Annotated in this window: 471 protein-coding genes, 1 tRNA gene, 7 pseudogenes, 4 riboswitches and 2 other annotated features (2 of these 485 running past the window's edge); of the genes and pseudogenes, 72 read left to right on the forward strand and 407 right to left on the reverse strand. The window is 35.6% G+C overall.

The features are described from left to right. The 125 genes and pseudogenes from miaB to C1724_RS11815 all read right to left on the reverse strand — a co-directional run. A protein-coding gene (miaB, locus tag C1724_RS11195; protein WP_102346865.1) for a tRNA (N6-isopentenyl adenosine(37)-C2)-methylthiotransferase MiaB crosses the window boundary here: on the reverse strand, positions 1 to 1,148 show its 5' portion. Its footprint begins 400 nt before the window's first position; 1,148 of the gene's 1,548 nt are visible here — the first part of the coding sequence; its start codon is at positions 1,146 to 1,148; its stop codon lies beyond the left edge, outside the window. A gap of 388 nt (positions 1,149 to 1,536) precedes the next feature. Continuing rightward, entirely contained in the window at positions 1,537 to 2,403 is an 867-nt protein-coding gene (locus C1724_RS11200; RefSeq protein WP_102346866.1) for a 2-oxoacid:ferredoxin oxidoreductase subunit beta, read from the reverse strand. A gap of 2 nt (positions 2,404 to 2,405) precedes the next feature. Next, the gene (locus C1724_RS11205; protein WP_102346867.1) at positions 2,406 to 4,145 is read right to left on the reverse strand and encodes a 2-oxoacid:acceptor oxidoreductase subunit alpha; all 1,740 of its coding nucleotides are present in this window, start codon (positions 4,143 to 4,145) and stop codon (positions 2,406 to 2,408) included. 226 nt (positions 4,146 to 4,371) lie between these two features. Further along, a complete protein-coding gene (locus C1724_RS11210) occupies positions 4,372 to 5,301 on the reverse strand; it encodes a dipeptidase (RefSeq protein ID WP_102346868.1) in 930 nt (309 codons plus the stop codon). A 142-nt stretch (positions 5,302 to 5,443) separates the two neighbouring features. Then, positions 5,444 to 5,704, reverse strand: a complete 261-nt coding sequence (spoVS, locus tag C1724_RS11215; protein ID WP_003211281.1) for a stage V sporulation protein SpoVS — start codon at positions 5,702 to 5,704, stop codon at positions 5,444 to 5,446. A 109-nt stretch (positions 5,705 to 5,813) separates the two neighbouring features. Then, on the reverse strand, positions 5,814 to 6,608 hold the full coding sequence (locus tag C1724_RS11220) for a TIGR00282 family metallophosphoesterase (RefSeq protein ID WP_102346869.1): 795 nt from the start codon (positions 6,606 to 6,608) through the stop codon (positions 5,814 to 5,816). Between the two features lie 168 nt (positions 6,609 to 6,776). Then, positions 6,777 to 8,336, reverse strand: a complete 1,560-nt coding sequence (gene rny / locus C1724_RS11225; protein ID WP_102346870.1) for a ribonuclease Y — start codon at positions 8,334 to 8,336, stop codon at positions 6,777 to 6,779. 541 nt (positions 8,337 to 8,877) lie between these two features. Then, positions 8,878 to 9,306, reverse strand: a pseudogene (locus tag C1724_RS11230) (recombinase RecA); the annotation flags it as partial. 157 nt (positions 9,307 to 9,463) lie between these two features. Then, complete coding sequence (gene ltrA, locus C1724_RS11235; protein WP_258000377.1) at positions 9,464 to 11,386, reverse strand: group II intron reverse transcriptase/maturase; 1,923 nt, start codon at positions 11,384 to 11,386, stop codon at positions 9,464 to 9,466. A 743-nt stretch (positions 11,387 to 12,129) separates the two neighbouring features. Further along, positions 12,130 to 12,516, reverse strand: a pseudogene (locus C1724_RS11240) (recombinase RecA); the annotation flags it as partial. A 66-nt stretch (positions 12,517 to 12,582) separates the two neighbouring features. Then, a complete protein-coding gene (gene ltrA / locus C1724_RS11245; protein WP_258000378.1) occupies positions 12,583 to 14,460 on the reverse strand; it encodes a group II intron reverse transcriptase/maturase in 1,878 nt (625 codons plus the stop codon). An 837-nt stretch (positions 14,461 to 15,297) separates the two neighbouring features. Further along, a pseudogene (locus C1724_RS11250) lies at positions 15,298 to 15,588 on the reverse strand (recombinase RecA); the annotation flags it as partial. A 203-nt stretch (positions 15,589 to 15,791) separates the two neighbouring features. Continuing rightward, on the reverse strand, positions 15,792 to 17,027 hold the full coding sequence (locus tag C1724_RS11255; RefSeq protein WP_102346872.1) for a competence/damage-inducible protein A: 1,236 nt from the start codon (positions 17,025 to 17,027) through the stop codon (positions 15,792 to 15,794). A gap of 89 nt (positions 17,028 to 17,116) precedes the next feature. Continuing rightward, positions 17,117 to 17,695: a CDP-diacylglycerol--glycerol-3-phosphate 3-phosphatidyltransferase gene (gene pgsA / locus C1724_RS11260; protein WP_102346873.1), complete on the reverse strand. Its 579-nt coding sequence runs from the start codon at positions 17,693 to 17,695 to the stop codon at positions 17,117 to 17,119. A gap of 61 nt (positions 17,696 to 17,756) precedes the next feature. Next, positions 17,757 to 18,686: a helix-turn-helix domain-containing protein gene (locus tag C1724_RS11265; RefSeq protein WP_258000428.1), complete on the reverse strand. Its 930-nt coding sequence runs from the start codon at positions 18,684 to 18,686 to the stop codon at positions 17,757 to 17,759. 211 nt (positions 18,687 to 18,897) lie between these two features. Beyond that, complete coding sequence (locus C1724_RS11270) at positions 18,898 to 19,692, reverse strand: DUF3388 domain-containing protein (protein ID WP_102346875.1); 795 nt, start codon at positions 19,690 to 19,692, stop codon at positions 18,898 to 18,900. 202 nt (positions 19,693 to 19,894) lie between these two features. Next, positions 19,895 to 20,143 carry a DUF3243 domain-containing protein gene (locus C1724_RS11275; protein WP_102346876.1) on the reverse strand — a complete coding sequence of 83 codons (249 nt, stop codon included), beginning with the start codon at positions 20,141 to 20,143 and terminating at the stop codon, positions 19,895 to 19,897. Positions 20,144 to 20,202: 59 nt separating this feature from the next. Then, positions 20,203 to 20,919: an elongation factor P 5-aminopentanone reductase gene (gene ymfI / locus C1724_RS11280; protein ID WP_102346877.1), complete on the reverse strand. Its 717-nt coding sequence runs from the start codon at positions 20,917 to 20,919 to the stop codon at positions 20,203 to 20,205. A gap of 1,127 nt (positions 20,920 to 22,046) precedes the next feature. Beyond that, entirely contained in the window at positions 22,047 to 23,330 is a 1,284-nt protein-coding gene (yfmH, locus tag C1724_RS11285; protein ID WP_102346878.1) for an EF-P 5-aminopentanol modification-associated protein YfmH, read from the reverse strand. A 1-nt stretch (position 23,331) separates the two neighbouring features. Beyond that, positions 23,332 to 24,615 carry an EF-P 5-aminopentanol modification-associated protein YfmF gene (gene yfmF / locus C1724_RS11290; RefSeq protein ID WP_102346879.1) on the reverse strand — a complete coding sequence of 428 codons (1,284 nt, stop codon included), beginning with the start codon at positions 24,613 to 24,615 and terminating at the stop codon, positions 23,332 to 23,334. Positions 24,616 to 24,842: 227 nt separating this feature from the next. Then, positions 24,843 to 25,808 carry an ABC transporter permease gene (locus C1724_RS11295; protein WP_102346880.1) on the reverse strand — a complete coding sequence of 322 codons (966 nt, stop codon included), beginning with the start codon at positions 25,806 to 25,808 and terminating at the stop codon, positions 24,843 to 24,845. Position 25,809: 1 nt separating this feature from the next. After that, a complete protein-coding gene (locus tag C1724_RS11300) occupies positions 25,810 to 26,856 on the reverse strand; it encodes an ABC transporter permease (protein WP_102346881.1) in 1,047 nt (348 codons plus the stop codon). Then, entirely contained in the window at positions 26,853 to 28,385 is a 1,533-nt protein-coding gene (locus C1724_RS11305) for an ABC transporter ATP-binding protein (RefSeq protein ID WP_102346882.1), read from the reverse strand. The genes C1724_RS11300 and C1724_RS11305 overlap by 4 nt, the downstream gene beginning before the upstream one ends. Before the next feature lie 223 nt (positions 28,386 to 28,608). Then, positions 28,609 to 29,709 carry a BMP family lipoprotein gene (locus C1724_RS11310; RefSeq protein WP_102346883.1) on the reverse strand — a complete coding sequence of 367 codons (1,101 nt, stop codon included), beginning with the start codon at positions 29,707 to 29,709 and terminating at the stop codon, positions 28,609 to 28,611. A gap of 81 nt (positions 29,710 to 29,790) precedes the next feature. Beyond that, positions 29,791 to 30,516 (reverse strand): GntR family transcriptional regulator, encoded by a 726-nt coding sequence (locus tag C1724_RS11315; RefSeq protein ID WP_102346884.1) that lies wholly within the window; start codon positions 30,514 to 30,516, stop codon positions 29,791 to 29,793. 136 nt (positions 30,517 to 30,652) lie between these two features. Continuing rightward, positions 30,653 to 33,010: a DNA translocase FtsK gene (locus C1724_RS11320; protein ID WP_102346885.1), complete on the reverse strand. Its 2,358-nt coding sequence runs from the start codon at positions 33,008 to 33,010 to the stop codon at positions 30,653 to 30,655. A 99-nt stretch (positions 33,011 to 33,109) separates the two neighbouring features. Then, positions 33,110 to 33,331 (reverse strand): YlzJ-like family protein, encoded by a 222-nt coding sequence (locus C1724_RS11325; RefSeq protein WP_102346886.1) that lies wholly within the window; start codon positions 33,329 to 33,331, stop codon positions 33,110 to 33,112. Beyond that, positions 33,328 to 34,098, reverse strand: coding sequence for a ClpP family protease (locus C1724_RS11330; protein ID WP_102346887.1), 771 nt, complete (start codon positions 34,096 to 34,098; stop codon positions 33,328 to 33,330). Before C1724_RS11330 ends, C1724_RS11325 begins: the two co-directional genes overlap by 4 nt. Positions 34,099 to 34,298: 200 nt before the next feature. Next, positions 34,299 to 35,966: a ribonuclease J gene (locus tag C1724_RS11335; protein WP_102346888.1), complete on the reverse strand. Its 1,668-nt coding sequence runs from the start codon at positions 35,964 to 35,966 to the stop codon at positions 34,299 to 34,301. Between the two features lie 239 nt (positions 35,967 to 36,205). Beyond that, entirely contained in the window at positions 36,206 to 37,078 is an 873-nt protein-coding gene (gene dapA, locus C1724_RS11340; RefSeq protein ID WP_102346889.1) for a 4-hydroxy-tetrahydrodipicolinate synthase, read from the reverse strand. A gap of 44 nt (positions 37,079 to 37,122) precedes the next feature. Further along, on the reverse strand, positions 37,123 to 38,334 hold the full coding sequence (gene dapG / locus C1724_RS11345) for an aspartate kinase (RefSeq protein WP_102346890.1): 1,212 nt from the start codon (positions 38,332 to 38,334) through the stop codon (positions 37,123 to 37,125). Positions 38,335 to 38,409: 75 nt separating this feature from the next. Next, entirely contained in the window at positions 38,410 to 39,459 is a 1,050-nt protein-coding gene (locus C1724_RS11350; RefSeq protein ID WP_102346891.1) for an aspartate-semialdehyde dehydrogenase, read from the reverse strand. A gap of 181 nt (positions 39,460 to 39,640) precedes the next feature. After that, positions 39,641 to 40,240: a dipicolinate synthase subunit B gene (gene dpaB, locus C1724_RS11355; protein ID WP_102346892.1), complete on the reverse strand. Its 600-nt coding sequence runs from the start codon at positions 40,238 to 40,240 to the stop codon at positions 39,641 to 39,643. After that, a complete protein-coding gene (gene dpaA / locus C1724_RS11360; RefSeq protein ID WP_102346893.1) occupies positions 40,237 to 41,139 on the reverse strand; it encodes a dipicolinic acid synthetase subunit A in 903 nt (300 codons plus the stop codon). Before dpaA ends, dpaB begins: the two co-directional genes overlap by 4 nt. Positions 41,140 to 41,310: 171 nt before the next feature. Next, positions 41,311 to 41,550, reverse strand: coding sequence for a YlmC/YmxH family sporulation protein (locus tag C1724_RS11365; protein WP_102346894.1), 240 nt, complete (start codon positions 41,548 to 41,550; stop codon positions 41,311 to 41,313). A 112-nt stretch (positions 41,551 to 41,662) separates the two neighbouring features. Next, positions 41,663 to 42,895 (reverse strand): M16 family metallopeptidase, encoded by a 1,233-nt coding sequence (locus C1724_RS11370; RefSeq protein ID WP_102346895.1) that lies wholly within the window; start codon positions 42,893 to 42,895, stop codon positions 41,663 to 41,665. An 80-nt stretch (positions 42,896 to 42,975) separates the two neighbouring features. Beyond that, positions 42,976 to 43,947, reverse strand: a complete 972-nt coding sequence (locus C1724_RS11375) for a polysaccharide deacetylase family protein (protein WP_102346896.1) — start codon at positions 43,945 to 43,947, stop codon at positions 42,976 to 42,978. A gap of 161 nt (positions 43,948 to 44,108) precedes the next feature. After that, positions 44,109 to 46,226: a polyribonucleotide nucleotidyltransferase gene (pnp, locus tag C1724_RS11380; RefSeq protein ID WP_102346897.1), complete on the reverse strand. Its 2,118-nt coding sequence runs from the start codon at positions 46,224 to 46,226 to the stop codon at positions 44,109 to 44,111. A 244-nt stretch (positions 46,227 to 46,470) separates the two neighbouring features. Then, positions 46,471 to 46,740: a 30S ribosomal protein S15 gene (rpsO, locus tag C1724_RS11385; RefSeq protein WP_102346898.1), complete on the reverse strand. Its 270-nt coding sequence runs from the start codon at positions 46,738 to 46,740 to the stop codon at positions 46,471 to 46,473. Between the two features lie 108 nt (positions 46,741 to 46,848). After that, positions 46,849 to 47,817, reverse strand: a complete 969-nt coding sequence (gene ribF / locus C1724_RS11390; RefSeq protein WP_102346899.1) for a bifunctional riboflavin kinase/FAD synthetase — start codon at positions 47,815 to 47,817, stop codon at positions 46,849 to 46,851. A 33-nt stretch (positions 47,818 to 47,850) separates the two neighbouring features. Beyond that, entirely contained in the window at positions 47,851 to 48,756 is a 906-nt protein-coding gene (gene truB, locus C1724_RS11395; RefSeq protein WP_102346900.1) for a tRNA pseudouridine(55) synthase TruB, read from the reverse strand. A gap of 650 nt (positions 48,757 to 49,406) precedes the next feature. Then, positions 49,407 to 49,760 carry a 30S ribosome-binding factor RbfA gene (gene rbfA / locus C1724_RS11400; RefSeq protein ID WP_102346901.1) on the reverse strand — a complete coding sequence of 118 codons (354 nt, stop codon included), beginning with the start codon at positions 49,758 to 49,760 and terminating at the stop codon, positions 49,407 to 49,409. A 16-nt stretch (positions 49,761 to 49,776) separates the two neighbouring features. Further along, positions 49,777 to 50,055, reverse strand: a complete 279-nt coding sequence (locus tag C1724_RS11405) for a DUF503 domain-containing protein (protein ID WP_102346902.1) — start codon at positions 50,053 to 50,055, stop codon at positions 49,777 to 49,779. Next, positions 50,052 to 52,202: a translation initiation factor IF-2 gene (gene infB / locus C1724_RS11410; RefSeq protein ID WP_102346903.1), complete on the reverse strand. Its 2,151-nt coding sequence runs from the start codon at positions 52,200 to 52,202 to the stop codon at positions 50,052 to 50,054. Before infB ends, C1724_RS11405 begins: the two co-directional genes overlap by 4 nt. A gap of 19 nt (positions 52,203 to 52,221) precedes the next feature. Beyond that, positions 52,222 to 52,524, reverse strand: a complete 303-nt coding sequence (locus C1724_RS11415) for a YlxQ family RNA-binding protein (protein ID WP_102346904.1) — start codon at positions 52,522 to 52,524, stop codon at positions 52,222 to 52,224. Beyond that, positions 52,525 to 52,797, reverse strand: coding sequence for an RNase P modulator RnpM (gene rnpM / locus C1724_RS11420; RefSeq protein ID WP_102346905.1), 273 nt, complete (start codon positions 52,795 to 52,797; stop codon positions 52,525 to 52,527). Between the two features lie 12 nt (positions 52,798 to 52,809). Then, positions 52,810 to 53,970, reverse strand: a complete 1,161-nt coding sequence (gene nusA, locus C1724_RS11425) for a transcription termination factor NusA (protein ID WP_102346906.1) — start codon at positions 53,968 to 53,970, stop codon at positions 52,810 to 52,812. A 29-nt stretch (positions 53,971 to 53,999) separates the two neighbouring features. Beyond that, entirely contained in the window at positions 54,000 to 54,473 is a 474-nt protein-coding gene (gene rimP, locus C1724_RS11430) for a ribosome maturation factor RimP (RefSeq protein WP_102346907.1), read from the reverse strand. 294 nt (positions 54,474 to 54,767) lie between these two features. Beyond that, a complete protein-coding gene (locus C1724_RS11435) occupies positions 54,768 to 59,066 on the reverse strand; it encodes a PolC-type DNA polymerase III (protein WP_102346908.1) in 4,299 nt (1,432 codons plus the stop codon). Positions 59,067 to 59,238: 172 nt separating this feature from the next. After that, the gene (locus C1724_RS11440) at positions 59,239 to 60,948 is read right to left on the reverse strand and encodes a proline--tRNA ligase (protein ID WP_102346909.1); all 1,710 of its coding nucleotides are present in this window, start codon (positions 60,946 to 60,948) and stop codon (positions 59,239 to 59,241) included. 176 nt (positions 60,949 to 61,124) lie between these two features. Next, entirely contained in the window at positions 61,125 to 62,375 is a 1,251-nt protein-coding gene (gene rseP / locus C1724_RS11445) for an RIP metalloprotease RseP (RefSeq protein ID WP_102346910.1), read from the reverse strand. A gap of 65 nt (positions 62,376 to 62,440) precedes the next feature. Continuing rightward, entirely contained in the window at positions 62,441 to 63,589 is a 1,149-nt protein-coding gene (gene dxr / locus C1724_RS11450; RefSeq protein ID WP_102346911.1) for a 1-deoxy-D-xylulose-5-phosphate reductoisomerase, read from the reverse strand. Between the two features lie 9 nt (positions 63,590 to 63,598). After that, a complete protein-coding gene (locus C1724_RS11455; RefSeq protein WP_102346912.1) occupies positions 63,599 to 64,387 on the reverse strand; it encodes a phosphatidate cytidylyltransferase in 789 nt (262 codons plus the stop codon). A 20-nt stretch (positions 64,388 to 64,407) separates the two neighbouring features. Further along, positions 64,408 to 65,187 carry an isoprenyl transferase gene (locus C1724_RS11460; RefSeq protein ID WP_102346913.1) on the reverse strand — a complete coding sequence of 260 codons (780 nt, stop codon included), beginning with the start codon at positions 65,185 to 65,187 and terminating at the stop codon, positions 64,408 to 64,410. Positions 65,188 to 65,310: 123 nt separating this feature from the next. Continuing rightward, a complete protein-coding gene (gene frr, locus C1724_RS11465) occupies positions 65,311 to 65,868 on the reverse strand; it encodes a ribosome recycling factor (protein WP_102346914.1) in 558 nt (185 codons plus the stop codon). A 2-nt stretch (positions 65,869 to 65,870) separates the two neighbouring features. Continuing rightward, positions 65,871 to 66,593, reverse strand: a complete 723-nt coding sequence (gene pyrH, locus C1724_RS11470) for a UMP kinase (protein WP_102346915.1) — start codon at positions 66,591 to 66,593, stop codon at positions 65,871 to 65,873. Positions 66,594 to 66,808: 215 nt separating this feature from the next. After that, complete coding sequence (gene tsf / locus C1724_RS11475) at positions 66,809 to 67,684, reverse strand: translation elongation factor Ts (protein ID WP_102346916.1); 876 nt, start codon at positions 67,682 to 67,684, stop codon at positions 66,809 to 66,811. A 114-nt stretch (positions 67,685 to 67,798) separates the two neighbouring features. After that, the gene (rpsB, locus tag C1724_RS11480) at positions 67,799 to 68,500 is read right to left on the reverse strand and encodes a 30S ribosomal protein S2 (RefSeq protein WP_102346917.1); all 702 of its coding nucleotides are present in this window, start codon (positions 68,498 to 68,500) and stop codon (positions 67,799 to 67,801) included. 138 nt (positions 68,501 to 68,638) lie between these two features. Further along, complete coding sequence (locus C1724_RS11485) at positions 68,639 to 69,211, reverse strand: coupling factor for flagellin transcription and translation (protein ID WP_102346918.1); 573 nt, start codon at positions 69,209 to 69,211, stop codon at positions 68,639 to 68,641. A gap of 1 nt (position 69,212) precedes the next feature. Beyond that, positions 69,213 to 69,575 (reverse strand): hypothetical protein, encoded by a 363-nt coding sequence (locus C1724_RS11490; protein ID WP_102346919.1) that lies wholly within the window; start codon positions 69,573 to 69,575, stop codon positions 69,213 to 69,215. A 2-nt stretch (positions 69,576 to 69,577) separates the two neighbouring features. Next, entirely contained in the window at positions 69,578 to 70,348 is a 771-nt protein-coding gene (locus C1724_RS11495) for a FliA/WhiG family RNA polymerase sigma factor (protein ID WP_102346920.1), read from the reverse strand. A gap of 94 nt (positions 70,349 to 70,442) precedes the next feature. After that, the gene (locus C1724_RS11500) at positions 70,443 to 70,796 is read right to left on the reverse strand and encodes a hypothetical protein (protein WP_102346921.1); all 354 of its coding nucleotides are present in this window, start codon (positions 70,794 to 70,796) and stop codon (positions 70,443 to 70,445) included. Continuing rightward, on the reverse strand, positions 70,793 to 71,290 hold the full coding sequence (locus C1724_RS11505; protein WP_102346922.1) for a chemotaxis protein CheD: 498 nt from the start codon (positions 71,288 to 71,290) through the stop codon (positions 70,793 to 70,795). The genes C1724_RS11500 and C1724_RS11505 overlap by 4 nt, the downstream gene beginning before the upstream one ends. Then, positions 71,283 to 71,921 carry a chemotaxis protein CheC gene (locus C1724_RS11510; RefSeq protein ID WP_102346923.1) on the reverse strand — a complete coding sequence of 213 codons (639 nt, stop codon included), beginning with the start codon at positions 71,919 to 71,921 and terminating at the stop codon, positions 71,283 to 71,285. The genes C1724_RS11505 and C1724_RS11510 overlap by 8 nt, the downstream gene beginning before the upstream one ends. Positions 71,922 to 71,925: 4 nt before the next feature. Further along, a complete protein-coding gene (locus C1724_RS11515) occupies positions 71,926 to 72,396 on the reverse strand; it encodes a chemotaxis protein CheW (RefSeq protein ID WP_102346924.1) in 471 nt (156 codons plus the stop codon). A gap of 39 nt (positions 72,397 to 72,435) precedes the next feature. Continuing rightward, on the reverse strand, positions 72,436 to 74,499 hold the full coding sequence (locus tag C1724_RS11520; protein ID WP_102346925.1) for a chemotaxis protein CheA: 2,064 nt from the start codon (positions 74,497 to 74,499) through the stop codon (positions 72,436 to 72,438). Between the two features lie 15 nt (positions 74,500 to 74,514). Next, complete coding sequence (locus C1724_RS11525) at positions 74,515 to 75,615, reverse strand: protein-glutamate methylesterase/protein-glutamine glutaminase (protein WP_102346926.1); 1,101 nt, start codon at positions 75,613 to 75,615, stop codon at positions 74,515 to 74,517. Between the two features lie 11 nt (positions 75,616 to 75,626). After that, positions 75,627 to 76,496, reverse strand: coding sequence for a MinD/ParA family protein (locus C1724_RS11530; protein ID WP_102346927.1), 870 nt, complete (start codon positions 76,494 to 76,496; stop codon positions 75,627 to 75,629). Then, entirely contained in the window at positions 76,480 to 77,637 is a 1,158-nt protein-coding gene (flhF, locus tag C1724_RS11535; RefSeq protein ID WP_102346928.1) for a flagellar biosynthesis protein FlhF, read from the reverse strand. Before flhF ends, C1724_RS11530 begins: the two co-directional genes overlap by 17 nt. Next, positions 77,634 to 79,676 carry a flagellar biosynthesis protein FlhA gene (flhA, locus tag C1724_RS11540; protein WP_102346929.1) on the reverse strand — a complete coding sequence of 681 codons (2,043 nt, stop codon included), beginning with the start codon at positions 79,674 to 79,676 and terminating at the stop codon, positions 77,634 to 77,636. Before flhA ends, flhF begins: the two co-directional genes overlap by 4 nt. An 85-nt stretch (positions 79,677 to 79,761) precedes the next feature. Then, entirely contained in the window at positions 79,762 to 80,847 is a 1,086-nt protein-coding gene (gene flhB / locus C1724_RS11545; protein ID WP_102346930.1) for a flagellar biosynthesis protein FlhB, read from the reverse strand. A 3-nt stretch (positions 80,848 to 80,850) separates the two neighbouring features. After that, on the reverse strand, positions 80,851 to 81,627 hold the full coding sequence (gene fliR, locus C1724_RS11550) for a flagellar biosynthetic protein FliR (RefSeq protein ID WP_102346931.1): 777 nt from the start codon (positions 81,625 to 81,627) through the stop codon (positions 80,851 to 80,853). Between the two features lie 6 nt (positions 81,628 to 81,633). Beyond that, the gene (gene fliQ, locus C1724_RS11555) at positions 81,634 to 81,903 is read right to left on the reverse strand and encodes a flagellar biosynthesis protein FliQ (RefSeq protein ID WP_102346932.1); all 270 of its coding nucleotides are present in this window, start codon (positions 81,901 to 81,903) and stop codon (positions 81,634 to 81,636) included. Between the two features lie 10 nt (positions 81,904 to 81,913). Continuing rightward, positions 81,914 to 82,594 carry a flagellar type III secretion system pore protein FliP gene (fliP, locus tag C1724_RS11560; protein ID WP_102346933.1) on the reverse strand — a complete coding sequence of 227 codons (681 nt, stop codon included), beginning with the start codon at positions 82,592 to 82,594 and terminating at the stop codon, positions 81,914 to 81,916. Further along, positions 82,591 to 83,283 carry a flagellar biosynthetic protein FliO gene (gene fliO, locus C1724_RS11565; RefSeq protein WP_102346934.1) on the reverse strand — a complete coding sequence of 231 codons (693 nt, stop codon included), beginning with the start codon at positions 83,281 to 83,283 and terminating at the stop codon, positions 82,591 to 82,593. The genes fliP and fliO overlap by 4 nt, the downstream gene beginning before the upstream one ends. A 21-nt stretch (positions 83,284 to 83,304) precedes the next feature. Further along, a complete protein-coding gene (locus tag C1724_RS11570) occupies positions 83,305 to 83,667 on the reverse strand; it encodes a response regulator (RefSeq protein WP_102346935.1) in 363 nt (120 codons plus the stop codon). 18 nt (positions 83,668 to 83,685) lie between these two features. Beyond that, positions 83,686 to 84,951, reverse strand: coding sequence for a flagellar motor switch phosphatase FliY (gene fliY / locus C1724_RS11575; RefSeq protein ID WP_102346936.1), 1,266 nt, complete (start codon positions 84,949 to 84,951; stop codon positions 83,686 to 83,688). After that, the gene (gene fliM, locus C1724_RS11580; protein WP_102346937.1) at positions 84,941 to 85,939 is read right to left on the reverse strand and encodes a flagellar motor switch protein FliM; all 999 of its coding nucleotides are present in this window, start codon (positions 85,937 to 85,939) and stop codon (positions 84,941 to 84,943) included. Before fliM ends, fliY begins: the two co-directional genes overlap by 11 nt. Before the next feature lie 43 nt (positions 85,940 to 85,982). Continuing rightward, positions 85,983 to 86,414, reverse strand: coding sequence for a flagellar basal body-associated protein FliL (fliL, locus tag C1724_RS11585; RefSeq protein WP_102346938.1), 432 nt, complete (start codon positions 86,412 to 86,414; stop codon positions 85,983 to 85,985). Then, positions 86,415 to 86,633, reverse strand: coding sequence for a flagellar FlbD family protein (locus C1724_RS11590; protein ID WP_102346939.1), 219 nt, complete (start codon positions 86,631 to 86,633; stop codon positions 86,415 to 86,417). 46 nt (positions 86,634 to 86,679) lie between these two features. Then, positions 86,680 to 87,633 (reverse strand): flagellar basal body rod protein FlgG, encoded by a 954-nt coding sequence (gene flgG, locus C1724_RS11595; protein WP_102346940.1) that lies wholly within the window; start codon positions 87,631 to 87,633, stop codon positions 86,680 to 86,682. Positions 87,634 to 87,720: 87 nt separating this feature from the next. After that, complete coding sequence (locus C1724_RS11600) at positions 87,721 to 88,098, reverse strand: TIGR02530 family flagellar biosynthesis protein (protein ID WP_102346941.1); 378 nt, start codon at positions 88,096 to 88,098, stop codon at positions 87,721 to 87,723. A 38-nt stretch (positions 88,099 to 88,136) separates the two neighbouring features. Further along, positions 88,137 to 88,796 carry a flagellar hook assembly protein FlgD gene (flgD, locus tag C1724_RS11605; RefSeq protein WP_102346942.1) on the reverse strand — a complete coding sequence of 220 codons (660 nt, stop codon included), beginning with the start codon at positions 88,794 to 88,796 and terminating at the stop codon, positions 88,137 to 88,139. 18 nt (positions 88,797 to 88,814) lie between these two features. After that, positions 88,815 to 90,185, reverse strand: a complete 1,371-nt coding sequence (locus C1724_RS11610) for a flagellar hook-length control protein FliK (RefSeq protein ID WP_102346943.1) — start codon at positions 90,183 to 90,185, stop codon at positions 88,815 to 88,817. Positions 90,186 to 90,217: 32 nt separating this feature from the next. Next, positions 90,218 to 90,901, reverse strand: a complete 684-nt coding sequence (locus C1724_RS11615; protein WP_102346944.1) for a MotE family protein — start codon at positions 90,899 to 90,901, stop codon at positions 90,218 to 90,220. Then, entirely contained in the window at positions 90,898 to 91,353 is a 456-nt protein-coding gene (fliJ, locus tag C1724_RS11620; RefSeq protein WP_102346945.1) for a flagellar export protein FliJ, read from the reverse strand. Before fliJ ends, C1724_RS11615 begins: the two co-directional genes overlap by 4 nt. A gap of 2 nt (positions 91,354 to 91,355) precedes the next feature. Continuing rightward, the gene (gene fliI / locus C1724_RS11625; protein WP_102347900.1) at positions 91,356 to 92,672 is read right to left on the reverse strand and encodes a flagellar protein export ATPase FliI; all 1,317 of its coding nucleotides are present in this window, start codon (positions 92,670 to 92,672) and stop codon (positions 91,356 to 91,358) included. Continuing rightward, positions 92,659 to 93,480, reverse strand: coding sequence for a flagellar assembly protein FliH (fliH, locus tag C1724_RS11630; RefSeq protein ID WP_102346946.1), 822 nt, complete (start codon positions 93,478 to 93,480; stop codon positions 92,659 to 92,661). Before fliH ends, fliI begins: the two co-directional genes overlap by 14 nt. Beyond that, a complete protein-coding gene (gene fliG / locus C1724_RS11635; RefSeq protein WP_102346947.1) occupies positions 93,473 to 94,486 on the reverse strand; it encodes a flagellar motor switch protein FliG in 1,014 nt (337 codons plus the stop codon). Before fliG ends, fliH begins: the two co-directional genes overlap by 8 nt. A 13-nt stretch (positions 94,487 to 94,499) precedes the next feature. Further along, complete coding sequence (gene fliF, locus C1724_RS11640; protein WP_102346948.1) at positions 94,500 to 96,083, reverse strand: flagellar basal-body MS-ring/collar protein FliF; 1,584 nt, start codon at positions 96,081 to 96,083, stop codon at positions 94,500 to 94,502. Positions 96,084 to 96,307: 224 nt separating this feature from the next. Further along, positions 96,308 to 96,616, reverse strand: coding sequence for a flagellar hook-basal body complex protein FliE (gene fliE, locus C1724_RS11645; protein WP_102346949.1), 309 nt, complete (start codon positions 96,614 to 96,616; stop codon positions 96,308 to 96,310). A gap of 14 nt (positions 96,617 to 96,630) precedes the next feature. Continuing rightward, on the reverse strand, positions 96,631 to 97,080 hold the full coding sequence (gene flgC, locus C1724_RS11650) for a flagellar basal body rod protein FlgC (protein ID WP_102346950.1): 450 nt from the start codon (positions 97,078 to 97,080) through the stop codon (positions 96,631 to 96,633). Further along, a complete protein-coding gene (gene flgB / locus C1724_RS11655; protein ID WP_102346951.1) occupies positions 97,080 to 97,466 on the reverse strand; it encodes a flagellar basal body rod protein FlgB in 387 nt (128 codons plus the stop codon). Before flgB ends, flgC begins: the two co-directional genes overlap by 1 nt. A 270-nt stretch (positions 97,467 to 97,736) precedes the next feature. Then, positions 97,737 to 98,516, reverse strand: coding sequence for a GTP-sensing pleiotropic transcriptional regulator CodY (gene codY, locus C1724_RS11660; protein ID WP_102346952.1), 780 nt, complete (start codon positions 98,514 to 98,516; stop codon positions 97,737 to 97,739). Between the two features lie 227 nt (positions 98,517 to 98,743). Continuing rightward, entirely contained in the window at positions 98,744 to 100,138 is a 1,395-nt protein-coding gene (hslU, locus tag C1724_RS11665) for an HslU--HslV peptidase ATPase subunit (protein ID WP_102346953.1), read from the reverse strand. Positions 100,139 to 100,150: 12 nt separating this feature from the next. Further along, positions 100,151 to 100,690, reverse strand: a complete 540-nt coding sequence (gene hslV / locus C1724_RS11670; protein ID WP_102347901.1) for an ATP-dependent protease subunit HslV — start codon at positions 100,688 to 100,690, stop codon at positions 100,151 to 100,153. Positions 100,691 to 101,024: 334 nt separating this feature from the next. Beyond that, the gene (trmFO, locus tag C1724_RS11675) at positions 101,025 to 102,332 is read right to left on the reverse strand and encodes an FADH(2)-oxidizing methylenetetrahydrofolate--tRNA-(uracil(54)-C(5))-methyltransferase TrmFO (protein ID WP_102346954.1); all 1,308 of its coding nucleotides are present in this window, start codon (positions 102,330 to 102,332) and stop codon (positions 101,025 to 101,027) included. 62 nt (positions 102,333 to 102,394) lie between these two features. After that, positions 102,395 to 104,473, reverse strand: a complete 2,079-nt coding sequence (topA, locus tag C1724_RS11680; protein WP_102346955.1) for a type I DNA topoisomerase — start codon at positions 104,471 to 104,473, stop codon at positions 102,395 to 102,397. Positions 104,474 to 104,827: 354 nt separating this feature from the next. Continuing rightward, positions 104,828 to 105,694: a DNA-processing protein DprA gene (dprA, locus tag C1724_RS11685; RefSeq protein WP_102346956.1), complete on the reverse strand. Its 867-nt coding sequence runs from the start codon at positions 105,692 to 105,694 to the stop codon at positions 104,828 to 104,830. A 79-nt stretch (positions 105,695 to 105,773) separates the two neighbouring features. Next, complete coding sequence (gene sucD / locus C1724_RS11690) at positions 105,774 to 106,676, reverse strand: succinate--CoA ligase subunit alpha (protein WP_102346957.1); 903 nt, start codon at positions 106,674 to 106,676, stop codon at positions 105,774 to 105,776. An 18-nt stretch (positions 106,677 to 106,694) separates the two neighbouring features. Then, the gene (gene sucC / locus C1724_RS11695; protein ID WP_102346958.1) at positions 106,695 to 107,855 is read right to left on the reverse strand and encodes an ADP-forming succinate--CoA ligase subunit beta; all 1,161 of its coding nucleotides are present in this window, start codon (positions 107,853 to 107,855) and stop codon (positions 106,695 to 106,697) included. 231 nt (positions 107,856 to 108,086) lie between these two features. Next, positions 108,087 to 108,383, reverse strand: a complete 297-nt coding sequence (locus tag C1724_RS11700; RefSeq protein WP_180994246.1) for a FlhB-like flagellar biosynthesis protein — start codon at positions 108,381 to 108,383, stop codon at positions 108,087 to 108,089. After that, positions 108,380 to 109,708, reverse strand: coding sequence for a hypothetical protein (locus tag C1724_RS11705; protein ID WP_102346959.1), 1,329 nt, complete (start codon positions 109,706 to 109,708; stop codon positions 108,380 to 108,382). Before C1724_RS11705 ends, C1724_RS11700 begins: the two co-directional genes overlap by 4 nt. 47 nt (positions 109,709 to 109,755) lie before the next feature. Further along, positions 109,756 to 110,529, reverse strand: a complete 774-nt coding sequence (locus C1724_RS11710; RefSeq protein ID WP_102346960.1) for a ribonuclease HII — start codon at positions 110,527 to 110,529, stop codon at positions 109,756 to 109,758. Positions 110,530 to 112,515: 1,986 nt separating this feature from the next. Then, entirely contained in the window at positions 112,516 to 113,385 is an 870-nt protein-coding gene (ylqF, locus tag C1724_RS11715) for a ribosome biogenesis GTPase YlqF (RefSeq protein WP_102346961.1), read from the reverse strand. A gap of 40 nt (positions 113,386 to 113,425) precedes the next feature. Further along, positions 113,426 to 113,974 (reverse strand): signal peptidase I, encoded by a 549-nt coding sequence (gene lepB / locus C1724_RS11720; RefSeq protein WP_102346962.1) that lies wholly within the window; start codon positions 113,972 to 113,974, stop codon positions 113,426 to 113,428. A 120-nt stretch (positions 113,975 to 114,094) separates the two neighbouring features. Further along, a complete protein-coding gene (gene rplS, locus C1724_RS11725) occupies positions 114,095 to 114,439 on the reverse strand; it encodes a 50S ribosomal protein L19 (RefSeq protein ID WP_102346963.1) in 345 nt (114 codons plus the stop codon). Between the two features lie 132 nt (positions 114,440 to 114,571). Beyond that, positions 114,572 to 115,306 (reverse strand): tRNA (guanosine(37)-N1)-methyltransferase TrmD, encoded by a 735-nt coding sequence (trmD, locus tag C1724_RS11730; protein ID WP_102346964.1) that lies wholly within the window; start codon positions 115,304 to 115,306, stop codon positions 114,572 to 114,574. Beyond that, positions 115,303 to 115,818 carry a ribosome maturation factor RimM gene (gene rimM, locus C1724_RS11735; RefSeq protein WP_102346965.1) on the reverse strand — a complete coding sequence of 172 codons (516 nt, stop codon included), beginning with the start codon at positions 115,816 to 115,818 and terminating at the stop codon, positions 115,303 to 115,305. Before rimM ends, trmD begins: the two co-directional genes overlap by 4 nt. A gap of 15 nt (positions 115,819 to 115,833) precedes the next feature. Then, the gene (locus C1724_RS11740; RefSeq protein WP_102346966.1) at positions 115,834 to 116,223 is read right to left on the reverse strand and encodes a YlqD family protein; all 390 of its coding nucleotides are present in this window, start codon (positions 116,221 to 116,223) and stop codon (positions 115,834 to 115,836) included. Between the two features lie 216 nt (positions 116,224 to 116,439). Continuing rightward, positions 116,440 to 116,667, reverse strand: coding sequence for a KH domain-containing protein (locus C1724_RS11745; RefSeq protein WP_102346967.1), 228 nt, complete (start codon positions 116,665 to 116,667; stop codon positions 116,440 to 116,442). A 13-nt stretch (positions 116,668 to 116,680) separates the two neighbouring features. Next, the gene (rpsP, locus tag C1724_RS11750; RefSeq protein ID WP_102346968.1) at positions 116,681 to 116,953 is read right to left on the reverse strand and encodes a 30S ribosomal protein S16; all 273 of its coding nucleotides are present in this window, start codon (positions 116,951 to 116,953) and stop codon (positions 116,681 to 116,683) included. A 126-nt stretch (positions 116,954 to 117,079) separates the two neighbouring features. Then, complete coding sequence (gene ffh, locus C1724_RS11755) at positions 117,080 to 118,423, reverse strand: signal recognition particle protein (RefSeq protein WP_102346969.1); 1,344 nt, start codon at positions 118,421 to 118,423, stop codon at positions 117,080 to 117,082. Between the two features lie 12 nt (positions 118,424 to 118,435). Next, complete coding sequence (locus C1724_RS11760; RefSeq protein WP_102346970.1) at positions 118,436 to 118,768, reverse strand: putative DNA-binding protein; 333 nt, start codon at positions 118,766 to 118,768, stop codon at positions 118,436 to 118,438. 89 nt (positions 118,769 to 118,857) lie between these two features. Continuing rightward, positions 118,858 to 119,856: a signal recognition particle-docking protein FtsY gene (gene ftsY / locus C1724_RS11765; RefSeq protein ID WP_102346971.1), complete on the reverse strand. Its 999-nt coding sequence runs from the start codon at positions 119,854 to 119,856 to the stop codon at positions 118,858 to 118,860. A gap of 27 nt (positions 119,857 to 119,883) precedes the next feature. After that, on the reverse strand, positions 119,884 to 123,441 hold the full coding sequence (smc, locus tag C1724_RS11770; RefSeq protein ID WP_102346972.1) for a chromosome segregation protein SMC: 3,558 nt from the start codon (positions 123,439 to 123,441) through the stop codon (positions 119,884 to 119,886). Between the two features lie 460 nt (positions 123,442 to 123,901). Next, positions 123,902 to 124,648, reverse strand: coding sequence for a ribonuclease III (gene rnc, locus C1724_RS11775; RefSeq protein ID WP_102346973.1), 747 nt, complete (start codon positions 124,646 to 124,648; stop codon positions 123,902 to 123,904). Between the two features lie 190 nt (positions 124,649 to 124,838). Beyond that, a complete protein-coding gene (acpP, locus tag C1724_RS11780) occupies positions 124,839 to 125,072 on the reverse strand; it encodes an acyl carrier protein (RefSeq protein WP_102346974.1) in 234 nt (77 codons plus the stop codon). An 86-nt stretch (positions 125,073 to 125,158) separates the two neighbouring features. Beyond that, entirely contained in the window at positions 125,159 to 125,899 is a 741-nt protein-coding gene (gene fabG / locus C1724_RS11785) for a 3-oxoacyl-[acyl-carrier-protein] reductase (RefSeq protein ID WP_102346975.1), read from the reverse strand. Then, positions 125,900 to 126,844 carry an ACP S-malonyltransferase gene (gene fabD / locus C1724_RS11790; protein WP_102346976.1) on the reverse strand — a complete coding sequence of 315 codons (945 nt, stop codon included), beginning with the start codon at positions 126,842 to 126,844 and terminating at the stop codon, positions 125,900 to 125,902. It abuts the gene before it with no gap. 21 nt (positions 126,845 to 126,865) lie between these two features. Next, positions 126,866 to 127,849, reverse strand: coding sequence for a phosphate acyltransferase PlsX (plsX, locus tag C1724_RS11795; protein ID WP_102346977.1), 984 nt, complete (start codon positions 127,847 to 127,849; stop codon positions 126,866 to 126,868). After that, entirely contained in the window at positions 127,846 to 128,439 is a 594-nt protein-coding gene (gene fapR / locus C1724_RS11800) for a transcription factor FapR (protein WP_102346978.1), read from the reverse strand. Before fapR ends, plsX begins: the two co-directional genes overlap by 4 nt. A gap of 86 nt (positions 128,440 to 128,525) precedes the next feature. Continuing rightward, entirely contained in the window at positions 128,526 to 130,571 is a 2,046-nt protein-coding gene (gene recG / locus C1724_RS11805) for an ATP-dependent DNA helicase RecG (RefSeq protein WP_102347903.1), read from the reverse strand. A 180-nt stretch (positions 130,572 to 130,751) separates the two neighbouring features. Next, complete coding sequence (locus C1724_RS11810) at positions 130,752 to 132,425, reverse strand: DAK2 domain-containing protein (protein ID WP_102346979.1); 1,674 nt, start codon at positions 132,423 to 132,425, stop codon at positions 130,752 to 130,754. Between the two features lie 23 nt (positions 132,426 to 132,448). Continuing rightward, complete coding sequence (locus C1724_RS11815) at positions 132,449 to 132,811, reverse strand: Asp23/Gls24 family envelope stress response protein (RefSeq protein WP_102346980.1); 363 nt, start codon at positions 132,809 to 132,811, stop codon at positions 132,449 to 132,451. Positions 132,812 to 133,217: 406 nt separating this feature from the next. Between C1724_RS11815 and rpmB the strand changes: the two genes are divergently transcribed. Next, the gene (gene rpmB, locus C1724_RS11820; RefSeq protein WP_017753686.1) at positions 133,218 to 133,406 is read left to right on the forward strand and encodes a 50S ribosomal protein L28; all 189 of its coding nucleotides are present in this window, start codon (positions 133,218 to 133,220) and stop codon (positions 133,404 to 133,406) included. Positions 133,407 to 133,721: 315 nt separating this feature from the next. Here the strand turns inward: rpmB and spoVM are convergent, their stop codons facing one another. The 15 genes from spoVM to C1724_RS11895 all read right to left on the reverse strand — a co-directional run bounded on the left by spoVM (position 133,722) and on the right by C1724_RS11895 (position 148,073). Beyond that, positions 133,722 to 133,802, reverse strand: coding sequence for a stage V sporulation protein SpoVM (gene spoVM, locus C1724_RS11825; RefSeq protein ID WP_102346981.1), 81 nt, complete (start codon positions 133,800 to 133,802; stop codon positions 133,722 to 133,724). Between the two features lie 292 nt (positions 133,803 to 134,094). Then, positions 134,095 to 134,745, reverse strand: coding sequence for a ribulose-phosphate 3-epimerase (gene rpe / locus C1724_RS11830; RefSeq protein ID WP_102346982.1), 651 nt, complete (start codon positions 134,743 to 134,745; stop codon positions 134,095 to 134,097). 3 nt (positions 134,746 to 134,748) lie between these two features. Next, positions 134,749 to 135,630, reverse strand: coding sequence for a ribosome small subunit-dependent GTPase A (gene rsgA, locus C1724_RS11835; RefSeq protein ID WP_102346983.1), 882 nt, complete (start codon positions 135,628 to 135,630; stop codon positions 134,749 to 134,751). A gap of 43 nt (positions 135,631 to 135,673) precedes the next feature. After that, a complete protein-coding gene (pknB, locus tag C1724_RS11840; RefSeq protein WP_102346984.1) occupies positions 135,674 to 137,611 on the reverse strand; it encodes a Stk1 family PASTA domain-containing Ser/Thr kinase in 1,938 nt (645 codons plus the stop codon). 9 nt (positions 137,612 to 137,620) lie between these two features. Further along, positions 137,621 to 138,379 carry a Stp1/IreP family PP2C-type Ser/Thr phosphatase gene (locus tag C1724_RS11845; protein ID WP_102346985.1) on the reverse strand — a complete coding sequence of 253 codons (759 nt, stop codon included), beginning with the start codon at positions 138,377 to 138,379 and terminating at the stop codon, positions 137,621 to 137,623. A 4-nt stretch (positions 138,380 to 138,383) separates the two neighbouring features. Then, positions 138,384 to 139,472: a 23S rRNA (adenine(2503)-C(2))-methyltransferase RlmN gene (gene rlmN, locus C1724_RS11850; RefSeq protein WP_102346986.1), complete on the reverse strand. Its 1,089-nt coding sequence runs from the start codon at positions 139,470 to 139,472 to the stop codon at positions 138,384 to 138,386. A 6-nt stretch (positions 139,473 to 139,478) separates the two neighbouring features. Continuing rightward, positions 139,479 to 140,822 (reverse strand): 16S rRNA (cytosine(967)-C(5))-methyltransferase RsmB, encoded by a 1,344-nt coding sequence (gene rsmB, locus C1724_RS11855; RefSeq protein ID WP_102346987.1) that lies wholly within the window; start codon positions 140,820 to 140,822, stop codon positions 139,479 to 139,481. Further along, positions 140,812 to 141,768: a methionyl-tRNA formyltransferase gene (gene fmt / locus C1724_RS11860; protein WP_102346988.1), complete on the reverse strand. Its 957-nt coding sequence runs from the start codon at positions 141,766 to 141,768 to the stop codon at positions 140,812 to 140,814. Before fmt ends, rsmB begins: the two co-directional genes overlap by 11 nt. Positions 141,769 to 141,783: 15 nt before the next feature. After that, positions 141,784 to 142,257, reverse strand: coding sequence for a peptide deformylase (gene def / locus C1724_RS11865; protein WP_102346989.1), 474 nt, complete (start codon positions 142,255 to 142,257; stop codon positions 141,784 to 141,786). A 66-nt stretch (positions 142,258 to 142,323) separates the two neighbouring features. Further along, the gene (priA, locus tag C1724_RS11870) at positions 142,324 to 144,738 is read right to left on the reverse strand and encodes a primosomal protein N' (protein WP_102346990.1); all 2,415 of its coding nucleotides are present in this window, start codon (positions 144,736 to 144,738) and stop codon (positions 142,324 to 142,326) included. After that, on the reverse strand, positions 144,735 to 145,946 hold the full coding sequence (gene coaBC, locus C1724_RS11875; protein ID WP_102346991.1) for a bifunctional phosphopantothenoylcysteine decarboxylase/phosphopantothenate--cysteine ligase CoaBC: 1,212 nt from the start codon (positions 145,944 to 145,946) through the stop codon (positions 144,735 to 144,737). The genes priA and coaBC overlap by 4 nt, the downstream gene beginning before the upstream one ends. 62 nt (positions 145,947 to 146,008) lie before the next feature. Next, a complete protein-coding gene (gene rpoZ / locus C1724_RS11880; protein WP_102346992.1) occupies positions 146,009 to 146,221 on the reverse strand; it encodes a DNA-directed RNA polymerase subunit omega in 213 nt (70 codons plus the stop codon). Positions 146,222 to 146,224: 3 nt separating this feature from the next. Beyond that, a complete protein-coding gene (gene gmk / locus C1724_RS11885; protein WP_258000430.1) occupies positions 146,225 to 146,836 on the reverse strand; it encodes a guanylate kinase in 612 nt (203 codons plus the stop codon). Between the two features lie 12 nt (positions 146,837 to 146,848). Next, on the reverse strand, positions 146,849 to 147,112 hold the full coding sequence (gene remA / locus C1724_RS11890) for an extracellular matrix/biofilm regulator RemA (RefSeq protein WP_102346994.1): 264 nt from the start codon (positions 147,110 to 147,112) through the stop codon (positions 146,849 to 146,851). Positions 147,113 to 147,188: 76 nt separating this feature from the next. After that, positions 147,189 to 148,073: a YicC/YloC family endoribonuclease gene (locus C1724_RS11895; RefSeq protein ID WP_102346995.1), complete on the reverse strand. Its 885-nt coding sequence runs from the start codon at positions 148,071 to 148,073 to the stop codon at positions 147,189 to 147,191. A 332-nt stretch (positions 148,074 to 148,405) separates the two neighbouring features. On the opposite strand from C1724_RS11895, the gene C1724_RS11900 reads away from it, so the two are divergent. Continuing rightward, a complete protein-coding gene (locus tag C1724_RS11900) occupies positions 148,406 to 150,118 on the forward strand; it encodes an Rqc2 family fibronectin-binding protein (protein ID WP_102346996.1) in 1,713 nt (570 codons plus the stop codon). Positions 150,119 to 150,333: 215 nt separating this feature from the next. Here C1724_RS11900 and pyrE read toward each other — a convergent pair whose 3' ends face one another. From pyrE to C1724_RS12125, 45 genes and pseudogenes are all read right to left on the reverse strand, one after another. After that, positions 150,334 to 150,978 (reverse strand): orotate phosphoribosyltransferase, encoded by a 645-nt coding sequence (pyrE, locus tag C1724_RS11905; protein ID WP_102346997.1) that lies wholly within the window; start codon positions 150,976 to 150,978, stop codon positions 150,334 to 150,336. Between the two features lie 3 nt (positions 150,979 to 150,981). After that, on the reverse strand, positions 150,982 to 151,689 hold the full coding sequence (gene pyrF / locus C1724_RS11910; RefSeq protein ID WP_102346998.1) for an orotidine-5'-phosphate decarboxylase: 708 nt from the start codon (positions 151,687 to 151,689) through the stop codon (positions 150,982 to 150,984). Beyond that, entirely contained in the window at positions 151,661 to 152,599 is a 939-nt protein-coding gene (locus C1724_RS11915; protein ID WP_102346999.1) for a dihydroorotate dehydrogenase, read from the reverse strand. The genes pyrF and C1724_RS11915 overlap by 29 nt, the downstream gene beginning before the upstream one ends. After that, positions 152,596 to 153,372, reverse strand: coding sequence for a dihydroorotate dehydrogenase electron transfer subunit (locus C1724_RS11920; protein WP_102347000.1), 777 nt, complete (start codon positions 153,370 to 153,372; stop codon positions 152,596 to 152,598). The genes C1724_RS11915 and C1724_RS11920 overlap by 4 nt, the downstream gene beginning before the upstream one ends. Next, on the reverse strand, positions 153,369 to 156,581 hold the full coding sequence (gene carB / locus C1724_RS11925) for a carbamoyl-phosphate synthase large subunit (protein WP_102347001.1): 3,213 nt from the start codon (positions 156,579 to 156,581) through the stop codon (positions 153,369 to 153,371). The genes C1724_RS11920 and carB overlap by 4 nt, the downstream gene beginning before the upstream one ends. Beyond that, a complete protein-coding gene (locus tag C1724_RS11930; protein ID WP_102347904.1) occupies positions 156,566 to 157,666 on the reverse strand; it encodes a carbamoyl phosphate synthase small subunit in 1,101 nt (366 codons plus the stop codon). Before C1724_RS11930 ends, carB begins: the two co-directional genes overlap by 16 nt. After that, positions 157,663 to 158,949 (reverse strand): dihydroorotase, encoded by a 1,287-nt coding sequence (locus C1724_RS11935; RefSeq protein WP_102347002.1) that lies wholly within the window; start codon positions 158,947 to 158,949, stop codon positions 157,663 to 157,665. The genes C1724_RS11930 and C1724_RS11935 overlap by 4 nt, the downstream gene beginning before the upstream one ends. Further along, on the reverse strand, positions 158,915 to 159,841 hold the full coding sequence (locus C1724_RS11940) for an aspartate carbamoyltransferase catalytic subunit (protein ID WP_102347003.1): 927 nt from the start codon (positions 159,839 to 159,841) through the stop codon (positions 158,915 to 158,917). The genes C1724_RS11935 and C1724_RS11940 overlap by 35 nt, the downstream gene beginning before the upstream one ends. Positions 159,842 to 160,105: 264 nt before the next feature. Further along, a complete protein-coding gene (locus C1724_RS11945) occupies positions 160,106 to 161,410 on the reverse strand; it encodes a solute carrier family 23 protein (RefSeq protein WP_102347004.1) in 1,305 nt (434 codons plus the stop codon). 17 nt (positions 161,411 to 161,427) lie between these two features. Continuing rightward, a complete protein-coding gene (pyrR, locus tag C1724_RS11950; protein WP_142386550.1) occupies positions 161,428 to 161,973 on the reverse strand; it encodes a bifunctional pyr operon transcriptional regulator/uracil phosphoribosyltransferase PyrR in 546 nt (181 codons plus the stop codon). A gap of 403 nt (positions 161,974 to 162,376) precedes the next feature. Then, on the reverse strand, positions 162,377 to 163,279 hold the full coding sequence (locus C1724_RS11955) for an RluA family pseudouridine synthase (RefSeq protein WP_102347006.1): 903 nt from the start codon (positions 163,277 to 163,279) through the stop codon (positions 162,377 to 162,379). Next, positions 163,279 to 163,758 (reverse strand): signal peptidase II, encoded by a 480-nt coding sequence (lspA, locus tag C1724_RS11960; RefSeq protein WP_102347007.1) that lies wholly within the window; start codon positions 163,756 to 163,758, stop codon positions 163,279 to 163,281. Before lspA ends, C1724_RS11955 begins: the two co-directional genes overlap by 1 nt. Before the next feature lie 169 nt (positions 163,759 to 163,927). Further along, positions 163,928 to 164,293, reverse strand: a complete 366-nt coding sequence (locus tag C1724_RS11965; protein ID WP_102347008.1) for a molecular chaperone DnaK — start codon at positions 164,291 to 164,293, stop codon at positions 163,928 to 163,930. 111 nt (positions 164,294 to 164,404) lie between these two features. Next, positions 164,405 to 167,170 (reverse strand): isoleucine--tRNA ligase, encoded by a 2,766-nt coding sequence (ileS, locus tag C1724_RS11970; protein WP_102347009.1) that lies wholly within the window; start codon positions 167,168 to 167,170, stop codon positions 164,405 to 164,407. Between the two features lie 155 nt (positions 167,171 to 167,325). Continuing rightward, positions 167,326 to 167,548, reverse strand: a binding site (T-box leader). A gap of 80 nt (positions 167,549 to 167,628) precedes the next feature. Beyond that, a complete protein-coding gene (locus C1724_RS11975; RefSeq protein ID WP_102347010.1) occupies positions 167,629 to 168,126 on the reverse strand; it encodes a DivIVA domain-containing protein in 498 nt (165 codons plus the stop codon). Positions 168,127 to 168,216: 90 nt separating this feature from the next. Continuing rightward, positions 168,217 to 168,993 (reverse strand): YlmH family RNA-binding protein, encoded by a 777-nt coding sequence (locus C1724_RS11980; protein WP_102347011.1) that lies wholly within the window; start codon positions 168,991 to 168,993, stop codon positions 168,217 to 168,219. Positions 168,994 to 169,198: 205 nt separating this feature from the next. Beyond that, positions 169,199 to 169,459 carry a YggT family protein gene (locus C1724_RS11985; RefSeq protein ID WP_102347012.1) on the reverse strand — a complete coding sequence of 87 codons (261 nt, stop codon included), beginning with the start codon at positions 169,457 to 169,459 and terminating at the stop codon, positions 169,199 to 169,201. Positions 169,460 to 169,462: 3 nt separating this feature from the next. Next, entirely contained in the window at positions 169,463 to 169,906 is a 444-nt protein-coding gene (locus tag C1724_RS11990; RefSeq protein ID WP_102347013.1) for a cell division protein SepF, read from the reverse strand. 11 nt (positions 169,907 to 169,917) lie between these two features. Next, on the reverse strand, positions 169,918 to 170,595 hold the full coding sequence (locus C1724_RS11995) for a YggS family pyridoxal phosphate-dependent enzyme (RefSeq protein ID WP_102347014.1): 678 nt from the start codon (positions 170,593 to 170,595) through the stop codon (positions 169,918 to 169,920). 41 nt (positions 170,596 to 170,636) lie between these two features. Continuing rightward, the gene (gene pgeF, locus C1724_RS12000; RefSeq protein WP_102347015.1) at positions 170,637 to 171,461 is read right to left on the reverse strand and encodes a peptidoglycan editing factor PgeF; all 825 of its coding nucleotides are present in this window, start codon (positions 171,459 to 171,461) and stop codon (positions 170,637 to 170,639) included. Positions 171,462 to 171,592: 131 nt separating this feature from the next. After that, on the reverse strand, positions 171,593 to 171,880 hold the full coding sequence (locus tag C1724_RS12005; RefSeq protein WP_102347016.1) for a YlmC/YmxH family sporulation protein: 288 nt from the start codon (positions 171,878 to 171,880) through the stop codon (positions 171,593 to 171,595). 222 nt (positions 171,881 to 172,102) lie between these two features. Beyond that, on the reverse strand, positions 172,103 to 172,879 hold the full coding sequence (gene sigG / locus C1724_RS12010) for an RNA polymerase sporulation sigma factor SigG (RefSeq protein WP_102347017.1): 777 nt from the start codon (positions 172,877 to 172,879) through the stop codon (positions 172,103 to 172,105). A 177-nt stretch (positions 172,880 to 173,056) separates the two neighbouring features. Further along, on the reverse strand, positions 173,057 to 173,776 hold the full coding sequence (gene sigE, locus C1724_RS12015) for an RNA polymerase sporulation sigma factor SigE (protein WP_102347018.1): 720 nt from the start codon (positions 173,774 to 173,776) through the stop codon (positions 173,057 to 173,059). A 24-nt stretch (positions 173,777 to 173,800) separates the two neighbouring features. Then, on the reverse strand, positions 173,801 to 174,715 hold the full coding sequence (gene spoIIGA, locus C1724_RS12020) for a sigma-E processing peptidase SpoIIGA (protein WP_102347019.1): 915 nt from the start codon (positions 174,713 to 174,715) through the stop codon (positions 173,801 to 173,803). A 313-nt stretch (positions 174,716 to 175,028) separates the two neighbouring features. After that, positions 175,029 to 176,177, reverse strand: coding sequence for a cell division protein FtsZ (ftsZ, locus tag C1724_RS12025; RefSeq protein WP_102347020.1), 1,149 nt, complete (start codon positions 176,175 to 176,177; stop codon positions 175,029 to 175,031). Between the two features lie 41 nt (positions 176,178 to 176,218). Then, positions 176,219 to 177,496 carry a cell division protein FtsA gene (gene ftsA / locus C1724_RS12030; RefSeq protein ID WP_102347021.1) on the reverse strand — a complete coding sequence of 426 codons (1,278 nt, stop codon included), beginning with the start codon at positions 177,494 to 177,496 and terminating at the stop codon, positions 176,219 to 176,221. A 133-nt stretch (positions 177,497 to 177,629) separates the two neighbouring features. Beyond that, positions 177,630 to 177,990: pseudogene (locus C1724_RS12035) on the reverse strand (small basic family protein); the annotation flags it as partial. Between the two features lies 1 nt (position 177,991). Next, positions 177,992 to 178,732, reverse strand: coding sequence for a DUF881 domain-containing protein (locus C1724_RS12040; RefSeq protein ID WP_258000379.1), 741 nt, complete (start codon positions 178,730 to 178,732; stop codon positions 177,992 to 177,994). Between the two features lie 17 nt (positions 178,733 to 178,749). Then, on the reverse strand, positions 178,750 to 179,451 hold the full coding sequence (locus C1724_RS12045; RefSeq protein ID WP_102347023.1) for a DUF881 domain-containing protein: 702 nt from the start codon (positions 179,449 to 179,451) through the stop codon (positions 178,750 to 178,752). Further along, positions 179,435 to 180,217: a cell division protein FtsQ/DivIB gene (locus C1724_RS12050; protein ID WP_102347024.1), complete on the reverse strand. Its 783-nt coding sequence runs from the start codon at positions 180,215 to 180,217 to the stop codon at positions 179,435 to 179,437. The genes C1724_RS12045 and C1724_RS12050 overlap by 17 nt, the downstream gene beginning before the upstream one ends. Before the next feature lie 209 nt (positions 180,218 to 180,426). Continuing rightward, entirely contained in the window at positions 180,427 to 181,335 is a 909-nt protein-coding gene (murB, locus tag C1724_RS12055; protein WP_102347025.1) for a UDP-N-acetylmuramate dehydrogenase, read from the reverse strand. A gap of 57 nt (positions 181,336 to 181,392) precedes the next feature. Further along, positions 181,393 to 182,496, reverse strand: coding sequence for an undecaprenyldiphospho-muramoylpentapeptide beta-N-acetylglucosaminyltransferase (murG, locus tag C1724_RS12060; RefSeq protein WP_102347026.1), 1,104 nt, complete (start codon positions 182,494 to 182,496; stop codon positions 181,393 to 181,395). Between the two features lie 156 nt (positions 182,497 to 182,652). Next, positions 182,653 to 183,753 (reverse strand): stage V sporulation protein E, encoded by a 1,101-nt coding sequence (gene spoVE, locus C1724_RS12065; protein ID WP_102347027.1) that lies wholly within the window; start codon positions 183,751 to 183,753, stop codon positions 182,653 to 182,655. 47 nt (positions 183,754 to 183,800) lie between these two features. Continuing rightward, positions 183,801 to 185,159: a UDP-N-acetylmuramoyl-L-alanine--D-glutamate ligase gene (gene murD / locus C1724_RS12070; RefSeq protein ID WP_102347028.1), complete on the reverse strand. Its 1,359-nt coding sequence runs from the start codon at positions 185,157 to 185,159 to the stop codon at positions 183,801 to 183,803. Next, positions 185,160 to 186,134 (reverse strand): phospho-N-acetylmuramoyl-pentapeptide-transferase, encoded by a 975-nt coding sequence (gene mraY / locus C1724_RS12075; protein ID WP_102347029.1) that lies wholly within the window; start codon positions 186,132 to 186,134, stop codon positions 185,160 to 185,162. 60 nt (positions 186,135 to 186,194) lie between these two features. After that, positions 186,195 to 187,556 (reverse strand): UDP-N-acetylmuramoyl-tripeptide--D-alanyl-D-alanine ligase, encoded by a 1,362-nt coding sequence (locus C1724_RS12080; RefSeq protein ID WP_102347030.1) that lies wholly within the window; start codon positions 187,554 to 187,556, stop codon positions 186,195 to 186,197. After that, on the reverse strand, positions 187,553 to 189,031 hold the full coding sequence (locus C1724_RS12085) for a UDP-N-acetylmuramoyl-L-alanyl-D-glutamate--2,6-diaminopimelate ligase (RefSeq protein WP_102347031.1): 1,479 nt from the start codon (positions 189,029 to 189,031) through the stop codon (positions 187,553 to 187,555). Before C1724_RS12085 ends, C1724_RS12080 begins: the two co-directional genes overlap by 4 nt. Before the next feature lie 203 nt (positions 189,032 to 189,234). Next, positions 189,235 to 191,151 carry a stage V sporulation protein D gene (locus C1724_RS12090; protein WP_102347032.1) on the reverse strand — a complete coding sequence of 639 codons (1,917 nt, stop codon included), beginning with the start codon at positions 191,149 to 191,151 and terminating at the stop codon, positions 189,235 to 189,237. Positions 191,152 to 191,257: 106 nt separating this feature from the next. Continuing rightward, on the reverse strand, positions 191,258 to 193,507 hold the full coding sequence (locus C1724_RS12095) for a penicillin-binding protein (RefSeq protein WP_102347033.1): 2,250 nt from the start codon (positions 193,505 to 193,507) through the stop codon (positions 191,258 to 191,260). Between the two features lie 15 nt (positions 193,508 to 193,522). After that, a complete protein-coding gene (gene ftsL, locus C1724_RS12100; protein ID WP_102347034.1) occupies positions 193,523 to 193,885 on the reverse strand; it encodes a cell division protein FtsL in 363 nt (120 codons plus the stop codon). Between the two features lie 21 nt (positions 193,886 to 193,906). Further along, positions 193,907 to 194,839, reverse strand: coding sequence for a 16S rRNA (cytosine(1402)-N(4))-methyltransferase RsmH (gene rsmH / locus C1724_RS12105; protein ID WP_102347035.1), 933 nt, complete (start codon positions 194,837 to 194,839; stop codon positions 193,907 to 193,909). A gap of 41 nt (positions 194,840 to 194,880) precedes the next feature. Next, on the reverse strand, positions 194,881 to 195,312 hold the full coding sequence (gene mraZ / locus C1724_RS12110) for a division/cell wall cluster transcriptional repressor MraZ (protein ID WP_102347036.1): 432 nt from the start codon (positions 195,310 to 195,312) through the stop codon (positions 194,881 to 194,883). 168 nt (positions 195,313 to 195,480) lie between these two features. Further along, positions 195,481 to 197,130 carry a bacillithiol biosynthesis cysteine-adding enzyme BshC gene (gene bshC, locus C1724_RS12115; RefSeq protein WP_258000380.1) on the reverse strand — a complete coding sequence of 550 codons (1,650 nt, stop codon included), beginning with the start codon at positions 197,128 to 197,130 and terminating at the stop codon, positions 195,481 to 195,483. A 58-nt stretch (positions 197,131 to 197,188) separates the two neighbouring features. Next, positions 197,189 to 197,575: a DUF3397 domain-containing protein gene (locus tag C1724_RS12120; RefSeq protein WP_102347038.1), complete on the reverse strand. Its 387-nt coding sequence runs from the start codon at positions 197,573 to 197,575 to the stop codon at positions 197,189 to 197,191. Beyond that, the gene (locus C1724_RS12125; RefSeq protein ID WP_102347039.1) at positions 197,568 to 198,470 is read right to left on the reverse strand and encodes a 2-dehydropantoate 2-reductase; all 903 of its coding nucleotides are present in this window, start codon (positions 198,468 to 198,470) and stop codon (positions 197,568 to 197,570) included. Before C1724_RS12125 ends, C1724_RS12120 begins: the two co-directional genes overlap by 8 nt. 229 nt (positions 198,471 to 198,699) lie before the next feature. On the opposite strand from C1724_RS12125, the gene C1724_RS12130 reads away from it, so the two are divergent. After that, positions 198,700 to 199,173 (forward strand): N-acetyltransferase, encoded by a 474-nt coding sequence (locus C1724_RS12130; RefSeq protein ID WP_102347040.1) that lies wholly within the window; start codon positions 198,700 to 198,702, stop codon positions 199,171 to 199,173. Positions 199,174 to 199,204: 31 nt separating this feature from the next. Here C1724_RS12130 and C1724_RS12135 read toward each other — a convergent pair whose 3' ends face one another. The 4 genes from C1724_RS12135 to C1724_RS12150 all read right to left on the reverse strand — a co-directional run bounded on the left by C1724_RS12135 (position 199,205) and on the right by C1724_RS12150 (position 201,884). Then, entirely contained in the window at positions 199,205 to 199,849 is a 645-nt protein-coding gene (locus tag C1724_RS12135) for an RsfA family transcriptional regulator (RefSeq protein ID WP_102347041.1), read from the reverse strand. Positions 199,850 to 200,049: 200 nt separating this feature from the next. Further along, entirely contained in the window at positions 200,050 to 200,811 is a 762-nt protein-coding gene (locus C1724_RS12140) for an enoyl-CoA hydratase/isomerase family protein (protein WP_102347042.1), read from the reverse strand. A gap of 346 nt (positions 200,812 to 201,157) precedes the next feature. Further along, positions 201,158 to 201,331, reverse strand: coding sequence for a 50S ribosomal protein L32 (gene rpmF, locus C1724_RS12145; protein WP_102347043.1), 174 nt, complete (start codon positions 201,329 to 201,331; stop codon positions 201,158 to 201,160). Positions 201,332 to 201,362: 31 nt separating this feature from the next. Continuing rightward, the gene (locus C1724_RS12150) at positions 201,363 to 201,884 is read right to left on the reverse strand and encodes a YceD family protein (RefSeq protein ID WP_102347044.1); all 522 of its coding nucleotides are present in this window, start codon (positions 201,882 to 201,884) and stop codon (positions 201,363 to 201,365) included. Between the two features lie 192 nt (positions 201,885 to 202,076). On the opposite strand from C1724_RS12150, the gene C1724_RS12155 reads away from it, so the two are divergent. Beyond that, positions 202,077 to 203,312, forward strand: coding sequence for a nucleotidyltransferase (locus tag C1724_RS12155; protein WP_102347045.1), 1,236 nt, complete (start codon positions 202,077 to 202,079; stop codon positions 203,310 to 203,312). A 1,148-nt stretch (positions 203,313 to 204,460) separates the two neighbouring features. On the opposite strand, the gene C1724_RS12160 is transcribed toward C1724_RS12155, so the two are convergent. Both C1724_RS12160 and C1724_RS12165 read right to left on the reverse strand, forming a co-directional pair. Continuing rightward, positions 204,461 to 205,528: a SepM family pheromone-processing serine protease gene (locus C1724_RS12160; protein ID WP_102347046.1), complete on the reverse strand. Its 1,068-nt coding sequence runs from the start codon at positions 205,526 to 205,528 to the stop codon at positions 204,461 to 204,463. Next, positions 205,515 to 206,312, reverse strand: a complete 798-nt coding sequence (locus C1724_RS12165; RefSeq protein ID WP_102347047.1) for a patatin-like phospholipase family protein — start codon at positions 206,310 to 206,312, stop codon at positions 205,515 to 205,517. Before C1724_RS12165 ends, C1724_RS12160 begins: the two co-directional genes overlap by 14 nt. A 158-nt stretch (positions 206,313 to 206,470) precedes the next feature. On the opposite strand from C1724_RS12165, the gene ylbJ reads away from it, so the two are divergent. After that, positions 206,471 to 207,700: a sporulation integral membrane protein YlbJ gene (ylbJ, locus tag C1724_RS12170; RefSeq protein ID WP_180994247.1), complete on the forward strand. Its 1,230-nt coding sequence runs from the start codon at positions 206,471 to 206,473 to the stop codon at positions 207,698 to 207,700. Here ylbJ and coaD read toward each other — a convergent pair. From coaD to C1724_RS12185, 3 genes are all read right to left on the reverse strand, one after another. Then, positions 207,697 to 208,185, reverse strand: a complete 489-nt coding sequence (gene coaD / locus C1724_RS12175) for a pantetheine-phosphate adenylyltransferase (protein ID WP_102347048.1) — start codon at positions 208,183 to 208,185, stop codon at positions 207,697 to 207,699. The two genes, ylbJ and coaD, sit on opposite strands and share 4 nt — an antisense overlap. Then, positions 208,178 to 208,762 (reverse strand): 16S rRNA (guanine(966)-N(2))-methyltransferase RsmD, encoded by a 585-nt coding sequence (gene rsmD / locus C1724_RS12180; protein ID WP_102347049.1) that lies wholly within the window; start codon positions 208,760 to 208,762, stop codon positions 208,178 to 208,180. The genes coaD and rsmD overlap by 8 nt, the downstream gene beginning before the upstream one ends. Before the next feature lie 349 nt (positions 208,763 to 209,111). Further along, positions 209,112 to 210,563, reverse strand: a complete 1,452-nt coding sequence (locus C1724_RS12185; RefSeq protein WP_102347050.1) for a stalk domain-containing protein — start codon at positions 210,561 to 210,563, stop codon at positions 209,112 to 209,114. A gap of 141 nt (positions 210,564 to 210,704) precedes the next feature. On the opposite strand from C1724_RS12185, the gene C1724_RS12190 reads away from it, so the two are divergent. Beyond that, a complete protein-coding gene (locus C1724_RS12190; protein ID WP_102347051.1) occupies positions 210,705 to 211,094 on the forward strand; it encodes a DUF7147 family protein in 390 nt (129 codons plus the stop codon). Between the two features lie 137 nt (positions 211,095 to 211,231). Here C1724_RS12190 and C1724_RS12195 read toward each other — a convergent pair whose 3' ends face one another. From C1724_RS12195 to safA, 9 genes are all read right to left on the reverse strand, one after another. Beyond that, a complete protein-coding gene (locus C1724_RS12195) occupies positions 211,232 to 211,507 on the reverse strand; it encodes a YlbG family protein (protein WP_102347907.1) in 276 nt (91 codons plus the stop codon). A gap of 132 nt (positions 211,508 to 211,639) precedes the next feature. Further along, the gene (locus C1724_RS12200) at positions 211,640 to 212,089 is read right to left on the reverse strand and encodes a YlbF family regulator (RefSeq protein ID WP_102347052.1); all 450 of its coding nucleotides are present in this window, start codon (positions 212,087 to 212,089) and stop codon (positions 211,640 to 211,642) included. A gap of 255 nt (positions 212,090 to 212,344) precedes the next feature. Continuing rightward, complete coding sequence (locus C1724_RS12205) at positions 212,345 to 212,755, reverse strand: hypothetical protein (RefSeq protein WP_102347053.1); 411 nt, start codon at positions 212,753 to 212,755, stop codon at positions 212,345 to 212,347. A gap of 108 nt (positions 212,756 to 212,863) precedes the next feature. Then, positions 212,864 to 213,106: a YlbE-like family protein gene (locus C1724_RS12210; RefSeq protein WP_102347054.1), complete on the reverse strand. Its 243-nt coding sequence runs from the start codon at positions 213,104 to 213,106 to the stop codon at positions 212,864 to 212,866. A 20-nt stretch (positions 213,107 to 213,126) separates the two neighbouring features. Next, the gene (locus tag C1724_RS12215; protein WP_102347055.1) at positions 213,127 to 213,528 is read right to left on the reverse strand and encodes a YlbD family protein; all 402 of its coding nucleotides are present in this window, start codon (positions 213,526 to 213,528) and stop codon (positions 213,127 to 213,129) included. Between the two features lie 125 nt (positions 213,529 to 213,653). Continuing rightward, positions 213,654 to 214,709 (reverse strand): CAP domain-containing protein, encoded by a 1,056-nt coding sequence (locus C1724_RS12220; protein ID WP_102347056.1) that lies wholly within the window; start codon positions 214,707 to 214,709, stop codon positions 213,654 to 213,656. A gap of 239 nt (positions 214,710 to 214,948) precedes the next feature. Continuing rightward, positions 214,949 to 216,295 carry an IS1182 family transposase gene (locus C1724_RS12225; protein ID WP_180994248.1) on the reverse strand — a complete coding sequence of 449 codons (1,347 nt, stop codon included), beginning with the start codon at positions 216,293 to 216,295 and terminating at the stop codon, positions 214,949 to 214,951. A gap of 138 nt (positions 216,296 to 216,433) precedes the next feature. After that, positions 216,434 to 216,862, reverse strand: a complete 429-nt coding sequence (locus C1724_RS12230) for a CBS domain-containing protein (RefSeq protein WP_102347057.1) — start codon at positions 216,860 to 216,862, stop codon at positions 216,434 to 216,436. A 17-nt stretch (positions 216,863 to 216,879) separates the two neighbouring features. Next, complete coding sequence (safA, locus tag C1724_RS12235) at positions 216,880 to 217,500, reverse strand: SafA/ExsA family spore coat assembly protein (protein WP_374703448.1); 621 nt, start codon at positions 217,498 to 217,500, stop codon at positions 216,880 to 216,882. Positions 217,501 to 217,665: 165 nt separating this feature from the next. On the opposite strand from safA, the gene C1724_RS12240 reads away from it, so the two are divergent. Further along, positions 217,666 to 218,031: a YugN family protein gene (locus C1724_RS12240; RefSeq protein ID WP_102347059.1), complete on the forward strand. Its 366-nt coding sequence runs from the start codon at positions 217,666 to 217,668 to the stop codon at positions 218,029 to 218,031. Between the two features lie 48 nt (positions 218,032 to 218,079). Here the strand turns inward: C1724_RS12240 and C1724_RS12245 are convergent, their stop codons facing one another. Next, on the reverse strand, positions 218,080 to 218,436 hold the full coding sequence (locus tag C1724_RS12245) for an Asp23/Gls24 family envelope stress response protein (RefSeq protein ID WP_102347060.1): 357 nt from the start codon (positions 218,434 to 218,436) through the stop codon (positions 218,080 to 218,082). Between the two features lie 116 nt (positions 218,437 to 218,552). Here C1724_RS12245 and ytvI point away from each other — a divergent pair, with 116 nt between their 5' ends. Continuing rightward, a complete protein-coding gene (ytvI, locus tag C1724_RS12250; protein ID WP_102347061.1) occupies positions 218,553 to 219,611 on the forward strand; it encodes a sporulation integral membrane protein YtvI in 1,059 nt (352 codons plus the stop codon). Positions 219,612 to 219,633: 22 nt separating this feature from the next. On the opposite strand, the gene C1724_RS12255 is transcribed toward ytvI, so the two are convergent. The 7 genes from C1724_RS12255 to cyoE all read right to left on the reverse strand — a co-directional run bounded on the left by C1724_RS12255 (position 219,634) and on the right by cyoE (position 226,409). Beyond that, positions 219,634 to 220,158, reverse strand: a complete 525-nt coding sequence (locus C1724_RS12255; RefSeq protein ID WP_180994249.1) for a GNAT family N-acetyltransferase — start codon at positions 220,156 to 220,158, stop codon at positions 219,634 to 219,636. Positions 220,159 to 220,288: 130 nt separating this feature from the next. After that, the gene (gene ctaG, locus C1724_RS12260; protein ID WP_142386564.1) at positions 220,289 to 221,203 is read right to left on the reverse strand and encodes a cytochrome c oxidase assembly factor CtaG; all 915 of its coding nucleotides are present in this window, start codon (positions 221,201 to 221,203) and stop codon (positions 220,289 to 220,291) included. A gap of 116 nt (positions 221,204 to 221,319) precedes the next feature. Next, positions 221,320 to 221,655: a cytochrome c oxidase subunit IVB gene (gene ctaF, locus C1724_RS12265; RefSeq protein WP_102347064.1), complete on the reverse strand. Its 336-nt coding sequence runs from the start codon at positions 221,653 to 221,655 to the stop codon at positions 221,320 to 221,322. A 3-nt stretch (positions 221,656 to 221,658) separates the two neighbouring features. Beyond that, a complete protein-coding gene (locus C1724_RS12270; protein WP_102347065.1) occupies positions 221,659 to 222,279 on the reverse strand; it encodes a cytochrome (ubi)quinol oxidase subunit III in 621 nt (206 codons plus the stop codon). Beyond that, on the reverse strand, positions 222,279 to 224,147 hold the full coding sequence (locus tag C1724_RS12275; RefSeq protein WP_102347066.1) for a cytochrome c oxidase subunit I: 1,869 nt from the start codon (positions 224,145 to 224,147) through the stop codon (positions 222,279 to 222,281). The genes C1724_RS12270 and C1724_RS12275 overlap by 1 nt, the downstream gene beginning before the upstream one ends. A 21-nt stretch (positions 224,148 to 224,168) precedes the next feature. Continuing rightward, a complete protein-coding gene (coxB, locus tag C1724_RS12280) occupies positions 224,169 to 225,212 on the reverse strand; it encodes a cytochrome c oxidase subunit II (RefSeq protein ID WP_102347067.1) in 1,044 nt (347 codons plus the stop codon). Between the two features lie 255 nt (positions 225,213 to 225,467). Further along, positions 225,468 to 226,409: a heme o synthase gene (gene cyoE / locus C1724_RS12285; protein WP_102347068.1), complete on the reverse strand. Its 942-nt coding sequence runs from the start codon at positions 226,407 to 226,409 to the stop codon at positions 225,468 to 225,470. Positions 226,410 to 226,970: 561 nt separating this feature from the next. On the opposite strand from cyoE, the gene C1724_RS12290 reads away from it, so the two are divergent. Beyond that, positions 226,971 to 227,930, forward strand: a complete 960-nt coding sequence (locus C1724_RS12290) for a COX15/CtaA family protein (RefSeq protein ID WP_102347069.1) — start codon at positions 226,971 to 226,973, stop codon at positions 227,928 to 227,930. A gap of 39 nt (positions 227,931 to 227,969) precedes the next feature. Here the strand turns inward: C1724_RS12290 and C1724_RS12295 are convergent, their stop codons facing one another. The 4 genes from C1724_RS12295 to C1724_RS12310 form a co-directional block, all read right to left on the reverse strand. After that, the gene (locus tag C1724_RS12295; RefSeq protein WP_102347070.1) at positions 227,970 to 229,109 is read right to left on the reverse strand and encodes an FtsW/RodA/SpoVE family cell cycle protein; all 1,140 of its coding nucleotides are present in this window, start codon (positions 229,107 to 229,109) and stop codon (positions 227,970 to 227,972) included. A gap of 154 nt (positions 229,110 to 229,263) precedes the next feature. After that, the gene (locus C1724_RS12300; RefSeq protein ID WP_102347071.1) at positions 229,264 to 229,548 is read right to left on the reverse strand and encodes a YlaN family protein; all 285 of its coding nucleotides are present in this window, start codon (positions 229,546 to 229,548) and stop codon (positions 229,264 to 229,266) included. 88 nt (positions 229,549 to 229,636) lie between these two features. Then, positions 229,637 to 230,566, reverse strand: coding sequence for a glutaminase A (gene glsA / locus C1724_RS12305; protein ID WP_374703449.1), 930 nt, complete (start codon positions 230,564 to 230,566; stop codon positions 229,637 to 229,639). Positions 230,567 to 230,804: 238 nt separating this feature from the next. Next, on the reverse strand, positions 230,805 to 232,136 hold the full coding sequence (locus C1724_RS12310) for a PhoH family protein (protein WP_102347910.1): 1,332 nt from the start codon (positions 232,134 to 232,136) through the stop codon (positions 230,805 to 230,807). A gap of 388 nt (positions 232,137 to 232,524) precedes the next feature. Between C1724_RS12310 and C1724_RS12315 the strand changes: the two genes are divergently transcribed. Continuing rightward, positions 232,525 to 233,115, forward strand: a complete 591-nt coding sequence (locus tag C1724_RS12315) for a YhcN/YlaJ family sporulation lipoprotein (protein ID WP_102347072.1) — start codon at positions 232,525 to 232,527, stop codon at positions 233,113 to 233,115. A 168-nt stretch (positions 233,116 to 233,283) separates the two neighbouring features. Here the strand turns inward: C1724_RS12315 and C1724_RS12320 are convergent, their stop codons facing one another. Continuing rightward, complete coding sequence (locus C1724_RS12320) at positions 233,284 to 233,739, reverse strand: pyridoxamine 5'-phosphate oxidase family protein (RefSeq protein WP_102347911.1); 456 nt, start codon at positions 233,737 to 233,739, stop codon at positions 233,284 to 233,286. A gap of 119 nt (positions 233,740 to 233,858) precedes the next feature. On the opposite strand from C1724_RS12320, the gene C1724_RS12325 reads away from it, so the two are divergent. Then, positions 233,859 to 234,059: a YlaI family protein gene (locus C1724_RS12325; protein ID WP_102347073.1), complete on the forward strand. Its 201-nt coding sequence runs from the start codon at positions 233,859 to 233,861 to the stop codon at positions 234,057 to 234,059. Positions 234,060 to 234,247: 188 nt separating this feature from the next. Here C1724_RS12325 and C1724_RS12330 read toward each other — a convergent pair whose 3' ends face one another. From C1724_RS12330 to typA, 3 genes are read right to left on the reverse strand one after another with little or no spacing between them, the layout of a single operon-like run. Further along, on the reverse strand, positions 234,248 to 234,538 hold the full coding sequence (locus C1724_RS12330) for a hypothetical protein (RefSeq protein ID WP_102347074.1): 291 nt from the start codon (positions 234,536 to 234,538) through the stop codon (positions 234,248 to 234,250). A 12-nt stretch (positions 234,539 to 234,550) separates the two neighbouring features. Continuing rightward, entirely contained in the window at positions 234,551 to 234,883 is a 333-nt protein-coding gene (locus tag C1724_RS12335) for a YlaH-like family protein (RefSeq protein ID WP_102347075.1), read from the reverse strand. Between the two features lie 21 nt (positions 234,884 to 234,904). Then, on the reverse strand, positions 234,905 to 236,740 hold the full coding sequence (gene typA / locus C1724_RS12340; RefSeq protein ID WP_102347076.1) for a translational GTPase TypA: 1,836 nt from the start codon (positions 236,738 to 236,740) through the stop codon (positions 234,905 to 234,907). A gap of 157 nt (positions 236,741 to 236,897) precedes the next feature. On the opposite strand from typA, the gene C1724_RS12345 reads away from it, so the two are divergent. Next, complete coding sequence (locus C1724_RS12345; RefSeq protein ID WP_102347077.1) at positions 236,898 to 237,083, forward strand: YlaF family protein; 186 nt, start codon at positions 236,898 to 236,900, stop codon at positions 237,081 to 237,083. Between the two features lie 248 nt (positions 237,084 to 237,331). Here the strand turns inward: C1724_RS12345 and C1724_RS12350 are convergent, their stop codons facing one another. The 5 genes from C1724_RS12350 to C1724_RS12370 all read right to left on the reverse strand — a co-directional run bounded on the left by C1724_RS12350 (position 237,332) and on the right by C1724_RS12370 (position 240,857). Then, positions 237,332 to 238,135 carry an inositol monophosphatase family protein gene (locus C1724_RS12350; RefSeq protein WP_102347078.1) on the reverse strand — a complete coding sequence of 268 codons (804 nt, stop codon included), beginning with the start codon at positions 238,133 to 238,135 and terminating at the stop codon, positions 237,332 to 237,334. 111 nt (positions 238,136 to 238,246) lie between these two features. Beyond that, the gene (locus C1724_RS12355) at positions 238,247 to 238,435 is read right to left on the reverse strand and encodes a hypothetical protein (protein WP_102347079.1); all 189 of its coding nucleotides are present in this window, start codon (positions 238,433 to 238,435) and stop codon (positions 238,247 to 238,249) included. 406 nt (positions 238,436 to 238,841) lie between these two features. Further along, on the reverse strand, positions 238,842 to 239,465 hold the full coding sequence (locus tag C1724_RS12360) for a YktB family protein (protein WP_102347080.1): 624 nt from the start codon (positions 239,463 to 239,465) through the stop codon (positions 238,842 to 238,844). A gap of 140 nt (positions 239,466 to 239,605) precedes the next feature. After that, complete coding sequence (locus C1724_RS12365; protein WP_102347081.1) at positions 239,606 to 239,875, reverse strand: UPF0223 family protein; 270 nt, start codon at positions 239,873 to 239,875, stop codon at positions 239,606 to 239,608. 22 nt (positions 239,876 to 239,897) lie between these two features. Then, a complete protein-coding gene (locus C1724_RS12370) occupies positions 239,898 to 240,857 on the reverse strand; it encodes an NAD(P)H-dependent flavin oxidoreductase (RefSeq protein WP_102347082.1) in 960 nt (319 codons plus the stop codon). Positions 240,858 to 241,200: 343 nt separating this feature from the next. Between C1724_RS12370 and C1724_RS12375 the strand changes: the two genes are divergently transcribed. Then, positions 241,201 to 242,673, forward strand: a complete 1,473-nt coding sequence (locus C1724_RS12375; protein WP_102347083.1) for an aminotransferase class I/II-fold pyridoxal phosphate-dependent enzyme — start codon at positions 241,201 to 241,203, stop codon at positions 242,671 to 242,673. 122 nt (positions 242,674 to 242,795) lie between these two features. Here C1724_RS12375 and C1724_RS12380 read toward each other — a convergent pair whose 3' ends face one another. Beyond that, positions 242,796 to 242,918, reverse strand: a complete 123-nt coding sequence (locus C1724_RS12380; RefSeq protein ID WP_102347084.1) for a GapA-binding peptide SR1P — start codon at positions 242,916 to 242,918, stop codon at positions 242,796 to 242,798. 188 nt (positions 242,919 to 243,106) lie between these two features. Then, positions 243,107 to 243,406 (reverse strand): DUF3055 domain-containing protein, encoded by a 300-nt coding sequence (locus C1724_RS12385; protein WP_102347085.1) that lies wholly within the window; start codon positions 243,404 to 243,406, stop codon positions 243,107 to 243,109. Between the two features lie 234 nt (positions 243,407 to 243,640). Between C1724_RS12385 and C1724_RS12390 the strand changes: the two genes are divergently transcribed. Further along, the gene (locus C1724_RS12390; RefSeq protein ID WP_180994250.1) at positions 243,641 to 244,069 is read left to right on the forward strand and encodes a DUF1885 family protein; all 429 of its coding nucleotides are present in this window, start codon (positions 243,641 to 243,643) and stop codon (positions 244,067 to 244,069) included. Positions 244,070 to 244,196: 127 nt separating this feature from the next. On the opposite strand, the gene C1724_RS12395 is transcribed toward C1724_RS12390, so the two are convergent. Together C1724_RS12395 and C1724_RS12400 are read right to left on the reverse strand one after the other, a co-directional pair. Further along, on the reverse strand, positions 244,197 to 245,288 hold the full coding sequence (locus C1724_RS12395; protein ID WP_102347087.1) for a M23 family metallopeptidase: 1,092 nt from the start codon (positions 245,286 to 245,288) through the stop codon (positions 244,197 to 244,199). Positions 245,289 to 245,488: 200 nt separating this feature from the next. Next, on the reverse strand, positions 245,489 to 246,352 hold the full coding sequence (locus tag C1724_RS12400; RefSeq protein ID WP_102347088.1) for a polysaccharide deacetylase family protein: 864 nt from the start codon (positions 246,350 to 246,352) through the stop codon (positions 245,489 to 245,491). A gap of 128 nt (positions 246,353 to 246,480) precedes the next feature. Here C1724_RS12400 and C1724_RS12405 point away from each other — a divergent pair, with 128 nt between their 5' ends. Together C1724_RS12405 and C1724_RS12410 are read left to right on the forward strand one after the other, a co-directional pair. Further along, positions 246,481 to 247,542, forward strand: a complete 1,062-nt coding sequence (locus C1724_RS12405) for an FUSC family protein (RefSeq protein ID WP_180994251.1) — start codon at positions 246,481 to 246,483, stop codon at positions 247,540 to 247,542. A gap of 165 nt (positions 247,543 to 247,707) precedes the next feature. Next, a complete protein-coding gene (locus C1724_RS12410; RefSeq protein WP_102347090.1) occupies positions 247,708 to 248,097 on the forward strand; it encodes a thioredoxin domain-containing protein in 390 nt (129 codons plus the stop codon). Between the two features lie 162 nt (positions 248,098 to 248,259). Here the strand turns inward: C1724_RS12410 and lpdA are convergent, their stop codons facing one another. The 5 genes from lpdA to C1724_RS12435 all read right to left on the reverse strand — a co-directional run bounded on the left by lpdA (position 248,260) and on the right by C1724_RS12435 (position 254,149). Next, on the reverse strand, positions 248,260 to 249,672 hold the full coding sequence (gene lpdA / locus C1724_RS12415; protein ID WP_102347091.1) for a dihydrolipoyl dehydrogenase: 1,413 nt from the start codon (positions 249,670 to 249,672) through the stop codon (positions 248,260 to 248,262). Positions 249,673 to 249,677: 5 nt separating this feature from the next. Continuing rightward, the gene (locus tag C1724_RS12420) at positions 249,678 to 250,979 is read right to left on the reverse strand and encodes a dihydrolipoamide acetyltransferase family protein (RefSeq protein ID WP_102347092.1); all 1,302 of its coding nucleotides are present in this window, start codon (positions 250,977 to 250,979) and stop codon (positions 249,678 to 249,680) included. Positions 250,980 to 251,010: 31 nt separating this feature from the next. Next, the gene (locus C1724_RS12425; RefSeq protein WP_102347093.1) at positions 251,011 to 251,988 is read right to left on the reverse strand and encodes an alpha-ketoacid dehydrogenase subunit beta; all 978 of its coding nucleotides are present in this window, start codon (positions 251,986 to 251,988) and stop codon (positions 251,011 to 251,013) included. A gap of 3 nt (positions 251,989 to 251,991) precedes the next feature. Continuing rightward, complete coding sequence (gene pdhA, locus C1724_RS12430; RefSeq protein ID WP_102347094.1) at positions 251,992 to 253,080, reverse strand: pyruvate dehydrogenase (acetyl-transferring) E1 component subunit alpha; 1,089 nt, start codon at positions 253,078 to 253,080, stop codon at positions 251,992 to 251,994. A gap of 406 nt (positions 253,081 to 253,486) precedes the next feature. Then, on the reverse strand, positions 253,487 to 254,149 hold the full coding sequence (locus C1724_RS12435) for a YkyA family protein (protein ID WP_258000381.1): 663 nt from the start codon (positions 254,147 to 254,149) through the stop codon (positions 253,487 to 253,489). 190 nt (positions 254,150 to 254,339) lie between these two features. Between C1724_RS12435 and def (C1724_RS12440) the strand changes: the two genes are divergently transcribed. From def (C1724_RS12440) to rnjA, 3 genes are all read left to right on the forward strand, one after another. Continuing rightward, the gene (def, locus tag C1724_RS12440; RefSeq protein WP_102347095.1) at positions 254,340 to 254,894 is read left to right on the forward strand and encodes a peptide deformylase; all 555 of its coding nucleotides are present in this window, start codon (positions 254,340 to 254,342) and stop codon (positions 254,892 to 254,894) included. 406 nt (positions 254,895 to 255,300) lie between these two features. Further along, positions 255,301 to 255,510 (forward strand): DNA-dependent RNA polymerase subunit epsilon, encoded by a 210-nt coding sequence (locus C1724_RS12445; protein ID WP_102347096.1) that lies wholly within the window; start codon positions 255,301 to 255,303, stop codon positions 255,508 to 255,510. Between the two features lie 3 nt (positions 255,511 to 255,513). Next, positions 255,514 to 257,181 (forward strand): ribonuclease J1, encoded by a 1,668-nt coding sequence (rnjA, locus tag C1724_RS12450; protein ID WP_102347097.1) that lies wholly within the window; start codon positions 255,514 to 255,516, stop codon positions 257,179 to 257,181. A 51-nt stretch (positions 257,182 to 257,232) separates the two neighbouring features. Here rnjA and C1724_RS12455 read toward each other — a convergent pair whose 3' ends face one another. From C1724_RS12455 to C1724_RS12495, 9 genes are all read right to left on the reverse strand, one after another. Next, complete coding sequence (locus tag C1724_RS12455) at positions 257,233 to 257,898, reverse strand: potassium channel family protein (RefSeq protein ID WP_102347098.1); 666 nt, start codon at positions 257,896 to 257,898, stop codon at positions 257,233 to 257,235. A 227-nt stretch (positions 257,899 to 258,125) separates the two neighbouring features. Next, positions 258,126 to 258,374 carry a YkuS family protein gene (locus C1724_RS12460; protein ID WP_102347099.1) on the reverse strand — a complete coding sequence of 83 codons (249 nt, stop codon included), beginning with the start codon at positions 258,372 to 258,374 and terminating at the stop codon, positions 258,126 to 258,128. A gap of 290 nt (positions 258,375 to 258,664) precedes the next feature. Next, positions 258,665 to 259,795 (reverse strand): N-acetyldiaminopimelate deacetylase, encoded by a 1,131-nt coding sequence (locus tag C1724_RS12465; RefSeq protein ID WP_102347100.1) that lies wholly within the window; start codon positions 259,793 to 259,795, stop codon positions 258,665 to 258,667. A 25-nt stretch (positions 259,796 to 259,820) separates the two neighbouring features. Next, positions 259,821 to 260,543 (reverse strand): 2,3,4,5-tetrahydropyridine-2,6-dicarboxylate N-acetyltransferase, encoded by a 723-nt coding sequence (gene dapD, locus C1724_RS12470; RefSeq protein WP_102347101.1) that lies wholly within the window; start codon positions 260,541 to 260,543, stop codon positions 259,821 to 259,823. Between the two features lie 94 nt (positions 260,544 to 260,637). After that, a complete protein-coding gene (locus tag C1724_RS12475; protein ID WP_102347102.1) occupies positions 260,638 to 261,504 on the reverse strand; it encodes a LysR family transcriptional regulator in 867 nt (288 codons plus the stop codon). A 213-nt stretch (positions 261,505 to 261,717) separates the two neighbouring features. Beyond that, entirely contained in the window at positions 261,718 to 262,155 is a 438-nt protein-coding gene (gene cbpB / locus C1724_RS12480) for a cyclic-di-AMP-binding protein CbpB (protein WP_102347103.1), read from the reverse strand. 464 nt (positions 262,156 to 262,619) lie between these two features. Continuing rightward, positions 262,620 to 262,814, reverse strand: coding sequence for an antirepressor AbbA (gene abbA, locus C1724_RS12485; protein ID WP_102347104.1), 195 nt, complete (start codon positions 262,812 to 262,814; stop codon positions 262,620 to 262,622). Positions 262,815 to 262,907: 93 nt separating this feature from the next. Then, the gene (locus C1724_RS12490; protein WP_102347105.1) at positions 262,908 to 263,426 is read right to left on the reverse strand and encodes a ribonuclease H-like YkuK family protein; all 519 of its coding nucleotides are present in this window, start codon (positions 263,424 to 263,426) and stop codon (positions 262,908 to 262,910) included. A gap of 177 nt (positions 263,427 to 263,603) precedes the next feature. Then, positions 263,604 to 263,849 (reverse strand): YkuJ family protein, encoded by a 246-nt coding sequence (locus C1724_RS12495; RefSeq protein WP_102347106.1) that lies wholly within the window; start codon positions 263,847 to 263,849, stop codon positions 263,604 to 263,606. Between the two features lie 173 nt (positions 263,850 to 264,022). Between C1724_RS12495 and C1724_RS12500 the strand changes: the two genes are divergently transcribed. Next, entirely contained in the window at positions 264,023 to 264,985 is a 963-nt protein-coding gene (locus tag C1724_RS12500; protein WP_102347107.1) for an MBL fold metallo-hydrolase, read from the forward strand. 72 nt (positions 264,986 to 265,057) lie between these two features. Here the strand turns inward: C1724_RS12500 and C1724_RS12505 are convergent, their stop codons facing one another. The 5 genes from C1724_RS12505 to C1724_RS12520 form a co-directional block, all read right to left on the reverse strand. Further along, the gene (locus C1724_RS12505) at positions 265,058 to 265,576 is read right to left on the reverse strand and encodes a DUF3993 domain-containing protein (RefSeq protein ID WP_258000382.1); all 519 of its coding nucleotides are present in this window, start codon (positions 265,574 to 265,576) and stop codon (positions 265,058 to 265,060) included. 26 nt (positions 265,577 to 265,602) lie between these two features. After that, entirely contained in the window at positions 265,603 to 265,743 is a 141-nt protein-coding gene (locus tag C1724_RS25605) for a hypothetical protein (protein WP_180994252.1), read from the reverse strand. A gap of 403 nt (positions 265,744 to 266,146) precedes the next feature. After that, positions 266,147 to 266,464, reverse strand: a complete 318-nt coding sequence (locus C1724_RS12510) for a hypothetical protein (protein WP_102347108.1) — start codon at positions 266,462 to 266,464, stop codon at positions 266,147 to 266,149. A gap of 141 nt (positions 266,465 to 266,605) precedes the next feature. Beyond that, positions 266,606 to 267,823: an EAL domain-containing protein gene (locus tag C1724_RS12515; protein ID WP_102347109.1), complete on the reverse strand. Its 1,218-nt coding sequence runs from the start codon at positions 267,821 to 267,823 to the stop codon at positions 266,606 to 266,608. A 280-nt stretch (positions 267,824 to 268,103) separates the two neighbouring features. Further along, complete coding sequence (locus C1724_RS12520) at positions 268,104 to 269,285, reverse strand: pyridoxal-phosphate-dependent aminotransferase family protein (protein WP_180994253.1); 1,182 nt, start codon at positions 269,283 to 269,285, stop codon at positions 268,104 to 268,106. Positions 269,286 to 269,467: 182 nt separating this feature from the next. On the opposite strand from C1724_RS12520, the gene C1724_RS12525 reads away from it, so the two are divergent. Further along, on the forward strand, positions 269,468 to 270,346 hold the full coding sequence (locus tag C1724_RS12525) for a metallophosphoesterase (RefSeq protein ID WP_102347110.1): 879 nt from the start codon (positions 269,468 to 269,470) through the stop codon (positions 270,344 to 270,346). 21 nt (positions 270,347 to 270,367) lie between these two features. Here the strand turns inward: C1724_RS12525 and crcB (C1724_RS12530) are convergent, their stop codons facing one another. Beyond that, positions 270,368 to 270,763, reverse strand: coding sequence for a fluoride efflux transporter CrcB (crcB, locus tag C1724_RS12530; protein WP_258000431.1), 396 nt, complete (start codon positions 270,761 to 270,763; stop codon positions 270,368 to 270,370). A 2-nt stretch (positions 270,764 to 270,765) separates the two neighbouring features. Next, positions 270,766 to 271,167 carry a fluoride efflux transporter CrcB gene (gene crcB, locus C1724_RS12535; RefSeq protein ID WP_180994254.1) on the reverse strand — a complete coding sequence of 134 codons (402 nt, stop codon included), beginning with the start codon at positions 271,165 to 271,167 and terminating at the stop codon, positions 270,766 to 270,768. 95 nt (positions 271,168 to 271,262) lie between these two features. Between crcB (C1724_RS12535) and C1724_RS12540 the strand changes: the two genes are divergently transcribed. Further along, positions 271,263 to 271,526 (forward strand): hypothetical protein, encoded by a 264-nt coding sequence (locus C1724_RS12540; protein WP_102347113.1) that lies wholly within the window; start codon positions 271,263 to 271,265, stop codon positions 271,524 to 271,526. Positions 271,527 to 271,634: 108 nt separating this feature from the next. Here the strand turns inward: C1724_RS12540 and C1724_RS12550 are convergent, their stop codons facing one another. Next, complete coding sequence (locus C1724_RS12550) at positions 271,635 to 272,108, reverse strand: PCYCGC motif-containing (lipo)protein (protein WP_374703450.1); 474 nt, start codon at positions 272,106 to 272,108, stop codon at positions 271,635 to 271,637. Between the two features lie 313 nt (positions 272,109 to 272,421). On the opposite strand from C1724_RS12550, the gene C1724_RS12555 reads away from it, so the two are divergent. Further along, on the forward strand, positions 272,422 to 272,868 hold the full coding sequence (locus C1724_RS12555) for a YkyB family protein (protein WP_102347114.1): 447 nt from the start codon (positions 272,422 to 272,424) through the stop codon (positions 272,866 to 272,868). Between the two features lie 75 nt (positions 272,869 to 272,943). Here the strand turns inward: C1724_RS12555 and C1724_RS12560 are convergent, their stop codons facing one another. From C1724_RS12560 to C1724_RS12585, 6 genes are all read right to left on the reverse strand, one after another. After that, on the reverse strand, positions 272,944 to 273,981 hold the full coding sequence (locus tag C1724_RS12560) for an HD-GYP domain-containing protein (RefSeq protein ID WP_102347115.1): 1,038 nt from the start codon (positions 273,979 to 273,981) through the stop codon (positions 272,944 to 272,946). 222 nt (positions 273,982 to 274,203) lie between these two features. Next, entirely contained in the window at positions 274,204 to 274,944 is a 741-nt protein-coding gene (locus C1724_RS12565; RefSeq protein ID WP_102347116.1) for an ABC transporter ATP-binding protein, read from the reverse strand. Positions 274,945 to 274,946: 2 nt separating this feature from the next. Continuing rightward, positions 274,947 to 275,648 (reverse strand): ABC transporter permease, encoded by a 702-nt coding sequence (locus C1724_RS12570; RefSeq protein ID WP_102347117.1) that lies wholly within the window; start codon positions 275,646 to 275,648, stop codon positions 274,947 to 274,949. A 20-nt stretch (positions 275,649 to 275,668) separates the two neighbouring features. Continuing rightward, positions 275,669 to 276,589, reverse strand: a complete 921-nt coding sequence (locus tag C1724_RS12575) for a substrate-binding domain-containing protein (protein WP_102347118.1) — start codon at positions 276,587 to 276,589, stop codon at positions 275,669 to 275,671. Between the two features lies 1 nt (position 276,590). Further along, the gene (locus tag C1724_RS12580; RefSeq protein WP_102347119.1) at positions 276,591 to 277,535 is read right to left on the reverse strand and encodes a helix-turn-helix transcriptional regulator; all 945 of its coding nucleotides are present in this window, start codon (positions 277,533 to 277,535) and stop codon (positions 276,591 to 276,593) included. 178 nt (positions 277,536 to 277,713) lie between these two features. Continuing rightward, entirely contained in the window at positions 277,714 to 278,622 is a 909-nt protein-coding gene (locus tag C1724_RS12585; protein ID WP_102347120.1) for a chemotaxis protein, read from the reverse strand. A gap of 175 nt (positions 278,623 to 278,797) precedes the next feature. On the opposite strand from C1724_RS12585, the gene trpB reads away from it, so the two are divergent. The 3 genes from trpB (at position 278,798) to C1724_RS12600 (ending at position 281,344) form a co-directional block, all read left to right on the forward strand. Next, positions 278,798 to 279,979 (forward strand): tryptophan synthase subunit beta, encoded by a 1,182-nt coding sequence (gene trpB / locus C1724_RS12590; RefSeq protein WP_102347121.1) that lies wholly within the window; start codon positions 278,798 to 278,800, stop codon positions 279,977 to 279,979. Positions 279,980 to 280,114: 135 nt separating this feature from the next. Continuing rightward, positions 280,115 to 280,768, forward strand: a complete 654-nt coding sequence (locus C1724_RS12595; protein WP_102347122.1) for a glycoside hydrolase domain-containing protein — start codon at positions 280,115 to 280,117, stop codon at positions 280,766 to 280,768. Between the two features lie 165 nt (positions 280,769 to 280,933). Beyond that, positions 280,934 to 281,344 (forward strand): hypothetical protein, encoded by a 411-nt coding sequence (locus C1724_RS12600; protein ID WP_102347123.1) that lies wholly within the window; start codon positions 280,934 to 280,936, stop codon positions 281,342 to 281,344. Between the two features lie 34 nt (positions 281,345 to 281,378). Here C1724_RS12600 and C1724_RS12605 read toward each other — a convergent pair whose 3' ends face one another. From C1724_RS12605 to C1724_RS12650, 10 genes are all read right to left on the reverse strand, one after another. Beyond that, positions 281,379 to 282,275: a DUF4349 domain-containing protein gene (locus C1724_RS12605; RefSeq protein ID WP_102347124.1), complete on the reverse strand. Its 897-nt coding sequence runs from the start codon at positions 282,273 to 282,275 to the stop codon at positions 281,379 to 281,381. A 308-nt stretch (positions 282,276 to 282,583) separates the two neighbouring features. Beyond that, a complete protein-coding gene (locus tag C1724_RS12610; RefSeq protein WP_102347125.1) occupies positions 282,584 to 282,958 on the reverse strand; it encodes a PilZ domain-containing protein in 375 nt (124 codons plus the stop codon). A gap of 59 nt (positions 282,959 to 283,017) precedes the next feature. Further along, a complete protein-coding gene (locus C1724_RS12615; protein WP_102347126.1) occupies positions 283,018 to 283,512 on the reverse strand; it encodes an N-acetyltransferase in 495 nt (164 codons plus the stop codon). Positions 283,513 to 283,641: 129 nt separating this feature from the next. Next, positions 283,642 to 284,886 carry a glutamate-5-semialdehyde dehydrogenase gene (locus C1724_RS12620; protein ID WP_102347127.1) on the reverse strand — a complete coding sequence of 415 codons (1,245 nt, stop codon included), beginning with the start codon at positions 284,884 to 284,886 and terminating at the stop codon, positions 283,642 to 283,644. Beyond that, positions 284,883 to 286,007 (reverse strand): glutamate 5-kinase, encoded by a 1,125-nt coding sequence (gene proB, locus C1724_RS12625; protein WP_102347128.1) that lies wholly within the window; start codon positions 286,005 to 286,007, stop codon positions 284,883 to 284,885. Before proB ends, C1724_RS12620 begins: the two co-directional genes overlap by 4 nt. Before the next feature lie 240 nt (positions 286,008 to 286,247). Beyond that, positions 286,248 to 286,524, reverse strand: a binding site (T-box leader). 98 nt (positions 286,525 to 286,622) lie between these two features. Next, complete coding sequence (locus C1724_RS12630; RefSeq protein WP_102347129.1) at positions 286,623 to 286,973, reverse strand: hypothetical protein; 351 nt, start codon at positions 286,971 to 286,973, stop codon at positions 286,623 to 286,625. A 195-nt stretch (positions 286,974 to 287,168) separates the two neighbouring features. Beyond that, positions 287,169 to 287,480 carry a ferredoxin family protein gene (locus tag C1724_RS12635; protein ID WP_180994255.1) on the reverse strand — a complete coding sequence of 104 codons (312 nt, stop codon included), beginning with the start codon at positions 287,478 to 287,480 and terminating at the stop codon, positions 287,169 to 287,171. Then, the gene (locus C1724_RS12640) at positions 287,462 to 288,757 is read right to left on the reverse strand and encodes an FAD-dependent oxidoreductase (RefSeq protein WP_102347130.1); all 1,296 of its coding nucleotides are present in this window, start codon (positions 288,755 to 288,757) and stop codon (positions 287,462 to 287,464) included. Before C1724_RS12640 ends, C1724_RS12635 begins: the two co-directional genes overlap by 19 nt. Further along, entirely contained in the window at positions 288,750 to 289,778 is a 1,029-nt protein-coding gene (locus tag C1724_RS12645; RefSeq protein WP_102347131.1) for an electron transfer flavoprotein subunit alpha/FixB family protein, read from the reverse strand. Before C1724_RS12645 ends, C1724_RS12640 begins: the two co-directional genes overlap by 8 nt. 10 nt (positions 289,779 to 289,788) lie before the next feature. Further along, positions 289,789 to 290,607 carry an electron transfer flavoprotein subunit beta/FixA family protein gene (locus tag C1724_RS12650; protein ID WP_102347132.1) on the reverse strand — a complete coding sequence of 273 codons (819 nt, stop codon included), beginning with the start codon at positions 290,605 to 290,607 and terminating at the stop codon, positions 289,789 to 289,791. Between the two features lie 484 nt (positions 290,608 to 291,091). Between C1724_RS12650 and ric the strand changes: the two genes are divergently transcribed. Further along, positions 291,092 to 291,796, forward strand: a complete 705-nt coding sequence (ric, locus tag C1724_RS12655; protein WP_102347918.1) for an iron-sulfur cluster repair di-iron protein — start codon at positions 291,092 to 291,094, stop codon at positions 291,794 to 291,796. Between the two features lie 55 nt (positions 291,797 to 291,851). On the opposite strand, the gene C1724_RS12660 is transcribed toward ric, so the two are convergent. Together C1724_RS12660 and C1724_RS12665 are read right to left on the reverse strand one after the other, a co-directional pair. Further along, on the reverse strand, positions 291,852 to 292,055 hold the full coding sequence (locus tag C1724_RS12660) for a hypothetical protein (RefSeq protein WP_102347133.1): 204 nt from the start codon (positions 292,053 to 292,055) through the stop codon (positions 291,852 to 291,854). A 581-nt stretch (positions 292,056 to 292,636) separates the two neighbouring features. Next, complete coding sequence (locus C1724_RS12665) at positions 292,637 to 292,825, reverse strand: hypothetical protein (protein WP_102347134.1); 189 nt, start codon at positions 292,823 to 292,825, stop codon at positions 292,637 to 292,639. Between the two features lie 308 nt (positions 292,826 to 293,133). Here C1724_RS12665 and C1724_RS12670 point away from each other — a divergent pair, with 308 nt between their 5' ends. Beyond that, positions 293,134 to 293,286, forward strand: a complete 153-nt coding sequence (locus C1724_RS12670) for an FbpB family small basic protein (protein WP_308410499.1) — start codon at positions 293,134 to 293,136, stop codon at positions 293,284 to 293,286. A gap of 49 nt (positions 293,287 to 293,335) precedes the next feature. Here C1724_RS12670 and C1724_RS12675 read toward each other — a convergent pair whose 3' ends face one another. Next, positions 293,336 to 294,700 carry a TrkH family potassium uptake protein gene (locus tag C1724_RS12675; protein WP_102347135.1) on the reverse strand — a complete coding sequence of 455 codons (1,365 nt, stop codon included), beginning with the start codon at positions 294,698 to 294,700 and terminating at the stop codon, positions 293,336 to 293,338. Between the two features lie 406 nt (positions 294,701 to 295,106). Then, on the reverse strand, positions 295,107 to 295,478 hold the full coding sequence (locus tag C1724_RS12680) for a hypothetical protein (protein ID WP_102347136.1): 372 nt from the start codon (positions 295,476 to 295,478) through the stop codon (positions 295,107 to 295,109). A 169-nt stretch (positions 295,479 to 295,647) separates the two neighbouring features. Between C1724_RS12680 and C1724_RS12685 the strand changes: the two genes are divergently transcribed. Further along, the gene (locus C1724_RS12685; RefSeq protein ID WP_102347137.1) at positions 295,648 to 296,091 is read left to right on the forward strand and encodes a YppG family protein; all 444 of its coding nucleotides are present in this window, start codon (positions 295,648 to 295,650) and stop codon (positions 296,089 to 296,091) included. A 115-nt stretch (positions 296,092 to 296,206) separates the two neighbouring features. On the opposite strand, the gene C1724_RS12690 is transcribed toward C1724_RS12685, so the two are convergent. The 3 genes from C1724_RS12690 to C1724_RS12700 all read right to left on the reverse strand — a co-directional run bounded on the left by C1724_RS12690 (position 296,207) and on the right by C1724_RS12700 (position 298,661). Beyond that, complete coding sequence (locus tag C1724_RS12690; protein ID WP_102347920.1) at positions 296,207 to 297,364, reverse strand: aminotransferase A; 1,158 nt, start codon at positions 297,362 to 297,364, stop codon at positions 296,207 to 296,209. Positions 297,365 to 297,515: 151 nt separating this feature from the next. After that, a complete protein-coding gene (locus C1724_RS12695) occupies positions 297,516 to 297,746 on the reverse strand; it encodes a DUF2535 family protein (RefSeq protein WP_102347138.1) in 231 nt (76 codons plus the stop codon). A gap of 117 nt (positions 297,747 to 297,863) precedes the next feature. Beyond that, positions 297,864 to 298,661: a LysM peptidoglycan-binding domain-containing protein gene (locus tag C1724_RS12700; protein ID WP_102347139.1), complete on the reverse strand. Its 798-nt coding sequence runs from the start codon at positions 298,659 to 298,661 to the stop codon at positions 297,864 to 297,866. A gap of 229 nt (positions 298,662 to 298,890) precedes the next feature. Between C1724_RS12700 and C1724_RS12705 the strand changes: the two genes are divergently transcribed. Continuing rightward, positions 298,891 to 300,069, forward strand: coding sequence for a M20 family metallopeptidase (locus tag C1724_RS12705; RefSeq protein ID WP_102347140.1), 1,179 nt, complete (start codon positions 298,891 to 298,893; stop codon positions 300,067 to 300,069). Positions 300,070 to 300,102: 33 nt separating this feature from the next. On the opposite strand, the gene C1724_RS12710 is transcribed toward C1724_RS12705, so the two are convergent. Continuing rightward, positions 300,103 to 300,513, reverse strand: coding sequence for a hypothetical protein (locus C1724_RS12710; RefSeq protein ID WP_102347141.1), 411 nt, complete (start codon positions 300,511 to 300,513; stop codon positions 300,103 to 300,105). A gap of 119 nt (positions 300,514 to 300,632) precedes the next feature. Further along, positions 300,633 to 301,565: a stalk domain-containing protein gene (locus tag C1724_RS12715; RefSeq protein ID WP_102347142.1), complete on the reverse strand. Its 933-nt coding sequence runs from the start codon at positions 301,563 to 301,565 to the stop codon at positions 300,633 to 300,635. Between the two features lie 144 nt (positions 301,566 to 301,709). Here C1724_RS12715 and C1724_RS12720 point away from each other — a divergent pair, with 144 nt between their 5' ends. Next, positions 301,710 to 301,982 carry an alpha/beta-type small acid-soluble spore protein gene (locus C1724_RS12720; protein WP_102347143.1) on the forward strand — a complete coding sequence of 91 codons (273 nt, stop codon included), beginning with the start codon at positions 301,710 to 301,712 and terminating at the stop codon, positions 301,980 to 301,982. Positions 301,983 to 301,996: 14 nt separating this feature from the next. Here C1724_RS12720 and C1724_RS12725 read toward each other — a convergent pair whose 3' ends face one another. The 3 genes from C1724_RS12725 to C1724_RS12735 are packed head-to-tail and all read right to left on the reverse strand — an operon-like array spanning position 301,997 to position 303,358. Further along, positions 301,997 to 302,500 (reverse strand): hypothetical protein, encoded by a 504-nt coding sequence (locus C1724_RS12725; RefSeq protein ID WP_102347144.1) that lies wholly within the window; start codon positions 302,498 to 302,500, stop codon positions 301,997 to 301,999. Beyond that, positions 302,497 to 302,709 carry a hypothetical protein gene (locus tag C1724_RS12730; RefSeq protein WP_102347145.1) on the reverse strand — a complete coding sequence of 71 codons (213 nt, stop codon included), beginning with the start codon at positions 302,707 to 302,709 and terminating at the stop codon, positions 302,497 to 302,499. Before C1724_RS12730 ends, C1724_RS12725 begins: the two co-directional genes overlap by 4 nt. Before the next feature lies 1 nt (position 302,710). After that, positions 302,711 to 303,358: a phosphatase PAP2 family protein gene (locus C1724_RS12735; RefSeq protein WP_102347146.1), complete on the reverse strand. Its 648-nt coding sequence runs from the start codon at positions 303,356 to 303,358 to the stop codon at positions 302,711 to 302,713. Between the two features lie 137 nt (positions 303,359 to 303,495). Here C1724_RS12735 and C1724_RS12740 point away from each other — a divergent pair, with 137 nt between their 5' ends. From C1724_RS12740 to C1724_RS12750, 3 genes are all read left to right on the forward strand, one after another. Continuing rightward, a complete protein-coding gene (locus C1724_RS12740) occupies positions 303,496 to 304,125 on the forward strand; it encodes an NUDIX hydrolase (RefSeq protein ID WP_102347147.1) in 630 nt (209 codons plus the stop codon). Positions 304,126 to 304,249: 124 nt separating this feature from the next. After that, positions 304,250 to 305,038 (forward strand): HAD family hydrolase, encoded by a 789-nt coding sequence (locus C1724_RS12745; protein WP_102347148.1) that lies wholly within the window; start codon positions 304,250 to 304,252, stop codon positions 305,036 to 305,038. A 305-nt stretch (positions 305,039 to 305,343) separates the two neighbouring features. Then, on the forward strand, positions 305,344 to 307,476 hold the full coding sequence (locus C1724_RS12750; RefSeq protein ID WP_102347149.1) for an ATP-dependent Clp protease ATP-binding subunit: 2,133 nt from the start codon (positions 305,344 to 305,346) through the stop codon (positions 307,474 to 307,476). A gap of 89 nt (positions 307,477 to 307,565) precedes the next feature. Here the strand turns inward: C1724_RS12750 and C1724_RS12755 are convergent, their stop codons facing one another. After that, the gene (locus C1724_RS12755) at positions 307,566 to 307,877 is read right to left on the reverse strand and encodes a DUF5634 family protein (protein ID WP_102347150.1); all 312 of its coding nucleotides are present in this window, start codon (positions 307,875 to 307,877) and stop codon (positions 307,566 to 307,568) included. Positions 307,878 to 307,919: 42 nt separating this feature from the next. After that, positions 307,920 to 309,170, reverse strand: a complete 1,251-nt coding sequence (locus C1724_RS12760) for a DHH family phosphoesterase (protein ID WP_102347151.1) — start codon at positions 309,168 to 309,170, stop codon at positions 307,920 to 307,922. A gap of 247 nt (positions 309,171 to 309,417) precedes the next feature. Between C1724_RS12760 and C1724_RS12765 the strand changes: the two genes are divergently transcribed. Together C1724_RS12765 and C1724_RS12770 are read left to right on the forward strand one after the other, a co-directional pair. Next, the gene (locus C1724_RS12765; protein WP_102347152.1) at positions 309,418 to 309,615 is read left to right on the forward strand and encodes a hypothetical protein; all 198 of its coding nucleotides are present in this window, start codon (positions 309,418 to 309,420) and stop codon (positions 309,613 to 309,615) included. 122 nt (positions 309,616 to 309,737) lie between these two features. Then, positions 309,738 to 309,941, forward strand: coding sequence for a hypothetical protein (locus tag C1724_RS12770; RefSeq protein ID WP_102347153.1), 204 nt, complete (start codon positions 309,738 to 309,740; stop codon positions 309,939 to 309,941). 59 nt (positions 309,942 to 310,000) lie between these two features. Here C1724_RS12770 and C1724_RS12775 read toward each other — a convergent pair whose 3' ends face one another. The 3 genes from C1724_RS12775 to C1724_RS12785 all read right to left on the reverse strand — a co-directional run bounded on the left by C1724_RS12775 (position 310,001) and on the right by C1724_RS12785 (position 311,240). Continuing rightward, positions 310,001 to 310,483: a DUF456 domain-containing protein gene (locus C1724_RS12775; protein WP_102347154.1), complete on the reverse strand. Its 483-nt coding sequence runs from the start codon at positions 310,481 to 310,483 to the stop codon at positions 310,001 to 310,003. A 64-nt stretch (positions 310,484 to 310,547) separates the two neighbouring features. Continuing rightward, positions 310,548 to 310,847 (reverse strand): hypothetical protein, encoded by a 300-nt coding sequence (locus C1724_RS12780; protein ID WP_102347155.1) that lies wholly within the window; start codon positions 310,845 to 310,847, stop codon positions 310,548 to 310,550. Positions 310,848 to 311,051: 204 nt separating this feature from the next. Continuing rightward, complete coding sequence (locus tag C1724_RS12785; RefSeq protein WP_102347156.1) at positions 311,052 to 311,240, reverse strand: hypothetical protein; 189 nt, start codon at positions 311,238 to 311,240, stop codon at positions 311,052 to 311,054. Between the two features lie 173 nt (positions 311,241 to 311,413). Between C1724_RS12785 and C1724_RS12790 the strand changes: the two genes are divergently transcribed. Together C1724_RS12790 and C1724_RS12795 are read left to right on the forward strand one after the other, a co-directional pair. Next, positions 311,414 to 312,526 carry a molybdopterin-dependent oxidoreductase gene (locus C1724_RS12790; RefSeq protein WP_102347157.1) on the forward strand — a complete coding sequence of 371 codons (1,113 nt, stop codon included), beginning with the start codon at positions 311,414 to 311,416 and terminating at the stop codon, positions 312,524 to 312,526. Further along, positions 312,513 to 313,235 carry a hypothetical protein gene (locus tag C1724_RS12795; RefSeq protein WP_102347158.1) on the forward strand — a complete coding sequence of 241 codons (723 nt, stop codon included), beginning with the start codon at positions 312,513 to 312,515 and terminating at the stop codon, positions 313,233 to 313,235. The genes C1724_RS12790 and C1724_RS12795 overlap by 14 nt, the downstream gene beginning before the upstream one ends. Before the next feature lie 31 nt (positions 313,236 to 313,266). Here the strand turns inward: C1724_RS12795 and C1724_RS12800 are convergent, their stop codons facing one another. The 13 genes from C1724_RS12800 to C1724_RS12855 form a co-directional block, all read right to left on the reverse strand. Beyond that, positions 313,267 to 313,947, reverse strand: coding sequence for a serine/threonine protein kinase (locus C1724_RS12800; protein WP_102347159.1), 681 nt, complete (start codon positions 313,945 to 313,947; stop codon positions 313,267 to 313,269). Between the two features lie 207 nt (positions 313,948 to 314,154). Continuing rightward, entirely contained in the window at positions 314,155 to 314,313 is a 159-nt protein-coding gene (locus C1724_RS25610) for a hypothetical protein (protein ID WP_180994256.1), read from the reverse strand. A gap of 11 nt (positions 314,314 to 314,324) precedes the next feature. Next, entirely contained in the window at positions 314,325 to 314,546 is a 222-nt protein-coding gene (locus C1724_RS12805; RefSeq protein WP_102347160.1) for a hypothetical protein, read from the reverse strand. Between the two features lie 218 nt (positions 314,547 to 314,764). Beyond that, a complete protein-coding gene (locus C1724_RS12810) occupies positions 314,765 to 315,775 on the reverse strand; it encodes a homoserine dehydrogenase (protein ID WP_102347161.1) in 1,011 nt (336 codons plus the stop codon). After that, the gene (gene metX / locus C1724_RS12815; protein WP_258000383.1) at positions 315,748 to 316,866 is read right to left on the reverse strand and encodes a homoserine O-acetyltransferase MetX; all 1,119 of its coding nucleotides are present in this window, start codon (positions 316,864 to 316,866) and stop codon (positions 315,748 to 315,750) included. The genes C1724_RS12810 and metX overlap by 28 nt, the downstream gene beginning before the upstream one ends. Beyond that, positions 316,850 to 318,565 carry an acetate--CoA ligase gene (acsA, locus tag C1724_RS12820; protein WP_102347162.1) on the reverse strand — a complete coding sequence of 572 codons (1,716 nt, stop codon included), beginning with the start codon at positions 318,563 to 318,565 and terminating at the stop codon, positions 316,850 to 316,852. The genes metX and acsA overlap by 17 nt, the downstream gene beginning before the upstream one ends. 25 nt (positions 318,566 to 318,590) lie before the next feature. After that, complete coding sequence (locus C1724_RS12825; RefSeq protein WP_102347163.1) at positions 318,591 to 319,316, reverse strand: ABC transporter ATP-binding protein; 726 nt, start codon at positions 319,314 to 319,316, stop codon at positions 318,591 to 318,593. A gap of 14 nt (positions 319,317 to 319,330) precedes the next feature. Next, a complete protein-coding gene (locus tag C1724_RS12830; protein WP_102347164.1) occupies positions 319,331 to 320,167 on the reverse strand; it encodes an ABC transporter permease in 837 nt (278 codons plus the stop codon). A gap of 114 nt (positions 320,168 to 320,281) precedes the next feature. Then, positions 320,282 to 321,286 carry an aliphatic sulfonate ABC transporter substrate-binding protein gene (locus tag C1724_RS12835; protein ID WP_102347165.1) on the reverse strand — a complete coding sequence of 335 codons (1,005 nt, stop codon included), beginning with the start codon at positions 321,284 to 321,286 and terminating at the stop codon, positions 320,282 to 320,284. Between the two features lie 26 nt (positions 321,287 to 321,312). Further along, the gene (locus C1724_RS12840; protein WP_102347166.1) at positions 321,313 to 323,112 is read right to left on the reverse strand and encodes a PLP-dependent aspartate aminotransferase family protein; all 1,800 of its coding nucleotides are present in this window, start codon (positions 323,110 to 323,112) and stop codon (positions 321,313 to 321,315) included. Positions 323,113 to 323,261: 149 nt separating this feature from the next. Further along, a riboswitch (SAM riboswitch) is annotated at positions 323,262 to 323,373 on the reverse strand. 86 nt (positions 323,374 to 323,459) lie between these two features. After that, on the reverse strand, positions 323,460 to 324,116 hold the full coding sequence (locus C1724_RS12845; protein WP_102347922.1) for a carboxymuconolactone decarboxylase family protein: 657 nt from the start codon (positions 324,114 to 324,116) through the stop codon (positions 323,460 to 323,462). A gap of 82 nt (positions 324,117 to 324,198) precedes the next feature. Beyond that, a riboswitch (SAM riboswitch) is annotated at positions 324,199 to 324,306 on the reverse strand. Between the two features lie 63 nt (positions 324,307 to 324,369). Beyond that, positions 324,370 to 325,518 (reverse strand): M20 peptidase aminoacylase family protein, encoded by a 1,149-nt coding sequence (locus C1724_RS12850; RefSeq protein ID WP_102347167.1) that lies wholly within the window; start codon positions 325,516 to 325,518, stop codon positions 324,370 to 324,372. 315 nt (positions 325,519 to 325,833) lie between these two features. Continuing rightward, positions 325,834 to 326,376, reverse strand: a complete 543-nt coding sequence (locus tag C1724_RS12855; protein WP_258000384.1) for a hemerythrin domain-containing protein — start codon at positions 326,374 to 326,376, stop codon at positions 325,834 to 325,836. Positions 326,377 to 326,916: 540 nt separating this feature from the next. Between C1724_RS12855 and C1724_RS12860 the strand changes: the two genes are divergently transcribed. Then, a complete protein-coding gene (locus C1724_RS12860; protein ID WP_102347168.1) occupies positions 326,917 to 327,171 on the forward strand; it encodes a hypothetical protein in 255 nt (84 codons plus the stop codon). 52 nt (positions 327,172 to 327,223) lie between these two features. On the opposite strand, the gene C1724_RS12865 is transcribed toward C1724_RS12860, so the two are convergent. From C1724_RS12865 to C1724_RS12875, 3 genes are read right to left on the reverse strand one after another with little or no spacing between them, the layout of a single operon-like run. Continuing rightward, on the reverse strand, positions 327,224 to 327,943 hold the full coding sequence (locus C1724_RS12865) for a LutC/YkgG family protein (protein ID WP_102347169.1): 720 nt from the start codon (positions 327,941 to 327,943) through the stop codon (positions 327,224 to 327,226). Further along, positions 327,943 to 329,370, reverse strand: coding sequence for a LutB/LldF family L-lactate oxidation iron-sulfur protein (locus C1724_RS12870; protein ID WP_102347170.1), 1,428 nt, complete (start codon positions 329,368 to 329,370; stop codon positions 327,943 to 327,945). Before C1724_RS12870 ends, C1724_RS12865 begins: the two co-directional genes overlap by 1 nt. Before the next feature lie 18 nt (positions 329,371 to 329,388). Beyond that, positions 329,389 to 330,108, reverse strand: coding sequence for a (Fe-S)-binding protein (locus tag C1724_RS12875; RefSeq protein WP_102347171.1), 720 nt, complete (start codon positions 330,106 to 330,108; stop codon positions 329,389 to 329,391). 230 nt (positions 330,109 to 330,338) lie between these two features. Between C1724_RS12875 and C1724_RS12880 the strand changes: the two genes are divergently transcribed. Then, positions 330,339 to 332,096: a B12-binding domain-containing radical SAM protein gene (locus C1724_RS12880; protein ID WP_102347172.1), complete on the forward strand. Its 1,758-nt coding sequence runs from the start codon at positions 330,339 to 330,341 to the stop codon at positions 332,094 to 332,096. Between the two features lie 109 nt (positions 332,097 to 332,205). Here C1724_RS12880 and C1724_RS25615 read toward each other — a convergent pair whose 3' ends face one another. Genes C1724_RS25615 through C1724_RS25625 form a run of 4 tightly spaced genes read right to left on the reverse strand, consistent with a single transcriptional unit; the run spans position 332,206 to position 332,922 of the window. Continuing rightward, positions 332,206 to 332,352 carry a hypothetical protein gene (locus C1724_RS25615; protein ID WP_180994257.1) on the reverse strand — a complete coding sequence of 49 codons (147 nt, stop codon included), beginning with the start codon at positions 332,350 to 332,352 and terminating at the stop codon, positions 332,206 to 332,208. A gap of 12 nt (positions 332,353 to 332,364) precedes the next feature. Beyond that, positions 332,365 to 332,568 (reverse strand): hypothetical protein, encoded by a 204-nt coding sequence (locus C1724_RS12885; RefSeq protein ID WP_102347173.1) that lies wholly within the window; start codon positions 332,566 to 332,568, stop codon positions 332,365 to 332,367. 20 nt (positions 332,569 to 332,588) lie between these two features. Beyond that, entirely contained in the window at positions 332,589 to 332,753 is a 165-nt protein-coding gene (locus C1724_RS25620) for a hypothetical protein (protein WP_180994258.1), read from the reverse strand. Between the two features lie 10 nt (positions 332,754 to 332,763). Beyond that, positions 332,764 to 332,922 (reverse strand): hypothetical protein, encoded by a 159-nt coding sequence (locus tag C1724_RS25625; RefSeq protein ID WP_180994259.1) that lies wholly within the window; start codon positions 332,920 to 332,922, stop codon positions 332,764 to 332,766. Positions 332,923 to 333,505: 583 nt separating this feature from the next. Between C1724_RS25625 and C1724_RS12890 the strand changes: the two genes are divergently transcribed. Next, on the forward strand, positions 333,506 to 333,865 hold the full coding sequence (locus tag C1724_RS12890; RefSeq protein WP_102347174.1) for a DUF3905 domain-containing protein: 360 nt from the start codon (positions 333,506 to 333,508) through the stop codon (positions 333,863 to 333,865). 69 nt (positions 333,866 to 333,934) lie between these two features. Here the strand turns inward: C1724_RS12890 and C1724_RS12895 are convergent, their stop codons facing one another. Further along, positions 333,935 to 335,158 (reverse strand): MFS transporter, encoded by a 1,224-nt coding sequence (locus C1724_RS12895; RefSeq protein WP_102347175.1) that lies wholly within the window; start codon positions 335,156 to 335,158, stop codon positions 333,935 to 333,937. 155 nt (positions 335,159 to 335,313) lie between these two features. Here C1724_RS12895 and C1724_RS12900 point away from each other — a divergent pair, with 155 nt between their 5' ends. Together C1724_RS12900 and C1724_RS12905 are read left to right on the forward strand one after the other, a co-directional pair. Continuing rightward, entirely contained in the window at positions 335,314 to 335,676 is a 363-nt protein-coding gene (locus C1724_RS12900; protein WP_180994260.1) for a DUF2512 family protein, read from the forward strand. Positions 335,677 to 335,876: 200 nt separating this feature from the next. Further along, positions 335,877 to 335,975: a YjcZ family sporulation protein gene (locus C1724_RS12905; RefSeq protein ID WP_102347177.1), complete on the forward strand. Its 99-nt coding sequence runs from the start codon at positions 335,877 to 335,879 to the stop codon at positions 335,973 to 335,975. Between the two features lie 74 nt (positions 335,976 to 336,049). Here C1724_RS12905 and C1724_RS12910 read toward each other — a convergent pair whose 3' ends face one another. From C1724_RS12910 to C1724_RS12920, 3 genes are all read right to left on the reverse strand, one after another. Continuing rightward, positions 336,050 to 336,163, reverse strand: a complete 114-nt coding sequence (locus C1724_RS12910; RefSeq protein ID WP_102347178.1) for a YjcZ family sporulation protein — start codon at positions 336,161 to 336,163, stop codon at positions 336,050 to 336,052. 46 nt (positions 336,164 to 336,209) lie between these two features. Next, on the reverse strand, positions 336,210 to 336,308 hold the full coding sequence (locus C1724_RS12915) for a YjcZ family sporulation protein (protein WP_102347179.1): 99 nt from the start codon (positions 336,306 to 336,308) through the stop codon (positions 336,210 to 336,212). A gap of 142 nt (positions 336,309 to 336,450) precedes the next feature. Beyond that, the gene (locus C1724_RS12920; RefSeq protein ID WP_180994261.1) at positions 336,451 to 337,260 is read right to left on the reverse strand and encodes a manganese catalase family protein; all 810 of its coding nucleotides are present in this window, start codon (positions 337,258 to 337,260) and stop codon (positions 336,451 to 336,453) included. Positions 337,261 to 337,417: 157 nt separating this feature from the next. Between C1724_RS12920 and C1724_RS12925 the strand changes: the two genes are divergently transcribed. After that, positions 337,418 to 337,519 (forward strand): YjcZ family sporulation protein, encoded by a 102-nt coding sequence (locus C1724_RS12925; protein WP_102347181.1) that lies wholly within the window; start codon positions 337,418 to 337,420, stop codon positions 337,517 to 337,519. Between the two features lie 81 nt (positions 337,520 to 337,600). After that, positions 337,601 to 337,729, forward strand: coding sequence for a YjcZ family sporulation protein (locus tag C1724_RS12930; RefSeq protein WP_102347182.1), 129 nt, complete (start codon positions 337,601 to 337,603; stop codon positions 337,727 to 337,729). Between the two features lie 63 nt (positions 337,730 to 337,792). Here the strand turns inward: C1724_RS12930 and C1724_RS12935 are convergent, their stop codons facing one another. The 7 genes from C1724_RS12935 to tenA all read right to left on the reverse strand — a co-directional run bounded on the left by C1724_RS12935 (position 337,793) and on the right by tenA (position 342,962). Further along, positions 337,793 to 338,383, reverse strand: coding sequence for a DUF421 domain-containing protein (locus tag C1724_RS12935; protein ID WP_102347183.1), 591 nt, complete (start codon positions 338,381 to 338,383; stop codon positions 337,793 to 337,795). Positions 338,384 to 338,527: 144 nt separating this feature from the next. Beyond that, positions 338,528 to 339,109: a spore coat protein gene (locus C1724_RS12940; protein WP_102347184.1), complete on the reverse strand. Its 582-nt coding sequence runs from the start codon at positions 339,107 to 339,109 to the stop codon at positions 338,528 to 338,530. Between the two features lie 220 nt (positions 339,110 to 339,329). Next, positions 339,330 to 339,551 (reverse strand): hypothetical protein, encoded by a 222-nt coding sequence (locus tag C1724_RS12945; RefSeq protein WP_102347185.1) that lies wholly within the window; start codon positions 339,549 to 339,551, stop codon positions 339,330 to 339,332. Between the two features lie 201 nt (positions 339,552 to 339,752). After that, on the reverse strand, positions 339,753 to 340,781 hold the full coding sequence (locus C1724_RS12950) for an ABC transporter substrate-binding protein (protein ID WP_308410500.1): 1,029 nt from the start codon (positions 340,779 to 340,781) through the stop codon (positions 339,753 to 339,755). Next, the gene (locus tag C1724_RS12955) at positions 340,778 to 341,521 is read right to left on the reverse strand and encodes an ABC transporter permease (RefSeq protein WP_102347924.1); all 744 of its coding nucleotides are present in this window, start codon (positions 341,519 to 341,521) and stop codon (positions 340,778 to 340,780) included. The genes C1724_RS12950 and C1724_RS12955 overlap by 4 nt, the downstream gene beginning before the upstream one ends. A gap of 9 nt (positions 341,522 to 341,530) precedes the next feature. Then, positions 341,531 to 342,292, reverse strand: a complete 762-nt coding sequence (locus C1724_RS12960) for an ABC transporter ATP-binding protein (RefSeq protein WP_102347187.1) — start codon at positions 342,290 to 342,292, stop codon at positions 341,531 to 341,533. Further along, positions 342,285 to 342,962: a thiaminase II gene (gene tenA / locus C1724_RS12965; RefSeq protein WP_102347188.1), complete on the reverse strand. Its 678-nt coding sequence runs from the start codon at positions 342,960 to 342,962 to the stop codon at positions 342,285 to 342,287. The genes C1724_RS12960 and tenA overlap by 8 nt, the downstream gene beginning before the upstream one ends. A gap of 187 nt (positions 342,963 to 343,149) precedes the next feature. Continuing rightward, positions 343,150 to 343,256: riboswitch (TPP riboswitch) on the reverse strand. A 144-nt stretch (positions 343,257 to 343,400) separates the two neighbouring features. On the opposite strand from tenA, the gene C1724_RS12970 reads away from it, so the two are divergent. After that, positions 343,401 to 343,616: a hypothetical protein gene (locus C1724_RS12970; RefSeq protein ID WP_102347189.1), complete on the forward strand. Its 216-nt coding sequence runs from the start codon at positions 343,401 to 343,403 to the stop codon at positions 343,614 to 343,616. 97 nt (positions 343,617 to 343,713) lie between these two features. Here C1724_RS12970 and C1724_RS12975 read toward each other — a convergent pair whose 3' ends face one another. From C1724_RS12975 to C1724_RS12990, 4 genes are all read right to left on the reverse strand, one after another. After that, a complete protein-coding gene (locus C1724_RS12975) occupies positions 343,714 to 345,273 on the reverse strand; it encodes a transglutaminase domain-containing protein (RefSeq protein WP_102347190.1) in 1,560 nt (519 codons plus the stop codon). A gap of 144 nt (positions 345,274 to 345,417) precedes the next feature. Then, the gene (locus tag C1724_RS12980; RefSeq protein ID WP_102347191.1) at positions 345,418 to 345,705 is read right to left on the reverse strand and encodes a hypothetical protein; all 288 of its coding nucleotides are present in this window, start codon (positions 345,703 to 345,705) and stop codon (positions 345,418 to 345,420) included. A 133-nt stretch (positions 345,706 to 345,838) separates the two neighbouring features. Further along, positions 345,839 to 346,297 carry a hypothetical protein gene (locus C1724_RS12985; RefSeq protein WP_102347192.1) on the reverse strand — a complete coding sequence of 153 codons (459 nt, stop codon included), beginning with the start codon at positions 346,295 to 346,297 and terminating at the stop codon, positions 345,839 to 345,841. A 72-nt stretch (positions 346,298 to 346,369) separates the two neighbouring features. Next, a complete protein-coding gene (locus C1724_RS12990) occupies positions 346,370 to 346,558 on the reverse strand; it encodes a hypothetical protein (protein WP_102347193.1) in 189 nt (62 codons plus the stop codon). Between the two features lie 183 nt (positions 346,559 to 346,741). Between C1724_RS12990 and C1724_RS12995 the strand changes: the two genes are divergently transcribed. Then, on the forward strand, positions 346,742 to 346,939 hold the full coding sequence (locus tag C1724_RS12995) for an alpha/beta-type small acid-soluble spore protein (RefSeq protein WP_102347194.1): 198 nt from the start codon (positions 346,742 to 346,744) through the stop codon (positions 346,937 to 346,939). Positions 346,940 to 346,979: 40 nt separating this feature from the next. Here the strand turns inward: C1724_RS12995 and cydS are convergent, their stop codons facing one another. The 5 genes from cydS to C1724_RS13015 form a co-directional block, all read right to left on the reverse strand. Next, entirely contained in the window at positions 346,980 to 347,087 is a 108-nt protein-coding gene (cydS, locus tag C1724_RS26405) for a cytochrome bd oxidase small subunit CydS (protein WP_374703451.1), read from the reverse strand. An 11-nt stretch (positions 347,088 to 347,098) separates the two neighbouring features. Beyond that, positions 347,099 to 348,112 carry a cytochrome d ubiquinol oxidase subunit II gene (locus C1724_RS13000; RefSeq protein ID WP_102347195.1) on the reverse strand — a complete coding sequence of 338 codons (1,014 nt, stop codon included), beginning with the start codon at positions 348,110 to 348,112 and terminating at the stop codon, positions 347,099 to 347,101. A 13-nt stretch (positions 348,113 to 348,125) separates the two neighbouring features. Beyond that, on the reverse strand, positions 348,126 to 349,454 hold the full coding sequence (locus C1724_RS13005) for a cytochrome ubiquinol oxidase subunit I (RefSeq protein ID WP_102347196.1): 1,329 nt from the start codon (positions 349,452 to 349,454) through the stop codon (positions 348,126 to 348,128). 379 nt (positions 349,455 to 349,833) lie between these two features. Continuing rightward, complete coding sequence (locus tag C1724_RS13010) at positions 349,834 to 350,565, reverse strand: ZIP family metal transporter (protein ID WP_102347197.1); 732 nt, start codon at positions 350,563 to 350,565, stop codon at positions 349,834 to 349,836. A 179-nt stretch (positions 350,566 to 350,744) separates the two neighbouring features. Then, a complete protein-coding gene (locus C1724_RS13015) occupies positions 350,745 to 351,539 on the reverse strand; it encodes a TerC family protein (RefSeq protein ID WP_102347198.1) in 795 nt (264 codons plus the stop codon). A gap of 332 nt (positions 351,540 to 351,871) precedes the next feature. Here C1724_RS13015 and ytaF point away from each other — a divergent pair, with 332 nt between their 5' ends. Then, positions 351,872 to 352,501 carry a sporulation membrane protein YtaF gene (gene ytaF / locus C1724_RS13020; RefSeq protein ID WP_102347199.1) on the forward strand — a complete coding sequence of 210 codons (630 nt, stop codon included), beginning with the start codon at positions 351,872 to 351,874 and terminating at the stop codon, positions 352,499 to 352,501. 86 nt (positions 352,502 to 352,587) lie between these two features. Here the strand turns inward: ytaF and C1724_RS13025 are convergent, their stop codons facing one another. Genes C1724_RS13025 through C1724_RS13035 form a run of 3 tightly spaced genes read right to left on the reverse strand, consistent with a single transcriptional unit; the run spans position 352,588 to position 354,433 of the window. Beyond that, a complete protein-coding gene (locus tag C1724_RS13025) occupies positions 352,588 to 352,959 on the reverse strand; it encodes a YbaN family protein (protein WP_180994262.1) in 372 nt (123 codons plus the stop codon). Between the two features lie 32 nt (positions 352,960 to 352,991). Further along, positions 352,992 to 353,843: a S1C family serine protease gene (locus C1724_RS13030; protein WP_180994263.1), complete on the reverse strand. Its 852-nt coding sequence runs from the start codon at positions 353,841 to 353,843 to the stop codon at positions 352,992 to 352,994. A 26-nt stretch (positions 353,844 to 353,869) separates the two neighbouring features. Beyond that, complete coding sequence (locus C1724_RS13035) at positions 353,870 to 354,433, reverse strand: YqaA family protein (RefSeq protein ID WP_258000385.1); 564 nt, start codon at positions 354,431 to 354,433, stop codon at positions 353,870 to 353,872. Positions 354,434 to 354,943: 510 nt separating this feature from the next. Between C1724_RS13035 and C1724_RS25630 the strand changes: the two genes are divergently transcribed. Next, a complete protein-coding gene (locus C1724_RS25630; RefSeq protein WP_180994264.1) occupies positions 354,944 to 355,087 on the forward strand; it encodes a hypothetical protein in 144 nt (47 codons plus the stop codon). A 54-nt stretch (positions 355,088 to 355,141) separates the two neighbouring features. Beyond that, positions 355,142 to 355,291: a hypothetical protein gene (locus tag C1724_RS25635; RefSeq protein WP_180994265.1), complete on the forward strand. Its 150-nt coding sequence runs from the start codon at positions 355,142 to 355,144 to the stop codon at positions 355,289 to 355,291. A gap of 30 nt (positions 355,292 to 355,321) precedes the next feature. Here C1724_RS25635 and C1724_RS13040 read toward each other — a convergent pair whose 3' ends face one another. The 4 genes from C1724_RS13040 to C1724_RS13055 form a co-directional block, all read right to left on the reverse strand. Further along, positions 355,322 to 356,494: a M24 family metallopeptidase gene (locus tag C1724_RS13040; protein WP_102347202.1), complete on the reverse strand. Its 1,173-nt coding sequence runs from the start codon at positions 356,492 to 356,494 to the stop codon at positions 355,322 to 355,324. A 19-nt stretch (positions 356,495 to 356,513) separates the two neighbouring features. Further along, on the reverse strand, positions 356,514 to 357,950 hold the full coding sequence (locus C1724_RS13045; protein ID WP_258000387.1) for an aldehyde dehydrogenase family protein: 1,437 nt from the start codon (positions 357,948 to 357,950) through the stop codon (positions 356,514 to 356,516). A gap of 87 nt (positions 357,951 to 358,037) precedes the next feature. Beyond that, positions 358,038 to 359,084 carry a homoserine dehydrogenase gene (locus C1724_RS13050; protein WP_102347203.1) on the reverse strand — a complete coding sequence of 349 codons (1,047 nt, stop codon included), beginning with the start codon at positions 359,082 to 359,084 and terminating at the stop codon, positions 358,038 to 358,040. Then, entirely contained in the window at positions 359,074 to 360,270 is a 1,197-nt protein-coding gene (locus tag C1724_RS13055; RefSeq protein ID WP_102347204.1) for a cystathionine gamma-synthase family protein, read from the reverse strand. The genes C1724_RS13050 and C1724_RS13055 overlap by 11 nt, the downstream gene beginning before the upstream one ends. A 185-nt stretch (positions 360,271 to 360,455) precedes the next feature. On the opposite strand from C1724_RS13055, the gene C1724_RS13060 reads away from it, so the two are divergent. Then, on the forward strand, positions 360,456 to 362,144 hold the full coding sequence (locus tag C1724_RS13060; RefSeq protein WP_102347205.1) for a PucR family transcriptional regulator: 1,689 nt from the start codon (positions 360,456 to 360,458) through the stop codon (positions 362,142 to 362,144). Between the two features lie 133 nt (positions 362,145 to 362,277). Here the strand turns inward: C1724_RS13060 and yfkAB are convergent, their stop codons facing one another. From yfkAB to C1724_RS13100, 8 genes are all read right to left on the reverse strand, one after another. Continuing rightward, positions 362,278 to 363,384, reverse strand: a complete 1,107-nt coding sequence (gene yfkAB / locus C1724_RS13065) for a radical SAM/CxCxxxxC motif protein YfkAB (RefSeq protein ID WP_102347206.1) — start codon at positions 363,382 to 363,384, stop codon at positions 362,278 to 362,280. A 156-nt stretch (positions 363,385 to 363,540) separates the two neighbouring features. Continuing rightward, a complete protein-coding gene (locus C1724_RS13070; RefSeq protein ID WP_102347207.1) occupies positions 363,541 to 364,131 on the reverse strand; it encodes a YitT family protein in 591 nt (196 codons plus the stop codon). 2,672 nt (positions 364,132 to 366,803) lie between these two features. Beyond that, complete coding sequence (gene thiE / locus C1724_RS13075) at positions 366,804 to 367,460, reverse strand: thiamine phosphate synthase (protein WP_102347208.1); 657 nt, start codon at positions 367,458 to 367,460, stop codon at positions 366,804 to 366,806. Continuing rightward, on the reverse strand, positions 367,457 to 368,269 hold the full coding sequence (thiD, locus tag C1724_RS13080; RefSeq protein WP_102347209.1) for a bifunctional hydroxymethylpyrimidine kinase/phosphomethylpyrimidine kinase: 813 nt from the start codon (positions 368,267 to 368,269) through the stop codon (positions 367,457 to 367,459). The genes thiE and thiD overlap by 4 nt, the downstream gene beginning before the upstream one ends. Positions 368,270 to 368,315: 46 nt before the next feature. Next, positions 368,316 to 368,519 carry a sulfur carrier protein ThiS gene (gene thiS / locus C1724_RS13085; RefSeq protein ID WP_102347210.1) on the reverse strand — a complete coding sequence of 68 codons (204 nt, stop codon included), beginning with the start codon at positions 368,517 to 368,519 and terminating at the stop codon, positions 368,316 to 368,318. After that, positions 368,504 to 369,133 carry a thiazole tautomerase TenI gene (gene tenI, locus C1724_RS13090; protein ID WP_102347211.1) on the reverse strand — a complete coding sequence of 210 codons (630 nt, stop codon included), beginning with the start codon at positions 369,131 to 369,133 and terminating at the stop codon, positions 368,504 to 368,506. Before tenI ends, thiS begins: the two co-directional genes overlap by 16 nt. 19 nt (positions 369,134 to 369,152) lie before the next feature. Continuing rightward, positions 369,153 to 370,262 carry a 2-iminoacetate synthase ThiH gene (gene thiH, locus C1724_RS13095; protein ID WP_102347212.1) on the reverse strand — a complete coding sequence of 370 codons (1,110 nt, stop codon included), beginning with the start codon at positions 370,260 to 370,262 and terminating at the stop codon, positions 369,153 to 369,155. A 67-nt stretch (positions 370,263 to 370,329) separates the two neighbouring features. Beyond that, on the reverse strand, positions 370,330 to 371,097 hold the full coding sequence (locus tag C1724_RS13100) for a thiazole synthase (RefSeq protein WP_102347213.1): 768 nt from the start codon (positions 371,095 to 371,097) through the stop codon (positions 370,330 to 370,332). A gap of 86 nt (positions 371,098 to 371,183) precedes the next feature. After that, positions 371,184 to 371,281: riboswitch (TPP riboswitch) on the reverse strand. 290 nt (positions 371,282 to 371,571) lie between these two features. Between C1724_RS13100 and menC the strand changes: the two genes are divergently transcribed. Further along, positions 371,572 to 372,684: an o-succinylbenzoate synthase gene (menC, locus tag C1724_RS13105; RefSeq protein WP_102347214.1), complete on the forward strand. Its 1,113-nt coding sequence runs from the start codon at positions 371,572 to 371,574 to the stop codon at positions 372,682 to 372,684. A gap of 507 nt (positions 372,685 to 373,191) precedes the next feature. Here the strand turns inward: menC and C1724_RS26410 are convergent. The 14 genes from C1724_RS26410 to C1724_RS13175 all read right to left on the reverse strand — a co-directional run bounded on the left by C1724_RS26410 (position 373,192) and on the right by C1724_RS13175 (position 386,782). Beyond that, positions 373,192 to 374,208: a peptidylprolyl isomerase gene (locus C1724_RS26410; protein WP_374703452.1), complete on the reverse strand. Its 1,017-nt coding sequence runs from the start codon at positions 374,206 to 374,208 to the stop codon at positions 373,192 to 373,194. Positions 374,209 to 374,450: 242 nt separating this feature from the next. Further along, positions 374,451 to 374,636: a type Z 30S ribosomal protein S14 gene (locus tag C1724_RS13115; RefSeq protein ID WP_102347215.1), complete on the reverse strand. Its 186-nt coding sequence runs from the start codon at positions 374,634 to 374,636 to the stop codon at positions 374,451 to 374,453. Positions 374,637 to 374,774: 138 nt separating this feature from the next. Then, positions 374,775 to 375,128 carry a hypothetical protein gene (locus C1724_RS13120; RefSeq protein ID WP_374703460.1) on the reverse strand — a complete coding sequence of 118 codons (354 nt, stop codon included), beginning with the start codon at positions 375,126 to 375,128 and terminating at the stop codon, positions 374,775 to 374,777. 39 nt (positions 375,129 to 375,167) lie between these two features. Continuing rightward, complete coding sequence (locus tag C1724_RS13125; protein WP_102347217.1) at positions 375,168 to 375,428, reverse strand: DUF1292 domain-containing protein; 261 nt, start codon at positions 375,426 to 375,428, stop codon at positions 375,168 to 375,170. A gap of 152 nt (positions 375,429 to 375,580) precedes the next feature. After that, the gene (locus C1724_RS13130; RefSeq protein ID WP_102347218.1) at positions 375,581 to 376,015 is read right to left on the reverse strand and encodes a helix-turn-helix domain-containing protein; all 435 of its coding nucleotides are present in this window, start codon (positions 376,013 to 376,015) and stop codon (positions 375,581 to 375,583) included. A gap of 167 nt (positions 376,016 to 376,182) precedes the next feature. Then, the gene (locus C1724_RS25645; RefSeq protein ID WP_180994266.1) at positions 376,183 to 376,350 is read right to left on the reverse strand and encodes a hypothetical protein; all 168 of its coding nucleotides are present in this window, start codon (positions 376,348 to 376,350) and stop codon (positions 376,183 to 376,185) included. Positions 376,351 to 376,398: 48 nt separating this feature from the next. After that, positions 376,399 to 376,575, reverse strand: coding sequence for a Fur-regulated basic protein FbpA (locus C1724_RS13135; protein WP_102347219.1), 177 nt, complete (start codon positions 376,573 to 376,575; stop codon positions 376,399 to 376,401). Positions 376,576 to 376,939: 364 nt separating this feature from the next. Next, positions 376,940 to 378,142, reverse strand: a complete 1,203-nt coding sequence (locus C1724_RS13140; protein WP_180994267.1) for a mandelate racemase/muconate lactonizing enzyme family protein — start codon at positions 378,140 to 378,142, stop codon at positions 376,940 to 376,942. 27 nt (positions 378,143 to 378,169) lie between these two features. Then, complete coding sequence (locus C1724_RS13145; protein ID WP_102347221.1) at positions 378,170 to 378,808, reverse strand: GntR family transcriptional regulator; 639 nt, start codon at positions 378,806 to 378,808, stop codon at positions 378,170 to 378,172. Positions 378,809 to 379,039: 231 nt separating this feature from the next. Then, entirely contained in the window at positions 379,040 to 380,464 is a 1,425-nt protein-coding gene (locus C1724_RS13150; protein ID WP_180994268.1) for an aldehyde dehydrogenase family protein, read from the reverse strand. Between the two features lie 198 nt (positions 380,465 to 380,662). Further along, the gene (gene fdhF / locus C1724_RS13155) at positions 380,663 to 382,726 is read right to left on the reverse strand and encodes a formate dehydrogenase subunit alpha (RefSeq protein WP_258000388.1); all 2,064 of its coding nucleotides are present in this window, start codon (positions 382,724 to 382,726) and stop codon (positions 380,663 to 380,665) included. A 207-nt stretch (positions 382,727 to 382,933) separates the two neighbouring features. Further along, entirely contained in the window at positions 382,934 to 383,710 is a 777-nt protein-coding gene (locus tag C1724_RS13165) for an enoyl-CoA hydratase-related protein (RefSeq protein ID WP_102347224.1), read from the reverse strand. A 185-nt stretch (positions 383,711 to 383,895) separates the two neighbouring features. Next, positions 383,896 to 385,140 (reverse strand): benzoate/H(+) symporter BenE family transporter, encoded by a 1,245-nt coding sequence (locus tag C1724_RS13170; protein ID WP_102347225.1) that lies wholly within the window; start codon positions 385,138 to 385,140, stop codon positions 383,896 to 383,898. 82 nt (positions 385,141 to 385,222) lie between these two features. Beyond that, positions 385,223 to 386,782, reverse strand: a complete 1,560-nt coding sequence (locus C1724_RS13175; RefSeq protein WP_102347226.1) for an AMP-binding protein — start codon at positions 386,780 to 386,782, stop codon at positions 385,223 to 385,225. A 499-nt stretch (positions 386,783 to 387,281) separates the two neighbouring features. Between C1724_RS13175 and C1724_RS13180 the strand changes: the two genes are divergently transcribed. Next, a complete protein-coding gene (locus C1724_RS13180) occupies positions 387,282 to 388,172 on the forward strand; it encodes a R2-like ligand-binding oxidase (protein WP_102347227.1) in 891 nt (296 codons plus the stop codon). A gap of 74 nt (positions 388,173 to 388,246) precedes the next feature. Here C1724_RS13180 and C1724_RS13185 read toward each other — a convergent pair whose 3' ends face one another. The 27 genes from C1724_RS13185 to C1724_RS13315 all read right to left on the reverse strand — a co-directional run bounded on the left by C1724_RS13185 (position 388,247) and on the right by C1724_RS13315 (position 420,689). Further along, positions 388,247 to 388,429 carry a 2-hydroxymuconate tautomerase gene (locus C1724_RS13185; protein ID WP_102347228.1) on the reverse strand — a complete coding sequence of 61 codons (183 nt, stop codon included), beginning with the start codon at positions 388,427 to 388,429 and terminating at the stop codon, positions 388,247 to 388,249. 16 nt (positions 388,430 to 388,445) lie between these two features. After that, a complete protein-coding gene (locus C1724_RS13190; protein WP_102347229.1) occupies positions 388,446 to 389,252 on the reverse strand; it encodes a cyclase family protein in 807 nt (268 codons plus the stop codon). Between the two features lie 88 nt (positions 389,253 to 389,340). Beyond that, positions 389,341 to 390,750 (reverse strand): UbiD family decarboxylase, encoded by a 1,410-nt coding sequence (locus C1724_RS13195; protein WP_102347230.1) that lies wholly within the window; start codon positions 390,748 to 390,750, stop codon positions 389,341 to 389,343. Between the two features lie 11 nt (positions 390,751 to 390,761). Continuing rightward, positions 390,762 to 391,910 carry an iron-containing alcohol dehydrogenase family protein gene (locus C1724_RS13200; protein WP_102347231.1) on the reverse strand — a complete coding sequence of 383 codons (1,149 nt, stop codon included), beginning with the start codon at positions 391,908 to 391,910 and terminating at the stop codon, positions 390,762 to 390,764. Positions 391,911 to 391,930: 20 nt separating this feature from the next. Continuing rightward, on the reverse strand, positions 391,931 to 393,388 hold the full coding sequence (locus tag C1724_RS13205; protein ID WP_102347232.1) for an aldehyde dehydrogenase family protein: 1,458 nt from the start codon (positions 393,386 to 393,388) through the stop codon (positions 391,931 to 391,933). A 111-nt stretch (positions 393,389 to 393,499) separates the two neighbouring features. Then, positions 393,500 to 395,254 carry a sigma 54-interacting transcriptional regulator gene (locus C1724_RS13210; RefSeq protein ID WP_102347233.1) on the reverse strand — a complete coding sequence of 585 codons (1,755 nt, stop codon included), beginning with the start codon at positions 395,252 to 395,254 and terminating at the stop codon, positions 393,500 to 393,502. Positions 395,255 to 395,275: 21 nt separating this feature from the next. Continuing rightward, positions 395,276 to 396,559 carry a TRAP transporter large permease gene (locus tag C1724_RS13215; protein ID WP_102347234.1) on the reverse strand — a complete coding sequence of 428 codons (1,284 nt, stop codon included), beginning with the start codon at positions 396,557 to 396,559 and terminating at the stop codon, positions 395,276 to 395,278. After that, complete coding sequence (locus C1724_RS13220; RefSeq protein ID WP_102347235.1) at positions 396,538 to 397,047, reverse strand: TRAP transporter small permease; 510 nt, start codon at positions 397,045 to 397,047, stop codon at positions 396,538 to 396,540. The genes C1724_RS13215 and C1724_RS13220 overlap by 22 nt, the downstream gene beginning before the upstream one ends. 156 nt (positions 397,048 to 397,203) lie before the next feature. After that, entirely contained in the window at positions 397,204 to 398,244 is a 1,041-nt protein-coding gene (locus C1724_RS13225; RefSeq protein ID WP_102347236.1) for a TRAP transporter substrate-binding protein, read from the reverse strand. A 70-nt stretch (positions 398,245 to 398,314) separates the two neighbouring features. Beyond that, entirely contained in the window at positions 398,315 to 398,731 is a 417-nt protein-coding gene (locus tag C1724_RS13230; RefSeq protein WP_374703461.1) for a (2Fe-2S)-binding protein, read from the reverse strand. 68 nt (positions 398,732 to 398,799) lie between these two features. Beyond that, positions 398,800 to 399,669 (reverse strand): FAD binding domain-containing protein, encoded by an 870-nt coding sequence (locus tag C1724_RS13235; RefSeq protein ID WP_102347238.1) that lies wholly within the window; start codon positions 399,667 to 399,669, stop codon positions 398,800 to 398,802. Positions 399,670 to 399,683: 14 nt separating this feature from the next. Further along, positions 399,684 to 402,098, reverse strand: coding sequence for a xanthine dehydrogenase family protein molybdopterin-binding subunit (locus tag C1724_RS13240; protein ID WP_102347239.1), 2,415 nt, complete (start codon positions 402,096 to 402,098; stop codon positions 399,684 to 399,686). A 127-nt stretch (positions 402,099 to 402,225) separates the two neighbouring features. Continuing rightward, positions 402,226 to 403,353, reverse strand: coding sequence for an XdhC family protein (locus C1724_RS13245; RefSeq protein WP_102347240.1), 1,128 nt, complete (start codon positions 403,351 to 403,353; stop codon positions 402,226 to 402,228). A gap of 24 nt (positions 403,354 to 403,377) precedes the next feature. Continuing rightward, positions 403,378 to 404,151 (reverse strand): helix-turn-helix domain-containing protein, encoded by a 774-nt coding sequence (locus tag C1724_RS13250; RefSeq protein WP_102347241.1) that lies wholly within the window; start codon positions 404,149 to 404,151, stop codon positions 403,378 to 403,380. Between the two features lie 351 nt (positions 404,152 to 404,502). Then, positions 404,503 to 406,365 carry a TRAP transporter permease gene (locus C1724_RS13255; protein ID WP_102347242.1) on the reverse strand — a complete coding sequence of 621 codons (1,863 nt, stop codon included), beginning with the start codon at positions 406,363 to 406,365 and terminating at the stop codon, positions 404,503 to 404,505. A gap of 37 nt (positions 406,366 to 406,402) precedes the next feature. Further along, positions 406,403 to 408,058: a thiamine pyrophosphate-dependent enzyme gene (locus tag C1724_RS13260; protein WP_102347929.1), complete on the reverse strand. Its 1,656-nt coding sequence runs from the start codon at positions 408,056 to 408,058 to the stop codon at positions 406,403 to 406,405. 186 nt (positions 408,059 to 408,244) lie between these two features. After that, a complete protein-coding gene (locus tag C1724_RS13265) occupies positions 408,245 to 409,306 on the reverse strand; it encodes a TAXI family TRAP transporter solute-binding subunit (RefSeq protein ID WP_102347243.1) in 1,062 nt (353 codons plus the stop codon). Between the two features lie 240 nt (positions 409,307 to 409,546). Then, positions 409,547 to 410,338: an enoyl-CoA hydratase/isomerase family protein gene (locus tag C1724_RS13270; RefSeq protein ID WP_102347244.1), complete on the reverse strand. Its 792-nt coding sequence runs from the start codon at positions 410,336 to 410,338 to the stop codon at positions 409,547 to 409,549. A gap of 24 nt (positions 410,339 to 410,362) precedes the next feature. Beyond that, positions 410,363 to 411,916 (reverse strand): class I adenylate-forming enzyme family protein, encoded by a 1,554-nt coding sequence (locus tag C1724_RS13275; RefSeq protein ID WP_102347245.1) that lies wholly within the window; start codon positions 411,914 to 411,916, stop codon positions 410,363 to 410,365. Positions 411,917 to 411,993: 77 nt separating this feature from the next. Continuing rightward, complete coding sequence (locus C1724_RS13280) at positions 411,994 to 412,452, reverse strand: SRPBCC family protein (protein ID WP_102347246.1); 459 nt, start codon at positions 412,450 to 412,452, stop codon at positions 411,994 to 411,996. Between the two features lie 240 nt (positions 412,453 to 412,692). After that, entirely contained in the window at positions 412,693 to 413,097 is a 405-nt protein-coding gene (locus C1724_RS13285; protein WP_102347247.1) for a PaaI family thioesterase, read from the reverse strand. A gap of 247 nt (positions 413,098 to 413,344) precedes the next feature. Continuing rightward, a complete protein-coding gene (locus C1724_RS13290; RefSeq protein WP_102347248.1) occupies positions 413,345 to 414,241 on the reverse strand; it encodes a hydroxymethylglutaryl-CoA lyase in 897 nt (298 codons plus the stop codon). 91 nt (positions 414,242 to 414,332) lie between these two features. Beyond that, complete coding sequence (locus C1724_RS13295) at positions 414,333 to 415,526, reverse strand: CaiB/BaiF CoA transferase family protein (protein WP_102347249.1); 1,194 nt, start codon at positions 415,524 to 415,526, stop codon at positions 414,333 to 414,335. Between the two features lie 1,014 nt (positions 415,527 to 416,540). Beyond that, positions 416,541 to 417,296, reverse strand: a complete 756-nt coding sequence (nfsA, locus tag C1724_RS13300) for an oxygen-insensitive NADPH nitroreductase (RefSeq protein WP_102347250.1) — start codon at positions 417,294 to 417,296, stop codon at positions 416,541 to 416,543. A gap of 29 nt (positions 417,297 to 417,325) precedes the next feature. Further along, positions 417,326 to 418,324 (reverse strand): LLM class flavin-dependent oxidoreductase, encoded by a 999-nt coding sequence (locus C1724_RS13305; protein WP_102347251.1) that lies wholly within the window; start codon positions 418,322 to 418,324, stop codon positions 417,326 to 417,328. A 79-nt stretch (positions 418,325 to 418,403) separates the two neighbouring features. Beyond that, positions 418,404 to 419,861 carry a potassium/proton antiporter gene (locus C1724_RS13310; RefSeq protein ID WP_102347252.1) on the reverse strand — a complete coding sequence of 486 codons (1,458 nt, stop codon included), beginning with the start codon at positions 419,859 to 419,861 and terminating at the stop codon, positions 418,404 to 418,406. A 186-nt stretch (positions 419,862 to 420,047) separates the two neighbouring features. Further along, a complete protein-coding gene (locus C1724_RS13315; protein ID WP_102347253.1) occupies positions 420,048 to 420,689 on the reverse strand; it encodes an MOSC domain-containing protein in 642 nt (213 codons plus the stop codon). A gap of 196 nt (positions 420,690 to 420,885) precedes the next feature. On the opposite strand from C1724_RS13315, the gene C1724_RS13320 reads away from it, so the two are divergent. Continuing rightward, positions 420,886 to 421,608, forward strand: coding sequence for a Crp/Fnr family transcriptional regulator (locus tag C1724_RS13320; RefSeq protein WP_102347254.1), 723 nt, complete (start codon positions 420,886 to 420,888; stop codon positions 421,606 to 421,608). 1 nt (position 421,609) lies between these two features. Here the strand turns inward: C1724_RS13320 and C1724_RS13325 are convergent, their stop codons facing one another. Then, positions 421,610 to 421,858, reverse strand: a complete 249-nt coding sequence (locus tag C1724_RS13325; protein ID WP_102347255.1) for an amino acid decarboxylase — start codon at positions 421,856 to 421,858, stop codon at positions 421,610 to 421,612. Continuing rightward, the gene (locus tag C1724_RS13330; RefSeq protein WP_102347256.1) at positions 421,851 to 423,470 is read right to left on the reverse strand and encodes an EAL domain-containing protein; all 1,620 of its coding nucleotides are present in this window, start codon (positions 423,468 to 423,470) and stop codon (positions 421,851 to 421,853) included. The genes C1724_RS13325 and C1724_RS13330 overlap by 8 nt, the downstream gene beginning before the upstream one ends. 131 nt (positions 423,471 to 423,601) lie before the next feature. Here C1724_RS13330 and C1724_RS13335 point away from each other — a divergent pair, with 131 nt between their 5' ends. Then, positions 423,602 to 424,051 carry a V4R domain-containing protein gene (locus C1724_RS13335; RefSeq protein WP_102347257.1) on the forward strand — a complete coding sequence of 150 codons (450 nt, stop codon included), beginning with the start codon at positions 423,602 to 423,604 and terminating at the stop codon, positions 424,049 to 424,051. 176 nt (positions 424,052 to 424,227) lie between these two features. Next, entirely contained in the window at positions 424,228 to 424,569 is a 342-nt protein-coding gene (locus C1724_RS13340) for a cupin domain-containing protein (RefSeq protein ID WP_102347258.1), read from the forward strand. Between the two features lie 71 nt (positions 424,570 to 424,640). Here the strand turns inward: C1724_RS13340 and C1724_RS13345 are convergent, their stop codons facing one another. After that, a complete protein-coding gene (locus tag C1724_RS13345; RefSeq protein WP_102347259.1) occupies positions 424,641 to 425,096 on the reverse strand; it encodes an RrF2 family transcriptional regulator in 456 nt (151 codons plus the stop codon). A 190-nt stretch (positions 425,097 to 425,286) separates the two neighbouring features. On the opposite strand from C1724_RS13345, the gene hmpA reads away from it, so the two are divergent. Next, the gene (hmpA, locus tag C1724_RS13350; protein WP_102347260.1) at positions 425,287 to 426,513 is read left to right on the forward strand and encodes an NO-inducible flavohemoprotein; all 1,227 of its coding nucleotides are present in this window, start codon (positions 425,287 to 425,289) and stop codon (positions 426,511 to 426,513) included. Positions 426,514 to 426,682: 169 nt separating this feature from the next. On the opposite strand, the gene C1724_RS13355 is transcribed toward hmpA, so the two are convergent. The 13 genes from C1724_RS13355 to C1724_RS13415 all read right to left on the reverse strand — a co-directional run bounded on the left by C1724_RS13355 (position 426,683) and on the right by C1724_RS13415 (position 441,031). Next, positions 426,683 to 427,750, reverse strand: coding sequence for a tartrate dehydrogenase (locus C1724_RS13355; protein WP_102347261.1), 1,068 nt, complete (start codon positions 427,748 to 427,750; stop codon positions 426,683 to 426,685). Between the two features lie 272 nt (positions 427,751 to 428,022). Next, a complete protein-coding gene (gene narI, locus C1724_RS13360) occupies positions 428,023 to 428,724 on the reverse strand; it encodes a respiratory nitrate reductase subunit gamma (protein WP_102347262.1) in 702 nt (233 codons plus the stop codon). Positions 428,725 to 428,884: 160 nt separating this feature from the next. Then, on the reverse strand, positions 428,885 to 429,487 hold the full coding sequence (gene narJ, locus C1724_RS13365) for a nitrate reductase molybdenum cofactor assembly chaperone (protein ID WP_102347263.1): 603 nt from the start codon (positions 429,485 to 429,487) through the stop codon (positions 428,885 to 428,887). Beyond that, entirely contained in the window at positions 429,484 to 430,986 is a 1,503-nt protein-coding gene (narH, locus tag C1724_RS13370; protein ID WP_102347264.1) for a nitrate reductase subunit beta, read from the reverse strand. The genes narJ and narH overlap by 4 nt, the downstream gene beginning before the upstream one ends. Further along, positions 430,976 to 434,665, reverse strand: coding sequence for a nitrate reductase subunit alpha (locus tag C1724_RS13375; protein WP_180994270.1), 3,690 nt, complete (start codon positions 434,663 to 434,665; stop codon positions 430,976 to 430,978). The genes narH and C1724_RS13375 overlap by 11 nt, the downstream gene beginning before the upstream one ends. Further along, positions 434,640 to 434,945, reverse strand: a complete 306-nt coding sequence (locus C1724_RS13380) for a hypothetical protein (protein ID WP_258000389.1) — start codon at positions 434,943 to 434,945, stop codon at positions 434,640 to 434,642. The genes C1724_RS13375 and C1724_RS13380 overlap by 26 nt, the downstream gene beginning before the upstream one ends. Positions 434,946 to 434,952: 7 nt before the next feature. Then, positions 434,953 to 435,264, reverse strand: coding sequence for a hypothetical protein (locus C1724_RS13385; protein WP_258000390.1), 312 nt, complete (start codon positions 435,262 to 435,264; stop codon positions 434,953 to 434,955). A 39-nt stretch (positions 435,265 to 435,303) separates the two neighbouring features. After that, positions 435,304 to 435,726, reverse strand: a complete 423-nt coding sequence (locus C1724_RS13390) for a hemerythrin domain-containing protein (protein ID WP_102347267.1) — start codon at positions 435,724 to 435,726, stop codon at positions 435,304 to 435,306. Between the two features lie 298 nt (positions 435,727 to 436,024). After that, complete coding sequence (locus C1724_RS13395) at positions 436,025 to 437,524, reverse strand: nitrate/nitrite transporter (RefSeq protein WP_102347268.1); 1,500 nt, start codon at positions 437,522 to 437,524, stop codon at positions 436,025 to 436,027. Between the two features lie 100 nt (positions 437,525 to 437,624). Continuing rightward, the gene (locus tag C1724_RS13400) at positions 437,625 to 437,840 is read right to left on the reverse strand and encodes a hypothetical protein (RefSeq protein ID WP_102347269.1); all 216 of its coding nucleotides are present in this window, start codon (positions 437,838 to 437,840) and stop codon (positions 437,625 to 437,627) included. A 182-nt stretch (positions 437,841 to 438,022) separates the two neighbouring features. Next, a complete protein-coding gene (locus C1724_RS13405; protein WP_102347270.1) occupies positions 438,023 to 438,469 on the reverse strand; it encodes a cupredoxin domain-containing protein in 447 nt (148 codons plus the stop codon). A 72-nt stretch (positions 438,470 to 438,541) separates the two neighbouring features. Then, positions 438,542 to 439,864 carry a methyl-accepting chemotaxis protein gene (locus C1724_RS13410; protein ID WP_102347271.1) on the reverse strand — a complete coding sequence of 441 codons (1,323 nt, stop codon included), beginning with the start codon at positions 439,862 to 439,864 and terminating at the stop codon, positions 438,542 to 438,544. A gap of 381 nt (positions 439,865 to 440,245) precedes the next feature. Beyond that, positions 440,246 to 441,031, reverse strand: a complete 786-nt coding sequence (locus C1724_RS13415) for an arylamine N-acetyltransferase family protein (RefSeq protein ID WP_102347272.1) — start codon at positions 441,029 to 441,031, stop codon at positions 440,246 to 440,248. 160 nt (positions 441,032 to 441,191) lie between these two features. On the opposite strand from C1724_RS13415, the gene C1724_RS13420 reads away from it, so the two are divergent. Next, positions 441,192 to 441,263 (forward strand) — tRNA-Val (locus C1724_RS13420). Positions 441,264 to 441,435: 172 nt separating this feature from the next. Here C1724_RS13420 and C1724_RS26090 read toward each other — a convergent pair. From C1724_RS26090 to C1724_RS13430, 3 genes and pseudogenes are all read right to left on the reverse strand, one after another. Then, complete coding sequence (locus tag C1724_RS26090) at positions 441,436 to 441,573, reverse strand: hypothetical protein (protein WP_258000391.1); 138 nt, start codon at positions 441,571 to 441,573, stop codon at positions 441,436 to 441,438. Positions 441,574 to 441,590: 17 nt separating this feature from the next. Further along, positions 441,591 to 442,565 (reverse strand): annotated as a pseudogene (locus C1724_RS13425) (site-specific integrase). Further along, on the reverse strand, positions 442,565 to 443,590 hold the full coding sequence (locus C1724_RS13430; protein WP_102347273.1) for a hypothetical protein: 1,026 nt from the start codon (positions 443,588 to 443,590) through the stop codon (positions 442,565 to 442,567). The pseudogene C1724_RS13425 and the gene C1724_RS13430 overlap by 1 nt, the downstream one beginning before the upstream one ends. A gap of 146 nt (positions 443,591 to 443,736) precedes the next feature. On the opposite strand from C1724_RS13430, the gene C1724_RS13435 reads away from it, so the two are divergent. From C1724_RS13435 to C1724_RS13465, 6 genes and pseudogenes are all read left to right on the forward strand, one after another. Next, positions 443,737 to 443,931, forward strand: a complete 195-nt coding sequence (locus tag C1724_RS13435; protein WP_102347274.1) for a hypothetical protein — start codon at positions 443,737 to 443,739, stop codon at positions 443,929 to 443,931. A gap of 269 nt (positions 443,932 to 444,200) precedes the next feature. Beyond that, positions 444,201 to 444,749 (forward strand): annotated as a pseudogene (locus tag C1724_RS13445) (CHC2 zinc finger domain-containing protein); the annotation flags it as partial. Continuing rightward, complete coding sequence (locus C1724_RS13450; RefSeq protein WP_102347276.1) at positions 444,725 to 445,525, forward strand: hypothetical protein; 801 nt, start codon at positions 444,725 to 444,727, stop codon at positions 445,523 to 445,525. The pseudogene C1724_RS13445 and the gene C1724_RS13450, both read left to right, overlap by 25 nt. 12 nt (positions 445,526 to 445,537) lie before the next feature. Next, positions 445,538 to 446,257 (forward strand): annotated as a pseudogene (locus tag C1724_RS13455) (DNA primase family protein); the annotation flags it as partial. 182 nt (positions 446,258 to 446,439) lie between these two features. Next, positions 446,440 to 446,985, forward strand: coding sequence for an ERCC4 domain-containing protein (locus C1724_RS13460; RefSeq protein ID WP_102347278.1), 546 nt, complete (start codon positions 446,440 to 446,442; stop codon positions 446,983 to 446,985). 51 nt (positions 446,986 to 447,036) lie between these two features. Beyond that, entirely contained in the window at positions 447,037 to 447,429 is a 393-nt protein-coding gene (locus C1724_RS13465; RefSeq protein ID WP_102347279.1) for a terminase small subunit, read from the forward strand. Positions 447,430 to 447,877: 448 nt separating this feature from the next. Here the strand turns inward: C1724_RS13465 and C1724_RS13470 are convergent, their stop codons facing one another. Together C1724_RS13470 and C1724_RS13480 are read right to left on the reverse strand one after the other, a co-directional pair. After that, positions 447,878 to 449,101, reverse strand: a complete 1,224-nt coding sequence (locus C1724_RS13470) for an IS110 family transposase (protein WP_102347280.1) — start codon at positions 449,099 to 449,101, stop codon at positions 447,878 to 447,880. A 996-nt stretch (positions 449,102 to 450,097) separates the two neighbouring features. Beyond that, positions 450,098 to 450,562, reverse strand: coding sequence for a hypothetical protein (locus tag C1724_RS13480; protein ID WP_102347282.1), 465 nt, complete (start codon positions 450,560 to 450,562; stop codon positions 450,098 to 450,100). Between the two features lie 226 nt (positions 450,563 to 450,788). On the opposite strand from C1724_RS13480, the gene C1724_RS25650 reads away from it, so the two are divergent. From C1724_RS25650 to C1724_RS13495, 4 genes are all read left to right on the forward strand, one after another. Further along, positions 450,789 to 450,941, forward strand: a complete 153-nt coding sequence (locus tag C1724_RS25650; RefSeq protein WP_180994271.1) for a hypothetical protein — start codon at positions 450,789 to 450,791, stop codon at positions 450,939 to 450,941. A gap of 121 nt (positions 450,942 to 451,062) precedes the next feature. Continuing rightward, positions 451,063 to 451,365: a hypothetical protein gene (locus C1724_RS13485; RefSeq protein ID WP_102347283.1), complete on the forward strand. Its 303-nt coding sequence runs from the start codon at positions 451,063 to 451,065 to the stop codon at positions 451,363 to 451,365. 135 nt (positions 451,366 to 451,500) lie between these two features. Continuing rightward, complete coding sequence (locus tag C1724_RS13490) at positions 451,501 to 451,983, forward strand: hypothetical protein (protein WP_102347284.1); 483 nt, start codon at positions 451,501 to 451,503, stop codon at positions 451,981 to 451,983. A 950-nt stretch (positions 451,984 to 452,933) separates the two neighbouring features. Next, on the forward strand, positions 452,934 to 453,902 hold the full coding sequence (locus tag C1724_RS13495; RefSeq protein ID WP_102347285.1) for an MBL fold metallo-hydrolase: 969 nt from the start codon (positions 452,934 to 452,936) through the stop codon (positions 453,900 to 453,902). A gap of 279 nt (positions 453,903 to 454,181) precedes the next feature. Here C1724_RS13495 and C1724_RS13500 read toward each other — a convergent pair whose 3' ends face one another. Beyond that, a complete protein-coding gene (locus C1724_RS13500) occupies positions 454,182 to 454,976 on the reverse strand; it encodes a fumarylacetoacetate hydrolase family protein (RefSeq protein WP_102347286.1) in 795 nt (264 codons plus the stop codon). A 660-nt stretch (positions 454,977 to 455,636) separates the two neighbouring features. Then, positions 455,637 to 455,870 carry a glutaredoxin family protein gene (locus C1724_RS13505; protein WP_102347287.1) on the reverse strand — a complete coding sequence of 78 codons (234 nt, stop codon included), beginning with the start codon at positions 455,868 to 455,870 and terminating at the stop codon, positions 455,637 to 455,639. A gap of 571 nt (positions 455,871 to 456,441) precedes the next feature. Between C1724_RS13505 and C1724_RS13510 the strand changes: the two genes are divergently transcribed. The 4 genes from C1724_RS13510 to C1724_RS13525 all read left to right on the forward strand — a co-directional run bounded on the left by C1724_RS13510 (position 456,442) and on the right by C1724_RS13525 (position 459,083). Continuing rightward, on the forward strand, positions 456,442 to 457,167 hold the full coding sequence (locus tag C1724_RS13510; protein ID WP_102347288.1) for an alpha/beta hydrolase: 726 nt from the start codon (positions 456,442 to 456,444) through the stop codon (positions 457,165 to 457,167). Positions 457,168 to 457,335: 168 nt separating this feature from the next. Then, on the forward strand, positions 457,336 to 457,854 hold the full coding sequence (locus C1724_RS13515) for a 2'-5' RNA ligase family protein (protein ID WP_102347289.1): 519 nt from the start codon (positions 457,336 to 457,338) through the stop codon (positions 457,852 to 457,854). A 4-nt stretch (positions 457,855 to 457,858) separates the two neighbouring features. Next, positions 457,859 to 458,284, forward strand: coding sequence for a GNAT family N-acetyltransferase (locus C1724_RS13520; RefSeq protein ID WP_102347290.1), 426 nt, complete (start codon positions 457,859 to 457,861; stop codon positions 458,282 to 458,284). 121 nt (positions 458,285 to 458,405) lie between these two features. Further along, positions 458,406 to 459,083, forward strand: a complete 678-nt coding sequence (locus C1724_RS13525) for a DUF421 domain-containing protein (RefSeq protein WP_102347291.1) — start codon at positions 458,406 to 458,408, stop codon at positions 459,081 to 459,083. Positions 459,084 to 459,093: 10 nt separating this feature from the next. Here C1724_RS13525 and csaA read toward each other — a convergent pair whose 3' ends face one another. The 5 genes from csaA to C1724_RS13550 all read right to left on the reverse strand — a co-directional run. Then, the gene (gene csaA, locus C1724_RS13530; RefSeq protein WP_102347292.1) at positions 459,094 to 459,426 is read right to left on the reverse strand and encodes a chaperone CsaA; all 333 of its coding nucleotides are present in this window, start codon (positions 459,424 to 459,426) and stop codon (positions 459,094 to 459,096) included. A gap of 102 nt (positions 459,427 to 459,528) precedes the next feature. Next, a complete protein-coding gene (locus C1724_RS13535; protein WP_102347293.1) occupies positions 459,529 to 459,798 on the reverse strand; it encodes a hypothetical protein in 270 nt (89 codons plus the stop codon). Between the two features lie 116 nt (positions 459,799 to 459,914). Then, positions 459,915 to 460,445, reverse strand: coding sequence for a chromate transporter (locus tag C1724_RS13540; RefSeq protein WP_102347294.1), 531 nt, complete (start codon positions 460,443 to 460,445; stop codon positions 459,915 to 459,917). Next, a complete protein-coding gene (locus C1724_RS13545; RefSeq protein WP_102347295.1) occupies positions 460,442 to 461,011 on the reverse strand; it encodes a chromate transporter in 570 nt (189 codons plus the stop codon). The genes C1724_RS13540 and C1724_RS13545 overlap by 4 nt, the downstream gene beginning before the upstream one ends. Before the next feature lie 166 nt (positions 461,012 to 461,177). Beyond that, positions 461,178 to 461,373 carry the end of a FapA family protein gene (locus C1724_RS13550; RefSeq protein WP_102347296.1) on the reverse strand. The gene runs 1,787 nt beyond the window's last position, so 196 of the gene's 1,983 nt are visible here — the last part of the coding sequence; its start codon lies off the right edge, out of view — the gene reads right to left on this strand; it ends in the stop codon at positions 461,178 to 461,180.

Here is a 461,373-nt window from a genome sequence, read left to right on the forward strand (position 1 = left end):
AATTGTTCATCCGTTTCATTAGGGAAACCAACAATAATGTCAGTTGTTAAGCTAGCATTTGGAATCGCTGCTTTTATTTTCCGGACAAGTTCTAAATATTGTTCACGATTATATTTACGAGTCATTAATTTTAATACTTCAGAGCTACCTGATTGAACAGGCAGATGAATATGATCCATTAAATTTCCACCTTTTGCAAGCACTTCAATTAAATGATCATCAAAATCACGTGGGTGACTTGTTGTGAAACGAATACGTGGAATATCAATTTTTCTAAGCTCGTCCATTAAATCTCCAAGACCATACTTGATATCCTCAAAATCTTTTCCGTAAGCATTAACGTTTTGCCCTAATAATGTAATTTCCTTATATCCTAAACGCGCTAAGTGACGTACCTCTTCTATAATATCTTCAGGACGACGGCTACGTTCTTTTCCTCTTGTATAAGGTACAATACAGTACGTACAGAACTTATCACAGCCGTACATAATGTTTACCCAGCCTTTAATATTTCCTTTACGAACTTTTGGCAGGTTTTCAACAACATCGCCTTCTTTTGACCAAACTTCAACAACCATTTCTTTGCCAAACATTGCTTCTTTTAGCAGGTATGGCAACCGATGAATATTGTGAGTTCCAAAGATCAAGTCGATATGATGATGTTTTTGAAGAATTTTATTTACTACTGATTCTTCTTGTGACATACAGCCGCAAACACCTAAAATCAGATCAGGCTTTTCTCTTTTCAAAGGCTTTAGATGTCCTATTTCGCCAAACACTTTGTTCTCTGCATTTTCACGAATTGCGCAAGTGTTTAATAAGATTATATCTGCATCATTTGTTGAATCAGTACTTTCAAAGCCTAACTGAGTTAATATTCCTGCCATTATTTCAGTATCATGTTCATTCATTTGACAGCCATAAGTTCGAATATAAAATTTCTTGTTTTCTCCGATACCAATCATATCCTCAGGAATGTCAAAATCGCGATGTACTGTTACATCTTCCTTACCACGTTTTTTTGCATCCTTTAATGAAGGTGGTTGGTAAGTAGTTTCAAAGAATTTTGCATAATCCTTGGCGGATTTTTTGTCCGAAGAATTACTTCCATTGATTTGTTGACTTTCTAAACGTTGTTTTTCGTTCATGAAAATCTCCTTCCTGTTTAATTTTTTTGTATAATAAATACACCAATTACATAGTATATATCTTTAAAGTAAAATTAACAATAGCGCTTGTCACATCGCAAAAAAATTCCACATCACTATGTTATTTTAAATTACTTACTCAGTTTAACATGAAACTAATAATGTTGTAACTATTACTCTTCTAAACATCATTGCCATTTTATTATTTCTTAATCAACAACAAATGGTGAGAGGAACAGTCTTTTTCCTTAATGACTTCTGGACAATTCGTTTATTAATTACGACAAATGACGATGTATTTCCTTATATTTTAATACTTTGATTAAGTTAAACTTTCTTAAGGTAAAAAATAAACCGCCTAAGAAGATCTTAGGCGGTTGGACGAATATTACATAAATTCTTTAACTAATTCATTAAATTTAGCTTCGTCAAGAGTTAAATCAGCATGTACAAGTGGTTTTTCACTAAATCCAGGGATTAGCTCTTGATATGACTGTTGATCCTTATTTTGATAGATCAATCCAGTTACTAAACCGCTCTTTTCCATAAGCGTTTGCATTGCTTGCATACGGTTAGCTGGATCATATCCTTCTACATCGCTAAGTTTTGTTAAATTCTCTTTAAACCAGTCATATGTGTTAACTTTGTTATAAGTCACACATGGACTAAATACATTAATTAAAGAGAATCCTTCATGCTTAATACCTTCTTCAATTAATGAAGTTAACTCTTTTAAATCACTAGAGAAACTTTGAGCAACGAAAGTAGCTCCTGCAGTTAATGCCATTTCCATTGGTGATAATGCAGATTCAATAGAGCCTTTTGGAGTACTCTTCGTTTTAAATCCTTTTGCACTACGTGGTGAAGTTTGACCTTTTGTTAATCCGTAAATTTGGTTATCCATTACAATATATGTAACGTTAATATTACGGCGGATTGCATGGATTGTATGTCCCATACCAATCGCAAAGCCATCTCCGTCACCACCGGCAGCAATAACAGTTAAATCCTTGTTTGCCATTTTCACGCCTTGTGCAATTGGAAGAGAGCGACCATGAATACCATGAACACCATATGAATTGATGTATCCAGATATTCTTCCAGAACAACCGATACCAGAAATAACGGCTAAATCTTGAGGTTCTACCCCAACATTTGCAACAGCACGTTGAATCGCAGCTTGAACTGAGAAATCGCCACAACCTGGGCACCAGTTAGGTTTCACATTATTACGAAAATCTTTAAATGTTGCCATTTTTATAACAACTCCTTAATTCTGTTGTAAATTTCACTAGGTAGGAATGGATCGCCATCATATTTAAGGATGCTTGCTACCTTGTCGTGATTTCCTACGTTTAACTTAAGGATTTGTGTTAACTGTGCCGTACCATTGTATTCTACTACTACTACTTTCTTAGCAGAGTCTACTAGTGGCTTGATCTCTTCTGTTGGGAATGGATGTACTAAACGAATATGAGCATGATTTACTTTTAGACCATCATTCTCAAGACGAGTCATCGCTTCTTCAATACCACCACGAGTAGAGTTAAATCCAACTACAAGCACGTCAGCTTCATCGTGCTTAACATTCTTATGAACAGCATCTTTAAACTTAAGGTTGCTTAATTTGCGTAGACGCTTGTCCATTTGTGCTTGACGATTTTGCGAACTTTCAGAAGGTTTACCAGTTTCATTATGTTCAACACCTGTAACATGATGAATACCATTTTTCATACCTGGTACAACACGAGGTGAAATACCATCATCAGTTACTTCATAACGCTTAAAGTATTCTTTATTTTCAATCTCAGGTAATTGAGCATTAAGGTCTAACTTACCACGACGAATTTCAATGTTCTTGTAATCTAAAGGCTCAACTGTTTGTTTACCTAATGAGATTTGCAGGTCTGTTAATAAAATAACAGGACATTGATATTCTTCAGCAATATTTAAAGCTTCAACTGCATAGTAGAATGCTTCTTGAACTGTACTTGGTGCAAGTACAACTTTAGGAACATCACCATGAGTACCATAAATCATTGCCATTAAGTCGGATTGCTCTATTTTAGTTGGTAGACCTGTACTTGGGCCACCACGTTGTGTATCAACAACTACCAGTGGAGTTTCAGTCATTCCTGAAAGACCGATCGCTTCCATCATTAATGAAAGACCTGGTCCTGCTGATGCAGTAATTGCACGAACACCTGCATAGTTTGAACCAATCGCCATTGTACAAGCTGCGATTTCATCTTCTGTTTGAATTACAGTTCCGCCGAAATCAGGCAGCTTTTTAATTAAGTACTCCATAATCTCAGATGCTGGCGTAATTGGATATGCCGGCATAAAACGTACACCACCAGCTAAAAATCCTAATGCAATTGCATCGTTTCCGATCATGAATAGACGTTGTTTTCCGTCTGCTTTTTCTAGCTCCATTGTAGATAAATTAGAACCTGCTTGGTTTTTAATATATTCATAGCCCTGCTTGATGGCTTCCATATTTTTATCAACAACTTGTTGACCTTTACGTCCAAATATTTCTTGAACTACGTCTCTGTACGTTTCAATATCTAAATCAAGAATCGCACTTGATGAACCGATAGCCACCATATTTTTCATTAATGAAGTACCTAACTCTGTAGCGATTTCAGTAAATGGAACCGCATACAACGTTACATTACTATTTTCAGGTATTTTTGGTTCGAACTTCGCATCGGCGATAACTACACCACCATCACGTAATTCATGGAAGTTCACATCAATTGTTTCTTGATCAAATGCAACTAATACATCTAAATCATCAGATATTGAGCGAACTTGGGTTGTACTTACGCGAATTTTATTGTTGGTGTGACCACCTTTGATTCGGGAAGAAAAGTGGCGATAACCGTATAAATAGTATCCTAAACGATTAAGCGCAATCGAGAAAATTTCTCCAGTACTTTCGATACCTTCCCCTTGTTGTCCTCCAACTTTCCATGAAAGTTGATTGATCATTTTTTACACCCCTTTGAAATACATCCTTAGTCATATTGTACGATAACTTATTAGTGTAGTACATTTCCAATAAAATCTAATTTTAAGACTGATAAAATAATATAAATAGAAATATGATTTTTTCCGGAAGGGTACTAAACGACTTTTATTCTAGTCCTATAAAACAAAAAAAGCAACCCCTAAACACTCATTTTTGACAAATTTGTGTATAAAAATTCTGATAGCCTTAATTTGGAAAATGTTCAACAAAATTTTGTAGACATATTCTATAAATCTGCTCATCTTTGAAGTGTTTTTGAAGTTCATTTAGCAAATTCTGATAACATCCATAATGTTCCAATCCTTGAATAGTATCATCAATCCCATCAAAGTCTGATCCTAACCCGAGATTAGTTTCTCCTCCAAGTGCAAAAATGTAATCTATATGTTTTATTATGTCACTTATTGTTGTATGTTCATAATCTTTACTTAAAAAATATGGGACGAACGTAATACCAATCATTCCATCCTTTTTAATCAGTGCTTTAATCTGGTCATCTCTTAAATTTCTTGGATGGTTAAATAAAGAATAGACATTAGAATGAGATGCGATCGGATAGTGGGCGATTTCAATTGTATCCCAAAAAGATCTTTCATTTAAGTGTGATACGTCAGTCCATATTTTCAGTTGATTATTTAATTCTACAATCTTCTTACCAAATAAAGTAAGGCCTGCATTCCTCGTTTCAAGTGCCCCATCTGCCACAGCATTTGCATAATTCCATGTCAAACCGACAGAACGGACTCCTAAGCGATATAAAGTCTTTAGCTTGGTTATATCATGGCCGATTGCATCGCAGCCTTCTAACGTTAAAATAGCCCCAATTTCATTATCTTTAAGGTCACTTATGTCCCTTTTATTTAATATTAATTTTATTTGTTTAAATTTGTTTATTATTTTATCGTAAAAAATATCTACCATCTCGAGGGCTACATTAAATCTTTCACTATGATTAACACTTTCGGGAATATATATTGCAAAGCATTGAACTTTTCCTCCAGCTTGTTTCATGTAATTAAGATTTACGTGTAAAGCATTACTATCTTCAAAAGAAAGATTGGGATTGAGCCACATTTTGTACAGAACATCACAATGTGCATCAAATATTTTTGCCAAAAAACACACCTACCAATCATTAAATATTTGAAATGCAACAACTTTTTTCCAATATGTCCAATATATTTATATACAGTACAAAATAACCTGTTTATTCAAAGGAGAACAAACAGGTTAATTAGTTTTCATATTCGGTTTATTTTTATCGAGGTTCAACAATCAATTTAATAGCTGTACGTTCCTCACCGTCTATTAAAATATCTGTAAAAGCAGGAATACATATTAAATCTACTCCACTTGGTGCGACAAATCCTCTTGCGATCGCTACTGCCTTTACCGCTTGATTAAGTGCACCCGCTCCAATTGCTTGGATCTCAGCAGCTCCACGTTCACGTAAAACTCCTGCAAGTGCTCCAGCTACAGAATTAGGATTAGATTTTGCTGAAACTTTTAATATTTCCATTCCTGGTTCCTCCTTGTATGAATAAATCATTCCTCTCCATACTTATATTCACGAAATTACCAGTTATTCCTGCTAACTTTCAGATTATTTTTCGAAAAACTTTTAAAATTCACTCAAAGAGCGGATGATCTTCATTTATAAGGATTGGTTGTATGCTTTTTGCTTTTCCTGTTTTTGAATCAACATCAATGATAACAGCATTTAATTGTTCTCGCCCGTTTGTGACCTCGAAACGGACCGGTAAATTAGTTAAAAACTTCTTTAGGACAGCGTCTCGTTCAACGCCCAATATGCCATCATAAGGGCCAGTCATACCAACATCGGTTATATAGGCTGTACCATCTGGTAATATCCGATAATCTGCTGTCTGGACATGTGTATGTGTTCCAACAACCGCTGTTACACGTCCATTTAAATACCATCCCATTGCCTGCTTTTCACTTGTCGCCTCAGCATGAAAATCAACAAAAATGATATTTGTTCTCTTTTTAAGTTTCGCTATTAGTTCATCTGCTTTTTTAAATGGACAATCGAGCGGAGGTAAAAAAGTCCGACCTTGTAAATTAATAATTCCAACTTCAATTCCATTAATATTTAAAATTAAATAACCTTGCCCAGGATTACTATCAGGAAAATTCGCTGGTCTAATTAGATATTTTGCACTATCAATGAATTCAAATATTTCACGATTATCCCATGAATGATTTCCTAACGTAATCGCGTTTGCACCTATTTCAAGAAAAGAACGATATATTTTTTCAGTTATTCCTTTTCCTCCAGCTGCGTTCTCTCCATTAATTATTGTAATCGTTGGTTTAAACTTCTTTTGCAGTTTCGGCAAATAGGATTTGACCATATCCCTCCCTGGTGAACCAACTACATCGCCAACAAATAAAATTCTCATGTATTAACTCCTATCTATTGCAAATATATAATACAAGTTTCACATAGTCCAACTAGATTGTCAAAATACGTTGAAACTATGACCATGAATGATTCACATATTACATGTAGTTGTCTTTGTAAAACTAAAAGCCAGTAGGTGTTTAAATAACACCTACTGGCTTTTATATTATTTTGCATATTCAACGGCACGAGTTTCACGAATGACCGTTACTTTTATATGACCGGGATAGTCTAACTCACTTTCAATTCTTTTTCGAATTTCTCTTGCAAGCTTGTGTGCTTGTAAATCATCGACTGAATCCGGTTTTACCATAATCCGAACTTCTCGACCAGCTTGAATTGCAAATGATTTTTCAACGCCATCGTAAGATTCAGAAATTTCTTCTAGTTTTTCAAGTCTTCTAATATAATTTTCTAACGTTTCGCTTCTAGAACCAGGCCTTGCTGCTGATAATGCATCTGCAGCAGCTACCAACACAGCTATAATAGAGGTTGGTTCTGTATCACCATGATGTGAAGCAATACTATTAATAACGACTGGATGTTCTTTATATTTCGTCGCTAGCTCAACACCAATTTCAACATGACTTCCTTCGACCTCATGATCAATAGCTTTACCAATATCATGTAATAAGCCAGCTCTTTTAGCAAGGGTCTCATCCTCACCAAGTTCAGCAGCCATTAAGCCCGATAGAAACGCAACTTCCATTGAATGTTTTAATACATTTTGCCCATAACTTGTCCAATATTTTAATCGGCCTAGAATCTTAATTAGATCAGGATGGAGCCCATGTACACCAACCTCAAATGTAGATTGCTCTCCAACTTCACGTATATATTCATCTACTTCTCTTCTAGATTTCTCTACCATTTCTTCAATTCTTGCAGGATGAATACGTCCGTCTTGGACTAGCTTTTCAAGTGCAATTCTAGCAGTTTCACGACGAATTGGATCAAAACCTGATAAAATTACTGCCTCTGGAGTATCATCAATAATCAAATCAATGCCTGTTAAGGTCTCAATCGTTCTAATATTTCGACCTTCACGTCCAATAATTCGGCCTTTCATTTCATCGTTTGGTAAATTTACAACTGAAACGGTTGTCTCTGCAACATGATCTGCGGCACAGCGCTGAATAGCAAGTGAAAGAATTTCTTTAGCTTTTTTATCGGCCTCTTCTTTCGCCCTACTTTCAGTTTCTTTTATCATGACTGCAGTTTCATGTGAAAGCTCTTTGTCAAGATTATCTAAAATAATTTGTCTTGCTTCTTCACGAGTTAAGCTTGAAATTCGTTCAAGCTCTACTTGCTGTTGACGAACCATTTCTCCCATTTTGCTTTCCAACTCTTCAATATGCTGTTGTCTTAGGGTAAGTGAATCTTCTTTTTTCTCGAGCATTAACTCACGCTTATCTAGCGATTCGCCCTTACGGTCAAGATTCTCTTCCTTTTGCATTAATCGATTTTCTTGTTTCTGTAACTCGCTCCTTCGTTCACGGATATCGCGTTCCGCTTCTGTACGAATTTTATGATTTTCATCCTTTGCTTCTAGCAGGGCCTCTTTCTTAGATGCTTCAGCTTCGCGTTTAGCATCTTCAATTATTTGTTGAGCCGCGTGTTCTGCGCTAGTAATCTTTGCTTCCGCAATGGATTTACGAACAAAATAACCAACAACTGCACCGACAAGTATGGCCAGCAAAACGGAGATGATAGTAATTAGGTCCATCATTACACCTCCTTTTGCTATCGACTTGTACATCTTAAGTTTCTAAATTTCGTCCATTTCGTTACGATGTCGGCATGTATATTGCCACATAGTAGGTTACAACATACAGCACAATAATTCTTTCATAATTTTTAATATCTAAAAATAGTGAAATTATACATTTTAATTGTAAAGGTGGACATTTCCATTGTCAAGTATAGTCGGTTTAGAATTCGGATAGAAATTTGCATAGTTTGATCTATTCAAATCCTAAGCGAAAATCCCATAAAACTTCAATTTGTTTGTTTAATTTGCTGCTTGAATAAAACTTCTAAAAGGCGTAGTTAAACTTACTTATTATTTTACGCTCCAGACTCTGTGCGAACCTTAGGGGGGCCGGAAGATTCCTTGGCTTTCGCCTGCGGGGTCCTACTGGCCTTTTTCTCGCAGCTGTTTCCGCTCCTTTCGTTCCAATCAACATATCGGTAATTCAATAATATGCTTTAACAAGCTTGCTAAAAAAATAGAGACGTTTTGTACGTCTCTATTTTGAACTACTATTCTATTCATCAAATAATTCTTCTTGTCCTGCTGCCAATTCAGATTCTGCTGACACGGGATTATCTAAGCCATAGTGCGCACGAATTTGTTGATGGATTTCACGTTGAACGTCTGGGTTTTCTTTTAAAAATTGTTTTGCATTTTCGCGTCCTTGACCAACACGCTCTTCATTATAGGAGTACCAAGCCCCACTTTTTTGAACAATATCTAAGTCAGAACCGATATCGATAATTTCACCTTGGATTGAAATACCTTCGCCATACATGATATCTACTTCAGCTGATTTAAATGGTGGCGCCACCTTATTCTTTACTACTTTGATTTTCGTTTTATTTCCGACCATATCGTTGCCTTGTTTAATAGTTTCAGCACGGCGTACTTCTAGTCGAATCGACGAATAGAATTTAAGCGCGCGTCCGCCTGGAGTAGTCTATAGTGATAGGTAATAGACATCTTCAGCATTATCTGTTCAGAGCTATTTTCCCCCACTTCGCACCGTGCGTGAGACTTTCGAACTCACACGGCGCTCCATCAATGACTGTAGTCACACCTAACTACTTGAGATGATTATAAATTAGCTTTTCTCCCTAAGAAACTTCATCTTTGGTTACATTCAATTTATTTCTGAATTTGATTATGTTTGCCCAGATTTTCTTTTCTACATTCGAGGTATAATCCTGTCCATCATGTATTTTGATATGGCAATCAGTACAAACCGATGCAAGATATTCTACTTTATTTACCATATCTAAAGGCAATCGTGGACTACAGTGATGAATTTCTGCATTCAGTAACGATAGTTCTGACCTGCATACTCTGCATTTAAATTTATCCCTGTTTATGATATATCCTCTATTCATATAGAATTCGAAATTATATTTAGGTGCTTTCATTCCTCTACTTATTAACTTAGATACTTCTAAACGGAAATAATCATCAGCTCTTGCGAGCGGTCTTTTTCTTTCCATTCTTTTCGTATACAAAGCTCTTCCTGCTTCAGAATATGGTGTTTCATCTTGGTTCTTAGACTTAGGTTCAGTCCATTTACCAAAGCTTAGGTTTGTTAAGCCAATGTATGTTTTATTCCCTACATCGACTGCTGGAATCGTTTGATGGTACTCTGAATGTACCTCTAATAGATTTTTTACATCTGATGTTTTTACCAATTCCGCACCATATCTTTTTAGATGTTGATAACCGTTCATTTGCAGTTTTGAGGAATATTTTTTGGCTTCCTCTCCAAAGGCTGTTGCTACTTTGAAATAGTTAACCAAGCCCCTTATTTTGCTGTTAACTATGTTCAGATGATGGACAGCTTTCTCGAAGTCAGGTATTCTTCTGAATCTCCTTATACTTCGGTTTATCTCCATAACCTTTGCGCGAAATTTATCCCTTTCGGGTCGTGTTTTTGTTATGAGTGTTAGTCGAGTTTTATCTGCTCCACTGTCCTTTTTTCCCTTAGGTTCTCTGAACTGCACTGTTGCTTTCATTTCAAAGCCTACGAATTTTATATTTCGCTTGGTGCAGTCCGTAATCAAGGTTTTCTCATCTGATAGTTTTAACTTTAGGTTCGTATCGAGATATGTCGCAATTCTCTTTTTCCATTTTTCCGCATTCGACTTTGTATCAGTTACTAATACCCAATCATCTGCGTACCTTATGAAAAATGCAGGTTTTAATTTTGTTTTCCTTAAGGCTCGATATTTTCCGCTTTGATTTGCGAAATCAATCTCCGTTTCTTTACTTTCCCATTCTCTTACTATCCATTCATCCAATTTATGTAAATAGATGTTGGCTAGTAATGGAGATATTATACCTCCTTGGGGAGTTCCCAACGGATTTCCCTTCATTTCGTCCATTATTCCTGCTTTGAGCATTGCTTTTATCATCATTAATACTCTTTGGTCTCTGATTCCCATATTCCACATTTTCTTTAACAAAACATTATGATTTACATTGTCGAAGAATTTACTTATATCACCTTCGACTATCCAATGGTGTTTTGTCCTGTGTACCACTGTCGCGACTCTTTTTAGAGCCATATGAGCGTCTCTCATTGGACGGAAACCATATGAGTGTCTGTAAAATTGTGCTTCAAATATGGGGTCTAGGACGATTCTGACGCACTCTTGTATTATCCTATCGACTATCGCAGGTATACCAAGTGGTCTTTCTTCGTTTTTTCCCGGTTTAGGTATCCATACTCGTCTTACTTCAAGCGGTACGTAGTTCCTAAACTTTTCTTTGACCTCATCCAATACTTGATGATAATTCTTTTGCAATATATCGTTCATCGTTTCATCATCAGCTCCAGAGGTATTCGCTCCTCTATTTGCTTTAATGTTATGAATAGCGGTGACGATTGTTGCATCTGAACTCATTATCTCGATTAAACCTTTGAATCTAGGCTTTAATCCTTTATCGAGTTCTTCTTTTGTTACTCGATACAGTTTATCTTGAATGTTCCTTAGACCTTGTTCCGTCTGCGGATAGTCAAATTTTTGAGCCAAAAGCATCCCTCCTTTCGGAGTGAATTTCTTTTGGGTTTAGTCAGGTATGCACAACGGCTTCCTTGACGGGCTAATTTATTTTCTTCTTGTCACTGACTATGCCCCTTCGCTCCACACCTTATTATCAGTGTTTCATAGCTACTACGGGCTGCTGTCACCTAGATTCAACAGTCATTTCCTACTGTTTAGAGACTTCCGTTAATGTCAACTTTATCATTCTCTTCTAGGCTTCCTTTGTTCCCTTTATTCTTAGCTTTTAACATAGTCGCCTTAGCCTTCCCCTATAGCCCGCTGAGAACTTTTTCAACCATTACTGGAGGTCTTAAAGCAAATATCCTTTGTAGGATAAATGTCGTCCTTCACACCCAGAAGTGTCAGACCACTCTCAGACTCATAATGAGCCATCACCTTTCGGTGATGTTTCGGTAACGAGCCGTACATACGGAGATTCCCTTTCGGTAGACATAGCCACTTTATAGCCCCCCGCTTACTTCACCCACCATAGATTCAAAATTTCTTTTGAACCCTTAGGTTGATTTTTCAGCGACTTCAACGAGCTTCATACAGTTTCTCGACATTGATAACTGCATGTCGTAGTCTCAGGGTATCCAATGACCAGTATTTCATTGGGAAGGGAACTTCCCCCTTCAAAATCAGAATAAAGAGTTAGATATTGATTCTTCAATATCCCCTAGCTTTATTTGTGCCTTTCAGCAACATTTTGTCTAGGAACAAAGCGCACCTGGATTCCCAAACATCACGCCTACTTTTTCACGAATCTGATTTATAAAAATAGCAATCGTTTTTGATTTGTTAATTGCACCTGATAATTTACGTAATGCTTGTGACATAAGACGGGCTTGTAAACCGATATGTGAGTCACCCATTTCGCCTTCAATCTCAGCTTTCGGTACTAATGCTGCAACCGAGTCAACTACAATAATATCAACGGCACCGCTTCGTACTAACGCTTCCGCAATTTCCAACGCCTGTTCCCCAGTATCAGGTTGTGATAATAAAAGCTCGTCAATATTAACGCCTAGTTTCTCAGCATAAATCGGATCGAGCGTTAGCGATAGGTAACAGTCATCCTCAACATTACTCGTAGGAGCTGTTTTCCCCCGCTTCACACCGTACGTGCGAGTTTCCCCGCATACGGCGTTCCATCAAGATATTTTTCATTACAGTGATTAACTTTACTCCCTTAATGCCAATTCACGATATTTATGAAGTTTAAGAATTGAATTCTTCTTCAAATGGAATGTTTCCTTGTCGGTTAATTCCTTCGCATGTATTAAAGTATGGCATTTGTTACAGGTCGTGGTAAGATTAGAGACTTTGTTAACTTGGTCGAAAGGTAGTTTATTATCTATATGGTGGGTTTGTGTATCCCCGATCCCTGTTAAGGTTTCTTTGCATATAGAGCATTTTCCTTTGTCCCTGTTAAACGCATAACATCTATTCATAAAATATTCGTAGGTGTAAAGTTTACGCTTATTTCCTGCAAGTATTAGTGCAAGGTGTTCGGAGTTTAGGAGAGCTTCTGTTCTGAGTAAAAGTGGTCTGTTTTTCGACCTTTTGAAATATAGCTCTCTTCCTTCCACTGAGTACGGAGTCTCGTCTTGATTTTTCTTTGGGTATTTTACCCAAGTTGCAAAACTTAGTGAAATAAATCCTATCCTTTGATTCTTGTATTTGACGGCAGGGACTTGTTCAGTCCTGTCGGGGTAGAAGGTTTTAAGGTTTTGACATTGATTTGTAGGAATCCAGTCGCCACCGTATTTCTTTATACTTTTATATGCAGTGTATTTTAGATTTTCTCTAAAATCTCTCATGATTAGGTTGATGCCCGGTGAGGAGTTGTAGTAATTGATGATACCTCTAAACTTACTGTTTATTACATTGATATCATTTATTAACCACTCTTCATCAGAACAGAATTTCAGTTTCTTTAAGTCTTTACTTATTTCCTTGAATTTCTTTTCGAGTTTGTCTTTATCTGGATAGGAATACCCTACATACCCATTGCCTTTTTGCACCATTTTAATTCGGAAACCAAGAAACTTGATAGGTTTCTTTTTCATATTAGTGACAAAGGTTTTCTCGTCAGATATTTCAAGTTTAAGTTTGTCGTTAAGAAATTCTTTAATCCTGTACTTCCATTTTTCTGCATTTTCCTTACTATCCGTAAAGAGAACCCAATCATCTGCATACCGTAGAAAGAATTCAGGTCTTGTTATGGAAGAATAATTCCGTAAGGAGCTAAGTTTTGCTATTCTCGATTTAGTTCCATTTCTTAGCTCTTTTTCTTCCCACTCTCTTGAAACCCATTCATCGAGTTTGTGGAGATAAACATTCGCTAAGAGAGGGGAGATTATTCCTCCTTGTGGAATTCCTAATTCGTTTCTTTTGATTTCGTTCATAATTCCTGCTTTGAGCATTTCTTTGATTATCATAAGAATTCGGCTATCTCTGATCCCCATGTGCCAAAGTTGCTTTATTAGGATATTATGATTAACGTTGTCAAAAAAACCTTTGATGTCTCCTTCGACTACCCAGTTATATTTAATCTTAGTTCCAATGAAAATTGCCCGTTCTACAGCTTGTTTTGCGTCTCTCATAGGTCTAAAACCGTATGAATGTTTGAAGAACTGCGCTTCAAGAATCGGCTCAATCGTTATTCTAATACATTCCTGTATTATCCTATCAATTAAAGCTGGGATTCCTAATGGTCGTTTTTCCCTTTTACCAGGTTTTGGTATATAAACCCTTCTTAATTCTTTCGGTTTATAGTTTTCCATTGTTCTTTGAACTAAGTCTATAACTTCGTCAAATTGTTTAGATAGTATGTCCTGCATTAAGACGTTATCAGTACCAGCCGTTTTACTACCTTTGTTTGCTTTTATTTTATGAATTGCTGATATTATAACTGTTCTACTAATCGCCACTTCCAAGAGTCCTTTAAAACTTGGCAACTCGTCATTCTCAATAGAATTTCGAGTGCTTTGATAGAGTTTATCAAGGGTCATTCTTAGCTCTGCTTCGTCTGTGGGAGCGTTTAGTTTTTGAGACATATTCTTCACCCTATTTTTAAAAAGTTATCTTATTAACATTAAGGGCTATATGTCTTTAGTCAGTTAGGCTCACCAAAGGTTTCATATTCTAAAAACCTTTCTCACGGCTTCCATAAACTCATTAATTTGTAATGAAATAGTTTACATCCGATAAACATATCTTGACTATGCCCCTTCGCTCCACAGGCATTACCCTGTTTCAACACTACTACGGGCAGCAGCCCCCCGTCTTCAACAGTCATTTCCTACTGTTTAGTGACATCAGCTTGCACTCACTTTGGCATTCACTGACGGGGTTCTCTTGTTCCTCATTACCTATCCTTATCATCGTTTCCTTAGACCCCTACTCTGACCCGTCAGCCATTCTTTCGCCAATTGGTTGGTCGGCTAAGAACTCTTATCCTTTACAGGGTAAGTTCAGATAACAGCAAACATGAATACTGTATCCGAGACTGAACCTCACTTGGAGGTGGAAATCTTCTTATTTCGATTTCCCACGCATTACGAGCCGTACTTCCGCAGGTTCATTCCAATGCAAATGCATTCTTTAGTCATAGAAACTTTATGGACTCCCGACTACTTCTCTAACCACTTCACAGGTCTGATTTTCGCCGACCTCTCCGAGCTTCGTACCGTGATATAGTGCTATATCACCGCACGTCGGGGTATTAGAGCAAGAACCCAACCAATGTTCTTGAAACGGAATTTCACCGTTCTATTCAGTAATGAAGTTAGGACATATACCACCGATTTTATGAAGGGGATTGTATCCTTCGTGGTCTCTGTCCCTCTAATCATTCATATAGTATTTCTACTATACCTGGATTAGAAACAAGACACACCATGTTCAGCGTCGATAAACGCTGCTGTACCACCTTGTTGTTGGACTTCCGCTATGGCGTGAAGTGCAACAGTTGTTTTACCTGATGATTCTGGGCCATATACTTCAATGATTCTTCCTCGTGGATAGCCACCAATTCCTAATGCAATATCTAAAGCAAGGGATCCGCTTGATATAGTAGCTAACTTTCTATCAGTTTGCTCACCGAGTTTCATAATTGAACCTTTACCGAATTGTTTCTCTATTTGTCTTAAAGCCTGCTCAAGTGCAGCCTGGCGATCACTCATTATAAAATCCTCCTTCTAATAATCTATTAATTATCATACCTCTTTTTTAGGATTTTGCCAATCATAATCGAACATTCATTCGAATGTTTTTTCGGTAGAAAGAAGTATTGGAAATTCAATTTTTGTTAAGAGAAAATAAAAAATTCAAAGGGGAATCCCCTCTGAATTTTAGATTTCTCGATTTTTTAAATTTTTTTTTCAGATTATGATAATAGTTTTAAAAGGTAGAAATTGGCATACTTTACAGCACGATTTCGAATACCATTCCGACTGCCTGATAGCTTTAATGTATATACTTCCGTTTTACTATTTTTTATTGAAATCCCTATAAAAACTGTGCCAACCGGCTTACCTTCCTGCTCAGCAGGGCCCGCAACACCAGTAAAACTAACACCTATATCACTATTTAAAGTTTGTCTAACTTGTTCTGCCATCTGCTTAGCACATTCAAAACTAACAGCACCGTGTTCCTTTATAACCTGCGGTGATACATTTAACAACTTTTCTTTAACCTCATTTTGATAGCATACTATACTACCTTGATAAACTAGTGATGCTCCGTTAAATGAGGTTAACTCGTTAGCAAAGCTGCCGCCTGTTAAACTTTCAGCACTTGAAATCGTTAATTTTTTTTCCTGTAGTTTCTTAAATAGCTCACTATGCAAACTAGTGGTGCCATAACCGTAAAAAAATGTACCAACTCGCCTTTGAATCTCCTCTTCAACCTTATTCAGCATTTCCGTAACTCTATCAAGAGAATTGTCTTTTGCTGTTAGTCTTAAAGTTACTTCTCCCTCACCCGCGAGCGGTGCTATCGTTGGGTTTTTCTGTGAATCGATTAAGTCTTCAATTTCCGTTTCTAACTGTGATTCACCAATGCCAAAAAACCTTAAAACTCTTGATTCCATAAATTGTTTTGTTTCTAACTGCTCTAATAAAAACGATCTACCATACTTATCAAACATCAGCTTTAATTCAGACGGCGGCCCTGGAAATAATAAATATAAACAATCCTTATTCTTATACGCAATGCCGGGTGCCATTCCGTTATCGTTTGGGAATACGGTAGCCCCCTTTAATACCAACGCTTGTTTTTTATTATTTTCAGTCATATGCCGATTGGTTCTTTGAAAGTACTGTTCAATTTGATTTAAAGCTTTTTGATCATGTTCTAACTCTACCGATAATACAGATGCAACGGTCTCTTTCGTTAAATCATCTTTCGTAGGGCCAAGACCACCTGTAAAGATAATTAAATTTGATCTTTGCTGAGCTCCTTTTATTACATCTTTAAGTCGTGATGAATTATCTCCAACAGCTGTATGGTAAAAAACATTTATTCCTAATTGAGCCAGCTCCGAAGAAAGATATTGAGCATTAGTATTTGCGATTTGACCGAGCAACAATTCCGTTCCCACAGCAATTATTTCAGCATTCACTCTTTATACCTCCGAATTAATCAGCAACTAATTGATTACTAATTTATTATTTACAATGAAAAAATATACCGACTAAAGCGGCTGAATCCTTATTTTGAATTAGCAAAAACACTTTTGTTTTTTGCAAAGTAATCCCAACCTGATACAACAGTAAAGATAACTGCAATCCATAAAGCGATATCACCAAGTGGTATTCCAATTGCAGTAAAAGGAACATTATGTAATAAAAGCGCTGAAATCGCGATTATTTGGGCGACAGTTTTTATTTTCCCCAACTGTCCCGCAGCCATTACTTCTCCTTCTCCAGCTGCAACTAATCTTAACCCCGTGACTGCAAATTCACGGCTAATTATAATGATAACCATCCATGCTGGGGCTAGCTGTAACTCTACCAATGCAATTAATGCAGCTGATACTAATAACTTATCTGCCAAGGGATCTAGAAATTTACCTAGATTAGTGACAAGGTTATGTTTTCGAGCTAAATATCCATCTATCCAGTCAGTTGTCGAAGCGATAATAAAAATAAGTGCACCTATTAAGTGAGCGACTGGCAGTGTATCACTAAAAACAACAATAGAACCAAAATTAAATGGTACTACCATAAATATTAGGAAAATAGGAATCATGAAGATCCTTGAGATTGTAATTTTATTAGGTAAATTCACCTGTCATTCACTCCATTCATTTTGCATGAAAAGAGCCATCAATTGTACTGATGACTCATTTTTATTGTATCTCTTTATTGAATATGAATTTCACTTTTTGATGAACCTTATCAGCTGGCGGAATTGGATATTCAAAAGGTTGACCATTAATTTTAATCTCAACATCTAATGTTCGACCAATGTTTAATTCAATTTCTTGTTCTGATGAGAAGTCATAACTAGCTGTCTCACCGTTTTTCATTTCACCCGCAAAGAAGGACTTTCCAATTCCATTTTTAATGCCCACATAACTCCGTCCCGCTTGAGTGGCTGTTACATCCATTTTAAAGACATCCGTATTCTTTAATTCATATGTAGTATTAGGCGTCGTACCATTTGTTTGTTCTGTTTGAACAAGCTGCTGCACAGGTGGTGGAATCTCTTCGGTTGTTGTTTCAACTTGAGGTTCTGGTTCGCTGTCCTGTTCTTCTTCAGTGGATTCCTTAGGTTCCTCTATTTTCTCCGGTGATGTAACGATGGTTACACTTTCATCCTCTTGACTTTCCACCGCTGCTCCAGGTGAATTATCGTTTGAATTATTCGCAACATCTTGTTTTTGCATGAACACCCAAATAAATATAGCAACACCAATCACTAAACAAAATACTAAAACTTTTGGTAACATTGAAAATACGGCAGAAGAAGTTGAAGATACAGTCGCTTGTTTCGAATGTACCCTAGATAAACCCGACGGTACATCTGAACCGGATTTAGGAATTTCTGATACGAATTCATCAAAAAGCATATCTGGGTCTAGATCAACGGCTTCTGCGTATTGCTTAATAAAAGCCCTTGCATAGAATTTACCTGGGAGAATATCATAATTGCCATCTTCTATAGCTTTTAAATATCTTTTTTGTATTTTTGTAATAGTTTGAAGCTCATCAAGGGTGAGTTTTTTTTGAACCCTTGCTTCTTCTAATCGTTTTCCTAATTCAGTCAATAATAACACCGTCCATTTACAAAGTAGTAAAAGCGCATGCACCTTTTGGTAAACCCTTATAGAAACTTAACCTAAGGGCTAGGCGCTATATCTGGACAATTATTTACAATTACTTTTTTCGATTTTTACTTAATTTGTCCAATATGGAAAATAGCAATTCTAAAGAGGACATAAAATTTTGTTTATGTGTCCTTTACCCTCAAATCATTCGTATAATATATTAAAAATCGAAGGATGAAAAACCAAAGGATGAATCAGATGAAAGAGGTTCTTCAACTAAATCATAAGATATTTCTTCATCATAATCATTTCTAAGTTCTATAATATAATCAAAATCATCCAATGTGTATTCAGTATGCTGAACAAAAATATCCGGATGTTCGATTACCTTGGTAGCAGGTAGCCGCATAATTTCACGAACTAATTGCCAATGACGTTCGGTTGCACGTTTTGTTGATACAATTCCATCAATTATGTATAAATGATCTTCACGATATTCTTCTTCGATTAATTGACTCCGGATTGTTTGTTTAAGCAATGTTGACGATACAAATAGCCATCTTTTATTTGCACAAACACTTGCTGCAACAATAGACTCCGTTTTACCTACCCTAGGCATTCCACGAATTCCTATTAGTTTATGTCCATTCTTTTTAAATAACTCTGCCATGAAATCAACTAGAATCCCGAGCTCGTCACGAACAAATCGAAATGTTTTTTTATCGTCTTTTTCGCGGTGGATATACCTTCCATGCCTTACCGCTAATCTATCTCTGAGTGTTGGTATACGGAGCTTGATTAAACGAATATTATCAAGTGTATTCAAAATCGATTCAAGTCGCTTAATTTGATGATTTTCCTTACATAAAATTAACAATCCTCTTCGACTATCCTCTACACCATTTATTGTAACTATGTTAATGGATAACATACCTAATAATGAAGAAATATCTCCAAGTAATCCAGGACGATTGATGACAATCTCATATTCCAGATACCATTCTTGCCTTTCCATTTAACAGCCCTCCTTTTCGGGGTTTTACCCGTATGGAAAATTGTGATGACCTAATGGCCTTTTTCTTATATATATATTTATTCGATTACTTCTCTATAATAAATGATTTTATAGTAATAGAAAAGAATAATAAACAAATCTCGACAATTTATACCATAAATTAAAAGGAGGCAACAAAAGTGCCTCCTCATTTGGTACTATATTATGAATTTTGTACAAGTTTAACCATCATGTTAGCAATAGCGTGTTGTTCCTCTTCGCTAGCTACTTTCCAAAGCTCGGCTAATAACTTCTCTTCTGGGTTTTTAGGTTCAACTTCTTGTGCAAGGTATTCCCCTACTTCATATGCTAAATTTGAAATTGTTTGTTGATCAATTCCATCACCCTTTGCTTGATTAAGACGGCCTTCTAAAAAGTCTTTCCATTGATCAAAATTATCTAGTACTGACATATTCATTCACTCCTTAAGGATATATTCATTTTTATCATGTCAAATTTGGCAAATATTATTCATGTAAACCATGCTCCATTTATTGACAGAATTTCTCCGTTTATATAGGTTGCTTTTTCAGATATTAGAAAAGAGACCGCATCGGCAATTTCCTCTGGTTTTCCAAGACGACCCATCGGAATTTCATCTCTGATTAGTTGTTTATCATTTTCTGAAAAAACATCTAGCATTGCGGTTTCAACTGAACCTGGTGCAATTCCATTTATATTAATACCCGACGGAGCTAACTCCTTTGCAAGTGCTTTTACAAATGTATTCTGTCCACCTTTAACCATAGAATATAGGACTTCACACGAGGCACCAACTTTCCCCCAAACGGATGTAATCACAACAATTTTCCCACTTTTCTTATTTATCATGGGTGGAATGAGGTATTTTGTTAACATAAACGGACTTGTAACATGAAGTTGAACCATTTGTTGAATTTGTAAATCTGACATATCCGTCATTAAACCATGGTAACCTTGACCCGCATTATGGATGATTACGTCAACATCATGAGTTATTTCTTTTATTAAGGAATAAACACCTTCAGAAGATGAAAGGTCCGCGTTTATTAATTTGTACTCAACTTTAAACTCATCAAACAGCTTAGTTAGTTGTGGCTTATTGGTATTGTAATGGAGATATAGATTATATCCTTCCTGTGCTAATGTTTTAGCTATCGCTTGTCCAATCCCCCCACTTGCACCAGTGATAAGTGCCCATTTACTCATTTTATCCCACCTCTAAAAATCTTGAATGTGTAAGCTAATCAGATTATATACTATAATTTACATTTCTTAAATCCAACAAAAAACGTCCAAAAGATTGTAACGGGTTTACTTGTGAGGTGCAAAACGGTAAATCGCAGACCGAATCAAATAGCAAATCACATAAACTTCACAGTAAAAAGGATTAGAGATGCAATATCTCTAATCCCTTTTTACTTTTCATTTTCCCCCGAAACCATCCGTAAGTTGTCCAATTTCATTAGATGCTAAAGCGAGTTTGATATATAAGCGGAGAAATTTCGCTTAATTAGGAAATGGCACTGAAAATAGCTTAAATAGACGGAAAGATTCCGCCTATTTACTCGAAAAACGTAAAAATGGGTACCTTTGCTTTGCTTAATCGGAAAATCTCCGCTTATATACCCCAAACCAAGCTCTATCCTGCTGTTTAACCGAAAAATCTCCGCTTATTAATAACTCTGGTTACTCAATTATAATCTACATACTAAATCTCAAAATCAAGCACCCTCCAATATTTATTTCATACCCTGTGATTTACTATGTGAATTAGGAGACGATAAGTTATTAAAATTCGCCAAAATGTTTATAAATCAATAAAAAACGCACTGTGAATTATAAAGTGAATTCAAGTGCGCTTTCCTATGTGTTTTACAATGTTTGCACCTCTAAAGTAAACCTGTTAAAAAGATTGGACGTTTTTTATATTTTTCCCTATTTTGGCTGATCGATCGACTTCCGCTTTTCTATTTGGCTAGCTTCAGTCGATAGCCCCTCCGGGTCAAATAACCTTCCTCCTCCGGAAGTCTATCGACTTCTTCGGCGGAAGAACACGACGCACAGGACGTGCTAGTATCGGCGTTGCGACAGGATGTCGCGGTTTTAGCCGATGATTGCCTACCGGGGCTGATCAATCGACTTCCGCTTTTCTATTTGGCCAGCTACAGTCGATAGCCCCTCCGGGTCAAATAACCTTCCTCCTCGGGAAGTCTATCGACTTCTTCGTCGGAAGAACACGACGCACAGGACGTGCTAGTATCGGCGTTGCGACAGGATGTCGCGGTTTTAGCCGATGCTTGCCTACCGGGGCTGTTCGATCGACTTCCGCTTTTCTATTTAGGGACGACTTGAAATACTGTAAAGCAACGTTCATCAAAAAGGTCATTTGCAACCTTTTCCAAGTCACTATATTCAATTTGTTCAAGAGTAGAAACTATATCAAATAAATTCATTTGATTAAACTGATATCTAGTAAATTGATTTGCAATATATTCTGGAGAATTAAGCGCCCTTAAAAAAGAACCAATTTTCTTCTTTTTTATTCTCGATAAGTAGCCTTCCTGCAGTTCATCAGCTTTAAAGTTTAACATGATTTCTTTTAGCCGAACTGCAAGTTCATCTGGTTGACCAGTGTCTCCACCTACCATGGCAAAACCAAAACCTTGCTCTTCGGTATAATCGAATGAGAAAGTATCATCAATTAAACCTTGATTATACAGCCCCTCATAATGTTTCGACCCTTTACCAAACAATATATCTAACAATACATTTACTGTTAACTCTTGTTTTAAAAGTTCTGTACCTTGACGATTGGTATTCTTAGCTTTAACTCCTACTAAACATTTAGAGGTTTGAACAGGCATAGAAATAACGTGTTTTTCTCTAGCTACCTCGATCGGCTCGTCATCAAAGAAACGCTGAATTTCCTTTTGGGGTTCAAATTGTTTTTTTGCTTGGTTTTGGCGAACTTGTTCCATTACTTCTTCATGGTCAATTGGCCCAACAACAAATAACAACATATTACTTGGATGATAAAATGTTTCATAACATGTATATAGCAAATCCTTTGTTATCATAGCAATTGACTCAATTGTACCCGCTATATCAATCTTTACGGGATGGTGATGGTACATATTTTCTATTAAGCCAAAATAAGCTCTCCAATCAGGATTATCATCATACATAGTAATCTCTTGTCCAATGATTCCTTTTTCCTTCTCAACTGTTTGTTCTGTAAAATATGGACTTTGAACAAAATCGATAAGCGTTTCTAAATTCTGGCTTACATTGGAAGTACTTGAAAACAAATAAGCTGTTCTTGTAAACGAAGTAAATGCATTTGCTGAGGCACCTTGTTTACTAAACTGTTGAAAAACATCGCCATCTTCTTTTTCAAATAATTTATGCTCTAAGAAATGGGCAATTCCATCAGGAACATGTAACTCTTCATTATGATTTAAAGGTACAAATCGATTGTCAATGCTACCATACTTTGTTGTAAAAGTAGCATATGTTTTGTTAAAACCATGCTTAGGTAATAAGTATACATCTAAACCGTTTGGCATTTTTTCATGAAACAATTCTTCATTTAACTGGTCAAATTTAATTTTTTCCATGTTAAGCTCCCTCCAGACCTTTCAGGAAGTAAATTGTATCAAGCTCAACCTTTTGTGCTACCGCTTGAATTTCGTCTTTAGTTACATCATCAATACCTTCGAGCCATGTTTCCGGAGCACGTTGGATTCCAGCAACAACATTATGATACAAAACTTCTATTAACCCGTGTGCAGTATCAATCGTTTCTAAGATCTGATTTTTCAACACTGCTTTGGTTTGACTGATTTCATCCTCTGTATAATTTCCTTGTTTCATTTGATTCATCTGCTCTTTGATAATATCAACGCATTTTTGATAGTTGCTAAATTCTATTCCGCTCATTACCATTAACAAGCCTTTATGACTTTCAAATCTTGAGGCGGCATAATAGGCTAAACTTTCTCGTTCACGTACATTTAAAAATAGCTTTGAGTGGGAAAAGCCGCCAAAAATCCCGTTGAAAACTTGTAGAGCAAAATAATCGTCACTTTGATATGTTGTATTAGTACGATATCCGATGTGTAATTTTCCTTGTTTGATATCTTGTTCCTCAAATACCTCATTTACTTCGGTTACTTGTTTTTGTGCAACATTACTTTTAACAAATGTAGTTGAACGTGTTTCTGGGAAATTAAATGTATTTTCTACTATACTTTTAACTTCTTCAATCTGAATATCTCCAACAATATAGATATCAATTTCATCATTTAATAAAGCTTCTTGATAATATTGATATAAAGATTGCGCTGTTATCTTTTCAATATCTTCCTTTGTACCATGAGCATTTAACCTGTATGGCTCTTCCTTACACATTTCTTCAACAAGTCGCATATTTGCATACCGCATTTTATCGTCATATACCGATTGAATTCGTTGAAGTAAAGATCTTTTCTCCTTTTGAACGATTTCTTCTAAAAATATCCCATTTTCCACTGCTGGGGACAATAAAATCTCAGCTAAAAGTTCAATTCCATTTTTTAAAAGTGGAGTGGGGTCTGACAAATATTTTTCATTAGCAATGTCCATTCTTATTGAAATAATATGATACTCGCCCTTCTTGGACACATCTGCATGTAAGGTCGCTCCATAAAGATCATCCAAGCGCGTAGTCAGCTGCAAGGTAGATGGAGACTTTACCGTACCACTTTGTAAAACATATGGGAGTAAGGCTCTTGTTGTTACAGTTTCTGCCTGAAGTGGTGCTTTTAACTTTATGACGATGGAATTGGTTTTATATTTTAATGTTTCGATCCCATGAAGAGTGATTCCGGAAACCTTCACACTCTCTTCCTTCATAAGATTCATACTTATTTCCTCCTCAACAACTAGTAATTTCACTCATATTCATTATGTTTTGTCTAAAGTTACGAATTTAAACTCTAATGTATTCTCAATATAACGCTTTATTACAAAAAAATTCAAGTAAATGGAATTTTATCCAACTTTTTATAAAAAAGCAGTTCATGGTGTACAAAACTGCGTAATAAAAAAAGAAACTCAATTAGAGTTTCTTAATAAATATGAACTATGAATTATCGATTGCCTTTTATATATGGTGTACCTGACGCCTTAGGCGCCTCTGCTCTACCAATAAAACCTGTTAATGCTAATACCGTGAGGACATAGGGGGCGATTAATAGATAAACGGTTGGCAATTCACGAATGCCTGGAATCATTTGACCAGTAAAGCTTAAACTTTGAGCTAGCCCAAAGAATAACGCCGCACCTAATGCACCTATTGGATGCCATTTTCCAAATATCATCGCTGCTAGTGCCATAAAACCTTGTCCACTGATTGTAGCATGACTAAAATCGCGCGAGATAATAATCGCATAAACAGATCCACCAATACCTGCTAATGCCCCACTAATAATAACAGCTATATATCGCATTCTAGATACATTTATTCCCATCGTATCCGCAGCCATAGGATGTTCGCCAACGGATCTTAACTGTAAGCCAAATGGTGTTTTATAAATGATATACCAAGCTACAATAGCGAATAAAATAGCTAAATAGGATGGCACATAGCTATTGCTAAAAAATAAGGGCCCAATAATAGGGATATCACTTAAAATTGGAACATCTATTTTAGGAAAAGTCGCTTCGGATGATATTTGATCTGTTTGTCCTTTGCCATATATTTTTTTCACTAAAAATAACGCTCCACCTAAAGCTAAGAAGTTAATGGCCACACCACTAACAACCTGGTCAGCCCTAAAGGTAATAGATGCTATTGCATGCAGAAAAGAAAAAATGCCTCCAAGCACCATTGCAACAACGATCGCAATCCAAGGTGTTAATGCTCCAAACGTTTCAGAAAAAGTCAAATTAAATACGATCCCTGTAAAAGCACCAACAACCATTAATCCCTCTAAACCAATATTTACAACACCGGAACGTTCACAAAAGACTCCGCCTAATGCTGTAAATATCAATGGAGCTGAAAAAAATAAAGCAGATGGAATAACAATGGATAATATATCTAAAACACCCATGTCAGTTAGCCTCCTTCTTAAAACGAACTAGAAACCAACGTATAATATAGCTAGATGCTACAAAAAAGATAATCAACGCAATGACTATATCAACGAGTTCTGTTGGAACTCCTGCCGCCGATGGCATTTCAAGGGCACCAACCTTTAAGGCCCCAAACAAAATGGCTGCAAATACAACACCAAGAGCTCCATTTCCACCAAGCAACGCAACAGCTATTCCATCAAAACCAATCCCCGTAAATCCTGCTTTAACAGATACATTTTCAAATGTACCAAGCCCTTCCATTGCACCGCCTAAACCTGCGAAAGCACCTGAAATTACCATTGATAAGATGATATTTTTACTTACATTCATACCTGCATATTTTGAAGCATGCTGGTTAAATCCCACTGCTCGTAATTCATAACCCCTGGTAGTTTTTTCTAATATAAACCACATTATGATAGCTCCAATGATAGCTAAAAAAATACCGTAGTGCATGGTTGAATAATCTGTAATGTTTTGAAAAAATGGGGAGCGCAGAGATGCAGTTTCAAAAACTTTTTCTGATTTATAGCCTTGATCTGATAAAATAGAGCGAACTACAGCATTGGCAACATGTAGTGCAATATAGTTCATCATGATCGTAACAATAACTTCATGAACTTGAAAACGCGCCTTTAAGTAACCTGGTATTGCCCCCCAGATTGCTCCAGCTATAGCAGCTGAACCAACAGCTAACGGTAAATGAATAAATTTGGGAGCTTCAAAGGCAACACCCACCCAAACAGCTACTAACCAGCCTATAATCAATTGACCTTCAACGCCAATATTAAAAAGACCTGTCCGGTAAGCAAATGCAACTGCAAGGCCTGAAAAAATATACGGCGTCATTTGCCGGATTGTTTCCCCGATATAATAAGCATCACCGAAAGCACCTGAAAGTAAAGCACTATATCCTACTAGTGGATTATAGCCACTAATAACCATGATGATCGCACCTGCGATGATACCAAGTAATACAGAAAGTAAGGGAACTAATGCATCTGTGATCCGATTGATATTCACGAAGAAACACCTTCTTCCTTTTGCTTACTGCCTGCCATTAATAAACCAAGCTCCTGATCGGTTGTCTCTTTCGGGTTAACAATGGCAACAATTTTCCCTTCATAAATAACTGCGATTCGATCACTAACATTCATAATTTCATCCAGTTCAAAGGAAATTAGCAATACGGCTTTACCATGGTCACGTTGTTCTATTAATCGTTTATGAATAAACTCGATCGCTCCTACATCTAAACCACGTGTTGGCTGAGCAGCAATAAGTAAGTCAGGATCACGATCAACTTCTCGCGCAATAATTGCTTTTTGTTGATTACCACCAGATAAGGCACGAGCCAAAGTATACTCAGTTGGGGTCCTTACATCAAACTCTTCGATCAGTGTCCTAGCTTTTTTGTAAATTTCTTTGAAATTCAAAATTTTGTTCTTAGAAAACGGCATCTTATAATATGTTTGCAACACCATGTTTTCCCCTATAGGAAAATCCAACACAAGTCCATGTTTATGGCGATCCTGTGGAATATGTCCCAAACCAGTTTCCGTTACTTTACGTGGCGTTAAATTCGTTATATCTTTTCCTTTTAAGAAGATCTTCCCTGAGGTTGCTTTCATCAAGCCAGTTATTGTTTCAATTAATTGGGTTTGTCCGTTCCCGTCTACACCTGCTATTCCTAATATTTCTCCAGCATGTAAAGTTAAATCAAGATGATCAACTAAAGTTACATTTCTAGCGTCTTTAACTACTAAATCCTCAATTTTTAATACCTCTTTACCAGGAATTGCAGGGGTTTTTTCTGTCTTAAAATGAACTTCGCGTCCGACCATTAGCGAAGCAAGTTCATCAGGGTTCGTTTGATTTACGTTAAGTGTGTCAATTCCTTTTCCCTTTCGGATAACAGTTACTCGATCACACACTTCCATAATTTCTTTTAACTTATGGGTTATTAAAATGATCGACTTTCCTTCTTTAATTAAATTATTCATAATTTGGATTAGTTCCTTTATTTCTTGAGGTGTAAGAACAGCCGTGGGTTCATCAAAGATAAGAATTTCCGCACCTCGGTAAAGTGTTTTTAGTATTTCAACACGCTGCTGCATCCCAACAGATATATCTGCAATCTTAGCGGTTGGATCAACTGCAAGTCCGTAACGTTCCGATAAGTCTTTAACATCTTGTTGCGCCTTTTTTATATCGATCTTCCCATTACTCGTAGGCTCATTTCCTAAGATAATATTTTCAGTTACAGTGAATGGATCAACTAACATAAAATGTTGATGTACCATTCCAATGCCTAAGCCATTGGCAATATTGGGACTCGTAATATTCACTTTTTTCCCTTTAACCCTTATCTCACCCGCTTCAGGCTGATATAAACCAAATAATACGTTCATTAAAGTTGACTTGCCTGCACCATTTTCTCCGAGTAACGCATGAATCTCCCCTTTTTTTAATTGAAGGGTTATATTATCGTTGGCAACGAAGCCCCCAAATTCCTTACGTATATTGAGCATTTCAATTACATAGTCGCTCATTGTACTCACACCTCACTACTAAGTGATATCATTCAACTATTTAAGCAGAATATGTATTCTAGGCACCGACCTTACAATGTGATAATGTTCAAAAATTTGATGTAAGATAAAATCATCAAATGAAAAAATACAGTAATTTGTACCTTTTCATTTAATGATTTTGTAGAATCTTAAAGGAACAAAAAGGTTAGAAGTCTCTAACCTTTTTGTTTCCCATTTAATTTTAAAGAGTCTTTTCAAATTCACTGTATTCAGTCCGAGAAAGTGGTACGGTTACTTCACCATTAATAATCTTTTGTTTCCACTCTTCTACTTTATTTAGCACATCTTCTGAAAGATTGTCTTGTGTTTCAGCAATACCAACACCGTTAACATCTAACCCATACTCAATTACTTCTCCACCTGGGAAGTCACCTTCTGCTGTTCTCTCAGCAACGTCTTGAACCGCAAGATCTACACGTTTAACCATTGAGGTTAAGGTAACATCAGTTCCATATACTAAAGCTTGGTCCATATCAACCCCGATTACCCAAATTTCACGATTTGGATCTTTTGCTTTTAAATCTTCCGCTTCAGAGAAGATTCCATTACCCGTTTGACCTGAGGCATGATATATAATATCAATACCAGATGCGTATAATCCTGATGCAATCTGTTTCCCTGAATCAGCTTTATCAAATGCCCCAGCATATTGAACATCGACCGTTGCTTCTGGATTAACTGCTTTTACTCCAGCTTTAAAGCCACTTTCAAATTTCTCAATAAGTGGGCTCTCAACTCCACCTACAAACCCAATTTTATTTGTTTTTGTTGTTAAACCTGCAACGACACCAACCAAGAAAGAGCCTTCATGCTCTTTAAATGTAATACTTGCCACATTCGGCTTGTCAACCACGCTGTCGATGATGGCAAATTTAGCATCTTGTTGCTGGTCTGCAATTTCAGTTATTGCATCGGTCATCATAAAACCTACGCCATAAATTAAACCATAATCACTTCTTACAAGTTTGTTTAAATTTGTTGCATAATCGGCGTCACCCTGAGATTGAAGGTATGTATAACCGCCTTCCCCCTCCTGTAATCCATTTTCTTTACCATAATTCTGAATACCTGTCCACGCAGATTGGTTGAATGATTTATCATCAATTCCACCAATATCTGTTACCATTGCAACACTTAAACCACCTTGTGTTTCCTCTGGAGGTGCTGCACCTCCACCTGTATCATTGTTTTCTGCGCCTTCATCTGCTCCACCACAGCCACTTAGCATCATACCGGCAGCAAATAAAATGGACATAAAAAGACCTGCTTTTTTACGAATCATGAGTAGTCCCCCCTTTAAAATTTGATTTTAAAAATCAAGGTTCTATCACATTCATAATTTGCGCAGGTCTGTTGAGTTTTATTACACTCTTTTTCTTAAAACATGAAAACTAAATTTGTCCGATCGAAAGTAGTTGCAGGAATATAAAACAGGTTCATCGTTTTGGTCAAAATGCATCTGTTTCAACACTAATAAGGACGAATCAACTTCGCAATGAAGGACTGGTGAGATCTTTTCTGAAAATCCCAATGGTTCTATATTCGTAACCGCATAGGAAATATAGCGTCCAACTTCTTTCTCAAATAAATCAAATAAGGAGCCGGATTCATGCGAATACGATTTAGGTAATATTGATTTTGGGATTTGGTCAATGCAGTATATAACAGGTTCATCATCCACCGTTCGTACACGTTCTGTGGTGATAATTTCTTCATTTGGACTACATTTAAATTTTTGTAAGTCATCGTCAATCGCAAGTCTAGAATTGGCTGAAATAAAAATTGTCCCCGGTTTCTTTCCAGCACGCCTAATCATTTCAGTTACACTAAATAATTCCTCAATCCCCGGTGAAAACATTGGTTTAGGGTTGATAAAAGTTCCAACACCATGTCTGCGAACTACAATGTTTTCCTCCTCTAATACGCGCAAAGCTTCTCTTAATGTTGCGCGACTTATTCCAAGGTGTTTGGCTAAATCAAATTCCGATGGTAGCTTTTCATTCTCTTTATATATTCCATTATCAATATCTTTTTTTATTTGATCAATAACTTGCAAATAAAGATGTCTTGAATCGGGTTTTATTGTCATTTTTTCCTCCCAATAAATTACAATAGATCAGACCTCCGACTGGTTTGATTGTGATAACTATATCACTTTTCAGCTTAAAATTGAACAAAAACCGAGGTTATCCCACTTAAATTTTTATAATAAACTTATTTTAAATCTATTGATTTGATACTTCGTCGTTTTTTGATTGAGCAATTAACACAGCACGAGGTTTACTTCCTTCATATGGACCGACAATCCCTTTTGCCTCCATTACATCAATTAATCTGGCCGCTCTTGTATAGCCAATACGGAACCGCCTTTGCAACATTGAAACTGAAGCTGTTTGCATTTCAAGAATCAGTTGAACAGCATCATCAAATAACTCATCATCGACAACAACTTCAGTTTCTTTTTCTTCAGTTGGAATCATTTCCTCTTGATATTGTGCTCTTTGTTGTGAAATTACATAATCTACAACACTTTCAACTTCCTCGTCTGATAAAAATGCACCTTGAACTCGAATTGGTTTTGAGGCACCGACTGGCAGAAATAACATATCTCCTCGACCTAATAGCTTTTCGGCCCCTCCCATATCCAAAATCGTTCTAGAATCGGTAGCGGATGACACACTAAAAGCTATTCTCGATGGAATATTCGCTTTAATGACTCCAGTAATTACATCAACTGATGGTCGCTGAGTAGCAATAATTAAATGTATTCCAGCTGCACGAGCCATTTGGGCTAATCTAGTAATAGAATCCTCTACATCACTAGATGCAACCATCATTAAATCAGCAAGCTCATCGACAATTACTACAATAAAAGGTAACTCTGGCTGTTTTTCATTTGTTTCTTCATTATGTCGCTTAATAAAATCATTATAGCCTTCTATATTACGGGTACCCGTGTGAGAGAATAATTCATATCTTCGCTCCATTTCTGATACAACCTTTTTAAGAGCTTGTGACGCTTTTTTCGGGTCCGTTACAACTGGTGCTAGCAAATGCGGAATACCGTTATACATATTTAATTCAACCATTTTGGGATCAATCATCATCAGCTTTACTTCATGAGGTTTAGCACGCATTAGGATACTAATAATAATGCCATTAATACATACACTTTTCCCACTCCCAGTAGCACCTGCTACAAGTAGATGTGGCATTTTATTGAGTTCAGCCAAAATAGCGTCGCCTGAGATATCTCTACCTAAACCTACCATAAGTTTAGCTGTAGTATGATTGTTTTTAGATTCGATAACTTCCCGTAAAGAAACCATTGCAACCTCTTGGTTTGGAACTTCAATACCAACTGCAGATTTACCAGGTATGGGAGCTTCTATGCGGATATCTTTAGCCGCTAAAGCCAATGCCAAATCATCGCTTAAACTTACTATTTTACTTACCTTAACCCCAACATCAGGATGAACTTCATACTTTGTTACAGCTGGACCTAAATGAACCTTTTTTATTTTTGCTTTTACACCAAAACTTTGAAAGGTTTTCTCTAGTTTTTGCGCATTGAGTGTAATTAATTTCTTTTCATGATTTTGAGCATTATGTAAAGGCCTTTTTAATAATTCATAGGAAGGTAATTGGTAATCTTCATTTGCAACTTCAGTAAACGAAATTGAAACAGTTGAATCACTAGTTTCTGGCTCTGCGACATGACTTTTTTGTTCTTTCTCCTTAACATTGTTACGGTGAACAGGTTCTTCTGAAAGAGCATCATTACTAGCAACATCTACAAAGTTTGAAATGACCGGCTCTACATTCTCCTCATAGTTATCGGCAAGATCAACTTCAATTATATTTTCCTCATCACTATCACGAACTTCACTCGTTGACTTTTGTTTTTGTTGTTTCTTCACTCTTTGTTTTTCTTTTCTAGCAGCTGCCCATGTTTTCATATCATTATTAAATCCGATAAACTGACTCTTTGAAAAATGAATAATAGCAGACATAATTTTAGTGAAAATATTTTGGAGTGATAGTTCTGTAAGTAGAACAAACCCCATTAAAATAAGGAATATAAAAATAATTTTCGTACCTATTGAATTAAATAAAAAGTATGATATTGCAAATAGGATTGCCCCAACCATTCCACCACCTAGGTTTTGAGGTTCACCACCTTTAACCTCTCCCCAATATTGACTCCATGTATTTAGGATTACGGAAGGATTGCCCAATGCAGCATGGTTTGCTATGGCCTCAAATAATTCAACATGTGTTATCAATAATAAAGCTGCTGTAATAGTATACACACCCGCAAGCCGTCTAGTTATTACAGGTGGCCAAGCCCTCTTTACGATTAAATAAAGAGCTAGACAAATAAGTCCAACTAATAATAACTTATGCCATTCACCAAAAAAGAATCGTGAGAGTAATATAAAAGCATTTCCAACTGCACCACCGATTTCGGCAATTGCAATGGTTGTAATCGCTAATAGTGCAAGTCCACCTAATTCAAAGGAGAGTACCTTTTTCCAATCCCCAATCTTCTTATCTGACTGTTTTTTCTTCGACTTCGCCATTCTTTCACCTCACTAGACTAACCAACAAAAGCAGCCGAGTAGGCTGCTTTATCATATTCCTATTTATTATATCATAAGGTGAAGTATATAGCCTATTTATTAAAAATATGGCTTAAGTGATAGAATAGCACCTGGTTGATAGCTTGCATTTAAATAATCGTTAGGATTTGTACTTAACAACTGAACAACTCTACATTGTTGACTAGAAATTTGCTCTACTACTAACGATAATCCATTCATTTCAATTGTTGACTGACTCATATTAGTATTGTCTTCCGACTGAAAGATGAGCTCTTGGGGCATTGTCGTATACAATATCATTGAAGCAAGTCTCCTTGATTATTATTACTTTGTTTATTTTGTTCAATTAACTCGTTTAATTTTGCAATTGCCTGACCTACACCACCAACTTCATCAATTAGTCCATATTTCACCGCATCTCTTCCTACAACGTTTGTTCCAATATCACGTGTTAAGTTACCTTTTGATAACATTAATTCCTTAAATCTATCTTCTGTAATATTAGAATGTGCAGTAACAAACTGTACTACACGATCTTGCATTTTATCTAAGTATTCAAATGTTTGAGGAACACCAATAACTAAACCTGTCAAACGAACTGGATGAATTGTCATTGTAGCCGTTTCTGCAATATAACTATAATCAGCGCTGACTGCAATTGGAACACCAATTGAGTGCCCTCCACCTAAGACAATAGATACTGTCGGTTTAGATAAAGATGCAATCATTTCTGAAATAGCTAAACCTGCTTCAACATCGCCACCTACAGTATTCAAAATAATTAATAAACCTTCAATTTTTGGATTTTGTTCGATTGCCACAATTTGTGGTATTAAATGCTCATATTTCGTTGTTTTATTTTGTGGTGGTAATTGCATATGACCTTCAATTTGTCCAACAATCGTTAAACAATGGATATTAGATTCTTGTCCCATTTGGGGTACATTCGTTTGACCTAGCTGCTGAATTTTATCTACTAATGATTCCTTTACATCCTTCTTTTCTTGATCTTGATCTTGGTCTTGTTCAGACTGTGTAAAGAACTGTCTTACATCAAAATTAGACATGTTGGAGCTCCTTTCATTCAAATCTAACATTAGTATGAATCCCAATTGAGTTTTTAATTCTAATAATTGAACAAAACGAAACCGTGATAAGTATTAAGACATCAGTAAATTTATTTTAATTGAAGAAATAATATAAGCACTTCATTTGCCGATATTTCTAAAATATAAAAAGCCAACCCATTATGAGTTGACTTCTATTCTTATATTTCCATTATAATTGGTAAGATCATTGGTCTTCTTTTAGTTTTTTCAAATAAAAAGTGACTAAGCGATTCGCGAATACCTGTTTTTAAAGTTGACCAATCAATGACTTGATCCTTCATATTTTTAAGAATAATTTGCTGTACCATTTCGGTGGACTGTTGAAATAATTCCTCAGATTCACGGACATATACAAATCCTCTAGATAAAATCTCTGGTCCTGAGACAATTAGATTTTTTTCTTTTGATAATGTAACAACAACAATTAGAATACCATCTTGTGATAATAAGCGACGATCTCTCAATACAATGTTACCGATATCACCTATTCCTAATCCGTCTATCAGAACATTTCCAGCCGGAATTTTACCCGCAAGCCTGCCTTGATTATTTTTAAACTCAAGAACATCTCCGTTTTCCATGAGGAAAATTTGATCTGGATCCATTCCAGTTGTTTCAGCTATTTTCGCGTGTGCTTTTTGCATTTTATATTCCCCATGTATTGGCATTAGATATTGGGGGTTCAATATCGTAATCATCATCTTCAATTCTTCTTGACTTCCATGACCTGAAACGTGGATCTTTTTTTGATTGTAGATGACTTTAGCACCAGCACGGAACAAGGCATCAATAGTTTTAGATACGATCTTTTCATTTCCTGGAATCGGGCTAGCTGCAATCATAACTGTATCGCCATTCTTAATCGAAATAGGCTTATTCGATTTTTGAACTAACTTGGATAGTGCTGCTATAGGTTCACCATGTGCTCCAGAAGTCAAAACAGCTATCTGCTGATCCTGCCATTTTTCAATTTCCGAAATAGAAATTAGTACGTTTTCAGGAACATGTAAATAACCGAGTTCCATAGCAATATTGAACACTTTTAACATACTAGAACCTAAAATCGCAACTTTCCTATTCGTTAAAACAGCAGCGTCGATAATTTGTTGGACACGATGAACATTGGTTGCAAACGTCGCTATAATTATTCGCCCATTTGCTGTAGAAAAGGAATCACAAATTTCGTTTCCTACAGCACTTTCTGAGTCCGTTATTCCAGGTACCTCAGCGTTAGTACTATCAGAAAGTAAACAAAGTACTCCCTCTTGGCCTATAGCTGACATTTTATAATAGTCAGGTTTGATTCCGTCTACCGGTGTTGGATCCATTTTAAAATCACCCGTATGGACAACTACCCCTTGTTCTGTATGTATACAAATGCCAACAGAATCAGGTATACTATGGGTTGTTCTAAAGAATGATACTGTTGCGTACTCATATTCTAATGTTGATTCTGAGTCAATCTCACAAAGGTTTTCACTCGAAACACCCGCATCATTAAATCTATCAGAAACTAAACCGAGCGTTAGTTTGGTACCATAGATAGAAATATTACGTAATTTTTGAAGTACATAAGAAAGAGAACCAATATGGTCTTCATGGCCATGAGTTAGAAAAATCCCCACGATCCGATGTCTATTCTCAACTAAATACGAAATATCAGGAATTACAAAATCAATCCCAAGCATTTCATCTTCAGGGAATTTCAATCCAGCATCAATAACATATATTTCAGGACCTACTTCAATTACATACATGTTTTTGCCGATTTCTCCTAGTCCTCCAAGTGCAAAAATTTTAACTGGATTCGTTTCTTTCTTTAACAATGATAAATCCTCCTATATTTAATTATTAGAACCCGCTCATAGTCACTTGAGACTATTATAACTTAACAAATAAATGGAAGACAAGAACAATTACAATGGAATGAAAAAGCGCTCACAAATTCCCAGATATTTATAGGCTCAATTACACACCCCATATTAGAAAAATGTATTCCTTACATAAATAAAAACGAGCTCCAAATTGAACTCGTTTGCGCTAAAATATGAATCTGTTTCAACCATTATTTGATTTGTTTTAATATGTCTTTTAAGATATGTGCCTTTTCTTCCTCAAATGGCACTAATGGTAAGCGAACTGAACCTACATCAATTCCTTTTAACTGTACTGCATATTTAATAGGCACAGGATTAGGTGACATGAAAATTCCTTTCATAAATGGATACAATTGTTGATGTTTCTTAGATGCTGCAATAACATCACCATTTAGGAAAAGATTAATCATTTCCTGCATTTCTTTCCCTATTACATGTGAAGCAACCGAGATTACCCCTTTACCACCTATCGATAATACTGGTAAAGTAACACCATCATCACCGCTATATAAATGAAAATCATCAGCAGTTCGGTTAATAATTTCCGTCATACTTCCTAAATCACCTGTTGCATCTTTTACAGCTATAATATTATCTATCTTTGAAAGCCTTACAACAGTCTCCACAGAAATATTCACTACGGAACGTCCTGGGATATTATAAAGCATGATCGGAAGACTAGTGCTAGCGGCAATAGTTTTAAAATGCTCATACAACCCAGCTTGATCAGGTTTATTATAATAGGGTGCAACCAGCATAACTGCATCACAACCAACAGCTTCCGCTTTTTTTGTTAATTCAACGGATGCAGCTGTATTATTGCTCCCAGTACCCGCTACGACAGGTACGCGACCATTTACGATTTGGACTACGTGTTTAAATAGAGCAACTTTTTCATCGGTTGATAGGGTTGGCGATTCTCCAGTTGTTCCTGCAACAATAAGTGAATCAGTTCCATTATCGATTAAGTAATTGACTAATGCTGATGTTTGCTGAAAATTAATATTCCCACTATCATCAAAAGGAGTCACCATCGCTGTACCTATACGACCAAAATCCATTTTGTTCAACCCCTTATAAAATCTTCATATTCCATATGATTAACTTAATTTATATCTAGTCGAAATTCCTTGTGTAAAGAGTTAACGGCCAAAGCCATATCACTTTCATTAACCAAAACCCATATTGTTGTATGACTATCCGCTGATTGAAGAATTTGTATACCTTCCTGTGAAAGAGCATTTACTATTTTGGCTGTTACACCAGGGACCCCAGTCATTCCAGCGCCAACTGCAGATACTTTAGCGCAATTCCTAATTACGCTAGGATCGTATCCAAGACCTCTCAATACTTCAATTGCACGGTCTGTCTTATTATCCATCACCGTGTATACTATCGATGATGGTGAGATATTAATAAAATCTACACTTATTTTGGCCTGTGCCATCGCTTTAAAAACTTCGGATTGGATATTGTAATAGCCCTTTTTCGTAGTAACAGTAATTTGTGAAATGTTGGGAACATGTGCAATACCGGTTACTACTCTTTCATTAATATCGCTTCCTTTATTTTCTTTAACAACTGACGTTACTAATGTACCTGGAGAGTCTGAATAAGTGGATCTAACACGTAATGGGATTTTGGCTTGCATTGCGATTTCAACCGCTCGAGGATGAATGACTTTTGCTCCTTGGTGGGCTAAGTTACATATTTCATTATATGTGACAACTGATAGTGGGCGTGCGTTTTCAACAATTCGAGGGTCAGCGGTCATTACACCTTCTACATCCGTGAAAATATCAATATATTCTGCGTTTAATGCAACGCCAAGAGCAGATGCTGATGTATCACTGCCACCTCTGCCTAAAGTAGTAATTTCTCCACTTTTTGACATTCCTTGGAAGCCTGCAACTACAACTACATCATGTGTCTCTAATTCTTCTAATAAACGTTCGCATTTCATTTCTATAATTTTGGCATTCGTATGTTCGTCATTTGTACGAAAGCCTGCTTGTGAACCAGTTAACGCCATTGAGCAGAAACCAGAAACATTTATTAAATTAGAAAAAACAATAGCTGATATTGTTTCACCGCAAGATAATAATAAATCTTGCTCTCGATTACTTATTTTCGATAAGTCAACTAGACTGAGTAACGAATCAGTAGCATATGGATCGCCTTTTCTCCCCATTGCTGATACAACAACTACAACCTTGTAACCTTCTTTAACAGCTCTTTGAACATGGGAAAGTGCTCGAAGTCTGCTTTTTTCGTCCTTTACCGAAGTTCCACCAAATTTTTGGACGATGATCTTCATGAAGACACCTCTTCTAATGTTAAATCACATAAACATTCTTCCCCTAATATAGGGGAAGAATGTTTGGATTTACTCTTATTTAAGAATATTTAATGATAATAAGCGTTCTGCAATTTGTACTGAATTCCAAGCAGCTCCCTTTAATAAGTTGTCAGAGACAATCCACATATGGAAACCTTTTTCGTTGTCAAGGTCCTTGCGAATACGACCCACAAATGTATCTAATTTGCCTGCAGCCGTAACCGCCATCGGGTAAATTTGTTCTTCAGGTTGATCTTGTAAAACAATTCCTTCCGATTGAGCAAGAAGATCTTTTAGTTCTTGCACTGTTACACCTTCTTTTTCAACTTCCACATACACAGACTCAGAATGACCAAATTCTACTGGTATTCTTACGCATGTTGCTGCAACGGATAACTCCGGCATATGCATAATTTTCTTAGTTTCATTGATCATTTTCATTTCTTCAAAGGTATAACCGTTTTCTTGAAATTTATCAATTTGTGGAACAGCATTAAATGCAATTTGGTAATGTTTTTTATCTGCACCACATGGTAAAATTTCCGGAGTGAACTCGTCACCGTTTAAAACTGCTTGAGTTTGATCTTTCATTTCTTGAATAGCTTTTGCACCTGCTCCAGATACTGCTTGATACGTTGAAACAATTACTTTCTTTAATCCAAATGCTTTTCTAATCGGTTCAAGTGCAACCACCATTTGAATAGTTGAGCAGTTTGGATTAGCAATTATGCCTTTATGTTGATGAATATCGTTTTCATTTACTTCAGGTACTACTAATGGTACTTCTGGGTCCATACGAAAAGCACTTGTATTATCGATACAAATAGCTCCTCTTTTTGCTGCTTCTGGTGCTAACTGTTTTGATACAGAGCCACCTGCACTGAATAAGGCGATGTCAACACCTTCAAAACTTTCTGGCGTTGCAGCCTGCACAACTACTTCTTCCCCTTTAAACAATAACTTTTTCCCAGCTGATCTTTCAGAGGATAATAAAGTTAATTTAGAAATTGGGAAGTTTCTTTGCTCTAATGTTGCCATCATTTTTTCCCCTACTGCACCTGTTGCTCCTACTACTGCTACATGATATCCTTTTACATTTGTCATTCTTTTTCTCCTTCCCTACGAATACATTTATTAATGGATCTATTGTGCTAATTTTGTAAAAATGAAGTTCTTCTTTCTCCTCATTTATACGTTAGAAATTATTTTAACATATTCTAGTATTAAAAAAAGAGAAGATTTAGAATTTAAATCTTTAATAAGTTTATTTTAACAGAAGTTCAAATTATTCTCCATCACGAAATCTTTCAATTAGGACTGGTTGTAGTTGATAACCTTTTATTGCTGCTTCTACTGTATCTATTAATGAATCCATTCGCGCTACAATAGAATTTGGTTTTACATGGGGATCATCTTGGCCAAACGGGATAAAGTAAATATTTTTAGTTGACATTAACTTCATTAAATTAGCACCATTTAACCCAAGTGCATCATTTGTTGAAATTCCAAGCACAACAGGTTTTAAGTTTCGAAGTGTAGCCTTTGCCGCCATTAAAACAGGGGAATCTGTTAATGCATTCGCAAAGCGGCTCATTGAGTTTCCTGTCATCGGCGCAATTACCATACAATCCAATGGGAATTTTGGACCTAGTGGTTCAGCACCTACAATAGAATCAATAACTTTATTACCAGTTATTTCTTCTATTTTTTTAACCCAGTCTTCCCCATTTCCAAATCTTGTAGTTGTATTTTTTACATTGAAGGTAACTACTGGAACAACTTCAGCTCCGGCGTTTACCAATTTTTCAATTTGCGGTACCGTAGCTTCATACGTGCAATGTGAACCTGTGATCCCAAATCCAATACGTTTGCCTTTTAATGTCATTGTTTTTTCCCCTTCCCTTGTTGTAACTGTTCATTAAGCAATTGAGAAATGACATTGGCCACAATTTGACCTGCCGTTTTAGGAGCTACAATCCCAGGCAATCCTGGAGCAAGTAAAGCCTTTATTCCACGTTTCTCTGCATATCGAAAATCAGTACCACCAGGTTTAGAAGCTAAGTCGATAATGAGTGTGTGTACAGGCATTTTAGAAATGACGCCAGCCGTTAAAATTAAAACAGGTACAGTATTGATTACAATATCTGTATCGCTAACCTCATTTGCTAAGTCTGATAAATAAAATGCTTTTAAACCCATCTCTGTTATTCTTGCAATGTCTTTTGATTTTCTAGCTCCAACCTTAACGTTTGCCCCTAAACAAGAAAATGTTCGGGCAAGTGACATGCCTGTTCTTCCAAGACCTAAAATAACAATATCAGAACCATGAATTGTCACATCCGTATTTTGAATGACCATCATAATCGTACCTTCAACCGTAGGGATTGAATTGAATATTGCCACATCATCTCGTTCAAACAGTTTAATTAACTGTCTATTCGTATTTGAAATAATTGTATCTAAATATTGATTACTAACCCCAGAGAAAACCATACAATGTTCAGGAGTATCTCTAAGCATTTCTTCAGTCAGTACAATTTTTTCATTTGAAAAGATTGTTTCGATCTCTCCGGCTAACCCAGTCCCTGGAATTGGTAATATCACTGCATCACATTCCGAGAAATCTACTTCATCTATTTCTTTTTTTGATGCTCCTGAAAATGTATGATCTAACTGATCAAAACCGACTAAAGATAGCTTTGCATCTAATTCTGTTAATTTGCGTATAACCTCTAATTGACGGGCGTCTCCACCGATTACTGCAATATGCAAACCTGTTAACATGACCATTGATCACCTTCTTATCTAAACTCACCATAAATAGTCTAACTTTTAATCCTTAAACATCATATGAGTAAAACACATAGAGTGTGAATTAGAATTTTGTCATAATAAAAGACATGATGAAATTTCATCATGTCTCTTTATTATCAATATCAGCTAGATTATTTTGTTTTAATTACCTTTGAAATCTATTATAATCATATCCGTACCAATTTTTCTTATATTGTTCCATGGTATACGTGCTTCTGCACCTTGTTTCCTAAATCCGAACCATTTTGTAGTTGGAATAATCAAAGCTTTAATATGACCGGTTTGCTCATCGATTTCTAGATCTGCTTGACCCAATACGCCCATTCGTTCACCTTTTTCTAAATCAATTATTTCCTTCCCATTAATTTCGCTCAGTCTCATTATTAATAAACCTCCTCGAAAGAAGTCACACTCTCTAGACTTTACTTAATGTTTATGCCTGTATAATAAAAAAATACCTACCTCTAATCGAAGTAAGTATTTATAAATCTTGTTAAGATTTAGGCAATTCACCAGCCGGGCTAATTAATGCTACAGAATAATGGTCTGTAAAAATAGCTGTCGATAGATCATTTACTTTTTCCAACGTAACCTTTGATATACTTTCTAAAATTTCATCTAAGGAACGATGTTTCTTTAATAATAATTCATTTTTTCCATTTCGGCTCATTCGACTATTGGTACTTTCTAAACTTAGCATCAAACTACCCTTTAGCTGTTCTTTACTATTAAGTAATTCCTTCTCAGTAATTCCCTCTTTTTTTAAGGTAGCCAATGTTTGTTGAATTGTCTCAAATAACATGTCTAATTGATTACTGCCAGTTCCTCCATAAATCGTTAACAAACCGTTATCTAAGTAAGCAGAATGATAACTGAAGATTGAATATGCTAAACCACGTTGTTCGCGAACATCTTGGAACAAGCGGCTTGACATACTACCACCCAAGACATTATTTAAAACGACTAATGAATAACTATCTTCATGACCAATTTGTAATCCATTAAATCCCATACAAAGATGCGCTTGCTCTGTTTCCTTTTTCCTAGCCAATTTTTGGTCTAGAATAGCCGGAACCTTATATTCCGGACGTGTATAACTTGATTGATAGTTGCCAAAATATTGTTCTACTTTTTTAATAAATGTGTCATCGATATTCCCTGCAATCGAAATTACCACATTATCTGGTGTATAGTATTGATCCATGTATTGTCTTAATGAATCGCCCGTAAACGTTGCTAATGTTTCCTCTGTTCCTAATATTGGATAAGCTAGTGCGTGTTCACCGTATGTTGCCTTACTTAAAATATCATGGACAATATCGTCAGGTGTATCTTCATACATTTTAATTTCTTCATACACAACATTTTTTTCCTTTTTAAGTTCAGTTTCATCAAATGTTGAATTAAAGAACATATCTGCTAAAACCTCAAGGGCATAATCAGAGTGTTCATCTAAGACCTTTGCATAATAACAAGTATACTCTTTTGAAGTAAAGGCATTTACTTGACCACCAATACTGTCAAAGCTTTCAGCAATTTCTTTTGCACTACGTGTTTTTGTACCTTTAAAAAACATATGCTCTAAAAAGTGAGAAATCCCATTATTATTCACATCTTCGTTTCGTGAACCCGCACCTATCCAAACACCAATTGCGACAGATCGAACTGTTGGAATATTTTCTAGGACCACTCTTACACCATTTTGGCACGTATATTTATTTATCAAATTGCATCCTCCTATTGATCGAAAATACTATAACTCATGATACCAATATTAGAAAAAACTGTCACCTTTTTCAAACATCTCTATTTTATTCCTATTTTAACTCTCTCTTCACTTAATAATGTAGACACATTTGTAATTTGGTATTCTTTTTCTTTAATACCTACAATTAAATTTTCCAAGCCCTTTTCAGTAGAAGCGGTTGGATGCATTAATATCATAGATCCTGGTGTCACTTTTCCCAGTACTCTTGCAACCATACTATTCGGTTCAGGATTTTTCCAATCAACTGTATCTACAGTCCACATTACTAATTTCATTTTCTCTTCTTCCGTAATTTTAACTACCTCTTCTTTATAACTACCGCTAGGCGGCCCAAACCACTTTGGAGTTTCACCAATTGTAGCTTTAATAATTTCATTTGTTTTTGTTATCTCTTCACGGATTGAAGCCGGAGATAGGTTCTCCATATTAGGATGACTATAAGCATGATTACCAATCTCATGCCCTGCATCTATAATCATTTTTGCTAAGTCTGGATATTTTTTTACCCATTGTCCCTCCAAAAAGAACGTCGCCTTTACCTTATGTTTTTCCAATGTTTTTAACATACTTGGAATATATTCATTCCCCCATGCTACATTAATTAAAAAACTTACCGCTTGTTTTTCAGGATGTCCCCGATAAATCGGTGCTGGTGGAAGATCCTTTAATGTAACCTTCGGCGGAATCTGCTCAAATACCAATTTGTTTGGATTAAATTCTCCATCATTTTTCATTCTATTATACGATTGTTCAATATTAACTTTTAATCCATTTAATCCCGGCATCGCTTTCCATACCGTATGTATTTGCGCGTCCTTGGGAGCAATCTCAAATTCCTTTGCCTTTGAAACTATTTCCTGAAAAAGAGGATCCTCCTGTTTTGCAACCGTAACGGCTGTTGATTCCCTTAAACTTTTAACGTAATCCGTTGTATACGGATTTTGCATTACACCGAATGTAATAATCAGAATGATTGAAAAACCAATAAGCTGAATAGCGAGTCTATTCATTCCTACCTTCCCCCTTCTTTTAAAAAATTATGAAGACCTAGGACAAGATAGAACAAGATAAAATATGTTTGTCTGAAGGAAGGCTAGGTGATGGACTTGTTTACAGCAATATGAGCCTTTTTCCTGGAATAAAAAAGAAGCTGATTGATTTTAATCAGCTCCTACTTTTGTTCTTGTTTTTCCTTTTGTTCTTTTAGAACTGCTTTTCTGGAGAGATTGACTCTTCCTTGCTTATCTATATCCATAACCTTTACTAGCAATTCATCACCAATAGCAACAACATCTTCTACTTTGCCAACACGTTCTTCTGCCAATTCAGATATATGAACTAAGCCATCTTTACCTTGGAAAATTTCAACAAAGGCACCAAATTTCTCTATTCTTTTTACTTTACCAAGATACATTTGGCCAACTTCTACTTCACGAACGATGTCTTCGATAATCTTCTTTGCCTTTTCATTCATCGCCATGTCAGGAGAAGCAATAAAGATCGTTCCATCCTGTTCAATATCAATCTTAACCCCAGTTTCTTCAATTATTTTATTAATTTGTTTTCCACTTGGGCCAATGACATCACGGATCTTATCTGGCTTAATTGCCATAGTTAAGATTTTAGGAGCATATGTTGACAATTGCTCTCTTGGAGTGGATATTGTTTCTAACATATGTTCTAAAATTTGCATACGACCTTTCTTTGCTTGTTGTAACGCTTCTTCTAGGATTTCGCGAGATAAACCTTCAATTTTAATATCCATTTGTAAAGCTGTTACACCTTTGCTCGTTCCGGCAACCTTAAAGTCCATATCACCCAGATGATCTTCCATACCTTGAATATCAGTTAAAACAGTGTAGTCCTCGCCTGATTTTACAAGTCCCATTGCTATTCCTGCTACTGGTGCTTTAATCGGCACACCTGCATCCATCATAGCCAACGTACTTGCACAAATACTCGCTTGTGAGGTTGAACCATTTGATTCCAATACTTCAGATACTAGACGTACTGTATAAGGGAAATCAGTTTCTGAAGGTATAACAGGTTCTAACGCACGCTCACCTAGTGCACCATGCCCAATTTCACGACGGCCTGGTCCTCTTATAGGGCCTGTTTCACCTACACTGAATTGTGGGAAATTATAATGATGCATAAAACGCTTTGATTCCTCAATTCCTAATCCATCTAAAATTTGAACATCCCCTAATGCTCCGAGTGTACAAATACTTAAAGCTTGAGTTTGTCCACGTGTGAATAAACCAGAACCATGCGTTCTTGGAAGTAATCCAACCTCTGACGATAACGGACGAATTTCGTCAATTTGACGTCCATCTGGACGGATTTTTTCTTTTGTAATTAAACGACGAACCTCTTCTTTTACAAGTTTATTCATTACTTCGCTAACTTGTCCTAAAATTTCTTCTGGAAGATCTTCACGTGTCTCATAGCTTTCTGAAACATGTTTTTTAACTTCATTAATCGCGTCTTCACGAGCGTGTTTTTCAGCAACTTGTACAGCCTTTTTAATAGCATCTTCAGCCATTTGGCGAACTTCAGACTCTAGGTTCGCATCTAATTCATACAACTGAACTTCCATCTTTTCCTTACCGATAGCTTTTGCAATTTCCTCTTGGAAAGCGATTAGCTTTTTAATTTCTTCATGACCAAACATAATTGCTTCAAGCATAGTTTCTTCAGGTACTTCATCAGCTCCAGCTTCAACCATGTTGATCGCGTCTTTGGTACCTGCCACAACTAGGTGAATATCACTTTTTTCTAGTTGTTCAACCGTTGGATTGATAATAAAATTATTATCTACTCGTCCAACTGTAACACCTGCGATAGGTCCTTCAAACGGTATATCAGAAACTGAAAGTGCTAATGATGACCCGAACATAGCTGCCATTTCCGAAGAGCAGTTTTGATCAACACTCATCACAATACTAATTACCTGAACTTCATTTCTAAATCCATCAGCAAATAGTGGACGAATTGGTCTGTCGATTAAGCGGCTTGCAAGTATTGCTTTTTCACTTGGACGCCCTTCCCGTTTAATGAATCCTCCAGGGATTTTTCCGACAGCATATAAACGCTCTTCATAGTTAACTGTCAGCGGAAAGAAACTCAAGTTTTTTGGTTCCTTTGATGCAGTTGCAGTAGATAATACTGCAGTTTCTCCATATCGAATTAAGCATGCGCCGTTGGCTTGTTTCGCAAGCTGGCCAATTTCTACTGTCAGCGTTCGGCCTGCCCAATCCATGGAGAAGGTTTGTTTGTTTTGATCCATGTATCGCAAACTCCTCTCAAATGCAAAAATCACTATTATTATTATAACCTAAATTTTATGTAAATATTTTATCCCATATTAACAGACAGTAATCCCCTACTATAAGTTTTTCAAGGGATTCAGTGAGATTTACTGCCCATAAAATGTCCGAAATGATAATATAACCGTGGAGGAAAAAAATCCCTCAATTGGAATTAACTTAATGCTAACAAAAAAGCGGGAAATATCCCGCTTTTTGTTAATACTATCTACGTAATCCAAGCTTTTGAATTAAATCACGGTAACGTGTAACGTCTTTGTTACGAAGATAGTTAAGTAAATTACGACGCTTACCTACCATCTTTAATAGACCACGACGTGAATGGTGATCCTTCTTATGAACACGTAAATGATCATTAAGATTGTTAATTTCCTCTGTTAGGACAGCAATTTGAACTTCTGGAGATCCAGTATCGCTTTCATGAGTTTTGTACTCACTGATAAGTTCTTGCTTACGCTCTTGTGTGATAGCCATCCTATTCACCTCCTCTTTTCGATATCCCCAATTACTGAGCACGCGTTGGTGAATCGCAACGCCAAGTAACGGTTCATAACTTCATACGTTTATTAGAATACTACTATTTTAATCAATTTGCAAGTTTTTAATCCGACTTTCCTCAAAATAATGTAGCGCTTCTTGCTTATCCCGTTCAATTTGAGCAATCAATTCTTGCACAGATTGAAATTTTTGTTCTGCTCTTAAGCGCAAATGCCATTCCAACACAATATCTTCACCATATATGAATTCATTAAAACTAAAAATATGAATTTCAATTGATGGTTTTTCAGGGGATTTATCATGAAACGTTGGTTTATAGCCAATATTTAATACCCCATTATACCAATTTTTCTTCACTAAAATTTTGACAGCATATACACCAGTAGGTGGCAAAATATAATTCGAGGCAAGTTCTATATTAGCAGTAGGAAAACCTATAGTTCTCCCTCTTTTCTCACCATCAATAACTGTTCCGACCATTTGGTAATATCTGCACAGATAGTATTTTAATCGACTAACTTCGCCGTTTTTGATCAAGTCCCTAATTAAAGTGGAGCTTATTTTTATGTCATTGTCCACTACTTTATCGACTATAGTCTGTGTGAACTGTTTTCTTGAATGAAATGGCAATGTTTCCATTGTACCTTTTCCTAATCTGCCATATGTGTAATCAAACCCAGCCACGACATGTTTTACATTTAGACCAATGATATATTGATCTACAAATTGTTGTGGTAATAACTCTGCAAACGTAGGACTAAATTCAACTATATAAAGTATATCAATACCAAGTTTACTTATTTCTTGTTCCTTATCGTGGATAGAGGTAATACACTCTGCATGTTCGGTGCTTTTCCTTAATATCACTGAAGGATGTGGATAAAAAGTCATTACAGCGCTTTTATAACCGTATTCTTTAGCCTTTTCTATAGCGGTTTTGATTACCTTACGATGTCCAAGATGTACTCCGTCAAAATATCCCAAAGCCACTACAGTGTTAGGAAGTTCCTTTATATTTAGGGAATGAGGGTGTGCCAAATGAACAACTTTCATATTTTTTCACCTACTTTAGTGCGTAGACTTACTTCAATCATTTCTCAAGACCTTTTCAGGTTTCATAAAGCCAATTTTAGTTGGATGCGGTGTATAAATAGCTACACATTCACTTTTTACATTATAAAGCGCAAGTCGATTCATATTCTTAAGTTTTTCGGGAATCGGAAGAACTTGCCCGTTTTTAACCTGCAACTCTAGTTTTTCATTAATTTCAAATTTCGTCAAATCTGAAATACCTCTTTCTAGTGGTAATAGCTGTAAATCTCCACGTTCTATATGCTTTTCAATATCTTCAAAGGTCAAACAATCATCTGTAGAAAAACTACCTGCCGCAACCCTTGTAAGCTGAGACATATGAGCTGGGTAACCCAGCTGTTTTCCAATATCTACTGCCAACGTTCTAACATAAGTCCCTTTGCTGCACTTTACATAAAAACGAAAAGTATTATGGCTCTTATCTAAAACCTCAGGATGATCCAGCAATTTCAATTCATATATATGTACATGTCTTTCGGGTCTATCTATTATTTGCCCTTGGCGAGCGTATTCATAAAGTCGTTTTCCATTAATTTTCACAGCAGAATACATGGGTGGAATTTGCTTAATATCTCCTGTAAACGTTTGGAGAACATTTAGTAATTCATCGATTAATATCACACCATCGATTTCTTTTTCTTCTACTGTTTCACCAGATGCATCCTCAGTGGTTGTACTCACCCCAATCGTAACCTCACCTTGATACGCTTTAGGGGCATCTGTTAAGTATTCAACTACTTTTGTTGCTTTCCCGATACATATCGGCAACACACCATCGACATCTGGATCAAGAGTACCTGTATGTCCTACTTTTTTTGTTTTTAAAAGTTTTCTAATCTTAAAAACGCAGTCATGCGAGGTTAATCCCTTTGGTTTCCATAAAGGAATAATACCATCCATTGCTATCCCTCCTTTCAGAAATGCGTAAGCGCCTTGGTCAGCCCCGACAGGCAAGCACTGGCTAAAACCGCCACATCCTGTGGCAACGCCAGTACTAGCACGTCCTGTGCGTCGTGTTCTTCCGACGAAGAAGTCGTAAGACTTCACGAGGAGGAAGGTTATTTGACCCCGAGGGGCTAGGCGCTGTAGCTGGACAATAGAAATGCGTAAGCGCCTGTATTTTCCCTAAGTGCTGCCTACGTCCTGTGGGCAACGGGAAAATCCTCGCCATCCTGGCTCTCCCCCGACAGGCAAGCACTGGCTAAACCCGCCACATCCTGTGGCAACGCCAGTACTAGCACGTCCTGTGCGTCGTGTTCTTCCGACGAAGAAGTCGTAAGACTTCACGAGGAGGAAGGTTATACCGGCTAAAACCGCCACGTCCTGTGGCAACGCCGGTATTAGCACATCCTGTGCGTCTTTGACCCCGAGGGGCTAGGCGCTGTAGCTGGACAATAGAAATGCGTAAGCGCCTGTATTTTCCCTAAGTGCTGCCCACGTCCTGTGGGCAATGGGAAAATCCTCGCCATCCTGGCTCTCCCCCGACAGGCAAGCACTGGCTAAACCCGCCATATCTTAAAAAAAGGATAGACTGTTGTCTATCCTCAAATTTACTCGTCGTGCTTATTGTGCAGTTGCTCAAGTAAAGTTTCGATTCGATTGCCATACTCAATCGATTCGTCAAATTCAAATGTTATTTCAGGCGTCTTTCTTAAACGGATTCTTTTTCCGATTTCAGATCGAATAAAACCATTGGCTTTCGCAAGAGCTTTCAATGTATTTTGCTTTTGTTCATCATCACCAAGAACCGTTATATATACTTTCGATTGTTGTAAGTCACCTGTTACCTGAACATCAGTTACAGTAACAAAACCGATACGAGGATCTTTAATTTTGCGCCCAATTATATCACTTAATTCCTTCTTCATTAGTTCACCCACTCTAGTTGAGCGAATATTACTCATGTAGATCACCTCGACTTTAATACCAATCTAACGATGTTACTGATCGTTCAATTTCTGGAAAAGAATCAATCATCTTCAAGGCTCGATCTAACTCTCTCTCTGTTGCAACCTTGGATGAAGATACAGCTACAATCGTTATTTCTGTACGCTGCCATAAATCCTGAAAATCTGTTTCAGCAACAGATATATTATATTTTTGCCTCAATCTTGTAATAATACGCTGTAAAACAGCTCTTTTTTCTTTTAGTGACCCACAGTCATAGATTATGCATTCACATTGAGCAAGGCCTATCATTTTTTACGTTCAACTTCTTGCATTACATATGCTTCTATGATGTCTCCTTCTTTAATATCATTAAAGTTTTTAATGGTCATACCACATTCATAGCCTTGCGATACTTCTTTTGCATCATCCTTGAAACGTTTTAATGTATCCACTGCACCTTCAAATATTACAACGCCATCACGGACAAGGCGAATTCCAGCATCACGAGTAATTTTCCCGTCTGTTACATAACAACCAGCAATTGTTCCAACTTTTGATACTTTGAATGTTTCACGTACTTCAACTTGACCGATTACTTTTTCCTCAAATTCAGGATCAAGCATACCTTGCATTGCAGCTTCAATTTCTTCGATTACCTTGTAAATAATACGGTGTAAACGAATATCAACATTTTCTCTCTCAGCTGTATTTTTAGCGTTAACGTCAGGACGAACGTTAAAACCAATAACAATAGCATTAGATGCGGATGCTAAAATAATATCAGATTCTGTGATTGCACCAACACCAGAGTGAATAATCTTAACTTTGACACCCTCAACGTCAATCTTTTGTAATGAACCGGCTAATGCTTCAGCAGAACCATGTACATCAGCTTTAATAATGAGATTAATTTCTTTCATCTCACCTTGTTTAATTTGTTCAAATAAATCTTCAAGACTGACTTTCGTTTTCTCACCGCGTTGTTCTTCAAGCTGCTTTTGTGCACGAGCTTCCCCCACTTGGCGAGCTTTCTTCTCATCCTCAAAAACAACAAAACGATCACCAGCATGTGGAACTTCGTTCAAACCTGTGATTTCCACTGGTGTAGATGGCGGTGCAACTTTAACACGGCGACCTAAGTCGTTAACCATCGCACGAACGCGACCAAATGAATTACCCACTACGATTGGGTCACCTATTTTAAGTGTTCCATTCTGAACAAGCAGCGTTGCAACAGGCCCTCTACCTTTATCTAAATTTGCTTCAATTACAGTTCCAACTGCTAACCGATTTGGATTTGCTTTAAGCTCTTCCACTTCAGTTACAAGAAGGATCATCTCTAAAAGTTCATCAATTCCTTCACCTTTTAATGCAGAAAGCATAACGAAAATAGTGTCTCCGCCCCACGCTTCAGGGATGAGATTATATTCTGTTAATTCTTGCATAACGCGATCAGGATTTGCTCCTTCTTTATCCATTTTATTAACAGCGACAATAATTGGTACTCCTGCAGCTTTTGCATGGTTGATCGCTTCTCTTGTTTGAGGCATTACACCATCATCTGCTGCAACAACTAGAATCGTAATATCAGTTACACTTGCTCCGCGAGCCCGCATTGTTGTAAACGCTTCGTGACCAGGTGTATCAAGGAAAGTAATCTTCTTGCCACCAGCTTCAACTTGATAAGCGCCAATATGTTGTGTAATACCACCAGCTTCACCCGCTGCAACCTTTGCATGACGAATCGAGTCTAATAAGGTTGTTTTACCATGGTCAACGTGGCCCATAATTGTAACTACAGAAGGACGCTCAACAAGATCCTCAGGCTGATCTTCAACAGCATAGTTATCAAAATCGGTCATTTCTAAAACAATTTCTTTTTCAGCAGTAATACCATATTCTGATGCTATTAGTTCAATTGAATCATCATCTAAATCCTGATTAATCGTTGCCATGACACCTAACATCATTAGCTTTTTAATTATTTCTGAAGGTTCTTTTCCTAACTTTTTTGCAAGTTCTCCTACAGTAAGCGAACCCTCATATTTAATAACACTTGGTGATTCTTCTTTTTTATGTGCCTGCTGATTAGGTTGATTGGGTTGATTGAAACTTTTCTTATTATTCTTTGGCTTTTGCTTGATATTAACTTTTTCGCTCACCTTTTCTTTATCCTGTTTAGGTTTTGCTTTTTTAATTACACTTTTTTTCTTATCATCATACTTGTAATCTTCTACAATTACTTCATCTATTTCATCTGGTTCTTGGTCACTTTTTTGAACCGTAGCTTTTGACTGATCATTATTGTATAAGTTATCTAGTATTTTAATTGCTTCTTCATCGATCATTGACATATGATTGGCTACCTCTATGTTGTGGTCTGTTAATTTTGTAATAATTTCTTTACTTGATTTATTATGTTGTTTTGCATATTCATATACACGCATTTTGCTCATACGTTCACCCCCAAGAAAATTAATCGAGCAACTCCACTAATTTCTTCGCGAATCCATTTTCTAAAATTGCAACGACTACCCGTGCTTCTTTACCAATAGCTTGACCAAGGATAAACCTGTCTTTTACTTTTTTTAAAGGAACATTATAGAATAGACATTTGTCTGAAATTTTTTTAGTTGTATTCTTTGATGCATCCGAAGAAAGAATCACTAATTTTGCACGACCACTTCGAATTTCCTTTAAAACTAATTCTTCACCCGAAGTTAGTTGACTTGCTCGATTGCTAAGGCCTAATAATGACATCCATCGTTCCTGATTCAATTATTCCTTCTCCTTTTCGATCAGTTGAAGTATTTCATCATAAATGGATTCATCAACATTAACACCTAAATGATGTTGAAGTATATTCTTCTTCTTTGCTGTGATAATACAATCAGTATCCTTACTTAAATAAGCACCTCTACCTGACTTCTTTCCTGTAAGATCAATAGAGATTTCACCTTCTTTAGAGCGGACAATTCGAATGAGTTCGCGTTTCGGTTTCATTTCTTGACTTGCAATACATTTTCGCAAAGGAACTTTTCGACTCTTCATCCGGTCTCACCTCTACTCTATATTTTCCTCTTCAGTATCACTTGAAATATCGATCTCTTCGTGATCAACATAAGTATCGTAGTCAGCATCAGAGTTTGCTTCTTCTCCATAAGAATCATCTTGAGTTAAAATACCCTGTTCCTCTGCTTCCGATTGACTCTTAATATCAATTTTCCAGCCTGTGAGCTTAGCTGCTAAGCGTGCGTTTTGACCGCGTTTCCCAATCGCCAAAGATAATTGGTAATCTGGTACAACTACTGTCGTAGCCTTTTCATCCTCATCGACCAGAACTTTGACAACTTGAGAAGGACTTAAAGAGTTAGCTACATATTCGACTGGGTCTTTTGACCAACGTACAATATCAATTTTTTCGCCCTTTAATTCTGTAACAATAGCCTGAACACGTTGACCTTTTTGACCCACACAAGATCCAACTGGATCAACCTCAGGGTTTTCTGAATGAACAGCAATCTTTGAGCGATCACCCGCTTCACGAGCTACCGATTTGATCTCAACAGTGCCATCATATATTTCAGGTACTTCAATTTCAAATAGACGTTTTAGGAGACCTGGATGTGTTCTTGATACAAAAATTTGCGGCCCTTTTGTTGTTTTTTCTACCTTAGTAATAAATACTTTAATTCGATCATGCGGTTTATACTGTTCATTAGGCATTTGCTCACTTACAGGAAGGATCGCTTCAATTTTCCCAAGATTAACATATATAAAGCGGCTATCTTGTCTCTGAACAATTCCTGTCATAATATCTTCTTCACGGTCGATATATTCTGAGTAAATGACTCCTCTTTCGGCTTCCCTAACTCTTTGTGTCACTACTTGTTTCGCAGTTTGTGCAGCGATGCGACCAAAATCTTTTGGTGTAACCTCTATTTCGATAACATCTTCAATCTCATAATTCGGATTGATTTTCTTTGCTTCCTCGTGTGAGATCTCAAGGCGAGGATCAAAAACTTCCTCGACTACTTCCTTTCTTGCATAAACACGCATTGTTCCAGTTTCTTGATTAATATCAACACGCACATTTTGTGCTGAGTTAAAGTTTCGTTTATATGCTGAAATTAATGCTGCTTCAATTGCTTCGAGAAGAACATCTTTACTAATACCCTTTTCTTTTTCAAGCAATATTAAAGCATCTAGCAATTCACTACTCATTGTTTTCTCCCCTTTTAATAATCAATCCTTTAGTGGAAGGTAACAGCTAGTCGAGCACTAGCAACTTTTTCATAAGGAATTTCAACTTGTTTTTTTCTTGTTTTGATAAGCACTTCTAATGTGAGCGTTTCACCATCAAAGTCGAGTATCTTTCCTTCAAATACCTTCTCACCATTAATCGGTTCGTAAGTCTTTACATGTACTTGTTTACCAATAGATTTTTTTACATCCTCTTTCTTTTTTAATGGACGCTCAGCACCTGGTGATGAAACCTCTAAAAAATATGGGTAAGTAATTGGGTCAGTTTCATCCAGCTTCTCACTTAACTTTTCACTAACTTTGCCACATTCTTCGATATCAATGCCTTTGTCCGAATCAATAAAAACTCTAAGGTACCAGTTTTTCCCTTCCTTAACAAATTCAATATCCACTAATTCTAAATTCATTTCAGCAAGAATTGGTTGTACTAATTCCTCTGTTACATCAACTACTTTATTACTCATATATACCTCCTTAAAAAAGAGTAAAATACCTCGCTGCACACATTAGTTTGACAGGCAATTTATATCGATTATGTAGTAAGAAAGAACATGCTTAGTCTATGAATGATATAAAATTCCCTGCTAATATAAGCAGGGACTTTAAAGAAAAATTAGTGCTGTTACAAAGGAAGACTATAAACACGAAAACGAAAGAGTGGGTTTTGAGCCCACTCTTTATCATTTACCAATATTTTTAGTATTGTCAATAAGAAATATACCATAATCAACAATTTTATGCAACAAGTGCGAGTGCTCCTAAAAAAGTGAGAGCTGATTTTGATCAGGTAATCCTTCTAGACACCCTTGATTTTCAAGATATTCAAGCACTGTTTTTGAAATTTTACTACGTTGTTGTAAATCTTCCTTCGATAAGAATTCACCGTCTTCACGGGCTTTCACAATATTAAGGGCCGCATTGGTACCAAGACCTGGTATTGAATTAAATGGAGGAATTAATGTATTCCCTTCAACAAGAAATTCAGATGCACTAGAACGATATAAATCAATCTTCTGGAAAGAGAATCCTCGTTCACACATTTCAAGCGAAATCTCTAATACTGTTAACAAGTTCTTCTCTTTTGTTGATGCATCTAGACCTTTATTATTAATTTCCTCAATGCGATTCTTAATCGAATTAGAGCCTTTAATCATAGCTTCAATATCAAAATCGTCAGCACGTACCGTGAAGTAAGCAGCGTAGAATAATATTGGAAAATGCACCTTAAAATAGGCAATTCTAACTGCCATTAATACGTACGCAGCAGCATGTGCTTTCGGGAACATATATTTTATTTTTAAGCATGAACCAATATACCAATCTGGTACATTGTTCTTTTTCATTTCCTCAATCCACTCATCCTGAAGTCCTTTTCCTTTACGAACAGATTCCATAATTTTAAAAGCTAAAGATGGGTCTAATCCTTTATAAATTAAATAGACCATAATATCATCACGACATCCTATCACTTCACTTAATGTACAAGTACCATTGTGAATTAATTCATTGGCATTATTAAGCCATACATCAGTTCCGTGAGACAGTCCTGAGATCTGTACAAGTTCGGAAAATGTACTTGGTTTTGTATCTTCGAGCATTTGGCGAACAAAGCGTGTACCAAATTCAGGTATACCCAAAGTACCTGTCTTACACATTATTTGTTCTTCAGTAACACCAAGTACTTCAGGACCAGCAAAGATTTTCATTACTTCTTGATCATCCGTTGGTATCGTTTTAGGATCTATACCGCTAAGGTCTTGAAGCATCCTTATCACTGTCGGGTCATCGTGCCCCAGAATATCAAGCTTAAGCAAATTATCATGAATAGAATGGAAATCAAAATGCGTAGTTTTCCATTCTGAATCACTAGCATCAGCAGGATATTGAATAGGCGAAAAATCATAGATATCCATATAATCTGGTACTACAATAATCCCACCAGGATGCTGTCCTGTTGTTCGTTTTACTCCTGTACAACCGGTGGCTAATCGCTCTACTTCAGCTCCTCTGATTGTAAGATTATGATCTGACGCATAGCCTTTAACATAGCCAAACGCCGTCTTATCAGCAACCGTTCCAATTGTCCCTGCACGATAGACATAATCTTCACCAAACAATACTTTTGTATAATTATGCGCCCGCGGCTGATACTCTCCAGAGAAGTTCAAGTCAATATCAGGTACTTTATCACCTTTAAATCCTAGAAACGTTTCGAAAGGAATATCATGTCCATCTTTTTTATAATCGGCTCCACATTGTGGACAGTTTTTATCAGGTAAATCAAATCCCGATCCAACAGAACCATCGTTAAAAAACTCTGAATGTTTGCATTTAGGACATACATAATGTGGAGGTAATGGATTAACCTCTGTAATTTCTGTCATTGTTGCAACAAATGAAGACCCGACAGAACCACGCGATCCCACTAAGTACCCATCATTCAGTGACTTTTTCACTAGTTTATGAGAAATGAGGTAAATAACGGCAAACCCATGACCGATAATGCTTTTTAATTCCTTCTCAAGACGTGCTTCAACAATTTCTGGTAAGGAATCCCCATAGATTTTCCGAGCCATACTATAGCTCATTTCTCTCATTTCATCTTCTGCACCCTCAATTTTAGGAGTATATAGGTCATCCTTAATCGGTTTAATCGCATCTAATTGATCAGAAATTAACTTTGTATTGGTTACAACAACTTCTTTTGCCTTTTCGTGACCTAAGAATGCAAAATCATTTAACATTTCATTTGTCGTTTTGAAATGAACCATCGGGAGAGTTTGCTTACTTAATGGGTTTCCAGCTTGAGATTTTATTAATATTTGGCGATAAATATGGTCGACTTCATTTAGATAATGAACGTTTCCTGTAGCAACAACCGGCTTGTTAAGTTTTTCTCCGAGCTTAACGATATTGGAAATAATTTCATGCAATGCATCCTTATTTTGAATCATTTCCTTTTCAATTAGATGTTGGTAATTGGAAGGAGGCTGTATTTCTAGATAATCATAAAATTCGGCTACTTCTTCTGCTTCCTCTTTAGATTTTTGCATCATTGCTTCAAAAACTTCTCCTTTATCACAGCCTGATCCAACTATTAATCCCTCTCGATGTTTTACTAATACCGATCTTGGAATCCGTGGAACTCGATAAAAATATTCTACATGTGATAAAGAAACAAGTTTAAACAAATTTTTTAGTCCAACCTCATTTTTTGCCAATATAATACAATGAGATGGTCGTGATCGTTTATAAGCATCCGATTGACCCATATTTTCATTTAACTCATCATGGAAAGTAATGCCCTTTTCTTCACATTCCTTCAACATTTTAACTAATAAAAAGCCGGTCGCTTCAGCATCATAGATCGCTCGATGATGTTGAGTTAATTCAATATCTAGTCGTTTACATAAAGTATTTAGACGATGATTTTTTAAGTCAGGATATAAAAATCGTCCAAGTTCTAACGTATCAATTACTGGATTTGTAGCTTTTTCAATACCTATCTTTTGAAAGCCAACATTTAAAAAGCCCATATCGAAACTAGCATTATGAGCAACTAAAGTATCGTTTCCAATCCATTCTTTAAACTGCTTTAAAACAACATCAACATCAGGAGCATCTTTTAACATGTCGTCTGTTATATGTGTTAACTCGATAATAGTTGCTGAAAGTGGGTGATGTGGATTTGCAAAAGCTTCAAAGCGATCAATAATTTCTCCGCCTTTAACCTTTACTGCAGCAAGTTCAATAATCGTATCGTATACTGCCGATAAACCGGTTGTTTCCACGTCAAAAACAATATAGGTTTCATCATTTAAAGCTCGATGGGTAGGGTTATACGCTATTGGTACTCCGTCATCTACAAGGTTTGCTTCCAGTCCGTATAAGATTTTAACACCGTGTTTCTTACCAGCCGAATAAGCCTCTGGAAAAGACTGCACAACTGCATGATCTGTTACTGCAATCGCTTCATGTCCCCACTTTTTAGCTTGTTCAATTAGCTTGGAAACCGATGTCACGGCATCCATTTGACTCATCGGCGTATGAAGATGAAGTTCGATCCGCTTTTCAGTCTCGGTATCTATTCGCTCTTGTGGCTTGATTTCATTAATATCCTGAGCCATCATGACTAAGTCACGTACAAAGGTATCGTTTTGAATTCCACCGCGCACCTTAACCCACATGCCTTTTTTAACTGCCTGTAACAAAGCGACATCATCTTTATCGCGAGAAAAGATTTTAATCATTAGTGAATCTGTATAATCGGTTATTTTGAATGTTAAGATTGAACGTCCGCTCCGCAACTCTCGCACTTCGCTGCTAAACACATAACCTTGAATTGTGATACGTCGTTCCTCATCATGTATGGTGGAGATTGGAACTGGTTCATCTTTGATCGTGTAGCCAATTGTTAATGGCCCCTCTAGTACAGGTGCATCATTTGTAGTTGTTTGCTTTTCCTCTTGTGCTACAAGTGCTGCCATCATTTTTGTTCGGTCCTCTTGTTCTTTTTGCTCAACAAATTGCTTAAACTCTTCTTCTGATTGAACTATTTCCGTTTCTAAAGTAAGCATTGGAAAGCCATATGATTGGAATATTCCTACAAAAGTTGGTGCATATTTCTTTTTTATTGCTATACCTTCCGGCTCATTTCTCACCTGTATTATTAGCTTGTTTCCTTCAAGTCTTGGAACTTGTTCCTTTAGTAAGGATAGTAATGATGGTGACACACCTTCAAGTTGCTGCGTAAAATATGGCCAGTATTCTTGTAAATTCTGCTCAGAAACAACAGAGGTCTTCGTTGTAATTGAAAAGCTTACATTTGCGATTTGCTGAAAAGCATCAACTAAATGTGATTTAAACACTAAAAAAGCATCGAACGGCAAAAAGGTTTCTAATCCAAACATAAAATGCCAAGATTTTGTAGCCTTTTCAATGGTAACTTTCTGAATCAAAGCATCTTGAAAGTATGTTTGTTGCAGATTCTCTGGAAGTGCAATCTGTTCTAGCAGAAGTTTAAATCTTTCTTTTCTAATCTCTATATCCTCGATCATAACTGGTTCTCCCCCTTTACCTAGAGGCTATTTGAAGAGCAAAAGCGCCTCATGCATCGGTTTATGATGTCTTAGAAAAGCGCAACCCGAATAGTATAAAAGTAAAAATTTAATTCTTTCAATAACGAAGGTACCTCTATAGTATATCGGAGGTACCTTACGTTGGGTCTCTTTAATAATTATTTAACTTCTCTTTAATAATAGCCGTTAGATTGTCAACATGTACTTCCTCTACATCTCCCGATTTTCGAAGCTTTAATTCAACAATCCCTTCTGCTGCTCGTTTCCCCACAGTCACCCTTATTGGAAAACCTAATAAATCTGAATCCGCAAATTTTACCCCTGGGCGTTCTTGGCGATCATCATAAAGAACTGAAATGGAATCATTTTGAAGCTGATCATAAATTTTATCTGCAAGTTCTTTTTGTTCCTCAGTTTTCATATTTATAGGAATAAGATGCACATGATATGGAGTAATTGCAACCGGCCATACAATACCTTTATCGTCATGATGTTGCTCTACAACCGAAGCAAGAGTTCTTGACACACCTATTCCATAACACCCCATGATCATCGGCTGTGATTTACCATTTTCGTCTAGATAAGTTGCTTTCATTGACTCACTATAGAACGTCCCAAGTTTAAATACGTGTCCAACCTCAATACCTTTTGCGAAAACAATAGTTCCTTCTCCATCTGGAGATGGGTCACCTTCCTGAATAAATCTTAAATCAGCAAATTGACTGACTTTAAAGTCACGTTCAACATTGACCCCAGTATAATGGTAATTAGACTGATTCGCTCCACACACGCCATTTACTACTAATTCAACAGCATGGTCTGCAATAATTTCGATATTCTTTTCAAGACCAATAGGACCAATTGACCCTATTTCACAATTAAGTATAGCAAGTGTTTCTTCTGGAGTTGCAAGTTCTACAACTTTAGCACCCAATAGATTTTTAACTTTAATATCATTTACTTCGTGATCTCCACGAACAATAACTAATACATATTTCTCGTCATCTATTTTAAATAGTAAGGACTTTAAACACTTTTCAGGCGCAATATTTAAGAAACTAGAGATTTCGTCAATAGTTTTCTGATTAATGGTTTCAATTTTTTCTAAGTTATCTAATGTCTCTACAGATTTCTCATATTTTGTTAATACCGGTGCCATTTCAATATTAGCTGCAAACGAAGACACATCAGAGAAAGCGATTGTATCCTCACCGACATCAGATAAAACCATAAATTCGTGTGTATCTTTACCACCCATGGCACCTGAGTCCGCAATTACAGATCTAAAATTCAATCCACATCGTCTAAAAATATTAGAGTATGCTGTTACCATATCCTCATATACTTCATCCAAACTATCTTTTGATGCGTGAAAAGAATAGGCATCTTTCATTATAAATTCACGACCCCTGAGCAAACCAAAACGCGGTCGTTTTTCGTCACGAAACTTCGTTTGAATTTGATAAAGGATTAATGGGAGTTTCTTATAAGAACTTACCTCATCACGTACAAGTGAGGTAATCACTTCCTCATGTGTTGCCCCAAGAGCAAATTCACGATCATGTCGATCTCTTAATCTCATCAATTCTGGTCCAAAGTTAAACCATCTACCAGTCTCTTGCCAAAGCTCAGCTGGTTGTAATGCAGGCATTAGCAATTCGCTACCGCCTATAGCATCCATTTCTTCTCGAACAATTAACTCTACTTTTTGCAACGCTTTTTTTCCTAATGGTAGAAAACTGTATACACCTGATGCATTTTGGCGGATAAAGCCAGCTCTAAGCAATAGCTGATGACTTTTTATATCTGCATCAGCGGGTACATCTCGTAATGTTGGTATTAGCATTTTACTTTGTTTCATGTTTCGCACCTCTTTATTATAACAACAACTGCTTGTTAATTTTAATATGATATTAATTCCAACTAATTAGAAAGGCGCAAGCACCCTTTAATTTGCCTAACCGTTGCCCGCGTCCTGTGGGCAACGGTAATAGGGACTTAGCGCTTGTTACTTGATAGTACAACAGTTTGTTCTTCTTATAGAAAATATCTTTGAATATCATTCCATGTAACAACTATCATTAAAAGCATTAAAAATGCAAAGCCTATAAAATGAACAATTCCTTCTTTTTGGGGATCAATTGGCTTACCTCTTACCGCTTCTACTGCAATAAATGTTAGTCGACCGCCATCTAAAGCTGGAAGCGGCAATAAATTAATGATACCAAGATTTATACTTAAAATAGAGGCCCACCTAATTAAATTGTATATTCCAGACTGAGCAACTTGATCGGTTAAGCTATAAATACCAACCGGCCCAGATAAATCATCAATTGAAAATTGACCAGTAACAAGCTTACCTAAACCAAACAGTATTTCCTTAGTCCAAAAATAGGTTTGTTCAAATCCAAATGCAATAGAGCCTAATACTGTTTTTTCGACAGATGGGTATACGCCAATAAATCCAGTGTTGTCATATTCACGTACCTTTGGTGTGACATCAAACTCTAATACTTCACCATTTCTATTAACGATAAAATGCAAGGATTGATCAGGACTGCCTTGAATAATTTCAACCATTTCATCCCAAGATGAAACCTCAATATTCTCAATTGAGATTACTTGGTCACCTTGTTTCAGCCCAGATTCAATAGCAGAACCATCTGTTGTTAGTTCACCTAAAATAGGTTCTTTTATTGGAGTTCCAATTAAACTTCCTAAAATGATTAAAAGAACAAGTGCTAATATAAAATTCATCATTGGTCCAGCAAATATTTGAAAAAAACGTTGAGAAATTGATTTTGAAGCAAATTGCCGATTGTAAGGGGCAATTTGTGTTTCTTGATCATCCGCAACAAGCATTGCTTTATCATGCACTTTAAATGTTTGTAAGGTTTCATCGTTATCTTCATATCCAGAAATAACCAATTGATGGACCAAATCAATTCGTTCCACTTCTATTACTTTAACATTGGGAAATTTTGATTTATTATTAACAATAATTTTGGTTACTTGCCCGTGTTTATCAGTAATTAAACCAACATTATAGCCAGGTTTTATTTCGACTAGTTCCGGATCTTCACCAGCCACTCTCACAAATCCACCTAATGGTAATAAACGAATTGTGTATAGTGTTTCGTCTCTACGAAAAGAAAAAACTTTTGGACCAAAACCTATTGCGAATTCACGACAAAGCATTCCAGCCCTTTTTGCAAATACTAGATGCCCTAGCTCATGAAAAAAGACGAGTGCACCAAAAATAATGATGAATGCAATTACCGTGTTCAAATTCATAACCACCTTTTAATTTTTTGGTCTTACGTGAAAATAGGTATTAACGTTTAGAAGACATATTAAGCTTTTAATGATCTAACAAATTTTCTTGTACTTTGATCAATTTCAATGATCGTTTCTAAGTCAGGTTGTTTGATAGCAATATGTTTCTCCATCGCAGTTTCAATACAATCTTCAATTTCTAGAAAACCGATTTCTCCATTTAAAAACATTTGTACAGCTTGTTCATTTGCTGCGTTTAAGACTGTTGTCATTGAACCACCAATTTTACCGGCGGTATAAGCAAATTTCAGTGCACGATATCTATCAAATGAAGCCTCTTCAAAGTGGAGTTTCCCTATATCAATTAAGTTTAACCTTTTTGAAATAGGCAACGCAAGTCTATCAGGGTACGTTAAGGCATACTGTATAGGAACTTTCATATCCGGTGAACCTAATTGGGCGATTACACTTGTATCTTCAAACTCTACCATGGAATGTATAATGCTTTCTTTGTGTAATACGACATCAATTTTTTCATATGGCAGATCAAATAACCAGTGTGCTTCGATTACCTCTAGCCCTTTATTAACCATTGTAGCCGAATCAATCGTGATCTTTGCACCCATTGACCAATTTGGATGATTAAGAGCTGACTCAATAGTTACATCTTTTAGCTCATGCCGTGATTGATTTCGGAAACTTCCTCCGGATGCTGTCAGTACTAATCGATAAATTGAATTTCGATTTTCTCCATTTAGGCATTGAAATATAGCTGAATGTTCACTATCTACTGGTAAAATCGGAACATTATTTTTTTTTGCTTTTTCCATCACTAAATGACCAGCTGTAACAAGTGTTTCTTTGTTAGCAAGAGCAATAGCCTTTTTCTCTTCTATTGCTCTTAGTGTTGGCTTTAAACCAACACTCCCTACGACAGCGTTAACTACCACTTCTGCATCATTATTAGCAGCTACCTCAATTAATCCCCGTTCGCCATAAACTAATTTTACACCCTCTGGAACTTGATTTTGAAGAGCATCCAAGCTTTCTTTGTTTAAAACTGAAACAACCTTTGGTTTAAATGTATGTATAATTTCTCTTCCCAATGTTAAATTATTTCCAATTGATATGGCTTCAAGTTCAAATTGATTGGGATGTAACCTTATTATATCTAGCGTTTGGGTACCAATTGAACCTGTTGCTCCAAGTAAACTTATTTTTTTCATAACGACTCCTTAGATGAACTGTAAAAAATGAAGAATAGGTAGCACAAAGATAAGGCTGTCAAAGCGGTCTAAAATTCCACCATGTCCAGGTAATATATGACCAGAATCTTTTACACTATAATGCCGTTTTAAAGCTGATTCAACAAGATCTCCCATTTGACCAAAGATAGATATGATAATTGTAAATACGACAACAATAGCAATTGATGAATGAATTGGAACAATCAATTGAAAAACAATACCAACAACTATTGCTGAAATAATGCCTCCTATTGAACCTTCGATCGTTTTATTGGGGCTTATTTCAGGCCATAATTTATTTTTACCTAAGGCCTTGCCAATAAAGTATGCTCCTGTATCTGTTGCCCATATTACAAAAAGAGCAAAGAAGATATATGAAAGGCCTACCATTCTCGTCTCGATTAAGTAATAAAACCCAACTCCGACATAAAGAGTAGATAGAATGGTAAAACCTGCATCATCAAAAGTAAAATTATTTTTAGAGATAACGGTATATGAAAGTAATAACATAACTACTATTAATGCACTTTCAATTTTAGAAAAGTTCATACCTACGACATCTAACATTAGATTCTGAGGTATTAAAAGTAACCAAAGAAAAAGAAATATTAATAAACCCGGAAATGAAAAAACATTAATTTTCTTCATCCGCATTAATTCATGTAAGGCAATTGATGCCATTATATAAACTAATATAATAAACGGGGTGTTTCCAATTATGACCACTGGTAAAAATATTGCAGCTGCTAATACTGCTGTTAGTATTCTTGTTTTCATTACAATTCATCACCCTTAATTTATACGCCACCAAATCTCCGCGCCCGTTGTTGATACTCAACTACAGCTTGAATAAAATGTTCATTATCAAAATCTGGCCATAAGACATCAGTAAACCAAAATTCGGCATACGCTAACTGCCATAACATAAAATTACTTAACCGTATTTCTCCGCTAGTTCTAATTAATAAATCGGGATCCTTTAAATCCGAACTCATTAAATATGACGAAAATACTTCTTCATTTATGTCCTCTACTTCTAGTTTGCCATCATTTGTATCTTTTAATAACTTTTTTATACTTTCCATTATTTCATATCGGCTACCATAATTTAAAGCAAAGTTCAGTATAAGACCATTATTGTCTTTTGTATCAAGGATGGCTTTTTGAACAGCCCGCAATGTATGAGGAGGTAATTGTTCTTCATTTCCCATAATCCGAACTTGAACATTTTCATCGATTAGCTCAGGTAAAAAAGATCCTAAAAATTCCTCCGGTAATTTCATTAAATATTCCACTTCTGTTTTAGGTCTCTTCCAGTTTTCAGTTGAAAAAGCATATAAAGTTAAGGCTTTTACACCCATATTGTTCGCAGTTTTAACTATTTTACGAACAACTTTCATACCTTCGTGGTGTCCTGCAATCCGCGGTAGTCCACGCTTTTTAGCCCAACGACCATTCCCATCCATTATTATTGCGATATGATTAGGTACGGAAGAAAGATCAATTTGTTCCCAAGTAAATTTCTCTGATCCCCCAATTTCTGAATTGCTTTTTCTAAATAAAAACTTATCGAGCATTGGAATCCTCCACCTATAGTAAATTTTCTTCTATCAGAATAGATAAATTCCGACATTATTAAAAAAACCCCCTTAAATGTCAATAGAGGGTTTCTAGTAATATATATTGTATCGTGAAATGGCCTATACTTCCATTATTTCTTTTTCTTTTTCTTTTGTTATATTATCAATTTCCTTAATATGTGCATCTGTTTCTTTTTGAACGTCCTCATTAAATCCTCTGTGTTCATCTTCTGTAATCTGACCATCTTTTTCAAGCTTTTTCAAATCATCGTTTGCATCACGACGGATATTGCGAATAACTACCTTTGCTTCTTCTGCTAAACCTTTTACTTCTTTTACTAATGACTTACGACGTTCCTCTGTTAATGGAGGGATTGAAATACGAATTATATTACCATCGTTTGATGGACTTAATCCAAGGTCAGCTTTTTGGATTGCTTTTTCAATATCATTAAGAACGGATTTATCATAAGGCTGGATAACTAATAGTCTAGCTTCAGGTACAGTAATAGAAGATAGCTGGTTTAAAGGAGTTGGTGCTCCATAATAATCTACTTGAATGCGATCTAAAATAGATGGATTGGCTCTTCCTGCCCGTATCGTTGCCAATTCACGCTTATAAGATTGGATTGCTTTATTCATTTTTTCTTTTGCATTTTTAAGAACTGTTTGGCCCATTATCATTTCCCCCTTACTATCGTTCCGATATTTTCACCAAGAACTGCACGTTTTATATTTCCTTCTTCCATAATTGAAAACACTATTAATGGAATATCATTATCCATACATAGGGATGATGCTGTAGAATCCATTACAGCTAGCCCTTCTTTTAAAACATCTAAGTAGGATAGTGTCTCATATTTAACAGCTGTCTTATCAACCGTCGGATCTGCACTATATACGCCGTCAACATTATTTTTTGCCATTAGAATTACATCGGCTTCTATTTCCGCTGCTCTTAATGCTGCTGTTGTGTCTGTTGAGAAATACGGGTTCCCAGTTCCGGCAGCAAAAATAACCACTCGTTTCTTTTCTAAGTGGCGGATAGCTTTTCTTCGTATGTATGGTTCTGCCACTTGCCTCATTTCAATCGAAGTTTGCACTCGCGTTTGTACCCCAAAGCTTTCTAAGCTATCTTGTAAGGCTAATGAATTCATACAAGTTGCAAGCATACCCATATAATCAGCAGTAGCGCGATCCATTCCCATTTCACTACCAACTTTACCACGCCAAATATTTCCTCCACCAACAACAACCGCTACCTCTACATCCATTTCAGCAATTTCTTTAACTTGGCTAGCAATGCTGTTTATGACAGAGGGCTCTATACCAAAACCTTTCTTACCGGCTAGTGCTTCACCACTTAACTTTAAGATTACACGCTTGTACTTAGGTTTTGTCATGACAACCTCCAACTGTTCACTCATTTTTTAGAAAAACTCGAACTCGCACAATGGCAAGTTACGATTTTCCAACATTTTAACCCTTTAAATTTTATTAGGGTAAACAAAATGTCAACATAGAAACACGGCATAGCATTCTCAAAAAGCATTAGAATCGATCCGTACCTCTTAAAATAGGGAACACTCAGTGTTCCCTATTTGATTACTGCTTTTCATTATTTTTTAATTTGATTCATTACTTCTTCAGCAAAGTTTTCTTGACGCTTTTCCATTCCTTCTCCAACTTCATAGCGTACAAATCCTTTTACTGTGCCACCTTTAGATTGTACATACTTGCCAACTTTTTGATCTGGATCTTTAACGAATGCTTGATCTAGTAAGCAAATATCTTCAAAGAATTTACCTAAACGGCCTTCTACCATTTTTTCTACAATATTAGCAGGCTTTCCTTCGTTAAGAGCTTGCTGTGTTAATACTTCACGTTCTCTATCTGCTTCTTCTTGAGAAACTTGATCACGAGAAACATAACGAGGATTAACAGCTGCTACATGCATTGCCACATCTTTCGCTGTTTCTTCATCAGTGCCCCCAAGAACAGTTACAACACCAATGCGTCCTCCCATATGTAAGTAAGCACCGAATGCATCGCCATCTTCTTTTTCTAGCACTTGGAAACGACGTAAAGAAATTTTCTCACCAATTTTTGCAATTGCTGAATTAATATGCTCTTCAACAGTTGTTCCATTGATATTTTGAGTAAGTGCTTCTTCAACACTTGCTGGCTTTTGTGTTAATAAATGTTGAGCTAGCTCGTTAACTAATTGTTTAAAGCCTTCATTCTTTGCAACAAAATCAGTTTCTGAGTTTACTTCTAAAATAACAGCAGTATTTCCATCAGTTTGAATCAATGTTGTACCTTCAGCAGCAATACGATCCGCTTTCTTAGCAGCTTTCGCTATGCCTTTTTCACGAAGATAATCAATCGCTTTATCCATGTCACCATCAGTTTCAGTAAGTGCTTTCTTACAATCCATCATTCCAGCACCAGTTTTTTCACGAAGTTCTTTTACCATTTGTGCAGTTACGGCCATATTAATTTCCTCCTTGGTAATTAGTTATGTATTAAAAAGTTCATGCATATAATTCTTCAAAAAAGGTGATAAAAGGCATGTTCCCTCTTACCACCTTCAATTCAACTTAATTAATTAAGCAGTAGTTACTTCTTCACCTTGTTTAGCTTCAAGAATAGCATCAGCCATCTTTGCAGTTAAAAGCTTAACAGCGCGAATAGCATCGTCATTTCCTGGAATTACAAAGTCAATTTCATCTGGATCACAGTTTGTATCAACAATACCAATGATTGGGATGTTTAATTTATGTGCTTCAGCAACAGCGATACGCTCTTTACGTGGATCAATAATGAATAAGCAATCTGGAATAGCTTTCATCTCTTTAATACCACCTAAGAACTTTTCAAGACGCTCTAATTCTTTGTTTAGATTTACAACTTCTTTCTTAGGAAGTACATCAAATGTACCGTCTTCACGCATTTTTTCAATTTGCTTTAAGCGGTTGATACGCTTTTGAATTGTTTCAAAGTTTGTTAGTGTACCACCTAACCAACGTTGGTTAACATAGTACATTCCACAGCGTTCTGCTTCTTCCTTAACAGAATCTTGCGCTTGCTTTTTAGTACCTACGAATAAAATTGTTCCGCCATTAGCAGCGATTTCCTTCATAGCATTAAAAGCTTCTTCTACTTTCTTCACAGTTTTTTGTAAATCGATGATATAGATTCCATTACGCTCTGTGAAAATGTAACGCTTCATTTTTGGGTTCCAACGACGTGTTTGATGTCCGAAGTGAACACCAGCTTCTAAAAGTTGTTTCATTGAAATTACTGACATTCTTTTTTCCTCCTAATGGTTTTTATTCCGCCGCCCGTTTCATCTTAAAGTAAAACTACTTTTGCAGCACCATTACTTTAATCAACGAACGTGTGTATTTAACACCGAAAGTTACTATATCATATTGGTCTTAATCTATCAAGTGTTTTCCTTACTTTCTTGCCTAAATTTTAATAATAATTCAATTTCAGTTTGCCCTTTATTAAGTTTTTGAGCAATTTGGTTTGGTGTAAATCCTTGCTCATTTAATAAAAGAACTTGCGATGTTAAGGAGGGTACAAACTGATCATCACTTGATGGTTGCGGTGGTACATATTCTTTTTTGGGTTGTTCGAGAGTCATAGGCTCTTCCTTCGGTGGCGTTGTATTTCTATACAGCTGTTTAACCGGTTTGTCACTTACTTCTGTAGGAAGTCTTTTATATGTAGATATAGTATTGCGCTTTATTGTGTCAACCTGTCTTTTAGAGCCTGATATAACATCAGTATGAACAACGTTATTAGTATTACCTGATTTTTCAATTTGATTCAGGAGTTTTTCATTTTCGTCTTTCATTTCAGTTAAATATGTTTGTAAAATATCTTCGATTTCTTTTTGGATATTGGTTGATTCTATTTCATTGTTACGATTGAGTTTTAGAGTTAATAACATAATCCAAAAAAAGGCCAAAATATGTAAAATAAAGCTAATTGTAAGCATAAATGGTAGCATATTATCCCTCGATATCTATCGTAATCCCCTTATAGGGATGCGGAGGACTTATATTTTCTTGCTGTTTATTTTTTATAACAGCACGTAATTCAAAAGATTGATGTTGATTTTTGTTATGAAAATGACTTTGATTAGTTTTTTCTTGTTTATTTACCTGTTTTCTTTTTTGCTTATCTTGCTTATGATTGACAGCAGCTAAGTGATCTTGAGTATGCTGTCCTTTTTGTTGAAGCTGTTCTTGTAGTTTACCAATATCTTGTGTCCTCGGAAGTGCAACTTGCAATTCTATTAATTTTAAGCTCATTTCCTTCACTTCCCATTCATTTTTATAAAAAATAACTAATGGGCCCACATTTTTTTTCACACTTAAACTGCTACAATTTTATTTAACGTATTGCGTAGTTTAAATAATGCTTTCGAGTGTATTTGCGATATTCGAGAAGTAGATAAGTTAAGGACCTGTCCTATTTCTGTTAATGTTAACTCCTCATGGTAAAATAAACTTATAACTAGTTGTTCTTTCTCATTTAAATCTTGAATCGTTTTAGCTAGTTCTGCATGTAATTCTTCTTTTACAATCGTTTCTTCAGGAGATAAAGTATTTTTATCACGAATTGTATAACCGATTGATTCTTTTGACTCCTCAGAATCTTTATTATTTTCATCGATGGATAGAATATTTGAAAAGAACCCCTCTGTCACTACTTGTTGAACTTCCTCTTCACTCATCCCAACTTCATCAGCTATTTCTTTTACAGTTACATTTCGCATCCACTTTTGCTCTAGTCGCTCATTAGCAGCTTCTATTTTTTTAGTTTTTTCTCTCATACTACGCGGTAGCCAATCTTCCTTCCGCAGTCCATCGATAATAGCACCCCTAATCCTAAAGGATGCATATGTATCAAACTTTAATTCTCTTGTATAATCAAATTTTTCTAAAGCATCATATAGGCCTAATAAGCCATAACTTTTAATATCTTCTTTATTTACACTTTTAGGTAACCCAACAGATATCCTTTGCACATGATAGTTGACTAGAGGCATATATAGACGAATTAGTGAATCACCAGCTTGAGGATCTTTGGTCTTGATCCATCTTTGCCATATTTGATCCTCACTTGATGATAGTTGCGTCACTCGTATTCCTCCTTTTACAAAGCTTACATGTATTTAATCACCCTGAATCGTATAAAATCATCACTCAATAACGTAGACGATACTAGAATGATAATCAATTCTGATCTTTTTCTAATAATTCCCGCACATATTGAGATGTATTGTAAAAAACTTCAGTCCCCAATTCAATCTCTTGTTCATTCGAAATATTAGAGAAAGTTTCAGCGTTTGGCTTGTCATTACTTTGAATGTTTAATTTATTTTCAACTGCAGGAGCCTCATTAGTATTTGTTAAACTAGCTGTAATTACCCACCATAGGATGAAGCAGATTAAATAAAAGAGAAGAAATGAGAGCAATCCACGTTTAATCGCTGTCTCAACGGTATTACTATTCAACGCTAAAAAAAAGACAAGGCTGAAACCTAATAAACCAGAAAAAATCATAATAAGCCCTATATTCCTACTCAAATATCCTTTACTCCTTGATTAACAGTTCGTATATTTAATTTGCGGGATTTAGGGTTAAATTCAATTGTCCTCCCGCTATTTCCCCCAACATCCTCTGCAGTTAGTGTAATCCGGAAACGCTGTAATTCTTTTTTGACCGCCTCAACATTTCGAGGACCTATCCTCATCATGTCATTTTTCGATGAAAATTGAAACATTTGAGCACCACCTGCAATTTTTGCTTTCAGGTTAAGTTGACGGCTACCAAGTGATAGAATCCGATTTAACAATTCCTCAACAGCAGTGTCAGCATATTTAGCGATGTTTAAAGACCCTGTCTTGGCCAATGATGAATCAGGTAACATAATATGGGCAAGACCTGCAATTTCTTTTTGAGTATCGTAAATAACGACTCCAACGCAGGAGCCAAGCCCGGAAGTACGAATGAGGTTTGGGGATTCAACCACATTCATGTCGGCAATCCCGACCTTCACAATAAGTCCAGTCTCATTCATCAACAGGAACTCCTAACGCACTGAAGATTTTGCCAAAAGAGTCTGGATCTGGCAGTAGAAAGAAATGTCCTTTTACACTATCATAAAAATCCACATGCTCCCCTACAGCAGTATCAATGACAATAGCATAATCGCTTACCTGTGATAGTTCAATTAGTCCATAACTTAAGATCGCACCTACCATATCGATTCCAAGTTCAGGAACGGACGGATATAAATTTAAATGAGTAAAATCAGACAGCGCTGATAAATAGGATCCAGATAATATATTACCTAGCTCTTGTAGAGCAGAAACCGACATTTCTGAATAAGGAGGTAAATCGAACGAAAAATCCTCTTCACCTGTCATCAATACAATAAATTTGGTTGCCTGTTCAAGCGGTAACATAAAATACATACTTCCAGGGACATCCCCTTCAATTCTTAGGAACACGGATGCAATAACATTTTCTGCACCACCGACTAAGTCCATCATCTCATCAAAGGAAACAATTTTCACATTCGGCACTGTCATATCTATTTGCTTACCAAGAATAGTTGAAAGTGCTGTAGCGGCATTTCCAGCACCTATGTTACCAACTTCTCTCAATATATCTAAATGGTGACTTTTAATGTTTTCAATAAAAGACATGCCACTAACCCTCTAACACTTTTAATTCTTTTGTTTCTTCACCATTTAACACTTTATCTAAATTTAATAAAATTAGTAATCGATTCTCAAGCTTAGCCACTCCTCTAAGATATTCAACCTCAATGGCTCCAACTACCTCAGGTGGCGGTTCTATAGCCCCGTCCGGAATATCAATTACATCATTTGCTGCGTCAACAATTAAACCTACTTCCATATCTTTTACACTAACAATAATAATCCGTGTGCTATCGGAATAGTTTACGTCCTCGATACCGAATCTTTTTCGCAAATCAATGATTGGTGTCACAACACCTCTTAAATTCATAACTCCCTTAACAAACTTAGAAACCTTAGGAACCCTTGTGACATGTTGCATACGCTCTATAGACTGTACTTGCTGTACTGGTATCCCATACTCCTCATCTTTTAATTGAAAGACAATAACCTTTAGATCCTTGATTTCAGTTTCAGACATTTCTCTTCCTCCTTTACCATGCACAATATCCTTCGTCAGTTACTTTATTAAGGCATTGCAATCAATGATTAAAGCAACTTGACCATTGCCGAGAATAGTAGCTCCTGAGATAGCAAACGCAGAGTTTAAATAATTCCCCAAAGATTTCAATACAATTTCCTGCTGCCCTATAAAGGAATCAACGACAAGACCAGCCATTTTATCCCCTTTTCTAACAATCACAACCGATAAGAAGCCGTCTTCTTCTTTTGTTACAGGTACTTCAAAAATATCTTTCAGGAACACTAACGGTACTACCTTTCCTCTAAAATCAATAACTTTTTGGTTATGAGCATTAAGGATGTCTTCCTTCTTAATAATCGCAGTCTCAATGATTGATGATAATGGAATCGCATATTTTTCATCTTGTATTTCCACTAGCATTACCGAGATAATTGATAATGTAAGTGGAAGTTGAATAGAGAAAATAGAACCTTCTCCTTGTTTCGAATCTATTGTTACAGAACCGCTTAGTGATTCGATGGTATTTTTCACAACATCTAAGCCTACGCCACGACCCGAAACATCTGAAATTACATCAGCAGTTGAAAAACCTGAGGCCATAATTAATTCATAAACTTGCTTATTCGTCAAATTAGCTCCTGCTTCTGCTGTTACAACGCCACGTTCGATAGCTTTGGTTAATACCTTTTCACGATTAATACCAGCACCATCATCCTCGATTTCAATAAATACATGATTGCCACTATGAAATGCCTTTAGGACGACGGTTCCAGTTTCAGGTTTGCCTTTTTTAATACGTTCTTCTGGGGTTTCGATACCATGATCAATAGCATTGCGAATTAAGTGTACAAGCGGGTCACCAATTTCATCAATAACTGTACGGTCTAGCTCTGTTTCAGCTCCTATAATCTCTAAGTTGATTTTTTTATTTAGATCACGAGCAAGCTGTCTCACCATTCGAGGAAATCGATTGAAGACCTGTTCAACTGGAACCATTCGCATATTTAAAATAATATTTTGGAGATCCCCTGAAATTCTAGACATTCTTTCAACAGTTTCATGTAATTCTGCATTATTTAAATCGTTAGAAATTTGCTCTAACCTTCCTCTATCAATAACAAGCTCTTCGAATAGATTCATTAATATATCTAATCTTTCGATATTTACACGGATTGTTTTATTTGTGACATTTTGACCTTTAGATTTTTCTTTTTCCTTCACTTCATCACTTTTGGATTCGTTAGTTCCTAGAGAGTTACTTATACTTGTTGCTGTTTCTTCATTTTTTTTATCTTGTTCTGGCTTGGATTGCTCTGATTTAATGTCATCAATTGATAGTTCTGTAACTATTACACTTTCAATCTCTGAAACTTTCATAATCCTTTTTTCAATATCGTCTCCGTTTTCTTTAGAAACGACAATTACCGTGAATTCGAAATCAAAACGCTCTTCTTCAAGATCCTCAACCGGGGGATTAGACTTAATAATTTCGCCGATTTGTTCGATTATTTCAAACACCATAAAAACTCGAGCACCTCGTAATAAACAGTCGTCCCTTAATTTAACGGTTATTTGAAAACTACTAAACCCTTGTTCCATTGATTGTTCTATAACGGTCAATTCAAATTGATCAAATTTCTCAACTTTATTGCTGATTGACTTAACAGCTTTTTGGCCTGATGATAAATCTGTCCCTTTACTATTAATGGTATTTGGATCTTCTCCTTTTTCAATCATTAATAATTTTGAAACGACTTCTGTCACATCTCGTTTACCATTTCCTCCGCTTGCTATATCATTTACCATTGCCTCTAAATCATCAACCGATTGAAAAACAACATCCAAAATATCCGGTGTTACATCAATTTTTTTATTCCTTATAAGGTCTAAGACATTTTCCATTTTATGTGTTAAGTTTGCTAAATCATCATACCCCATTGTTGCTGACATACCTTTTAATGTATGTGCTGACCTAAATATTTCGCTAACAATTGCTAAATCATTAGGACTATCCTCTAATGCAAGTAACTGTTCATTTATGGATTGTAAATGCTCTTTACTTTCATCGATAAACATTTCCAAATATTGACTAGTTTCCATTGTAAACACCTCTTTTTAAACATCAATATACTTTAAGATCACGGAGGAGATATGTTCTAAGTGCACGACTTCATCGACTAAATTAGTTGTAATAGCAGATTTAGGCATCCCAAATACGATCGATGATTCCTCAGATTCAGCAATTGCAATTGTAGCCCCAGACGATTTTAGTTCTCTTAAACCTTTTGTGCCATCTGTCCCCATACCAGTCATAATCACAGCAACCTTTGAATAATTTTTCAGTTGACTAACAGATTCATATAGCACATCAACGGATGGACGATGACCGTTTCTAGTGTCTGTTTGGTCTAAATAACAAGCAACAGATGTACCAATAGCCTTTACTTTTAGATGATATCCACCAGGAGCTATATATGCAGTTCCTTTTATTAATACATCCCCTTCTTCAGCTTCTTTTACATGTATTTTGCATAGTGCGTCCAGCCTTGTTGCAAGCGATTTTGTAAATCCAGCAGGCATATGCTGTACTATTAAAATCGGTGCTTCAATAGTTGCCGGTAATGTTGTCAAAACTTGTTGAAGAGCTCTTGGGCCACCAGTCGATGTTCCGATACATAAAAGCTTTTTATTGTGAATGGGAAAAAACTTTGAATTAGCAGAAGGCGAAGTTGGAGTAACAGTAGAATTAACGTCCAATTTTGTATCTTCTACTTTAGTTTGTTTTTTAGAATTCTTTGAAGACAATTCTCGAATATTTGCCTTAGACGCTAGTTCCACCTTAGTAATGATTTCAGTTTTAACTTTGTGAAGATCTAATGAAATGGCACCCGAAGGTTTAGCGATAAAATCAACCGCACCGTTTTGCATTGCTAATAATGTCGTCTCGGCACCAATTTGGGTTGTACTAGAAAGCATAATAACAGGTGTTGGATATTCATTCATTATCCATTTTAATGTATCAATTCCGTTCATCTCAGGCATTTCAACATCAAGTGTCACCACATCTGGTTTAACATCTTTTATTTTATTAGTTGCATCTTTCCCATTCCTTGCAGTTGCAACTACAAGGAAACGGGAATCAGCATTCAAAAAGTCAGAAATAAGTTTTCTCATAAACGCAGAATCATCTACAACTAAAACGCGTATCTGCTTCACTCCTATATTCCCTACCTTTCCAAAAGATATTGCTTTAGTCTAGCAATAAAGCTATAGGAAGAAGTAATCCCATTTTGGTTTAGATTATTTTTTAAGTAACGTGTTACAATTTTATCCATTGATCGACTAACATTGGAGTCAGGTGCATAAATAGAGAAAGGCACTTGTTGGCTCACAGCTTTTCTTACTATATTGTTGTCGGGTAAATCACCTAGCAATGCTATATCCTTATCCAAAAAATGTTTCATTGTCTTGCTAAGTCGATTAAAGGTAGATAAGGCTTGTTTTTCAGAAAACGCTTTATTCACTAAAATATAAAAAGGTAATTCTGAGGCTTTCAAATGGATATATTTCATCATCGCATAGGCATCAGTAATAGAAGTTGGTTCAGGTGTCGTGATCACAAAAATATCATGAACAGCCATAATAAAATTCAAGCTTTCCTTTGATATCCCTGCCCCCATATCAAAAATGATATAGTTGTACTCTGTTAACAAGTCTTCAAACTGGTTTAGAAATGTATCCAATTTACTATCATTTAATGTAAATAAAGTTGATAACCCGGTTCCAGCGGCTATATATGATAAATTTTGAGGACCTTTTTCAATAATGTCTTTTAAAGGCATCCCGTTCTCAAAAACATTCACAATATTATGTGTTGGAGTAACCCCCATTAAAATATCAATATTACCCATTCCTATATCCATATCAAATAATAGCACGTTAGAACCTGCTTTTGATAAACCTAGGGCAAAATTTAACGAAAAGTTTGATTTTCCAACCCCACCTTTACCACTAACCACCGCGATCGCTTTAGACGGGTGGGAACCATTTTTTAATTGTTCAATTTTACGGCGCAATTTTTCAGCTTGATCCATCATTTTTGTTTACCCCAAGGACTATATTAGTAATCGATTCTGGTGATGCCTCAACTATATCATCGGGAACATTTTGCCCGGTTGTTAAATAGGCAACACCTGTTTGATATTTAGTTATTAAGTTTAGCATTGATCCATACTTAGCAGTTTCATCTACTTTTGTAAAAATAAGCTTATCAATATTTATCACCGAGAACTGTTGATAAATTTCAATCATGTCATCATATTTTGAAGTTAGTGCCAGTACAAGAATTGTTTCTAAATCTTCTCCATACTCGATTACCGATTTTAAATCTTCAACATATTGTTTATTCCTAAAGTTTCTTCCTGCAGTATCAATTAAAACTAGATCAAAGTGAGAAAAACGATCCTTTGCTTTTTTAAAATCATCAACAGTATAAGTAACTTCCAAGGGAATATTTAATATTTTGGCATAGGTTTTTAATTGATCAATTGCAGCAATTCTATACGTATCGGTAGTGATAAACGCAACCTTTTTGTTATACTTAAGGACCGCTTGTGCAGCTATTTTTGCTAAAGTTGTTGTTTTTCCTACTCCTGTTGGACCAACAACGTTTATAAATTTCTTTGAATAATTGATGGCCCCGAAAGGCAGTTGCTCTAATTTATGAATATAATACTCCTTAACCCAACTTACTATTTCTTCAGATGTCGCTTCACCTTTATTTATGTACCACTTCTCTAGCAAGTGACCCATAGTATCTTTTATAATGGCATTATCAATTTCCTGCTCAATTAGAAGTTGATGTAATTGTCTTAGAGGACCGGGATAATGTTCGAAACTATCCCGGTTACCATTGTCTGAGAACTCTTTCATCATTGCTTTTAAACCTTGGATTTCTTTTAACAAATCATTATTTGTTTTATTACGAACTTCTTGTTCAACATTTTTAGAGATTTTATTTATCTCTTCATAATGCTGTTTTGGGACAGTTGGCTTTTTAGGTAGTGGGTGCGGATCCACCGCAGCAATTACTTCGATATTTTTTTTTGTAAAAAAACCAAAAACACCGCCCTTTTGGACAACTTTTGAATTAAGAATAACAGCATCCTGTCCAAGTTCATTTCTAATCATTTTCATCGCTTCCGGCATCGAAGGAGCGATAAATTTTTTTACTTTCATTCAATGTTCACCACCCCAACACTCTGCACTTCTACAGTTGATTCTAATTCATTATACGATAGAATCGGGACTGTTGGCAGATACGGTTCAATTAATTGCTTAACATACATTCTGACAGCAGGAGAACATAAAATTATCGCAGACTGCTCTAACATCGAAACCCTGTCAATTTCCCCCGCAATATTTTCAATTAAAGCTTGGGTAGTGTTTGGATCAAGTGATAAATAATTACCATGTTCAGTTTGCTGTATTCCTTCTGCTATCGTTTTTTCGACTTTACCTGAAAGAGTTATTACTCTTAGCGAATCGTCACCATCAAGCAAATATTGTCTAGTTAATTGTCTTGATAGTCCCTGTCGAACATATTCTGTTAACAAATCTGTATCATTAGTCAATCGGCCATAATCAGCTAACGCTTCAAAAATAATTGGTAAATTTCTAATCGATACTCTCTCTTTTAAAAGCTTGGCTAAAACTCTTTGGATATCACCAATTGATAATGGATCTGGTGTTACTTCTTCTACTAAAATTGGGTATGATTCTTTTAAGTGATCTATCAATTGTTTTGTTTCCTGACGTCCTAAAAGAGCATTAGCGTTATTTTTTATGATTTCTGTAATATGTGTCGAAACAACAGAAGGAGGATCAACAACTGTATAACCTGATAACTCAGCAGCTTCTTTCATTTCTTCGGAAATCCACTTAGCTGGTAAGCCAAAAGCAGGTTCTACTGTATCAATCCCTTCGATACTTTCATCTTCAATACCAGGACTCATCGCCATATAATGGTCGAGTAATAGTTCACCCTTCGCCATTTCGTTTCCTTTAATCTTTATTCGATATTCATTTGGTTGTAATTGAATATTGTCGCGAATTCTAACAACGGGAACAATTATACCTAATTCAATTGCTAATTGCCGACGAATCATTACTATTCTATCAAGTAAATCTCCACCTTGATTAGTATCTGCCAACGGAATGAGTCCATATCCAAATTCGAATTCAATTGGATCAACTGTCAATAAATTTACAACACTCTCAGGACTTTTCATATCATCCATTTCCACATCTTCATCCGCTACTGCCGTTTCTATTTCTTGTATTCGAGTTTCATTTTTACTTAGATAAAAACCTCCTGCAGCTAATAAACCTGCTATTGGTAAAGTCAAAATGTCATTAATCGGTGTAAATAAACCTAATCCTGCAATTGTACCTCCGGCCACATATAAAAGCTTTGGATATGCAAACATTTGGCTCATGACATCAGACCCTAAATTACCATCTGATGCAGCTCTAGTAACAACTATACCAGTTGCTGTAGATATTAAGAGCGCTGGTATTTGACTCACTAAGCCATCACCAACAGTCAGTAATGTAAATCGTTGGGACGATTCTCCAAAACTTAAATCCATTTGCACCATTCCAATAATAATCCCAAACACAATGTTAATAATCGTTATGATAATTCCAGCAATAGCATCACCTTTAACAAATTTACTAGCTCCATCCATTGCTCCATAAAAATCCGCTTCCCGCTGGATTTTTTCACGTCGAACTCTTGCCTCTGAATCAGAGATCATACCAGCATTTAAGTCTGCGTCAATACTCATTTGTTTACCTGGCATTGCATCTAATGTAAAACGTGCCGCCACTTCAGACACACGTTCAGAACCTTTTGTAATAACCATAAATTGAATGATTATTAAGATCAAAAACACAACTAAACCTACTAATGCATTTCCACCAATTACGAATGATCCAAACGCCTCGACTACTCCACCAGCTTCTCCCTTTGATAAAATAGATCTTGTCGTAGAAACGTTAAGACCCAATCTAAATAATGTTAAGAGTAACAATAATGATGGGAAGATAGAAAATTCAAGAGCTTCCTTCATATTCATCGAGACAAGGATCACGATTAAAGCTAGGGTTATATTAATAATAATGAGTACACTTAATAACCACCCTGGGAACGGGATAACAAGCATCGCTATAATTAAGATAACTCCAAACAATACTGGAAGATCTCTTGCTGTCATTAAAATTCTCCCCAATCAGAAATAATATCGAAAAGCGTAAGCGCCTTGGTCAGCCCCAAAAAGGAAGATTACCTTCAGCACTTTGCTATATTTTCCTCTTTAAACGATATACATAAGCTAAAATCTCAGCTACAGCTTTGAAAAATTGTTCAGGAATACGATCCCCAAGTTCTGCTTGGGCATACAACGCTCTTGCTAATGGTCGGTTTTCAACCATTATTACGTCGTTGTTTTTTGCAACTTGTTTTATTTTTAGAGCAATATAATCTACACCTTTTGCTACCACTATGGGGGCATCGGATTTTGTTTCATCGTATTTTAATGCGATGGCATAATGGGTTGGATTCGTTATAACAACATCTGCTTTAGGTACTTCTTGCATCATTCGTTGCATCGCCATTTGTCTTTGTTTTTCTTTAATCTTAGATTTGATTTTAGGATCACCTTCCATGTTCTTATATTCATCTTTAATATCTTGTTTGGACATACGAAGGTTTTTTTCATGTTCAAATTTCTGATAAGCATAATCAAATATTGATAGGATAATAAGTAGGATTGAAACCGTTATTCCCATCTGTACTGTTATCTTGCCTAGAAAAGCTAGTGAAGCGCCAACACCCTGTTGTGATAGCAATAAAACACCATCAAAATTTATCCATAGGATCGCAAAAGCACCTGTTCCAACGATTAAAATTTTTAAAATTGATTTAAACATTTCAACTATAGCGCGAATTGAAAAGATTCTTTTAGCACCTTGAATTGGATTTATTTTTTCTAATTTAAACTGAATAGTCTCACTTGAAAATAAAAAACCAAACTGCATATAGTTAGCAGCTAGACCAGCTATAAAAACAGTAAGCATGATAGGGGCTACAAAATAGGCAGCTTGGAATGTGTATTCAAGAAACATTTTTTCAATATTTTCTTCAGTAAAGTCCCAGAGCATATATTCTTGTAAAGTATGGGTGAGCAGTGCTAACATCTCGTCCTTCATCATAGTGCCGATAAACATTAATAGCAAAAACACAAAAAATAACATGATAGCACTGCTGACATCTTGACTTTTAGCAACCTGACCTTTTTTACGTGCGTCTTGTCGTTTTTTCGGCGTCGCTTTTTCTGTTTTTTCGCCTGAAAAAAACTGCAAATCAAGTTCAACATAGAATGACATTAATTATACGCCCCCAATAATCTCCATAAACCCACGCATTGTATGAAGCATACTTTCAAACAATTGCTGAAATAGCATAATAAAAACAGGCATAGTAATAATAAGCAATATAAAACTGACTAATATTTTTAGAGGTAATCCAACAACAAATATATTTAACTGTGGTACTGTTCTAGCTGTAATGCCCAAAGCCAAGTCCACTAAGAACAAGCAACCAACGATAGGAATGGCCATTTGGAAAGCAATGATAAACATAGTATTAAAGGTTTTCGTTACAAATTCAGCTAACCGTTCACTTCCAAGTGGTAGCCAAGGTTGTTCCAAAGGAATTAATTTATAGCTATAGAAAATTCCATCTAATAATAAATGATGCCCGTTCACAACTAGTAATAATAGCAAGGCAAATGTATATAAATATTGACCGGTAATTGGACTTTGAGCCCCTGTTTGCGGATCAATAACATTAGCAATCGCAAAACCCATCTGAAAATCTATAAAACCACCGGCAATTTGAATAGCTGACATAATCATAAAAGCAATAAGCCCAATCATCAATCCTACTAGAATTTCTTTTAAAATTAGCATGAAATATGTTTCATCTATCGTTAAAATTGGACGCTCCAATGAAAAAAACATTAAATATGATAAAAAAATAGATAAACCCACTTTATAACTGTTAGGTATGTTCCGATAAGAAAAGAGAGGGACGGTCACAAAAAACGACGTAACACGAATAAATATTAGTAAGAACACCGGAAATTGATTAATAACATCAACCATAGCTATTTAACCTATAAATTTATGGAGATTATTAAAGATTTGATATGAGTAGTCAATAATTCGCGAAAGCATCCAAGGACCAAAAAAAACCATTCCAATTAGTACAGCTAAAATTTTAGGAATGAATGCTAACGTTTGTTCTTGAATTTGCGTCGTAGCTTGGAAAATACTAACAATTAAACCCACTCCCAATGCTAATAATAAAAGCGGCAACGAGACCCAAAGTACAGTCATAATTCCTTGTTCGGCCAGTCCTATAATAAAATGCGAGTTCATTTAATCACCCTTAAAAACTTAATAGTAAAGATTTCACGACTAGATACCATCCGTCTACCATCACAAATAATAAAATCTTAAAAGGTAAAGAAATCATTACTGGTGGGAGCATCATCATCCCCATTGACATAAGTACGCTTGCGACGATCATATCAATGACTAAAAATGGTACAAATACCATGAAACCGATTTGAAATGCGGTCTTAATTTCACTGATTGCAAAAGCTGGAACGAGTGCCGTTAATGGAATATCATCTAAAGACTGTGGTCTTTCCATTTGCGCATATTCAATAAAAAGCATTAAATCTTTTTCTCTTGTATGCTTACTCATAAACGCTTTAATCGGTTTTGCTGCTTCCTCAAAAGCTTCTTCTTGTGTTATTTCACCATTTAAAAATGGAGCCAGCGCCTGGTCATTAATTTCGGAAAAAGTTGGTGCCATAATAAAAAATGTTAAAAATAATGCTAAGCTTATTAATACTTGCGTAGGTGGCATTTGCTGGGTCGCCAAAGATGTTCTCACAAAAGAAAGAACAATCACAATTCTCGTAAAGCTTGTCATTAAAATTAAAATACTTGGTGCAATTGAAAGGACTGTTAAAAGAAGAATTAATTGAACGGTTGTTGAAACATTTGTTGGATCATCGCTGTTAAAAAGATCTAGATCAATTCCAGGTATGAATTCATTCATTCGTCTTGATCCTTCTTAAATTTTTCATAGATCTTTTTTCTCCCCTCAGACAATTCACTTAATTGGTCTTTCAATAAGTTGCGAAAATCCATCTGCGTCCCTTTGCTTTCATTTTGTTGTCCTTTACTAGGTAACCATTTATTTAATATTGTTTGACTAATATCCAGCGGTTGGGTTTGAGTTTTATTCGTTAACTGTTCAATTTCCTCAGGTGAAGTAATTTCTTTTAATAATTGAATAGATTCACCAACACCTACTACAAATATTCGCTCCCCGATTCGAACAAGTTGAATAGAGCGATTCGTACCAAGAGAAAGCCCACCCAGATTTTCCATCGCTCTCATTTGGCCAAACAATTGGTTTTTCTTATTAATAAATCGCAAAATAATATAAATGAGGGCTATTACTATGCCTAACGCAAAGAACATTTTAACGAAATCGAACCATGAAAACTGACTCTCAAATTCAGGTATGTCTGTTTCAGTAGTTTCTTGCTCAGATTGATTACCATTATTTGTTTCTGGTTTATTTTGATTTTGATCTTGTTCAATCTCAACTTGTTCATTAACATTCTTGTTTTCAGGCGTATTAAACATGTCATTAACTGTTTTTCCAGTCTCCGCTTGGACAGCTTGTCCAAACGGAGTAAATAACATAGCCATAATTGTTAAAACTAGCAAATATCGCAACAACAGTTGCCACCTTCTTTACTATCCTAATGTTTTCTTAATAGCTTCAATTACACGATCTGCTTGAAAAGGCTTGACAATAAAATCCTTAGCACCAGCTTGAATCGCATCTATTACCATAGCTTGTTGGCCCATTGCAGAACACATAATAATCTTCGCATTGCCATCTATTTTCTTAATTTCTTTCAACGCCGTAATCCCATCCATCTCAGGCATTGTAATGTCCATTGTTACTAAATCAGGGTTTAGTTCCTTGTATTTTTCAACTGCTTGAACGCCATCAGCCGCTTCACCAACAACCTCAAACCCATTTTTCGTTAATATATCCTTAATCATCATACGCATAAAAGCTGCATCGTCTACTATTAAAATTCTTCCTGCCATTTGAAAGTCCCCCATTTTTTATTGTAATTTTCTTATTCGGTCTGTCTGGCTAATAATATCAGTTACCCTGACTCCAAAGTTTTCTTCAATTACAACTACTTCTCCCTTAGCAATCAGCTTATTATTAACTAAAATATCAACCGGTTCACCAGCTAATTTATCTAGCTCTATGATAGATCCAGATGAAAGCTCCAAAATCTGTTGTACAGACCGCTTTGTTCTACCTAACTCTACTGTTACTTGCAATGGAATGTCTAACAGCATATTTAAGTTCCCAACTTCTTGTGGTAGCGCATGTGGTTGCTCAAAGGATGAAAATACTGCTGGCTGAACATTTGCTGGATTAGCTTGACCCGCGCCAATATGCTGCGGACCATTAAAAGTCGGCATTACAGGTATTTGTGGTTGAGCAAAGTTTCCCATTTGTTGATAATTTGGCATCGAGGTATTGTTAGGTTGATTATCCATCGGCTGTACTTGTTGTTGCATTGCAGGTTCTGATGGAGTCGGTCTAGTATTTGCATGATTAAATGGACTTTGTGAATCATGATTTGTTCCTTCAGTTAATTCTGGTCCAAAATCCGGTTGCGGATTCAACAAATTTTCGACCATTTCTTTTGCAAAGTCAATTTGTAACAATTGCATAATATTGGAATCGATTAAATTACCAATCTTTAAGTTAAACGAAATTTGTACAAGCACCTCGTCTTCAGGAATACGATCTGTACCGGCTCCCTGAATAAAATCAAGAACATCAATACTAGGTGGCGATATATCAATTTTTTTACTAAAAATAGTCGACATTGAAGTTGCTGCAGAACCCATCATTTGATTCATTGCTTCTTGGACAGCACTTAAGTGAATCTCATCCAAATCTTCCGTAGGGTTAGTACCATCTCCACCTAACATTAAGTCTGCAATAATTGATGCATCCCTCTGTCTTATTACTAACACATTATAGCCTCTGAATCCTTCTGTATATCTGACTTGGACAGCCACATAAGGTTGAGGAAAAGCATCCGCCAAATGGTTTCTTTGAACGACTGACACAGTTGGTGTAGTAATCTCAACCTTTTGGTTTAATAACGTAGAAAGTGCAGTCGCAGAACTACCAAAAGAAATATTACCTACTTCTCCTAACGCATCTTGTTCCATTGAAGACAAATAATCTTCCACTAATGGGAGGTCAACGTTCAATCCACTATTACCAAAATCACTACTGTCATCACTGCCTCTTAATAATGCATCAATTTCATCTTGTGACAGCATATCATCACTCACCATCTTCGTCACCTCCCATATATCTTTCAAGTATTTGGATAGCAAGTTTATTTTTCTTTGTTCCCGGTTGACCAACAAATTTCGGATGATCAGCAACCTTAATTGTTAACGGTTTATCAATTTGCTGATCCAATTGAATTACGTCACCAATATTAAGGTTTAAAAATTCCTGTATACTTATCATTGACTCACCTAAAATTGCCTGTACAGGAAGCTGAGCTTTTTTTATTCTTTTTTCAAGTAAAGAAATTTCCTCAGGCAAAGGTTCTTTTTTAGATGTCTGCATCCAATAATGTACAGAAAGTTTCGGTATAATAGGCTCAAGTACTACGTGAGGAAGGCAAATATTAATCATGCCACTTGTTTCCCCAATCGTAGTATTTAATGAAATGACTACAACCGTTTCATTAGGTGAAACCATTTGCAGAAATTGAGGATTCACTTCAAAATCGGTTAGAATTGGATCGATTTCAACAACAGAAGTCCATGCTTCCTGCAGGTTTTCAACTGCTTTTTCAAATAAGTTGGACATTACCTTCGTTTCAATTTCGGTTAAATTATCAACCTTATTGATACTTACGCCAACTCCACCAAGAACACGGTCTAACATAGCATATGCAATGTTAGGATTAACCTCTATTAAAAGTCGACCTTCAAGCGGTGGTACCTCGAAGACGTTCAGAATTGTCATTTTTGGAATAGAGCGGATAAATTCTTCATATGGGAGCTGGTCAACAGATGCAACCGAAATATGCACATATGTTCTGAGCTGTGCAGAAAAATACGTCGTTAACAGTCGCGCGAAGTTTTCATGAATCCTTGACAGACTTCGGATTTGATCCTTCGAAAAACGTAAAGCCCGCTTAAAATCATAAACCTTAACCTTTTTTTCTTTTTCTTCTTTTTTAAGTTCATCTGCATTCATCTCTCCTGCAGACAATGCTGAAAGCAGCGCATCTATTTCACTTTGGGACAAAACTTCTTCTGCCAATCAACCTCACCTCCCTATATATGCTCCATATGTAGGAACCTTTTTATTGTACAAGTCGATTTGTAATATATACTTTTTGGACCATACCTTCTTGAAGAATTTCATTTATTCTCATTTTCAGCAGCTCTTCGACCTCAATTAGTCCTTCTTTGCTCGTAAATTGAGTGGATTTCATCGATGCTAGTTCCTGTATTAGAATATTATCAACTTGAAAGTCTCGTTTTTGTAACTCTGCTTTTGCTTTTTTGCTATCAGTCTGTATTTTTAATTTAATTACTACATAAGAACCATCAATTAAGTTAGTTGTTATTTCTTCAGTATCTATAGACAGCTCTAAAATTTCGTCGATTGTAGGTTCTGGAGGATTACTCTCATTTTTCGTGAAATTAGTAATGACAAATAAAGCAACTACACCAATTAATGTGATAGTAATTAATATTACGATCATCGTACCTACTAGCTTATTTTTAAACAATTAATCCCCCTCCCTTTTTTGTTTATTTATTGAACCAATGATATTTATGTCTCCGTAAAATTCCTTAATTAAAAGAATAACATCTAGTTCATTTTCTCGCACGACAATTTTTTTACCATTCGACAATGTAATCGTTGTGTCAGGAAAAGATTGAAGTTGTTCAATATATAGCGCATTTAAATAAAAGCTCTGACCGTTTAATCGCGTTAGTTTTATCAAGTGATTTTGGAGCTAAGCGGCTGAGCTTAGCTCCTACCTCCCAACTTTATCGTTTCAGATTTACCAATTCCTGTAAAATTTCATCTGAAGTTGTGATGATTTTTGTATTGGCTTGGAAACCCCTTTGGGCAACGATCATTTCAGCAAATTCCTCTGATAAATCTACGTTTGACATTTCAACGGCTCCGGATAGAACTGTAGCTGTGCCGTTAGTTCCGGGCGCTAACATTTCCACTAATTGGATGCCTTCTGTATCATCTGTATCAAGTACACCAGAGTTAGTTGTTTCTTTATATAAGTTCTCCCCAACTTTTTCTAATCCACTGTTATTAGCAAATTTTGCAAGTCTAATTTGTCCGGCAACACTTAATGTTCCATTTGCATCCACAAACGAAACAGTTCCATCTCCACCAATACTATAACTTTGCGCATCTGTTGGGATTTGTATCAACCCAGGTTCTCCACTTAATACCCAAGGTGTACCTGATGGTGCTTTAGTTGCAGCTTCACCGATTAAATACATACCATCGCCGTTAACTAAATATCCATCTTTATCAAAGTAGATATTTCCTAATCTTGTATAATTAATAGACATATCTGTTTCAATGCTTTCACCAACAAGTTGGTTTCCATCAGTTGTGTCGATTGATGGATCAGGATTAAATTCACTTGTATCATTAATAGTTCCGACAATAAAATATCCATCTCCGTTTAACGCTAAGTCCAACGCTCTACCCGTAGTTTGGGTACTTCCTGGTGTATGAATAGTATCAATCGTTGCAAGTTGTGTACCTAATCCGATTGACTTTGGGTTAATACCACCTCTTGTTGCACTTGACCCACTTGCTCCAGCTATTTGTTGGCTAAATAAATCTTTAAACACAACTCTTCCTTTTTTAAATCCATACGTATTTACGTTAGCGATGTTATTACCAATAACATCCAACTTAGTTTGGAAGTTTTTAAGACCTGATATTCCTGAATACATTGAACGTAACATTTATATTCGCTCCCTTTAATATATAATTCGTTGCATCTGTCGGTCAGCAACGTAATCGAGCTTCCTTACGGTCCAGCTCTTAAATCTTTAGATTAGAATCGTTCCATTTATATTGGTAAATATCTGTTCAGCTGCCTCATTGCGGTCCATCGCTGTGATCACCGTATTATTTTTTGCACTAACGATTAGCGCAGCTTGTTCTGTTACAACAAGAGAGTCATGAACTCCTTTTATCCTGGCTTCATTAACTTTTTTCTCAATCTTGGTCCAAAGCTCTGGATCAATTTTAATATTTCTTTCATTTAGGCGTTTTTCTGCATGTTTACTAATTTTTAACGTAGAACTATCTATATTATTTAATAACTCTTTAAAGGATGACCCCGTATTTACCTTTGGTTGATTTCCATGTTGTTTTTTTATGTGTGAGAGTGGATGGTAGTTTGATTGATGTATACGAAAATCCACGATTCCACCACCTATTTAATTATAAGTTCATATTAATACTATTGATTCGTCACTTTGTTTATTTGATTACCGTTGACCAAAGTCCCGTTAGCTAATTCATATATTATGCTGCCATTCTTGGTTTGAACAGATCTAACTACAGACTCTTCTACCATATTATCATCATTAAGCCAAGAGACCATTTTTCCGATCATTTGGCTAGCTATCGCTAGCTGATTTTCATATGATGTTTCAGGCTGATTTTTCACTTTCTTAATTTCATCCTGATAAATAACTTTCCCATCAGTCAGATGAATTTCAACCATGTCCTTATTATTAACAATTGACTCTATTATTCCTTTTCCAGATTCAATGGTTGGTTCTAATTCCTTTCCATTATCATCTGTATTTTCCGTTACGGTCTCCCAGTCAATCTCTTTCCCAATCCAACCTACATAAGAGCTTAGTGCGTTACTTTTTTGAAAGTCAATAAATTTCTCGAGTGAAGAAGCCATTTTAGTAGTCTGCTCCAATGATGTAAATTGTGCCATCTGTGCAATAAATTCTTTATCTTCCATTGGGTTTAGTGGATCTTGGTTTTGCAATTGGACCATTAATATTTTTAAAAACTCATCTTTTCCCAATGAATTTGATGGAGTATTTCTATGTGTTTGCTTATAGTTTTCTAAAAATAGACTTGAATCAATTGTATTAGTCATTATTTTGTCACCTCGTCCCTATATCATCATATTGAATAATTCTTCTTGGAACGAATTTGAATTTGAAGAATCATCTTTGAGATTATCCGTGTCTTGTTGTTTTTGTTTTGATTCATGCTGTTGGCTATCTTCCTTATTACTTCCCTTAAATTGGCTATCTCCTTGATATTGGATATCAAACTTCTCAACACTAATGTTTTGTGTTGAAAACACATGTCTTAGTGAATTGAGATTAGATTCGATCACCTCTTTGGCAGTAGCTGAAGAAGCAATAATACGAGCCACCATTTCACCATTTGTTTCTGATAGCTTAATAGTTAATGAACCTAAATGGGCCGGATTTAATTTGATCAGCAATTGATTTGTACCATTTATAGATGTTGTAAGTTTACTTTGACTCATAATGTTTTTTAGTTGCTTTAAAATCTGATCTTCCGGCAGTGTAGAACCTGTTCCCGGTTGTTGCACAGTTAATACATACTGCTGTATACGATTTACAGAACCGCCATCTTTTACGGAATTAGTTAATAATTGATCGAATATATCTACATCAACTGTTTGTTTAGAGTGAGCGCTTTGATTTAAATTTGTTATCTTATCAACAGGAGCATGTGGATCGTTGTTTGATGCTCTATTGTTGCTCTCAGCTGAACTGCTGTATAACACATTCTGAATAGCCTGTCTAATCTCCGTATTGCTCTGTTGAATTGGTTGGTCAGCAATCATAGGAATTTTATTTTTTCCTAATTCAGTAGAACTTTTTTTCTCAATTAATGGTACAAGTTCTTTCAGAAATGTTGAAACATTAACCGGATTACTTGTTAAGTGAACACCTAGTTTGTCATTTATTAGATTTTGTATTACTTTTACAATTTCTTTTTGTTCAAATTGTTCGGGAAATTGACCTTTCTTATCGAGTTGATAAGCCGTAATCAATAATAAACCAAGTTGTTCTAAACTGCCTTTTTCTGTTTGGGATAATAATCCCTCAAAAGAACTGCCTGTTTGGATAAATTCTGTTAAAAGCTGCTGTAAAGTCAGGGGAATTTGATTGAATAACCCAAGTAAGTCTGCGTCTTGTAGCAACTCTGGATCTATAAAGCCTTCTAGCATAGGCAACGTTTCAAATAACTGATCAAAAGCTGATAGCAATTCATCCCATTTAATTTCTATATCACTAACAGGTACCATTTCGGTAGCTGTTAAGGATGAACCCTCTAAATCATTTTGTTTTGCTTTTTCAACGATTGAAGATCCATGTATCACACTATCTAAAAGTTGACTAAACTCATTTGAGTCCGCTTTGACTTTCTGATTGTGTAACATATTTCCAATTTTGTTCACCTTTGAACTAGTTGAAGCTGTTGCTAGTAATTGTACCGCATTCATTTTTCTCACCTCCTTTCAAAGTAGCCTGTGAGCTAATTTGGTGTGTCCAAATTCCCTGTGGTTTTAGTAGTCGCTAATTCCTTTTGTTCATTATCTGTATTTTCTGTTTCATTTTTTATTAAAACAGTTAATTCTGCTGCTTTTACAGGGTCCATTTTTTCAAGCACAGCCGCCCTTGACTCATTGTTCATATTTACTAGGATATCTAATACTTCAATAGTAGGCATTTCCGAAAGGATCGCGGCAGCTTTTTTTGATGACATTGTTTCATATAATGCCGCAACCTCTTCTAGCTTAATAGAAATATTTTTTTTAGACTCCTTCAGCAGTTGAATTTCACTTGTCATCTCTTCAATTCTCTGCTGCGATGCAGTTAGTTCTTTTTGTTTTGTCTCTACATCAGCTTGCAGCTTATCTATTTCTATCTTTTGATCCTCAATTGTTGCTTTTAGATTAACTACTGTTTCTTCTATCTCTATTTCTGAGGTGGATGAGTCTACCATTTTAGAAACTAATGGGATTTTATTGCTATACTTATCTGCCATATCAAATACGTTCAAACCAGAAATAGTGAGCACCACTAAGATTACTGCAATTGAAAAAAGAAAGGGAATTATGATAACAAAAATAAACCATTGTAATTTACTATAACTTTTTTTTTCGTCAAGATCTTTTTGTGTAGCATCAATGCTATTAGATTGTAAGTTTTTACTCATGAAAACACCTTACTTCCTCGGTTCATAAACTGCTGAATCGAGATTTCATCCATTAATTTGCCTTCTTCTAATTGTTGTTGTTCTCTGAAAGTTTGTATGGCATTTTTCTTCAGCTTTTCATACTTTTTTACTTCAATATTTTTCTCGACCAATACCTTTTCTTTTAACTCCATTTCCTGCCGAGCCAGTATAACAAGCTGCTGTTGTTGGCTGATTGACTGTTCTATAAAATGGATCGAACGGTGAAGTTGTTGAATTTGCTGGATGTTTAAACCTGATTTAATTTTTAATTGCTGAAATTCTTCCATTTCTTCTTTATGTTTCAAAAACTCATAAAGCTTAGTTGCTACCAATTCAAACTTTTTAACGGCATCATTATATTCGCCCAATACTTTATCTTTTTCATTTTCTTTAATTGATAAAACTTTTTGCAATTTATATTGAAACACCATATCTAGTCACCTTTTTCTATTAGTTTTATTAACATGGATATGGATTGTACTTTTTTCATATTTTCAGATGTTTCTTGCTTTAAGAATGAAATGATTTTAGGATAGAAACGGATCGCTTCGTCGATCTCTCTTGAGGATCCGCGTTTGTATGCACCAATATTAATCAGATCCTCAGAATCTTGGTAAGTTGCTAATAAGTCTCTTAGTCGTTCAGCCGCTTTCCTATGTTCTGAAGCCACGATATTATTCATTACACGACTTACGCTTTTTAAGACATTTATAGCTGGATAATGACCTTTATTAGCTAACGCGCGATCCAACACATAGTGGCCATCAAGTATACCTCTTACTGCATCTGCTATAGGTTCATTCATATCATCACCATCGACTAATACCGTATAAAACGCTGTAATTGACCCCAAATGATTAGTACCTGTACGCTCCAAGAGCTTTGGTAAGATCGAGAATACCGAGGGTGTATAACCTTTAGTCGTCGGGGGTTCACCAACAGCTAACCCTACTTCACGCTGCGCCATCGCGACGCGGGTCACGGAGTCCATCATTAACATTACATTGTAACCTTGATCACGATAGTATTCTGCGATAGCTGTGGCAGTATATGCACCTTTAATTCGCATTAAAGCAGGTTGATCTGATGTTGCGACCACTACTACAGACCGTTTCAAACCTTCTTCACCTAAATCTCTTTCAATAAACTCCCTAACCTCACGACCTCGCTCACCTATTAAAGCAATTACATTTATATCAGCTTCCGTATTACGCGCAATCATTCCTAATAACGTACTCTTCCCAACACCACTACCAGCAAATATCCCAATTCGCTGTCCTCTTCCAACCGTTAGTAAGCTATCGATGACACGTACACCAACCTGGATTTCATCAACAATCGGTGGCCGTTTCATCGGATTTGGTGGGTCTTGCTCAGTCGGAACAGATGTTAATCCTTTAGGTAATGGTGTTTCATCTAATGGATATCCTAGTGAATCAACAACTTTCCCTATTAATCCCGCTCCTACTTTTACGTGTAGAGATTCACCAGTTGCTTCAACAAGACATCCTGAAGAAATATCTTGCACATCTGTATATGGCATCAAGATCACAAATTCATCTCTAAAACCAACTACTTCAGTTCGAATCGTTTTTTTTCTTTTATTGCCTACATGGATTAGACAGACATCACCAATCGACGCCTCAGGTCCACGTGATTCAATCATCAAACCAATTACCCTATTAACACGCCCGTATCGTTTAAAGGTATCAATCGAATCAATTCTATCTAGGAGATTAACGGCTTTCATCATCCCCATCCTCCTCTAAAAGCTGGAGCAATTTTATTTTCATCTCATTCAACTGATTATCAATGCTTGCATCTATTCTTCCAAAAGATGATTCAATAATACAGCTAGTCTGTCCAAGCTCATCGTCTGGATAAATATAAAGTTCTGTTAACGGATTTGTAAATAATGCTCGTATCTCAGCTTTCTGTGAAACTACTAAATCATAGTAAGCTGGATGGACATGTATCTGAATATTTTGGTGCTCTTTTACTTCCTTAATAACGCGTTTTACTAAATTTAAGAAGGCATCCGGGTTAAGATCAAGTGTAAAGCCCATAATCTTTTCAGCCGTTTTTAAGCCTAGGTGAAGTATGGTCATTTCCGATAGTTCAATATTTTTTTGATAATCATCTTTTGCGACCAACACCGTTTGCTGCGCCTCTGCAATTGCCCCTTTGTATTCGCTATATCCGTCCTGTTTTCCAATTTCAAAACCTTGTGCAAATCCTTCTTGCTTCGCTTGTTCAATCCAGTGTTCTTTTTCAACGTCCCACGATTGTCTCTCGAGCTCAATTTGATGTAGCATTTCATTATATTTTTCCTGCGCTTGCTGAATAATAGTTGAAGCCTTTTGTTCTGCTTCAGCAACTATTCTTGCAGCTTCCATCTCAACTTCCTTAATATCCATTTTAGGTTTCTCAAGGTGATCATCGAATTCATTATTATGTTCTAACATATCATTCTGCTGGAATGCCAACGGTTTTAGAGTAATGATTCTTTTGTTTTCAGCATCACCTTGCGTGAAGTTTGCTTTGATAACCCTAGACAATAATATCATCTCCTCCACCACGAGCAACGACTATTTCACCGGCTTCCTCTAATCTCCTAATCGTTGCTACAATACGTGTTTGAGACTCCTCTACATCACGTAGACGAACAGGACCCATAAATTCCATTTCTTCTTTAAATGTATCAGCCATACGTTTTGACATATTTTTAAACACAATATCCTTAACTTCTTCACTTGCAACCTTCAAAGCTAGCATTAAATCTTCATTTTCGCAATCACGGATTACACGTTGGATAGCGCGATTATCAAGAGTAACAATATCTTCAAATACAAACATTCTCTTTTTAATTTCTTCTGCAAGTTCTGGATCTTGAATTTCAAGTGCATCTAGAATTGTTCGTTCAGTACTTCGATCGACTCCATTTAATACTTCCACTACAGCCTCAATACCACCAGTTTGGGTATAATCTTGTGTCACTGTTGCAGATAATTTCCGCTCGAGGATTTGTTCAACTTCATTAATAACCTCTGGTGAGGTACTATCCATTAAAGCAATCCTTCTTGCTATGTCGGCTTGTAACTCTTGTGGTAATTCTGAGAGTATTTGTCCTGCCTTTTCTGGATCAAGATAAGATAAAATTAATGCAATCGTCTGTGGATGTTCATTTTGGATAAAGTTTAGAATTTGGCTAGGATCGGCTTTTCTTGCAAAGTCAAATGGTTTAACCTGTAATGAAGAAGTTAACCGATTAATAATCGATGCAGCCTGTTCCGAACCTAATGCTTTTTCCAATACAGTTTTAGCGTAACCAATTCCACCTTGCGAGATGTATTCCTGAGCTAACGCTATTTGATGAAATTGTTCGAGAATATCTTCTTTTTGTTTATTTTCAACCTTCTTAACACTCGATATCTCTAATGTCAGCTTCTCTATCTCTTCCTCTGACAAATGCTTGTACACTTGTGCAGAAACTTCCGGTCCAAGAGAAATAAGCAGTATTGCAGCTTTTTGTCTGCCGGATAATTCATCTGAATTTTTTGGCATGTTCTACTTCCCCCTAATCTTCTGCTAACCACGAACGTAACAATTTAGCAAACTCATCCGGTTTTTCTTTCGCCATTTTTTCTAATTGCTTTCTTCGTGCGACAGTTTCTGTTTCTAACTCTTGATTAACATCAGGAATATCAAATGATTTAGGCATAGTGTCTATAATATCTTCAGTTAATTCATCTTGCTTTCTATTACGTCTTCGAATAAACATTATGATCCCAATAACTATAGCTAAAAGCACTAGTAATCCTGTAATAATTAACGCAAGGTTATTTCGGAGCGTGTCCATCATTGTTAATTGTGGCGTCGTTGACGGCATACCAGCAAATTCCTGCCAAGTAACATTAATTCTCCCATTTAAATCAGCATTTTTATCTGAAATTGTAGTTCTAATGATCCCGTTTAACATATTTTCTATTTCAGGTGTTAATGATTGCATTGTTTGTTCATCTAAATCGGTACTGTCGATCGCTACTTGTATACCAAGGTCTTCTACTTTATACGGCGATCCAACTACTGTCTCTTTTATCCTGCTGACATCATAATTTATTCTTTCTTCGATGTTTTCATATTCTCCATTATTTCCATTTTGCTCAACATAACCGGGTGTATCTGTCTCACCAGTACCGACCGGTCCACCAACGGTCTCACCATTACCAACAAATGATTCTGTGATTTTTTCGGCGCTGATTGCAATGCCCTTCATATTTTCTTCATCGACAGGTTCAATAATATCTCTCACACTATTGACCTTGGATGAATCAATACGAGCAGTAACAGTTGCTACTACCTTCTCTCTCCCCATCATCAAACCTAACATTTGCTGTACCTGACGTTGGATGTCTTGTTCTATTTTCTTTTGAATTTGATATTGATCAGAAAAATTAACGTCAGCGTTCTCCTGACTTGACGCAAATAAATTATTTTTATCTAGATGCTCAAAATATTGATTCGTAATGACGATATTCTCTATAGGTAAGTTTGCAACACTTTTGGAAACTAGATGATAAAGACCTTCTATCTGTTCGTCTTTAAATTGGTACCCTGGTGTTTGATGGATTACAATTGATGCTGAAGCAGTGCCTTGTTCTTCTCCAATAAAAACACTTTGTTGAGGTAAAGATATCATTACCTCTGCATCATCTACTCCTTCAAATCTTTTAATTAGCCTTTTCAATTCACTTTGAACTGCAGCATTTTTTCTCATTTCAAACTCTTCTTGGGTAATACCGAAACCGCCTTCTCCGAAAGAGGAAAAATAAATTTCACCACTATTTGGAATTCCTTCTGCTGCTAAATCTACTTTTAAAGAATCGACTAGAGCTTCAGGAACTAATATCGAAGTCCCCCCACTTGTGATTTCAGATGTGATCCCTCTTGAATCTAGCGTCGCTTTTATTTGTCCTGTCTCTTGAGGGGATAGATTGCTGTATAGTGGAACGAGATTCGGTTTTGAAGCAAAAATTGAAACGAGAACAATTATAGCAATAATCGAAAGGGTTGATGCAATCATGATTGTTTTCTGCGTTTTCGTTCTTGCCTTCCAAAAATCTATTACTTTATTTTTATAATTATCTATCTTCTCGTTCATATTGTCCCCCAGCTTATCAATTCATGCATTTATCCTCTGTATTTAAATTAATATTTATATATATTTAAGTTTTATCATCTGTTAAACCTACTGAAAAAGGGAATAGGATTTAGCCAACGCTAACCGAGCCGCTTTATTAAGAGCTTTTCCTATCAGATTTCGGTAAAGTAAACCTTTAATTAAATTATCAGTAGGGTAAACCACCCTACTGATGTATAAGTACTCTAGATTTGCATTCTCATTATCTCTTTATATGCCTCTACGACCTTATTTCTAACTTCTATAGCCGCTGTACGTGTTACACTTGCTTTTTGTGCAGCAATCATTACTTGATGCATATCTGTAATTTCACCTTTTATAAACTTTTCTGTCGTTTTATCTGATTCTATTTGTGTTTTATTCAGATCATTGATCGCATTATTTAAAGCGTGTGTAAATTTGTTGTGCGCTTCAGCAGGTGTTAATTTTTGATTAGCTCGTTTCGGTACTATATTAACGTTTTGAACGGGGTTAAACATCGATATACGATCCATATCATCCAACCTCCTTATTTACCAATTTCCAATGCTTTCATTAACATTCCTTTTGTTGCATTGAAAGCCGTCACATTTGCTTCATAAGATCTGGTCGCGCTCATTAGGTCCACCATCTCTTTTAAAGGATCAACGTTAGGCATTGCAACATAGCCTTCATTATTTGCGTCAGGATGTTCAGGATTGTACACCATCTTCAACGGTGTTTGGTCTTCAGTTACTTTTCTAACACGAACACCATGACCAGGTGATGATTCTCCTACTGCTTTGTTTAATAAAGTACGGAATGAATTTTCTGTCGGTTCAAATTCAACAATTTTCCTTCGATATGGTTGCCATTCACCATTCACAAAAGTAGCTCTTGTTGTTTCTGCATTTGCCATGTTAGATGCGATTACATCCATTCGAAATCGTTGCGCTGTTAATGCAGAGGCAGAAATGTTCATACTATTAAATACACGCATTAGCCATTCGCCCCTTTCAACGCTTCTTTTAGGCCATTAAATTTACTATTAAGTCGATCGGCAATTAAATTATAGTAAATTTGATTTTGGGCCATTTCCGCCATTTCTTTATCAATATCAACATTATTGCCATTATGATTATATGAAGTGTTAACTTGTGAACGGATTTGAAATGAAGAACTACTATGTGTAAAATCGATATGTTTTTCATTCAAACGGTGTGCTTTCAAAGTTGCATTTTCTAATTCTGTTTTAAAACTAACAGTTCTCGCTTTGTAATTTGGTGTATCTACATTCGCAATATTATTTGCAATGACTCTTTGCTTTGTTGCTGAATATGCTAAAGAATTCTCTAATAAATTTATCGAATTAGAAAATAGTTTCATATGATTTCCCCACCTTACGTCCTATTTTACTATGGGTTAATTACAATTGATAAAAGTAAATGTTTCCACGTTTCTATTAACATCAAATCAGAAAAAATAAATAGACTCTGTAAATACAATCATGTTTATTATAAATGATTTACTGATAAAAAATAACATAATTTTATAAATATCGACAAACTGTAACAAAAAACACTAATAAAGACCTATAAAAGTGCGACAAAAAAACGAGCACTTCATCGAATGCGACAAAGTGCTCGTTTTCTTATTTTAGCTAGTTTTTAACTTTGAAAGTTCAACTAGGAATTTATCGTTAAGTACTTTAATATATGTACCCTTCATACCTAATGAACGAGATTCAATTACACCAGCGCTTTCTAATTTACGTAATGCGTTAACTATTACAGAGCGGGTAATTCCTACACGGTCCGCGATCTTACTCGCAACAAGTAATCCTTCATTTCCATCTAATTCTTCAAAAATATGCTCTATCGCTTCAAGCTCACTGTAAGATAAAGAACTAATAGCCATTTGTACTACGGCTTTACTTCTTGCCTCATCCTCTATTTCTTCAGCTTTTTCACGAAGTATTTCCATACCTACAACTGTAGCACCATATTCAGCTAAGATTAAATCATCATCAGAGAACGTTTCTTGGACTCTTGCTAGTATCAATGTACCAAGGCGCTCCCCACCACCATTGATAGGGACTATTGTTGTTAAGCCAGATTGAAATAATTCCTTATTCTCAACAGGGAAAGCAGTATACTCACTTTCAATATCTAAATTAGGTGAAGTTTCCGTTACATTAAAAAGATTATTAGTGTATTCTAATGGAAATTGTCGTTCACCTAACATTTTTTTCATTCGCTCATTTTCTATTTCCTGTTTGATAGCAAAACCTAATAATTTACCACGACGGCTAACTACATATATATTAGCCGAAATAACATCACGTAACGTTTCTGCCATTTCTTTAAAATTTACAGGCTTACCACCTACTCGTTGAAGCATTGCATTAATTTTTCTTGTTCTATCTAGTAATTTCATTTTTCATCCTCCTAAAATTGGTTCCTGTTTTTTCTCGACGGAAGTCTTTTTTTATATCTGTATAGTCAAGCACCTAGCCGCCCATTTTACATGTACTCTTCTTAATAGGGTCGCGACTACCTATTGTAAGAATGCATCCTCCAAAGAAAATTGGTTGGCCTATCCAACACTCAAGAAAATCGTACTAGAAAGGACCTTCCCAGATTTCCGACCGGGTACTATCATTTTTATAAAATATATTGACTTAAATCTTTATTTCTTGCAATTGTACTTAATTTTTCTTCTACATATTCTGGAGTAATCGTTACTTTTTCTAGTGTTATATCTGCCGCTTCAAATGAGAGGTCTTCTAATAAACGTTCAAGAATTGTGTGTAATCTTCTAGCTCCAATATTATCGGTATCTTGGTTAACTTCAAATGCAATTTTCGCAATCTTATGAATAGCATCGTCAGAAAATTCAACTTTTATACCTTCAGTTTCAAGTAATGCTTTATATTGTTTTAATAAAGCGTTGCTCGGCTCAACTAGAATACGAACAAAGTCGTCTACAGACAAACTAGTAAGTTCTACTCTAATCGGGAATCTACCTTGTAGTTCTGGTATTAAATCAGAAGGCTTTGCCATGTGGAACGCTCCTGCAGCAATGAATAAAATATGATCAGTTTTAACCGAACCATATTTCGTTACCACAGTTGAACCTTCAACAATAGGCAGAATATCACGCTGTACGCCTTCTCTTGAGACGTCCGCTGAATTTTGATTTTTCGCAGCTATTTTGTCTATTTCGTCTAAAAAGATAATACCCATTTGTTCAGCTTTTAAAACCGCCTCTGCAGTAACCTCGTCCATATCTATTAACTTATTTGCTTCATCCTGCGTCAGCACTTTTCTCGCTTCTCGTACTGTCAATTTTCTTTTCTTTTTCTTTTTAGGCATGAAGGAACCGAAAACATCTTGCATATTCATCCCCATCTGCTCCATACCAGAGCCTTGCAGCAAGTCAAACATTGATTGCTGTTGTTCCTCAACCTCGACTGTTACTAGATGATCTTCCAACTCACCAAGAGCTAGCTGATGTCCAACTTGTTTTCTTCTTTGAGCTATGTCATGATCATCACTTTGATAATCGTTTTCTGGTTGTTGATTTTGTCCACCAAATAACATCTCTAATGGGTTTTTATATTGTGTCTGTTTCTGTTTTGAAGGAACAAGCAAATCTACCAGGCGCTTATTTGCATTTTCCTCCGCTTTATAACGAACACTTTGCATTTTCTCTTCTTTAACAAGTCGTACTGAAGTTTCAACTAAATCCCTAACCATTGATTCAACATCACGACCAACATAGCCAACTTCTGTAAACTTTGTAGCTTCAATCTTTATGAAAGGAGCCCCAACTAATTTCGCTAGACGTCTAGCTATTTCTGTCTTACCTACACCTGTTGGTCCGATCATAAGTATATTCTTAGGCGTGATTTCTTCTCGGAGTTTCTCATCTAACTGGCTACGTCGATACCTGTTTCTTAATGCAACAGCAACAGCCTTTTTGGCCTTATTTTGACCTACAATATACTGATCTAACTTTTCAACTATTTGTCGTGGAGTTAACTCTTTACTCATTATTGTCCCTCCCCATCAAAGTTCTTCAACGATGATATTGTTATTTGTAAAAACACAAACCTCTCCGGCAATTTCCAATGCGGACCTTGCGATATCCTTCGCTGACATAGCATCACCAGCATAGCGTTTTAAAGCTCTTCCAGCAGAAAGCGCATAATTACCACCTGAGCCGATTGCTAAAATACCATCATCTGGTTCAATAACCTCACCCGTACCAGAAACTAATAATAAATGTTCTTCATTCATAATAATAAGCATAGCTTCTAATCTTCTAAGTACTTTATCGCTGCGCCATTCTTTTGCCAATTCCACAGCCGCTCGCTGGAGATTCCCATTATATTCGTCTAATCGACCTTCAAATTTCTCGAATAAAGTAAATGCATCCGCAACAGATCCTGCAAATCCAGCAATTACTTTGCCGTTATATAATTTACGAACTTTACGGGCTGAATGTTTCATTATTACTGAATTTCCTAAAGTTACCTGCCCATCACCTGCCATTGCACAATTACCCTTGTGATGGATTGCAAAAATCGTGGTGGCATGAAACGACATATCCATTAAAAAAAGCCCCCTAATCCAATATTTATTTTTTCCATATTATAAACTTATGCAATATTTTCATAATTCATTTTATGTTTTTAGTAGACAATTCTTTATATGTATTAAATTCGATTCATAAACCGTTTTAGTTTCACATAGGAAACAGCAGCAATTTATATGTTCCCTTGCTGCTGAGTTTCTAAACATATTATAACGTTTTAACATAATACAGTAAAAAAATCGAATTGCTTCATTAAATGAAGACTATTCAAACTGTTTTATTCTCGCAGGGCTACTAAATAGTATCATAAAAAAGTTGTTTTATGCAATCTCTTTAATAAGTTATTCACAAATTATTCACAAAATTCTGAATCGAGGTTAAAGCGCGTTCAGCATGTTTTTCATTTCGTTCTTGCTTATTTTTAATTTTTACAGGTAATTCTGGGAAAAGACCAAAGTTTGCATTCATAGGCTGAAAGTTTTTTGAATTAGTTGTAGTTATATAGTGTGCCATACTACCCATTGCTGTATCTATTGGGAAAACTACTGTTTCTTGATTATGAATAACCTTAACAGCATTTATTCCTGCGATCAAACCTGATGCAGCAGATTCAACATACCCTTCAACACCAGTCATTTGTCCAGCGAAAAACAGTTGCTCACGATTTTTCAATTGATATGTGGGCCTTAGAAGGCTAGGAGAATTTATAAACGTATTTCGATGCATAACACCATAGCGGACGATTTCGGCATTCTCTAACCCAGGAATTAATCGAATTACTTCTTTTTGAGCGCCCCATTTTAAATGCGTTTGAAAGCCAACTATATTATACAATGTTCCTGCTGCATCATCCTGACGTAGTTGTACAACAGCAAAAGGTCTTTTACCTGTACGAGGATCCTCTAAGCCCACCGGCTTTAACGGTCCAAAAAGCATCGTCTTTTTCCCACGATTAGCCATTACTTCGATTGGCATACACCCTTCAAAAAAGATCTCTTTTTCAAACTCTTTTAACGGAACCGTTTCACCGCTCGTTAAAGCTTCGTAGAAAACATTAAATTCTTCCTCAGTCATCGGACAATTTATATAAGCTGCCTCACCTTTATCGTAACGTGATTTCAGATAAGCCTTGTCCATATTGATGCTATCTTTCTCGATAATTGGTGCAGCGGCATCATAAAAATAGAAATAATCCTCACCTGTTAATTCTTTAATTTGTCCTGAAAGGGCAGGTGATGTTAATGGGCCTGAAGAAATGATGGTTGTCCCAGTTGGTATTTCCTTCATTTCTTCAGTTATTACTTCGATATTAGGATGATTCTTGATTTTATCTGTAACCTTTTCAGCAAATTCATGACGATCTACAGCTAATGCACCACCTGCTGGAACAGCGCATTCATCTGCACACTGAATAATAATCGAATTTAGTTTTCTCATTTCTTCCTTTAAAACACCAACAGCATTTGTTAATGTATTAGCTCTTAAAGAATTACTACAAACTAACTCTGCAAATTTATCTGTGTGATGTGCTGGAGTTTGTTTTACAGGTCGCATTTCATATAGGTGAACCTTTGCTCCACGGTTGGCGGCTTGCCAAGCCGCCTCACTTCCCGCTAATCCCGCACCGATAATTGTAATATGCTCTTGATTCATTGGAACCCCTCTTTCTGAAATTTGATTTTTATTAAGGAGTTCAGCATTCCAAGTATTAACATCTATTCCTGTGCCTGTTCCTTATAATCACAACTTGTGCATTGTACTTGAACACCTTTTTTTGACTTTTTCTCTACTAACAAGCTATCGCATTTAGGACATTTACGTGCTATAGGCTTATCCCATGAAAGAAATTCACACTGTGGATATTGGTCACATCCAAAAAATATTCGTTTCTTCTTGCTTTTTCTTTCAATAATATTACCTTCCTCACAGGTTGGACACTTAACCCCAATTTCCTTTACAATAGCTTTCGTATTTCTACATTCCGGAAAATTAGAACAGGCCATAAATTTACCGAATCTACCCATTTTGTAAACCATACCATGACCGCAATTCTCACAATCCTCGCCTGCAGGTTCATCTTTGATTTCAACCTCTTGCATTTCTTTTTCAGCTACACTTAGCCGCTTTTCAAAGTCTCTATAAAATCCATCGATAATTTGAACCCAATCTGCTTGCCCATCCTCAATTTGGTCTAAGCTAGATTCCATCTTCGCTGTAAATTCTAGGTCTAATATTTCGGGGAAAAACTCCATTATTAATTCCAAAACAATCGTACCTAGCTCCGTTGGTATAAAACGCTTATTTTCAAGTGCAACATACCCGCGTTTTTGAATCGTATCTAGTGTTGGTGCAAAAGTTGATGGACGACCAATTCCAAGTTCCTCTAAAGTTTTTACCAGCCTTGCTTCAGTATATCTTGGTGGCGGTTGTGTAAAATGTTGTTTCGGGTCAATGTCGGTTGATTGAACATTCATACCTTCTTCAATATCAGGGAGCAATCGATCTTCATCATTTATATTATCATCATTTCCCTCGATATATACTTTCATAAACCCCGGAAACTTTACCTTAGAACCATTTGCTCGAAATATAACACCTTCATTGAGTAAATCAACTGTCATGGTATCCATAATAGCAGAAGCCATTTGACTAGCAACAAAACGCTCCCATATTAATCGATATAATCGCAACTGGTCTCTACTCAACACATTTTTAAGACTATTTGGTGTCCTTAATGTTGAGGTTGGACGAATTGCTTCATGCGCATCTTGTGTGTTCGCTTTTTTTTCGTCTTTACGTGCTGAGACAGCCGTATATTCTTTCCCATATTCTGATTCAATAAAACTTTGTGCTTCAGTTTGAGCTGTTTCAGATATCCTTGTTGAATCAGTTCTCATATAAGTGATAAGACCGACCGTTCCTTCTGTACCAAGATCGATACCTTCATATAATTGTTGAGCAATCATCATTGTCTTTTTAGCACGAAAGTTTAATTTCCTCGCTGCTTCTTGTTGTAATGATGATGTTGTAAAAGGTGCAGCTGGATTTCTTTTTCTTTCCTTTTTCTTTACTGATTCGACTTTAAAACTTTTATCTTTAAGCTTGCTAATAATCTCGTTTACTTCTGATTCATTTTTTAAATCTTTTTTACTGCCATCGACACCGTAGAAATACGCCTCAAATGGCTCTCCATTCACTTCGAAGTTTCCATTAATTGTCCAATATTCTTCAGGCTCAAATTGTTCTATTTCTTTTTCACGGTCAATTATTAATCGAACTGCTACGGATTGAACTCTTCCTGCACTAAGTCCTTTCTTCACTTTCTTCCATAATATAGGACTTATATTGTAGCCTACTAATCGGTCTAATATCCTTCTCGCTTGTTGAGAGTTAACTAGATCCATATTTATTGATCGTGGATGTTTAAAAGCCTCTTTAATTGCATCTTTTGTTATTTCATTAAAAACCACACGACAGTCAGAATGCTCGTCAATGTTAAGACTATGAGCGAGATGCCAAGCAATAGCTTCTCCTTCTCTATCGGGGTCAGCCGCAAGATAAATTTTCTTTGCTTTTTTTGCAGCTGTCTTTAATTCCTTCAAAACTGGACCTTTACCACGAATCGTAATATACTTTGGCTCGTATTGGTATTCACTTGTGTCAACACCCATTTGACTTTTCGGTAAATCCCGAACGTGCCCCATAGAAGCCTTTACTTTATATTTTCGACCAAGATATTTTTCAATTGTTTTGGCTTTAGCCGGTGATTCTACAATTACTAAATAATCTGCCATTCACATCTTCCCCCTAAAGAGGTAATTAAATAGTTTTAAGCTGCCTGTCAGTTTTTAAAAAAACTATTTATTATTATCCATTAATAAATTATAACTTGCTCAAAATCACCTTATGTTTATTATTAATCGTTAGTAGAATTTTCAATTTTATTATTTTACATAATTTTATACTTTAAGTTAAATTAAAGATGTTAAAAAAGTAAAATAAAATCTTCACTATTATTAAATACTTTTCATGCTTTTGTCAAACATCATTTCTCAAATTATCCAATTTAATGTATATTTTTATAAATTTGATACTTAATTTATGAATAATTTTTCAAAAATATTTTTAAATTACATGCTGCAACTACTCTAAATCTCAGTTAATATATCGCTTGAGTTTAAGACTAGCTTTGCACCTTGTTGGATTAAACGATTTGTGCCTTGGTTGGTAGGTTCGAAAATGGATCCTGGAACAGCAAACACTTCTCTTCCTTGTTCCAGTGCTTGATCTGCTGTTATAAGCGAGCCACTTCGGTCTTTTGCTTCAACAATTAAAGTACCTTTTGATAATCCGCTTATTATACGATTTCGTAATGGAAAATGCCACTTTTCAGGTTTTTTATTAGGTGGAAACTCTGATAACAGAAGATGATTCATTGAAAGGTAATCAGCAAGATTTCTATTTTGTGAGGGATAAATATGATAAAATCCTGAGCCTAGGACTGCAATCGTATAACCATTTTCAATTATGGCAATCTTATGTGCCGCAGTATCGATACCAATAGCAAGTCCACTAACAATTGTCCAATTTTTTTGTATTAAAGGTGGTAGTAACGCCTTTACAGCTTGATAGCCATATTGAGATGGTTTTCGAGTACCTACTACACCTATACAATTGCTTTCTAAGAGGAGTTTCTTCCCCTTTGAGTACAATACCCATGGTGGGTCATAGATTCCCTTTAAAAGGGCTGGATAATCTGCATCAAATATTGTAATAATTTCAATACCTTCCCTTTTGTACTGGTCGATTTGCTTTTGAAAAGAAGTTGAGTGTAAATCATTATAAAAAAGTTGTGACTGATGGGGATTCATATGAAAAAGCTGAGGAAAATCATGTTGTTTTAATAGAAAAATAGTCTGGAGAGTGGAATCATATTGGAAAAATTTAAAGATAAGTTTCCAGCCAACACCACTACACGAGTGGATTTGAATCAATCGTTCTTTGATATTTTCCATAACTGCCTCCGCGATTAGTTATTTAAAACAAGCTCACCCTACAAAGGTGAGCTTGTTTGTTACTTATCGAAAATACTAATTACAAGTTTTTACACTTCTCGTATAAGCCTTTATCCTTAAGAACTGAGATTAACGTTTCTCCCATTACAGACGGAGTTTCTGCAACTTTAATACCACATTCGTTCATTACTTTAATTTTTTCTGCTGCAGTACCTTTACCACCTGAGATAATTGCACCAGCATGTCCCATACGCTTTCCTGGAGGAGCAGTTTGTCCACCAATGAAACCTACTACAGGTTTTGTCATATTAGCTTTTACCCACTCAGCTGCTTCTTCTTCAGCTGTTCCACCGATTTCACCAATCATGATAACAGCTTCAGTTTCAGGATCTTCGTTGAATGCTTTTAACACATCGATAAAGTCAGTGCCGTTTACAGGGTCTCCACCAATACCTACAGCTGTTGATTGACCAACGCCAGCTTGTGTTAATTGATGAACTGCTTCATACGTTAAAGTACCAGAACGTGATACTACGCCAACATAACCTTTTTGGTGGATATATCCTGGCATGATACCAATTTTACACTCGCCTGGAGTAATAACACCCGGGCAGTTTGGACCAACTAAACGAGTTTTCTTACCTTCCATATAACGCTTAACTTTAACCATATCTAATACAGGAATATGTTCTGTAATACAAATTACAAGATCAAGTTCTGCATCTACACCTTCTAAAATCGCATCTGCTGCGAATGGAGCAGGTACATAAATAACTGAAGCATTAGCGCCAGTAGCTTTAACTGCTTCTTCAACTGTGTTGAATACAGGTACACCTTCAACTTCAGTGCCACCCTTACCAGGTGTTACACCACCAACAATTTGTGTTCCGTATTCCAACATTTGTTTTGTGTGGAATAAAGCTGTCGATCCAGTAATACCTTGAACTATAACTTTCGTATCTTTATTAATAAAAACACTCATTCGTGCCCCGCCTTTCTACTACTTTACTAGTGATACAATTTTTTGTGCGCCGTCAGCCATAGAGTCTGCAGCCGTAATATTTAGACCAGAATTGTTTAAAATCTCTTTACCTGCATCAACGTTTGTACCTTCTAAACGAACAACAAGTGGTAATTGTAAACCTACTTGTTTTGTAGCTTCAACAACACCTTCAGCAATTACATCACATTTCATGATACCGCCAAAAATGTTAACGAAGATACCTTTCACGTTTTTATCAGATAGAATAATTTTGAATGCTTCTGTAACTTTTTCTGCAGTCGCACCGCCACCAACGTCAAGGAAGTTAGCCGGTGTTCCGCCGTAGTGATTAATTGTATCCATAGTAGCCATTGCTAGACCTGCACCGTTAACCATACAACCAATGTTTCCGTCTAAAGCAATATAACTTAAGTCAAACTTAGATGCTTCAATTTCTTTTGGATCTTCTTCATCTAAATCGCGATATTCTAAAACATCTTTTTGGCGATATAAAGCGTTAGCATCAAAGTTTAGTTTTGCATCTAGCGCCATTACATTTCCGTCACCTGTTACAACAAGTGGATTGATTTCAGCGATTGAGCAATCTTTTTCTACAAATGCTTGATATAAGCCCATCATGAACTTAACAGCTTTGTTAACTAATTCTTTAGGGATATTAATATTAAACGCAAGACGACGTGCTTGATAGCCAGTTAAACCAACAACTGGATCAATCACTTCTTTGAATATTTTTTCAGGAGTAGCTTCAGCTACTTCTTCAATCTCAGTTCCGCCTTCTTCAGAAGCCATCATAACGACACGTGAAGTTGCACGGTCTAAAACAAGACCTACATAATACTCCTTCTTAATGTCGCAGCCTTCTTCAATCAGTAAACGTTTTACTTCTTTCCCCTCTGGACCTGTTTGATGTGTTACAAGCGTTTTGCCTAGAATTTCTTCTGCATACGCGCGAACCTCATCAAGATTTTTTGCTACTTTAACTCCCCCAGCTTTACCTCGGCCACCTGCGTGGATTTGAGCTTTAACAACTGAAACAGCTGAACCTAACTCACGTGCTGCCTCAACAGCTTCCTCAACAGTGAAAGCAACCTTTCCATTTGGAACTGCTACTCCATATTTTCTGAGGATTTCTTTTCCTTGATACTCGTGGATATTCATTCTCCATCCTCCTATCGTATGTATAGACATAAAAGACTACTTTGTTATTGTATAGTAGTTTGTCATCCAGTGTCTATATTTCTGCAAAAATGTAATAAATCCTGCTGTTAAATTATATTATATTTAGTTAAGAATTTGAATTCAAAGTGGACTAATTTTATAAAAAAAGTAAAAAAAGTGTGATTTTTCCCGATGAATTCACACTTTTTTCCATTTATTGTCCAGTATTTACTATTCTTTTCCATTATCTGCCGATTCTATGTTTTGATCGATTTTGTAAATAAAGGCAAAAATTTCTGCTACAACTTGATAAAGCTGCTCAGGAATCGTTTCATTTATTTCCAACTGACTAAGTAACTCCACTAACGATGGATCTTCCTGAATGGGAATATCATGCTGTTTAGCTTTCTCAAGTATATTTTCTGCTACAATTCCTTTGCCCTTTGCGATAACTTTAGGCGCTATATCACTCGAACTATCATAAGATAGTGCTACCGCTTCCTTTTTTTTATTAACAGGAAAAATCATACTCTATAATCCACCCCTGTAATAATCGGATTAATTGCTTTTATAGCTGAAACATCGGTCAAACCCTTAGAATCATGCTCTGTTTTCAATATCTTTAAACTTGATAATGTATAGTCATATACCTTTAATCTTTCTTTTAGAATGTTGTCGTATCTTTTTACAAAAATCTTTAACATTGGATTTTCGTTATAGATTTGGATACTTACAATTCTATTTTGTACGTGTACATCGACAACAGTATCTTTTATATTCTCTAATTGTAAGTAAAACAAAATTCGGCAATAGTCTGGGTCAATTTGTCCGTTTTTTTGTTTTTTTCCTGTCCATTGCATCGATAAATCCGTCATGTGCTTTCCTACCACTATTGGTAGTTGAAAAGCTATTTGATGTACTAGTCCATTTTGCTCGGACGCAAGTATTTGCATTCCTGTAACTCGATTAAGTAAATGTTCTAATTTATCTCTTAAAGACTGTGAAACCTCTTCTTGTACGACCGACAATAAGGCCGGTTTAAGTTCTTGTAGTTTCAGATCTGTCTTATTAGGAGCACTAATAATATCATGTTCAAATTGAAGTCCAAGTTGCCGTAGCAAAAGCTTGATTGTTTTAGCAGCTGTTTCCCCAGCTTGCAAATCCATTTTTGGATCAAGTCCATTTAAATCTTCTTGTTGACCTACCTGGTTCAGTAAACTTCCTAAGACATTTTTAAACTCATTAATTGAACGCGAATTATAATCGCTTTGTCGCATCATTGCTAGAATTTTAAATAATTCTGATGAAAGTGGTTCGTCTGATAGCGCCGCAAGGATACTATTAAACACAGTATTTGTGAGCGGTAAATCTCTAGTTAAAGTTATCTTTATTGCTTCGAGCACTTTAGGTAAATCTTCCGATTGCTTTAGCCACTGTGAGACCTTATTTAAGATATCTGTTGTAACTGGAAGTTGGTTCTCAACTAAAAATCGAATAAGCTGGTGATTTTCTTTTGTATTCAAAAGTCCATACTGCCTTATCAGCTGAGTAATTGGTGCTTTAGCTAGATCTGCTTTTTCATTTGCATTGGCTTGAATCGGGTCAGCTATTAATTTCAACTCTACTATTTCCTCATTTGAGACAACTTGCAACCAATATTTTTCATTCAAATTTAACGGGGCATCTAGCTTAGCTTGAATCTTAATCCCGCCTACTTGAACTAAGGCAATATCATCAGGAAAAGTCTTCAGCACGTGACCGTTTAGAATTTGCCCGACTGTAAACTTAAGTGCTTTAGCTTGATTTAAGTTTTCGCTAGTTAACCATAATGGGAGTTTATTAAAATTAATCATTATCTCAAATGCCTTTCTTTGCTTGTTCTTTTTTCATAGAACAAAGGTTAGCTTACTATAGTATGTTGTTTGATTGGTGCAAAACTGCAGCGATGTTCTTCTATAATGCCTAATTTTTCAATTGCCTCTAGATGTGCAGCAGTTCCATAGCCCATATGTTTTTCAAAGCCATATCCCGGATACTTGGTTCCTAATTCTTTCATATAGCGGTCTCTGGTAACTTTTGCAATGATAGAACTTGCTGCAATCGAAATACTTTTTGAATCGCCTTTAATTATCGATTTTTGTGGAATTGCAATCGGTATTTCCATCGCATCTGCCAATATGTATTCAGGTTGAATTGCTAAAGACTCAATAGCACGTTTCATGGCAAGCTTTGTTGCTTCATAAATATTAACTGTATCAATCTCATTTACAGATGCAAAACCAATTCCAACACTAATTGCTTTTTCAATAATTATTTTATATAATTCTTCTCTTTTAGTTTCAGATAATGCTTTTGAATCATTTAATCCAGGCAAATAAAAGTCCTCTCCAAGAATGACAGCAGATGCTACCACCGGACCAGCGAGTGGACCTCGACCAACCTCATCTACACCAGCAACATAATATATATTGTTTTTATACAATTCTTTTTCATAAAAAGACATTGCATTAAATTGTTCATGTAATTGTTGTTGAGCAATTTTATTCTTTAACCATCTTTTTACAAGTAATTGAACACCTTTCCGATGATCAGATTTTAGCTTATGCAATAGATCTTCGTCTATGGTGGTTGATTTGCTTAAAAGCTCTTCTATTTCTTTAATTGTTTTTTCCAAGGTATTTCACAACTTTCTATTCTTAATGTTATCTCTTATATCGACATATTATCAAAAAAATAAAGGCACTTTTTAAATTTAGTTAGACGGCTTAAGAGGTAGTATAAATTTACATTTCAAGATCCTAGATTTCTGACTTACCCATGTTGGTGTGCCCATTAATGAGTCTTCGGCAATTCATGGGTTAGAAATCACTGCTGAGTCGGCTGCTTTTAATGATAGGCTGCCCACGAGTCAGTATTCGTTACTGTTTCTGACTCGTTTTGAGGATTTTGACGTGCCTCAGTCAGAATTCCTTGCTCATTCTGACTCGTTTTGAGGATTGGGCCGCTTATGAGTCAGAATTCACTGCTGATTCTGACTCGTTTTGAGAATTTTGACGTGCCTCAGTCAGAATTCCTTACTCATTCTGACTCGTTTTGAGGATTTTGACGTGCCTGAGTCAGAATTCACTGCTGATTCTGACTCGTTTTGAGAATTTTGACGTGCCTCAGTCAGAATTCCTTACTCATTCTGACTCGTTTTGAGGATTTTGACGTGCCTGAGTCAGAATTCACTGCTGATTCTGACTCGTTTTGAGAATTTTGACGTGCCTCAGTCAGAATTCCTTACTCATTCTGACTCGTTTTGAGGATTTTGACGTGCCTCAGTCAGAATTCCTTGCTGATTCTGACTCGTTTTGGGAATTGGGCCGCTCATGAGTCAGAATTCACTGCTGATTCTGACTCGTTTTGAGGATTGGGCCGCTTATGAGTCAGAATTCACTACTGATTCTGACTCGTTTTGAGGATTTTGACGTTCCCGAGTCAGAATTCCTTGCTCATTCTGACTCGTTTTGAGAATTTTGACGTGCCTGAGTCAGAATTCCTCGCTGATTCTGACTCGTTTTGAGGATTGGGCCGCTTATGAGTCAGAATTCACTACTGATTCTGACTCGTTTTGAGAATTTTGACGTTCCACAGTCAGAATTCCTTGCTGATTCTGACTCGTTTTGAGGATTTTGACGTGCCTGAGTCAGAATTCACTGCTGATTCTGACTCGTTTTGAGAATTTTGACGTGCCTCAGTCAGAATTCCTTACTCATTCTGACTCGTTTTGAGGATTTTGACGTGCCTCAGTCAGAATTCCTTGCTGATTCTGACTCGTTTTGGGAATTGGGCCGCTCATGAGTCAGAATTCACTACTGATTCTGACTCGTTTTGAGAATTTTGACGTGCCTGAGTCAGAATTCCTCGCTGATTCTGACTCGTTTTGAGAATTTTGACGTGCCTCAGTCAGAATTCCTTACTCATTCTGACTCGTTTTGAGGATTTTGACGTGCCTCAGTCAGAATTCCTTCCTCATTCTGACTCGTTTTGAGGATTGGGCCGCTTATGAGTCAGAATTCCTCGCTCATTCTGACTCCTTTTGAGGATTGAGCTGCTCACGAGTCAGAATTCCTTGCTCATTCTGACTCCTTTTGAGGATTTTGACGTTCCCGAGTCAGAATTCCTTGCTCATTCTGACTCGTTTTGAGGATTTTGACGTGCCTCAGTCAGAATTCCTTGCTCATTCTGACTCCTTTTGAGAATTTTGACGTGCCTGAGTCAGAATTCCTCGCTCATTCTGACTCCTTTTGAGGATTGAGCTGCTCACGAGTCAGAATTCCTTACTCATTCTGACTCGTTTTGAGGATTTTGACGTGCCTGAGTCAGAATTCACTGCTGATTCTGAGTCGTTTTGAGAATGTTGACGTGCCTCAGTCAGAATTCCTTACTCATTCTGACTCGTTTTGAGGATTTTGACGTGCCTGAGTCAGAATTCCTTGCTCATTCTGACTCGCTTTGAGAATTGGGCCGTTCACGAGTCACGCTTCCTCGCTCATTCTGACTCCTTTTGAGGTTTGGTCTACTCACGAGGTAAGTTATCAAACTTATGCCGAATACACAAGAGTTTAATTTTAAAAGACCAAATCGCAAACGCGATTTGGTCTTTTAAAAAGTAGTCTTATTTTCCTTCTTGTTCAATTTCTTCAGGTACTTCAAAAGTTAATCGACCAAGTCTCCCTGACCGCAGATCCCTTATAATGACCTCAGCTGTTTTATCATAATCGATATTGCCACCGGTCATTAAACATCCTCTGAATACACCAATTTGATCAAACAATTCCACCATCTCAGTTGAAATTGTATTTAATTGGTATCGATCCTTTAAATTATCAGGATATTCTTTTGATAAAAATCGCAAAGCATACACGACTATATCTTGAAGGTCTAATATAGTCTCTTTGATAGCTCCGGTAACAGCTAATCGGTAACCCACTTCTTGATCCTCAAATTTCGGCCAAAGTATACCAGGTGTATCCAATAGCTCAAACTCTTTTCCAACTTTTATCCATTGTTGACCCGTTGTTATACCTGGTCGGTCGCCAGTTTTAGCAATCGGTTTATTAGCAAGTCTATTTATTAAAGTAGATTTCCCCACATTTGGTATCCCAACAATAAGCGCTCTAATAGCTCGAGGATTTTTAATACCTTTAGCTTTCATTTTATCAAATTTGTCTTTTACAAGCTCCTTACTAGCTGCGATAATACTTTTCATATCGTCTTTTGTTTGTGAATTAATTGCTAAACATTTAAATCCTTGATTTTCAAAATGAGCTATCCATTCTTGAGTTTTTCGCGGATCAGCTAAATCTGCTTTATTTAATAATACAAGCCTAGGTTTATTTGTCGTAATTTCATCAATCATAGGATTTCTAGAAGATTGTGGTATTCTAGCATCTACTAACTCAATTACAACATCAATTAACTTTAGTTTTTCAATAACTTGGCGTTTTGCCTTTGCCATATGCCCTGGATACCATTGAATTGTCATATTAACACCTACTTTGCATCAGGGTAATTGGTATACACTGCTATTTAATTATCTGAAAATCACTTAATGGCCAATATACAATATTGGTTTCACCAATAATTTTATCCATTGAAATCGTTCCAATAATTCTGCTATCTTTACTAAATCTTCTGTTATCACCTAGTACAAATAGATGACCTTCTGGAACCTCTGATAAACCCGTAACTTCCTCAAGTGTAAAATCATAAGTTAAAGTGCCGTTAGCTTCTTTTTTATATTGGTCCAAATAGGGTTCATCAATAGGCTCCCCATTTATGTATAAAATATCATCCTTATAGGCTACATGATCTCCTGGTAATCCAATTACCCGTTTTATATAATCTTTGTCTTCCGTTGCTTCAAATACGACGATGTCGAAACGATCTGGGTTACCAATTTTATAACTAATTTTATTAACGATCATTCGATAATGATCATGTAAGGTTGGCATCATTGATAAGCCGTCCACAACGATAGGAGCAAATAAAAAATATCTAATAACAGCTGCTAAGATTATGGCTATTCCTAGTGCCTTAATCCATTCCCACACTTCATTTTTCCCTTGGGACATAAACGTTTCCTCCAAAAAAAGAAAATGATTGAAATATTTATAATATCATTATAAGTACAGGTTAAAATTGTAGCCAGTTGGAAAAAAGGAGCTTGATTATCAAGCTCCTTTTTCATCAAATTATCGGATTTCTTTAATACGAGCTGCTTTACCACGAAGATTACGTAGGTAATAAAGTTTCGCACGACGGACTTTACCGCGACGCATAACTTCAATCTTCGCAATTTTCGGTGTATGCACTGGGAATGTACGCTCAACACCTACTCCGTAAGATACCTTACGAACAGTAAATGTTTCACTGATTCCACCACCACGACGCTTAATAACAACACCTTCGAACACCTGAATACGCTCACGAGTTCCCTCAACAACTTTTACGTGTACACGTAATGTGTCACCAGGACGGAACGCAGGAAGATCGCTCTTTAATTGTTCTTTAGTGATATCTTCAATTAACTTTTGCATCGTTTTCACTCCTTCCACACAGATGCTCTTGTAGATTTATAATCTTCATATACAGCGGAACATCGTTTTAAAACCTGAACAAGTTCAAGCCACAAGAAATAATATAACATAAACAACTACTTGTTTCAAGAGCTATTTATTGTTCATGAACTCTTCAATCCACTTTTTTTCAATATCTGTTAACTCACGTGTATGTAATAAATCAGGTCGTCTAATAAAAGTTCTCCTTAAGGACTCTTTGGCGCGCCATTCCTCAATGTTTTTATGATTACCGGAGAGCAAGACATCCGGTACCTTCAATCCACGAAAATCTGCAGGCCTTGTATAGTGAGGATGTTCTAACAATCCACTACTATATGAATCACATGGTGCTGACTCAGTATTACCTAAGGCGCCAGGCAAAAGTCTCACAACACTATCTACAATTACCATACTTGCTAATTCTCCACCTGTTAATACAAAATCACCAATCGAAATCTCATCAGTAATGATATGTTGACGAATTCTTTCATCATATCCTTCGTAATGTCCACAAATAAATATTAAATGCTCTTCCTTTGAAAGTTGTTCAGCTTTTTTTTGAGTATATCGCTCACCTTGTGGACACATAAGAATAACCCTTGGCTTTGTGGTCAGCCCCGCTGTTAAATGGTCAACTGCATCGAAAATGGGTTGTGGTGTTAATACCATACCAGCCCCCCCACCATATGGGTAATCATCTACTTTTTGATGCTTATCCTCAGAAAACTCACGGAAATTGTGGACATTATATGTAACTATGTCACGTTCTTCAGCTTTTTTTAATATCGATTGTCCAAAAATCCCTGTAAACATATCTGGAAATAGTGTTAAGATATCTATCTTCATAGTAATCCTTCCATTAAGTGTACGGTAATTTTTTTATTTTTTATATCTACATCTTTTACAACATCCTCTATATAAGGAAGTAAAAGTTCTTTTCTATCCGGCGTCTTTACAACCCAGACGTCATTTGCTCCTGGAGATAGTATTTCTTTTATTACTCCTAATAAAGCCCCGTCATCTTCACTAACTACATCGCACCCGATGATTTCGTGGTAATAATACTCATCTTCATCCAACTCTGTCAATTCGTTTTCACTTATTTTCAACATATTGCCTTTAAACCTTTCCACATCATTTACATTGTCATAACCTTCAAATGTAAGTAAATGAAAATTTTTATGAAGGCGATGTGATGTGACTGTTAATGGCAGCAGTTCACGAGTTTCTAATTCTACAAACAGAGCACTGCCTTCTTTAAATCTTTCTTCAGGAAAATCAGTGGAAGCGATTACCCTGACCTCTCCTCTAACACCATGTGTATTTACAATCTTGCCAACATTATAATATTTAGACATTTCTATACCACCATTCTACCGGATTTCATGGATTATCCCATCTTTAATAATGATTGTTCCGCCTTTCATTATTTCTTCCCAATTATCACCCTCGTTAATTTCCACGATACTTTGCACCTCAGTATCGTTAAGTTCACTACCTAGTGGTAAAAGTTCAAGCTGCTGCACCTTAAATTGCACCAAATTATATTGTTCCTGTCTACCAGAAATCTCTTTTTCAATTTTACCGATATTATTACTATTTCCTGCTGCCTTCACTGATTTCTCCAATTTCTTTTTTACAAAACGAAACTGCTCAATTTCTTTATTCAGTTGATTAAGCTGAGCTTGAAACTTTTCGTGCATATATTGTTTACTTTTTCCGGTTAACAACTGTTTTACGACTACATTTTTTAGTATTTTCATTTTCCACCTCACTGAAACTAGTCGTTATTTATTAATGATGTACACAAAACTAACGAAGTTTCAATATTAAATCTAGGCTTGATCAAAGTTAATAAACAAGAATGTGCGAGCTGAGATTGATTAACTTGCTATTGTTCAGTTACGGGTGACAATCTTAAAAGTATATTAAATGTTCAAATCTCTACAAAAAAAGGGAGAGGTAATTTACCTCGCCCTTTACATAATTTCAAGATTAATTCGTTTACTTTCATTGTTTGCAGCAGCATACACTACTGCACGAATAGCTTTTGCTACTCGACCTTGCTTCCCTATCACTTTTCCTACATCATCTTTATGAACGGTTAAGTTATAGGTTATTTTACGATCATCTTCAGTTTCGCTAACTTTAACATCCTCAGGATAGTCAACAAGCGGTTTAACAATCGTTTCGATTAATTCGATCATAGTATCACACAACTTACTTAGATTGTTTTAAGTTGTGGAATTTTTCCAAAATGCCTTGTGAAGAGAATAAGTTACGTACTGTATCAGATGGCTTAGCACCATTTTGTAACCATTTTAATGCAGCTTCTTCATTAAGATTAACTTCAGCTGGCTTAGCTACTGGATTATAAGTACCAATCTCTTCAATGAAACGTCCATCACGTGGTGAACGAGAATCAGCTACTACTACACGATAAAAGGGAGCCTTTTTTTGTCCCATACGCTTTAAACGAATTTTTACTGCCATTTTAAATGCACCTCCGAGTATATTTCACACATTTTCTAATATTATCAATTTCTGTTTAGGTTGTAAAGTGAAAATTATTGACACCAATAAAAAATTAATAAATTGGCTATATTTAACAACTCTCTTTTACATAAAAGGAAGTTTGAATCCCTTTTTCTTACCTTTTGCATTCATATTTGTCATTTGTTTCATCATTTTTTTCATATCTTCAAATTGTTTAAGTAAACGATTAACCTCTTGAACTGTTCTACCTGAACCTTTTGCGATTCTTTTTTTACGACTTGCATTAATAATTTCAGGCGTGATTTTTTCTTGTTTAGTCATCGATTGAATAATCGCCTCGACATGACTAATTTGTTTCTCATCAACTTTTAAGTCCTTTAATCCTTTAATTTTATTAGCACCAGGTAGCATGCCAAGCAAATCGTCAAGGGGACCCATATTACGAACTTGTGCTAATTGATCTAAGAAATCATCAAATGTGAAGCTCATTGTTCGCATTTTTTGCTCAAGTTCCTTTGCCTTTTCCTGATCAACATTGGCTTGAGCTTTTTCAATCAATGTTAGAACATCACCCATACCTAGAATACGAGATGCCATTCGTTCTGGATGAAAATCTTCTAGTTGATCTAATTTTTCTCCCATACCTACAAACTTAATCGGTGTATTCGTGACTGCTTTAATTGATAAAGCTGCTCCACCACGTGTATCACCATCAAGTTTTGTAAGAATAGCACCTGTTAGGCCAAGCTGTTCATTAAAGCTTTGAGCAACATTAACAGCATCTTGACCTGTCATTGCATCCACCACTAGGAAAATTTCATCAGGTTTAGCTAACTCTTTAATCTGCTTTAACTCATCCATCAATGTTTCATCAATGTGGAGACGACCAGCAGTATCAATCAGAACATAATCCTGGTGATCTTCCTTTGCTTTTAAAATTGCTTGTTTTGCAATTTCAACAGGACTAACTTGATCTCCTAAAGAAAACACCGGCATATTCAATTGTTTCCCAAGTGTTTCTAGCTGTTTGATTGCTGCAGGACGATATATATCAGCAGCTACAAGTAGTGGATTACGATTGTACTTTTTTCTAAGTAAATTCGCAAGCTTGCCGGTCGTAGTTGTTTTCCCTGCACCTTGCAATCCAACCATCATGACGACAGTTGGTGGACGGTTACTTACAGCGATTTTGCTTTGTTCGCCACCCATCAATGCAGTGAGTTCTTCCTGTACTACTTTTATAACCTGCTGACCAGGAGTTAAGCTTTTCATGACTTCCTGACCTACAGCTCTTTCCTTCACTCGTTTCACAAAATCTTTGACCACTTTGAAGTTAACATCTGCTTCTAAAAGTGCTAATCGCACTTCTCGCATCATTTCATTAACATCATCTTCGGTCACTTTCCCTTTGCCACGAATACGTTGGATCGTACTTTGCAGTCGGTCGGCTAATCCCTCAAAAGCCATAGTTGCTGCCTCCTAATCTAATTTCTCAAGGGTTTCAATTAACTGTGTAATTGCATCCCTATTTAACTCTTGCTCATTCAAGTGAATCTTAAGTTTTTGTAAAAGTTCTTGTCTTTCTTGGAATCTTTTAAACAAAAACAATTTACTTTCATAATCTTCAAGCATGGATTCAGTACGTTTTATATTATCATAAACCGCCTGTCTAGAGACATTAAACTCCACAGCAATTTCACCAAGGGAATAGTCATCCAAATAATAGAGTGACATATAGTTTCGTTGCTTTGATGTTAACAACGATTGATAAAAATCAAATAGATAATTCATCCTCGTTGTTTTTTCAAGCATACAAAGCCCCCCCTTGTTAAGTGAATTCCCTTTACAGTTTTAAATCATACACTCGAAAAAAACAATTGTCAAGTATAATCACTAGACAGTTAATTTGTTTCCTCGACTTCCTTATCAATCATTTCGGCAAACAAGCCATATACAAATTGTTCCGGGTCAAACTCCTGTAAATCTTCCATTTTTTCACCTAGTCCTACAAACTTTACTGGTGTATTTAGTTCATGCCGAATAGCCAGCACAATTCCACCCTTAGCTGTACCATCTAATTTTGTCAAAACTATTCCAGTTACATCTGTTGCGTCTCTAAATTGTTTAGCTTGGACCATCGCATTTTGACCTGTAGTAGCATCAAGTACAAGTAACACTTCATGCGGTGCACCGGGTACTTCCCGTTCAATAACACGCTTTACCTTTTCCAACTCTTTCATTAAATTCACTTTATTTTGTAGGCGCCCAGCTGTATCACAAATTAGTACATCAACATCACGAGACTTCGCTGCCTGTACCGCATCATACATCACAGCAGCAGGATCTGATCCTTCTGATTGTTTAATGACATCGACATCAACACGTTCGCCCCATACTTCTAACTGGTCAATGGCACCTGCACGAAATGTATCGCCAGCAGCAAGTAGCACGCTTTTACCTTCACTTTTTAATTTATATGCAAGTTTCCCTATTGTCGTTGTTTTCCCAACACCATTAACCCCAACAAACAAGATAACTGTTAAACCATCTGTATTGAGATTTAAATGCTGAACATCTTGTTCACCGGTCGAAAATAGTTCAACTAGCTTTTCAGAAATCACACCTTGGACATCTCTTGGATCTTGGATATTTCGTTTTTTAACTTCTTTTTTCAATTCTTCAATTAGTTCGAGTACTGTTTTCACACCTACATCAGCACTAATCAAAATTTCTTCTAATTCCTCAAAAAATTCCTCATCTACACTGCGGTAACGAGAAACAAGATCATTAACTTTTTCAGCAAATGAGTTTCTCGTTTTTGATAATCCATCCTTAAACTTTTCAGTTACTGAATCTGTTTTTGCAGTAATTTTTTCTTTTAACTTCTTAAAAAAACTCATATGATAACCTCGCTTTCTTTCTGTTTACTAACCCTCTATTAATTGCTGTGACTCTTCTAGACGCACAGAAACTAATTTGGACACACCTGATTCTTGCATAGTCACTCCATACAACACATCCGCTTCTTCCATTGTCCCTTTACGATGGGTAATAACAATAAATTGCGTATCCTTACTAAACTGTTTTAGGAATGTTGCAAAACGAGTTACATTCGCATCATCTAACGCCGCTTCAACCTCATCTAAAACGCAGAAAGGAACCGGCCTTACCCTTAAAATCGCAAACAATAATGCAATGGCCGTTAACGCTCTTTCTCCCCCTGAGAGTAGACCGAGATTTTGAAGCTTTTTACCTGGTGGCTGGGCCACGATATCTACTCCTGTATTCAGTATATCTCGAGGATCCGTTAAAACAAGATCTGCTCTCCCACCGCCAAATAACTTTTTAAAAGTCTGTTCAAATTCTGCTTTTATGCTATAAAATGAATCTTCAAATCGTTTTATCATTTCTTCATCCATTTCTTGAATAACCTGATGAAGAGTATTTTTCGCTTCAGTAAGATCATCTCTTTGTTCTGTTAAAAAGTGGTATCGTTCAGAGATTCGGTCATACTCATCAATAGCACCTAAATTGACCGTACCTAACTCTTCAATTTCCATTTTAATTAACTTTACTTTACGAATAGCATCATTTGCATCGATCGTTAATGGGTATTTTTCTTTAGCCGCCTCAAAAGAAAGCATATACTCTTCTCTTAGGTGTGACAGATGATTCTCTAATTCTACATCTAAGCGGTTTATTTTTACTTCTTCATCCTTAGTTGCATCAAGCATTTGCTTATGTTGTCTTTTTAATTCTTTATTTTCTCGAGATAAATCATCCATTTTTAACTGTTGTTGTAAACGATCCTCACGACGGCTACTTATCAAAGCAAGTGTTTTTTCCTTTTCTCGACTTTTCTGCGTGATTGTGTCTTCTAGAACATCTTCACCTGTTACATTGGTAGTCATTTCATCATTTAAAAAACGCAGATCGAATGTAAGGTCCTCAAGTCGTGTTTTTAATTCATCGTATTCTGCCTGAAGACGATTTTGCTTTTCTTGTTCTCCTTTAACAAGCTGTCCTTTTTCAGCAGCAACGACTTTTAATTCCGTTAATTCATTTTGAAGTGTTTCCTTAGAGGACTGGTGTGATTTCTTTTGTTCATTCAATTCATTGATTTGCTGATCGAGTTTTATCGTTAGCTCCGCATATCGGTCTAACTTCTTTTCAGTCTCAGTCAACTTATTTTTCGTGGCGTTTTGTTCATCATTTAAACCTTGAATTTCAAGATCATAAATTGAAAGTCGCTCATTGGCATTTTTCACTTGTACTTCAATTTCACGTAAGTCTCCTCTTATATCTTGCTCTTCTATTCTTAACTTTTCACCAATTTCTTTAAGCTCGGATAGATTTTTTTCATTATTTTGGATCTTCTCTTTTAAATCTTTAACCTGCACTTCAAACGATTCCGTTTTTCGTTCCATATCAGGCAATTTTGCATTTAAATCTTCAAGCTCTCTTTGTCTAGTAAAGAGTGATGTTGTTTTTTGTTTGATTGACCCACCTGTCATCGATCCACCTGGATTAACCACGTCACCTTCGAGCGTAACGATTCGATAACGATGGTTTAAAATTCTTGCAATTTCGTTAGCACCTTTTAAATCCTCTGTAATAACAACAGCACCTAGAATGTTCTGGATTACATCTTCGTATTTATGATCATATTTTACAAGGGAGGACGCAACACCAATATATGCGGGGTGATTTTCAAGCATGGACCGTTGAGTTGGTGGTAATGACTTACCTTTAATAACAGTTAACGGTAAAAATGTTGCCCTGCCATGACGATTTTGTTTCAAAAACTGAATAGCCTGACGTGCATTTTGTTCATTATCGACAACGATATGCTGCATAGCGCCACCTAAAGCAGTTTCAATCGCTGTTTCATAGCGCTTATCTACTTGAACAATTTCTGCAATCGCCCCTTCAACACCTGGAAGTTTTGCTTTCAAAACTTCTTTTACACCTTGAAAGAAACCAGAGTATTCATCCTGCATTTCTTCCAACATTTCTTTTCTTGATTTAAACTTCTGTAAATATTGGTAGGCTTGATAAAGCTGGGTTTCTTTTTTGTGATATTCGTCCCGCTTTTTATCTGTTTCAAGTTCAATTTGCTTATACTTCTTTAAAGTTTCTTGAACTTCAGCTTGCTTCTCTTCTAGCTTTTGCTGTAAATTATTTTTTTGTTCCTCAATCTCTCTTCGAAGCACTATATATTTTTCGTTATCTGAATCTAACTTTAGTTTCTTGGTTTGTAATTGTTTTATTTGATCTTCTAAATAACTGCGTTCGTTTTTAAACGATGCTTGTTTGTTAAGAAGTTCAATATATTCACTTTTTAAATTTTCAATTTCACTATCCACATCTAAATTAACAGCTGATAGTTGCTTTTCTCTATCCGTTAATTTCTGTTGAACATTCACTAATTCCTTTTTATATGTGGAAAGTGACTCTGCTTGATGCGTTATTTGGTTTTCATATAGAAGTATTTTCTCTTTTAATTCACTAATATTTCTCTCTAGTTGAGACCTATTTTGTGTTGCATTTTTCTTTCGTTCTTTGAGTACCTCTTTTTGTCCCTCTAGCTTTTCAAGCTCCTTACTAGAAATGAGTAGGACATCCTGAAGTTCAGTAATCGAATCGTCAAGAACTTTTATATTTTCACTTAACGCTTCCATTTCAGCTTCTTGAACTTGTATTTTGGAAGACATTTTAATTTCAACATCTTTGTGTTCCTCAAATTGCTTTAATAAACTTTCCCATTTTTGATGGAGATTTTCAATTTCATATACTGTTAATGCTACTTCTGTTTTTTCAAGTTGCTCTTTTTTCTCAAGATAATCTTTTGCAATAGAAGATTGAATTTTTAACGGCTCAATTTGCCCTTCAATTTCATAAAGAATGTCTTCAACTCTATTTAAATTTTCTTGAGTTTCGAGTAATTTACTCTCTGCTTTTTTCTTACGAGTTTTGTATTTTAATACTCCCGCTGCCTCTTCAAATATGCTACGGCGATCCTCAGCCTTACTGCTTAAAATTTCCTCAACTTTCCCTTGGCTAATAATCGAGAAAGCTTCACGACCTAGTCCCGAATCCATAAATAAGTCCACAATATCTTTTAATCGGCATGGTTGTTTGTTAATTAAAAATTCACTATCTCCAGAACGAAACACACGCCTTGTCACACTAACCTCATGATAATCAACCGGAAGGAATTGATCCTCATTTTCTAGTGTTAGTGTCACTTCTGCAATATTAAGTGATTTTCTCGAATCACTTCCAGCAAAAATAATATCCTCCATCTTTGAGCCGCGAAGTGATTTGACTGATTGTTCACCTAATACCCAGCGTATCGCATCAGTAATATTACTTTTCCCACTTCCATTTGGTCCAACGACGGCTGTAACTCCCTGAACAAAATCTACAGATATCCGTTCAGCAAATGATTTGAAACCTACTATATCTAAACGTTTTAAGTACATAATGATTTGTCCTGCCTTTAACTTAATCTTATGTTGTTCAAGCCATATCCTCTTTAGCAAAGCATAAGAGCATCGCAGCACAGCAGCTGACTTGCGATCTTATTATAAAGGAACGGCACCTTATGGCAATGCCGGCACTAGCACGTCTATATGCGTCTTTGTCCCGGAGCCTATGCGCTGTTGCTTAAGCTGGACAAGTACACACAAAATATAACGCATTCTTTCCCCTTAAAAAGACACCCCCTTTTTTAGAGGGGGATAATGATCTAGAAACCTACTGATAATATGGGATAAGTATATATATATCCATAACTATCAGTACGTTTCAGATTAATTTTAACAAATTTGAGAAAAGAATTCGTATAACTATCTATTAGATGTTTAAAGTTATGGACTAGGTTCAATCACAACACCATTGGTGAAACAAGCTAACCAAAAGGATTAGCACCTTGTGATTAGCTTATTTTTGTTTCTCGCTCTTTAACTTTTCCAGTGCCTGCTGTGCAGCCTTCTGTTCAGCTTCTTTTTTTGATTTGCCAACACCCAATCCTAATATTTCAGCATTTAATGTTACTTTTGAAACGAACTCACGGTTATGAGCAGGTCCCTTTTCTTGTACAATTAAATATTCAATTGAGCCTTGTCCATTTCTTTGAACGATTTCTTGAAGTTGACTCTTATAATCCATCACATGAGAAAAAGCACCTTCACTAATTTTGGGGTATACTACCTTTTCTAGAAATCCAACGACTTTATCAAGTCCTTGGTCTAAATAAAGGGCGCCAATAAACGCTTCAAAAACATCAGCTAACAATGCTGGCCGCTCCCTTCCACCAGTAAGCTCCTCACCTTTTCCTAGTAAAACATACGTTCCAAATGATAGTTGATGAGCAAAATTAACTAAAGAAGGTTCGCACACGATTGCCGCTCTTAACTTTGTTAAGTCTCCTTCAGTCATCGATGGATAATTTTTAAACAAAAATTGTGATACAGTTAATTCGAGTACAGCATCCCCCAAAAACTCTAACCTTTCATTATCTTCCGATGGTTTAATGCGATGCTCATTCACATAAGATGAATGTGTAAAAGCTTGGATTAACATACTTTCATCAGTAAATGTTATCCCGATCTTTTCTTGTAGCTCTTCAAACAGCAGTTTTTGCTTAATTCCTAACTTTTTCTCTTTCTTTTTTATTGATCTTGGCATAAAAACCTCCACTACAAAACATCTACGTTAAAATTTGCTAATCTTAAGCCTCTAAAACTTATCCAAACTGGACAATTGCATTAAATACTTTCTGTTAAAGGATTTAGAGTCCCTACCCAATACGTATATTCTTCCATTTATGCTACATAAAATTGGAGAAAGCCCCGTGATTGCACGGGACTTAATAGGATTATGCTAGTGATTTTATGTAGTTAACAGCATCTCCAACAGTAGAAATCTTTTCTGCTTCTTCATCAGAGATTTCCATATCGAATTCATCTTCTAATTCCATCACTAATTCTACTACATCTAGGGAATCAGCACCTAAATCGTCCTTGAATGAAGCTTCTAATTTCACATCTGCCTCATCAACACCTAAACGATCTACGATGATTTTTGTTACGCGTTCTAAAACATCTGCCATTATTCGTTCACCTCCCCTCAAGTATTATATTTCATTCTAGGTAAAAAAACTAGAGTGAGTATAAATCATTCAAATATTGTTTGTGATTACATTGCCATACCGCCATTTACTTGAATAGTTTGGCCGGTTATATAGCCACTTTCATCAGATGCAAGGAAACGTACAATATATGCAATATCTTCTGGATTTCCAAAACGTGCAAGTGGAATTTGCTTCAACATTTCTGATTTCACTTCTTCTGTTAATTCGTCGGTCATATCAGTGCTAATAAAACCTGGTGCCACCGCATTAACAGTAATGTTTCGGCTTGAAAGCTCTTTTGCTGTTGTTTTAGTTAACCCTATAACACCCGCTTTAGCTGCAACATAATTTGCCTGACCAGGATTTCCTGTGACACCTACAATAGATGCGATATTAATAATACGTCCTTTTCTTTGTTTCATCATCTGACGAGTAACAGCTTTTGTACAATTAAAGACACCTTTTAGGTTAGTGTTTATAACTGCATCCCATTCGTCTTCTTTCATTCTCATCAATAGATTATCACGAGTTATACCCGCATTATTCACTAGAATATCTACCGAACCAAAAGCTGATATTACATCTTTTATCATCGTGTTCACTTCTTCAGAATTACCTATATCTGCTTTAATTGCAATTGCTTCGCCGCCATTAGCTTTTATTTGGTCAACAACTTCATTGGCTTTTGCTTCATTCCCAGCATAATTTACCGCTACTTTTGCTCCACTTTTAGCTAACTCTAGCGCTATTGCCTTACCTATACCACGTGATCCACCTGTTACAACCGCAATCCTACCATCTAGCATTTAGGCATCCCCCTTAAGTATGTTTATAGCTTCCGTTAATGTTTCTGAATCAGAAATGGCATATGTATTCACACGGCGATTTACTTTTTTAACTAAGCCGGACAATACCTTTCCTGGACCGATTTCAATAAACGTATCAACACCTTTAGCCAACATAGTTTCTACTGATTCACTCCAACGAACCGGAGAGTAAAGTTGCTCAATTAGTTTTTCTTTAATTTCAACATTCTCAATGATTTCATTGGCTGTAACATTTGCAATAACTGGAACTTCCGCATTTTTTATTGTAATTTCATCTAGAATTGCTGAAAATTTTTCTGCAGCAGGTTTCATTAAGATCGAGTGAAAAGGTCCACTTACATCTAAAGGAATTACTCGTTTTGCTCCTTTTTCTTTTGCTAAATCAGCTGCAGCAACAACGCCTTGTTTTGAACCTGATATTACAATTTGCCCAGGGCAATTTAGATTGGCTAATTGAACGACATTACCTTTCTCTGTTACTTCATCGGTTACTTCTTTAAGTTCCGTTTCTTCCATCCCTAATACAGCGGCCATTGTACCCACACCTGCAGGTACAGCCTCTTCCATATATTCTCCGCGTTTACGAACAGCATAAACTGCATCTTCAAAACTGATAGCACCTGCCGCAACTAAAGCACTGTACTCTCCTAAGCTATGACCTGCCGTGTAATCCGGTTTAATACCATGTTCTTTAAAAACTTCTAAAATTGCAATACTTGTCGTTAATAAGGATGGTTGTGCATTTTCAGTTAAAGTTAGCTTTTCTTGAGGACCATTAAAAATTATTTCTGATAATGGGAAATTTAAGCGCTCATCTGCTCTATCATATATAGCTTTTGCTTGATCATATTCATTAGCCAATGATTGGCCCATTCCTACTATTTGTGATCCTTGTCCAGGAAAAATAAAAGCAATTTTACCCACTGTTTCTCCTCCTTCTATTTGTTATTCAGCTTTGATAGTATTTTCTATAGTTGTAACAACCTCTTTTTCAACCATTTCTTTAGCTTGTCGAATAGCATTAAAGAAAGCCTTCGAATCTGAAGAGCCATGTGCTTTTATAACAGGAGCTTTTAAACCAAACAAGCCTGCTCCACCATATTCTGAATAATCTAGATTGTTTTTTAAATTTACTAATTGCGGTTTAATCACGGCTGTTGCAAGCTTACTTGTAAAAGTACTCATTAATTCTTTTTTTAACATTGAAAAAATCGCCATAGCCGTACCTTCAACCGTTTTCAAAGCAACATTACCAGTAAACCCGTCAGTAACGACTACATCGGCTACACCCTCTAATAAATCGCGCGCCTCTACATTACCTACAAAGTTAATCGGAGCATCGCCTAATAATGTGAACGCCTGTTTCGTAAGCTCATTCCCCTTCTTCTCCTCTGTACCAACATTCAATAAACCCACTCTTGGATTCGTTATTTTTCGAACCTTTTCTGCATAAACAGAACCCATTATCGCAAACTGTAATAGGTGCTCGGGCCTAGCCTCAGCATTAGCTCCGACATCCAAAAATACAAAACCTTGTCCATCGATAGTTGGTAATGTTGGAGCAAGAGCTGGCCGATCAATGCCTTCAATGCGGCCAACAACGAACAAGCCGGATGCCATTAGTGCACCTGTATTTCCTGCTGATATACATGCATCGGCCCTTCCTTCCTTTACTTCACTAGCCATCAACACCATCGATGCATTTTTTTTTCGTCGAACCGCACGAACTGGCTCATCTGTAGCCTCAATTATCTCGTTAGTATGTATGATTGAAAAACTTGAAATATTATCCATTAGTGGACGTATTTTATTTTCATCGCCTACTAAGGTAAACTCAATGTCTGGAAATGATCTCCTTGCTTCCAAGACACCCAAAACTACTTGCTCTGGCGCATGATCCCCACCCATTGCGTCGATCACTATTCTCATGAATTAGACCTGCCTTTGCTTTTTTTGAGTCCTTTTGATCTATATAGTTCAAAATCACCAGAGAACACTAACTCTGGTCCAACATAACTTTGTACTGAAACAAGTGTCCGAACCTTATTATCATCCTTATCAATAACTTTTGCTTTTGCAATAACACGCTCATCTTCTTTTACTTGTCTCGTAAATTTTATACTTGCTTTTGTAGTAAGTGCAAGCTCATCATCAATTAAAGCAACTGCTAATGAATTAGCTTGTGCAAACAGATGATGACCTCTCGCAATTTTATTTCTAGAAAAGACATGTTCACCTTTAATATCTAAAATAGATATTGCACTCTTATCTAATTGTAAATCGACAATCTCACCAATTACCTCTTCTATAGGTAAAGATTTCACTTCTTCATCTAACTTACTTTTAGCGACATCTTTTATTCTCTCACGAAGTTCGGGAATAGATAATTCGAGTCGATCCAAACGTATCGTTTGAATGCTCACATTAAATTTCTTAGAAAGCTCTTCATCAGTGATAAAAGGGGTTTCTTTAATGGTGGCAACTAATAGTTGTTGTCGTTCCTTTTTAGTACGACGCATCACCTTTCACCTTCCGATATTAAGACTAGGTACTAATAGTAGTATATAAATTAATAAACTATCTTGCAAGTGAAATATACCATTTATTAGTCCAGCTTTTCTCCATAAAGAACCCCTGAATCAATTAGATAATTACGCAATGTTTTATATTGATCATCTTGCCAAAACTGAGTTGACGCTACGAATTTCGCTGCATCGTTTCTTGCTACTTCTAGTGTTTTAAAATCATGGACCATATCGGCTACTTTAAATTCTGGCAAACCACTTTGTTTTTTCCCAAAGAAATCACCTGGCCCTCTTAATTCTAAATCTTTCTGAGAGAGCTCAAATCCATCATTTGTTTCTGTCATAATTTTCATACGCTCTTTACCAACATCTGATTTTGGATCCGCAATCAGTATACAATAAGACTGTGAACTCCCTCGACCTACGCGCCCTCTTAATTGATGAAGCTGTGATAACCCAAATCTTTCAGCATCATAAATTACCATAACAGTTGCATTCGGAACGTTTACTCCAACTTCCACCACAGTCGTCGATACAAGAATTTGGTACTCATTTTGGCTAAATTTTTTCATAACCTCATCTTTTTCTTGTGATGGCAGTCTTCCGTGCATTAAACCGACATTTATATGGGGAGGATAATACTGAACAAGCATGCTATGGACATCGATTGCATTTTGGACATCTAATTTCTCAGATTCCTCAATTAATGGGCAAATGACATAGGCTTGACGCCCCTCCATTAATTCCTTTTGAATAAAAGCTAGTACCCGATCTAGCATATTATGTTTAGCCCAATATGTTTCTATCTTTTTTCGGCCAGCCGGCATTTCATCTAATACTGAAACATCCATTTCGCCAAACACAGTAATTGCTAATGTTCTTGGAATAGGCGTTGCGGTCATAAATAACACATCTGGGCTTTGCCCCTTCTCCCTTAAAACACGTCGCTGTTCCACTCCAAAACGATGTTGTTCATCCGTTATGACAAGGCCTAATTTATTAAAATTCACCTCATCTTGGATTAATGCATGCGTACCGATTAATATATCGATATTCCCTTCATATAGCTGTGATAAAACCTCTTTTCTCTTTTTTCCTTTAATAGAGCTCGTCAACAATTCGACTTTTATTCCATGGGGAGTTAATAATTCAGCAAGTGATTGCGAATGCTGTTCTGCTAATATTTCTGTAGGTACCATTAACGCCCCTTGATTACCTGCACAAACAGATGCATATAACGCGATAGCTGCAACAACTGTTTTACCAGAACCAACATCTCCTTGTAATAATCTATTCATACGATATGGAGAATTCATATCGTTAATAATTTCTTGAACAACTTTCCGCTGGGCATTTGTTAATGGAAATGGTAAGGAATGAATGAAATGCTCAATTTTATCCTTGGAAAAAAATTGAGCAGTCCCTCCACTTTGCTCTCTTTCAAACTTTCGTAATGCCTGTAACTTTAGCTGAAATAATAAAAACTCCTCATATACCAACCGACGGCGCGCATGCTTTAAGTGTTGGGCGCTTTTAGGATGATGAATATGAACAACTGCATCTTTTTTAGAAATTAACTTGTATTCTTTAATTAAATAGTTTGGCAAAATTTCAGTAATATCGGTTGCAAATTGATTCAATGCTGAAGATATAAAGCGTTGCATGCTTTTTATAGTCATTTTACCTTTAACAGAATAGACTGGCTCAAGTCCTTGGGTTCTGCTGACCTGACCTTTTTTTAGTACAGTTCCAGTAATCGTTTGTCTATGCTGATCCCATTTCCCAGTAATCGTAACTAAATCACCAATTGTAACTTGCTTTTTTAAATATGGTTGATTAAAAAACACAGCCGTAATCAGTTGTTGATTAATAAATACCCTAATCATTAATCGAGATTTTTTCCGTCCATAAAAGATTAGTGTTGGCTCACTATGGACTTTCCCCTCAATCGTAATCCTTTCTTCATGCTGAACATCTCTTAAATCCCGTAAGCTATAATCTTCATAACGATAAGGAAAATATTCCAATAAATCTTCGACTGTATACAGCCCCATTTCATTCAATTGAATAGCAGACTCTTCGCCTATTCCTTTCACTGCTGTAATCGATTGTTTTAAAGTATTCACGCCTAACACAGTTTCCCGGCCGAGAACTTAATATAAATTGTTCCCCTTGACGGTTAACCGCAATGCCTCCTTTAGACTTTCATTCATAACGAAAACTACAAAAAATGAGACTCGCTTGTTGTAAAAACTGTGAGCCTCATTTTTATGTTTTATATATTGCTTGTATTAATTAAGCTAAACCTACTCGATTGAAAAGATGAATGGGTATAGCGGTTGATTTCCCTTGTGAATTTCAACCTCTATATCCTCAAAATTTTCTGCTATAAAAGATTCCACGTCTGCAATGTCAGATTCGTTCGCATCAGCACCCTGAAGGATTGTAATAATCTCATCATCCTCGATCATTACTTTTAATAATTCCTTAGCAGCCTCATTCTTTTCAGGAGCTGTCACTACAATTTTACCATCATATATCCCCATATAGTGGTCCTTTTTTATTTCAATGCCATCTATATTGGTATCACGAACAGCATATGTTATTTGTCCTGTTTTGACATTAGACAACGCATCTGTCATAGCACTTTCATTCTCAGCCAAATCCGCAGCAGGATTAAATGAGAGTAGTGCAGTCATTCCCTGCGGAACAGTCTTGGATGGAACAACAATAACTTCTTCATCGACAACCGATGCAGCTTGTGAAGCTGCCATGATAATATTTTTATTATTCGGTAAAATAATTATCTTTTCAGCATTTACCTTTTGAATGGCTTGTACGATATCCTCAGTACTAGGATTCATTGTCTGTCCACCTTCAATAACCTCATCGGCACCTAGACTTCTAAATAAATCAGCAATTCCATTTCCCATCGCAACTGCTACAATACCATAATCTTTTTTCTTTTCTGGTGCTTTTGTGGTCTGTTTGGACTGTTGGTCTGCCTCGAGTATCGTTGTATGTTGTTGGCGCATATTTTCTATTTTAAGGTTAATTAGCTGTCCATAGTTTTGCGCGTAGTTCATTACATGACCTGGATATTCAGCATGAATATGTACTTTTACAATATCATCATCTGAGACAACTAGTAAGGAATCTCCATGTTTACTAAGTTCATTTCGAAATGTTTCTTCAGAAAATGGTTGTTGTTTTAACTTTTCTTCTTCAAACTTAACCATAAACTCAGTGCAATACCCAAATTCTATATCCTCTGTGTTGATATGACTTTGGACAGATTTATGATGCTCTGCATTGACCAGTTCGTTCATTGAAGGTTGTGTTGTGGAGACTTCAGGTAATTCCTCCCCTTTTAAAACAGCAAGAAATCCTTCATATATAGTTACAAGTCCCTGTCCACCACTATCAACAACGCCAACTTCTTTTAGCACTGGCAATAGTTCAGGCGTACGGTTTAAAGAAGCTTTTGCCTCTTTAAGGATCTCTTCCATTACAATCACAATATCATTTTCTTTCTTGCCCACTTCTATCGCTTTTTTTCCAGCATCCTTAGCTACGGTTAATATGGTTCCCTCAACAGGCTTCATTACTGCTTTATAAGCTGTTAATACGCCTGCCTCAAAAGCAGCTGCAAATTCGAAGGTATTAACGGTTTCTTTAGACTCAATTGCCTTTGCAAACCCTCTAAACAGCTGTGATAAAATAACACCAGAGTTCCCACGCGCTCCCATTAATAAACCTCTTGCAAACGAACTGGCAATTTTACCAATGTGGTTGGTAGTTTGTTGCTTTACTTCGTTCGCTCCGGATGTTATCGATAGATTCATGTTCGTGCCAGTATCCCCGTCAGGTACCGGAAAGACATTTAAGGCATCAACCATTTTTGCATTTTTTGATAAATTATTTGCTCCTGCTAAGACCATTTGAGCAAATTTAACTCCATCTAACTGCTGTAAACTCACAAAACTTCCTCCTTCTCGAACCTTTATGGGTTAGTTACTCGCACACCTTGAACATAAATATTGATTGAATCTACAGCAAGACCTAGTGTTTGATCTAAAGTATATCTTACCTTTGTTTGAACGTTATGAGCGACTTCAGATATTTTAGTACCATAGCTTACGATTATGTACATATCAATATGGATTTCATCCTCTTCATGACGAACAATAATGCCTTTTGTAAAATTTTCTTTTCGAAGGATTTCAGATAAGCCGTCCTTTATTTGATTTTTAGAAGCCATCCCGACAATACCATAACAATCAATCGCTGCACCGCCAGCAATGGTAGCTATAACTTCATTAGATATATCAATTTGACCATATTGTGTTTTCATTTCAATTGACATGATAAATCCCCCTTTTTATGTACAATACTTATCGCCATTTTACTATATTACGACTTATAATTAAAGTATATACAATTTATACTTAAAACAAGCCAGTTTTCCACTAAAACACCAGCAATTTTATAGAACGAAAGCATGACCAGAATTATAAATCATTTATAAGCAATTACTGTCAAGTAAATTTTCTTGATATATACGAAGATAGTTTATTGCATTATTGAATTTTTTATGATAAATTAATAAAGGTGTTTTTTAATACTATCAGATAGAACTGGTATAGTTGATAGTAAAGGAAAAAGGACCTTTGGGGCAACCCATAGGGGCATCGTAGCTTGCCTATTATAGGTAAATTACGTTTTTTCTAATTGTACCTTTGTATTTTTTTGTAGCTAGAGGAGGGAAATCAATGGGTAAACAATGTGAGATTACTGGAAGAAAAACTCGTTCAGGTAACCACCGTTCACATGCAATGAACGCTAATAAACGTACATTCGGAGCGAACTTACAAAAAGTACGCATATTAGTTGATGGCAAGCCGAAGCGTGTATGGGTTTCTGCACGTGCTCTTAAATCAGGTAAAGTTGAACGCGTTTAATTTTTGAATAGTTCAAGTTACAGCTTGTAGTGATAAACTATAGCACAAATGAGAAAAAGCACCTTTAAGGTGCTTTTTTTCTTATAGCTAAACAAAGATACTATCAAATGTGTGACCTTTAGAAGACACCTTGTTTAAGAGCTCACCGCTTCTACTCTAAAATAATAGTATACGATTATTGACATTATTAAACAAACACAGCATACTAATAAATTATTGCTCAACATCATTTTATTTATGTTTTCCACAGATTTGACATGTCGGGAAAAAGGCGCTTCGCTTTTCATTTTCCTAGCTACAGCGCCTAGCCCCCTTTTACTCTTTTTTAAACGCACCAATAATTGCTCTAACAAAGCCACCCAAAAATTTCGGTAATTTAATCGTATAAAACTTCATAATGTCCCTCCTCAAGCGGATTACCATTTCCAAAATTATGGCCACTTTTTATCTCTTTTTATTTATATTCATAGGGTGTAAAAAAGTACCTAAAGAATGATATATGATAGCCACCTACTTATCATCATATTATGCATATTACGATTCATTGAGAACTAACAAATTATTATTTATTAATGCCGAAGATCTCCCCGGCTTTCAAAGATGTATTATTACGCCAAAAAGGAGTTCTTTATACCTTAAAATTAGACAAAAAAGAAAACAACCATTACTACGGTTGTTTTCATTATACTTATGAGTTACCTCGAATAGAATCAATAGCCTGTTTACGATTTGAATTGTTAAAAACTGCTGAACCTGCAACCAATACAGTTGCTCCAGCCTCTACACAAAGTCTGGCTGTTTCTTGATTCACTCCCCCATCTACTTCAACTTCAACGTTCAAATTTTTGCTTGCAATAAGGTTTGCAACTTTTTCGATCTTTGGTAGAACGCTGTAAATAAATTTTTGACCGCCAAATCCAGGATTTACAGTCATTAATAAAACCATATCAATATCTTCAATTATATCCTCGATCATATTAACAGGTGTACCAGGATTTAAGACTACCCCAGCTTTTACATTATTTTCTTTAATTAAATGAATTGTTCTATGTATATGCTTGCAGGTTTCAACGTGAACAGTTAGTATGTCAGCTCCAGCCTTTGCGAATGCAGGAATGTATAAATCAGGGTTTTCTATCATTAGATGTACATCTAACGGTAGTTTAGTTACAGGTCTTATAGCGTCAACAATCAATGGGCCAATCGTAATATTAGGTACAAAATGACCATCCATTACATCAACATGAATATAATCGGCCCCTCCCTTTTCAACATCGTTAATTTCGTTTCCCAAATTAGCAAAATCAGCAGATAATATTGATGGTGCAACCTTAATCATTCATTAGTACCTCGGCTTTCTTTCCTTAATTTCTTCAATAAATTGAACATAATGTTCGTAACGATAGCGTGGGATTTCATTCTGATCCACAGCATCCTTTACAGCACATTTCGGCTCAGCAAGGTGAAGGCAACCTCTAAATTTACAATTTTCACTTCGTTCAGCCATTTCTGGCATGTAGTTTGATAAGTCATTCGCTTCAATGTTAATAAAGTCTAACGAGCTAAACCCAGGAGTATCAGCAACTAAACCTGTTTCGAACTGAATTAATTCAACATGCCTTGTCGTATGTTTCCCTCTTCCTAAATGACTAGAAATATCATTTGTCTTAAGCTCTAATTCTGGCTTTAAGGCGTTTAGTAAAGATGATTTCCCCACACCGGATTGACCAGCAAAAACCGATATTTTATCTTTAAGGAAAGGTTTTAATTTCTCAATTCCATCCAATGTTTTTGATGAAGTAAAAAGTACTTCATAACCAATTTTTTGATAATCCTTTGCATATGCTTGGATTTCTGAAAATTGGTTATTATCTACAATATCCATTTTTGTAATACATATAACAGGGGTTATATTATTCGATTCTATTAGCACTAAAAAACGATCAAGGAGCAACGGACTAAAATCAGGTTCAACTGCCGAGAAAACAAGTATTCCTTGGTCAACATTAGATATTGGCGGCCTAACAAGTTCATTTTTTCTATCTTTAACTTCCATAATGTAACCTTCGTATTCATTTTCTGCTTCGAAGCTAACATAATCTCCTACAAGAGGGGTTATTCCATTTTTACGAAAAACCCCCCGTCCCCTACATTGAATAATTCCGTTCTCTGCTAAAACGTAGTAAAATCCACTTAGTGCCTTAATGATTTTTCCCTCTGCCATGTATACCTCCATGATTTATTTTTTTAGAAAAGTTTTCAGGTACTTACTCCATTACAGCATCATACGCTATATCTGCCCCATCAAGAAGCTCTCCGTCCACAAATATTTTGTAAGAAGCTTTACCATTGTAGGGAATAATTAGTTTGATCGGTATTTCAGTCGTCTCCGTAATTGTCAACACTTCTGGATCAGCTTCCATCTCATGTTCCATATCTTCAATATAAATTTCAACTACATGTTCTATCGCTTCATCATCTTCAGTATCTATAGGTATTACTTTTGAGAACTGGTATGTTTTAGGTTCCGGTCCTTTTGATAGAACAATTTTCAAGGTACTATTCTTTTTTACGTATGAATTTGCCTCCGGTGTTTGTGAGATTACTAAACCTTGGTCCACATCACTCGAATATTGTTGATCACTAGAATTATCTAATATTAAGTCATTTTTTTTCACAAACTGATTGACTTGCTCCTCATTCCAACCAATCATATTCGGTATTTTAATAGTTGGTCCTTTACTTACTTGAAAAATAACCCACATATTTTCCATTTCATCCGGATTAACCTTTTCGTCAGGTTTAGGCTGTAATTGAGCTGTAATTTCATTTTCAGGGCGGTCACTATCAACATAGTTTGGCAAAATATGTTCCAAGTTTATTCCCAGTAACTCCAACTCTCTTTTAGCATCATTTAATTGCATACCAACATAATCCGCAAATTGGATTTTTTCCTTACCTAAGCTTTCATATACGATAACTCCAAATCCTTCTTTGACAGTTGAATTTGCAGGTGGATCTGTTTTAATTACGTTTCCCTCTGTTATTGTATCATGTATCAACTGCTCTGTTTTTACTTTTAACCCGACCGATTGTAGTTCTTCTATTGCATCTGTAATGGATTGCTCTGTAACGTCAGGAATAATAACATCCTTTGGCTCAATAAGAGGTGGTACAATAATAAAAGCAGCTGCAATAGCTCCGCCCAATAGAAGACTAATTGTTAAAAACAATACAATTAAGCGTTTTGTCTTACTTTTTTCTTTCTTGGGTGGGTGTACAATTGTATGATGATCTTCCTTTATTAGATGTTCATCCGTGATGATCGGTATTGCCTTTGTGGCCTCATCATCTTCCGGTATCATAAATACAGGTTCATTTACTCGACTTGGATCTAAAGCTGTTTCTAAGTCTTCTCTCATATCTGCAACACTATCATATCTAAGGAAAGAGTCCTTTACTGTTGCTTTTAAAACAATATTCTCAACACTTTGGGGAATGTCTGGATTCCATCGTCTTGGCGAAGGCGTCTCACTTTGCAGATGTTTAAGTGCAATTGAAATAGCAGATTCGCCGGAAAAAGGTAGGCGACCTGTTAATAATTCAAACATTACTACACCTAGTGAATAAATATCTGATTTTTTATTTGCCATTCCGCCACGGGCTTGTTCAGGAGATAAATAATGTACAGATCCTAGTACCGAATTAGTTTGAGTTATAGACGTTGCACTTAATGCCATCGCAATACCAAAATCGGTAACTTTAACATTACCATTATAGTCTATTAGTATATTATGTGGCTTGATATCTCGATGAACAATTTGATTTTGATGTGCGTGATCAATGGCAGAAGTAATCTGTTTCATAATATCGATAACTTCTTCAACCGTACAATTTCTTCGCTGCTGTATAAATTGTTTCAAAGTAGTGCCTTCAACATATTCCATCACAATATAATAAATATCATCTTCTTCACCAACATCAAAAATACTAACAATTTTCGGATGGTCAAGACTAGTGGCTGAGTGAGCTTCGCGACGAAACCTTTTGATGAACTCATCATCATTGGAAAACTCAGGTTTCAAAACTTTTACTGCTACATCACGATCTAGAATGATATCATGTGCAAGGTAAACGTTTGCCATTCCGCCGCCGCCGATCATTTCAATAATCTTATATCGACCATTTAACCGTCTACCAATCATCAATACTCATCACTCACTTCCACTTTCCGTCGGGACATTCTTCACTATTGCAACCGTAATATTGTCTTCACCGCCAGCCTCATTAGCTCTTGCTACTAATTGTTCTGCCTTAACTTCAACATCACTATCTTCCTCAAGTAATGCCTTTATCTCTTCACTTGACAGTTTATTAGTTAAGCCATCAGAACAAAGAAGCAGTATATCATTCTGTTCCCATTCAAGGGTCTTTATATCTAAGTTCACATTTTCTTCAGTTCCTAAAGCACGCATCAAGACATTTTTGCGAGGATGATGCTCTGCATCCTCAACAGAAATCTGTCCAGATCGAACAAGTTCATAAACCAATGAGTGATCATCTGTAACTTGAGAGAATCCATTATTGTTTAAGATATAACAACGACTATCACCAATATTCCCTACTGTAACAAATTCCCTAGTAATTACTGCAGTAACAATAGTTGTCCCCATACCTTGGCATTCCTCATGTGCTTGTGCATAACGATATAAAGTTGTATTAATTCTAGCAACTACTTCTTTCATCCAGCTTTCTACTTTATCTGGAGTAGATAAATCTATTCCTTTTTTGGTTGACCATTGTTTTTCTAATTCTGTAATGGTCATCTCACTGGCCACATCTCCAGCTTGATGCCCTCCCATACCGTCAGCAACAACAGCTAAGGCATATTGACTTCCTAATAAGAAGATACCCCCATTGTCTTCATTATGTGACCGTACTTTTCCCCTATCTGTAAGAAAAATTGATTTCATCGTTTCACCTCGCCTCTTCTTGTCGCTCCTTTGCTCGCAGTTGTCCACAAGCTGCCTCAATGTCATGACCTTGCTCTCTTCTTATTGTCGTATTAATACCATGTCGCTTCAGTGTTTTTTCAAATTCAAAAATCTGTTTCTTAGGCGTCCGAACATAGTCTCTTTCAGGTACGTAATTTACAGGAATTAAATTGACGTGGCATTTTAAATCTTTTATTAGACGTGCTAATTCCTCTGCATGTTCTACTTGATCGTTAACACCACCAAACAAACCATATTCAAATGTTACTCTACGTCCTGTTTTTTCAGTATAGTACTTCACAGCTTCCATTAAATCAGGCAATTTATAAGCTTTATTAATTGGCATTAATCGACTTCTTAGCTCTGTATTTGGAGCATGTAAGGATAAAGCGAAATTAATTTGTAATTGTTCATTGGCAAAATCATATATTCTTGGAATAATTCCACTAGTAGAAACAGTGATATGTCTTGCACCAATATTTAACCCTTTTTCATGATTAACGGTTTTAAGGAAAGACAATAGTGAATCATAGTTATCAAAAGGTTCGCCGATCCCCATAACAACTATCGAACTTACCCTTTCGTTCGATTCATCAATCGCTTTTTGAACTTTAAGAACTTGGGCAACTATTTCACCGGCCTCTAGATTTCGCTTTAAACCACCTAAAGTAGATGCACAAAATGTACACCCTATCCTACAGCCAACTTGTGTAGTTACACATACTGAGTTCCCATATTCATGCCGCATTAAAACAGTTTCAATTGAATAACCATCGTGTAGTTCAAACAAAAATTTTAATGTCCCGTCACTAGATGTGTGTTGAACTATTGTTTTTAGCGTGGTTATAACAAAGTCATTCGCTAATTTATCACGTAATCCTTTTGATAAATTTGTCATTTCTTCGAACTCATTAACTCGTTTTACATATAGCCAATCAAAAATTTGTGCAGCCCTAAACTTAGGTTCTCCATTCTGTTTGATCCATGTTTCTAATTCATGTAGCTGAAGTGAATAAATCGATGGTTTATATCCTTCTTCTGTTACTCTTTGTTGTTTTAAATTATTCTCCATTAATTACTACACCTGCTTTCGAAAACTTGCTATAAAGAAACCATCACTTCCAAAGTAATGGGGAAGAATTTGCAATCGTCCTTCCTTTGTTAAAGGTCTTACATGTTGCGGCATCCGATCAATTAAAGATTCATCGTATGTATACTCGGGATGGCTATGTAAAAATTGTTCCACCACTCCATCATTCTCTTCTGGATCTATCGTACAAGTACTATACACTAATTTACCACCTTTTTTTAAGAGCGGTGCAATGCTATCCAAAATGGAGAGTTGAATTGACGCTAGTCCTTTCACATCATTAGCTGTTTTACTATATTTAATATCTGGTTTTCTTCTAATAACTCCAAACCCTGAGCATGGTGCATCTACTAATATTCGGTCGAATGTTTCTGGCTCAAATAATTCCCGAAGCTTACGACTGTCACTTACCCTAGTTTCGACATTTGATAGACGTAACCTATTGAGCTGTTCTTCAATAAGTTTTACTTTGTGAGGATGAAGGTCCACCGCGACCACCTTGCCACTACCATTTAATAATTCAGCAATATGTGTAGTTTTCCCCCCTGGGGCCGCACAACTATCTAGTATCATTTGGTTTGGTAACACATCGAGTGCACGAGCAACTAACATTGAACTTTCATCCTGGATAGTTACAAGTCCTTCATTAAAGGGAGTACTTTTCGTAAGATTTCCTTTAACAATTTTTATTGCGTCTACTGATAGGTCTCCTTGTTCAGCCGTTATAGTCTCTTTCTGTAATAGCGAAATAATTTCTTCGATTGTTGTTCTTGTGCTATTCACTCTTGCTGTTACAGAAGGCGGAATTAGGGAATTTTCACACATCTTTCTTGTTTCATCTAAACCAAATTGTTGAACCCATTTCTCTATCAACCATTTTGGATAGCTTACTTGGATTGATAGTCGTTCAATTGGATCATCAATATCTATTGTATTCGGTAAACCTTTGCGTTGTACTGACCGCAATACGCCATTTACCATTCCAGAAATACCACGATGGCCCCGCTTTTTAGCAATTTCAACCGCCTCATTGATAACAGCATGTGCAGGAATACGATCTAAATATACCATTTGATATATAGATAGCCTTAATAATATAATGACCCAAGGTTCTACCTTTTTCTTATTTACAATAAATGATTCCAAATAATAATCCAAAGTAAATTGTCTTTGTATCGTTCCATACACAATTTCCGTTAATAAGCCAATGTCTTTTTGATTAAGATTGTTTTTATGTATCATTTGGTTAAGTAGCAGATTACTGTATGCTTGATTTTTTTCAATCTGCAATAAAATATCTAATGCTACATCGCGCACTGCTTTATTTTTCATCCTGAACTCCTAAAACTTGTCCAACTTCCAAGTTACTTCCTGCACCACGTAAATATTGGCTTACTGGCATCCTTTTCTTCCCCGCCGGCTGTAATTCAGTTATTTTAATAGCAGTTTCATTGCCTGATGCAACAATAATACCATCGTTTTCAAGGTTTATAATTGTGCCAGGTCGTGGTTTGTTAGTAATAGATATTTTTTCTCCCCACCAAATTTTCAGTACTTCACCATTTAAAAACGTATAAGCAACAGGCCATGGATGCAAGCCGCGAATATGGTTATAAATAACTTCACCTGTTTCATCCCAATTAATTCGTTCCTGTTCACGTTTAATATTAGCAGCGAATGTTACAAATTCATCATTTTGCTTTACCGGGGTAATGTTTCCTTGCAATAAACTAGGAATAGTTTCAGACAATAATTTCGCACCAGCTTCGCTTAATTTATCATGCATGGATCCGACGTGATCATGTTCTTCAATTGGAACAACAACTTGAGTTAAAATATCGCCGGCATCTAATTTTTCTACCATATACATAATAGTAATACCTGTTTCTTTTTTACCCTGCAGTATTGCATAATGTATCGGAGCACCACCCCGTAATTCCGGCAATAATGAGGCATGAACATTAATACATCCATATTTTGGAGCATCTAACAGCTGCTTTGGAAGGATTTGTCCAAATGCAGCAGTAACAATTAGATCTGGTTCTAAAGCCAGTACATCTTTCAATTCTTCACTCTCTTTAATTTTATTGGGTTGAACTACTGGAATATTATGCTTTAATGCTTCCATTTTCACCGGTGGTGGTGTTAACTCTTTTTTTCTTCCCTTGGGACGATCTGGTTGAGTAACTACACCAACTACATTATATCCATCGTTAATTAGCTGTCTCAAAATAGGAACAGAAAAATCGGGGGTCCCCATAAAAACAACACGTGTCATTACATTCACCTTCCTTTAAGATTGTAATTCATCATCTTGATAATAACGTATCACTTTTTCTGTAAATAAAATTCCGTGTAAATGATCAATTTCATGTTGGATCGCTCGTGCAAAAAAACCTTCTGCTTCTAAAACAAATGTCTTACCTTTACGATTTTGAGCGCGAACCTTCACATATTCACTTCGCTTTACTTCACCAAAAAGGCCCGGAAAACTTAAACAGCCTTCTGGACCGACCTGCTCACCGCGTTCTTCTATAATGACAGGATTAATAAATACAAATCTACCAGAGCCATCACCAATATCAACAACAGCAATTTGTTTAGATTCATTGACTTGGGGGGCGGCTAAACCTACACCATCTGCCTGTTCCATTGTTTCAAACATATCATTGATGAAACTGCTCAATTGCTTATCAAATGTTTGAACTAAAGCGCATCTTGTTGTTAGTACTTCTGCAGGGTATTTTACAATTTCAAGCCTTGACAAGTTGTTTCCTCCGATCAATCTATACATTATTAATTATAAACGTTCTAGCGTTTCAACATACCTTGTTTACATCATCATATAGGGATTCATATCTATTGTAATTTTTAACTCATTTTTGTTTATATCTTGTTGAAAGTGTTTCAACATATTTTGTAATATTTTACCTAGCTGCGGCTCATCTTTGTATTTTATCACGCATTGGTAGCGATATCTATCTTTAATCCTTGGAATTGGTGATGCAACTGGTCCTAAAATAATAGTTTGATTTGATAAATTCTTGCGCAGTATCCATGATATTTTTTCAGTAACACTAACAACTTCCGCGAGATTCGGATGTGAAATTGTAACCAATGTTAGATAAAAAAAGGGAGGATACTGATACATTTTTCTTAACAACATTTCTCTTGAATAAAATCCATTAAAATCAGTTGCAGCTGCAAGTTCAACGCTATAATGTTCAGGACTGTAGGTTTGGATAATCACCTCACCAGGCAAAATATGACGACCTGCACGACCACTCACTTGCGTAATCAATTGAAAGGTTTTTTCGCTAGCGCGGAAATCAGGAATATGCAACATTGCATCTGCTGCTAGAACCCCTACAAACGTGACATCAGGAAAATCTAATCCTTTTGCTATCATTTGGGTTCCAAGTAAAATATCAGCTTTTTTTTCACCAAAAGCTTGTAACAATTTTTCATGTGCGCCCTTACGACTGGTTGTATCAACATCCATTCTAATCACGCGAGCTTCAGGGATTATCTTTGCTAATTCCTCTTCAACCTTTTGCGTCCCTGTTCCAAAAAAACGAATATGGTCACTAGAACATTCAGGGCAAATGGTTGGAAGTGTACTTTCATACGCGCAATAATGACATTTTAATCGTTGATCTCTTTTATGGTAGGTAAGAGATATATCGCAATGAGGACAATTCATAACGTAGCCACAATCTCGACACATAACAAAAGTAGAATACCCTCTTCTATTTAAAAACAACACCGATTGCTCTTGTTTTTCCAAACGGTCTTTAATTTTTTCGAGAAGTGAAACCGAAAACATCGACCTGTTACCACTACGCAGCTCCTCTCTCATATCAATGATTTCTACTGACGGGAGCTTTCGAGCATTAATACGTTCTTTCATTGTTAATAACTGATACACATTTTTTTGGGCACGTGCAAAAGATTCCAACGATGGCGTTGCACTTCCCAAAATAACCGGACACCGATGATTCAATCCTCTTTTAATCGCTACGTCTCTGGCATGATAACGCGGATTTTCTTCTTGCTTGTAGCTCGTTTCATGTTCTTCATCGATAATAATGATTCCAATATTTTCAAATGGCGCAAATACTGCTGATCGAGCTCCAACTACAACACGGACTTCTTTTCGCTGAATTTTTCGCCATTCGTCGTATTTTTCTCCTGTTGATAATCCACTATGTAATACGGCTACTTGGTGTCCAAACCGCCCTTTAAATCTTTCAACCATCATAGGTGTTAACGAAATTTCTGGTACCAACATAATGGCTTCTTTTCCTTGTTTTAAAACTGCATCAATTGCTTGCAGATATACCTCTGTCTTTCCACTACCAGTTACACCGTGCATTAAAAAAACATAATGTTGTTTATTTTCTATACTGTTTAAAATAGCTGTAATAACTTTCGTCTGTTCGTCAGTCAAGATCATTGCTGATGTTGATTTAAAATTTCTGTGCTCATATGGATCTCTATATACTTCCATATATTCTGAGCGTAATATACCTTTTTTTATTAGAGAATTAATTGGTGATAAAGTCGTTTGGAGCGTACTTACCAATTGTTGTAACTCGATAGGTTCCTGATAGTGAATAAAATAGCTTAATACCTCTTTTTGTTTAAGCGCATTAGCTGACATTGACTCAATAATTTCTAATAATTTCTCTTTATTAACCGCACTTGAAACAACCTTTACGCGTTTTTTATTGGCTCGATCTTTAACACGATAAATAACTTCCATCGTACCTTGCTGTATTTCTTTCTGAATAAACGGCAGTAGCTGTTTATTTTGTTCAATATCCTTCCAGGCAATTTTATCTTTACTGTTAAAATACTTCTGAAGCTCATTTGGGAGGTTACTTGTTTTTTTTGAAATAATTTCCTTTTCGTACTTTACTTTCATTGCAGATGGTAACATAGCTTGATAAGCCGTAATTAAATAACATAAAGTGGAATTGGATAGCCATTCACCAAGCTGTAGCAACTCTGTTGTTAAAACTGGTGTAATATCGAGCACAGAATCTAATTCTTTGAGTTTATTAATGTCAGTAGAGGCTACGATACTAGTAACGAACCCCTGAACCTTTCTTGGCCCAAATGGCACAACTACTCTCATCCCAGGTTTTACAAACTCCTTTGTTAACCATTCACTAGGAATGCGATAATCAAAATGACGATCAGTTTGATTGGCAGGAACATCCACAATCACCTTCGCGATATTCATTGCTTATTTCCTTTATTTAGATAATTAGAAATTTCATTTATGATCGCTCTTGCAACCTCTGTCTTCGATAGAAGTGGTAGCTCTCGAACTTGTCCATCTTTATTAAATATCGTTACAATATTGGTATCTCCACCAAAACCCGCACCTTGTTGTTTAACATTATTAGCTACTATCATATCAAGGTTTTTAGTTTTCAACTTTTTTTTAGCATAGTCTTGCACACTTTCTGTTTCTGCAGCAAATCCGACTAAAAGTTGGTTTTGTTTCTTCTCACCTAATGTTTTTAAAATATCAATGGTTCGCTCAAGTTCAATTGTAAGGTTGCCATCATGTTTTTTCATTTTTTCTTCATATGTTTTACTGGGACGATAGTCCGCTACAGCTGCTGCTTTGATCACTATATCAGTATCTTCGTAATATCCCATGACTTCTTCAAACATTTGCTGTGCGGATTCGATTTGGATTGTATGTACATCATTGGGTGGCTGAAGCGTGGTTGGACCCGTAATTAACGTTACATCAGCCCCCATTTCCCTTGCTGCACTTGCAATCGCGTATCCCATTTTACCTGTCGAACGGTTCGTAAAAAAACGCACTGGATCAATATTCTCCCGAGTTGGACCTGCAGTAACTAGCACTTTCTTACCTTTTAATAATTGAACGATAGTATGATTAAAATGTCGGTCTATCAAATTCACAATCTTTTCCGGCTCCTCTAGACGGCCTTTGCCTACATATCCACATGCCAAATAGCCCTCAGATGGTTCAATAAATTGGAAACCATCACTATATAAAACATTAATATTCCGTTTAACAGCAGGATGATCATACATATTAACATTCATAGCTGGAGCAATCCAAACCGGCGCTTTGGTTGCAAGTAATGTTGTTGTTATCATATCGTCTGCAATGCCGTTTGCGAGTTTTCCAATGGTATTTGCCGTTGCAGGTGCAACTAGAACTAAATCAGCCCAATCAGCTAAATCAATATGTGCTATTTTACTAGGGTCCTTCTCATCAAATGTATCAAAATAAACATCATTCCGGGACAAAGCCTGAAATGAAAGGGGCTGAACAAATTTCATTGCTGATTCAGTCATGATGACTTTTACAACTGCACCTGCTTGTGTAAGCTTGCTTGTTAACGCAACAGCCTTGTATACAGCTATTCCCCCAGTCACACATAATAAAATCTTCTTCCCTTTCATATATTTCCCCTCGATTCTCATAATGTAGTTATAAATCCATCATGTAAAAAAATAACAACCTACTAAGATAGGTTGTTGTTACGTTGTGCTTCATAGTGTAATAGTCCTTTACTAACTTCTTCAAGTGCTTTTCCAACATATTTTCTTGAAACAGTCTTATCAAGCATACAGTCATTCTTCTCTTGCATTTCCCGAGCTCTTCTGGCAGAAACAGTAACAAGGGTATACTTAGAATCAATATTTCTCATCAACGAATCAATAGATGGGTATAACATAATTTATCTAACCTCCAATAATTTTTTATAAGACGTTTCAACGCGATCTCTTCTGAAATGCTCAGCTTGTACGATAGATTTAATTCGTTTACAAGCATTATCAACTTGATCATTAACTACTACATAATCATACGCACTCATCATCTCAATTTCAATCTTTGCTGTATCTAGACGATCTTTAACAATTTCTTCTGTTTCAGTACCGCGGCCAATAATACGGTTTTTTAATTCCTCTAAACTAGGTGGTATTAAGAAAATAAGCACCGCTTCTGGAAACGCATTTCGGACCTGTAAAGCGCCTTGTACTTCAATTTCAAGCAATACATCTTTGCCAGTATCTAAGGTTTCCTTTACATATTCGATTGGTGTTCCGTAATAGTTTCCAACAAATTGTGCCCACTCTAATAATTTATTTTCATCTATCATTTTTTCAAATTCTTCTTTTGACTTGAAAAAATAATCAACACCATTTTGCTCACCTTCTCGAGGTGCCCTTGTTGTAGCCGATATTGAATATTGAAGATTAATATTATCCTCAAATAATGCTTTTCGAACTGTTCCTTTTCCTACTCCAGATGGACCTGAAAGTACAAACAAAATACCCTTCTCTTCAATCATGCTTTTATCCTACCCTTCATCGGTTAAATCATCCTTGTTCACTAATCGTTGTGCAACGGTTTCTGGTTGTACAGCTGATAAAATAACATGATCACTATCTGTTATAATTACGGCCCTCGTTCGTCTACCATAGGTGGCATCGATGAGCACGCCATTTTCCCTTGCGACCTGTATGATTCGTTTTATCGGTGCAGATTCAGGGCTAACAATCGAAATAATTCGATTAGCTGATACAATATTCCCAAAACCGATATTAATTAATTTTATGCTCATTTGAGCTCCCCCTATGTATACAAAATCTATTTTTAACGAGTAAGTTAAAAAATATAAGTATGTAAATTCATTAATCCTACTCGATGTTTTGAACTTGCTCTTTTATTTTTTCAAGTTCACTTTTCATCTCAACAACTTTTTGGCTTATATGAACGTCATTTGCCTTAGAACCAATGGTATTCATTTCGCGATTCATTTCCTGTACTAGGAAGTCAAGTTTTCTACCAACACTTCCTGTATTATTGTCCAAAATTTCAACAAATTGTTCTACATGGCTAAACAGCCTTGTAAGCTCTTCATTTATATCTGCCTTGTCTGCAAAAATCGCAACTTCAGTTAAAATCCTGCCATGGTCAATTTCGTAATTTCCTGAAAGGATATCCTCGATTTTTTTTAAAAGTCGTTCTTTATAACGTTCAATCGATTCAGTAGAAAATGATTTTAATAATTGAACAATATTATTTATTAACTTGAGACGTTCAATAATGTCACTTTTTAGGGAATTCCCTTCAATTCGTCTCATTTGTTGAAGTTCAGAGACAGCTTCTTTCGTTACTTCTAGTAAAACAGTTTCCAATTCCTCTGTTCCGGATTCCTTCTCTATTACACTAAAAACCTCAGGTAGGCTAAGAATATGTTCTATAGAAAGTGACCCCTGCATGTTCATGGACTGTTGAGCTTGATTCATAACTTCTTTGTATTGTGAAATCAAATCCCAATCAACCTCTAATGAACGGTTTATATAGCCCTGACCTTCTACTGTTACAAACACATCAACCCTGCCGCGCTGTATGTATTGTTGTACTATTTTCTTAATTTTATCTTCGAATAATAGGAGTTGCCTTGGCATCCGTACCGTTATTTCACAAAAACGATGATTAACGGACTTCATCTCTACCATTACCTTAAATTCACCGGATTCTTTCTTACTTCGGCCAAAACCTGTCATACTTACGATCATTTTTATCACTTCCACTATACTATTCTATATAATTTCAGCTATTTCAACAAGTATCTTATTACTTGAAACGTCTAAAAACAAATTATATAGGATTCTAATTAAAATTTAAAATAAAGTGAACCTTCCAACAATGGGGTTTTTATCTTCCCCCATTGTTGGATAGTTCCTAAAGGGTTTACCTAAAGGCCCTTGACCAATCGGGATTTTATAGGCTGTTATACCCACCTTCTTTTTTCATTTCTACACGAGGTTATGAGGTGGGGGTAATACAGCCTGTTAAAACGGGATAAAAACATGATATACTATGTACACTGTGTGTGAGGTGAAAAGAAATGTCCTTTGATGGTATTGTGACAAAAGGTATAACTGAAGAATTAAAAAAACAAATAGAACAAGGTCGTATCTCGAAAATTTATCAGCCATATAAAAATGATCTAATTCTCACAATTAGAGCAAATGGCACTAACTTTCAGTTGCTAATATCGGCAAACCCTAGTTATTCGAGAATACATATTACCGAAGAAACTTATGAAAATCCAAAAGAACCACCAATGTTTTGCATGTTGCTTCGAAAACATTTGGAAGGAAGTTTTATTGAAAAAATCGAGCAAGACGGCTTGGAACGAATTATTCGCTTATACGTTAAAACACGGAATGAGATTGGTGATGAGTCGATTAAAGTTTTAATCGTCGAAATTATGGGTCGCCATAGTAATATCATTCTTGTAGATCAAGAAAGAAACATGATCTTAGATTGTATAAAGCATGTTTCACCGGCAGTAAATCGCCACCGTGTGCTATTACCAGGTTATGAATATATAGCACCACCTAAACAAAATAAATTGAACCCGTTAGAGATTAGCGAAGAGACGTTTTTAAAGAAAATTGATTTTAACAGTGGAAAAATAGATCAACAAATTGTTGATGCCTTTTCAGGAATTTCTCCTTTATTTGCAAAAGAAGTTTTATTCCGTGCAGGTTTAACGAATAAAAGCTCATTAATTAAAGCATTTTTTTCAATGATTTCACAAATTAACAAACAAGAATATGAACCACAAATCCTGATAAGTAACCACAAAGAATACTTTTATATATGCGAACTCAATCATCTTAAAGCAGAATATAAAACATATACAACTATCAGTGAAATGCTAGATCGCTTTTACTTTGGAAAAGCTGAGCGAGATAGAGTTAAACAACAAGCTGGCGACGTTGAGCGGTTCATAAAAAATGAATTAACTAAAAACAAGAAAAAAATAAAAAAGCTAAAACAGTCACTCCTTGATGCAGAAACAGCTGATCGTTATCAGCTGTACGGAGAATTGCTAACAGCTAACATGCATAGCATTACTAAAGGATTAAAGGAAATAGAGGTTTTGAACTACTACGATGAGAACGGTGCGACAGTTACCATCACACTCGATCCTTTAAAAACACCCGCAAAAAATGCTCAAGGCTACTTTCTAAAGTATCAAAAACTGAAAAATTCAGTTGAAATTGTTAAGGAACAAATTCATTTAGCCGAAACAGAAATTGGTTATTTTGAAACCTTATTACAACAAATCGAATCTGCTTCTCCTAGAGATATCGAAGAAATGCGAGAAGAGTTGGCCGAGGAAGGTTATTTAAAAGCCCGCCGTATGCAGAAAAAAGGGAAAGTAAAAAATCAAAAACCATCTCTTGACCATTACATTTCTAGTGATGGAGTTGAAATAATAGTCGGCAAAAATAATAAGCAAAATGAGTATCTAACTACAAGGCTAGCAAGACGGGAAGAGATCTGGCTCCATACAAAAGATATTCCTGGCTCACATGTTGTCATTCGCAATGAGTCCCCGTCTGAACAAACGCTACTGGAGGCTGCGACTATTGCCGCGTACTATAGTAAAGCGAAGAGCTCAAGTTCAGTACCTGTTGATTTTACAAAAATTAGGAACGTGAAGAAACCAAACGGTGCTAAACCTGGATTCGTAACCTACGAAAATCAAACAACATTATATGTTACACCTAGTGAAGATCTTATATTAAAGTTAAGGAAAAAATAGTAGTAACCCGATAAAGCTACTTCTTAATCAATTTGGATAGTTGAGATTGATTATGTTAGCTGAAGCGCCGTGGAGTCGCGCTTTAATCTTGTTTGTCCGAAAATTAAAAAAAGGCATGAGATTACTCATGCCCTTTTATACATACGTTTTTTTCCTTCATTTTATCAAATAAATCAACAACTTTTATTCTGCTGCAGTTCATATTTAACCAGCAGTTAATTTGGGCTGATAAGATTCATCCAAGCTGTTTCAGCAGGGTTTTTCCGCCATTCTTTTAATTTTTTTAATTCTGTTTCTGTCACTAATTCTTTTTCTAAAGCAACATCAATTAATGTTGAATAATCACTTAAAGCAATAGCCTTGATAGTATGTTCCTCTAATTGTTTATAGCCTTTTTCTAGCTCATATGTGAAGATGGCAACAACACCAATTACTTCACAACCTGCTTCTCTTAAAGCCTCGACTGCAGTAATTACGCTACCACCCGTTGAAATTAAGTCTTCTACTACAACTACTTTTTGTCCTGGCTTTGTAGCACCTTCGATTTGATTCCCTTTCCCATGGCCTTTTGGTTTACTACGAACATAGCACATCGGTAGGTCTAATAAATCACTAACCCAAGCTGCATGCGGAATCCCAGCCGTAGCAGTTCCAGCGATCATTTCACATTGGCTGAATTCTTGTTCAATTATAGTTTGCAAGCCCTTTGCAATTGATTTACGCAGTGATGGAAATGATAATGTTAAACGATTATCACAATAAATCGGTGATTTTATACCCGAAGACCATGTAAATGGCTCACTCGGTTTTAAACTAACAGCTCCTATTTCCAATAATTGTGATGCAATCTCTCTTTTCATGTGTTACCCCTCCCATTGTTGTTTCATAAGATTGTAGGTTTCCATTGGATTAACAGCTTTTGTGATCGAACGACCAACAACAATCCCCCAGCTGCCACGGCGGCGTGCTTCCTCTGGAGTCGCAATCCTTACTTGGTCATCTACAGCATCCTCTTGAAGACGAATTCCCGGCGTTACTGTTATAAAATCGGCTCCACATGCTTCATTTATCATCTCTGCTTCCCATGTTGAACAAACAACACCATCTAACCGGCTTTCTTTTGCAAGCTTGGCATAATGGACGACAACTTGATTAAGAGATTCCGAAATTAAAAGCTCTTTATGAAGTATCTCTGATGAGGTACTCGTTAATTGGGTAACAGCTATGCAATGTGGACGTTTCTTACCGCTAGGTGTCCCCATATCTAATCCTTCTAACGCAGCCATCATCATTTTTGATCCGCCTGCGGCGTGAACATTTACTAAGTCCACTTCCAACGATGCAAGATTTCTCATCGCGCTTTTTACCGTATTGGGAATATCATGAAGCTTTAAATCTAAGAAGATTTGATGTCCTTGCTCTTTTAAAAAAGTAATTATATGACTACCTTCTCTATAAAATAGCTCCATCCCCACTTTTACATAAAGAGACTCTCCCTCAAGTCGGGAGAGAAAGTCTTTCACTTCAGTTCTACTTGGAAAATCAAGAGCAACAATTAATGGTCTGTTCACGGTCCCAGCTCCTTCCGCTTAATTCTGATATATGCTGAACTCCCAGTTCATCAAGTAGTGTCGGCAATTTATCAATAATGGCTGGGCATACAAACGGATCGACAAAGTTTGCAGTTCCTACGGCTACTGCACTGGCACCAGCCATAAAGAATTCCACCACATCCTCAGCTGATTGAATGCCTCCCATTCCAATGATCGGTATGTTTACCTTTTGACTTACTTGGTAAATCATCCGGATTGCAACAGGCTTAATTGCTGGTCCTGAAAGACCGCCTGAACCATTTGCTAAAATAGGCTTACCTGTTTTTAGATCAAGTCTCATTCCAAGCAATGTATTGACCATTGAAAGTCCATCAGCGCCTGCTTCTTCAACTGCAACCGCCATCTCAACGATATCCGAAACATTAGGCGACAGCTTTACATAAACAGGTACAGATGATACAGCTTTAACTCGTTTCGTAAGATCATGGGCTACTTCTGGAATCGTACCAAACGCTATGCCACCTGTTTTAACGTTTGGGCAAGAGATATTTAGCTCTAGTGCATGCACATTTTTTGCTTTTGAAATTTGTTCTGCTACTTGAAGATAATCCTCAATTTGAGATCCAGCGACATTGGCAATGATCGGAACATCATATTGCTCAAGCCAAGGTAACTCCCGATCTAATACAGCATCTAAGCCTGGATTTTGTAAGCCGATAGCATTTAGCATTCCAGCAGAGGTTTCGGCAACCCGTGGTGTTGGATTCCCAAATCGTGGCTCAACTGTAGTAGCTTTTATCATGATTGCTCCTAATTTTGAAAGATCATAAAATTGACTATATTCACGCCCAAAACCAAAACAGCCAGAAGCGGGCATAATTGGGTTTTTTAAGCTTAAACCAGGAAGGTTTACTTGTAATCGACTCATATGATAACCTCCCCTAATGGAAATACAGGACCATCACTGCAAACTTTTCGATAAGAAGAACCAGAAGGGTCTTCTTGCACGTGACAAACACATGCGAAACAAGCTCCAATTCCACAGCCCATCCGTTGTTCAAGTGAAATAAATCCTTTCTTGCCTTTATACCGTTGATCAAGTGCTTTAAGCATTGGTGTTGGTCCACATGAATAAAGGACATCAAATTCAATACCTACTTCGTCAATCACATCTGTTACAAATCCTTTTGTTCCATAAGAGCCATCTACCGTTGCAATATAAGTAGGACCAAGAGCATTAAATTGTTCTTCATAAAACATTACATTTTTATTTTGAAACCCTAAAATATGAATAACTTTAACGCCTTTACTCACCAATCGTTTAGAAAGATTGTAGAGCGGCGGTACACCGATACCGCCCCCTACTAGTAAAGCTACTTCACCTGCAGTTATCTCCTCGATTGGAAATCCGTTCCCTAGAGGTCCTAATACATCAACTGAACGATCAGATTGTTTTTCTGCCAATAAAGACGTTCCGCGGCCATCTTTACGATAGATCATCGTAAATTGATTTTTGTCTTGATTGATATCACAAATACTGATCGGACGCCTTAACAATGGGTCGGTTGTATCATTGACCTTTATATGCACAAATTGACCGGACTGCTGCATATCTTGGACAAGATCTCCCTCAAGAACAAGCTCGTATATATTGCTAGCTAACTCTTTCTGTGAAATAACAGTCATTAATTGCTTTTTCATTGTGGTATAACCACCTTTGCTTTCTCAAACACCGGCATTTCATTCGCTGAGAATGTCATAGTTTCTAACACTTTTAGTATTGCTGCTGCTGTATCTAAAGACGTTAAACAAGCCACACCATTTTCTACCGATTCACGGCGAATTCTAAAGCCATCACGTGCCGGCTGTTTTCCTTTTGTAAGAGTATTAATGACAAACTGTGCTTCGCCATTCCTGATAATATCTAGCAGATTAGGTTTAGCCGCACCAATTTTATTCACAACTGTTGCTGGAATATTTTCTGTTTGTAATGCGGCAGCCGTTCCTTCTGTTGCTAGTATTCTATAGCCTATTTGATGGAAACGACGTGCGATGTCAATTACTTCTTGTTTATCTTTATCAGAGACTGTTAGTAAAACTGATCCATAAGTTGGTATTGAAATTCCAGATGCAACTAAGCCTTTGTATAACGCTTTTTCAAGTGTCACATCTCGTCCCATTACTTCACCTGTCGATTTCATTTCTGGTCCTAATGTAATATCGACTCGGCGTAATTTTGCAAACGAGAATACTGGAGCTTTTACAAATACATCTTTACTTTCCTGATGATAACCAGTTTCATAGCCTAAGTTAGGCAACTTCTCTCCAAGAATGACTTTGGTTGCAATGTTTGCCATTGGTACACCGGTAATTTTACTTAAGAATGGCACTGTTCGACTTGATCTCGGATTCACCTCTAGGACATAAACTTGGTCTTCGAATAATACGAACTGAATATTTAACAGCCCTACAATTTTTAGTCCACGAGCAATTTTAATCGTGTTTTCAATAATTTGCTGCTTTACATTTTCTGACAAAGTTTGCGGCGGGTACACAGCGATTGAATCCCCAGAATGGACACCCGCTCTTTCAATATGTTCCATTATACCCGGGATATATACGTTTTCACCATCTGAAATGCCGTCTACTTCAATTTCTTTACCGATCATATAACGGTCTATTAATACCGGATGTTGCGGATTAACTTTAACCGCATTTTCCATATAGTGCAGTAATTCTTCTTCATGGTATACAATTTCCATCGCTCTACCGCCCAATACATATGATGGACGAACCAGCACTGGATAACCGATTTTATTTGCTACTTTTACTGCTTCTTCAACAGATGTAGCAGTTTTTCCGATCGGTTGCGGAATACCTAGTGATGATAATGTTTGTTCAAATTTATCGCGATCCTCTGCACGATCCATATTTTCAAGTGATGTTCCAAGTATTTTAACTCCCCTTGCCGCTAATTCCTCAGCAAGGTTAATCGCTGTTTGACCACCAAATTGAACGATCACACCCATTGGCTGTTCAACTTCAATGACATGCATTACATCTTCAACGGTTAGTGGTTCAAAGTAAAGCTTATCTGACGTACTAAAATCTGTTGAAACAGTTTCAGGGTTATTGTTTATGATGATTGCCTCATAACCTGCTTCCTTTATCGCCCATACAGAATGAACAGTCGCATAATCAAATTCAATTCCTTGGCCAATGCGAATCGGACCAGAGCCTAACACAAGTACACTTGGTTTAGTGGTTAATATTGATTCATTTTCATCCTCATACGTACCATAAAAATAAGGTGTTGCCGATTCAAACTCAGCCGCACAAGTATCAACCATTTTATAAACTGGTAACAAGCTATTAGCTTTTCTAAAGTCATATAGTTGTTTTTCTGACATTTCCCATGCGTCCGCAATTGCTATATCAGAAAATCCTCTTTCTTTGGCTCGTCGTAAAACATCAAGATCCATGCGGTTTGTTTTCACAACATTTTCTAAATCAATGATTCCTTTGATTTTTTCAAGGAAGAAAATATCAATTTTGCTCCAATCATGGATTTGTTCTACTGTAACACCACGACGGAATGCCTCTGCCACTACAAACAAGCGCTCATCATCCGCGACTTCTATACGCTTTTTCATTGTTTCATCATCTAGCTCAGAAAGTGATTTAATTTCTAAATGATAAACATTAGATTCTAGTGAGCGAACAGCTTTTAATAATGATTCCTCGAAATAACGACCAATTGCCATCACTTCGCCAGTTGCCTTCATTTGTGTACCTAATTTACGATTAGCTGATTCAAATTTATCAAACGGCCAACGCGGTATCTTCGTTACAATATAATCCAATGCAGGTTCAAAGCAAGCATATGTCTTACCCGTTACTGGGTTTTCCATTTCATCTAATGTAAGACCTATTGCAATTTTTGCTGCTAGTTTAGCAATAGGATAGCCAGTAGCTTTTGATGCTAATGCAGAAGATCGACTTACCCTTGGATTTACCTCAATAATATAGTAATTATAACTATATGGATCAAGTGCTAATTGAACGTTACAGCCACCCTCAATTTCAAGTGCGCGGATAATTTTTAATGATGCATTTCTTAATAGTTGGTATTCACGATCACTTAATGTTTGACTTGGTGCAACTACAATCGAGTCACCAGTGTGTACACCAACTGGATCAATATTTTCCATATTACATACGACAATCGCATGGTTGTTAGAATCTCGCATTACTTCATATTCAATTTCTTTAAAACCAGCGATACTTTTTTCAATTAAGCATTGTGTAACAGGGCTATATTTTAATCCACTTGCTACAATTTCTCTCAGCTCTTCTTCATTGGAACAAATTCCGCCACCTGTTCCCCCGAGTGTATAAGCTGGTCGAACGATAATCGGGTAACCAATTTTTTCTACAAAGTCTAATGCGCCTTGTACAGTTGTAATAATGTCACTTTCAGGAACTGGTTCACCTAATTCGTTCATTAACGTTCTAAATTCATCACGATCTTCTGCTTTTTGAATAGCAGATAATTTTGTACCAAGTATTTCAACATTACATTCGTCTAATATTCCAGAGTTATGAAGTTCTACCGCTAAATTTAAACCGGTTTGACCACCAAGAGTTGGTAACAATGCATCTGGACGTTCTTTACGAATAATTCGGCTCACAAACTCTAGGGTTAAAGGTTCAATATATACTTTATCTGCAATTTCAGTATCTGTCATAATCGTTGCAGGATTTGAGTTTACTAAAATAACCTCATAGCCTTCTTCTTTCAGAGCTTGACATGCCTGTGTACCAGCATAATCAAATTCTGCCGCTTGTCCAATAACAATGGGGCCTGATCCGATTACTAATATACGTTTAATATCTATGCGTTTTGGCATACTGCATTACCCTCTTTCTTGTGAGTTTCAATTAATTCTAAGAAGTCATTAAATAATGAATTAGCATCTTCAGGTCCTGGCGACGCCTCGGGATGGTATTGAACAGTGAATGCTGGATACTCCGTATGCTTTAAGCCTTCAACTGTACCATCATTTAAAGCGATATGCGTTACTTTTAGTGGTGTATTTTGAATTGAATCCATCTCAACCGTATAACCATGATTCTGTGAAGTTATATCTACTTCACCCGTTTCTAGATTTTTCACCGGATGGTTTGATCCACGGTGACCAAATTTCATTTTAACTGAGTTGGCTCCACATGCTAATGCAAATAGCTGGTGTCCTAAACAAATCCCAAATAGAGGCGCTTTGCCAAGTACACCCTTAATCATTTCGATCGCTTCTGGCACATCTTTCGGATCTCCAGGTCCATTTGAGAGCATAATGCCATCTGGATTTAAGCGCAGAACTTCTTCTGCGGTAATATTATGCGGAACAACGATTACATCACAATTTCGAACGTTTAATTCTCTTAAAATACCATGCTTCATTCCAAAATCAACTAATACAACACGATAACCGCGACCCGGGCTTGGATATGCAGACTTAGTAGACACAGTTTTTACTTGGTCAGTAGGCAATGAGTGAGATTTTAATTGTTGAACAATCTCGTCAACATTAACATCAATACTGCAAATCGCACCTTTTAACGTTCCGTATTGACGTATTATCCGCGTTAGCTTACGAGTATCGATTCCTTCTAGACCAGGGATGTTTTTACTTTTTAATAGCTCATCAAGAGTTTCCATACTTCTCCAATTTGATGGTACGCTTGCTGTTTCTTTTACGATCAAACCATGAATTGCTGGTGCGATTGATTCAAAATCATCACGATTGATACCATAATTTCCAATCAACGGATAAGTTAGTGTAACAATTTGGCCACAGTAGGAAGGATCCGATAAAATTTCTTGATAACCTGTCATACCTGTATTAAACACAACTTCACCTATTGAATTTTCCGTACTACCAAACCCTTTACCTACAAAAATCGTTCCATCTTCAAGTATTAGTTGACGTTTCATTGAAGAACTCTCCCCTTTTCCCATACAATTTCTCCACCTACAACTGTAAGCACATTCCAGCCTTTACAGTTCCAGCCATCAAACGGTGTATTTTTTCCTTTAGATAAAAAGTTTGAAGAATCAACTTTCTCTTCCGTTTCTAAATCAATGACAGCTATATCTGCAATGCTGCCAACTTCTAATGTTCCGTATGGTAAACTGAACGCTTCACAAGGTTTAACTGTTAAGAAGTCAACTAACTGCTTTAAAGTAAGAACACCTTTTTCTACTAAATGAGTATAAAGAACTGGAAACGCTGTTTCTAAACCGACAATTCCGTTTGGCGCTTCTTCCATACCCCATGCTTTTTCCTCAGCAGTATGTGGAGCATGATCTGTAGCTATAAAATCAATCGTGCCGTCTAATAATCCCTCAATAAGCGCATCACGGTCTTCCTTCGCCCGCAATGGAGGATTCATCTTAAAATTTGTATTTAATCCAGGAATATCTTCATCACAAAGCAGTAAATGATGTGGTGATACCTCTGCTGTTACCCTAATACCTGCTTTTTTTGCATCTCTAACTACACGAACAGATTCTTTCGTACTAATATGACATACATGATAATGGCATCCAGCTGCTTCAGCTAACAATACATCACGTGCTATTTGAACGGATTCACATACAGAAGGTATTCCGTTTAAACCATGCTTTTTAGCAAACTCCCCTTGATGCACTACACCTTTATATATCAAAGAATTATCTTCACAGTGTGCGACAACTGCAGCGTTCACATCAGCGGCTTTTTTCATAGCTTCTAGCATCATTCCGGCTGTTTGAATGCCAACACCATCGTCAGTAAATGCAAATGCACCTGCTTGTTTTAATGCTTTAACATCAGTAAGCTCCTCTCCTAACAGTCGAGTAGTAATTGATGCATATGGTAGTACCCTTACTTTAGCTGTTTGCTCTATACGATTCAGTATTTGAGAAAGTTGCTCTGCTGTATCTGGAACAGGACGAGTATTTGGCATCGCTGCAATCGTTGTAAAACCACCTCTAGCTGCAGCCATTGTCCCTGTTTCAATCGTTTCCTTTTTCTCTCCGCCTGGCTCACGTAAATGAACATGTAAATCTACTAAACCTGGAGAAACTAACTTTCCATCTATATTAATTACATTACCTGTATCCGTTTGAATACTATCAGCAATTTCGATAATTTTACCATCTTCGATTTTTAAATCCTTAACTACTAGTTCACCTTTATTATTAAATAACTTTCCATTCTTTAAGACGATTGACATTGCTTTTTCCCCCTTTGTTTTCTTCAAGTGCTCGTTTTATTGTTGCCATTCTGACTAAAACTCCATTTTGCATTTGTTTAAAAATTCTAGAGCGTTCACATTCTACTAATTCATCTGCTATCTCAACTCCCCGGTTAACTGGAGCAGGATGCATAATAATACTTCGAGGTTTCATTATTTTTTCTCTTTCAATAGTTAGGCCGAAAGTTTGATGGTATTCTTCTTTTGAGCCAATCATTTTTCCATCATGACGTTCATGCTGGATTCGTAATAGCATTAACACATCTGCACATCTAACGGCTTCATCTATCGGAACATATGTACCTGTTCCATCGTACCACTCCTTCGGTCCTGAAAAAATTACATTTGCACCTAAACGAGTTAAAGCAACGTAATTTGAATGAGCGACCCGACTATGGCGGATATCTCCTACAATCGCAACAGTCAAGCCTTCAAAGTTTTTAAATTCCTGTTGGATTGTTAATAAATCTAGCAAACATTGTGTCGGATGCTCACCAGAACCTGCACCAGCGTTTAATATTGGGATTGATACTTTATTTTGTAATTCCTTATAAAAGTCATCCTGAGGATGCCTTATTACTACAGCATTCGCTCCGATAGATTCAAGTGTGCGGACTGTATCGTATAATGTTTCTCCCTTTTTTACACTCGAAGATTCTATACCAAAATTTAATACTTCTAAGCCTAATCTTTTTTCAGCTACTTCAAAACTAAAGCGAGTTCTTGTACTTGGCTCAAAAAACAGATTTGCTACAAATATTTGTTTCTCAACTTTCCAATAAGACTCATCATTCGCAAATCGTTCGGCATCATAAAGCAGTTCCTCAATTTCATTAACAGTTAAGTCTGAAATCTTTAATAAATGATTCATGCAAATCCCCCGTTTCGTTTATGACTCTTTAGATCAAAAAGATAAACTTACAAAGCAAACTACAGTACATGTGATTTACACAACAACATCTGCAAAAATGCTAGTTAAGAACGGGATCGACTTTTTTATATATTCTACATTAATTGATTATATAAAAATAGCACCCTTATTTTTCTTTAAAGGGTGCAACGAAGTACGGTTTTAGTTCACCGCCTTCAACTGTCTTCACCCTTTGGGACCTCTCTGGACCCCTATTAAAGTGTGTTACGCTGATTTATCTTCTTTTAATCCATCATCACCGTATTTTTCGCGACCCGGGAGTACAAAATTTAGTACTGCACCAATAATAGCCGCTAACGCCATTCCGGAAATTTGGACTTGTTCATTTACTTGAATAAATGCGCCACCAATACCGATTACTAGAATGACAGACGCTATTACTAAGTTTCTCTTTTCTTCAAAATTAACTTTATTGTCAATAAGCATTCTTAATCCAGAAGATGCGATAATACCAAACAATAAGATTGATACGCCACCCATAACATTAGTTGGGACAGAGCTTATTAGTGCACTTATTTTACCGACGAATCCAAACACTATTGCTAATACAGCAGCCCCCCCGATTACAAACACACTAAACACTCTTGTAATGGCTAAGACCCCGATATTTTCACCATACGTCGTATTAGGAGGACCACCAATAAATGATGCTAACGTTAATGCTACACCGTCACCGGCAATAGCTCTGTGTAATCCTGGTTTCACTAATAGGTCACGGTCAATAACTTTACTTAATACCATTTGGTGACCAATATTTTCTGATAATGTCACGATTACAACAGGCAGCATAGCCAATGCTATTGTCCATTTTAAATCAGGGGTATAGTTAACAAACGGAATTAACATTTCCGGAGCTTGAAACCATGCTGCAGCTTGGACTCCATTAAAATCAACTATACCAATTATTAAAGCATAAACATAACCGACAACAATTCCTATTAACACTGGAATAACTCCTAAAAAACCTCTACCGAAAATTGACAAGAGAACTGTAACTAGAAGAGTAACAAGTGCTACTGAAAAGTGCAGCGAACTGTATGTTGCTGGATCATCAGGATTTACTCGCATCGCCATATTTACAGCAGTACCAGAAAGACTGAGTCCGATTACAATAATAACCGGCCCTACAACCACAGGTGGTAGTATATTTAGTAACCATTTGATTCCAAAGGATTTAATGAATAATGCTACGATTCCGTATACAATACCTGCTAGAAATCCTACAAGCATTGCTGTTCCAGGACCGCCGCTTGCTTTTGCTGCAATTACAGGTGCTATAAATGCAAATGATGAGCCTAAATAGGCAGGTATCTGACCTTTTGTAATCGCTAAGTAGGCTAATGTGGCCAAACCACTTGATATCAAAGCAACTGATGGACTTAAGCCCACTAAATATGGAACTAGTATTGTTGCTCCAAACATTGCAAATAAGTGTTGCAAACTTAATGAAAGCCACTGAATAATTTTCGGTTTTTCATTAACATCTAGTACTACGTCTTGTTTGTTCATCTAAGGTCCTCCGTTACTTACTCATTTTCATGAATGGTGATTTGGTCTACATCATCCACTTCAGCTAACTCAACGACGACAATTTCTGAACCAGAGGTCGGTATATTTTTCCCTACAAAATCTGCTCTAATTGGCAGTTCACGGTGACCACGATCAACTAATACCGCCAGTTGAATTTGTGAGGGACGGCCAATATCCATTAATGCATCCATTGCTGCTCTAACGGTTCGCCCTGTGTAAAGAACATCATCTATTAGAATTACCTTTTGGTTACTTATATCTACTGGTATATCTGACCCTTTTAATAGCGGTTCTTTATCTACAGTTTTTTTAGATAAATCATCGCGATATAGTGTTATATCAACCTCTCCAACTGAGATTTTCTTGCCTTCTATTTGTTCAATTCTTTCAGCTAATCGGTTTGCTAAGTATATACCGCGTGTTTTAATTCCGACTAACACACAATTTTCAATTCCTTTATTTCTTTCAATAATTTCATGTGCAATTCGTGTAAGCGCACGTCGGATAGCCTGTTCATCAAGAACGATTGCTTTTTCTTTCATCATTTCCACCCCACAACTAATTATTAAATTAAGAAAAGTCTTTATCAGTCCTTCAATTACACTAATCTAATGCTTGTTTTATTTTATCCTACTATAATTAATGTAATCGATTCTCAGTGTTTATTTAAAAACAAAAAGCGCCATTTATGATTTTGTGCAATTAACTTATTCTCATAATCTCCAAGATTACTAGATGGCAATAAAAAATCCTCTCACCGCATGTTGGTGAGAGGATCGTAATATCCATACTTAAACCAGAATAAGATACGAGATATGATATACACTTACCTCATTTATCTGGTTGCACGATCGCCTTCTCAGCCTCACGGGACTGTACTTAAAGGACTCATTTACTTTTCTAATGAAATTATCCCACTATAATCGGTCATTGTCAACGACCATTTTAAAGTTTTTGCAATAGCTCCTTAAAAATAGTTGGTAGTGGTGCTTCAAATTCTAAATATTCTTTAGAGCGCGGATGTACAAAACCTAATAAACCAGCGTGGAGTGCTTGTCCATCAAGGTTAATCGTTTTCTTCGGACCATACTTTGGATCACCTACAAGAGGGAAACCAATATATTTCATATGAACACGAATTTGATGTGTGCGTCCTGTTTCAAGCCTACATTCAACAAAAGTATAGTTATTAAATCGTTCTAATACTTGAAAATGTGTAACAGCCTCTTTGCTGTTTTCATCTGTGACAGTCATACTTTGCCGATCATGCTTATCCCTTCCTATAGGTGCATCGATTGTTCCTTTATCATGCGGAATTACACCGTGGACTAATGCCTTATACTTTCTTACTACTGTTTTGTTAACTAATTGATCTACAAGTGATTCATGGGCCATGTCATTTTTTGCGACCATTAATAAACCAGAGGTATCCTTATCAATTCGATGGACAATTCCGGGCCTTAAGATACCATTTATTCCAGATAAATCTGTACAGTGAGCCATCAAGCCATTAACAAGCGTTCCAGATAAGTGACCTGGAGCAGGATGAACAACCATTCCCCTTGGCTTATTCACAACGAGTACATCAGAGTCTTCATAGTAAATATCAAGATCCATTTCTTCAGGAAGAACATCCAATGGTTCAGGGGCAGGAATTGACACTGTAACCTGATCATTTAATTTGCATTTATAATTTCCTTTAACTGGTTGTCCATTAACTATTACCAAACCATCTTTTATCCATTGTTGCACCTGACTTCTTGACCATTCTTCATTAACAGTTGACAAAACTTTATCCATCCGCTCACTTTGTTGTTCACTAGAGATTATAAATTCCATCTTTTCCATTAAGTTTGAGCTCCTTTGCTTGCTTTACTTTCCAATAATGTTTGTATTAGTATGATAATAACTCCTAAAAAGAGGGCGGAATCGGCAATATTAAAGATTGGGTAATTATATGTAAAAAATCCAAAGTTTAAATAAAAGTCAAAGAAATCAACAACTTCTTTCCTAAAAAGTCTATCGATAAAATTGCCAATTGCTCCACCTAATATTAAGCCTAGTGCCCATCCTAATAAAGGTTGTTTTCTCGCTAATTTCCATATGTAATAAACAACAAATCCTATTACAATAATAGTAATAATATAAAAAAACCACATTTGGCCCTGTAAAATTCCCCAAGCTGCACCACGGTTTCGATGTGAAGTTAAGTAGAAAAATTGGTCGATAACTGGTATACTTTCTCCAATTTCCATTCGTTTTACAACAAGCCATTTCGACCATTGATCAATAATAATCACAACTAAAGCTATAAAATAATAAAGCACAGATGTTCCTCCGATCTATAAAAAGAAAAAATAACTACTGTAGAATTGTAGCATAGACCGTACCATATAAACAATTATTTAACAAAAGTGATAAATATTAGCAAGATATAAACGCCTGCCCTAAATCATAAATGGGGCTAGGCGCCAAAGCGGAATTATAATAAACCATTTACCTAACGGCAGTTGTTAAATAGTGGCTAAATTCGGTAGTATACGGAAACTGGCTAATGGCTTTTGCTTCTTTTATAGTTCGAACAGTTGGCAATATCGTTAATAAATGCATAGGGATTTCTTCACCTGTTTCTTCACATAAACCATAGATGCCAAAATCCATTTTTACTAATGCCCTTTTTACATCCTCTAGTTCGTCTTGTATATGCTGATCTAAAACATAGTTCTTTTCACGTTCTATTATTCCGGCAACCGATTGATACTCCTCGAAACGATCTATTCTGCAACCACGATTTAATCTTTCTTCAAGCTCTTTTTTTGAAAGTTCAAGTTCCGATTTTATCAGTGCATACTGATCGATCATAAAATTGGGTTACCTCCTTGGTTTTTAGTACCCTTATTGTTACCAGAAGATTTCAATTTAGACAGTAAAGATAAGGAAAAGAGACACGATTTTACCGTGTCTCTTTTTTGTTTAGGCATAATTCTGTTGAACGATTGTACCGCAGTCCTTACAAAGTGTTGGGTGTTCAGATACGGCTCCCACAGTAGGAGTTACTACCCAACAACGCTCACAAGTTTCACCTTCAGCAGCCTTAACCACTATAGATAATGTTGGGAGTTTTTGAGCACTTTCAGGTGCTGAAGATTGATCTCCGGCAATCTCTAAATTAGATACAATGAAAATTTTGTCTAGATCAGCAGTAATAGACTTTAAAGTATCTATATATTTTTCATTAGGATATATAGTGATACTTGCAGTTAAAGATTTGCCAATTACCTTTTCATTTCTAGCATTTTCTAATGCTTTTAATACATCATCACGAATTTCCATAAAAGTATCCCATTTTTCTTCAATTATTTCTGAATTTTCAATGGTTACTACCTTTGGCATATCTACCAATTGCGGGCTTTCCTCTTTAACATCAGGAATATGTGCCCAAACTTCTTCCGTAGTATGCGGCAAAATCGGTGTTACAAGTTTCGTTAAAGTTAAAAGTGTTTCATATAAAACGGTTTGGATTGAGCGTCGATTATGGCTATTCTTTGGTTCAATATAAAGAACGTCTTTTGCAATATCAAGATAAAACGAGCTTAATTCAATAGTACAGAAGTTATTAACTGCGTGATAAATTCCAGCAAAGTCATAATTCTCATAAGAGGTTAACGTTTTTTCAGTTAACTTGTTTAATTTAGCTAAAATATAAAGATCTACCTCGCGTAAATCATTATGGCTGACTGCATCTGTATTATAATTGAAGTCATTTAGATTCCCTAATAAGAAACGGAACGTATTACGGATTTTACGGTAAACTTCAGCTACTTGTTTTAAAATCGCATCTGATACTCGAACATCCGATTGATAATCTACGGAAGCAACCCATAAACGAAGAATATCTGCCCCTAATTGACTCATTACCTTATTCGGAACGACCACATTTCCTAATGATTTACTCATTTTGCGGCCTTCTCCATCTAACGCAAAACCATGGCTTAAAATTCCCTTGTACGGCGCTTTACCACTCACAGCTACACTTGTTGAAAGAGAGGAATTAAACCAGCCGCGATATTGGTCAGATCCTTCTAGATATAAATCTGCAGGACGTTCTAATCCATCACGTTCAACTAGAACTGCTTGATGTGATGAACCTGAATCAAACCAAACATCCATAATATCTGTTTCTTTTGTGAATTTTCCATTTGGGCTATGCGTTGAAGTAAATCCATCCGGTAATAAATCTTTTGCGTCCCATTCGAACCAGATATTTGAGCCATGTTCTCTAAATAATTTCGAAACATGGTCGATTGTTTCATCAGTAATGATAGGTTCTTGATCTTCACCAAAAAACACCGGAATTGGAACACCCCATGCACGTTGGCGTGAAATACACCAATCTTCCCTGTCTTTAACCATATTAAAGAGACGTGTCTCTCCCCATGCTGGAACCCATTTTACTCCCTTAATTGCTTCCAATAGTTCTTCACGGAAATCTTTTATTGATGCAAACCATTGTGCAGTTGCTCGGAAAATCGTTGGCTTTTTTGTTCTCCAATCGTGTGGGTATGAATGGGTAATAAATGACAGCTTTAATAAAGCGCCTACTTCTTCTAACTTCTGGGTAATTTGTTTATTCGCATCATCATAAAATAACCCCTCAAAGCCGGGAGCCTGACTAGTGAAATACCCTTTTTCGTCAACAGGGCATAGAACGTCTAATCCATATTTTTTACCAATGATAAAGTCATCTTCCCCATGACCAGGTGCTGTGTGAACACATCCTGTACCTGCATCAGTTGTTACGTGTTCACCACACATTACTAATGAGTCTCTATCATAAAATGGATGTTGGGCAACTACATGCTCTAATTCTGATCCTTTTAGAGTTTTAATTGTTTCAACGTTTTCCCATTCAATTACTTTTGTAACTTCTTCAACTAATGCAGACGCAAGGACAAACTTTTGTCCGTCTACAAATACAACACTATACTCTAAATCCGGATGAACTGAAATTCCTAGGTTAGCAGGCATTGTCCAAGGGGTGGTAGTCCAGATTATGATCTTTTCATCCCCTTCTAATTTACCTTTTCCATCCTTAATAGCAAATGCAACATATATGGATGCTGAACGCTTATCTTGGTATTCAATTTCAGCTTCTGCCAAAGCAGATTCAGAAGACGGTGACCAATAAACTGGCTTTAAGCCTTTATAAATATAACCCTTTTTCGCCATTTCACCGAACACTTTAATTTGTTGTGCCTCATAATCTTTGGTTAATGTAATATAAGGGTTATCCCAGTCACCGCGAACACCTAAACGTTTAAATTGTTCGCGTTGGCGATCGACTTGTTCATATGCATATTCTTCACATAATTTGCGAAACTCGGCTACGCTCATGGACTTACGATCAACCTTTTTGGTTTTTGTTAAGGCTGTTTCAATCGGCAAACCGTGTGTATCCCAACCAGGAACATATGGCGCATGAAAACCGTTCATTGATTTATAACGAATAATCATATCTTTTAAAATTTTATTTAAGGCATGTCCCATATGAATATCTCCATTGGCATATGGCGGCCCGTCGTGTAGAATAAATAACGGTCGACCCTCTGTTCTTTTTTGAACCTTTTCGTAAATGTTCATTTCTTCCCATTTATTTTGAATTTCAGGTTCTCTTTTCGGCAAATTTCCGCGCATTGGAAATTCTGTTTTTGGCATTAATAACGTATCTTTGTATTCCATGTAGATCCTCCTATATTAAATCTATTATCACATTTTAATAAATACCAAAATATCGATTACTCACAATGGCAAATGACGATATTTTCTGATACTCCAAATACTTAAAAGAAATTAATACTTTTTAAAAGTATAAAAAAAAGACCTAACTCATCCCCTAAAGGGACGAGAAGGTCTTTCCCGCGGTACCACCCTACGTTAGCTTGTATGTAAGCTCGCTTCGTATTCGTAACGTGAATAATTCGCCATACCCTACTATAAAAAACTTCAGGTTGGAACTTAAGGGTGATTTTCCTTTTACATCTTTCTTCGAGCTCCCACTATCCTCGAATCGCTTATAGAAAGATTCTGTAAAAGTACTGTCCCTATCATCGTTTTGGTTATGTAAAACTTTTGTTATTTGATTCATTTACTACTGATTAAAAATTATATTCAAAAGTACGTTCCGCGTCAAGTTTTTCTTAATCATTTGTTTCATCTTCAGCAGGAACATTGTTATACTGCATTAAATGTTCCCAGTCGTCATTTTCAATCATTTCTAGCTGTGCCTTAATAAGCATTCGGAAACGGTTGCGAAATACTTTTGATTGTTTTTTAAGCTCTTCAATTTCAATCGAAATTTTTCTGGATTTCGTCAACGCATCATTAATAATCCGGTCTGCATTTTTTTCGGCTTCTTTGATAATTAATTTTGATTCGGTTTGAGCATTACGCTTAACATCTTCAGCAGCTTCCTGTGCAACAAGAATTGATTTATTTAAAGTTTCCTCAATACTTGAGAAATGACTTAATCTTTCTGTCAATTCTTTAACCTTTTCTTCCAGTTCCTTTTTTTCACGAATAATTAATTCATAATCTTTAATCACTTGATCTAAAAATTCATTAACTTCATCTTCATCGTATCCACGAAATCCGCGGCTGAATTCCTTATTATGAATGTCTAATGGCGTTAATGGCACGGTAACCCCTCCATCATGTAGTCTATAAACGGATAGTTCTTTGTGGTTTATTTCGACATTTTATTTATAAATCCCTGCCTTTTTTTACATTTATTTTTTCTTACCTACAATAATTCGCCATTTTTCTTTTTTTGTTTGGCCAACTATTGAGATAAGTTTACTTCGTCCGAACCCTCTCATTGAAATCGTGTCACCTTGATGACAAGTATAAGCAGGGTTATCAACAGTTTTCCAATTTACTTTTACTAGGTCGCTTTGTATGTATGGTAACACCTTTTGACGAGATAAATGATATAGCTCAGCTAAAATAACGTCTAATCGCAACGAGGATACCGTTACTGTCTGTTCTTGCCATGTGTCCTCTGCTGATTTTATTATACTTTCGATTCCAAGTTCAGATAAGCTAATATCCGTTTTTCCTACTTTTGTTAAATTTAATTTCACATAATCAGAAACTTGTTTACTAACTAGAAATTGGATATTATCATCTTCCATTAGTATATCCCCAAACTTTGATCGCTTTAGACCTAATCCCATCAATGATCCTAGAACCTTTGGATGTTCAATCGATACAAATTTAGTTGGATACTGTATTGAAAATAAGACCAGATCAAAATCATCATTTGTCGGTTCGTAATATTCGGGATAAAAAATGGCTCGTTTTCGTTCAGCTCCGTCATAACCTCCCCAAAATGAACATTTCACCTCATCTTTAGTCCCAATAATACTTTTTACAATTTCTTGTTCTCGTGGATCTAAAAAATCTAATAATTTAAATGAATATTGAGTTTTTACTTGTTCACGCCATTCAATGACATGATCAATAAATGAATACTCTTCTTTCCTAAAATGCTGATAAACTGACATATCAGTACCACCTTATACCCTATACTATCTAATGCAACGAAAAAAAGTCATAAGTGATATTTCATAGAGCATTAGAAAAACAAGTCATTTGCCTATAACTGCAAATGACGATCACTTTTTTATACTATATTCATTAATTAATAAAGTTACTTTTTCTAAAAATATAAAATAGGGATCCGTTTTATTAGATCCCTTGCAATAGCTTTTAAAACATTCCTCTTAAATAAAAGGCTCCTGACTGTGCGAACTGTAACACTAAGATAGCAACAATCGGAGAAATATCAATAATTCCTAACGGAGGAATGATCCTCCTGAATGGCTCAAGGTATGGTTCGACTAGCTTGCCAATTAATTGTCCGAACGAAGAGCCACGTGCACCGGGAAACCATGACATGAAAATATAAATAATCACAACCCATATATAAATACCGATTGCTTGTTGAATTAACCCAATAATTAAATCCATAATTTACCACCTCTTCTCCATTTCTTCACTATTAAATTCAGCTGCCATTTCAGAAATAGACCCCGTTATATCAACATTATCAGGCGTGCAGAAAAATGTGTTTGCACCTAACTTTTTTATATCTCCACCTATTGCATAAACGGTACCACTTAAAAAGTCGACAATCCGCTTCGCTTGGTCCTTTTGAACTCTTTGCAAATTAATAACGACGGCTTTTCTATTCTTAAGATGATCTGCAATCTCTTGTACTTCATCATATACACGCGGCTCAACTAATATTACTTTTGCTGTCTGTTGAACACTTTGTAAACTGACAACATTTTGTTTCGGCTGTTTCTTGTTATAACGAGTTTGTTCATATTCTTCTTCAGGATAATCATACTCTTCTATGTAGTCATCTTCATCTTCTAATGCAAAAAAGCTTTTAAATTTTGTTTTTATACTCATGTTTCCCCCTCCTAAAATTCCTTTCCAACTAAAGAGGTTCCAATACGAACCATCGTAGCTCCTTCTTCTATTGCAATAACATAATCATTCGACATTCCCATTGAAAGCTCTCTGCATGGTGCATATGATAAATTAAGTCCTTGGATTTCCTGTTGGAGTTGCTTTACTTTCCTAAAAGTATGTCGCAATAGATCTTGATTATCCGTAAATGGAGCCATCGTCATTAAGCCCTCTACAACTATATTTTGAAATTGTTCTAGCTCTTTGATAAAAGGAACAACTTCCTCTATAGTTAGTCCATGTTTTGTTTCTTCATTAGCTGCATTAACTTGTACAAAACATTTTATCTGTTGATTTGCTCGCCTATCAATTTCTTTTGCAAGTGATAGGCGATCAAGAGAATGTATATAATCCACTTTATCAATAATAGTCTTTACTTTTTTTGATTGGAGTGTACCGATAAAATGCCAAGTTGGAACATTTCCTATAGTTTCCCATTTTTCTATAAAGCCTTGATCACGATTTTCCCCTAAATGAGTTATACCTGCAGCTAAGGCTTTCATTGTTGTTTCAATCGATACATATTTGGTAACTGCTATTATCTTAATTTCACTTGGATTTCTTTTTACCCGCTTACAAGCTTCATGAATATTTGCTTTAATCTTTTCTAAATTTTCTTTAATAAACAAAACTACATCGTACCTCCATATAAATCTATCTGTAGTAACTTTTAGCCTTTCATACCTATATAACTCATCAATCTACCTGTTTTTCCTAAATCACGACGATGTGAAAAAAACAAATCTGAACGGCAGCTTGTACAATATGTAGATATTTCGATATTTTTCGTTAAAATTCCTGCATTTTTTAATAATACATAATTAAGATGTTTCAAATCTAGTTCATATTGTCCTTTAGAACGTTCATGATATACATCAGCCAATGTACTTGTATCATAGTGTAACGTATTCTTTACTTGCTCAATTACAAAATCATCAACAACATAACAGCACTTGCCAATTGATGGTCCAATACATGCATATATTTCATGTTTTGGTATATTTTCGTTTTTGGACCAAGCATTTACCATCTCGCCGGCTATGTCCCCTACAGTCCCTCGCCAACCAGCATGAGCAATTCCAATAACCCCATAATTGGGTGCAAAAAAGTATAAAGGTACACAATCCGCATAGCAAGCAGTTAATAATATATTTGGTTCTTTCGTATATATACCATCGACAGCTTTTATTGCTGTAGCCATTTCAAGTGTACCTTTTCCTTTATCCTCTTTTGTAACCTTCAGAACTTTATTGCCATGAACTTGCTCTGCACAAACCCAGGATTCAAGCGAGAAATCAACATTTTCCGCTAATTGATGTCTATTCTTAATCACATCAACTATCGAATCATTTACATGTAAGCCCATATTCATAGAGTCATACGGCTTTTGGCTTATGCCACCATTTCGTGTTGTAATTCCAGCAACAATGTTTTTATCAAGCTTATTCCAAATATCAATAGCTAGTAACGATTGATGACTTTCAAAAGGTTCCATATACTAATCCCTTTCTACATAGTAGTTACAATCATTATACTTTATATAATATACTAACACACTCTTTAAACAAATGTTAAAAAGAGAAATTGCTCTACTTTTCAACTTATATATATACTTGTAATAAAACGTTATTGGATTTTATGTTCTTGATCTGAATCTATCTCTTCATCATTAAAAGACCTTGCTACATAGCGTACCAAAATAACATCTGTGCCAATTTTTACGATATTACTCCAAGCAATGGTTACTTCTGAGTCATTCCCAAATAACCCTAATACCTTTGCTCCTGTTTGAATAATAATAGCATCTATCTTGCCAGTCGTTAAATTTATATCTAAATCTGTGATTGTTCCAAGACGTTTTCCGTCAGCGACATTAACAACATCCTTAGTTTGAAATTCTGAAATAGTTAGCATAGCTCTTCCTCCCTTTTATAAATATATATAGAAAACAAGCTTGACCTATGTTAATAAAGTCAAGCTTTTAATAATTGATATATTTTCTTTGTCTCTTTAAATAAACATCTAATCAAGCGCTAGATTTCAAACGGTCTAAACTCTTTTACATTCCCATAACATAAGTTGGGTTCAGTTAACTTAACTCTAATAAAAAAAGGACCTGCACTAAGGCAAGTCCACTTATTGGATATTTTTATTCATTTGTTTAATTGCCGCTTTTTCTAAGCGTGAAACTTGTGCTTGTGAGATTCCAATTTCTTCAGCAACTTCCATTTGTGTTTTTCCTTGAAAAAATCTCTTCGTTAAAATCATTTTTTCTCTTTCGTTTAAACGTCTCATTCCTTCTTTAAGTGCAATTTCCTCAATCCACTGTAAATCTTTGCTCTTATCATCACTAAGTTGATCCATTACAAATATTGGATCGCCACCATCATTATAAATTGGCTCAAATAATGAAACTGGGTCTTGGATGGCATCAAGCGCAAATACAACTTCTTCATGCGATACGTCCAGTACCTTAGCAATTTCTTCTGCAGTTGGTTCCCTAGATGTTTGAATCATAAGTTTCTCTCGTACTTGCAATGCTTTGTATGCAATGTCTCTTAGCGACCTTGATACACGAATTGGATTATTATCGCGAAGATAACGTCTAATTTCTCCAATGATCATAGGCACAGCATACGTAGAAAATTTAACATTTTGACCTAAATCAAAATTGTCAATTGACTTCATTAATCCTATACAGCCAACCTGAAATAGATCATCTACATATTCCCCTCGGTTGTTAAACCTTTGAATTACACTAAGAACGAGACGTAAGTTTCCATTCACTAGCTTTTCCCTTGCACTAATGTCACCATTTTGCATTTCATGGAAAAGCTTGCGCATTTCTTCGTTTTTAAGTACTGGAAGCTTTGATGTGTCTACACCGCAAATTTCTACTTTATTTCGTGTCATTCTTTCCCTCCTAATTAAGAGGTTGCTGTACAAGTAAAGTATCTCCTCAGGAGGAAAAAATATGCACTTCATTTCTTTTCAAATATAATCAAAATGTTCAGATAAAAAAAGACAGCGTTAATAACCGCTGTCTTTTCGATGTATTGAATGTAAATAATTTTATACATACCTTTGAGCTTATACCATTTTATTAAATTCCTTACGCAGGCGTTTAATAATTCTTTTTTCTAAGCGTGAAATATATGACTGTGATATACCTAACATATCCGCTACATCCTTTTGCGTTTTTTCTTCACCACCAATTAATCCAAATCTTAGTTCCATAATCTGTTTTTCGCGATCGTTTAACTGATCTAATGATTTCATTAGTAATTTTCGATCGATACGCGCATCCAAATCTTTAGTTATTATATCTTCTTCGGTACCTAAAACATCAGATAAAAGCAGTTCATTTCCATCCCAATCGATATTTAACGGTTCATCAAATGAAACTTCCGACCGTATTTTATTATTTCGACGCAGATACATTAATATTTCGTTTTCAATACACCGTGAAGCATATGTAGCTAATTTAATCTTTTTCTCAGGGTTAAATGTATTAACTGCTTTGATAAGCCCTATTGTACCAATACTTATTAGATCCTCAATATTAATTCCTGTATTTTCAAATTTTCTAGCAATGTATACAACTAATCTTAAGTTTCTTTCGATTAGAACAGACTTCGCAGCCTTGTCACCTGTTGGTAGTTTCTGTAGTAATAATTCTTCCTCTTCCTTGGATAATGGAGGAGGAAGTGCTTCTTTTCCACCAATATAATATATTTCATCTGCTTTTAAACCTAGTTTCATAAGTAACTTATACCAAAATAATGTAAATTTTAGTTTGAGTTGTGCCAATTTCTTTCCCCCTTATATAATGAATTAGGCTGAAATATGATTTCTATCCAAAAGCATCTTTGGATGGATAATACATTCATATTCATCTTCTGAAGATAAAGGTGTATCATTTAGGCCAATGAAAACCCTTTGGGTAGTGATCGTTTCCTCGTTTGTATGAATTGTAACTTTGTCCGGCTTAACTGCTAGTAAAAATTGATGGTCCTGGCCTACAGCTCTATAGGGAATCAGCCTTAGTCGATGCGACCACTCCAATTCGTGTTCTTCCCAATTAAACTCTTCTATATTTCTAGACTTTTGAATAGACTCGGGAAAAAAAGACTTTGTTTTATTCATATCAATAATCATTACCGGTGTTTTCGTAATAGGATCATAAAGTTGGTTTCCACTATCTATTAATCCTCGGACAGATAGGACCTTATCATCAACTTGAATTTCAACATTCGCTAATTGGTCATAATGAATCTTCTTAACTTCGACATCGTCAATATTCTTTTTTGAAAAGTACCAAATAATTGGAAAACCAACAATAACAAATAGCCAGCTCACAGGGTCACCAAATCCACCAGAACTAGTAGCCATCACACCGTTCATAAACATAAATTCGGTTTGAAAAAAATAATGAATACCAAGCAATCCCCCGCCAACAGTAAATGTTACAAAATAGAATGTAAATAAATTTTTAAAAAAGGTTCGGAATTTATGGAATCCAAATGCAACATATACAATAAGTATAGAATAAAGTAATTTAACAAAAGGATGCCCGACCATCGCTTGGAAAGGTGTAAAATACAAAAGCACTATTGTAGAACCAATGAATGCTCCAACAATAACTTTCCATTTTATTATCCTTCTCTTTAGAATAATGGCTGTAAGCAATAATAGAAGTAAATCAAAAACAAAATTCAATAACCATATAACATCAAGGTAAATGGTCAAGTATTATCTCCTTTCATTTAATTCTTAAATACTATCGAATCATTATAAATCTAGTATATAGCACATCCTATTTTGAAGTCTGTCAAACTATGCCACTTTATTTATGGAGTTTTTGACATTTTTTTTTACTTATTGTCGATATCAATCCTTTTAACCATTATTGATTAACAAGTTAGTGACGAAGAGAGAAAAGTATAGGTAGATGAAAATCCACAACGATATACTATCTTGATTTGAAGTGAATAAAATTAAGATTAAGTAAATTTCTCCAAAAAAAAAGCTTATACGTTTGTATAAGCTTTTTTGGCTACTTCTAGCGGCGACGATTTCTATTTCGTAGAAATGTAGGTATGTCCAATGTATCTTCAACATGGCCACTGTTCCCTACATGTGTTGGCTCAGATTGTGGGGCCGGTTCTTCCCGTCTTTGCATTACCCTGTTAGATGGCGCAGCTTGGCGAGTATTAATTATTCCAGGACGTTGACTTGGTTTCGGATTAGTTAAATCCAATTCTTTAAACCCTGTAGCAATTACCGTAACAACAATTTCATCTTTTAAATCTTCATTTATTACCGAACCAAAAATCATATTTACTTCTTCATCTGAAGCACTTGCGACGATATCAGCAGCTTCTTGCACTTCATATAAGCTTAAGTTCATGCCACCAGTGATATTCATTAATACACCTTGAGCACCATCGATAGATGTCTCTAGTAACGGACTGGAGATAGCTTTTTTTGCTGCTTCCGCAGCGCGATTTTCACCAGTCGCAATACCAATTCCCATAAGGGCAGAACCTTTGTCCGACATTATTGTCTTTACATCAGCAAAGTCTAGGTTAATTAATCCAGGCACTGCAATTAAATCTGAAATACCTTGTACACCTTGACGAAGTACATTATCCGCTTCACGGAACGCTTCTAGCATAGGTGTATTTTTATCAACAATTTCAAGTAATCTATCATTAGGGATTACAATTAATGTATCTACGTTTTCTTTGAATGCAGATATACCGCTAGCCGCTTGTGTTTGACGTTTACGGCCTTCAAATGTAAATGGTCGTGTTACTACTCCCACTGTTAAGGCACCTAATTCTTTAGCTATTTGAGCAATAACAGGGGCTGCACCAGTACCTGTTCCCCCACCCATACCAGCAGTCACGAATACCATGTCAGCGCCCTTTAACGCCTCTTCAAGCTGCTCTTTACTCTCTTCTGCAGCCTTCTTACCAACCTCAGGATTAGCACCAGCACCTAAACCTCTAGTTAATTTTGTACCTATTTGTAATTTGATTTCAGCCTTTGATAAATTTAATGCTTGGGCATCAGTATTTACCGCGATAAATTCGACACCTTGAACGCCATGTTCAATCATTCGATTCACAGCATTGCTTCCACCGCCGCCGACTCCAATAACTTTTATAGTAGCTAATTGATCCATATGTGTATCAAACTGCAGCATCGCAAAATCCTCCTATATCTTCCAAATTCACATCAATCTCCTTACTCAAAAAAAGATTCGAAAATTTCTTTGACTCTTTTTTTCATACCTGCTTTGTTTGCTTTCGGCTTATTAATTACTTTCTGCGTTCTTTTTTGAGGGCGTTCTAATTCATTATTAGAATTCGTTGCAGCTACTTCAGCACCTTGAATTTTGGCGTTTTTATAAGCATATTGGATTAACCCAACACTTGTGGTATAAATTGGGTCACGCACCCCAATGTAATCAGGCTTTGCAATACGAACATTTTGTCGAAGTACGAGTTGTGCAAGCTCTAATATACCTGGCATATTTGAAAGTCCTCCAGTTAACACATACCCTCCCGGCAACTCTCGATATCCTAATTTTTTTATAGATTCCTGAACTAATAATAGGATTTCCTCTAGTCTAGCTTCAATTATATCAGAGAGATCAAGTTGACTATACTGTTCTTTTTTATCACTTCCGATAACTGAAACAGAAAATACTTCCTCTTCGGACGCATGATCATAAAAAGCATATCCATGCTTCACCTTAATTTTCTCTGCTTCTTCTGTAGAAGTTCGAAGGCCAATCGAGATATCATTTGTGATATGGTCACCACCAACAGGTAAAACAGTTGTTACTTGCAAATGACCTTGTTCATAAATAGATACGGTTGTTTGGCCGCCACCAATATCAACAAGTGCAACTCCTATATTTTTCTCATCTCTCGACAACGCGATTGTGCCAGTTGCCAATGGTTGGAGACAAATATCTGTTATTTCAAGACCTGCACGTTCTACACATCTTAATAAATTATGTAACATCGTTCTTGAACCAGTTACAATTGTTCCTTCTAATTCAAGTCGAACACCAATCATCCCACGAGGATCATTGATTCCATCTAGTCCATCCACTATAAATTGGTGTGGTACAACCCCAATAATTTCTCTCTCAGGAGGTACAGAAATCACTTGAGCCGCATCTATAACACGTGCTATATCGTCATTTCCAATTTCTCTATTTTCACTAGAAACAGCCACCACACCGTGACAGGGTATTAGTTGGACATGATTGCCTGCAACGCCTACCACAACACGATTTATATTCATCCCTACCATTCGTTCAGCCTGCTCGACTGCTTTTCGAATTGACAGAACTGTTTCATCTATGTCAACAATTGAGCCCTTTTTGATTCCTTCAGATTTAACGTTCCCCACACCTATAATGTTTAAAGAATCATTTGATGCTTCACCAATGACTACTTTAACATTGGATGTACCGATGTCAAGACTAACTAATATTTCGCTGTTGCTCATTCTTTGGCACCTCCTCAAAAAAATCTCCTGTTGATAATTTGCATGATGAAGTTTGTAACAATAGAAACTATAAAAAAAAAGTATTCAAAGTAAAAGTATTCAACATGAACGACTTTTTCCCTTTTTCTTTATAAAGATTTTTTCTATTTTTCACGAGAATTTGTCCATTTAGACAATAATAATCTCCTAATAACAGCAATGTTTTGGAATAAACGAACTCCAAAAGCAAAAACTGCGGCTAAGTATAAGTCTACACCAAGATGAACACCTAGAAAAGATAAACTTGCAGCAAGTAAAATATTGGAGAAAAATCCCGAAACAAACACTTTATCATCATATGTATTTTGCAAGTGGGCTCTTATCCCCCCAAACAATGTATCCAATGCCGCTAATACTGCAATTGATAGATAATTTGAATATTCATCAGGTATTCTTATATCAGTTAATAGACCTAAAATAATGCCAATTATTAATCCTAATACAGGTAACCACATACTAGCTGTTCCTCATTTCTGTTACAGGTTCAACGGGTTGCATAAATTTATTTCTTAATACATCATCATAAGCTGGAAGGATTATTTCCTGATGTAAAGTGGAAGTCAATTCTAAATTCTCCAAAGCAAAGAATTCATCGACAATTTGCGAAACCTGCATCTGATTATGCAACTTTTTTGCATCGCGGGCAATCACTCTGACTTCAATTGGAAACGGTCCTAATGGACTGTTATTTACATAAGTTCTTCCATTTACATCTCTAATAGGAGTCGTAACAATTACTCTTTCATTATCAATTGATACAGATATAGCTTGATTACGATATAATTCATTTAATAGCCGTATTAACAAATCAGATGGAACAGATTTATATGGATGTCCAATAGTAGTATTATTAAACGAAGGTTTAATCGTTAAAATAATGCCAGGCCCAGTTAGTTCCGTTAGGCCAATTTTTTCCTGCAAATCTTCAAGCTGTGCAGTAAGACCTTCCTGTTTACTGTAATAAGCACTTTCTTCATATTTTTTTAAGGTTTCATCTTTATTTCGAATTTCCCTATAAAGATCTGTAATTAGCTTTTGTTCTCGCTCAATGTCTTCGCGAATTTCCCAAATATCTCTTGTATCACGTACTTCAGGTTCCTTGATAGTTTGAAATTGAATAGCAATCATAAATCCTAGTATGATCGTAATAGTTGTTAAAGTTAATTTACTTGTACTCCCCATCATATCACCCTTCATCCGAATACACCTAGATCTTAATCATTTTTCATTCCCAAGTAGGGATCAAAAATTAACTCGTTCTTTTTTTCAATCTTAACTTCAACATTATCCATTACAAGTTGATCTCGAACACCTTGAACAATTACCAAAGAACTAAATAAAATCTCCGGATCGCCAATCGCCGAAATTACAAACGGCGCATTGTGTTCATTGCCATCTACACTAATAACAGGCCCGATACATGCAATATAGCTATTATGCAGTAAACGTTGGCCATTAATGGCAACAGCTTTGGCACCCGCTGTTAATAACTCATTGACTACTTTATGCACATGACCTTCATGAACAATATAATTATTTGCATTTTCTTCTACTTTCACATAAGATGCGTCTTTCAAGGTAACCTCAACACCAGGGCCAGTTACTTGTACGTCACCAGCAAACATTCGAAGTTTTTCAACATCCTCAACCAGAGTTTTAAACGATTTTTCTTGCTGAGCTAAATTTGCTTCTATTTCACGTACCTGCTGTTGTTTATCAGTTAGTTCTTCTTGTAGCCTTCTTGTAGTTTCTTCTAACCGAATTAAATTTTCACGATATTCAAATTCTCTCTGCCATTGTTTACCTTCCGCAATGGTTTCCGTATTACTATTTGTTAATTGATAGGAGAATGTTATTAAAAATCCTAAAACAATCATTACTAAAGAGAGAATTACATTTTTACCGTTCACTCTCACTTTCTTCATCTCCTATTTCATTTTCGTATGCTTTAAAATAAGAACCTACTTCAAGGTGAATAACACCAAACTGATCATCACTAAGCTGTTCTACTATAGAAGGATAGTTTTTAATCTTCTCAGAAAAATCACGAATAGTTGCGCTTACTTCCTGACCATCATTCATGAACAACACAATATGTAAAGGATCAAATTTTTCAGGTTTAAGGTGAATTTCGGAGATCCGATTTAAAATGCTTTCAGGAACTAGCCGAAGTTGTGCTGCCATTTCTTGTAGCTCTTCACTTTGTGTCCAGTTCATTAATAGCGGTGCATCAGCTGGTATATCTTCTAGTTCTCCTTTATCTAGTATCTTCCCCGTTTCAATGATAGGATAATAGCTTGTCCCTTCAATTAAATACGCAACTCTAGAATGCTCTTTTACTTGAATCTTAATACTACTTGGAAATTCTCTTAGAACCTCTACTTTTGAGATTTCATCATGCACAGCGATTTTTTTAAAGATGGATTCCGTATTTATCTTCCAGAAGCTTGTCCCGATTTTTATTTCGCTTAAATTAATAATGGTCTCATCTGAAACATGTATATTACCCGAAATATCTATATGTTGAATCTTACTTAGTGGTGATTGAAAGTACAGTACAAATAAAATTAGTATGAAGAAAAGAGAACTATATAAAATAAAGCGTCGATTAGCTTTCTGTTTACGTTCTTGTTTTAACTTTGGTATTCGGTCTTCTATTGTAATTACTTTATCACTTTTCATTAATGCTCCCCCACAGTGAAAAGCACTAGCTAGTCACCAGCCTAATGTTTTACATAGTGCAAATAAGACAAACGGCACAAACCTATGCCGTTTAATCGTAAAACGTATAATTGTTCTTACTAAGTTAATGTCGGTTTCTGTATTAATCACGGCACTTCCGTTTTTTTACCATTATAACAAATTTATATAATTTTTTGTTATTATTTACTCTAGTTTCCACCAATAATTTCAACTTCCGTTTCCAAAGATACTCCATACTTATCATTAACGACACTTTGAACATGTTTTATGAGGTTTAAAACATCTTGTGCAGTTGCCGAACCCGTGTTAACAATAAAATTACCGTGCATAGGAGATACCTGTGCACCGCCAATTATGAAACCCTTTAAACCAGCTTTTTCTACTAATTGACCTGCATAATTAGGTAATGGATTTCTAAAAATACTCCCCGCACAGGGATAATTCCATGGTTGCGTTTCTCTGCGGTAATCCTTGTTCTTTTGCATTTCTTTAACAATTATATCTCGATCGCCTTCTTCCAGTTGGAAAACAGCCTCAACAACAATTCCTGGACGTTTCTTTTGCAAAAGAGAGGTACGATAGGAAAACTCCATGTCTTCATTCGTTAACCATTCACAACTTCCATCATTAAAAACGACATAAGTTTTTTCTAATATGTGTGAAATATCTGAACCATGCGCACCTGCATTCATATAGACAGCTCCACCTACTGACCCTGGAATACCCCCGGCAAATTCGAGACCTGATAAACCTTTCTTACTAATTACTGTTGCTAAAGAGATAAGTGAATAACCTCCACCAACCCGTACTTTATTTCCTGTTATCTCAAGATCATTTATACCATCACCGAGTTTAATAACTACACCTCTAATTCCGGCATCATGAACGAGTAAATTGGATCCGCGACCAATTGCTCTCCATGGAACTCCTTCCGCACGAATTAGTTCAATGGTTTTAGTAACACCCTCAATACTTTTCGGTTCGACAAATATGTCAGCAGGACCGCCGATTTTCATGGTAGTATGATTTTTTAAATATTCATTCATAAGAACCTTGCCAACATTCGCTTCCTGAAGTTTTTTAAATAATTGCTCCATGGTAACCTCCTTGCGTTTAACCTTACTAGTATTAATAGGCTATGCATCTATGTCTTGTCAGGTACGCTGTTTAATTAATTGATCCATCAATTGGTAAAGCTTTTGAGCCGCATCAGGTATACCTAGTTTTTTGGATGCAAGCTTCATATCTTTTAAGATATCTTCGTTTAGTAACACATGATCGATATCCTTTAAAAGCACGTTTCCGCTGAATTCCTTTTCAAGTCTAACAATGGATGCCCCTTTATCCCCTAACGATCTTGCATTTTTTTCTTGATGGTTATTCGTAACATACGGACTTGGAATTAATATGCTTGGTATACCTAAGGCTGTTATTTCTGCAAGTGTGGTCGCACCAGCGCGGGCAACTATTAAATCAATACCTGCTAAGACTTGTGGCATATTATAGATAAACGGTTTAATAATTACATTAGATGGATTGCTGAGCTTATTAACTTCTTTAACAACTTTATCATAATGAACTTCACCTGTGACATAAAGTACTTGATATTCTTTTTTTGTAACCTCAGGTAAAACATCCAAAAAAGCATCATTAATAGGCTTGGCGCCCCGACTTCCTCCAACAATTAGAACTACTTTTTTTGTCGGATCTAGATTTAATGATTCTCGGCCTTCCTTTCCATCATGTCCCATTACTTCCGATGCACGTGGGTTTCCTGTTAAAATCGATTTATTTTTAGGAAAAAACTCACCGGCTTCTTCAAAGCAAAGCGCTACTTTATCTACGTACTTACTTAAGAACTTATTTGTTAATCCAGGAACACTATTTTGCTCATGGATGATCGTAGGAACTTTTAATTTAGCGGCGGCATAGACAACCGGTCCGCATACGTACCCACCTGTTCCTAATACAACGTCTGGTTGGAAATCCTTTATGTACTTTTTACTAACTGAAGTTCCACGTAAAAAACGCATAATTGTTTTTACATTATCAAACGATAAACTTCTTTTAAATCCTGTGATTTCAATCGCCTTAAAAGGGATCCCGCCAGTTCGCTGGACAATTGAACTTTCAAGACCATTCTTTGTTCCAATATATAAAAATTCCGCATTGGGATGATGTTTTTTAACTTCTTTAATAAAAGCTAATGCAGGATAGATATGACCACCTGTACCACCGCCACTAACTAATATTTTCATGGTGATCCCCCCGTTTTAAAAGTAATAAGTATACTAAATGCTGCAATCTTCCTAGAAAGCGCAAACGCCCTGATCACTAGGCGCTGGAGTTTGACAATTACGTACAAAATATATACTTTCTTTAAAAAATATAAACCCTGTTCAGAACAGGGTTATTTAATACCTAGCATAGCGACTTATATTCAATAACACACCGACGGCCATTAACATAAGCGTTAGCGAGGAGCCGCCATAACTTAGAAACGGTAAAGTTATACCTGTTACGGGCATAAGTCCGGTTACAACACCGATATTTATTATAACCTGAATTGCAATCATTGCAATGATTCCTATACCTAAAAAACTACCAAATAAATCAGGTGCACCTAAAGCAATTCTAACTCCTCGCCATAATAATAATGTGAATAATAAAATAACAAATGTACCACCGATAAAACCAAGTTCTTCTGCTAATATCGCAAAAATAAAATCAGTTTGTGGTTCTGGCAAATAGAAAAACTTCTGCCTACTCTGTCCCAACCCTAATCCAAGCAATCCCCCAGGACCGATCGCATATAGAGATTGTATAATTTGGAAACCACTGTTAAGTGGATCTTGCCATGGATCTAAAAACGCAGTAATCCGTTTAATTCGGTATGGTGCCGAAATAATCAAGCCCACAAAACCTGCAACTCCTAATAAACCTAAACCAACAAAATGGCTAATTCTCGCACCAGCTACAAAGATCATTACTACACAAGTCCCTACCATAACAGCACCTGTTCCAAGATCTGGTTGAAGCATGATGAGTGCAAATGCTATAAATACAAGTCCTAATGATGGAACTAATCCTTTTTTAAACGAGGTCACTTTCTTTTGATTTTCGGATAAGAACTTTGCTAAAAAAGCAATCATTGCTAACTTCATAAATTCCGAGGGTTGAATGGAAAATGCACCGATACCTAACCAGCTTTGTGCACCACCACGAACAAGACCAACACCCGGTATTAGGACAACAATTAACAATACAAAACAGAAAATCAAAATAGCTTTAGACCATGTTCGCCAGGTCCAGTAGTCAACATTCATAATAGCAAACATAGCAATGACTCCTACTCCAGCAAAAAGGAGCTGCCGCTTAGCAAAAAAGAATGAATCATCAAATTTGTAATTGGCCCAAACAGCACTAGCACTGTATACCATAATCATGCCTACAGCCAATAGAGCCAAAGTAGCTAGAATAAGGATAAAATCGGGCGTTGATTTTTTATTCTGCAACGAATACACCTCAATCACTATTTTCTCTGCAGATTCTCTTAGAAGGACTAGTCTACTTTAAGTTTATGCACGGATTCTACAAACATGTCTCCACGTTGTTCAAATGTTTTATATTGGTCCCAGCTTGCGCATGCTGGTGATAATAATATAACATCGCCTTCTTCAGATAATGCATATGCTTCTGGGACGGCCTTTTCAACATTATCGACAGTTTTAATTATATTAATCCCCGCCGCTTTGGCAGCATCTGAGATTTTTTCTGCAGTTTGCCCAAAAGTGATCACTGCTTTTACTCTTTTTAAGGCCGGAATTAATTCATCAAAACTGTTTCCACGATCCAGTCCGCCAGCTAAAAGAATTGTAGGATCTTGAAAGGCAGTGATTGCTTTTTGTGTAGCTAAAATATTCGTTGCTTTCGAATCGTTGTAAAATTTCCGCCCTTTTATTGATTCGACATATTGTAATCGATGCTTAACACCTGTAAAGGTTCTTAAAACGTGTTGTATTGCTTCATTCGGAACACCTTGTATTTTTACTGCAGCAACGGCAGCTAGGATATTTTCCAAATTATGCTTGCCCGGTAAAACGATATCAGCTATAGGAATGACAAGCTCTTCTTTATAAAATAAATGGTCGTCTTTGATATACGTACCGTTTTTCTCGATTTGATTCATCGAGAATGGAACAATTTGTGCGTTTGTTCCCTTGACCAACTCCATTACAATGGAATCATCGGCATTAACAACCGCAAAATCTGTGTCCATTTGCTTTTTAAAAATATTGGCCTTCGCTTCTCCATATGCTTCTATTGTTCCGTGATAGTCTAAATGTGCATTAAAAATATTAAGTAAAATTGCAATTTTCGGTCTGAACTTTATCGTTCCCATTAGCTGAAAGGACGATAGCTCCATTACTAATGGTTGATTACTAGTTGTATTTGCAGCCACTTCACATGCAACTGTTCCAATGTTACCTGAAAGATAAGCATCCATATTGCCCTCTTTTAGCATCTCATAGATAAGTGTTGTGGTCGTCGTTTTTCCATTTGAACCGGTAATTCCAATAATATCAGATTCGGTAATGCTATACGCAATTTCAACCTCTGTAATAATCGGAATATCCCTTTGAAGCGCACTTTCAAGAATAGGATTACTATATGGAATCCCAGGATTTTTCACAATCAAATCGAAGTGACTCGACATCAAATGCTGCGGATGGCCACCACCAATCACATCAATCCCTAATTCTTTTAATACAGCTGCTTCCTGACTGTCCTCTAAAGACTTTTGATCATTCACAACCACTTTTGCTCCCAATTTATGCAATAATTTTGCTGCGGCAAAGCCACTTTTCGCTAACCCTAAAACAAGGATTTGTTTATCTTTATACTCAGTTGTCTTTTTCAATTAAATCCACACCTCTATATAGATTCCTAAACCAGCACATAATAAGCCAACAAGCCAGAAAGTGACAACAACTCGCCACTCGGACCACCCGATTAACTCATAATGGTGGTGTAATGGGCTCATTTTAAATACTCGTTTTCCTGTTGTTTTGAACGATATAACTTGGATAATAACAGATAGTGTCTCAATAACAAAAACACCGCCAATAATAACTAGTAAAATCTCTAATTTTAATAATATGGCAATGGCAGCTATCGCTCCTCCTAATGCTAACGAGCCAGTATCCCCCATAAATACTTTTGCAGGATGTGCATTGAATACCAAAAATCCTAATACAGCACCAACCACGGCCACAGAAAACAACGCTACCTCATATTGTGATTGATTCCATGCTAAAATCGCAAATGCTCCAAAAGCAATTGCGGATGTTCCTGCCAGTAAACCATCTAATCCATCTGTTAAGTTTACTGCATTAGATGCTCCAACAAGCATAAAAATTAATAATATTATATATGCCCAACCAATATCAAAGGATAACTCCGTTCCCGGCACCTCAATATATGTAGAAAAGCCCATTTTATTCAAAAAGAAATAAAATATAATTGCAATAACTAATTGACCGATTAACTTTTGTCTTGAAGTTAATCCTAAATTCCTCTTCATACTAATTTTAATAAAATCGTCAAGAAAACCTAATAATCCATAACCCAATGTTACGAAAAGTAATAAATAAGTTTCCATTGTTGGTGTTGAAAATTTACTAGTCATTACTAAACTTGTAATGATAATAGCTAGTACAATCATTACACCTCCCATAGTCGGCGTACCAGATTTTTTCTGATGTGACTTTGGTCCTTCTTCACGAATACTCTGCCCAAATTTCAAGCGACGCAAAAAAGGAATCATAATTGGTGATAATAGTGCAGCTATTAAAAAAGCCATAATTATAGTCATTAGCATACTTCGTTCAAGCATAATGATCCCCCTTTCATAGTAATATAGATTTACCTAGTTCCTAATAATTTTCCTTTCTCATTAATTGCTATCCATTAAGTTTCTTATCACGGTTTCAAGCTTAACACCTCGTGATGCTTTAAATAGGACTACAGTAGATGGACCAAGAGTTTTAGAAATCGCTTGAATAGATTCAGCCTTGTTTGGATAAGTCTGTACGGATACTTGCATTCCCTTTTTTAAACACTCATCAGCGATCCACTGTGCTTTATCCCCAATTGTTATCAAATCAGTAATCGGTGGTTTTATTGCCACTGCAACACTTCGATGAAGCTGCTCTTCATTTGTTCCTAGCTCATACATATCACCGAGCACCAGTACCTTTTTTTCATAGTTTAACGACTTAACGGTTTCGATTGCTGCGATCATTGAGGTAGGACTTGAATTGTAGGCATCATTGATAAAAAGCGATCCATTCTTACCTTCAAGCTGTTGAAGTCTCATACTTGTGATCTCAATATCATTTAATGCAGCTTGAATATCTGTAGCAGATATTCCTAATTCAATAGCCAGCGCAATAGCAAAACTTGCATTTTTTGCATTGTGATTTCCAATTAACGGTAGATTATAGGTGGTATCATTAACCTTATAATTTATTCCTGTACCTTCTATGTGTACGTCTGATATGTTGAAATTGTTATCACTTTCAAAGCCACAGTATATCACACGATTACCCTCAATCTTATTACGCAACAAAGGTTCATCACCATCGACGATCACCTTACCATTTGAACGTAAACCATCCAATATTTCTAATTTTGCTTTGGCAATACCAGCTCGACTTCCCAAATATTCAATATGTGACTCACCTATATTTGTTATAATTGCATAACTTGGTTTTGCCAATTGGCTCAAGAATGAAATCTCACCAAAATGATTCATGCCCATTTCCAATATTAGAGCTTCCGTTCTTTCCGGCATTGCTAATATTGTTAATGGTAAACCTATATGATTATTAAAGTTCCCTTGTGTTTTAAAAGTCTTATACTTTTTTTGGAGTACAGCATCGACTAAGTCTTTGGTAGTCGTTTTTCCATTTGAACCTGTTATTCCAATAACTATTGGATTGACTACATCTAAATAAAATTTTGATAATGTTTGCAGTGCTTGAAGTGTATCCTTTACAAAGTATACAGGAAAATGATTAGGAACAAAGGCTGGAATCTCTTTATCCTCTTGCCATAAAGTTGCAATCGCTCCGTTATTGATCGCTTCCTTTAAAAAGTTGTGTCCATCAAACTTATCACCTACAATTGGAACAAACAGCCCTTTAATAACCCCCTTACGGCTATCAGTCATAATCTCATTAATTATAATTTCTTTATCATTTGTCCCTTTTCTAATCGGGAAAACTCTTGTTAGTTCATTTAATGAGATTTTCATTTGTCCCTCTCCTTTATCGCTTGTTTTGCAACTTCACGATCATCAAAGTCATAAACATCCTTCCCGATTATCTGATATGTTTCATGACCTTTACCTGCAATTAAAATAACATCATTTATTTGCGCTTTTTTAATCGCATACTCAATTGCAATCTTGCGATCTTCGATTATTACGTATCTATCACCATTGGCCACACCTGATTCCATATCTTTTAAGATTTGATTTGGATCTTCAGATCTCGGGTTATCTGATGTAAAAATAGCTTCATCACTATACTTTACAGCGATGTTTGCCATGATCGGACGTTTTGTTTTATCCCGATCTCCTCCACATCCTATAATAACGTAAACTTTTCCTTTACAAAATTGTTGAACTGTCCTTAAGGCATTTTCCAAACTATCAGGTGTATGTGAATAATCAACTATGACTGTATAGCTTTGGTTAGCATTTACTACTTCAAATCTACCTGCAACCCCGTTCATTTTCTCAACAGTTTCTTTTATTATTGATAACGGTATGTTTGCAGCGATAGCAACCGTTGCAGCAGCAAGAACATTATATACGCTAAATTTCCCAATGAATTTCATAGATATATCAATTTCACCTTTAGGGGTTACTAATGCAAAAGATGTCCCTTGGGCACCCATATTTATGTCCTTTGCAACAACATCACTGCTGGAATCAATTCCGTATGTTAGAACATGGGCCCCAGATGTGATCTTTTTATATTCCGCTGATATAGGATCGTCATTATTCAAAATCGCAAACTTTGGTTTTTCATAATTCATCACATTTCCAAGTTGCGAAAATAAAAGCCCTTTCGTCCGGGCATATTCCTCCATCGTTTTATGATAATCAAGATGGTCCTGAGATAAATTTGTAAATACAGCCACATCGTAATCACAACCACGAACCCTGCCTAAATCAAGAGCATGTGATGATACTTCCATAATCGCTGTTTTCACATTTTTATCTACCATGGATTTGAAAGTCTGTTGTAATAAAAGGGATTCAGGTGTGGTATTTTTCACATTGATAATTTCTTCACCAATCTTCATATACATCGTACCAATTAACCCTGTTTTGTCCCCATTTGCTTTAAAAATTTCATCAATAATATGTGTAGTTGTGGTTTTTCCGTTTGTACCAGTTACGCCGATTAATTTCAAGCTCTTTGTTGGTTGACCATAGAAATAATCAGCTAGATTTGCTAATGCTCTCTTAGTATCATTTACAATTATATATGGGATAGTTGGATCGATTTGCAGTTCATGTTCAGCAATTATAGCACTTGCCCCCATATTAATTGCGTCGGAAACAAAATCGTGACCATCAACTGTAAAGCCTTTTATACAAATAAATAAGCTCCCACTTTTAATATTTCTCGAGTCCATCTCAATCGATGAAATGATCGGGTTTCCAGTATGTACTTGTTTATAATATGATAAGCTGCTAAGTAAGGTTTGAAGTTCCATATTTGGATTCCTTTCTATACTATATTAACCACTTCAACATTATATCAAAAGGGAAGTTGTCTTTATAACATGAATATGTAGAAAAATTGGAATTTCGCCTACTGACGAAATTCCGTTTTATTCTCATACATTACATTTTTGACTAATTATTAAAATTCAACACCTGTTTTATGTTCACTGGATGTAATAGTTTGTACTTTCACTTACTTATTCCCCAAGTATATTCGTATTGTTGCCCCCGATTCAACTTTTTCTCCAGGTTCAGGTGATTGATCGATGACAACATTTCCTTCTCCACTTTTTTCTATTCTTAAATCTACTAAATATTGTTGCAGTTCTTGTGTTTTAAGACCTACAATATTAGGAACTTCGACTGTCATAGGATCAGGCCATGTATATTCTTTTTCAATCTGTCCTTTTCTTTTTTCAATCTCTAGGGCTCGAAGACTATCCTCCATAATATTCCCTACAATCGGTGCAGCAACCACCCCACCAAACTGTACAGTATCTTTTGGATTATCAATCCCTACATAGACTACCAGCTGAGGATCGTCCGCTGGAGCAAAGCCAATAAATGATACAATATGATTGTTTTCCATATAACGGCCATTTTTTACTTTTTGGGCTGTTCCCGTTTTTCCACCTACACGGTAACCTTCTACAAAAGCTGGTTTCCCTGTTCCTTGTGCAACCACACTTTCTAATGCGTATCGAATTTCTTTCGATGTTTCCTCGGAAATAACTCGTTGTTTCATTTTCGGAGTCGTCCTTTGAACCACTTTACCAGATATTGGATCAACCCATTCTTTAGCAATATATGGCTGGTAAAGATAGCCGCCATTAACAGCAGCTGCTACAGCAGTTACTTGTTGTATCGGCGTAACAGATACCCCTTGACCAAATGCAGTTGTAGCAAGTTCTACTGGCCCTACTCGTGGTAAAGAGAAAAGAATTCCTTTACCTTCCCCTTGTAAATCAATACCTGTTTTTTGACCAAATCCAAAACTTTTTATGTAATCAAAAAGTTTTTCTTTACCTAGCTTTTGACCTAAGGTAACAAAGCCAGGGTTACACGAGTTTTGGACTACTTCTAAATATGTCTGATGACCATGCCCACCACGTTTCCAACAATGAAGTGTTGCTCCTTCGACCTTAATAGCACCAGAATCGTTAAAAGTGTCTTTTTCAAGATCTACTAACCCTTCCTCTAATGCAGCTGCCAATGTAATAATCTTAAAAGTTGAACCAGGCTCATACGTACTCCAAACAGGCAAATTTCTGTTATATATTTCTTGAGGTACATCTTGATATTTTTCAGGGTCGAAATCAGGTCGACTTGACATCCCTAAAATTTCTCCAGTTTTTGGATCCATGGCAATCGCAATCGCCCCATCTGGATGATAGGTTGCTTCTGCAATATCTAATTCTCTTTCAATAATAGTCTGGACTCTAGAATCTATTGTCAACTTCATATTTAGCCCATCAATTGGTGGCGTATACTCATCTGTAGAATCTGGCATCTTGCGTCCTTTTGCATCTGCAATAAAGGAAACATGCCCACGTTCTCCACTTAGCTTATCATCGTAATACAGTTCCAGTCCCATTAAGCCTTGATTATCAATCCCTGTAAAGCCTAAGACATGCGATAAATAACTTCCAAACGGATAATGGCGTCTCGAGTCTTCTGCAATATAAACACCTTTTATATTTAAAGCAAGAACTTCATTAGCCTTTTCGTTTGTAATTTTTCTTCCTTCAGGAATACGTTCAATCGACGTAACTTTTGTAATGTGACGATATGCCTTTTCTTCTGACATGTTTAAAACAGCTGCAAGTTTCTTAGCAGCATCGGCAGGATCTTCAATTTGTCTAGGAATAACATAAACAGTAGGTGAACTTACATTAGTAGCTAATGGAATACCATTTCTATCAAGAATTTCTCCTCGCTCAGGCTCAAAAGGTATATTTCTCCCCCATGAATCTAAAGCTTTTTCGCTAAGCCAATTCCCCATTACTAATTGTACATAACCTAAACGAACATCTAGAACTGCAAAAAGTAATAATCCAATAATCAAAACCGTAACTAAGCGTTTACGTACTGTAACATTTGAAACCCTCAAGACGAGTACCTCCTTGAACTAGCTTGTTTCATCATATGCTTGTACGGTTTTGATTAGAACAGGATCTATGCACAGCCTTGGCAACTTATCAATTCAAGTTGGAAATCTACTCTCTTATACTTTCAGTTATCTCATTTAGTTCGAGATTATCTTCAGATGGAACTTCAGGAATCACACTTTGCTCTTGCTCCTTCTCCTCTTCAAAAGGAGGCTTTAATTCAGCTACGAGATAATCACCACTTTTTATAACGGTGCCTTCATTAATATTTTGATTAACTACATAACCTGACCCAATAATATTTGGTTTTAAACCAACTGCATCACTTAACTTCATAATATCTCGTAACGACCACCCTGTTATATTAGGCATAGTCACTTTTCCATCTGTTTTAATGATTACTGTTTCATTTGGTAACAGCTTACTGTTAGCGTATGGTATTTGCTCCATCACTTTTCCGGTTGAACCAAGGAGAATAGTCCGAATACCTAAGCCCTCGAGTTTCTTTTTAGCTTCTTCAATCGAAAGACCTTTTACATCTGGTAAAATCAAACCACTTTTAGATACCGGCTTGTCCTTCTTTTCTTCAGTTGGAGCAACATTTAAATAATGCATACTATTTCTCATAACAGTCTTGAAAATATATGATGCTGGCTCAGAACCCAGTTCATGATTTTCTAACCTTGGTCTTTTTACCGAAACATACATGACTAATTGTGGATCATCCTTTGGAATAAAGCCAAGAAAAGAAAAGACATTATTACCGTGTCCATTCATATACTGACCTGTTTTGGGATCAGGGATTTGAGCAGTACCTGTTTTTCCCGCAATTTCGTAGCCTTCAATTCGGTATGGTTTACCTGTACCCGCTTCCGAAGAGACCACAGTTTCCAAAATATCAAGCACTTGCATTGCTGTTTCAGGTTTAATTGGTTCACCGACAACCTTTGGCTCTGTTTCGTTAATAATGTCACCGGTATTCGGATCAACGATTTTTTTGATAATAAATGGTTTCATCATTTTTCCATTATTCGCGATTGCTGTTGCCGCTTGGATTTGTTGGATTGGTGTAATCATTGTCCCTTGTCCGAACGCTGTCGTTAATTTTTCGATTGGCCAGTTATAGAGAATATTCCCGCTTGCTTCATTTGGAAGATCTATCCCTGTTGGTTGATGGAACCCAAATCGGTCTAAATACACTCGGAAATTATCCGTCCCTAGCTCTTCATTGACAATCTTCGCGAACGCAACGTTTGACGACCTTTGGACGCCTTCTAAATAAGTAATTTTCCCCCAACCAACTCTGTTATGGTCGCGGATTGCCCTTACATTTGGGAGTTTATAAGAGCCTGATTGATATTCCTCGTTTGCGTTAAATGCACCAGCATCAATAGCTGCAGCAAGTGTGAAAATTTTAAAAGTAGAACCAGGTTCAAAGGAATTTGAAATTGGATCATTTAAATAATTTTGGATATCGCGGATATTTGGGTCAAAGCTAGGTCTCGATCCCATCGCTAAAATTTCACCTGTTTTAGGATTTGCAACGATAGCAATACTGTTTTCAGGTTGATATTCTTTATCCACGTATGTTAAAGCACTTTCGACAAAAGTTTGTATTTTTTGATCCAAAGTTAAATGAACATTATTACCATGGATGGGCGGGGTTATCATTTCTTTGGGATCTGGTAATTTAAAACCCTTACGGTCACTTTTATATGTAATTACACCATTCTGACCCTGTAAAATTGAATTGTACGTGCGCTCAATTCCCATTTTCCCCTGCGGAACTCCATCTTCATCGGTTTGCGCAAAACCCACTACATGCGAAGCAAACATCCCATTCGGATATAATCTGTTTTTCTCGCGGATGAAATTAATTCCGGGTAACTTTAATGCTTTTATCTTTTCCATTAGTGCATGATCAATATTTCTAGCCTTTGGTCCAAGCTCTACTTGGAATGTTTTTTCAGTGATTGACGTTAATCTTCTCTCAATCTCTGAAGCTCCCATTTCTAAGAGTGGTGCTAGCTGCAACGCAGTTTGGTGAGGATCGGTTACGTGTAATGGTACTGGTGAATTTTTCGAGTACTCTTCTTTTACTATTGCAAATAAAGTATAAGTAGGAACATCTTTTGCAATGACTTCACCATTACGATCAAGTATTTCTCCTCGATTGGCTTCAAGTGTTCTCTCTTTTGTCCATTTATTTTCTGCTAAGTCTGCTAGCGAATGTCCTTCTACTTCCTGAGTTGTCTGGATGTTTATAAAACGAATTGCCAAAACAAAAAAGAGCAGGACAAATAGTAACGATAGTATCCTAGCTCCAACCTTAATATGTACAGTTTTATTTTTATTCATATAATCACACTCACATTAGTTTCCGATTACTTGTACGTTATTATTATGAATGGTTAAACCTTGTTCCGCTGCTATTTGTAGAATACGTTCTGGGCGTTCTAATTGTGTGATTTCTTCTTCTAAACCACTATTTACCTTCATTTGACTTTCAATTTTCGACTCAAGAAGACGTACGTCATTATTCACCTGAAAAATTTTCGCTTGGTTAGCAACAATAACTACACATCCAATTGTACTAAAAACAATTAAAAGTGTAATTAGGAACTTTTCCCCAATTGTTAAATTTCGTTTCTTTTTTACTTTTAGTTGCGGTCTTTGTTTTGGTTCTTGTTGATATTTACGATTAGGTTGAACCTGTTGGTAAGCAAGATTACTCAATGGACTTAACCCCCATAACGTTTAAAGTTTTTCAGCGACCCTTAGCTTAGCTGAGCGTGCGCGCTTATTTTGATCCATCTCTTCTTCGCTAGGCAAAATCGGCTTTCTAGTAATTACTTTCAATTTTGGTTTAAACTCCTCTGGGATAATAGGTAATCCATGTGGTAAGTCAGGAGTCTTTCCCCACTTATTAAAAGTTGTTTTACAAATTCGATCTTCAAGTGAGTGAAACGTGATCACACTAATTCTACCTTCTTTTCTAGTAATCGAAATAGCATCCTCAATCGCTTCTTCAAACACTTTCAGTTCATCATTTACCGCGATACGTATTGCTTGGAATACCCGTTTGGCCGGATGTCCCCCTGTTCTTCTGGCAGGTGCTGGAATCCCTTCTTTTATAAGTTCTACTAGTTCATCCGTAGTTTTAATTGGTTGTTTTTCACGATAGCTTTCAATCTTTCGGGCGATTTGTTTTGAAAATTTTTCTTCCCCATACTTAAAAAAGATCTTAACAAGTTCATTATAATCCCAATGATTGACAACATCATATGCCGAAATAGGTGCTGATTGATCCATTCTCATATCTAATGGTGCATTTTGGTGGTAACTAAAACCTCTTTCTGCAATATCTAATTGCGGTGAAGATACTCCTAGATCAAACAAAACTCCATCTACTTCATTTACACCTAGTTGTTCAAGTCTTTCTTTCATGTATCGAAAGTTGCTTTTTATTAACGTTACTTGTTCTTTAAAAGGTGCCAATTTCTTTTCTGCATATTGCAATGCCATTTCATCTTGATCAAAGGCGAAAAGCCTACCTTCCTTCGAAAGTTTCGTTAAAATCAACTCACTATGCCCTGCGCCTCCAAGTGTACAATCCACATAAATTCCATTTGGCTTGATATTCAAACCATCGACTGCTTCCTTTTTCAAAACTGTAACATGTTCAAACATACATACACCTACTTCATTTTTGTTTATCTCTTGCTGACAACCTACATATCAAAATCAATCATACTTTCTGCAATTTCTGCAAAGGATTCTTCCGATGCCGCGAAATATGTTTCCCAATTTTCCAAGCTCCATATTTCAAAACGATTTGAAACTCCGATGACAACACATTCTTTATCAAGTTTTGCATAATCGCGTAATGGTGGAGCTATATTTACTCTTCCCTGCTTGTCTACCTCACATTCAGTTGCGCCAGAAAAGAAGAAACGTGTAAATGCTCGAGCATCTTTTTTTGTAAAAGGAAGGGTTTTTAGTTTATTCTCAAGCGCTTTCCATTCTTCATGCGGATAACCAAATAAACACTGATCCAAACCTCTAGTTAGGACAAAACTATCTCCAAGAAGGTCTCTGAATTTAGCTGGAATGATCATCCGGCCTTTTTGATCGATGTTATGATGGTATTCCCCCATGAACATAGTTAGCGCCCCACTTTCTGACTATAGAATACCACATATCACCACTTTCCACCACTTTATAAATTACAATTCTTGAAAAACAAAAAAAATCCTGCAACTTAATTGCAGGTTTCTCTCGACAGTTTTTACTTTGATTTTGTTAGTAATCGTCAAACGACAGAAAATTTTCTACAGAAATATCACTTTATGTTGAGAATTAAATGCAAAGTCAAGTTTCAGCAGATCATCAACAAACTCGAATCCGTATAAATTTATAAAGTAAAAGATGTTCCAAATCCGTTCCTGTGGAGCGTTTAATGGGCGGAGAGAAAGATCGATATGTTCAAATTTACGTAATTCTACTGTATGTTTGTTGTACAACGCTTTCTCAACTCTTTGTCTTAAAAATAAAATCTGTGATTGAATAATTTGGGCATTCTTCTCAGCCAGAGGTTTTAGTCCTCCATCAATTTCTATCGCAAGCTCTTTAAGAGCATTGTGTGCATCCGCTACTTTGCTAATTGTTTCATCCGTAATCCTATCTAATTTGTTCGGTTTCTGGCTGTTAAACCACCGTTCTTTATCTGTTCGGCTCCCTGATAATAAAACTTCCTTTAAATCTAACTCGTGTTCCTGAATATATTTAGCTGTAGCGCGATCAATAATTGAAATCATTAATCTTGGAACAATAATAGGCATCTTAAAACCGAATAAATGAAAAGCCTCTTTCAATACAGCCCAATATGCAATTTCACCTGGTCCTGAAATAAAAGCTAGTGTCGGGAATATAAACTCCTGCATTAGCGGTCTTGTAACAACATTATTGCTTAATAGGGCAGGAGAATTAATTGCAATAGTTTCAAGTTCCGATTGAGAAAATTGACAATCATGACTTTTCCCTATATATCGGTCATTATATTTTTCAAGTAACACCCTTTCTCCATCCTTCATATAAAAGAGATGTGCATTATGCTCATTAATCTCAATTGGCTCCCCGAATCCACTTTCTTTTAATAACATTTGTTTCATTATCACTTTTTCTCGCAGAATATCATTATTCATGATTATCGATTTCATAAAAGATGAACCAATCTTTCTAAAACCAGCATCACCAGAATCCACAACAATTAAGCCTTCATTAGGAAATAACCTATATACTAATCGAATAAAAAAATCTACATATGTTTTAGAACGAGTCAAATCAGCTTGCAAGCTTTCCATCAAACTGGTCGTTTCATCTGTTTCACCGAAAGATTCAACTACATCTTCTATCCACTTTTGAGCTAACTCCTTATCTATGTCTAGAGCAGATATAGTACACTTCTTGTATTGTCGTTGGTTGATTTTTGTTTTGGTTGCATTGCCAGCTTTATTAATATAAACATGGTTAATTTCATCAAAATCATGGTCCTCACCCGCAATCCAAAAAACGGGCAGTACAGGTATCTTCAAGTTTCTCTCTTGCTTTCTTGCTAATTTTATTATTGAGATTATTTTATGGATTGTAAAAAGAGGCCCTGTTAACAAACCTGCTTGTTGGCCCCCTATTACTACTACACTTCTCGGGTCCTGGAATCTTTTGATGTTTTCAAAGGTTTTGCTATTAACATTAAATTTACTATGGAATTCCATTAAATAGCTAGTTAGTTCTTCTCTTGGATAGCTTCTGTTTGATAAATCATTTGCTCGAATAGAATATGTTTTATCGTTCTCAATATCCTGATAATCAAAAAAAGTTTGCACTTCTTCATCTCTAAGAATATATTTTGAAACAAGTTTATTTCCTACTGGAAGTGAGACATCCATCAAGTCCATTATGTATTCTTCCTTTCCGTTCATACATGAAACACTCTGATAAGAGTATAGCAGAGATTGATGTAAGCCCCAAAATTATTGCTTATAAAACTTCGTTTAGGCGGATTATTAGACCTAGTATTACAAGGCACACATAGCTCAATGAAAACAATAAAAAGTTTAATCGCCAGAAACCTTTCCAGACCTTTTTGAAGACGATTTCATCGTTGAATTTCCATTGTAGAAAAACAAAAAGCATTCCTATCGTAATCAATACAAGGAAAATAACCCAAAGAAATGACCTTTCTAATATAATCAACAATAAGTAATGAACAGCTAATATAAATATTAGCGTTGAATAATCAAGCGATAGATGAAAGGCCCTTTTTTTACTTTTTGTTAAGGCATAGGTAATCCAATATACTAAAAGAATTACAAGTATGGGTATTGTGATAACCGTAGCTATAAATACAGCAAAAAAGTCAACCAATTCCCTCTCCCCTTTCTTTTCCTTTGATACAATAATATAAAAATGAAATCAACGGCAGTGAAATCTTATTTTTCCTACCTTCTGACAACAAATAACCCAATATGGCATCGACTTCAGTTTGTCTGTTATTTTTAATATCCATATACATTGATGAATAGTTAGCAGCTGTTTTCTCGCAAATTTCAACTAAACCTCTCCATAGCTTATCGTCGTCAACTCCATTCATTAATGGTAGTATCTCACTATAGAGTAACTGCATATTTTTAAAATAATATGAATTGGTTAACAGTGAACCATTTCTGATGCTATATAGAACTGTTAAAGGATTGATGATAGCATTAACTACCAACTTTTGAATCAGCATGGGATACCATTCTTGTTCAAATTTAAAGAGAAAGCCTTCATCATTTAACTTTTCAAATAAAGGTAGGGTCTCCCCGCATTCACCTTTAAAACAACTTATTTTAACTTGCCCCATACCTGTATGTTCAACAGTATTGTCATTACGTTTTAAAACACCATGTTCAACCACACCGACAAAAATAGTATTTGTGAACAATGAAGGTAAATCTTCAATATGACTCATGCCATTTTGTAAAAATAAAATAGGACATCGATTTTCTGTATGTACTAGATAATCAATAATTGGTTTTAAGTGATATTGTTTAACTGTTACAATAATTAAGTCAACTGGTTCTATTCCTCTGATAAATGGTATAGCTTTTATAAAGACTTTTCGACTAATATCATTTCTATATACTTGTATTCCTTCACGATTAATTTTGTCTGCCTGTTCGCTCCGATTTGTGTATAGTATGGTTTCAATTTTTGAGTCATATAAGAAAGATGCAATCAGCAATCCTACTGCTCCACTACCAACGATAGCCACCTTCATAAAACGTTGTCCTCCGCTATTCTAATTATCTTATTATTTTAACAAATTTTTAACAATTTACGGGAGTTTTCTTGAATTGTTTTTTAAATCCTTTTAGTTATTATTTAATAATTGTTCTTTTAACTTTATAGGCATCTAATTATCATAAAGATAATACTTATTAGAAGATATTTTCATACAATTGTATTATAATTGATAAGAAACAGTGTGAAAAAAGGAGGAATCCTTCATGGAGACTATACAGGTCGAAAAATTATTAGTTAACTATAAAACCTTAGAAGACTTTAAGAGTTTTAAACAGTATGGTAATCAAGAATTACAAATGCTTGAGGATTTACAAGCTAATATCGTAGAAAATGATTATGAATCACCATTTTATGGGATTTATTATGGAGACAAATTAGTAGCTAGGATGAGTCTATATCAAACAAGTAAGAAGTTTGACCGTATTTTTAATGGTCAAAGAGATTATCTAGATTTATCTAAGTTAGAAGTGCTTCCACAACATCAAGCTAAAGGGTACGGTAGAAGATTAATTGAGTTCGCTAAGTCATTTGATTTACCGATTATTACTAGACCAAGGGTAAATTCTGATGCGTTTTGGAGCAAGATGGGATTCGAGTCCTTAGATTCTACTGGCAGCGAATCGGAAAAACTTCTAGTATGGTATCCAGAACAGTATTCAGAAAACAAATTAAATTAAAAAATAAAGGAGCTGATTAATATCAGCTCCTTTATTTATTTACCCTTTCTAGGTTTCCATTTTTATCCATTTGGAAACGGAATTTTGATCCATCATCCTCTTGTAATACAATCATTTTACGTGCCCTTTCCATGATTTGAATTAATGCTTTGTAATCTTCCTCAATAAGTTTATAATTTTCTTTCCATGATTCTAATTCACGAGATTGTTCCTGTTTCTCTTCTTGAAGCTTTTTTAATTTATTTTTTATCGTTGAGTTTTCTCGTTCAAGATCTATTAGTTTTTTTACATCGAGCTCAACAGTAGTTAAAAATTCGCGAACAGTTTCAAAACTTATATGATTAATATTAAGGCTTGCAACGTCTGCTACGTCTTTTTTAGTTTCAGCTTTTACATTCTTTTGCTTTTTACTCTCAGGAACTTCCGATTTTTGTACTTCCACTTCTATTTCTACACCTTTTCGTTGTTTTTTAGCGAATTCGATGGCAGAATTATATTGTTTTCGAATTGCAGAATTCCATCTAAAACCACAAGCTGCTGCAGTTCGTGAAAGTTTTTTACCAACCTCTTCAAAAGCTGCTAATTGTGTACTTCCCTCACGGATATGCCTTAACACAACTTCCGCTAGCATTAAATCTTCATCTTGCGTCCAAGCATCTTGTCTAGAAGTAGTCATCTCTATCTCCCCTATTGTTTTTTATTATTTCTATGCACACAATAGAAAAGATAGAATATAAATCTATTAAATTATAATAATTATTTGGCTCGACAGGCACCCCCATGGATTAACATCGCGACATCCTGTGCAAGGTCAATACTAGCACGTCCTACCGTTTTTTGACCCAAGGGGCAAGGGAAGGAGCTAAATTTTAATTATTATTTATTAAGAAAAGAATTTACAGCGGCATGATGTTCATCCATTTCCCATAATAATGAGCAATTCTCAATTTCCTCAAACATTCTTTTGTAAATATTTGAGTGATTCCATTTACGTATAGCTGTTTTTTTATAAGCTTCTAAAACTGTACTACTTTGAGTTACAAATTGATCTAGCCAGTTTTCACACTGCAACCTTACATTCATTTCATCCCAAACATGATGAATAAATCCCATTTCAACTCCTTCTGAAGCCGTATATTTTTCTGCACTAAATAATATTGTCATTGCTTTTTCATATGGTAGCTTTTCTAATAACATAGTAGCGCCACCCCAACCTGTTGTAATTGCCAATTTGCCCTGAACAAACCCAAATTTTGCGTTTTTTGCCGCCACTCTAAAATCACAGGCAGCAGCAATTTCACACCCCCCACCAATGGCTGTACCATTTAAAAGACAAACAGTCGGTTTTGGTAATGTTAATAACTGGTATAAAATATCGCCCATCTTTGAAAGCATAGAATAGGCTTCATCTTTTGTATGTAAACCATGAAAAACTGATAAATCACCGCCAGAACAAAAAGCCTTATTTCCCGCTCCTGTAATAACAAGCACTTTATCTTCCTTGTTTCTGGCTACTTCCTCAATTGTTTCTTTAAAACCTTGCATCACGTCATAATCAATTGCATTCCTCTTTTCCACTCGATTAATGGTAAGCCACACAACACCTTTTGCGTCTCTTTCTACTAAAACTTTCCCCACGTGTGATCCCCTTTCTACAAAGTATTACAATTACTAAGCGATATACATATGTCTAATGTTAGTATGTTGAATGCTGCTCACTTTTATATTAGCTTTTAATTATCTAAACTCCTGCATAATCTCGGGGTCAAAAGCTAAATCGAGCAAACTACGTCCCTTTCCTTGACATAAAGCAGTAGCCCTATCCAATATTTTAAGTCACTAACCCTGATACTAAGCTGTTTTTTACACACAAAAAAAAACACAGAGAAATCTCTCTGTGTTTTTTCAGCCTATCATTAGTGATACACAAATAATAGTCGATTGTTCAAATGTTGGGATACCTATTGGTATACCAGTTTTGAAATTAGTCGTTTACTACTTCCTTACCTTTGTAAGTTCCACACTCTTTACATACACGGTGAGCAAGCTTTAATTCACCACAATTTGGGCAACTTACCATACCAGGTACTTGTAATTTATAGTGTGTACGACGCTTTCTTTTTGCAGTTTTAGATGTTCTTCTAAAAGGTACAGCCATTATTCCCACCTCCTTAAAAGGTTCATACAATTTACTTGTTTTTGTTGTCATCAAAAAAGTTCTTTAAGGCTGCTAATCTTGGATCGATTCGGTTTTTTGAGTCTTCCTCAGAAATAACTTCCCAACCTTCTCCCGATTGCGGAGCCTTACCTTCTACTTGATTATCATCACAAAAAACTTGAATAGGTATCTCCAAAAGGATATTTTCCTTGATCATAGGTGATAAGTCAAGAAGTTCTCCTTCAACATAATGAATTTCTTCTTCATCATGATAACCATAATCACTAGGTGATAATAAATAAGTTTCAGTTGTTTCAATATTAAATGGATATTCAACATCCACTAATGTCCGAGAACACGGTAATATCATCGTTCCTTGAATCTTAAGTGAAAAAGTTACTTTGTTAGAGCCAAAATCACCACGGCCTACAATGTGGACTGGTGGTATTCGTCTAATCTCAGAAGTGTTAGTTAAATCACTTACATCCAAATATTCGTCAAGTTCGATCCCTGTATTCCGGAATTGATTTAATTGATTCATATACCATTTCATCGATATCACCTCAAGGCAACAAAAGTAATTATAGCCCTCGTCTGACTATTTGTCAATATTTTTTCTTTACACTATAATAAGAAAAGCAGAGACCGATGTTCCAGCGGCCGTAGCTAGACATTAAGTAAAGCAGAGATCAAAATAAAAAGATTATAATATCTACTATACAATTAGAAAGGAGCATTTTCAAATATGAAAACAGCTGGTGTTATTGTGGAATATAATCCCTTTCATAACGGTCACTATTATCATATCCAAGAAACTAAAAAAGTAACAGGAGCAGATATAATAGTTGCAGTTATGAGTGGTAACTTTCTCCAACGTGGAGAACCTGCCCTTGTTTCTAAATGGGCAAGAACAAAAATGGCCCTTCAAGGAGGAGCTGATATTGTAATTGAACTGCCATATGTGTTCGCCACCCAAAAAGCCGAAATTTTCGCATATGGTGCTGTCGCAATATTAGATGCTTTAAATATTGATTCCCTATGTTTCGGGAGCGAGGACGGGAATATAGAATCATTCAAAAATACGATTAAATTAATGGAAGAACATGAAACGAGCTTTAATGATACCATTCGTAAATCATTGCAACAAGGAAAAAGTTATCCTCGTTCTGCTGCAGATGCCTTCCTGTCCCTACATCAAGATCAATCCTGCGTAGACCTTTCCCAGCCCAACAACATATTAGGTTATCATTATATTAAAGCCATACATAAACTAAATAGTACAATAACACCTCATACAATAAATAGAACAAAGGCTAATTATCATGATCAGGACATCCATGATCCAAAAATTGCAAGCGCTACTAGCATTCGCAAGATTTTATTTGCTGATCAACAAGATCTCGAAAGTATTATGAATGTTATTCCGAGGACATCATTTGATAGTATAATCGAATATAAGAAAGAATTTAAGATATTTCACAATTGGGAGCGTTACTTTCCGCTCTTAAAATATCGTTTATTATCTACAACCCCCTCTGAATTACGGAAGATTTATGAAGTTGAAGAGGGCATTGAAAATAGATTAATAAAATATATCAGGGCATCTAAATCCTTCGAGGATTTTATGAAAAAAATAAAAACGAAACGGTATACATGGACAAGGCTGCAGCGGATCTGTCTTCACATTCTGACCAATACTTTAAAGGACAGTATGATTGAAAATGTAGCAGCACCTACCTACCTTCGTCTTCTTGGGATGAGTAATAGAGGTCAAAACTATTTAAATAAAATAAAAAAGAATATTGAGATACCCATTATTTCAAGGTTATCAGCTTTCTCCAATTCACAAATAAGTTTTGATATAAACGCTACACAGGTCTACTCATGTTGTCTTGATGAGCCCTATCAAACAAAAATGATTGAGAGTGAATTTTCGAACACACCGATTCGTTATGCTAATGATGAACAGCTGTTTATTTAAAATTGCCAAGGCAGCAAAGGATTGCACGTTTGCCATGCAGGGTTATTATAGTTTAGATTAATCAGTAAAGATAACTAGTTCTACGATGATTAGTTTAGTTCCACAAAAGCACCGACTTCTGGCAGAATCCGGTCCTGATTCTGACTCGTTTTCCGCTAAACGACCGGATCCTGTCAGTATTCACATCGGATTCTGACTCATTTTCCTCTTTAACACCCGTTTCTGTCAGTATTCACACTGCATTCTGACTCATTTTCCTCTTTAGCACCCGTTTCTGTCAGTATTCACACTGCATTCTGACTCATTTTCCGCTAAAGGACCACATCCTGTCAGAATTCACATCGGATTCTGACTCGTATTCCTCTAAAGCACCAGATCCTGTCAGAATTCACACTGCATTCTGACTCATTTTCCTCTTTAGCATCCGTTCCTGTCAGTATTCACACCGCATTCTGACCTGTTTTCCTCTGTAGCACCCGTTTCTGTCAGTATTCACATCGGATTCTGACTCATTTTCCTCTTTAACACCCGTTTCTGTCAGTATTCACACTGCATTCTGACTCATTTTCCTCTTTAGCTTCCGTTCCTGTCAGAACTCACATCGGATTCTGACTCGTTTTCCTCTAAAGCACCAGATCCTGTCAGAATTTACACTGCATTCTGACTCGTTTTCCTCTTTAGCACCCATTCCTGTCAGTATTCACATCGGATTCTGACTCGTTTTCCTCTAAAGCACCAGATCCTGTCAGAACTCACATCGGATTCTGACTCGTTTTCCTCTAAAGCACCAGATCCTGTCAGAATTCACATCGGATTCTGACTCGTTTTCCTCTAAAGGACCAGATCCTGTCAGAATTCACATCGGATTCTGACTCGTTTTCCTCTAAAGGACCAGATCCTGTCAGAACTCACATCGGATTCTGACTCGTTTTCCTCTAAAGGACCAGATCCTGTCAGAATACACACTGCATTCTGACTCGTTCCCATGTAAACCAAAGACTCCTGTCAGTATCCAGTCCTAATTCAAAAACTCGTGCTTAAGAACTTAACGGCATATTGCCCCAATAATCAAATTAACGTGCATTGAATCACCACATTGATCCAACACAACAAAAAAAACACATGACTTGTCATGTGTTTCATTAACCCTATTTCTTAGGCTCTAGTTGTTCTAAATAAGCAAGAGCTTCCTCAAATGTATCTACTGGGACAATTTTCATCTTCGAATTAATATCCTCAGCAGCTTCTAAAGCTTCTTGGTAATTTGTAAGAATTGGAGCTCCATTTTTATCTGTTCTAGTCTTTCCTTCTTCATTTGGTGCAAAAAAGATCTCTACATCAGAGCCGTCCGCTGCAACGACTTTTTGTTTTATTCCACCGATTCGTCCTACTACACCTTCATAACTAATAGTACCTGTTCCTGCAATTTTATAACCTTTTGTTATATCCTCTTCAACTAATTGATTATATATTTCCAATGAAAACATCAAACCAGCAGAAGGTCCACCAATTTCATCTGTCTTTATTTCGACCTTCGGATTGACTTTTACTTTTCGGTCAGTTACTAATTGTATTCCCAGACCAACACGGTCATCTTCACTATCATCAACATTGTTTTGGAAAACACCTAATGGTATATCGACTTCCATTGGTTTACCATTACGTTCAAGTCGTATAGTCACAATATCATTAGCCTGCATTTGTGATATATACTTTATAAATTCCTCAGATGACTTCATTTCAAGGTTATCGACAGCAAATAACCGATCACCAACCTTGAGATGTTGTTCTGCAGGCATTCCCTCGACAATGCCTAACACATAAACGCCATTATATTCAATTGATATATCCTTGTTTGCTTTCGTATAAGCCACTACCGTTGCTTGTTCTTTCGAGCTATCCATCATATGCAGCTGGCGGTGATTATACTCATCATCTGTTTCTCCCTCGGGGCGTATCTGTTCCTCAGGATATATTACATGATAGTCATTAAGTTTAGCCAGACCATATTGAATAATAGTTGCTTTGCCCATTCTTATTGTTGTTAAGGAGAAACTGCCTTCCTCCCTAAATCCACCTTCAACATTCACAATGGGCGCTAATTCTTTGGCCATCCCAGGAGTTGAGATATAGAATGGTAATTGATAAAACATTAGAAAAAGGGTTAAGACGATCACTATGATCCATCTATTTGTGAATATTCTACGTTTGTTCATGATGCGTCTCCTCCCAGCGGTCTATTACTTCTTTAATTTTTGAAATATTCTTAATTGTTTCTTCTTCTCCAATTCGAATGATTTCCTCAGTATTTGTAAATGCTCTCGCACTATACTGTTCAACTCTTGGTTTAATCATTACATCAGCATCGGATTGTTTTAACCTGGCTAATTCATCTTGCATAATATCAATACTTTGCAATATCACATCAAATATCGAAGTAATCTCCTTATTGCCATTAATATGAGAAACATCAATAGCGATTACAATATCTGCCCCCATATTTCTAACAACTGAAACAGGTACACGGTCAACTACACCGCCATCAACTAAAAGGCGACCATTAATTCTTTCAGGTACAAAAATCCCTGGAATTGAAATACTCGCTCGCACGGCATCGGCAACGGAACCACTATTAAAGATCACTCTTTCTCCAGTAGTCAGGTCTGTCGTTACAACAGCTAACGGTGGATGAAGTTCTTCTAATTGCATTCCTTTTGTGAAAATCCGTATGAATTCTTTAATTTTTTGACCATTAATAAAGCCCATTTTGGGTACGGTAAAATCTAAATAATATTTTCTCCGAAAGGCTGTCGCAAGTTTATATAAACGTTCAAGATCATGACCTGCGCCATATAATCCTCCAACCAATGCTCCCATACTACTGCCTGCAATAAAATCAATAGGTATATTATATTCCTGCAATACCTTTAAAACACCTACATGAGCAAACCCTCTTGCACCACCAGATCCAAGTGCTAAACCTATTTTGGGTCGCATCAAAAGTCACCCTCCAATATTGCGCCTTAGTTTTTTGGTCTATTCCGTTGTTAAATTCGTATATTTAAGTGTAGGACAAGAAAAATATTTTCACCTTATTTTACCATTCTATATTCTTCAAGTATAGAATTATGAACTTTAGTGTTGATGGAGGTTAGGACGTGATACAGTCTAAGTTAAAAACATTATTTCTAGCCCTGGCGATAACCTTAATTGCCTCAGGATTAATTTTTCATCCTCAAGAATCACTTGAAGCCTCAAAACGTGGTCTAGATATGTGGTGGAATGTTGTCTTTCCATCATTATTACCTTTTTTTATCGTTTCAGAATTATTAATTGGTTATGGTGTTGTTAAATTCATTGGTGTTTTGCTAGAGCCTTTAATGCGACCGTTATTTAAAGTTCCAGGTGTCGGAGGGTTTGTGTGGGCGATGGGCATGGCTTCAGGGTTTCCGTCTGGAGCAAAAATAACAGCGCGATTACGTAAGGAAAAACAACTTACAAAGATTGAAGCTGAAAGATTAGTATCATTTACAAACTCATCCAATCCTCTTTTCATATTTGGAGCAGTATCAGTTGGTTTTTTTAATAATCCTAATATGGGTATATTATTAGCTATCTCACATTATTTAGGTAACTTATTTGTTGGAATTTTAATGAGGTTTCATGGTAGAAGTAATAAAAATGATATCTCAGAACTAGACAGTGTAAAATTCTCACTGAAAGATGCTTTTAATAGCTTGCATGAAACTAGGTTAAAAGATAAACGGCCTATAGGAAAGTTATTGGGTGATGCAGTTTTATCTTCTATTCAAACATTATTAATGATCGGTGGATTTATCATTTTGTTTTCTGTTTTTAATCGCTTGCTTTACATAGTAAACATAACTGAAGTAATATCCATATTCTTCACTTTCTTACTTTCAATATTCCACTTATCAACAGACTTAGCCGTCCCACTTATTTCAGGCATGTTTGAAATTACATTAGGTAGTCAGCTGACAAGCCAGACTGACGGATCTGATCTAAATAAAATAATTATTGTTAGCTTTATATTAGCATTCAGTGGCTTTTCTGTTCATGCGCAAGTTGCAAGTATATTAGCTGAAACCGATATACGTTTTAAACCATTTTTTATTGCAAGAATCCTTCACGGTATCTTAGCTGCCTGCTTTGCACTATTGTTATTTAAGCCCCTTTACATCGATCTGTATACGATTAATAACAAACAAGTACTTCCTGCCTTTGCCACCGGATCACAATCATGGTTGTATGAATATTGGACGTTTTTAACACAGTACGGTGCATTCGTTACTTTAATATCTCTATATATTTATATTTTAATACTTTTGAAAAAAAATCTAAAATTCATATTAAAAACCCCTCGTTAAGAACGAGGGGTAAATTTTTCATATAGTGCTTGTTCCACAACAGGGGGAACTAGTCCGGAAACATTACCATGGTACTTGGCAGCTTCTTTAACAATACTTGAACTTAAAAAAGAGTATTGGTTATTTGTCATCATAAAGAAAGTTTCTATATTTTCTGATAGCTTGCGGTTCATTGAGGTGATTTGCATTTCATATTCAAAATCTGAAACCGCTCTCAATCCTCTTAAAATTACTTTTGCTTCTTTTTTACTTGCATAATCAATTAATAAACCGTTAAAGGATTCCACTTTTACATTTGGGATATCCTTAGTAACCTTTTCAATAAGCTCAATACGCTCTTCAACTGTAAAAAGTGGCTTTTTTGAAGAATTATTTAATACACAAACAAAAACTGTATCAAATACACTGGCACCACGTTTAATAATATCAAGATGCCCAAATGTAATAGGATCAAAACTACCTGGACACACAGCAATCCTATTCATCGTCCCCCCCCTTATCATTGCTTTTAACATAACCATAAATTGAAATAACGGTTGTATTTCCGTATATTTCTTTTCTAAAAAGTTGCAAAGAACCGATCTTATCCGGTAAATCCATTTCTGTTCCATACTCTGTTACAATAATTCCGTCACTCGTTAACATATTAGTATCATCAATCATTTTAATAATATCTTCTAATACATTTAGCTTATATGGTGGATCTAAAAAAATATGTGAAAATTGCAGATCTCGTTTAGCAATTGCTTTTAAAGCCCTTACAGCCTCATTACAATATACTTCTGTTTGATCGGTAAATCTACAAAGCTCGATATTATGTCTAATTATATCGACAGCTTTACGATCTTTGTCAACAAAAATTACCTTGTCTAAGCCACGGCTTAACCCTTCTATTCCCAGGCCACCGCTACCTCCAAATAAATCAAGTCCAAGTCCTCCGTCAAAAAACGGACCAATCATATTAAAAAGAGATTCTTTTATTTTATCTGTTGTTGGTCGAGTAGTTGTTCCTGGAACTGCTTTTAAAGGTCTTCCCTTACATGTACCTGCAATTACTCTCATTTTAATCACCTTTAACTATTTATCTTCTTATCCAAATTATATCCTACCATAAAAATACATATTTCAACAATTGAAAAGTGCATCTAAAAAATGAGGTTAGCTAAATGTATATTGGAAAAATTATTGGTCATAATGGATAGTAACAACATCGCTAAATGGTGTTGTTGCCAACCGCGGAGAAGACTTACGTTTCCCCATAAGTTCTTCCTCCGGTTTCTCCTCTCCCTTTGCCTTCTGTCCTGAAGTCATGACGGATTTTCAGGAGTTTTTGAAGGGCCCTGCTATGGCAGGGTTTTTTTTTGTACTTTCCTTAAAAACATACTTCGCTATCTTTTTTCTTATTATACCTTTACATAAGATATATGCCGTTTTCACGTTTAATAACATCTACTTTCAATAATTGCTCTAACCATTTTTCTGATATAAAAACTTCCCCATCAAATTGTTCAAGTGGCTTTTTTAATAATCCGTAATCCTCCTGATTATATATAAAGTAGGTTTTATCCAGGTAAAAACGCCAGCTGTTTCCACTTTTACTCAGTAAATATAGTTTTTCTTTTGAAAAAACAGTTAGATTAAATCCTAGCCCCTTCAGTGTTACTTCAAATGGAAAGTAAACTTCTTCATTTCTAACAACTGGTGCCCAATCGTTATTCAGTTTCCTATTTTGAAAAAATACGGATCTAGATTCAGTGTAATAGAATGGCACAAGAGGGGCAGTCTGGTTAATGTTTTTTGAAAAAAAAGTAGTGGATAAATGTGTACCAAGTTTTAAATGATGATCTAAATCTAGACTATTAACCTTTATAGCAGGTACATTTTCTTCTAATAGCCATTTACGGAATGACTCTTTAGTTTCAGAAGGTACATGTTCTAGCAATTCAACTGACATCTCATAAACCTTACTAGTTCCAACTGGACGATCAAGTATAAAAGCGGGCAGAACATCCCAAATCCATGCGATATCGTCATTATAAGGTTGCTTAAATCTTTTTATATAAACCGAAAGAATTAATTCCTCAATTTTTTTACTTTCTGTTTCCAACGGAACTACGATTAACTGGGATGAATAATATACATCATCATGAGCGGATCTTACAATCGTTAATTCAAATTGAGATGATAGCTTGTCTATTAAGTTGTGAAGTCCTTCTATATCCTGCTTTTGTTCACTAGAATAAATGGAAATTAATGGTCCATACTCGTTATTATCATGGAGAGAATCAGATGTCATATAAAGCACTAGTTCACTTGAATCTTGTTTGGACCACACATAATAATCTAAATGATCTTTTTCCACTATTGCTATTTCTGATGCACCCGCTACCCAGGACGTAGTCTTATTTTTCTCAGTCAACATAACCTCGAAGTTCATTGGTATAATCTCGTTTTCTAAATTAGAAAATTGTACAAACCAATCGTCAAACCACCATGCAGTTTCTTGACTATCTGTAAGGATAGCATACGTAAATGAAACGGTTGTTTTATTTTCTAAATAAATTCTATGTTCTCGCCCTTCATTTACAAGATTACAGTTATCACCATTCGCGGTTTTACACCGTAAATCTGAAATATTATGTGGAAGTTTGACGATAAAATTTGATTGCAACAAGTTAGATACTTTTTGCTCAATTAATATTTTTTCATTATTGTGGAATAGTTCAATTTCTGTATCCAAAGGAGTATGTTGCGCTATTTCTAAATTACTATTGTTTAATTTATATAAAATCCATTGATATCCTATTAATCCAGTTATTGTTACTAATAGCATCAATAATAGTACAGCCACTCGTTTAATCATTTTATAAAACCTCGTCGAATGTTTCCTTTTCTATACGATATCAAAAGTAGGTAAATTTTCATATGAATTTCTCAAAATTTTTTTGACCTTTTCAATTGTAATTGTTAAAGTAAATCGTATATAGAGAGGAGAGTATATTGCATGATACAACGCTTTATTGAGCTTGGAGAAGGTTATTCTGATTTATATGAGCTAATTGAAATGGCCAAAGTAAATCACAAAAGATTAGTACATTTGATGGCATTCAATTCAAAGATTAACGACGACGAAGTGACTTCACTAGCAGTCGTTTTACAACCAACAGACCCTGGAAATTTTCAGCCTATTTATATTTGTCGTGAGGGAATCCCAAATCCTGAAAAAAAACCAAATAAACGCTATGAACTATTTAAAGAAACAGCTCTTATGCTTGGTAAGGAAATTATTACACTTAAAGTTAAGCCATCCACTATATATCCAGAAAAAGAATTATATTACCAACATTTAATTGCGATTCTACGTTTGAACCATTATATTGCACCACTGCAATAAAAAACATGTCGAACCGAACCTGATACTGTATGAGGATAACTTGAAACGCCTTAAAAGCTCGCTTTTTTTAATACCTGTTAAAGTGAAAATACAAAAAATCCCCTACGGAAACTATTAAAGCTTTCGTGGGGATTTCATTAAATACCTATTTTATAATCATATTCCTTTGCTTTATCTGGTTTTGAATTTTCAAATTCAGTTTTTAGGAAAGGCTTATACGAAGGTTCAACCTTTCTTACAAAAGGCATTGCTTGAAGGCGGCTAATTGCACCTTCTACACGTTCCATATCCATATATATAACCGCATATTTCAACTTTTTGGATACATAATGAATATTCCCAAAGCGCTTGATCTGTTTAACTTGCTTTAATGAGTGTAGCCAAACAATTATTCCTTGACGATTACTAGAAATCATATTTTTATCTCCCTTTACACCTTCATGTAGTGAATAAGTAACATTCACTAGTGCTGTACAAGAAGTATGTTTACAAAACAATTACATCCTACTTGTCAGAATAGCATGAAGTTTCAAATGAAGCAAGTATTAACTGCAACCACAGCTGCCACCGCTACCGCAACCACCACTACTACAGCCACCACCCAATGTGTCAAAGAAAGGATCACCGGTTGGAACCTTTATATAATCAGATACAGACTTACCTATTAGTACACTGATTTCATCTAATAAAGACTGAACTTTTGTTTCGGATTGTTTAAAAGCAGCAACATGGCTGTTCAAATCCATTTCTCTTTTTAATGTGCGCGTTTCAGTTATCACTTGAAGGTAATCAGGATGATATCTTCCAAACCGGTGTACTTCATCATATTTCTCTTTCTGTTTAACAAACTTTTTAATCAAATTTATAGCAGTTTCGTCTTGACGCAATTTATATAAACATTGAAAGTATTCTTCAACGACTTCAGAACTTAAAATCATCTTCGAAAGTTGATCAGCATTATCTAATATATCAACTCTTTCTTTTGTTGCTAGCATTTCATAACACCTCCAACGTAATAATAACATGAATCCACTATACATACGAATGTTAGTAATGCACAATATTAACCTCTAATAGAAAAATTGGGCATATCTATTCTTTTATTATGCACCACTTTATTATTATATTATAAGCAAATCCATACAAATAGAAAGCTAGAAACTTTATCAAATAAGAATAATGTACCCTACCTTACATCCATGATACATTTTATTAAAATAAAAAACTCAGCCGTACAACAGACGACTGAGTTAATTTGGGACGGTAACCTCAAACTCTTTTTCAACCCCATAAGGAGTACCATCATTGTTTACAAGCTCTAGTTTTACTCGGTGTACACCTTTTGGTAAACCTTTCATGATAAATGCTGCAGTATATATATCATCGATCTTTTGATTATTTAAATAAAGTTTAATATATCCTGTACCTTGTTTATTAGCAACTTTTTCATTTCGTTTAGAAAAAGTAAAATTTGATATAACACATTCAACATATACATTATTGTCTCTCACTTCTTCTCTAACTGTCATTGGATATGGATTGCTTTTTGAGAAGACAGGTACACTTATTATAGAATCGTGATGTATTCGTTGATTATCTTCGACTCCGATTTGGTTACATCCCATGACAAAAGTCATTAAAAGGATTATATATTTGAGCATAGAAAAACCACCTTATTTCGTATTTTATATATATAGTGTTTGCCTATATTTATAAAAATATGAATGGGCTTTTCCTTTATCTAAAGATAAGAGCAGCAGTTCCGATACTTAGCCATTATTATTCTTTGACATAATCATCATATCCATTAACATACGTGCTAATTGAATTTGATTCTGCAGACGTTCTAACCTCTGTGGGAGAGTTCTTCCATAAAAAATTTTAGCTGCTTGCTCAATGTCATACATTTTTTCAGGATTTCTGCTTAACAACCGATACCAGATTGGCTTTTCTCTAACAAAGTTCAATAACTCGGGTTTAGATCTTAAGTATAATTGAATTTCACGGCGCAATTTTACTCAACTCCGAAACGTTAATCTTTTTGAAAAGAGAATGGATGTGGTCTATTATTGCTTTGATTTGAATTTTGTTTGCTACCTTGAAATTCTCTTATTAATTGTTGAACATTAGAAATAGCTCCACTTACATTGTTAATATGCTTTTGCATTTCATTCATATCTACATTTTTTATCAAAGAGAATATTTGCCCCATTAAATCAGAATCCTTTGTGGTAGCTTTTTGTTCTTTTTCTTTTTCTATTTCATTATGGCCACTCAAATATTTAGTCCACATGTCATCATCTTCACCGAACATATACCAATCTTCAAAAAAGTCTTGCCATGTTTTAGTATTGGCGCGAACTTCTTCAACCATTTTTGGATGCCGTTTAACAAATTCCTTAAATTCTTGGACTTTTGGATGTAGTTTACTCATTTTTTCACCCCATAATAAGAATTACTATAATTCCTTACTATAGGTTACTACCTAATACCATTAAAGGTGCGCCTAATTTTAACCGAACAGTGCAAATTACCTTATATGGACTTGTTTAGGTTTCGTTACCATGCCTGAATAAAGTTTTGTGTATAATATTTTTCATAAACGCCTACTCCCAAATGTGTAAAGCTTTCATTCAATAGTGTTCGACGGTGTCCTTCACTATTTAACCAGCCTTCAACTGCAGAAATCGCATCGACATACCTGGCTGCAATATTTTCCCCAGCCACTTTAAACATTACCCCACCTTTTATTAGTCGATCCGATAACCCACCATTCTTGGGAGAGCTATGTGAGAAATATTCTTGTTCAAACATTTCTCGTGAATGACTGTACGCAACCTCAGCTGTTTTCTCATCCCAGTTTACAAGCGGAAGACCATTTCTCATACGAATAACATTAGTCATATCTAAAATTTGCCGTGATTTCCCTTTTTCTATTTGTTCCCATTTATCTAAATCAATTCCCTCTGCATGAAATAATGTTCCCCGATAAACTAATTCATAGGGCCGAATTTTAACCAATGTTTTTTCATCGATAAACCTAACACTTGAAACCTTACCTGTAAATTTATCAATAAAAACTTGTGCCCAAATACCATTGAAATTTACAAGTGGTGCTGTGGCAAGATCGTCTTTTGTAAGTTCAAATCGATAAGAATTATTTTCCACTTCAAAGGCAACTTTCTCCTTAATCTCTGTAAAACTTTTTAGTTCTTCAAGTGTTTGTCCAATTTTAAAAGGACCGATCTGGTTATCCTCTCCCATTGCAAAAATAGTTACTACTCTATCATTCTCTACTCCAATTTGAAGGTAGTTTTCTAGTTTTTCATTATATATCCACCAGTTGTAGTCATATTCAGAAAAGTCGACACGCTGAGGTTGTCCTAAAAAAGCTGTAACATCTTTCGTTTTCTTTCCTATTAGATTGTATAGTGGCTGTTCTTTAGATTTAAGTATATCTTGTAAATCGTCAACTGCTTGTCCATTCTTTTCTGTTTGTTCGTTTAACTTTTCTGATACAGTATTGCTTTCAGTTATTTTGAATAACTGAGAATATATAATGATCAATGATAGTATAGTTATAGCTATAGTGAAGCCCAACAAATTTCGTTTCAAACCAAATTCCCCCCAACCTTTATCCACGCACTTTGTACATTATATAAAGCAAAACAAAAAATATTCATGCATTTTATGGGGGGATCCTATTGATTTGTTAAAAACAGAAAAAGCACCTCATACTAGAGGTGCCCAGAGTGTAGAGAAAGGGGTATTTTTTCTCTACACTCTTTTTTGTTTAATGAAAATTAACCTAATATAAATATGAGATAGAATAAGAAAATATCACTCCCAACCACCTAGCCAAGTTTCGCTAGATGGTTGGCAATCTTTTTCATATTCTGGCAAGCTGCTGTAAGTAGCACTTGCTCACTTGCATTTTTAATTCCTCGTAACCGGCAGTAGCGAAGCCCATGCAGTTCTTTTGAATCTGCAAAGCTTCGCTCTACGGTTTCTTTTCTATATTTATAAAGAATTTTTCCTCCTGAAGATAATCGGTTAAGTCTCACTTTATGTTCTTCCCAAACATGTCGTGTGACCACTTTTTGCTTATTTTTTGACCGTGTACATTGTTGTAGGAGAGGGCAATTTGTACATTTTTTAGAGTCGGATTTATATTCACGATATCCTTCCCTTGTTGTGGTACGATAATTTAATTGTTCACCATTGGGACAGACATATACATCTGTATCCGCATCATATGTAAATTTCCACTTTTGAAAAAGTCCTCTTGTCGGTTGATATCTTCTGTGGGCAATTACACCAAAGATCTCACGATCAAATAATCCCTTACATATTGGATTTGTTAAGTATCCAGAATCTAGTGCCACCGCTTCTACGTTAAAATCAAATCGTGAGATTTGACGATCTAATCGCTTGAGATAAGGAACTGAATCATGGACATTACCGGGAGTTACAAAGGCATCTGTTATAATATTGTATTTAATATCGGTTGTACGGTGGTCTAGATAACAGAACATTTCTTGCTTATTATCACGTGACATAAATCCACAATCCGGATCAGTTGTACTCTTCCGGATTTCTTTCGTTTCATTCACCTCCTCTTTTTCCTTTAGAGGCTTTTTTCCATGTTTTACTCGATCTTCCTCAATGGCTTTATTTAATTCCTCTACATATTCACGTGTCTCCACTTCAACTTCTTCTTTTATGAATTTATGCTTATTTGCATTTGCCTTTAAATGAGTTGAATCAGTAAACAAGACTCTCCCACCAACCATTTTATGATTAATGGCTTGCATAACACTTTCATCAAAGATCTCTTGAAAAATGTCAGTATCTTTAAAACGCATTCGACGGTTCCAACTAATAGTGGAGTGGTGTGGCACTGGATCAGTTAATTTAAGACCAAGAAACCAGCGGTAAGCAATGTTCATTTGTATTTCACGTTCAAGTTGTCTTTCTGAACGGATACCGTAAATATAACCAATAAACATCATCTTAAATAAAATAAGTGGATCCAACGAAGGACGTCCATTATCTTCGCAATAGTACGGTCGAACTCTTTCTGGAATAAATGAAAAGTCTATGTACTTATCGATTTTTCTTAATAGATGATCTTCAGGGACAAGGTCTTCGATAGATACAAATTCAACTTCGTTTTGAGTATTTTTTCTAGTGTTAAACATACTAATCACCATCCTATCTATATTACTTATATTATACCAAATTAACGCGGTGAATTGTTAAAGTTAATGTGAAAAAAATAGACTGTCGAGGGTTTCTCGACAGCCTGAGCACCTCATACTAGAGGTGCCAGTTTTGTTTTACATATGTGCTTCTGGTGGTTCTGAAATTTCGCTTAAAGCATATCCTGCTTGTTCATCTGATAACTTTTCAATCGCTAAGTCACCTAAAGCAACAATTCCAATTAATTGACCATTTTCTACAACTGGAAGACGGCGAATTTGCTTTTCGGCCATTATTCTTGCAGCTTCACTAACAGGTGTATCTGGCGTAACTGTGACTAACTCTTCACTCATTAAATTAGTAACTGAATTTGAACCCGAACGTTTTTCCGCAATCCCTCTAACTACAAGATCTCGGTCAGTGATCATTCCGACAAGTTGATTATTTTCAACAATTGGAATGGCACCAACGTTTAAGTCCTTCATTTTCACCGCTACTTCAAAAGCATTATCTAAGGGTGTACAATATTCCACATTATTTGACATTATATCACGTACACTTTTCAAAGTTGTCCCTCCATTCATTATTTTTGGATAAACATTTGTGTCCAGTAATGACGGTATGACCCACCTTTAGCATACCCTACACCTATTTGTGTCATTCTGGAATCTAAAATGTTTTTCCGATGACCAGGACTGTTCATCCACGATCTAACTACTTCTTGAGCAGTGGTTTGACCTGCTGCTATGTTTTCAGCTGCAGCTCGATATGAAATACCAAAATTCTTCATCATAGTAAATGGCGATCCATAGGTAGGTGAGGTATGACTAAAATAATTTTTATCTCTCATATCCGCTGACTTGAACCTAGCTACACGAGATAGTTCCCAATTTGCTGATAGAGCAGGAAGTCCATTTTTTGCTCGCTCTTGGTTTGTAAGCGAAATAACCGCTTCCTCTATGCTCTTAATATCGTTAATGAGCGGAATGGTAATCTTCTGCCCAGGATATATTAGAGCTGGGTTTTTTATGTGAGGATTAGCTTGAATTACTTCACTTAATCCAATTTGATACCTAACAGAAATCTTCCACATTGAATCTCCAGAACGGACAGTATATGTTGTCTGTGTTTGCGCGCTACCACTTGAAGCAAATGCAATAAGTGCAAAAAGGAATAGCGCGCTTATTATTAATTTCTTCACCAAGTGTTCCTCCCTCTTTATTAACAAGTTACTTCCTGATTATTTTCACCCAAAATTAAAAAAACATTTATATGTTTTTGACTGACTGAAAAATATCAGTTATTGCATCTTCTACTTTTTCATACTATTATAGATTTTAGAGTGTTTTGAATTTAGGAGGGATACATAATGAAATTTGAAGGTACGGGTATTGAAGATAAGGTTATTGATATTTCAATATTAAACCATATTATGCAAGATGCTGGTTTAGTTAGAGGAGAACAATGGGATTTTGAACGCATTAGCTATGATCGCAAATTTGAGAAATTAGATACAAAAGAAGTTTTTTACTTGCGCGTTCAAGCATTTGCAGTTGAGGGGAACGTTGATTCAAACCATGCCAAAGTAAAATTATTAACACCATTATTAGGAAAACACTATTATCCGCATGGGGTTGAATATGGAGAGGGAGAAAATTTTCCTAAAAACGTAGTAGATAGATCAAAAGCCATACTTGATAAAGTAAGCGCACAGATTGCCGAAGCTGCAAAATAAATACAAGCAAAAAAGCATGGACCTCAATGTGCCCATGCTTTTGTTTATCTAAGATTGATCTCTAAATTTAACCGAATCAACAAAAACGTTTACTGCGTGCACATCTACCCCCGTCATAATTTCAATTTCATTTTTTATTTTCTTTTGTAAATCAAAACAAACCTCGCTAATGCATGCACCATAATAAACTGATATTTTTATATCAATAGTAAGTTGGTCTTGAGTGTGATCAATTGTTATTCCTCGTTGATTGCCTTTTTTATTCACAACACGTACAAAATCGTCTTTAATATCAGATACTGTACTGGCAATATCTTCTATTTCGTTAATGACGATTGAAGATATGATAGCAAACACATTCTCTGTAATAGACAATGTACCCTTTTCCATTACCTTTTTAATCAATTTCGTTCCCCCCTGGAAAATTTCTTAAACATTACATTTTTGTTTAATACTATTCATTCTATAAATTTAATACTATAATATATACTATAGTTCTTTATTAAGAAAGGAAGTCACTGTTGCTAACAAATAAAACAAAACGTTACGTTCTAATTACGATCATTCTGATTGCTGTACTAGCTCTTTGTTTATTAATTTTACCGTTATCGATCCCTTTAATAATCGCTTTAATAACAGCATTAATATTAGAACCCTCTGTGAAATTTATACAGATGAAACTGAAGAATAAAAGAAAGCTTTCAGTATTAATTGTTTTTACCTTATTTCTTTTTTTACTCGTATTAGGTAACTATATACTCGTCACTAAAGTTGTTACAGAAGTTGTGCAGCTTGCTCAAAATGCACCTACATATATTAATGAAGTTAATAACTTGTGGTTAAAAGCAGAAAAGCAGCTCACAACTGCTGCGGAAGATTTACCAATAGAGGTAGTTACCGAAATTAGTGATCAAGTAGAAGGTTTTTTAACTAAAATGAGAACTGGTTTAACAGAAAAAGTGAATATAGACAATATCACAAAATTAATAACAAATATTCCAAATTACTTAGTTAGTATTATCGTCTATTTAATTGCTTTGTTTTTATTTATGCTCGAATTACCCAATTTAAAAGAACGAATATACGCACATTTTACACCTAAAACAGCTGACCGTGTTTCATTTATGACGTCTAGATTATACTATGTTGTGTTTGGTTTTTGTAAAGCACAATTCTTAGTAAGTATAATTATTTTTATTGTTTCATTAATTGGATTATTACTAATTGTTCCCGAGGTAGCCTTAATTATGGCCCTTATTATATGGGTTATCGATGTTATTCCCATTATTGGTTCCATTGTTATTATGTTACCTTGGTCCTTGTTTCAATTATTGACAGGAAATATTGCTGTAGGTACCCAGTTGGCTATACTTGGGGGCATACTTTTGGTAATCAGAAGAACAGTTGAACCTAAGGTGATGGGAAAACATATTGGCTTATCCCCACTTGCAACGTTAATTGCAATGTACCTTGGCTTAAAGCTATTTGGCATTTTAGGATTTATTATAGGTCCTCTAGTTATTATAGCTTTTAACTCTGCTAGAGAAGCTGGGATAATTAAAGTTAATTTTAAAATCTAAACCGAGAGGGAACTCTCGGTTTTTAAATTGCTTTTTTTAATTCCCAAAGTAGAAATCGGTCATCTTTATCAATACAGCACATCCCTAACTTCTCAAGGATACGAATCGAACCAAAATTCGTATCAACACATTCCGCTGTTATTTTATTTATTCCATCATTTAAAAATGCCCAATCAACTAAGGCTTGAGCTGCTTCAAATCCGAACCCTTTTTCTCGATAAGCAGGAATGATATGGTAACCTAATTCAACGGACTCTTCCTCATTTCTATCTTCCTTTAATATAGCTGTTCCTATAATTGCTTTATCTTTATAATCTATAATCAGCCATATATCCCACTTAATATGTTTGTTTTCTTTTTCACTATTATTTTCAAGCTTTTCAATATAGAAAGGTAAAAGACCTCGTAATTCAAGCGAAGGCCACTCATCTGGGATGAATATAGGTGACCGGGCTAATAATTCATCACGATTTAAAACAATTGATTTCGCCATGTCTAAAGGACATGTCATTAAGATTAATCGTTCTGTAAAAATTTGCGTCATCATCATCATCCCCTCTTCAAAATTTTCTGTAAATTTAAGATAATGCATAGTGAATAAAATTAATAAAACCCCACTTAAAAGTTTCAGAATTCAGCAGAAACAAAGTGGGGCATTGTTAAGCAATGTTTTAATATTATTTAATAAACTGTGGTGTAGGTGACATTGACATTTGCTCTTCAGCATCTTTTTTCTTTTCTTCTCTAACCCATTGAAAGAAAACAGCACCAAGTGTAATTCCATAAACAATTTCTTGAATAATTTTCATTATTACACCACCAAGCTGCTGGTCATCTAATGGAGCTAGCCATGAAAACATTTGCGGTCCACTTAAGTCTATATTAGCAAGCATACCGGCAGGAACACATAATTCTAAAGCTTTTGCCCATGCAGCAGGATCCGAATACGTCGTAAATAATGGCTCATTAGCAAATATTATTAGCGCACATGCTGGTGTTAAAAGTATACCATCAGCAAATATATAACCTAATTTTTTTAGTCCGCTTAATTTTTGAAATTCCGGTAACGGACAAATTAGTGGCCACCACATCACGAAAGCACATAAAAATAATAATCCTGTTACAAGAGCATGAAGAATAGTACTAGTTTTTATTACATCAAATATAAACGGAAAATGATAAAAAGAAAAGACACCATTAAATAATAATAATGCAATTAGTGGTTTAGTTAATGCATTCTCTAATTTAGCAATACCTTTAATTTGCAATACTTTTCGCAGTAACCAATTGGGCGTACCCATGATAAATAATGGGGTACATACCAAATATAAAACAGACATCTGCACCATATGCATACTAAAATTCAAGTGACCTAGTAAATCGACAGGGCTCCCTTTAACAATATATAACAAAACAACCGCAGTTATGAAATAGAAAATTTGTTTAGACGACACACCTTCATTTTCTTTATCAGTACCTCTGAATATGACACCCTTAACAAGTAGTATATAGAAAATACCTAATACCAACGTAAATAAAAGATAACCTGGACTCCACATCGCTTGGAATCCAAATATTTCCAACTTTTCCAACATATATAATCACCTCTAGAGTAGAGCGTTATTTTCAAAATAAAATTGGGACTCGCTATTTATTCAATTAATTAGCCGAGTCCCATTCAAAACAAAAACATTAACTATTTATACTATTACCACCAAGTTAGAAGCATTAGTCCCGCAATAATAATGATTACGAACAATACTCCTGAAAAGATAAATACAATTGGTGCTTCATGTCCTTTATGTGACATGTGCATGAAATAAAATAATTGAAACATACATTGTACAACAGCTAACAATAAAATGAATGGACCGATAAACCAAGCACTAATTGTATCAGCAAAAGCCACAGCTGCAAAAGCAATAACTGTTAGAAAGATTGTTAATGAGAATACAATAAGCTGTTGTTTCATTTCTTCTTTATTCTTAGCTTTACGATACTTTAAATTTTCAGTTTGAACTGATGAATTTGAATTGATTCCCATAACTTACCCCACCTTTCCCATTAAGTATACAGCAGTGAAAATGAAAATCCATACTACGTCGATAAAATGCCAATATAAACTTGCAACATAAAACTTAGGTGCAGTATAAAGACTTAATCCACGTCTTGAGTTACGGATTAAAAGAGTGATAATCCAGCACAACCCGAATACTACGTGACCACCATGAAAGCCAACAAGCGTATAGAACGAAGATGAAAATGCACTTGTTGTGTATTTTAAACCTTCATGTACATAATGATTAAACTCATAAATCTCTAAAATTAAGAATCCTAATCCTAAAAGAACTGTGATCCACATCCAAAGCTGCATCTTGCCATATTCATTATTTTTCATTTGGTACATTGCATATACACTAGTTAAACTACTAAATAATAAAAGCATTGTAGCTAGGAAAGTTAATGGTAATGAAAATAGTTCCTCACCTGATGGTCCATTAGCTGTTGAATTACGAAGTGCTAGGTAAGTACCGAATAACGTTGCAAAAAGTACTGTTTCGCCACCAAGGAATAACCAAAAGCCGATCATTTTATTTTTCCCTTCCATCGTCGCCTTTTCAGGTTCAGCTGGAAAGTTTTCTGATGTTAAAACTTGTTCTGTTGCCATTACGCTTTTATCCCTCCATCCCCTTCAAGATCCTCTTTATGAATATGATAGCCATGATCATCTTTAATAGAACGTACAAACATTGCCCCAAATGTAATTAACATACCGACAATACCAACCGTTAAAGCTGGAATGTTTGTTCCAAGGTCATGGTATAAAAATCCAAATCCAGCTATAAATAATCCGATAGACATGATTACTGGAAGAATAGATCCATTTGGCATATGAATATCAGCTAATGGTTCAGCAGGCGTCATTTCTTTTTTACCATCCATTTTTTCAATCCACCATGGATCTAAACCACGGATAAGTGGTAGCTGTTTGAAGTTATATTCTGGTGGCGGTGATGCAATTGCCCACTCTAGTGTACGACCATCTTCCCATGGATCATTACTAACTTCTGTTTTCTTTACAAATGACCAGATCATATTGAATACCATTAAAACTACACCAATAGCCATTAAAATGGCGCCGAGAGAGCTTATAAAGTTAGCAGTATCCCAACCTTGGTTTGGTAAGTACGTAAATACGCGGCGTGGCATTCCCCATAAACCAAGAAAATGTTGAATAAAGAAAGTCATATGGAAACCGATAAACCAAATCCAAAAAGTGATTTTACCAAGTGTATCGTTCATCATCGTTCCAAACATTTTTGGCCACCAATAATGAATACCTGCAAACATACCAAGTGCAATACCACCTACAACAATATAGTGGAAATGCGCTACTACGAAATAAGAATCATGGAATTGATAGTCAGCTGCTGCAGAAGCTAACATAACACCAGTTACTCCACCCGCTGTAAAGGTTGGAACAAACCATGTACCATATAGCATTGGTGTTGTATAACGAATATTTCCGCCCCACATTGTCAACAACCAGTTAAAGACTTTAATCCCTGTCGGTACACCAATAGCCATTGTTGCCACCGCAAAGATAGAGTTCGCTACTGCACCCATACCAGTTGTAAACATATGGTGAGCCCATACCATGAATCCTAAGAAACCGATTAGAACAACCGCAAAAACCATTGAAGTATATCCAAAAATTCGTTTTCTTGCAAAAGTAGGTATAATTTCTGAAAAAATACCAAAAGCAGGTAAAACTAAGATATAAACTTCAGGATGTCCAAAAATCCAGAAGATGTGTTCCCAAAGAACTGTATTACCACCCAAAGCAACATTAAAGAATGCTGAACCAAATAAACGATCAAACATCATTAAAAAGATACCAACCGTTAATGGCGGAAATGCAAACAAAATTAATGCCGAAGAAACAAATGTTGTCCATGTAAACATCGGCATACGCATGAACGTCATACCAGGTGCACGCATATTAATAATTGTTGCTAAAAAGTTGATACCAGATATAAGTGTACCGGCACCAGAAATCTGTAAACCGATTAGGTAAAAATCTACACCATGTGTCGGATCAGCCATCGCTAACGAGGCATAGTTTGTCCAACCAGCATTAGGCATTCCTCCAAAGAACCACCCCATATTAAAGAATAGAGCTCCAAAGAAAAATAACCAAAACCCAAGTGAATTTAAAAATGGAAAAGCAACGTCACGTGCTCCTATCTGCAACGGTACAACAGCGTTCATTAGGCCGAATAATATCGGCATCGTAACAAAGAATAACATTGACGTACCGTGTGCTGTTATAACTTCATTAAACGTATTACCTACTAAAAAATCATTTTCAGGTACCATTAATTGTATACGAATAAATAATGCTTCAAGACCTGCAATTACAAAATGAAATAATCCTGCAAAAAGGTATAAGTGAGCAATTTTTTTATGGTCTACTGTTGTTAGATAATCCCATATAATCGCACCAACACCTTGTTTCTGTGCCAAAGTACTCAAAAAAGTAACCTCCCTTATCCCCTAGTTATTTTCCTTAGAAAGAGTTAATAAGTATTCAGTTACAGCATCAATTTCTTCATCTGATAATTGATATGTACCTGTCATCTTATTACCTGGTTTCATTGTTTCAGGGTCTTTAATCCATGCTTTAATATTTTCAGGTGTAAGCTCTTTAATACCAGCTACACGCTCACGGTCTGCAAAGTTTGAAAGATTTGGTGCAAGTCTAGCAGCTTCTGGGCGTTGATCATTAGAATCAACTGCATGACAGCCAATACAACTCTGTGCAAAAATCTCTTCACCTTGTTGAGCAACACTGCTTTCAGGTGATTCAGTTGGTTGTTGCATGTTCGCAACCCATTTTTCATAGTCTTCTGGTGAAAGAACTTTCACTTTAAAGTCCATTAATGCGTGGGACGGACCACAAAGCTCTGCACATTTACCATAGAAAAGTCCTGGTTCATGGGCTTGTACCCACATATAGTTCTCATTATCTGTGTTTACATCGATTTTACCTGCTAATGCTGGAATCCAGAATGAATGCTTAACATCTCCAGCTATTAGTTTTAAATAAATTTTTTCACCTGCAGGAATAACTAAATCTTGAGAAGTAATAATTTCTTCTTCAGGATATTCAAATTCCCACCAGTAAAGCTTTCCTGCTACATTTACTTGTAATGCATCTTCTGGAATACTATCCTCAGTTACATCTAATTCAAAAGTTGCTGCAACTGTTGGTACCGCAATAATCAACAATAAGATAATAGGAATAACAGTCCAAGTAATCTCAAGCTTATGACTTCCTTCAACTTGTTTAGGAATCATATTTTCGTTTGCTTTTGTTCTGCGGAATTTCGTTGATGCAATAATAAAGATTACTGTTACGACTACAACTACAAGAGTCATAATAATAGTTGTTAGTATCACAAGATCAAAAGCAATCTCTGCATTTTCACCTTGTGGTGTAAGTGTTGATAAGTAAGGCTCCCCACTACACCCTGCTAACAAAAGCGCTAAAAATGCAATTATTGACATTATGCGCCATTTCAATGTTACTTCTTTCATTTCTTACTAACCCCACTTTCTTTTTTAGAACATTAATATATTATTTATTAGCCCCCCATCAGTATTAACAAATAAAGGACTATTTAATAACCTGAATGGTGATTATTGTTAATAACATTTGAACAGTATTAAAAGTTGATAGTATATTTTGTCGGAAAATGTCGTACAAAAACAGCTAGTGCTTTGAGGCATCACTAGCTTTATTATAAATGTAAATCAACTTCCATTACATTTACATTCAAAGCCTTCTTAATTTTAAATAGTAACTATTACCATCAACACAAATATTATCGTTAAATAGTTTAGCGAATAGATAAACATCCATTTCGCCCATTTTAAATCATCTTTCATTACAAAGCCATACACAGCTAAAACGAACCATCCCACACTTAATAAACCAGCAATGGTTAGAAAAACAGGTCCTAAGGCTGTTAAGAAAAATGGTAATGGAATTAACGCAGCTGTGAATGCCACCATCTGTTTTTTTGTAGCTTTAAAACCATGAATTACTGGCAACATAGGAATTCCAGCAGCTCTATACTCTTCGCATTTTTTCATTGCTAGTGCGAAGAAGTGGGGTGGTTGCCAAATGAACATGATCAGGAACAAAATCCATGCGGCAATATCTAAATTAGGATCAATAGCTGCCCAGCCTATAAGCGGTGGAGCTGCACCTGAAATACTTCCAATAACTGTGTTTGTAGTATATCTTCTTTTAGACCACATAGTATATAAAACTACATAGGTGAATAGACCTATAAACCCAAAAATTGCAGCAGTAATTGAACCAAAAGACAATAGCAACAAGCCAAGTATTGATAATGATAACCCCAATGCCAAGACTTTACTTAAACCCACACGCCCTGTTACTGTTGGCCTTGTCTTTGTTCGCTCCATTAAATGATCAATATCTCTATCAATATAATTATTTAGTACACAGCCACCAGCAATTACCAATGCTGTACCAAACATTGCAAAAAGAACTTTATCAATACTGTCTATAAAATTCCCATTCGTGAAATATAGAGCAAGCCATACACCAGTAAATGCCGTAATTAAATTAGAATTAATAATCCCTATTTTTATTAAGGCTAAAAAATCATTCCACATTGTTGTTGAATATGTTTCAGGCTGGCTTGGTGTTCGAGTTTCTAAAAGCTGTCCAGTTGTACCGTCCATTACCCGAGAGTTATTCATCTTTTGTTCCTCCTTTACAATCATTAAGCTACATCTATTTCGGATAAATAAGAGATTCTATGATTTTTAATGATTATTAGCTTGTTTTTTATATAATCTATAATAACTAAATGAAACATCATACTTAATAGTTATATATTAAAAGACTTAACAAATCAAAAAAAATTATTTTATGTGATATAAATCATAGAAAAATACCTTTTCCCTTATTAAAACATAAAATGTTCAAAATTTGTCATATAAAATTAAATTAATAACAAATATTTTTAATACATCTTTTTATTATTACTATATAATTCCACCTACAGTAATTTGATTTAACAGATTTCAACGTAGTTGTTAAAACCTGCGGTATATCAAGCTTCAACTACATATTAGTTCTAGCAAACTACCATTTAAGTTGCAAGTGTTTTTTAGAAAGAAATAATAATTTATAAAAAAAAGTTATTATTTTATAGTAAATATTAAAACTTATGTTCACATTTTAGACAAAAATTAGACAAAATTTAAAACTGTAACGTAACTTTTCCATATGTTATATTAGATGAGGTATGCTAACATATGAGTGATATAAAAATTGAAGGTGATAATGTGAATAAAGGGTTAAAACTGCTAGCTGTTTTATCTACTATAGCTATGCTAGTAGTACTACTTGGAGGCGCTTTAGTTACCAAGACAGGCTCCGGAATGGGTTGTGGTCGATCATGGCCACTTTGTAATGGACAATTAATTCCAACAGAGATTTCGCTAGAACTAATCATTGAGTTTTCTCATCGTCTTGTATCTGGGATTTCTGTTTTTCTTGTTACAGCCTTAGCGATTTGGTCTTGGAGAAAGATAGGACATGTTCGTGAAACAAAACTATTAGCCATTTTATCTGTGGTATTTTTAATTATTCAAGCTCTTCTTGGTGCAGGGGCTGTCATTTGGGGTCAACAACCTGTCATTATGGCCCTTCATTTTGGGATTTCCTTAGTATCCGTTGCATCAGTATTTCTTTTAACATTACTTATCTTTGAAGTTGATAAAAAATTCGACGCAGATTCCTTAGTAATTGATAAAGGTCTGCGATCACAAATTTACGCTCTAACGATATATTGTTATGTTGTTGTTTATACCGGTGCTCTCGTCCGTCATGAAAAAGCACAGCTTGCTTGTTTAGATTTCCCCTTCTGTGATAACGCTGCAATCTTTTCATTACCATCAACCAAATATGAATGGGTTCAAATGGGACACCGCTTTGCAGCAAGCTTATTTTTAATTTGGGTTATTGCACTGTCAATTAGAATCCTTTTGAAATATAAGCACAAACGTGTTTTATTTTGGAGTGCTGTTGGATCGATCATTTTCATTCTATTACAGGTTGTTTCTGGTGCAGCCATTATCATAACACGGATTAGTTTATATACGGCTTTAGCGCATGCTCTAATCATTACAATGCTCTTTAGTGTATTAAGTTATCTTGTCCTCCTTTCAACAAGAAGTAAGAAAAATGAAAACACAAATAAAAAGGTTGCCTAAGGGCAACCTTTTATTCTTCCACTTTAATTTCTAAACTAGTCATTCTGAGAGTTGATTTTGATTACTTGCCTTGTAATTCGAAAACATTGCTATATTATTTAAAATCCCCATCGAAAGCATTAACAATAATAGGGAAGAACCTCCATAACTTACAAACGGTAGAGGCACACCAGTAATTGGAAGCAACCCTGTCAATCCACCTAGATTGACTAGAGATTGAATACCAATCATTCCCGAAATACCGATTGCAATTAAACTCCCAAACGGATCATTAGCTCTCATCGCAATGGTAAAACCTTTCCAAATCATAAGAGTTAGCATGAATAAGACGAAACCAATACCTAAGAAACCCAATTCTTCTGAAATTACCGACATTATAAAGTCTGTATGTGGCTCTGGTAAATAACCAAATTTTTGAATACTTTCCCCAAGTCCCTGGCCTGTTATACCACCTGAAGCAATTGCAATATAAGAATTAATCAGCTGGTACCCACCATGATCAGCAATGTCTTCATGAAAAGGGTCATAGGCGGCAGTAAAGCGAGACAATTGTTCATCCGTAAGCATCGGGTATAGGACAAGCATGCCTGCAAAAGCGACTAAAGCTAATGTACCTAAATGTTTTAGACGAATACCTGAACAAACTGTAATCATTCCTGCAATTGAAATAATAAGCAAGGCTGTTCCTAAATCAGGTTGTTTATAAACGAGTACAAAGATAAAGAAAATAAATGCTAAAGGTGGCCCAAAAGCAGGCCAAAACTTTTCAATATAGGATTGTTTGTTTGAGAAAACACCTGCTAAGTATATGATGACACCTAATTTAATAAATTCTGCTGGTTGAAAACCAACTTGTCCAATATTAAGCCACGACTGCGCGTTGTTAGTAATCGTACCGAAAGTCAATACCATTCCTAAAATTACTGGAGAACCAAAAAAGATAAATTTAAGAAATTTTTTATATACTTTATACGGAATAACAAGGGCGACAATATAAAACATTAGAGAAATAATTAACCATTGTACTTGCTTTTTAAAAAACAAATCGGGGGTACCCTCATAATCCACAACGGCAATAACCATACTGGCACTGTAAATCATCACAGCACCGAATAAACTTAAAACAATAGGGGCAAAAACTAAAATATAATCATAGGATTTTAATATTTTTTTCACCATGTACTTCTCATCCCGACCAAGAGAATAAAATTCTCAGTTTTTAGTAAAATTATTAAATACGGTAAAAAAACACGCAATAAGCTAGTAAACTATCAGTTAGATTACAGACAATATTAAAAGAAAAACCCAAACTATACAAGAAATAGTTTGAGTTTTATTTACTCTTAAGGGATGCTTCATGTAAGGCTGACAGCTCACGTTCTAACGACTCAAGTAATTCCTTGCCGTGTTTTTCATCAATCAATTCTAAACGAACCGCAAAGTCAATTTCACGTGATAATCCGAACATTTGTGTATCAAGCACTTCCTCGTATAGAGGACATTGAGGCATCGTTAAATTTTCCATTTGTACTTTTATTAATTTTAAAATCTTATCTGCATCTCCCTTAAGAAGGGCCAATGCTTTTTCCTTATGATCTAAAGCAACCTCTGAAGACATGTTAATCCCTCCAATTTGAGAAACGTCCATTATCTATTAATTTTACCGTTATATTAGTAAAAATGCAAGACTAAGCATACATGCTCTCTCAAAATATACTTAATTCATGGCGTTTCGATAATAGTCTTAAAAGTTCAACACCAGCAATGCTGTTACCTTTATCGTCTAACGCAGGTCCATAAATTCCAATGCCAAATTTATGAGGTACCGAACCTAAAATAGCACCTGATACACCACTTTTTGCTGGAATCCCAACTTTGGTTGCAAATTCACCTGACGCATTATACATCCCACAAGTGACCATAAACGTTTTACAAATTCTTGCTATATCTTTTTCAATCATTTGCTCCTTTGACTCGGGATCTTGTCCATCAAAGGCAAAAACAGCACCTATTCTAGCTAAATCTATACAGTTTACACTAATAGCACATTGCTTTGTATATAGGTCCATTAATTGTTCTATATCTCCAGAGATAATACCATGTTGTTTTAAAAAATAACAAAGCGATCGATTTAAATAGGCTGTATCATACTCTGATTTAGCAACTTCACTAGAATAGTTTATAGAATCATTATTGGCCATCTTTCGCACCAATAGAAGTATCCGATGTATTTTTTCTTGCACACTTTCCCCTTTAATCATGCTGGTAACTGCTAAAGCCCCAGCATTGATCATTGGATTGAGAGGTTTAGATGGAACACTTGTTTCAAGCTTTGATATTGAATTAAAGGGGTCACCTGTTGGCTCCATCCCAACCTTTTGAAATACATAGTATTTACCGTGATCCATTATAGCAACAGCTAAGGATAAGATCTTAGAAACACTTTGTAGCGTAAAAATATTTGATACATCCCCTGCACTAGAAATAGCTCCATTTTGTTCATATATAGCTATGGCTAAGTCGTTTGCATCTGCCCTTTCTAATGCAGGTATGTACTTTGCTACCTTCCCGTCTTTAATATATCGTTTAGCCTCAGTAATAAATTCTTCAAGCGATTGCTGAAACATGTAATGCATGAAATGACCTCACTCCAATATTGATATTTATTTCATAGTAGTATTCCCAATTTAAGTATGTAATAAATCTTAAGGTTAGCCTACAAAAAATCCCGCCTTCATAGCGAAGGCGGGATACCCTATATCCTGACTAACTCTATGTAAAATTACATGTAATTATTAGCAAGCTACAGATGGCGATTTTACCCCATTGCTTCACTGCGAGCAATGGGGTAATGAAAGGTGATACTGTCTTCTCTTACAAAAGGTCGGCTGCAAGTTGTGCTAAAGCCGAGCGCTCACCTTTAACGAATCGAACGTGTCCACTAATTTTTTCTTGTTTAAACTTCTCAACTACATATGTTAAGCCATTATTGTATTCATCTAAATACGGATGGTCTATTTGCTCTGGATCGCCCATTAATACAATCTTGCTTTTTTCACCTACTCTAGTTAATATTGTTTTGACTTCATGTTTCGATAGGTTCTGCGCCTCATCAATGATTATGAATTGTTCAGGTATACTTCTGCCCCTGATATATGTTAGGGCCTCTACTTGGATAGATCGCATTCCAGCTAAAATAGTATCCAATTCGCCCGGTTTTTTTGTATTAAATAAATACTCTAAATTATCATATATTGGTTGCATCCACGGTCTAAGTTTTTCATCTTTTTCCCCAGGTAAAAAACCGATGTCTTTACCTACAGGTACTATAGGTCTTGCTACTAGTAATTTCTTATAAATCCCTAAATCCTCAGTTTGATAAAGGCCTGCTGCTAAGGCTAATAATGTCTTACCGGTCCCAGCTTTTCCGATCAAGGTTATCAACGGAACATCCCTTCTTAACAACAAATCAAGTCCCATTGTTTGTTGAACATTTCTAGATCTAATTCCCCAAACCTGTTCATTACCAAAATTTCCCTTTTTTACAACATTTATACGTTCATCAACTATGCCAAGGGCTGATTGGGAACTTCCCATGTTATCTTTCATAATTATAAACTGATTTGGATAATAATTGTATCTTGGTAACTTCTTTAACGATAACTCGCCTTTTTCGTAAAATTCATTTACTAATTCGCGATTTATGTAAAGTTCCATGAATCCCGAATATATATTGTCATCATACTCCACGACCCGGTCACTTAAAAAGTCCTCGGCTTGTAACCCTACAGCATCAGCTTTTACTCTTACTAAGACATCTTTACTAACCAAGATAACTGGTCTTCCATTTTCCTTCTTTTCTTCTTCCAAATGCAGGTTTAAGGCAACAGCTAATATTCTATTATCATTTGTTTTTTCATTAAATACTTCTTGCAGCTTAACGAATGATCGATGATTTAACTCAATTCGAAAAGTTCCACCACTTTCAAGTGGTATGCCTTTATGAATTTTACCTAATGTGCGGAGACGATCGATAATTTTGGATACTTGTCTTGCATTTCTACCTATCTCATCCAAGTTTCTCTTTTTTGAATCAACCTCTTCTAAAACTACTGCTGGAATTACAACCTCATTATCTTCAAAAGAGAATATAGAGCGTGGCTCTTGAAGTAATACATTAGTATCTAGAACGTAAATTTTTTTCAAATCTTCTCCCCCTGACATCTGTTTCTCCTGCATGAGCTAACGGCAGAAACCCCTTATTGTAAACGTTTTATAGGTAAAGGTTGTTCAAAAATCAGCCAAATTCAGTCATCTAATTTGATCTGAAAGTACTTATTTTGTCCTCCTTTTAGTAAAAACTGTATTCCTGAAACTTTGACTTTGTAAGGGTATTAACCGCTAGAAATAAGCGTCACCAGAAACTCCTTTTCATTAGGAATGGATTTTAATAATGGCCAAACTATTTGGAGCTCTGTACCTTGTTGGACGACTAGTTATTTTAATATATGAACAGACGAATAATCTTAGACGAATAAATAAAGAATAAATAATAAACTTTAGCAAGCTATTTTTTATAGAGAGGATGGTATCTTTGAAAAAGATAATTGGAGTCACTATTGTAGCCCTTTTTCTTTTCATTATGTTGGGTTGTGCGCAAAATCAAGCAAATGATACTAACAGTGAAAATAATAATCTGGTGAAAGTCAATCAACCTGGGGAAACAAATAATAAACAAATGAACGGAGAGGAAGTCGCTGAACATCTGGTAGAGCTAACTACCAGTGTTCCAAATGTTAAAGATGCAACAGCAGTTGTGGTTGGAAATTACGCAGTAGTAGGTATTGATGTCGAGGATGACTTAGACAGATCTCGCGTGGGTTCAATAAAATATTCAGTTGCTGAAATCCTTCAGCATGATCCACATGGAGCAAATGCTGTAGTTGTTGCTGATCCTGATGCTGTCACACGACTCAAAGAAATGAATAAGCAAATTAAAGATGGGCACCCTGTCGAAGGTATTATGGAAGAACTAGCTGGATTAATAGGCAGAATAATACCACAGGTACCTGCTGATATTGATACTAATGAAAAACCAACTAATCAAAATGATCAACAATTGGAAAACAAAGAACAAAAAGAGCTGGATCAAATCCAAGACAAACAATCAAATAGCAATATGTAAAATCATGGCCAGTTTACTAAGATATATTTAATACGACACGCGAAAAAACACACGATATCTTATAAGAAATATCGTGTGTTTTTTTATTGAATATTAAGTTCTAAATTAATTTTTAATTTAATTGCAGTTCAAATTAAAAGGCGCTCATTCAAACCCAAGCTTTAAATTTTAAGACTTTTTCATTGCTTCAATTACTTGACGATCAAGTTTAGCGGCTGCCTCAGCATCGTATGTTTTTTCATATGTAATATCCTGAGAAATTTTAGAACCATAAAACATCACATCTCGTACAGCTTTTATACTTATTTCAATAAGAGCAAGTTTCAAGGGAACTTCATCTAACTTTTCAACTTTTACTCTTGCCAACCCACTTATAGAAAAAGTTGTCCCTTTAGCAATAGTTGTTAATACTACGTTTGGATTTTTTCTAATATTTTCAACAATTCTTGAACGGTTATCCGCTGAAAAATAAATTCTTGATTTATCTGGCGCATATACCCAAGAAATTGCACTTACGCTAGGAGCTCCAGTTTCATGATCAATGGTTGCAATAGTAGCATAGCGTTCCTTTTGCAATATTGGAAGCAGCTCGTCTGTTAATTGAAATTCAACTTGGTTTGCCATAATATTACCTCCATACATGATCTTTCCTCTTAATACTAACTCTATTTTTAACTGAATAAAACTAATAATACTTATAATTCTTTCGTTTTTCAATTATAATGGTGACGAGGTGAAAAGTAATGAGAGTAAAATGTTTACTTTGTGATAAGATTGATTCCTTAGATGATGAATCACCATTATCAAAAAGATTAAGAAACCGCCCCATTCATACGTATATGTGTGAAGAGTGTTCTAATAGAATCAAAACAAGAACAGAAGATAGAAAAGCTACTGGAAAGTTTAAGCTTTATAATCCTCGAGATTATGAAGAAGAGTGGTAAAATTATTGATTAGTGCACTCTCGAAAATCATGAGGTTATGAATCCGAAAATGACAGTATGTTTTGTTCAGCTAGGTCCATTATGTGACTCAGTCATTTCATATAATGGCCTTCATAACTTCTGACAAAACAAAGGGACACGCCCTACTACATGGCGTGTCCCTTTGTTATTATATTTATATTAGTGTACTATTCTACATCAAAATTGCGGAAACGTTCAGGCTGATCCTCAATTGCATCAATCATACAATTAATGAGTTCAAGTGGGAATCTCATCGTATTTTGTTCACCCTTAGCTTGATATTCAACTACATACATTTCCTCATCTTTTTTGTAGTTTACTTCCTCAATGTGATGGTCGCTCTTTAAAATTTTGTCAAATAAATCAAATGTATTACTTGCTGCTTTATCATCCGGCCTTGCGTCACAAACAACTTTAATACTTAACCAATTATATAAAGCATCTTGTAAAGACTTCACGTCCCTGCCCCCTTATGCTTCTGTACTTTTATTATTCTTGCGTTGTTGATGTAAACGGAATCTGTATACACCTAAAACAACTGCAGATATAAGTAGTCCTTCTGCTACAGGCAATCTAACTCCTAATAATGCCAGCGGGCCACAACCAATTAATAATAGAGTATAGATAACTATTGTTTTAATTATTGAGAGCTTTTGAGCAAATCCTAGATTAAATACAACAATAGCTAGAACGACGATAATAATATATAGCATTAACATACCACGTTCTATATCCTGATGAACACCTACCATTTCTGCAAAAGAAGAAAGCATCGATGGATCGATTTGGGTCACGTCTTCCATTCCGAAACCCCTCTCTAAATATTAATTTTCAGCATATTTCTTTTTCTTAGCTACCTTTTCACGTTCATTTTTATCCAAAATTTTCTTTCGAAGACGGATTGATTTTGGTGTTACTTCGCAATATTCATCCTCATTCAAGTACTCCAATGATTCTTCCAACGTCATAATACGAGGTCGTTTCATTGTACTTGTTTGATCTTTCGTTGCAGAACGTACATTTGTCTGTTGTTTCATTTTTGTAATATTAACAGCAAGGTCATTTTCACGAGTATGTTCACCGACAATCATTCCTTCATAGATCTCAGTTCCCGATTCAACAAAAATAATCCCACGATCTTCTATTCCCATAATTCCATAAGTAGTTGCTTTGCCTGTTTCCATTGAAACAAGAACACCTTGGCGTCGACCACCTACTTGTCCTGGCTGCATAGGTTGATAGCTGTCAAATGTATGGTTCATAATACCGTAACCACGCGTTAATGTTAAAAATTCAGTACTATAGCCAATTAATCCCCTTGCAGGTACGTTAAAAATAAGACGAACTTGTCCATTTCCATTATTAATCATATCAAGCATTTCACCCTTACGAGCGCCCATCGATTCCATAACTGAACCAGTATGTTCCTCAGGTACATCAATTTGAACTCGTTCAACTGGTTCACAACGAACTCCATCAATTTCCCTTACGATAACTTCTGGTTTAGATACTTGAAGTTCATAGCCTTCACGACGCATGTTTTCAATCAAAACTGACAAATGTAATTCCCCACGTCCCGAAACTATCCATGCATCAGGAGAATCTGTATTATCCACGCGCAAGCTCACATCTGTTTGAAGTTGTGCACGAAGTCTTTCTTCAATTTTTCTTGAAGTCACGTACTTACCTTCACGTCCAGCGAATGGACTATTATTGACAACGAACTCCATTTGTAATGTTGGCTCATCAATTCTTAAAATCGGTAATGCTTCTTGATATTCGACAGGACAAACAGTTTCACCAACATTAATGTCCTCCATACCTGAAACTGCAACTAAATCGCCAGGGTATGCTTCTTCAATTTCTAATCGTTTTAACCCGAAAAAGCCCATTAGTTTCGTTACTCTAAATTGTTTTACTGAACCATCAAGTTTCATTAAAGCAACAGATTGTCCGACCTTGATCGTACCACGGAACACGCGACCAATACCGATTCTGCCTACAAAGTCATTATAATCTAACAGCGCAACTTGAAATTGAAGTGGCTCGTCACGATTATCGACTGGGGCAGGTACATGTTCTATAACTGTTTCATAAAGTACTTTCATATTTTCATCTTGTTTTTCAGGATCTAGACTTGCTGTCCCGTTAATTGCAGATGCATAAACAACTGGGAAATCAAGCTGATCCTCGTCTGCACCAAGCTCAATAAATAAGTCTATAACTTCATCAACTACTTCTGTTGGTCGAGCAAAATCACGGTCTATTTTATTAACAACAACGATTGTTGCTAATTTTTGTTCCAAGGCTTTCTTAAGAACAAAACGTGTTTGCGGCATACAGCCTTCATATGCATCAACTACCAATAAAACACCATCAACCATTTTCATAATCCGCTCAACTTCTCCACCGAAATCGGCATGTCCTGGGGTGTCCATAATGTTAATGCGTGTATCATTATACTTTATAGCTGTGTTTTTTGCTAATATAGTAATCCCGCGTTCCTTTTCGATATCGTTAGAATCCATGGCACGTTCTTCAACCATTTCATTCGAACGAAATGTACCGGATTGGTGTAATAATTTATCCACGAGGGTTGTTTTACCATGGTCAACGTGGGCAATAATGGCTATATTTCTAATATCCTGTCTTAAATTCAATCTTGTCAGCTCCTATTTATACTTTCATTTTTATGTTATAGTTTAAATTGTACTACTTTTGACACAATTTATCCAAATAACTCGACATTTTTTGCAGCTTTAAAATTATAACACAAATGTAAACAATGCGATAGGGAATTAATTAGGAGTGAAAAAAATGAAAAATGTTAACTTTACTTTATTAAGCTTGGCGATACTAACAGTTGTTTGTTTGATGTTAATTGGGGTAGCTATTGCTGAAAGGAGCATTATTGGAATACTCTTAGCAGTAATTGCATCAATTTTAGTTATCGGATTTGGGTTCGTCATGAAAAAGAAAATGAGAGAAAGCGGAAAGCTATAATAGGCCTTCTAGAAAAGCGCAAGTGCCATGATCAGCCCCGACAGTCTAGCATCGGCTAAAACCACGACATCCTGTCGCCACCGTCGATCCTAGCACGTGCTGTGCGTCTTCGACCATGAGGGGCTAGGCACTGGAACTGAACAAGCATGTTCAAAGTTATACTTTCTTATTTTTAATAAATAGCTAACCAACTGATTCTTATTGATCAATGGTTAGCAAACTTTACCACCATACAGAGCATTGTTGATTTACTTATTCTTATTTATAAATTTTTCGACAACCTCTCCATGTAACCCAGGTTTAGCTGCGAATAATGGGGACTGATTAATCAAATTTAGCGGTTCACCCTTTACGGATGTTACTATCCCCCCCACTTCTTCAATCAAAATCTTCCCTGCAGAGTAATCCCATGGAGATAACCGTAAAGACAAATATCCGTCAAGTCTCCCTGACGCTACAAATGCCATCTCAATTGCAGCTGACCCAAAGGAACGCGTACCTCTTAAAGCATGGATTAAAGGTGGTAAAAGTCCGGAATCAATACGCTTTCCCTCAATTGCCCATGCTGCATTCATTCCGATCACAGCTTCTTCTACATTAACAGGTTGTAGGTTCGCAAGCCTTTGGCCATTTAAAAACGCGCCTTTCCCTTTTATAGCATGATATAATTCATCTTGTACAACGTCATAAATAAAACCAATCATTCCAATTCCATCATGATAAATCCCGACTGATATTGCAAAGTGACGTTTTAAGTGAACAAAATTCATCGTACCATCTATTGGGTCAATAATCCATACTGTCCCTTCTAATGACTTTACATTATCACCTTGTCCCTCTTCTCCAAGAATACGATGATTTGGAAATTTTTCCATAATTTTAGATATAAAATATGTTTCTATTTTCTTGTCCATATTTGTAACTAAATCAGATGCATTTTCCTTAAATTCAACAGTCAATGTTTCTGAAAAGGATCTCCTAATTTGCTTACCCGCCTCGAGAATCCACTCTTTACCTGCACTATGTATATGTTCCCAATCTATTTGGCTCAAAATCTCACTCCTTATAATTTCCCAGCATTTATTTATAGTATAAACCAAATTATCTCTTACGTATAATGGCCACACATAAAAGACGAACCTTTTTATAGGTTCGCCAATTTCTTACGCCTCTAAGCGCAGCATTTCTAATCGAAATTGTTCGAGTCGAGCCTTTGATTTTCTTATTTGGTCATTATCTTGTGTAATCATTGCATCATATAGTGTTGCCAATTCATAATCAATTTCGAGTTTAAGCACAGGAATTCGTTTTTTTGCTTCATTTTTCTTTAAGATCCTAGTAACTTGATTCACCGTGCAACTCCCCTTTCTGTAGAATTTATTTTTACTTTATTAATCTACATTGAATTTTGATTCTTTTTGACAAGTATTTCTCTTTGTATATTGTATGACGCTAAGGTATTTTTGTAACAAAATTGGTTATATACCCAGTTACCCAAATGACTAGCTAATTTAAACATCATTCGCTTTTTTTTGTATGTTTTTTATAATAAACTACATTGTTTTAAGAATTTTTGAGGAGATTTAATGGCCTTTATCTATTATAATGATTCAACTGCTGAGTTTATGTGACTTCAATCCCCATTTTTTGTCAGTCACAGTAAAAAAAAACGTCATTTGCCTATAATGGCAAATAACGTTTTTTCCTTACCAGGGTGATCTGACGACCTCCCCTTTTTACAGAGAGACTAACGGCTCTTTAAAAAGCCATCTTATGTAATATATTAAGCTTTTCCCATGTTGATTTTGTTAAATTAATAAATTCAGTTGGATCCATGTTAATTGCATCTTCCCTATCTAATATATGACCTACCATAATTTCTCCATTTTTATTATTGCGTAGTCGGTCAGCGATATTAATTAGGTCCTGATCTGATAGTTTTGATTGCTGCTCACCATAAGGTTTCATATGATCCTTATTCCAGTAAAAGTGATCTGGTATTACATTTCTTATCCCACCTATATTGTCTATCATATTTTGGGCAAATATTTCTTTATTTTTAGCTTCATAAATAATTCCCCATTGAATTAATAAATGGGTTGACCATAAGGTAATTTGAAAATGAGGTAGCATTTTATAACCACGTTGATTGGATGAAAATGCAACCCAAGAATCATCCGGCGGATTAGTTTTTCTTCGAGCATGTTTGGCTACATGTGCAAACATAGGATCACCAGTTAAAATCGATAGATCATCAGTTAAAATGCTAGCTAAAACATCGAATTTTGGTCTTAATTGATCTTTAAGTTTGACCATTCTTTCTTCAAGTCCTGGTATTACGAAGAGATCGAAGTCTTGTTTTTCAAATCCGGTAAATTCCACTTGCTTACACTCCTTTTAGAAATCTCCTTGCATATCAGCAAATTAGTATTTGTGACTGCTCTTCGACTTCCATTATCACTAACTAATAGTGATCCTACATAAAAATATAAAATCTCTCAATAAATACGCTTAACCTGAGCTTATATTTTCACTTTTTTTCCTGCAGGCATTTCTCGAGCTTGTTTTACAGTTCGGTAACAAGAAAAACCGGTTGCCTTATCGAAATTTCCGCACAATTGTTTCTCTTCACTTTTACTCGGTACAATTTCTTTAAAGCGTTGATATGAAGCAAGTAATTTTTCTCTTAAGATACCTTGCTCATTTGCTTCTTCAATACATTGAAAAAAATAAATCACATCAATAACTTCTTGTTTGTCCCAATCGGGGGAAATAGGATAACTGTATTGCATTGTGCTTACACCACACCTTACATTATTCTTTCCAGTGATTACGAATCGTTTCGGCCTCAGAAATCATTCTATCAAACAATTCATTTACTGAAGGTATATCATTAATTCTACCCATTACCTGTCCAGCCCATGCAAACCCTTCATCCTCCAGACCATCATAGATATAGCGTTGATTAGCTTTACCACTGATAAAATCCTTTAAATGGTCATAATCTCCATATTCCTTTTCTATTTCTAGAATTTTCGACGTCCAAGAATTAGCTATAGCTCGAGCAGGTGCACCAATAGAACGCTTTATTACTACAGTATCATTTTCAGTTCCCTGTACTAACCGGTTTTTGTAAAGTTCATGTGCATGTATACATTCCTTTGTTGCTATAAATCTTGTTCCCATCTCAATACCTTCAGCACCTAAGCTTAACGCAGCAAGTAAGCCCCTGCCATCACCAATGCCTCCTGAAGCAATAACCGGAATTGAAACAGCATCAACTACTTGTGGAACTAATACAAAGGTTCCTGTATCTGAGCGTCCTAAATGCCCCCCACCTTCTTGTCCAACAACAATAACAGCATCAGCACCTAATTCTTCAGCCTTTACTGCCTGTCTTCTTGCAGCAACTAAAACAAGTTTTTTTGTTTCACTACCTTTTAATATTTCAAAAATCGGTGCTGGATTACCTCCTGTCATTGTAACCACTGGAACTTGTTCTTCTACAGCTACAACAACCATATCCTCGAATTTTCTACCATGGTTTCCAATTGCATAATTCACACCAAATGGTTTGCTCGTTTTCTCTTTCACTTTTCGGATTTCTTCCCGTAATTCTTCTGGTGTATTTAAAGACATAGCTGTAATTTGTCCTAAACCACCAGCGTTTGAGACAGCCGCTGCTAAATCGGAATATGCCAAATATGCTAATCCACCTTGGATAATCGGATATTCTATTCCAAGCAGTTGAGTAACTCTTGTTTTCCAATTCACTGAAATCCCCACCCTATTTTCATTTTATCTTTTATAAGTTTTTCTATATTTATTTTAAAAATCCTTTAAGAAGTCTGGTATTTCACCTGAATTGTGGAAAGCTATACTCATATCTAATGATTTTTTTCTTGAAATTAATTTTTGTTTTGTTAAAATAAGTTTGTTTTACTCCATTTATAAATAACATTTTCGTACTTATATCATAATTTTAAAAGGTAATAACTAAGAATCTGTTACTTACTATTTTTCAGTAAAAAAACATATAAATTCTGGTAGTATAAACTGGAGCTACCATGTTTGATATTCAGGATTTAATGTAATTCAGTAGATTGAGGTGTCTAATTTGAATCAAAATGAAACTCCCCTGTTTACAGGGCTTATTCAACATGCAAAAAAAAACCCAATACAATTCCACATACCTGGCCATAAAAAGGGAAGTGGGATGGATCCTGAATTCCGTGAATTTATTGGGGACAATGCATTATCAATTGATTTGATAAATATTGGTCCTTTAGATGATCTGCATCATCCTCATGGAATGATTAAGAAAGCTCAAGAATTAGCAGCAAACGCATTTGGTGCAGATCATACTTTTTTCTCTGTACAGGGAACAAGTGGAGCTATTATTGCAATGGTAATGTCAGTTTGTAAGCCTGGGGAAAAAATTATTGTTCCGCGAAATGTTCATAAATCAGTAATGTCCGCCATTATTTTTTCAGGAGCAACGCCTATATTTATCCACCCTGAAATAGATAAAAATTTAGGTATTTCCCATGGAATAACGACAGAATCTGTTGAAAAAGCACTAAAAGCCCATCCTGATGCAAAGGGCTTATTAGTAATTAATCCAACATATTTTGGAATTGCAGCAAATTTAAAAGAAATCGTTGATATAGCACACTCATACCATATACCAGTTCTTGTGGATGAGGCCCATGGTGTTCATATTCATTTTCATGATGAACTCCCATTATCAGCAATGCAAGCAGGTGCAGACATGGCGGCAACTAGTGTCCATAAATTAGGAGGCTCAATGACGCAAAGCTCAATTTTAAATGTTAAAGAAGGTTTAGTATCTGCCCAACATGTGCAAGCCATACTGAGTATGTTAACCACGACCTCAACGTCCTATTTACTGTTATCATCTTTAGATGTTGCAAGAAAACAATTAGCAACAAAAGGAAAAGAACTTATAGATAAAGCAATTGCACTCGCAGAAGAAACACGAAAAAAAGTCAACGAGATTCCACATTTGTATTGTGTTGGAGAAGAAATTCTTGGGACAAAAGCAACTTATGATTATGATCCAACTAAATTAATTATTTCTGTAAAAGAGCTGGGTTTAACAGGTTATGAGGTAGAAGTTTGGCTGCGTGAACAATATAACATTGAAGTGGAGCTTTCTGATCTTTATAATATCCTTTGTATCATTACTCCAGGAGATACGGATGAACAAACAGGGATACTAATACATGCTTTAAAAGAATTAGCAAAACAACGAGACTACTCTATATCCAATACAGAGTCTATCGAAGTTCATGTTCCAAACATCCCAGTTCTAGCGTTGTCGCCAAGAGATGCCTTTTATTCAGAAACTGAAGTTGTTACTCTGAAAGAATCAGTCGGAAGAATTATTGCTGAATTTATTATGGTATATCCACCAGGAATTCCAATCCTAATTCCGGGCGAGATCATTACGCAAGAGAACATTGATTATATTACTGAAAATCTTGAAGGTGGATTACCCGTTCAGGGGCCTGAGGACCCTGAATTAAAAACACTGAGAGTTATAAAAGAACATCGTGCCATTAGATAAGGTCACATTATTCTTCAAGCCCTGCTTAATGTAGCAGGGCTTATTTGTTTATTAATTTGTGCAAACAAAAAAGCATGACCAATTGTGTCATACTTTAAACGTTAATTATTACTAGCCACATATTATTCGTTTGTTTTTTCTTGATGATCACAACAGTCACTACATTTTGCATATAGTGTTGTTACTTTATGATCTTCAAAGTGTTCAATCGTGCTCTCACATTGTTGGCAAACGATAATTCCCATGGTTTCATCCCCTCAAAACATTTTGTTGAAAACGCTTAATATATGTTATGTAATTACATATTAATATGTCATACTATTTATGTCAATAGTTATTTTGTATAACATATTACTGTATTTATATAAGAGATTTTCTAGTATAACAAACAAAAAAGTCCGATATATGTTACATCGGACTTATAGAAAAAAATCTAATCATATTGAGTTTCTAGGTATAAAGCAGGAACAATCTCTTCTAAAAAAGCGGATAGATCTGATGCCTCTTTCAGGCTTTCTAATTGAAATGCTTTCTTTAGGTGTTCTAAATCCTGAATATCATTGACATCTAAAAGAGCGGAACGTCCGGTTTGCATACAAACAACGAGTGGTTTTCCAAAAAACATATTGGTGTAAACAATTCCAAAGTCGTAACGATAATCTTCCGTTGTAAACCCCACGAAACGTGTTTTCACCTTTTCACTTTCATCATACAATTTGTGATTAAAGCTCATACTCGTTCCCCCCTCCAAGATTGTGTATTGATTCACATTGTCTAAGGTTATTGTATAGTTTCTTTTACGTCCATTCAATAGATTTTTTAATGCGATTGTTAACATTCTATGAACAATGAACCACTTTTATGATTAAAAAAAGTAATACCACAACCCCTTTACCTTTTGTTTTAAAAATCTTAAAATAGTGCTATTATATTATCGGAGAAAAGTTTAGAATAGGGGGAACTAATAATGGCTAGCACAGCGTACATAAAACTAGTACCGGAAGCAAATAAGCAAGAAATTTCATTACAAGAATTGAAGGAATTATTCCATTATTATAAGGATATCACAAGTAAAACAGGTGAACAGCTTAATTGGCAATATGGAGATGCAGCCTTTCCTTATGAATTAAAGGAAAAAGACGAGGCAAACGGAGAATGGTTTTATCTAAAGGGGACTTCCGAAAAATACAACTTTATTTTATTAGGTGTCGGAAGTGAGGAAGTAGAAAATGAAGATGGTACTACCAGAACGCAACAGCATATCCAGGTAGCACTTCCGGATAGCTCAACCTATGGTGATAAAGGGAAGGCTAATGAGTTCTGTAAATTTATGGCTAAAAAATTTAACGCCGAGTTACACCTATTTAATGGTAGAATAATGTATTTTAATAAATAATCAAGAAAATGTAAGCGCCTTGGTCAGCACTAGGGGCTAGGCGCTGTAGCTAGACAAGTACATTAAAAATAAATACTTTCACCTTGTTAAGTAAAAAAGCATGGCTCATTGAGCCATGCCTCACTTCTTATATTTGCTCAGCAAAAGCTGACTTTAATGCTAGAACAATTTGCTCTTCAGTTAATCCTTTCCAAAAAAGGTCCCCTTTATATAAAAGATCCAAATGTAAATGTAATTCGGTATCATTATTTTTAACTTCACCACTTGTCCCAGTGTTCCCTACATATCCAATCAACATATCAGGAGTTACACGATCACCTACAGTTATTTCTTCTGCAATACGATCTAAATGAGAAAAACGCGCTTGCAGGCCGTTTTCATACTGCACCCACACTTGTCTCCCCCTTAATCTATCTAAAATATACTCAGGGGTTGATTCTTCCTCTGCGGCAATTTTTAAATCCTTATTGCGTTCTTCAACGGAGGAATACTTGAAATAATCATGGTCCGCTCGTACTACGAAACCATTACCCATAGCGTATACTGCTGTTTGTCTGTTCATTGGAACACCGCTCGAAAAGCCATACCAATCCATTCCTTCATGAAAGCCATTCCGATAAGCGCGTCTGGCGCCCGGAAGATGTGATGAAATCGTATCTACCATTGCTCCCTTTATTGGATTATGAAGTTCCTTCATTAACAAAATAATTTGATCAATGTTCCCCAAGACTGCAACTGATTCACTACTATCTTCCTCAAAAACAGTACTAGGCTCCCAATAAAATTCAACAACTCCCTGTTTTACATTGGCGGTTAGACCTAGTGCCTTCGTTAAAAAATCAATTGGTAACCAAGGTTCGTTATCAATTATCTTAAACTCATAGCTATCATCAGGCAACAGCATACCATTTACTCGGAGAACAGGAACACCAAAAATCATATAATAATGATTATTATCTATTACCATGTTTAGTGTTTTATGGATTGGGTCAAATTGATAGGAACCATTTACTTCACTAAAAAAAGCGGGAACCGAAAAAAACAACTCACTATCTAGCGTTGCAATGCTTAATTCCCTCCAATTTGGATCAACAACCTTATTATCCATTACTAAAGGCTCAGCTGTCTTTTGCCGTTTCTCAAAAGGTGATAAAAAGGGCTGACAAGCTGTCATTAAAGTACAAATAGAACAAATATAAATAATAAATAATATCCTCACTCACTTTTCACCTCAACTAACACAAACCTCCATCCTCTCATTTTTTCCTTTTTCAACAATTTTATGCTAATCATATTAAAGATTATAAATGTTTTCATTCCGATACTATTAGAGTATCCGAAAAAAATGATCCTTAGTAAAATTCACCTAAAAAAAAGCAGTTTCTTCATTTTGAAGTAACTGCTTTCATAATATGTTAACTATTCAGGTGTTTGAATTAGATGCGGATCCACTATTTCATACCCTTTGTTTTGCAGCCCTTTAACAATACCAGCTAATGCATCCCTCGTCCATTCCCGATCATGCATTAATAAATTTGCACCTTTATGGAGAAGGTTTGTATTTACCATTATATCTTCGAGTGTTTCTTTATTCATATAGTCCTTTTCAAAATCATATCCATATGTCCAATTCATTACAAGCATCTTTTCTTCGTTAGCAATTAACTTACTATAATCTGTATTCGCTCCAAATGGCGCTCGGAAAAATTTAGGACGCTCTCCTGTAATACTTTCAACTAAATTATTTAATTCAATTATTTGGTATTTCTGCTCCTCTTCAGATAATTTCTTTAGATTTTCATGATTCATTGTATGATTACCAATTGGAAAACCCATTTCATAAATTTCTTTTAGTATGGCCTTTTTTTCATCAGTATTTAAAAAATGACCATTTACAAAGAAGATTGCGCCTACATTAAGATCCTTTAAAATTTTAGCCATTTCTAGTGCATACTTATCAGGTGCATCGTCAATTGTAAGCAATACAATATTCTCTGGGGCATCACTAATTGGCTTAATGTCAAATACCTCATTCATTTTATAGAGCGGTAGCAATGTTGTCTCTTTTGGTGGTTGATTGACCACCGGTTGTTCGACAGTATTTTCATTACTTTCTGTTTGTTGTACATCAGCTCCAGATTCCAATTCCGTAAAATCATTATTTTCATTCGCTGTCACTGATTCAGTTGGAATTTCTTGAGTCATTTCAGTGGAGTTTGTACACCCAGTAATTAGAAATAAACCTATAAATACAATAAAGAAGAAATTCATTTTTACAGTCATTCTATAGCCCTCCCCCTAAATTATTGCCATACAGTATAGTATACCGTACTGCAAAAACACCAAACAATCGATTATAATAATAATAGTTACTCTTTTATATAAATTTTTATTATTGGATGGATATTTTTATGGATAAATTATTAAAAAGTTTTTTATTTGGCGGACGGGTTTTAAAGACGGGTATAGCAGTCTTTATTACAGCGATATTATGTCAACTCTTTAACTTGCCAACAATTTTTGCTGTAATCACTGCAATTGTAACGATTGAACCAACAGCAACGGATTCTATAAAAAAAGGAATCATTCGATTTCCTGCTTCCGCGATTGGTGCTGCTCTATCGATGCTGTTAGTATCATTCCTCGGTGAACAACCGTTGACATATGCACTTGCCACAATTCTTACAATTTATTTTTGTCATAAACTTAAACTAGAGGATGGCATCGTAGTTGCTACCATCACAGCAGCAGCAATGATTCCAGCTACTACTGATCATTTTTTACTAGCATTTATTGCGAGGCTTGGGACGACAACCATTGGTATTGTAGTTTCGACAATTGTAAATATTATCATTCTTCCTCCAAAGTTCTCACATTTGATCGACAAGAATATTGCCGATATGTTCGAACTGAAAGCTGAGATTCTCGAACAGCACCTTAAACAATTAGGCACATATTCATCAAAAAGAAAACAAACCATAGCTTCCTTATATGCAAAACTAGGTCAGCTAATCGTTAGGACTAATAAACTTTGTTATTACGAACGTGAAGAATTTAAATATCATAAACAAAATCCAAAGGATATTCGCATGTTCCACTATACGAATAAGCGATTAAATGTATTACAATTAATTGCATTCCATCTCGGAAATCTGAACTACTTAGAAAATAAGAAACTTGATTTTTCAAAGACACAGAAAGACGTATTGTGTAGTACAATCCTTTCATTAATTGAGATTCTTAAAAAACCTGAACATCAAATTCCAGTTGAACACCATCAAATTATCGAACAAGTAGATAGGATTTTTCGAAGTTGGAAAGAATCAGGACAGCAGCCTGTTCAAGGGAAGTATTATCACCACTTCCAGCCTGAGACTACTTTTTTATACGAAATTCTCTCGATTCACGATGCATTAGAAGAGCTCGAACAACTCGCCCATACAAATATTAAATTACAGGATCTACGTAATTAATTTTATACTATATTTACTAAATGTATTTTTATGTCACAACTATATCTAGTATTTTTCATTTGTGTAACAAATAGATGACAACCCTTCCCCTTTTTAAATTGAATGATAAAATATGTGTTAGACACAGATACATAATTTCTCATTCAGAAAGAAGTGAGCATCCTCATGAAAAAGAAACTTGGATCTATCTTTATGTCCATGTTTTTATTAACGGCCTGCAATACGGTCGATGGTGGTTCCGTTTCTGACATAAATTTGGGAGGAGAAGGTTATCATCTATTGTTTTTTTCAAATGAAGAAAAGATAAGATTAGAAAATAACTATTATGATGTTCTACTCGACCTTAGAAAAAAGTTTCCAAATGAAATGGCAGACGTTACTCTTATTCAATCCACTAATAAAAATGAATTAATTAAGAAATTTAATGTTAGTGTCTACCCAACTTTGATCGTTGTAAAAGACGGGGAAGTTAAAACTCGGATTGATGGAAAGAGGAGCAAAAAAGATATTATGAATCACCTTGTAAAAACAATGGAACAACATGAGAAAAAATAATGGGAGATAGCTTTGTGCTATCTCTATTTTACTAGCAGGAAATGCCCTTCAAAAAGCAGACATATGACTGAAAGAAGATATGCTTTGTAAGTTTTTCGTTATACGCAAAAAATCCATTCCCAATCTAACCGGGAACGGATTTTTTTCCATGTTCAATTATTTTTATTTTACGATATGAATAGGACTACCAATAGCAACTTCAGCAGCTTCCATTGTTATTTCACCAAGAGTAGGATGGGCATGGATGGTCATTGCGATATCTTCAGCTGTCATTCCTGCTTCAATCGCTAGACCTAATTCTGCTATCATATCTGAAGCATTTGGTCCTACAATTTGAGCCCCAATGACTAGTCCGTCTTCTTTTCTAGTGACAAGTTTCATAAAGCCATCGGTATCATTTAATGCCAACGCTCTTCCATTTGCAGCGAATGGGAATTTTGCAGCTATTACATCAATACCTTCATCTTTTGCTTGTTGTTCAAAATATCCAACAGACGCACATTCAGGATCTGAAAAGACTACAGCTGGTATTGCATAATAATCAATTTCTGCAGGATGGCCTGCGATTGCTTCAGCTGCAATCTTACCTTCGTATGATGCCTTATGCGCAAGCGGAGGACCTTCGACAATATCACCAATTGCATAAATATTTGAAATAGATGTACGGCACTGTTTATCAATTTCAATTAAGCCACGATCAGTAATCTTAATCCCTATATCTTCTAATCCTATTTCAGCTGTATTCGGTTTACGACCTACTGTTACTAGTACATAATCGGCTTCAATTGTCTTTTGTTCACCGTTAGTTTCAAACGTAACCTTTACACTATTTTCTGTTTCTTCGACGCCTTTTCCAAAAGCTTTTGTGTATATTTCCACATTACCCTTTTTCTTTAGACGTTTCTTAACAACTGCACTCATTTGTTTTTCAAACCCCGATAATATTTCATCAGCTGCTTCAAGAATTGTGATCTCAGTTCCAAAGTTTGCAAAAGCTGTACCAAGTTCGATACCGATATATCCTCCACCGATTACTACCATCTTTTTTGGAATTTCAGTTAAGTTAATAGCACCTGTAGAATCAAGGACACGTGCAGAATACTTGAATGCAGGCAGTTCAATTGGTGTTGAACCTGTAGCTACAATTGCTTGTTTAAATTTATATGTTTGTGCAGAATCTTCATTAATGACTCGCAATGTATTAGAATCAACAAAATACGCTTCGCCTTTTACAATTTCAACTTTATTACCTTTTAAAAGTCCTTCTACACCACCGGTAAGCTTTTTAACAACGCTGCCTTTCCATGCTTGTACCTTTGAAAAATCAACTTTTACGTTCTCCGCTGTAATCCCTATATCATCTGAATGCTTCGCTGTTTCATAGCGATGTCCAGCAGAAATAAGTGCCTTTGAAGGAATACAACCAACATTTAGGCAAACTCCGCCTAAATTTTCTTTTTCAACAATCGTAACTTTTTGTCCTAGCTGAGCAGCTCTAATTGCAGCCACATACCCACCTGGTCCAGCACCAACAACGAGTGTATCAGTTTCAATAGGAAAATCTCCAACAACCATAGTCTTTATGCCTCCATTATTAGTAATTGTGGATCATGCAATAAGCGCTTAATTTTATTTAATGCATTTTGAGCAGTTGCACCGTCTATTATGCGATGATCAAAACTTAATGATAATGCTAATACTGGCGCTACTACTATTTCACCATTACGTACAACTGGTTTTTCGGCAATGCGACCAATTCCTAGAATTGCAACTTCCGGATGATTGATCACCGGTGTAAACCATTGACCACCTGCAGACCCAATATTCGAAATTGTACAAGAGCCACCCTTCATTTCGTCTGGAGCAAGCTTTCCATCACGAGCTTTTGTAGCAAGTTCATTGATTTCTTGTGATATAGCAAAAACAGATTTACGATCTGCATCTTTTACAACAGGAACTAGTAATCCCTTTTCAGTATCAGCTGCAATCCCAATATTATAATAATGCTTATGAATGATTTCTTGTGTTGCATCATCAATTGATGTATTTAAAGCAGGATATTCTTTAAGTGCTGATACTAAAGCCTTCACAACATAAGGTAAATATGTAAGCTTAATACCTTTTTCTTGTGCCACGCTCTTGAATTTCTTACGATGTGCAACAAGATCTGTTACATCTACTTCATCCATTAATGTAACATGTGGTGCTGTTTGTTTAGAATTAACCATAGCCTTTGCGATCGCTTTACGAATACCACTCATTTTTTCACGAGTCTCTGGATACTGTCCAGCAGGTATTTGCTGTGAAACTGCTTTTGTTGTTTCCTCAACTTTTTCAACCTCTTCAGTTGGAGGAGCACTTACTGGCTCTTCTTTAACAGGAGCAGCACCGCCAGAAATATGTTTATCAATATCTTCTTTCAAAATTCGTCCGTTTTTACCTGAACCAGTTACTTGTGAAATACTAATTCCTTTTTCACGAGCATATTTCCTTACAGACGGCATTGCAATTACATTAACAGACTGACCACCATCATCAGCGTTACCACCGATATCTTTTGGTGATTCATTTACTGCCGCCTTCGTTTCTTGGGTTTCAGATGCTGTAGGAGCGGAATCACTATCCCCTTCGGCGCTTTCATAGCCTTCTGCCTCAATAGTAATGATAACATCACCTACAACAGCAACAGTACCTTCAGATGCCTTTACTTCTTTTACAGTCCCTTCAACTGGTGAAGGAATCTCAACCACAGCTTTATCATTTTGCACTTCGCATAAAATATCGTCTTCTTTTACAGTGTCCCCGGGCTTTACGAACCATTTAACAATTTCACCTTCATGAATACCTTCACCGATATCAGGTAGCTTGAATTCAAATGCCACAATTTTTCCCTCCTATTTATAAAATCAAGTTTTAGAAGTTTACAACAGCTTTTGCTTTCTCAATAATGTCATTGTAATTAGGTAGCCAAACATCTTCTGCTTGTGAAAATGGGAAAACAGTATCCGGTGCTGTTACTCGTAAAACAGGAGCCTCTAAATCAAGTATTGCACGCTCGGTAATTTCTGCAACTACATTCGCAGCAATTCCCGCTTGCTTTTGTGCTTCTTGTACTACTATTGCACGATTAGTTTTCTTTACAGATTGTAAAATAGTATCTATATCTAGTGGAGAGATCGTTCTTAAATCAATCACTTCAGCGCTAATTCCCTCTTTTTCTAACTCCTCAGCCGCCTTTAATGAGGAATGGACCATCGCTCCATAAGCAATGATTGTTATATCTTTCCCCTCACGTTTAACCGCAGCTTTCCCAATCGGAATTGTATACTCTCCCTCAGGTACATCTTCACGGAAAGATCTATATAATTTCATGTGCTCAAGGAAAATAACAGGATCATTGTCTCGAATTGCTGAAATTAATAAACCTTTCGCTTCATATGGTGTCGATGGTATGACTACCTTTAGTCCTGGTTGAGCAGCAACAAGCCCTTCAAGACTATCTGCATGTAGTTCCGGAGTCTTAACACCACCACCAAATGGCGAACGGACTGTAATCGGAGCATTTTGAGTACCACCTGAACGATAACGCATGCGTGCCATTTGTCCATTAATAGAGTCCATCACTTCATATACAAACCCAAAAAATTGGATCTCTGGTACAGGTCTAAATCCAGTAAGGGCTAGTCCTATAGCTAATCCACCAATACCTGATTCAGCTAGCGGTGTATCAAATACTCTGTCTTCACCAAATTCCTGTTGTAATCCTTCAGTTGCGCGGAAAACACCACCATTAACACCTACATCTTCACCAAAAACCAAAACCTTTGGGTCATTTTTTAATTCTACCCGCATTGCATCCGTAATAGCTTGAATCATCGTCATTTGAGCCATGAATTATTTCGACTCCTTTCGTGCATATTCTTCTCTTTGCTCTTTAAGATTTTCTGGCAGTTCTTCAAACATAATATCTATTAGGTCTGTTACTTTTTGTTTAGGTGTTTGGTCGGTTTCTTTAATAGCAGCTTTTATATCTTCTTTAGCTTGCTCTACAATCTTTTCCTCTTCTTCCTTCGACCATAGGCCTTTGCCTTCAAGATATTTTCTAAAACGTACAAGTGGGTCTTTCTTTTCCCATTCGTTATCTAAGCTCTCCGTACGATAACGTGTTGGATCATCCCCAGCCATTGTATGTGGTCCATATCTGTACGTTAATGTTTCAATTAAGGTAGGTCCTTCACCATTAATCGCCCGTTCTCTCGCTTCTTTTACCGCAGCATATACTGCCAATACATCCATGCCGTCAACCTGAATACCATGGATACCTGCAGCTACGGCTTTTTGAGCAATCGTTTTAGCAGCCGATTGTTTCTCAACTGGTGTAGAGATAGCGAAACGATTATTTTGAACTACGAATACTGCTGGAGCATTATAAGCCCCTGCAAAATTTATCCCTTCATAAAAATCCCCTTGTGAAGCTCCACCATCACCCGTATATGTAATTGCGATAGTCTTTTTACCACTTTTCTTTAAACCTAATGCTACTCCTGCTGTTTGAATAATTTGAGCACCAATAATAATTTGAGGTGGCAGCGCATTTACACCATCAGGCATTTGATTTCCTACAAAATGACCTCTAGAAAATAAGAATGCTTTATAAAGTGGTAGCCCATGCCAAATCAATTGTGGTACATCACGATAGCCAGGTAGAATCCAATCATCTTTTTCTAATGCAAATTGGCTTCCTAATTGTGAAGCTTCTTGACCAGCAGTTGGTGCATAAAATCCTAATCGTCCTTGACGATTCAAAGAAATAGATCTTTGATCTAATACTCTTGTATACACCATTCGTTTCATTAATTCTTTTAACTGTTCCTCTGTTAAGTTAGGCATTGCCTGCTCATTGACAACTTGGCCTTCCTCATTCAAAATTTGAAAGGTTTCGAACAACTCTTCAACCTTATTTAGGGCATTATTTTGACCCATATTCGTTCACCTCTTCCTTTCTATTCATAATAATAGGGTAGTACCGATTACTTTAAATTCATACAAATATATGATACCCATTGCTAGTATTCATCTATTCCCTATTTCAGCTCTCTATAACCTTTGGATGGTCTCGTATGTACACCTCTTGACTGTATCACAATTTTTCACACTCTAAGTAATACAACAAGATCTTTCTTTTAGAATTTACCATACTCAAAAAACTCTCGTCAATCACTAAGCTTTTAATTTTCCAACATATTTAACTTGTTTATATAATCTTCATTAAAAAATCTGTATTATACAATAACAAATATCTGTTATATAATTGATAAAATAAAAAAACGGATAGTAGGAACAGAGCTTAACCTTTTTATGGTTAACCATTCCTACTATCCGCTAATTTTCACTCTTTATTCTCAAAGACAACATTTAATTCAGCAGCATTATAAAACTCTTTCTTTTTCTGATTATACGTATCAGTCCATTGATTAAATTGTTCATTTGCCTTTACAACTTCATCATACGTTGTATTTATTTTTGTAATTTGTTCCTCTAGTTGCTGAAGAGTCAGATCTTCTTTCTGAAACATTTCATATAACTGTCGATCAAGTGATATTGCTTTTTTATATTGTTCATATAGTTTGTCGTATGTCGCATATCGTTCCTTCATTGCCTTTGTTAAATCAATTCCTTTTTCTTTTAAATTGATGTCTTTAATTTTACTAATTTGATTTTCGACAAGCAAAAACTCTTGCTCAGAAGCATCGATGCTTTCTTTTTCCTTATCAATTCTTGATTCTCTTTCTTCAACAATCGCTAATGCTTCCTGCGATAATCCTTTAATTTCATCAAATTGCGACATTCCAAGTTGTATAATTTTTTCGTAAAGTTTTTGCTCCTTCATTTCTAATTCAACAAGCGGATCTTGCTGCTGTTCAAAAACAGACTCCAGAGAAACGGCTTTTTCTAAATGATTATAGATTTCATCTTCAACAGATGAACCACAACCAGACATGAATAGTATAAGTAATAAAATTAGGACAATATTTTTTATAAAAACCAACATTTAGTTCCTCCTATCTCAAACATTAATTATAATTTTTACCAATTTGAAAGACAACCTTATTCATAAATTTTTACATTTATTTCTTCAATGATTATAATATGCGCTTGTCCCTTTAAATAGTATTTTTTCTTAAAAGTAAAATATGCTACACTAAAACAAGGAAACAGGGAAATAAGAGGAGTTGATTACATTGCTTACCATGAAAGATATCGTTAGAGAAGGTCATCCTGCTCTTAGAGAAGTAGCTGAAGAAGTAGGTATGCCGGCATCTGAGGAAGATAAAGAAATATTAAAAAAAATGATTGAATTCGTTATTAATAGTCAAGATCCTGAAATTGCAAAAAAACACCAACTTAGACCCGGAATTGGCTTAGCAGCACCTCAACTCGGGATCTTAAAAAGAATGATTGCCGTGCATGTTACGGACGAAAAAGATCAATTAATTAGCTATGCCCTATTTAATCCAAAAATTATTAGTCATTCCACACAAAAAAGTTATTTAACAACGGGAGAGGGTTGCTTATCAGTTGATCGGGATGTACCTGGATTCGTTCCTAGATATGCAAAAATTACGGTGAAAGGTTCCGATATAGATGGTAATGAAGTTAAATTGAGATTGAAGGGACTCCCTTCTGTTGTATTTCAACATGAAATTGATCATTTAAACGGAATTATGTTTTATGATCACATTAATAAACAAAACCCATTTTTAGAACCTACAGACGCTATTCCAATAGAGCGCTAAACATTAGCATTTAATTTAATATTCCTGATTAAAGACTTCCTTGCTCGGAAGTCTTTTTTGAATTCATAGGTTTTAATAAATTATGAACTTACTAGAATTCTCTAATTATTTGAAGATATACCACTCTTCCATTTATCCCCATGAAACAAAATTCAGTTTCTAACACATACTAACATTAAAAATCGACATGGAATAAATTTAAGTACTTTTTTAAGGAGCTGAATATTATGTTTAGAAGATTAAAACAAAAAATTAGAGAACAAATGAAAGACTTATTACGACGCAGAACTATTGCTTAATATTCTTCCAAAAATAACTTAAAAAAGAAAAAACATGAAAATCTTTTTAATTTCCGCTATAATGGACGAAGATGATTATATAGGATACGCAAGGAGAGAATGAAACTATGATCTTTAAAGTGTTTTTTCAAGAAAATAAAAGTGAAGTACCTGTTCGTGAACATACTAAAACTGTGTATGTGGAAGCTGAGTCTGACAGAGAAGTAAGAAAAAAATTAGAGGAACGAAATATTAATATTGAACTTATTCAACGATTGAATGATGCTCATCTTGAATACGAAAAACGTTCTGAAAACTTTGTATTGGAGAATGTGTAATTTATGAAATTTTTAAAGCCAAATCAAGTAGCAGTATTTGCCCTCGGTGGGTTAGGTGAAATCGGAAAAAATACCTATGCTATTCAATACCAAGATGAAATAATTGTGATTGACGCTGGAATTAAATTTCCTGAAGATGAGCTCTTAGGCATTGATTATGTAATCCCCGATTACACGTATTTAGTTAAAAATCAAGAAAAAATTAAAGGCGTATTTATTACCCATGGTCATGAAGACCACATTGGCGGTGTACCGTATTTATTACGTCAAATTAATGTTCCTATTTATGGCGGAAAGCTTGCACTCGGATTAATAAAAAATAAATTAGAAGAACATGGTTTAATGAGACAAGCTAAACTTTATGACATAAAAGAAGATGACGTTATTAAGTTTGACAAAGTAAGCATTGAGTTTTACCGAACTACACACAGTATTCCAGATGCTTATGGAATTGTTGTAAAAACACCAGAAGGAAATATTGTTCATACCGGAGACTTTAAATTTGATTTTACACCCGTAGGCGAACCCGCTAATTTAACAAAAATGGCGGAAATCGGTAAAGAAGGCGTCCTTTGCCTTTTATCAGATAGTACGAACAGTGAAATTCCTGATTTTACAATGTCTGAAAGGCGTGTCGGAGAAAGTATTCATGATATATTTCGTAAAGTTGATGGCCGTATTATCTTTGCTACCTTTGCGTCAAATATTCACCGTCTCCAACAAGTTGTTGAAGCCGCTGTTATTAATAATCGGAAAGTGGCTGTGTTTGGCCGCAGTATGGAAGCCGCAATTGAAATTGGACGCGATTTAGGTTATATAAAAGCACCTAAAGAGACATTCATTGAAGCATCTCAGATCAATCGACTTCCTAGTGATCAAGTTACAATTCTTTGTACAGGGAGCCAAGGTGAACCAATGGCTGCATTGTCTCGAATTGCAAACGGAACACATCGCCAAATTCAAATTACTCCGGGTGATACTGTTGTTTTCTCTTCATCGCCAATACCTGGTAATACAATCAGTGTTAGTCGGGTTATCAACAGCCTTTATCGTGCTGGTGCTGAGGTTATTCACGGACCATTAAGTGATATCCATACATCTGGACACGGAGGACAGCAAGAACAAAAACTAATGCTGCGATTAATGAAACCTAAATTTTTTATGCCGATACATGGTGAATACAGAATGCTTACCATGCATACAAAACTAGCAACAGATTGCGGCATACCACCTGAAAATAATTTTATCCTTGATAATGGAGATGTTCTTGCAGTAAACAGTAAAGAAGCCTCCATTGCTGGTAAAGTTCCTTCTGGTTCCGTATACGTAGATGGAAACGGTGTTGGAGACATTGGAAATATCGTTCTAAGAGACAGACGAATTTTATCCGAAGAAGGACTCGTTATTGTTGTAGTTAGCATTAATATGAAGGAATTCAAAATAATGGCTGGGCCTGATCTGATCTCAAGAGGATTTGTTTATATGAGAGAATCGAGCGATCTAATTAATGATGCTCAGGCTCTAATCGCAAAGCATCTAGATAAAATAATGGAACGACGTACAACTCAGTGGTCTGAGATCAAAAATGAAATCACCGATGTTCTGGCACCGTTCTTATATGAAAAAACAAAGCGCAAACCAATGATTTTACCGATTATAATGGAAATATAATACTTCTACTAAAAAAGCTTCCGCCGTCGTGGAAGCTTTTTAGTAATATTATCATTGTATATCGATGATCTTTTTCTCAAAACGATCAATATCACTATCTGCACCTATTACTATTAATATATCGCCTTCTTGAATTCTTTCTTTTGCAATGGGTGAAACCATAATGTTATTATTTCGTTTAATCGCAACAATATTACAACCATATTTTGCACGTATGTCTAACTCCACTAATGTTTTTCCATCCATTTTTTTACTAGCTATTAATTCAACAATACTATGCTCATCTGATAATTCAAGGTAATCTAAGACATTATTAGAAATCATATTATTAGCAATACGTCGACCCATATCACGTTCAGGATGAACAACCTGATCTGCGCCAATTTTTATTAATACTTTCTCATGATAATCGTTTTGCGCTTTAACTGTAATTTTTTCGGCACCTAATTCTTTTAATATTAGGGTTGTTAATATACTTGCTTGGATATTGTCACCAATAGCTACAATTATATGATCAAAATTTCTAATGCCTAGGCTCTTTAAAACACTTTCATCCGTTGAATCAGCCACAACGGCATGGGACACAATATCTGAAAATTGATGTACCTTATCTTCATCTGAATCTATCGCAAGAACTTCCATCCCCTCTTGAACTAACGTTTTACATATACTGCCTCCAAAACGCCCAAGTCCAATTACAGCAAATTCTTTTTTCATTCAAACTCCTCCAGTACCACCATACTACGCATAACCATTTTAACATAGGAATAATGAAATCTGGGAGAAAACAATATGAATTTGCAAGCTAACCGTGTCTGAATAAGATAAAATATATGAATTTATTGAGATCATCTCAACTTTTATTAAAAAGAACCAATTGGGTACCCCCAATTGGTTCTCTATGCATGTTAATATTGCATATCTTTGTAAACATCTTTAATAGTTTAACGATTAATACGGCTTTCTACTTCTTGACAAATTTGGTCTGCAGTTAAACCGTTAGCTTCAATAACCGGACCCTCAATTACAGTATTTGCGATTCCCATCACGTTTGAATCTAGACCTGTGACTACGCAACAATCACAACCATTAGCATCGTTCTCGTTTTTCAACTGAACAACATCGTAACCTTTTTCTTGAAGTGCTGCTTGCACATCTGATAAAGATTGTTCAACCCCAACTCTTTTTGCCATCTTTCATCCACCTCCTTACTTTTTCATTTTTTCCGAAATAAAACATGGTTATACTACTCATAAAACTAAAAAATGCGCTAGCAGGTTTCTTTGGGTTCCTATAAGGTCTACTTAATATCGTATACTTCAATTCCAATATTGTTTAGACTTCTTAAATTATTAGAAAAACGCTAGCGCCTTGTTCACCCCCGAGGGCCTAGGGCTGAGTTGGATAGTACAAAATTTATGAACAACTTATTTTCCAAAAAATAAGTCCAAAACCGTTTGGTCTTGGACTTTTTTCAAATATATTAATTTCCTGAAACTTCTTTTAAATAATCTGTCATCAAGTTAACAGCTAAACTGATCGCATTCTCGTTAGGATTTAGTTTTGCAGAGTGCAGACCATATGGAGATTCTACACCTAACCAAAACATAAACCCTGGAATTTCTTCGAGCATATAGCCAAAATCTTCTCCTGTCATCGCTTCACGACATACAAATAAATTAGCATATGGTTGCTGTTCCACAAATTGCATAAATTCATTAGTAAGTTTTTCGTCATTATAAACTTGTCGATAATTAGAGCCAAAGTCGATTGTAGCTTCACATTGATTTGCTATTTCCAGACCTTTAACCAATTCTTCAATTCGTTTTTTTACCTTTGCCATTGATTCAACAGATAGCGTTCGAATTGTACCTTCTAGTCTTGCACGTTCTGCGATAATGTTTTGAACAGTACCGCCAGTAATTTTTCCAATTGTTATGACAGCACTATCTAACGGGTCTATATTTCGTGACACAATTGTTTGCAGTTGGGTAACCAACACGCTAGCTGCTACTACCATGTCAATAGTTTGATGCGGATATGCAGCATGTCCACCTTTACCTTTTAAATCTATGAACAATTCAGATGTGTTTGCAAATAAGAGACCCGGTTTAACCGCAATGGTACCTACGGGATATTCTGGGGCAATATGAAGAGCCATCATCATATCAGGTTTCCATTTTCTCATTGTCTCAGATTGGAGCATAGGTAAGGCTCCACCTGGCCCTTCTTCTGCCGGCTGGAAAACAAACAAAACATCATCATGTATCGGTTCATTCACAATATTTGTAAGAACTCCTAATGCAATGCTCATATGAAAATCATGTCCACACGCATGCATACGGTCTTCATGTTCAGAAACAAAATCAAGATTTGTTTCTTCAGTTATCGGCAGCCCATCAATATCCGCACGATATCCTAAGATCTTGGTTGGATTAGTACCTTTAACTTTAACAAAAATTCCCGTTTTCCATATTTCAATTTCTACACGGTCTTTATCTAACATTTCCAGATAATCTAATATGTAGCGCTGTGTTTTGACTTCTTGATAACCTAGTTCAGGTATTTTGTGTAGGTCTCGGCGAATTTCGACAAACCTGCTTGTACTAGCCATCATAAACCCCTACTTTGCATTCAAATTAGTCTTCTTTATTTAATTGACGAAGTTCTTGTTTAATTTCAGTCTTTGCTTTTGTCTTTTCATCAATTTGTTTGATTACTTTTGCTGGTGTTCCTGCTACAACAGTATTTGGTGGAACATCTTCAATTACAACCGCACCGGCAGCAACTACTGCTCCTTTACCAACTGTAACGCCTTCTAACACAACTGCATTTGCACCAATTACAACATCATCTTCAACCACTACTGGTTTAGCTGAAGGTGGTTCAACAACACCTGCTAATACTGTTCCAGCACCAATGTGGCAGTTTCTACCTACTGTAGCACGACCTCCAAGTACAACATTCATATCGATCATTGTACCTTCACCAATCACAGCACCAATATTAATAGATGCACCCATCATAATAACAGCATTATCACCAATCTCTACTTGGTCACGGATTATTGCGCCTGGCTCGATGCGAGCATTAATACCTTTTAAATCTAGCAATGGAATCGCTGAATTACGACGATCATTTTCAATTACATAATCTTCAATTTTATTAGCATTTGCTTCAATAGCAGCTTTAATTTCTTTCCATTCACCGAATAAAACTCCAGTGCTGCCTGTTACAAATACTTTTGTATTTTCACCAAAATTGATACCTTCCAAGTCCCCTTTAATATAGACTTTTACAGGTGTTGTTTTTACGCTGTTTTGTATAAAAGCAATAATTTCATTTGCATCCATTTGTTTCATATGTATAACCTCCGAATTTTTATTATGATATACTTTTACCACTTTACTCTAACAAAATGCCCCCATTATGACAAGAATTTTTACGCTCCAAACTTTAAATCATTTCTTTAATTACCGAAACAAAGGCTTGGACTTGTTTTAGTTCAAATGATGTATCATAGCCTAATAGCCAAGTATCCCTTGACATTTGCAGTCCTTTTTCCTTTAATATAGGTATTTTATGTATCTTTTCATCTTCATTTGTTAAGCTAATTGAAGGTAAAATAGCATAGCCAATACCATGAAGAGCCATCTGTTTACATGTTTCAATTTGATCAACTACAATGGTACGCTTAGGTGTAGATTTAAACTGACGATGCCACCAATCTTGAATTTGCTGATAGTAAGTTGAATCACTTTTAAATTGAATATAAGGCTTTTGTGTTTCTTTAAAGTGATTTAATTCACTCATTTCAGTATCTACTAAATAAAGTTCGTCTGAAAATATATGTTGTTTTGGTCCTTTCCAATCAGGAGCACCTCTAATAATACCTAAATGCACCTGATCCTCATATAGATGTCTCAAAATTTCACTGCTCCACCCTGTAATCAGTGATATTTGAACTTTAGGATATTTTTCAACGAACCGTTTTAAAACCCTTGGAAGCCAATATTGCCCCACGATTGAAGTAACTGCAAGTTTTAGAGTTCCATATACCTCTGATTCTAAAATTGATATTGTTTCTCTAACCTTCTCTTCTTTAGAGACAATTTCTTTAGCGTATTCAATTATTTTTTCACCTGCAGGTGTCAAGGTTAGACCCCTTTGTGAACGCAAAAATATACGTGTTCCCCATGCTTTTTCTATGGATTGTAATCGTTGACTTAATGCTGGCTGAGATACATAGAGACGATCCGCAGCTTTTCTCATATTCGCTTCCTGAGCTAATACAACTAGTATTCGAAATTCCGAAGTTTGCAACAGTATCCATCCTCATCATTTAATTAAACTGTAGTTAAGTAATTTAGCGAATTTCACTTATTTTGATACATTTTCCAGAGAGCGATATAGTTAAACCTCCTGTTGACACCTAACTGCAACCAAAACCAAAGGTCTCCTTGTCTTTAAGGGGACCTTATCTACGATTGACTCAATTAGGATACTATTTAAAACATCCTTTGGAACCAACTCCAATTACATTCGTTTTAAATTTTTCGTAAATAATTTAATAATTGATCTTCTAGTTAAAATTCCTTTAAAAACTTCTTCATCATTTTCAATGCAAACGAACGGATGATTAATAGTCAAGCCTAGCGCTCTCATAAAATCGCTATTAACTTTTAATCTGGGAATATCAGAATTCATAACATCCGCAACTTTCAATTCCGATAATCGATTCATTTCAAAGGTTTCGATACCTAAAACAGTATCCATTATCATTGCTGTACTAATTAAACCTTGTAATTTGTAGGAACGATCTAATACAGGAATCGCAGAATACCCTGATTTTGTTAGAACTAATAATGCATGTTCTAGAGGATTTTCAGCTTGAACATGTGCAACCTTATCTGATGGGATAATCAAATCTTCCAAATTTACAGTAACGATCACATCTTTCTGAAAACTATACATTTAAACAGTCCCTTCGCTTGTATTTCTTAATCTGTTGTTAAGCTATATTTAAATATTATATTTATGGGCAAGTTATAAAAATGTGGATTATTTCAGAGCCGCATATACATTCGCATGCAGTAAAAGTTTAACGTTTCAATTACATTTATTTTTTAAGGTTGGAAGCGATTACGAAAAAAACTAAGATAATGAATGATTAGTAATTTGTTTTTATTGTAACATTGTAAAGGATGCAATTTCACCTTTAATGATTTTTAGAATATTTCCCTATCTCGCTATTATTCTATAAAAAATAAACGTTTTTGGTTAATGAGAAATAATTATAGCATTAAGAAAAGCGAGCGCCTGTATGTTTCCCACTTCGTGCTAAAACCCTTTTATAAAGAATTTTCATAAAGTATAAAAAAGACTATCTCAATATTTTAATGAGACAGTCTTTTTTTCATTACTTATGTACTAGTAGATTAATAGCCTGCTTTCGTTAATCGATCATAAAGTTCATTTAATTGTTTAAGGCGAGTTTCGTCTGCTTGTTTCAAGCCTGTTTCTATGTCAGCGATCTCACTACTAACAAGTTCAATTGCATAGTTCTGATTTAATAATATTTCACCTAACATTAATTTGTCTTCATTTTTTAATAACGTTTTTGTATTAGTCATATTGATTGCTCCTCTCCAATTAACATAGTTATATCTTAACATGATAAATTCCAATACTATATAGTAAACTCTTACCACTGTAGGGATATATTATTATTTTGTATAACGATTGGCATAACTGGATGCTGCATAGCTTTCTGGTTTTATTTTAGCCTCCATACCCATTGCAGAAATCCTACCCGTCATTTCATGAATTAAATCTTTCGTTAACCCCTTACTCCCTATATCTAAATGTATTTCGTAGGTGAAATCGGCACCTTTATCGATATTCGGAAGAATTATTTCTTCTAATTGTTCTATATGTTTCTCTGTAAACATTGCGGCTATTTGTTGGCTCAAAGTTGTTTCAATCGATATTTTTTCATGTAAACTTGTTATTCGTCTAGGTACACGATATTGCCGTAAGCACCCCCAAGCACCTTTTCCTTTTCGGTGGATATGAATTGCAGTTGTAAATAATGTTTCTCTTGGATGGACATGTGAATCTGTTCCTATCGCCAAGCAATAAGAGCCGGTAGGATCTTTTTGAATAAAATTAGAAATAGCATCATACACGTCGTCAAAGGTCATAGATGATTTGGTAATATTATAAAAATAATAAGGGGTCAATATCTTTTACTCCTTTTTAAAAGGTATTTGAATCATTCCTTACTATTTATTATATGCATCCTCCCTAAATGTTGACACTTTTTAAAATATTCAGTTATATTTTATCATTTTTAATAGCCATATGACTATTTTTATTTTAGATAAAAAAAAATCTTGATGGAATAATCCATCAAGATTTTTTTATTCGTTAGAACTTAGAATATCAAAAACATCAATAGCAACCATATCAATATTATCGAATTGATATGTTTTCGGTTTTTCACCAGGCTGGTAAACCTCTAATTCGAACATTTTCGTATGATCAAAATATTTTACACTGCACTTTTTCTCACCATTAATCTCAAAGAAACGCTGTTTTGCATCACTGTTATTTTCTTCATCCTGTAGTGTTAATAATCGTTTTAAAATTCCGTGAAGTAGTGACATCCCACTTCTCCTTTCAGTCTTTTAGTATTAGGATTTACATCCAATTCATAGTCCATTCTTTCGTTTTCTATATAAATGAAAAAGACCTTCCTTTACATTCTAACCCACATTCAATAAAATTACTTTAAAGACCATTTTATGGTAAGATTAACTATTTTAGGGGGATATGTATAATGTTTCAAACAAAATTACCAACAAATTTAGGCTTTAATATTTCACTAATTGATGATCTAGATCTTGGGTTAGAGCAGCGTACTGGTACATATGTAATACATGATAAGGCACTTACGATAGTTGAGACAAGTGCTAGTCCTTCGATTCCATATATTTTAGAAGGTCTAAAACATTTAAATATCAATCCTCAAGAAATTCACTATATTATAGTAACACATATTCACCTCGATCACGCAGGTGGAGCAGGAATTTTATTAAAAGAATGTCCAAATGCTAAAATCGTTGTTCATCCAAGGGGAGCACGTCACCTTATAGATCCTTCAAAACTCATTGATGGCGCTCGCGCAGTTTATGGCGAAAAATTTGATGAACTCTTTAATCCTATTCTACCCATACCTGAGGACCGTCTAATCATTAAATATGATAATGAAAGTATCCAGTTAGCAGAAAGAACACTTACCTTTTATGATACACCGGGGCATGCAAAACACCACTTCTCGATCCATGACAGTCTTTCGAACGGAATTTTCACAGGCGATACTGTCGGTGTTTATTATCAAGATTTAAAAGAAATTAAAGTGAGTTTATTCTTACCATCAACCTCCCCTAATCAATTCAATCCTGATTCCATGATTGAGTCTACCGAGAGAATCCGTAGTTTGGGAGTTGACCGCATCTTCTTTGGCCATTATGGTATGTATGACGACCCACAAGAAGTATTTTCACAAGTAAAACAATGGCTTACTGTATTTTTAGAAATAGCAGAATTAGAATATAAAAAACTAAAAACGCCAAATATCGAAATGCTTACAGATAGAATCTCTACACAGCTGTTCTTAAGAGTTAAGAATGCGTTATCCGAACAAACTGTACCAGATGATCATAAGGTGTATAATATACTAAAAATAGATATGGAGGTCTGTGCGATGGGTCTAGCTGATTTCCTCTTAAGAAAGAACTAACGGGTTATCATAACCTATTTAGAGTCTTAAACAAGACCCAACAAAATTGAAGAGCCAAAGAAACACTCGTTACTAAGAGTGTTTCTTTGGCTCTTCTGAACTAATATTATATTCTGCAATTTTCCATCCATCATCTTGTTTTATTAGGGTTATTATCTCATATAACCCTTGTTCCCAGATCACTGGTCCTTCAAACTGTGGAGGAAAATATTCATATACAACAATCTCATTGCTGCTTGTCATAATCTTTGTATTTTCATCATATGAATAGTTAGGAATGAAATAAGGCATGAAATCTGATCCATATAAAATATATCCGTCCGACTCTAAAAATAAATGCTCTTTAATAAATAATTGTTGATAATTGTCTGTAAAATAAGGAGACAAACTAACAGCTAACTCCTCTTTACTACGAAAACCTTCACCTAAAGATAACTGGGTTTCTAATGCATCCTGTAAGAATTGAATAATTTCTGCTCTAGTCATCGTAACATTTTCGGCATTAGTTAGTTGTAATTGTACTTGTCCTACAAAGAGGAATAGTACAAAGATAACAATCATCTTTTTCATAATCCCACCCTTTCTATTCAACTCCCCCACCTATTAAGGGCAGTAAACTATTGGTTGCCTAAATCAAATGTTTTAACATTACTATCAATCGTGATCTCGATCGGAACTACTTCTTCTTCCTTTCCACATATAGGGCAAGATGTGAAATCTTGCATAATATTGCAACAGTTTTTACATGTATATTTCACCTTTATCATCCTTTCAAAATAAAATATATCGTTTTAAAGAGACTATATATAAAATTTTATCAATGTAGTATATGTTATTCGAGGATTTTCGTTCGTAAAATAACCTCATGATTAGACAGGTATTTATCTTATATTTCGCTATTATTCATATATGAATAATATTAAGTGGCAAATTAAGCTATTTTTCTAACTATTTAGCTAGAATATTTCAAGAAAGTGTTGTTTTACGGGGTAGAATGTTAAAAAAAGACGACATTTGCCATAATGACAAATGTCAGTGTTTCCTTTTTTTATCTTTTAATATAGCAAAACTTACTTAAAGAACAAAAAAACTCTACCTAAGTATGAAACCTTAGTAGAGCTCTTATGTTTATGCAAGTAAGCACGTGCTTTTCGTTTTTCTTCATAACATATAATAAACAATATACAATAAAATTAACCCAAAACCTCCAATATAGACCCAAAACACTGGATTCCTAGTATATGGGTGAGCTTCAACCACATCATTAATATCAGAGTCATAATCACTTCTTTGCTTTTGTCCTTGCGTTTGTCCTAAGCGGATGGTATAAACAAGTCCTATAGCCATTACGATGGTGAATAAGATAAGAAACACAATTGAATATTGAGACAAATTCTTCACCTCATTTTCATTTATACTACTTATACTACTAAATTCCCCATTAAGAATCGGACTTATTCGAATTAAGCGAACTTCCATATATGGAGATCATCACCAACTGTTGATTAGTATTAGGACCCTAGTGCCATTAAATTTAATAAACACTAGGGGATGGCATCTGCTTAAAGCCTGGAGGTGGGGTATTATAGTCTGTTATACCTGGACAAAATAGCCATTCTATTACATCAGGTTTTCATGTTCATATAAAAATTCGTAGGATAGGTCTATAAAAATAAATAATTGATTTGAAATTGGATATGAAAACGTACGAATCGTTTGACCAGTTTCAATATCACTATACAAATCAGATAATATACCTTTCCGTTCGTAAATCATACGTGCAATATTTTCTAAAAAGTAAGGACGCCAACTCCAATTTTTTTGGATATACTCTGGTTTAAGAACCCAGTCTTGTCTATTTTCTTTATAAAGATTGGCTGATTGCTGGAAACCGTCTTCATCGCAGATATAAATCCGAAAACTTTCATTCGAAAACAATTGTGAAACAGAAATGAGAAGTTGATCGTAATCTTTTGTTTTAAGCTTGCCGCTCAATTGAGCAAATCGATTTGAAAACTCGTTACAGATATCATATTGAGCTGAGATTTTTCGTTTTTCCTGAGCAATAAATCGTTGAAATTCTCTTTTTAACGTTTCTCTAAGGGCGTCTCTATTTAAAAAGTCGCCTGTCGGTTGTGCTAAATAAAACCCTTGGTAGTAACGGCCACCATTTTTCCATGCATACTGAAGTTGATACAATGTCTCTATATCCTCATATAAAAGAGCCGCACCTATCTTTCTTGCCAATAACGATAATGAATATAATACATCTAAATAAGATTGTGCAGTTGTCGATTGTCGCAAAAATCTTAAGTCTACTTTTAAAATATCTGGTTCAAGAAGGCGTAGTCGTTCGAGATTACTACCTTCTTTTCCTACGTTATCAACAGCAAGTTTAATCCCATATGTACGGAAATATGTAACAACATGGTTTAAATGATCAATATCTCCGCTAAAATCATGCTCAGTGATTTCTAATACAACTCGATTCAGATCAAACCCCTGTTCTTGAAAAACTAGTAATAAATTTAGTAAAGATTCACCGCGATCATTCATTAAAAGATTAGGGTTTCTGTTAATGAAAATTAAGAGGTCATCATCATTATTTGTTAACAGCTTTTCAATTGCCAGTTTCGTAACATAATCATCAATTTCTACCCGGTATTCATCGGGCACAGAATCATCATGAAAAAATGTTCCTAAACTTACTATTCCAGTTTTTGTAGAAAACCTACCTAACACTTCATGGCCAATTACTCTTTGTTCATCCGCACTAAAAACAGGCTGATAAAAAGGAGAAATCAATTCTTTGTTCGTTATAATATCTAATGGATCCACTTAGTGATCCCCCCTTACTACTTTCCAATCAAATTATCTACTGATATAATTTTAGCATAATTATACAATTTAGACCTACTTTATTGATTTGATACTTTATCATTTATTTCCATTAGGGCGTCTCATATTTCTAACCTAGTATCTTTTTGATGTTTTCAAGATTGGTTTAATGTTTAGTACACCTCCATCATTACTAACATTTTGCTCTTCTTTTTCCCTTATTAATAAAAACTCATCATAAGTAAAAAGCCTGAAGAATTTCACCAGGCTTCATTATTCTTTATTCATTTTCCCGAATATAGCGGTTAGCGGCTTCTAGAGCGGCGCCAGAAATAAAATGGTAGCCCTGTTCACGTAATACATCTTCTAGGGCGGCTAATAAATACGTTACATTATCTTGACGAGCATTATAACCCATCAAGCCAATTCTCCAGATTTTACTCTTTAACTCGCCAAGACCACCACCTATTTCTAGATTATATTTTCGAAGTAATCTTTGGCGAACTTCAGCATCTTGAACCCCATTTGGTATGTATACAGATGTTAATTGTTGGAGTCGATGCTCCTTTTTGACAAGTAATTCTAATCCCATTGCTTCTAAACCTGCATGCAATGCCCCACCATAAAGTTCATGGCGATTAAATACATTCTCTAAACCCTCATTAACAATTAAGCGCAAAGCCTCACGCAAAGAATAGACCATTGTAATTGGTGCTGTATGGTGATAAAACCGTTCATTACTCCAATAATTTTGAATCATTGAGAGGTCTAAATACCAACTTTGAACATTAGAATTTCGTTTAGATAATACCTGCACAGCCCGATCACTTAAAGTCACGGGAGCAAGCCCTGGTGGTGCACTAAGACATTTTTGTGTACCACTATAAGCTGCATCAATATGATATTCATCAATTTTGGTTGGAATTCCACCAAGAGAGGTCACCATGTCACAAACAAAAAGCACATTATGTGAATGTACAATTTCACTTAATTCCTTCAGTGGCTGTTTCACACCTGTTGATGTTTCAGCATGAACAACAGCAACTAGTTTTACATCAGCGGAGTATTGTTTTAAAACATAATCTACTTGTTCTGGTTGAATAATTTCACCCCATGGTGCTGTAATCTCAATTACTTCAGCACCACATCGTGATGCAACGTCTACCATCCTTTGTCCAAACAGGCCATTTACGCCAATAACTACTTTATCACCAGGCTCAATTAGATTAACAAATATTGTCTCCATACCTGCACTACCTGTACCTGACATTGCCAAAGTTACTTTATTTTTCGTTTGAAAAACTTGACGTAAAAGTTCCATTGTTTCATTCATAATTTCTAAAAATGCAGGATCAAGATGTCCAACAAGCGGAGACGCCATCGCACGTAATACATTCGGATGAACATCACTTGGACCAGGACCCATTAATAACCTTTTAGGTAGATTTAATTCAGTAAACAATTAACATCACTCCTTTTTTCGACCTTATATAATTTCAATAAAATTTCATGAATTCCTGCAAGTAGAGGAATTCAACCTGAAATATTCCTTACTCATATTCACTTTTAAATATAGTCCGTGATATAATGGAACTTATGTGGATTTACGGTCCTTTCAAATGAATGAAGTTAGGTTGATAATCTATGAAAACTGAAGATATTAAAATAACAAGAAGAAGCTTTCTTAAGCAACTAACATCTATCGGTATCGGTTCATTTTTGTTATCCTCGATAACGTATAGTTATGCACGATATATAGAACCGAAACAACTTAAAATTATCAAACACGAATTAATATCAACAAAAATACCTAAAAGTTTTGATGGGGTTAGAATTATTCTATTTAGTGATACTCACCTAGGACATAATTACACCATAGATCAGTTTTCTAATTTAGTTGAAACTATTAATGAACAAGTACCTGATATAATACTATTTACAGGTGATTTAATTGATGCACCTAACGAATATAACGAAATTAACAAAGTTGCACCCTTATTAAAAAACTTACGTGCCCCACTAGGTAAATTCTCCATTTACGGTAACCATGATCATGGTGGCTATGGTTCTGAGGAAATCAAAAAAATAATGGATACTTCAAATTTTGAGCTACTAGTAAATCAAAATAGAAAAGTTTATAACAAAATGCAAGATTATATTTATATTAGTGGGTTAGATGATGCAATGTTGGGACGGCCAGACGCAGTTTTAGCAATGGAAGGTCTCGACAATCAGACCTTCAATATTATGCTAGCACATCAACCTGATACCATTGACGATCTATTGCACTTCCCAATTGATATCCAACTGTCAGGACACAGTCATGGTGGGCAAATCCAACTTCCTTTTTACGGCCCAATATTTACTCCAACTGGGGCCCTTCGTTATTATGAAGGATTCTACAATGTAGGACAGATATCTTTATACGTTAATCGAGGAATTGGAACAACAAGGGTTCCCTTTCGTTTTTTATCAACACCAGAGTTGACAGTGTTTGTCTTAAGGTCGGGTACAGCAAACTAAAGCTGTACCCGTCTTTTTATTTTAACGAAGTACGGAAAAAGGACTCCAAATATAGCCAATAAAAAAAGCAGCTACGCACACAAAAATTGTACATAGTATGTAAAGTAAAGCAGTTGATAATTTATTCTCTCTAATTAAAGTAATCACTTCAAGACTAAATGTTGAAAATGTTGTAAAAGCGCCAAAAAAGCCAATCCCTACTAATAGATAAAGTGCATTATCATATAAAACACCATTACTTCCAATGTGATAGTAGCTCCTCATGAAAACTCCTAACCCTAGCGATCCAGAAAAATTTACAACAAACATAGCTAGCGGAAATGAGAGTTTTTGTTGTAATTTTGATTTAGTAATAAATATGCCTAGAAAATACCTACAAATAGCCCCAACGGCACCGCCCAATCCAACAATAAGCATTTTCAAGAGTCACTTACCTCTTGTTGATTTGATAGTTTCAATCCTAAAAATAATCCAAAATAGACTGCAATAAAAGAACCGATTATTGTTCCAGTCAAATATATTAATGATAATGTATAATCCGAATTGGTCATAAGTGTAACTGAATCTGCTGCAAATGTTGACATAGTTGTAAACCCCCCACAAAATCCTGTTCCTAGAGCTAACTTCACCCAAGTATGCTTAATTAACTTTAACGAAAGACCGGTTATAAATCCAAGTAACAAACTACCGAATATATTTTCAATAAAGGTTGCAATCGGAAAATCACTATGAATATAGGTGATGTTAATGAAATATCTGCCCATTGCCCCCAATCCGCCGCCAATTCCTACAGCGATAATATTCATATACTTTTCTTGCAAAAGCCAACTCTCCTTTACACATTCTAATAATACAGGCTCCATTTAAACTGTCTGTCATAAGATGCTTGTAGAATCATATCTAGGAGGTGAATTATATGTATCATGATCTAAGAACAACACAGTATCATCATGGGCATCATGGGCATCATGGGCATCATGGGCATCATGGGCATCATAAGGACGACCACCATGGACAACATCACAGTGGAGGAGCCTTTTTACCATTTCTTGCTGGCTTAGCAGTTAGTCCATTTTTACAAGGGTTAGGCCAAAATTATGTTTATCCACCCTATCCACCATACTCACCACAACCATACAATTATAACCCATATTACCCATATGGTCCGTATCCTTATTAAACAAACTAAAAATAGACTAAAAATGCCCTCTTTTCAACAAAAGAAGGCATTTTACCTATATTTGATAAAAGCTATGAAACATGTCCATTAAATAGTTAAAAACATCTCTTATTCTGGCATAGGTGTAGGTGTTGATTCTACTCCATTTCCGCCATATTTACTATCTACAATATCACGAATAGTTTTTAAATCTGTTCCTTTTTCATATTCAGCTTTAGCCTCACGGGCTATATCAATGCAAATTCCTCAGCCAAGTCCCATACTATCAAGTTTCGCAATATTCCCATCGATATTATCTACGAAACACGCAGTATTATTAGTATGTCCATCAGTTTCATGACAGCCACAATAACAAGGCATGTAATCAGTAACCTCTGGATGCTCTGCCGCAAATGCATATGCCTCGAGTGCTTCATCTGTACCATATTCAATCATAATTGGTGACCAGTCATTTGTCTCTAAATTATATTCCATTGCCATGTTTGCCTGCTGTTCCTTTTCAAGAGTTCCTTCGTCAGAAGAACTGCATCCTGATACAAATAGCAATACAGCTAACAAAGTAAGTATACTTACCTTCTTCAACTTTCTTCCTCCTTCAAATAAAAAACACATTGAAATAGTCGTTTTCGGAATAATAGTATCATGTAATAACAACGAATGCATTTGATTTTTCTCTTAATCTTCTATAATTCAAGAGTCTGACATAAAGGTTTGACAATTTTATGAAAATCATTAAATTATCTATCTATATGAGTGAACGATTCTCTTTTTTTGTTGTTGGAAATCCTGTACAAGTGTATAATAATAAAAAACACATTGCATCAGTATCAATAGGTAACTCTACTTTATTATAAATTCAATATATAAATTATCCTATGAAAGGAGTTTAGACAAAATGGTACACTCAATTGAGGAACTCTCACGAGCCCTCTTTATTGTTAATAAACACGCAAAAGCTGCCCCAAATCCAAAATTCCTATACTTCCTCAAGAAAAAAGCACTAGAAAAATTAATTAAAGAGGGAAAAGCAAAAAAAGTCGGATTACATTTTTCAAATAATCCAAAAAACAGTCAACAAAGATCAGACCTTCTAGTCTCAGTTGGTGAGTATTATTTTCATATTCCTCCTACCAAAGATGACTTTGAGAAACTTCCTCATCTTGGAAAACTAAATAATTCCTATCGAAATCCCAAAACACAGTTATCGCTAACAACTGCGAAAATGATTCTACAAGATTATACCGGAATAGCCAATCCTGTCTCTAGTAATACAGTACAGCCTTCCGCAAAGAAAAAATATCAAAAACCAGTATTTAAAAAACTAGGCCAATCTTATTTTTAATAATAAAAGCATAGAACATATGTATTTCCTGAAGGCGAATTCGCATATCATCTATGCTTTTATTTATTAACTAGATTATAATATTTTTTTAATAAAAACAGTTGTTTTTTTCCCTAAGTCGACTTCCTTTACTTCATAATCATCAAACTTTGATTGATTGTATTTTTCAAATATACGAATAATTGGTCGCTGTGGCAAGCCTTGATTCTGCCCTACTATTACACCTGTTTCCCCAGTAGTTAACCTAACTTGTCTTCCGGTTGGATAAAAAGCAACCGAGCGTAAAAATGTCCACACAACTTGATGGTCAAAGTATGTATTTGTTAAAGCAAAAATTTTCTCACATGCCACATGCGGATTAACAGGAATACTACCATCCAAATGCGCAATTTGATTATCATAGAAATTAGTAACGGCTACAATTTTGGCAAATAGAGGTATTTTATCACCCGTAATCATTCTTGGCCAACCACTTCCATCAACATTTTCATGATGTTGTAAAGCAACGTGTGCAGATACAGTACTAATCTCATGCTTTTTTCTTAATAAATTAAACCCCAACCATGTGTGATCATTCATCTTTTCACCAGTATTACTTTGGGGGGATTTTAGTATTTTACCAATATCATGGAATATAGCACCTATTGCTAATTCTTTAATTTCGTTCCGATTTAACCCCATTTTAAAACCAACAATAACGGACATAATACAAACATTAATGGAGTGAACAAATAGTGCATTATCATTGGTACGGATGTCAGTAAGACTTGTCAGTACATTTTGGTTTTGAAAGATTTCATCTATAATTTTTTCAGTCGTTTTACTAATCGCTTTCAAATTGAAATCTTTTCCAGACTGAATATATTGAACTGACTCTGCTAATGATTGCATAACCTCTCTTTTTGTCGACTCAGAAACTACCTCCTCAATTTTAATATCTCCAAAACGCTCATCCATTAAAAAGATAGCATTAACTCCCATTTGTCTTAATCTTGAAATGAGCCCAATTGTAAGTATTACTCCTTTTTCTAATAGTATTCTACCATCGCCAGTATAGATCGTCTGTCCAAGAATCTCGCTTTGTTTCACATTATCTATCAACGAATATCTCATATAGGTCCTTCTCTCTTACAAATATCCATCTAATTAATGAATAGGGAATCTAAATCAACTATAAAATTGTAAATATTGCAACTATAGCATGAGTATCTTATAACTATTGTATCAGAATTCAACTCATTCTAAATAGTTCTTTAAAAGGAAATACCGACAAACTCTCAACGGTTATAAAAAAATTCAAAATAAAAAGGGTATCGGCTTTTTCCGATACACCTATTATCCTTCGATTAATGGGGTCATCCAATCTCTCAAAAAAACGGAAAGCTCTTCTGGATAGGTTTGCTGGAGATTCAATATATCTGACTTGTTACTTTTATTTACCAGATTTCCATTAAACATGATTAATATATCATCACATAAATACTGAACCTCATGATAATCATGACTTATAAATATCACTGTAGTTTTAGTAAGGTTTAATATTTCTTTTAAGTCTTTTAATAGTTTTCTTCTTGTCGGCAAATCCAGTGCGGAAAATGGCTCATCCAAAAATAATATTTCCGGTTCACTTGCTAATGCCCTTGCTAGTGAGACTCGTTGCGCCTCTCCTCCTGATAAAGTTCGTGCGCGTTGATTCGATAGTTGAGTAACTCCAAATTGTGCTAACCAATGTTCTACTCTTTCGTTTATGATCTTTCTTGATTGCTTTCTTAACTTCAAACCAAGGGCAACATTTTGGTAAACTGTTGTATCAAGCATTAATGGTTGTTGAAACACTACTGAAAGTTTTCGTCGCTCAACCACTGATATTTTACCAGGATTAACTTTATTTTTATCTAAATAAATTGTTCCTTCCGATGGTATTTCTAATAATGCCATAACTTTTAATAGTGTACTTTTTCCAGCTCCATTTGGTCCGATAATTGCCGTCACCTTATTTGATTCAATGTTTAGTTTGGCTACATCTAATATTTGTTTGCCTTTTTTTACAACTTTTATTCCAAGTAAATCTATCATATTTACCATCCTTTTGAATCCCTTTGTTGTAATAAAGTTAGACCAAGAGTTACTAAGTATGCCAATAACATTAAGATAACGGATATTCCGATCGCTACTTGAGTATTTCCTTTTGAAACCTCCATAACAGTAGCTGTTGTTAAGACTCTTGAATAACCTTTAATATTACCGCCAACCATCATTGATGCGCCAACTTCAGATACAACGGCACCGAACCCTGCTATTATAGCTGCTATTATCGCAAATCGTACTTCTCTTATTACAAGAAATAACATCTGCAAACGAGTAGCACCCAAAGCCTTTATTTGCATTCTCATTTTTTCATCCACCTGCATTATAGCTGCATTGGTTAAACCCATAACGATTGGCGAAGCAATCACCGCCTGAGCAATAACGATTGCAGTTGGTGTATATAGCAATTCCAACTCCCCTAACGGCCCATTTCTAGCTAATAATAAATACACCCATAAACCGACGACAACTGGAGGAAATCCCATCGCTGTATTAACAATACTGACGATCAAACGTCGTCCTGGAAAATGAATCCACGCCAACATAACCCCTAACGGTATACCAATAATTAAACTTATAAGAGTAGCTAACCCTGAAACTTTCAAGGTTAGCCACGTAATTGCATATATTTCTGGATTAAATGTGATCAGCATTAGAAACGCCTCAATCACACCATTAATAATCATTTCCATAAAAACTCACCTATAAGTGATTATTTGACTGCATCCGGGAAAAAAAGAGGTTGTCCAAATTCTTCTACTCCAAATTCACCAATAACCTCTTGTGTTTCAGGTGCAATCATAAATTCAACAAATGCTTTACCTGCTTCTCCATTAATCATCTCAAATTTTTCTGGATTTACTTGCATAACATGGTAAATATTTAACAGGTTTTCTTCTCCTTCAATCAATATCTCCAATTCCAAATCGTCCTTCAGCGCTAAGTAAGTAGCACGGTCAGTTAATGTATAACCACCCTTTTCAGATGCTACTTTAAGCGTACTTCCCATTCCTTGTCCTGTTTCTTGATACCATTGTCCTCCTGGTTCATTAGAGCTGTTTTTCCAAATAGTTAATTCCTTTTTATGTGTTCCAGAATCATCACCGCGTGACGCGAAAACATTCTCGGATTGCGCAATCTTTGTAAATGCTTCTACAGCTGTAGCTGCCCCTTTAATACCTGCAGGATCTTCACTCGGTCCCACTATAACAAAATCATTGTGCATTACAAGTTGGTAATTAACCGCCACACCACTATCAACTAATGGCTTTTCTGACTCAGGTGCGTGAACTAAGAGAACATCCGCTTCACCATTTTGTCCCATTTCTAATGCCTTTCCAGTACCAACTGCAATCGTCTTCACCATATATCCTGTTTGTTCTTCAAATATTGGAACTAAAACATCTAAAAGACCACTGTCTTGAGTACTAGTTGTCGTAGCCATTATAAAGTTTCCTTTATTCTCTTCGCTAGTTTTCTCCGCGACTGGTGCCGCAGGCTGTTCAGTTTGTTGTTCACTAGTCGTTTCCTGTTCTGGAGCAGTACTGTTACCACAACCACCCATAAAAATTAGCAATATTAAAGCAATCATACCTAGTACAGTTATATTTATTTTTGTATTCCACTTGACCATCTTATTCGTCCTCCTTAACTATTTTTCCAATGTTATTTACGTCATAACCGCCTAATCTGTTAATCTTCTCTTTTAAACTAGGAGAATGCAATACTTTCATAAATACTTGACCATAGTTACTTTCTAAAAAACCCTGTTTCATAACAAAATCATAGTTTTCTTTCGTTAGAAAGACAAAGTCTAATCCAAATGTCCTGGCAGCACTTTCTGTTCCTAGAGCAACATCTGCCAAACCTCTTGCCACCTTTGATGCGGAACTGAAATGTGTTTGTTCTATTTGTTCATAACCGTTTATACTATTGCGATCAATCTTTCGCTGTTTTAGCTGATAGTCCAATAGTATTCTTGTACCAGCGCCTTTCTGGCGATTTACCATCTTTAAATCCGACCGTGATAAATCATCCCATGATGTAAGATTTTTAGGATTACCTCTTGGCACAATCCAACCGATATTTCGTTGTACAAAGTGAATGATATGTATGAACTCATTTGGGAAAATCCTTTTAACTAATGGTACATTGTAACGTCCAGTTTCTTCATCAAACAAATGACAGCCCGTAATATCTGCTTTCCCAAAATACAGATTCATAAGTCCATCCAGACTTCCAATAAATCCAGTAAAAAACGGAACACTAGGATCTGACTCTCTTATAGTATTTGCTAACTCTTCTACTGCATGATCATGGCTACCTAAAAACAAAATAGGCTCTTTATTAGTAAGAGAGGGTAATGGTTCAAATGGAATCTGATCTGATACATCCCGCTGATTATTAACTACAGGATGTTGTTTATTTGTAAATTGAGTAATCGAATCAGGATCAAAGCGCATTTTCCTTCCGATTCTTATTGCTTTTAATTCTCCTCGTTTAACCATTTCATATACCGTATATTTCGAGATTTTTAATAGTTTAGCTACTTCTTCAGGTTTTAACAGATCATGTTCCATTGATTTTCACCTCCTGTTTAATAATATTTTGACTACCTTATCATAAACTAACAAAACCAAAAAAAGAAGTGAATTCCATCACATTTAGTTAGTTTTTGTTTGGTTTAGTTTATTTTTGTGAGTAACCGATTAAAGCATGTAAAAAAGGAGTGCGCAATAGTGCGCACCCCTACTTTAACTAAAGTACATATTTATCAATTAGTTTAACCAATTCAACTATCTCAGGTTTACTTACCTGTGCTGTTGCACCTACCATTTCCCCCTTGTGGCGCAAGTCATCTGTTATTAGCGATGAAAAGATGATAACAGGTAATTTACTTAATTCAGCTTGGTCTTTAATTCGTTTAGTTAGATGATGGCCGTCCATTTTTGGCATTTCAATATCGGTAATAATTAACTGGACTTCGTTCTCAATATTTCTCCCTGTATTTACTAGGTCTTCTAGATAGTCTAATGCATCCTGACCATTCTCAAAGAATGTAAGTCGACCATAACCAGCTTGCTCTAAAGTCTCCTCTAAAAGTTTTCTTAACAACGCAGAGTCTTCTGCAATGATAATACTTTTATTTGAACGTTCACGTGGTCCGAGTTTCTTAAGCTGATCTACACTAATACCTGATTGTGGGTTTATATCAACAACAATTTTTTCATAATCTAATAGAAGGACCATTTCTTCGTTCATCTTAATGACTCCAATAATTTGGCTTTCCAAACCTGAATACATTTCGCTTGGCTTATCAATTTGTTTCCAAGAAATACGATGAATTTGCGAAACGGTATGAACATGAAAAACTATTTTTGTTTGATTGAATTCACAAACAATGAATTTATCTTGTTTCGGATTGCTTGATACTGGAAATCCAAGTACGGTAGCCATATTTACTACAGGCAGTACTTCACCTCGAATTGAAATAATTCCCTCAACTGATGGGTGGGCATGAGGGACAACCGTGATTGGTACAGGATTAATAATTTCTTTAACCTTAATTACATTTATTCCAAATTTATTATTTGCTACACCAAATTCAACAATCTCTAATTCATTGGTTCCGCTTTCTAGTAAAATTCCTTTATTATTTAAGCTCATACTTTTCGCCCTTCCCTAATATCAAATATTAATTTTATTATATTTGATATTTAAACATTTTAAAATAGAAAACCCTAAAGGACATTAAAATTCAATATTTCCATTTATAGCGCGTTGCATTTGTCAGAATATTTGCTAGAATATAATTATATTTGATATTTAGGAGGACATTAAAATGAGTAGAGCTAAAGCAGAGGAAAAAGGTTACTTTGGATCTTTTGGTGGAAGTATGGTTCCTCCACAATTACAAGAAGCACTAGATTATATAGAAACCCAATTTGAAAAATACAAGGATGACGAGGAATTTAATCAAGAATTTAAATACTATTTAAAGGAATATGTTGGCCGTGAAAATCCACTAACATTTGCCCAAAACTTAACACGTAAGCTTGGCGGTGCTAAGATCTATCTGAAACGTGAGGACCTAAACCACATGGGGGCCCACAAAATAAATAACGTACTTGGACAGATTCTCCTAGCTAAAAGAATGGGAGCCAAAAGAGTAATAGCAGAAACAGGCGCTGGCCAACATGGTGTTGCAACTGCAATGGTTTGCGCCATGTTTGACATTGAATGTGTGATTTATATGGGACTAGAGGATACAAAACGACAAGCATTAAACGTATTCCGCATGGAGATGTTGGGTGCCCAAGTTGTTGCAGTATCAAAGGGACAAGCCCGATTAAAGGACGCTGTTGATGAAGCATTAAATGACCTAATAGCCAACTACAAAAATACTTTTTATTTATTAGGTTCAGCAGTAGGGCCACATCCATATCCAACAATGGTGAAACATTTCCAATCTGTCATTAGTGAAGAATCTAAACGTCAAATCTTAGAGAAGGAAGGACGTTTGCCAATTGCAGTTGTTGCTTGTGTAGGTGGCGGAAGTAATGCAATTGGAGCATTTGCCCATTATATTGACGAACCTACTGTGCGTTTAATTGGCGTTGAGCCTGATCAAGCCGCTACAATGACTAAGGGTGTGCCAGCAGTAATTCACGGTTTTAAAACACTGACATTATTAGATGAGGAAGGCAATCCGCAGCCCACTTTTTCAATAGCTGCTGGTCTCGATTATCCTGGAGTTGGACCCGAGCATAGTTATTTAAAAGAAAGCGGTCGGGCAGAATATTATACGGTTTCAAACGAAGAAGTTTTAGATGCCTTCAAAACCTTAAGTAGAACCGAGGGAATTATTCCTGCATTAGAAAGTACACATGCTGTGGCCTACACTTTAAAGCTAGCTAAGCAATTGGGCAAAGAAGATATTATTATTGTTAATATTTCAGGACGTGGTGATAAAGATGTCCAACATGTATATAACCTTTTGAAAGAAAAAAACGAACAAAACTAACATTTTACATCTAACCCTGATCATTCATCAGGGTTTTTTGTATCTATAATTTCAGGGCACCTTTGAACAAAAAAATCATATACATAATATGGGTTTTTTTTTAGTACTGTAAAATCTTGATCGGAGGTAAAATAATTGGCAAAATATATCTGGGGAGTCGATTCCGCCCAAAAAGTAACTCCAAGTTTATACCAATGCGTGATGAACAATTTTGGTTATCCAAATTATTGGGGAAGGTACTTAACTACAGTTCCCAATGCTTCCGAAGGTTTATCAAAGGATGAAATTAACTTTATGAAGTCAAAAGGTATTAGGTTATTACCCATTTACAATAATTTTAAAGATGCGACTGGTTATCGTGAAGGTCAAGTTGCCGCCTCAAATGCAATTTTCCATGCTAGACGTCTCGATATTCCAAAAGGCGCGCCTATTTTTGCCAATATAGAACGATTTTTTCAGGTTGATAATGCCTGGATCCAAGCATGGGTTGAAACCATGTACCCAAGCGGATTTTTAAGTGGCTTTTATCATGATCCCAATGAAGGTCGTTTTAATGATGAATTTTGCGCAGCGGCTCAAAATAACAACCAAGTTAAAACGCAGTCTATTTTATGGAGTGCCGAGCCTCATATAGGTGTTACTGGAAATCGTAAAGCACCGCCTTTCAATCCGAGAAAAACTAATTGTGATAGCAATATCTGGGCATGGCAATATGGTCGTGACTCTAACTCATGTCCGATCGACTCAAATTTAATAGATAAAAGATTATTTAATAAGCTGCCACTCTAAATTATGAAAGGGTCTCAATGAGTTTAATACCTATGTTTTGATCGTTTAGCGTATTTTATATATTCTTTTTCCAATTAAAAAGCCAATTTCGATGGCTTTTTTTATTTGTTAATAAATGTGGTAAAATATGCAATATTAACCATTTAATTGACGGAGGTGAACCACTTGAGTAGACTGCCAATGATACTTACGTTGATTTCCATGCTATTAATCACAGGATGTAGCGAAAATAGTACCGAAGCTCCATCAACAACTCTAGCCGAAGATAAAAGCCTTCAAAATGTAGCTAATCAAAATGAATCAAATAGTACGCATGATGATAAAGGAAAAATTGAAAAAGCACAAAGTGAAGAAACAAAACCAATGGAAGTTCAGCAAGCCGAGAACTTAATTAGACAATATCTAGAGCTCGGAGATAGTACAGATACTTTTGTTGAATACGACCATAATCAGAAAGGCAAATTTGTCATTCATGTCTATGATATTATTGACAAAGGAAAGACCACGGAGCATACTGCAACAAGAGGTTGGTATCTTGTTGATCCAGAAACTGAAAATATCGAGGTTCTACCATAATTTTATTAAGTCTAATGCAATACAAGCGGCTAGTTTACTCCTGGCCGCTTGTATTATTACGTTTAATTGCTTTTTTTCTTTTTAGCACTAGCCAAATAATCGAAAGAAGAAGGATACCTATCAACCATATTGGTGAAAATCCAACTAAGAAAATGATAATTCCAGCACTTACTTCTCTTAATATATTAATTGTTTCTACAAAGCTCTTTTGAGCTCGTTCCCACGTGTTTAAATGGTCTTTAGCTAGAGCTGGTACAATAATTTCTGCATCATACAAATTTATAGTAACTAGCGAAAAATTTGTACGATTCTGCAAGTATTTGAGCTTTCCTTCAATTTGTTCAATTTGTTCTTGAACAGTGCCTAGTTCACTAGAAATTTCAAGTAATTCTTTCGTTGTTTTGGCATTACTTATAAAGGTTAACAGTCGTTCTTCAACAACTCTCTTAGCTTTTAATCTTGAATCCAAATCAACATATTCTTCCGTGACATCTTCTCCATGAATATTTCGCTCATTTACACGCTCACTTTCTGATTCAATAAAACTTAAAAAATTTTCAAACTCAGGCTGGGGGACTTTAGCAACTATTCTAGCATTTTGTCTCCCTTCACCAACGTCATAAATATAGGATTCAACAGTAAAGCCACCCTTATTAGTAATCTCTTCTTGAATTATTTTAATTTTGTCTTTTAATCCTTGAACTTCTACTGCAAATTCTGCCTTATATGCAACCAATCTATTGTCTAAATGAACATCTTCAGCTAATTTGTTATCTGTGCTTTCTATAGCCACTTCTTCGGATGAAGCAACTCCCGCCTGCCCGTCCCTAACAATAGAGCTATTTTCCGAACTACTTTCGGACCCTGCATTCCCACAGGCTACTAGCAATAAAGGTACTAATATAATAACGATAAACAATGTTCTTCTCATAAAAATCACCTCCAAATGACTTTATATATAAATCGACGAAAATATAGGTAAAAGAGTTACAAACATTATTCTTTTTAAGAGTTATCTATGAGAATATTAATGGTCATGGTACTTATACCGTACAATGGATCAAAATTATTAACTAAATATGTAGACATTATGGGCGGGCAGAACAACAATGTGATTAGAGGTAATTTTCATAAAAGGATGGACAGATACTATAGAAGGTACTTTTCTGTACAGTAGATGTAAAGAAGAAAATACACATCGTGTACTAAGCTAAGGGGAATAAGCGTATCATCACTCAATTACTCATTATCTCGTGATGTACGCTTTGATTGTTCATAACGTTTTAACTCTTCCTTTAGTATTGTATATAAAGTGTCATTGGTATCAAGTTTTACTCCATAATAGTATTGATTAATCTTTTTTTGTTTCCAAATAAACATACCAGTAAGTTTCAAAACATTATCGTTAATCTTAAAAGAAAGCCGCAACTTAACAGATTGTTTTACATCAATATCAAAAGGGATTTTACACTTAATTCCACCTTGACTAATATCTATGATATGGATTATTCCACTTGAGCTATTTATAGGTCGGTCACCAATCATCGTCAGTTTAAATTCTCCTAAAATCGGTGGCGCAAATTGGTAACGAAAGGATTCATTTCGCTTATACATAAGCTCTCGTCTCCTTAAAATAAGCAACTGACCACAAATGGACGAGTTGCTTATTTGTTTTACAAATAACTTTTACTATCGCGATATTCTTTTTTATAATCAGCAACTTTAATTAATAACGCTGTCTCATCGCAATTAAGAAACTTTGGACAACTCATACAATCTTTCCAAATTTTTTGTGGCAGTTCTTGTTTATCTATGATTTTAAACCCACATTTTTTAAAGAAATCAACTTGGTAGGTCATAGAAAATACATTCTCAACACCTAAAGTATCTGCATCTTCAATTAAAGCAAAAACAATTTTCTTACCGATCCCAATTCCTTTTGCCTTTTCATTAACCACGAGTGACCGTACTTCTGCTAGATCTTTTCCTAAAACATGAAGACCCCCAGCAGCAATTATCTCACCGTCTTGTTCTACTACTCTAATACATTGAATATTTTCATATAGTGAAAGATGTGTTCGGGGTAACAGAAGATTCTCATTTGCATATAAATCTATTAATTCAAATATAGCATCAACATCACGAATCACCGCTTTACGAATTATCATGTTCCATTCTCCTTGGGATTTTTCAAGTAAAAATATTAATAAGTATACATTGGGCCTCCTACAAAAACGTCGGAGGCCTTATAATTACATTTATTTTATATGCTAATTTCACTATTGGTCAATAATTTTTTATTTCAGCTGACCAGTACCATTAATTATATATTTAGTTGAAGTAAGTGCCGGAAGCCCCATCGGTCCACGAGCATGAAGTTTTTGCGTACTTATACCAATTTCAGCCCCAAATCCAAATTCAAATCCATCCGTAAATCTTGTTGAGGCATTGTGATATAATGCCGCAGCATCGATATAATTAAAGAATTTCACAACATTCTCTTCCATATCAGTTATTATTGCTTCCGAATGTTTTGAACCATATTTGTTGATATGGCTAATTGCCATCTCTATATTAGGCACGCTTTTCATAGCAACTGTTAGATCGAGGTATTCAGTTCCCCAATCTTCATCAGTAGCTTTCTTCAATGACGGAACTAACTCTCTTAATTTCTCATCAGCGCGAATTTCCACTTTCTTATCCTCAAGTGCAGCAACTAATTCATTGAGGTGATTAGACGCCCAATTTTGGTGTACTAAAATCGTTTCAGCAGCATTACAAACAGAAGGACGTTGTGTTTTTGCATTAACAGCAATATTTATAGCCATTTCTTTATTAGCAGATTCGTCAATGAAGATATGACAATTGCCAACACCCGTCTCTAATACTGGTACAGTAGAATTCTCAACAACGGACTTAATTAACCCTGCGCCACCACGTGGGATAAGTACATCTAAATAATCATTTAATTTGAACAATTGTGAGGCAGTTTCCCTACTCGTGTCTTCTAATAATTGCACAGCAGCAATAGGGATCTCTGATAATTCTAATGCACGGTGTATGACATTTATAAGCGCTTTATTAGAATGGATAGCAGTTGAACTTCCCCGTAAAATAACTGCATTTCCAGTTTTTAAGCATAAGCTAGATGCATCCACAGTTACATTTGGTCTCGCTTCGTAAATCATCCCGACAACGCCTAATGGCACCCGTATTTGCTGTATTTTTAATCCATTAGGTCGTTCCCAAGAATCCATCACTTCTCCAATTGGATCCTCTAATGTTGTTAATTGGATTAAAGCATCAGCCATATCCTTAATACGCTGTTCTGTTAATCTGAGACGGTCAAGCAAAGAAACAGTAAGACCGTTTTGTTCTCCTGTCATTAGATCTTTTTCATTTTCGCTTAAAATAAATTCGGTTTCTTTAATTAGCTGCGCACTAATCTTCATTAATGCATCATTTTTTTGTTCTGTTGTTTTTACAGCAAGTTCAACGGCTACTTCTTTTGCTTTTCTAGCCTTTTCTATTAATTCACTCATTTTTTTATTTTCTCCTTTCTTAACGTTACCCACTGATTCCGATGAATAACGACCGATTGGTCATGATCAATCATCCCTTTTGCTTCATCTGTTGATAATCCTTTTACTTTAACTAAGTCTAAGGAAGAATAATTAACCTCGCCTCTACCTATCACTTCACCCTTTGGCGAAACAACTTCCACAACGTCACCAGCAACAAAGTCCCCTAAAATATTCGTAACTCCAGCAGGCAGTAGACTTTTCCCTTTCTCTAACAATGCTTGTACAGCACCTTGGTCAACTTCAATTACACCAGCAACTTTAGAATGCAGTGAAAGCCATTGTTTTAAGTTAGTAACACCAGCTTGATTGGGATGCCCAATATACGTTCCATCACCCTTACCACTTAAAATGTCTACTAATTTTTCAGAGCCTTCACCTGTGCCGATAAATACGTTTACACCTAAAGAAAGAGCAGTACGTGCAGCCTCTACTTTGGATTTCATGCCACCTGTTCCCATTTTCGATCCAGATGAAGAAGCTGATTCAAAAAGCGCATCTGTAATTTCAGGTAAGAAATTATATTTTTTTGCCTTTGGATTATCTTTAGGATTTTGGTCATATAATCCATTGACATCTGTTAAAATGACTAAAAAATTAGCATGTACTAAACCGCTAACTAATGCTGACAGCATATCATTGTCACCAAATGTTAATTCATCAACAGAAATAGAATCATTTTCATTAATGATTGGTAATACATCCCGTTTTAATAATTCAGACAACGTAGAATATGCATTATTATACTGATCTTTGTTTGAGAATGTAGATCTTGTCAATAATAATTGCGCGGTAACTATATTGTGTTTCTTAAATTGCTCTGTGTAACCTTGCATTAACAAACCTTGCCCAACTGCAGCAGCAGCTTGTTTACCAGCTATCGTGACCGGGCGTGTCGGATAACCCAGTCCTTTAAAACCTGCAGCAACAGCACCTGATGAAATTAAGATTACTTCATGCCCAAATCTTTTTAATAGAGATAATGCTTCGACATGTTCAGCTAATTTTTCTATCGATAAGCCACCGTTTGTATTGGTTAATGAGCTACTTCCTATTTTAACAACAATTCGTTGTTTGGCCACATTTAATACTCCTTTCAAAAAGTGATCTCTTTTTAAACGATCTAGTTTGTAACCACTTACTACAAGCTCATAAGTATAGACACTGTGTTAAAAACTTGCCAAGTAAATACAAATTATTACTTCTTAACTTTTCAAATAAGGCTGTGTTAAAGCTGATTTATTTATAAGTCTGCTGGTTGATAGGCGCGGAAATCAACAGCAACTTTAATACTGCCTAAAATAAAAAAACTCTTCATCCTTGAAAAGGACGGAAGAGTTTTGTCTTTCGTGGTACCACCTTTTTTTGGCTTATAAAAAAATTATTACTAAACTCAAGGAAGATATTTGACGATGATCATTATATCTACTCTGAATATAAAGCCCTCTTAGCATCCATAACGGGGATTACCGGTTAGTTTTCAGCTAACTGCTCAAAGGCAGGTTCAAAAGTGTCTTTGTTACGATGAAATCTTTCAGCCGGTGGATTTCACTCTCTTTCGTATGATCACTATTTACTAATCCTCTTCAACGCAAGTAAATTAATTAATTTTAAAAAAAATAATTTGTCTATATTATCTGTTAAACAAGGAGTCTGTGTCAATATTTTTATCAAAAAAATATCTCAAAAACAATAATTCAACTAACCATCATTTCTGCTGTTAATTGCGCAACATTAATTTTTTGAATAATCCTTTTGGATTCTTCATCCGCCTCTGAAAATGCCATATACGTCTTTGATTTATAATATGGTAAATTTAATGCCCCAAAAACACCTGTTTCTTTCGCTGGATATACTACAACCTTCCACACATACATTTCACTTTTTTCGGAACTTGTGGATCCTTCTAGAGCAATTAGCCAATGATTGGCTTTAATGCAGTTATCACAGTCGTTACAAAATTTAATACAAAAATTCTCCATATCATATTCCCTCATTGGTATCAATGCTTTTTGGTAGAATTCCTTATAATTAGGCATGTTAAACATATAAATCTCCCCACTTTCAGCCTTTTCTTTGAAACCAAGGATAAATTCGGTAATTGTATGCACTATCATACGCAGAGTAAATTACACTCTGTGAACTTTTACAATCTTTAAGTATACGATTCACACGATTGTAAAAAAGCTCCTAAAAGGCGATTTTTCATAATTACTAATCCTACAAAAGCAGTTGCCAACATGTTAAGCTAATCTAAATACAATACCTAGACCACCTTTTGGATATTCCCATTTAATATTGTCGTTCGGACATCCTATACGGCAGCTCCCACATTCATGACAACCTTCATATCCGACAAACATACGTCCCAATTCTTCCCACTTATATACTTCACCAGGACAAAAGAGCGTACAAATTTTATCAGGACATTTTGTCGCACAGGTGTCATGGTCCAAAATAGTTAAATGCGATTTTTTGTCCGCCTTATAGCGAACTAAATATTGTTTCTCTTCAAGTGTAGTCGCCATTTTAGCCATTATTTCATCACCTTCCATGCCCGATATACATCCTTCACTACACCTAGTGTTCCTTTATTACCGATCATCATTTTTATACTTTCTTTTTGCTTGTCGCGTTTTGGTATACCATCAACTGATAGGAAACTGCTAGCCGCTTTATTAATTAATGGAATATACTCCTTGAAATATTGAGGGTTTGTCTCAAACGTATGAGTAGCATCCTTATATTTTTCAAGGTCTTGTCCAATAAAGCTCTCCATAACTTTTACTTTATATTTTGAGAGTGCCCGTTCTGACACATCATTTTTCTGCTTAGCTTCAATAATTGTGTCAGCTGCCATTTTTCCAGATGTCATCGCCATGTTAGAACCTTCGCGATGTATTCCGTTTACAAATTGTGCTGCATCCCCTACGACAAGTACTCCATCCCCATATAATTTTGGAATGGAATGGTACCCTCCTTCAGGAATAAGGTGTGCCAAATATTCAGCAGATTCTGCATCCTTAATGAGTGGTTTTACCATTGGATGATTTTTAACATATTCCAATAATTCATATGGGCGAATCTTTTCTTTCTTCATACTTGATAATGTTACTCCTACACCAATGTTAATACTTTCTTTATTGGTATATATAAATGATGTTCCCAAATTTCCTTTTGTTGCATCTCCAAAAATCTCTATCGCTACGCCATGACCTTCCTCTACATTAAAACGATCATCGATTACTTTCTCAGGGAGATTTAATACCTCCATTACGCAAAGTGCAACTTCATCTGGACGTAGTTCTTTATGAAATCCAAGCTGTTTAGCAAGTAATGAATTTACGCCGTCAGCTAAAACAACAATATCAGCATAAACATCTCCGTCCGGTCGGTCTGTACGAACACCAATAACCTTTCGGTTTTCGACAATACACTCTTTTACTAAAGTTTCATTAATTAGCAATGCCCCTGCTTCTACCGCTTTTTCAGCAAACCATTGGTCAAACTTAGCTCGTAGCACAGAAAAACAATTATACGGAGCCACCCCCCATTCAACATTTTTAACACTAGTACTAACACATGACTTTTCGTCCAACATCCATGCCCGCTGCTCGACAATTGGTCTTTCAAGCGGTGCCTCTTTCCAAAACTCTGGAATAATGTCCTCCAATTGCTTTCTATATAAAATACCGCCCATTACGTTTTTTGAACCTGGATATTCCCCGCGTTCAATTAATAAGACCTTTAAACCTGCTTTTGCACTTGTGTATGCACAAGCTGCTCCCGCTGGTCCTGCACCTACAATAACAACATCAAATTTCTCAGACATGCTCTACTACACCTCCGGACATTTCTAAGGCTGCTTTAAATTCATTAATGAATAGAGGAATTATTTCCATTGCGTCTCCTACTATTCCATAATGTGACGCATTGAATATAGCGGCATTTGGATCTTTATTTACTGCAATAACTAATTCTGAGTTTTTCATTCCAACTACATGCTGAATCGCACCTGAAATCCCAAACGCAAAGTATATCTTTGGCATAACCGTTTCTCCTGTTTGACCAATTTGAAGATGATGGTCCAGCCATCCAGCCTCAACTACATCCCGAGTCCCCCCTACACTAGCCCCAAGAACATCTGCCAATTTATAAAGTAATTGAAAGTTTTTTTCATCTCCCATTCCTTTCCCTCCAGCTACTATAATGTGGGCATCTGCTAAACTAGCCTTCCTTGTAGTATTTATTACAATTTCCAGCACCTTTGTTCTTAAACTACTTTCTTGTAAGTCTAGTTTTTCTTCGATCGTCCGACCTGTACGACCCTGCTCTGGAGTTAAAGCTTTCATTACCTTTGGTCTTACCGTTGCCATTTGTGGGCGATGCTTTTTACATAAAATAGTTGCCATAATATTTCCACCAAACGCAGGGCGGCTTGCCTCAAGTAATCGTTTTTCCAGATCTATATCAAGCATTGTTGTATCAGCGGTTAAACCTGTGCTAACATCCGTTGCAATCGCACTTGCCAAATCCTTACCATTTGCTGTAGCTCCATAAAGTATAATTTCAGGTTTATATTTATTGCATAGGTAACTAAATCCTTTCATAAAAGATTCAGTTCGATAATTTTCTAGTATTGGGTCATCAATTATATATACTTCATCTGCACCATATTCAAAACAAACCTGTGGCAAACATTTTATATTATTACCTAAAAGTACTCCCGCGAGTGGTACGCCAAGTTTATCTGCAAGTTCTCGTCCCGCACCTAAAAGCTCAAGTGAAACCCCAACAATTTCACCCTCTCTTTCTTCGATAAATACCCAGACACCTTTATACTCTTCAATCATGTTTATCCCCCTATTTCTGTTCGAATAGTTCGAGCTTTTCAGTTAGTAAAACAGTAACCATTTCGCTAACTTGCTTAGACGAACTTCCTTCCAACAACTTCGCACTTTCTGGTGGTTGTGGTGCCCACATTTTGCCTACAACAGTCGGTGATCCCTTGAGACCTAACTGCGAAATATCAACATCAGCAAAATCATCAACAGTCCAGATTACAGGATTATATCTAGCCGCTTTGATCATATTTGGAAGAGGTGAATAGGAAATTTCATTTATTTCCTTTTCAACTGTTAGTAAACATGGAAGCTTAGCTTTAATAACTTCATAGCCATCTTCAATCTTCCTGTGTACTTTAATAGTTCTTTCGCATGCATTAATTTCTTCGATCTTAATAACTTTTGTTACAGGTGGGATATCTAGACGTCTTGCTATTCCAGGTCCTACTTGTCCTGTGTCTCCATCAATTGCATGCAGTCCACAGATGATTAAATCAACTGTTTCCTCATCAGAGATTTTCTCTAAAGCTTTAAATAGTGCATAGCTAGTTGCTAAAGTATCTGCACCAGCAAACCTACGATCAGTTATTAAAAAACCTTTATCTGCACCAATTTCTATACTCTTCTTAATTACCTGAACAGCTTGAGGTGGCCCCATTGAAAGAACGGATATTTTTCCTCCGACCTGGTTCTTAATCCGCACAGCTGTCTCAACAGCTTGTGCATCAAACGGGTTTAATATGGCAGGGACACCACGTCGATCTAAAGTGTTAGTCTTTGGATTGACCTTGATAATTTTTGTGTCTGGTACTTGTTTAACACAAACAACGATATGCATGGACAAAACACACTCCTCTCAGTAGTCAGTGTCAAATAGTTACTATAGTAACTGGACACCTTTTATGAACTATTAGGTATATAATAAGAGCACAAAAAAGTAATTTCTTTTCATACTCTAATTACTAGAACGGCGTATTGAAAACGTTTACACTATTGTTTTAGTTTAATCTTGTTGTTACAAAAACTACTGTTGATTCCGATTTCATTGGCTGCAGTTGATATAAAATTTCAAGTATATATTATTTTTAATTGTACATGGCTACACAAGCAATTAAACGTTAAAATATGACAATTTATTGTCTTTTTTTCAAAAACTGCCAATTAGAATATTTTTAACTTCTCACGCAAGGTAATTTACTTTTTTTCTTTTTCCATAAGTAAATAACAACTATTCATTGCCCTGTGATTTGAATCACCGACAAGTTAGTCTAGATGGTTTATATTTAAATTACTTCAAATAACAGGAGGTAAATACATTGACAATGTTATTAAAGATAAATAGTGAAATGAATGTAGGGGATATTGTAACAGCATTTCCACAAGCAGCTGATCTCTTTAAAAAGTATCGAATAGATTTCTGTTGTGGTGGCAATCAGCCATTAAAGGAAGTAATTAAAGAGAAAGAGTTAAACGAACAAGAAATTGTAGACCAGTTAAACGACTCATATTCAAAAGCTCAAACTCAAAATGGAAATGAAGTTAATTGGTCAGATGCGTCTAATCTCAAAATCATTGATCATGTTATTCACACGCACCATGCTTTTTTAAATGAAGAGTTACCGCAGTTAGGTCAATTTGTTACAAAAGTATACCGTGTTCATGGTATGAATCATCCACATTTAGCTGAGGTCTATAATAAATATCACGACCTAAAAAAAGAATTAATAGAACATTTAATTAAAGAAGAACAAAGTGTATTCCCTTTGATTAAAGATTATGATGAAAATCCTTCTTCTGATAAACTAGAATCCTTAAAGAAAGCCATAATCGAGCTTGAATCAGAGCATGACCAAGCAGGAGACTTGCTAAAACAGATTAGAGAGCTTACAAATGATTTCACATTACCTCCTGGTGCTTGTATGACCTACACACTAACATACCAACGATTAGAAGCACTTGAAACAGATATGTTTACCCATGTACACTTGGAAAATAATATTCTATTCCCTCGTATTCTATCAATGTAATAGCGAAAAAGAAAAGAGCTAGACTTATGTCCAGCTCTTTTTTGACGTAAATATTTTAATAACCATAGTCCCAATCAATTTGATCTTCTTTAAAGCCAATAATATTTACTTTTCCAAGGTTGACCTTTTTGTTGTTTACGACGCAGTTACATTCTTTACAATTACATTGTTTCTTTATTTCTTCATATTGTTCTTTTTCTACATCCTCAAGTACTAATACATCCTGTTCATTACGGTAAAGTACTGCTGTGCCCGCCATAACAATAATGCGCCACCTTTCGTTTGTTAAACCATATTTATTTCTAACATTATTTTATGACGATTTAGCGGTTATAACTATACACACGTGATAACTTTCACATTTTTGCCAAAAAAATTAAAACATTTTGTTACATCTGTAATAATAGCTGATTAATAGAAAGTTTCTGTTATTGAAGCATGCTGCTCTATAAAATCATATTATGATTAGCTGAGCCCACACAATTATTGTCTAAATAGAACCTTTTAGCTTCGATCATTATAAAGGTCACAAATATATTGAATAACTGATTCATTCTCACTTTGTGTTTTAGTTTGCGTTTGTGTTTTCTCCTCAGGTTTAATCTCGACTGCCTTAAGCATGCTCCTTCATCCTTCCCTTTTTTTATTTGATTTATTAATATTTTCTGATAATTTTAAACCCGAATGATTCTTTAGTCAACACCCTTTGCAAATATTTTATTTAGGTAATTTAATCCATCATGAATATTTTCTTAATATTAAATAAAAGCAATTAGCGAACAAAAAAATAAATGGTATCCTTTAGTGGTTACCATTGTATTTTGATATTATTTCTTTGGACTAACTTAATGTCCTTTTATTATCAGTTTGCCAGCCTTCTCTACGGGGAAACAGAGGCCGAGCACCATGACCTTTATATTCCTTTAGATAATCTTTGAGAGCCTGCTTGACAAGCTTTCCTACTTTTAATTTTTTCTTGTTATTGCATTCTTCCTGGTAATCATATACTTCTTTCTTTAAAATAGGCATTAGACCAACCACCTTATCGCTATTTGTCTACCCATAAATACTTTATATTTGACTTAAAATAACCACCAAGACAATAGCTAACTTTCTTCTACCTTTATTATAAACTTTTAAATATAATAATTCATTACTTATAGAAATTATTTAGATCATAACTCGCGCCCAAAATATTCCAAATGGCTTTCTTATAATTTATTGGACATTTATTAAATTAACAAAGTTGTCACAATCGAGTCCATTTATCTGAAAATTTTAAATTGTATTATACTTAGCGTTGAGATATCATTAGTAGTAAATATAGTGGAGGGAGGGTGGAAACAATTAAAGCGAAAAAATTTAATTTCAAGGAATTAGTTGAAGCGAACAAGGAGAGCTTGTTACAAGATAAAGAAGCACTAGAAAAAATCGAAAAAAAAATTGAGGACAAAGCGATCCAAAACGATAAGAAACTTGTCAGAAGTTAATAAAGGCAAAAGGTAAACTAATCCTTTTGCCTTTTGTTTAGTTATTGATTTATCCAATAATAATTTTTTCTTTTGGGTAATGATATTTTTCAGGTTTTTCATGGCCACGAATTAAAAACAGAAATGAGAAAATGCCGATTCTTCCAATAAACATAAGTGCTGATAATACCAATTTTCCTATTGTACTTAATTCAGACGTAATCCCCATCGAAAGCCCTGTAGTACCAAATGCTGAGGATACCTCAAAGATTAGTGCTAAAATTGGAACGGGCTCTATAGCTGCCAAAATAATTACGGCCACACCGCAAATTATGATAGCAGTTGTAATAACTATAAATGCTCTTGTTACATCTTGAGGATCAATTTCTCGATGAAATATTTTGATTGAGTTTTTACCTTTTGCATAAAAATAGATACTTAAACACATTATTGCAAATGTAGTAGTTCGAATTCCTCCACCTACACTCGAGGGCGAAGCACCTATAAACATAAAAATTGCCATCAATAATAAGGTAGGATCTGAAAACTCATTCACATTCATGGTTGCTAAACCACCACTTCTAGTTGTAACTGATTGAAAAAAAGAATAAAAGAATTTCTCATGCCATGTCATGCCTGAAAAAAAATGATTCCATTCTAATAAAAGAATAAAAAGGGTACCAAGAATCACCAAAATAGTGAAGGTTGTTGTCGTCACTTTTGTGAATAATGAAAAATTATATGGATAATCCCCTTTATGGGTTATGTATTCCTTAATTTCAATTAAAACAGGAAAGCCAATAGCTCCAGAAACGATAAGAACCATCGTGATAAATTGTACAAAATAATCATGTGCATATGGAATAAATGATTGTCCGGTTAAATCGAAACCCGCATTAGTCGTAGCACTAACTGAAGTAAATAGACCATGTAAAAAAGCTTCCTGCCAGGTAGTATAATATTTTAAGAAATACGTTCCTAATATAACTGCACCAATAGATTCGATAAAAATAATTAACCATAGTATTTGTTTCATTAAGTTAACCAATCCTGAAAACGTGGATTGGTTATGGTCAATTCTTATGAGTTGCCGTTCTTTAAAACCAATTCGTTTCCCTATAATTAACCAAATAAACGTTCCAAGCGTCATAATGCCTATTCCACCCAATTGAAATATAAACATTAAGATAAAGACTCCTGGGATACTAAAAGTGTCAGCGGTAGAGACAACGGTTAGACCCGTTACACTAATAGCACTAACAGCTGTAAAGAAACCGTCGATAATACTAAGCTCAACTCCAGGCTTATGTGCAATTGGTAAGCAAAGTAATAAAGTAGATATTAACACAGCACTAGCATAAAATAGTACTATCAATTGGACTGACGAGAGACCAGCAATTTTTTTTGTGCGCCTCGAAGTTGTATTTTTAACCATTAGTTCTCCCCTAATAATTAATTTATTCTTTTCTAGTTTACCCTCTCATATTTAATTGTCAATCATCTTCACTTTCATTAATCTATAACAAACTTATCTAAATATGTAATTTGTCCAAATTAGCGCTTTGCGATGTATATTTAGAATGTAAGCTACATTGCTCTGAATGCAAATCTCTAAATATATAGTTTTTGAAAAAGAACAAGATGAATTGTATCATTCGCGGGGGCCTGGAACCTGATTTGGAAGTTGAAATAAATAAAAGGGGTGCAAGGAGTTCACTTAAAATGACATGCACAGAATATAAAACTGTGCAAGCCACAGAAAGTTTGTAACAATTATCATTAATAAATAAAAATCTCTTTAAATATAATAAACTATGTTTCAAAGATTGAATACAAGCTAATCAAGATGAAATGACATCATCTAATAGCCATTGATGAGAAGATAAAATTAATTTGGATATGCAATTATGTTTACCATTACGTATTTCAATATACTCCTCTAACTTTTTTTGTACCCAAGGTACTACAAACCAATCCTTTTCAAGGATCGCACGATTAACTTCATCTAGTAGTTCTTGGTAAAAATCGATGTCCTCCGCATTATCACCACACTTACATTTGTTCTTACTTAAATGTTCCTGCATAAAATGAACTGATTTTTCAAGTTCGCTTCTAACACTTTTTAATAAATCAATATCCCAATATTCATGATATAAAAGTGAAATACCTTTTAATCCATGCTCATGAGCTAATATACCTTTATTTCTTTTCATTAAATCCCTCCCAAATTTTTAGATGAATGATAATATTATATAGTTTTCTGAAAGTTTTGTCAATTATGAATAAAAAGAAAAGTTGACATGTTGCTATTAGTGACACTAAGACTACCACCTAATCATAGTCTAATTACATAGAGTATAAGTAAAGGAGGTTCATGCATTTATGTATAAGAAGCCCGGATATATTAATTGGCATTCAAATAACAACATTAATCACTTTCCATATCTTCATCATTACAATAGGTATAATGGGCATAATTCTTATTATCACACCAATTATCCACATAGTTATAATTACTTACCTATTAATAGCGTGAAACCTTTAAATCACCATAATTTCAATAATTTATCCGGAATAAACCCATACCACCAACATTCATACTATATCCCACCAACACACTTTAATTATCAAGCCAGTATTACTAATCAGCAACAAACAACACCAATCCGTCCGCCCGCATATTCTTTGATGTCATACTTTCAGGATAAAAACGGTCAATTGGATCTTGATAAAATGTTGACAACCGTCGGAAAGGTGTCAACTACCTTTCAACAAGTTAGTCCACTGTTTAAACAGTTAACTTCGTTGTTTACTAAAGTTAAATAAGTGATCGACAACCAAAAAAGATGTGCCTAAGTTTACTCACTTACTGTTAAATCTCAATTTTCCATCTTACCAAAAAAAACATCCCTATTGGGATGTTTTTTACAGTTTATTAATGCTATTTGTATTTCTTTACAAATGTTTCAATTCGATTAAAAGCTTCTTCCAAAGTGTCCATCGAATAAGCATATGAGATTCGAACATATCCTTCGCCATAAGTTGAAAATGCATCTCCTGGGACGACTGCAACCCCTGCTTCCTTTACTAATTTCATCGAAAAATCAAATGATGTCATATTATAATTTTCAATGGAAGGAAACATATAAAAAGAGCCATTAGGTTCTGCTATATTAAATCCTAAAAACTTTAGGCGTTTATAAGCGTAATTCATTCTTTTCATATACTCGTGTTTCATCGGATCGGCACCATTAATCCCACTTGTTAACGCCTCTAATGCTGCATATTGAGATATACTTGAAGTACAAGAAACATTATATTGATGAACTTTTAACATATGTTTAGTTATAGCAGCTGGTGCAAACACAAAACCAATGCGCCATCCAGTCATTGAATGCGATTTTGATAAGCCATTTATCACAATTGTTTTGTCTCGAAGTTGTGGAAATGATGCAATTGACCGATGTTTTCCGTTAAAAACAAGTTCACTGTATATTTCGTCAGATAGTACGAAAATCTCCTTGTCTTTTAATAAATCAACTATTTCTTGCAAGTCGTTTTCATCTAACGTCACCCCAGTTGGATTGGAAGGATAAGGCAACACCACGCAACGAGTTTTCTCCGTTAAATGTTTCTTAATCCCACTTGCAGTCAGCTTAAAGCCTGTATTTCTTGTATCAACATGAATGGGAACTGCACCGCATAATTTAATAAGCGGTTCGTATCCAGGATAAACGGGACCTGGTAATATAACCTCAGAGCCTTCTTCAAGTATCGTTCTAAACGCTATGTCAATAGCCTGACTAGCCCCAACTGTTGCAATAATCTCGTTTTCCGGATTATAGTTTAACTCATATTTAGTTTTAACAAAATTAGCTGCCGCTTTACGTAACTGAGGTATACCGGCATTATGTGTATAAGTTGTATAATCATCATCAATAGCGTTCTTACCAGCAATCTTAACATAATCGGGAGTAGGAAAATCAGGTTGGCCAATGGTTAGTGAAATAACATTTTCATATTCTGCAACCAAATTAAAAAACTTTCGAATACCCGAAATTTGTATATCATTCACTTTTTGATTAATTAAATGTTCCACTTTCATCATCCATTCCCTATTAGATTCCACATCTTAAATTATTGTAACATAAAATAAAATGAATTTTGGACAAGAAGTATTTGTCTATTAAAATTATAGTAGAAGAAATAAGCATGCAAGGCAGGCTCTAGTAGTACCTTTGGTTATGGGTTTAGTTTTTAAAAGCATTAAGCAATGTCGAGCCTACAGTACTATTTTCCAAGTATTTAAGCAAAGAATATGTTTCATTTGGGACACGCAATTTATTAATCTCGCTTATTAACATTTCTAGGTAAATGCTAATGTCATAGTTGTTAGTATTATCGATCATAAAAATTGGAACATCAACGATATTTATAGTTTGTCCACTTTCATGCTCTAACTTAACTACAGTGAACTTCATTCTTTTAACCCCTTTAATTATGTTCTCTAACTATGCCTTTATATTAATCTTATTTTATTATAATTCTTTAGCTATTATTAAACCACTGTCTAAACTAATCGGAATCACACTTAAAAGTTAATGTATTTCCGGAATTTTGATTTTATCTCCTACTTTTAACGCTATGGGGTCTTTTACACCGTTTATTTTAGCTAACAGGTCCTGATACTCAGACGAACGATAGTATTGTAGGGAAATTTTATATAATGTATCACCGGGCGCAACCTCATGAATCTTCATAGATTTTGCATTAACGATGACGCTTGTCTCTTCTTCTTGGTGCCATTCCGTTGGAGGAGGATAAGGCACCATTATTGTTTCACCAATTTGTAAGTCATTACTATTATGTAATCCATTATACAATGCTAAAAACTGTTGAAATTGTGAGGAATTATAGTATTTAATTGATAACTTATATAAAGAATCACCCGATTTTACTTTATGTTCAATCTCTTTTTCATCATTATTACGCAATGTATCAGCCATGTCGGCTTGTGTTTGGATCGAGTTATCCTCTGCTACTTCGGATGCTGTAACGGCAATCTCGGGACTAGCTGACTCTTCTGTATGTATAGTTTCAATAGATTCATTTTCTGATATTGGAATTCCCTTTTGTATATTTTCGTTAATGGTATTACTATCATTTGATATATCTTTATTGGTGCTATAGTAAGCCGTCCCTGCTGCACTTCCCCCAATAATAATCATAAGTAATACCGCCGCCATGATAGCTCGTTTTATTCTATTGCTCTTTTTTAAACGATATCTGCTTTTATGATTATCCCTGTCTTCCTTTTCTAATTGATTAATACTAAATTCATTGATTCTTTTCAATTGATCACATCCTTTCGTTACCTTTCTTACTTCATTATACATTTTTTTGTTTTCTTCGACAAAAATTCTTAAAATTTGTAATCATAAAAATACTTTTTTTGATTATTAATCTTAACTGATCTATTAATTGATAAACCCTCTGGAGCTTTTATACTTGCTTATTTTTCTAACCTTTCTTACGATTAGAAATAACTAATAAACTAATCGTAATATGAATTGTTTTTTTTAGATATAATTTTATAACATGTATTTTATGAAGGGGGCTATACTATTGAAACTTTTATTTGAAAGATTAGAAAACTTATATAATGAGATGGTTGATATCCGCCGTTATCTCCATCAGTATCCAGAGCTCTCATTTGAAGAAGTAAAGACACCCAAATATATTGCAGCATACCATGCAAAATTAGGTCATGATGTTCGAACTAATGTAGGCGGGCGCGGCGTAGTCGCCACCCTGAAAGGAAAGTTGCCTGGCCCAACTGTTGCACTTCGTGCTGATTTTGATGCTCTTCCTATCCAAGAAGAAAACGAAACACCTTATAAATCCAAAATTGATGGTGTTATGCATGCATGTGGTCATGACGGACATACTGCTACATTGCTAGTCCTTGCAAAAGTCTTAAATAGTATGAAAGACGAAATTTCTGGAAGTATTGTTTTCATCCACCAACATGCAGAGGAGGTAGCACCTGGCGGAGCGATTGAGATGATTCAAGATGGATGCCTTTCAGGAGTAGACGCTATCTTCGGAACCCATCTCTGGGCAACCATTCCTTTAGGAGATATTACATATCGAAGTGGCGCCTTTATGGCTGCTACAGATAAATTTAAAATTAAAATTCAGGGGCAAGGTGGTCATGGAGCACAACCTCATCTTTGCAAAGACTCTATAGTTGTCGGTTCACAGCTAGTCATGAATTTACAACAAATAGTCAGTCGAAGAATTGATCCTTTAGAACCCGCTGTAGTATCCGTTGCTGCTTTCGAAGCTAAGAATGCTTATAATGTCATAGCAGACTCTGCTGAACTGCTTGGTACCGTAAGAGCCTTTGATGAAGGTGTTCGAAAGAAAATAGAGGAAGAAATTGACGTAATAACTAAAGGCACTTGTCTCAGTGCAGATGTTTCTTATACGTATTCATATGAGAGGGGCTTTCCTGCAGTTATTAATCATGAACAAGAAACTTTGTTTTTGGCGAATGTGGCAAAAACAATTCCAACTATAAAAAGAGTATACGAAATTCCTCCAATGATGGGGGGAGAAGATTTTGCATATTATTTACAACATGTTAAAGGTTCTTTTTTCTTTACAGGGGCTATGAATCCCGATTGGAGTACTGCTTATCCACACCACCATCCTAAATTCGATATTGACGAACGTGCTATGTTGCATGCAGCAAAAACACTTGGCGCTGTCGCCTTGAATTATTTAAGAGAAAATATATAAAAAGCTGAGGAATCGGTCCCCAGCTTCTTTTTATTAACGTGTTGTTCCTGTTCTAGTTGTTCCGCCCACACCGTTTCCATTGCCGCCATTTCTATTGGTATCGACATCAAATAATCCATCATTACCATTGTTGTCATTAACATCAAATAATCCATCGTTACCATTATTGTTATTGACGTCAAATAACCCATCATTGTTGTTGCCATTTCCGTCAAATAGACCGTTATTATCTTCCATATTACCTACACCATTATTTCTTGTATTCGTGTTCGTTGGACCTACGCGATTATCATTGTTATAGTAACGTACGTTTTCTGTGTTAAAACCATTGTTATCGTTACGAACACCCATAGGATCATTATTATTATTATCGGCAGCACCACAACCGGTTAGAAGCCCTAATGACATTAAAGAAGATGAAACGAAAAGCAATGTTTTTTTCATATTATTTTTCCCTCCATATAATTGTTTTTCGTTTACATACTTTAATATGCCCACAATTGTATGGAGTAGTAAGAGGATCTGTAATTACCTTCTGCCAAGAATGGATATAGTTTACAATGTTACTTAGTGAAACGATGACTTCCAATATCTATAACAACTTCACGATTTGCCAAGAAAGCGTTTGTAGTTTTACCAGGATTGAAAAAGTATAGCGAATCTCCGACTGGCATATCACCTTGCACTGCTTTTGTTGCAGCATCAATTGCACTATTTGAAGGAGTAACTTCATGAATTCTTCCTGTTGTTACAGGTGTAAATTGTCCGGCTTGTAAGATAACTTCCTCAATAGTATTTGGAAATCGAGGGTCTGCAACACGATTTAAAATCACATTACCAATTGCAACCTGTGCCTTAAATGATTCCCCTTCAGCTTCCGCTTGAATTAGCTTAGCAAGAAGTTCTAGCTCCTTATTACTTTGCATCGCCTGAGGTATTATAACCTTTAATTTTGTTCCAGGATTGATAATACCGTTTTCTAGGTTATTCCGTTCCTTCAATAAGCCTACCGTTGTATTAAAGGATTTGCTAATAGCAGCAAGGCTATCACCTTGTTGAACCTCATACAAGGGAACAGAAGTCAGTTTAATTTTATTATGTTCATCTATCCATTTTACTTCCATATGCATAAATTCTGATACATGACGAACTGGCAAATACGCACGATCATAACGTATCATTGGTGCTACATCTAAATTATACATCGAATTGTTCACTTTTACTTTCCTGCTATTAATAAAGAAAGTGACTGTATCGTTAACAGGAGTCTGTATCTTTACAGTTCGATTAACATCATTCCATTCAACAGCCGCTCCTAGTTGCTCACCAATAAAACGGACTGGCACATAAAGTCGTCCATTATCAATAAAGAGCGGTTCTTGAAAAGAAACATGTTGTTCATTAACAATTATCGTATAATTAGTATTTGCTATTATGTTATTAGGAATCAATGATATTAAAAACATAATAGTTACTAGTGTTTTTATGATCTTCATATCAATTCTCCATCATATTTATTTGTGAAAATTTTAACATTATCATAGCTTACAGTTCATTAGTAGATAATTGGTCCAATTACCAAATTGAGTAATTTTTATAATGCTGATTTTGGGAAAAATATTATTATGGAGGGATGAAAAATGGGTAGAAATAGAAAACTTCTTGTACCGGGAGCTCGACAACAAGTAAATAATCTAAAAGATCAAGTCATGCAAAAACAAGGCTTTCAGGGGGGGCAAGACCTCAAATATGAAGTAGCCGATGAGTTAGGTATTCAGCTTAATAAAGGCTATAATGGCAACATTAGAGCAAACGAAGCTGGGAAAATTGGTGGGAAAATTGGCGGAAATATGGTTAAAGAAATGATTAGAATGGCGGAACAACAACTTGCTCAAAACAATAAGAGAGGTTAATTAGTATACCTCTCTTACATTTTCCAACTAATTGATGGGTCTACAGACGTTTTAACCCCCGATATAATGGGTTCTGAATTATTTTTACCAACCAAAATGGATAGGTTATAATGTTTATATAAATCTCCAAGTTCACCTGCTTCAACAGGCCTTCCTCCATTTGCAAATGAGGATAAATGTTGGGCAGCTCTTTCACCAATGCTTACAGCCGCGTGGCTAGTAATTTGTTCGTTGACAAGAATTGATATCGTAATATTCATGCTATCAGTGTGTATTCTCGAATCTTTAACACCTTTTTCCTGATTAATCAAAGATTGAACAATATTAATCGTTTCTTCCCTTATTTCCAGCGGTGGCTGACTGTTCTGTTCTAATGCAACAAATTTTCTTTGATCATACTCTACTTTTTCAGTTATATCATGTACTTGATTCTCTACATTCGCCTGATAATCTGGATTGCTCGCATTACATCCTGTAAGAAAAATCAACGCAAATAGTAAGCCGCCAGCTTTATTCATTCCATATCACCTACTTTTGTTTCGTTAATTTCTTTTTCTAACGCATTAATAATAATTTGTTTTATTTCTAATTCCTGTACTAACGTTTCCCTTACTTTATTTGCAGGGATTAATGAAATAGCTTGCTGCAATTCACTTGCATATTCATTATTAGCGTTGAGTTCAGCTAATAATACCTTCAACTTATTTTGCTTATTTTCAGCGCTCATATTAGGCACCTCCATTTCTAGTTTCTAGTAAATACTGAAATTTATGCAATATAAGCACCGTAAATATAAGCCAGCTAAATCCCATAAAAAAACCACCAATTACATCACTAGGATAATGAACACCCAGGTAAATTCTACTAAGTCCAATTAAAAATATTAATGTCCCTATTGAAATTTGAATGCAGTAACATAGTGTTTTATTATAGTTAAGAGTGCGGCAAATTAAATAAGCAATGAATCCATAATAAGCTGTTGATATCATTGCATGTCCACTTGGAAAACTATATCCAGTAACATCTACTATATGTTCAATAACAGGTCTTTCTCTAACAAATTGTTCTTTTAAAAATCGATTTAAAACCTGAGCCCCGATTAAATTTATTAGTAAAATTGGTGGAAATAAAGTTTCTTTCCTTATTAACCAATAAATAGCAAGCAATAGAAAAATAGGATATTCAATCTTATACGACCCGATATGTGTAATAATGATAAGCAATTCTGTCAGCCAATCGGTTTTAAAGCTCTGTATATAGCTTGTACCGTACGTATCAATCAATATAAAGTTATGAGTAATTACCCCAAAACTAGTAACGATAAATAGACTAATGGTTACACTCATTAATACCACTAAACGAGTATTGCCTATCATTTATATCAGTCCTTTTGGAAATCTATTGTTACAATATTGTTTGTCTTTTCCATTAAAAATATAAAAATATGTTAAAATAAGTTAAACAATGATCAAAAATTTAACTATTGGACATTTTGAGTAAAGGATTGGAGTAGATGGATCAAAAGGAGCTATATGAACGTATCACTTCATTAAAACATCGAAAACCCTCAATTTTCGAAAATAATCAGTTAAATCAATTTTCAATTTTCTTACCTCTAATCAAAGTAGGTGCTGAGTATCATATATTGTTTGAGATTAGATCTAAGGAACTAAGGCGACAACCAGGAGAAACTTGTTTTCCAGGCGGGCGTTTAGATTCAAATGGAGAAAGCAGCCAAGATGCAGCAATTAGGGAAACATGTGAAGAACTTGGAATTCTAAGCAATGAACTCCAACTAATGGGGGCTTTAGACTATCTCCTATCACCCTTTGGTACGGTAATCTATCCGTATTTTGGTTGGATTAAAAAGGATTTGAATGAGCTATCACCAAATACTGCAGAAGTAGGGTCTATTTTTACAATTCCCATTTCATATCTCATCAAAAATGAGCCTGAAGTTTATAAAATTCATTTTGATGTAAAACCTGAAGAAAACTTTCCTTTTCACCTTGTTCCAGGTGGAAAAAATTATAATTGGCGGCCTAGAGAAATGAATGAGCTCTTCTACCGGTATGAAGATAAAGTTGTTTGGGGATTAACAGCTAGAATTTTACATCACTTCCTAAACCTGATAAAAAGCTAGCACTATACGTAAAATTTAGAATTAACTATTTACTAGATTTATTTTTATTTGTATTGTAGTGATAAGAAAAAAATTTTGTTATATTTGCAACATACAAAAAAGTAATGTAGAGGAGAAGTAATCAATGTTAAAAGCTATTTTCTTTGATCTAGATGATACACTTCTTTGGGATCAAAAGAGTGTTAAAGAAGCCTTTGTAGCAACATGTAAAAAGGCTCAAGAAAAATATGATATTGATCCTGAGAAACTTGAAGATGCTGTTCGTGGTGCAGCTAGAGAACTGTACAGCTCATACGAAACATATCCATTCACACAAATGATCGGGATTAATCCTTTCGAAGGTCTTTGGGGTAACTTCTTAGACGATGAGGAAAATTTTAAAAAAATGAGCAAAATTGTTCCGTTATATCGAAAAGATGCATGGACGAATGGACTAAAAGCACTTGGAATAGATAATGAGGAATTCGGCAGTACCCTCGCGGAACTTTTTCCAGTTATGCGTCAACAAAATCCTTTTGTATACGAAGAAACTTTTGAAATACTAGATGCCTTAAAGGATACATACAAACTTCTTCTTCTTACTAATGGATCTCCTGATTTACAGAACACAAAATTAAAATTAACGCCAGAACTAGTCCCGTATTTCGAGCAAATCATTATTTCTGGGGATGTTGGTCGTGGGAAACCAGATCCTGCTATGTTTGAACATGCACTAAAATTAATGAATATCGAGAATAATGAAGCTATCATGGTTGGAGATAATTTACTTACTGATATTTTAGGTGCTTCACGCGTTGGTATAAAATCAGTTTGGATTAATAGACATGGTAAAGAAAGAATACAAGATATTAATCCTGATTTCGAAATTAAACATTTACAGGAACTATTCCCAATCATTGAATCACTTAACTAATTTTAAAAAGCTAAAAAGAGAACACTGCATATCCAACATGTCAAAAGGCCAAATCGGAGGATTTGGTCTTTTTTAGCCTCATTTAAGTTGAATTATTCCCGTCCATTCTAATTCGTTGTACTCCTTCTTTTGACTAATATACTGAAACCTTGTCTGGCTATTTACCAAAAAACTAAATAAAAATCCTAATCGAACCTTGACCTTTTTTGACCTATCAATTATCATATAGTCATAAGGTCAAAGTTAGTCAAAGTCAAAAAATGCTGATCAACTTAAATTTAAACTATTAAAGGAGGATACTTTCGATGATTTGTCAAATTTGCAATCAAAACGCGGCAACTATTCAAATGAATTTTAGAGTGAATCAACGTCAGCAACAGCTAAATTTATGCCATGATTGTTATACTAAGGAGAAAGTCAAATTCAATATTCCAAGCGGCTTTAGTGGATTTGGGAATTCTCCTTTAGATGAATTGTGGAATAATTTTAATAAAAGTAAAGGATATGCTCAATCAAATTCCCCAGATTCAAACAAACAGTCTAAATCAAATGGATTTTTAGTTCAATATGGAAGAAATTTAACTCATGCTGCCAAGGCAGGATTAATAGATCCTGTGATTGGCCGTGACAAGGAAGTTAACCGTGTAATCGAAATATTAAATCGTCGAAACAAAAATAACCCAGTGTTAATTGGTGAACCTGGTGTTGGTAAAACTGCTATTGTTGAAGGATTGGCCCTAAAAATTACAGAAGGCCAAGTACCAAATAAATTATTAAATAAAGAAGTTTACTTGCTCGATGTTGCGTCACTTGTTGCCAACACCGGTATACGTGGTCAATTTGAAGAACGCATGAAACAACTTATTTCAGAACTTCAATCTCGAAAAAATATTATTCTATTCATAGATGAAATACATTTACTAGTAGGTGCAGGATCCGCAGAAGGATCCATGGACGCCGGTAACATTTTAAAACCAGCACTAGCTCGGGGAGAACTACAATTAGTTGGTGCAACTACATTAAAAGAATATCGCCAAATTGAAAAAGATGCTGCCCTTGAGCGTCGTTTCCAACCAGTGATTGTCAATGAACCAACAGTGGCACAAGCTATCGACATACTAAAGGGAATTCAATCAAAATATGAAACATATCACGAAGTGAATTATAGTAATGAAGCGATTGAGGCTTGCGTGACTTTGTCTCACCGTTATATTCAAGATCGATTCCTACCTGATAAAGCGATTGATCTATTAGATGAAGCAGGTTCAAAAATTAACCTTAAAACGAATAATAAAACCAATACCTCAACAATCGAAGAGCGCCTTGTAGAAATTACAAAGAAAAAAGAACAAGCTGCTATAGAAGAAAATTATGAATTAGCTGCAAAACTTCGACAGGAAGAACTTAAGCTAGAAACACAGTTGAACGCTACCATCCAAGATGAAAAACCAATTGTAACTGTCAATGATATTCAAGCTATCATTGAAGAAAAAACAGGTATTCCCGTTGGAAAGCTACAACTAGATGAACAAAAAAAAATGAAAAATCTTATTACTACTCTCTCTACGAAAGTAATTGGGCAAGAAGATGCAGTTCAAAAGGTTGCAAAGGCTATTCGTCGTAGTAGAGCGGGTCTAAAAGCCAAAAATCGTCCAATTGGATCGTTTCTTTTTGTTGGACCTACAGGTGTAGGTAAAACCGAATTAACTAAAACATTAGCTGAAGAATTATTCGGATCAAAAGAAAGTATGATACGCTTAGATATGAGTGAATTTATGGAAAAACACTCAGTATCAAAACTAATTGGTTCTCCGCCAGGCTACGTAGGGCATGATGAGGCAGGCCAATTAACTGAGAAAATCCGCCGGAACCCATATAGTATTATCCTGTTAGATGAAATTGAAAAAGCACATCCAGATGTACAGCATATGTTTTTACAAATACTCGAGGACGGACGGTTAACAGACAGTCAAGGACGTACTGTAAGCTTTAAAGATTCAGTTATTATTATGACAAGCAATGCTGGCGTAGGCCATAAGAAAGTAACGGTTGGCTTTGAGAAAGACGATAGTGCAGCAACACAAGAAAGCAACCTATTAGAATCATTAGGCAACTTCTTTAAGCCCGAATTTCTAAATCGCTTTGATAGTATAGTTGAATTCAAAGCACTTGAAAAAGAACACTTATTAGAAATTGTTGATTTAATGCTTATTGAATTACAAAATATGCTGCAGGAACAAAATATTACATTTGAAATCGATACTGATGTGAAGGAAAAATTAGTGGAGCTAGGCTATCACAGCTTATTTGGAGCAAGACCATTACGAAGAGTAATCCAAGACCAGCTTGAAGATCGAATCACTGATTTATTATTAGACAAGCAAGATCTCTCAGTCCTTCATGCTAAGTTAATGAACGACGAAATTATCGTCGAGTAGATCGAAAAGCGAGCATTGGCTAAAGACTGCAATTCTGCTTAATCTTAAATAAAGCCCCGGCTGTCATGAACCAGCCGGGGCTTTTTGCTCTAATGCTTTATATTTTCTTCAATTCGATTAAATACTTCATCCAAGGATTTAATATTTTTCTCTTCATGATCATCTAACTGAATCGTCCAATTCGTATCTTTTACCGCCAAATTCCCTTGTTCATTCTTTACATATGGAAGATTAATAATAAAAAAATTATCCTTTTTCTCAATACTATAGCCTATATAATAATTTTCATCCTCACCTTGTTCTTCATAAATTCCAATGCTATCTAGATCATACTGTTGCATTAGTGGTTGTAGTGACTTTTGCATTTCATCTAATATGCTTTCTCTATTTTTATATTCCATTGCTTATGATTCTCCTTTCATATCAACAGAAACTTTGATAAACTAACTTTCCTTAGTATTTGTCATAATCTTGGTCATTTCATTTGCAAAATTACTTCGCAGCTGTTCTTCTGAAATTTTATGTTTTGTCGAGATTTGTTTAAGTACTTCATTATCATATTGTAAGGATGCCATAAATTCTCTTTTAATAAAATTCTCAGCGTCATTAAAACTCTCAAAAACTTGCTCTAACAAAGTATTATTTTGGGTAATTGTCCACATCTCATCACTATTTTTATGGATAGCAATAATATCTTTTGCCGAAGTTTCATACCAAGTGCCAAATTCAGATTCTTTCGTATTGTATTGATTGAACTCCGGATCCGGTTTAATTGGTTCCATTTCAAATACATCCACAACAAATGTTTTGAATGTTTCTGGTGTTAATGAACAACCAGATGCTTTAGGGTGACCACCGCCGCCAAACGTACTAGCGAATTTTGAAACATCTACATGATCATGGATTGTCCGAAAACCCACAGATTTATTGCCCACATTAATAATAACTATCATATCTAAATGCGGATTTCGCTTATTTAAAGCATTTCCTAATTCTGAATGGTAGCTTTCAGCATGGACAATACCGACGCAAAAATCATTGATAAATGTTTGTATAAGTTGTCTATTTTTTGACCGTATATAACGCTCAATTTTTTTCTCTTCAACCTCTAGTAATAACGTTTCACCTTCAGTGAAAAAAAAGGAATCAGTCACTGCTGTCAAACGTTCTAGCATTTGTTCCTCAAATTGTTGTCTACCTATTATCGAAAATAGATCATTTAGTTGTTTTGCTACTAAATTTTCATTTTCTTCCCATTCCCATGTATCATATTGCCTGATCAATTCATTAAATTCATTTAAACTTTGCTCAGGAGTAATCAATTGTTTCTCTTTTAAATAATCATAAAATAAGGATGTTGCACTTGTTTTATGGCCTGTTTCATATTCAGGCTTAACAATACCCCATTCATATTTATTAAAGTGAAGGGCGGTTGCATGATGATCGATCATTTGGATATTTTTATTCTTCTTATAACGACCTTCAAAAGCCTTTTCATTTTCCTCATTTACCGAAAGATCTGTAATGTAAACCATTGCATTTATACCTTCCGGATTACTCAAGAACTTTTTTACACGGTAATTTAGATTTCGATATGTACAATATTCAACATCAACTTGTTCTCCAAATGCGATTTTCGCTAGTAAACTGCAGCCCATTCCATCGAGATCACTATCAGTAAAAAGTTTAATCATAACTTAATTCCTCCCATCTCCTAATCTTCCCTGTTTCTAAACAGTTTATTTCATAAATAGTAATAAATAAAGGGAAAGTTCAAATTCAAATGATTCTACATAAATAATTTAAGAAAAATTATAGTACATATAAAATATAGACTACTTATAATAATCTGACTGTTTTGAAAATTAACTAGATTTTAATCTTTTAGTGGTATATAATTCCTTTATTGTTGGAATTTTCATAAATTAAGGGGGAACTATTTTGGGTTCAGTAATGGGGTTGGTTATGATTGGGATTATTTTGTTTTATTTTGCTGTAATACCAATGCTTTTTGCCTACAATCTATGGCAAACTGTCCGATTTTTTCAACGAAAAAGTGTAATTGGGGGAAAAGGAATATTAATGGTTTCTAATGGTTTCTTACTTGGGACAGTTTGTTTAGTACTTACACTTTTCTAACATAAATATTGTAATTCAATCTAAAAGCGGAGGATGTTTACTTATAGTAGCACCCTCCTTTTTAATTTCTATTACATATAAGTTCAAGTATTTGAAAAATCTTATATAAAGGAGGTTAAATAATGCGAAAAGAAGAAGCAATACTTAATGGGAAATTAACTGGAACCATTGACGAAAAGTCAAAAACTAAACAAGTAGGTTCACAATTAATTGCTGATGAATATAATGGATTTGGTGAAGGCTTAGAAGCAATTCAGCAAACTTGGAGTGTTAATCCTGTGGACGAAGAAGAATATGATGGGACGATTGGGTACAAAGAGATATAAGAAAGAAAAAGCAAGGTAGAGGGAGTCTCCCCTCTACCTTGCCTTTTCATAAATGTACTTTATAGTACAACAACAATAAAATAAATAACCATTGCTAACTGAATAACAAATTTCATTCCCACACCTGCAAATAATCCAATAATAGAACCTAATCCTATTTTAAGTGTTTCTTTTAGAGACTTTCTATTTACTACATATTCCCCTACAATTGCTCCTATAAAAGGCCCGATAATAATTCCAAAAACCGGTATGATGAAGGGTCCAACTAACAAACCGATTGTACTTCCTACAATTGCTCCCTTTGAACCTCCATATTTTTTAATTCCTAAATAATTTGCAAGATAATCTGCAGCAAATAATAGACTAATGAACAGCAACTGAATCGACCAAAAAAGCCAAGTTAGAGGCTCAAAGCTAAAGAGAAAGCCATAAAGTAAATATGCAAGCAAGAGAAATAAAGCACTCGGGATGATTGGATAAATCAAACCTATAAACGAAATAATAATTACAGCACTAACTAGTATCCAATACAAAATTTCCACAGCAACTCATCCCTTCTAAATTAAGAAAAAACACTTACTCCATTTTGAGCAAGTGCATTTCTTTTTATACCAATATGGTATCGATTTGTAATTCTTTTAATGATTGATTAATTTTCCCTCGATGAAACCATATAAAATCTATTAATTCATCAATATCATTTAAGTATGTTTCGCTAAGATCGCAATAATATTCTCCTTTTCCATGTGTAGACCATATATCATCTTTTTTCATTAGTGTATATTGTCCACCCCTAATTTTATCAGCAAAGATAAAATAAAGTTTACTATTTTTATCATCAAAACTTGCTATCTCCTGGAATTTCTCTAAAAAATGTAAAGCATCTATTTTCTTTCTTATTATCATCACACACACTCCTCCTTTAGTTTTTTATATAAGCGAAAATATTGATTTATTATATACTTCGACAAATAAAAAGGAATCCTTGTTAAATAGGGTGAAAAATAAAAAAAAACTTCTCGATATAGTTCTCCAAAGTACAACAAAAAACACTTAGAATTCAACAAAAAAACTACTAATTTGTATTAGTAGCTCGAAAACAATCAACAATCAGTGGTTTAATACACGTTCTTTAACTTCTAAGCAGAGTTTATTGATAATTGAAATTGTATTATATTGATTTTTAACCCAAATTTTCTCTCTCTCAATGTTTACAACTTCACCGATTATAGTTTCAGCATAGCGCGAAAAATAAATGCTATTGGTTGTTACTTCCTGGCCAATCTTAATATTATCCATTCTTTCCTTCTCCCTTTATAATTAGAGTAAATAGTTTACTTTATTTTGTTTTCATTACCTGCATTTTACATTAAAATATTGGAAAGTGATCGAATTTTATTTATCAATTTTATGACGCTTTTTAATGCGCTTACATTTTGAGCTTTTAAATCAAAAATACATCGGAGGAACAAATGTTGAAAACTCAGCGGTTAATCCTTACACATCATCTTCATGCAGTTTTTTTACTTACCTTACTCATCACTGGATTAAGTTTATTAATTTCCCCCATGCGTGCTCAAATGAATGAATGGAATATACCGGTCGTTTCAATCCACATTTGGGTTGCTCTATTATACACCTTGCTTATTATTAGTCAGGCATTATATATCTGTTTGAGGTACCCTAAAAAACGGCCTCCAATAAAAAAATTTAATATATGGTTCAATATGCTCTTATTTAGCAGCTGGGTAGTATCTGGTACAATGATGTACTTTCATCACTATGTATCAGCATCACTAAGGAACACTGCTGTTATCATTCATGATTATAGCACTTGGATTATCATTCCCTGGGCTCTAACTCATATGATCGGTCATGCTGTTAACCTTAATCTTCCATGGCCCAAATGGTGGAAATATAATGAAAAACCTCCAGAATGGATTAGGGAAAACAATCTCGAAAGACGTGATTTCCTAAAGTCATTGATAACCTTAATTGCATTTCTATTTTTGGGTGGAATTATTAAATGGTTCTTGCCCGTTCTTTCAGTTGCCGGAAATGAAGTTAAACGTAGAGGATATTTTCGAATTTATAATGTGACAAACGAATACCCAAAGTATGTTGAAAATAACTGGTCATTAACTATTGACGGGCTTGTTAATCAGCCTTTAACTGTATCTTTAAAGGATTTAAGAGCCCTCAAGTGGGAAACTATTGTCGACGATTTCCATTGTGTAACCGGTTGGAGTGTAAGAAATGTTGAAATGAGGGGAGTAACAATAAAAAACCTATTTGAACACTTTAATATTCATCCACAAGGTACATATGTCACAGCATTTTCCGGTGATGAAATATACTTTGAAACATATAAACTATCCCAATTAGTGGACGAAAATGCGATGTTAGTTTTTGAAATGGATGGGTTGCCGCTTAAACAAATCCAAGGTTTTCCGTGTCGTCTTTATCATCCAGATATGTATGGTTACAAGTCATTAAAATGGTTGACTAAAATGACAATTGAAGAAAAACGAGATTTAGGCTATTGGCAACAAAGTGGGGGGTATGATTTAGATGGCTATTTATAGACCGATTAAAAAATGGCTCCTGCCTTTAGTGTTTGCTTTAATTGGATTAGCTATTTCTTTATCCTTCTTCCCCTCAAAACAAGACGCAATTTATAAGGAATGGACACGCTCATTAAATACACTTAATGATCAAGTTTACGAAGTGGAAACAAGTTTTATCGTGGACAACACTATTTATTCGGAAAGCAAAGGACATTGGAATGAGCCTTTAACTTATTATCAAGTTACAACACCATTTAACGACGGTACTTCATTTCAATTTGATGTATTTTTTACACCGGAAAAATTCTATATTCAATCCGGTGATGAATGGTCGTATGGGGATATGCCGCATCGAATATTAAATGAGTTTATTCCGCTAGACGATCCGTTTAACTGGATTGAAAATATCTTACAAGACGCTGATACAATAACAAAGCAAGCAACTAATTCGACAATTACCTATAAAGCGTTGTTTGAAGACTTCAGTGATATCGAATTCCGTGGTATACGTTTACAGAAACAAGAGAAAACATACTTAATTATGACAATTAATAACAATGGTGCTATAGGAATCACATTTGATGTAAAGCCTGTAAGACCAGATGATATTGGACTATTTACATCCTACCCTAAATCATTTACTTATAAGATTACATTAGTTGGAAATAGCGAGGAACAAAAGATTATACTGCCTAATGAAGCCTTAAATGCCAATCCGATAGAATAACCGGGTGGAGTGAACAGCTCCACCGCTTTTTTTACCAATTTCCTATTTTAAAAAGTTTCATAGTGTTGTTTACAAATTCATCATAATTAAAGGTTTTGGAATTTGCTTGTGAATACCATTTCCTTACTGTTTCTAACATCCATAACGGTATCTTTTTACCATCAATTAAGTGATAATAATCATAGTAAGCTTTTTTTAAATATTCCCATCTTCGATCATCCCCTAGTTTCATATACTCTGATACATCCACTATTTTTATTTTTTCTTCATACATCAAAATATTTTTCAAATGAATATCTCTTGGATTTAGTCCAATTTCATATACAAGTGCACGGGCATCATCTACAGCATGGAGCACGTTTGGTGGAATATGAGTTCCTTCAATTAAACAATCAAATAATGTACTACCTTTTTCATAGCTTAGTACAATATAATTGGATTTGGCATCAAAAAATTGAGGAAAATATGAGCCAAGGTTTTTCAATTTTAAATATACTTTTTGTTCCATCGCTAATTTCTCTAATTTATCATCAGCAAATATTTTATATGCATACTTCGGAGCATCCTTATGGCGGAAAACAGCTGCATCTGTGCCAGTACCTATGCATTGTAATTGATCAGTGTATATTGAAACTGTGACAGGTAAATTATTTTTATTAGATTTTATTACTACATGTTTTAAAGCAGCTTTGGCTACATCCCACTCATTCAATACTTAACACAACCTTTGGGGGTTTTAGAGAAAAATAATTAAACACCAAACAATGTTCATATCTTTAACAATATTTCTACTTTTAATTAAGTATAACAATAATCATTTTTTTAATTAGATTATCTCTAAAAAAAGAAGGTAAATCAATTGATTTACCCTCTATTTATACTTCTGTTCGATTATATTCATGCTCATTATTGAATTATATTAGGATTGATTCGATTGTAGCTCTGCAAATTCATTTCTTTCTCCACCATCAGATAATTCTTCAGCAAATCCCATTTCATTATTATAGTCTTCAATTGGATTACTTGTCCTTTTATCTGAGTATTGATCTTTTTCTTTTTCACGTTTATGTTGATTCATACTTTTCCTCCTTAGAAGACATCTCCTAAATCAACGTATGTTTGCAGTCGTTTTCGTTCTTCATCTCCTGTGAGCTTTTCATCTTTAATCATTTCAAAGGCCTTTTCCTCATCGGACATTGGTGGTTTCGTATACTGACCTTCGACTCCACTATTTTTGGCCATTAACAAGTCTGCTTGTGTTAAATTATTATTTAACGCAGCTTCTTCATTTAACTTTTCGTTCTTTGCCATTAGGAAAAACCCCTTTTTATTTATTTATTTATTTATAATTTGCTCTAATTACTTCAATTCATGCTTAATCGGTAGTGAAGTATATATTTACTTTTATAAAAAGAAAGTTTCTTGTGCTAGATGGAATGGACGCTGAGGTGTGAACACATTATAACTGTTAGAGAAACGCACAAAAAAGTGATGGCATATTATTTCTGCCATCACTTTATGTAGCTATTCTATACAGATAATTGATCGTTTCGTTTAATCGTATTTATAGCATTAGCCTTTTTACTTAACAACACATGAACTAAATCTTCAACAATGGCACTTGCCGTTGCATACATACCAGCTCCGGGACCGGATAAGGTTATTGTTCCCACAACATCACCCTCAATTGCAACAGCATTTTGAACGCCTTCGATATTATAAAAAGGGTGATGTTCTCCAACGGTGACAGGTTCTATTGAGACTTTTATCCCGGAAGATGTGTTTGATATTGTAGCTATGTGTTTTGTTCGTAAACGTTTATTAGTATAATTTTTAACCACTTCGGTAGTTATATGTGATATTCCATCTCTTTTCACACTGTTCCATTCTGGCTGTGCTCCGAAACAAACTTGACTAAGGATCATCGCTTTATAAAATGCATCATAACCTTCAATATCATTAGTTGGGTCCAATTCGGCGTAGCCTTTTTCTTGTGCAAGTTTTAACGCATCATTGAACGACAAATCAGCATCCCTCATTTGGGATAAAATAAAATTGGAAGTTCCATTTAAAATGGCTTCAATTCTCGAAATAGAATTAATATTAAACAGTTTATTTAATGTTTGGATGATTGGAATACCACCCGCTACTGTTGCTTCAAAGCCAATCGAAACACCTTTCTGTTCTGCTAATTCAAACAAGTCAGAACAATGGTAGGCGAACATCTCCTTGTTTGCTGTAATAATATGGCACCCTCGAGAGATTGATTTTTTCAAGTATGTAAAACTTGGCTCTTGCCCTACAATAGCTTCGATCACAACATCTAAATGTTCCAGCCGAAGAATCTCATCCATATCTGAGGTGAACAACACATTTTCATCATTAAATGAATGTCTATTAATATTTTTTACAAGTACAGCGACAACTCTAACATTGGCCCCTAAACTTGTTAAAAACTTCTCTTGATGTGTATTAATGGTTTGATATACGCCTTTTCCAACTGTTCCGTATCCTAGTATTGCAACATTAATGGTTGGCATGGCCCCACTTCCTTTACATCCCCTGATTCAATTGCATTTTTTACAAGATATGCCCAATTATTGAATTCTACTAAAAAGCCGTCATGGCCAAATTGGGTATCTATCCCAAAAAAAGACACTTCTTTACCTAAATATGCTAATTGTTCTGCCACTTCTTTCATTGCATGTGAAGGATAAAGTAAATCTCCAGTATAACTTATTAATAGTACCTTTGCTTCAATGGTTTGTAACGCCTGTTCCCAACCATTTCGACCTTGACCTATATCATGGTAATCCATAGCTGTTAACAGTCTTAAATAACTATTTGCATCAAATCTTTTGGCCAGTTTTTCTCCCTGATACTTAAGATATGATTCAATCTGAAACTCTTCCTTTGACTTAAGTTGACGTTTAAAGCGCGCATTAAATAAGTGATCCGACCGATACGTGACCATTCCAATCATTCGAGCTAATTCCAACCCCTTGATTGGTTCATCCACGTTATAGTGTCCACCATTCCACCTTGGATCATTAATAATTGCTTGCTTAGCAATTGTGTTATAAGCCATGGCATAATCACTTAGGTATGGTGTGCTAGCAATAGGTATTAGCATGTTTGCAAAAGTAGGATACATGATGCCCCATTCAAACACTTGCATTCCGCCTAAAGAACCACCTATTATTGCGTGAACATGTTTTATCCCCAATTTTTGCAATGCTAGATATTGAGTTTTTACCATATCTCTAACTGTGACATTTGGAAAATCTCCCATATAAGGTTGATTTGTTTCACGATTAATACAAGTAGGGCCGGTTGAACCAGAACATCCACCTAACACATTCATGGTAATAACCTGAAACTTATCAGTATCAACAAAAAGTCCTGGGCCAATGAATTCACTCCACCAGCCAGGACTTTCAGTCGTACCAACTGAAAATTGATTTCCCGTTAAAGCATGGCAAACAAGAATAATAGGATTATTCTTGTTTCCAGTTTTTTCATATGCAATTTCTAAATGACTAAGAGTTTGTCCTGATTCTACTATAAAGTCTCCTAGATAAATTGAGCTATGCGTAATACCTTGATTTTCGCTACTAGTTGTTTGTTCCAAGTCTCTGTATCTCAAGGCTTTTCAACTCTCTTCTTAAAATTTTGCCACTGATCGGTGTCTTAGGTAATTCATCCATGATTTCAATTTCACGAGGAGCAGAGTGTGCAGCTAGCTTTTGTCTTACAAAGAGTCTAATCTCTTCAAGTAAACTGTCACTAGGTTCATATCCTTTTCTTAGAACAATAAATGCTTTAACAATTTCCCCACGAAGTGGATCTGGCTTTCCAATTACACCCGCTTCTGCTACAGCTGGATGCTCAATCAACTTACTTTCAACCTCAAAAGGTCCGATTCTTTCTCCAGAAGAATTTATCATATCATCACTGCGACCTTGAAAGAATATATAACCATCTTCATCAATCGTTGCTAGGTCACCAGAAATATACCAACCATCAAATCTAAAATACGATTCATATTTTTCTTTATTTTTCCATATTTCCTTCATAATACCGGGCCATGGGGCTTTTATTGCTAAATGTCCAACTACACCTGGTTGTAACCTTTGTCCATCATCATCAAGAACAGCAATTTCAATTCCTGGTAAAGCTCTACCCATTGACCCTGGTTTAATCACTTGAGAAGGTAAATTAACTATTAATTGTGCTCCAGTTTCTGTCATCCACCATGTATCGTGAATTCTTTTTCCTAGCACTTTTTGGCCCCAGTAAATAACTTCAGGATTCAACGGTTCACCTACACTTAATAGATGACGTAATGATGATAAATCGTATTCTTTTGTAACCGCATCGCCTTCAGCCATTAACATTCTAAATGCTGTTGGTGCACTGTACCATACCGTTGTTTTTGTCTTTTCAATCGTTCCATACCATGATTGAGCATTAAAACGGCCGCCATTAATAACAACTGTAGCCCTATTTAATAAAGGTGCGAAAATTCCATAGACAGTTCCTGTTACCCAGCCTGGATGTGCTGTACACCAGTAAACATCATCATCCTTAATATCAAGAACCCATTTCCCAGTTACATATTGATGAATCATAGCCCGATGAGCATGGACTACTCCTTTGGGTTTACCTGTCGATCCACTTGTATAGTGAATATTCAAACCGTGTTCAAAGTCCACCCATTCAATAACCTGATCATCTCTCGTTGTATTTTTATATTCTTCAACTAAAGAGATTTCGCCGTTTGTGCAAAGCTCCAGTTCTTCTGTTAAAAAGATTTTCTCTAAAGCAGGTAGTTCATGTCTTGGAACTCGTTTACCTAAATCTTTATCCGTAATTAAGTATCTGCCTTCACAATCTGCCATTCTATCCTTGACCGCTTCTTCCATGAACGCTTCAAATAATGGTCCAACAATTCCACCAAGTTTGATAACAGCAAGTGTTGCAAACCAGCAATCAGGATGTTTTGGTAAAAAGACAAAAACTATATCGCCCTTTTTAATGCCATGTTTCTTTAAAATTGTTGCAAGATGATCGGTCTTTTCTTTAACCTGTTTAAAAGTATAGATTACTTCTTCATCACCATTTACATAATGAAAAGCAGTCTTATCGCCGAATCCATCGTCAACATGACGGTCGATACATTCATAGGCCATATTCACATTCCCTGTTTTATACCAAGAAAACTGTTTTTTCACTTCTTCCCATGAAAAGTCAGCACGTGTTTTTTCATAATTTACTAGATTATAATTACCTTCGACAGGTAATAAATGTTCGTGTACTGTAGTTGCCATTTCAAAAACTCTCCTCTATTAATATTTAATTTGTACGAGATAAGTCCAAATGATTGAGTATTTGTTCCTTTAATTGGGCAAGTTTAATATCTCCTCGCGACCTCGGTTTTGGAACATCAATTGTTAATTCTTCATAGATTTCACCAGGTTGGCCGCGTAATATCAGTACGCGATCACATAAATATAATGCTTCGTCAATATCATGTGTAACCAATACAAATGTTGACTTATATTCCTGCCAAATGGACAGTAACAAATCCTGTAGTTTCATTTTCGTAAAAGCATCTAATGCGCTAAATGGTTCATCTAGTAGCAGGATTTCTGGCGCCGTTACGAGTGCTCTTGCTATTGCAACCCGTTGGGCCATACCACCTGATAAGTCTTTTGGATAATGGCTTTCGAATCCCGCTAAACCCACTGATTGAATATAGTGCTTTGCTTTTTCTTTTCGGTCTGGAGCATTTTTTAATCCAAACGCAACATTCTCAATAACTGTAAGCCAAGGCATTAATCTAGGTTCTTGAAAAATCATCCCAATTTTTTCATGAACAGAATCGATGATATCATCATTGATTTTTATCGTTCCGTTATAGCCTTGGTCAAGCCCTGCTAAAACTCTCAGCAGCGTACTTTTTCCGCACCCGCTTGTACCGAGAATTCCAAGAACTTCACCTTCATTTACTGTTAAATTTATATTTTTAAAACCAGCGCCATTATTAAAGGTTCTGGTTACATTTTCAATAGCTAGCATTTCCTTTCATCTCCTTAAGCCTTCTTCGTAAAGCTATCTTGCCAATGTAATGCTTTCTCTTCTAAGCCCTTCAACACTGAATCCGTTAGTTTACCCATAATCGCAAATAGAACAATACTTGCGATAATTAGTTCCGGTGAATACGTATTTTGTCCGTATACTAATAAATAACCGATTCCTTTGCTAGCTCCCATTAATTCAGCAGCTACAACAAACATCCATCCTAGGCCTAGACCGCTACGAATTCCAACTAAAAAAGACGGTAATGATGCAGGTAATATGATTCTTCTTATCAATTGATAGGTATTTAAATTATAGATTCTTCCAACTTCAATTAATTTTCGATCTACACCTTGAATACCTGAAACAATGTTTAAATATACCGGAAAAAACACACCAACTGCGATTAATGTAATTTTAGATGGTTCACCAATCCCCATCCATAATATAAATAGAGGAACCCATGCTAAAGATGGTATCGAACGGAATGCTTGGAATAGTGGGTCAAGAATTTGTTCAGCTCTCTTGATATAGCCCACAATAGCACCAAGAATAACAGCGAAAACTACACCAATTAAGAATCCAAAGAAAATTCTGTATAATGTGATCCCAAGATGGCCCCAAAGTGTACCGTCCTGTGCCATTTCATTAATTTTACCCAAAATTGAAGTTGGGGCTGGTAATAAGTGCGTTGGAAAAACTCCAATTCTACTTAGAAACTCCCAAACAATCAATAAGATCAATGGAAGAATGCTTCCCCATAAAACAGGTACTAATTTATTAGATAATTGAACAGTTTTTTTTCTTTTTAGCGGAAGACTTTGGGTTACTGGCACACTATTTCTTTCCATTGAGATGGTTCCCCTTTCTTTTTTGAAAAGCGCAAGCGCCTTGACCAGCCCCAAGAGGCTAGGCGCTTGCACAAGATATAGAATGTTGGGTACTGTCACAGCACCCTTAAAACTTTAGTTTATTACTTCACTTGCAAAATCTGGATTAATCAATTCTTTAACCAAAGTTGTAACATCAACATTTTCTTCAATAATCCCACTCTTTTGTAATACTTCGCCTGCTGATACTAACGCTGTAATTTGATTATCACCAGGAACAGGTGCTGAGAAATCATTACGCTCTAATTGAATTTTGGCAACTTCAGGAGAAATTTGCGCATGTTTTACAAGGATTTCTGCTAATTCCTCAGGATTTTCCAGTGCCCAGTTTCTAGCTTTTTCATAGACTTCAATTACCTTTTTCACTTGCTCCGGATATTTTTCTGCAAACTCATTACGTACATTTAAAGTGCCATACGTATTAAATTCAGTATTTCGATAGAATAACTCGGCATTCGTTTCAACTTCAACTCTGGCCATATGCGGATCCAATCCTGCCCATGCATCTACTTGACCTGTCGTTAAAGCTGATGCACCATCACCATGTTGTAAGCTTACTAGTTCAATATCGCTTTCAGCTAAACCTGCTTGATCTAAGGCACGAAGTAAAAAAATGTAAGGGTCCGTACCAATTGTAGCTGCTACTTTTTTGCCTTTTAAATCTTCAATTGCTCCAATACTAGAATCCTCAGTTGTTACTAGTGCTGTCCATTCTGGTTTTGAATAAATATAAACCGATTGGATTGGAGCATTTTTAGCTTTCGCCATTAATGCTGCCGCACCTGCTGTGGAGCCAAAATCAACACTATTACTATTTAAAAATTCAAGAGCTTTGTTGCTACCTTGACTCAATACAAATTCAACTTCAATGTCATCTTCCGCAAATGCTTCCTCCGCCCAGCCAAACTCTTTAAGTACTAAGCTAGTTGGGGAGTAATAAGCGTAATCTAGCACAATCTTCTTCGGCTTTTCTACGCCATCGCCTTTGTTTTCAGAGGTGCTAGGGGCTGCATCACTTGAGCAGCCCACCACACCTACTAGTAACAAGGCACTTAAAACGAATCCTATTAATTTTTTCATTTAAGCATCCCTTGCTTTCTTATTTTTTATAGTTCGCAAGCAAACGTTACGATCGTACCGCGTAAACGTTGTGTTTCTTTATACGTACAACGATTGTGTACTACTTCTAAACCAGCTTCTTTTGCAACTTCAACGGCCTTAGGTGAGATAACACCTTCTTGTAACCAAAATACTCGAGCATTTACTTCTGCCGCTTCCTTCGCAACTTCAATTGCAGCTTCAGGACTACGGAATACTTGAACAACATCAATTGGACCCGGTATTGATTTTAAATCTGGGTATGCTTGTTCACCAAGAACTTCAGTTTCTCTCGGATTTACAGGAATGATTTTATAGCCCAAGCGTTGCATTTTTCTTGCTAATCGATAACTTGGACGAGCCGGATTGCCACTTAAACCTACTACTGCTAAATTCTTAGGGCGTTGAACAAGCTTTCCATCAATTTCTTCTTGTAAAAATGGTGATTGTAATGCCCAACGAATCACACCTTCATCATTGACTGCAACTTCACCTTTCACATTACCTTTAGTTGAAATGCCTGTCGCTTCAAAGAATGCTCGATCTAAGTCATTTACTAAGTCTCTTACCGACTCAATACCAACTGATAAACGAATTAGCTCTTCTGTTACACCCGTTTTCTTCATATCTTCAGCAGATAATTGTTGATGAGTTGTTGAGGCTGGGTGGATGATTAACGACTTTGCATCACCAACATTCGCTACATGTGACCATAACGCGATATTATCAATAACTTGTTTACCTGTGTCGCGGCCGCCTTTAATACCAAAGTTTACAATTGAACCAGCACCGTCCGGTAAATATTTCTTCGCTAATTCATGAGCAGGATGCTCCTCAAGCCCTGGATATGAAACCCACTCAACCGCTGGATGGTTTTTCAGGAAGTTCGCAACTTCAAGTGCATTACTAACATGTTTTTCCATACGAAGATGAAGTGTTTCAAGACCTTGTAATAATTGGAATGCATTATGTGGACTTAGACATGAACCAAAGTCACGTAGTAGTTGAACTCTTAATTTTGTAATATAAGCTAATGTACCAAATTCGTTTGCATAGACAATTCCGTTATAACTTGGGTCTGGTTGAGTAAAACCAGGGAATTTATCGCTATTCCAATTAAATCGTCCACCATCAACTACAACACCACCAATTGATGTTCCGTGACCGCCCATCCACTTCGTTGCGGAGTGAACAACAATGTCTGCACCCCATTGAATTGGTTTACAAAGGTATGGTGTTGCAAATGTGCTGTCGACAATCAATGGAACTCCCGCTTCATGCGCAATATCAGCAACTGCTTCAACGTCAAGAACATGTAAGCTAGGGTTTCCAATAATTTCCCCATAAACTGCTTTTGTCTTATCTGTAATAGCCTTTCGGAAATTTTCTGGGTCAGTTGGATCTACAAAGTTAACCTTAATTCCGTATTTAGGTAGTGTAATAGCAAATAGATTATAGGTACCACCATATAGATTAGTTGCTGCAACAATCTCGTCACCCGCATGAGCAATATTCATAATTGCTAAAGCAATGGCAGCCATCCCAGATGAAGTAGCAACAGCAGCTACACCGTCTTCAAGAAGTGCAACCCTTTTTTCAAATACATCAACAGTCGGATTTCCAATTCTTGAATAGATGTTACCAGCTTCATCAAGTGAAAATAGTCCTTGTGCATGGTCTGTATTATGGAACACATATGAAGTAGTTTGATAGATTGGTACCGCACGTGAACCAGTAGTTGGATCTGGTGACTGTCCACCATGCAGTAATACAGTCTCTAAGTCATACGTATTAAATTCTTTTGTCATTGTGATTCCTCCTAAGCAAATATATAAACTCTATTTAACGATTCAAAAGATTAGTGAAATTCACTATACAACTAGCAATAAAACTCGATAAAAATAATTGTATTAAAATAACATAAAAACCCCCACTTCATAAGAAGAGGGGGGACCTCCTCTTATCTTTCAGACATTAAAGTCTGCAGGATTTAGCACCTTACAAACTAGGATTGTTTGATGGTTGCCGGACTTCATAGGGCCTGTTCCCTCCGTCACTCTTGATAAGAGTTTTCTTTATCCAATTAAATTGTTAGCATTTTAAATCATAAAAGGAGTATATACTATAAATTGCCTTTAAGTCAACTAATTTCCTATTATTTATCAAATGCATTTAAAGCATTAACACTATGCGCTATTGCTGATCCTGCCTTCAATGCTGTCGCTACAAAAATTGCTTCTGCCACTTCTTCTTTGTCAGCTCCGGCATCTTTAACACCCTTTGTATGAAGCTCAATGCAATACGGACAACCAGTTACATGGGCAACAGCAACGGCTATTAGTTCTTTTTCCTTTTTATTTAATAATCCTGGTTTTAATGCCTCTTGATCAAATTTTACAAAAGCTTGGAAAGCACTTGGATTAAGCTTTGATAATTCACCTAAACGGTTAAAATAAGAAGATTTATATAATTCGTTATCTCCTTGACCATCATATGTATTTAGTGCGTTGACACTATGTGCTAATGCAGCACCTGCTTTTAATGCTGTTGCTACAAAGATAGCCTCCGCAACTTCTTCCTTTGTAGCTTCTTGCTTTTTAACATTTTTAACATGAACCTCGATGCAATACGGGCAGCCTGTTACATGGGCAACGGCAACGGCTATTAATTCTTTTAGTTTACCAGATAATTTACCTGGAGCTAATGCTTTTTGGTCAAAATTCAAGAACGCTTTAAATGCGTCTGCACTTAAATCTCCCAGCTCACCTATTCTTGAGAAATAAGATCCTTTATACAAAATATCGTTACTCACTATAGTTCCCCCTTGGAAATTTTGTAATTTAACTAAAAAAACTCTTTTTCCGACAAGGAAAAAGAGTTTAATAACGTTCTTAACCTTATCTTTCAGGTACTAAATGCACCTGCAGGATTTAGCACCTTTCAACGAATTGATGGTTGCCGGATTTCATTGGGCCTGTTCCCTCCGTCACTCTTGATAAGCTTATTTAATTAAGTACTACTATAGAGTATGTTATTTAGTAAGTCAATTGTTTTTTTAGATTTTTTTATTTGTTATTAATTTTAAGATTATTCTGGTGAGCAAATGTATAGATAACAGCTTTGGCTAATATTTCAATTCCAGATAGTATTGCCTCAACATTAAATGTCATGTTTGGATGATGCAGACCTGGTTTCAGATCACAACCAAGTCCAAGCATGGTTGCTTTGAGTTGTGGACGTTTCAATGTATAAAAATGAAAGTCCTCTCCACCTGGAGTAATAATAGGTGGCACTAGGTTTTCTTCACCTAAAACCTCACAAATTGACTGTTGCATAATCTTCATCGCCTCTGGATCAACGATTGGAGCAAAAAATTCTCCTTTTGTAACTAGCTTTATCTCTACATTATAAAGATTGCTGAGCGATTCAACGATATGATCCACTCGATTTCTTAGCTCATACATGATCTCGTTTGTTTGAGCTCTTAAATCAATTTTAAATTGAGCATACCCTGGAATAATATTTTGACTTTCTCCTCCTGCGGAAAACTGCGTCATTTTTACCGAATGTGGGACCATAGGGTTTAAGTGAATATTATTTAGCTCTTGTACTAACGCTGCACCAATTTCAATTGCATTTTGACCTAAATGCGGTCGTGCAGCATGTGAATCCTCTCCAATTATTTCACCATACATAAATTGGCCTGCACCATGTAAAATTGCAGGAGATGCTTGACCATCAATTACCTCTTCTGCCGGTCTAAGGTGGACACCATATAAGAAATCGATATCATCAATTAAATTTTTTTCAATGAATGTTAGCGCACCGACTGACTTTTCCTCGGCGGGTTGAAAAAGATATTTGATTCTACCAGTTGGACTAAATTTTAATTCCTTAAGCAGGAGCATCGTTCCTAAAGCAATGGTCATATGTGCATCATGGCCACATGAATGGTTTGCACAAAAAACCCCATTAACTTGTTGCCATAGCGCATCAATATCCGCTCTAACTCCTACACAGAAAGGGCCTTCTCCAATTTCACCGACTACCCCAGGGAAATCATCGAATGTTTTAACATCTATATTATTTTTCATTAATATTGAAGTCACATATTTTGTTGTTTCAAATTCTTTTAAGCTCACTTCAGGATGTGTGTGAAGATGCTCAAAAATCTCCATTATTTGTGGCTTAAGATGCATCAAAGTTTCTTTCATGGTGATAAACCTTCCTTTATTAAACAAATTAACAGTTTTTATTTAAATGTAAAATTTAAATAGCTTTAACCTATAATGAATTTATTGTACATGAATACACTTCAGATACAAGGAAAAAATACAACTTTCTAGTTAGAAATACTTGGGATAGCTCTCGCTTTAAAATTCACATACGGATCGATATAAAAAAAGGACCTTAATTATGCGTTAAGCATCTTTGATATTATTCTATTAAAAAAACACATTAGATGGTTAATCATTCATCTAATGTGTTTTATAAATTTAACATTTAAATAGTCCAAAGGTAAGCAAGTATTATATTACAGAATCAAATTTCTTTGCTAATTCCTCTTTTTCCTCATCACTTAGAAAAGTTTCAGCCATTGGAAATAATACATTTTCTTCTTTCATAAAATGATTAATTAAAATATGGTACGATTCTATCGCATACTGAGTTAATACACTTGCTAATTCAGTGTTAATAGGAAAATTGCTGCTTTCATATTTTTCAATAAACATTGGAAGATTCTTTTTTGCTTGCTCATGCTCGTACTCCATCACAACTAATGGACCTGAAGTACGCCCAATATATTTCTCCATAGCTGTAAACAAGTAATCTTCTTCTCTCTGTGAATGCGGATCAAGCTCCTCAATAAACGTGACCAGTTCTGCATGTAATTCCTTTAAACGTTCATCAGTATTTTCATCATTTGAATTTTTTATTTCAACAGCTAACTTATGATAACTTGCCATTTGATCTCTTAACGGACCATGTTCTTTTAATAACCTTTGGATTGCAGGAGAATATTTTATTGCCATGTTTTGTTGTGACATCTTACTTGCACATTCAAAAGACATGTTGTTCCCTCCATTTATTTTTACTTTAGTAAGAATTAATTGATATTATAAACAAAAAAGCTCATCCATAAGGTGATATAAATCACACAGATAGGTATGACTAAACAATCTTCTAATGTTTGTACTGTTTTTATCAATCCTAGTAGTACTACATTACAAACAAAGACTCCCGCACTAAGTCAGGAGCCTTTGTTTGTAGTTTAATTATGTGATGATGAATTTATATCTGTTACACAGAAAAATATAAACATAAAACCAATGATAATGAATGAAATATTTAATACGACTGACCATTCTTCCACTTTAATTACCCCCCGTACCAATTTAACAAATAAAAACATTCCCAATTAGATTTTAACATCTAGAAAATTAATAAGGGCAAAATAGATTTGACAATTTATTGACAATGTTTTCATTATCTACCTAGCTTTAATAGGCAAATAATTGTTTATTCTGACTAGATGATAGATGTCCATACTTATCTAAAAAGTATTAATACAATAATCGTGAACGATACTTTTTAAATTAGGAGGGATTAAATTGTCTGCCCCGATATATGACTTATGTTGTAAATATAACGGAAGAACTGTAAGACTGCATGAACGAAGCGGTAGAGTACATTTCGGTAAAATCGTTAGGGTTACTCGATCACATGTATATATTGAACCTATACGTCGTAATTTAGGTGGGTATGGATATGGTTTTGGGGGACCGCGTTACGGATACGGTGGTGCATATGCTGTTGCACTAGGTGCCTTAACAGGTGTTGTACTAGCTGGTTTATTATTCTGGTAATAGTTTCAGTCATAAAAGGATGCACCATTAGGAGCATCCTTTTTACATATCATCACTTATCTAAGACGATGATATATGTCGCTTTAATTGGACCATGAACTCCAACAATTAGTTCCATCTCAATATCTGCACTATTACTAGGACCTGATATAAAATTCACACATGAAGCAACCTGTTTCCCTTGTTGAATTTGTTTATGGACCTCTCTTGCAACTTGTGTCATCCTAGGGACAATCGTACTCTTAGGAATAATGGCTATGTACGTAGCAGGTAGTAAACTAACTGATCGACCCTTTTCTGCAGAGCTAAAAAGAACAACAGTCCCTGATTCAGCCAATGTAATATCACTAAAGGTAATACCTACATCTGCGGACTTTGAGAATTCCATATTTTTATTACCAGCTGTGTGGTCCCATATATGTATTTTTTTTCCTTTGCTAGGTAATTCAGTTTTAAAATAATCTTCAAGTCCATACTCTTCAAAACGGGGGTCTTTCCATGTGCAAATTGATTTTCCCTCATAGTTGGAAATAACATCAGAAATGACTATCGACAGATTTTCAACCATTGTTTCATGTACAGTTGTATGAATATTTTTACATTGACTTTTTAGTATTTCACTAAGTTCATCTTGTGTTGCATCCTTGAAAATTTGATATTGCGGTGCATGTTTCCATCTAGGTTTTACTACATTGGTTCGCCTCTCACGATTTAAAGCTTTTGATACATTATTTAAAAATGGCTCACGATTTTTAATCATTCCATTATTCATTATTCATTCACGCCCTTTTCCCGTTTCTTCATCCAATCTCTGAATCTTTCTTGATTAGGGGCTGGTAAGTCACGTATATTCGTCCACAGTTTAAGTGGACCGGGACCGCTAGAGATTTTATCATCTTTAACAAAAGCATTAAGTACTTTAGGAGCAAGCTTTGAACCAATATTATACATGGTTGGTGAGGCTGTTCCCATTCGAAAGGCTTTCATAGAGATATTTTCAAAAACAGGTGCCTTTCCATCTTTTTCAACGATGTTTTGTCTATGCTTAATTAATAATTCATGTAATGGAATGCGAACTGGACAGGCTTCTGTACAGGCAGCACATAAAGTGGACGCATATGGCAGTTCCTTAAATTCGTCATATCCCTCCAGGAGTGGTGTTAAGACTGCTCCAACTGGACCAGGATATATCGAACCATACGAATGGCCACCAACGTGGCGATAGACTGGGCAAACATTAATACATGCCGCACATCGAATACAATGCAATATCGATTGAAATTCTGTTCCGAGGATTTTAGAACGTCCATTGTCTATAATAACTAGATGAAATTCTTCAGGCCCGTCTACCTCGTTTTCTTGTCTAGGCCCCGTTAAAGCCGTAATATAACTTGTTAATTTCTGTCCAACAGCTGCACGTGTTAATAGACTTACAAGTACCTCCATTTCTTCCCATGATGGAACAATACGCTCCATGCCCATTACTGTAATTTGAGTCTTCGGAATCGTTGTAACCATACGGGCATTTCCTTCGTTTGTAACAAGCGTTATAGTACCTGACTCAGCAATAGCAAAGTTACAACCTGTTATCCCAACATCTGCAGTTAAAAATTCTTTACGAAGAGTCTCTCTGGCAAATAAAGCAAGTTCTTCTGGTTTCTCAGATTTATCATATCCAAATTTCTTTTGAAAAACATTCCGAATCTGCTCTTTATTTTTATGGAGCGCCGGTGTAACAATATGTGAAGGTGGATCCCAATCATCTACTTGTAAAATCCATTCACCTAGATCAGACTCCACAACATCACAACCGACTTCTAATAATGCCTGGTTCAAACTAATTTCTTCCGTTACCATCGATTTAGACTTTACAATTTTTTTGGCATCTTTGCTCTTTATAACACCTTTAATATACTCATTCGCTTCTTCCGCTGTTTGTGCAAAAAAAACGTGTCCGCCTCTTTCAGATACATTCTCAGATAACTGATCAAGATAAAAGTCTAAATTCTCTAATGTATGTTGACGAATTTCTTCCCCGAGCTTTCTCCACTCTTCCCAGTTGCCTAACTCTTCTGATGCAAGTAATTTTCTTGTGCGAAAACGCCCCTGTGCGGCAGAAACTGCTCCACGCATGAATGAATCATTTATGCCTTCCTGTACACGTGCAGTAAAGGATTGTGAACCAATTTTAATACCCATCTTAGAGCCCCCTTTTCTTTATCTCTTATTCAAAACTGACGCAATGTGCATAATCTTGAATGGTTTACTTTGACGGCTACTGCGTCCGCCTATATTCATTAAACAACCTGGATCTGCCCCAATTAAGTAATTCACATCCGTTTCTTCAACATGCAAGATCTTTTCATCGACCATTTGTTCAGAGATTTGCGCCATTTTCACTGAAAAAGTTCCTCCGAATCCGCAGCAATCTGAATGATGTGGAAGCGGGATATATTCTAAGCCTTCTACATTTTTTAATAGAGTGATAGGCGATTCTTTTACACCTAACAAGCGGGTCATATGACATGAGGTATGGAAGGTAGCACGTCCATTCAGCTTAGCCCCAACATTTTCTACTTTTAAAACCTCTACAATAAATTCAGTTAGCTCATAGGTTTTATTTGCTAGTTCAATAGCTTTGGGTTCCCATACCGGGTCACCTTTAAAAATATGCGGATACTCCTTAAACATTGCTCCACAAGAACCTGATGGTGTCACAATATATTCTGCAGATGTTTCAAAAGCTTCTATCATATTTTTCATAGACTGCTTCGCTTCAGTTACATAACCACTATTGAAAGCGGGTTGTCCACAACAAGTTTGTTTCTCTGGAAATTCCACTTCACAGCCTAATCTTTCTAATAGCTCTACCGTGTCTTTTCCTACATCTCCTTGAAATAAATCTACTAAACATGTCACAAATAATGATACTCTCATTTAAGTCGCAACTCCTTTCGGCAGATAATGTAATTATACTATCCATGTTTGCAGGATAATAGAAAATAAAACTTTTCACTTTCTACATATACTCTGGAAACGAAGGTAATATTTATAGAATACTTTTTGCATTTAATTATCTTTTTTATTAATTATGGAAAAACTGTGATAAAATAATAAATTGATTTTAGAATAACTTGTACCCTCATGATTAAAAGGAGTTTTAACATATGAAAATCGTTGCCGCCACATTAAATGCGAAGTTTATTCATACAAGCTTATCCATACGATATTTAAAAGCGTATGCTGAACCTGAATTCCAGATTGATTTAGCTGAATATACCATTAACGATCCTGAAATGAATATTGTTTCTGATCTATTTTCAAAAAAACCCGACGTAGTTGGTTTTAGTTGCTATATATGGAATATAGAGGAAACGATTAATGTTATTAAAATATTAAAGAAAGTAAAACCAGAATTACGCATTGTTCTTGGTGGTCCTGAAGTAACCTATGATACTTCGGAATGGATGGAACGTCTTCCTGAAGTAGATTTTATCGTTATTGGTGAGGGTGAATATACATTTAAAGAATTATTAAATGAAATTTCAACTAATCAACAATTTGAAAAAGTAAGCGGAATAGCTTTTAGAGCAGATGGCCAAATAAAAGTAAATCCACAAAACCCAAAATTAGATTTACAAACAATTCCATCCCCATATCGATTTCCTGAGGATAAACCAAACCTCTCCAAAAGAGTAGTTTATATCGAGACGAGTCGCGGCTGCCCGTTTTCATGCCAATTTTGTTTATCTTCGATCGAAGTGGGCGTACGATACTTCAATCGTGAAAATATTAAAGAAGATATTTTATACTTGATGGAAAACGGAGCTAAAACGATCAAATTTGTTGACCGTACCTTTAACATTAGTAGAAGCTATGCAATGGAAATGTTCCAATTTATTATCGATCATCATTATCCTGGTACAGTCTTCCAATTTGAAATTACAGCAGATATCATGCGTCCGGAAGTCCTTGAGTTTTTGAACCAAAATGCGCCTGCAGGTTTATTTCGTTTCGAGATTGGTGTTCAATCAACAAACGATTTCACAAATGAACTCGTAAAACGAAAACAAAACTTCGAAAAACTTTCGCGGACGGTAAGAATGGTAAAGGAAGGAAATAAAATTGCTCAGCATCTTGATTTAATAGCGGGGCTACCGGAAGAAGATTATCGTTCATTTAAGAAAACATTTAATGATGTATTTGAATTTGAACCTGAAGAGTTACAGCTTGGTTTCTTAAAAATGCTGCGAGGTACAGGTCTAAGATTGAACGCCAAAGAGTATGGTTATATTTACCAAGATAATTCTCCATATGAAATATTAGGAAATAATGTACTTTCATTTAATGATATCATTCGTATTAAACAAGTTGAAGATGTACTTGAAAAATATTGGAATGATCATCGCATGGATTTAACCTTATTATATCTCGTAAAAAATACTTTCGACTCCCCTTTTGATTTTTTTCAAAGCTTTGGCTCATATTGGGACATGCAGGGCTGGAGTCGGATCGGTCATCAGTTAGAAGACTTATTTCAACGTCTTTTTATGTTTCTGGTTGATCAAGGATCTGCCAATATCGAAATAATAGAAGGTTTTATGAAGTATGATTATTTAATAGAAAAAAACTTCAAGCCACGTAAACCATGGTGGGTTGATAAGATGGACAAAAACAGTCGATCAAAATATCTAAAGATATTTTCTGAGACCCCTGCCCTTTTAGGTGAAGAATTTAAGCAACTTTCTTTAGCTGAGAAAGATCTTCATAAGCACACCATTATTGAAGAAATACCTTTTGACATCGAACATTATATTAAAACCGGAGTCTTAACCAAAGAACAAACTTTAATGCTTGTTTTTTATAATCCAACAACAAGAGAATCAAGTTTATATACTGTTGCAACAAGGATGATAAATGAATAAAGATTATCCATAATAATTTACAATTATAAATCTCCCCAGCAAATTGTTGGGGAGATTTTCACTCAATGGAACATTTGTTCATGGTAATGATCATTTCACTTGCATTTTATTAAACCCCGTAATTTTTCACTATTTGTTCAGAAACAAACTTACTTTTTTCTTCACGATTGAATGCTGCAGATGGTTTGAGTTGTGGTCGTAAATCGTATTCTTGATTTTGTTCACTCTTTTGATACTCCATACTTAAATCTTTCATAGAAAAATTCTCCTAATTACTTGAATTTTTACGAGCACCTTCTGCTTTTTGCTTCTCTGCTTGGGCATATTTTTGGGCTGCTGCTATTTCAAATTGTTTACTTGCATTTATATCACTGAATTCTAAACCAAACTCTTCTTTATTATTCCCTAAGCTTCTGGGCGTTTGTTGGCTTTTTACCTCTGGATTGTCATGACGATGATGTTTTTTTCCCATTAATAGTCCCCCTTTCTTTATTAACGTTTCCCTTCATCTTCAATTCTATTGGAAATTCGTGCATTTTCGGCTGTTTTGAAAGCCTGTAAGTCAGTAAATTCTTTATCAAACTCTACCTTTGGAAGGCTTTCAGTTGGAGTTTGATTGTTTGTTAGTGCTGCATGACGTGCAACTTTTCGTTTCATATATATCCTCCTAACCAGTTGGTATATTATTATGACCTGAATTTTCCCTTTCATATGCAATTAAAATTACATCTTCACCCATTGTTTCAGCAAGTTTACGCTCGGTTTCACGCAAGACATTTAATTGTTGTTCATCTAGATGGGCAAACGGAAATTGTTGTGAGGGCATATTTTTTCCTCCTCAGTTTCTAAATACTCTTTCCTGATCAACTTGTCTTCAATATACATTAAAGTGACAAAATGATTGATCAATTATAGGGTTCCCATTTTCTTAAAATTGATTTAATAAAAATAGCTTTGCTTTAAGTACCTATTCTAAAGCACTAGCATAGAATATCTTGTAAAATTGCAACTAAGAAGTTCCTTATGCCTAAAAAAGCTCACAATTTTCAATATAGAAGAGAATTGTTTAGAGCAATAATGAACCTTATTGGAGTGGATGCCATATGGCATTTGGATTGTATGTTTTAATTGGGTTACTGATTAGTTTATTTTTCTTTTTTGTACCTAAGTACGAACACATGCCAATTTGGATGTGGTTTCTACTTGTTGTAGCTTGGTTCCCGTTATATTTATTGGGGTTGCTGTTTATTTCGGTCAGGAAACCTCACAAATTCACTTAATGCAGTCTGTAGATCTTACAGACTGCATTATAGTCAAAAATCTTATGAATAAGGCAAGATATAAAAATAAAACTTTAAACTGTTTCCTTACATATGAAAACAAACACAAGCCATACTAATTTTGAGGTGATGAAAGTGACAGATAAAAATAATAATCAAAGTAAAATGGAGTCACCGATGGTTGATGAAACGCTGCCACATCAAATTTCCTCTCCTTCCTTCAAGGGAAGTAATATTGAGGTAGAACCTCCATTTGTGAATGAACACGGTGTGGTAATTGGGGATAGCTTTTATGATTCACCAAACTCCCCGTTAAATAATTGGAGTGATGAAATCGACCCTGCTATAATGGCAGGCGATGAATGGGTTCATCCAACAAACGACATTGGATGGAATACAACGGAGAATCGAGAACTCGTAGAAGGAATGTCTCCAAAAGGTGTGCCTTTTATGCATCCAACTCTAGATGTAAGTAAAGGTAAAGATTAACTTGAATTAAATTAGGCTCTCACTTTTAAAGTGGGAGCCTAATTTAATTAGTAATAATAGTGCATTCATTTATTGCAAGGCTTCCTTATTTAATCTTTTTTCGCTTGAATCAGGCTTTATCGCTACAAATGTTAAAAGTAGCGCAAAAACTGCAGCACCTGTTATCACATAAAACATTATTTGATGCGATGTTTTCATTAAGAAGGAAAACAACGGCGGACCAATTGCAACGCCCAAAAACCTCATACTGCTATATATTGAAGTAATCGTCCCACGCTCTTCTTTTCCTATCCCCTCTGTAATAAGTGCGTCTAAACAAGGAAGTGTAACTCCAATTGCCATGCCACTTACAAACATAGAGGTTAACAATACGTATATATCTTCTGAGAAACTAGTCCCTATTGCTGTAATACTAAGTACTAATAATCCCAGAAAAGTGACCCACTTCATTTTCGTCTTATCCTGTTTAATTCCTTTTCCGGTAATGTATGATGCAAAACACAATGCAGCTAGTGGTATAGCTAAAATAATCCCTTTTCGCACCCCATCAACATTGTGTTGCTCCTCAAGCATTGACGATAAATAAAATAACACACCAAACAAAATAAACATTAAGATGCCACCTATTGCAAAGATTGCATTCAACCATCGGCCATTATTTTTAAAGTTTAGTTTTATATCCTCTAGGAACGCACGAAATCCTTTCGGTTTTTTCATATTAACAGGAGATTCGACGAGAAAAGCAACCATAATAATAGAAATAATACAAAAAACTGGAATTGATAAAAAAGGTAAAAACCATATAAAACTAGCTAAAAAAGCCCCTAGTATTGGACTTAATACCTTCCCAAAAGTATTGGATGTTTCAATAATACCCAGTCCCGCACTAACATCGCTTTCCTTTTTAAAAATATCGCCAACTAATGGTAAAACAATAGGAAATGCACCCGCTGCACCTACACCTTGAAGTATTCTAGCCAAAATGATTATCCAATATGGATCTTCTATTTTCCAGGCCGCCCAACCCGCAATTAAGCCACCGATAGCCGAAATAACCAAGCTAGGCAATATCACCATTTTCCTTCCAATTCTGTCTGAAAGAAAACCAGCAATCGGAATCAATATAATGGCAACAATAGAATAAACCGTAATGATCATGCTTGATTGGAAATTACTTATTTCTAGTTTTTTCTCCATTGTTGGTAAAACTGGTATAAGCATTGAATTTCCAAGTGTCATTACTAAAGGAATGGAAGCTAATGATACAATATCCCACTTTTTAGTTTTATCCATATTTTTTCCTTCCTTACAAAGATATTTAATTACCTCATTTATTTTCTCCTTAATAAATTAAAAGCAACATAACAAAAAGTGGAATAAAAAAATGACATTATTACTGGTTAAAATACTGTAAATAAGGAAAGATATTTATGAAAGGTGGTTTTAAAATGAAAAGCTTTTTAATGAAATTAATTCTTTGTCCAATAATCATTGGCTTGTGCTCTTGGCTACTTGCGAATATTAATTATAGCTATTTTTACCAACCTATTGTGATAGGTGCAGTTATTGCTGCAGTTGGCACATTGATGGAGTATATGTTGTTAACACGCGAGCGAATCTGGCTTAGTACAATAATGGATTTCATCGCAGCTACACTGATCGTTTACTTCTTAACTAACTTTTATGAAACCGCAGCTATTACGTTTGGCGGGGCACTAACAATCGGTATAGTAATCGCGATAGTCGAGCATTTCACCCATTCGTATCTTGTGAGAAGTGGCCAAACAGAAAAGGGACCTGAATTTAGTTAAAGATTAAAAAGGATATTCCTTACTCATGGAATATCCTTTTTTTTAACCCAATTTCTCTAAAACAAATGGTTTAATGTAACTACTATGTATAAATACATGTTTTCTTTAAAGCCCTTTTTTATTATAGAAGGACGTGTAACCATTCAATTTTAAGTACTACTACATACCTTAAAGTATAAGACAAAAGGAGGTGGATATTAATGGGTGGTTACGCAGGCTACGGCGGTGGTTTTGCTTTAATTGTAGTACTGTTTATTTTGTTAGTTATCGTAGGTAGTTTCTACGGGTACGGATACTAATGATTAATGATCATATCCTTTTATCTCCTTTTTAGCCCGTTCAATGAACGGGCTCTTTTATTTTAACAATCAGTTTAGCACCATGCAGCTCCTACTATTATTAAAAGGATAAATAATACAACAATGAGCGCAAATCCACCTTTATAACCATATCCATAATGCCCTCCAAAGCCATATCCGTATCCCATATATATCACCCCTTATTTTAAGTTAACTAAAGGCCAAAAGGTTTTATTACCACGTATAACCAGAAGCTCCTATAATGATCAATAAGATAAATAGAACTACTATTAACGTAAACCCATCACCTTTATATCCTGCTGTTGCTCCCATCAGCTGCACCTCCTCTTACCTTCTCTTATACTGTATGTAAATGACTATGTGCCGTAATAGGCTATACCCTATATTATATAAATTAGGTATATACCTAAAAAAACCCCTTGACCTTTTTGTCAAGAGGGAATTTATTAAGTATTTAATGTGATAATGGTGGATTTTCTCCTCCAAATGTATCTTGATCTGGATCACCAGTGAAAGGACCGGTGATTAAACCGGAATTCATTAAACTAAATGTTTCTTTACCTGTTCCTCCTTGGGACAAGTCTGGATATAGACGTGAAAATTGCTTATCACCAAAGGATCTCTCAGGCTGTGTTGCTTTAATTCGTTCTATTGCCTCCTCAAAAAACATAGCATGTGCTTCTTCTCTTTGAATTAAAAAGTCAAACATCTCCCTTGCACCTGGATCTTGTACATGGCGATGGAGTTCTTCGTAAACCTTACGAGCCCGAAGTTCAGCAGCTAAGTCAGATTGAAGATTTGCTAGCATATCCCCAACATTATTAATAAAATTCCCAGTAAAAGGGGAACCAGATGAATCAACATAATCCAGACCATGTCCTGTCAAATAGACACTTTTTTGCACAGTGGAATTAGAATTAATTTGGTCATTAATCATTTGTTTTGCATTGGACATAATCAAACCTTCTGTAGCCATTTCTACATCTTGACCGCCATATGTACTAGGATCTTTATCCGGACCACCCATTAACTGTGTAATACATGTACCAACCATTTCAAGATGAGAAATTTCTTCAGTAGCAATATCCAATAACAAATCCCTTATAGCTGGATCGGCCGCACTAAAGCTTTGTGCAAAATATTGAAGACATGCCTTTAGTTCACCGTTTGCTCCACCAAACTGCTCTAACACAGCTGCTGCATAAGTAGGATTCGGACTTTTTACATTTACCGGAAATAATAATTCCTTTTGATGAATAAACACATAAAAACCCCTTTCCATTTTTCCTTTTTAGATTTCCCGTAATAATTCATGCTATTCAACTTCTTTTGCCCAAAATTATAAAACCGGGACATATGTCTATACCGAGACAGCCCTTCCTCCATACTCTAATAGTGAACAGTGTAAGGAGGTGAAGAGAATGAGTGCAGGAACTGGATTCGGATACGGCGGCGGTTTTGCATTAATCGTTGTATTATTTATCTTGCTCATTATCGTTGGAGCAGGTGGATATGTATATTAATTAAAATGCTTAAAACAGTCTCGCAGACTGAAAATAAAATTAATCCTTATTACTGAAAAAATTGAAAGGGAGTTGACTTGTATGTACGGATATGGAGCTTGTGGTTATGGCGGTTATGGTTACGGTGGAGGCTATGGTTATGGACGTGGATTTGCGTTAATCGTAGTTCTTTTCATCTTATTAATCATCGTTGGCGCTGCTTGGATGTAATTTAGAAGGTGTAAATCACCTTTGATAATTAAAGTCCCCCTATATATAGGGGGACTTTTATAATTAGTGCAGCTTATCCATAGTCGGAACGTTATGTCCTTTATTGATAACCTCTTCAAAAAGTGTAAACGGTTCTTGTTTTTTTAATAAATCCTCTTTGATAATCACATGGCTTAGCATTTTCTCTAAATCACCAACAGTTACGGGCTGTGCATGCCTTTTTAATACATAACCTAACTGACCATTAGGCTCTAATGTAGCGGTTTGAACATCCGATATTCTTTGAATACCATTTTGTCTTAGCCGCATTTCTAATTGATCCACTGTAAATCGGAGTTTTTTTAGATTATTAACCATAATTATACCATCTTGTATGACTACCTTCGCTTCACCGGTTAACATCTTTTCAAGAATATTGAACTTTAATTGTAAGTATTCCATCAAAATTAAAAACCCTATAAAAATAGCAGACACCAATATTGTCTTTAGTACACTATCTTCTGCAATAGGTCGAATAATGATGGAACCAATTGAAATCATGATAACTGTTTGAGCAACTGTCATTTGGCTAATTGATTTTCGACCTGCTATACGGAGTAATATAGTTCCTGTAAAGACTAGTAAGATTGCTTTCCATATAAAATCCCACTCCATATAATAACCTCCACATCAATGTTCGTTTTAGTATTACTTTCTTCCAAACATTTTATGTATAACATAACTAGATGGACCGTTGTAAACAGCTTTCTCGAAAAGGATGGTTTCCACTCTTATTATGGAAACCATCTTTGTAAATTCTTATTGCATATTTGGATCCAACTGGGGCGGTTTTTGCGGAACTTCTTGGTACATTTGACTAAAGTTATTAAGCGCAGGTTGTGGAGCAGATTCTAATGGATAATACCCCATCTTTACCATCCATTGCCACACCTCAAATGCATGATGTGAACACATAAGGAATGCATTTTCTAAGAAAGATCTTAAATCCGGATTAGCCACTTCCATTGCAGACCATGCATATTCCCTGCCAGCTCGCTTTAATGTTAGTAAATAAGCAGTGGCAATTTCTCGATCATTAAAAACTTTTACATCCGTCCTAGGCTGTACAGATGGGTATTTGGAAATTGGAGAGTGTGTATAGGATTGTAACATCTTGTTAAGCTCAGGTACATGCAATGTTTGCGTAGGACCATTTGCCATATTCATAAATTGAACCTTCATATTATAATCTTGAACATGCAAAGGAAAATGTTTTTGTAATATCGATTTTAATTGTTGGTCCTCTGCTTGTTTAATAAAACTGGCCATGTTCGTAATTGAATTAACACAGCTCATTGTTAGCTCATGAAGTTCATAAAGCTCATGTGTTGCCAATTGCACAAGAAATCATTCCTCCTTAAATGATGCCATCAGAATTAATGTTCCTTACTTCCACTAAAAAAAACTATGTAATCAAAGCTAAAACTACCTTTAATAGGAACTAGCTTTTATTAATAATAAGTGTATATTGAAATTCACGAGCACTTAAAACCACACGAAATTCAAAAATGAAAAGTCATGTGGTTTCTCGATCTTTAATATTCATTTAAAAATATCGTTATTAAAGGTATTTTCTGATTTCTCGTATCATTTTATTGAACTCTTCAGGATCTTTGAAGTCATTCACAGTCCAATTTTCCTCAATCCACTGAACTAATTGTTGTGGTTCATTGAAATATTCTCCACTGGTATCAGCTTTCCGTAACATGTAACGTCCATTGTCCTCATCTAATGTTACCTCACAAGGAAAAGCACCGTCCTTACCTTTTAAATTAAACTCCAAGCCTTTCACCCCTTTTAATATATATTAGATAGTGCATTTCCTCTTGGATGTCAATGGTAAAGTTAAATTTTCGAGTATTCTATATATATATAACCTACTATACATTAATATGTATAAAATTATTGATTAACTTTAGCTTCATCTAGAAGTGCACATAAAAAAAGGCTGATTAGTTTAAGAAACCAATCAGCCTAAGAAACATTATTCCTGAATAAACATCTCATTCACATTATAATCTGCTTTTAGTAAACCCGCAGTTTCTAACCACTTTGCAACTTCTTCCCAATTTTCTTTATTCTGACTGCCAAATGCTTCGGTCGAAGTTTCCATCATTGGCAATAATATATCAAGGCTTTCCTTTTCAACTTCTGGTACTAAAGGAAAATTCGCATCATCCTGGTTTGCTAATAAAATTTGAAGCGCTTCATCTGGATTGTCTTTCATAAATTCAAATCCCTTTTTAGCTCCACGTAAAAAACCTTTAATTGCTTGCTGATCTTTATTCCATGTTTCATCACTTGTTACTATTACAATTTCACTAAAAGCGGGTACACCATACTCTACTGGATTAAAATTCCGAGTCGGAAAACCTTTATGCTTTAATACTGGTACCTCGTGATTTATAAATGCGCCAATTACTGCATCAACTTGTTCCGCCACTATTGAGGTCCCTAGCTCAAACCCTACATCCACCATTTCAACCTTCGCTGGATCACCGCCATCATGTTTAACCATCGTTTTCAATAAAGCTTCGTTTAATTGGATACCTGGATACCCTACTTTTTTTCCTTCAAGATCCTTCGGAGATTGAATAGCACTATCCTCAGGAAATACAATATGATTTAACGGTGTTCTAACAATTGAAGCAACAGATTTAACCGGTACATTTTCATTCACACGAGCCATAATGACATCTGGTTGATAATATAAGCCTAAAGTAACTTTTCCTGCAGCAGCTAAATTAAGTGGATCTGTTGGATTGGTTGGAAATTGGATTGAAACCTTCACACCTTCTTCTGCAAAATAACCTTTTTCGATTGCAGTGTATATATAGCTATGTACCGCGTTAGGATACCAATCTAACAACAAACTTACTTCTTTCAAATCCTTTTTTTCTTCACTGGTAGGAGCGGGAGCAGTGTTACTTTCTTCATTTGTTTTACTTTCGCTACATCCTCCCAGAGCTAATGCTAAAAATAAACTTACAAAAAATGCTAAACAATTTTTCATCTTTCTTTCCTCCATTTAACCATATATTTTTCAATCCATGTAACTAATAAAAACAGTAAAATTCCAACTGCTGACAATAATAAAATTGGAGCAAATACTGCTGGTCCATCAAACTGCGTCATCATCCGCCGACTAAAGTACCCTAGCCCTGCTTGAGCACCTAACCATTCGCCAATAGCAGCACCAATAACACTTAATGTAACAGCGACCTTAAGTCCCGAGAAAAAGTAAGGAAGTGCATTTGGAATATTTAGTTTTAGAAAAATCTCTTGTTTAGTTGCTCCCATTGTCAGAAATAACTCTTCAAACTCCTTGCTAGATGCCTTAAGTCCATCAAAAACACTTACAGTAATTGGAAAAAATGTTATTAATACTGTTACAACAACCTTACTCCAGATTGAATATCCAAACCAAAGTACAAAGATTGGCGCTAAAGCTATAATTGGTATTGTTTGTGAAGCAATTAAGATTGGATACAATGCTCTTTCAACTGATTTATTTAAACTCATACAAATCCCGACTACAATCCCGAATACAATTGATATAGACAATCCCACTAAAATAATAAGTAAGGTTTTCGGAAGGTGCACTAAAAATAACGTGAACTTCAACTCCCACAGTCTTACAATTACTGCAGAAGGTGATGGTAAAATAAATGCCTTATCTACAATTTTCGCCGCAATTTCCCAAGAAATAATTGTGATTATGAATATAACGGTTGAGGAAAAGTAATATTTTATATTTACCAATCACTTCACTCCGAATCTTAGCTGCTCTATTAGCTGCTCTTTTATTTCGATTATTTTTTGTTCCCCAAAATCCCTTATCCTTCTTGGCCGTTCTAAAGGTACATATACTTCTTTAAGCGACGAAATAGGATGATCTGTTAAAACAAGAATACGATCTGATAATAGTAGTGCTTCGTCTACATCATGTGTAATAAATAAAATCGTCTGTTTATACTTATCCCACTTTTCAATCAACCACTCTTGCATCATTAACCTCGTAATAGCGTCAAGGGCGCTGAATGGTTCATCTAGCAACAAAATATTTGATCCGGTCATGATTGTTCTTAAAAAAGAAACTCGTTGACGCATCCCACCAGATAAATTTGCAGGATATTGATTTTCATAACCCTTTAATCCAAATTCATCTAATAAAGCTACCATTTCAGCTTTTGACCAAGTTCGCTTATTTTTCTTTAATTCAATAGGTAATACCACATTCTCTAAAACTGTGCGCCATGGTAATAACAAGTCCTGTTGAGGCATGTAGCCTACTGATCCTAATCGATCATTCATAGGAATACCATTTACCAAGATGGAACCTGACGTCGGTGTTTCTAATCCAGTTATAAGACGAAAAATTGTACTTTTTCCCGATCCGCTCGGACCAATAATACTAACAAATTCACCATTTTCTACTTTTAGATTTAATGAATTTATAATGTTTTTTTTACCATTATCATAACGAAAACTAACCCTATCAAATTCAAGCGCAATCTCATTCATAACTAGGCCACGTTTCTTGTTTGTAGGCTGTATCCCAAAACATATATTCAAATTTACTGGTTGTTAGAAAAATTTCTTCTAATCTAGCAATCTCTTTTCCTGACTTTCCTTCAGCTAATTCATCCAATAAATTGATTAACCACAATGCTAACGACCCAAATTCATCTGAACTGTACATTTTTATCCATTCACCAAAAAATTCATGATTTTGGGACTCTGGATTTTTGGTTCTTAGATCTTTTCCAATTTCCCAATAACTCCACATACATGGTAATAATGCTGAAACTAATTCTGCTAACGAACCGTTTTGTGCGATGTGGAGCATATAGTGGCTGTATGCCAATGTCGTTGGAGAAGCTGCAGCGTTTTCTAACTCTTCAGATGTGATACCGAAACGAGAAGCATATTGTCTATGCAATGACATTTCCTCGTTCAAAGTTGACTCTAGCAGATGTGCAAACTTTCTCATCAATTCAACATCATTTGTTTTTACTGTTGCTAAAGCGAAGAGCTTGGCAAAATCAATTAAATATAGATAATCTTGCACCATATAAAAGCGAAACTTTTCAGTTGCTAATGTACCACTTCCAATTTCTTGTACAAATGGGTGGGCATGATTTTGATCCCATATTGGTTTTACCTTCTCAAATAATTGATTACTAAACTTCATGCTGATCCATCCTTTTTTGTATTACTTTAACAATATAAAACAATGAATACGTCTATTTATGGTCTAATTAAATTCCCCCTAACACAAAAAAACCACCTCTTAAAAAGAAGTGGTTTAAAGTATACATAACCCATAACAAGCTTTAAGCTTGGAATAAATTTGAAAATTCAATGAAACACTGAATTTTTCCGCACACACACCACTTCCCTTCGCTAGTATTACCTAGATCAGGTTTAAGGGTTAAGACAAACTCAATTGTCCCTCTCAGCCTTTACAGCACCCCTAGTAGTAACGATAATATATATTCATTTCATTTCCGTCTATCTAATATTTACCATATATAGGCGTTTGTTGCAACAAAAAAATTTTCATATGATACATATTTACCTTGCATAAACAAATGCTATAATTAAATTTTTTAATTTAAGGAGACCAGATATGGTAAGAAGATTAGACATCTCAAAAAAACACCCACACTTTGACGGTTCCCATGAGGGACCTATATCAGATCCGTTATCTAGCGCCAACAAAATAGGGATAAGAATAGATGCAGATCCTCAACAACATATGAATGCTAACCCTTTCCATCTTTCTGGACAACCCAATAAAGAAATGGAACAATTTGGACGTTTCTTTGATGGAAAGAATAAGTAACTTCAAAGCGCCTCCATCCATAGGCAGGCGCTTATCCTGTTATAATTCAATACTGTTCAAATTTATCAATAAACAAACAACCTAACAATTGTAAGCATTAAATATTTTTCTGTATTGTAAATTTTATTGAAACGGAATCTTTAATTTTCTTACCATTTGTCCCTTTAATAGTATTCTTCACATATAAGTAATATGTTTCTCCTGTTTTATAGTCCTCCTTGTTACTAATCGATAAAGAGTTAGAGTCTTTTAAGGAGTAGTCAATGGTTGACAATTTATTGCCATCTGAGCTATAAATCATTATATTTTCGGTTGTAACGGATGAAAAATCAATAGGTGAGTCAAATTGAATCGTCCATTGTTTATCTTTTGCAACATTTGCAAAAGTACCAATCGATTCGTAGCCAGGAGTTGGATAATTAATACTTGTTTTATCATCCTGTTTCTGTTCGGGAACTTGCTGGTATACTATATTAGAAATTGTTATGAGCTTATCATTGTCTGTTAATCCTTTGGTATACGAAACAAATCCATAACTCCATGCATTCACACCCAATTTAATTGCACTTTCATAAATCATTTTACGCAGATCAGACATATGGATTCCTTTCAGATCAACGTAGCGAATACTAAACTCTTCGTTATAATTATTAAAGCCTTTTTCTATTAAATTTATTAGCTCCTGTATAGTAGTCGCAGTAAATTCGGGTAATAGATATTGTAATTCTAGTTCATTTAGCAATGCTGTAAATCGATCCGCTTCATTTGTAGTATTAATTTTTGTTTGTAATTCTTCAAAGTAAGTTGTCTTTGCAATCGGGTATGGCATTTCTTCGCCATTTATTCCGCCAGTTGTCCAACTATGATCTTTAGATATTTCTTGATCTGATAATAAATAATAATGATATAAAACTCTGCCCTTTTCATCTGGAACAGGGTCATTCCACGTGGCATCCAAGTGGTACCATCTTCCTTCTAATTTAACCATATTCCAAGCGTGATTTTGAACAGCAAAAGACCGGCTGCTTGCGACTCCACTAATAAGACGTACATCAATACCTGCATGTTGAAGCATCTTATAGATGAGCATTGCATATCCATTACAGGCCGTTGTTCCTTCAATAATAGCTGGATATGGAGAATTGTTTATCAATGATGTATCATATGATAAATTCTTAACTACAAAATCGTGAACGGCTTTTACCTTTTCATGATCGTTCATAGTGGGTTTCGTGATTTCCTTCATTATCGTAGTAACATACTGATCTACATATATCATTTGAGCCAATGTTTCATAATATCTTAAAACAATAGTGATCGTTATATTGGAGCCATATGCTTTATATGACATATTAAAACCCCGAAATGAGTAATTTAAGTATTCATCATTTTTTACAGTATGGTCTATGTAACTGCTTATTTTATTTAAAAGGTTGTTAGTTGAACCTTTATACTTAATCATTATATTTGTTTTCCTGTTTTTCATTGAAGAACTAACAATATTTTCGATATCTTTCAATGAGGAAGCTTTATGTGTGCTTGGAGTTGTAGTATCTGCATCATATAAAGGTGCTGAGATCGTATGTATTGGTGCTGTTGAAAAGAATAAGCACATTATAATAACTGGATATATGAACCATATTCTTAAAGCGCTCATAAACTAGTAATCTCCTTTTTGGGTTTGTATCTTTACTTTACTGTATCTATAATGAATTTCCAATCGTTATCTTTGCTACAAATAATGGATGCAATGACGTTATTTGGATGGGATTCACCTCATAAAAAAAAACGCCAAAAGGCGTTAATCACACATAATTATATTTCCTGTTTCAACATTAATGGAATAAATGATATTGTTAATATCGTCATTTTCATGTTGTAATTCTTTAAGTTCAATTTCGAGATGAGTAATCATTTCTTCTATCTCTTTAAATAGGTTAGATTTTAGCTTGTCCTTACTTTCGAGGAGCATAATCCTACGTATATCAAGACTAGCTAATTGTAGTTTAATTTCTTTCATTTTGGTAAGATTTTGATCTTTTCGAATTTCTAACTCACTTTTCCAAATAATAAGTTCTTTATCAAACATTTCATATTCCCCCTTATAATATGAAATTCTACATGACGGCTCTTATCCCCTCCTTTACTTGTTTAAATTTTCAGAAAGTTGTAACTTCAATAAAAAAAGCATCCAATATGTAGAGGATGCTTTAAAATAAATTCTAATTCCATCGAAGTTTCATATCTAACTTACAGCATTCTGTTTCTTCGACTTCCGACCAGAAATACATCTCAATCCCATCAGGATTAAAGGATGTTTTAAAATTTGACTGAATTCCTGTTGATTTAATTAAGTTATCGACTTCATTTAAATTTGACTCTTGAGCAGCACTCATTATTTTAGAAGCAAATACTTTAGAACTTGCTAATTTGTCAAGCACCGTACTTGCATCTTGGAGTAACTTTTTAAAGGCAACAGCTGATTCATTAAAAACAGTTGGATCTACTTCAGGGTACTGTCTAGAATTCATGACCTCTATTTTTCTATAAGCAGGTACTAAACTATGGCTTTGAAGGTTTGTTACATACGGTGCATAAGCCCAGTAATTGTAGTAAGGAATCCAATGAGGAGCATATACGTGCTGCATTTGAGGGATAGGATAGTAAGGAAAATAATGCAAAAGTCCCCCCTCCTTTCTCATGTAGTCTGTTATATATATGCAATCGAAGGGGGAATATAAACCGATTTCTACTTATTCATTAGAATGATATGTATAAATCACTTCTCCCCCTTTTTTTGCCTCACCACGAAAGTTTTCTCGATCTTTTTGCTTAACTAAAATTTCTCGGAATAAAGAAAAATCCTCTTTTGTTACTAAAAAGTGTTTTAGTTCGCCACTTCTTAGCTTTTCAACAATTTGTTCCATATCTGCAGTTGTCACTTATTAATCTCCCCTATTAAGTATTGTTTAAAGTATACACTATACTTACAAATTTTTATTACCCAAAGTTGTAAACATTACATTAGAATGATTGATTTCACCATTCTTTCTCCATTTATGGATACCTTTACAAATCATAATATCGACTTTTTTTAACAAAATAATAGGTAAGGAGGTGTCAACATGCCAAGCCGAAACCAATTATTAGTACCTGGTGTGCAACAAATGTTAGATCAATATAAAGAAGAGATTGCTCAAGAATTTGGGGTGACTCTTTCAGCAGATTCAGTGTCCCGTTCAAACGGATCTGTTGGTGGCGAAATTACGAAACGTTTAGTTAAACAAGCACAGGCACAGCTTGCTGGAAATAAAATTGAATAAAGACTGGCTATAAGATAGGGGGATTTTTGTCCCCCTTTATTTAGTTTATATCCTTAAGAAAGTTGCCTTTAGCACCCCACCAAAACAAAAACAATATGGATGCCGCAACAACAATCGGTGGTGCGTAAAATATAAGAAAATCCTGCATGATTTAACCTCCTATTTTTGTCCTTGAATATAGTCTTTGTTAAATAAAAATAATCTTAGCAGTAAATACAAAGATGGGAGCAATAAACACAAACCAGCAATAAATGCTGCAATCAATGCTTTTGCCATTGTTTCATTCGTAAACCCATCATAAAGTGTTAAATACGGATATAATAAATAGGGATAATGTGACATTCCGTAAGCTAGGAATGCAAAGGCATATTGAAAGACAACAGCGAGAAATGCAATGCCGTAATTTTTTTGTCTATAAATTTGATAAACAGCGATTATAAACGAGATAAAGGATGCTATAAACAATCCCTTTAATTCCAGCATTCCTTCATAATGCTCCAAATTATGATGCTTTAATGTATATACAGCAAGTAAACCCGTTAGTATTGAGGGTATACTCCATAGCAGGGCGTATTTCCTTAACAATGTTAATGCTTTATAATCTTTTGCTGCATATGCATAATAGGTTAAAAAGCTGGCCGAAATAAATAACACACTTACCAATGCCACCATCACAATGCTCCACGAATAAGGACTCGTTAACAGGTCTTTCGTAAGCAAAGTAATTTGATTTCCTTCAACCTTTATAAATCCACCTTCTGAGATTGAAAGCACAGTCGTTAATGAAGCCGGAATTAGAATACCTGTCATTCCATATAAAAACATATATAGTTTACTTTCCTTTGCACCATATGTTGCAAATGCGTAATATGAACCTCTTAGTGCTAGTAAAATGATAGAAATACTTCCTGGTATAAGTAAGGCAGAGCCATAATAATAAGCTGTCTTTGGAAAAAAACCAACAATACCTACAAAAAAGAATACCAAGAACACGTTTGTTACTTCCCAAACAGGAGATAAATAGCGCTGGATCACGCGATGGATTATATGTTTCTTTCCGGCCCAATCACTGTACGTACTATAAAATCCTGCACCAAAATCAATTGATCCAACGATCAAATATCCGAATAAAAAAATCCCCAGTACTGTAATTCCGATTATTTCTAAATCCATTAATCCTCCCCCCCTATAGCCCTTTTTCTAATAACTCTTTTTCAGCAGGATTGTTTTTAAACATTCTTCGCAGAACAACAACACTTCCAACTCCTAAGATGATGTAAAGAATGATGAAAACAACCAGCATTGTGTCAACATGCGGAGAGGTTGTGGATCCTTCCACAGTTTTCATATAACCTCTTAAAACCCAGGGCTGTCTTCCTACTTCAGCAAATATCCAACCCAATTCAATTGCAATTAACGCCAACGGCCCACTTATCGTTGTAAAAAATAATAATAAGCGATTATACGCCCAACTTTTTCTAAATCGTTTCAATACAACATAAAGCATTGATATAGTTGTTAAGAGCACACCGATACAAACCATTAAGTCAAATAAATAGTGAATATACAACGGTGGAATTTCATCTTCGGCAAATTCATTAAGACCAATAACTTCACCCGTTGTTGTGCCATGAGCAAGTATACTTAGCGCATATGGAATCGTAAGCCCCTTCTCCACTTCGTTGTTTTCATTTAATACTCCAAATAGCACTAAAGGCGCTTCGCCTTCTGTTTCAAAATGCCACTCAGCTGCAGCAAGTTTTTCTGGCTGGTATTCGGCTAAGAACTTACCTGAAAGATCTCCCACAATCATTGTAGCGAGCGAAAATATAAACCCTGCAACTAAGGTTAAATGTAGAGCCTTTTTATAATAAACATGTTTCTTACCTTTAAATAATTGATAAGCTGCAATTGTGGCAAGAACAAACGCTGATGTCATATATGCCGACGTTAATACATGGGCAACCTTTGTGGGTGTGGCTGGATTAAACATTGCTAAAAGCGGTTGAATTCCTGTGATCACCCCATTCTGGATATCAAAGCCTTGAGGGGTGTTCATAAAAGCATTTACCATTGTAATAAATACGGCCGACATTGACGCACCTAATACAACTGGAATGATAAATAAGAAATGATGTATTGGCTTTTTAAACCGGTCCCATGTATAAATATATATACCGAGGAAAATTGCTTCAAAAAAGAACGCAAATGTTTCTAGGAATAATGGTAAACCAATCACCTGTCCCGCAACTTCCATAAACCTTGGCCAAAGTAAACTTAATTGAATTCCGATAGCTGTTCCGGTTACAACTCCTACAGCCACAGTAATAACAAACCCTCTCATCCAGCGACGAGCCAGCAGTAGATAATGCTGATCATTGTTTTTGATTCCAATCCAATGAGCTAGGGCAATCATTAAAGGTACGCCGACCCCAATGGTCGCATAAATAATATGGAAAGCTAATGTCAGTGCAGTTAACAGCCTGCTATACAAGGTTGCATCGTATTCAAGCATTTGTAATACCTCCAGTACTTATACTTTTAGCGAAAAAGACGACCAATTAGGGATAAAGACATTATCAATCCTACTGCCAAACAAACGATTAACAACCATTTCTCTTGTTTTTTTCCAGTGTTCATCCACTCTCACCCCGAATATTAGTTTGTGATTTTCTTCACATTACAATTATTATAATCGAGGTTTACACTATACAAATAGTGCAAATGTGACTAATTTATGACGATTTTCTATAAGGGGATCTTGATGAATAAGAGGGCAAGCGCCCTGCCCCGACAGGTCATTTGTATTTAATAATTTCCTAATCTAAAAAAAGCCCTATTGAATGATCAATGGGCTTGTTAGTAAATTTGTTAAATCTATATACAGAATTAAGTTAGCCTAGTTCGGTAACCATAAATAACATTGTAATTAAGCCAAAAATAAAGGCATACGTAGAAAAACGTTCATTACCGTCACCATGACTCTCTGGTATTAACTCCTTATATATAATAAATAACATTGCTCCAGCTGCAAAACTTAGTCCATATGGTACTAGTCCATCAACTTTGGCAGATAGCAAATATCCGATTATTGCCATAAAAATCTCAATAACGCCTGTCAATGTTGCAATTATTAATGCTTTCCACTTCGTTACATTTTGATTTACCAAGAACAGTGCGACTAAAAAACCTTCTGGTATATTTTGAAAGCCTATAGCAAATGCAATTAACGAACCCAATTCACCATTTCCCGACGCATAACTAACTCCGACTGATAGACCTTCTGGTATATTGTGAAGTGTAATAGCTGATATAATTAATGTTGTTTTTCTGTCAATTTCTAGATCAAATCGTGTATGCTTTAAATCAATATGTGGAATATTGCCTTCAAGAAAATTAAGGACGATTGTTCCAAATATTAAGCCAACCATTACTACAAATAAATTCGAGGTCTCCAGCGCTTCTGGTATTAAACTAAAAGTAGAAGCCGCAGTCATAATACCAGCCGTATAAGCTAATAGCATGTCTCTCCACTTATGAGTAACACCCTTTAAAAAAATAATGGGCACAGCACCAAGACCCGTTGAGAAAGCAGAAATGGCACTTCCTAAAATAGCATCTAACATATTTGCTCCTCCATCACAATAAAAAAACTTGTCGTGATTCCATTAAAAAGAATAATAAACATTATTATAGCAGTAAATTCAACAGAAGGCTCATTAAACTAATCAAATAAAAAAAGTAAGATCACGAATTTTATATAAAAAAATAGAGTGAGTTTCCCCACTCTTTATATAGTAATAAATTAAATTGTAGACGAAGAAGAAGATCCCTTTTCGACAGTTTCTTTTTCTTTTGAAAAAAACCAACCAATTAACGCAATTAATATGAGTACAACATAAAACGTTACTTTCCATTCCTTTGATTCTGCAAAGTGCTCAGGCAATACGGCAAGTGCTGGATGCGATAGCGTGTAAACGGCTAACTTAATCCCAACCCACCCTACGATAAAAAATGCTGCTAATTCTAATCCAGGTTTGCGATGTAATAAAGCTACAAAAACATTAGCGGCAAATCGCATGATAACTAAGCCTATAAAACCACCGGCAAAGATAACTAAAAATTGCCCACCATCCATACCACCAATCGCAGGGAGCGGTGTAGCTGGAAGGGTAACAGCAAGTGCCACAGCAGCTAAAATGGAATCTACAGCAAATGCTATATCAGCTAATTCAACCTTCAATACAGTAGGCCAAAATCCTACCTTTTTAACTGCTTTGGTTTCCCCCTCTAGCTGTGTTTCATCTTCAACTTTTTTAAAGATCACTTTCCTCAAAATGTGATTAATCGCCATAAACAGCAAGTAAAGGGCACCAATAGCTTGAACCTGCCATACATCAACTAGAAACGAAATAATAAATAACGATAGAAATCTAAAAACAAACGCACCCGCTAAACCATAAAACAATGCTTTCTTCCGTTGCTCCTCTGGCAATGGTTTAACCATGATTGCTAATACTAATGCATTATCAGCAGCAAGTAAACCTTCTAGCAAAATTAAAACTAATAAAACCCATCCATATTCTAAAAAAAGTTCCATAAATCTTCCCCTCCTAAATTAATAGTACTTAATTATTATCCTAATAAAGCGGAAAAGCTGAGTTACATTATCCCATAAACACAAAAAGACCTTTACCTATCAATAAAATAGGTAAAGGTCTCGCCAACAACATAATGGTTGTCAATAAAGCCGGAGTTTTTCACTCGTAATGACGACTTTATTGTTACAGCTACTCCCCTTTAAAAGGAAAATATTTCATTTACTAAATCTTACTATATACCGTCCCAGCTGTCAATTGCATTTTATGAACAATCTGCCTCCTATTTTCATATCCTATCCTTAGCAAACGTATGAAAGGAAGATTAATATTTATGGACTTGTTAGCACTGTTGATATTGGCTATTGCTATCAGTTTAGACAGTTTCAGTGTTGGAGCGACATACGGATTAAGAAACGTATATATACCGCCCAAATCAATTATTATTATCTCCTTATGTACATTTGGCATGCTCTTAGTTGCAATGACAATTGGCCAGGGTTTTGAATACTTTATTTCACAACAAATGTCAAAGAAAATTGGCGGTTTTATATTAATAGGTATTGGCTTATGGGTATTGATACAATTTTTCCGAAAAACAGATAACAATCCTAAAACAACATCAAATACTATTATTAAATTAGAGATTAAATCCCTTGGAATTATTATAAAGATTTTAAAGAAACCGATGGAAGCTGATATTGATAGGTCGGGTACCATCAGTGGCATCGAGGCTTTTTTACTAGGTTTCGCACTTTCATTAGATGCTTTTGGTGCAGGATTAGGGGCTGCATTAATTGACTTATCTCCAATAATATTCGCGATATTGGTTACTTCATGCAGTTCACTCTTCCTTATTACAGGCATAAAGTTCGGACAGATCTTTCAAAATGTAGAATGGATTCACAAGCTCGCGTTTCTACCTGGTATTGTGCTAATATTTTTAGGCATTTTTAAAATTTAAGCTATTACAGACTCTGTTTCATCGCTCCTCGTTAGCTCCCGATATCCAGTAACGGGAGCTAAGTCTATACAATCACTTTATATATATTACTGTTTTTTAGTCTTTATCCCTATGATAAACGCGGTTATGGCAAGAGCTATAAACATTAATACTATTTTCACAGCTATTGGTTTTACTACATAAATTGAATAGCTAATCGTAATTAAAAAGAGAACAATAATTTTAATTTTTGATTTGACAGGGAGACCCTCCCCAGAACGAAAGCTTTCAATATATGGACCCAACACTTTGCTTTTCATAAGTCTTTCATAAAGTCGTGGTGAAGAACGTACAAAGCATGCAGCAGCAAGCAATAAGAATGGAGTGGTAGGGATTAGAGGTAATAATATTCCTACTAACCCTAAAATTATTGAGATACATCCTACTGTAAGAAGTAAGAACTTGCTGAAGTGTGCCACTTTTCCCCTCCTACACAACTAAGGTCTCTAAATCAATTCGAGAAAGTATTATCTTCAATTAAGTCTCGAACAGCATAAATAGGTATAGCAAAACCAACCTCTTGTGATTCATTACCGATTGTAGCGTTTCCTTTAGCATATATCATTGCAATAACATAGCCATCTGCATTAATAATTGGACTACCGCTATTTCCATTATATACAGGTGCTTGAATGAGTAATGCAGGGATATCTAGAGAATTGACATCTGTTTCGCCTATAATAGTCCCTTGATTGGCAATGAAATTAAATGATAACGGATTCCCAACAAAATAAACTAGATCATCCTTATTCCAATTTTTCTGTGTTTCTATTTTGAAAAAGGGGAAGGTCTTATTACTATCCAATGCTAATAGTGCCAAATCTTTTTTCGGATATGTTTTTATAACATGCGCAACATAAACAGAGCCATCCTGAAAGCTTACTAGACTTTCTTGTTCCTCTCGCACAATATGATAATTTGTAACAATATATCCATCTTTTGATATATTAAATCCTGTTCCCTTTCGTTCTGCAGCTTTAACTGTTACAATTGCTTCTTTATACGTTTGAATCACTGGGTCTTTTGATAATTGCTGGGATTTCTGCAGAAACTCAACTACCGGTAAATTTAACACATTCGTCAACGTCCCGATTGCACTAATTATCATAAAAAAAGCAATAAAAAATAAAATACTTTTCTTTAACTTAGATTTTTCATTTCTCTTATGTTGCATTGGATGGTCATCTATAATTGTTGTGTTTAGATATTTTTCTATTTCATCTTGTTCTTCAAACAAGTCACTGTCGTACCTTTTTACATCTTCTAGATGCTCTTCAATGTTATTGTTTTCTTCTTTTCTCAATTGAATCATCCTTATTAAGAAAACACTTAAAATTTATTTTTAAATTTGTAGAAAAGAACAACCGCTATGATAGCTACTAAACCAATTGCTAATGTGAACGGAACTGAATAAGATTCAATAAGTTCAGCGGCTTTTTCACCAAAGTAGATAATCACGAAAGCTTCAAGAAAGAACCTGCCGCCTCTTCCGATAATAGAGCCAACAATAAACGGCATAAGCGACATTTTTAATGAGCCCCCTAAAATAGTAAATACTTTAAAAGGGATTGGGGTAAAGCCTGCAAACGCTAAGCTGAAACCTCCATATTTCCTAAACATCGTTTCCGCTTTCATAATTGTTGTTTCTTTCGTTATTTTTCTTAGTATTGGTTTCCCAATATATACACCAATAACATATCCTAGCAATGCCCCAAGTACTGATGCAACTGTCGTTACGAATGCATAATATAAAGCTAGTTCAGGCCGTGCAATACTCATTGGAATCAATAAAACATCAGGGGGGATTGGGAAAAATGATGATTCTAAAAAGGATGTGATCGCAAGACCCCATACACCCCATTCATTTAATATTTCAACAATACTTTCAAACACTAGATATGCTCCTTCCGATTTAAAGATGTACTAGTTCTTAGTTTATTCTTGTACTTTAATTACTTTACCATATCCTTTCATAAATTTAATACTCAAAGAACTACGTATTATTACAAAAAATTGTTTCATTGAATTCTATTTTTTTCTTATTTTGATAGTTGCTGATTACTAATTAAGCAAGGTTTATATGCTACACACTTCGATGTCAAAAAACTATAAATTTATTACACTTTTTTGTTGCTTTATTATTTTCTAAATATTATAATAATAGTAACAGTTGATTGATAGTAACTTACTTGTACTATCAGCCCCCTGTCCCCACCCCCTTAGGAGCTTATCCACCCCGATAAGCTCCTATTTTTATTAAGATTTAAAAGTGTGTACCTATTCGCCTATCTACACTCTTCCCTAGCTAAAAACTATTTCTTTAATAAATCTTATTAATAACGTATCAGACAAACCACATCTCCCGTATAAATAAATAAACACTTAAATGGGGAGGCAACTTACATGTTCAAACATATTGATTGGCAAATGCTTTCCTTCATAACGGCATCCTTATTGCAAGAGCAATGGTTTCACAGCTTATATGTACCAAAGGTTTACTATTACGATATCAAATATGCAAGAAACTCCAAAAATAATGATAAATAATTATTAAGTTTATGAACATATTAGAAAGAGAATTATAAAGGAGGTATAACTTAGTTGATAAATGAAGAATATGAACAACTAGTTCGCAATAATGATCGTGGTACTTATTTAAAAGGTACAAATAAACGAAAGAATGACACTAACCCAGAGGAAATTTCAGGACCTGTATTAGTAGATGAAAACAATACAAAAAAAGATCAGTAGGCATACGCTTACTGCTCTTTTTTTGTTATTCTAACCTTTAATATAAAGGTCTTGAGGGAAGTTTGCTAGTTGTTCACAGCCCTTCTCCGTTATTCGGATTGCTTCGCTAATCTCCACTCCATAATCCTCAAACCACAAACCAGGGATAATGTGGAAAGTCATATTTGGTTGAATGACTGTTTTATCACCTTGCCTTATGCTAATTGTATGTTCGCCCCAATCAGGGGGGAAACTTAAGCCAATCGAATATCCAAGTCTTGAAGCTTTATAAAATCCTTTCTTCTTTATGGCGTTACTCCAAATTTCTTCTACTTCTTCACAGGTTAAACCAGGCTTTATTTTTGATAGGGTTTCATTTAATCCTTCGATAATGACTTGGGAAGTATAACTTAATTTTTCATCAGCTTTACCAAGGACCATTGTTCGTGCCATAGGGCAATGATATCTTTGACAACAGCCTGCTAGCTCTAAAATAACCTGTTCACCTTGTTTATAACGGTGGTCACTCCAAGTCATATGCGGTGCAGCTGCCTTTTTACCAGAAGGCAGCATTGGCACTATTGCCGGATAATCACCGCCAAATTCTCCAGTTCCAGTAATTTGAGCATGATAAATATTTGCCGCAACATCACATTCTCTAACACCGACATCGATGGTTTCATATGCTTTTTTCATGGCAATCTCAGCTAGCCTTGCTGCTTTTTTCATTAAACCAATCTCTGCTGGGGATTTAATAATTCGAATCCAGTTTACTAATTGTTTCGCATCAATAAAGGTTGCATTCGGGAGTGACTGCACTAATTTCAAGTAGCTTAATGCTGTAAAATAGTGGGTTTCCATTTCAATCCCCATCGTCCGATTACCTTGACCAATTTCATATAAAATATTTGCGACAAATTGCATTGGATGTTTATCATCAGATTGAACATAATCATCCGTATATGGAATTATATTTACATGATCCATCCAGGTCGTTAGCCGGGCACTATTGGCATCCATTTCCCTACCAATCCAAATTGGTTGCTCCTCATCTACAATAACAACTAAAACTTGATGAACATAAAACGACCATGCATTGTAACCACTTAAGTAAAAGATATTAGATGGATTTGTTACTAATAAAACCTCAATTCCTGCCTCAGTCATTTTTTGCTTTGTTCGTTTTACCCTCTCCTTATATTCGGTTAATGGAAACACACTCATCATTTCCCTTCCCATAGTCTTATCTTTGCTTTAGATTTAGGCAGACTACTTTTGGTTCAGTCATTTCATTGACAGCATACTTTACTCCTTCTCGTCCTAAGCCTGAATATTTAAGTCCACCAAATGGCATTGCATCAATACGAAAATCACTGCTATCATTAACAATAATTCCGCCTACTTCTAAATTATGAATAGCTTGAAATGCATGTTCCATGTTATTTGTAAAAATACCAGCTTGTAGTCCATACATCGAATCATTTGCTAATTCAATTGCCTCTTCCAAGTGTGTTATAGGATATAGTAGTGCAACAGGTCCAAATACTTCTTTACTAGCCAACTGACAGTTCGAAGGGACATTTTCTAATAGTGTAGGTTCGTAATAAGCACCTTGTCGTATACCACCACAGATTAGGTTTGCGCCCTTTGCAGTTGCTTCACTAACCCAGTTTTCCACGCGCTTCGCCTCATTTTCTGTAATCATCGGTCCTACATCCGTTGTTTCTGATAATTTATCTCCAATTCTCAATTCTCTTGTTAACTGTTCTAGCTTTTTGGTTAAGGCTGGATAAATGGACTTTTCTATATAAATACGTTGAACTCCAATGCAATTTTGTCCTGCTGTAGAGAAAGCTCCAGAAACTATAGAATGTGCAGTTTCTTCTAAATTTGCATCTTCTAAAACGATCACAGGTGAACTTGATCCTAATTCCATGCCAATTTTCTTTAGTCCAGCTAATCTTGCAATTCTTTCTCCTGTTTCAACACCGCCAGTAAATGAAACCATTCGAATATCTGGGTGACATACCAATAATTCTCCAATTTCACTTCCCTTTCCGGTTATCACACTTAATACCTTTTTAGGTAACCCAGCTTCTTCAAAGACTTCAGCTAATTTTATTGCACTAATTGGAGTAACAGTGGCTGGCTTAATAATGAGGGCATTTCCAGCTGCAATAGCTGGGCCTATTTTATGGGCAACTAAATTAAGTGGATCATTAAATGGTGTGATGGCTGCAATTAATCCAATAGGATATCGATAGTAATATCCTATTCGATTTTCACTATTTTCACTTTGATCAAAAGGAATCGTTTCGCCGTGTATCCTTCTAGCTTCTTCTGAACTTATAATGATAGTCTCAATGCATCTTTTTACTTCCTTCCGTGCCTCACGGATGGTTTTACTTCCTTCCGTTGCAACGGTTTGGGCAAACTCTTCCTGTCTACTTTTAATTAGCTTGGCAGCTTTTGATAAGATATTTATTCGCTCCCGAACAGACAGCTTTGCAGCTATTGCTGCACCTGCCTTACCCGCTACAATTGCACGTTTCATATGCATTTCATTTGCAGCAGGAACTGTACCAATAATTTCTCCATTTTGGGGATTTTGAACATTTATCCTATTATTTGTTTCTACCCACTCACCACCAATAAACATCTTAAAATCTTGTAATTTCATTCTATTAAACTCCCTTCCTCGCTAATAGTTATCATTTTCGCTATTCGCAGGAAACCAATCACCCATATATTTCTCTCGTTATTGCTTTTAATGAAATAGGGAGTTTCGATTGATATTAATAATATCAATTAATAAAGCATATCCAGTTTCTATTAAACCTGCACCAGCACCAATTAAAGTGATAGGACCAGACATATCACATGTATACGTTATTGCGTTGGTTGCACCTGATACGCCTGCAAGCGGATCAGTCAAAGCCACTTTTTCTGGTTGGACAACTGCCTTGATTCCATCTGTGCTTTTAGAAATACTACCAAGCAACTTCCATCGCTTATTTTCCATTTTTGCTTGTTCAATATCCTCTAAAGTAATGGTGGTAATGCCTTTGCACTCGATATCTTCTACCTTTAATGGCGTATTTAATATAACATTTGCTAGGATTGCTATTTTATAGCGGGCATCATATCCTTCAACATCACTGGTGGGATCAGCTTCCGCGTATCCTAGTCGCTGCGCTTCCTTTAAGGCTGTCTCGTATTTATCTCCCTCTTCCATTTTTCCCAATATGAAATTAGTCGTCCCATTTAGTATTCCTCGTATTTCAGTAATTTCGTTTCCCACTAGTGTTGCTAGCGGCAAACGAATAGCTGGTGTCCCACTCATGACTGTCCCTTCAAATCCCCATTGAACACGATGCTTTGCTGCCAACTCAGATAACTCTTTATATGCAATTGCTACAGGTCCCTTATTACTCATCACAACGTTTTTCCCATGCTGAAAAGCAGCTTTACAATGGTCTATAGCGGGTTGCCCTGTTTTTACATTTGTATAAGTAATCTCTATGATCGTATCAGCATTACTTTCTCTAATCGTTTTTAAGCTATCCCAGTTTTTTTGAAGCCCCTCATAATCAGGATAATCTTTCAAACTTCCCCATTGGTTCATAACGGTTGAAACCATTTCTAAATCAAGTCCATCAGGGTGATAGATAGATCCTTTGTTAATGTCTGTTATCGCAACAACCTCTATATCAATTTCTAGTGATTCTTTCAAGTAGTTTTGTTTTTTTTTCAAAATATCTATTAATCCTTGCCCCACACCACCAAAGCCAATCAAAGCCAGCCTATGCTTCAAGATTAATCACCTCTAGAGCCTGACTTAGGTCTTCTAAAAGATCCTCTACATCTTCTATTCCCGCAGAATATCGAATTAAGCTTTCTGGAATTCCCATAGCTGCTCTCTCTTCTGGCGTGCATTCGATATGACTCGTAGTTCTTGCCGGTCCAACTACTGTCTCAACAGATCCAAGATTTGCTGCTTTGTTCGCATATTTAAGTTGCGGGAGAAATTGCCTAACCGCCTCTATATCCCCTTTTAAAGCAAAACTCAGCATACCGCCATATAACCTCATTTGCTTTTTCGCAACATCATGATTGGGATGGTCCTCTAGTCCAGGATAAAACACTTCGGAAACTGCAGGGTGGTTCTTTAAAAAGTTTGCAACTTCCATTGCATTTTCTGTTTGCTTTTGAACTCGTAGCTGCAGGGTTTTCATACCGCGCAGTAATAAATAAGCAGCCATAGGATCTAACGTTGCTCCGTTGATTTCACGATAATGATAGATTGGCTCGACTATTTCTTTTGAACCACAAACAACTCCTCCTAATGCATCCGCATGCCCACCAAGAAATTTTGTTGCACTATGGATGACAAGATCTGCGCCATATTGCAATGGATTTTGAATAATTGGTGTTGCAAATGTATTATCAACAAAAACTAACGCACCCACCTTCTTCGCTGCTTTAACCATACGTGGTATGTCGGTAATCTTAACAGTTGGATTGGTTGGGCTTTCTAAATATAGAATTTTACACCCCTTAGCAACTTCAGTTTCAATTTGTTCATGGTTTCCAGTTTCACAAAATGTCACATCGATCTGCATTTTTGGTAAAAATTCTGTGAAGATTTTATTCGTTCCACCATAGGTATCTTTAATGGTTACGATTCTGTCACCAGGTGTCAAAAAAGTATATAAGGCATTGCTTATTGCGGCCATACCTGTTGAAAAGCTTGTTACAGCTTCAGCTTCCTCCAGCAATTTTATTTTATCTTCAAACGCTTGAACGGTTGGATTTGTGTTTCGACCATAAATGTGACCTTTTCTTTTACCAGTCGCTACCTCATACCATTCATCAATATCCTCATATCCAAATGAAACACTATGAACAACAGGCACTTGTGTAGCTCCATGAACTAAATAGTCCTTTTCTCCTGCCCAGACCGATTTCGTAGACATTCTAATTTGATTTTGTTTTGTCATAGAATATCACTCCTAATTTTCATAATTGACTAAGGATCGACATATGGTACTTATACATCCTACATTCATGTTACGTGATATCTAAAAAAAAAACATTCGTCAAAATGTAAGAAAAGTGAGTAGCGATACTAGTCAAATTTTATGTGTGTTTGCAACTACCGTAAACACTGAATGGAGGAATTAAAATGTACGTTAATATAAGGAGAATATGCGATTTACCAGTTATGAAGGATTGTAACCTTTTAACAGCAATAGATCACATTGAAGATACAAAAGTGGAATGGGTTTCGGTCATTGAAATGCCAGTTGAGAATTTCGTAAGAGAGAATGAACTTGTCCTTACCACAGGCATGGGCTGTGGCCATGACGAAAAGCTACTCATCCAATTTGTAAAAGAAATTATTGAATCAGGCGCATCCGCCTTAGCCGTTGCGATCGGAAAATATATTGATAGAATCCCAGAATCTATTTTGCTACTAGCTGAAAACCATAAATTCCCAATTATTACATTACCTTGGGAAACTCGATTTTCCGATGTAATTGAGGCTATTTTTGGAGCATTACATCAGCGAAATAATAAGCTGCTTGAAAATTCAAAGGATATGCAGCAACAGCTATTAACACTTATTTTACAAGGGGGAGAATTCTCAGATATCGCTAACTATATCTATAAAAGAATTCAATCACCCTCGATCATAACAGATAAACGTGGACATATTCTTGGGAAAAGTAAAAATTCAAAAATGTTCATTCAAAATTGGGAGGAATTTGTCCATTCCGAAGCGTATGCTATCTCGCGAACTCCATTTGAAACGAAAGACCTAACTACTTCACCATACATCCGATATATTACAATAAAAGGGCGTTCAGTACTCCAATTTATGGTTCAATCTTCTAGTGAAATTCAGGGTTACATGCTAATCGATGGTGTTACTAAACAGCATCAAGATGAAAACTTTTTCCGGTCTACTATGTCACTGTTAGAGCATGCAGCGATGGCTACAGCACTCTGTTTCTTAAAAGAAAATACTATTCTTGAAACTGAATTGCGCCTGCGTGATGATTTTATTTGGAGTCTAGCAAAAGGAACCTTAACATCTTGGGATCAAGTTCTTTCACGAGCAAAATCACTACGCTATAATGTTAGTCTTCCGTATATTTGCTTAATCGGTTATCCTGAAAATCTGCAGCAGATATATCAAAAGTATGAAGATAACGGCCTTTCCTTTGAGCATTGGCTGCAAAGTATTACACGACGGATGGAGGATGAAATCTTTTATTGTGGTCGTGCAATGTATTGTAATACGATGAATACTTTTCAACGTGAACATCTTATAACATTTTTGGAAATAAAGAACAACAATATAAATCACTGTGTTAATCGCTTTTTATCGTTACTTGATCAACGTTTATCTACATTACTGCCTGAACTCACCATTTCTTGGGGCATTGGTAAAACAGCTGGTGTAAACTGCTTTCACGACAGCTATCATGAAGCCCAAATAGCTTTAGATATTGGACGACGTCTAAAAGGCAAAGGTCATCATACTGTTTACGCTGACACAAGAATGGATCGCGCGATGATGGCTCTTGCTGAGAATATCGAACTTAAAAATATAACTGAATCAACGCTTGGCCCTTTACTTCAATATGAACAGGAACGAAAAATTGAACTGATCTCAACATATTTAAGTTATTCTCAAAATCGATGCAATGTAAGCCAAACAGCTCGCGATTTAAATTTACACCGCCAATCCTTATTATATAGATTGAAAAAGATTGAAACATTAACAGGCTGCAATCTAGACAATCCGGACGATGTTTTTTTATTAGAATTAACCATTCGTTTATGGACAATTGGAATATTGGCGTAATAAAGGAGTTAGAGCAGGAGCTAGAATACACTAGTTTGCTTAGGATTCATGATTATGGCCATTTTATTACTTTTTTTGCAAATCAAACAGGTGCTAGTAGTTTCATAGCACCTGTTTGGGTTTGTTTATACATTTACAATAGTGATTTTCTCTCCTTAAACTCAACACTTGGATAATATGTATCTTTAACTAATAAGTTTGGGCCTAAACATTTTACAGAAGAACAATGACAGTTAAGTGCTTTATTAATTTCTGTCTCGGTCCATCTTTGATAGGCATCCAGAAGAGACGTATCTCTAATATTACCTAGTGAAGGGACATCTCCAAAATCGGTAACGATAATATCACCTGTAAAAATATTAACATTCAACCTTGAACGACCATCTGGATCATTTCGGACTGTTACGTTCTTACTAGAATATAAACGCGATAATAAAGATTGATCCTCATCAATATCATTACAAGGATAAAAAGGCAATGTGCCAAATAACATCCAAATCTCTTCGTTACGTGCATCTAACAAGCGATGAATCGCTTGACGAATCTGATCAAGCGATAGTGTCTCAAGACTGCTAGCGAAATCACTTGGATACATTGGATGTATCTCGTGGCGTTGACACTTCATTTCATCGATAATTTGCTTATGGATGCTTTCAAGATATGGAAATGTTCGTTTATTCAACATGGTTTCAGCAGAAATCAAAATTCCCGACTCTGCTAATGCTTTACTATTTTCAATCATTCTATAAAAATACTTTTCTCTTTCCTGAACTGTGGGCTGCTTTTCCATCTTTGCAAACCCACCTTCAACAAACTCATCAATTGTTCCCCAATTATGAGAGATATGTAAAACATCCAAATAAGGAGCTATTTTTTCGTACCGGCTAAATTCCATTGTTAAGTTAGAATTGATCTGCGTGTAAACCCCTCTTTCATGGGCATATTTTAATAACGGTACAACATATTGTTCAACCGACTTCTTTGAAAGCAACGGCTCCCCACCAGTAATGCTTAAGCATCTTAATTCCTCTACTTCATCTAGCCGCTTTAGTATCGCATCTAAAGGAAATGCAGCAGGGTCTTTGTGTGTTAATGTATAACCAACCGCACAGTGCTCACACCGCATATTACAAAGTAAAGTTGTAGTAAGCTCAACATTGGTTAATTTCAATTTTCTATCTTTTTCTATATCCAAGTACGATTCCCATGGATCATACGATGGTTTCATTGCAATCTTCATAAACTATGACACTCCCATTTCAATACTATAAGTCTCTCTAGCTGCACTACCAACATCATAACTTAAATTTTGAAAGAGATAAACTAAACAAAGTGTAAATAAAGCTATTTTTTTAAACACATAATAAACTCCGCGGGTTACTTAGTTTGCCTTTTTCTAATAGTGAATAACCTTCAGCGTTAACGCGCTAGTAGTGATACCTACCATTAATATCGTAATCAATGACAATAAAAAGGTATCCTGAGAAATAAGTATCCCACCGAATGTAACAACAACAGCATCAATTATAAAGATAGCAATTCCAACATTGATAGAAAACATGTCAGCTAAAAATTGAGCCAATAAATCAGTACCACCAGTGCTTGTTTCATATCTAAGCATTACTCCAATGCCAATTCCTACAAATGCACCGCCTAACAACGAACTTATTAATGGAGAAATTCCGTATGTATGAAAATCAATTTGCCGAAGCGGAGAAAGAATATCTATCATTAATGAAGATACTAACAGTCCGTGGAGACTATTATAAAAATAAGCTCGATATTTAAACCACGCTAATATAAAAATAGGGATGCTGCAAACAATGATCGTCATACCAGCCTTATAACCAAATAAATAATTTATTATAAGGCCAATTCCAATCATTCCCCCATCTAACAATTCATTCGGAAATAAAAATAAATTAATTCCTAAAGATAAAAAAATGCTACCAGCAATGATCGCGATTGCTTTTTTAAAATACAGCATGACCGAATCCCCCTAATTTGCGGACATGCTTATATATATGCGAGCATCTTAGTTTGTACACCCAAAAGTTTAGCAGTGGTTTTTATTCGGTATTAATAGGATTGGTTCGCCTAAAAGAACTAAGAAATGTTTTGGGAGGTTAAAATTTCATTTGTGTGATAAGCAGTTGGATTGATTATATGAGTTATAGTGACTTTTGATCGTGTTGGTGGGTTTCTATTGCTTGGTGAGGACTTTGATTTCGCTTTTCTACAGGAAATTTGTATTCATTTGCTTGTTGAAGACTTCATTTTTGCTTTTTTACTGGAGTTTGGCCATCTACCGCCTTATGAAAGGGATTCTCTTTAAATTTTAACGGTACTTTCCTCTTCATTCGCTCTATGAAGGGGGGCTCCTTGTATTTTAACAGCTCTTTCCTCACTTTAGATGGAGCTTAACTCCGTTTCCTATCTGATTCACAGGCGGATTCTGACTTGTTTTACACTTTTTCTTGCGATCCTGTCAGAATCCAACCACCATTCTGACTCGTTTTCTACTTTTTCTTCCGATCCTGTCAGAATTTCACTCGGATTCTGACTCGTTCTACACTTTTTCTTGCGATCCTGTCAGAATCCTATTCTGATTCTGACTCGTTCTACACTTTTTCTTGCGATCCTGTCAGAATCCAGCCACTATTCTGACTCGTTCTACACTTTTTCTTGCTTTCCTGTCAGAATCTAACCCTGATTCTGACTCGTTCTACACTTTTTCTTGCTTTCCTGTCAGAATCCAACCCTGATTCTGACTCGTTTTACACTTTTTCTTGCGATCCTGTCAGAATCCTACTCTGATTCTGACTCGTTTTACACTTTTTCTTGCGATCCTGTCAGAATCCAACTCAGATTCTGACTCGTTTTACACTTTTTCTTGCTTTCCTGTCAGAATCCAACTCAGATTCTGACTCGTTCTACACTTTTTCTTGCGATCCTGTCAGAATCCAACTCTGATTCTGACTCGTTTTCTACTTTTTCTTGCGATCCTGTCAGAATCCAGCCACTATTCTGACTCGTTCTACACTTTTTCTTGCTTTCCTGTCAGAATCTAACCCTGATTCTGACTCGTTCTACACTTTTTCTTGCTTTCCTGTCAGAATCCAACCCTGATTCTGACTCGTTTTACACTTTTTCTTGCGATCCTGTCAGAATCCAGCCACCATTCTGACTCCTTCTACACTTTTTCTTGCGATCCTGTCAGAATCCAACTCTGATTCTGACTCGTTTTCTACTTTTTCTTGCGATCCTGTCAGAATCCAGCCACTATTCTGACTCGTTCTACACTTTTTCTTGCTTTCCTGTCAGAATCTAACCCTGATTCTGACTCGTTCTACACTTTTTCTTGCTTTCCTGTCAGAATCCAACCCTGATTCTGACTCGTTTTACACTTTTTCTTGCGATCCTGTCAGAATCCAGCCACCATTCTGACTCATTCTCAACTTTTTCTTGCGATCCTGTCAGAATCCAGCCACCATTCTGACTCGTTCTACACTTTTTCTTGCGATCCTGTCAGAATCCAACTCTGATTCTGACTTGTTTCACACTTTTTCTTGCGATCCTGTCAGAATCTAACCCTGATTCTGACTCGTTCTACACTTTTTCTTGCGATCCTGTCAGAATCCAACCCTGATTCTGACTCATTTTACACTTTTTCTTGCGATCCTGTCAGAATCCAGCCACCATTCTGACTCATTCTCAACTTTTTCTTGCGATCCTGTCAGAATCCAACTCTGATTCTGACTCGTTCTACACTTTTTCTTGCGATCCTGTCAGAATCCAGCCACCATTCTGACTCGTTCTACACTTTTTCTTGCGATCCTGTCAGAATCCAGCCACCATTCTGACTCGTTCTACACTTTTTCTTGCCATCCTGTCAGAATCGAACCCTGATTCTGACTCGTTTTACACTTTTTCTTGCGATCCTGTCAGAATCCAACCACCATTCTGACTCGTTCTACACTTTTTCTTGCTTTCCTGTTAGAATTTCACTCGGATTCTGACTCGTTCTACACTTTTTCTTGCCATCCTGTCAGAATCGCAGCCCGATTCTGACTCCATTTGCAACTTTACTCGATTTACTGTCAGATTCATAGCCTGATTCTGACTCCATTTGCAACTTTACTCGATTTACTGTCAGATTCATAGCCCGATTCTGACTCCATTTGGAACTTTACTCGATTTACTGTCAGAATCGCAGCCCCATTCTGACTCCATTTGCAACTTTACTCGATTTACTGTCAGAATCGCAGCCCGATTCTGACTCCATTTGCAACTTTACTCGATTTACTGTCAGAATCGCAGTCCGATTCTGACTCCATTTGAAACTTAACTCGATTTACTGTCAGAATCGCAGCCTGATTCTAACTCCATTTGGAGCTTTACATTCATTCGCTCTATAAAGGGGGGCAACTTGAATTTTTACGGTACTTTGCTCTGCTCTCTTCATTCCACTATGAAGGAGGCTCTCTATATTCCAAAAACACTTTCCCTCTTCATAAAGTGAAAATTCTCCACGCCAAATAAATCCCTTCTATCTAGAGCTGTATGTTATCTCATACTGACTACACAGAAGGGATTATATTAGCATCATAATATTAATTTATAAACACTAACAAAAATTTCATACTAATAAGTTTCCAATCACACAGTACTTTGCATTTCATTCAATAATAGACTAGCTTCTGTTTTGGGGTCGACTGCTTGGCTTATCGCCGATATGATGGCCACTCCATCTGCACCCGCATTAATAACCGGCTTTATTAATCCTTTTGAAATTCCACCAATTCCTACAACCGGGATTGTGATATGTTGACTTCTTATTTCCTTGATAACAGTTGGGCCTTGTACTGCTCGCGTGTCAGTTTTTGTATTGGTAGGATACATTGGACCGACACCTATATAATCCGCACCTTGTTCTATTGCCAGTCGGGCTTCAGTTACATTATGAGCTGAAATCCCAAGTATTTTGTTTCCAATTCGTGTTCTAACATTTAAAGGATTTTCATCCTCCTGACCAATGTGAACACCATCTGCATCTAACTCTAATGCTAAATCAATATCATCATTTACGATGAAGGGAACTTCGTTTTGTTTACAAATTTCCTGAAGCTGCTTAGCCAGCATGAGCTTTTCTTTCCCCGTCTTACACCCTGGACCCTTCTCACGAAATTGAAAGAACGTAATTCCGCCTTGAACCGCTTCCTCTAATACCTCTACTGGATTTCGAAGACAGTTACTACTTCCCAATATAAAATACAGCTTTAGTTTCTTACGAATATATTCTTCTGAGTAAATCATAGCTTTATAGCTCCACGGTTATTATATGCCCAATGATTTGTAGGACCATGCCCTTGACCGAGATGTAAATCCTCTTCAATCGCTGCCTGGATAAAATCTTTTGCATAATGAATAGCTACTGGGACACTTTCACCTTTTGCTATATGTGCTGTAATTGCAGCTGAGAATGTACATCCTGTTCCATGTGTATTTTTAGTATGAACTTTTTTACTTTTATATTCCCTGAAACCTTCACCGTCATATAATAAATCGGTCATTATCTCACTATTGTCTTCATGACCACCTTTAATCATAACGTATTGTGCTCCTAATCGATGTAACTCCATTGCAGCTTTTTTACGATCTTCTATTGACTCTATTTTTATTCCGGTCAATACTTCTGCTTCTGGTATATTAGGTGTTACAACCTTCGCTAATGGAAGTAAGAACTGTTTAAGAGCATCGATTGCCTGCTGCTTTAATAAAGAAGCGCCACCTTTAGCAATCATAACTGGGTCGACTACAAGATTATGCCAATTATATTTCTTTATTAATTCAGCAACGGCTTCGATAATTTCACTATTAAAAAGCATTCCAGTTTTAAAAGCATTGGGTATTAAATCCGTTCCAATGGATTCCATTTGTTGAACGATTCCTTCAACAGGTATTGGATAAACCCCTTGTACACCCATTGTATTTTGTGCAGTAACAGCTGTTATGGCAGTCATACCAAAAACGCCGAGCTCTTGAAAAGTTTTTAAATCAGCTTGAATACCTGCTCCACCGCCAGAATCAGATCCAGCAATAGTAAGTGCTTTATAGATAGTCATAAACTGTCACCTCTTTATCAAATATGTTAGTTCTAGGAGAAATAGATCAACCACCACCGACAAAATGGACAATCTCAAGCGTATCACCTTCGGAAATCGTTGTACTATGAAGTGATTCCTTCATAACAATCTGTCCGTTTAATTCTACGATTACTGGTTTGTTTTCTAATTCATAATGAGTTAGTACTTCGATAACGTACTGAAGAGTGTTTGGAAGTTGTACAATGTTTCCATTCACTTGAAGCTGCATGATCCCACCTCACTTCCATATAGTAATCTATTAAGTTCCTTTGCCCTTATTAATGGGTTTTTATCTTCTAATATGGCTGACAAAACAGCTACTCCTTGTACATTTGCTTGCAATACATTGGCTATATTAGTTGTATTTATTCCACCAATTGCAATTACAGGAATGGATACCGCATCTGTTAATTCTCGTAAGCTAGCAATCCCTCTTGGCTGCAAGTCCGGCTTAGAGGTTGTATTGAAAATATGACCAAATACAAGAAAATCAGCGCCCTGTTGTTCCTTTTCAAGTGCTTCTTTAAGAGAATGCACAGAACTGCCCACTCTAAGCCTTGGAAACGTCTCTTTGACGGCAGATACATCGAGACTGTTGTAGCCAAGTTGTACCCCATTCACACCGGTTGCAGCAGCTACATCAACACGGTCATTTATATATAATTTAGATCGAGGAACGCCACCGCTAATTAAATTATTAACAAGTTTAAATAATTCGCTTGCGTTCATACTTTTTTCTCGCAAATGCAGAGCATCTATAAATGGATGAATAACACTTGCTATTGCAGTTAATTCATCAGCAGATTGTTTCCCCGTTGAAATAACATGGAGTTCTTTTTTCATAGTCTCTCACACATTTCCATTAAACAGAAAGTATTTGCCAATCTTTCGTTACTGGCTGATATCCTAACTGCTTAATAGCAGCTTTTACTTCAGCAACACTACGGTCATCAGATATTTCAAACTGACTATTTTTATTTTCTTTATTTGCATATCCACCAACAACAGTTGAGGATGCTGCAGACATTTTCGTAACACCTAGTGGTAAGAGGTGCTCACGTAATTCGGCATTTTCTCGGGTAGATAATGTGATTCCTGCCCGAGGAAGAAATAGTCTGATTGCTAACATCGCTTGTACTAGATATTTATCCGTTACATCCACTTTAGGTTGAAAACTTCCTAAATGGGGACGTAGTCGCGGAAATGATACAGCGATATCAGTATCTATATACTTGCGCTGTAAATATTGTCCATGAAGAGCTGTAAAGAAAATTTCTTTTCGCCAATCATCCATACCAAGCAGTGCACCAATATTCACAGAACGCATACCTGCTTGACAGCCTCTTTCTGGTGCATCCAGTCGATAGCGAAAATCTCTTTTAGGTCCTTTAACATGAATTTGTTTATAAATCTCCTCATTATATACCTCTTGATATACTGTAAGTCCATCTACCCCTCGATCAACCAACTGTTTATATTCTTCTGTTTGCAAAGGCTGAATCTCAATTGATAATGAAGAGAAATATTTTTTGAGAACATCAACACTTTCACATAGATAAGAAACAGAAGAATGCATTCTTGACTCTCCTGTTAAAATAATTAAATGCTTAATGCCCATCTCAATGATGGCTTGCGCTTCTTCCTCAATTTCCGCCATCGTCAAACGTCTGCGCGGAAAATTGTTTTCAACACTAAAACTGCAATACTTACATTGATTTACGCAATAATCGGTTATATATAATGGCGCATAAAGACCGATCACTTTTCCAAAATGTTGTACCGTCAAATGATGTGCTTTTTGTGCGATCTGTTCTAAACATGTTTCGGCAGCAGGTGAAAGTAATACTAGAAGATCCTGTTCTGTTAATGTATCCTTTTGCAATACTTTTTGGACATCATTGATCTTAATTTCATTAAAAATTTCATCAAACGGTAAGTTTTTAACAGTTTCGTATTTTTCGTAAAAACTCAATTTTTCTCCCCCATTTTCATATTAATTGTAAACAAGGCTTTACAATGTTTTATATATCACGCATCACTTAAACTAAAAATCCTGTTAATGGTGAGGAAGCTTTTGCAGTCACAGATGTTGGACCTAGTCCCGCAAGATACGCTTTTCTACCTGCTTTAACAGCTAAATCAAATGCAATAGCCATCTCAACTGGATTGTCTGCCGTTGCTATCGCAGTATTAACTAAAACAGCAGCTGCACCCATTTCCATCGCTTCAGCAGCTTCAGATGGTCTGCCAATACCTGCATCTACAACAATCGGTACATCAATTTCATTGATTAAAATTTGAATCATTTCTTTCATTTTGATACCTCGATTTGAACCAATCGGTGAGCCTAATGGCATAACAGCAGCTGCCCCTGCTTGTTGAAGCTTTTTGGCTGCCATTAAATCAGGGTTCATATAAGGTAAAACAATGAAACCTTCTTCAGCTAAGATTTCAGTTGCCTTAATCGTCTCTTCGTTATCTGGAAGTAAATATTTTTGATCAGAAATAACTTCGATTTTAATCCAGTTCCCCATGCCGCAAGCCTTAGCCAAACGCGCAATACGGACTGCTTCCTCCGCTGTTCTTGCACCAGAAGTATTAGGAAGCAAAATCACATCCTTTGGAATATCATTTAAAATATTTTCTTGTTGATCCTCTAAATCTACTCTTCTTAATGCAACTGTTACAACTTGTGAATTAGACTGCTCTAGTGCATCTTTCATTACACTGTGATCCGCAAACTTTCCTGTGCCTGTAAATAAACGATTATGTAAATCAATCCCACCAATAGTTAACGTGTCTTTCATCTCCAATAATCTCCCTTCAATAGCTATAGCGATTTTTAATACAAAAAAAAGACCCACCAGCTAATAGGTAGGCCATTTTGTTTTATTTCATAACAAAAAAGCTTCCCTACGTTGGTTCTAACCAAATCAGGTTCAAGGGTTAGACAAATGTCCTCTCAGCCAATCGGCACCCCTAGCTTTCTAAACTATTAAATTATCAAATTTACTATTCTTACTATTGCAAGTATAGCAGTTGATTTCTGTTTTGTTAAGTGAATTTTCAAATATTATACAATTCTTATTAAACTCTGGCCAAACTAATAATAATCTTAACTATGGTACTTAATTTTCTTTATGTACAATAGATAGTACGATGTTAAAGGAACAAATTAATATTCTATAAATACAAACTTTGGAATCGAAATTTCTACAATGATCAATGAACTTTTTTACTCTTACCGCTTTAATCTTACCAATTAATATGGAGGACTTGTTATGAAAATTAAAAGCATAAAATTGAGACATTTGAAAATGAGGATGAAATTTGATTTTACAACCAGTTTTGGAACATTACGTAACAAGGAATTCATACTACTTGAGGCTGTTGATGAAATGGGGCGCAGCGGTTGGGGCGAATCAGTTGCCTTTACAGCTCCATGGTATACTGAGGAAACCTTTAGAACCAATTGGCACATCCTCGAAGACTTCTTAATCCCTGTTATTCTCGACAAAAAGATTGAACATCCGGATCAGGTAACAGAATGGTTTTCCTATATTAAAAGGAATAATATGGCCAAAGCAACAATCGAAGGTGCAATATGGGATTTATATGCCCAAACAACAGAACAATCATTAGCACAAGCTTTAGGGGGGACTCATAAAAAAATAGAAGTAGGTGTCAGTATTGGCATTCAGAAGAGCATAGATGAATTATTAAAAATAATTGAACAATATATATATGAAGGCTATAAGCGGATGAAAGTTAAAATTAAGCCCGGCTGGGATGTAAATGTAATGAAAGCCATTAGAAATGAATTCCCCAATCTCCCATTAATGGGCGATGCAAATTCAGCTTATTCTATTAATGATATCGATACACTTAAAGCACTTGATGAGTTTAATTTAATGATGATTGAACAACCATTAGGGTCTGACGATATTTTAGATCATGCAGTTCTCCAAAAGGTACTTAAAACGCCTATCTGCTTGGACGAGAGTATAAATTCCTTTGAAGATGCTCGTAAAGCGATTGAAAACGGTAGCTGCAAAATCATTAATATTAAAATAGGCCGTGTTGGTGGTTTAACAGTAGCTAAACGTATTCATGATTACTGCCAAACAAAAGGAATTGCCGTTTGGTGTGGAGGTATGCTTGAAACCGGTATCGGCAGAGCCCATAACGTTGCTCTAACATCGCTAGCTAACTTCACTTTACCCGGTGATACGGCAGGGTCAGCACGCTATTGGGAAAAAGATATTATTACCCCTGAAGTTATGGTTGATAATGGCTATATCCATGTTCCTGATCAACCTGGAATCGGCTATCAAATAGACTTAAATGCAGTCAATACATATACTGTGTTTGAGAAAGTGTATAGTTTAGCTTGAAGAATTTTAAAAAATCCAGTACGAATATAAATAATTAAGTTCTAAAGCATATGCAGAAAGATGTGGTACAAACCTGTAGTTTTGAAGGAATATACCGCAAACCTTTGCGGCACAAATACCTGCTATTAAGTTTAGGTTAGCTTAGCTGTCGAATGGAAACGACAACAGTTTTGGTCTGATCAGCTTTTTAGGGCTTGTGCTGAAGTTGGATTCCGACTCATTCCCGATTTTTTCTTCTATTCGAGTCAGAATCACTGCTGGTTTCTGACTCTTTCCTGATTTTTCTTATACTACTGTCAGAATCATAGCTGGATTCTGACTCTTTTCCGATTTTTTCTGCTAATCCTGTCAGAATCACTGGTCTATGATTTTTTCTTCTATTCGAGTCAGAATCGCTGCTGGTTTCTGACTCTTTCCTGATTTTTCTTATACTACTGTCAGAATCATAGCTGGATTCTGACTCTTTTCCGATTTTTCCCCTGCCCCTGTCAGAATCAAGATCATAGGTTAGTTTTTCTCAACAATAATCTCTTTTATAATCACAGCCTCAATCGGTTTATCTGATGAGTCTACTTCAACAGCTGCAATTTGATTGACAATCTCCATTCCGGAAATAACTTGCCCAAACACAGTATGGACGTTGTCTAGCCACGGGGCACCACCAACTTCGTTATACTTTTCAATCAGATTTTTTGAATAGCCTTCTTGTTCCATATAATCAATTAAACGAATATCGCCTAATGACTGTGTTTGGACAATAAAAAATTGACTTCCATTTGTATTAGGACCGCTATTTGCCATCGATAATGCCCCTGGGAAATGAGCTAATTTAGGTGTGAATTCATCATTAAACGGTTTGCCCCAAATACTTTGCCCACCGGTACCATTCCCATTTGGATCCCCACCTTGGATCATAAAATTCTCGATGACACGGTGGAAAGTTAACCCGTTATAATATCCATTTTTACTATGAGTTAAGAAATTTTCAACTGCCTTCGGAGCATAGGTCGGAAATAGCTTTATTTTAATTTCACCTTTTGTTGTTTTCATTACGATAACAGGCTCATCCTCTTGAACAACTAAAAACTGTGGTAAACTTTTACTTTCTACTGTAATCTCTACAAGTCTTTGCTCATTAATATAATTAACCTTTGCCCCAAACGATTCACTTATAAAACGTAACGGAACCATTGTGCGGTCATTTACTATTTGTGCTGGCACATCAATGAGGACAGGCTGTCCATCAACCATCGTCGTTGAAGAGCCAATTTTTAACCATACTAATTTATTAGTTTTTTCCGCAGTAATTTCTTTAGTCGTTGGGTCCCATTTAACGGTTGCCCCCAATGACTCAAAAATACCTCTTAATGGTACTAGCGTACGGCCATTCTCAATAACTGGATTTTGATCATATATTTGTAGAGTTCCATTCATAACAACTTGAATAGACGGAGCTGCACTACTTCCTACAGCTATGCACATTGAAACTAATATTGCGACCAGAAAACTTTTTAATATTTTCATTACTTTATTGATCCCCTTTTATTTATTAATCTATTAACTTGTTATACTATGCGTTTATATAAGCACGAGTTTCTATTTATTTTCCAATGATTAAGCTATGTTTGATAGAGATACTTTTAAAAAAAGGTGCAAACAACTACGGCTAAGATGTAGACAAATATGTACAGTTAGTGATTATTTCTCTAAGACAATTTAAAAATGACTCCAGTTAGGAGCCATTTCTTATATATTAATCTAGCAATTTACCAGCTTGCCTTTTTTACGCCTGGAATTTGACCAGCATATGCTAATTCGCGGAAACAAATACGGCAAAGCTTAAATTTTCTAATAACAGAGTGGGGACGACCACATCGTTCACAACGAGTATAGTTACGAACTACATATTTTTGGGTTCGTTTTTGCTTTGCAATCATCGACTTTTTTGCCATGATACGACTCCTTTCCAATGATCTTTTATATAAAAACCAGAATAGCTATACAATTAAAGTTAAATTATACAACGAAACTTCGTGGAAGTAAATAAAACAAAAAAAATAAAAGACCAATCTAGAAAAATTGATCTCTCTTCATTGCTTGTATTCTGCTTCGTAAGAATTCGCACCAGCATGAACTGCCAGCAACGTATCAGCATAGCCGACTAACCGGTTAACAATTTCGTCTGAAATAGCGTATACCAACTGATGTTGTTGGTCATCATGTAACTTGGGGTCATCGTAAATGATTGTAGTATTGATGAACATATCTCTATTTCCATACAGTGCATAATGAATGATAGCTTTTCCTGCAGCCCCACCCGTCCTAGGGTCAGAGAATCCTGGTAAAAAAATATACCATTCCTCTGCAGTAGCCGACCGAAAATTTTTGGTAAAGGACATGCCTGTAATCTCAGTTATAATTTGGGCTTCGATATCAGACTGCATTACATCAATTACTTTATCTTTTTCTTTCATATTATATTCCTATTCTGCAGGTGCTGCATCAACAGCAATCTGATATGCATTTAGTAGGGCTTCACTTTCACTTGGGTCCATTATGCCAACTAGAAATTGATTCTCGCCCTCAACTTCAACCCGCATTAAAATCGTCTCATCAAAATTTTCTTGAGAAGTTAATAAGGCATAAGACTGTTCATTCATATCAAATAGAGCTTCTAGTGCAAAATGTTGTTCATTACCTTGCTCATCTTCGATTGTGATTATATCGCGTTCCTCATTTTTCATCTGAAACCCTCCATATTTCTTTTTATAACATTAAATTTCCCAACTTTTACTTCTTTATTGCGTATTTGTTTAATTAATTTAATGTATTGTTTTTGATTCAAGTTGGAGGGTGTTATGTTTTCAAAAGGAAAGTGACCATTAAACGGTATTCTTTAGAAATTACCTTTACTATATAATTCAATAGTAGAAATATCCCAGTCAGGATTAGTTTCATTTATGATTTGCTTTACTTCATACTTGGTTTTAGCTTTTACTTGTATACAATCAATGTATGTTCCTTTTTTCACCCAAACATTGTATTGGTTTACGTTTAACCTAGCCGTAACAACGCTAGTCCTACTCTTACTTTCTTTGCGTTCGACCTTGAAATCTAATTCTAAAGCATCTAAGACCTTGTATAAGGTATCTAAACGTGGTCTGTTCATTACACTTGTTAATCTTGATATAGCAGGTGAACATAGTCCTGTCATTTCTTCTAAATCCTTAAGTGATAGCCCTAGCTCTTTACGTCTAGCTTCAATAATATTGGCCACCTTTGAATAGCGATCAATATACTCGGTGTTAACCTCAAGCTTCGTTTTTACCACGACTACTCACTCCTGTTCCAGCTCATTTATGAGTCTATTATACTACTATATGTTTTAGAACAGCATTAATTAATATGCAAAATTACCAATGGATGTTATTCAAATTTCATTTTAGCCAAAAAAACTGCCTCCTAAGGCAGTATTTAACTATATTATATTTAACGTACTTAAATTGCATTTCCCTTGTTCGTTTCAATACCATTTTCAAGATTTCGTAATAATACGTATGCATCGTGACCGTATTTTTGTAGAAGTTGTTCCCAAATTTCATCGCGCAAAATATCTAATTCAATTATTTGTTTAGCTAACTTTATCACTTCTGGATTTGGATTCATTGAGTAATCTCCTTTCAATACAAATTAGTTATTAACAATTAAGGTCAGTTATAGTTGTTGACGATCATTCGTATGATTTTGAACTCTTAATTTATATATTTCCTCCAATTCGGTTAAAGTTAATTGATATAAGTAAAGATCGTTCTTTTTATATATTCCTTTTCGTATTAATTCTTTTATTAACTTGTTTTTTTGTTGTTCAACTATATAACGTAAAAGCGGCAAATGATTAATCCCCCTTTTATGTTAGTTTTCTTTTCTTAATGGTAAGTTTAACCGAACCTTTTTCCCTTTTCAGTATATTCGTCATAAAATCTTACATCATTTTTTGACGAATGTTAGGTTTTCTAACGTTCTTTTGTGCACCTATTAAAATCAGTGACTAGGGCACCACTGTATTTATCCTTCCTACTAGGGACATATTGAAACATTAAAAAAACAGCCCAATCAACCAGGCTGTTGCTTAACACTCATATAATCTTCAAGATAAATATGACAATATTTCACCTATTTGGGCGAGATAATTGATGACAATACGTATTATTTTGTTTGTTAATTCTACATCAAAAGCAATTGGGCTAAAACATAACTAGAATTTATTTCCTAAATCATCTTTCCACGGATCGCCTGCTGCCCAATGGGCACCGCCGGATGATTTCTCCGTAACTTCACGTATTAAATCTGAACGTTTTAAAATTTCAGGTCTTAGTTCAGCACCAATACCCGTACCCTCTGGTAATTGCATATTACCGTTTTTCACTTGTATAGGTTGAGTAACTAATTTTTCGAAGTACGTATTATAAAATGATCGAACAGATTCACAAATAAATAGATTTGGTATATGTGCACACAGATGTGCATTTGCTAGATTCATAATTGGTCCACCACAATTATGTGGTGCAATTGGTAACTGATAAGTAGATGCTAAGATTGAAATTTTCCTTGTCTCTGTTAAGCCACCAGTCCATGTAATATCAGGCATAATAATATCGGCTGCTTTCTTTTCCATTAAAGGATGGAATTGAAATCTAGAAAACAAGCGCTCACTTGCACAGATTGGCGTTGTAGTTGATTGACGAAGTTGAACTAAACCATCTGTATAGTCAGCTGGGATCATATCTTCGAGCCACATTAAATCATATTCTTCAACAGCGCGTGCAATTTTTATCGCAGCAGGAACATTCCAACATGCATGACCCTCTAGCGCAATTTCGATCTCATCACCAACCGCCGCACGAATTTCTTTTATCACACTTACGCCTTGTTTTAGTAAATCTTTAGATATCGACTGCCCTTGTGTTGGCACACTTAATTCGTCAAATGGCCAAATTTTCATTGCCTTAATTCCATTTTTTAATAAGTCTTCAGCTAATTTCCCTGGTTGTTCAAGAAACATTTCGCGGTCATTATATGTACCATGGCTTACACATGTATTATACACAGGGATTTGCTCTCGACTTTTTCCACCAAGCAACTGATAAACAGGTTGGTTTGTTACTTTACCTAGAATATCCCACAACGCAATATCAATTGCACTTAGAGCTCGCATCTCAGCACCAGCAAAACCATGATAATGGATTGCTTGGAATATATCATTGTAGATTCTTTCAATCTCAAGCGGATTTCTACCTATCATGATGTCTGCACATACATCGTGGATAATGCGACGTGAAGAATCAGGTCTTGGGAACGTTTCCCCTAAACCAGTAACCCCTTCATCTGTATGGATTTGGACCCATAATAAATGGGGATGCTCAGGAACTTGGATTGTTTCAATTGCAGTAATTTTCAATGTAATCATCCTTTCAATATCAGAAAATCAAATATTTAATTTCTTTAGTATTGGATCAATATTAAAATGTACGTTAAAAGCTTTTTGTGCTGCTGCTAAATCTCTTTCTTTTAATGCAACAAGTAATGGATAGTGTTCATCTGCAATTTCTTCCAAGTTAGCATAATAAGTTGGATGTACAGCAGCAATAAATCTTCTTATATGTAAATCAAGCTTTAACCAAATACTTAAGCTAATTGTTTTTCTTGTCTTTTCAATTATTTTTCTATGAAAATTCATATCACATGATATAAGTGCAGCAAGATTTTTCTTTTTGCCAGCTTCTTTCATTTCAGCTAATAATTTTTCAAGTCCTTCAATATCATCTTTTGTTAGCAGATGTATAACAGCTTTGAGAGCATTCAATTCTATTGACCGACGATATTCAAATAATTCCTTTATTTCTTGAAAATTAACGTCAGACACAAATGAACCAGTATAAGGAATCATATCAACTAGCCCATCTTCCTGTAACTTTAGCAATGCTTCACGAATAGGTGCTTGACTCGAACCAAATTTCTCTGCGATTCCAAGTTCAATGATTCGATCTTTTGGCTTCATTACACCTAAAATAATTTCATTTTTTAACTGTTCATAAATCATGTCTTTCTTTGACTTCTTACTCATTTTAGAACCTCAGTTGTAGTTTAGTTTATGGATTTAGAAGACTATTCATCATATCATTTGCAAGAGCCTTTAATTCAAAAGCAAATTATCGATAAATTATCGATAATTATATTGTATTTCTTTTTACGCAATTTAGCAATGCAATTATTTTAATTTTTGAACTAAATAATGCAGATTCATCATACTAAAAAGCCAAGAACTATTACGTTCTTGGCTTTTTAGTAAATTTATCTACGATAATTTAAAAGAAACGAACTTCAACTCTGTCATTTCTTCCACAGAATACTTAATACCTTCTCTACCCATTCCACTTTCCTTTATTCCACCATATGGCATATGATCTACTCTAAATGTTGGAATATCATTAATGATCACACCGCCTACCTCAATCCGCTCTACAGCATCAAATGCTAATTTTGTATTCAGCGTGTACACCCCTGCTTGTAAGCCATACGTCGTATCATTCACTTTTTCAATTGCTTCATCCCATGTATCATAAGGATTTACTACAACAATCGGTCCAAATGCTTCTTTACATGCAATCGATAATGAACTATCAGCTCCTGTAAGTATAGTTGGCTCCATTAGTGCACCATATCTTTTTCCACCGCATTCAATTTTAGCACCACCTACCACAGCTTCTTTACACCATTCTTCAACTCTTATTGCCTCCGATTCATCAATAAGCGCTGAAACAGCTGTTTCCTCCAGGACTGGATCTCCAAGTACAAGTGTTTTTGCTTTTGAAACTAATTTTTGAAGAAACGATTCGTACAAATCTCGTTTTACGAAGATCCGTTGAACTGATATACAAACCTGACCCGAAAAAGCAAAGGCGCCCTGGAGACAACGTTCGACAACTGTATCTAAATTGTCTGTATCGTGGACAATAACCGAGTTTGAACCCAGCTCTAACGTTGTTTTCTTTAACCCAGACTTTGCTTTAATTCCTAAGCCCACATCAACACTTCCAGTAAAAGTAACCATTTTCACACGATAGTCCTTGACAAGTAGATCCCCAATTACACTACCTTTACCTGTCACTACATTTAATGCCCCTGCCGGCAAACCAGCTTGTTCAAATATCTCTGCCGTCAAAAGTGCACTTAAAGGGGTTTTAGTAGCAGGTTTAAGGACAACTGTATTTCCGGCAGCGAACGCAGGCCCTAATTTATGTGCTACTAAATTAAATGGGAAATTAAAAGGTGTAATCGCCGCGATTACTCCAAGCGGTTCTCGGCGAGTATATGCAAAACGTCCCTCACCACTTTTAGATGCATCTAATGGAATGGTTTCACCATGTATTCGTTTCGCTTCCTCTGCTGCAAATTTATATGTTTCTATTGTTCTAGCAATCTCGGTACGTGCTGCCTGAATTGGTTTTGCATTTTCCTTAACTATTGCCATTGCACACTCATCAAAACGTTCTTGGAATATTCTCGAAACACGCTCTAATATTTCGGCACGTTGATGTGCAGGCATTTTTGCCATTACCTTCTTAGCCTGTTCCGCTGCCTCAATTGCAGTGGTTACCTCCTGTTCATCTGCAAGTGGGACCTCGGCAATCTTTTCATTGCTATAAGGAGAATAAAGCTGATAATGCGCTTTTCCTTCTACCCATTTTCCATTTATCAACATCTGTTTTTTACCTACCATTGAACACACTCCTTTATGTATTAGTTTCAATACTTAAGCTCATTACTGTATATGTATTCAATTTAATATGAGAAAAACACGTAATTTGCTGTAACTATCAAATACTTAATATTTTAATAAAAAAATAACAAGCACATGGTTTCTATATACCAAGTACTTGTTATTAAATAGTTATATCAGCAGTCCTGATTTTTATTTCTAACTAGGTACCGTTTCTAATTTTACAGCACATGCCTTAAATTCTGCTGTTCCTGATATCGGATCAAATTCATTTAATGTTAGCACATTGGTAGGAACTTCGCTCCAATGGAAACTCATAAACACTAAACCAGGAACTACTTGTTCGGTAATTTTAGCTTTAACCGTTAATTCCCCGCGCCTTGAGCTTACTTTTACTTGTTGACCATCTACTATTCCTAATTTATCTGCATCCTGTGGATGAATATCAATCGTTTCTTCGGTTTGCTTAATTTTAACGCCTTCTTGATAATAACGTGTCTGGAAATGCGTATTATATGATTCATAGCGTCTTCCTGTTGTTAATACAAATGGATAGTTTTCATCTGTCTGCTCCAAAGGTGGTGTATACTCAACAGGGGTAAACGGAGCTTTTTTCTTCGTATTGCCCTCAGAATGAAAATGTTCATGCAATATAAACGTTCCAGGATGGTCTAGTGTTGGACAAGGATATTGAAGTCCATTTAACTCATCTAACCGCTTATAGGACATGCCACCATATACTTCATGTGCAAGTGTACGTAGTTCGTCCCATATTTCCTCACTACAACGATAACTCATTGGATAGCCTAAACGTGTTGAGATGTCGCACAAAATTTCCCAATCTTCTTTTACGTTCGGTTGTGCATCCACTGCTATACGTACTCGTTGGATCCGTCGGTCTGTATTCGTATAAGTTCCATCAACTTCTCCCCATGATTTTGCAGGAAGAACAACATCAGCCATTTGCGCAGTTTCTGTTAAGAAAATATCTTGTACAATTAGTAAATCAAGTTTCTCAAGAAGTTCTCTTGTATGCGACATATTTACGTCAGCCATTAACGGATTTTCTCCGATACAGTACATCACTTTCACTTCACCAATTTCAATTTTCTCAAATGTACGTGTTTGTGTATCTCCAACCTCTGCAGGTATTGTAACATTCCAATGTTCTTCGAAACGATTACGATACTCTTCGTTTAGTAGAGATACACCACCTGGTAATTGATTTGGTAGGCAGCCCATATCACCCGCACCTTGAACATTATTTTGTCCCCGAAGTGGCATGATACCACTTCCTTTTTTCCCAATATGACCTGTCAATAACGCAAGGTTGGCAATGTCAAAAACATTATTTACACCACAGTGATGCTCTGTAATTCCAAGGGTATACGCAATCATGCTGTTTGGTGCCTTTGCATACTCACGTGCAGTTTCAATAATATCCTCAGCAGCTAGTCCAGTTATCATTGCAGCGTATTCAGGTGTATATGGTTCAACCTGCTTTGTCAAACTATCTAAATTGATGGAAACCCTTTCAACAAATGATTTATTATAAAGTTCCTCTTTTAGAATTACGCGAATCATCGCATTCATTAATGCAATGTCAGAACCAACTTTAAGCTGTAAATGGCGATGTGCTGCCTTCACCATATCAATTTTCCTTGGATCCACAACAATAATTTTCAATCCATTTTTAGCAGCCTTTTTCATTCTATTAGCGATAATTGGGTGTGCTTCCGTTGTATTAGAACCCATTAGTAACAACACATTCGCTTCATCAATATCCTCTAACGAATTCGTAGGTGAACCGTTTCCAAATATAGTTGCCAGACCGGCAACACTTGGTGCGTGTCAAGTACGGTTACAGCCATCAATATTATTAGAGCCAATGGCTGTTCTCATAAATTTTTGGGTAATATAATTCGATTCATTGGTTGTCCTTGAACAAGCAAACATTGAAAAAGCTTTCGGCCCAAATTGACTTTTTATAGAAGTGATCTTATCTGTAATATATTGATAAGCCTCCTCCCATGTTGCTTCAATCAATTCTCCAGACTTGCGAATTAAAGGTACTTGCAAGCGTTCCTTAGCATGAACATACTTATATGCGAAAGCACCTTTTACACAAGTTTGCCCCTTGTTTACAGGCGCTTCTTTATCTCCACGTATTTTAACAATTTCATTATTCTCTACTTCAAGTATTAACCCACAACCTGTGCCACAATAGCCGCAAATTGTTTTTACCTGTTTTGTAGCTGACATCTCCCTCACCCTTTCTTAAAAATGTAAGAGACATTGAATTGATAGACTCTTAAATTAATCATACTATGTTTTTTGAAAATTTAAAAATGTTAAACTTGTATTTTTTATGACATTTATTATATTAGTAGTCTTTTCAAATACTAAAAACAATCTGCTAATTTAAAGTTTTTTTAAATTAAAACCTAAAGTATAAAAACTGCTAGTATTCTACTGTCCCTTAAAGTTTGGCAGCCGTTTTTCTTGAAAGGCTTGCAATGCCTCAAGCCGGTCTTTCGTTGGAATTGTCACTTCATATGCTTTCGATTCAATAGCTAGTCCTGTTTGAAAATCTGTTTTTAAGCCATTATTAATTGCATATTTTGCTTGCCGAACAGCAATTGGCCCATTTCTCATAATCATCTCCGCAAGTTGCTTTACTTTCTCTAAAAGATTTTCGCCTGGCACAACATTAGTTAGTATTCCTAAAGCTTGTGCTTCATTTGCACTAATCTGTTTTGCTGTAAAAATTAGTTCCTTTGCTTTCATTGCTCCGATAAGCCGCGGTAACCGTTGTGTACCACCTGCACCAGGAATAATACCCCAGCTTGTTTCGGTTAATCCAAACTTTGCGGTGGGAACAGCATATCGAAAATCACAGGCAAGAGCCAATTCCATTCCCCCACCCAAGGCATAGCCATTAATAGCAGCTATAGTTGGCTGTGGCAAGTCTTCAACAGCATTGAATACATCTCGAATCTTATATACATTTCGGAGGACTTCTTGTTCTGATAGGGTCTTTCTCTCTTTTAAGTCAGCCCCTGTACAAAAAGCTTTTTCACCCGCTCCTGTAATAATAACGGTCCGCGTATTATAATCCGTTTTTAAATTTCCAAACACGTCTTCTAAGTGTAATAACGTTTCATAGTCAATGCAATTCAGTTGTGCTGGACGATTGATAATGACCGTCATTAAATGGCCTTCTTTTTCTACGATAATTTTCTTCATAGTATGCCTCCTTAATACATCAGCCATATTTAACTTAAGAACAGTTAAACTGTTCATCTATATATATGCTTAATAACCAAAAATATATAAAATTCTCTTGTTATGCGGAAGAATAACAAAAAAAAGATTCAGTTTTCCATTCTAAAAGAATAAAAAACTGAATCTGGCAGATTAAAAAATTTTAGTTATGCAGTTTCTGAGATATTTGACTCGGCCACTTGTTTTTCCATACTAAAGTGTTGTTTCTCAAGTATTAATGAAACTATAACACCGCCAAGAAGAGACCAAAACGGAGAACCTACACCAAAGAAACTTACACCTGACATTGCAATTACTAAAGCGAAAAATGCACCAACCTGGAATTTTCGTACTGAAAATGCTTCCTGTAATGAACTTAGAAGAACACCGATCATCGCTAAACCTGCAACCGTCGCAACTAATACTCCAGGCATAGCAGTTACAAACGGAACAACTACCCCTGCAAATAATCCAAATGCTCCAAATAAGATACCATTAACAATAACAGCTGCATATCTACCTTCTTTTTTCTCTCCCGCTTCATCAGACGCACAAATTGCTGTCATCGGGCCTGCAATATTCGCATTATGACCTCCAAAGATAGATGTAACGATTCCGCCAATACCACTCCAAATTGTCATAGCATTTATAGGGGGTTTATAACCTTGTGCCATTAAAACCCCAATAGCTTGCGCATTTTCAGCACCAATTACAAGTAAAGCTAGTGGAATCGACACAGACATAATTGCTTCTAAACTAAATGTTGGCATTACTAGCTGTGGAACAATAAATCCACTTTCAATATCTTTCATTTGAAATTGACCTAAAGCGAATGCGATTACCATCGCAACACCAAAAGCAGAAACAATTGGTGGGAACTTTTTTAAATATCTTGTTGAAATTAAATATACGATGATGGCTGAACCTGCAATTAAAGGTGCAGCTTCTATTGATGTAATCATACCCGTCCCAAAACGGATCATAGCACCAACGATCATCCCCATAACAATTGGCATTGGAATCCAGCGCATAACCTTACCGATTACACCTGTAAGACCCAGTACTAATACAATTATACCTGCAACTAAATATGCACCTGCTGCTTCAGATAAGGAAAATTGCGTAAGCGCTCCTGCTACTAATACTGAACCTGGGATTGAGTATGCACCAGCAATAGGTTGTCGGTATTTTAGAGCTAAATATAAACCAATTAGTCCACCAAAAAAGTAGATTGCAAATAACCAAGAAATTGCTTGTTCATGTGTTAAACCACCGCTTGCAGCTCCACCAATTACAACCAATGCAGGACCTGTACATCCAAAGATTGCCGCAAGTGTACCAGCACTGATAGTGTTAGCGTTTAAAAACTTCGGAACATTTTTTAAACCTACTGACAATTTGTTTTCATTCATATAAATCCTCCTTTTGTTTTAAGTTTCCTGAAGGGAACATTGTTGTTCCCCTAATTAAATAGAATGATTGTTTGTTATTGCTTTATCCAACAAAATTTGTTGTTTCATCATATACTTCAAAATCACCTTCTTTAAATTTGCGACGAAGGATTTTTCCAACTGGACTCTTAGGTAACTGCTTAATAAATACATATTTTCTAGGACGTTTAAAATTAGATAGCTGTGCGCTATTTTTGCAAAATTCATCAAGCTCTTCGATCGTAATTGACGGATCTTTTGGTACAATGTAGGCCGTAACAATTTGTCCCCAATGTTCATCACTTTCACCTGCTACAGCTACCTCTAGTACTTTTGAATGTTTAGATAGTACATCTTCAACTTCTAGCGGATGAATATTTTCACCACCAGAAATTATCATGTCATCTACCCTGCCAACAACATATAAATCACCGTCATCATCTAACATGCCTAGATCACCAGTAAAGTACCAGCCGTTTCGAATGGCTTTTTTATTCGCATCTGGACGGTTCCAATAACCTTTAAAACTTTCAATTGAATCGGTTGAAACAATAATCTCTCCTACCTCACCTTTTTCAACAAGATCATCTGGTGTTGAATTACCATCGGCATCCGCTGTAACTAAGCGGATTCGTTGATGAAAACCTGGTTTTCCAGCACATCCTGGCTTTTCAACAACATTATGGCAAATTGTAAAGGTATAAACTTCAGTACTTCCATAATGATTAACAAATACCTCTGGTTTAAGTAGTTGTACACATTTTTCTGTAAGTGCACTCGTCATAGATGCACCTGCATAACCGATTTTCTTTAGCTTTTGAAGATTATATTGATGAAAATCGTCATGATTTAAAATGTCATGGTATAAAGTCGGAACTAAATAAAGCGAGGTGATTTCTTCATTACTAATAACCTCTAACGCAGCTTTTGCATCAAAGTCTGGCAACGCCACATACTTACCATTTAAAAATGCAATGGATAGTAAGGAGCGCATCCCCATCGTATGATAAAGCGGCATTGTTCCCAATGTACTTTCATTATCCTCGTATTTATTTTGAATAATGTGTGCAGTTGCTGCTGCATATTCATTTTTATTACTTCGTGGTACACCTTTCGGTTTACCTGTTGTACCTGATGTATATAGCATTAGTGCAATATCATCTTCATGTATAGTAGGCTTTATAAAGCCCCCTGGACTTGCAGTAATGAGGTCCGTGTAGGATGTATCTCCATCTTCTGCTTCTCCAACAGATATTAATATAGGTTTTGTTTGAAACTTAGCTTGAAAAACCGCGTTTTTGCTAGCGCTTTCATAAACAACAGCTTTTGAATCTGAATCATTTACACAGTACTCAACTTCTTCAGAGGAGAGTCTGAAATTAATGGGGGTATAAACCGCACCAAGCTTTTGAATGGCCCAATATAAAACCACATTTTCAAATCTATTTTTTAATAGAATCGTAACTCTATCATTTTTTTTGATTCCTAATTGTTGTAGAGAAGCTGCTAACTTATTAATTTCGTGATCTAATTGATTATAAGTTAATCGCATATCACCTTGGACAAATGCAATTCTTTCGGGATGCCTTTCTACTAAAAATTCAAACATTGTCGATAAGTTCATATTACTACTCTCCTTTTCTTAAAATTAGTAAGCGGTTTCATTTGAAATTTAAATTAATAAAAACAGTTATAATTACTATTTAGCCGCCACGCCTTTCTATGAAGTATTTTTTCAGAAAAGTTTATGTTTTAAGTATAATTTGATTAATCTTCATCGTGTTTTAAAATTTTATTTTTGGATTTTTAAAATTTTATCATCTTTTTATAGAATTTAATCTTTTTATATTCATTCTATTTACAATTTTACTTATTAAGTAATAATTAGGGAATTTTAGGATATATCAACATCTAGTTATTTTTTTAACAAGCTTTATTTCAATAATAAAAATAAAAACCCTATAGCTAATGGTAAGGATATGGAACCGCTCACCTTCCAGTGGAAACACAGTAGTTCCATTAGAATGATAATTTTTTAATCTTCCCCTATAAATAGCTGGCTAATATTTGGCACGATTCTTGCTTAATATAAATTTATATAAAAACATAGGGAGGCAAATAATATGAGTAAAATATCAGCAGATCGTTTAAACTATGAAAAGGTAGACCAAGAGTTAGAAAGAATTCAAGATTTGACACAAGAAGATCGACGCGAGGCAGATGAGTTAGCACACTCTCTATACAGAATGGCTATTCGTTTTGGTACGTGGGATCCAATGGAAATTGATTTAACTGAGGATAAAAAACATTTCGAGCAAATGGATGAACAAAAAAGAAACTATCTAATCCACTTCTGTACGGGTTTTTGGAATGCTGAGGAAAATGTGGCTATCCAATTTTGCCCTTGGATCATGGTAGCACCTACAACATACCAACAAGCATATTTAAGTACACAACTTGTTGAAGAATTTAAGCATACTGAGTTTTTCGAAAGGTATTTTAAAGAAGTACTTGGTGTTAACCGTGGAACTAAAGTCCAAAATATTGTCCATGATAGTTTGGATCAAAGAGGTAAACAACTTATTCAAGCAATTGAAGATGGACCCGTCCAAAGAGAAGCAGCCATGGTCGAAGGAATGGTGCATTATCAAGGAACAATAGAAGGTGTTCAAGCAATGGTTGGTTATGATGTCTACGAGGCAGTTTGGGGGCAATATGGATTACTACCAGGACTTAAAGAAGGTTTTAAAAATATTAAACGAGATGAAGGCCGACATGTAGGTTTCGGACTGCGGATGTTAAAACAGTTTGCCAAAAAGCCAGAACATGCTGAAAGAATTAGAAACGTATATAATGACTTACTACCAGCTATGTTAATACGCTATGACCAAGAAGTTATTGTTAATGGAAAAATTATTGAAACACCAAAAGAGGTACAAGGAAAAGATCGAATTGCAAAAATGTTTGAAAGAAGAATGAAAGACATATTAGGCGAGCAACTACAAGAAGTGTAAAATAAGCATTTAATCCTAATTAAAGAATAAAAGCTTAAGAGAGAATAAAATCTCTCTTAAGCTTTTTATTTAGATTACTCACTTTTTAGTTTTTGTCCAACTGCGAAGCGATTTGGCGGTACTTCATTGACGAAAACCCTAATGGCTTCATATGGAGCATCAAGACCTTCATGAGTTACTTCGACTACTTTTTTTATATATTCCTTAATCTTTTCATCTTCCCGCCCTTCAACGAGCGTGATATTTATGATCGGCATATGTTTGCGCCTCCTTTTAAATTAATGCAATCGGTCTAATTGGTGAACCTGTCGCACCAACTATTTTTATTGGAAGAGAAATAAATAAAAACTCATATTGTTTAGTTTCACTAAGTTCCTCTAACAGTAGATTCTCAATGATATTAATACCGTTGCGAGCGATCAAAATCATGTGTACTTCTAATGTAATGTTATGATGGTTCATTACTTCAAATGCAGACGTATCAGAGCCAACAGCAGATGGTTTCCATTGTGCTAACCACTCGCCAGCTTTAACTCCCGGTCCAGGGGCTCCTTCTTCTCCGCCAAGATACTTTGACGCATCATCCCAGAATTTCCCCCATCCAGTACGAATTAGTACAACATCGCCTTCACGAATTTCAGAACCCTGTGCTCTTGCTGTATTTACTAAATCCTCTTCCGTTATTTCATAAGCAGGATCCAGTGCATCAACCGCTTTGTACGCTGCAACATCTAATAGAATGCCTCTTGTAAAGGTAGGCTTTAAATTTTCAGCACCTAGATTTTTAAATAATTGAGTGCCTTGCTGTTCTTCACTTGCATCATGCCCACCAAATAACTTTCCATCTTCTGATACATGACAAAGTGCATCTATATGTGTACCAGCATGCGTACTTAAAACCATCATTTCATTTGAAGAACTATGGCCACAAGGGCGGATCACATCTCCATGTCGATTGTTTAATGTAATATGGTAAGGTGGATGTGCAGGATGAATTGGCATACCTTTTACCATTGGCTGACTTAGATCTATTTGTTTTCTTGATTGAATGTCTTCAAGTATATTTATAATAGTTGTCATAATATCCTCCTAGAAACTAATTAAAATAGCTAACATGTAGTAATTTAAAAGTAGTTCCTGCAATGTTAGCAGGAACTATAGTTTGACTCTACTTGTCACCTTCACCAAAATGTTCAGTAGGAACTTGTATTTCGGCTATTTGTTGTTTCAAATAGTCTTCTTCATTTACATCGTTTAAACCTGGTATTTGAATTTTTTCATATTCCATTGGTTCACTATTTAGTGGAACAGTACAATCAAATCCTAGTTTAGAACTAACCCCATTATCGGTTGACGGATCTAGCTTTGAACCTAAAGCACCATTAATTACTACTAAATCACGCTCTGCTTGAAACCTTGTAGCAATCGCCCATTCGACTTCTTCAAGATTATAGATGTCGACATCCTCATCTACTACGACTACATGTTTTACGTCATAGTGTCCAGCGAAAGCTGCCAAAATTACATTTTTCGCTTCACCTTCATTACGTTTTTTCATCTGAACAACTAAGTGATAACGGCATGTTCCGCCAAGTGTTAAATGTACATCTTTTACTGTTGGTACGGTGTCACGTAATGAACGCAATAAACTAGCTTCACGCGGAATACCTCCAAGCAATAAATGTTCATAACCCGCTGCTAAAATTGTTTGGAAAATCGGATTATTCCGGTGTGTAATTGCAGTAATTTCAATTACTTCCTTATCACTTCTAGGACCGTAATATTTAGGAAACTCTCCAAATGGCCCTTCTGGCTCACGAACGTGTGGAAGGATTCTTCCCTCTAATACAATCTCAGCATTTGCAGGCACCATTACATCGATTGTTTTACATTTAACAACCTGCTCCGGTTCACCCTTTAATGATCCTGCAATTTCCATTTCATCCTGGCCAAGTGGTGCAATTGCTTGTGAGGCTAAGATTGTGACAGGATCTACACCAATTACAATTGCAATCTCTAACGGTTTTCCTTCTTCTTCGGCGGACTTATAGAAACTGTATAGATGTCTAGGTAGAATTAATGCACCTAATTTGTTTTTTCCTGAAACTTGTAGACGGTGAATCGAAACATTCTGACTTCCTGTTACCGGATCTTTAGCAATTGATAATCCTGCTGAAATATAATTTCCAGAATCCTTTTCATGGTGGACTGGAATTGGGAGATGTTTAAGTAAATCTACATCTTCTCCAATAATTACATTTTCATGTACGGGTGCCTCATCACTTAACACCTCAATGCAAGGTGTTGGTTCGTCTAATGCTGCTAAAAATTTCTCATTTAATTCATCCTCATTTATATCTAATGCATCAGCAAACTGTTTTCTAGTTGAAGCTGTTCCGGCAACAACAGGAATACTATAGCCTTCAACATTTGAAAAATAGCCTGCTTTTTTTCCATCTAACTTTTTGGTTATTGCCGCAATTTCATATTCTAAAGATACTTGCTTATCAATGACAGCAATTTGATTTTGTGTTTTTAAATGCCCTAACCAGCTACGAAGTGACTTACATTTACTCAAGATGTTCCCCCCTAGTATATTTCTTTTAATAATCGCTTAATTTGAGCCACAGATGCTTCACGAGGATTAAACTTCCACATACCGCTCTTTACCGAATCTTTCGCAATATCTGCTAATTGGTGCTCCCCAACATTTACTTCACGTAATGTTTGCGGTAAACCAATATCGTTTCGAAGATTTCTAACTTCTTCAACAACTTTGAAACCAATTTCTCGACCTGATAGATTGCTAGTATCGAACAAAACTTCACCAAGTTGTTCATACTTATCTAATCTTGCAGCTAGGTTAAATTCCATTACACTTGGTAATAACAAACCTATTGTAACCCCATGACTAACATGGGCGTGACCGCTTATGGCACTGCCAATCGCATGTGCTAAACCTAAGTAAGATTGATTGAAAGCAATACCTGCTAGTAAACTTGCTTCTGCCATTTTACTTCTAGCTTCTACATCTGATCCTTCATAAACTGCACGACGAAGATATTTAGATGCCGTTTTCATCGCAGATAATGCTAGAGCATCACTTGCTGGTTGTGCGATTCTTGAAACAAATGTTTCGGCAGCATGTGCAAACGCATCAAAACCAGAAGCTGCAGTAATTGAAGCAGGTGCAGTCATCGTCAGTTTAGGATCGACAATACTAATATTTGGAGCTAAATAGGAACTAGTTACAGTTACTTTACGATTTTCTTCCCAGTCAGAAAAAACAGCAAAAATCGTAACTTCACTTCCTGTTCCAGATGTTGTAGGCAATGCAATAAACGGAATAGTTGGCTCTTCTTTAACCAAATTTATACCTGCATAATCACGAATGCTGCCACCATTGCTTGCAACAACTCTAATACCTTTGGCAGTATCGATCGGACTTCCGCCACCTACAGCAATCAAGAAATCACATTCAGAGTTTTTATATGCTAATGCCGCTTTATCAACTGTTTCAACACTTGGATCTGGTTCAATTTCACTATATACTTCAAAAGATATATCCTGTTGTTTCAACAGACTTTGAACATCTTCTAATAGCCCTGCATTTAAAACACCTTTATCTGTAACGATAAATGCCCGTTTTACATCATAAGGTAAATTGGTTAATTCATTTATTTTTCCAAAGCCGTAATGTACTTTAGTAGGCAATTGAAATAAAAATGATGTACTCATTACTTTCCACCGTCTTTCTATTATTCTTCGAAATCAATATTGATATGTTTAGTTTCTGTGTATTCTAGTAAACCTTCAATTCCACGAGTACGTCCTTGTCCGCTTTCTTTGTATCCACCGAATTCAGTTTGTGGATAATTTTTGTTATACGTATTAATCCATACAGTACCTGCATCAACTTTCTTTGCTACACGCATTGCTTTATTAATATCCTTTGTCCATACCCCTGCCGCTAGGCCAAACGGGGTACCATTTGCCAGCTTTATTGCCTCTTCCTCATCTTTAAATACTTGAACAACCAGTACTGGACCAAAGATTTCTTCCTGTGTAATCTTCGATTCTAATGGAACTTCATCAAAAATTGTCGGTTCAATAAAGTATCCTTTATCGAATTCACCACCTGTTACTCTATTTCCACCTGTAACTAGTTTAGCGTCACTTTTACCGATCTCGATGTAATGTAGTACTTCTTTTAACTGACTTTCGGATACGACAGGTCCCATATTTGTTGTTTCATCCATACCATTTCCAACCTTTAACTTCTCCGCTTCTACTTTCAATGCAGCAACTAATTCTTTGTGTATAGATTCATGAACGATAACTCTAGTACCAGCGAAACACATTTGACCCGCAGAAATAAAAATTGAATCTGTAATTGTTCTAATTGCTTTTGGTAGGTCAGCATCAGGAAATACAAGATGCGGTGATTTACCACCCAATTCTAGTGCTAGTTTCTTAACTTTTTCTGCTGCTACCTTGGCCAATTGAACACCTGTTGATGTATCACCAGTAAAGCTAATCGCGTGTACATCAGGATTCTTTGATATTTCATCCCCGATTAATGCGCCAGGTCCTGTTACAATGTTAATCGTTCCTGCAGGCATTTCTTCAATACCATTCACTAATTCAACGAGCGCAACACTAATTAACGGTGTTCTACTAGCTGGTTTTAAAATTAGTGTATTTCCAGCTGCCAGAGCAGGTGCTGCTTCACGAATCATTAATAACGCTGGCCAATTCCATGGTGAAATAATTCCTACAACTCCAATTGGACTTTTATCGATAATGCCATAAGCTGTTTCTGTAAGATTAATAGATCTACCAAACACACTTCGAGCCATTCCAGCATAGTATTTTAAAGTATCTACGCATGCAGAAAGTTCAATTCGAGATTCTTTTAATGTTTTGCCATTTTCTTTTGTTAAAATGATTGCAAGTTCTTCTTTATTTTTTTCTAAATTATTTGCCCACTTCATAAGAGCTTCAGATCTTTTCTTGGAATTATATTTCCAATCTTCATTTTCAAATGTCTCTTTCGCTGCTGCTATTGCTTTTTTAATATCTTCTAAACCTGACTTTTGTGAGATACCCACAAGTTCACCAGTTGCCGGATTTAATGACGTCATTGTTTCTCCTGTCGAAGACTCTTCCCACTTGCCATTAATATAGTTTTTTGCTGAATCAGTTGTAACTAACATTTACTTTTCCTCCTTCATTTTAACTGAGACCATCTTTATGCCAACGATCTAAGCCACAATATATCAATCGATTTAGGCATTCTATTACCTCCATCGATAATTAATAGAGTTTTAGATTATGTTTATATTACGTTTCAAATTGATATTATGCTTTTTCATTTTCTTCATTAGAGTAGTATGTGAGACTCCTAACTCTCGTGCAGCTTTCCTAATACTTCCATGTGTTTCAAGATAAAAGATTATCAGTTTTTTTTCCATAAACTCAAACATATTCTCACCATTAGTATTTTGTATTAGTGAAAAAGGAATTTCTTTATGCTGGGATTGTTCAGCATCAACTGATCTTCTATTTTCCTCCAAGATATTAACAGGAAGGTTTTCTAACAAAATCTCATCGCTGTTAGTAATAACAACTAAACGTTCAATCACGTTAGACAACTCTCTCACATTACCTGGCCACGAATAATTACGAAAAGCCTCCATTGCAGATGCAGAGATATACATTTTTTTACTATACTTTTGATTAAATTTAGTTAAAAAATGGACTATTAGCGGTATAATTTCTTCTTTTCGTTCACGTAAAGGTGGCAATGTTATTGGAATTACGTTAATGCGGTAATAAAGGTCGTCTCTAAATTCTTTATTCAAAACCATCTTTTCTAAATCCCGATTGGTTGCAGCAATTATTCTCACATCTACTTGAATTTCGGTAATACCACCAATACGAGTAATTTTTTTATCCTGCAGCACTCGTAATAGTTTTGCTTGTAAATTAAGAGGCAGTTCACCGATTTCATCTAAAAATAGTGTTCCTTTATTGGCGTTCTCAAACAGACCTTTTTTACCACCCTTAATTGCACCTGTAAACGCACCACTTTCATAACCAAAAAATTCAGACTCTAGTAATTCATGTGGAATAGCCCCACAATTTACTTTTATAAATGGGCCATTGTCTTTGCGATTACTTCTTTCATGAATCTCTCTTGAAATAATTTCTTTTCCCGCTCCTGATTCACCATAAATTAAAATGGTTGAGTCGGTATTAGCTATTCTTGTTACAATGTTCATAATTTCTTTCATTTGTGGACTTACGACAACATTACCTGCTGCATTTACTTGTTTCTCAAGATCTGAAATCTTTTTTTGATATTGTTGTGATAATATTTGTGTTTTTTCTAACTGTTTTTTAGAATCAATCAATTCTGTAATATCATGAACATTTGCTAATACACGGACTAATTGACCACTGTTATTAAATAAAGGGATTGCTTTCACCAATACGTCAATCCCTTTATGATATTGTTGGAAATCAGCCACAGCTTTCTGTTCTTTAAGAGCCCTTAAAGTTACAGAGGGTTTCTTAAAAACTCCTGTTTTAATAATTGCTGTGATATTCTTTCCAATATACGCTTCTTCCGGATACCCACTTAATTTAATCAAAGCACTATTTACAAGTTCAATGTTACCTTCATGATTGATTACCATTATTCCATCGTTTGAATTTTCAATAATTGATGAATATAGTTTTCCTTGAATTAATAAGTGCTCTATTAACACTTCATAACGGATACACCCTTGAAAGATCAAATCTTTATTAATGACTGGGATAACTGGACTAAAGACACCAGAAGTAAAATGGATTTCCGCGTTATCATATAGAACGGGGACATCTTTACGAATTATGTCTTGTAAACTATCTCCTGAATTTTGAAAACAACCTTCTTCTAGCATACCTACATACATGCTATTGTTTAATACTGATACCCAAGAACTCGATGATTGATCAAACCAATTTTTTGCTTTTTCAACTGTCTCACTTACTTGAATACTTGGGATATGACTGTCGATTAGTCTAGTTAAATTCATTAACCTTCCCCTTGACTATGGCTATTCAGTAAAAAATTTATCTGGTATATACGTCACTAAATCAGGAATATAAGTAATGATCATTAATACTGCTATTGCAGCAGCTGCAAACGGTAATATAGCTTTTGCTAAATTGGCTACAGAAATTTTCGTAATACCTGAAACGACAAATAGTACAGTTCCAACTGGTGGGGTTATTAAACCAATTACTAAGTTCAAACTAACAATTACTCCAAAGTGCACTGGATCAATACCTAATTGTGTAATAACAGGTAATAGAACTGGAACAATGATAATAATTGCTGCAATAGGCTCTAAGAACATTCCAACGATTAATAACATAATATTAATGATTAACAACACAATATACGGATTAGTTGAAATCGAAAGAATACCCTCAGCTGCCATTTGCGGAATCTTTTCCATCGCCAACGTCCAGCCAAAAATATTGGCACAAGCAACGATAATCATAATCGAAGCAGTGATAACACCTGTTTTTAGGAAAACATTCGGCAACATACTCCATTTCAAATCACGGTATACAAACATTCCGACAAGGAAGGCTATTAAGCTTCCAATAGCACCCGCCTCAGTTGGTGTAAAGTAACCTGAAATGATTCCACCGATTATAATTAATGGAATGAGCAATGATGGTAAGGCTTTCATTAAACTTTGTGATCGTTCATTTATTGTAGCCTTCTCTTTTGTAGGAAACCCATTCTTTCTTGCGTAAAAGTAGGACATGATAAAGAATGCACCTGCAAGCATAATTCCCGGTATGATCCCTGCTAGAAACAATGCTCCAATTGATGCACCAGCAGATACACCGTAAATGATAAATACCATACTAGGTGGTACGATCGGTCCCATAATCGATGCTGCTGCCGTAATGGCCGATGAGTACGAATTATCATAGTTATCTTTTCTCATCTCCGGAACCAATGAAGTACTTGTAATTGCAGATACAGCATTGGCAGACCCTACTATCGCTGATAAAAACATGGATACTAAAATATTTACATAAGCTAAACCGCCGCGTAAATGTGATACAAGTGATCTCGCAAAATCGGTAAGTCTTCTAGTAATTCCTCCATTATTCATTAACTCCCCAGCTAATACAAATAAAGGGATTGCCATCAAACTAAAATTGTCTGCAGCAACAATCATTTTTTGCGGAACGTTCAATAAGAAAGAAAAGTTATTAGAAGCAAACATGTAGACTACACTAGATAAACCGAGTACAAATGCTATTGGTACACCTATGATGAGTAATATAAAGAACGCTATGATGATAACTGCTGACATTCTGTTTTCCCTCCTTTTTTACTAATTGGGAGAATATTAATAATGGAATTGAGTGACTGAAGAAACATAAATGAGAATGAGATTGGGACTGAACTATATACAAAAACCATTGGCAACCGCATCGCAGGAGACACCTTATTTAGAGTGCTTGGTGCAAACGTTTGTTTTAAACCGTAATAAATACATATAACAATAAAGAAAAGTACACAAAGCTCAACAAGCAATTGCAATATCCATTTTGACTTACCTTTAAATTTATTTTCCAATATATCTAAAAACGCTAATTCTGCTTGACTATATGCAACACTAGCTCCTAAAAAAGTCATCCAAATTAGGCAGTAACGTGCAAATTCCTCACTCCAATAAATGGAAAACCCTAAAAAGGTTCTACAGATTACTTGAGCAACAATAACTACAGTCATCGCAATACCGACAACGATTAAGATTTTTTGATTGATTCCATTAATAAAATTGATTAATTTCCCCATTTGTTACCACCTCCAATGATAAATTTAGAAAAACACGAAATTTGCTCAAAAGGGCAAATTACGATGTATTTTCATATACTTTAATTCTTTATAGAAATTAAAATTCCCTAAAGTAAAATGAAAGGAATAGGTTAGGGAATACCTAACCTATTCTTTTTAGTTAGCTTTAATTTCATTAACCTTATCGATTAATTCTTTAATCAATTCGTGCTTTTCAGAATATTTGTCATACACTGGTTGAACTTTTTCTAAGAATGGAGTAATATCTTGAACTTCAGCTATGTTTTGACCTGCATCTTTTAATTTAGTTAAGTTAGATTCATCAACTACTTTCAGTTCTGTAATGATCCAAGCAGATGCTTCTTTTGCTGCTTCATCTAAAGCTGTTTGTTGTTCTGGAGTTAGTGAATTAAACTTGTCTAAGTTCATAATATTTGCATTAGGGAATGGGAAATGCCCTGTTAAAGTGATATATTCTGTAACCTCAGCAAATTTCTCATCTACATATGCTGGTAAGTTTGCTTCATGTGCATCAATTACGCCAGTTTGTAATGAACTATAAATTTCTCCATATGCCATTGGTGTTGGACTTGCTCCTAATGCATTAAAGATATCTAGCATTAAAGGACTTTCTACTACCCTGATTTTCAATCCTTCTAAATCAGCTGGTGTTTGAACTTCAGAACGATTGCTACCAATATGACGCATACCGCTTTCATTAATAGCTAAACCTTTTACATTAATTTCTTCTAAACTATCAAGCATTTTTTGGATAGTGTCAGTTTTTAAAACTTCATCGAAAACATCATAATTATTAATTAAGAATGGAAGTTGTAATCCATCTAGAACAGGTGTTGATCCACTAAAAACAGAAGTAGTAATAAAACCTGCATCTAATGACCCGTTTTGAATCATTTCTAACATATCAACATCTCCACCAAGTTGGCGAGCGGGGAAGATTTCGATTTCGATCTGTCCATTTGTCTTTTCTTTAACTAATTCTGCATATTTTTCTGCAGCTAAGTGGAACGGATGTGTTGTTTGAGTAACATGCCCTAAACGTAATGTAATTGTTTCACTTGATGACTCTCCGCCACCACTACTTTCACTTGGAGCACTTGATGTTCCTTCCGAACCACCACATGCTGTTAAAATTGCTAAACATAGAATTGTGAACAATGCTAAAAGTTTTTTCATCTTACTTTCCTCCTTTTAAATCTATATGTGTATTTGAAAAATTGAAACCTGTTTTTAGTAAGGTGAATGCTTAAGCATTCACCTTATTTTTTTCTTTAACTGTCTTTTCTACAGCTTTTACAATGCCATCATAACCAGTACAACGGCACATATGACCTGAAAGCATTTCTTTAATTTCTTGTGTTGATGGGTTTTCATTTTTAGATAAGAAATCATCTGTTGACATCAATATACCAGGTGTACAGAATCCGCATTGTAACCCATGGCATTCCATAAAATTTTGTTGCAAATCTGTTAACTCTCCATCTTTCGCAAGCCCTTCAACTGTTTTAATTTCTGATCCATCTGCTTGGACAGCAAACATTAGACAGCTTCTGACCGCACTGCCATTAACTTGTATTGTACAAGCACCACAAACACCATGCTCACAACCTACATGTGTACCTGTTAATCCTAATACATCTCTTATAAAATCACTTAATAGCATCCGAGGTTCTACATCTTCACGATAGCTTTTCCCATTAATTGTTACTTCTATCTGATTCCCCAATTTCATTACCCCCTTGCTCTGTTGTATGCCTGTTGTAATGTACGTTTTGTAAGAATTTTCGCTAAATGTCTACGATAATCCGCCGAAGCGTGAATATCTGATTCTGGGTCGACTTCATCAGCTACAATATCTGCTATCTTATCTAGTAATGTATCTGAGATCTTTTCGCCTTTTAATTCTTCTTCTGCATCCTCTATTAAAAATGGAATTGCTTCCACTCCGCCAAGAACAAGACGTACTGTATCGATATTATCACTATCATCAATTGTTAAATGGCATGCTGCTGCAACAAGCGCGAAATCCCCATGCTTTCTAGCGAACTCCGTAAATGCGTAGCCTTGTCTTCCTCCAATGATAGGAATGTGAACTTCTGTCAACATCTCAGTAGGCATAATATCCGTTGTTAGATACGTGATGAAAAAGTCCCCTGCTTCTACGATTCTTTCTTCATCTACAGAAGAAATTTTAACCGCTCCATTTAGAGCCATTAATGAAAGAGGAATTTCTGCACTTGGATCTGCATGGACAACACTACCGCCGACAGTCCCTCTATTTCTTGTTTGGATATGGCCGATATTAGGAACCGCTTCACTTAATAATCCGGCATATTTTCGAACGATACTTGATTCTTCTACCCTGCTTTGACGAGTAAGCGTACCAATTCTTAATGTTGTTTCATCATTTTCAATAAAATCTAAATCTACTAATCTATTAATATCAATTAAATTTTTTGGAGTAGCAAGTCGCATGTTCATGATTGGTACCAGACTTTGTCCGCCTGCGATAATCTTAGCGTCTTCTCCCATATCTTCAAGTAATTGCAAAGTTTCTTCCACAGTTTTAGGCTGATAAAATTCGAATTTAGATGGTTTCAAAGTGATTCCCCCCTTTACAAGCTCACTTTATTTTTCACTTTTTCCAATATCGGCCAAATTCGATTTGGACTTAATGGCAGTTGATCAACCGATACACCATATTGTGCTAATGCATTGTTAACAGCGTTAGAAACTGCTACCGGTGCGCTCATCGTATTTCCTTCACCCAATCCTTTAGCTCCAAGCGGAGTTAATGGCGATGGCGTTTCAAGATGTTTAATTGTAACTTTTGGCATTTCCGTTACAGTCGGAACAAGATAATCCATGAATGACCCTGTTAGAAATTGGCCTTTATCGTCATATGCTAGTTCTTCATATAATGCTCCACCTAATCCGTGTGCAAGACCACCCATAATTTGGCCGTCTACAATTAATGGATTTAATAGTTTACCAGCGTCATGGATTGTTACATAATCAATAATCTTCACTTCTGCTGTATCTTGATCGATTTCCACCGTAACCATATCGGCTACAAATCCATATGTTACTGATGAATTGATCATATCGTTTTCGTCTGGTGCCTCTGCAACTTTAGCGGTATAATAATACGTTTCATAAATACCAGGTTCCATACCATCTGGTAATGATAACGGATTCCAATGTGCTAAACCAGCTACTCTTTTAATAGAAAGTTTCTTTTCTGGATTATCTTTTACTACAAAATTACCATCAACTATTTCAAGATTAGCCTCTTCTGTTTGAAATTCATTGGCAGCTATCTTCAATAGTTTCGCTTTTACCTTTTGCGCCGCGTAGAATACTGCACTTGAACCTAGTGAAGCAAATCGACTTGAATAACTGCCTGATGCAATTGACCAAGCACTTGTTGATGTGTCTAATTCAGCAACAACATTGATGCTTTCTCTCGGGATACCTAATATATCCGATACGATTTGCGCAGCAACTGTTTCATGCCCTTGACCTGAAGGAGTTGTACTAATTCTTACGTTAACACTACCTAGAGGATCCATTGAAACGGTAGCTGCTTCAGCACAGCCTGATTTTGGTGAACGAGCACGCTCATCAGGAGTTAACGCAATTGTTATATAACCCATGTTCGAGCCAGAAGGTTCCACAATACAAGCAAGGCCAACCCCTAATAGTTTCCCATTTTCGGCTGCTACTTTTTGTTTTTCAAGGAATTCTTGATATTTACCTGTTTCTAGAGCCATTTCAAATGCTTTTTCATAATCGCCGCTATCATATATACCGCCAGCAGCAGTTGTATATGGAAATTGTTCAGTTTTAATTAGGTTCTTTTTAATAACCTCAGAGTGATCCATATTTAGTTCTTTTGCAATAATCTGCATTAATCGTTCCAATGCAAAGTAATGCTCTTGACCACCATATCCACGAATTAAGCCTGTTGGTGATTTATTAGTCATTACGGCATAAGCATCAATTTCTAGATTTCGGATATCATATGCACCCGTTGTATTTGAATGATTTCGATATAAGCAAGCAGGTTCAGGGGCCCGAATATATGCACCAACATTATCGATTAACTTTAATCGTAAACCTGTTACTTTTCCATCATTCATAACTGCAGCTTCCAGGTAAGAAACTCTGTCTGTACCGCTTGCACTTGATGATAAATGTTCTTGGCGATCCTCTATCCACTTAATAGGACAACCTACTAATTTACTTGTAATTGAGCAAAGAACAATGTACGGGAAGATACCTGCTTTTATTCCATAACTGCCGCCAATATCTTTTGGCACGATAATTCTTAGTTTATTACTTGGAACTTTTAACGATCCCGCCATGATGCTTTGGATAACAAATGGACCATGGAAGTTTGCGTGTACTGTATATTGATCGTGAGCAGAATCATAATCTGCAATAACCCCGTATGTTTCAATTGGAGTCGCTGTATACTTAGGGAAATGGAATTTATGCTTTATAATGCGATCAGCTTCATTAAATGCCTTCTCAACATCCCCATAATGAAATTGGCGATTATTTGCAATATTTGATCCTACTTTTTCATGTAAAATTGGTGCCGTCGGTTCAATCGTTTTCTCGATATCAACAACTGGTTCTAATGCCTCATATTTTACAACGATTTTATCTAATGCATCTTCAGCCACATAGCGATTTTTAGCAACAATAATTGCAACAGGCTCGCCAACATAGCGAACTTTTTCTATAGCCAGCGGATAGTATTCAACTGGTGCGGTTACACCAACACTAAAGGGACGGACATGTGGTTCGATATCTTTCCCTGTAATAACCGCTTTTACACCTTCTATTTTTTCAGCTTCGCTCTTATCGATTGAAATAATCTTCGCATGCGGATAGCTGCTTCTTAATATTGCTGCATGTGCAGTATCACGTGTTGTTCCTAAATCATCGATATATTTCCCTTGGCCTGTTAGAAGTCTTTTATCTTCTACTCTTGTTAAAGCTTGGCCGATTGACTTGCTCATAATTTAACCTCCTCTATATGATGACATCTATGTTTCTACTATACTTAATAATGTCATCTATGAATCTTAAATATGAATGTAGAAACTAAACTACATATAATTACTTGTACCGAGAAAATCAGATACCTTACAAGTGCAATTGATATTTGTAATTATTACTGCTTTCGATGTTATTTATTGTTTCACTCTTTTTTAAGCTGTGTACATGATTGCTTTTCCTGTGAACAGCTATTAATTCGGAAATAATACTCTGCGCAATTTCTCCAGGTGTTTTCGCATTAATATTTAACCCAATTGGACTAAATATTCTTGTTAAATCTAGATTTTCACTATTATATTTCATTAAGGTTGGTTCTAGTAATGCGTTTGTTCTAGTTTTTGGACCGAGAATACCGATATACGCGGCACTTGAAAGCAACAGTTTTTCTAAGGCTAATTGATCTTGTAGAAAATGATGGCTCATAATAACTGAATACGTATTTTCATCGATTGCTACATCTGGTACATGCCCTGGTTTTATTAAAGATAATTCATCTGCTTGAGGAAAATTTTCCTTTGTAAGGTATGCTGGACGGTGATCAATTACTTTAACCCGCCATCCGATTGCTTTTGCCGCCGCTACCACAGGGACTGCATCTGGCCCCGCTCCAAATAAAGCTAATGTTGGGACAGGTTCCAAGTAATCTAAAAATACTTCAATATTCCTATGATCTTCAGATATGCTTAAGAGCTGAGCTCTTTCAGGTAAGTTTTTACCGGAACAAGCAGATTTTATATCTGGAAACGTCGTACATATTTCGTTAAGCTGGTTTTCACTATTAATAAAATACTTTTCTCCTACCATCTTACTATCATTTGATTTAGTAATTGTTGCTACCCATGTCGGTTTGTTGATCGAGAATATATTTTCAATTTTGGAGGATCTTTCTTCATCACATGGATCATACAGTTCTAAAAAGATGTCCATAGCACCATTGCAGCCAAGACCTAATCCCCAAATACTATCACCATCATTACGGAAATCGTAATATATCCGTTTTGCTTGCCCTGTTTCAATAACTTCTTTGCCATGCTCTGTTATGTCATTTTCGACACAACCTCCGCTTAGTAACCCCGTTAATTTCCCATCCTCACTAAGGAAACATTTTGCGCCTTCCTTTTGATAGGTCGATCCTTGAACAGAAACGATCGTGGCTAGAATTCCTTTAAGATTATGATTTTTACATCTACGAATTTCATTCAGTATTTCTAACACTTCGATCCCCCCTGTCGACTGATGTTAGACTATTTGTTGTTTTTTTTGCTTCCAATAAAATTGATCACGGTATTGAGAAGGCGTCTTCCCTTCAACTCTCTTAAAGATTGTTGAAAAATAGCTTGAATTTTTAAAACCTGTGTTATTTGCAATAACATCAATTGGAATGGAAGACATCCTTAACATACTTTTTGCTTTTTGAACTCTGATCCACGATAAGTATTCAACAAACGTTGTACCAGTTTCTTCTTTAAACAACTTACTAAAATATGATGGACTTAAATATACTAGATCAGCCATATCCTTTAATGTTAATTGGTCACCATAGTTCAACTGAATAAACCGAATCGCACTCTCAATTGGCTTTTTTAAGTCAGTGACGAATTCTTCAGATGTTTTTTGCATAGTACGGCTCATTTCCTTAACAATGCTTGGATTAATCACGCGATCGAAGGCACTTAATAACTCATCCTTGGAAAGCGGTTTCAATAAATAACTAGAAAAACCTGCATTTATAGCATCATAAACCATTTCAAACATTTTCAGTTGTGAGACCATAATAATTGAGAGGTCAGGGTACATTTGTTTTGCTAATTTTCCAAATTCAAAACCATCTTTATCAGGCAAAGAAGCATCCAATATTAAAGCTGTTGGTTTAGATTGTTTTAACAACATTTCCCCTCTGTGTGCATTATTTGATTCATGAATTGATAAGAAACTATAATGACTACTTTCAATGATCGAACGAATATGCTGCCTACTTTCACGATCTGAATCAACGATTAATATTTCAGCCAAGTGCACTCCTCCTCAAAATTAAAAATTATTCTTAATTTTTCGCCAAGTTCTTTTATTACTATAACTATAGTTGATACTAAACGACTTGTGTTTTAAAATTTTATTTTATTTTTTTAAAATTTTTATGCTTTAAACAAAAATTTAAAAGCGTGATTTGACAAAATACTACATAGAATTTATTTCAATATATTGTTATTTTACATAATAATCAAAAAAAAGACAATTTTCCACCACTAAAACTTGGAATTATGTAAAACCAAGGTTTGCTAAGGGGAAAATGTCTTTTTTATTATTAAAAATTTACTAGGAAAATTTTAATATTTTATTTTTTTTGTTTTTTATTGCATTTTTTTATGAAGCAATTTCCTTGCTTACATAGTTTCGATTACGTGTGCGTTGGGTTATGAGCACGAAACCAAATAATACGATCCCGACTATATCTGAGATAGATTCAGGAATAATCATCGTAATAGCTGATATGAGAATGATAATCCGCATAAGCCTTGACATATCTGTATATAGATACCCAACAGTTGCCGCAACTAATCCCCAAATACCTAATAATGTAGTAAATGTCACCCAAGCAATTTCCCCAAAGCCACCAATCATTAATAACCCTGGGTTTAGAGCAAACACAAATGGAATTAAGAATGCGCCTGCACCAACGACTAATGCTCTAAAACCTGTTTCATTCATTGTAGCGCCTGAAATTCCTGCTGCTGCATATGCAGCCAATGCGACAGGAGGTGTAATCATTGATAATACAGCAAAATAAAAGACAAACATATGCGCCGCAATTTGTTCAATTCCAAACTCCTGAAGCGCTGGTGCAAGTAAAATAGCTGCCATAATATATGCTGACGTTGTCGGCATACCCATACCTAAAATGATACAACCGAGCGCAACAAGAATTAGTGCAAGAATAAGATTTCCAAATGATAATTGAACAATTAATCCAGTGAATTTTAATCCTAAACCTGAGAACCCAATAACTCCAACGATTATTCCAGCAATCGCACAAGGAATGGTTACTTTTACAGCTTGATTGGCTCCGCTTTCTAACGCAGAAACAATATCCTTTAGTTTCAAGAATGTATTTTTTCTAAAATAGCTAACTACAAATACACTGACGATCGCCCAAAACGCAGCAGTCGATAACGCTGAACCAGTAAATATTAAGGTTACAAGGAGAACCATTGGTAGTAAAAGATGTATTCGGTTTAACAGCTTTTCTTTTGTTTCCTCTAATTCGTCCATGTTAATGTCAAGCTTGTTTTTTGCTGCCATTAAATGAACAAATATAAACACCGATACATAATATAGCAACGCAGGTATTAATGCTGCATAAATAATTTCAACGTACGGTATACCGATCATTTCTGCCATTAAAAAGGCTGCCGCTCCCATAATCGGTGGCATTAATTGTCCACCAGTAGAAGCCAACGCTTCAATAGCAGCTGAATCTTTTTTAGAATAACCTGCACGTTTCATTAACGGAATTGTGAAAATCCCTGTACTCACTACGTTTGCAACGGCACTACCACTAATACTACCCATTAATCCACTCGATACTACCGCGGCCTTGGCTGGTCCACCCTTCGATTTCCGGGTCATCTTAAAAGCCATGTCGATAAATAATTTACCTCCACCCGAAACTTCTAGGAATGCACCGAACAAAATGAAATAGAATACATAATTAGTAGACACGCCGATTGGTACTCCGAAAATTCCATCTGGAGAGAGGAATAATAATTCTACCATCCGGCTCACATCTAACCCTCTATGACTAATTAATCCACCTAAATAAGGGCCCGCAAAGCCATACGCCATAAAAATTACAGCTAGTAATGTAATGACATTACCTACTGTTCTTCTAGATGCTTCAAGTAATAGAAGTACAAATAAAATACCACACCATAGATCTAAAGGTAATACCTCATCAACAAACCATATTCTTGTACTAAGTCGGTCTGCATGAAAAATTACATATGCACAAATTATAATTGGCAATAGAACTGTAACAGCATCAATCACCTTTAAGATTGAATTTTTCTTATCCTTAGCTAATGGAACTAATGTGTATGTTAATGAAAGTGCAAAAGATACGTGAATTGCTCGTTGGACTATTGATGGAAAAGCCCCGAACGCAGCTGTATATAATTGAAATAATGACCAACAAATTGCAAGTATCGCTGGAATATATAATCGTTTCATTTTTCACCCTCCTGAAGATTAGATTTCATTTTGTATATTACAATTTCACAGTTGCTTTTTCTCTAATACTCGTAATCGTGGATTGAACCGATATTTGTTCGGGGTTACAAACAATCTCGATAAGCGAGGGTTTATTGGAATCCAGTGCATTTTTTAGTGCTGTTTCAAACTCTGCATCACATGTTACTCGTTGACTAAATACACCAAAAGAATTACCTAAAGCAACATAATCCGGGTTTCCTAAGGATGTACCAATTTCACGGAAAGGGTAACTAATTTCTTGAAACATTCGAATCGAACCATGCATATTATTATTAAATATCAATGATATAAACGGAACTTTATAACGCACTGCTGTTTCTAGCTCTTGAATGGTCATCATAATACCACCATCACCAGATAGGGATACTACAGGTCGATGCGGTTGCCCCAATTTGGCACCTATGGCTGCTGCTAACGCATAACCCATCGCCCCAGATGTTGCGCCAATATAAGATTTTTGTGCATTAAATTTATAATAGCTATGCAACCAACCTGCAAAATTTCCGGCATCATTTGCAATGATCGTGTCAGGCGGGAGCATGTCCTGTAACGTTCGAATAATTTGCGTATTATCTACATATTCTTCATTATTTTCTTTTTCGATAAATGTAATTTCGTTAAATACATTTCTTCGTTCCGCAGTCCATTGTTTCCACGTTGTTGGTACAGTTACTTCATTGTTTAACAATGAAAGCAATGCTTCGTTTGCGTCAGAAACAATACCTAATGTTGGTTCATATACTTTCCCTAACATTGTATATTCAATATCAATATGAATAATCTTTTGTTCCTCAGAAATAATCGAATAGCCCTGCGTTGTGATTTCAGAAAATCGAGTACCTATTGCAATGATTGTATCTGCCTGTCGTACTGTTTCCTGAATCCCTTCAAACGTACCCATTCCCAAATGACCTACATATAAAGGATGATTATTTGGAAAAACATCATGGCGGCGGAATGCTGCTGCAACAGGAATTTGGAGTTTTTCAGCAAATTCTACTAAATTGCTTTCAGCGTTTGCTAGAATAACTCCAGCCCCTGCAATAATTAAAGGTTTTTTTGCATCGCTTAAAATAGAATAGAATTCTGCAACTTCTTCCGAAGATGGTCTCGGCTTCGGTCTAATTGATTTTTTATTAATCTTTAAAGGGGCCACTTGCTTTAGAATGTCTTCAGGTAATGAAACAGCTACTGGTCCTGGACGTCCGCTCTTTGCAATTCGAAAGGCACGATGCACAAATTCTGGAATTCTGTTCACATCATTAATTTCTACTGTCCACTTACACACATCATGTAAGAACCGATCAAGATCTACTTCCTGAAAACCTTCTCGGCCACGAAATGAGCTTTTCACTTGACCTAAGAACACAACCATTGGCGTTGAATTTTCTTTTGCTGTGTGAATACCAATCGAAAGGTTAGCTGCTCCAACTCCACGTGTTGCCATTACAACTGCAGTTTGACCTGATGCCTTAGCGTAACCCTCTGCCATAAGTGCCGCTCCACCTTCATGTCGATTCGATATTAACTGAAAATCTTCTTCATCATATAAAGCATCTAGAATTGGAATAAAACTTTCACCAGGAACAGTAAAAGCATGATTAATTCCCTCTTCTTTCATAATTTCTACAATTGCTTGACCACCTGTCATAGTACTTCTCAAAAATACCCTCTCCTATCTGTTACTTAAATTCAAACAAAGAAGGCTGCCTTAAAACATCTGTTAACCAACCACACAAGTCAATTCACCATCCACTAAACTGAAATTAGTGTTATGAATTGACTTGTGATTGTATGTTCTTTTTAGCCAGCCTACTTTTTAATATGATTTATGATGTTACTCAATCCAGCCTTGTTCCTTATAATATTTTGCTGCACCAGGGTGAAGTTCAACCCCGCCTGTAGCATCCTCGGTAATTCCTGCTTGTGGATCATAAACACTTAAGCCTGCGTGACCTGCAGCAAGTGCATCTGTATTTTCAGCAAGAGTTTTAGTAATTTCATAGGCTAGATCTTCTGATAAATCAGCTGTTGTTACTAGTGTTGTAGTTAATCCAAGTGCTTGGATTTCTTTATCTTGTCCTTCAAAGATTCCTGCAGGGAATACAGTTTTCGCATAACCAAATTGCTTTAATTTATCTCTATACTCATCTTCTACATCCATAAATGTAACAGGAGTTTGAAGTGCAATTTCAGCAAATGTCGGGTGACCTTCTGTCATAACCTGAATAAACATATCTGCTTTTCCATCTTGAATTTGTGTTTTAACAACGTCGAAAGACGTATGCTCAACTGATCCACCATATGATTGAATTGTTTCATAATCCATTCCATACGCTTCCATAATCTGCATTGCTGCATACTCACCTTGACTACCTTTGTTTAAAGTAAGAAGTCGTACTGGAATTTCTTTTGTTTTAATATCAGCAATTGATTCAATTCCATGTTTCTCAATAAATGAATTTGACATTAAAATACCTACATAATATTTATCAAGTCCACCTACTAATACTCGCAGATCTTCATATTTTTTATCATAAGCAACGCTTCCATCAACAGCCCAGCGATTATTTAAAGTAAATGTAAGTCCAAGTTCTGCTTCTCCCTGATCAACAACTTTAATATTTCCAAGTCCACCTGAATAAGGTAGGACATCAACTCTCTCGATTTGCTCTACATTTTTATGAAGCAATTCTGCCATTGTCGCACCATATACATACCAAGCACCACCTTGAGCTAGAGTTGCCATCTTTAGAGCAGTTGAGCCACCACTAGAACTTGAAGATGAATCACCTTCATTGCTAGGTGCACCTTCACTAGCTGATTGCGAACAGCCTGCTAAAGCTAGCATAATTACAAAGATAAATAGTAATAATTTTTTTGAAATACCTTTTTTCATAATTTTCTACCACCCTTATTGTTTTTTATATATTAGAAATTTTCTAACATCCATTGGTAAAACAAGCCCTATACATGTTTTATTAAAACATGAGATACATTTTATAGATACCTTATAAATTATTGCACTATTATTTTGAAAGCGTTTTCCAAAATCTATATCAAAATAAGTGTTTTTTTAATAAAAATAAAAAACTTAGTTAGACTACTCCTCTACTAAAAGTAGAGGAGTCGTACTATACTATTTTCCAGTAAAGTTTGGTTTTCTCTTTTCAACGAACGCATCTACGCCTTCTTTAAAATCTTCTGTTGTACGTAATAGACCATAAGCCTTACCTTCAAGTTTAATACCTGCACTGATATTTGTGTCTTCAGCTGCATTTAAAACTTCTTTTGCAACTTTTTGCGCAACTGGTGAAAAACGGATTAGCTCTTCTGCTAAAGCCTCAACTGTCTTACTTAAATCTTCTTTAGCCACAACTTGTGTTAATAAGCCCCATTGATATGCTTCATCTGATGGAATTCTACGTGCTCTCATAATCATATCTTTAGCTCTTGTTAGACCAGCAATTTTTGCAATTCGTTGTGTACCACCGCTACCTGGGATCATCCCAAGATTCATTTCCGGCAATGCTAATAGCGTGTCTTCTGCAGCAATACGGAAGTCACATGCCATCGCGATTTCTAAACCAACACCGAATGCATAACCTTGTAATTGTGCAATAACAGGTTTCGGTGAACGTTCTGGTGCTGCAACATAGTCTGCAAGATGTGAAATTGTTTCTTGATGTGGTACCATAAACTCCGGAATATCGCCACCTGCACAAAAGCAAACGTCGCCTTCACCTTTAATGACAATTACTCTTACATCATCATCAACATTCAATTCGTCGAAAATTTCAGAGATTTGTTTACGGCCTAGCATACTGATAAAGTTCATTTTTTCAGGTCGATCTAAAACGATCGTTGCTATCTTTTTCTCAACGTTTTTCTCTACTCTAATATGATCGTAAGTGTTTTTTGTTATAGTCATGTAATCTATCTCCTTTGAGTATTATTATTTCAAAACCTTTTCTTCATAAAGCTCAAATTCGCCATCCCTTAATTTCCGACGAAGCATCTTACCTACTGGACTCTTTGGAATTTCGTTCACAAAAACATATTTTCTTGGTCTTTTAAAGTTAGAAAGCTTAGGGTTGTTCTTGCAATACTCATCTAACATTTGGATTGTTAAACTTGAATCAGTTGGCACTATATAAGCAACAACGATTTGGCCCCAACGATCATCTTGTTCACCAATAACAGCTGCATCATGAACTTTATCATAAAGTGTAAGCACATCTTCGACCTCGACCGGATGGATATTTTCACCGCCAGAAATAATCATGTCGTCTACGCGGCCGACAACGAATAAATCACCTTCATCATCGATTTCACCAAGATCCCCTGTAAAATACCAACCGTCTCTAATTGCTTTTTCTGTTGCATCTGGACGATTCCAATATCCTTTGAAAGCCTCAATAGATTCTAGGTTTACGATGATTTCACCTACTTCGCCTTTGCCCACTACATCGTTTGGTGTTGAACTGCCATCTGCAGCAGCTGTAACAACTTTAATCTGCTGATGCAAACCAGCTTTACCTGCACTACCAGGTTTATCTGGAACATGAGGACAGATAGAGAAAGTATATACTTCTGTTGAACCGTAATGGTTAACAAAGACCTCTGGCTTGAGTAACTGCATGCATTTGTTGACTAAATCTGTAGTCATCGGAGCACCAGCATATCCAATCTTTTTTAAGGCAGATAAATCATAGTTGTGAAAATTGCGATGAGTTAAAATGTCGTGATATAAAGTCGGAATTAAATATACACAACTAATTTTTTCAGTGCTTAATATCTTTAAAGCTTCCTCTGAATCGAAATCTGGTAATATAGCAAACTTACCATTTAAAATGACCATCGATAACAGCGAACGCATTCCCATTGTATGGTAAAGCGGCATAGTACCAAGTGTACTTTCACCTAATGTATATTGGTTTTGTACCACATGGGCCATAGCTGCACCATATTCATTCCGATGTGTTCTTGGTACTCCTTTTGGTTTCCCAGTAGTACCTGAAGTATATAACATTATAGCAATATCATTTTCGTTTATTTTTGGTCTTTCAAACGAACCAGGACTTCTTGTAACAAGCTCGTCGTAGGAAATATCGACACCTTCAACGTCTTCAATTCCAATTAAAGTTGGTTTAACGTTGAACTTCGCGTTTAACACTGAACTTTTACTAGCTTCTTCATATACTACAGCAACTGCCTCCGAGTCATTTACACAGTATTCAACTTCTTTTGTAGATAAGCGGAAATTGATAGGAGTATAAATTGCACCCAATTTTTGAAGAGCCCAATAGATTACAACATTCTCAACTCTGTTTTTTAGAAGTATAATTACTCTATCTTGTTTCTTAATTCCAATCTTTTGCAATGATGCAGCAACCTTTAGTACTTCAGCCTCAAATTGCAAGTACGTATAGGCTTTTTCATGTTGAACGATTGCAACTTTATTAGGATATCGATCTACAGCAAAATCAAATATAGTACTTAGATTCATCTTTCGGCTCCTTTCTACCAAATTCGTAGTTTATTTAATAAAGCGTTTTCAATAAAGCGCTTTAACGAAATTTATTATTAATTTTTAAGTGCTTCTCTTTTTTTTAGCTCTTTACCAAATTTCTTGAAAAAGTCTTTGATAATTAACTTTGCTACACCACCAAGCATACGTTGACCAACCATTGCAACTTTCCCGCCAACTTCTGCGTCGTACGTATAAGTTAAAACAGTTGTGTTTTCATCTTCTTGAGTTAAATCAATATCAGCCGTAGCTTGTACAGTACCTGGACCGCCCTCACCTTTAACAATAAGTCGATAGTGAGTTGGTTTTTGTACATCAGTTATTTCTATAGTCGATGTATAGTCACCTTTAACTGCTGCAATTCCCACTGAAAGATTTGCTGCATATTTATTTTCTTCAACTAGCTCTAATGTTTCACAACCCATAATACAAGCCTTCAATGCATCGGGATTTAATAATACTTCCCACGCTTGTTCAATTCCAGCCTCAAGTTTTAAACTTCCTTTTCCATCCATTTTAGTTCCTCCTTTATTAATTTTGTCGAAAATTATTACAGATTAGGTAGTACTTAATATAGAGCGTTTACAACATTTCATAGTAAAGAATAATTGCTGTGATTCTGTAAATTAATAATTTTCAGAACTCTTAATAATATATTAAGCTATAATTTCACTCTATAGTTTTAAAATCTTATTCTCTTACTTTTATAATCTTTTGATTTTATATTTTCGATAAGCGATATCTTTTTAATGTATTTACTTCTCAAGGATCATAAAGTTTGCGTTCGCAGTTGCGATTTGTTTTCCCTCTTCATTATAAGCATCTGCACCGGTAACAGTAATTCTCCTACCACCTTTTATGATTGAAGCTTTCACAATTAAACGTTTCCCAAACATCGGGCGAAGGTACTTTACGTTTAAATCAATTGTATTGCTATAATGATTGGAATCTAATGTAGTCGTAACCGCAGCACCCATTGCCATATCCAGCGCTGTTCCAATAATACCTCCATGCAAGGAGCCATATGATTGGGTGAATTCTTTTTTTACTTCAAATTCTAATTCACAAACGCCATCATTTCCTTTATTTACATGTACCCCAAACATTCTCCATATTGGCCCTTCGGCAAGTGCTAGTACTCTTTCATGAATATTATCCATAAGGCTTCCTCCCCTTTCATAAATGGAACCCCATTTGATTCTAAATATAAATGAAAGATTAAAAACAAGTCTAGTCAGTTTTACGAATAGAATAAAAATTTGAAATAAAGAAAGTGAATATTTGAAAATCTCTTTTTCTTAACATAAAAACTAGGCATAGATGATAATTGTTTTACCAATTTATCATCTATGCCTAGTCAAGTATTATTCATCTTTTATTAAGGCTTAAGATGTTTCATATACGAATCTAGCCATTTAAAGCTTTATATAGATGGCCTGTTAAATTACGATCTGTTAACGGCTTTACAAATGCAACACATTCAAGCAGTTTCTCTAAATTAATACCGGTTTCAATTCCCATTTCATGTAGCATAAATACCAAGTCTTCAGTAGCAAGATTACCAGCCGCGCCAGGAGCAAATGGGCACCCTCCTAATCCACCGACAGCTGCATCAAAACTGGTTACACCTGCTTCAAGAGCTGCAATGACATTAGCTTGTGCCATACCATATGTATCATGAAAATGGGCAGTAATCTTCGCTTTTAGTGGGAGCTTTACAATTTCTTGAAATAAATCATAGACTTGTTTAGGATTTGCTTTGCCAATGGTATCGCAAATAGTCAGCTCCTCTACTCCCAATGCATCTACACTTTGAACCATTTCGTGAACAATGTCCTTTTCTGTTTCCCCCTCAAAAGGACACCAAAATGCTGTTGATATATTATAGCGAATAAATATATTATTTTGTTTCGCTTGTAAAATAACATCTTTTAATACTTCCATTGATTGCTGACGCGACATCCGAACATTTTTTTCATTAAATGTATTACTTGCACCAACTACTAATGATAAAGCACTTATTCCATTATCAACCGCACGAAGGTATCCTTTTTCATTTGGAATCAGAGCCATGTATTGAATTTGTTTTTTCATTTCTATATTTTGAATAACCTCGCTCGCATCTGCCATCTGTGGCACATGTTTCGGGTGAACAAATGAAGTAGCCTCCATCCGTTCAATTCCAGTTTCGCTTAATAGATTAATCAGCTTAACCTTATTTTCTGTATTAATAAACTTCTTTTCATTCTGTAATCCATCACGAGGACCCACTTCCACGATCTCAACTTTATTAGGTAATTTCATGTTTTTCCCCCTCATTATAAATGACTGCCTAGTGCTAGTGCATCTGAAAAATTCCAATGTTTAATTCAGACCCTATGGCACAATTTCATTACTAGATCACACCCAACTCTTTTAACTTATTAAACTGTTCATCACTTAAACCTGCCAATTTCTTAATAACTTCTTCGTTATGTTCACCTAGTTTCGGACCTGCCCAATCAATTGAGCCCGGTGTTTCACTTAGTTTCGGAATAATTCCAGGTACTTTAAGATTACCCAACCCTTCTACTTGTACATCTTCAAACATTTTTCGTGCAAGAAAATGCGGATCCTTCATCATATCCTCGATATTATAAATAGGCCCTGCTGGGATTCCAGATTGATCTAAAAGCTGTAGGACGTCTTGTAGCTCATATTGTTTCGTCCATTTACCAATTTCTCCATCTATATATTCCATATGTTTGGCTCGACCTTCATTAGTTTGAAAACATTCGTCTTCAGCCAAATCTTTGCGGTCCATTAATATCATTAACCGTTTATAAATACTATCACCATTTGCTCCAATCACTACATATTTGCCATCCTTAGATAAATAAATATTAGAAGGCGCTATTCCTGGTAAAATGCTACCAGTCCGTTCACGAATGTGGTGAAACTTATCATATTCTGGAACCATACTTTCCATTAAGCTAAAGATAGATTCATAAAGTGCAACATCAACGATTTGGCCTTCCCCTTTATTGACATCACGATGCCTTAAGGCCATTAGTGCTCCTATCACTGCATAAAGTGAAGAAACAGAATCACCCAAACTAATACCAACCCTTGTTGGCGGACGATCTGGATAACCTGTTAAATAACGAATTCCTCCCATGGCTTCGCCAATACTTCCAAAGCCTGGTTTATCCTTATATGGTCCGTCTTGTCCATAACCTGAAATTCGTACCATTATTAATTTTGGATTAATTTTCTTTAAATCTTCATAGCCGATTCCCCACTTTTCTAGTGTACCAGGACGAAAATTTTCGATAACGATATCAACCTCTTCAATTAGCTTTTTAATCACATTTTGTCCTTCTGTTGACTTTAGATCTAACGTTATCGATTTTTTATTTCGTGATTGAACATACCACCATAATGATGTGCCATTGTGCACCATCCTCCAATTTCGTATCGGGTCACCTTTTTTTGGCGTTTCAACTTTAATAACCTCTGCCCCAAAATCAGCCATTAAGCGCGAAGCAAAAGGGCCTGCGATCAGAACTCCTAACTCTAATACCTTTACACCTTCTAATGGTTTAACCATTATGATTCCTCCCGAAATGTATATGTTTAATGATAATTAGGTTTTAATTACCTTTTCTTAGATTAATCATACCATGTTGCTCAAATATTTTTAATTTTTATAACCTTTCTTTAATTTTCCTACATTTAAAAATAGGGGACACGGAATGAATTGGAGAAACCATTAAAGTAGCCATTAATTTAATCGAATTTGTTGCTGTAAATGAATTTAAGCTTAACTGTTAAACGATGGAGATTACATGCAGAAACGTAACCAAGTACAACTAATGTTTTGCGGCGGAGCAGCGTAATTTGATTTAATAAGTAAAGATTGAGAGTAGAAAAGCCTGATCACCTGTAGAATTTTTATGAAGTTTAGGCTTTTTGAGTATATTACTGATACTGTGGGTGGTGGTTTGATAAGAATTATTTTTAGTTATTGATATATACATCCAAGTTTATTGGTATCTTTCAACAGTTATCGATATAAGTATCTTTACCGTCTTATGAAGAGGAAGTTCAGGAAATAATCAACCTAATACCTCTTCATAAAGCCGATGAAGGGGTTCCACATGTGAATTTCAACCTAATACCTCTTCATAAAGCCAATGAAGGGCTTTCCACATGTGAATTTCAACCTAATACCTCTTCATAAAGCCAATGAAGGGCTTTCCACATGTGAATTTCAACCTAATACCTCTTCATAATGCCGATGAAGGGCTTTCCACATGTGAATTTCAACCTAATACCTCTTCATAAGGCCGATGAAGGGGTTTCCACATTAAATTTCAACCTAATACCTCTTCATAAAGCCGATGAAGGGCTTTTCACAAGTGAATTTCAACCTAATACCTCTTCATAATGCCGATGAAGGGGTTCCAGAAAGAAATTTCAAGCAAATACATCTTCACAAGGCTTTTGAAGAGGAAACTCTACTTTTGTCTGTGATTCTTTTCTTAAACTTTTAATCAAAAAAATCTCTCATTTAGCCAAATCTACAAAGTGACAAAAGAGAGATTACCTACAAATTTGTTAATTACTTAAAATGAAATCCCTTGGTGGCAATAAAATCCTTCATATGAGGTCTTCGAGGTTTGGATAAAAAATCACTCATACCCTTAGACCAATTCATGTCTTTATTATTTGATAAACGATTTCTATAATAAGTTGCTAGTTCTTGATCGTATTCATCTATAAGTGTTTCGTATTTATTTGCATCATAGGTATTTTCATGAAGAATCGCTTCAACTGGCAAACGCGGCTTAACCCATTGATTATCATCTGGTACTCCTACAGTCATGCCAAACAATGGAAAAGTTTTATCTGGCAACTCAACGACATTACTAATTTCTTCAGGAGCATTACGTACGCCGCCAATATAGCAAATACCATATCCCGATGCTTCAGCAGCGACAACAAAATTTTGCGCAAATAATGCGGTGTCAACACAGGCAACAATAAAATTTTCAGCTGTATCATGGTCAATGGTGGTGCCTTGCTTTTTACAGGCGTATTCCAAGCGTTTCATATCCGCACAGAAAAGTAGTAAAACAGGTGCTGATAAAATTTGCGGCTCGTTTTTTGAAAGCTTTGCAATTTTCTCTTTCTTGTCTTGGTCGGTTACATGAATAACAGAATAAGCTTGAACAAAGTGGGAAGTAGCAGCATGTTGGGCTGTATATAACAATTCTTTTAGCGTTTCATCTGTTATTTTCTCATTCTTATACTTACGAATCGATGTATGACTTTGCAATAAGCTTATGGTTTCGTTTAATTCGTTATTAAACTTCATACTATCCCTCCATCGTTCTTTCAAATATTTTAAAATAAACATTCTTTTGCAATTAGCTCATATGAGCGTTTCCGATCCTCGAAACTATGTGTAATCGTGATAATCATAAGTTCGTCAACCTCATAGATTTTTTGCAACTCAAGTAATTTGTCCCTAACTCTTATAGGATCTCCGATTATCATATTATTTCTCATTTTATCGATCATTTCCTGTTCAGCAGGAGTATATGAATACTGCAGTGCAGCCTCGAGCGTAGGTATGCCTTGTGTAATTTCTCCTTTAGAAGATTGTATGTACCACAAATAAGTGTTTCGAGCTAATTGTTCTGCCTTATCTTCTGTTTCAGCACAAATTGCAGAAACTGCTAAAATAGTTTTCGGCTGATTTAAAGAGCTATTCCCTTTAAAGTTTTCAACATAATTCTTAATAATATCCTTGCCGTTTTTGGTGCTCATAAATTGACCGAATGCATAAGCTGTTCCATTTTCTGCAGCCATTTTAGCACTTTTTTCACTTGTCCCGAGCAGCCATAGTTGAGGAGGAATGTCAGGAAGTGGGGACGCTTTAATCTTGGAAATCATATGATCAGCTGGGTAATTATGATTTAGAAAATACAGTAACTCTTTTATGGATTCCGGCATCTTGCGAACATTTTCTAAAAAGTTATCCGAAAGTGCCATCGTAACTTCAGCAGATCCGCCCGGTGCTCTACCAATACCAACATCAATTCGATTGGGGAATAATGTAGCTAGTAAATTAAATGTTTCAGCAATTTTAAAAGGCTTATAATGTGGAAGTAAAACCGCACCAGAGCCTAATCTAATAGTTTCTGTATGTGCACCAATATACCCTAGCATCACTTCCGGTGCTGGACAAGAATATCCAGCTATATCATGATGTTCTGCGAGCCAATATCTTGTATATCCCAATTTTTCTCCCCACTGTGCTAAGCACAGTGCCTCTTGCAGTGCTTGTTTATGGGAATTCCCGGATACAACTAGGGCTTGGTCTAGTATACTTAATTTCATCGTTTATTCCTACTTCCTATAAACATATCTATTGTTAGCTATCCTTTTTAAAGTGGTGATATTAACGACTTGACTTATTTTATTTTAATAGTTGTTTAAGTTCTTTTTTGCTTTTTTTGTCTGTTAAAATATAGAGAATATCACCTTCATTAATCCGAGTATCACCTACGGGAGTTACGAGTTTATTGCTTCTTATAATTGCATTTATTAATACTTTTTCTGGTAAAGGTATGTGCTTTAATTCCTTACCAATTAAATTATGACCCTCGTTTACAATAAATTCTACAATTTCTGCGTTAGCCTTACCTATCGATACAATTTCTAGTGTGTGAGGTGAGGTTGGTTTTGCTGGACCACTTAACTCTAATTTCTTAACAAGCCAGGGAATCGTTGAGCCCTGAATTAGTGCAGATGTCATTACCACGAAAAACACGATATTAAAAATCAATTGACTATGCTTAACACCTGCAATCATTGGAAATGTAGCTAGCACAATTGGAACTGCGCCTCTTAGACCAGCCCATGATATGAAGATTTTTTCATTTAAGCTATACTTAAAAAATGGGATAGATATTAAAACTGCAACAGGTCTAGCAACAGCTAATAAAATTAGTGCTAATAACAAGCCACGCCAAATTAAGTCCCAATCCATTAGTTGAGAAGGAAATACCTGTAGCCCAAGTATGACAAACATCAAAATCTGCATCATCCACGCAAAACCTTCATTAAATCGAAGGATCGAATGCCGATAAGTTAAGTCATTATTGCCAATTATCAGTGCTGCAACATAAACTGCAAGTAATCCACTTGCATTCATTAATGCCGTTAAACTATAAGTTAAAATAGCAAAGCTTAGTGCAAAAACAGGATAAAGACCACTTGAATCTAGTGCAATCTTATTAATTGATATCGTTGCAATTTTTCCAAGGAAATAGCCAATAACTACCCCGGCCGTCATCTGCCAGAAAAATGATCCGATTAATAGAAAGACATTTGCTTGCTCATTCGTCAGCAATTGAATAATAGACAAAGTTAAAAACACCGCCATTGGGTCGTTTGTACCCGATTCGGCTTCAAGTGTAGCTGACAACTTATCTTTTACATTTTGGCCAGACAATACGGCAAATACCGCGGCAGCATCGGTCGAACCAACAATGGCTCCTACTAGAAAAGATTCTAACCAACCTACGTCTAAAACTAACCTAGCTGCCGTTGCGACAATTGATGTTGTTATCAAAACGCCAACTGTCGCAAGTGATAAAGAAGGATAAACTACTTTTTTTACTGTTGACCATTTTGTTTGAAGTCCACCTTCAAACAAAATAATAATTAAAGCCACTACACCTATTAATTGAGCGATATTTGGATTATCTAAATAAATTATCCCGAGCACATCACTTCCCATCACCATTCCTAGAATAATGAACAATACCAGTGCAGGGACGCCTAGCCGCGATGAAAACTTAGTTGTTAGAACACCTAAAAGTAGAAACAGGGAAAATAAAAGAATAAAATAATCTACATTAAAACTTGGCATGAACAGGTTCGCCCCCTTATCATTAGAAAACATAACAATCATGGTGCTTGGAACAAGGCCATTCTTAGTATTATTTTATTTTTCCCCCGTATTCGTACTATGAACCAAATTCGATAGTATAGGTGGCTCCTACTCCCAACTTTAGTAATTGTATTGCCATCTCTATCCTAGCACTAGAAACTAATACTACTCTAGCAATCGTTTAGTTAACGTCTCTCTCCAACTAGCTGAAAGTGAATCAACTGCTAAAATTTCTTGAATCGCATCTCTATTCTCTTTATCATGATGCATAATGTTATTTGCAAATTGAATTGTGATGTTCAGATGATGTTTTTCTAATAATTCAATAGTGTCATTAGGATTTACCCAGCCTTCTTCAAGCACTTTAAAGTAATAGCCTGTATAGCCTGTAGTTTGGACTTTTTCAATTAATTGTGGATCACCATAGCGATTAGCTAACTTAAAGCAAGGTTGCCTTGGTTGGCTAACCTGCACTTTTGCCCCACTTATTTGATATATATCGCCTATGCACACAGACGATTCTACCATGCCTTTTACTGTTAGATTTTCTCCAAATGCCCCGTTATCAAGTTTTCTATTTAAAACTTTTTCCCAATATATATAATGCTCATATGGATACACGCATACAGCTTTATCTTCACCGCCATGATGTATAAGATCTGCCTGCGCGTCACCAGCGAAATTTATTTTCCCTAAATATATAGGCTCTGAGATTTGCTTTTTATATAGTCCAGTTTTTAGTTCTTTTCCATTATATTCAATTACAATTGGTCTGCCGATATTGATCGAGATAATTTCCTTTAACATTTGTATGTAAATCCTCCCTTTACCTTCTACCATAATATTAGCACTTTTTGGAAGGTAAATATAAATTAAACACTGCTAATCTGGAAATTACCTTAATAATGATTTATATCACTTCGAAATCTAAGAGTTTAGTCTACAGTATATTATACAAGCTTAAGAATTATTTAATTTAACTTTTGATTAAAGGGGAATGTATATGTGTTGTACAGCAAACTGTAATCATAATGTTTCTTGTTTTAGCATCGTACCTGTTTTCCAGGGAATGAACACGAAGGATCTTACAATCCTACAAAGTGTTACAAAAAGTCGTTGCTATAAAAAAGGAGAGTTTATTTTTAGAGAAGGAGAACGCTCTGAAACTCTTTTCATTATCAATAGTGGTCTAATCAAATTTTCTAAAGTTTCAGAGGAGGGAAAAGAACAAATTTTACGGTTATTATTTAAAGGAGATTTCTTCGGACAATTTGCGCTACTACAAAACGAAGATCACTACGCAGATGCGGAAGCACTTGATGAAACAATTATTTGTTCTATAGACAAAAAATTTTTTTTAGATACGTTAAAATATAATCCAACGATGGCCGTTCATTTTATTAATGCCTTAAATAATAGACTTTTTCATGCCGATGAATGGATGAGCTTATTAAGTTTAATGGATGTTGAACAGCGATTAGCGCGAGTTTTATTACTTTTTTACGAGAAATTAGACATAACGAATAATCAATTTACATTACCTATCACTAAACGAGATTTAGCATCTTTAATTGGAACCACTCCTGAAACTCTGAGCCGGAAACTTGTGGCATTTTCAGCACAACAACTGATCTCACTAAAACAGCCCAGAGCCATTCAGGTAGTTAATTTTGATCAACTTAAATTATTAGCAGGACAGTTAGGCGAAAGAGCGGTCGCACTCTAACTCAACTTATTTTTACTGCCATAATTCTAAAATGACCTGGTTCAAGTTCACTAATGATTGCATTCATTCCTAAAGATGTTAATGCATTCACTAATGGTTCGGCTCTTTTTGGTAAATGGATTTCGAAAACCGTTCCAGCTTGAGCCTCTTTTACATATTCTATTATTTCGTTACGAGGATGTTCACCCGCTAATATGTTTGCCCGAACATCAATAATTGCTTTATTACCTTCTTTTTGTACATTAAGCATTTTTTTGCACCACCATTTTACTTTTATTTAAGAATTCAATAACAACATCAGAGTGTAATGGTTTACTAAAATAATAGCCTTGAATCGCATCACATGCGGACTTCTTTACAAAAGATAATTGTTTGTACGTCTCGACTCCCTCCGCAATCACATTCAATTTGAGATCATGTGCTAACGTTGCGATTGCAGTAGTCAGCGCCTTACTACTAGGATTGATATCAATATCAAATATAAATGATCGATCAATTTTCAATGTATTAACAGGAAGGTTTTTTAAGTAATTCAAAGAAGAATAGCCAGTTCCAAAATCATCTATAGAAATTTGCACACCTAAATCTCTGAGCTGTTGAAGGACTAGAATTGCTGAATCTGTATCGTGAATGATCATACCTTCTGTAATCTCAAGTTCTAACAAGTGGGGATTCATTTCAGTTTCCAAAAGAACTGCTCGAATTTTTTGAACTAAATTCTTTTGCATAAATTGTTGTGCAGATAAATTTACCGAAATCCTCAGTGATGTAAATCCTGCTTTTTCACATTGTTTCATTTGCAAACAAGCATTTTTTAGCACCCAATCACCAATTGAAAGAATAAGACCCGTTTCTTCAGCAATTGGAATAAATTCTGAAGGTGGAATCACACCTAAATCAGGATGGTTCCATCTTAATAGAGCCTCAAATCCAATGATTTTATCTTTTTTCAAATCAAGCTGCGGCTGAAAATCAAGATATAATTCTTCATTATCTAAAGCATTACGCAAGTGGTTTTCAATCAGCAGCCGTTCATATGCCCCAGCATTTACTTCAACTTTGGCCATCTCATATTGATTCCTACCGCTTTTTTTAGCCCGATACATTGCAGAATCTGCATTCGTAATAAGTGCATCGGCACAATCGCCATCATATGGGTACAAGCTAATGCCGATACTAGTTGTGATATGAATTTCAATATGGTGTAAATTAAAAGGTTTCGAGAATGCTGCTATGATATTTTTTGCAATACTTTCTGCCGCGTCCTCATTATTCAAGTCTTCAAGTATGCAAATAAATTCATCCCCACCCATCCTAGCAAGTAAATGGCGATTACCAAGACAATCTTGAATTCTAGCAGCTGCCTGTTGCAACAATAAATCACCATAACTGTGACCTAGCGTATCGTTTACAAACTTAAAGCGGTCAAGATCCAAAAATAGAACCGCAAAAACTAAATCTCTTTCTCGAGACTTATCAAGAACCTGATCTAATTGTTGATGCAATGAAAAGCGATTAGGCAGTTTCGTTAACGCATCCAACTCCTTTTCTTCAATATCCGAGAACAATAGCATAGAAAAGGATCTATCTCCCCCCCCCTGTTTCAATACTAATGTTTTTATCCATTTTGTACATACGCCATTCTTCGTTTTGAGCGGTATTTCCCCATGCCAATTTAATGATTGATCTGTTTGTTCAATAAAAGATGTTATCTTTTTATTTATAAGCTCCCCTTCGATATAGCCACCCATGTTTAAAAATGCAGTATTTACAAATTGAACTCTTTCACTCTCATCAATAATAACAAGTCCCTGATGGAATTGTAGCAATGCCTCTTTGTAAATATGAAAGATGTCTTCCATAGTGTCTTCACCTCACCCCACCGTGCTACTAAAGCAAGGATACTATTTTTTGCAAAACTAGTAATTGATTTAAATCAAGGTTTTCCTAAATATCCTTTGATACACTATTTATTGAAAAGGAGTGATCATAAATGAATTTATTTACATTTGACGATATGAAAAAAATCAAACGAAATTCTTTAGGAGAATTTGTTCCTCTTGAGCTTTTTAGATCAGTCCGTTTAATTGGTATGTACCAAGGTTTACCCTTGAAAGGAAAAAACACTACCTTGACTGTTGGTCGAAAAATAGGTGAAAGCATGAATGTATCTTCAATCGAAGAAATTCTTGAATTATTTGAAGGCTTAAAAATAGGAATTCCAAAAATTATTGATAAAAGGGAAAATGAACTTCATTTAGCAATAGAAGATTGTTTTTGCGAAGGACTTCCTGTACATGAAGGGAATTTAGTTTGTGATTTGGAAGGAGCAATACTAGAAGGTGCACTGTCGACTATATATGACGGGAAAATACATGTTCGGGAAGTTAAATGTAATGTAAATGGTGATCAGGATTGTGAATATAAAATTAAATTTATGTAATCGTTTATCATTGATTATATGATCCACGAAAATCATAAGATGTAATACAAAGAGCCAATTTACTTATCGCAAATATAATAAAAATGAAAGTTCATTTTTAATATGGAGATACTGATATTGTATGTATTGTAACAAATGATTCATAAAGCGAAATTATATAGTAGGAGGAACCTCAAATGAAAAAACAAAATATAAATGATTATCTTGATTTTAGTAGTGAGAAATTCACGAAACGGATCATTTTCAAAGAAGAGGAAAGCACTGTCTTTGTTCTTAATTTTGAGCCTGGGCAATCCTTACCTTCTCATAAACATCCTGGAACAAATGTTTACTTACTAGTTCTATTAGGTGAAGGAACATTTATTATAAATGGTGAAAATATCCCTGCTAAAAAAGATGAAGTAATTGTATGTAACGGAGATGAAGACTTTGCATTTAATAATGATAGCTCATCAAAGGTTAGTTTATATGTCATGTTAAATAAGATTCCAGATGATAGATACGCCCAAAACATTTAAACATAGTTAATTTCAACCCTACTACAACCCATATATATGGAGTAATGTAAAAAAGCTAGTAATAATTTATACTAGCTTTTTTCAATACTTTTATTTGAGACAAAAAACTGTTTAATCATCACCTGATTATTTACAATATCCTCCAAATGGTAGCGATCTAGAACTCCCAAAAAACTTTCAAGCGCTTCATTAAAAATACTTTTTAAAGAGCATGCATCTGAAATCACACATTTATTATTATGATGTTCAAAGCACTCAACAATGTAAAAGTTTTCTTCAGTTTTTCTAATAATCTCTCCAATATTTATATCTGCCGGTGCTTTAGCCAACCGGATTCCTCCGTTCCTGCCACGAACTGTTTCAATATATCCCATTTTACCTAAATGATAGATGATTTTCATTAGATGATTCTTTGAAATATTATAAACATCAGCAATTTCTTTAATATTAGCAAGACTTTCATCCTTTTGAGTAGCCAAATAAATTAGTACACGTAATGCATAGTCGGAATATGTTGTTAATCTCATACTTTCCCCTCACATTCTATAGTAATACTATAATATCACAATCTTACCTTTACCTAAAATTTGAGACACTAATCTGCCAAATGTGAATATTTTGTGAAAGTTGTATTTTATATATTGTTTTTATCTTGTATTATCACTATTATAAAGATGTATATAATATATTACTTTTGGGAAAAGGGGTATTAAAAGTATGTTATCAAAAGAAACTATTGAAATTATTAAATCTACTGTTCCAGTTTTACAAGTAAAAGGAACAGAAATTACAACTGTGTTTTACAAAAATATGTTTAGCGAACATCCAGAGCTACTAAATATTTTTAACCACACAAACCAGTCACAAGGTCGTCAACAAACTGCTTTAGCTAATGCTGTTCTAGCAGCTGCTACATACATCGATAATCTAGAAACAATTATTCCTGTTGTAAAGCAAATCGCACATAAGCACCGTAGTTTAGTAATAAAGCCCGAGCATTACCCAATTGTCGGAAAACACCTACTTAGAGCAATTAAAGAGGTGCTTGGTGATGCTGCAACTGACGAAATCATTAATGCATGGGCAGAAGCTTATGGTGTAATTTCACAAGTATTTATCGATATCGAAAAACAAATGTACGATGAAGCAGCAGCAAAAGCTGGTGGTTGGGCTGAATTTAAAGAATTTAAAGTAATCGATAAAGTTCAAGAAAGCGATGTTATCACTTCCTTTTATTTAGCACCGTCAGATCAATCAATTGTTCCGACGTATGAGCCAGGCCAATACATTACAATAAGAGTTTGTATTCCAGGTGAAGAATATCTATTAAACCGTCAATATAGTCTTTCTGCTGCACCGGGTAAAAAATATTTCCGAATTTCTGTAAAGAGAGAGGCAGAGGGTAATAAGCCTGATGGTAAGGTATCCAATTACCTGCATGACCATATTAATAAGGGAGATAGCCTAGAAGTAACTGCTCCAGCCGGGGAATTTACATTAAATACAAAAGAAACACCTGTTGTGCTAATTAGCGGAGGTGTTGGTATTACACCATTTATGAGTATGGTTAATTACATTGCTGAACAACAACCTAAGCGTCAAATTGAATTTATCAATGCGGCCCGCAGTGGTAAACTACAAGCATTTAAAAATGAATTAGAAACTTTAACAGGTAAACTATTAGACTATCGTCTTTCTTACGTTTATGATAGTCCTTCTGAGGACGATAAGAACAACCCTTACTTCAGTAAGGAAGGCTTTATCGATACAGAGTGGTTGAAAAACAAATTAATCCCTGAAGCAGACTATTATGTATGCGGTCCTGTTCCATTCCTTAAAGCGGTTCTTACTAACTTGAAAAAGTTAGGTGTTGAAGATACCCAAATTCACTATGAATTCTTTGGTCCAGCTGTCGATTTACAAGTTGAAGAAGTTCATGCTTAAGATTAATAGATCGAAAGCTGTAAACCTACTAGAAGTTTTATAAAATATGAATTGCGGAGATCGGGTGCTCAGAGATGGGTTCCCGGTCTTATACGTTCTATAGTCCACGATTACGAAAAAAACTAAACCAAGCAAAAAAATCATACTTTTTGCTCGTTTAGTTTGTTTTTTACAATATTATATCGTTTTTCAGTTTGCTAATAATTGTATCCGTTACTTCACTTGTAGTTGCTGTTCCGCCAATATCCGGTGTCTTAATACCTTCCTCAAGAACAGTTTCGACGGCCTTTAGTAAATGTTCCCCTAATTCATATTCCCCAAAATGATCAAGCATCATTTTCCCAGTCCAAATTTGTCCAATTGGATTTGCTATTCCTTTTCCATATATATCAGGTGCCGAACCATGAACAGGCTCAAACATTGATGGATATTTTCCATTTATATTTATATTGGCAGCGGGTGCAATACCAATGCTACCCATTATGGCTGCTCCAATATCTGTTAAAATATCACCAAACAAATTACTAGCCACAATCACATCAAATGATTGGGGTTTTGTCACGAAAAAGGCTGCTAACGCGTCGATATGTGTGCTAGTTGTTGATACATCAGGATACCTTCTAGCAATATCTTTAAAAACACTATCCCAAAATGGCATCGAATGGATAATGCCATTAGATTTTGTTGCACTTGTTACATGATTCCGTCTTGTTTTTGCTAGTTTGAAGGCATAATCGATAGCACGTTCTGTTCCTTTTCTTGTAAAAACAGCATTTTGAATAGCGATTTCATCTTCACCGCGATGGACCCGGCCACCGACTTCACTATACTCACCCTCACTATTTTCACGAACAACAACTATATCAAAATCCCGTGGATTCAATAGTGGAGACTGAATGCCCTTCAACAGTTTTGCTGGGCGAACATTAATGACCTGTTCAAATTCCCGTCTAATTTTAATAAGTAGACCCCAAAGTGAAATATGGTCAGGCACTAATTTAGGATTACCAACAGCCCCTAAAAACACCGCATCACTCTCTGCTAACCGTTCTATTCCATTACCTGGCATCATCTCATTATGTTCCAAATAATACTCACAGCTCCATGGATACGATTTAAAACTAAACTGAATTCCCCCGTGTATGTCAGCAAGTGTATCTAACACACGCAACGCTTCTGGCATGACTTCTTTGCCAACGCCATCTCCTGGGATTACTGAAATGCTATATTTTTTCAATTGCAATCTCCCCTTGAACATCTATATTAAAGCACCAAGTTATTCCTTTTTTTATTATACACGATGTTATTTCACAAGGTAGAAAATTAAGTTTTCACCATTGAAACTAGATTCCAATCTATAAATTTAAAATCTCAAAAAAACTCCTAAGCAAAAGTCTTGTTCCCTTTATAACAACAGGACTCCTATATAGGAGTTTTTTCCTAAACAAAGATATTACTTTCCAATAAGGTAATTATAACAGGTAAATAGCGCAAGTCCCTTCCTAGGGTCTATACTCTTTTATGACCACTCTTATATCCATCACGAGCACGATATTGCTGCGGCGCGCGTGCTGGATAACGGATTGGCAAACTAAACATATGAACAAGCTTAGTAAACGGAATTGAAGCAAATAAAAGGAACGATAAAACAACATGCACTTTAAATAAAGCTGGAACACCCAGCATGAGTTCCGGCTGTGGATTCAATGTAAACAAGCTTCGAAACCAAGGTCCAATCGATAGCCGATATTCATAAGCGGCTACTGTAGTATTATAAATAATGGTCATGTACGTTCCTAAGCCAGCTACTACTAGCAGCAAGATGATCGTAAAATAGTCCCCAAATGAGGAATGTGCACGAATCTTCTCAAACTTAAGCTTACGCATTAAGAAGACAATTAACCCGAGTACAACCATAAGTCCAGCTAAGCCACCACCATAGATTGCTCCAATGTGGTAAGTGTGATCATCGACACCGATCGCATTATAAAATTCAAGTGGTATTAATACCCCCATTACATGTCCAATGAACGCAAAGATGATCCCATAATGAAAGACAACGGAAGCTAGCCTTAGCCACTTCTTTTCAAAAATTTCTGTTGATGGGGCAGTCCAAGTTTTACCGCGGAAAATAAAGCGGTAAAAGGTTGCAACTACCAAGATTGTAATGCATATATAAGGAAAAGCAGTCCACCAGAACAACATCTCCATCCAAACGCCTCCTTCCGGCCCAAAGTAAAGGCTCAAAATTGAAAAATAGGTCCCTGCAGGTTCATAACCACCCTCGCAGAGCCGAAACAAAACAATAAATTGGTTGATATGTAGGGCAGTTCCTTATTGCATGTTCACCAATGGTACGAGCGCAACCGCTTTATTGGTACATCATTGGATACGGTAGCTCTTCAAGGTCAGCTTTTTCACGGTTGTTTTCTAACATTAGAATTTGTTCTGCCTCTGGAGCTTCAAATACAAACATCATCAGTAGATCTACTGCCTTGCGATATGGATTGTATTCTGGCAGGTGATTTAAAATTCTCTGAATCGCAAAAGCTAACCGATGAGCTAGCCGAACAAAATTTTCTCCGCCTGGTGCAAATGCTAATAGCTCGAGGAGCATTGGAATATAATCGACAATTTCTTGCCCCTCATATTCAAATCCACCTTCACAAATTAATTTCTGTAATTTAATGAGTGCTGCACCACGCTTTCGGCTATCACCTAGCTCATGCGCAGTTAAATAAAGGCCTGTTTGATCCTTATAATCAAAGGTTTCTACGTAGAGCTTTTGCAACTCAAATAATGGCATTTCAAAAAGAGGCTGCATTCTTTCCAAAATCTCCACTCGCATTTTTACAGAAGGAACTTGTTCATTGACAAATTCCTCAATATCCTGAAACCCTTCAAGGAGCTCTTGATTTGGATAATCAAGAACCCTTGCCATCATGACTAAAATTGCTTTGGATTCATTATTCATTGATTCCCACTTCTTTCAAATGGATATGTCACCATTCCTTCAGGTGGTGCTAAGTCCTCGATACTGCATGCGCCTTGCTTATAATGAAGATCTTCATCCATTTCCCGGCGCCCTGTTGGGATTACAAATCGCTCTGTATATTTTGCAACTCCAAGCAAACGATTCATTTCCTCTAGCTCCTCAACGGTTGTTCCAGCTTCCTCTAAGAGCTTGCTCTTCTGAACCTCATCAATTCCACCGACAGTTTTTGCACGCATATGAACGCGCATCGCTGCCATTTTTAAAAGGACTCTGCGGATTACACTTGTATCGTCTGCTGATAAAATGGAAGCTAGGTATTCCATCGGAATTCTCATATCGTCAACCGCAGGAATATAACCATCTGCATTTAAGCTTTGTTCGTTTGTAATATGATTCATAATTGGACTAAGTGGTGGAACATACCATACCATTGGCAATGTTCGATATTCAGGATGTAATGGCAGAGCAATCTTCCACTTTATTGCCATTTTATAAATCGGTGATTCCTGTGCACTTTTAATCCAGCTATGATTGATTCCTTGCTCCTGTGCCTTTTCAATCACCTCAGGATCAAATGGATCCAAAAATACAGAAAGCTGTGATTCATATAAATCCTTTGGATCTTTAACCGATGCCGCTTCTTTCACTTTATCAGCATCGTATAACACCACTCCGATATAGCGAATACGTCCCACACAAGTTTCGGAGCATACTGTCGGAAGTCCCGCTTCTGTTCGCGGATAACAGAAGTTACATTTTTCCGCTTTGTGTGTATTCCAGTTATAATACACCTTATGATAAGGACAGCCATTCGTACAGAACCGCCAACCGCGACAAGCATCTTGATCCACTAACACAATGCCATCTTCATCTCGTTTGTATAACGCACCAGATGGACAGGAAGCCACACAAGACGGATTTAAACAATGCTCACAAATTCGCGGCAAATACATCATGAATGTTTTTTCATATTCCATCGCGATATGTTCTTGAAGCTTTTGAACATTTGGATCCATCGGAACCACTTCACTACCACCCGCTAGGTCGTCATCCCAATTGGAGCCCCATTCTGGCTTATCCATATATTTACCAGTAATCATCGATTTAGGCCGGGCTACAGGAATGTTTTCTCCTTTCTTCGCTTCATGCAAATGCTCAAAATCATACGTCCATGGCTCATAGAAGTCGTCTAACTCCGCCATATTTGGATTGTAAAAAATATTAGCAAGCTTTGAGATTGGACCGCCCGCCCTTAGATGGAGTTTCCCATTTCGCAACACCCAACCGCCTTTGTAGCGGTCGGTATTTTCCCATTCCTTTGGATATCCAGGACCAGGGCGAGTTTCCACATTGTTATACCAGACATACTCCATGCCTGGTCGATTTGTCCAGACGTTTTTACACGTTACAGAACAAGTATGACAGCCAATACATTTGTCTAAATGCATGACCATCGCGACTTGTGCTTTAATTCTCAAGCCAGTCGACCTCCTTTAATGGGCGAACAATCGCCATTGTATCTCTCTGGCTACCAGTCGGACCATAGTAATTAAAACCATAGCTTAACTGCGAATAACCGCCAATCATATGTGTTGCTTTCGGAAATATTCTAGTTACACTGTTATGTGTACCACCACGATTTTTGTTAATGGTATTCCCAGGTACACCCATTGTCCTATCTTGGGCATGATGCATGTAAACCGCGCCTCGTGGCATCCGGTACGTAAGAACGGCTCTTGCGACAACCGCACCATTTCTGTTATAAAGCTCGATCCAATCATTATCCTTTATTCCAATTTCAGCAGCATCCTCTTCATTCATCCAGACAACCTGCCAGCCACGGAATAATTGAACCATATGCCTTGTATCCGTAAACATTGTATGAATACCCCATTTTTGGTGTGGGGTCATATAGCGAAGTGTGATCGATTTCCCGTTATTTTCAACTTCTTTTTCACCTTTAACAAAAGGTCCTTTGTTAATCGGTGGAAGGTATAACGGAAGTCCTTCTCCATAATCAAGCATCACCTCATGGTCTAGATAAAAGCTTTGTCGGCCGGTTAGAGTATGCCATGGAATATGATATTCCTTATTCACAGTAAACGGCGAATAGCGACGATTATCATTTTCTAAACCACTCCACACAGGAGTCGAAATCGTTTGACGCGGCTGAATCGTTAAGGCATCTAGTGTAAAGTCTTCATCCTCACGTCCTTCTGAAATATGGCCTAACTTTTTGCCTGTCTTTTGTTCCATAGACTTCCAGCCTTCAACTGCCCGCTTTCCGTTAGTTGCGCCTGACATTAGAAGAATGGCGTTAATTGCCTGCACGTCCTTATATAAAGAAGGATAGCCCTTGCCGATTCCTTCATGCTTGGACGGTCCAAGACGATCCATTAATGATTGGTATACTGTATCCCCAGGTATTTTTACGCCTTTTGTACCATAACCATTTTTAATATTAGGACCCACTGTAATCCACATATCATAGACATTTGGATAATCTCGTTTCACAAAGTTTAAATTTGGCATCGTTTTACCAGGAATACCTTCTACTTCACCTTTGCGCCAATCCTTTACTTTTCCAAAAGGTTGGGCAATTTCATTAATCGTATCATGAGCAAGCGGTGAGATGACTACGTCCTCTTGCGCTGGCAAATACTTTCTCGCTAACTCTGAAAAAGTTTTAGCAATCTCGCGGAACGCATCCCAGTCACTCCTTGTATCCCATGGAGGATTAATCGCAGCGTTAAACGGATGCACAAATGGATGTAAATCTGTTGTACTAATATCCTGTTTTTCATACCAAGTAGCAGCTGGCAAGATAATATCGGAGAAAAGTCCCGAACTGGTCATTCGGAAATCCATACTTATAAATAAATCCGTTTTCGCTTCCGGTGGTTTCTCGGTTATTTTTACATCTTTCGGCTGCCAAGACTTTTCAGGATCGGATAAAACGGTATCCTTGGAGCCAATTAAATGCTTTACAAAATACTCATGGCCCTTTCCGCTATCGCCAAGTAAATTAGAGCGCCAGTTAAAGAAAACACGAGGAAAGTTACGTGGATCATTCGGATTTTCAATCGCAAAATCAAGCCTGCCATCGACAAGTTGTTTGGCAATATCCTTTGTAATAGCCTCGTCATCATCTTTGTATTTTTCACGTGCTTCTCTCATTACATCTAGTGTGTTTTGGGAAAGTGATGGAAAACTTGGTAACCAGCCTAGGCGTGCGGATAAAGCATTAAAGTCAGCTGGGTGTATTTTGGTATACTGACTTCCCCAGTCATTTTGAACTTCATCTGCGTCATATTCGTATCTGAATTGCTCGGTGGCAAAATAGAAAAATGAAGTTCCATTCATTAAACGTGGTGACTTTACCCAGTCATTTGCGAATGCGATTTGTTGGAAACCCTCTAATGGACGCACCTTTTCTTGACCTACATAATGAGCCCAGCCACCGCCATTTACACCTTGAGATCCTGTTAATAATATTAAGTTTAAGATCGAACGGTAAATTTGGTCACTATGGTACCAGTGATTGGTGCCGCCACCCATCGCAATCATGGACTTTCCATTTGTAAGAGCTGCATTTTCGGCAAATTCTCGAGCCACTTGAATGACATGTTCTTTTTTTACACCGGTGATACTTTCTTGCCACGCAGGTGTATACGGTCTTGTTGCATCATTATAGTCAGTTGGATAGTCTCCGTTTAAACCTCTACTAATTCCCGTATGAGCAAGCATCAAGTCGAAAACAGTGGTGACAATAAGCTCATTTCCAGACTTATCTTTCATTTTTTTTACAGGAACGCCACGCTCGACTTTTCCGCCCTGCTCTTTCGCAAAATACGGAAACTCAACCATCACAACATCATCGGAATCATTAAGGAAACTAAGCTTTGGATTAATGGCTGTACCATCCTCCGCTTGCATATCCAAATTCCACTTATTACTGCTATCCCAGCGGTGACCTTGGCTACCATTAGGCACTGCAATGTTATTAGAAGTTTCATCCCATACAATGGTCTTCCATTCACCAAGCTCATGCTGGTCATAAAAATCAGAAGCTCGGACAAATCGGTCTGTACGGTAGTTTTCAGTTTTTTTATTTAAAATAACTAGATACGGAAGATCGGTATATTGCTTTACATAATCCGTAAAATATGGTGTCTCTTTATCCACGTAAAATTCTTTTAGTATAACATGTGTCATCGCCATCGCAAGTGCACCATCTGTACCCGCCTTTGCTGGTAACCAAATATCAGCAAACTTGTCATACTCGGCATAGTCCGGACTTACTCCCACTATTTTTGTCCCGTTATAGCGTGATTCCACCATAAAATGGGCATCTGGAGTTCTTGTTTGTGGAATGTTAGTACCCCAAATGATAAAGTATTTCGTGTTATACCAATCTCCACTTTCTGGAACATCTGTTTGATCTCCCCAAACCTGCGGTGAAGCTGGTGGTAAGTCTGCATACCAATCGTAAAAGCTAAGAATGGTCCCTCCAATTAAGGATAAAAACCTTGTTCCGCCTGAATAACTGACCATTGACATCGCTGGAATTGGACTGAAACCAACGATACGATCTGGGCCATATTTTTTAATGGTATAAATAGTAGATGCTGCAATCATTTCGCAGACATCCTTCCACGTACCTCTGATAAAGCCACCTTTCCCACGAGCGGATACGTATTGAGCACGTTTTTCTGGATTCGTTACAATATTTTCCCATGCCTGAACGGAATTATCAGCTCTTTTCAGCTCTTCTTTCCATAATGCATAAAGGTCACCGCGAACATATGGATATTTCACACGAGTAGGACTGTATGTATACCATGAGAAACTCGCACCACGCGGGCAACCTCTTGGTTCGTAATCTGGGAAATCATCTCCTGTAGATGGATAATCTGTTTGCTGCGTTTCGTACGCGATAATTCCATCTTTCACATGTATTCTCCAGCTACAAGAACCAGTACAGTTTACACCATGTGTGGAGCGAACAATCTTATCAAAAGCCCAACGATGGCGGTAGACCGATTCCCAGTCACGAGGTCGGGGGCTTTCCTCTGTCCAGCCGTCATTGATGCGCTCTCCACGAACTAAATGCTTTAATGAATGTAGTAGATTATTTTTCTTTGCCACTATTTCCATCCCTTTCTCTTAAGAGTTTCCCTAGTGGATTAAAATCTTCTCCTATAATTCGGAACGATTCCTTCCCTTCTTGGAACTCCTCAAGGAAGACTTTCCAACTCGTAGCATTGGCTGCAGCTAGAATTAGACGTTGTAATGTACCCAATTCTTGAATGTCATAGATTTCTGTAATCATTCTTGCAGGGATATCACCAAATCTCATCCGCAATACAGCTATTAAATCCTCACGGTCATCCACTAACATTGCGTCATTCTCAAATGAAAACAATTTTACTTCCAACCCCTTTTTACACTCTAACCATTTTGAAATAGTCCGAGATTAATTGGTTTTTGCATGTTTCCGCAGTTTCCTTGAAAAATTGGATCACTTCTTCATCTGGTTTCATCGCTTGCTCAAAAGTCACAAAAACTGTAACAGATTGTGAAAAGGAGCGAGAATATCGTAATTTCACTTCAAACCCTTGTTCCTGTTTAACCACTGTCGAATAGATATCGTAAGAATGAATATTATAGTTTGAAAAAACCTCAACCATTTTTTGATATAGGTTTGGCGCGGCAAATCGCAGTAATTTCTCCTTAAGTGGAACTTTTTTATCCATTTTCATCCTCTTTCCTAAGTTTCCTAATTTCTCCAGTTATTATCCGTTGCTTGCTAAAAGTTTATTCATTTCATCATCATTATGAATTTCATCAATGATAATGAGACTATCGAGCAAAGGGATCATTCGATGATCTGGTTCTTGGGATTCTAAACTTTCCTTCATTGTGTCAACAATTCGCCGCATTAAATCATGATCACGGGTCAACTGATATATAAGTTTTTTTAGTTTTGGATTGTCCTCAACGACCTCCTTATATAAGCCTTCTTCCTCTGATTCGGCATGTTTAAGTGTGCGTGACTCCCAATGATCAATAGCAATCTCAGCTACTTGAAGAGCTTTTTCCTTCTCACCCTCATCTAGACATTTACGAAATAAATCTCTCAATTCCCTAGCTTCATTTAATGCAGCTTCATGAATTGAAGAATGTGAATCCTGTTTCCTTAAACTAGGTCCTGTCATAAATAACTCACCCTTTCATTTTTTTACAATTTTCGCCATCTTAATCAATATTCATTTCCAATATCAGGTAGGTTAAACTTGATATTGTTGTATTTTTAAAAATGATGATTTTTAGTCTTTTCACTGTCCTCTCCACACTCCTACAAGAGTCACCGCACATTCCGCTCCTAATTACTATTCAACAATAAGCTTTATAAAGAAAAAAACGCCCGTCCTAGTTGACGCAGCGTATCATATATACTGAATAAATTCACTTTTCAGTAATGTAAGAAAATGACCCCTTTTTTGAAAGCATAGCTTAACTCTTTTTGTAGTCTGATATATCATGAAACCCTGCAACATAATACATAAATTGTCCCGCATTATTTTTCACAGCATTAATAGTTAAATGTTCGAGGTAAATCTCCCCATTCTTTCGTTTATTCCAAACTTCTCCTTGCCAAAAATGATGCTCTTTGATGTCCTCCCACATTTTTTTATAAAACTCGGGTTCATGTTTACCCGACCTTAAAATACTTGGTGTTTTACCCAACGCTTCATTAGGTTCATAACCAGTTACTGCGGTAAACGCCGGATTAACTTTTTGAATTTCACCGCTAGTATCAGTAATCATCATCGCTTGGCTAGTATTATTGATAATAATATCTGCCAGATTTAGCTTGTCAGTATAGTACATCCATATAACAAGAATTAAACTCGCTAAAGCAAATTCCGATAATGCCATAAATCCAATTGCATAATGCCCTGTTAAACTATTTACTGTGGTTAGAATTATCGGTGGGAAAAAGCCACCTAATCCTCCCATCGCTGCAACTACCCCATTTACAATTCCACCCTGTTTCGAGAAATAAAGAGGAACTAATTTAAAAATAGTTCCATTTCCAATTCCAGAGCAGATTGCTACCGTTAATGTACCTATTGTATATAGTAAAAGTGTTGGAGAGAATGAAAGCAATACACCCGATAGAGTTAACCCTGCAAATACAATCATTAATATTTTAAACGGATTAAATTTATCACCAAGCCATCCGCCAATCGGTCTTAGTAATGTACATAAAGCAATAAATCCAGCTGTACGTAATCCAGCATCCACTTCAGATAAATTAAACTGCGAAACTAAAAAGTTAGGCAAATAAACTGTAAAAGCTACAAAAGACCCAAAAGTGATAAAGTAAAACAAACTTAAAAACCATAGCTTTTCATCACGATAAACAGCGAGTATTTGCTCCTTTAATGATGTCTTAGCCTTTGTCTCATGCTTGTCTCCAAAAAGGAAGGTTAGTATAGAAAAAAGCAACAAAGGAAGTAGCAAAAAACGAACTCCCACTTGCCAACCATATTGATTTGCGATGATCGGCGCTCCAAAAGATGTAAACGCTGTTCCAATATTCCCCACTCCATATATTCCATTAACAAATCCATGCCGTTCTTTTGGATAGTATTTTGGTAAGGACGTTACCCCAATTGAAAATATAGCACCACCTACACCAAGGAATAATCCAGAAACGATTAAATCTGCAAAGGAATCTGCTAAACTTAAATAATATACAGGCAACATTAAAAAAAGAAGGCTTATGAGGAAAAGCTTTCGAGAACCAAAACGGTTGGTCCAGAATCCTACTGCAACACGCAGTATCGATCCCAAAATAACCGGTACTGCTGTGACCAACGAGATCTGCCCCGCTGTTAATTGGATGTCTTCCTTAATAAAGGACAATAAGGATGATATGATAACCCAGACCATGAAACCTACAATTAAACTTAAAGTTTGAAGAGGCAACTGCAGCTTCTTAATCATTTATAAATCCCCTCCACCATGAAATACTTTTTCTAGCATATTTTCACAAAGTTTCATTCTTTTTATTCTAATAAAATAAAAAACATAGCGTTAACCCACGCTATGTTCTTTGAACTTCTTCATCAAATAATTTTTTTTGACGAGTCATTATTGCAATCGCTTGATCTGAGATTTGACTTAATTCTTTGTATAGTTCTTTAGAGGATTGTGTATCTCCCTCGTTTACTTCTTGGAAGATTTGCTCTGCTAACTCACGTCTTCTATGACCAATATCCCGTAACTCTTGACCTAACTGCTCCAATTGTTGACGATCCAATAATATAACCTCCAGTTTATTCAATGCTGAATTCGCATTCTGTTGCTTAGTATAAACTGCGAATTATCATATCATTCCTTGTGTAGAAATAAGAAAAAACGGAATTTACCATTATGGCAAATCCCGTGTTAGTACAAGTAGAAAAGCAAATCACTTTTCCCCCTAATGGTTATTTTAATATTTTAATCAACGACAATATATGCTATCATCGGGCCATTATGACCGATATTTTGGTGAGTTGTACAAATTAAGCGATATGTACCCTCATTATCAAACCTCAAGTTTACAACCGTTTCTTCACCTTTTTTCACGACTCCTTTGATATCAGTACCTTCAATATAAAAAGGATGCTCCTGACCATTTACACCAAAGATACTAAGCTTTACATCCTCACTTTTTGGTACGACAATTGTTCCGGGATCCCACCGGTAAGATTCGATCTCTTTACCGTTCTCTAACTTGGTCTTCAGCTCTCCCGTGACCATATTTAATACTATTTCATTCCCCACAGCTGGTTGGTCTGAAGCCGGGATTGCTTCTTCTTGAAGAAATATAGTTGCGCCGAACCCAAGAAGTAAAAGAATTGCAAACAAAATAATCCACTTTTTCCTTATTACTATTGTATACATAAAAAATTCCTCCCTTCTCGTACATGTTTATGCACGAGTATGAAGGAACTTGTCTATAACTCAAACTTCTTTTTACACTATTTTAAATTCATTTATATTATTTTGTAGATCAGTTGATAATTTGCTTAAAATAACTGAAGTTGCCGCAATTTCTTCCATAGAGGCTGTTTGTTGCTCAATCGCAGCAGCTACATGCTGAGTACTTCCTGAAGTTTGTTCAGCTATAGAAACAATATCTTCTATCATGTTTCTCATATTTTGGGATTTACTATTAACATTGTGGACTGTAGCTGAGACCTCTTTTGTTGTCATTGTCATATCCAGAATATTCGCCACAATCTCGTCAAAAACTTTGCCTGTCTGATTTACCATCTCAATTCCTTTTTCAACTATTGTCGTTCCGTTCTTCATAGAATGCACAGCTGTTGCCGTACCAGTTTGTATTTCTTTAGTAAGTTCACTAATAGTGCCGGCAGCCTGTCCAGACTGTTCTGCTAGTTTCCGAACTTCATCAGCAACTACAGCAAAGCCTTTACCATGATCACCAGCCCTTGCAGCTTCTATAGCAGCATTTAATGCAAGTAAGTTGGTTTGTTCAGCAATTTGTGTAATAATACCAACAATTTCATTGATTTTATGAGATCTACTGCCTAGATCATCAATGACAGTCTCTAATTCTTTAACAGATTGCTGGATTTTGTTCATTTGTTCTATCGTTTGCATAACAACTTTACTTCCACTATCAGCTTTTTCATTTGTATTTTTAGATACTATGTCCATCATTTGAATCGATGAGGCTGATTGCTCCATATCCTGAGAGATATCTGTAGCTGAATTTTTTAACTCTGTTGCATGATTCACCTGAATTTCAGAACCTTCAACAACTTCGCCAATCGAAACTGAAATTTGCTCGATTGCCTTACTATTCTGTTCAGCACTTGCCTTAAATTCGTTCGATTGAGTTGCTACCTGAAAAGCTGTTTCATTTGCCTTTTGAACTAAGCTACTCAAATTATGTATCATCTTATTAAATGAACGGGCTAATTGATTCATTTCATCCTTTGTATTAATCTCTATAGAAACTGTTAAGTCACCAGCAGCAGCTAATTCAGTTGCAAAAATTAATTTTTGTAAAGGATTTATGATCATAAATTTAACAAACAATAATATGATCAATGTTGATACAAGCAATGTTATGATTGTATTTATGTATACTCCAAAGTTACCATCAACAAATTGTTTAACATAAGAATTTATATACGCTGAAATAGGTGAGCTGATAAGCAAACTAATCACAATTGCAATGATTAGTTTTGTTCGTAAACTTCTTTGAATCGCATTATTCGAAAGCTGATCTGTAATAATAGAAATATTTTTCTTTGAGTCTTTCGCCATTTTTCTACCCCCTGTATAAACTCTATTTTTTTATTAAATAGCAATATACTATTTCTTTATGAGAAAATTTATTATTTCATTAAAAAGATCGGCGAAATCAGATAAATTTTCTCGTCCTACATTCCCACCTTTCAAAAGATGCTACGTAAATTTTTCCATTTAACCAAAATTATATGGCAATTCTTTTTTTACTTCTATAATTTTGATCACGCTATTTCCTGTAAAAAGTAAATTTGTTACAGATTTGTGATTATTAATTCTATTAAAAATACGAACATCTTTGTAGTAGTTATCTGTGTTTCTATGTGCTTTTACTAAAAAAATACCCACTATGATAGTGAGTATTAGTTGGTTTACAATTTATGTTATATAACATATTTACTACAAATTGGTAATTCCAAAGTGTTTCATTGCTAATTGTTTAAATTGCTCTGATTCTATTTTTTCTTTTTCTACTTTCCCATTTTTCCATTGGGTAAAGGAGGTATCGGTCAATGTTAAGCTTCCATCGCTTGTTAGTATATTAATTAAGTATGATTTATTAAAAGAGGAACCAGGATTTTCACAAATAATTGTTTGAATATCATTAAGTTGAGATAAATCATCAACAATCTGCTTTGAATCAAAGGCATATCCAATCCGCCAATCAACATCTTTATGATTCAGTTTAAGTTTTAAAATATAATCTCCGTAATTAGTAGCAGTTTTTTGCACTTGAAAGTCTCCATTACTGGATCTCACAATCTCCCCATCTAATGGAACCGGCCTTAATGGAATGTTCCCTGCAAACCCTGAATCAACTAAATACTGTTTATTGCCATAGTTAAGCAAGATAGTTACATGTGTTCGTCCAATTGCTCCCCAAACTTGATCAACATGATTATAAACTACTCCCCGAGCCAACTTTATATCAAAACCATTATCAAGTAAGAAGAAATAAAGTAATGTGTTTAATTCATAACAAAGTCCGCCTTCGTTACGGACCAAAATTTTGTTCACTAAATTTTCTTTAGTTATAGCTTTATTTTTTTTAGTAATAACACCTAGGTTTTCAAACGGAATAGTCGTTCCTGTTTTTACTAAAATACTAGGTAAATCTTCAAATGAAAGTTCCTGATGCACAGGAATTCCTATCCGCTTTCTAAATAATACGTTTAGCTCATTCATTTAATCTTTCCCCCTAAATCAACATCATGAACAACTGCAAAATACTATATTTATAATCTTACAATATATATGAAATAATTTAAAAGGAATTGTCATTTTAATAGATAATTAGCTGTATTGACTTAATTGTTAACATTTTATATAATAATTCTATAATTATGGTCTGTTAGCTCAGTGGGAGAGCACTTGCTTGACAGGCAAGGGGCCACTGGTTCGAACCCAGTACAGACCATTACTACAGAGCCTTGGTAACCATTGAGTTATCAAGGTTTTTTCTATATAACAGAGTATTTTGTTTGAAGAAGTACAGATGTTTTGGTGGCAAATTGGTGGCAATTTTGCAAAAGCGAAGTTTTATATAGTGGTTAAAGATACAAAATCATTACTCACAAATATTTATTTTTTTACTTTATATCTTTATTTCCTAAAAAGTTATCAAAATGAGCTGCTGCAATCTCGTCAGCACTTTCTAAAGCGTGTCCGTATAGGTCCATTGTTGTTCCTATTTTAGCATGTCCTAATCTTGCGCTTATAGTTTTCATATGGACACCTTGGTTAATTAAAAGTGTTGCTGAGTATGCCTTAATTCATGGAACCTTATTTCTGGCAATCCATATTTTTTGATTCTTTTTTTCCACCACCTTGTAATGCTTTTAGGATCCATAGGTTTTCCAAATTCTGAGCTAAAAAGTATGAACCTATCTCCACCTTCCCATTTATCTCCCACAAAAAGTTTATGCCTATTCTTTATCCGCTTGTATTGCTTGAGCTGTTCAGTTACACCAGGTGATAATGTTATAGTACGAATCGAGTTTTTTGTTTTTGGTTCTTTGAAAATTTAACCTTTATCTAAATCCACATGATCCCATTCTAATCCAGCAATTTCACCTCGTCGCATTCCAGTAGCAATTGCGAGGGTTACAATCATTTTCCACTTAATATCCTCACCTCGTAAATGTTCCATTAATTTTAGTACTTGTTCTTCTGTATACACCTTACTTTTCTTTGAATCTACTTTAGGTTTTTTTACATTTTCTACGGGACTTTCTTTTATTACCTTCCAATCAACAGCACGTTTAAATATACTTCTAAAAACTCTATGGTGTTTTTCAACAGTAGAAGATGATAATCCACCAACCTTACCATCTGCCCTGGCATCATCACTTTGTAATTTATATAGAAAGTCAATGATTTGCATGGGAGTAATCTTATCCATCTGTAAATGACCAAACGCTGGAAGTATTCGTTTTCTTAATAGATTTTGATATAATTCATTAGTGGAAGGTCCTAAATGCTTTTCAGCATATTTTTGTGTCCACTCCTCAACGAACATCGAAAACGTCATTTTATTAGGAGCTATGTACTCTCCAGTTTCAATCTCAATCATAAACTTAGCTAATTCTTTTTTAGCCTCTGTTCTATTTTTACACTTAACGGTTTTAAATTTTCTATTTCGCCGTCCATTTGCCTTAAATCCATTATTAACAGTTAGTTTCCAAGAGTTTTTTCCAACCTCCGTTACGTGACCAGTCATTATGAATCAACCTCCATCTTTAATAATCTTTCTAACTCTTTTTCAATACGTTTTTGCCCTGATATTCCTTTTGCCAATAAAATATCAATTTTGTTCTCTATATATTCGGGTTCGTATGAATCATAAGTTGAACAAAGTGCCTGTTTCCACCTCTTAATATTTAACTCCTCTGTTCCTTTGCTATTTTTACATGCAGTACTACAATGTACACTTTTGGGGTTTTTGCTAATAAATAACTTATTACACTTCCTCCACTCACATCTCTTAAAATTGATTTCACCAGTCTTCAAAAAACAGTAGCTTAATAAGGAATTAAAGTACCACCCTGCCTGGTCCTCAATATTATATGTTGAAATGTAATACTGTGGTGAAGTATTCCCCTTTAAAATCTCATTTCTCTCAGCAGTCAATTGTAATTGGACACTATTTAACCAAACTATATTTTCTACTACTCGCCTAGACACCTTATGTTTATTTGCTAATTGACTTAGTTGTTTTTCTTGTACAGTTTTTTTTATATCATCAGTTATTGATTTTATTTTTTCTTGTCCAAGCAACAAGTTACTTTGAGTTTCTCTGTATTTAGTCAATAGTGCCAAATATTCTTGAAAGTCCTTAGCCGCCTTAATAAACAAATGGAGGGGTTCCCTCTTAGCGTTTCTGCCTGTTTTAGTTGGATCCTCAAAAATCTCATTAATTCTAAATTTATATCTTTTAAGTACATCATCCCCCTGGTTATATTTCGTTACATTCCATAATCCTAATAATCCCCACGTATTTGCAAACTCTAAAATTTGTTCATTATCATCCAAATCCAACCTAGCTAGAGCAACGTAAGGTGTAGACTTCATGTGTAGTTCCCTATATGGAGCAATTTTATCCTCTGGGTGGAAATCCTCAGGAATATATAAATCTACTGTTTCAATTCCTTTTGTACAAATAAACTCTACCCCATCTTCATCTTTTACTAAATGATACTGTGTTCTAAACCAAGGAGAAAATTGATTAAAAAGGCTATATTCCAAAGTCAACCTTCCTTTCTTATGTTTTCGACAAAAATAATAATCGATTATTTGACTACCACCGATTAATATTTTCATCTACTATTAGTATAGTGAATAACAACTAGAATATCAATAGCAACAATAACTTATGGAAAGGGATGATTGTTTTGCCAAGTAACCAAATGATAAAGAAGGCAATTCGAAGTAGCGGATATTATCAATGGGAGATCGCTGAACTGCTTGGTATAAGTGAAGGGCACTTTTGTAAACTTTTACGAAAAGAACTCCCCAAGGATATAAAGAAACAAATTGATGAAATCTTAGCCACAAAGTCAAAGGTTAATAAAAAGGAGGTTCAGTAATGGAGCGTGTAACCATGGACGTTAAAGAGGTTTCTAAATATATTGGTGTATAAAAGGATCTCATTTACGAATTGGTACGTATAAAGCAGATACCTCACATTAGAGTTGGAAAGAGAATTCTATTTCAAAAGGATTCAATATATCGATGGATTATGGAAAAAGAGATCTTTCAATAACACACATTAAGGTGGTGGGTTAAGATTAGCACTACTGAGCTAATAAGCCAGATTAAAGCTAAGCTTGATATTTTAAGTATTGTCGAAGAATCACATCTGCAGTTAAGAAAGAGTGGTCGAAATTATATGGGGTTATGCCCGTTCCATAGTGAACGAACCCCATCCTTTAGTGTGAATCCACAGAAGAATATATTTAAATGCTTTGGTTGTGGTGTAGGTGGCGATCAAATTTACCTATATGCCTTAATGCAAGGTATCGATAATAGCCAGGCAGTTACCCAATTAGCTAAACGACTGGGACTCTCGCGAAAAAGGAAACTTACGCCAAAGCAAAGGTTCATAGAAAGTAAATGTCAAGAGGATAAACATCTAGAGTCTAGTTTTTTTGAGGAATGTCAAAAGCTGTTCTATACGCTATGTGACATACGGAAATTCATGAAAGCACAAATAGATCAATATCAAAGAAATTTAGAAGATGACCCGTTTGTCGTACTTTACTATCACAAAAAAGCCTATCACGAATATCTACTTGATGGGTTATTAGCTGGATATCAAAAGCAACTAGACATTGAAATGTATATTGACTACTTTTTTGCTGCAGAAAAGGAGGTGGGCATATGGATCAACCTATTCGATCAATAGCAGACCTTTTGAGGGAAAAAGGTGTGGATAAAACATTAGAATTTGTTAAAGAGAGGGACTCTCAAATCGAAAATAATAATATAGAAGATTTTGAGGAACATAAAAAGTATGCAACTAGAGCTACTATGCCCTTAACTGATTTAGGTAATGCTGAACGTTTGATGTTTGAACACGGGAGTAAATTTAGATACCATGTTGAACGTAAGAAATGGCTCTTTTGGAACGGAAAGTATTGGGAAGTAGATAAAACGAATCAATTAAAAAGGCTGGCAATCGATATAGTAAAAACACTTGAAAAAGAACTAGAACATGTTGAAGAACAAGATTGGAATCCAGTTTTAAGCCACATTAAACGTTCTCAAGGATCAGCTCGAATAAATGCAATGCTAAATTTAGCGGATTCGGTTCTAGATGGCTATACCATTGATGAAAGTAGATTAGATACCCATGATTTTAAACTAAATGTGGCAAACGGAATATTAGATTTAGATTTGCTGGAACAGCATGGTATATGTCCGTCCGTTTTATTAGAGCATGATCGTGCAGCCTATATGACGAAATACATGGACGTTAAATTTAATCCAGGTGCTAAGTGTCCAATTTGGGAACGATTTTTGGAAACGACCTTTATGGGAAACAAAGAAATGATTGCTTATATTCAACGGACGATTGGTTATGCCTTAACGGGAAGTAATAAAGAAGAAGTCATGTTTATCCTTCTTGGTTTAAAAGGACGGAATGGGAAGTCCGTATTCATAAACACAATTCAGAGCTGACTAGGTGATTATGCTGGAACCACGGATCCATCTACTTTTATGAAAGGTCAATCAGCCAGACATAATCTTGCTGAACTAGTAGGATTGAGATTCTTGTCCACATCAGAGGTTGAAAGAGGGGAAGAACTTGCAGTCCAGTTAATTAAGCAGATAACGGGGCGAGATGAAATCCAGGCTGAGCGCAAGTATGAAAATCCATTTGAGTATAAACCAACCTTTAAGATATTTATGCTGACCAACAACAAGCCTAAAATTTTCGAACGGAAGAATGCTATATGGGAACGGATCCATTTGATTGAGTTTAATAACTATATTCCGAAAGAAAAGCGTGATAAGGACTTAGACAAAAAGCTAGCGCAAGAAATGGAAGGTATATTGATATGGGCATTAGAAGGCTTTCTGGAATGGAAAAAGCAAGGTCTAAATCCGCCACCACAAATAATAGAATCAGTTAATCAATACAAAGAGGAACAAGACATAATCGGTCAATTCATTAATGAAATATGTGAAGTTGATCCTTGTAATGAGGATTTATGGGAAGTACCCGACCGACTATACCAGGCTTATAAAAAGTGGTGCCAAGAAAGTGGTTTTCAGTGCTTAAATAAAAATAACTTTGGGATGGAAATGAAGGAAAGGTTTACTTATAAGTCAAAACGGGTGGAGTATGACGGTGTAAAAAAAGCTAGATACGTGTATGTTGGGATAAGAGTTATGAGTAGTAGACTGTAGTAAGCGTGTAGTAGTCCTATGTAGTAGGCTCAATCCCTTGTGGCTCTAGGTGTAGTAAGCGTAGTAAGCACATATTAAAAACTATTTATAATAAAATAGATATATATATATTAAAAAACTTTTATTTTAAGCCTACTACGTCTACTACACTTACTACAAATATATTGTGAGTTTAATAGTTAATGAAGGCTGGTGATTGTGTGCATATTCCGTACATGTATACAGATGCTGAAATTAAAGAGGCGCTTAATAGTATGACCATTTTAATCGATACGAGGGAGCAGCAAAATGAACACATAACCAAGTACTTTGATACGAAAGGTATACGCTATAAAACTAGGAAACTTGATACTGGCGATTACATGGCTGTCATTCCCCCTAACGAAAAACTAGGTATTATAAAACCCATTCAATTTCAAGCAGCCATTGAACGGAAAAACAGCATTGATGAATTGGCTCAATCCATAAAAGAACGAAACAGGTTTGAGAATGAACTGATACGTGCGCAGAAATTACATTTTACAATGATTGTTGAAGACCCAAACGGATATGAAAACATACTTAAAGGAAATTACCGCAGTCAATACAAACCACAAGCCTTACTAGGAAGTTTGAAAACTTTCGAGTCCAGATACCACTTCTCCACCGTTTTCCTATTAGATAGGACGGTTGGAAATTATATCTACCACCACTTTTATTATCTAGCTCGGAATCAACTTAAGTGTTAAAACTGCATGCTTTTTGTGTGGAAGAAAAAAACGTTTGAAAGGTGATTATTCATGAATGTGGTAAAGGGTTTAACCCCAAAGCAAAATGCTTTTGTAAATGAATATGTGAAGGATTTTAATGCAACACAAGCCGCCAAACGTGCTGGTTACAGTAGCCGAAGGGCATCTGAAATTGGCTACCAACTCCTACAAAAAACTACAGTTATAGATGCTATTAGGGCGCTCCAGAGCGATATAGAACAACAGTTGAGATTGCACTTCTTATATGATGCGATAAGAGCAAGAGAGATCCTTTACGAAATCATGGTGAACCCCAATAGTTTGGATCGAGATAAAATAGTAGCTGCTAAGGATTTTCTGGATCGTGCTGGATTTAAACCTACTGATAAAAAGGAGTTAGCATCAAATAATTCAATCGAGTTGAAATTTGTAAATGAAATATAAATTAATAAAATAGAGAAACCACTCTTATTACAACGGGGTAAGTTTTGGGAGATAAAAAATAAATTGAAGTAGAAATAGCGTGCCAATTAGCAATGACTTGGTACGCTTATTTCTCTTATTGATATATCAACTTTATATTAGAATTTGAGTTGGAATCCGCAGTGGTTTTACCATACACTTGAGAGAGTTCATAAGTTTTTGTCCCCTTTTATTTCATATGATAAAAGTAGTGTTAATTAGTGTGTTATTTTGAGAACAAAGTAATTTTTTAAGGAATTGAAGGATTTAATGTTAAAATAATATAAGGAAGTCCTTATTCAACTACCATGAAAATAAACTTCTGTAATTAAAGGAAAAAGGCAATACTTAAGAAGACGCAGCTCATTCATTTTTTAAAAAAAGGGGAGAGCGCCTGATTTATTGATCTATTGTAGGAATACGAACTGGATTATAATGCTTCAGGTTCTTGTAATGTTACTGAGTATCCCAAACTTTCAAGTCTGCGTAGGGAATGCCGTACAATTGACTGTTGTCTCTGTTTATCAAAGTAGTCTTCGCCTAAGTCTACATATATTTCTTTACGGGTTAAGAGATAATAAGCAATTCTCAACATGGCATGAGCCACTACTATTCCTGCACGTTTCTTTCCCTTTCGTGACGCTGTACGCCGATACAGTGCTCCGAGATAGTTTTTAGATCCTCTGACAGAATGAGCTGCTTCTGTTAATGCTGACCTCAAATATTTGTTTCCTTTTTTAGTTTTAGATGATTTTCTTTTTCCCGCACTTTCGTTATGTCCAGGAACCAATCCTGCCCAAGAACACATATGAGCTGCACTTGGAAATTGATTTTTAACATCTGTTCCGATTTCAGATAAAATTTGCTCAGCCATTCTGGTAGCTATGCCTGGTATAGAGTCTAAGCGTTCAACGTCTTCTTGATGGGAGCTTACTCTACATGCTACTTCGTGATCCGGCATCTCGATTTGCTGAGTTAAAAGATCAATATGCTTCAAAATTGTTTTCAACATTAGGCGTTGATGCGAATTGATATAACCTTTAAGGGCAAGCATTAGTTCATCTTTTTTCTTTTTCATTGTACGTCGAGCAAAGTTTGCTAGTTTTTCAGGGTCCTCTTCTCCTTCGGTAATAGCGTTAAGCATATCCCGACCTGAAACGCCCATAACGTCTGAAACCACAGAGCCTAGCTTAATATTTGCACCCTCTAATACCTTTTGAATGCGATTATGTTGCCTAGCTCGTTCTTCAATAATACTCCTGCGATATCGAACTAGTTCACGTAATTCTCGTTGATTACGATCAGGAATATAACTAGCTTTTAAGAGTCCATGACGAAGAAGTTTGGCAATCCATTCTGCATCTTTGACATCAGTTTTACGTCCTGGGACTGCCTTCATATGTTGGGCATTCACAACTAGAAACTCAATATCTTCTGCTTCTAGTAAATTAACAATAGGCTTCCAGTAAACACTTGTGCTTTCCATGGCAACATGGGTACAGTTATGCTCTTTAATCCAGTCAACCAACTGTATTAGAAATACAGTTTTAGTTGAAAAAGTTTGAATCTCCTTTCCTTCTGGTGTCATAATACATGCAGTAATATTGTCCTTATGAACATCCATACCGCATGCTCTTTCAATGACTACATCCATTGAAAACATCCTTCCTACGGCTCTGAATATAATTGGAGGCTGGTGCAGCAACCAGAATGGGATTAATCTACCATGTGTGCTTCCCTAAAGGGAGCGACAGTCAGTGGTGCACCGTGGTCGTTGGAGTCAGACTAACGGATGGGCTCTAACGCACCATAGTTAAGCGACCTTCCTCTCCCAGCCGTAGAATCAGTATTGACGGTTCTTAACCGTTTTCATTCTCTGTGGTGAAGCGCTGATTTTTGCGTTTCATGGATGGCTAACGGGTNCTAACGGATGGGCTCTAACGCACCATAGTTAAGCGACCTTCCTCTCCCAGCCGTAGAATCAGTATTGACGGTTCTTAACCGTTTTCATTCTCTGTGGTGAAGCGCTGATTTTTGCGTTTCATGGATGGCTAACGGGGCAGGAATGTGTAATAAGCAATAGTGAAACGATTGATAAAAATAGAGCAAAAATGACGGATATCATCTTTGCTCTATTTTACCTTGTTATTGGAAGACTTTGTTTACTTTTTAATGAGCCCATAATAAATCTAAAAAAAAGTATGTATATGGATGTAGCAAGAAGGTAAAAAGCAAATGAATTAAGAAAAGTCCATCCACTAAACTTAAAAACATTAAAAAACACAGCTAAACATTCAAAGCCTAGAGCAAAAAGAGACCAAAGGATCACATATGCAGTGATATAAATACCCTTTGGATCAAACTTGTCAAATAAGTACACACATAGTAATGCATAAGGGGAATACATCAAATATGTTATTATGTCTGTTACCTCGTATTTTTTAAGATCATTAAGGTCATATAAATCCAAGGGTGGTGTTGCAATCAGGTGATCCATAATAATAGCAATAGTTACAGTGAACAAAATCATTAAGATAGAAATTACAAGAGGGTATCTTTTTGGGAGGAACAATATCAATATGAAACCACAAACAATGGTAAGAATTATAAACCATTCATTTTCGTTAAACTGTTCTGGCAATGGTAACAATTAGCTCATCTCTTTTCTAAGAATTTTTCTAAAGCTAGTAGAGAGGTAGCTTATAAGAAGTAAAATGACAACCCACTCTATTATGGAGTAAAAAAGATTCCATTTTACAAAATCATATACATTAAGAAGGTTGGCTAGATATTCAATCCCTATCAAAAGGGGTATTAAAATAAATAGCATAATCCAATTTTCCCTGTTTTTTGCCCCTTGGATTTTATCTATATACCAAATAATAAGTACAGGAATAAGGAAGACCCTGATAAGTGCCATTGTCCAATAACTAGTTGAATGGCTATTAAAATTGATCATCTCCATATTCAATGCGAAGATGGTCATAAAGTTATGGTGAATAATGTTAGTTACCATCCAAATGAAGAATATTTCAAATAGATGAAGGTTCTTTTTGGATACGGCATATGTAAGATTTATTATCACTGTTAATGCAAAAAAAATTGAAAATGCCATAGCTCCTCCACTAAATTGCTTTTTTAATAGTTTTATCTTTCTATGTTTAAAATATTCCTTCTTCAACTAAAGGGGGCGATTGTTCAATTGAGCAGTCGCTTCTTTCACTATTGTTGGGCAGGATAGTGGCAGAACCGAAATTACCTTTACAGTTATTCATCTCAATAATGGAGTAAGGCTTATTGGACATATATGCCGAAATTTTCATAAGGAGGTAAGTTTCATTATGAGCATAAAGGAATATTTTCAAAGGGTGAAGGAATTTACTATAAAAAAATATGGTAATGGATTAGAGGGTTATCAGAATTCTACCCCTGATTTGGAGGGAAGATTTCTAAATTGGTTAGCAACAAAAATAAAAAATGTTTTCAAGAAATGATAGTATCTAATAGAGACAGTTACTCTTTTACTAACAGTGGTTTAGTGCAAGAAGGAAAGTTTAGGACAAGCAGTGAATATAATAAAACAATCTAATCTTATTAATGAAAAAGGAGCTTAAAATGAAAAAGTTATCTTTCATATTGTGTTCATTAGTCTTTGTTTTCGCTGTGTTCCCCGTTGTTAGTGGAGCTATTAATGAAACTGCAAATAATAGTGAAAATCAACATAAGGAAAAAAAGATATACAACAATCAACTTTCTAAAACTGAAAAACAACAACAGGAAAAAGAATTGGAGGAGTTCCTAAAAAAAGAGAATAAACCTAATGAACTCTTACCCCTGCCAAACCCTGAAAATAGAGTGAATTTCAATGGAATGCCTTTACCAGACGGAGAAAAAGTAGAACCCAAAAATATTTATTAACGGGGGCAATTGCTCAACAAGAGTAGTCGCTTCTTGTACTATTGGGGCAGTTTAGTGAAAGAAGGGTTATGTAATTTTATGGTAAAATATTCATTAGTATGGAAATAATGCTAAGGAATTATGGAGGTATAGACGTTGCGTAAGTATCTGGAAAGTGCGGCATTTACAGCATTTTTTTATTTCATTTCAGTAATGATTGGGTTCTTTTTCTATAACTTAATTTATGATGTTCCTTTTGACCGTAACAGAATAGTATCAGGTTTATTTGTTGGTTCGTTTGTTACAATCATTCCATATGTCTTATTAGGAATGTTTATAAGTGTCATTTATAAGAATAAACCATTACAAAATTCATTTCTAATTGGCTTATTTGTTATGTTGGGTGAACGTTTATCTCTGTATTTAATTGGATTTAATTTTGTCAGAACAAGAATGGATGGTTGGACATATGAAAATTTATTATCTCCAATAAATTTTGTTTCGGCTGAAGCATTGTCGTATTTTACACCGTTTTATATTAGTGTTGGGGGCATTATTAGTCTCATACTGTGTCTTGTTTCTACGTGGATTAGTTTTAAAGTTATGGATAAAAAAGAGTTGCAACTTAAAACAACTTAAAAATTGTTATGTTGAGCTAACGGGGGCGTTAGTTGAAGAAGGTAAATATATCGCAACGTCAAAAAAGCTTAGAATTTATCTGAGCTTTTTTACTTGCTGTATTGCTGATTAATTGCCAAAGTAATGCTAATCGTTGTGTTATTTACATTATTCTTAGCATGTTTCTCTCCCAAAACGAACCAGTTATCCTCTGGTGGACTATCTCATATTGCTCAAGTTGGTTTTTATCCTTCTTTGCTTTCCTGAACTAATAGCTAAGTAATATTATGGGTTAAACCTAAGAAATGATATAATCATAATCACTTCGAAGTATTAATAATTCTGGATTAACATTTTTATTATAAAAGGCTTAATTACACGGTGGCACTTGGTGGCAACCTGGTGGCACAATTAATCATACTGCCACCAAAAACATCTGTTTAAATCGTACACAGTAAATAATTAAGCCTATTAAATCAACAACTTCAAACGAAAACTGTTATATTCTGATTGGCATAACTTGCTTGACAGGCAAGGGGCCACTGGTTCGAACCCAGTACAGACCATCACAAAACAGGAGCCTATATTCCTTGTGTAGCAAGGGGTATAGGCTTTTTTATTTTACAACAGATTAGCATAAAGCCCTTCTTTTGTTGTTTGCACACATTTTGCTGCCTTTGCATACAGAACCAATCTTCAACAAACTCACAAAATATCTGTTTAATTGGTTCAATATATATATCCTCCTGCAATACAACTAACAATTTGCTTAACGCCGTTCGGAGATATTTCTTATATTAAATCCCCTTTTGACTTTTGTATCATTGTTATATTACTTCCTTTCATTTGTCATTACTCATATGAGCTTATTATTTGTTATTGTCTGTTAAATTTATTAACATAAAATTATGAATTTTTAAAATTTATTTATAAAATAAAATGAACTTTTCTTGCAATAGCGAGGTGTAAAGGTGAAGTATTTAAAAAAAGAAGATTGTACCGTTTTGCCAATAATTGTTCCTGTTAAATCGATTTTAAAAACCGTTAATTTCTTTTTAGTAAAACGAGCTCAATCTTTGACATTAATTGATGCAGGTTTTAATAACGAAGACTGTTGGAATGCTCTAAATGCTACGTTAATGGAAAATGATCATAGCTTAAAAGATATAACAGAAATTATTCTTACGCATCATCATATTGACCATGTAGGACTAGTTAACAAAATTGTTTCCAATCACCCACTGCCTGTATATGCATCTCCTCATTCCATTCCTAGATTAAAACGGGATCGAACTTTCCTTGAAATGAGAATAGATTTTTATGCTAACCTCTATAGAGAGCACGGCTGTGGTGAAGAGGGCAAGAAAAAAGTTGATTCATTAAGGCAAGCTAACAGAGAGAATCAAAATCAAGCTCTTGAGGCCGATATCATCGAACTAAAACATACATCAATATTACATTTTAACATTATCGATACTCCTGGACATGCACCTGATCAGCTAGCATTTTGGGATCAAAATAGCAGATGGTTATTTACCGGTGATCTTTTACTTGGACATATTTCCAGTAATGCCTTGGTTGAACCCGACTATGAAGGAAAAAAAATACTGACATTAAATCAACATTTGGAATCATTGAAAAGATGTGCGGTGCTTAACGCGGAAATCGTTTTTCCTGGGCATGGAGAGCTCATTTATAATGCAAACGAGTTAATCCAAATGAAATTAGAGAGAACTGAACAAAAATGTGAAAAGCTCCTTCAATTGATTGGCTCTGGAATATCGACCGCAAATGATCTCGCAATGGCCTATTATAATCGAATTTATCATGAACAATTCTCTCTTGTAATGTCAGAGGTAATTGGGCATCTTGATTACATGGAATTAAACAATAGAGTAAATAAGGAGTTTGTTCAGGGGCTGTGGCATTATTCTACATAAACATTTATAGCCATTTAAAGCCATAAGAACGTTAAAACAGACGTCACCTATGGCATAATTTGTATTTAAAGGGAACATACCCTCTTAAGTTATTAATCCAAGATGTATACTGGCCTAGAGAGTTTAAACAACCTTCTGTAAAAGGCACAATTAACCTTGGGTAGTTAATTCCCCCCTTAATATTACCAATATAAAAAACACGACTTTCCTCCAAGAATAACGAAAAGTCGTGTTTTTTATAATTTATTTATATTAACCAGGTTAATCTTCAGTAACTTTTTACTTAACTTTATTGCGAAGTTGACCTATATGCTCCACTTCAACTACTACAGTATCCCCCGATTTCATTGGACAGCTCCCTGCCGGTGAGCCAGTTGCAAGAACATCACCAGGCTCTAGTGTCATGACTTTTGAAATCCAACTTATTAAGAAAGGAATGGAAAATGACATTTGATTCGTATTACCCTCTTGCACAACTTCCCCGTTTAAAGTTGTAACAATTTTTAAATTGGTTGGATCTATATTGGTCACAATATAAGGACCTAATGGCCCAAACGTATCAAAACCTTTACCTCTTGTGAACTGGGGATCTGATTTAGTAAGGTCTCTTGCTGTCACATCATTAAAAATAGTACACCCAAAAACATAATCTAATGCTTCTTCTTCTTTCACATTTTTACAACGTTTTCCAATTACAAGTGCTAATTCCCCCTCCATTTCTACCTGCTTGGTTAAATCGGTAGGTGGCAAAATGATTTCACCTTGATCTGGAATAATAGAAGTAGTTGGCTTTAAAAACAGAAATGGTTCACCAAGATTAGCTTGTCCACCAGTTTCTTTTGCGTGTAGTGCATATGTCCAACCAAAATTAACAATTTTTGAAGGAGTTACTGGCTCCAAAATCTTAACATCATTATATTTAACCCTTACTCCATCATACTTTAGTTCATTGTTAACAATTTCCGTAAAATCACTTGACAGTTGGATGATTTCATTATCCTCCAAAATTCCATAATACACTTTTTCATTATTCAGATAACGAACTATCGTTTCTGTTTTTGTCAATGTTTGCATTCTCCCCGGAACCCCTTTTCAATTAGTCATATTACACATGTTGATTTGTTCTGCATAAATTTAATACAGAATATACTCTTTCACTTCCTCTATTGTAAAGCAAATAGCATGACCTATCCACGACAACTTTTTTTTTGTACAACTTTATTGCACCCTTTTAGGGTACAAATAAACCACCATATAGAGCATAAGGATCCACTTGTGCACTTTCTGCGTTAATTCTCACAAGCCTGTTTCCACTTCTTTGATAAAGGAGAGCGTTTTCTTTTTATTGGTTGTTAAAATAAATGAGCACCACTTGTAACGTCTCTTCAATTGTAACGACATTTATTATTACTAGTACAGCGCCAATAATTTCCTATTGAGCAAATGTCATGGTGGAACTTACAAAATCCAATATAGTGGGTTCAACATAGTAAGCATCTACACTGTCTGAGCTAGTAAATGAAATAACGTTAATATCAGGTGTTTGAAGTTTTACTGGCGTAATGGGTGGAAAAATTAGGAGAAGCAACAAAATTATCTCCAACAATTTCTTAAACGTTGATACTGATACATAAGGAAGTAATCACATTTTGCGAGGAAAAACAAAAAAGCTTGTAGATTTGTCTAGCATTAGTAGACCATATCTACAAGCTGTAAAAAAATAAATTTTTCAACTTATTTCTTCACATACTGCATTAGTTTTTCAGGATCATAGCCTAGGACCCAGTTGCCATTGATCTTTGTCTGCGGTACGCCCATCTGGCCAGTTTCCTGTACTAGCTTTTGACCGGCAACAGGATCTAACTGCACATTTACTTCTTTGTAGGTTAATCCTTGATCCTCAAGGAATTTTTTCATCATTGTGCAGTACGGTCAAGTATTTGTTGAATACACAGTAATATCGTTCATGCTGTGTTTACCCTCCTTTTTTTCCATTTACCCATAAAAGTATTTATCCCGGTAATGATGTTAAGTAACCTCGAAAAATAGTTACCGGAGACACCTTTGTTTTTCCCTTATTCGATAAAAATAACCATGGAAGAGTAGATCTTCTAAAACATTTGGCTGAAACCGAAATTTTGTCTTAACATCAGTCATATTATTTGTTCAAAAACTAACTTAAAATTGCCGCAAATCCGCTTATCCTATTCAATACACTAATTTGATTTGTTTCTTTATCAAACTGCATCGTACCACCGAATTTTTTCATTCGAAACGTTCTATATATACTATTATTATGATATCCTTCATAATAATACCTCACCTTAATGTAGTGCTAAATTGATTTTATCTATGCGTAAGACAAGCTAACCGAAGTTATTATGCTCTAAGAGGGCAGCTTTGGTCATGATACGAATGTTGTCTTAACTATAAAATTAAAAAATTTTAGAACCAACGATGAAGTGACTGCCAACCTTACGGCAGTGTATTGACTTAATCTTTATATAAATTAATAATTTGTTTTATTTAAGGAGAATTTATGCTAAAACAAAAAGGAAAAGTCATGGATGATTATTTCTATAGTGAATCATTAAAAGAAAATATTGAACTACTAATATATCTTCCGCCTTCTTATTCACCACTGTATACATATAATATTTTATTTACTCAAGATGGACGGGACTATTTCAACCTAGGCCGAATTGCACGTATAGCAGATGAGCTTCATCAAACATCCCAAATGGATCAAACGATTATTATTGGTATTCCTTATAAAAATCTTAATGATCGCAAACAAAAGTATCATCCAAGCGGTACTAAACATCGTGCATATATTCGTTTTCTTGCACATGAACTTATTGGATATATTGATACTTGTTATCCAACCTATCAATTAGGTTCAACACGGGCATTAATTGGTGATTCACTGGCTGGAACAGTCTCACTACTAACTGCATTAGCATACCCACATACATTTGGAAAAGTAATCCTCCAATCACCGTATGTGGATCAACAGGTAATTGAATCTGTAAAGCAATTTGATAAGCAATCTTTACTTGAGCTCTATCATGTTATTGGTACGGAAGAAACGAATGTCAAAACTACTGATGGAATAGAGGAAAATTTTTTTAGTCGTAATAAAGAATTGGCAAGCCTACTCAAATCTAATAATTATAACGTTTTTTACGATGAATTTTGCGGAAACCATACATGGACATATTGGCAACCAGACCTAAAACGAGCTCTGACAATGATGTTTAACTAATAATAAAACGCTGTTATTCATTCCCTAATGTGAATTTTTTGGTGACTTTGCTATAATAATACATAATGAATAAAATGTTATTGTATATGCTAGTTACTATGAATAAAATATACAAATATAGTGGAGTTATAGGAACTACATACAAATTACAAGGAGGATCTAGAGCCTATGAAATATGGTATAGCTATCTTTCCATCCAAAAAACTACAAGATTATGCTAATTCTTATCGAAAGAGATATGACCCACATTATTCACTCATTCCGCCACATGTTACTTTAGTGGATTCCTTTGAGGTAGCAGATGATGAAACACAAACGGTTACTAAGAAACTAGACAAAATCGCTGAACAAATCTTACCCTTTTCACTGCAAGTATATAAAGTTAAAACATTTCATCCAGCTTCAAACAAAATCTATTTAGCAATAAAAAAGGATGAGCAATTACTTAAGTTGTACGATACCCTAAACACTGAGTTGCTTAATAATTATGAAAAAACCGATAGTTTTGTACCGCATATTACAATTGGCCAAAAGCTATCAAATCAAGAACATTCAGATGTAGTTGGACAACTGAACATGATGGACATTAATCATACTGAAACGATCGACCGCTTTCATTTATTATACCAACTCGATGATCATCAATGGTCTAGCTATGAAACATTCCACTTAGGAAAGGACTCTTAATCAAATGAATGTAAAAATTGCTACAAATGATAAAGAAATAGACGACGCCTTTTCTGTCCGACATGAAGTTTTTGTAAATGAGCAAAATGTTCCACTCGAAGAAGAGATGGACCAATATGATAAAGAAGCGACACATTTTGTTTTATATGACAATGGACAACCGATTGGGGCAGGCAGATGCCGTCAATTAGAAGACGTATTAAAGGTGGAAAGAATTTGTGTTTTAAGTTCATATCGCAAAAAAGGCTGCGGTATACTATTAATGCAACAAGCGGAAGAAATAGCTACTAAAAAAGGAATTCATAAATTAAAGCTCAATGCTCAGACACATGCAGAAAACTTTTACAAAAAACTCGGCTACGAAACTGTATCGGAAGACGTATTCATGGACGCGGGTATACCACATGTAACCATGGTAAAACACGTATGATAAGCGACCCAATCAGGGTCGTTTTTTCATACATGCTAACGACATTAGATAATTTACTTTCATATTTTCATCAGTTATGGACATTCTATAGAAGGAATTCTTTTATAGCGCAGGTGAAAAGATGGAATATATCCAAACCTTGGTGGAACTTTTTGTCGGGTTTATAGCTTTGTTCGTCTTGACAAAAGTGTTAGGAAAAACACAAATAACCCAAATTACCGCGTTTGATTTTATTTCTGCGTTAGTATTGGGGGAACTTGTTGGAAATGCAATTTATGATGATGACGTTAAAATTGGTATTGTTCTCTTTGGAGTAACAATTTGGGGATTACTCATCTACGTCCTAGAAATAATCACACAAAAAATGAAACGAACCCGCAAGTTTTTAGAAGGCGAACCTGCAATTGTTATTCGGAAAGGACAAATTCAGCGTGAAATTCTTAAGAAAAACCACTTAGATATTAATCAGCTCCAGCATTTATTACGCCTGAAAGATGTATTTTCAATTCAAGACGTAGAATATGCAATTCTTGAAACAGATGGACAAGTAAGTGTCTTAAAAAAATCAACGGTCTCTACCCCAACTCGCAAAGATTTAAATTTAACTCCACAAAATGTTGTATTACCTATTACCCTGATTATTGATGGTGAAATGGTAAGAGATAATTTACAGTCGATCGGATTTGATGCAGTCTGGCTAAGAAATCAAATTCAAGCGTCAGGCGCTACTAGCATTAAGGACGTTTTATATGCAGAATATCAGGAAGGACAGGCGCTCCATGTACAAATGTACAAGTAGCGCCTGTATTTCAAGATATTTTAGTGCCATTGGGAACAGCGTCATCTGGACAAAGAAGCACTACATCACCTTTTTCCGGTACAGCTCCTAAAATCAATACCTCTGACTTAAAACCCGCTATCCGCCTTGGTGGAAAATTAATAACACCGATCACTTTCCGACCTACAAGATCATTTTCTACATATCTTTTGGTTATTTGAGCACTAGATTGTTTAATTCCGACTTCTTCACCAAAATCGATTTCCATTTTAATAGCCGGAATCTTAGCCTCCGGAAACGGTTCCGCTTTTAACACAGTGCCTACACGCATATCAAGCTTTAAAAAATCATCAATAGTTGCCATGCTCTAGTCTCCTTTATAATAACTATAAAAAGCCCTGCACATATACTTGCAAGGCAGTTACCGTATTAACAATTTCACACATAAATACACTCTTAAAATGTATTAAACAACCTCATTAAATAATGTACCTTTTCCTGTAATATCAGCCATATAGATATCAGCATTTTTACCTTTAGGCTCATGTAGTACGCGCTCATCAACCGGTTTTGGCTTTTCATTCTGTTCGTTAGGTTCTGCACTATTATTCATTTTAGTATGCAGAGTTACTTTATAAACAGGAGCTAATGTGAATGATCTTACATGTTTCTTCATAATCGTTCTGTTCGCATATTGTGTATATTGTTCATGATTGAGTGGTAATATATAGCCCATTATTATCCCCCTCAAATGAAATTTTGTATATACAACCTAAATTCTTTATACCCTTAATCAAGAGAGACGAAACATATTTTATAAGATTATATGTAACTCAATTCATATATGATACATCAGCTTAAAAATAAGGCTCCATATCCTAACGCAGCGATGATAATATAAGCAGGGTGAATTTTTAATTTTTCTAATAAAACATAACTACTAATTATAAGAAAAACCGTATGAAGGATGCCGCTACCCTCATAAGAAGTTACAAAAAAGCGATAAGCCATTCCTCCCAGAAGAATAGCAATTGTTGGGCGTATATAAGCAGTCATTTTCTTCACTCGTGGTGAATCCTTAAATCTATAAAGTATACTCAATAATCCAACCATTAATATTAATGAGGGTGCAACTGTTGCAAAAATCCCTACAGCAGCACCTGCAACTCCAGCTAAGTCATATCCAATATAACCAGCCATTTTAGTAGCAATGGGACCTGGCAGTGCATTGCCAATAGCTAGCACCTCGCTAAATTCATGTACAGTTAACCATCCGTAGCGATGAACAACCTCATTTTCAACAAGCGGAATGGATGCAGGCCCACCACCATATCCTACAATCCCAGGAATAAAAAAGGCCAAGAAAATTTGCCAATATATCATTGCTCCTTGCCTCCATTTCGGGAGTGCTCATCATTATTGAGTGGTTTTACTAAAGCAGCAATTAGTAACCCCACTATAACTATAGCCGGATGAATCCCAAGAAACTGTATGATCACAAATGATCCTATTGTAAGAGCAAGGGTTTTACCAAAGCTCATTTCTTTAAGAGAATGTTGAAAAAATCCCCACGTTAAGACTGCCAGCATCACTCCTACGACAGGAACAACAGCCTTAGTCATCCCAGCGACCCAAGGCAGATCCTTAAAAGACGAAAGGGAAGATAATAAAACAATCATTAAAATTATAGTTGGAACTGTCGTGGCTATAACAGCATTAATCATGCCAAGCATACCTGCCCTACGATAGCCAATATACCCTGCTATCTTCGTGGCAATTGGACCGGGCAACGTATTCCCCAGTGCCAACATATCAGAAAACTCATCGTTACTCATCCATTTATACCTCTCAACTACTTCCTTATGTACTAATGGAATGGATGAAGGCCCTCCGCCATAACCGAGCATTCCTACTTTAAAAAATGCTAAAAATATTTGTTTATGTATCATCTAGTACCTCTTCCTTTAAATATCTATCATCTTTTATAATATACGTCCAATCCATTTCCTATTACTATTTGAATTAGATACCTCCCCTTAGTATACTTGCTACTTAGAAGCTTGCAAAAAAACCTCCAAGTATTTAAAGACTTAATACATGGAGGTTTTACTATTATTAATGAATAACTAATTCGCCATTTTCATCTATCCTCGCAGCAATGTTTGAGATATCCTTTGTAAACGTATATCTTTTCTTTCCAATTTGGATTGTGGTATCGGCGAGCACATTTTTGATTTTAATGGTTTGATCATATGGCACAATAATAAGTGTAGATGCCCCCCCCTTGCTACCAGCCTCATCAATCAAAGTG

This window comes from Bacillus sp. Marseille-P3661 (assembly GCF_900240995.1).
GTDB lineage: Bacteria > Bacillota > Bacilli > Bacillales > Bacillaceae_J > OESV01.

Excerpts from the sequence above, each read along its gene's own strand:
- C1724_RS11200 (WP_102346866.1), bottom strand. The coding sequence starts at position 2,403 with ATGGCAACATTTAAAGATTTTCGTAATAATGTGAAACCTAACTGGTGC.
- C1724_RS11205 (WP_102346867.1), bottom strand. The coding sequence starts at position 4,145 with ATGATCAATCAACTTTCATGGAAAGTTGGAGGACAACAAGGGGAAGGT.
- spoVS (WP_003211281.1), bottom strand. The coding sequence starts at position 5,704 with ATGGAAATATTAAAAGTTTCAGCAAAATCTAATCCTAATTCTGTAGCT.
- C1724_RS11220 (WP_102346869.1), bottom strand. The coding sequence starts at position 6,608 with ATGAGAATTTTATTTGTTGGCGATGTAGTTGGTTCACCAGGGAGGGAT.
- rny (WP_102346870.1), bottom strand. The coding sequence starts at position 8,336 with ATGGACCTAATTACTATCATCTCCGTTTTGCTGGCCATACTTGTCGGT.
- ltrA (WP_258000378.1), bottom strand. The coding sequence starts at position 14,460 with ATGTCTCAAAAACTAAACGCTCCCACAGACGAAGCAGAGCTAAGAATG.
- C1724_RS11270 (WP_102346875.1), bottom strand. The coding sequence starts at position 19,692 with ATGGAAAGGCAAGAATGGTATCTGGAATATGAGATTGTCATCAATCGT.
- C1724_RS11275 (WP_102346876.1), bottom strand. The coding sequence starts at position 20,143 with ATGTCAGTACTAGATAATTTTGATCAATGGAAAGACTTTTTAGAAGGC.
- ymfI (WP_102346877.1), bottom strand. The coding sequence starts at position 20,919 with ATGAGTAAATGGGCACTTATCACTGGTGCAAGTGGGGGGATTGGACAA.
- yfmH (WP_102346878.1), bottom strand. The coding sequence starts at position 23,330 with ATGGAAAAAATTAAATTTGACCAGTTAAATGAAGAATTGTTTCATGAA.
- yfmF (WP_102346879.1), bottom strand. The coding sequence starts at position 24,615 with ATGAATCTTATGAAGGAAGAGAGTGTGAAGGTTTCCGGAATCACTCTT.
- C1724_RS11295 (WP_102346880.1), bottom strand. The coding sequence starts at position 25,808 with ATGGGTGTTTTAGATATATTATCCATTGTTATTCCATCTGCTTTATTT.
- C1724_RS11305 (WP_102346882.1), bottom strand. The coding sequence starts at position 28,385 with ATGAGCGACTATGTAATTGAAATGCTCAATATACGTAAGGAATTTGGG.
- C1724_RS11310 (WP_102346883.1), bottom strand. The coding sequence starts at position 29,709 with ATGATTCGTAAAAAAGCAGGTCTTTTTATGTCCATTTTATTTGCTGCC.
- C1724_RS11315 (WP_102346884.1), bottom strand. The coding sequence starts at position 30,516 with ATGACAATAAAACCCGATTCAAGACATCTTTATTTGCAAGTTATTGAT.
- C1724_RS11320 (WP_102346885.1), bottom strand. The coding sequence starts at position 33,010 with ATGGCGAAGTCGAAGAAAAAACAGTCAGATAAGAAGATTGGGGATTGG.
- C1724_RS11325 (WP_102346886.1), bottom strand. The coding sequence starts at position 33,331 with ATGATATTGTATACGACAATGCCCCAAGAGCTCATCTTTCAGTCGGAA.
- C1724_RS11330 (WP_102346887.1), bottom strand. The coding sequence starts at position 34,098 with ATGTCTAATTTTGATGTAAGACAGTTCTTTACACAGTCTGAACAAGAC.
- dapA (WP_102346889.1), bottom strand. The coding sequence starts at position 37,078 with ATGGATTTTGGTCGTATAGGTACAGCGATGGTGACTCCTTTTGATGAT.
- dapG (WP_102346890.1), bottom strand. The coding sequence starts at position 38,334 with ATGAAGATCATCGTCCAAAAATTTGGTGGAACTTCGGTAAAGGACGAA.
- C1724_RS11350 (WP_102346891.1), bottom strand. The coding sequence starts at position 39,459 with ATGACAAATGTAAAAGGATATCATGTAGCAGTAGTAGGAGCAACAGGT.
- dpaB (WP_102346892.1), bottom strand. The coding sequence starts at position 40,240 with ATGACATTAAAAGGCAAACGTATTGGATTTGGGATCACAGGTTCACAT.
- dpaA (WP_102346893.1), bottom strand. The coding sequence starts at position 41,139 with ATGTTAACAGGTTTGCATATTGCAGTAATCGGTGGAGACGCCCGTCAA.
- C1724_RS11365 (WP_102346894.1), bottom strand. The coding sequence starts at position 41,550 with ATGAGACTGAGCGAAATTAATGGGAAGGAAATAATTGATTTAGAAAAA.
- C1724_RS11375 (WP_102346896.1), bottom strand. The coding sequence starts at position 43,947 with ATGAATAGACTCGCTATTCAGCTTATTGGTTTTTCAATCATTCTGATT.
- pnp (WP_102346897.1), bottom strand. The coding sequence starts at position 46,226 with ATGGATCAAAACAAACAAACCTTCTCCATGGATTGGGCAGGCCGAACG.
- rpsO (WP_102346898.1), bottom strand. The coding sequence starts at position 46,740 with ATGGCTATCACACAAGAGCGTAAGCAAGAACTTATCAGTGAGTACAAA.
- ribF (WP_102346899.1), bottom strand. The coding sequence starts at position 47,817 with ATGAAAGTTGTTCATTTGGCACACCCTCATTCCCTAAATATAAAGGAA.
- truB (WP_102346900.1), bottom strand. The coding sequence starts at position 48,756 with ATGGATGGTATTATTCCTTTATGGAAACCAAAGGGATTAACCTCGCAT.
- rbfA (WP_102346901.1), bottom strand. The coding sequence starts at position 49,760 with ATGAGTAATATTCGCTCAACTAGAGTGGGTGAACTAATGAAGAAGGAA.
- C1724_RS11405 (WP_102346902.1), bottom strand. The coding sequence starts at position 50,055 with ATGATAGGCCTTGCTCAATGTGAATGCATAATCTATGACTGTGGGTCA.
- infB (WP_102346903.1), bottom strand. The coding sequence starts at position 52,202 with ATGAGCAAAATGCGTGTATATGAATATGCAAAACAACATAATAAATCA.
- rnpM (WP_102346905.1), bottom strand. The coding sequence starts at position 52,797 with ATGAAGAGTCGAAAAGTTCCTTTGCGAAAATGTATTGCAAGTCAAGAA.
- nusA (WP_102346906.1), bottom strand. The coding sequence starts at position 53,970 with ATGAGTAGTGAATTGCTAGATGCTTTAATATTGCTTGAAAAAGAAAAG.
- rimP (WP_102346907.1), bottom strand. The coding sequence starts at position 54,473 with ATGAGTAATAAAGTAGTTGATGTAACAGAGGAATTAGTACAACCAATT.
- C1724_RS11435 (WP_102346908.1), bottom strand. The coding sequence starts at position 59,066 with ATGATCGAGGATATAGAGATTAGAAAAGAAAGATTTAAACTTCTGCTA.
- C1724_RS11440 (WP_102346909.1), bottom strand. The coding sequence starts at position 60,948 with ATGAAACAAAGTAAAATGCTAATACCAACATTACGAGATGTACCCGCT.
- dxr (WP_102346911.1), bottom strand. The coding sequence starts at position 63,589 with ATGAAAAAAATAAGTTTACTTGGAGCAACAGGTTCAATTGGTACCCAA.
- C1724_RS11455 (WP_102346912.1), bottom strand. The coding sequence starts at position 64,387 with ATGAAAACAAGAATACTAACAGCAGTATTAGCAGCTGCAATATTTTTA.
- C1724_RS11460 (WP_102346913.1), bottom strand. The coding sequence starts at position 65,187 with ATGCTCGATAAGTTTTTATTTAGAAAAAGCAATTCAGAAATTGGGGGA.
- frr (WP_102346914.1), bottom strand. The coding sequence starts at position 65,868 with ATGGGCCAAACAGTTCTTAAAAATGCAAAAGAAAAAATGAATAAAGCA.
- pyrH (WP_102346915.1), bottom strand. The coding sequence starts at position 66,593 with ATGACAAAACCTAAGTACAAGCGTGTAATCTTAAAGTTAAGTGGTGAA.
- tsf (WP_102346916.1), bottom strand. The coding sequence starts at position 67,684 with ATGGCCGTAACTGCACAAATGGTAAAAGAACTTCGTGAAAAAACTGGT.
- rpsB (WP_102346917.1), bottom strand. The coding sequence starts at position 68,500 with ATGTCAGTAATTTCAATGAAACAACTTTTAGAAGCTGGTGTTCACTTC.
- C1724_RS11485 (WP_102346918.1), bottom strand. The coding sequence starts at position 69,211 with ATGCTACCATTTATGCTTACAATTAGCTTTATTTTACATATTTTGGCC.
- C1724_RS11505 (WP_102346922.1), bottom strand. The coding sequence starts at position 71,290 with ATGAATGAGACTGGACTTATTGTGAAGGTCGGGATTGCCGACATGAAT.
- C1724_RS11510 (WP_102346923.1), bottom strand. The coding sequence starts at position 71,921 with ATGTCTTTTATTGAAAACATTAAAAGTCACCATTTAGATATATTGAGA.
- C1724_RS11515 (WP_102346924.1), bottom strand. The coding sequence starts at position 72,396 with ATGTCTGAAACTGAAATCAAGGATCTAAAGGTTATTGTCTTTCAATTA.
- C1724_RS11520 (WP_102346925.1), bottom strand. The coding sequence starts at position 74,499 with ATGGAAACTAGTCAATATTTGGAAATGTTTATCGATGAAAGTAAAGAG.
- C1724_RS11530 (WP_102346927.1), bottom strand. The coding sequence starts at position 76,496 with ATGATGGATCAAGCTGAAAAATTGCGCCGTAAAATTGAACAATTAAAA.
- flhF (WP_102346928.1), bottom strand. The coding sequence starts at position 77,637 with ATGAAAGTAAAAAAATTTATCGCTCCTTCGATGCCGGAAGCGATGAAA.
- flhA (WP_102346929.1), bottom strand. The coding sequence starts at position 79,676 with ATGACAGCAAGAGATCTTCCAGTATTGTTTGGAGTTATCTTAATTATA.
- flhB (WP_102346930.1), bottom strand. The coding sequence starts at position 80,847 with ATGTCATTCTATGTTGAACTTGATTTGCAGTTTTTTTCAGGCGAAAAA.
- fliR (WP_102346931.1), bottom strand. The coding sequence starts at position 81,627 with ATGGTTGATGTTATTAATCAATTTCCGGTGTTCTTACTAATATTTATT.
- fliQ (WP_102346932.1), bottom strand. The coding sequence starts at position 81,903 with ATGAACTCGCATTTTATTATAGGACTGGCCGAACAAGGAATTATGACT.
- fliP (WP_102346933.1), bottom strand. The coding sequence starts at position 82,594 with ATGAATGAATTCATACCTGGAATTGATCTAGATCTTTTTAACAGCGAT.
- C1724_RS11570 (WP_102346935.1), bottom strand. The coding sequence starts at position 83,667 with ATGGCAGGAAGAATTTTAATAGTAGACGATGCAGCTTTTATGCGTATG.
- fliY (WP_102346936.1), bottom strand. The coding sequence starts at position 84,951 with ATGGTGAGTGATGATATGCTGTCACAAGATGAAATTGATGCATTATTA.
- flgG (WP_102346940.1), bottom strand. The coding sequence starts at position 87,633 with ATGTTACGTTCAATGTATTCAGGAATATCAGGTCTTAAAAACTTCCAA.
- flgD (WP_102346942.1), bottom strand. The coding sequence starts at position 88,796 with ATGACTAATACAATTGATTCAAGTCTATTTTTAGAAAACTATAAGCAA.
- C1724_RS11610 (WP_102346943.1), bottom strand. The coding sequence starts at position 90,185 with ATGAATGCGGTACAATTACTAGCAACAGCTTCAACTAGTTCAAAGGTG.
- C1724_RS11615 (WP_102346944.1), bottom strand. The coding sequence starts at position 90,901 with ATGAGTAAAAACTTACAATCTAATAGCATTGATGCTACACAAAAAGAT.
- fliJ (WP_102346945.1), bottom strand. The coding sequence starts at position 91,353 with ATGGTGTTTCAATATAAATTGCAAAAAGTTTTATCAATTAAAGAAAAT.
- fliI (WP_102347900.1), bottom strand. The coding sequence starts at position 92,672 with ATGAAAGCCGTTAATCTCCTAGATAGAATTGATTCGATTGATACCTTT.
- fliG (WP_102346947.1), bottom strand. The coding sequence starts at position 94,486 with ATGCCAAAAAATTCAGATGAATTATCCGGCAGACAAAAAGCTGCAATA.
- fliF (WP_102346948.1), bottom strand. The coding sequence starts at position 96,083 with ATGAACGAGAAGATAGATAATTATAAAAATAAAGTAATAGATTTTTGG.
- fliE (WP_102346949.1), bottom strand. The coding sequence starts at position 96,616 with ATGGATCGTATATCGATGTTTAACCCCGTTCAAAACGTTAATATAGTA.
- flgC (WP_102346950.1), bottom strand. The coding sequence starts at position 97,080 with ATGCGTGTATTTAATAGTATGAACATTTCTGCCTCTGCATTAACAGCG.
- flgB (WP_102346951.1), bottom strand. The coding sequence starts at position 97,466 with ATGAAACTATTTTCTAATTCGATAAATTTATTAGAGAATTCTTTAGCA.
- codY (WP_102346952.1), bottom strand. The coding sequence starts at position 98,516 with ATGAAATTACTAGATAGAACAAGAAAAATTAATGCAATGCTTCAACGA.
- hslV (WP_102347901.1), bottom strand. The coding sequence starts at position 100,690 with ATGTCGTTTCATGCCACCACGATTTTTGCAATCCATCACAAGGGTAAT.
- trmFO (WP_102346954.1), bottom strand. The coding sequence starts at position 102,332 with ATGAATCAAGAGCATATTACAATTATCGGTGCGGGATTAGCGGGAAGT.
- topA (WP_102346955.1), bottom strand. The coding sequence starts at position 104,473 with ATGGCAGATTATTTAGTAATTGTAGAATCACCGGCTAAAGCCAAAACA.
- dprA (WP_102346956.1), bottom strand. The coding sequence starts at position 105,694 with ATGGAAAATATCAAAGAACGATTGATTCAAATCCACTCGTGTAGTGGT.
- sucD (WP_102346957.1), bottom strand. The coding sequence starts at position 106,676 with ATGAGTGTTTTTATTAATAAAGATACGAAAGTTATAGTTCAAGGTATT.
- sucC (WP_102346958.1), bottom strand. The coding sequence starts at position 107,855 with ATGAATATCCACGAGTATCAAGGAAAAGAAATCCTCAGAAAATATGGA.
- C1724_RS11700 (WP_180994246.1), bottom strand. The coding sequence starts at position 108,383 with ATGATTTTTCCTGTTAATAAAAAAAAGGAAGCGGTAGCACTATCTTAT.
- C1724_RS11705 (WP_102346959.1), bottom strand. The coding sequence starts at position 109,708 with ATGATTAATTTTAATAAACTCCCATTATGGTTAACTAGCGAAAACTTA.
- ylqF (WP_102346961.1), bottom strand. The coding sequence starts at position 113,385 with ATGACAATTCAATGGTATCCAGGGCATATGGCAAAGGCAAAACGCCAA.
- lepB (WP_102346962.1), bottom strand. The coding sequence starts at position 113,974 with ATGTCCCAAGGGAAAAATGAAGTGTGGGAATGGATTAAGGCACTAGGA.
- rplS (WP_102346963.1), bottom strand. The coding sequence starts at position 114,439 with ATGCAAAAGTTAATTGAAGATATCACTAAAGAACAATTAAAGAGCGAT.
- trmD (WP_102346964.1), bottom strand. The coding sequence starts at position 115,306 with ATGAAGATAGATATCTTAACACTATTTCCAGATATGTTTACAGGGATT.
- rimM (WP_102346965.1), bottom strand. The coding sequence starts at position 115,818 with ATGTCTAAATATTATAATGTTGGCAAGATTGTAAATACACATGGTGTT.
- C1724_RS11740 (WP_102346966.1), bottom strand. The coding sequence starts at position 116,223 with ATGAAAATACTAAAAAATGTAGTCGTAAAACAGTTGTTAACCGGAAAA.
- C1724_RS11745 (WP_102346967.1), bottom strand. The coding sequence starts at position 116,667 with ATGATCGAATTAATCGAAACGATTGTTAAACCGCTTGTTGACTATCCT.
- rpsP (WP_102346968.1), bottom strand. The coding sequence starts at position 116,953 with ATGGCAGTAAAAATTCGTTTAAAGCGTATGGGACAAAAAAAGGCTCCC.
- ffh (WP_102346969.1), bottom strand. The coding sequence starts at position 118,423 with ATGGCTTTTGAGGGATTAGCCGACCGACTGCAAAGTACGATCCAACGT.
- C1724_RS11760 (WP_102346970.1), bottom strand. The coding sequence starts at position 118,768 with ATGCTTGAAAAAACAACGAGGATGAATTATCTATTTGATTTTTATCAA.
- ftsY (WP_102346971.1), bottom strand. The coding sequence starts at position 119,856 with ATGAGTTTTTTTAAGAAGTTAAAAGAAAAAATTACTGCAAAAACAGAT.
- smc (WP_102346972.1), bottom strand. The coding sequence starts at position 123,441 with ATGTACTTAAAACGTTTAGATATAGTAGGTTTCAAATCATTTGCTGAA.
- rnc (WP_102346973.1), bottom strand. The coding sequence starts at position 124,648 with ATGCCAAGATCAATAAAAAAGAAAGAGAAAAAGTTAGGAATTAAGCAA.
- acpP (WP_102346974.1), bottom strand. The coding sequence starts at position 125,072 with ATGGCAGATGTTTTAGAACGCGTAACAAAAATCATCGTAGATCGTTTA.
- fabG (WP_102346975.1), bottom strand. The coding sequence starts at position 125,899 with ATGCTAGATGGTAGGATTGCGGTTGTAACAGGTGGATCACGTGGTATA.
- plsX (WP_102346977.1), bottom strand. The coding sequence starts at position 127,849 with ATGAGAATAGTGATCGACGCAATGGGTGGGGATCATGCGCCAGAGCAA.
- fapR (WP_102346978.1), bottom strand. The coding sequence starts at position 128,439 with ATGCGTCGTACTAAAAAGGAACGACAACAACTATTAGTTGCCACCATT.
- C1724_RS11815 (WP_102346980.1), bottom strand. The coding sequence starts at position 132,811 with ATGTCAATTGAAATGAAAACACAATATGGTCAAATTGATATATCTAAT.
- rpmB (WP_017753686.1), top strand. The coding sequence starts at position 133,218 with ATGGGTAAACAATGTGAGATTACTGGAAGAAAAACTCGTTCAGGTAAC.
- spoVM (WP_102346981.1), bottom strand. The coding sequence starts at position 133,802 with ATGAAGTTTTATACGATTAAATTACCGAAATTTTTGGGTGGCTTTGTT.
- rpe (WP_102346982.1), bottom strand. The coding sequence starts at position 134,745 with ATGATTAAGGTTGCACCATCAATATTATCTGCTGATTTTGCTAATTTG.
- rsgA (WP_102346983.1), bottom strand. The coding sequence starts at position 135,630 with ATGGCAGAGGGAAAAATCATTAAGGCACTAAGTGGATTTTACTACGTT.
- pknB (WP_102346984.1), bottom strand. The coding sequence starts at position 137,611 with ATGATTGGTAGACGGTTAAATGGTCGATATAAGATTATTGAAATGATC.
- C1724_RS11845 (WP_102346985.1), bottom strand. The coding sequence starts at position 138,379 with ATGAAATCAATTTTTCTTACAGATAGGGGAAAAGTACGGTCACATAAT.
- rlmN (WP_102346986.1), bottom strand. The coding sequence starts at position 139,472 with ATGGAGAATAATTTAAAACAACAAAGAGTAACAGAAGAAGGATATAAA.
- rsmB (WP_102346987.1), bottom strand. The coding sequence starts at position 140,822 with ATGAAAAATAAAGCAGTGCGCGATGTAGCATTAGATATTTTATTGCAG.
- fmt (WP_102346988.1), bottom strand. The coding sequence starts at position 141,768 with ATGACACGTGTTGTTTTTATGGGGACCCCCGATTTTTCTGTTCCTATT.
- priA (WP_102346990.1), bottom strand. The coding sequence starts at position 144,738 with ATGAATATCGCGAAGGTGATTGTGGATGTTCCTGCCAATCAAACTGAT.
- coaBC (WP_102346991.1), bottom strand. The coding sequence starts at position 145,946 with ATGAAAGGGAAGAAGATTTTATTATGTGTGACTGGGGGAATAGCTGTA.
- rpoZ (WP_102346992.1), bottom strand. The coding sequence starts at position 146,221 with ATGTTATACCCATCTATTGATTCGTTGATGAGAAATATTGATTCTAAG.
- remA (WP_102346994.1), bottom strand. The coding sequence starts at position 147,112 with ATGAGCATAAAATTAATTAATATCGGTTTTGGGAATATTGTATCAGCT.
- C1724_RS11895 (WP_102346995.1), bottom strand. The coding sequence starts at position 148,073 with ATGATCGTAAGTATGACAGGTTTTGGCCGAAGTAAGAAAGAATCCGGT.
- C1724_RS11900 (WP_102346996.1), top strand. The coding sequence starts at position 148,406 with ATGTCCTTTGATGGTATTGTGACAAAAGGTATAACTGAAGAATTAAAA.
- pyrE (WP_102346997.1), bottom strand. The coding sequence starts at position 150,978 with ATGAAAAGAGAGATTGCATCACAATTATTGGAAATAGGAGCTGTTAGT.
- C1724_RS11915 (WP_102346999.1), bottom strand. The coding sequence starts at position 152,599 with ATGAGTCGATTACAAGTAAACCTTCCTGGTTTAAGCTTAAAAAACCCA.
- C1724_RS11920 (WP_102347000.1), bottom strand. The coding sequence starts at position 153,372 with ATGAAAAAGCAATTAATGACTGTTATTTCACAGAAAGAGTTAGCTAGC.
- carB (WP_102347001.1), bottom strand. The coding sequence starts at position 156,581 with ATGCCAAAACGCATAGATATTAAACGTATATTAGTAATCGGATCAGGC.
- C1724_RS11930 (WP_102347904.1), bottom strand. The coding sequence starts at position 157,666 with ATGAAACGTCAACTAATACTTGAAGATGGAACGATTTTTGTAGGTAAA.
- C1724_RS11935 (WP_102347002.1), bottom strand. The coding sequence starts at position 158,949 with ATGTCAATCGTCTTAAAGAATGGAAAGTTATTTAATAATAAAGGTGAA.
- C1724_RS11940 (WP_102347003.1), bottom strand. The coding sequence starts at position 159,841 with ATGAATCATTTATTAAAGATTTCAGACTTAACTGTTAATGAAATTGAG.
- C1724_RS11945 (WP_102347004.1), bottom strand. The coding sequence starts at position 161,410 with ATGAACAAACAAGACGTAGTACTAGATGTTAATGAAAAACCGAAAATT.
- pyrR (WP_142386550.1), bottom strand. The coding sequence starts at position 161,973 with ATGAAAGAAAAAGCAATCGTTCTTGATGAACAGGCTATCCGACGTGCG.
- C1724_RS11955 (WP_102347006.1), bottom strand. The coding sequence starts at position 163,279 with ATGGAAAAGATGGAATTTATAATCTCTAGTGAACAACAAAGTGAGCGG.
- C1724_RS11965 (WP_102347008.1), bottom strand. The coding sequence starts at position 164,293 with ATGATCGATCAGTATGCACTGATAAAATCGGAACTTGAACTTTCAAAA.
- ileS (WP_102347009.1), bottom strand. The coding sequence starts at position 167,170 with ATGGAATACAAAGATACGTTATTAATGCCAAAAACAGAATTTCCAATG.
- C1724_RS11980 (WP_102347011.1), bottom strand. The coding sequence starts at position 168,993 with ATGTCAGTTTATCAGCATTTTAGGAAAGAAGAGTATTCATTTATTGAT.
- C1724_RS11985 (WP_102347012.1), bottom strand. The coding sequence starts at position 169,459 with ATGGATTTAATTATTGGGTTAATTCAACAAGCAATCGGTATTTATATA.
- C1724_RS11990 (WP_102347013.1), bottom strand. The coding sequence starts at position 169,906 with ATGAGTATAAAAACAAAATTTAAAAGCTTTTTTGCATTAGAAGATGAA.
- pgeF (WP_102347015.1), bottom strand. The coding sequence starts at position 171,461 with ATGGAACCTTTTGAAAGTCATCAATCGTTACTAGCTATTGATATTTGG.
- C1724_RS12005 (WP_102347016.1), bottom strand. The coding sequence starts at position 171,880 with ATGCTAACTATTTCAGAATTTCAAACTAAGGATGTTGTTAATGTCGCT.
- sigG (WP_102347017.1), bottom strand. The coding sequence starts at position 172,879 with ATGACACGAAATAAAGTAGAAATTTGCGGTGTAGACACATCAAAGCTT.
- ftsZ (WP_102347020.1), bottom strand. The coding sequence starts at position 176,177 with ATGCTGCAGTTTGATACACATATGGATCAATTAGCTACTATAAAAGTT.
- ftsA (WP_102347021.1), bottom strand. The coding sequence starts at position 177,496 with ATGAGCAACAGCGAAATATTAGTTAGTCTTGACATCGGTACATCCAAT.
- C1724_RS12040 (WP_258000379.1), bottom strand. The coding sequence starts at position 178,732 with ATGAAGGGTGATATGATGGGGAGTACAAGTAAATTAACTTTAACAACT.
- C1724_RS12050 (WP_102347024.1), bottom strand. The coding sequence starts at position 180,217 with ATGAAAAGTGATAAAGTAATTACAATAGAAGACCGAATACCAAAGTTA.
- murB (WP_102347025.1), bottom strand. The coding sequence starts at position 181,335 with ATGGAGCAATTATTTAAAAAACTTCAGGAAGCGAATGTTGGCAAGGTT.
- murG (WP_102347026.1), bottom strand. The coding sequence starts at position 182,496 with ATGAAAATATTAGTTAGTGGCGGTGGTACAGGTGGTCATATCTATCCT.
- mraY (WP_102347029.1), bottom strand. The coding sequence starts at position 186,134 with ATGCTTGAACGAAGTATGCTAATGACTATAATTATGGCTTTTTTAATA.
- C1724_RS12080 (WP_102347030.1), bottom strand. The coding sequence starts at position 187,556 with ATGAAAATCTCATTAAATGAACTAACAAGAGTTTTCCCGATTAGAAAA.
- C1724_RS12085 (WP_102347031.1), bottom strand. The coding sequence starts at position 189,031 with ATGGAACTTCAAACCTTACTTAGCAGCTTATCATATTATAAACAAGTA.
- C1724_RS12095 (WP_102347033.1), bottom strand. The coding sequence starts at position 193,507 with ATGAATAAAAATAAAACTGTACATATTAAGGTTGGAGCTAGGATACTA.
- rsmH (WP_102347035.1), bottom strand. The coding sequence starts at position 194,839 with ATGTTTGAACATGTTACAGTTTTGAAAAAGGAAGCAGTCGATGGTTTG.
- mraZ (WP_102347036.1), bottom strand. The coding sequence starts at position 195,312 with ATGTTCATGGGGGAATACCATCATAACATCGATCAAAAAGGCCGGATG.
- bshC (WP_258000380.1), bottom strand. The coding sequence starts at position 197,130 with ATGAACGGAAAGGAAGAATACATAATGGACTTGATGGATGTCTCACTT.
- C1724_RS12125 (WP_102347039.1), bottom strand. The coding sequence starts at position 198,470 with ATGAAGGTGGCTATCGTTGGTAGTGGAGCAGTAGGATTGCTGATTGCA.
- C1724_RS12130 (WP_102347040.1), top strand. The coding sequence starts at position 198,700 with ATGGAGACTATACAGGTCGAAAAATTATTAGTTAACTATAAAACCTTA.
- C1724_RS12135 (WP_102347041.1), bottom strand. The coding sequence starts at position 199,849 with ATGACTACTTCTAGACAAGATGCTTGGACGCAAGATGAAGATTTAATG.
- rpmF (WP_102347043.1), bottom strand. The coding sequence starts at position 201,331 with ATGGCTGTACCTTTTAGAAGAACATCTAAAACTGCAAAAAGAAAGCGT.
- C1724_RS12150 (WP_102347044.1), bottom strand. The coding sequence starts at position 201,884 with ATGAAATGGTATATGAATCAATTAAATCAATTCCGGAATACAGGGATC.
- C1724_RS12155 (WP_102347045.1), top strand. The coding sequence starts at position 202,077 with ATGAAAACAGCTGGTGTTATTGTGGAATATAATCCCTTTCATAACGGT.
- C1724_RS12160 (WP_102347046.1), bottom strand. The coding sequence starts at position 205,528 with ATGAACAAACGTAGAATATTCACAAATAGATGGATCATAGTGATCGTC.
- coaD (WP_102347048.1), bottom strand. The coding sequence starts at position 208,185 with ATGAATAGGATTGCTGTGTGTCCAGGTAGTTTTGATCCTATTACATTT.
- rsmD (WP_102347049.1), bottom strand. The coding sequence starts at position 208,762 with ATGAGAGTAATTGCAGGTACATGTAAGGGAAGACCTTTAAAAGCAGTT.
- C1724_RS12185 (WP_102347050.1), bottom strand. The coding sequence starts at position 210,563 with ATGATTAAACGAGTGGCTGTACTATTATTGATGCTATTAGTAACAATA.
- C1724_RS12190 (WP_102347051.1), top strand. The coding sequence starts at position 210,705 with ATGATACAACGCTTTATTGAGCTTGGAGAAGGTTATTCTGATTTATAT.
- C1724_RS12200 (WP_102347052.1), bottom strand. The coding sequence starts at position 212,089 with ATGCTAGCAACAAAAGAAAGAGTTGATATATTAGATAATGCTGATCAA.
- C1724_RS12205 (WP_102347053.1), bottom strand. The coding sequence starts at position 212,755 with ATGCTCAAATATATAATCCTTTTAATGACTTTTGTCATGGGATGTAAC.
- C1724_RS12215 (WP_102347055.1), bottom strand. The coding sequence starts at position 213,528 with ATGAGTAAACTACATCCAAAAGTCCAAGAATTTAAGGAATTTGTTAAA.
- C1724_RS12225 (WP_180994248.1), bottom strand. The coding sequence starts at position 216,295 with ATGTTTAACACTAGAAAAAATACTCAAAACGAAGTTGAATTTGTATCT.
- C1724_RS12240 (WP_102347059.1), top strand. The coding sequence starts at position 217,666 with ATGAAATTTGAAGGTACGGGTATTGAAGATAAGGTTATTGATATTTCA.
- C1724_RS12255 (WP_180994249.1), bottom strand. The coding sequence starts at position 220,158 with ATGATGACGCAAATTTTTACAGAACGATTAATCTTAATGACATGTCCT.
- ctaF (WP_102347064.1), bottom strand. The coding sequence starts at position 221,655 with ATGGGAATCAATTCAAATTCATCAGTTCAAACTGAAAATTTAAAGTAT.
- C1724_RS12270 (WP_102347065.1), bottom strand. The coding sequence starts at position 222,279 with ATGGCAACAGAACAAGTTTTAACATCAGAAAACTTTCCAGCTGAACCT.
- coxB (WP_102347067.1), bottom strand. The coding sequence starts at position 225,212 with ATGAAAGAAGTAACATTGAAATGGCGCATAATGTCAATAATTGCATTT.
- cyoE (WP_102347068.1), bottom strand. The coding sequence starts at position 226,409 with ATGAATAACTCTCGGGTAATGGACGGTACAACTGGACAGCTTTTAGAA.
- C1724_RS12290 (WP_102347069.1), top strand. The coding sequence starts at position 226,971 with ATGAGTGATATAAAAATTGAAGGTGATAATGTGAATAAAGGGTTAAAA.
- C1724_RS12295 (WP_102347070.1), bottom strand. The coding sequence starts at position 229,109 with ATGGTGAAAAAAATATTAAAATCCTATGATTATATTTTAGTTTTTGCC.
- C1724_RS12300 (WP_102347071.1), bottom strand. The coding sequence starts at position 229,548 with ATGTCTTCAGAGGTTGCTTTAGATCATAAGGAAAAAGCATTGGCCCTT.
- glsA (WP_374703449.1), bottom strand. The coding sequence starts at position 230,566 with ATGCATTACATGTTTCAGCAATCGCTTGAAGAATTTATTACTGAGGCT.
- C1724_RS12320 (WP_102347911.1), bottom strand. The coding sequence starts at position 233,739 with ATGGCAAACCAAGTTGAATTTCAATTAACAGACGAGCTGCTTCCAATA.
- C1724_RS12325 (WP_102347073.1), top strand. The coding sequence starts at position 233,859 with ATGAGAGTAAAATGTTTACTTTGTGATAAGATTGATTCCTTAGATGAT.
- C1724_RS12335 (WP_102347075.1), bottom strand. The coding sequence starts at position 234,883 with ATGGAAGACGTGACCCAAATCGATCCATCGATGCTTTCTTCTTTTGCA.
- C1724_RS12345 (WP_102347077.1), top strand. The coding sequence starts at position 236,898 with ATGAAAAATGTTAACTTTACTTTATTAAGCTTGGCGATACTAACAGTT.
- C1724_RS12365 (WP_102347081.1), bottom strand. The coding sequence starts at position 239,875 with ATGCAATACAGTTATCCTATTTCCCCCGATTGGGACAAACAAGAAGTT.
- C1724_RS12380 (WP_102347084.1), bottom strand. The coding sequence starts at position 242,918 with ATGGGAATTATCGTTTGCCAACAATGTGAGAGCACGATTGAACACTTT.
- C1724_RS12385 (WP_102347085.1), bottom strand. The coding sequence starts at position 243,406 with ATGAGCTTTAATCACAAATTGTATGATGAAAGTGAAAAGGTGAAAACA.
- C1724_RS12390 (WP_180994250.1), top strand. The coding sequence starts at position 243,641 with ATGGCTAGCACAGCGTACATAAAACTAGTACCGGAAGCAAATAAGCAA.
- C1724_RS12400 (WP_102347088.1), bottom strand. The coding sequence starts at position 246,352 with ATGACTGTAAAAATGAATTTCTTCTTTATTGTATTTATAGGTTTATTT.
- C1724_RS12405 (WP_180994251.1), top strand. The coding sequence starts at position 246,481 with ATGGATAAATTATTAAAAAGTTTTTTATTTGGCGGACGGGTTTTAAAG.
- C1724_RS12410 (WP_102347090.1), top strand. The coding sequence starts at position 247,708 with ATGAAAAAGAAACTTGGATCTATCTTTATGTCCATGTTTTTATTAACG.
- lpdA (WP_102347091.1), bottom strand. The coding sequence starts at position 249,672 with ATGGTTGTTGGAGATTTTCCTATTGAAACTGATACACTCGTTGTTGGT.
- C1724_RS12425 (WP_102347093.1), bottom strand. The coding sequence starts at position 251,988 with ATGGCTCAAATGACGATGATTCAAGCTATTACGGATGCAATGCGGGTA.
- pdhA (WP_102347094.1), bottom strand. The coding sequence starts at position 253,080 with ATGGGTCAAAATAATGCCCTAAATAAGGTTGAAGAGTTGTTCGAAACC.
- C1724_RS12435 (WP_258000381.1), bottom strand. The coding sequence starts at position 254,149 with ATGTTGGTTTTTATAAAAAATATTGTCCTAATTTTATTACTTATACTA.
- C1724_RS12445 (WP_102347096.1), top strand. The coding sequence starts at position 255,301 with ATGATCTTTAAAGTGTTTTTTCAAGAAAATAAAAGTGAAGTACCTGTT.
- rnjA (WP_102347097.1), top strand. The coding sequence starts at position 255,514 with ATGAAATTTTTAAAGCCAAATCAAGTAGCAGTATTTGCCCTCGGTGGG.
- C1724_RS12455 (WP_102347098.1), bottom strand. The coding sequence starts at position 257,898 with ATGAAAAAAGAATTTGCTGTAATTGGACTTGGGCGTTTTGGAGGCAGT.
- C1724_RS12460 (WP_102347099.1), bottom strand. The coding sequence starts at position 258,374 with ATGGCAAAAAGAGTTGGGGTTGAACAATCTTTATCAGATGTGCAAGCA.
- C1724_RS12465 (WP_102347100.1), bottom strand. The coding sequence starts at position 259,795 with ATGGCTAGTACAAGCAGGTTTGTCGAAATTCGCCGAGACCTACACAAA.
- dapD (WP_102347101.1), bottom strand. The coding sequence starts at position 260,543 with ATGAAACAAATGGATGCAAATGAAATTATTGCTTTTATACAAAACAGC.
- cbpB (WP_102347103.1), bottom strand. The coding sequence starts at position 262,155 with ATGTATAGTTTTCAGAAAGATGTGATCGTTACTGTAAATTTGGAAGAT.
- abbA (WP_102347104.1), bottom strand. The coding sequence starts at position 262,814 with ATGACTAATACAAAAACGTTATTAAAAAATGAAGACAAATTAATGTTA.
- C1724_RS12495 (WP_102347106.1), bottom strand. The coding sequence starts at position 263,849 with ATGTCACTACTTCACGGAATTTTAAAACGATTATTAACACTACAGGAT.
- C1724_RS12500 (WP_102347107.1), top strand. The coding sequence starts at position 264,023 with ATGTTTCAAACAAAATTACCAACAAATTTAGGCTTTAATATTTCACTA.
- C1724_RS12510 (WP_102347108.1), bottom strand. The coding sequence starts at position 266,464 with ATGGAAGTTCGCTTAATTCGAATAAGTCCGATTCTTAATGGGGAATTT.
- C1724_RS12525 (WP_102347110.1), top strand. The coding sequence starts at position 269,468 with ATGAAAACTGAAGATATTAAAATAACAAGAAGAAGCTTTCTTAAGCAA.
- crcB (WP_258000431.1), bottom strand. The coding sequence starts at position 270,763 with ATGCTTATTGTTGGATTGGGCGGTGCCGTTGGGGCTATTTGTAGGTAT.
- C1724_RS12540 (WP_102347113.1), top strand. The coding sequence starts at position 271,263 with ATGTATCATGATCTAAGAACAACACAGTATCATCATGGGCATCATGGG.
- C1724_RS12555 (WP_102347114.1), top strand. The coding sequence starts at position 272,422 with ATGGTACACTCAATTGAGGAACTCTCACGAGCCCTCTTTATTGTTAAT.
- C1724_RS12560 (WP_102347115.1), bottom strand. The coding sequence starts at position 273,981 with ATGAGATATTCGTTGATAGATAATGTGAAACAAAGCGAGATTCTTGGA.
- C1724_RS12565 (WP_102347116.1), bottom strand. The coding sequence starts at position 274,944 with ATGATAGATTTACTTGGAATAAAAGTTGTAAAAAAAGGCAAACAAATA.
- C1724_RS12570 (WP_102347117.1), bottom strand. The coding sequence starts at position 275,648 with ATGGAAATGATTATTAATGGTGTGATTGAGGCGTTTCTAATGCTGATC.
- C1724_RS12575 (WP_102347118.1), bottom strand. The coding sequence starts at position 276,589 with ATGGTCAAGTGGAATACAAAAATAAATATAACTGTACTAGGTATGATT.
- C1724_RS12580 (WP_102347119.1), bottom strand. The coding sequence starts at position 277,535 with ATGGAACATGATCTGTTAAAACCTGAAGAAGTAGCTAAACTATTAAAA.
- C1724_RS12585 (WP_102347120.1), bottom strand. The coding sequence starts at position 278,622 with ATGAGCTTAAATAATAAAGGAATTTTACTAGAAAGCGGAACCAATGAA.
- trpB (WP_102347121.1), top strand. The coding sequence starts at position 278,798 with ATGAGTAGAGCTAAAGCAGAGGAAAAAGGTTACTTTGGATCTTTTGGT.
- C1724_RS12605 (WP_102347124.1), bottom strand. The coding sequence starts at position 282,275 with ATGAGAAGAACATTGTTTATCGTTATTATATTAGTACCTTTATTGCTA.
- C1724_RS12610 (WP_102347125.1), bottom strand. The coding sequence starts at position 282,958 with ATGTATAAGCGAAATGAATCCTTTCGTTACCAATTTGCGCCACCGATT.
- C1724_RS12615 (WP_102347126.1), bottom strand. The coding sequence starts at position 283,512 with ATGATAATTCGTAAAGCGGTGATTCGTGATGTTGATGCTATATTTGAA.
- C1724_RS12620 (WP_102347127.1), bottom strand. The coding sequence starts at position 284,886 with ATGAGTGAATTAATAGAAAAGGCTAGAAAAGCAAAAGAAGTAGCCGTT.
- C1724_RS12630 (WP_102347129.1), bottom strand. The coding sequence starts at position 286,973 with ATGTTTAACATGCCTAATTATAAGGAATTCTACCAAAAAGCATTGATA.
- C1724_RS12635 (WP_180994255.1), bottom strand. The coding sequence starts at position 287,480 with ATGGAAGGTGATGAAATAATGGCTAAAATGGCGACTACACTTGAAGAG.
- C1724_RS12640 (WP_102347130.1), bottom strand. The coding sequence starts at position 288,757 with ATGTCTGAGAAATTTGATGTTGTTATTGTAGGTGCAGGACCAGCGGGA.
- C1724_RS12645 (WP_102347131.1), bottom strand. The coding sequence starts at position 289,778 with ATGATTGAAGAGTATAAAGGTGTCTGGGTATTTATCGAAGAAAGAGAG.
- C1724_RS12650 (WP_102347132.1), bottom strand. The coding sequence starts at position 290,607 with ATGCATATCGTTGTTTGTGTTAAACAAGTACCAGACACAAAAATTATC.
- ric (WP_102347918.1), top strand. The coding sequence starts at position 291,092 with ATGTTATTAAAGATAAATAGTGAAATGAATGTAGGGGATATTGTAACA.
- C1724_RS12660 (WP_102347133.1), bottom strand. The coding sequence starts at position 292,055 with ATGGCGGGCACAGCAGTACTTTACCGTAATGAACAGGATGTATTAGTA.
- C1724_RS12665 (WP_102347134.1), bottom strand. The coding sequence starts at position 292,825 with ATGCCTATTTTAAAGAAAGAAGTATATGATTACCAGGAAGAATGCAAT.
- C1724_RS12675 (WP_102347135.1), bottom strand. The coding sequence starts at position 294,700 with ATGGTTAAAAATACAACTTCGAGGCGCACAAAAAAAATTGCTGGTCTC.
- C1724_RS12680 (WP_102347136.1), bottom strand. The coding sequence starts at position 295,478 with ATGAAAAGAAATAAAGGTATATTAGCTCATGAGCATGGATTAAAAGGT.
- C1724_RS12685 (WP_102347137.1), top strand. The coding sequence starts at position 295,648 with ATGTATAAGAAGCCCGGATATATTAATTGGCATTCAAATAACAACATT.
- C1724_RS12695 (WP_102347138.1), bottom strand. The coding sequence starts at position 297,746 with ATGAAGTTCACTGTAGTTAAGTTAGAGCATGAAAGTGGACAAACTATA.
- C1724_RS12700 (WP_102347139.1), bottom strand. The coding sequence starts at position 298,661 with ATGTATAATGAAGTAAGAAAGGTAACGAAAGGATGTGATCAATTGAAA.
- C1724_RS12710 (WP_102347141.1), bottom strand. The coding sequence starts at position 300,513 with ATGAAAAAAACATTGCTTTTCGTTTCATCTTCTTTAATGTCATTAGGG.
- C1724_RS12715 (WP_102347142.1), bottom strand. The coding sequence starts at position 301,565 with ATGAAGATCATAAAAACACTAGTAACTATTATGTTTTTAATATCATTG.
- C1724_RS12720 (WP_102347143.1), top strand. The coding sequence starts at position 301,710 with ATGGGTAGAAATAGAAAACTTCTTGTACCGGGAGCTCGACAACAAGTA.
- C1724_RS12725 (WP_102347144.1), bottom strand. The coding sequence starts at position 302,500 with ATGAATAAAGCTGGCGGCTTACTATTTGCGTTGATTTTTCTTACAGGA.
- C1724_RS12730 (WP_102347145.1), bottom strand. The coding sequence starts at position 302,709 with ATGAGCGCTGAAAATAAGCAAAATAAGTTGAAGGTATTATTAGCTGAA.
- C1724_RS12735 (WP_102347146.1), bottom strand. The coding sequence starts at position 303,358 with ATGATAGGCAATACTCGTTTAGTGGTATTAATGAGTGTAACCATTAGT.
- C1724_RS12740 (WP_102347147.1), top strand. The coding sequence starts at position 303,496 with ATGGATCAAAAGGAGCTATATGAACGTATCACTTCATTAAAACATCGA.
- C1724_RS12745 (WP_102347148.1), top strand. The coding sequence starts at position 304,250 with ATGTTAAAAGCTATTTTCTTTGATCTAGATGATACACTTCTTTGGGAT.
- C1724_RS12750 (WP_102347149.1), top strand. The coding sequence starts at position 305,344 with ATGATTTGTCAAATTTGCAATCAAAACGCGGCAACTATTCAAATGAAT.
- C1724_RS12755 (WP_102347150.1), bottom strand. The coding sequence starts at position 307,877 with ATGGAATATAAAAATAGAGAAAGCATATTAGATGAAATGCAAAAGTCA.
- C1724_RS12760 (WP_102347151.1), bottom strand. The coding sequence starts at position 309,170 with ATGATTAAACTTTTTACTGATAGTGATCTCGATGGAATGGGCTGCAGT.
- C1724_RS12770 (WP_102347153.1), top strand. The coding sequence starts at position 309,738 with ATGCGAAAAGAAGAAGCAATACTTAATGGGAAATTAACTGGAACCATT.
- C1724_RS12780 (WP_102347155.1), bottom strand. The coding sequence starts at position 310,847 with ATGATAATAAGAAAGAAAATAGATGCTTTACATTTTTTAGAGAAATTC.
- C1724_RS12785 (WP_102347156.1), bottom strand. The coding sequence starts at position 311,240 with ATGGATAATATTAAGATTGGCCAGGAAGTAACAACCAATAGCATTTAT.
- C1724_RS12790 (WP_102347157.1), top strand. The coding sequence starts at position 311,414 with ATGTTGAAAACTCAGCGGTTAATCCTTACACATCATCTTCATGCAGTT.
- C1724_RS12795 (WP_102347158.1), top strand. The coding sequence starts at position 312,513 with ATGGCTATTTATAGACCGATTAAAAAATGGCTCCTGCCTTTAGTGTTT.
- C1724_RS25610 (WP_180994256.1), bottom strand. The coding sequence starts at position 314,313 with ATGAATCAACATAAACGTGAAAAAGAAAAAGATCAATACTCAGATAAA.
- C1724_RS12805 (WP_102347160.1), bottom strand. The coding sequence starts at position 314,546 with ATGGCAAAGAACGAAAAGTTAAATGAAGAAGCTGCGTTAAATAATAAT.
- C1724_RS12810 (WP_102347161.1), bottom strand. The coding sequence starts at position 315,775 with ATGCCAACCATTAATGTTGCAATACTAGGATACGGAACAGTTGGAAAA.
- acsA (WP_102347162.1), bottom strand. The coding sequence starts at position 318,565 with ATGGCAACTACAGTACACGAACATTTATTACCTGTCGAAGGTAATTAT.
- C1724_RS12825 (WP_102347163.1), bottom strand. The coding sequence starts at position 319,316 with ATGCTAGCTATTGAAAATGTAACCAGAACCTTTAATAATGGCGCTGGT.
- C1724_RS12830 (WP_102347164.1), bottom strand. The coding sequence starts at position 320,167 with ATGGAAAGAAATAGTGTGCCAGTAACCCAAAGTCTTCCGCTAAAAAGA.
- C1724_RS12835 (WP_102347165.1), bottom strand. The coding sequence starts at position 321,286 with ATGAAAAAATTAATAGGATTCGTTTTAAGTGCCTTGTTACTAGTAGGT.
- C1724_RS12840 (WP_102347166.1), bottom strand. The coding sequence starts at position 323,112 with ATGACAAAAGAATTTAATACGTATGACTTAGAGACTGTATTACTGCAT.
- C1724_RS12850 (WP_102347167.1), bottom strand. The coding sequence starts at position 325,518 with ATGAAAGAAACTTTGATGCATCTTAAGCCACAAATAATGGAGATTTTT.
- C1724_RS12855 (WP_258000384.1), bottom strand. The coding sequence starts at position 326,376 with ATGTCTTTTGAATGTGCAAGTAAGATGTCACAACAAAACATGGCAATA.
- C1724_RS12865 (WP_102347169.1), bottom strand. The coding sequence starts at position 327,943 with ATGAATAATGGAATGATTAAAAATCGTGAGCCATTTTTAAATAATGTA.
- C1724_RS12870 (WP_102347170.1), bottom strand. The coding sequence starts at position 329,370 with ATGGGTATTAAAATTGGTTCACAATCCTTTACTGCACGTGTACAGGAA.
- C1724_RS12875 (WP_102347171.1), bottom strand. The coding sequence starts at position 330,108 with ATGAGAGTATCATTATTTGTGACATGTTTAGTAGATTTATTTCAAGGA.
- C1724_RS12880 (WP_102347172.1), top strand. The coding sequence starts at position 330,339 with ATGAAAATCGTTGCCGCCACATTAAATGCGAAGTTTATTCATACAAGC.
- C1724_RS25615 (WP_180994257.1), bottom strand. The coding sequence starts at position 332,352 with ATGAAAGATTTAAGTATGGAGTATCAAAAGAGTGAACAAAATCAAGAA.
- C1724_RS12885 (WP_102347173.1), bottom strand. The coding sequence starts at position 332,568 with ATGGGAAAAAAACATCATCGTCATGACAATCCAGAGGTAAAAAGCCAA.
- C1724_RS25620 (WP_180994258.1), bottom strand. The coding sequence starts at position 332,753 with ATGAAACGAAAAGTTGCACGTCATGCAGCACTAACAAACAATCAAACT.
- C1724_RS25625 (WP_180994259.1), bottom strand. The coding sequence starts at position 332,922 with ATGCCCTCACAACAATTTCCGTTTGCCCATCTAGATGAACAACAATTA.
- C1724_RS12890 (WP_102347174.1), top strand. The coding sequence starts at position 333,506 with ATGAAAGTGACAGATAAAAATAATAATCAAAGTAAAATGGAGTCACCG.
- C1724_RS12895 (WP_102347175.1), bottom strand. The coding sequence starts at position 335,158 with ATGGATAAAACTAAAAAGTGGGATATTGTATCATTAGCTTCCATTCCT.
- C1724_RS12900 (WP_180994260.1), top strand. The coding sequence starts at position 335,314 with ATGAAAAGCTTTTTAATGAAATTAATTCTTTGTCCAATAATCATTGGC.
- C1724_RS12905 (WP_102347177.1), top strand. The coding sequence starts at position 335,877 with ATGGGTGGTTACGCAGGCTACGGCGGTGGTTTTGCTTTAATTGTAGTA.
- C1724_RS12910 (WP_102347178.1), bottom strand. The coding sequence starts at position 336,163 with ATGGGATACGGATATGGCTTTGGAGGGCATTATGGATATGGTTATAAA.
- C1724_RS12915 (WP_102347179.1), bottom strand. The coding sequence starts at position 336,308 with ATGGGAGCAACAGCAGGATATAAAGGTGATGGGTTTACGTTAATAGTA.
- C1724_RS12925 (WP_102347181.1), top strand. The coding sequence starts at position 337,418 with ATGAGTGCAGGAACTGGATTCGGATACGGCGGCGGTTTTGCATTAATC.
- C1724_RS12930 (WP_102347182.1), top strand. The coding sequence starts at position 337,601 with ATGTACGGATATGGAGCTTGTGGTTATGGCGGTTATGGTTACGGTGGA.
- C1724_RS12935 (WP_102347183.1), bottom strand. The coding sequence starts at position 338,383 with ATGGAGTGGGATTTTATATGGAAAGCAATCTTACTAGTCTTTACAGGA.
- C1724_RS12950 (WP_308410500.1), bottom strand. The coding sequence starts at position 340,781 with ATGAAAAATTGTTTAGCATTTTTTGTAAGTTTATTTTTAGCATTAGCT.
- C1724_RS12960 (WP_102347187.1), bottom strand. The coding sequence starts at position 342,292 with ATGAATGAGATTGCGCTTGAATTTGATAGGGTTAGTTTTCGTTATGAT.
- tenA (WP_102347188.1), bottom strand. The coding sequence starts at position 342,962 with ATGAAGTTTAGTAATCAATTATTTGAGAAGGTAAAACCAATATGGGAT.
- C1724_RS12970 (WP_102347189.1), top strand. The coding sequence starts at position 343,401 with ATGGTAAGAAGATTAGACATCTCAAAAAAACACCCACACTTTGACGGT.
- C1724_RS12975 (WP_102347190.1), bottom strand. The coding sequence starts at position 345,273 with ATGAGCGCTTTAAGAATATGGTTCATATATCCAGTTATTATAATGTGC.
- C1724_RS12980 (WP_102347191.1), bottom strand. The coding sequence starts at position 345,705 with ATGTTTGATAAAGAACTTATTATTTGGAAAAGTGAGTTAGAAATTCGA.
- C1724_RS12995 (WP_102347194.1), top strand. The coding sequence starts at position 346,742 with ATGCCAAGCCGAAACCAATTATTAGTACCTGGTGTGCAACAAATGTTA.
- cydS (WP_374703451.1), bottom strand. The coding sequence starts at position 347,087 with ATGCAGGATTTTCTTATATTTTACGCACCACCGATTGTTGTTGCGGCA.
- C1724_RS13000 (WP_102347195.1), bottom strand. The coding sequence starts at position 348,112 with ATGGATTTAGAAATAATCGGAATTACAGTACTGGGGATTTTTTTATTC.
- C1724_RS13005 (WP_102347196.1), bottom strand. The coding sequence starts at position 349,454 with ATGCTTGAATACGATGCAACCTTGTATAGCAGGCTGTTAACTGCACTG.
- C1724_RS13010 (WP_102347197.1), bottom strand. The coding sequence starts at position 350,565 with ATGTTAGATGCTATTTTAGGAAGTGCCATTTCTGCTTTCTCAACGGGT.
- C1724_RS13015 (WP_102347198.1), bottom strand. The coding sequence starts at position 351,539 with ATGGAACTTTTTTTAGAATATGGATGGGTTTTATTAGTTTTAATTTTG.
- ytaF (WP_102347199.1), top strand. The coding sequence starts at position 351,872 with ATGGACTTGTTAGCACTGTTGATATTGGCTATTGCTATCAGTTTAGAC.
- C1724_RS25630 (WP_180994264.1), top strand. The coding sequence starts at position 354,944 with ATGTTCAAACATATTGATTGGCAAATGCTTTCCTTCATAACGGCATCC.
- C1724_RS13040 (WP_102347202.1), bottom strand. The coding sequence starts at position 356,494 with ATGAGTGTGTTTCCATTAACCGAATATAAGGAGAGGGTAAAACGAACA.
- C1724_RS13045 (WP_258000387.1), bottom strand. The coding sequence starts at position 357,950 with ATGAAATTACAAGATTTTAAGATGTTTATTGGTGGTGAGTGGGTAGAA.
- C1724_RS13055 (WP_102347204.1), bottom strand. The coding sequence starts at position 360,270 with ATGACAAAACAAAATCAAATTAGAATGTCTACGAAATCGGTCTGGGCA.
- C1724_RS13060 (WP_102347205.1), top strand. The coding sequence starts at position 360,456 with ATGTACGTTAATATAAGGAGAATATGCGATTTACCAGTTATGAAGGAT.
- yfkAB (WP_102347206.1), bottom strand. The coding sequence starts at position 363,384 with ATGAAGATTGCAATGAAACCATCGTATGATCCATGGGAATCGTACTTG.
- C1724_RS13070 (WP_102347207.1), bottom strand. The coding sequence starts at position 364,131 with ATGCTGTATTTTAAAAAAGCAATCGCGATCATTGCTGGTAGCATTTTT.
- thiE (WP_102347208.1), bottom strand. The coding sequence starts at position 367,460 with ATGATTTACTCAGAAGAATATATTCGTAAGAAACTAAAGCTGTATTTT.
- thiD (WP_102347209.1), bottom strand. The coding sequence starts at position 368,269 with ATGACTATCTATAAAGCACTTACTATTGCTGGATCTGATTCTGGCGGT.
- thiS (WP_102347210.1), bottom strand. The coding sequence starts at position 368,519 with ATGCAGCTTCAAGTGAATGGAAACATTGTACAACTTCCAAACACTCTT.
- tenI (WP_102347211.1), bottom strand. The coding sequence starts at position 369,133 with ATGAAAAAAGAACTCCATGTTATTTCAACGGGGAAACAATCTGCTGAT.
- C1724_RS13100 (WP_102347213.1), bottom strand. The coding sequence starts at position 371,097 with ATGAAAGACACGTTAACTATTGGTGGGATTGATTTACATAATCGTTTA.
- menC (WP_102347214.1), top strand. The coding sequence starts at position 371,572 with ATGAAAATTAAAAGCATAAAATTGAGACATTTGAAAATGAGGATGAAA.
- C1724_RS26410 (WP_374703452.1), bottom strand. The coding sequence starts at position 374,208 with ATGAAAATATTAAAAAGTTTTCTGGTCGCAATATTAGTTTCAATGTGC.
- C1724_RS13115 (WP_102347215.1), bottom strand. The coding sequence starts at position 374,636 with ATGGCAAAAAAGTCGATGATTGCAAAGCAAAAACGAACCCAAAAATAT.
- C1724_RS13120 (WP_374703460.1), bottom strand. The coding sequence starts at position 375,128 with ATGCAGTCTGATATCGAAGCCCAAATTATAACTGAGATTACAGGCATG.
- C1724_RS13125 (WP_102347217.1), bottom strand. The coding sequence starts at position 375,428 with ATGAAAAATGAGGAACGCGATATAATCACAATCGAAGATGAGCAAGGT.
- C1724_RS25645 (WP_180994266.1), bottom strand. The coding sequence starts at position 376,350 with ATGAATCCAAATCCAGAAGTGATAAAGTTAGCTAAACAAATAATTGAA.
- C1724_RS13145 (WP_102347221.1), bottom strand. The coding sequence starts at position 378,808 with ATGAGTAAGAAGTCAAAGAAAGACATGATTTATGAACAGTTAAAAAAT.
- C1724_RS13150 (WP_180994268.1), bottom strand. The coding sequence starts at position 380,464 with ATGGTAGGTAAAAAACAGATGTTGATAAATGGAAAATGGGTAGAAGGA.
- C1724_RS13165 (WP_102347224.1), bottom strand. The coding sequence starts at position 383,710 with ATGAAGAAAATTATCGTAGAAAAAGAAGGCCATTTAATGACGGTCATT.
- C1724_RS13170 (WP_102347225.1), bottom strand. The coding sequence starts at position 385,140 with ATGAATGAAAACAAATTGTCAGTAGGTTTAAAAAATGTTCCGAAGTTT.
- C1724_RS13175 (WP_102347226.1), bottom strand. The coding sequence starts at position 386,782 with ATGAACTTATCGACAATGTTTGAATTTTTAGTAGAAAGGCATCCCGAA.
- C1724_RS13180 (WP_102347227.1), top strand. The coding sequence starts at position 387,282 with ATGAGTAAAATATCAGCAGATCGTTTAAACTATGAAAAGGTAGACCAA.
- C1724_RS13185 (WP_102347228.1), bottom strand. The coding sequence starts at position 388,429 with ATGCCGATCATAAATATCACGCTCGTTGAAGGGCGGGAAGATGAAAAG.
- C1724_RS13190 (WP_102347229.1), bottom strand. The coding sequence starts at position 389,252 with ATGACAACTATTATAAATATACTTGAAGACATTCAATCAAGAAAACAA.
- C1724_RS13200 (WP_102347231.1), bottom strand. The coding sequence starts at position 391,910 with ATGAGTACATCATTTTTATTTCAATTGCCTACTAAAGTACATTACGGC.
- C1724_RS13205 (WP_102347232.1), bottom strand. The coding sequence starts at position 393,388 with ATGTTAGTTACAACTGATTCAGCAAAAAACTATATTAATGGCAAGTGG.
- C1724_RS13210 (WP_102347233.1), bottom strand. The coding sequence starts at position 395,254 with ATGAATTTAACTAGACTAATCGACAGTCATATCCCAAGTATTCAAGTA.
- C1724_RS13215 (WP_102347234.1), bottom strand. The coding sequence starts at position 396,559 with ATGTCAGCAGTTATCATCATAGCGTTCTTTATATTACTCATCATAGGT.
- C1724_RS13220 (WP_102347235.1), bottom strand. The coding sequence starts at position 397,047 with ATGGGGAAATTAATCAATTTTATTAATGGAATCAATCAAAAAATCTTA.
- C1724_RS13225 (WP_102347236.1), bottom strand. The coding sequence starts at position 398,244 with ATGAAAAAACTTTTAGCATTGTTCACAATTCTATGTTTAGCAATTTTA.
- C1724_RS13230 (WP_374703461.1), bottom strand. The coding sequence starts at position 398,731 with ATGCTATTAAGTGATTTTATAAGAGATGTATTAGGATTAACAGGTACA.
- C1724_RS13240 (WP_102347239.1), bottom strand. The coding sequence starts at position 402,098 with ATGAGCAAGTCAATCGGCCAAGCTTTAACAAGAGTAGAAGATAAAAGA.
- C1724_RS13255 (WP_102347242.1), bottom strand. The coding sequence starts at position 406,365 with ATGAAACGATTATATATTCCAGCGATACTTGCAATTTGTTGGTCATTA.
- C1724_RS13260 (WP_102347929.1), bottom strand. The coding sequence starts at position 408,058 with ATGACAGGTGGTCAAGCAATTGTAGAAATTATGAAAGAAGAGGGAATT.
- C1724_RS13265 (WP_102347243.1), bottom strand. The coding sequence starts at position 409,306 with ATGAAAAAAGGTATTTCAAAAAAATTATTACTATTTATCTTTGTAATT.
- C1724_RS13270 (WP_102347244.1), bottom strand. The coding sequence starts at position 410,338 with ATGACTATAACAAAAAACACTTACGATCATATTAGAGTAGAGAAAAAC.
- C1724_RS13275 (WP_102347245.1), bottom strand. The coding sequence starts at position 411,916 with ATGAATCTAAGTACTATATTTGATTTTGCTGTAGATCGATATCCTAAT.
- C1724_RS13280 (WP_102347246.1), bottom strand. The coding sequence starts at position 412,452 with ATGGATGGAAAAGGAAGTTTAAAACTTGAGGCTGGAATTGAACAAGCG.
- C1724_RS13285 (WP_102347247.1), bottom strand. The coding sequence starts at position 413,097 with ATGGATAATATTCATGAAAGAGTACTAGCACTTGCCGAAGGGCCAATA.
- C1724_RS13290 (WP_102347248.1), bottom strand. The coding sequence starts at position 414,241 with ATGAAATTACCTAATAAAGTTGAGATCGTGGAAGTGGGTCCTCGTGAT.
- C1724_RS13295 (WP_102347249.1), bottom strand. The coding sequence starts at position 415,526 with ATGGTTAAACCATTAGAAGGTGTAAAGGTATTAGAGTTAGGAGTTCTG.
- nfsA (WP_102347250.1), bottom strand. The coding sequence starts at position 417,296 with ATGAAGTTTAATAACGAATTAAACGAAACCATAAGCTTATTGCAAAGT.
- C1724_RS13305 (WP_102347251.1), bottom strand. The coding sequence starts at position 418,324 with ATGAAATTAAGTATACTAGACCAAGCCCTAGTTGTATCCGGGAATTCC.
- C1724_RS13310 (WP_102347252.1), bottom strand. The coding sequence starts at position 419,861 with ATGCCAAGTTTTAATGTAGATTATTTTATTCTTTTATTTTCCCTGTTT.
- C1724_RS13315 (WP_102347253.1), bottom strand. The coding sequence starts at position 420,689 with ATGTTAAAGGAAATTATCTCGATCAATATCGGCAGACCAATTGTAATT.
- C1724_RS13320 (WP_102347254.1), top strand. The coding sequence starts at position 420,886 with ATGTGTTGTACAGCAAACTGTAATCATAATGTTTCTTGTTTTAGCATC.
- C1724_RS13325 (WP_102347255.1), bottom strand. The coding sequence starts at position 421,858 with ATGCTTAATGTACAAAAAGAAGGTAATAAAGCAATTATTGATGTTCGG.
- C1724_RS13330 (WP_102347256.1), bottom strand. The coding sequence starts at position 423,470 with ATGGAAGACATCTTTCATATTTACAAAGAGGCATTGCTACAATTCCAT.
- C1724_RS13335 (WP_102347257.1), top strand. The coding sequence starts at position 423,602 with ATGAATTTATTTACATTTGACGATATGAAAAAAATCAAACGAAATTCT.
- C1724_RS13340 (WP_102347258.1), top strand. The coding sequence starts at position 424,228 with ATGAAAAAACAAAATATAAATGATTATCTTGATTTTAGTAGTGAGAAA.
- C1724_RS13345 (WP_102347259.1), bottom strand. The coding sequence starts at position 425,096 with ATGAGATTAACAACATATTCCGACTATGCATTACGTGTACTAATTTAT.
- hmpA (WP_102347260.1), top strand. The coding sequence starts at position 425,287 with ATGTTATCAAAAGAAACTATTGAAATTATTAAATCTACTGTTCCAGTT.
- narI (WP_102347262.1), bottom strand. The coding sequence starts at position 428,724 with ATGGAGATGTTGTTCTGGTGGACTGCTTTTCCTTATATATGCATTACA.
- narJ (WP_102347263.1), bottom strand. The coding sequence starts at position 429,487 with ATGAATAATGAATCCAAAGCAATTTTAGTCATGATGGCAAGGGTTCTT.
- C1724_RS13375 (WP_180994270.1), bottom strand. The coding sequence starts at position 434,665 with ATGGAAATAGTGGCAAAGAAAAATAATCTACTACATTCATTAAAGCAT.
- C1724_RS13385 (WP_258000390.1), bottom strand. The coding sequence starts at position 435,264 with ATGGATAAAAAAGTTCCACTTAAGGAGAAATTACTGCGATTTGCCGCG.
- C1724_RS13390 (WP_102347267.1), bottom strand. The coding sequence starts at position 435,726 with ATGACAGGACCTAGTTTAAGGAAACAGGATTCACATTCTTCAATTCAT.
- C1724_RS13395 (WP_102347268.1), bottom strand. The coding sequence starts at position 437,524 with ATGATTAAGAAGCTGCAGTTGCCTCTTCAAACTTTAAGTTTAATTGTA.
- C1724_RS13405 (WP_102347270.1), bottom strand. The coding sequence starts at position 438,469 with ATGTATACAATAGTAATAAGGAAAAAGTGGATTATTTTGTTTGCAATT.
- C1724_RS13410 (WP_102347271.1), bottom strand. The coding sequence starts at position 439,864 with ATGGCGAAAGACTCAAAGAAAAATATTTCTATTATTACAGATCAGCTT.
- C1724_RS13415 (WP_102347272.1), bottom strand. The coding sequence starts at position 441,031 with ATGAATGAGCTAAACGTATTATTTAGAAAGCGGATAGGAATTCCTGTG.
- C1724_RS26090 (WP_258000391.1), bottom strand. The coding sequence starts at position 441,573 with ATGAAAACTATAAGCGCAAGATTAGGACATGCTAAAATAGGAACAACA.
- C1724_RS13450 (WP_102347276.1), top strand. The coding sequence starts at position 444,725 with ATGGATCAACCTATTCGATCAATAGCAGACCTTTTGAGGGAAAAAGGT.
- C1724_RS13460 (WP_102347278.1), top strand. The coding sequence starts at position 446,440 with ATGAAGGCTGGTGATTGTGTGCATATTCCGTACATGTATACAGATGCT.
- C1724_RS13465 (WP_102347279.1), top strand. The coding sequence starts at position 447,037 with ATGAATGTGGTAAAGGGTTTAACCCCAAAGCAAAATGCTTTTGTAAAT.
- C1724_RS13470 (WP_102347280.1), bottom strand. The coding sequence starts at position 449,101 with ATGGATGTAGTCATTGAAAGAGCATGCGGTATGGATGTTCATAAGGAC.
- C1724_RS13480 (WP_102347282.1), bottom strand. The coding sequence starts at position 450,562 with ATGGCATTTTCAATTTTTTTTGCATTAACAGTGATAATAAATCTTACA.
- C1724_RS25650 (WP_180994271.1), top strand. The coding sequence starts at position 450,789 with ATGAGCATAAAGGAATATTTTCAAAGGGTGAAGGAATTTACTATAAAA.
- C1724_RS13485 (WP_102347283.1), top strand. The coding sequence starts at position 451,063 with ATGAAAAAGTTATCTTTCATATTGTGTTCATTAGTCTTTGTTTTCGCT.
- C1724_RS13500 (WP_102347286.1), bottom strand. The coding sequence starts at position 454,976 with ATGCAAACATTGACAAAAACAGAAACGATAGTTCGTTATCTGAATAAT.
- C1724_RS13510 (WP_102347288.1), top strand. The coding sequence starts at position 456,442 with ATGCTAAAACAAAAAGGAAAAGTCATGGATGATTATTTCTATAGTGAA.
- C1724_RS13515 (WP_102347289.1), top strand. The coding sequence starts at position 457,336 with ATGAAATATGGTATAGCTATCTTTCCATCCAAAAAACTACAAGATTAT.
- C1724_RS13520 (WP_102347290.1), top strand. The coding sequence starts at position 457,859 with ATGAATGTAAAAATTGCTACAAATGATAAAGAAATAGACGACGCCTTT.
- C1724_RS13525 (WP_102347291.1), top strand. The coding sequence starts at position 458,406 with ATGGAATATATCCAAACCTTGGTGGAACTTTTTGTCGGGTTTATAGCT.
- csaA (WP_102347292.1), bottom strand. The coding sequence starts at position 459,426 with ATGGCAACTATTGATGATTTTTTAAAGCTTGATATGCGTGTAGGCACT.
- C1724_RS13535 (WP_102347293.1), bottom strand. The coding sequence starts at position 459,798 with ATGGGCTATATATTACCACTCAATCATGAACAATATACACAATATGCG.
- C1724_RS13540 (WP_102347294.1), bottom strand. The coding sequence starts at position 460,445 with ATGATATATTGGCAAATTTTCTTGGCCTTTTTTATTCCTGGGATTGTA.
- C1724_RS13545 (WP_102347295.1), bottom strand. The coding sequence starts at position 461,011 with ATGATACATAAACAAATATTTTTAGCATTTTTTAAAGTAGGAATGCTC.